The organism is Bradyrhizobium sp. USDA 327 (assembly GCF_041262065.1).
Classification (GTDB): domain Bacteria; phylum Pseudomonadota; class Alphaproteobacteria; order Rhizobiales; family Xanthobacteraceae; genus Bradyrhizobium; species Bradyrhizobium liaoningense.
In genome coordinates this window covers 1,427,202-1,888,574 of sequence record NZ_JBGCCW010000001.1, presented here as the reverse complement: position 1 = coordinate 1,888,574, position 461,373 = coordinate 1,427,202, and the positions used below count along the sequence as shown (strand labels likewise).

Below are 461,373 nucleotides of genomic sequence, written 5' to 3'. Positions count from 1 at the left end.
GCTTCATGCGCGGCATAGTCGGCGGCAAGCAGCAGATCGGTTTCAGGCAAGTCCTGGATGTGGACAAAAGCGTCTGCGGACGCGAGACGCGACTCGATGCCGGTACGATCCGGCTGCATCGCACCATCTGCCGAGAACGCCCAGGACGATGCCGACAACCAGGCTTCGCCGGCCGCATCGCGTGTCTCAGACGTGAAGGCATCCGGGATAGCGGACAATCCAACGCCGTAGTGTCCAGGCCGCGGCGCGAACACGCGGGATGCGCGGTGGCGGTACGGATTTTCATCGCCCTCCTCCTCGCGCGCCGCGAGCGCCTCGGAGGCGGCTTCGAACAATTGCGCCAGACCCGCGAAGACATCGCGAAACAGGCCCGACACGCGCAGCGTGACGTCGATGCGCGGACGGCCGAGCTCGGCCGGCGCGATGATGTCGTAGCCGATGACGCGGCCGGAGGCGTGATCCCAACGCGGCGCAAGGCCGGCCAGGTGCAGCGCCATGGCGAACTCCTCGCCCGCCGTGCGCATCGTCGCCGAGCCCCAGAGATCGACGATGAGGCCCTTCGGCCAGTCGCCATGATCCTGCAAGTGACGGCGGAGCAGCTCTTCCGCAAGCTTGATGCCTTGCGCATGCGCGGACGGCGTCGGCACCGCGCGCGGATCGACCGCGAAGAGATTGCGCCCGGTCGGCAGCACGTCCTGGCGTCCGCGATAGGGTGAGCCCGACGGGCCCGGCGCAACGCGCCGGCCTGCCAGCGCGGCAAGCAGCGCGTCCCGCTCCGCATCACCGCAGGCGCCGCGGCCGAACACGTGCAGGCCGTCGCCGAACTGGCTCTCCTTGAGATCGCAGACGAAGCGATCGATCCGCGGGATCGCTTCGGCCGGCGCTGCCGAGGCATCGAGGCCGAGATCCTCTTCGAGGCCGGCGGCACGGGCCTCGTCGCGGATCGCGGCGATCAGGCGCTGGCGGCGGGCGGGATCGAGACCGTCGGCGGTCGAATATTCATCGAGCAGCCGTTCGAGCCGGCGCAACCCTTCCGGTACCGCGGATGTTTCCAGCGGCGGCGGCAAATGGCCGATCGTGACCGCGCCGATGCGCCGCTTGGCCTGCGCGGCCTCGCCGGGATCGTTGACGATGAAGGGATAGATGACGGGCAGATCGCCGGTCAGGGCTTCCGGCCAGCACGCAGATGACAGCGCCACGGATTTCCCGGGCAGCCACTCCAGCGTGCCATGCGCACCCATGTGCAGGACGGCGTCACAGCCGTGCTGACTGAGCCAGAGATAGAAGGCGACGTAGGCATGGCGCGGCGTGCGGGCGAGATCGTGATAGTCGGCATCGCGCGAGGCCGCTTCGCCGCGTTCCGGCTGAATTGCGACAATCGACCGACCACATTCGATCGCGGCGAAATGGAACGCGCCATCGCGGCAGCTCGGATCGTCTTCCGGCGCGCCCCAGGCCTGCGCGAGATCGTCCTGCAAGGCCTGCGGCAGGCGCGAGAGCGCCGCCCGGTACTCGGCGACATTCCAGATCAATTGCTGCTTCAGCAGCGTCTCGCCGAGCGCATGAACCGGAGCGACAGCGTATCCGGCCGCCGAAAGATCAGACACCAGGGCCTCGACCGAAGCCAGCGCATCGAGACCAACCGCATGCGCGATCTGGTGCGGCCGGCCGGGATAGTTCGACAGCACGATCGTCAGCCACTTCTCGCCGGCCGGCGTCTCGGCAAGGCGTCGCCAGGCCGCGACGCGCACGGCGACCGCCGTCACACGCTCCGCATCGGGCGTGTGCGCCAGATGCGAGAATTGCAGATCCGGATCGCGCATAGCGGCCGATTTGAAACTCATCACGCCCGCGAACAGGCGTCCGTCGACCTCGGGCAGCACCACATGCATGGCGAGGTCGCCGGGCGACAGGCCGCGCAGCGACTCCGCCCAGTCCTCGCGCCGCGCCGTGGAGAGCGCGACCTGAAACACGGGGCATGTCGCGGCATCGAACGGCGTCGTGCCGTCATCGCCGATCGCAGAGAACGCCGTTGCATTGACGATCGCGGCTGGAGGATCCTGCGCAAGATGCGTGCGTAGCCAATCCGCGACGCCCGCGGCCTTCAGCGAGCTGACGAATACGCCATACGCATCGAAGCCGCGCTGGCGCAGCGCCGCGATCAGGGCATCGACCGGACCGGTGTCCGCAGCCGTGAGATAAGAACGATAGAACGTCACCAGCGCGCGCGGCTTCTTCTCGGCGCCGGCCGGCGCCGCAATCACGCCGCACTCGGGATCATAAAAGCCCATCTCGGGCACGATCATCTCGCCGACGACCGGTCCCGCATAGAGGCCCGAGGCCAGCGCAAGCTGCGCGATCGCCGCCTGCGCCGCGACCGGACCACCGGTGTCGCAGAGTACCTTGAGCCGGCGCAGCGTCGAGACCGGCAAGGTCGAGTACGCATCGAGCCGCGCGTCGTCGCGGCCATCGGCCGGCAGCACCGCCAGCACGATGTTGCGATCCTTGGCGAGTTGCTGCAGGGCCGCGAGCCCATACGGCCAATAGGACTCACCGCCGATCAGCCGCACCAGGATGCCGCGCGCCTGCGACAGCGTGCGCTCGATATAGGTGTCGACCGACAGCGGATGACGGAGCTCGGCGAGATTGGCGAGCCGCAGCGACGGCAGGCTGCTCCGGCCACGCCGCCAGCCGGCCGCGAACGCCGCAAGATCGGAATCCGAATACGAGAGCACCACGAGATCGGCCGGGTCCTGGCCGATGTCTCTTGGCGTCGCGGTCTCCTCGAGACCACGGCTCTCGCGGAAGACGACGTGCATCAGATACCAAGTCCTGCCTTGATCGCAGCCTCGTCGATATCGCCATGCTCGCCGATCACGACGAGCTTCGACTGCCTGACACCTGCGCCCCAGGGCCTGTCGAACTGGTGGCGCACACGCTCGCCGACCGCCTGCAGCAAGAGGCGCATCGGCTTGCCCGCGACCGCGATATAGCCCTTGGCGCGCAGCACGTTCTGCTCGCGCGCCAGGCGCTGGACCGAGGCGACCAGCGCATCGATATCCGCGACTTCCGGAAGATCGATCACGACGGAGGCGAAATCGTCGTGCTCGTGCTCTTCCTCGCCGTCATGATGCGACGGGCGCGCGGCGAGATCGTTCTCGGCGGCAGCGCCAAGGCCGAGGATGACGCGCGCATCGATCGCACCGTCGGTGACGGAAAGCATCGGCACGCGGCGCGGCATCTCGGCGGCGATCGCCGCCCTGGCGGCTTCGATCCCGGCGCTGCCTGCAAGATCAGCCTTGGTCAGCAGCACGATGTCGGCGCAGGCGATCTGGTCCTCGAACACTTCCGACAGCGGCGTCTCGTGATCGAGATTCTCGTCCGCCGCGCGCTGCGCTTCGACGGCAATCGGGTCCGGCGCGAAGCGGCCGGCCGCAACAGCCTCGGCATCGGCCAGCGCGATCACGCCATCCACCGTGATGCGTGAGCGGATCTGTGGCCAGTCGAATGCCTTCAGCAGCGGCTTCGGCAACGCCAGGCCCGAGGTCTCGATCAGGATGTGATCGGGCCGCACCGGGCGCGCCAGCAATTTCTCCATGGTCGGAATGAAATCGTCGGCGACGGTGCAGCAGATGCAGCCATTGGCGAGCTCGATGATGTTCTCCTCCGGACAATTGGCGTCGGCGCAGGACTTCAGGATCTCGCCGTCGACGCCCTCGCTGCCGAACTCGTTGACGAGCACGGCGAGCTTCTTGCCGCCTGCATTGGCGAGCAGATGCTGGATCAGCGTGGTCTTGCCGGACCCGAGAAAGCCGGTGACTACCGTGACCGGAACTTTTGCGAGCGAGTTCATTCGGCGGCCTCCGGCACGACGGCAATGGGGGGAATGCGGGCAAGTGACTGCTTGCGGAATATTTCCGGCCTGCTGCGCCAGGGCACGAGGCCATCCGGCGCCGCCGCATAGGCCGCCGCGCCCGCGACCACGTCCTGCGCATTCGTCTCCGACAGGCGGCCATAGACATAGGACCAGCGGCCGGGCGCGCTGAGCGCGACCGAGCAGCCCTGGCTGCAGGCCGACAGGCATTCGACGGGAACCACAGTGACGCCGTCGGGCACGCCCGCGTCGAGGATCGCACCATGCAGGCGCTTGCCGGGCGTCGTCTCGCCCTCGCCAAGCGTCTGGCCGGCGCGGCAGGTGATGCAGACGTGAAGTGTGACGGTCATCGCCTCTTCCAGGATAATCAGCGGGAGGCGAGAGGCACACGGACCCTGACTCAAGAGGCCGTTTCCCCGTCGCGGAACACCCCGTCCGCCGGTCCAAAACTCTTCGCGCTGGCAGGTCTCCCGGCTTGCGGAGCAGGGCTTTGCCCTTCGATCCCCGCCTTCCCGATTCCCGGGGGAATCAGTGGCTTCGGGCATCTCTCCGGTCACGGTCGCGGGGGCGGCTGCATTTTGGACCCAAATCCTGCCGATTCGGACCCTATCGCATTCCCTCTTCGCCTGTCATAGGACAGGAACCAACGCCGGGCCACCATTTGCCCGTGGCTGCCACTTGTCAAGCCGAAGGACTGGACCGATGACGCCTGAACCGGACACCCGAACGGGCGAGGAAACCGACGCCCGGCACGCCCAGAAAATGGCGAAGAAGAAAGCCGCCCGCGACAAGATCATGGCGACCAAGAGCGGCGAAAAGGGCCTGGTCATCGTCCACACCGGCGCCGGCAAGGGAAAATCCTCCTCGGCCTTCGGCATGATCGTCCGCTGCGTCGCCCATGGACTCCCCTGCGCGGTCGTGCAGTTCATCAAGGGTGCCTGGGACACCGGCGAGCGCCGCCTGCTCACCGGCCATTTCAGCGAGCTCTGCCAGTTCCACGCGATGGGCGAAGGCTTCACCTGGGAAACGCAGGACCGCGCCCGCGACATCGCCGCAGCGCGCGCCGGCTGGGAGAAGGCCAAGGAACTGATCCTCGATGAGAGCTTGCGCATGGTCGTGCTCGACGAGATCAACATCGCGCTGCGCTACGATTATCTCGACATCACTGAGGTGGTCGACTTCCTGACCACGCAGAAGCCGCCGATGACGCATGTCGTGCTCACCGGCCGCAACGCCAAGGACGAGCTGATCGAGATCGCCGACCTCGTCACCGAGATGACGCTGGTGAAGCACCCGTTCCGCTCCGGCATCAAGGCGCAAGCCGGCGTCGAGTTCTGAGACTCTTCGGCGATGACGCGCGCATTGATGATCCAGGGAGCCGGCTCGGACGTAGGCAAGTCGCTCATCGTCGCCGGCCTTGCGCGTGCCTTCACGCGGCGCGGCCTGCGCGTGCTGCCGTTCAAGCCGCAGAACATGTCGAACAACGCGGCCGTGACCGTCGATGGCGGCGAGATCGGCCGCGCCCAGGCGCTACAGGCGCTCGCCGCCGGCGTCGAGCCGCATACCGACATGAACCCGGTGCTGCTCAAGCCCGAGACCGATGTCGGCGCGCAGGTCATCGTTCACGGCAAGCGCATCGCCACGGCGCGCGCGCGCGACTACGCGGCGATGAAACCGTCATTGATGGGCGCGGTGCTGGAGAGCTTCGAGCGGCTGAAGGCGCGCGCCGACCTCGTGTTGGTCGAAGGCGCCGGCAGTCCAGCCGAGGTGAACCTGCGCAAGGCCGACATCGCCAATATGGGCTTTGCACGCAAGGCGGACGTGCCGGTCGTGCTGGTCGGCGACATCGACCGCGGCGGCGTGATCGCGCAACTCGTCGGCATCAAGACGGTAATCGACCCCGACGATGCCGCGATGATCCGTGGATTTGTCATCAACAAGTTCCGCGGCGATCCCACGTTGTTCGACGACGGCTACAGGCTGATCGAAGACAAGACAGCCTGGCGCGGCTTCGGTGTGCTGCCCTGGTTCGCGCGTGCCGGCGAACTGCCAGCCGAGGATGCGCTGGGCCTGAGTGACGCGCGAAAGCCGGGCCGATGCAAGATCGCCTGCCTCGCGCTGTCGCGCATTGCCAATTTCGACGATCTCGATCCGCTCAAGCTCGAGCCGGGCGTTGATCTCCTCATGGTGCGTCCGGGCGAAGCCATTCCCGGTGATGTCAAGCTCGTCATCATCCCGGGCTCGAAATCCACCCGCGGCGATCTCGCCTTTTTGCGCGCGCAGGGCTGGGACATCGATCTTCTCGCGCACCACCGAAGGGGCGGCCATGTGCTCGGCCTCTGCGGCGGCTACCAGATGCTCGGGCTCAGCGTCGCCGACCCCGACGGGATCGAGGGTCCTGCGGGCGAGACACCGGGCCTCGGACTTCTGGACGTGAAGACGGTGATGAGCCCGCAGAAGACGCTGACGCGGGTTGCGGCCGTGCATGCCGCCACGGGGCAGCCGATCGAAGCCTACGAAATCCATATCGGCCGCACCGACGGCCCCGATCGCGCCCGCCCGTTCGCGAAACTGAATGGCGAGCCGGAAGGCGCGATCTCGCAGGATGGCCGCGTGCAAGGCAGCTATCTGCATGGCCTGTTCACGTCGGATGATTTCCGCAAGGCTTATCTCGCAGCGCTCGACATTCCCGCAGGCGACGAGCCCTATCGCGCCAGGGTCGAGAGCGCGCTCGACGCCCTCGCCGACCACATCGAAACCCATCTCGACGTCGACGGCCTGCTCGCGCTAGCGCGCTAGGACCTCCGCAACGCGCGCCCATTCGGTTTCGCTGCCGGGAAGCCCGAGCCGCAGCCATGCCGGCTTCTGCGCAAAGACGCGCGACCAGATTTGGCGACGCGCGAGCTTCTCCTGTTCAGTACGCGCGTCAGGCGTTTCGTACGAGCGAAACAGCGGCGTGCCGCCGACAAGCCGCCAGCCTTGCGCCTGCGCCATGTCGTCGAGGCGGCCGCAGTCGCGCGCAAGCCGCGCGGACGTGGCCTCGGCCCAGGCCTGATCGCGCAAGGCGCGACAGCCGATCGCGATCGCCGCTCCCGAGACCGGCCATGGACCCGACATCGCTGCGAGCCTGGCGATGTCGGCGGCATCGCCGATCGCGAAGCCGAGGCGCAGGCCGGCAAGGCCATAGAACTTTCCGAACGAGCGCAGCACCAGCAGTCCCGTCCGATCCGCTTCCGGAGCGAGCGACAGTTGCGGCACGGCATCCGCAAAACTCTCGTCGACGACGAGACGGCCGACGCGCGGCAGCATTGCCAGCAGATCCTTCGGCATATGATGCCGGCCGTCGGGATTGTTGGGATTGACGACGACGGCGAGGTCCGCGCCTGCCAGCGCGTCGAGGTTCTCAACCTCCCGGACGTCCCAGCCTGCAGCCGACAGCACCCCTGCATATTCGTTGTAGGTCGGCGCGAGGATGCGGGCGCGACCGGGCGGCGCCAGCTGCGGCAGCAATTGAATGGCGGCCTGCGCGCCACTCATCGCAAGGACCGGTGCACGGGTGCGATAGGCCTGCTGCGCAGCCCGATGCAGCGCCTCGATCTCGGCACGCGACGGCAGCGCGCTCCAAGCATGCAAGCTCACCTCACCCACCGGATAGGGCAGCCGGTTGATCCCGGTCGACAGATCGATCCAGTCCTCCACGCGCCCACCAAAACGCTGCTGGGCCTGATCCAGATTTCCACCGTGCTCGCGCATGCCCCGTTGTTTCACGCGAAAGCCAGGACCGCAAGCAGGCCGGCGAGCAGCAGCATGGCGCGACGGTACAGCATCAGTGCCTCGTCGATGTCGGAGGCGCGCGGATCGCGCGCACCTTCGTTCAGCCAGGGCTCGTTCGTGACGCTGCCGTGATAGATGCGGGGGCCGCTGAGCCGCACACCGAGCCCGCCCGCCATGGCCGCTTCCGGCCAGCCGGCATTGGGCGAGCGATGACGGCGCGCATCCCGCGTCATGCACGACAGCGCCTCCGATCTTCGCGGTGCCAGCAGCACGAAGAGAAATCCAGTCACCCGCGCCGGAATGAGATTGGCGACATCGTCGATGCGCGCCGCCGCCCAGCCGAACGCTTCATGCCGTTCGCTGCGATGGCCGATCATGGAATCCAGCGTGTTGATGGCCTTATAGCCGAGGATTCCGGGCAAGCCGAACAGCGCGCCCCAGAACACCGGCGCCACGATGCCGTCGGAGGCGTTCTCCGCAAGGCTCTCGATCGTCGCGCGTGCGATGCCGGCTTCATCGAGCGCAGCTGGATCGCGGCCGACGATGCGGGACACCGCGTCGCGTGCAGCGGCGATGTCGCCATCCCGCAACGGGGCTGCGACAGCGGCCACATGATCATGCAACGAGCGCAGCGCGACCAGGGGCCAGGCCAGGATGCCCACCAGCATGATCTGAATCCAGCCTGAGGGAATCAAGGATTGAAGCCCCCAGCCGAGCGCGACCGAAAGCGCGATCACCGCGAGCGCGCCGGCAACGCCGGCAGCGCGGCGCAACGCCGGCGGATCGGATGCGCGATTCCAGGCGGAGTCGATCGCGACAATCAGCCAGCCCAGCCAGGTGACGGGATGGCCGATCCGCGCGAACAGCGACGACGGCCAGCCCAGAAGGGCATCCACCGCCATCGCCACTGCCATGGCCCCCGCAAAATCCACGCAAATCTCCCGTCTCGCTCCGCCCCTGTTGCGCAAGACGGCGGCCGAGCGCAAGCCCCTCGCCGCCTGATTTCGGCTTTGTCTTTGGGCGCTTTTGATGATTAGTGCTGGCGACAGGAGACCTTCATGGCCGTCATCTTGATCACCGGCGGAGCGCGATCGGGCAAGAGCACCCGGGCGGAAGCGCGCGCGCGCAGCTTTCCCGGCCAGCCCGTCTACATCGCAACCGCCGAGGCGCTCGACGGCGAAATGGAGGAACGCATCGCACGACATCGCGCGCGGCGCGGAACCGATTGGATCGAGCGCGAGATCCCGCTCGATCTCATGCCGGCGCTGCTCGCAACCGATGGCGGGGGCGCGAGGCTCGTGGACTGCCTGACGCTGTGGCTCTCCAACCTGATGCATGCGGCGCGCGACTGGGAGCGAAACGTGAGAGAGCTCGCCGGCGCCCTGCCCCGCCTCAACAGCCCCGTCGTCCTTGTGACCAACGAAGTCGGCCTCGGCATCGTGCCCGACAACGCGCTGGCGCGAAGCTTCCGCGACGCCGCCGGGATCATGAATCAGATCCTTGCCGATGTCGCCGACGAGGTCGAGTTCGTCGTCGCCGGCCTGCCGATGAAGCTGAAATGATTCCGCGCGCCGAGCTCTTGCGAGACGTCGTCGCCGATCTCAGGATCGCAGCGTCGTTCGTGACGATCCTGCCCGTCGCATCGCCGAAGCCCGCCGGGGACGGCGCGATCGCGCGCGCGACCTGGGCCCTGCCCGTCGCAGGATTGCTGGTCGGCCTCGCCGGCGCGTTGATCTACAAGATCTCCATTCGCTTCGGACTGACACCGAGCCTTGCCGCCCTGCTCGTGCTGGCCACGACAGCTCTCATCACCGGCGCGCTGCACGAGGACGGACTTGCCGACACCGCGGACGGACTCGGCGGCGGCCGGACACGCGAGCGCAAGCTCGAGATCATGCGCGACAGCCGGATCGGGACCTATGGTGTCTGCGCACTGATCCTGTCGTTCGGCCTGCGCTGGAGCGCGCTCGCGGCGATCGCCGATCCATGGGCCGTCACGCTCGCGCTGTGCGCTGCGCACAGTGCTGCCCGCGCCGGCGTGCCGGCCTTCATGTCGCTGGTCGGCCCGGCGCGGACTGATGGGCTGTCGGCCGGCGCCGGATCGCCGCCGGGCCGCAGCGTGGCCATTGCCTTCGCTGTTGGAACGCTCGCACTTGCCCTGGCGTTGGGGCCGGGCAAGGCGCTGGTCGGCCTGGTCCTGCTGTCGCTCGCCGGCCTCATGCTGGCGCGGCTTGCCATCCGCCAGATCGGCGGGCAGACCGGCGACATCCTCGGGGCGTTCGAGCAGCTGGGCGAAATCCTGATCCTGCTGGTTGCCGCCTCCTTCCCGTTGGGACATTGACGTCATGGTCGAGTTCGACGACGCCTTCCGCCGGCACTTGCGCGAGCTGTTTGTGTGGCGCCGCGACGTGCGCCGCTTTCGCAGCGACCCATTGCCGGCCGGCGCCATCGATCGCCTGATCGAGACGGCCTGCCTCTCGCCTTCGGTCGGCCTCAGCCAGCCCTGGCGCTTCGTCACCGTCGACGACGACGCGCGGCGCCGCGCCGTGATCGACGATTTCAGATCGTGTAACGCCGACGCGCTGAACGCCTATGTCGGCGAGCGCGCCGCGCGCTATGCCACGCTGAAACTCTCGGGTCTCGAACAGGCCCCTGGTCACCTCGCCGTGTTCGCGGACAAGGCCAGCGACATCGGCCACGGCCTCGGTCGCGCGACCATGCCGGAGACAACCGAATATTCCGTGGTCTCCGCGATCACCGCGATGTGGCTCGCCGCGCGCGCCGAGGGCATCGGTCTCGGCTGGGTGTCGATCTTGAGCCCGGATCGGATCCACGCCATTCTCGACGTGCCCGGCTCCTGGAAATTCATCGCTTATCTCTGCATCGGCTATCCGGAGATCGAATGCGACCGTCCCGAGCTGGAGCAGGCGAAATGGGAGCACCGGCGCGGTGCGAACGAGTTCACGCTGCGGCGCTAGGATAGCACGACCGCTCGCCTGGGCGGCCTCCTCGTCGGCTTGAGGCACAGCGTGGCCGGGTCGAAAGCGTCGGCTTCCGCCTCGAGCTCCCTTCGACCTTCGGCTCACCGGCAGACTGAAGACGGCCGTTCCCGACATACGATCTTGCGCAGCAGACGGCCGCAACCCTGCTCGCTCGGCTTCCAGCAACCGTGTGAAACATTCGAGTTGGACTCAAATTAACGGTTCGGATTCAAGCCTCCTTAATTCCTTCACGAGTAGAAACAAGTTGTTACAACCAATTGTTACACGCTAACAAAACAACCATAAGGAGAATAGCTTGCATACGTTCAAGAGGTTCCTGGCTGACGAAAGCGGCGCTACGGCTATCGAATATGGCCTGATCGCTGCGGGCATTGCGCTCGCTATCATTGCTGCCGTCAAGAACACCGGCACGGCATTGAGTGGTGTATTCACGAGCATCAACACCAAGCTGAGCCCAGCGCCGGCCACACCCTAGCTTTCACGAAAGCGGGGCGGCCCAGCCTCCCAGCGCCGGACTGCCGGAGATCCGAGCTCCAAGGATACTTTGGTCAATCCAAGGCCGCCCTGCTTGCCTCTGCAAAGCCAACGTGCCCGAGCCGCCTCATCGGCAGCAGACGTCGCTTTCTCAGGCGGCGCATTGGGACCCCACGGTATTTGGTCCGTGCCGGACCGCAATCCTATCACCCTTGAGCTATCGTCCGCATCCGGCCCCAGGTCTCAGCGCGTCCGCACACCTGTCTCGTCCTCCCGGCCAAACCGCTCCACCAGAAAATCGATGAACAGCCGCACCTTCACCGACAGATGCCGCGTCGGCGGATAGACCGCGTACAGCGCGAGTGGCGGCGCAGAATAGTCATGGAGCACGACGCGCAGCTCGCCTTTCCGCACGGCATCTGCGGCGATGAACTCAGGGAGCAGCGCGAGCCCCCTGCCCTTGATGGCGACGTCGCGCAGCACCTCGGCATTGTTGACGCAGAGCGACCAGGCCGGCTGGATCCAGTGATCGCCATCGGCGCCGGTGAGCTTCCACTGATTGCCGGTCAGCAGGAAGCCGTAGGTCAGCGAGGTGTGCCCGCGCAGATCATGCGGATGTCTTGGCGTGCCGTGACGCGCGAGATAGTCCGGCGACGCGCAGATCATGCGCGCCACCGGCATGATCTTGCGCGCGATCAGGCTGGAGGATTCCAGCTCCGCGATGCGCAGCGTGACGTCGAAGCCGTCCTGCACGGGATCGAGCAGATCGTCGCTGAGCACGATCTGGAGCTGAAGCTCGCCATAGCGCGCCATGAAATCGGCGAGGGCCGGCCCGAGCCGCATCGTGCCGAACGACATCGGCGCGTTGACGCGCAACAGGCCGCGCGGCGCCGACTGCGCCTGCGTCACCGCCTGGTCCGCGGCCTCGATCTCCGAGAGGATCACGACCGCGCGCTCGAAATAGCGCTGGCCGTTCTCGGTCGGGCTGGCGTGCCGCGTGGTCCGGTTCAACAGCTGGACCCCGAGGCTCTCCTCGAGGTCGGCGACGTATTTGCTGATCGCCGAGCGCGACAGCCGCAGCTGCCGGCCGGCCTCGGCAAAGCTCCCGCTTTCGACCACCTTCACGAAGGCTCGGAGGCTGCCGAGCTTATCCAAGGACCCGCTCCGACGATTGTTTCCAAATCGTAGACATAGCCGTCATAATTGCATGGATTGTCCCCAATCCAAAGCGGAACAATATTTCCGCCCAGAGCAAGACCGCTCCCCGAATCTTGGAGGACGACAATGTCTGGACTGCACCATGTCACCGCGATCGCCGGCGATCCCATCAGGAATTTCGGCTTCTACACCCGCGATCTCGGCCTGCGCTTCGTCAAGAAGACGGTCAATTTCGACGATCCCGGCACCTATCACTTCTATTATGGCGACGAGACCGGCCGCCCCGGCACCATCCTGACCTTCTTCCCCTGGGCTGGCGTCCCGGCCGGGCGCCGCGGCGTCGGCGAGACCCATCAGACCGCCTTCCGCGTGCCGCAGCGCTCGCTCGGCTACTGGACGCAGCGTTTCACCGAGAAGGGCATCGCGTACGAGGCGCTGGAGAAGCGCTTCGGTGAATCCGTGCTGCCGTTCACTGATCCGGATGGCATGGCGCTGGCGCTGGTCGGCATCCCCGGCGCCGAGAACGAGCCCGGCTGGAGCAACGGCGACGTGCCGGCCGAGCACGCCATCCGAGGTTTCCACGGCGTGACCTTGCTGCTGGACAGCGCGGCGAAGACGGCCGCCGTCCTCACCGACGTGTTCGGCTTCAAGGAGACCGGACGCGAAGGCTCGGTGATCCGCTTCAAGGCTTCAGGCTATGCCGAAGGCAGCGTCGTCGATATCTACGAGGCCAAGGGCTTCTTGCGCGGGCACCAAGGCGGCGGCTCGGTGCATCACATCGCCTTCCGCGCGGCTGACGATGCCGAACAGGGCAAGATGGCGCAGAAGCTCGTCAGCAATCACGGCCTGCACCCGACCGAGCAGCGCGACCGCAACTACTTCCGGTCGATCTACTTCCGCGAGCCCGGCGGCGTGCTGTTCGAGATCGCGACCGACATCCCCGGCTTCGCCGTCGACGAGCCCGTCGCGACGCTGGGGCGTGAGCTGAAGCTGCCGAGCTTCCTCGAACAGCATCGCAAGCAGATCGAGGACGTGTTGCCGAGCCTGGAGGAGAGCGTGTCATGACCGCAAGTGCATTCATTCATCGTTTCGAGCCCGCACGCGATGCGGGCTCACCCCCGCTGCTGCTGTTGCACGGCACCGGCGGCGACGAGAACGACCTGCTCGGGCTCGGCAAGATGATCTCGCCCGGCGCCGCCCTGCTCTCGCCGCGCGGCCGCGTGCTCGAGCACGGCATGCCGCGCTTCTTCCGCCGCCTCGCCGAGGGCGTGTTCGACGAGGACGACGTCCGCCGTCGCGCGCACGAGCTCGGCGACTTCGTCGCGGAGGCACGCAAGCAATACGGCCTCGCGGCGCCGATCGCGGTCGGTTTCTCCAACGGTGCCAATATCGCGGCGGCGCTGTTGCTGCTGAAGCCGGAGGCGCTTGCGGGCGCGATCCTGCTGCGCGCCATGGTGCCGCTGTCGGATCCGCCGAACGCCGACCTTGCAGGCAAGCCTGTTCTGCTGCTCTCCGGGCAGGCGGATCCGATCGTGCCGGCGAGCAATTCGGCGCGGCTCGCGACGCTGCTGTCGGAAGCGGGAGCGCGCGTAACCCACAAGGTCCTGCCGGCAGGCCATCAATTGTCGCAGGCCGACGTGACGCTGGCCCGCGACTGGATCGGCAACGTCGCGGCGGAAGCAGCCTGATGTAGAAGCGGCGCAACGTTCACGAACGGTGCGCCGCCTCTCAATCGAACCAGCCGCGCCGCTTGAACCAGATCAGCGGCAGCAGGCCGCTGGCGATGACTGCGAGCCACGCCAGCGGGTAGCCGAACGTCCAGTCCAGCTCCGGCATGTGCTTGAAGTTCATGCCCCAGATGCCGACCATGATGGTGGGCGGCACGCCGACGACGGAAACGATCGTCAGGATCTTGAACAGCTCGTTCTGCTGGATGCTGATGAAGCCGAGCACGGCGTCGAGCAGCAGCTGGATCTTGTCGGACAGTCGCGTCTCGTAGTCGCTGAGCGAGACGACGTCCTTTGACACGGCCTCGAGGCGCTTCTTCGACGAAGCCGTGACCCACTCGCTGCCGACATCACCGGCAAACGAGGCGATGCGCCCCACCCCAAGCAGAACATCGCGCGCCTTGGCGAGCCGGTCCGCCAGCTCGCCAACATTCTCCAGGGCCTCGCGCATCCTGCGGCTGGAGCGCACCGCACGTTGGGTGCGTACGAGCCCTCCCTTGAAAACACCCCGCGAAAGCTGATCAACCCTGGTGCCGAGATGCTCCAGGACATCGGCACCGCGATCGATCATGGCCTCCAGCAGGCTGGCGAACACGCACATGCCGTTCTCCAGGCTGTCGTCGGAGCCGATACGCTTGCCGATGTCGTCGAAGATCGGCAGCTCTGCAAAGCGCACCGTCACCAGCACGCGCGGGCCGATGACGAATCCCACCGGCGTGATTTCGGCCTCGTTGTCCTCGGTGAGCCGAACCGCCGGCGAGCTGAGATAGAGCGTGCCGCGGTCGAAGATCAGGCGGCTCGACGCCTCGATTTCGCTGAGGGATTCCTCGGACGGAACACGTATCCCGAGCAGCCGTTCGACGAACTGCTTTTCCTCGTCAGTCGCGTTCAAGAGATCGGCCCAGATGATTTCCGAGGGCATTTCCGCGCCGATGCCGTGCCAGTCGTCGGACGGCCACCTGTACAGCTTGAGCAAGAACCGTCTCCGCGACCGCATCGTCATACCGGATAGTGTATCCGGCCGTCATTTGCCGACTAACGCATGACGGTTTCAAACGTTCAATACCCTTGTGGCGACAGAAGGAGGACTCTTGGCGTGCACAAGGCGACATGGGCCGGAGCGGCTGCAGCGTTGGCTAAGGGCTTGGCGTCACTTGCTTTCTGTTTTGGCATGAGTGCCTGTTCGGCGCGCGTCCCGAAAGTTGCCCCGCAGCCTTCTGAGAAGAGCAGCCACGGCCCAATAAGCGACATCGTCACGGACTGGACCTGATATGACTGTCAACTGGAGCGGGGAGGAACGAGGGGGCGCTCACTCGCCCAGATCTCTCATTGTCGGGGATGCAAATGAACAGCGAACAAAGCCACAGAATACACCTGAGTGTTGAGGACCAGCAGCGGTTGCAAGAACTTCGTGCGCAAAAGCCGGCGCGCAACATACCCAGACCTGCCTTGACGCCGGGAGCGATGCTGGCTGACCGGGTAGCCGAAACGGTTGGCTCCTGGCGCTTCATCATCATCCAGAGCGTACTACTTGGCATCTGGATCGCTCTGAACATGATAGCATTCATCAATCATTGGGACCCTTATCCCTTCATCTTGCTGAACCTGGTCCTTTCTTTCCAGGCAGCATATGCGGCGCCCATCATCATGATGAGCCAGAATCGTCAATCCGAGATTGACCGCAGACATGCGGAGCACGACTATCGAATAAATGTGAAAGCCGAGCTCGAAATCGAATTGTTGCACAACAAGGTTGACGCCCTGCGTGAGCAGGAAATCCTGCAGTTGCTCGACATCATTCAACGTCTGTCCGCTCACCTTGCGCCCGAGCTTGTTGCAGCTATCGACGCCGAAGCCGCGCCGAGCAACCCTGGATGATCCTGCTTGCCGCGCACCGATGCCGTGCTTCCGAATACCGGCGGTCAGCGCTCGCGCAGACGCGACTAAAAAAGTGATGCGAATAGCGCCTCGCATAACGTTCGGGCCCCCCGCCTTTGCTCCGAGCGCAAGCTTCAGTGCGCACGTCTCCAAGGGTGCCCGCCAAGCCGTCGATCATGTTCTTGACCCAGCGGTCGTCGCCCGCGAGGGCTTCAATTATGGGACGGCCCCGCTGAGGCATCTTCTCATTCGCCCAAAAATAAGCCTTGCATCGCGTGCGCAATGGGTAGCTGGTGTTAGCCTCAGCGCGCCAGGCTGCTCAACCGACGGAGGGCGCAATGCAGAACTACGTAAACCACGAAAACATCAGACGTTATGAGAAGCTCATCGCCATCAGTGACGGTGACCCGTCACGCGATGAAGCACGGCATCAGACGCTGTTACGACTCCTGGCCGAGGAAAAAGCTAAGGACGTAGGGCCGGATGGCTGGCCGAACACCTGATCTTGACCGCCCATTGGCGTCAATCCAATTCGGCTCTGAGTTCCGCTCCGGGTCCACAAGGCGACATTCCGGGGGCGGAGCCGTGTGCCCGGTCTCTCCCCGAGAGCAGACATCCGAACTTTTTTGTGCGTCCCTACGGAGCGCGCGTGCTTGTCGGCAAGCACGCGAGGAGAGCAGGTTGGGCTCTAACGCGCGCAAGCCGGGCGGCACCTTGCGCATGTCGGAGGCCTGCTCATAGGCGTAGGCCTCGATGCGCGCGAGGTAACCTTTGGTCAGCGCCGTCGCATTGACCTGCCCGCTGGCCAAGGCCTGGGCGATATCGCTCATCGTTGCATGGTCGAATTTCAGTGTGGCCGGCACCTCGGCGCTGACGGGCGCCACGCCGATGCCGGCATCGCGGCGGGATGGTTCTTCACGGCTGCCTCGCCTGACGGCACGTCCCTGACCATGAGGCCGCGAGGGTGACATCATGCCAGTGTTTTGCCCGACGGGTCAACGTCTCAGCGCATCGCCTTGGCCTTGAACTGCGCAACGCGCAAGCCGTTGAAATGACTACGCCCGGCTACTGTGCATGGGGTTGTTTTTTCATTTTTTGTTTGGAGCTGCCCTCTCCGGCTTGCGAAGAGGGCACAGCAACGGACGCCGCCCCCTACTCCCAAGACCACGTCGAGAAATCGTTCTCGTATTGAGGCACGTCCTTCCAGACGCCCTTCAGCTTCTTGTTGGTGATGGTGATCAGCTGCGGCTGGTAGAGATAGGCGGAGACGGCGTCGGTCGCGAGCATGCGCTGCGCGTCGCCGAGCAGCTTGGCGCGCGCCGCCTCGTCCGGCGTCGAGACGATCTGCTTGTAGAGCGCGTTGAACTTCTCGTTGTTGTAGCCGAGGTAGTAGTCCGGCTCGGTGATCTTGACGAGGTCGAACGGCTCGACGTGGCTGACGATGGTGAGATCGAAATTGTGCGGACCGTTGGGCGCGAACACCTGCGACAGCCACTGCGCCCATTCGACGTTCTCGATCTTGGCGACGATGCCGACCTTGGCGAGCTGGGCTGCGACGATCTCGCCGCCCTGCCGCGCATAGGACGGCGGCGGCAGCTTGAGCGAGAGCTCGAGCGGGGTGGTGACGCCGGCCTCGGCGAGCAGCTTCTTGGCCTTCTCGGGGTCGTAAGGATTGATGCCGGTGGTGTCGACAAAGCCGAGCGCGCCCGGGACGTAGAAGCTGCCGATCGGCGTGCCGAAACCATCGACGGCGCCCTCGATGATCGCCTTGCGGTCGATCGCGGCGAGGATGGCACGGCGAACACGGACGTCGTCGAGCGGCTTCTTCTTGTGGTTGATGCCGACGATGGTCTTGGCCCGGGAGCCGCCGACCATGACGTTGAAGCGGGGATCGGCCTTGAACTGCGCGATCGTCCGCTGCGCCGAGACGCGCGGGAACGCGTCGACGTCGCCCGAGAGCAGCGCCGCGGTCTGCGCCGCCGGTTCGGAGATGAAACGGATCGTCACCTTGGACAGCTTGATCGCGGCGGCGTTGCGGTAGTCGGCCCATTTGGTCAGCGTGATCGAGGAGCCCTTGGCCCAGGCGCCGAGCTGGTAGGGCCCGGTGCCGACCGGCTGCGTGACGTTGGTGGCCGCGCTCTTCGGCTCCACGATCGAGCCGCTCGCCTGCCCGAGCAGGAACGGCAGGTTCGGCTCGCCATATTTCATGGTGATCACGACCGTGTCGGCGTCGGGCGCCTCGACCTTCTCGAAGGCCTGGAACAGGCTCTTGTCCTTGTTGGTGCTGGTCGGTGCGGCGTTGCGCTCGAACGAGAACTTCACCGCGGCGGAATTGAACGGCTCGCCATTGTGGAATTTGACGCCCTTGCGCAGCTTGAACGTATAGGCCTTCAGTTCGGGCGAAGCGGTCCAGCTCTCGGCCAGCAGCGGCGAGACCGAGCCGTCCTCGTTGATCTTGGTCAGCGTCTCATAGATGTTGTAGAGCGTGACCTCGGCGATCGCGGCGGCGGCGGCATTGGTGGGATCGAGCCCCGGCGGCTCCAGCGCCATCGCCATGACGACGCTGTCCTTCTTGCCCTGCGCCAGCACCGGCAAAGGCGCTGCGGCAAGTGTGAGGGCAAATGCGACGATCGACAGTTTCCTGAACATGCGTAACTCCCCGGCCTGCTCTGTTCTTAAGCCTACGCCAATCCTGCTGCGAACACTAACCTTCCATGGCCGCCTGCGGCAACGCCATCGCGGCCTCTGCCTTGTGGCAGGCGGCAAGGTGCCCCTCACCGACCTTGCGTAACTCAGGCAGAACCTCGCGGCAATGCTGGTCGGCGAGCGGACAGCGCGCGACATAGGGGCATCCGGCCGTTGCCGCCGATTGCGAGGCGATCGCCTGGCCCCCGCGCCGCCGCCGGCCACCGCCGGCGCGCACCCGCGGCACGGCCTCCAATAGAGCCCGCGTATAGGGATGGGCGCAGTGCTCGAACAGGTCCTCCGGCCGACCCTGCTCGACGATCCGGCCGAGATACATCACCGCGACCTCGTCGCAGAGATAGTCGACGACGGCGAGGTCGTGGCTGATCAGGATGTAGCTGAGGCCGAACTGTTCCTGGAGGTCCTGCATCAGATTCAGCACCTGCGCCTGCACGGAGACGTCGAGCGCGGAGACCGGCTCGTCGGCGACGATCAGCTTCGGCTGGGTGATCAGCGCACGCGCAATCGCAATGCGCTGGCGCTGGCCACCGGAGAATTCGTGCGGATATTTGTCCATGTCAGGCTCGCGCAGGCCGACCTGGCGCAGCACAGTGGCAACGCGTTCGCGGAACGTGGTGCGGTCGGCGCCTTCGAGCACAGTCAGCGGCTCGGCGACGATGCGCGCGATGGTCTGGCGCGGATCGAGCGATCCGTAGGGGTCCTGAAACACCATCTGGAAATCGCGCCGGGCGCGGCGCAGCTCGTCGGCCGAGATGCGGTTGAGATCGCGGCCGAACACCGCGACCTCCCCTGACGTCGGTCGCTCCAGCGCCATCACCAGCCGCGCGAAAGTCGACTTGCCCGATCCGGATTCGCCGACGACGCCGAGGCTCTTGCCGTCGGCGACCTGCACGCTCACGCCGTTCAGCGCACGCACCTGTCCCGGCGGCCGGAATAGACTTTCGCGCGGCAGCGCGTAACGCTGCACCAGATCCTTCACGTCGAGAAGCGGTTCTGCTGCGGCAGTCATGCGGTCAGCGCTCCGACGCGCTCTGCCATCGACACGTCCGTCCTGATGCAGCGCACGAGGTGGCCGGGGCCGACATCCACCATCGGCGGCAGCGCCGCGCGGCATTGATCGATCACGAGCGGACACCGATCGGAGAAGGTGCAGCCGGACGGCAAATCGGCGAGCTCCGGCACCGTGCCAGAGATGGTCTTCAGCCGCGTCCCCTTGCGTGCACCGAGCTTCGGGCGCGCGCGGAACAGGCCCTGCGTGTAGGGATGTCCCATGCGGCGGAACACCTCGCCGGTCGGCCCGCTCTCGACGACGGCGCCGCCATACATCACCATCATGCGCTGCACGTTCTCGGCGATGACGCCGAGATCATGCGAAATCAGGATCATCGACATGCCGCGCTCCTCCACGAGATCGGCAATGAGGTCGAGGATCTGGCCCTGGATGGTGACGTCCAGCGCGGTGGTCGGCTCGTCAGCGATCAACAGATCGGGCTCGCAGGCGAGCGCCATGGCGATCGTGATGCGCTGGCGCTGGCCGCCCGAGAACTGGTGGGGATAGGCATCGACGCGCCGTACGGGATCGGGCAGCCCGACGCGGTCGAGCAAGGCGATCGCCTCGCGCCGCGCCTGCGCCGCCGAATATTTCTTGTGACGGCGCAGCGGCTCGGCGACCTGATGGCCGATCGTGTGCATCGGGTTGAGCGCGGTCATCGGCTCCTGGAAGATCATGCTGATGCGGTTGCCGCGCAGCCGGCAATAATCGGCGTCCGAAAGCCCGACGAGCTCCTTGCCATCCAGCTTGATGCTGCCGGTGACGGCCGCACTGTCCGGCAGCAGGCCCATCAACGACAGCGCGGTGACCGACTTGCCGCAACCGGATTCGCCGACGAGCCCGAGCGTCTCGCCGCGATCGAGGGAGAAGCTGACACCGCGCACCGCCTGCGCCGGCCCGCGGCTGGTGTTGAGGCGGACGCCGAGATCGCTGACTTCGATCAGCGGCATGTTGGAGCGCTCGCCCATCACTATCGCTCCCGCGCCAGTCTGGGATCGAGCAGGTCGCGCAGCCCATCCCCGAGCAGATTGAGGCCCAGCACCGCGATCGCGATCGCCGCACCCGGATAGACGGCGAGCATCGGCGACTGGAACAGCAGCGTCTGCGCATCGTTCAGCATCCGCCCCCAGGACGGCTGCGGCGGCTGCGTGCCGAGACCGAGATAGGACAGCGCGGCTTCGGCGAGGATGGCGAGCGCAAACTGGATGGTGACCTGCACGATCAGGATCGACAGGATATTCGGCAGCACGTGCTCGATGGTGATGCGAAAGCGCCCCTTGCCCGCCGCGCGCGCGGCCAGCACGAATTCGCGCGCCCAGATCGCATTGGCCGAGCCGCGCGTCAGCCGCGTCAGTGTCGGGATCTGGAAGATACCGATCGCGATGATCGAGGTCACCATGCCAGGCCCTGCCACCGCGGCGAGCATGATCGCGGAGAGCACGGCTGGAAAGGCGAAGGTAAAGTCGGAAAAGCGCATGATGATCTCTTCCGTCCAGCCGCGCCGGGCCGAGGCGATCAGGCCGAGCGTGACGCCGAAGGTGAGACCGATGCTGACGGCGATGACGCCGACCATGATGGTGGATCGGGCACCGGCCAGCAGCAGCGAGACGATGTCGCGGCCGAAGGAATCGGTCCCGAGCCAATGCGCCGCCGAGGGCGGCCGGAGCTTCGATGCGATGTCGATTTCGTAAGGAGACCAGGGCGTCCACACCAGCGACAGCAGCGCGGAGGCCAGCACCAGCAGGCTCAGCGCAGCGCCGAGCACGAAACTGCGATGGCGCAGTGCTCGACGGAAAAACGTGCGGGCCGGCAGCGGCCGCGCTGCGAGCGGCGCATCAATGGTGACGGGCGCGCTCACAGGTCATGCACCTTGATGCGGGGATCGATGAAGGCGTAGAGCACGTCGACCACGAAATTGACGATGACGACCATGGCGGCGAGCAGCATCACGCAGTTGCGCACCACGATCAGATCGCGGTTGGCGATCGACTGGAAGATCAGCCGGCCGAGGCCCGGCAGGTAGAACACGTTCTCGATCACGATGGTGCCGGCGAGCAGATTGGCGAATTGCAGCCCCATCACCGTCATCACGGGGATCATGGCATTGCGCAGCACGTGGCTCCACAGCACCTCGCGCTTGCCAAGGCCCTTTGCGCGTGCTGTGCGGACGAAATCTTCGCGTAGCACCTCCAGCACCGCCGAGCGCGTGACGCGCGCAAGGATCGCGGCCTGCACCACCGCGAGCGAGATTGCGGGAAGCAGCAGCGACTTGATCCCTGGCCAGATGCCGTCCTCCCAGCCGGCAAAGCCGCCCGCCGAGAGCCATTGCAGGCGCACCGAGAACAACAGCACCAGCAGGATCGCGAACCAGAAGTTCGGCAGCGCGATGCCGACCTGGGTCAGCGACATCACGCCGACGTCGCCGAGCTTGTTGTGATTGGCGGCGGTGTAGATGCCGGCGGAGAGCGCCAGCGTCACGGTGATGGTCATGGCCATGATCGCGAGCGGAATGGTCAGCAGCAGCCGCTCCGCGATCAGGCTGGCGACCGGCGTACCGTAGGCATAGGAGTTGCCGAGATCGCCGACGAGCAGCCCCTTGATCCACTGCAGATAGCGGACCGCCAGCGGCTGGTCGAGCCCGAGCTTGACGGTGAGCGCGCGAACCGCATCCGCCGAGGCATCGGCGCCCATCAGCATCTGCGCGGCATTGCCGGGAAGCGCGTCGAGCACCAGGAAGATGATCAGCGATGCGCCGACCAGCGTCGCGAGCAAGGTCAACAGACGTCGGAGGACAAAGACGCTCATGCGTGCTCGGCTTCAGGGCTCACCTGCGGCACGATCAACATGTCTGGACCCCGGAGGCAAGTCCTTTGCACACACGCCCCTCGCTGCATGCCCATGTCCTTAAGCCGGCCAGCGAGACAGAAGATCGCTCGAAGCCTCGAACATTGCGCTCACGCGCAGCAATTCCGCATCGGCGCGGAAGCGGCCGACGAGCTGGATCCCGATCGGCAGGCCGTCGCCAGCAAAGCCCGAGGGCAGGCTGATCGCGGGATGGCCGGTCATGTTGAAGGGCATGGTCCAGGGGAACCAGTGCGGCCGGACGCTGTCGAAATGCCGACCATCGATCTCGATGCTGCCGAACAGATCCTGCTCGATCGGCAGCGCGGTGCGCGTGAGGGTCGGCATCGCCAGGAAGTGCCCGCGCGCAAGCAACGATTGCACGCGACGGAACAGCGCGGTGCGCGCGAACATCGCCTCCTGGTAGTCGATGCCGCTGACTTCGGTGGCGAGCGCGAGCTGCTTGAGAAAGGCCTCGCTCAGCTGGTCGCTGTGCTCGGCCGCCAGTCTCGCGAAGCGCGTGCGCCAGACGGTGTGGTTGATGGCGCGCCAGATCGGCTCGATGTCGAAACCATCGCCGGAGAACTCCTCGAGCTCGGCACCGAGCCCTGCCAGCCGGTCGAGGCTCGCTCTGAAGTTGGCGGCGACCTCAGTGGACACCGGCCGGCCCGGCGGCGTCAGGCAATACAGGATCCTCTGCCCGCGCAGATCGCCGCGTGGAGCGGCAGTGCCGATGAAGTCAGGCACGGGCACGCCGATCGACCAGGGATCGCAAGGATCTTCACCGGCCATCGCCTGCATCATCAGTGCGGTGTCGGCGACGGTGCGGGTGGTCGGCGTGACATAGGTCTGGTTGCCGAACACATCCAGCGCCTGGCTGTGCGGGATGACGCCGTTGCTCTGCTTCAAGCCCACCACGCCGTTGCAGGCGGCCGGAATTCGCGTCGAGCCGCCGCCGTCGGTCGCGATGGCAAGCGGCGCGATGCCGCTGGCAACGGCGACCGCCGCACCGCCGCTGGAGCCGCCGGAGGAGCGGCACGCACCCCACGCGTTGCGGGTGCGACCGAACAAGGGCGAATCCGTCAGGCACTTGCTTCCGAATTCTGGCGTCGAGGTCTTGCCGATCAGGATCGCGCCCTCGCTGCGCAGCCGCGCCACCGCCACGGCGTCCTCGTTCGGCACATTGTCCTTGTAGGGAACGGCGCCGAAGGTGGTCCTGACGCCCTTGGTGTTGACGATGTCCTTGACGGTGACGGGGATGCCGTGCAGCAGGCCGAGCGGTTCGCCGGCCATCACCTTGCGCTCGGCTTCGCGCGCCGCTGCAATCGCCTCATCGCCGCACAGGGTGATGAAACAGTTGAGCGCGGGCTGGAGCGCCTCGGCGCGCGCGAGAACGGCTCGGACGATCTCGACTGGCGAAATCCGCTTTCCGGCGATGAGGCCGCGCAGCTCGGTTGCGGACAAGCAACAGGGATCGCCGTTCATGGTCACATCGCGCTCCGAAGCGGGCCGCCATTGGCCCGAAGACATTGACAGCAAGAATGACAGCCTTGTTAACTCGCCGTCCAATACGATTTTTGCCGTCAGCCCGTATATTTTCGGTATGCCAATGGATCTTCGCCGGCTCCGCTATTTCGTCGCCGTCGCCGAGGCGCGCAGCGTCGGCAAGGCCGCCGAGCGGCTGCGGATGGCGCAGCCGCCGCTCTCGGTGCAGATCCGCAAGCTCGAGGCCGAAGTCGGCGCGCCCCTGTTCCGCCGCGGCACGCGCGGCATGGACCTGACCGAGCCCGGCCAGGCCCTGCTGGCGCGCGCCGGCGAGGCGCTGGCCCTGGCGGCCGACGGCGTCGAAGCCGCGCGCGCGGTCGCGGCCGGACGACGCGGGCGGATCTCGATCGGCTACATGTTCGCGCTGGCAAATGCGGTACTGCCGCGCCTGATTCCCGAGTTGCGGCGTTCCATTCCCGGCGTCGAGCTTCATTTTGCCGAGCTCAGCGCCTCGACGCGCGAGGCGCGGCTGCTCGACCGCAGCGTCACGATCGCGCTGTGCATGCCGGCGATCAACCATCCCGAAATCCAGGTGGCGCGGGTTGGCGCGCAACCTCTCATGCTGGCGATGCCGATCCGATCGCCGCTCTCCCGCCTCGGCGCGGTGCCGATGGCGAAATTGCACGGCCGGCCGCTGATCGCGCTGCCGCGGCCGGAGCAGGACCCCGCCTCCTCTGCGGTGACGGCGTTGCTGCGGCGGCATCAGGTGGTGATGCCGATCGCCAGCCGGGTGGAAACCGTGCATTCGGCGATGAGCCTGGTGCTGGCCGGCGAAGGGCTCGCGATCCTGCCCGCCTGCGCCAAGCTCGGCGCGCCGCAGGGCATCGTGTTTCGGCCGTTGCGGGACGCAACCGACTCCATCGACGTCGCCGTATGCTGGCGGCGCGACTCGCACAGCCCGCTGATCCGTACCTTCCTCAAGTGCGCCGAGAAGGTGGTCGCACCAATGTGACGCGGATTACCAACTCCAATTGATCTCATGGCTCCAGGGTGGATCGGCGCCCGGGCGGGTGCAGGTCAGGCCCGCGCAATTGGCGGCAAAGGACAGTGCGCGGCGGAGCTTGTCCGTTCCGATCTTGCTCAGTTTCTCGCGCACCAGCCAGCCCTGCTTGTGCAGGGCGAAGAGCAGCGCCGCCTGAAAACTGTCGCCGGCACCAATGGTGTCGGCAACCTCGACCTTCGGCGCGGGGACTTCGATCTGCCCTGCCCCCGCGTGCCACGCAATCACGCCGTCGTTGCCACGTGTAATGACGATGAGGCTTGTGCCCTTTGCGAGCAGCGTGCTCGCGCGCCGATGATACGGCTCGTCGCCGAAGAGATAGGCGAAATCGACGTCCGACATCTTGATGAGATCGGCGCCTCCCGCGAACTCGGCCATGCGCGCGAGATAGGCCGGCTTGTCGCTGACGAGGTTCGGGCGGCAGTTCGGATCGAAGCAGATCGTCGACGACGCCCGCGCGTCCGCGATCAGCGCCTTGGTCTCGGCCGCGCCCTGGTCGTTGACCAGCGTGGTCGAGCCGACATGAACCGCTTCGACGCTTGCGAATGGAATGGAGCCGCGCCGGTAGGTCCAGTTCCGCGTCGCGGTCTCGGCATCGTAGAACGCGTAGTGCGACTCGCCCGCGACGATGCGGACGAAGGCAAGTGTGGTCTGGCGATCGCTGCGGGTGGCGAGACTGATATCGACATTGGAGGCCGCGGCATGATCTGCGATCATACGTCCGAACAGGTCGGTCGAGATGCCGCCGACGAAGCCGGCCGGCGCGCCCAGCCGCGCCATGCCGATCGCAACGTTGAGGCAGGAGCCGCCGACCGCCGGCATCAGGGCTTCGCGTCCCTCAGTGTTTCTTGTTGGTACGAAATCGATCAGGGCATCGCCGCAGGCTACCAGCATACGCTTCAACCTCTCGCGACGTCGCGCATCGCCGCGCGGCTACCGCGAGCGACCTTGGCCTTTTGATCCATCCGGCCATTCGATCATATACCCAATTCCTGAGCAACAGTTCGCACCAGGCTATATGTTCTGAGCGTCAATGCGCCACCTGCCGGTAGATCGCCGGCAGCGCTGCCGGCAACCGCTTGATGTTGCCGACGATGGCGTAGCCACCGCGTCCGAACAGCGTCGGAAAGTAGGTTTGTGCCGCCGCGTCGATCGTCACGCCGAAGACCGCGATGCCGAGCCGGCGCGCTTCCTGCACGGATTTCCTGGTGTCTTCGGCCGCAAAGCGCCCTTCATAGTGATCGACGTCGTTCGGTTTGCCGTCGGTGAGGACGAGCAGCAGCTTCTTGCGCAGCGGCTGGCGCGCGAGCTCGGCCGCGGCGTGGCGTACCGCCGCGCCGATCCGCGTGTAATAGCCGGGCCTGAGCGCCCCGATGCGGCGCTCCACGGCCCCGCTCATTGGCTCGCCGAACGCCTTGATGGTTTCGAGTCGCACCCAGGAACGTCGACGTGAGGTGAAGGTCAGGATGCTATGGTGGTCGCCGCAAGCCGACAGCCCGTGCGCGAGCACGAGCAGCGCTTCCTTCTCGACGTCGAGCACGCGATAGCCGTCGACCCAGGCATCGGTCGACAGCGAGACATCGACCAGCAGCGTGACGGCGAGATCGTGCCCTTGCGGGCGCATCGCGACATGGATGCGGTCGAGACCACCGCCGCTCCCGGCACTGAGGTCGCACCGCGCGCGCACCAGCGCGTCAAGGTCGAGATCATGTCCGTCGCTTTGGGCGCGCATCATTTCGTGACGCGGACGCAGAACCTCGAAGCGGCGACGCACCTGGCGAATGCGTCGGCGCATCGCGTCATCCGCCGTCCAGCTCTCGCCTTCCTCGGACGCCGCAGCCTCGAGCACGCGGCAATGATCCGGCAGATAGGAGCCGCTGCGATAGTCCCATTCGGGATAGGTCAGGTCCGCATTCAGCTGCGAGGCGTCGAGGGCCTCCGGCGGCAGGTCGAGATCGAACTTGAACCGGCTCGCCGGCTTGCCACTGCGGCGGCTGAGCGTGATCTCCTCGAGATCGTTGGCTGCCTTCTGCGCATCCTCGTCCTCGCTGTCATCAGCCGGGCGGTCGACATTGACCATCTCGGCCATCGCGAGGATCTTCTCGAAGCGGTTCAGCACGAACGGATCGCGCCGATTGGCATCGTCCCCGCGCTCGCGGACGGCAAACCGCTTGCGATCGTCCTTCGCCGCGGCCGCCGCGCCCGGTGCGCATTCGTCTTCGTCCGCATGTGCGGGCGAGAGCTCGCGCGTCCAGCAATCGCCCCAGAGCGGACACGGCAGGATCGCGCGATAACCCGGCGGCGCCTTGTCCGGCAGCGAGCCCGTCCCCATCATCGCCGGCCACAGTCTACCTGCAGGCGCCTTTCCGGTTCCGAGCAGGGCCAGGACGATCTGCTCGATCTCTTGCTCGACGCGCGGCAAAGGGCGACGAGGCCGGGCCTCGGCGGTGGCCGCGGCAAGCTGCGCGTAATCGGCGACGAGCCCTGGGAATTGCGTGAGAACCCAGACCGCGGTCTCGCTCGCCCGGCGCAACATCGAAAGGTCCCGCCGCAGCGGGTCGGTTTCCGCGATCGCCTCGATCGGCGCGGCTGCGAACCACGCCGCAAGCCAACGATACAGCGTTGCGTTCAGGGCCCGGTCGGGAAAGATCGCGATGCGATCGGGCAGGAAGATGGTTGCCGAGTCGCGGCCTGGGTGCTCGAGCCGCTCGTCGCCCAAGCCGATGCGCTGCCGCCAGCCGAGACGATGGCCCGCCCTGCGCGCGCCTGCGCTCGCGATCTGAACGCCGGTCTCGCCGCCAAGCGCGCGGAACATCACAGCGAGCCGGCTCCTCACCTCTGCGAGCGTGACGGCGTGGTCGGCGTGAGTCGGGTAGCTCGAAGTGCCGCCGACCATCCGATGCCAGGCGCGACCGACCGTTTCCTCCAGTTCGAGGAAGTCAAGCATCGGACTGGCCTCACCCGATCACGGCACGGGCGACGTCGAGCAGCGCCGCCTTGACGTCGGCATCGTCCGTCAGCGGCTCGATCATGCCGGCAAGCACTGCATCGGCGATCGGCGTGCCGGCGGCGATCAGGGTCGCGCAATAGACCACGAGCCGGGTCGAGACGCCCTCCTCCAGGTCGTGTCCCCTCAGTGCGCGCAGCCGGCCAGCCAGCCCGACCAGCGGCCGCACGCGCTCCGGCGGCAGTCCGCTTTCGGCGGAGACGACGGCGATTTCCTGCTCGGACGGCAGGAAGCCGAATTCGATGGCAACGAAGCGCTGTCGCGTCGACGGCTTCAACGCCTTCAGCAGCGTCTGGTAGCCGGGATTGTAGGAGACCACGAGCATGAAGCTGTTCGGCGCCGCAAGCTCCTCGCCTGTGCGCTCCAGCGGCAGGATGCGGCGATCGTCGGTCAGGGGATGCAGCACTACGGTGACGTCCTTGCGCGCTTCCACGACCTCGTCGAGGTAGCAGATGCCGCCCTCGCGCACCGCGCGCGTCAGCGGACCGTCGGTCCATACCGTGTCGCCGCCCCGCAGCAGATAGCGACCGGTGAGATCGGCCGCGGTGAGATCGTCGTGGCAGGCGACGGTGTGGAGCGGCAATCCGAGACGCGCCGCCATATGCGCGACGAAGCGCGTCTTGCCGCAGCCGGTCGGCCCCTTCAGCAGGACCGGCAGCTGGTGCCGCCAGGCGTGCTCGAACAGCGCGCACTCGTTGCCGCTTGCGACATAGGCCGGCAGCTCGGGCGCCGAGGTCACCGTGTGAAGGGCAGCTTTCATGATGTTTCTCCGGACTTTCCAGGAAGCTGGCGGCCGCGGCGAACCGCGGCCGCCAGTTGCATTTATTCAGCCGGCTGCAACGCGCCGGGGATGACCGCCTGCTTGGCGCGACCGGGTACCAGCACCGCCCAGACGAACATCAGTGCGGAGATCGCGACGAACACGCCGGAGCCGAGCCGGACCCAGTAGAACATCGCGAGTTGGTCCTGCACGTCCATGTAGCCCTGGCCGAGCACGCGCTGGAGATGGACCTGGACCACGCCGGCGAAGGTCAGCGCGAAGGTCATCACCATCATGGCCGTGCACATGATCCAGAAGCTCGCCATGCTCAGCCACTGGTTATAGGGCGCGCGTCCCCTAATCTGCGGGATCGCATAGGCCATGACGGAAAGATTGAGCATCACATAGGCGCCGAAGAAGGCGAGATGGCCGTGCGCCGCGGTGACCTGGGTGCCGTGGGTGTAGTAGTTCACCGAGGACAGCGTGTGCAGGAAGCCCCAGACGCCGGCGCCGAGAAAGGCCATCACCGAGCAGCCGACCGACCACAATAGCGCAGCGCGGTTCGGATGCTTGCGGCCGGCCTTCCATGTCATCTGCACCGTGAAGATCACCATCGTGAAGAACGGTGCCACCTCGAGCGTGGAGAACAGCGAGCCGATCCACTGCCAGTAGCCGGGCGCGCCGATCCAGTAGAAATGATGGCCGGTGCCGAGGATGCCAGAGAACAGCGCAAGGCCGATGATGACGTAGAGCCACTTCTCCACGACCTCGCGGTCGATGCCGTTGAGCTTGATCATGAGATAGGCGAGCACCGAGGCCATGATCAGCTCCCAGACGCCTTCGACCCAGAGATGGACGACGTACCACCAGTACATCTTGTCGACTGCTAAGTTCACAGGATTGTAGAAAGCGAACAGGAAGAAGATCGCAACGCCCCACAGGCCGAACAGCAGGATGTTCGTGATCGTGGTCTTGCGGCCCTTCAGTGCCGTCATGGTGACGTTGAACAGGAACATCAGGCAGACGACGACGATGCCGACCTTGATGATGAAGGGCTGCTCGAGGAACTCGCGTCCTTCGTGATAGTGGAAGAGATAGCCGACCACGGCCACGCCTGCCGCGCCGAAGAACATCCAGAACTGGATCTTGGCCAGCAGCGGGCTGTACAGCTCGGTCTCGGTTTCCTCAGGCAACAGGAAATAGGTCGCGCCCATGAAGCCGATCAGCGACCACACGATCAGCGCGTTGGTGTGGATCATCCTGACGACGTTGAACGGCAGGAGCGTCGACAGCGTGTTGGGCAGGACGTAGATGGTTCCGGCGACGAGGCCGAACAGGACCTGCGCGAGAAACAGAGTCAGCGCGCCGTAGAAGTAGAGCATCGCGACTTTCTGGGTCTGATATTTCATCTCGGGTCTCTCTGTCTTGAAAGAGGAAACAGCGTGCTCAGCCGGCCTTGTTCGGCGGCCACTCCTGCCGCTTGATCTTGCTGGTCCATTGCAGGAAGTCGGCGAGATCGTCGAGCTCCTGGTCGGTGAGGTTGAACTGCGGCATCTGCCGCCGGCCGGGCGCGCCCGAGGGCTGCGACTGCATCCAGGCCTTCAGTGTCTCGCGCGCAGCGGCCGGGTCCTCGTTGCCGCCCCAACGATCCCAGACGTTGCCGACTTCAGGGGCAAAGTAGGCGCCCTCACCCAGCAGAGTGTGGCAGTTGATGCATGAGTTCTTCTCCCAGACATGCTTGCCGCGGGCGACCGACGACGTCAGCGTCGTGGCGTCGGTCGACGTCGTGGCCATGTAGTAATGGCTGTGTGCCGTCAGCCCTATGAAAATGGCGAAGAAGAAGGCCGAGCCGCCGTAGAAGACATTTCGAGCGGCCGACTTGGTCAGGCGTTCAGCCATTGCCAATCCTTTCCGGTTTGATTCCTGCGAAATCGCGATGGTGTGATTTATTGCCGCTCAGCCCGGCCCGTTCTTTGTCACGGCGCAATGAGCGCGTCAGATCAGGGCGACGACGGCCGAGGCGAGCCAGGCCAGCAGCAGGACGATCAGGATCCAACTCGCGACGAGGCCACGCCAGAGCGCGGGCACGGCGCGTAGATCCATGAAGTCGAGCGCGATCCGGTGGCCCTTGAGGGCGGCGAAGGCCAGCAGCAGTGCGTTGCCGAGCAGCGGCCGCGGCACCAGCGGCGGCAGCAGGATGGTCGCAAGCGCGAGGCCGATAAGCACGATCCAGCTCATGTCGATACGATCCGGCATGGTCATTTGACCAGATAGAGAATCGGGAACATGACGATCCAGACCAGATCGACCATGTGCCAGAAGGCAGTTGCCGTCTCGACGCCCGATATCCCGGCGCGGCGGCAGACCACGGCGAGGATGACGATGCCGAGGCCGACATGCAGAAGATGAAAGCCGGTCAGGAGGAAGTAGAGCGTGAAGAACGGGCTGGTCTCGAGCCCGACGCCTCGCCCGATTTCTTCCGCATACTCGGCGATCTTGATCGCGATGAAGAGGCCGCCGAGCGCCATCGCGCCGAAGATCCAGTATCGCGCCACCGGCCGTTCCCCGGCACGCGCGGCCTTCGTCGCCTTCGCCGCCGCCCAGCCGCTGGTGACCAGCACGACGGTATTGAGGCCGGCGAGATTCGAATCGAGCGCTGACTGCCCGGCCGCGAACAGCGTGGGGTGGATCGCGCGGCTGACCGAAAAAGCGCCGAGGAACAAGCCGAAGGCGACGAGCTCGCTGAAGATCAGCACCCAGATCATGGGATCGCCGGGGAGCTCTCCCAGAATTCCCCAGCCGCTTTCCTGTTGTTCGCACTCGACCGTCGACATCGTCTTTCCGGATCAGGACACCGGCCAGACTTAGCCCGGCTGCCCGGTTCCGAGTTTGTCGCCGGACAAACTGGGGAATTGCGGGGCGCTTGTTTGCGCCGACACAACGTCCGACCGGCCGGATCGCAGTACGAACCAGCTCAGAGTTCCACGGAATGGCCAATGATCACATGAGTGATGCACAGATCGGGTTGATGACCGCCACACCCATCATCATCGCCTTCGCCATCGCGCTCCGGCGAATGGGGGTATTGTCGACGGTGGCGACCGTATCGGCGGTGAGCCTCTCCGTCGCGATCGCGGCGGTGCTGTTCACGACGCAGTAACGGCTGCCGTACGGTAGGCAAAGCGAAGCGTGCCCACCACTTCTCTCGATCGGGGACAGATGGTGGGCACGGCGCGTTGCGCCTTTGCCCACCCTACTGGACCGTCAATGCGGCTACCGCCTCTGATTGTACACGTCGATGCACACGGCTCCCAGCAGAACCAGGCCCTTGATTACCTGCTGGTAATCAATGCCGATGCCGAGGATGGACATGCCGTTGTTCATCACGCCCATGATCATGGCGCCGACCACGGCGCCGCCGACGCGCCCCACGCCGCCATAGGCCGAGGCGCCGCCGATGAAGCAGGCGGCGATGACGTCGAGCTCGAAGCCGAGACCTGCCTTCGGGGTCGCGGTGTTGAGCCGCGCGGCGAAGACGAGGCCGGCGAGCGCGGCGAGCACGCCCATGTTGACGAATGTCAGGAACGTCAGCCGCTCGGTCTTGATGCCCGACAGGCTCGCCGCCTTGGCGTTGCCGCCGACCGCGTAGATCTGCCGCCCGATCACGGTGCGGCGGGTGACGAAGCCGTAGAGCGCGATCAACGCGGTCATGATCACCAGAACGTTGGGCAGGCCGCGATGCGAGGCGATCAGATAGGTGAAATAGAGCACGGCGCAGGCCAGCAGGATGCTCTTGCCGAGGAAGAACGCATAGGGCTCGACCTCGATTCCGTGCAATTGCTCGCGCGACCTCCCCTTGGCGCTGGCGTAGACGAGGCCGAGCGCCAGCACGGCGCCGATCAGCATGGATGTCGGATGCAGCGTGCCGGCTTCGGGCAGCAGTTCCGGAATGAAGCCGGAGGACAACTTCTGGAACGTCGCCGGGAACGGCCCGAGCGACTGGCCCTGCAACACCGCGAGCGCGAGGCCCTTGAACACCAGCATCCCCGCCAAGGTGACGATGAAGGACGGGATCTTGAAATAGGCCACCCAATAGCCCTGCGCAGCGCCGATGGCGGCACCGACCAGGAGGCAGGCGATGAACGCAAGCGTGTAATCGACCTTGTAGGTCACCATCAGCACCGCGGCCACGGCGCCGATGAAGCCTGCGACCGAGCCGACCGAGAGGTCGATATGGCCGGTGACGATCACCAGGAGCATGCCGAGCGCCATGATGACGATATAGCTGTTCTGCAGCACCAGGTTGGTGAGGTTGAGCGGCTGCAGCAGCGTGCCGCCGGTCACGACCTGGAAGAACAGCATGATCGCGATCAGCGACATCAGCATGCCGTAATTGCGCAAATTGTTCTTGATGAAGCTGCCGTGCCGGCGCTCCTCGGGCAGCGACACCGTCTTGTCGGTCATGGCTGCGATCCTCCCATCTCCGCGGCCTCAGGCACGCCGTTTCCATTGCTTCGTTCGTTGCGCATGATGGCGCGCATGATCTTCTCCTGCGTCGCCTCGGGGCCCTTGAATTCCCCGACGAAGGCGCCATCGTTCATGACGCAGATGCGGTCGCAGATGCCGAGCAGCTCGGGCATCTCCGAGGAGATCACCACGACGCCACGGCCGGCCTCCGCCAGCTCGTTGATGATACAGTAAATCTCGTATTTGGCACCGACGTCGATGCCCCTTGTCGGCTCGTCCAGGATCAGCACCTTCGGGTCGGTCATCAGCCATTTCGACAGCACCACCTTCTGCTGGTTGCCGCCGGAGAGCTGGCCGGTCTCCTGGTAGACGTCGGAGCAACGGATGCGCATGCGGCTGCGGTAGTCGCTGGCGACCTTCAGCTCGGCGATGTCGTCGATCACCCTCCTGGGTGCGATCTGGTCGAGGCTGGCGAGCGTGATGTTCTTGCGGACGTCGTCGGCGAGGATCAGGCCGAGTTGCTTGCGGTCCTCGGTGACATAGGCGAGGCCGGCGTCGATCGCGGCCGCGACGCTCGGCAGCACCATCTCCCTGCCTTCGAGCCGGAGAGAGCCGCTGATCGTTGTGCCCCAGGAGCGGCCGAACAGGCTCATGGCGAATTCGGTGCGGCCGGCCCCCATCAGGCCGGCGATGCCCACGACCTCGCCTCGCCTGACGCTGAAATTGACGTTCTTGATCACCTGTCGTTCGGGATGGATGGGGTGATAGACCGACCAGTTCTCGACGTCGAGCACCGGTTCGCCGATCTTCGCGCTACGCTCCGGGAAGCGGTGCGCGAGATCGCGGTTGACCATGCTGCGGATGATGCGGTCTTCCTGGATCGGCTCTGCGTGACAGTCGATGCGGTCGACGGTGCGGCCGTCACGCAGCACCGTGATGTGGTCGGCAACCTTGGCGACCTCGTTGAGCTTGTGCGAGATCAGGATCGAGCCGATGCCCTGCTCGCGGAAGGCCATCAGACGTTCGAGCAGCGCGGCGCTGTCGGCTTCGTTGAGGCTCGCCGTCGGCTCGTCCAGAATCAGCATCCGCACCCGCTTGGACAGCGCCTTTGCGATCTCGACCAGCTGCTGCTTGCCGACGCCGAGATCGGTGATCAGCGTGTCCGGCGATTCCTTGAGGCCGACCTGCGCCAGCAGTTCCCGCGTACGCCGGTAGACCTCGTCGCGGTCGATCACGCCGAACTTCGACGGCGGATGCGACAGGAAGATATTCTCCGCGATCGACATCAGCGGAATCAGCGCCAGCTCCTGATGGATGATGATGATGCCGAGCGCCTCGGAATCGTTGATGTCGCGGAAGCGACGCTCCTCGCCCTCGAAGATGATGGTGCCCTCGTAGCTGCCATGCGGATAGACCCCGCTGAGCACCTTCATCAGCGTCGACTTGCCGGCGCCGTTCTCGCCGACGAGGGCGTGGATCTGCCCGGCCTCGACCTGGAAGTTGACGTCGCGCAGCGCCTGCACACCGGCAAAGCTCTTGCTGACGTTGCGCATCTCCAGCATTGCGGTCATCGGATCATTCTCCCGAACCTTTCCACGTCGTCATGGCCGGGGCTTGTCCCGGTCATGACGAGCACGTGGACATACGCTTCGTCCCTCATAGAGAGCTGCCTCTCCCACGCTCGCGGGGAGAGGAAGAAGAAACAGTCTCACTGGAACTGCGACTTCTTGTAATAGCCGCTGTCGACCAGCACCTTCTCCCAATTGTCCTTGTAGACCACCACCGGCTTGAGCAGATAGGACGGCACGGTCTTGACGCCGTTCTCGTAGGTCTTGGTATCGTTGACGGTGACCTCCTTGCCGGCGAGCGCGGCGTCGACCATGTCGGCTGTCACCTTGGCGAGATCGCGGGTGTCCTTGAAGATGGTCGAGTACTGATCGCCGCGCAGCATGGCCTTGATCGAGGGCACTTCGGCATCCTGGCCCGAGATAACAGGCATCGGCTGGTCGGCACTGCCATAGCCAACGCCCTTCAGCGAGGAGATGATGCCGATCGAGATGCCATCATAGGGCGACAGCACTGCATTGATCTTTTTGTTGCCGTAGTAGGCGCTGAGCAGATTGTCCATGCGCGCCTGTGCGGTGGCGCCGTCCCAGCGCAGGGTCGCGACCTTGTCCATACCCATCTGGCCCGAGGCGACGACGAGCTTGCCGCCGTCGATGTAGGGCTTCAGCACGCTCATGGCGCCGTTGTAGAAGAAGTAGGCGTTGTTGTCGTCGGGCGAGCCGCCGAACAGCTCGATGTTGAAGGGACCCTTGCCCTCCTTCAGCCCGAGGCCTCTTTCGATCGATTGCGCCTGCAAGACGCCGACCTGGAAATTGTCGAAGGTCGCATAATAGTCGACGTTCGGCGTGCCGCGGATCAGGCGGTCATAGGCGATCACCGTGATGCCTTTTGCTTTCGCCTGCTTGAGCACGTCCGACAGCGTGGTGCCGTCGATCGCCGCGATCACCAGCGCTTTCGCGCCCTTGGTCACCATGTTCTCGACCTGCGAGAGCTGGTTCGGGATGTCGTCCTCAGCGTATTGCAGGTCGGTGTTGTAGCCACGCTCCTTCAACACCTTGACCATGTTGTTGCCGTCGTCGATCCAGCGCGCCGAGGATTTTGTCGGCATGGCGATGCCGACGGTCGCCTTTTGGGCGAAGGCGGTGACGCCTGTGGCCATTGTGGCAGCGCCGGCCAGCGCCAGCGCGAGGAATGTCGTCTTCAGTTTCAGCATGTTTCACTCCCTTGGGTATCAGACTGTTTCTTCGTGACGTCGAGAACGTGGTCGTGGGATGCCTCTGGTCTCCTATGCGAGCTTGACGTCGGGCTCAGCGCGTCCGCGCGCGGATGCCTCCAACAAGAAAGTGCAACCGGCTTGCGGATCGGCGGCGCGCGCAGTCGCGTCCATGTCCTGCCAGGCCGAGGTGACGAGCAGGCGCGACAGATCCGGGCCGACAAAGGCGGGACAACTCGCCTGCCTTGCCGGCACGCCGAGTGAGCGCAGGCGCTCGCCTTGCGGAGAATAGACATCGACCCGGCTCGCGCCCCAGCACGCGTTCCAGATGTTTCCTTCGGCATCGCACACCGAGCCATCGAGGCCGCCGATGCCGCTGTGGCGCAACAGCACCTCCGGCTCGCCGCGCGGCAGGCCGGTCGCGGGATTGAGCGGCACGGCATAGAGCACGGCGCGCGCGCTGTCGGCGAAATAGCCGATCGCGCCATCCGGCGAGAAGCAGATCGAGTTGGGAATACTGATGCGGGGAAACAGCAGCGCGATCTTGCCGCGATGGAACGCGTAGATCGCGCCTGCCCCCGGCTCCGCCTTGCGTCCCATGGTGCCGATCCAGAACGTGCCGGACTGATGCACCCGCGCATCGTTGGAGCGGGTCGCGGGACTGTCGGCTTCGAGGGGACAGAGCAGCGTCATCACACCATCGACGAGCTTGCGGATGTAGAGACCGTCCTCGGCGATGATCAATTGGCGCTCCGCATCGATGCGCCCGAGCGCGCTCGCCATCCGGCCGAGCGCATGGATGCGGATGCTGCCGCTGTCGAGCTGCGCCTCGAACAGCAGCCCTTCGCGGATGTCGAACCACCAGGCGGTGTCGGTGGTTGCGTCATAGGTCGGCCCTTCGCCCAGATGGCAGGGATGGTCCGAGAGCACAGTCGTGGGCACCTGTTCCATCATGGTGACCTCACTGAAAAGCGATAGACCGTATGATGGCGATAGACTTCGCCGGGGTCGAGGCGCGGGCTCGGGAAATCCGGCCGGTTCGGCGCGTCCGGCCAGATGTGAGGCTCCAGGCACATGGCGTCCGATTGACGAATGAGCTTGCCGCCCTTCCCCGAGGTCGTACCGTCGAGGTAATTGCCGGAATAGACCTGGAGCCCAGGCCGGTCGGTGAGCAGTTCCATGATCCGCCCCGCGCGCGGCGCCACCAGCCGCGCCGCGAGCCCGAGCCTGCCGTCGCGCCTGAGGCAAAAAGTGTGGTCATAGCCTCTGCCGCTCTGCAATTGCTGATCGCTCTCACGGATACGCTCGCCGACCGGCCGCGGCTCGCGGAAGTCGAACGGCGTGCCCGCCACCGGGCGTGGCGGCTCCCGCAGCGGAATGGCGGTGGGATCGATCGCGAGGAAATGCTCGGCGGCGACTGTCAGCTCATGGTCGAGAACGGACCTGCCCGACGTCGCGCCCTCGAGGTTGAAGAAGCTGTGGTTGGTCAGGTTGACGATGGTCGGCCGGTCCGTCCGCGCCTCCATGATGAGCGAGAGTTCGGTCGGGCCGGTGACGCGATAGGTCAGCCGCACGTCGAGCCGGCCGGGATAGTTCTCTTCGCCATGCGGGCTGACATAGGCAAGCGTCACCGCGGGTTCGGCGCCCCCGTCAAGATCCGCAATCTCCCAGAGCTTGCGGTCGAATCCGTCGAGGCCGCCATGCAGCGCATTGGGGCCGTTGTTGACGGCAAGCTGCACCGTCTCGCCGTCGAGCGAGAACTGGCCCTTGGCAATGCGGTTGGCGTAGCGGCCGACGGTTGCGCCGAAAAACTTTCGTTCGGCGAGATAACCGGCGAATGTGTCGTGGCCAAGCACGACGTCGTCGAGGCTGCCCCGGGCATCCGGCGCGATCAACGCCTGAAGGACTGCGCCATGGGTGATGATCCGCGCCTCGAAGCCACCCTCCCCGCGCAGCACGATGCGCTCGACCTTGCGGCCATCCGGCAGCGCCCCGAAAGCGTCTCTGGTGATTTTTGATGCGGCCATGTTCAGTCCACAAACGGCTCGACGATCGTGCGCTTGCCCAGCAGGAAGGCGTCGGCGATGAGACGCAGCGGGGTCAGGTCGACGTCACTCGCGCCGGTCGCCGCGAGTTCGACGAAGCGCCGGTAGAGTCCGCGATATTCCTCATCGGGCGCCTCGGCAAGCACCTTGCCGTCGACGGCCATGCGCGCGCCACCGCTGGACAGGGTCATCCGGCCCCGATCCGTTTCGACGACGATATCCCAGCTCTGCGGCCCGGTCTGGCGAAAATCGAACTCGGCGGTCACAGGCAGACCGCTGATATCAGTCAGTGTCAGGTTCGCGGCGATCGGCGCCTGGCAATTGGCCGGGAAGGCCAGCTCGGCCGCGGTGACGAACACGGGCTTCGGTAGAATCCTGGTCAGGATCGACAGCGCATTGATGCCGGGATCGAACACGCCGAGGCCGCCCGGCTCCCAGATCCAGGCCTGGCCGGGATGCCAGACGCGGACGTCTTCCTTCCAGCTGATGTGCACGGAGGCGATGCGGCGCTCGGCGAGCCATTGCCGCGCCGGCTCGACCGCCGGCGCATGGCGCGAATGCCAGGTCGCAAACAGCGTGCGCTTCGCCTCCGCCGCCATTGCGATCAGCGGATCGAGCTCGGCAACGCCGGTGCCCGGCGGCTTCTCCAGCATGACATGCTTGCCGGCGGCGAGAGCTGCTGCGGCCTGCGCGCGCCGCACCTGCGGCGGCGTGCAGAGCGAGACGGCGTCGATCGGCGGCCCCTGCTCCAGCAACTCCTCGATGGTGGCAAAATGCGGCAGCTCCGGCAGCGAAGCGTTGCGGCTGGCGACGGCCGCCAACATCGCGCCCGGCACCGCGGCGATCGCGCCGACATGCTGGTCGCGCGCGATCTTGCCGAACCCGACGATGGCGATGCGAAGGTCTGTCACGCTCGTTCTCCAGTATCCGCCGACGGCAGCGCCTCGGCCGGCGCAGTCTCGATCGCGGCACCCTCATGGCGATGCATTCCGTTGTGAATGACGAAGACCATCGCTTCGGCGGCGGCATCGGCGTCGCCGGCCGCGATGGCATCGACGATCTTCTGGTGCCACAGCAGCACATAGTCGCGATCCTCAGGCTCGGACGGGGCGCTGAGCAGGAACGATGCGCGCAGCGCGGCCTCGATGACGTGCCCAATCGAGCGCATGAACAAATTGCCCGAGGCGCGCGCCACGGCCACGTGAAGCGCGAGATCGGCGTCGGCAAAGCCCACCGAGTCGGACGCCTCACGCCGCATGCGCTCCATGCTGCGGCCGAGCTCGGCAAGGTCCTCCTCCGACCGCCGCGCCGCCGCGAGCATGGCCGCGCGCGGCTCGACCGCGAGACGGATCTCGGCGAGATCGTTGAGGAAGCGCTTGTCGATGCCGGCGTCGAGATGCCAGGCCAGCACATCCGCATCGAACATGTTCAAGGCGCCGCGCTCGCGCACGACGGTCCCAACGCGCGCCTTGGTGGTGAGCAGGCCCTTGGCGACCAGCGTCTTCACGCTTTCCCGCAGCACCGGCCGCGACACGCCGAACATCGCGATCATCTCGGCATCGCCCGGCAGGCGCGTGCCTTCCGCATAGCGGCCGGCGATGATGTCGACGCCGATCGAACGGGCCACCTCCGCATGGTTGGAGTGGGCCCGCCGCGTCGGGATGACGAGGATGCGCGAGGTCATGACGCCGCTCCTGCGCTCTTGACCACCGGCCGGCGCGCCAGCGCGACCAGTCCCTGCTGCAAGGCGATGAACACGAACAGTAGCACGCCGGTCGCGATCTTGGTCCACCAGCTCGACAAGGTGCCATCGAAATTGATGTAGGTCTGGATCAGGCCCTGGATCAGCACGCCGAGGAAGGTGCCGATCACCGAGCCCTGGCCGCCCGTGAGCAGCGTGCCGCCGATCACGACGGCGGCGATGGTGTCGAGCTCGACACCGACGGCGGAGAGCGAATAGCCGGCGCTGGTGTAGAAGGAGAAGACGATGCCGGCGATGCCAGCGAGCAGGCTCGACAGCATGTAGATCTTGATCGTCATCTTGCCGACGGCAACGCCCATCAGGCTCGCGGTGGTCCGGTTGCCGCCGAGTGCATAGACGTTGGCCCCGAACCGGGTGAGATGCAGAAGCAAGGCGCCGCCGATCACGACCACGAGCATGATGATCGCGATCGCGGTCAGTCGTCCCCCGCCGGGCATCCGCAGCGCGAAGTCCGACACGGTAGAATAAACCGGCGCGGTGATCGGCACCGATTCGGTCGAGAGCAGGAAGCTCGCGCCGCGCGCCAGGAACATGCCGGCCAGCGTGACGATGAAGGGCGGCAGGTCGAAGACATGAATCACGGCGCCCATCGCCGCGCCAAAGGCTGCCGAGAGCGCCAGAATGGCGACGAAGGCGACCAGCGGCGGCGCGCCCCAGCGCTCGATCGCCAGCGCAACGAACACGGTGGTGAAGCCGATTACCGATCCGACCGAAAGATCTATGCCGCCGGAGATGATCACAAGGGTCATGCCCGTCGCGACGATGCCGAGGAAGGCGTTGTCGGTGAGGAGATTTCCGATCACGCGCGTCGAGGCGATATTCGGAAACTGCACCGCGCAGAGCGCGAAGCCCGCAACGAGCACGATGGCCGTGATGAGGACGGGCGGCAGGCCTTTCATGCTTTGGTCCTCCGCAGCCGCATGGCAATGCCGGCGAGCCCCGTCAGTTTCGGCGATTGCAGCAGCAACACCGCGAGCACCACCACCGCCTTGACCAGCAGATTGAACTCCGGCGGATAGCCCGACAGCAAGATGCCGGTGTTCATGGTCTGGATGATGAGCGCCCCCAACACGGCAAGCACGAGGCTGAAGCGGCCACCGAACAGCGAGGTGCCACCGATCACGACCGCGAGGATGGCATCGAGCTCGAGCCAGAGTCCGGCATTGTTGGCATCGGCGCCCATGATGTCGGCCGCGGCGATCACGCCGGCGAGCGCGGCGCAGATGCCGCACCAGACATAGACCGCCAAAATCATTGCGCGGGTGCCGACGCCGGCAAGCTCGCTCGCCCGCGCGTTGCCGCCGGTTGCCTCGATCAGCAGCCCGAGCGCCGAGCCGCGCACCACTGCGGCGGTGAGGAACAGCATGCCCAAGGCAATCACGACCGGCACCGGCAGGCCGAGTACCGAGCCATTACCGAGCCAGACCAGGTCCGGTGAGGAAAAGGTGACGATGCGCCCCTCGGTGATCAGCTGGGCGACGCCGCGTCCCGCCACCATCAGGATCAGCGTCGCCACGATCGGCTGCATGCCCAGCACGGCGACGAGGAAGCCGTTCCAAAGACCGCAGACGAGGCCGGCGCCAAGCGCGGCCGCCAGCACGACCGGGAGACCGTGACTGTCAGCGAGGCTCGCTGCGATTGCGCCCGAGATCGCCATCACCGCGCCGACGGAGAGATCGATGCCGCGTGTCGCGATCACCAGCACCATGCCGAGCGAAAGCAGCGCCACAGGCGTGCCCCGATTGAGCACGTCGATCAGGCTGCCGAAGAGACGGCCATCCTGAAGCCGCAGGTCGAAGAATTGCGGGGATACCATGCGATCGACCGCGAGAACGACGATCAGCGCGAGGATCTGGGCAAGGCCGCGGCGCGGCAACAGCGCGGTCATGCCCGGCCCTCATGCGCGATCGCAGCGCCATCGGCGGCGATCGCCGCGAGAATGTTGCCAACGTCGATCGCCTCTCCAGCGAGCTCCTCGACATGGGCGCGGTCACGCAGCACCACCACTCGATCCGAATAGGTCACGATCTCATCGAGCTCGGAGGAGATCACCAGCAGCGCCAGGCCGTCGTCGCAGAGTTCGCGGATCAGGCGGATGATTTCGGCATGCGCGCCGACATCGATGCCGCGGGTCGGCTCGTCCAGCACGAGGAGCCGCGGCGAGGTCGCGAGCCAGCGCGCCAGGAGCACTTTCTGCTGATTGCCGCCGGACAACAGACCGACGGGGCGCTCGGGATCGGCCGGGCGGATGTCCAGCATCTTGACGTAGCGGCGCGCGATCTCGTCCTGCTCGCGCCGCGACAGCGGCAGATAGAGGCCGCGCTTGGCCTGGAGCGCGAGCACGATGTTCTCGCGCACGCTGAGCTCGGCAATAATGCCGTCGGTCTTTCGCTCCTCCGGGCAATAGCCAAAACCGTGGCGCACGCCGTCGCGCGGCGACTGCAGCCGCACCGGCGCGCCTTCCACCCTCGCCTGCCCGCGATCGGCGCGTTCGGCGCCGAACACCAGCCGTGCCGTCTCGGTCCGGCCCGAGCCGAGCAGTCCGGCAAGGCCGACGACCTCGCCATGGCGCAGCTCGAGATTGAACGGCGCGACGTAACCGGCCTTGCCGTAACCTTCGAAGCTCGCGCAGATCTCGCGTGCCTTATGCTCGGTGGCAGAAGCCCGCGCGCTGGTGGTCTCCGCAAGCTCGCGACCGAGCATCATGCGGATCAGCTCGAGGCGCGGCAGCGAGGCGGTCTCACGCTCGCCGACCAGGCGGCCGTTGCGCAGCACGGTGATGCGGTCGGAGATTTCGTAGACCTGGTCGAGGAAGTGGCTGACGAAGATGATGCCGATGCCACGTCGCGCGAGCTGACGCATGATGCCGAAGAGAATCTCGACCTCATGGCGGTCGAGGCTGGCGGTCGGCTCGTCCAGGATCAGCACGCGCGCGGAGAGATCGACGGCGCGCGCGATCGCGGTGACGTGCTGGATGGCCACCGAATAGTTGCCAAGAGGCGCGGCGACATCGATATCGAGACCGAAATCTGCAAGCAGCGCCTTGGCGCGGCGGCGCATCTCGCCATCGCGCACGATGCCGAAGCGCATCGGCTGGCGGTCGAGAAACAGGTTCTGCGCCACCGACAGGTTCGGCAGCAGGTTGACCTCCTGGTAGACGGTGGCGATGCCGGCCCCAAGCGCCGCCTTGGCCGAGCGCGGCGCGACCTCTTCACCACTGATCCTGACAATGCCGGCATCTCGCGGAAAAACGCCGGTGACGACCTTGATCAGCGTGGACTTGCCGGCGCCGTTCTCGCCGAGCAGCGCATGGATCTCGCCGGCGCGCAGCGTGAAGTCGACCTCCTGCAGGGCACGCACGGCGCCAAAGCTCTTGCTGATCCCGCGCACCTCAAGGAGCGGCGGAGCAGGATCGGGGCTGTTTTCCATCGCAACGTCACTCCCGCCGGCGTCCGCTTATGATGCGGATGCCCAGCCTATTCGTTCGCGCAGCGGTTTCGAAAGGGGGGACCGCCAGGCCGCAAGAAGCAGCCCGGCGAGGCGCGCCACCTCAGTAACCGAGGCCCTTCTTGCTGTCGTAGATCTTCTGCGGATCGTCCGCCGCGGTATAGAGCTTGGACTCGGTCTGGATCCATTTCGGCGGAACGGTGCCCTTCTCCTTGAAGGCCGCGATGGCATCGAGCGCGGGGCCGGCCATGTTCGGCGTCAGCTCGACCGTGGCATTCGCCTCGCCCGCGGCCATCGCCTTGAAGATGTCGGGCACGGCGTCGATCGAGACCGTGAGAATCTCCTTGCCGGGCTTGAGGCCGGCTTCCTTCATGGCCTGGATCGCGCCGACCATCATATCGTCGTTGTGGGCATAGACCGCGCAGATCGACTTGCCGCCGCCTTCGGCCTTGATGAAGCTTTCCATCACTTCCTTGCCCTTGGCACGGGTAAAGTCGCCGGTCTGGCTGCGCACCACCTTCAGGTTTGCGTGCTTGGCGATGGCGGTGTCAAAACCCTTCTTGCGATTGGCTGCGACGCTGGCGCCGACCGTGCCCTGCAACTCGACGATGTTGCAGGCCTTCGTGCCGACGGTCTTGGCGAGCCAGTCGCCGGCAACGGCGCCTTCATGCACGCTGTCGGATGTCACGGCGGTCAGATAGAGTTCCTTGCCGGAAGGATCGATGTCGCGGTCGAGCAGCACAACCGGGATCTTCGCCTCCTTGGCTTCCTTCAGCACCGAGTCCCAGCCGGTCGAAACGACGGGCGCCAGGAAGATCGCATCGACGTTCTGCGCGATGAAGGAGCGGATCGCCTTGATCTGGTTCTCCTGCTTCTGCTGCGCGTCGGCGATCTTGAGATTGACCTTCCGCTTGGCAGCTTCCTGCTTGGAGACCGAGGTCTCGGCCGCGCGCCAGCCGGATTCCGATCCGATCTGCGAGAAGCCGATGGTGAGCTGGCCGGCACTGGCGGGCGCCGTGAGCAGCAAGGCGGCCATGGCGCTGGCCGCAAGGAGGGCTTTAGTGGTCATCAGGCGTGTCTCCCAAGATGTTATCCGGGGCGCCGATTGGTAGCATGGCACCCGCAGGCCGGCCTTTGAGGCGGCGGAAGGCACTATTTCATGGAAGACGGGTTCCGACTAGTCATATTATTTGACTATTTAGCGGAGAACGCGGCTTGGCGAAGCGGCCCGTTTATGACACGCGCAGAGCGATTTTGTTCCGCAGACACAACGCAGGGATGAAAGAGATTATGGGAGCTGCTGCGACAGCGACGGTCGCTGCCCCGCCCCGTTCTTAAGGGCCGCGACGAGCTTCGCTCGCGCTGAAAGGGGTGGGCTCAGGGGCTCTCTCCACGCAAACGGTGAAAGACACCCCACACCTCTCGTCCGCACCGTGGTCTCCTCACCCGCATGCGGGGAGAGGCGCAGAAACTAGATCAGATTCCGTTGCGCCAGGTTCTTCATCAGCGCGCCGATGCCAAACGTCCACGGCTCGCACTCGTCGCTGGTGCGCATGCGGTTGACGAGCTTGCCGAGCTGGGGCGCAGAGATCGTGACGATGTCGTCGCGCTTATGGGTGAACCCCTGCCCTGGCGCATCCCGATCCTTCACGGGTGCGAACATGGTGCCGAGAAAGAGAACGAAGCCATCAGGGTATTGATGGATCTTGCCGATGGTCTGCGCGACCAGATCGGTCGGATCGCGGCTGATCTTGCTGATCGAGGAATGGCCGTCGAGGACGAAGCCGTCCGTGCCCGTGACATTCAGTCTGATGTCCAGCCTGCGCGCGTCGTCGAGCGTAAAACTGTCGTCGAACAGGCGCAGCAGCGGACCGATTGCGCAGGACGCGTTGTTGTCCTTGGCCTTCGACAGCAGCAGCGCCGAACGGCCCTCGAAATCGCGCAGATTCACGTCGTTGCCGAGCGCCCCGCCGACGATCTTGCCACGGCTGGAGACGAACAGCACCAGTTCGGGCTCCGGATTGTTCCAGGTCGATTTCGGATGCAGGCCGGCATCCATGCCGGTGCCGACCGACGACAGCGTCGGCGCCTTGGTGAAGACTTCGGCGTCGGGACCGATGCCGACCTCGAGATACTGGCTCCAGGCGTTCTGATCGATCAGCACCTGCTTCAAGTGCATCGCCTGGTCCGAGCCCGGCTTGAGCTTGGACAGATCGTCGCCGATCAGCCGTGTGACTTCTTTGCGGATCGCCTCGGCCGAAGCCGGATTGCCCTTGGCCCGCTCCTCGATGACGCGTTCGAGCATCGAGATGGCGAAGGTGACGCCCGCAGCCTTCAATGTCTGGAGATCGACCGGTGCAAGCAACCACGGCTTTTTCGGGTCACGCCCGTCGGGTGCCGTGTTGGCAACAATTGCTTCGATATCGCCGATGCGTTCACCCTTGGCCGCAGCAAGCGCCTGGGCGGGATTGTCTTCTTCGCAGAGCGCGCTGATGGTCGGGAATCTCGCGGTGACATCGAACACGCCGTCGCCGCGCACGGCGACCACGGCCGGACCATTGACCTGCGGCAGCCAGACGCGGCCGGCCAATGTTCCCCGCGTGCCATCCTCAGGGAGAAGATCCTTCACAGTCAATGTCGTCATGGCCGGCGTCCTCGCTGTTTCTAAGGACCGGCCGCGCTCGAAGACGGCCGATCGCATTGGCGAAGACCAATAAACGTCTGGCGGGGGAAGTCCAGAGCGGCAACGAGGCCGCTATGCCCCTGCCCGCGCCTTGCGGGCCGCGATCTGCTGAAGCGCCCAGCGTGCGTTCTTGCGGACATCGGGATCGGGATCGTCGGCGATCACGGCCAGGAACGCCTCGCCGTCGGGATGGGCGATCTCGCCGAGCGCGGCGGCCGCTTCCTTGCGCAAGTTCGCCTGGTCATGGTTGACGCAATTGCCAATCGGGCGCACCGCGCGCTCGACCTTCATCTTGCCGAGGCTGCGAATGGCCTTGAGCCGCACCTGCCAGAATTCGTCGGCGAGCGAGCTGACGAGCTGATCGGCCGCGAGCGAACCGTTGGCGTTGAGGCCCAGCGTTTCCGCAGCCATCTCGCGGACCATCCAGTCCGAATCCTTCAGTGCGCGCGTGATCGTCTCCGCCGCCGGCTTCATCTGAGAGAAGGCCAACGCGCTGACCGCGGCGCGGCGGACATGGGCGTCCGGATCGTTGATCAGCGCGGTCAGCGCCGGGATCGATTCTTCCAGCTTGAGGAAGCCGATCACGCCGATCGCCTGCACGCGCACGGCGGCATCGGCATCCTGGAGTGCTTCCAGCGCCGGCTTCAGCGTGTCTTTGCAGCGCAATTCCTTCAGCGCACGCAGCGCGCCCATTCGGACGAAAGCATGGGCATGCTTCACCAGCGGCAGGATGATTTCGGCGCAGGCCGGATCCTTGAACTCGGCCATGCTGTCGGCCGCCGCCGCCGCGACGATTCTCTCGGGGTCGACCAGCAGCTTCACCAGCGCGCTCGCGGCTTCCGGCCCGTCGAACTCGCCGAGCGCCATCGCGACCTGCTGGCGCACGCCGCTGTCGGGATCGGCGACCATCTTGGCGAGATGCGCGACCGCGGCGGGATCGCCGGAATGGCCGAGCGCGATGATGGCGACGCGGCGCTCGGCGGGATCGGCCGCCTGCAGCCGCTCGTCGGCGTCTTCGAGGTCGTCATAGGACTCGAACGGGCTCGACATGATCACCTCAACAAATAAGGAATGTTGACGGTGACGGCGCCGGTCGGGCAATCGGCTTCGCAGGGCATGCAGTACCAACACTCGTCATAGGCCATGTAGGCCTTGTTGGTCATGTCGCTGATGCGCAGGACGTCGAGCGGGCACACGTCGACGCAGACGGTGCACCCCTTGTCGGCGATGCATTTGGCGTCGTCGACGACCACCGGAACCGATGTCTGATAGGATGCGAGAGGCATTTGATGTCTCCTGTTGTGTTCTGGTGCGTCAGGCCGAGGCGCGGATGCGTTGCTTGTCGTAGAGATCCTTCTCGTCGTCTGCGATCGGCACGACATAGGGCTCGACGGCGCGCTTCTCGCTGGCCATCTTGCCGTCGCGCTTCGACAGCAGCGTGTGGCAGAACCAGTTCTCGTTGTCCTTCTCCGGGAAATCCGTGCGCCAGTGATAGAGGCCCCAGCGGCTCTCCTCGCGATAGAGCGAGGCGTGCGCGGCCATATCGGCGCAGTCCATGATCGACTGCACTTCGAGGGCGCGGAGCAGTTCGTGCGCGTTGCGCGCGATCATGCGCTCCTGCATGTCCTCCCGCGCCTCGGCGAGGCGGCGCATGCCGAGCTCATATTTGCGCGTGACCTTCGGCGGCTGGAGATAGTCGTTGACCAGGCGCCGGGTCTTGTACTCGATCTGGTTCGGCGGAATGCCGTCCTCGCGCTTGGTCGGCGCCATCACGCGCTCGCGCTCCGTCGCGACGTCGGCAGCGTCGAACTCTGCAAAATCGTGATTGTCGGCAAACTCCATGGCGTCAATTCCGGCGACCGACCCGTTGGTGAAGGCGCCGAGCATGTAATTATGCGGCACGCTCGCCATATCGCCGGCGGCATACAGACCCGGCACGGTGGTGCGCGCATTGTCGTCGACGAACACGCCGGAGGCGCTGTGGCCGGAGCAGAAGCCGATCTCCGAGATGTGCATCTCGATGGATTCGCTGCGGTAGTCGACACCCCGCCCCTGCTGGAACAGCCCGCGCGTAGGACGCTCAACCTTGTGCAGCGTGGATTCGATCTCGGAGATAGTATCGGGGTGAAGATGCTTGAGCTGGAGGAACACCGGCCCCTTGCCGGACAAGAGCTCGTTGTAGAACTCCAGCATCATCTGGCCGGACCAATAGTCGCATTCGATGAAGCGCGAGCCTTCGCTGTTCGCCGTATATGCGCCGAACGGGCCGGCGACATAGGCGCAGGCCGGACCGTTATAGTCCTTGATCAGCGGGTTGATCTGGAAGCATTCGAGATTCGCTAGCGCGGCGCCGGCGTGATAGGCCATGGCGTAACCGTCGCCGGAATTGGCCGCATTCTCGTAGGTGCCGAACATGTAGCCCGACGTTGGCAAGCCAAGGCGTCCGGCAGCGCCCATACAAAGGATCACGGCCTTCGCCTTGATCACCAGCATCTCGGCCGTGCGGGTGTTGACGCTGACGGCACCGGCGATGCGGCCATCTGCAGATTTGAGCAACCGCGTCGCCATGTAGCGGTTGGAGATCAGGATGCGGGCGCGGCGGAGCTGGCGGTACAGCGCCTTCTTCACGGTCTCGCCGTTCGGCATCGGCAGCACGTAGGTGCCGATGTGGTGCACCTTCTTGACGGCGTATTCGCCGTTCTCGTTCTTCAGGAAGCGGATGCCAAAGCTGTCCAGCTCCTCGATGATTTTGTAGCAGCTCTGCGCGTATTTATAGACCGCCTTCTGGTCGACGATGCCGTCGTTGGCGATGGTGATTTCCTTGGTGTACTGCTCCGGGGTCGCGTAACCGGGGATGACGGCGTTGTTCAGCCCGTCCATGCCCATCGAGATCGCCCCGGAGCGCTTGACGTTGGCTTTTTCGAGCAGAACGACATTGGCCTTCGGGTTCTTCAGCTTCGCCTTCAGCGCCGCCATCGGGCCAGCGGTGCCGCCGCCGATCACCAGCACATCGCAGGAAACCTCCGAAAGTCCGTCGACGATCTGATCTAGTGCCATCACTTGCTCCTGGTTCGCCGATAGTCGGCGCCTTTGCGTCAGATTTGTTCAGGGGACGTCCGGGCGATAGCAATTAGTTGTCGCCGGGATGCGATTTGCGCTCAGCGCTCGACGAAGGCCTTTTCGATGACGAAATGGCCCGGCTCGCTATGATTGCCCTCCACGAAGCCGCGCGCGGAGAACATTTCGTGCAACTCCTCCAGCATCGCGGGGCTGCCACACAGCATGATGCGGTCGGTCTCGATATCGAGGCTCGATTGCCCGATGTCGTCGAACAGCTGGTTGGAGGCAATCAGATCGGTGATGCGGCCGCGGTTCCGGAACGGCTCGCGCGTCACCGTGGGATAGTAGACCAGCTTGTCGCGGATCAGCGGGCCGAAGAACTCGTGATTGCGCAGGCCCTCGACGACGTGTTCGCCATAAGCGAGCTCCGAAACCTGGCGGCAGCCATGGGCGAGCACGATGGTCGCGTAGTTCTCGTAGACATCGGGGTCCTTGATCAGGCTGGCGAACGGCGCCAGGCCCGTTCCGGTCGAGAGCAGCAGCAGACGTTTTCCCGGAATCAGATTACCGGTGATCAGCGTACCCGTCGCCTTGCGGCCGACCAGGATGACGTCGCCTTCACTGATCTTCTGGAGGCGAGAGGTCAGCGGGCCGTCCTGCACCTTGATCGAGAAGAATTCGAGCGCCTCCTCATGGTTGGCACTGGCCATGCTGTAGGCCCGCATCAACGGCTTGCCCCCGACCTCCAGCCCGATCATCGCGAACTGGCCGTTCTGGAAACGAAAACCGGGATCGCGGGTTGCGGTGAAGCTGAACAGGGACTCGGTCCAGTGCCTGACCGACAGAACCGTTTCCTTCTGAAATGCGCTCATGCTTTCTCCTTCGCGATCGATGGCGCAGAAGGTTCCGGAGAGCGGCGAGTCCGGCAATGTGGAAGTGGAGTTCCTAGTCGATTAGTTTCACATTTCGCGAGCGATGACTGAAGAGACAGCACGCGATCACGCCTGCGCCGGCAATTAGTTGCTATTCGTGCGCGCCCGCGCCGACATAGAAAGAAGTCGGAGGTTCGTCATGACCATGACCTTGGTGGCACCGACCATCGCCGACTATGAAGCCAGCGCTGATCTCGCCGCGCTGCTGGTCCGCACCACACAGGACGACGCGCTCAGCGTTTCTGCCGAAACACTCCGCCTCTCCTGCAAATGCGCCCACTGCACCCGTGCCCGCTTCGACGATCGCTTCCCCGACCGGTTTCCCGGCATCGCCATTACCGAGATCGGCGATCTCGGCTACGGGCTGAACATCTCGTTTTCGGATGGGCATAGCCGGGGGATTTACCCGAAGCCCTATCTGCTGAGCTTGGCGGGGCACTAGGTCAACGCTGCCTTGAGGACGGTTCGACAGCGGCCGCAAATTCCACAGTCATTCCCCGCGCAAGCGGGGAATCCAGTGCGCCGCGGCATCTCCGTATCCCATTGACGCGTCTGGAATACTGGATCGCCCGCCTTCGCCGGCGATGACACCGGTGTAAGCGGCCTCACCCCATCTGGCACGGACATTGCTCCTCTTTAGAACGATTTGAACGTTCCGGAGGCAGATGATGTTGCAGGCCGCCAATGTGGTTCGTGGGCCCATTCCCCCGACAGTCCGGCCTGCCGGCAGCTCCTCGCTACTGCTGACCGAGAACCAGCAATGGATCGGCGGGCCGCCGCCGCTGATGGACAAGCTCTCTCCACGCGAGCGGGAGCTGGTGCTCAAGCAGGGCCGCCGCAAGGTGCTCAACCGCGGCCAGACGCTGTTCAGCCAGGGCGGCAAGCATGACGGCATCTGGCTGATCGAGAGCGGCCGCATCCGCGTGTTCTACACCTCGCCGCTCGGGCGCGAGATCACGCTCGCTTATTGGCACGTCGGCAATTTCGTCGGCGGGCCGGAAGTGTTCGAGGGCACTGTGCATCAATGGTCCGGCGTCGCGTCCAGCAATTGCAGCGTGGTGCACCTGCCCGGAAAGGAGTTGCGATCGCTTGCCGCAGAGATCCCGAACCTCGCGATCGGTCTCATTGAAGGCCTCACCTTCAAGGGCAAGTGCTATTCGGCGCTGGCGCAGATGCTGGGAACGCGCTCGATCACGCAGCGGCTTGCGCACCTGTTGCTGCACCTCGTCGAGCTCTATGGCGTCGACGACGCCGACGGCACTGTGATCGCCGCAGCCTTCACCCACGCCGACATCGCCCACATGGTTGGCGCCACGAGGCAATGGGTCACGATCAGCCTGAAGCGCATGCAGGAGAAGGGAATCGTGCTGACCAAGCGGTCGCAGATCGTGATCTGCCGGACCGACGTGCTGGAGGAGATGCGCGGTCACGCAGCTGACTAGACGAATTTGCGGCCAAGGCCGATGCACAGGCAAGCGGCTTTATAGTGCAGGACTGCCCAAGGAGTATGCAATCAGCTTTTCCCGGCAACTAATCGACTGCGACAGCCACTCCGGATTTGCCCTGTCCACGCCCTCACCCAATCATGGCAACCACAGCACATCCAACCGAATGAGGATGAGAATGGTCCGCCATCTTCCCACGCTCTCGATCGCGATGTCGGTGACGTCGCTGGCGCTACTCGTCACGCAGCCGGCCTCGGCGGAAACCGTCACGCTCGGCATCGGAACGCAGGACACCACGACCAACACGGTGACGGCCGGCGTCGTCATCCGCCAGTTGCGTCTCCTCGAGAAATACCTGCCGAAGGACGGAAAATACGCCAACATCAAGTTCGAGCTGGAGTGGCAGAATTTCACCTCCGGTCCACCCGTCACCAACGCGATGATGGCGAACAAGCTGCAGATCGGCATGATGGGCGACTATCCGCTGATCGTGAACGGCTTCACCTTCGAGAGCAATCCGGAGAGCAAGAGCCGGCTGATCGGCATTGCCGCCTATAGCCTGTCCGGCTCCGGCAATGGCCTCGTCGTCCACAAGGACTCGCCCTACTACGAGCTCGCCGATCTCAAGGGCAAGCTCGTCAGCGTCCCCTTCGGCTCCGCCGCGCACGGCATGGTTCTGAAGGCGATGCAGGATCGTGGCTACGCATCCGACTTCTTCCAGCTCGTCAGCCAGAGCCCGGAGGTCGGCTCGACCAATCTCCAGGAGAAGAAGATCGACGCTCACGCTGACTTCGTCCCCTTCGCCGAGCTGCTGCCCTTCCGCGGCTTCGCCCGAAAGATCTTTGACGGCGTCGAGACGAATTTGCCGACCTTCCACGGCATCGTCGTCCGCACCGACTTCGCCGAGAAATATCCCGAGGTCGTCGTCGCCTACTTCAAGGCGCTGATCGCCGCCAACCAGTGGCTGCGCGAGGACCCGAAGCTTGCCGCGGAAAAGATCCAGGAGTGGACCGGCATCAACAAGGAAGTCGTCTACATCTTCCTCGGCCCCGGCGGCAACATGACCACCGATCCCTCGATCAAGCCGGCGCTGATCGATGCCGCGACCGCCGACGTCAAAGTGCTGCAGAACCTCGGTCGCATGAAGGAATTCGATCCGAAGAAGTGGGTCGACGACAGCTACATCCGCAAGGCCTATGCCGAGATGAAGCTCGACTATGACGCGCAGCTTGCGAGCACCAGGAATTACGAGGTCTCCGGCGAGGACGCCTTCTGCAAGAAGCCGATCGCCGACCCGCGTAAGGCCGGCGAGGTCTGGGTCGACGATGCCGGAATCATGCCCTTCTCGTCAGCCAGTTGCACACTCGGCGCCTATGCCGACTACAAGGCCAAAGGCAAGAAGATCAACGTCGCCTACGTCTTCGATACCACCCGGGGTATCAAGCTGTTCGCCGACCAGGCCTTCTTCGCCGTCGGCAATGGCGATGTCGCACCGTTCCTGCTGAAGAAGGACGCCGAAGCATACGCGGCCAAGATCAGCGGCAAGGTGCTCGGCTTCGATGACGCGGTGAAAGCGGCGGTCGGCGGGGGCAAGACGTGAGCAGTCCCGCCCTCGTCAGACATCCCGAGGATAGCATGCCGGCAACAGCCATTGCAGAGGCGGGCCCGGCGCCCGCCGCGACGCCGCCCGCAACCCCCGCCTCCTTCGGTACGCTCGCGCTGCGCTGGTACCGGCTCAACCAGGGCCGGCTGCGCGCCACCGCGATCGGCATCGCCTCGCTGATCGCTTTTCTCCTGGTCTGGCATCTGCTCACGACCTATCGCGTCGTGTTCTTCGTGCGCTTCACCAACGTGCCCTCGCCGCTCGCGGTCTATGCGAGCTTCACCAAGGCGATCCACGACCCCAAATTCCTGATGCATATCCTGCTGAGCTGCCGGCGCATCTTCATCGGCTTCTCACTCGCAGCCATCGTCGGCGTGCCGCTCGGCCTGATCATGGGGCGATTCAAGCTGGTGCACGAGGTGATCTTCCCGGTCGCCGAAGTGCTGCGGCCGATCCCGGCGATCGCCTGGGTGCCGATGGCCATCATGCTGTGGCCGACCAACGAGCAGAGCATCGTATTCATCACCTTCCTCGGCTCGTTCTTCCCGATCCTGGTCAACACGCTGCACGGCATGTCGCTGGTCGATCCCGTTCTGGTCCGCGCCGCGCAATGTCTCGGTGCGCGCGAGCGGTCGATCTTCCGCGAGGTTTATTTTCCGGCCTCGCTGCCGCACATCTTCACCGGCCTTACCGTCGGCATGGGCGTCGCATGGGTGTCGCTGATCGCCGCCGAGATGATCTCCGGTCAGTACGGTATCGGCTACTTCACCTGGGAAGCCTATTCGCTGGTCCAGTATGCCGACATCGCGCTCGGCATGATAGCAATCGGCGTGCTCGGTCTCGGATCGAGCCTGCTCATCAGGGGCGCGGGACAATTGGTGATGCCGTGGAGGTCGACATGAGCGAAGCGCTTGCGAACACGTCGAAGGGCCACATCGAGGTCAGGAACTTCTCCCTCGCCTACGAGACGATCGAGGGACCCGTTCAGGCCGTCACCAATACGCAGATCCATGTGAAGCCCGGCGAGTTCGTCTCGATCGTCGGCCCCTCCGGCTGCGGAAAATCGACGCTGCTCAACGCGGTCGCAGGCTTCCTCAAGCCGACAACGGGCATCGTCACCGTCGATGGCGAACGCGTCAACGGCCCCAGCGCCGAACGCGGCATGGTGTTCCAGCAATATTCGCTGTTCCCCTGGAAGACGGTGCGGGAGAACGTCGAGTTTGGCTTGAAGATGCGCGGCATGCCGCGCTCGCAGCGCGAACGCGCCGCGCGCACGCTGCTGGGGCTCGCGGGGCTCGAGGCGTTCGAGAAGCACTATCCGGAAAAGCTGTCCGGCGGCATGAAGCAGCGCGTCGGCATCGTCCGCGCGCTCGCGACGGGACCGAAGGTATTGCTGCTGGATGAGCCCTTCGGCGCGCTCGACGCGCAGACCCGCGTCATCATGCAGCAGATCCTCACCAACATGTGGCAGCGGCTGAAGATCTCGGTGCTGTTCGTCACCCACGATATCGACGAGGCGATCTTCCTCTCCGACCGCGTCTACTGCATGACCGCGCGGCCCGGCTCGATCAAGGCGGAGATCCCGATCCCGCTGGAGCGGCCGCGGCAGCAATCGATGATGATGTCGTCGGAATTCCTGGCGCTTCGCCGCGGGCTGATGTCGCTGATCCGCGAGGAGAGCCTGAAGGCGATGGGCGGCGAGATCAACGACATGGGGATGCAGGGTCTGAACATCGAGCTGCGTGGCCATTCGCTCGCGGATGTTATCTAGGCGTCGCCGACACACTTGATTTCGCAGGGCAGGCGAAGCGAAGCGTGCCTACCATCCTCACCATGAATGTGGATCCACGCTGGGCACGACTCATTCGCGCCTTTGCCCACCGTAGGGCTGTCTTGTTCCAATCACTTAAACCAATGCACCAGCGCGATGCTGATGCCGAGCAGCAGCAGCAGCGAGAGCGTGACGGCTGCCGTCACCCTGCCTCCGACATTGGCGAGCACACGGACGTCGACACCTAGGCCGAGTGCGGCCATCGACACCACGGTGAGAAAACCAGTGATCTTCGTCACAGGACCGACCACCGTCGCCGGCACGATCTCCAGCGAACGCAGGGTCGCGAGCGCGAGAAAGCCGAGGATGAACCACGGGACCAGGCGGAAGAAGCCGACATTGGTCTTCTTGGCATCGCTCTGCCAGCGCGAGGCAATGAGGGAAAGGCCGACGACGACGGGCCCGAGCATCAGGACGCGCATCAATTTCACCAGCGTGCCGATCTGGGTCGAGACGAGACCGGCCGGCACCGTTGCGGCCAGCACCTGCGGCACCGCATAGACCGTGAGGCCCGCAAGGATGCCGTATTGCGTGGCCGACAATTGCAGCAGCGGGATCAGGAGCGGCAGGCCAAGCACCATCATCACGCCGAGGATGGCGGTGAAGGAGATAGAGGATGCGATCTCCTCGTTGTTGGCGCCGATGATCGGCGCCACGGCAGCAATCGCCGAATTGCCGCAAATCGAGTTGCCGCAGGCGATCAGGATCGACAGGCGCGTCGACAGACCCAATAGACGGCTGAGGCCGAAGGAGACACATAGCGCGATCACGACGACGGCCGCGATCGAGAGGAGGAGCGCGATGCCCGAGGCGGCGATCGCAGCGAAGCTGATCGAGGCTCCCAGCAGCATGACCGCGACCTCGAGGAGTTGTTTTGCGCTGAAAGCGATCCCGGTCTGCCACCGGGGCGCCGGCTTCCAGAAGCTGCGGAGCGCCATGCCGAGCAGGATCGCCATCACGAGCGCTTCGACATAGGGATGCTCGAACATACCCAGTTCGGCGCGCTCCAGCAGGGCGGAGACGCCGGCGACCAGAACGCAAAGGAGAATGCCGGGAATCAGCGCCGCAATGCGGCTCGCGGCTGTGGCCGGCTTGGCGTCGGCCGGGCTGGATGCTTGATTCTGCGACACAAATTTCTCCCTGAGGAGAAAGATTTATACGCAGCGCGGCCCGGGAGGGAAATAAGTTTTCGACATATCAGGCCCGAGGGGAGTTCTATCCTCAGCCCGGACAACCAGCCTCAGAAGATCAGGCTCTTGGCGAGGGAAGCTACGCGGCTGAAGCCGTCATAGACGCCGGGCTCGAAGAAGGCGGCGCGGGCAAGCACGATACCCGCAACCAGCGACCAGAACAGTCCGGTGCCGGCACGCAGCAAGAGCTTCGACGTACGCGACCGCGGCAGGGTGTCCGTCGCGGACACCAATTGCTCGCCGAAGGGTTCAAATCCGGTACGTTCCATGGCTCTGGCCAATCCATCAAATTCTGATGGGAATGTCGTCGTTTCGGCCCCAAACGGCAATGGAAGCGATTGGCGTTTTTGCCCTCTCGAAGGAAAACTCCTTCCGTTCGACAACCTCAGGACAATAGTTTTCTTCTTCCGGCCTATTTGGACACCGGCGCCCGACTTACAGGGCCAGATAGCGGCGCCGGATCGGCTCGTTGGCCTTCAGTTCGTCGATCCCGGCGGCATAGACGATCTGGCCCTTGTCGATGATGGTGGCATGGCTCGCCAGCCCGAGGCAGAAATGCATGTTCTGCTCGGCGATCAGCACGGTCGATCCGAGCTGCCGGAGTTGCCGCAACAGTTCGCCGATCCGCTGCACGATGATCGGCGCGAGGCCCTCGCTCGGCTCGTCCAGCAGCAGCAGCGCCGGATTGCCCATCAACGTGCGCGCGATCGCCAGCATCTGCTGCTCGCCGCCCGAGAGACGCCCGGCGATGCGATGACGCAGCGGCTCCAGCAGCGGAAAGACGTCGTAGATGCGCTTGATCGGCCATTCGTCCTGGCCGTCCGGTCCCTTCTTCTTCCCGATGAGGAGATTGTCTTCGACCGTGTGCTCCGGAAAGATCTGGCGGTCCTCCGGCACGAAGCCGAGGCCGGCGCGCGCGATGGTGTACGGCTTCATGCCGGAGATCACGCTCCCACGCAGGCTCACCCTGCCCCGCCGCGGCGGCGCCAGCCCCATGATCGCCTTCATCGTCGTCGACTTGCCGGCGCCATTGCGGCCGAGCAGCGCCATGGTCTCGCCCTGCCGCACAGAGAGACCAACGCCGAACAGGATCTGGCTGGTGCCGTAGTAGACATCGAGATCAGCGACTTCGATGACGGCGGTGCTCATGCCACCGCTCCCGCATGCTCGGTGCCGAGATAGGCGTCGATCACGGCGCTGTTGTTGCGGATCTCGTCGGGCGTGCCGGTCGCGAGGATTCGGCCGTAGCACAGCACGACGATCTTGGGCGCGATCTTGAACACGATGTCCATGTCGTGCTCGATGAAGACGACCGTGATCTTCTGGGTCTCCCAGAGCTCGCGCACCTTGTCGATCATGCGCCAGCGCTCCTCCGGTCCCATCCCGGCGGTCGGCTCGTCCAGCAGCAGCACCTTCGGTTCGAGCACGAGCGCCAGGGCGATGTCGAGCAGCTTCTGATCACCGTGCGACAAGGTCGCGGCCGTGCGATGGCGTTTGCTCGCCAAACCCAAGAGCTCCATCACGTGCTCGGCGCGGTCGCGCGTCTCGGGCAGGGGAAAGCGCTTGTGCAGCACCGCGGAGGTGCGCTGGTCGGCGCTGACGGCCGCGAGCATGGTTTCCTGCACCGTCAGCGACTTGAAAATGCTGGCGACCTGGAAGGCGCGGCCGATACCGTGGCGCACGATCTCCGGCGGCGAGCGGCCGGCGAGATCGATGCCGTCGAGCAGAACCTGGCCGGAATCCGGCCTCAAAGCGCCGGTGATCAGGTTGAAGAAGGTGCTCTTGCCTGCGCCATTCGGGCCGATCACTGCAGTGAGCGAGCCGTCGGGAAAATCGAGCGAGACGTCGTTGGTCGCCTTCACGCCGCCAAACGACTTCGCGAGGTTGCGGATCTCGAGCATCGTTAGCGCCCCTTGCCTGCATCGCGCCGGTGCGAAAACCATTCGGCGACGAAATCCAGGAGGCCCTTGCGCAAACCGAGCGCGAAAAACAGGATGACGACCCCAAGCACGATGCCGTGGTATTCGGTGAACCGCGTGACGGTATCGTTGAGCAGCAGAAACAGCACGGTGCCGACCATCGGACCAAGAAAGGTGGAGACGCCGCCGAGCATGTTGATGAAGATGCCCTCCCCCGAGATCGTCCAATAGGCAAATTCCGGATAGGCGCCGGACACGAACAACGCCATCACCATGCCACCCATCGAGGCGAACAGCGCAGCCAGCACGAACACCGTGAGCTTGGCGCGCCAGACGTCGATGCCGAGAAAGCTCGCGCGCGTGGCATTGTCGCGGATCATGCGCAAGGTGTAGCCGAAGGGCGATTGTGCGATCTGGCGCATCGCAAGCAGGCCGAGGATGAGCAGCGCGCAGCTCGTGACATAGAGATGGACATGATTGGACAGATCGATGCCGAGAAAGATGGGCCGCGGGATGCCGCCGCGCAGGCCCTGATCGCCGCCAGTGAACGAGGCCCAGGACAGGATGGTCGAGTGGATCAGCATCTGGAAGGCGAGCGTGACGAAGGCGAAATAGATCTCCTTCAGCCGCACGCAGATCGCACCGATGACCGCCGCGAAGACCGCCGTGACGGCCAGCGTCGCGACGAAAGCCACCGGAATCGGCACGCCGAGCTTCTGCATGATCAGGCCGAAGCTGTAGGCACCAAGGCCAAAGAACATGCCGTGCCCGAACGAGGTCAGACCGGTATAGCCGACCAGGAGGTTAAGCGAGGTCGCGAACAGACCATAGGCCGAGCAGCGGATGACGAAATCGAGCAGCGCCTTGCTGCCGGTGAACAATGGCAGGCTCGCCAGCACGGCAAAAGCGATTAGCGCGATCAGCACGTCGCGGTAGCGTTGCAGCACGGCACCGCTGCGCACCGGCACCAGGGTTTGCGCGCGTCCGGCCTCCAGCTCGGTCATGCCGCCTCCTTGCCGAACAGGCCGGTGGGCTTTGAGACCAGCACGATCACCATGAACAGATACATCAGGCCTTCCGTGAACAGGGGAAACCCGAGCGAGCCGAAGGAACGGATCAGGCCGAGCAGGAGCGCGCCGATCAGCGCGCCCAGGATCGAGCCCATGCCGCCGATCACCGTGACGATGAAAGACTCGATCAACACCGAGAAGCCCATGCCGGGAGTCAGCGAGCGCACCGGCGCTGCGAGCGCCCCGGCAAGGCCCGCCAGCATGCCGCCAAGCGCAAACACGCCGCCATAGATCAGGCCGGTGTTGATGCCGAGCGCGGACACCATGCCGGGGTTATGTGCGGCTGCGCGGATCACCTTGCCGATGCGGCTGCGCGACAGGCCGATGCCGAGCACGATGGCGGCGAGAAGCGCGACACCGATCAGCAGCAGATAGTAAGGCGGCACCACGCCGCCGGCGATGAACAGCGGCATCACCTGGAAGGCCGCCGGCATGCCCATCGCCTTGAACTCGGGCCCCCAGATGATGCGCACGACGTCGTCGAAGATCAGCACGAAGGCGTAGCAGACGAGGAGCTGCATCAAGACGTCGGCGCCATAGACGCGGCTCATGAAGACACGCTCGAAGATCAGGCCGAGAACCGCGGTGCCGGCCGCGCCTGCAAGCATCGCCAGCGCAAAACTGCCGGTGAGCTGATAGGCCGTCATCGCGAAATAGGCGCCGAACATGTAGAAGGCGCCGTGGCTGAAGTTGACCACCTTGAGCACGCCGAAGATCAGCGTCAGCCCGACGGCGACGAGGAACAGCAGCATGCCGATGATGAGGCCGCTGGTGGTTTGCGTCACCAGGCACGCGGAACTGGAGAGACAGCCGGCAAGCGCATCGAGATCCACGGGAGCACTTTCATTGCGACGCGCCTGACGCGGCGCGGAAAACGAAACGACGGCGGAGACGGTCGCCCGTCCCCGCCGCTTGCGCGATCAGGTATAGCCCTTGCTCTTCTTCCACTCGGCTTCCAGCTCGAAGATGGTCTTCCAGTCCCCAGCCTTGACTTCGGGCACGTAGGGCTCCTGTGGGATCGTCGTGCCCCAGCCGATGGCGTAGCCGACGAGGGTGTGATCGTCGCCGCGCATGGTCACGGTGCCGTCGGCACCGAACGGGCACTTGATCGTGAGGCCCTTCAACACCTCTGCGATCTTCTTGCCGTCGGCCGAGTTCGCCTTCTTCGCAGCTTCCGCCATCAGCATGATTGCGGTGGCATTCTCCCACGACCAGTTGGTCGGATATTCATTGAACTTTGCCTTGTAGGCATCGCCCCAGGCAGCATTCTCCGGCGTGGTCGGGAAGGTCTTGATGTAACGGTTGCCGGAGTGGATGCCCTTGGGCAGGTTCTTCACCACGGTGAGCGCAGTGTAGTCAGCCATATTGACCGCGAACACTTCCATCTGGCCGAACATCGCGTAGATGTTGGCCTGGTCGATATAGGAGGTGAGATCGCCGCCCCACAGGCAGGAATAGAGCGCCTGGGGTTTGGCTTGCAGGATCTTCGTCACCACCTCGGTGTAGTCAGGCTGGAACAGCTTCGGCCAGGACTCGCTGATGATCTCGACCTCGGGCGCGAAGCGCTTCAGGTACAGCGTGAACTCCGCCGTGGTGTCGCGGCCATAGGCATAATCCGGCGAGCAGGTCGCCCATTTCTTCAAGCCCTTCGCCTTGGCGATCGCCGCGGCATAGCTGCCGCCGACGATGGAATCGTGCACGCCCTGCCGCGCGGTACGGAACGCGTTGGGAATGTGCTGCTTGGGATCGGCGGTCAGAGCCGAGGTCTCCGAATTGGTGTGAATGCAGAAGACGCCGAGATCGCGCGCGACCTCGTGCACCGCGAAGGCGCCGGAGGAGGCTTCGGCATCGATCATGAGCTCGCAGCCATCGGTGTTGACGAGCTCGCGCGCGACGCGGGCGGCTTCCTGCGGCTGGCCCTTGGAGTCGCGGATCACCATCTCGATCTGCCGGCCGGCGAGCCCGCCGGCGGCGTTGACCTTTTCGACCTCGAGCATCACCGCATTGCGCGACGACGTGCCGAGCTGCGCGACGCGGCCCGACAGGATCGTCGGCATTCCGATCTTGATGGTCTTGGCTTGCGCACGCGCCACCCAGGGCGCGGCAACACTCATCGCACCGGCACCCATCAGCGCCAGTGTTGAACGGCGGCTGATGCCCGGCGTGCGGGTCCTCGTCATTTTCCCCTCCCTCTTTCGGGTCGGCGTTTCCTGATCCCTGTCGGAGATCGTCTCGTCTCCGTGTCTCGAAGGATTTCAGAGGTAGGGGGGTGACGTCAAGCCAAAGATGAATTACGAGTCAGAATTCATCAGGGAAGGAAACGAGGCCAGGAATTGGCCTAAAACCAGCGCAAATGATCAATCTGTCGAGCTTCATCGCCTTTCATGCCCGACGCACGCCGGAGCGGCCCGCGCTGAAATATCGCGGCGAGGAGATCTCCTACGCGGCCCTTGATGCACGCGTCCGCAAGGCCGCGGGCTGGCTGTCGGCACAGGGCATTAGCCCCGGCGATGTCGTCGCCGTATTGATGAAGAACAGCGCGGCACTCCTGGAGCTGGTATTTGCCACCAGTCATCTCGGCGCAGTCTTCTTGCCGATCAACTTCCGCCTCTCGCGCGATGAGGTCGGCTACATCGTCAGCAATGCCGGGGCGCGCCTGCTGATCGTCGATGAAGAGTTGGCAGCGAATGCCGCGGGCGCGAAGACTGTCGTGCTCGATGAAGCCGCGCAGCACAGCATCATGCGTCTCGCGAGCAGCGCTGCACCCGCGCCGATGCATCCGCTCCAGCCATCGGACCTGATGCGGCTGATGTACACCTCGGGCACCACCGATCGTCCCAAGGGCGTGATGCTCTCTTACGATAATTTCTACTGGAAGTCCGCCGACCAGACGATTGCGCTCGGCCTCAGTGCCGAGACGCGGCTTCTCGTCGTCGGCCCGCTCTATCACGTCGGTGCACTCGACCTGCCGGGCATCGCCGTGCTCTGGCATGGCGGCTTCATCCGCATCGAACGCAATTTCGAACCGGAGACGGCGCTTGCGGCGATCGCCGAGGACAGGCTCAACGCCGCCTGGTTCGCGCCGGTCATGACCACGGCGATGCTCACCTGCCCGACGCGCGATCGCTACGACGTTTCCAGCCTGACATGGGCGATCGGCGGCGGCGAGAAGACGCCGGAATTGCGCATCCGCGCCTTCTCCGAGTACTTCCGCAACGCGCGCTATATCGACGCCTATGGCCTCACCGAGACCGTCGGCGGCGACACCTTCATGGAAGCCGGCCGCGAGATCGAGAAGATCGGCTCCACCGGCCGCGCCATTGCCCATGTCGAGATCGAGATCCGCGATGAGGACGGCAAGGTCCTGCCACCGAACGTCAATGGCGAGATCTGCCTGCGGGGGCCGAAGATCACGCGCGGCTATTGGAAGGATCCGGAGAAGACGGCTTCGGCCTTCTTCGGCGACTGGTTCCGCAGCGGCGACGTCGGCTATCTCGACGACGAGGGCTTTCTGTACCTGACCGACCGCAAGAAGGACATGATCATCTCCGGCGGCGAGAACATCGCCTCCTCCGAGGTCGAACGCGTCATCTACGATCTGCCCGAGGTGCGCGAGGTCGCCGTGATCGGCCTGCGCGATGCGCGCTGGGGCGAACGGCCGGTCGCCATCGTCGTGCTCGCCGAAGGCGCACACCTCGAGTTGCCTGACCTCATCGAGCACTGCCGAGCGCGGCTGGCGAGCTTCAAGGTGCCGAAACAGCTCGTCGTCCGCGACAGCCTGCCGCGCAATCCAAGTGGAAAGATCCTCAAGCGCGTGCTGCGCGCCGAGCTGGAGACGTCTGAATGACGCAAGTGAACGCCAAGGTGACGAAGCTCAACCGCGTCGAGCGCAACGCCTGGACCAAGCAGAAGATCTTCGAGGCCGCCACCAAGGTCGTGGGCAGATACGGCTATGCCGAAGCCTCGGTCGCCCGCATCACCGAACAGGCCGGCGTCGCGCAGGGCACCTTCTACAATCATTTCGAGAACCGCCAGGAATTGCTCGACCAGCTCCTGCCCAAGATCGGCCTCGACATGGTCGAATTCATCCGCGCTCGCACCGGCACGGCGGATGCGGCACGGCAGGAGATCGCGCGGTTCTCCGCCTTCTTCGACTTCATCCGCGAGGTGCCGGAATTTCTGCGCATCCTCAACGAGGCCGAGTTCTTCGCACCGATCGGGTACCAGAAGCATCTCGACAATATTTCGGTCGCCTATGTCCGCATCCTGCGCCGGGCTCGTCTTGCAGGCGCGATCGAGGATTACAGCGATGAGGAATTCGAGGCGATCGTCCACATGCTGATGGGTGCGCGCGGCTATCTCAGCCGCCGCTATTCCTATTCGGAAAGCGGCGTCACCGCCGTGCCCGATCACGTCATCTCCGCCTATCGCAAGCTGATGACGCGCGGCCTCTTCACTGCCTTCGGAGATCAGGACACGCCATGAACATCGAATCTCCGCACAAGCCGCTCGACTTCGCATCCGCCATCGCCGAGGGCGATATCCGTTGCCTGCTGATGGTGCTGGTGCACATGACCGGCGACGAGAAGTGGCTGGAACCGCCATACCTGCCCAAGCGGGATATCCGCCTCATTCCCGATCCCGAGGCCGGCGTGGCTCGGGAGGTCCAGGACGAGATCCGCGCCGCCGTGGTCAAGCTCTTCGCCGACGGCACGCCAAAGCCCGTCATCACCGACCCCGGCGAGGAATTGCTGCTGAGGATGATGCGCGCCTGCCTCGGCGAGAACGTCGCGCCGGAATATGCGCCCTTGATGCGCGAAGAGATGGGCTTTGTGGCGCGCGAGGCACGCTGGACGGCGCGCCCTTCCGACGAGAAGCTTGCGGACCAGCACGTGCTGATCGTCGGCGCCGGCGTCTGTGCCATCGCACTCGGCGTGGCGCTCGGCCATCTCGGCATCCCCTACACCATCGTCGAGAAAAACGAAGAACTCGGCGGCACCTGGTGGATCAACCGCTATCCCGGCTGCGGCGTCGATACGCCCAACCACTCCTATTCGTATTCGTTCGGATCGCGCAATGCCTGGACGCGCTACTTCTGCCAGCGCGAGGAGCTGCTCGGCTATTTGCTGAAGGTCGCCGACGAATACGGCATCCGCAAGCATCTGCGCGTCAACACCGAGCTGATCTCGTCGCGCTGGGACGAAGGCAGGCGACGCTGGATCTCCACGCTGAAAACGAAGAATGGCGACGAGACCTTCGAATCGACAGCGCTTGTCTCGGCCATCGGCCAGCTCAACGATCCCTCACGCGCCCGCTTCGAAGGCGAGGACAGCTTCAAGGGAACGATCCTGCATTCAGCATTGTGGTCCGATGACATCAACGTCGAGGGCAAGCACGTCGCCGTCATCGGCACCGGCGCCACCGCGATGCAGCTCGTGCCCGCGATCGCCGGCCGCGCTGCCTCGGTCACGGTCTACCAGCGTAACGCGCAATGGGCACGCCCGGTGAAGGGCTATGCCCACCCGATCAGCGAGGGCGCGCGCTGGCTGCTGGCGCATCTGCCGTTCTATGTGCAGTGGTACCGCTTCAACATGTTCTGGCGCTACGGCGATGGCCTCCTGCCCTTCCTGCGCAAGGACCCGGCCTGGCCGCATCCCGAGCGCGCCGTGAACAAGGGCAATGACCGGCACCGCCAGGAGCTGACGGACTTCATCCTGTCGGAACTGCAGGGACGCCCCGACCTGATCGAGAAATGCGTGCCGACCTATCCGCCCTATGGCAAGCGCATCCTGCTCGACAACAACTGGTTCAAGACTTTGAGGCGAGACAACGTCGAGCTCGTCACCGAGGCGATCGGCCGTTTTGACGAAAGCGGCATCGTCACCGCCGACGGCAGGCAGCGCCCGGCCGACATCATCGTCGTCGCCACCGGCTTCAAGGTGACGGAGATGGCTGCGCGCCTCAATATCAGCGGACGCGGTGGCACGAATCTGCGCGAGGCCTGGACGAACGACAATCCGACCGCGTTCCTCGGCCTCACCGTGCCGGGCTTTCCAAACTTCTTCTGCATGCTCGGTCCCAATTCAGGGCCGGCCCATGGCGGCAGCGTCATATTCCAGTCGGAATGCCAGAGCCGCTACATCTCGGCATGTCTCCTCGACATGATCGAACGGGACATCGCCGCGATCGATGTCCGTCAGGACGTGCTCGACGAGTACGTCCGCAAGGTCGATGCCGAGCACGAGGCGATGATCTGGACCCATCCGGGCATGAGCACCTACTACCGCAACAGCAGTGGCCGCGTGTTCTCGGCGATGCCGTGGCGTTTCGTCGATTATTGGCGCATGACGCATGACCCCGATTTGGGGCAGTACAAGCTGACGAAGGCGTGAAGCAATCTGTCAGCACTGACTGTGGCCGACGCTCAGGTTGCGCTCGACCCACATCGTCATTGCGAGGGCGGCCTTTACGCCGCCAGCTCGCTCCCAACGGGGGCGAATTCCATCCCGAGGCTCTCTGCCACCGCCTTGTTCGTAATCCGGCCGCGATGCACGTTCAGGCCGTTGCGCAAATGCGGGTTCTCAAGCACCGCCGCAAACCCCTTGTTTGCGAGCATCAGTCCGAACGGCAGCGTCGCATTGTTCAGCGCCTGACTCGAGGTCACCGGCACTGCGCCCGGCATGTTCGCAACGCAATAATGCACGACTCCGTCGACCTCGTAGGTCGGCTCGGCGTGCGTGGTCGGATGAGAGGTCTCGAAGCAACCGCCCTGGTCGATCGCAACGTCGACCAGCACCGCCCCCGGCCGCATCGATTTCAGCATGGCGCGCGTGACAAGCTTCGGCGCACTGGCGCCCGGCACCAGCACTGCACCGATCACGACGTCGGCGGCGAATACCTCGTCCTCGACCGACTCGATGGTCGAGAAACGCGTGCGCACGCGTCCGGCAAAGAGATCGTCCAGTTCGCGCAAGCGCGGAATCGAGCGGTCGATCACGGTGACTTCGGCACCGAGGCCGGCGGCCATGCGCGCAGCCTGCGTTCCGACCACGCCGCCGCCGAGCACGACGACGCGCGCCGGCTGCACGCCCGGCACGCCGCCCAGGAGCAAGCCGCGGCCGCCGGCCGAGCGCTTGAGCGCGGCGCCGGCGGCCTCGATGGCGAGGCGGCCGGCGACTTCGCTCATCGGGGCGAGCAGCGGGAGGTGACCGCTCGCATCGGTGACGGTCTCATAGGCGATCGCGGTGCAGCCGGAGTCGATCAGGCCCTTGGCCTGCTCCGGATCCGGCGCAAGATGAAGATAAGTAAACAGGATCTGGCTCTCGCGGAGCTGGACCCATTCGCTCTTTTGCGGCTCCTTGACCTTCACGATCATCTCGGACCTGGCAAAGATCTCGCGGGCGGTCTCGGCAATGGACGCCCCTGCCCGCCGATACGTCTCATCGGGCGCGCCGATGCCACTGCCGGCGCCGGTCTCGACCGTCACCTGGTGCCCGGCGGCGACATACTCGCGGACGGCGCCCGGGGTGAGCCCGACGCGATATTCCTGCACCTTGATTTCCTTGGGCACACCGACACGCATCCCGGGCTCCCTTGCCAACGCACTGATTCCACTCATTCATCGTAGCGACGGCGCCCGTTTGGTTTCGTGCAAATATCCGCTAGGTTCGGCACGCGCGCGCCGGTTTCCGGCGCAAAAGTGCCCTTTAACGCTGGAAACGAAACCTTGGCCCTCGACCGGAAAGACCTCGCGATCCTCGCGGAACTCACGACCAATGCGCGGGCCAGCCACACCGAGCTTGCCAACAAGATCGGCCTGTCGAGCACGGCGCTGGCGCGGCGGCAGAAGGCGCTGGAGGACGACGGCTACATCCAGGGCTACCAGGCCACGCTCGACCTCGCCCAGTTCGGCCTCACCACCACCGTGCTGGTTCGCATCGCGCTGGAGAGCCAGAGCGACGATGCGCTGAAGGCATTCGAGGCGGAGGTGGTGAAATGCCCCTCCGTCGTGCGCTGCTTCCTGATGTCGGGCACCGACGACTACATCCTGATCGTGCTCGCGCGCGACATCCAGGACTTCGAGCGGATCCACCGCACCGAGCTGTCCCGCCTGCCCCGCGTCGCGCGTGTGCAATCGAGCTTCGCGCTGCGCGAGATCGTCAACCGCGCGGTACCGACCGTGGTGTTCGGGGAGACGAAGCGCTGACCTCGTTCGTCCCAACCGGAGAACCGGTCGGGAACCAAGCAGCCCGTCATCCGTTGGGCGCTATTGGCCAGCGGCGGCAATGCATCCTCGCGTCACATCCACAATCTGCCCAGCTCGGCCTTTCCGCAGGGAACAGACCATGGCCGACATCACGGATCAGATCCCCGAACGCATTCCGATCAACCTCGTCGTCAATGGCGCAAGGCGCACACCCGAGGTCGTGCCGTGGACCACGTTTCTGGATGCCCTGCGTGACCGCCTGGAGTTGACCGGCACCAAGAAGGGCTGCGATCACGGCCAATGCGGCGCCTGTACCGCGCTGATCGACGGAAGACGGGTCAACTCCTGCCTGACCCTCGCCGTCATGAAGGATGGCGCTGAGATCACGACGATTGAAGGCCTTGCCAAGGACGGCGCGTTGCATCTCCTGCAACAGGCCTTCATCGACTCGCCTGCTCGCCGCCGATCCAGGCGCGAAGCTGATTGCCGGCGGCACCAACCTGATCGACCTGATGAAAGAGAACGTCGAACGGCCCTCCCGGCTGATTGACATCTCCCGCCTGCGAACGCCGTCTATCATGCCACCGGCAAGCGCATTCGGCGCTTCCCGATCACGCTGGACAAGCTGATGGACTGAAGCCGCAGGTACTCGAACCTTCCCGCGGTTCTCGGCTCCTGTCATCCAGCTGTCATCGAATGTGCCGAGAGCTGTGTCTCCGCCACACTCGGGAGCCGACATGGACTATTTCAAGCGCTTCAATTTCCTGTTCGCCGCACCCATGTTCGATAGCGACGACCTCGAAGGCGTTCGCTTCAACCAGATCATCGAGGAGATCCAGCGCTCCGGATTCGAGGTGGTCCGGGCCCGCAAGCTGGAGGATGCCGAGATGGCGGTGCAGACCGATGCGGCGATCGGCTGCATGGTGGTGGACTGGGGCAAGAAGGGCCTCGAAGGCAAGACCTCGGCGCTGATCAATCTGATGCGCCGCCGGGGCCTCGACTTCCCCATCATCCTCCTGATCCGTCGCAAGCGGTTCGAGGATCTGCCGGTCGAGGTGCTCGATTTCATCGACGGCTATGTCTTTCTGTCCGAGGAGACGCCGCCCTTCATTGCCAAGAACCTGATCAGCCGCCTCAAGCAATATGCCGAGACGCTGAAGACCCCATTCTTCGGCGCGCTGGTCGACTATGCCGAGGAAGGCAACCAGCTCTGGACCTGTCCAGGCCACAACGGCGGCGTGTTCTACAACCGCAGCCCGATCGGACGCGTGTTCGTCGAGCATCTCGGCGAATCCGTGTTCCGTGACGACCTCGATAATTCCGTGCTCGATCTCGGCGACCTGCTCACCCATGAAGGCCCGGCGCTGAAGGCGCAGAAGGAAGCGGCCCAGATCTTCGGCGCCGAAAAGACCTATTTCGTGCTCAACGGCACCTCGACGTCGAACAAGGTCGCGCTCGGCGCGCTCGTCACCGACGGTGACCTCGTGCTGTTCGACCGCAACAACCACAAGGCCGCCCATCACGGCGCGCTGATGATCAGTGGCGGCGTCCCCATCTACGTCCCGACCGTCCGCAATGCCTGGGGCCTGATCGGCCCGATGCGCTGGGACATGCTCGACGAGAAGGCCTTGCGCGAGGCCATCCGCAACCATCCCCTGGTCGGGGACCGCGACGCCTGGCGCAAGGAGCGTCCGTTCCGCGTCGCCGTGGTCGAGCAGTGCACCTATGACGGCTCGATCCACAGCGCCGAGATGATCCTGAAGCGCATCGGCCATCTCTGCGAATACATCCTGTTCGACGAGGCCTGGGCCGGCTTCATGAAATTCCATCCGCTCTATGCCGGCCGCTTCGCCATGGGGCTGGCCAATCTTCCTCCCGAGGCCCCCGGCATCATCGCGACCCAGTCGACCCACAAGCAGCTGGCGAGCTTCTCGCAGGCCTCGCAGATCCACATCAAGGATCGTCACATCCGTGGCCAGAAGCGCCGCGTCGAGCATCGCCGCTTCAACGAAAGCTTCATGCAGCACGCATCGACGTCCCCCTTCTATCCGCTGTTCGCCTCGCTCGACGTCGGTGCGCAGATGATGAAGGGTCGCTCCGGCGAAGTGCTGTGGGACGACACGATCCGGCTCGGCATCGAGCTGCGCAAGAAGATCCGGGCGATGCGCCGGGAGTTCGAGGAGAAGGAGCAAAATCCGGAGCGGCGCTGGTTCTTCGAGCCCTTCGTTCCCGATCGGGTCGCCATTCCCGATGTCAGCCGCCCCGGCGCCGTCCACAACGTCGCCTGGGAGACGCTCTCCACCGACGAGCTCGCGACCAATCCCGCGCTGTGGCAGCTCTCTCCGGACACCAACTGGCACGGCTTTCCCGATCTCGCGGAAGGCTTTGCCATGACCGATCCGAACAAGCTGACCTTGCTCACCCCCGGATTCGATCGTGCGACCGGCGCCTATGCCGAGCACGGCATCCCCGCACCTGTCGTCGCGCAATACTTGCGCGAAAACCGCATCGTCCCCGAGAAGAACGACCTCAACTCCCTGCTCTTCCTGCTCACGCCCGGCGTCGAGGCGAGCAAGGCCGGCACGCTGATCTCCGGCCTCGTCGCGTTCAAGAGGCTGCATGACGACAATGCGCTGCTGGCCGACGCGATCCCGGAATTCCATCAGCGGCGACGGACGCGCTACGCAGGCGTGCGTCTGCGCGATCTCTGCGGCGAGATGCACCGCTTCTTCCGCGCCGCCGACGTCAGTGCGCTCCAAGCTCGGCAGTTCATGCCCGAGCACATGCCCGAGATCGCGATGTCGCCCCGCGATGCCGCGCGCTATCTGTTCCGCAACGATGTCGACTATCTGCCGATCGAGGCGATCGCCGGCCGCATCGCCACCACACCCTTCGTGGTCTATCCGCCCGGCATCGCCACCATCGTGCCCGGCGAGCGGCTGACGGAGCGGGCCAAACCCATGATCGATTATCTCAAGATGTTCGAGACCTGCTTCAACACGTTCCCCGGCTTCGACGTCGAGATCCAGGGGGTCTACAAGGAGGTCGATGCGAACGGGCGCATCGGGCTCTACACCTATGTCGTTGCCGAGTAGTGCCGATGAACGAAACAGCGGCGCGCGCGAGTGACGAGCCCGTTCTGGTCAGGCCGTCACGCGAAAGCGATGTCGAAGCGATGCTGGCGATCTATCGCCATCACGTTCGCAACGGTGTGCCGCGCGATGTCGAGGGAACCGGTGCGCCGGAGCCGGATGATTTGCGGGAGCGGCGCAAGAACCTGAAGCAGACCCGCCTGCCGCATCTGGTCGCGACCTATCGCGGCGAGGTCGTCGGCTATGCCTATGCCGTGCTGTTCCGCAAGCGTCCCGCCTATCGGTACACGGCCAAGCACTCGATCTACGTCCATCACGCGCATGTCGGCCGCGGAGTCGGACGGCTATTGCTCCAGGAATTGATCGATGCCTGTGCGGCGGCCGGCTTCCGCCAGATGATCGGCTATATCGATGCCGACAACGCGCCCTCGCTGACACTGCACGAAAAATTCGGCTTCGCGCGCGCCGGCCTGCTTTGCGGCGTTGCCTATCGCCACGGCCGCTGGTCCGACACCGTGATGGTGCAGCGATCGCTCGGCGCCGGGACGACAACACCTCCGCCCATCATGACGCCGGGCCGGTAGGCCTTACGACGGAAAGTCAGCCGGCCTCACCTGGATGCGGTCGGCATGCAGCGACCAGTGATGCAATGCCTGGTCCTTGCAGAATCTCGCTTTCGCCCGCTCTTTGGCCTCATTCTCGTCGGCGGCATCGACCTCGAGTGTACCCTGACAAACCTCGCTCTGTCGGCCGTATTCGCCGAGCACGTTCTTCATGAACCTGACGACATAAGTAGCCATGGGACCTCCTGCTGCCCTCGCAGCACTCTAATCCCATTTAGGGCGGAGCGGTGAAGGAGATTTTGACGCGGATCAAGGCGGAACGGACAATCCATTGCGGAACCTGCCGGCCGGGGATAAGGCGGAATACCGGCCGCCCCCATGAGGATCTTGCCTTGCACTTTGTCTCCGACACCGAAGTCACGAGAGTTCTGACGTTTCCGATCCTTATTACCGCGCTGGAGGAGGCCCATCGCCGGCCGAAGATGGAAGTCCTGGACGCCTTTCTCGGCGGCGAGGGGGCGCAATACGTCGTCCGCAGTGCCGTCGATCCCGGCCGCTACATGGCGAGCAAGATGTTCACCAGCTTCCCGGCCAATCTGGCGCGGGGCAGGATGCCGGCCGTGCAGGCGGTGTGCGTGCTGTTCGACGGCACCAACGGAAAGCCGCTGGCGGCGATGGACGGAACCGAGATCACGCACTGGCGTACCGCTGCCGACTCCGCGCTGGGCACGAAGCTGCTCGCCCCGCCCAGTCCCGAGACGCTGCTTTGCGCCGGTGCCGGGGAGATGTCCGAGTGGCTGATCCGGGGGCATCGTACCGTGCGACCGTCGCTCGAGCGCGTGCTGATCTGGAATCGGAGCCCGGAACGGGCCGCTGATCTCGCTCGGCGTTTGGCGAAGGACGGCGTCAAGGCCGAGACGATCACGGATCTCGACGCGGCGACGCGAGAGGCTGACGTGATCACCACCTGCACCCGCGCGCATCAACCGCTGATCAAGGGCCGAAACTTGCGGCCGGGCACGCATCTGGACCTGGTCGGCGGCTACACGCCGCAAACGCGCGAGGCTGACGACGATGCCGCCAGGTTGTCGCGCGTCTTCGTGGACCGGCGGGAATCGGCCTTCCATGGCGTCGGCGACATCCTGCAGCCGATCGCCAGCGGTGCGATCAGCGAGACCGATGTCCTCGGCGATCTCTATGATCTCGCCAGCGGCAGCGCGCAGGGACGCATCTCACCGTCCGACATCACCTTCTTCAAGAACGCGGGCGGCGGCCATCTCGACCTCATGACCTGCGAGGCCGTGTTCAAGCAGCTCGGCACCAAGTTCGGGTAGACGCCCTGCCCCTGGCATCTCGCCGGTGGAGGCGGACGAGCGAAGGAAGGCGGACAGAGCCGAATCAGCCATCACGTCGTGATGTCGAGCAGCGACTCCGTCGTTTCCGAGTAGGCCTGAATGACCTTCGCATTGGCGATGAAGCTGTACTTTGCGGCCGCCAGCTCAACGAATTCGCGGGCGATATCGACATTCGGCGCCGCGACCAGGCCGTCCTGGTTTGCGAAGGGGGCGCCCGGGTCGGATTGTGCGATATAGCTCGGCGAAACCGTCGACACGGCCGCTTTCGTACCGCCTGGCATCGAGCCACTCGATTGGTCGACCTGATCGACGCGCAACGGCACATAAGCCGCGGGATAAGTCGAGCTCGTGCTCAAGCTGGCTGCATCGGCCGACGTGTCCGATCCGCCTGATGCTGGCAGCGGCCCGGTCGTGCGGACGTTGGCGATATTGCTCGCGGCCACGTTTACGCGCAAACTTGCCGAAGAAAGTCCGGATGTCGCGATCGAAAAGATGCTCATGGACCTTCAACTACAGGACAAGTGATACGCGTTCACTTACCCGATCGATAAGATGCGGCGCTTTGGCTTTTCATCGTGGTAACCAATGATCGGAGCGCAATCCAACCTAGCGCGGCCGGCCCCTTACCCGGGCATCACACCAAAAGCCTGCTTGAAGCGCTCCGCATAGCGCGGCCAGACTTCGGGATTGATCATGCGCGGCGGGCGCTTGCCGTCGAGCACATCCAGCACCTGCTCGGCGGCGATGCGGCCCATGTTCTGGCGCGCCTCGGTGGTGACCCCTGCCGTGTGCGGGCTCGCCAGCACGTTGTCGAACTGGAGCAGCGGATGCTCCGGCGGCGGCGGCTCCTTGGACCAGACGTCGAGGCCGGCACCCGCAATGCGCTTGTCGCGTAGCGCCTGAAGCAACGCGTCCTCATCGTGGATGAAACCGCGCGCCGTGGTGATGAAATAGGCATGCGGCTGCATCAGCGCGAATTCACGCACGCTGATCATGTTCCGGCTGCCCTTGTTCAGCGGGCACGAGATCGAGACGAAATCGGCGCGGCGCAGGAGCTCGTCGAGCTCGACCTTCTCCCCGCCCCGCTCCGCCATCACCTCGGTCGACAAATACGGGTCGTAGGCCAGCACCGTCATGCCGAGCAGGCCCTTGCACAGGGCGGCGATGCGCCGGCCGACATTGCCGAGGCCGACGATGCCGACGGTCTTGCCCTCGACCTCGTTGCCGACGAGTTCGTTGCGGTTGACGTCGCGCTCGCGGCGCAGGCGGCGATCCGACTGGATGATGCGCTTGGACAACGTCAACATCATCGCCAGCGCATGCTCGGCAACCGAATGGGCGTTGCCGCCGGACTGGTTGACGACCAGCACCCCCGCGTCCGTGCAAGCCTCGACGTCAACAGGGTCGAAGCCCGCTCCATTGCTGGAGACCAGCAGCAATTTCGGCGTCCGCTTCAGAAAGGCGGCATCGACGTGGAAATGCGGCGCCAGTTCGTCGCGCGCCGCGCCGATCTGGTAGACATGGGCCGCACGCAGGATCGGCGCATAGAAATCTTCAGGGCTCTCGTTCTCGATTCGATCGAGCCGGACGTCGGGCCGCGCCTTCAGAATGTCGATGTAGATCGGATTGGCGAGGTACTTGACGTAGAAGACGCGCTTGTTGTTGACGGACATCAGGACCCTTCCGGCTCGCTCGCGAGGGAGCTCAGCAAGGTCGGCGCGACGCCCTCCTCCGGTGCTTCCTCCCGTTTCTTCATTGCCGCACTTATGACATGGCGGAGCCGGCCACGGCAGGCCTTCTGGCGCAGATCACGGTGCCGGCCCGGACATGTTGACAATCCCATTGCCTGCGTCAAGTTCGGCGGACCGCCGCGACCGCCAGAACCAAGGAGCATGCGCGGCTGAAGGGAGAACGCAATGGCGATTGCGGAACAACAGACCTCGCCCCAGGCGGCTCAAGGCTCCGGCGAAGGAAGCTGGCACGGCATCGTCCTGCAAACGTTGAAGCGGAACGAGATCAGCCTCATCCCCTACGTGCCCGACCGCGTGCTGACGCCGCTGATCAAGAACCTGCACGCCGATCCCTTCTTCACCACCTTTGCCACCGCCCGCGAGGAGGAGGCGGTCGGCATCGTCTCCGGCGCCTGGATGGGCGGACGGCGCGGCGCGGTGCTGATGCAGACCTCCGGCTTTGCCACGCTGGCCAACGTGCTGGCCTCGCTCGCGGTGCCCTACCAGATTCCGCTGATCATGTTCGTGTCCGAGCGCGGCACGCTCGGCGAGTTCAACTACGGCCAGTCGCTGGTCTGCCGGACCATGCGCCCGGTGCTCGATTCGCTGGCGCTGGAGCACCACACCATCACCCGGCTCGACGAGCTCAAATTCATCACGGACCGCTCGATCAGGCAGGCCGTCACCACGCAGGCGCCGGTGGCATTGATCCTCAACCCGCTGCTCACGGGCGGCAAGGTCTTCGACAAGTGAGGCCGGTCATGAACACGCGCAACACCAAGGTGATGAACCGCTTCGACGTCACCTCGCGCCTCATCGCGAAGCTCAAGCATGAGGAAGCCGTGATCGGCGGCATCGGCAACACCAATTTCGATCTGTGGGCGGCGGGCCACCGCCCGCAGAATTTCTACATGCTGGGCAGCATGGGGCTCGCATTTCCGATCGCGCTCGGCGTGGCGCTGGCGCAGCCCGGCCGCCGCGTCTTCGCACTCGAAGGCGACGGCTCGCTGCTGATGCAGCTCGGCGCGCTGTCGACCATTGCAGCCCTGAAGCCGAAAAACCTGACGATGATCGTGATGGACAACGGCGTCTATCAAATCACCGGCGCGCAGCCGACACCGGCAGCGAACGTCGCCGACATCGTCGCCATCGCCATCGGCTCGGGCCTTGCCAACAGCGCCTGGGCCGCGGATGAGGAGGATTTCGAGCGGCTGGTCGACGATGCGATGGCAGCCACCGAGCCGGGCCTGATCGCGGTCCGGATCGACGACAAACCGGGCGTGGGCACCACCCGCCGCGACCCCGTGCAGATCCGGGAACGCTTCATGCACGGCCTCGGCGTACGCGAGCCACTTTAACATTTTGTCATTAACTACACGGCGATCTGATACCGACCTCGCGACAACCCCGCCAGATCCGTGCTAAGCGGTCGGAATGTCCTTTTTCATGCGTACCATTGCCTGGCTGCTCGCGGCCGCCGTCACTTTCGCCACTCTCGGTCCCCCCGGCCTGAGGCCCCATTCCGATCTCGGCCAGGACGGCGAACATGCGCTCGCCTTCATTCTGGTGGGACTGGCGTTCGGCCTCGCCTATGGGCGACGACGTCTGCTGGTCGCAGCAGCCGCGGTCGTGCTGATTGGCGTGCTCGAGCTGATGCAATTTTGGGCACCCGGCCGCCATGCACGGCTGGAGGATTTTCTGGTCGACGCCGCCACCGCCTGCCTCGGCTTTGCGCTCGCGGCCGCGACCGATTGGCTGCTCACGCGCTTTCGCACCAGCACTGCCCTGACAAGCGAAGGCCCCGCGGAGTGACACTCCGCAGGGCCTGTCTGTCAGCGCCTGGATTGCCGCCGATCAATCGATGATCTTGACGACGCGTCGGGTACGCGGCTCGACGATCACGCGGCGATCGTTCACGACCGCGTAGCGATACTCGGTGTAGTTCGGCACGGGGCGGAGCACAACGGTGGGCGGCAGCGGCTCGCCGACGACAACGCGCTCCTCCACGACGACCGAATCGCTTCGCGGGATTCCGCCCAGCACGGCATTCGGAATTTCGAGACCGGCGCCGACGGCCGCGCCAACGGTGCCGCCGACCATCGCGCCGATCGGGCCGCCGATGTCGCCACCCGCGCGCGCGCCGTCCGCGGCGCCCTGGGCGGTCGTTGACTGGGCGAAGGCTGCGCTCGACGCCAGAAGCGAGGCGGCAGCGAACGTAATCGCAAGACGGGTTTTCATATGCTTATCTCTCCAGTGATTGTCCTGCGCCTTCAACCGCGGGGCGGAGGCATTGTTCCGGTTCCCTACGGCCAAAGAAGCGCCAGACTCTGGAGACTGTTACGCCGTAACACATCAGGCTGCGGCGATCTCGTGCCCCGCCATCAGTTCCAGCGCCCGCACCATCGCCGAATGATCCCACGCCTTGCCGCCATGCGCCGCGCAGGACGAGAACAATTGCTGCGCCACAGCCGTGCTCGGCAGCGACAAGCCGAGTGAGCGAGCGCCTTCGAGCGCGAGGTTGAGATCCTTCTGGTGCAGCTCGATGCGGAATCCCGGATCGAAATTGCGCTTCACCATGCGCTCGCCATGCACTTCGAGGATCCGCGACGAGGCGAAGCCGCCCATCAGCGCCTTGCGCACCAGCGCTGGGTTCGCGCCGGCCTTGGATGCGAACAGAAGCGCTTCGCTCACGGCCTCGATCGTCAGCGCGACGATGATCTGGTTGGCGACCTTCGTCGTCTGGCCGTCGCCATTGGCCCCGACATGCGTGACATTCTTGCCCATCCTGTCGAAGATCGGCTTCATGGTGCCAAAAGCCCGCTCCGGCCCGCCGACCATGATGGTGAGGCTCGCAGCTTTCGCTCCGACCTCCCCGCCCGACACCGGCGCGTCGAGATAGTCCGCCCCGAGCGCCTCGATCCCCTTCGCGAACTCCTTCGTCGCCAGCGGCGAGATCGAGCTCATGTCGACCACGATCTTGCCCTTGGAAATGCCGCTCGCGACCCCATCCTTGCCGAACAGCACGGCTTCGACATGCGGCGTATCCGGCACCATGATGATGACCGCATCCGCCTCCTCCGCCACCTGCTTGCCGGAGTTGCAGGGAATGCCGCCGGCCGCAATCAGCTCCGGCGCCACGGGCCCAACGTCATGCAGGAAAACACGATGGCCCGCGGCCAGGAGATGGCCGGCCATCGGCCGTCCCATGGTCCCAAGTCCGATAAAACCGATGTCGATCATGTCTTCGTTTCCTCTCGATCTTGCCAAAGTCGATCCGCGGGCTCGGTGCACCTCTCCCGCGTGCGGGAGAGGTCGGCGCAGAGCGCCGGGTGAGGGCTCTATCTGCCCGGGGATCTTCACCGTATCTCGCGTGCCCCATCGCCGCGACACCCTCTCCCCAGCCCTCTCCCGCAAGCGGGAGAGGGAGCGCACCGTCACCGCGATATCCTCTACGTCTCGAATGTCTGCGCCGCGTGCCAGGACAGGCCCTCGAGCGTCGTGGTGCGGGGCTTGTATTCGCAGCCGATCCAGCCGCGATAGCCGATCGCGTCGAGATGGCGGAACAGGAAAGGATAGTTGATCTCGCCGGTGCCGGGCTCGTGGCGGCCGGGATTGTCGGCGAGCTGGATGTGGGCGATCTCAGGCAGATATTCCTGCATGGTGCGAGCGAGGTCGCCTTCCATGATCTGCATGTGATAGATGTCGTACTGGATGAAGAGGTTATTCGACCGCACTTCCGAGATCAGCTGCACCGCCTGTTCGGTCCCGTTGAGATAGAAGCCGGGAATGTCGAGCGTGTTGATCGGCTCGACCAACAGCTTGATGTTCTCCCGCGCCAGCGTCGAGGCGGCAAAGCGCAAATTTCCGACCAGAGTCTCGTTCAGCTGGCCCGGGTCCGCATCGACAGGCGCGATGCCGACGAGGCAGTTGAGCTGCTCGCAATCGAGCGCCTTGGCGTAGTCGATGGCGCGGAATACGCCGTCGCGGAATTCACTGACGCGATTGGGCAGGATGGCAATGCCCCGCTCGCCCGCCGCCCAATTGCCGGCCGGCAGATTGTGCAGCACCTGCGTCAGCCCGTGGGCCTCCAACTGTTCGCGCAGCTGCGCCTTGTCGAAATCATAGGGAAAGAGATATTCGACGCCGGCGAAACCCGCCGCCTTCGCAGCGGCAAAGCGGTCGAGGAACGGCATCTCGTTGAAGAGCATGGTGAGGTTGGCGGCAAACTTCGGCATGATGCTCTCCCCTATTCCGCCGGCTGCAGCACGCCCGGGCGCGCCCGCTCGACCTCGTCGAGCGGGAGGTCCAGCACCTCCTCGAACTCGACGATGTTGTCGATCTCGGTGCCCATCGCGATGTTGGTGACGCGTTCGAGGATGAATTCGACCACCACGGGCACGCGATGCCTGGCCATCAATTCACGCGCGGTGGCAAACGCCGCTTGCGTGTCCTCGGGGCGGGTGACGCGGATCGCCTTGCAGCCGAGGCCTTCGGCAACTGCGACATGGTCGACGCCGTAGACGCCGATCTCGGGTGCGTTGATGTTCTCGAAGGAGAGCTGGACTTGATAGTCCATCTCGAAGCCGCGCTGGGCCTGGCGGATCAGGCCGAGATAGGAATTGTTCACGACGACGTGGATGTAGGGCAGATTGAACTGCGCGCCGACCGCGAGCTCCTCGATCAGGAACTGGAAGTCGTAGTCGCCGGAGAGCGCCACGATGTCGCGATCTGGGCACGCCGCACGCACGCCGAGCGCGGCGGGGAGCGTCCAGCCGAGCGGTCCCGCCTGTCCGGCATTGATCCAGTTGCGCGGCTTGTAGACACCGAGGAATTGCGCGCCGGCGATCTGCGACAGGCCGATCACGGTGACATAAGTGGTGTCACGGCCGAACGCCTTGTTCATCTCCTCGTAGACGCGCTGCGGCTTGATCGGAACGTTGTCGAAATGGCTCTTGCGCAGCATCGTCTTCTTGCGATCGCGGCAGGAAGCGGGCCACGCCTGGCGCTCGCGAAGCCTGCCTGACCGGCGCCACTCCCTGGCGACGGCGACGAACAGTTCGAGCGCGGCCTTCGCATCCGAGACGATGCCGAGATCGGGATTGAACACGCGCCCGATCTGCGTCGGCTCGATATCGACATGCACGAAGGTGCGGCCCTTGGTGTAGGTCTCGACCGAGCCGGTATGGCGGTTGGCCCAGCGGTTGCCTATACCGAGCACGAAGTCGGACTCCAGCAGCGTGGCGTTGCCGTAGCGGTGGCTGGTCTGAAGCCCGACCATGCCGGCCATCAGCACATGGTCGTCGGGGATCGCGCCCCACCCCATCAGCGTCGGGACAACGGGCACGTTGGTAATCTCCGCAAACTCGACCAGCATATCCGCGGCATCGGCATTGATGATGCCGCCGCCGGCGACGATCAGCGGCCGCTCGGCCGCGTTGAGCATCTCCAGTGCCTTCTCGACCTGCTTGCGCGTGGCAGTGGGCTTGTAGACCGGCAACGGTTCATAAGTCTCCTCGTCAAACTCGATCTCGGCGAGTTGCACGTCGAGCGGCATGTCGATCAACACCGGTCCTGGCCTGCCCGAGCGCATCACGTGAAAAGCCTGGCTGAACACGCGCGGCACCAGCGCGGGTTCGCGCACCGTCACCGCCCATTTGGTCACGGGCTTTGCGATCGACTCGATATCGACCGCCTGGAAATCTTCCTTGTACAGCCGCGCCCGGGGCGCCTGTCCGGTAATGCAGAGGATCGGGATGGAATCGGCGATCGCGGAATAGAGCCCGGTGATCATGTCGGTGCCGGCCGGCCCCGAGGTGCCGATGCAGACGCCGATATTGCCGGCCTTGGCCCGCGTATATCCTTCCGCCATGTGCGAGGCTCCCTCGACATGCCGCGCCAGGATGTGGCGGATCGAACCACGCTTCCTGAGCGCCGAGTAAAGCGGATTGATCGCGGCCCCGGGGACCCCGAAGGCAGTCGAGATGCCTTCCTTCTCCAGGACACGCACGGCTGCATCGACGGCTCGCATCTTCGCCATATCGGACCTCGCTCAAGTTGCGTCAGTGAACGAGATCATCGGTTGCACAAGATGCAATCTCAACGAGATCGGTTTTATTTTCCACGATGCGGCAACCGCGGAAAAATCGCGGCGGTCTCAATCGGTTACATCGAGGATTGCGTGAAAGCGGATCACTCGAACAGCGGTGCCAGCTCCATCTGCGGCACCAGCACGAGACCCTTGTCGGTGATGCGAATTTCCGGAATGACCGATAGCGGAATCAAATTGAAGCCCATGTAGGGGATGGTGCAGCCGGCCTCCGCCCATTCCTTCTTCAGCACCTTCACTTCTTCCGCCACTTCGGTGACGCGCTTGTCGGAGAGCAGCCCGGCGATGGGCAGCGGAACCAGCGCCCTCACCTTGCCGTCGGCGACGACGCACACGCCGCCCTGATGCTCCTTGATCGCAGCGATCGCCACCTGCATGTCCGGCTCGTTGGTGCCGGCGACGATGATGTTGTGGCTGTCGTGGCCGACGCTGGAGGCGACCGCGCCGCGCTTCAGGCCGAAATCCTTGAGAAGGCCATGGGCGACATTGCCGGCCGACTTGCCGTGGCGCTCGACGACCGTGACGAAGCAAAGTCCGTAGCGGGCGAACAGGGATGGCCAATCCTTTGCAGGTTCGATCGCGACCTTCTCATGGATCAGCATGATGCCGGGCAACGCGGTCTTGATCGCGTTGACGGTGCAGGCCTTCGCCGGCAGCTCCGGCGTCAGCTTCAGCTTCTCCGGAAGCTTCACCGTGGCGTAGGCGGCCCTCGGATATTGATAGCGTTGCGACAAGGCCTGATCGAGAAGCCCGGTGATCTTGCGGTTCTCGACCACGAGCTCGCCGCCATACCAGGTGCATTGCGGCTTGAGCTGGTCGTCCATCAGCACGAGATCGGCGCGGCGGCCGCCGCCGAGCCCGCCGATATCGCCATCCATGCCGAAACGTGTCGCGCCATGAAGCGAGCCCATCGACCAGGCCTGCTCCGGCGACATCCCCGCCTTCACCGCCTCGCGCACCACCCAGTCGAGACCGAACAGCAGCAGATCGTCGGCATCGCGATCATCTGTGCAGACCGCCGTGCGCTTGTGCGAGGCCCCGAGTTCGGTCACGGTGCGAATCGCCTGCGGCAGCGAATGCCAGGGCGTCGTCGGCGGGCCGCCGCGCAGGAACACCCAGACGCCGGCGTCGAGCAGATCGTCAGCGATGTCGCGGTCGATCGCCTCATGCGTATCGGTGACGCCGCTCGCCGCATAGGCGGCGACGAACTCGCGGCCATAGACATGACCGGACACCGGACGCCCGCGCTTCAGGGCCGCGGCGAGGATGGCATGGCTGCGCTCGTCGCCCATCGTCACAGGCACGAAATCCATCTTCTCGCCGAGTGCGACCGCCTCTGGCCAGCGATCGAACAGGCTCGCGATCTTGTCCGGCGTGAGGTCGCCGCCGGCGGTTTCCAGTTCCGCGGACGTTGCTGGCACCGTGCTCGGCACCGTCAAGAAGATCGAGAGCGGCGCCTCGCGTGCGTCCTCCAGCATCGCCTCGACGCCGGCGACGTCCATGACGTTGCCGATCTCGTGGCTGTCGCAGAAGATCGTGGTGGTTCCGTTGAGCAGCGCAGCTTCCGCGTAGGCACAGGCCGTCACCATCGAGGATTCGATGTGGATGTGCGGATCGACCAGCCCCGGCGCGATGATGCCGCCGGCCGCATCATAGAGCGGCACGCCGCTCCAGACCTTCTTTGCCGTGCCGGCCGGCTTCACCGCAGCGATGCGGCCGCCGGTGATCCAGACCTCGCGGCCCGGATGGATGCGCTCCGAATAGGTCGAGAGCACCCGCGCGCCCGTAACGACGAAATCGGGCGCAACGCGTGCCGAGGCGACGTCGGCGAGGCGCCGCGTCATGCTGTGCAGCGGCCCAACGGAGAAACGGGTGAGTCCGGTCATCTGGGCTCTCGGTGACGTTACGGCCGAGCGATGGTTACGCCCGGCCCCACCCCGGGCAAGCTCAAATATAGCGGCAGAACCAGCTTACGTCTTCGGCGCCGAAGCACCTGCTGCCCCCACGCCCGAAGCCCTGCGCGGGTTCCGCCTTCGCCTCGGCGGTGCGGCAGTGGGCTTGACCCGAATGCGCATCGACCGGCCTTTTTGCTCATCGATCTCGAACGCATTCGTCTTTCGCACGAGGTCGCTCAACTTGCGAAAGCCGAACGTCCTCGGATCGAAATCAGAAGCCAGATTGGCGAGCTGCCGTCCGACTTCACCAAGGGCGACCCAGCCGTCCTCGCTCTCCATCTGGGTGATCACCTTCTTGATGATGGGCGTGGCGGCATCGGGCGGCTGAAGCGGCGCCGACCTCGTGGCGGCATCCTGGGTGTTCGCCGGGCCAGCAAGCAGGTTCTCGGTATAGACGAATCTCCGGCAGGCCTGCCTGAAGCTTTCCGGCGTCTTCTGCTCGCCGAACCCGAAGACGTCGACGCCCTGCTCCCGGATGCGGGCGGCGAGACGGGTAAAGTCGCTGTCGGAAGACACCAGACAGAAGCCGTCGAACCGGCCGCTGTGAAGCAGGTCCATCGCGTCGATGACCAGGGTTATGTCGGACGCATTCTTTCCCGTCGTATAAGCGAACTGCTGCTGCGGGATGATGGCGTGCTTCGACAGAATGTCGGCCCAGCCCCTGGAACGCGCATTGGAGAAGTCGCCGTAGATGCGTCGGACGCTGGCCTCGCCGATCTTGGCAATCTCCTCGAAAAGGCCATCCGCGATCTTCGCAGAGGCATTGTCGGCGTCGATCAGGACGGCCAGACGGGGCGAGCGAAGTTCCGACGGCATGGCATTTCTCCACGGGATGGACGCAGCATTAGAACATGCGTGCGCCTTGACGGCTAATCCTCGTTCGCCTTGAATCGCCCGAGCCCCTTCAGCACGAAGGGCGCCAGCAGCGCGATCAACGCCACCGCCAGCAGCGTCGCCGAGATCGGGCTTTGGACCAGTGTCATGGGATCGCCGAGGCTGATCGCGAGCGCGCGACGCAACTGGCTTTCGGCGATCGGGCCGAGGATCAGGCCGACGACCACGGGAGCGATCGGAAAATCGAACCGGCGCATCAAAAAGCCGAGCACGCCGAAGCCGGCCAGCATCGATAGTTCCACCACCGACGGCTTGGCGGCGATGGTGCCCATGGTCGCGAAGACGAGGATGCCGGCATAGAGCCAGGGCTGCGGAATCGCGAGCAGGCGCACCCACAGTCCAACCAGCGGCAGGTTGAGCACCAGCAGCATGCAGTTGGCGATGAAGAGGCTCGCGATCAGACCCCACACGAGATCAGGCCGCTCGGCGAACAGCAGCGGCCCCGGATTGAGGCCGTATTGCTGGAAACCCGCCAGCATCATCGCGGCGGTCGCCGAGGTCGGCAGCCCGAGCGTGAGCAGCGGCACCAGCGTGCCGGCGGCGGAGGCGTTGTTGGCCGCTTCCGGTCCCGCCACCCCTTCGATCGCGCCCTTGCCGAATTCTTCGGGGTGTTTGGTCAGGCGCTTCTCGGTCGAATAGGACAGGAAGGTCGGGATCTCGGCGCCGCCCGCAGGCAGGGCGCCGATCGGAAAGCCGAACATGGTGCCGCGCAGCCACGGTTTCCACGATCGTTTCCAGTCTTCTTTTGTCATCCACAGCGAGCCGCGCACCGGCTCGAGCTTCTCCTCGGTATGGTGGCGGCGCGATGCGACATAGAGCGCCTCGCCCACCGCGAACAGGCCGACCGCGAGCGTCGTCACCTCGACGCCGTCGAGCAGCTCGGGAATGCCGAACGCAAGCCGCGCCTGGCCGGTCAGCTTGTCGATGCCGACGAGGCCCAGCGTCAGGCCGATGAACAGGCTGGTCAGACCACGAACCGGCGAATCTCCGAAGGTCGCCGACACCGTGACGAAGGCGACGCACATCAGCGCGAAATAGTCCTCTGGGCCGAAGCGCACGGCGAAATCGACCAGCCACGGCGCAAGGAAGGCGAGCCCGATGGTGGCGATGGTGCCGGCAACGAAGGAGCCGATCGCGGAGGTCGCAAGCGCCGGCCCGCCACGGCCGGCCTTGGCCATCTTGTTGCCTTCGAGCGCGGTCGCCATCGAGGCGCTCTCGCCGGGCGTGTTGATCAGGATCGCGGTGGTCGATCCGCCATACATGCCGCCATAATAGATGCCGGCGAACATGATCAGCGAGCCGCCGGGATCGAGCTTGTAGGTCACCGGCAGCAGCAGCGCGACCGTCAGCGCCGGGCCGATGCCGGGCAGCACGCCGACGGCCGTGCCGAGGAACACGCCGATCAGCGCATAAAGCAGGTTCATCGGCTGGACGGCAACCGCCATGCCGTGGGCGAGCGCGGCAAAAGTGTCCATCACAGCAGTCGCTCCAGGGGCCCGGCCGGAAGGCTCAGAGTCAACAGGCGGTCGAACGCGAGATAGATGAGGGTCGACATCACGAGGGCGATGATGCTGTCGACCAGGATGGCACGGCGCCCAAACGCCGCCGACGTGGTCACGAACAGCGCGGACGTCGCCAGGATGAAGCCGCCGCCGAAGCCGATGATCGCGATCAGCAGCGCCAAGCCGACCAGGATCAGAATCACCGGAACGGGATCGGCGCTCTCGCGCGCCGGCAGGTTGCCACGTAGCGCGTCGATGAAATTGCCGATCGCGAGCAAGGCCAGGCCGGAGGCGACCACAACCGGCATCGCCTCGGGCCCCATCCCGTACATCGCGGCGGATTGCAGGCCGCGCGCATCCCAGACCAGCACCGCGGCGAGCCCTGCGAGCAACGCGGCGATAGCGAGGCCGGCGCGGTCGACGCGCCGCGGCGGCTGCGCAGGATCGCCTGAGGTCATGACTTGACGAGGCCCACCGATTTCAGCACATCGGTGACGCGCACCGTTTCCTTCTTCAGGAAGTCAGCGAAAGCGTCGCCGCCGAGATACGCATCCTCCCAGCCTTTCTGCTTGAGTATCTCCTTCCAGGCGTCGGACTTCACCATCTTCTCGACCGCATCGCTCAAGGTCTTGCGCTGCTCCGGCGTGATGCCGGGAGGCGCGACCACCGAGCGCCAGTTGGCAATCACGAGGTCGATGCCCTGCTCCTTGAAGGTCGGGATGTCACTGCCGGCAATGCGCTTCTCCGAGGTCACGCCGATCGCGCGCAGCTTGCCGGACTTGATCTGCCCTTCATATTCGCTCAGGCCCGAAATGCCCGCGGTGACCTTGCCGCCGAGGATCGCCGCCAGCGACTCGCCGCCGCCGGAGAACGGGATGTAGTTGATCTTCTTCGCGTCTGCGCCGACGGCGCCGGCGAACAGGGCTGCCATCACATGGTCGACACCGCCGGCAGAGCCGCCGGCGAAGGTGACCCTGGCGATATCGGCCTTCACCGCGGCGGCGAGATCCTGCGCATTCTTGATCGGCGAATTCGCGGGAACCACGATCACCTGGATCTCCTCGGTGAGGCGGGCAATCGGCGTCACCTGCTCCAGCGTCACCGGCGACTTGTTCATGGCGAGCGCGCCCACCATGACGAAGCCGTTGACCATCATCTGGTTGCCGTCGCCCTTGGCGCCATTGACGAACTGCGCGATGCCGACGCTGCCGCCGGCACCGGGAACGTTGGTGACCTGCACGCTCCGCGCGACGCCTGAAGCCACCAGCGCCTGCTGCATCGAGCGCGCGGTCTGGTCCCAGCCCCCGCCCGGAGCTGCCGGCGCCATCAGCTTGAGCTCGAGTTGCTGGGCAAAGGCCGGATTGGCTGCCGCCAGGGTCAGCGCGACGGCTGCGCCGACAAGGCGCGGGGGAAATCGAAACATGGGGGCATCTCCAGGCTCATGCGGACGTTTGCCGCATTGTGTCGTTTGGTCGCATATCAGCCAAAACGGCCGATACTGTCCAGTGACATCGCCCAGGGCTTTTTTGGTCAGCGAGGCGCCGGGATCGCCCCGCCAAGCGCGACCGTCAGTTCGGCAGCGACATCCCGGACGATTTGCCCGATCTCCGGCAACCGCTGATCGGTCAGCCGGCCGGTCATGCCGGAGACTGAAATCGCCGCCAGCGGCTCGGCGCAGTCGTTGTAGACGACCGCCGCAACGCAGCGCAGGCCCATGCAGGCCTCTTCATCGTCGAGGGCGTAGCCCTGCTTGCGGATCTTTTCGAGTTCCTTGAACAGGTCGCTCGGCCGAACGATCGACCTCTCGGTCAGGCGAGGCATGCCGTGATGGCGGATGACGGCGCCAACGTCCTCGTCCGAATAGGTCGCCAGCACGGCCTTGCCGACGCCGGAGGTCACCATGGGAACGCGGCCGCCCACCTTGGTCAGCGAGCGCATGATCTCGCGGCTTTCCATGCGGGTCAGCACGATGATGAACTCGTCGTCGACCACGGCGAGATTGGCCGTCTCGCGGGTGAGATCGCGCAGCTTACGGAGGTATGGAATCGCCTGCGCGGAGAAATTGCGCCGCCGCGCGAAGCTGGCGCCGACGGTGAAGCTGCGCACGCCGACATGCCATTTGGATTCGGCACGGTCGAACTGCACGAAACGGCGGTTTTCGAGGGTTGCGAGCAGCCGGTGCACGGTGGACGCCGACAGGCCGGTGCGGATCGCGAGATCGCTGAGGCGATAACCTTCGTCGTCCTCGGCCAGCGTCTCGATGATCGACAGCGCACGATCAACGGACTGCACGCCGCCGTCGCGGCCCTCGTGATCGGCTTCCGCGACCGATTTGGGCTCGAGCGATTTGCGGCGGATCACGTTCTTGCTCATCGCGACCTGCATTCATTCTTCTCCTCTCCCCGCCTGCGGGGCCGCGACGAGCTTCGCTCGCGCTGAGAGGGTCAGAGTGAGGGGAGTCTCCGCGAGGACGGGGGCAGTCAGACTCGTGGAGGGTCCCCCTCACCCGGAATCTGCTGCGCAAATTCCGGCCTCTCCCCGCGGGCGGGGAGAGGCGAACGACAGCTCAGAGCAGCCCTGCCCCGCGCGCCCACTTGTACTTGGCGCCGAGCACCTCGACCGGCAGCTCGGTCGAGTAGGCGTAGGCCGGAATGCCGTTCTGGTAGAGATATTCGGCGGCTTCCTCGACCTCGACGTCGCCGGCCAGAGACGCGACCATCGGCTTCACAAAACCCTTGGCCTCCATCTCCTTCTTCACCTCGACCATGTTGCGGGCGAACACCATCGGCGGGGTGACGATGGTGTGCCAGTAGCCGAGGATCAGCGCGTGGATGCGCTCGTCCGAGAGGCCGAGCTTCACGGTGTTGACGTAGGTGATCGGCGGCTCGCCGCCGGTGATATCCACAGGATTTCCGGCCGCACCGAACGGCGGGATGAACTTGCGGAAGGCCGCATCGAGATCCGGCGGCATCGACATCAGCGACAGGCCGTTGTCGACGCAGGAGTCCGAGAGCAGCACGCCCGAGCCGCCGGCGCCGGTGATGATCAGCACGTTCTCACCCTTCGGCGTCGGCAGCACCGGCACGCCACGGGCGAATTCGAGCAGCTGCCGCAAGGAGCGAGCGCGGATCACGCCGGACTGCTTGAACACGTCCTCGTAGATGCGGTCGTTACCGGCGAGCGCGCCGGTGTGCGAGGACGCAGCCTTGGCACCGGCCGAGGTGCGGCCGGCCTTGAGCACGACCACCGGCTTCTTCTTGGAAACGCGTTTTGCCGCTTCCGCAAAGGCGCGACCATCCTTGAGGTCTTCGCAGTGTTGCGCGATCAGGTTGGTGTTCGGATCCTGCTCGAAGAAGGCGAGCAGATCGTCCTCGTCGATGTCGGACTTGTTGCCGAGACCGACGATCGCCGAGACGCCCATTTTCGCTGAGCGCGAGAAGCCGATGATGGCCATGCCGATGCCGCCCGACTGCGACGACAGCGCCGCATGGCCCTTGACGTCGTAAGCAGTACAGAAAGTCGCGCAGAGATTGGCGGGCGTATAGTAGAAGCCGTAGATGTTCGGCCCCATCAGGCGGATGTCGTATTTCTTGCCGACCTCGACGATCTCGGCCTGCAGCTCCGGCGCGCCGGCTTCGGCGAAGCCCGACGGGATCAGCACCGCGCCCGGGATTTTCTTCTCGCCGCACTCGGTGAGCGCCGCAGCCACGAACTTGGCGGGGATCGCGAACACCGCGACGTCGATCACGCCGGGCACGTCCTTGACGCTCTTGTAGGCCTTGTAGCCGAGGATCTCGGTGGCCTTGGGATGGATCGGATAGATCTGGCCCTTGTAGCCGCCGTTGATGAGGTTCTTCATTACGGAATTGCCGATCTTGCCATCCTCGGCGGAGGCGCCGACCACGGCGACCGCCTTCGGCTGCATGATGCGGTTCATCGCGGTGACGATCTCTTCGGTCGGACGCGGCTTCGGCTTCGGCACATAGGCGAAGTCGACGACGATGCGGACGTCGGCTGCCGTCGCGCCCTTCGCCGTCGCGAACACCGGGTTGAGGTCGAGCTCGACGATCTCGGGAAAATCAGTGACGAGCTGCGACACCTTGACGATGACGTCGGCGAGGGCGTTGCGATTCACCGGCTCGCTGCCGCGCACGCCCTTCAAGATCTCATGCGCCTGGATGCCGTCGAGCATCGAGAGTGCGTCTTCCTTGGTCGCGGGCGCGAGGCGGAAGGTGATGTCCTTCAACACCTCGACCAGCACGCCGCCGAGGCCGAAGGCAACGAGCTTGCCGAACGAGCCGTCGGTGATCGAACCGACGATGACCTCGGTGCCGCCGGCCAGCATCTGCTGCACCTGGACGCCCTCGATCTTGGCATCGGACTTATATTTCTTGGCGTTGGAAAGAATGGTCTCGTAGGCCTTCTCGGCCTCTTCGGTGGTCTTGAGACCGACGATGACGCCGCCGGCTTCGGTCTTGTGGAGAATGTCCGGCGAGACGATCTTCATCACGACCGGGAAGCCCATGGACGAAGCCATCTTGCCGGCCTCGCCTGCCGACTTTGCCACGCCCTCCTTCGGCACCGGAATGCCGTAGGCGTCGCAGACCAGCTTACCCTCCGGCGCCGTCAGGCTGGTGCGGTTGTCCGCCTTGACCTGGTCAAGCACCTTGCGGACGGCATCTTTGGAATTGGACATGTGGCTTCTCCCTTGACCTGAGTTCGTTCTTTTCAAAGCGCGCGCGTGGTTAGCGGCTGCCCGAGATGCTTGCCATTGGCCGCGCTCTGTTCCATGCGGCAGAACGGAATGGCATAAAGCCCAAGACTACTCCGCCGGAATGGATCAAAAATGGCTGGCGATGGCATTTGGTATGCCAGAAGCCAACTTGTCAAGCTGGAGCATGCCTTGGAACGCCGCAAAAAATCGTCAGCTTGACATTCTGGCATGTGGTATGCCAAAAACTTTCCCGTTAATATTCCTGTAAAAAGACGACTCCCACTGGAGGAGATTCGTCGTGTCACTACGCAAACCAACCAAGGCGTTGCCGAACATGGCCGAGGCAGACATCGCAATCGTTCGTATTGCCCCGGAGAGCAGCTTCAAGAACAAGGCGTATGACGCCTTGAAGGAAGCCATCCTCAAGATGGACATCTACTCGACGCCCGAGCCGGTGATGCTCGACGAGCGCGCATTGTCCGAGAGGCTTGGCGTCAGCCGCACGCCGATCCGCGAAGCGATCGCGATGCTCGAGCAGGACGGTTTTGTGAAGACGGTGCCGCGCCGCGGCATCATGGTGGTGCGAAGGACCAAGAGCGAGATCGTCGACATGATCCGCGCCTGGGCGGCGCTGGAGAGCATGGCCGCGCGCCTCATCACCACGACCGCGCGCAAGAAGGACATCACCGCGCTGCGCGACTTCTTCAAGGATTTCGGCAAGGACCGCCTGCCCGAGGATCACGTCGAGGAATATTCCCGCGCCAACATCGCCTTCCATCAGGCGCTGATCTCGCTGTCGGAATCGCCGGTGCTGGTCGATCTCACCAACGACCTCCTGCTGCACGTGCGCGGCTATCGCCAGCTGACCATCGGACGCAAGGACCGCACCGCGACGTCGCTGCCCGAGCATCTCGGCATCATCGAGGCGCTGGAAGCGCGCGACACCGAGCTCGCGGAGAAGCGCGCCCGCGATCACACCCTCGGCCTCGCCGCTTACGTCGAAGCGCACGGCCAGGAACTGTTCACGTAACTCTTGACCTAGCAAACGTTCACCAGAAGGGCGAAGCACTCGCCCCAGTACTGAGACCAGGGAGACAAGGCCCATGCTGAATACCGCGACCAAGTCCGAAGCACCGGGCACCGAGCAGGAACTGACGGATGGTTTTCATCTCGTCATCGACGCGCTCAAGCTGAACGGCATCAACACCATCTATAATGTGCCGGGCATCCCGATCACGGATTTGGGCCGCATGGCGCAGGCCGCCGGTATTCGCGTGATCTCCTTCCGCCACGAGCAGAACGCCGGCTACGCCGCAGGCATTGCCGGCTATCTCACCAGGAAGCCCGGGGTCTGCCTCACGGTCTCGGCGCCCGGCTTCCTGAACGGTCTCACCGCGCTCGCGCATGCCACCACCAACTGCTACCCGATGATTCTGGTCTCGGGCTCCTCCGAGCGCGAGATCGTCGACCTCCAGCAGGGCGACTACGAGGAGATGGATCAGCTCGCGATCGCGAAGCCGCTGTGCAAGGCGGCCTATCGCGTGCTGCACGCCCAGGACATCGGCATCGGCTTTGCCCGCGCCATCCGCGCCGCGGTCTCGGGCCGCCCCGGCGGCGTCTATCTCGACCTGCCGGCCAAGCTGTTCGGCCAGGTGATGAATGCCGAGGCCGGCCGGAAGTCGCTGGTCAAGGTGATTGACGCTGCTCCCGCGCAGATCCCCTCGCCGGCTTCGGTGAAGCGCGCGCTCGACGTGCTCAAGAGCGCGAAGCGCCCGCTCATCATCCTCGGCAAGGGCGCGGCCTACGCGCAGGCCGACGAGGAGATCAAGAGCTTCGTCGAGAAGAGCGGCGTTCCCTTCCTGCCCATGAGCATGGCCAAGGGCCTCCTCCCCGACACCCATCCGCAGTGCGCCGGCGCGGCCCGCTCGACGGTGCTGAAGGACTCCGACGTCGTCATGCTGATCGGCGCGCGGCTGAACTGGCTGTTGTCGCACGGCAAGGGCAAGAGCTGGGGCGAAGCGCCGAAGAAGTTCATCCAGGTCGACATCGAGCCGAAGGAGATGGACTCCAACGTCGAGATCGTCGCGCCCGTCGTCGGCGACATCGGCTCGGTCGTCTCCGCGTTCAACCAGGCGCTGGCGTCGGGCTGGACCGCCCCGCCCGCCGAATGGACCAAGGCCGTCTCGGCCAAGCGCGAAGAGAACGTCGCCAAGATGGCGCCGAAGCTCATGAACAACAAATCGCCGATGGACTATCACGGTGCGCTCGGCGTGCTGAAGAACGTCATCAAGGAGCACCCCGAGGCGATCCTCGTCAACGAAGGCGCCAACACGCTCGACCTCGCCCGCGGCGTCATCGATATGTACCGCCCGCGCAAGCGCCTCGACGTCGGCACCTGGGGCGTGATGGGCATCGGCATGGGCCAGGCGATCGCAGCCGCGCTCGAGACCGGCCATCCCGTGCTCGCAGTGGAAGGCGACTCGGCCTTCGGCTTCTCCGGCATGGAGGTCGAGACCATCTGCCGCTACAACCTTCCGATCTGCGTCGTCATCTTCAACAATGACGGCATCTATCGCGGCACGGACGTGAACAACGCCAACGCCGACCCGGCGACCACGGTGTTCGTCAAGGGCGCGCGCTACGACAAGATGATGGAAGCCTTCGGCGGCGTCGGCGTCAACGCGACCTCGCCGGACGAGCTCAAGCGCGCCGTGAACGAGGCGATGACGTCCGGCAAGCCGACGCTCATCAACGCCGTGATCGATCCGGCCGCAGGCTCGGAGAGCGGCCGCATCGGCAACCTCAATCCCCAGAGCGTTCTGCAGAAGAAGAAGTAAGTCCACCCCTCAACCCTTTACTCCCTGCCGGGTGCAGGGGCAGACAAAGAGTACGGAGCAACACGATGACCAAAGCGCTCACGGGCGTTCGCATTCTCGACTTCACCCACGTCCAGTCCGGGCCGACCTGCACGCAGCTGCTGGCCTGGTTCGGCGCTGACGTGATCAAGGTGGAACGTCCGGGCGTGGGTGACATCACCCGCGGCCAGCTGCAGGACATCCCGAACGTGGACAGCCTGTATTTCACCATGCTCAACCACAACAAGCGCTCGATCACGCTCGACACCAAGAACCCCAAGGGCAAGGAAGTCCTCACCGAGCTGATCAAGCAGTGCGACGTGCTGGTCGAGAATTTCGGCCCCGGCGTGCTCGACCGCATGGGCTTCCCCTGGGAGAAGATCCAAGCGATCAACCCGAAGATGATCGTCGCCTCGATCAAAGGCTTCGGTCCCGGACCGTACGAAGACTGCAAGGTCTATGAGAACGTCGCGCAGTGCACCGGCGGCGCCGCCTCCACCACCGGCTTCCGCGACGGCGTGCCGCTCGTCACCGGCGCGCAGATCGGCGATTCCGGCACCGGCCTGCATCTGGCGCTCGGCATCGTCACCGCGCTCTATCAGCGCACCCACACCGGCAAGGGCCAGCGCGTCACCGCCGCGATGCAGGACGGCGTGCTCAACCTCTGCCGCGTCAAGCTGCGCGACCAGCAGCGCCTCGCCCACGGGCCGCTCAGGGAATACAGCCAGTTCGGTGAAGGCGTGCCGTTCGGCGATGCCGTGCCGCGCGCAGGCAACGATTCCGGCGGCGGTCAGCCCGGCCGCATCCTGAAGTGCAAGGGCTGGGAGACCGATCCCAACGCCTACATCTACTTCATCACCCAGGCTCCGGTCTGGGAGAAGATCTGCGACGTGATCGGCGAACCCTCGTGGAAGACCGATCCGAACTACGCCAAGCCGGCTGCCCGCCTGCCGCGCCTGAACGAGATCTTCGCCCGCATCGAGCAGTGGACGATGTCCAAGACCAAGTTCGAGGCGATGGAGATCCTCAACAAGGACGACATCCCCTGCGGCCCGATCCTGTCGATGAAGGAGATTGCCGAGGACCAGTCGCTGCGCGCGACCGGCACCGTGGTCGAGGTCGACCACCCCACCCGCGGCAAGTACATCTCGGTCGGCAACCCGATCAAGCTGTCGGACTCTCCGAGCGATGTGCAGCGCTCCCCGCTGCTCGGCGAGCACACCGACGAGATCCTGCGCTCCGTGCTCGGCTTCAGCGACCACCAGGTCGCCGAGATCCACAAGTCCGGCGCGCTCGACCCGCCGCAGAAGCAGGCCGCGGAGTAAGCGGGCCAACATTGAATGAGACGAAAGGGCCGTCCGAAGGGGCGGCCCTTTTTGCTTGCAAAGGCGCGCAGTCGGAGGTCTCAAACGAAAAGTGGAAAAACAACCCCATGCACAGTAGCCATCCCATTGGTCGACAACGATATTTCTGATTCGACGAAAAAATTCTGACCCGTCGGGCAAAACAGGGGTATTATGCCATCGTGGATGTCATGCCGGGAGTGCACATCGGGCGCTGGCTGCTGCACATCGGAACGGATCCCCGACCACGTACCGTTCGCGGAAGCGGACACTTCGCGATTGCCCCCGGGTTGACCGAGACCCTCAGCGACCTCCCGCCGCCAATTGCTCGCGAAAATACTTCACCACCGCCCCATTGAACTCGCGATGAAATGCGGCCCGGTTGAACCCTGCGGGCACGTCGGCTGGAACGTATCGATTGACGCCGCTTGACGGAATGGCTCCGCGGATCGCCATGCGGCTAGGGTTGGGGCACAGCTACACCGTACAAGGTGTCGGCAATACTGGTTGCGCGACCAACGGAAGCGGCGTGATCCCATGTGGTGCATCCAAACCGGATCGCCGACATCATTGCGGCAAATCCGGACATCGTTCTATTTCTCGGATCGCAGGGATGAAGATTTCTGCATTCTCGCGGATGGCTTCTGGTACCGACTCGGTCGGAAGGCGTAGCATGGCTTAGTCCGCAGAAGAGGTCTGCCCTGGGCCGGTCGGCTCCCTTCAGGGTTGAGCGGCGGAAGGAGCCTTGATGGGGCCATCGGGTAAATCCGGATCGTAGGAAAGCAGGAGGGGCGCTCGTGGTCCGGTATTGGCAAAGTGTGCGAGAAAATGAACGAGTAGATTGTAATCGGTGTCATCCAGCGGACGCTCGGGAGGGGCAAGGCGTTGCACTTGAATCGGCCAAAGCTGACCAAGGCCGAGACCTAGCCACTCGTCAGGAGCGATATCGTGGAAGTGAAATTTCTCGCCATTGTCTGTTCGTTCGACGAACACATAGTCGCGCCGGGCAGACGCTACGAGGAACAGCAGGCCGTCAAAGGAGATTACGTTCGTCTGAATGTTAGGCTTTGGTTCACCTTCAAGGAAAGCTGCTAACGCCTGATGGTAGAATGAGCCGTGGTGACGAGTACCAGGCAGAAGCCGACCCATCCAAATCTTGAAGAGTTTGGGCGGCTTTCTGGACTTACAAAACTCGCTGCGATGCTCCTGAGAAATCGCAACAGTCGCGGGGTCTTTGTACTCGACGACCATCGTGAACATCGTGGCCCATGCCGCAAGCGTCTCTTGTTCGTCGGAAGAGAAATCTCGCCACTTTCCGCTCAGCAGTTCCGTAATGAGTGGCTTTGCCGCGTTTTGAAGATCGGACATCCAACCGTTGTTGCACTCGCCGCAAACGCGCCCAAGTTTGCTCTCGGTCGGATCTCCTGGCCTTAGCCGTTGCTTGATCACGACGTCGCCGGCGTCGTCGGGACGAGAAGTGATGTGAACAGCCTTCTTCCACCTGCGCTCGTTGAACTTTTGGTACCACCGAGGCCAATAGTCTTCCTTTGTCATCCCGGCGCCGCCGCAAAAAATGCAGGTTCTTTTTTGCGGAACAGCGTCAATCGCAGGGTTTGATGCTAGCTCCGATGATGCGGGCTCGGACACAGGTCAAGTGCCTCCTCGACAAGTGAAGGTTTTGCGGAGTGCGGTTCCGACCACGGCGTTCCGCTACTCCAGGATGAGGTGATTTCATAGCTTCATCTGCGGTCGAGCGTCCACTCCATTCAGGATTCCGGGCGGCGGCGGATCGATCGACAGCTTCTCTATCCCGTAAGCGCGATTGTACGTGAAGGTGGTATACCTAAGCAGATCTCGGCCCAGCAACATCCTGTAGGCTGATCCAACCTCGCCGACGGCGACGTCGATCTCGATGGCGATACACCGAAAGCCATTGGTGACGTAAAGAATGCCCCGGCAAATCGGCATGAGGCAAGGGCCAGCCGCTGTGCTCGCCGGCAGGGTTGTCACCGGTGCAGGCATCGGTTCTTTTAAGTTTGCGAAGGTCCGATCGATCACGACGAGATCGGCACCGGTATCGATCTTTCCGAAGGTCCAATTGATCGAGGGATGGTTGGGTATCGGATCAAGAACAGAGGTCCACGATAGACCCGTCTTGATGCACGGCCTGCCGAGCGTTCGATCAGACGTCTCTTCGCCCTGATCGGACAGCGCCACCACGGGGATCGTCAGCCCAATCATCGCAACAGCGACTCACGTTGAGGTTCGCGATGAGACTACGCAAGCTGATTGCGTTCTACCAGAGCGAGCCGCTGTCGAAATGGCACGGGTTGCGCTACGCGCGTCTCAGCGGAACCATCTCAATTTGCTGCGGCAGATCGAGCGTCGCTACGGCCATGTCAGATTGAAGAAGATCAAGGGCCGTATCCAAGGCAACCAAGCGGCCAAGCCGTCGACCAGCAGCTCGCCGGCGCGCGGCATAATCCTGGAGTCCGCTAAGGGCTCTTATCGGACTTTAGAACAAATTACGCCTTGCCCAGGCTGGCCAAGCCTTTACGATCGAAGTTGAGCTCATTTTCCCCTAGCTTGAGCTTCAACTGAGAGGCGCTGCCAACTAGGGCCGAGGCCAGATCGTCGGCGGCGGTGTGTTCGTCATCGGGTCTGCTTCGTTCGGCGAAGAGATTGCGGGCGATGCCTTCGAGCAGTGGAGCTGGGATTTCCGCTTGTTGGTCGCGACGCCACTCCATGGCTGTTTCCACCACCCAGCTGGCGCGATCGATGTCGAGTTCGAACTGCTTCAAAAGGAATTCTGCCGAGGCGTGTTGCTCGAACCAGCGGTTCATCCATCGCACGTAAAAGAAGAGAGCAGCAACAAAGGCGATTGTGACCACAGTCTGTTTGCCAAATGCCCAGACTAGAACCGACGCGGCGGCTTTCTCGATGTCGAGGGAGAAGAGAGAGTAGATAGTGGCCGCGTTAGCAGCTGCCAGGGCAATCAACAACGCAATGAGAGCTATGTGCACCGGAAGGCGCAAATTTCGCGTTTCAGGAGTGAGAGTAAACTTCTCCTGACGACCTTTGATTGTCTTTTGAAGATCAGAGCGTATGCCGCGTCTTGCATGCATGTAGGCTCGATCGTCGATCTCTTTACGTCTTGTCTCAAGTTCATCGGCCGCCGCGCGAACATTACTTGTCTTCTCTTCAAATTCCTTGCTCAGGCGCTCGCGTTCTGCGGCAGTTTCATCGGCCAACTTTAGCTTTAGTCGCTCGATTGCAGTCGTCTGCTCAACCGTCCAGTTCGTGATCTTCTCGATTTGCTGCGAGAAGCTTGTTTGTAAGCTCAGAACGGTGGAATGATAGATCGTTTGCAGGTCTTCAGTCGCCTTGCCTGCGATGTCGTCTGGCCACAGTGATCTCCAATCGAGAAGAAGCAGTCTCTAAAATCGAATCAACAACCTGAAGCTGAACCCTATCTCAGGCCGCCTAACTCTGAAGATCTGCAACGGGCTTCTTCCACGCTTTTGTGAGCGTCGGCTCCCCCCATCGAAAAAGCCAAACCGGTGGTTCGGTCCCATTTTTCGCTAGCTGCGGGGAGCGAATTTGATGCAACACCCCTGATGCAACGCCTTTGTTGCTGATTTCGATCAGCGAGGCGGCCCGGATCATCGGGATCAACAAGTCCACATTGAGCCGCCAGGTCGAGAGCGACGCCGTCCGGTCCCACGAGGGAAAAGTCGTGCTGGATGAGGTGGTTGCGGACAGGGTCTCGAACGTCAATTTAGCCCCGTCGCGGCGGCGGCCGGCCAAGCCGACGTGCAGCAAGGGCACCGCCGAGCCCGGTCCCGTTGCATCCGCGGATGCAACGCCCAGCCGGCCCGATGCAACGCCTCCAGTGATGCAACGGGGTTGCCCCAGCCCTCAACGATCTCCCGCAGCCAATTGCTCGCGAAAATACTTCACCACCGCCCCATTGAACTCGCGATGAAATCCGGCCCGGTCGAACCCTGCGGGCACATCGGTGCAGATGCGCAGAACGGCCGCCGCGAGATCGGCCGAGCACGGAGCGAGGAACGCATAGTGGCCGGCCGGCACGACGTGGATGTCAGGCTTGCCCGGCAAGCCTTCCGCGACGCGGGCGTTACCAGATCCATCGCCGACGCCGGGCCCACCGAACTGCGAGCGCCAGAACTGGAAAGGGACTTTGACGAGAGCGAGGTTCTCCCGCGTCAGGGTGGTCGGTGCGGGATCAACGATGACGGCGGCGCGAATGCGCGCATCGTATATCGGATCAGGCGGCGTCTCGCCATTGTGAAGCTGTGCGCAGACGCCGGTCGTCTCCTTGCAAAGGCTGGCGACCCTTGCGAAATCCGGCTTGGTCCCCATCAGCACGAGGCCGGTAGAGCCACCGAGCGAGAACCCGAAGAAGCCGACTTTGGCAGGATCGATCGTCGCCCTGTCCTTCCAATCGTTCAGCATGAAATCAAGCAACCGAACAACGTCCCTCGGGCGCGATCCCCACACAGACAGGGTGTCGCGCCGCGAGGAGTCACTGTATGTGTCGACTGGGTGATTGATCGCCGCAACGATGAAGCCGGCATCGGCCAGCGCCTCCACTGTGTCATGATGTTGGCCGAACCATCCGCCACGGCCGTGCGAGAAGATCACCAACGGCAGCTTTGTGCCAGTAACGGGACAATCCCTGGAGCCCTTCAAGTTGAAATCGGCACCGACAGAAAGACGGCCAAGCGCCACATGCGTCGGCTCCGCCGCGCAAGGATACCAGATCGCACCTGACAGCGACGGATCGGCGTCGAGCAGTTGAATGCCCGCAGCCTCGGCCGGCGAACCAAGACAGCAGAGCGTGATGGCAAAAGCCCAGAGCGTGCTGCGCAACGGAAGCCCCCGATCTCCCGCAGGAGTTGAACGCGGAACGGTAGCGGAATTGTGGCTTCGCTTGTCAAGCGGGCACACCTTGCCGCCGCTGTTGGCGTTGAGGCAAACTGTCCGCAAAAAGGGAGGTCAGCATGTCACTGCTCGGCAAGGCCGCCGTTGCGATGTGGTGGAGCGTTCGTCCGGAGCAGCGCAGCGAGTTCGGCGACTGGCACTCGCATGAGCATTTTCCGGAGCGGATGAGCATTCCCGGCTTCCGGCGGGGATCGCGCTGGAGCAGCACGACGGATGCCGAGGGCTTCTTCGTGCTCTACGAGCTCGAGCGATACGAGGCGCTCACGTCGCAGGAATATCTCGACCGGCTCAACGCGCCGACGCCGTGGTCGAGGAAGATGATGCCGCATCATCTCGGCATGGTCCGCAGCCAGTGTCGGATCATCAAGAGCTTTGGCGGTGGCGTCGCAAGCTCGCTGGCCACCATCAGGCTTTCGCCGCAAGCTGGACGCGCTGCAGAGCTGCAGGCGCACCTCCTCGATACGCTCGGCGCCCTTGCGTCGAAACCGGGACTGACGGGCGCTCACCTCCTCCTGACCGATACACCGAAGACGGGTTCGCCCACCACGGAACAGCAGATCCGGGGAAAGGACGGCGCCGCCGACTGGATCGTGCTGCTGTCGGGTTACGACGCCGATGCCGTCGAGCGTGCCGTGATCGCGCAGTTGGCGTCATCGGTGCTTGATGCGGCGGGCGCTCAGACTCATCCGACGGAGGGCCGCTACCGGCTGGCGTTCACGATGACGCCACAGGACGTGGCGGCGATTTGACATCGAAGTAAGGCCGGCCGCCGCCTGCCTTCGGCGAAAGCCCACGAGCGCAGGCGGCTCTTCCTGGCGCAACTAACGCTTGAGCTCTCTGATGAGGTTCGCCAACCGTGGATCGTCAGGCCGGAGGAGCGCCAGTCGCTCGGCATAACCCAGCGCGGCCGCGATGTCTCCCTTCTCCCTGCTGATGTTCAAGGCGGCTGAAAGCAGCTCCATATTGTTCGGATGACCCCGCAGGGTCTGGTTCAGCACAGAAAGTGCATCGTCACGCCGACCGATTCCGTTCAGTCCTACAGCATAGACGTAGGCGTACCGCATTTGGCCGGGGTCAAGAGAGGCAGCCCGACGCAGCTCGTCGAGGGCCTCCTCGCTGCGCTTCTGGCGCACGAGTGTCAGACCAAGCGCGTGGTGGAGAGATGCGTCCTGCGCCGACGCGGAAAGCGCTTCTCGCAGGATTTTCTCCCCGTCACTGTCGCGTCCGAGTTGCCGGTACAGGTCGGACAAGTTGACGGCGGCCGCCGCAAACGAGGGATCGAGCCTGAGGGCGGCGCGGTATTCGGCTTCCGCCGCGCCGGGATTGGCCTGGCGCAGGAAGAAGTTGGCAAGCGCCGTTCGCGAATCCGGCCGATCAGCATTCAGCTTCTGCGCATCGACGAATTCGGCAGCCGCCCGCGCGAACTGGTCACGATCGGCCGCTGGCTGGCGCGCTGGAGGCACGGCGGCCAGAAGTTCGGCGGCGCGAATGCGCACACCAGGCACGGGATCGCGCAGCTGCGGCGAGACGACCGGCCAGAGCTGATCGGCGGGCGCTCCTTCGAGCCGATCGAGCGCGCCGAGCCTCACGAGCGGATCGGAATCGGAAAGCCCATGCCGGATCAGATCGAGAATCGGTGCCGGAAGCTCCGCCAGCGCGCTGGCCCGGACGATACCGGGAACGTCAGCCGATTCAGCGACTGCGGCAAGTTGCGCTTGCGCGTCGGCAGCTTCGCTCCAGGCAGCATGAAATGCAGGCGCATAGGTCTGGTGGCCCCGCCGCTCCGGCCCGAACCAACCCTCGATCTGATGCGCTGCCCAGGCCGCTGGCTTGTCGCGATGACAGTCGTTGCACGCATTCGGTGCGCCCGTCTGCTCCGAGAGATCGGGACGCGGAACGCGGAAGCCGTGGTCGTGGCGGCGATCGAGGATCATGTAGCGGCGCTCCGGCATATGGCAGGCCGGACAGCCCAGCGGCGGCGAGACATGGGCATGGTGCCGGTGCGCCGCGGATTCATATTTGGCGGGCGTATGGCACTGCGAACAAACGCCGTCTCCGGGCGCCTTCAACGTTGCGCTGTGCGGGTCGTGGCAGTCACTGCAGGTCACGCCCTTGGCGAACATCTTGCTCTGTTTGAACGGCGCGTAATTGTAGGTCTCCTCGTCGTCGCGCATCTGGCCGTCGGCATAAAAGCGGTGTCGGTCGAGCAGCGATACACGGTGTGTGTCAGAGAGCGGTCGGCCCGGTGTCCAGTTTTCCGATAGCTGCCCGCGGCGCGCGTGGCAGCGCCCGCAGGTCTCGACCTCCTTGCGCAAGCCAGGTGGCGGCGCGCTGCGTACCGGCGTCAATTTGCCCGCGGATGCGGCCCAGGTGATGCCGGTGCGCTCGTCGAAGCGCACCTGCAGGCCATCGTCAGGGCCGCGCGCCGCCGGGTTGGTACGAGCCCAGGTAACGTGGCGCGAGCCAGCACCGTGGCACGCCTCACAGCCGACGCTGATCTCGGAAAAGGTGGTCGCGAACCTGTCCCGGTCGGCATTGTAGCCCTTGTTCACGTTCGTCGAATGGCACTCCGCACACATGAAATTCCAGTTCTGGTTCAGCTTCGTCCAGTGCAGGGAATCGCTGCTGGTGACGGCGTTGTCCGGGTAGAGATGAAACCAGCGCTGACCGCCCTGCTGTTTCGGCCGCGTGTCCCAGGCGATGGACAGAGCCTGGACGCGGCCATCCGGGAATTGAATCAGATATTGCTGCAGCGGGTCGATGCCGAATGTGTATTTCACCTCGAAGGTCGCGAGCTTGCCGTCAGGCCCATCGGTCTCGACCAGGAACTTGTCCTTCTTGCGAAAGAAGCGCGAGCGGGTGCCGGCATAGTCGAAAGTCGCGTCGTTGAAATCGCCGCGCACGGACTGCGCCGTCGCGTGATCCATGGCGCGGCGGTGCTGCGAGGTCCGCCAGAGCCTTGCTTCCGCTTCGTGACAGTCAGCACAGGATTCGCTCCCGACGAAGGCCCGTTCGGCAGGCGCTGACGTCTGGACGGGAGCCTTCGATGGTTCGAACCACAGCAGTCCGCCGGCGATCGCGGCAACAACTGCGCTCGCGCCGAGGATCCAGCGCCTCGTAGCGCCGTGAGGGACTTGCGGCGGCTGCGGCTCGGACTGCACTGGTTCGGGCGCTGGCGCCTTGCCGAGCTTGTCGCCCTTGCGGTTCTTTCGCGAGCCTCGTGTCACGTCTGCTTACCGCTCCAGCCGTTCCGCCACTCGGCTTACACGTGAAGGTCATTATCGTGAAGCGCAATTCTGGTTTCGCGCGCCAGATCGACGAGGGCGGCGCTGAACATCAGCATGGCCGCCATGAACAGGATCGCCACGCCGTATTCGTGTGCGATTTGCAGGAGCGCGCTGACGAATGCAACGAAGATGATGAGCGCCGTGAGGATCGCTGCGACGACGGAGCAGAACAGCGACCGGTTCAGAAGCCGCGCCCTTTCCCGAAGCCGCGGCAGATCGCCTTTCAGGAAGACTCTTGCAGAATCGCCTGCGGGAATGCCGTTGATGAACTGCGAGCGGTCGATCACTCGGTTGACCCGTGAGATCACGACCGAGATGAACGCACCGACCGCGCCGAGCAGAAATGCCGGAGCAGCGACATTGGCGATGATGCGGCCAAGTTCGTCGATCGAAGGTGTGATTGGGATCAGATCGGTTACGCTTTGCATGTTGCCGCCGTTCGATGCGGTGCCGCGCGCGGCGTCACCGCAGCGGTTCGACCTTGGCGGCCATGTCCGGCGCGCGGCTCACCCGATAGCTTGCATTGCTGCATCTGAGCACCCAGACCGCATGATCGGCCCTCGAGCGCGCGGTGTCCTTCGTCGCGCCGAGCGCCTTGTCACACGTAAACCCTTGCGTCCGGATCTGTGCGGCGAGCATGTCCTGCACCGTCTCCGCCGCGCCCTGCGCCGCAGCGCAGCCGACAGTCAGGGCGTCGGTCAGTGCAAGCGCTGACAGGAAGATCCAACGGCCGTTTGTCATGAGCTTCTCCGATCGCACATCGCGTGCATTTGGCCGACGGAAAGCCGGTTGGCTTCCCGTCGGTGTCGCGCCGAACTATCGGCGAACACATTCCTGAACGAACTTGACCCGGTCCACCATGCCAAGTCCCTTTGCCTCGGCATCCTTGCGGCAACCCTCGCGCTTGTCGATCCGCAACTGGATCTTCTCGACCAGATTGAGGCCGATATTGCTGGAGACCTGGGGTACCGCCGAGGCAACTTTTCCGGCATCCGCAGACGGGCCGTCGCCCGCCGCACGCGCGGCTTCCTCCATCCGCTTGATATCAGCCGGGCTCAGCTTGGGTCGATCGATGTCCAGGGTGATCCTGTTGATCTTGCCGGTGAAGGCAAACGGTGCCTCGTAGTCATTGTCGTCGACCGGCGTGCCGGTGTCTGAACCGATGTCCAGTGCTTCGTCCCACTGCAGGATGAAGGGAAGCGTGTGCTCCATCTTCTCCGTCGCCACCACATTGCCATCGACCTTCAACGTGCCGGTGCCGCCCTTTCCGATGCCGCTGTAGTCGCCGAACAGCATGGTCGCTGTGCCGAGACCGTCATACGCGAAGGCAAACTCGATCACGTGCTTGCCGGGCGTGAGCTCCGTTCCCTCCCAGCGCACGCGCTTGAGGTCAACGAGGTTCCAGGTAAAGACGGGCTTGTTCTTGAGGACATAGAACCCATACCCGCCGAAACGGCCGCCCTGGGTGATCAGCATGCCCTCGGCACCGCCCTGCGGAATCTCGACGTCGGCCTTGAAGACATAGGATGCATTGAGCAGGCTCGGCGCGTCGCCGTTCGGCGTGCCGGTGAGCGGTCGCGTCCAGACGAAGCTCGTCCGGCCGGCGCTGAGGCTCGGGCGCGGCGTAATAATCCTGGTAGCCATTGAGCTGTCGAGCGGCAGCACCTGATACTTCTCGGCTTCCTTCCAGAACAGCGCCTGCAGCTCCTTCAACTTGTCGGGATACCTGGCGGCGACGTCCTCGGCCTGCGTCCAGTCGTTCTTCAGGTCATAGAGCTCCCAAGGGTAATCGGCCGGGCTTGGCAGCTTGACGCCTCCAGTCACCCACGGCGGCCGCAACACCTTGGTCGAGGCGATCCATCCGTCATTGTAGATCGCGCGATCCGCGAACATCTCGAAATACTGGATCTTGTGGCTCGACGGCGCGTTCGCGTTGCCGGCGTCGAACGTGTACATCATGCTGACACCTTCGATCGGGCTCTGCTTGATCCCGTCGACGATGTCCGGCTGCTTGATCTTCGCGGCCTCGAGAATGGTCGGCACGACGTCGATGACGTGGTGGAACTGGCTCCGGATGCCGCCCTTGTCCTTGATCACGGCCGGCCAGGAGATTGCCATACCCTGGCGCGTGCCGCCGAAATGGGAGACGATCTGCTTGGTCCAGGAGAACGGCGTGTCAAAGGCCCAGGCCCAGCCGATCGACATGTGGTTGTAGGTACGCTCGGTGCCCCAGACGTCGTAGAAGTACTTGAGCTGCTCCTCGACCGACGGGTTGATCTGGTTGAACATCGCCACTTCGTTGGGCGTGCCGTTCGGCTGCCCTTCGGCGCTGGTGCCGTTGTCGCCTTCAATGTAGATGATCAGGGTGTTGTCGAGCTTGCCGAGATCGTCGATCGACTGGATCACCCGGCCGATTTCGTTGTCGGCGTAGGCGGCAAAAGCGGCGAACACATCCGCCTGACGGATAAACAGCTTCTTCTCGTCGGCGGAAAGCTGGTCCCACTCCTTGATCAGGTCCTTCGGCCACGGCGTGAGCTTGGCGTTCTGCGGGATGACGCCGAGCTTCTTCTGGTTGTCGAAGATTGTCTCGCGCAGCTTGTTCCAGCCCTGGTCGAACAGGTGCATGTCGCCGATCTTCTTCACCCACTCCTTGGTCGGATGATGCGGCGCATGCGTCGCGCCGGGCGCGAACTTGATGAAGAACGGCGTGTCGGGCGACAGCGCGTTCATGCGGTTCACATAGTCAATGGCGTCGTCCGCCATCGCCGTCACCAGATTCCAGCCGGGATTTCCTTGGTAGGGATAGATTGCCGTGGTGTTGCGAACGAGATTGCCGGGCTCCCACTGATTGGTATCGCCACCCATGAAGCCGTAGAAATATTGAAAGCCCATGCCGGTCGGCCACTGGTCGAATGGGCCGGCCTGGCTCGCCTGGTATTCCGGCGTGTTGTGGTTCTTGCCGAACCATGCCGTATGATAGCCGTTGTCGGTCAGGATGCGGCCGATCGTGGCCTTGTCCTTGGTGATGATGCTGTCGTAACCGGGGTAACCGGTTGCCTGCTCGGCAATCACGCCGTAGCCGGCGGAATGATGATTGCGTCCGGTGATCAGCGCGGCGCGCGTCGGCGAGCACAGCGCCGTTGAATGGAAATTTGTATAGCGCAATCCGCTTTGCGCGATGCGGTCGAGTGCAGGCGTTGGAATGACGCCGCCGAACGTGCTTGGCACGCCGTAGCCGGCATCATCGGTGATGATGAGCAGCACGTTTGGTGCACCCTTCGGCGGCACCACGCGCGAGGGCCAGAAAGGTGTCGAATTGCGCGCATCGCGCTCGATCTTACCGCCGAATTTCTGCGGAGGCGGCGGCAGCTGATCGCCGGGAATAGTGATGGTCGCCGCAGGCGATCCGGGCGGCGGCGCAGCGTGTTGGACTTGTTGTGCCAATGCTGGCGCCGAAATCGCAAAGGTCAGTGAAAATGCGACAAGAAAAAAGGATCGGGCAGTGCTCATCGCAATTCCTCCCTTCAAATGAGGCGCCATCATTTTCCAGCGGCCAGAAAAAGGCTTGATATGGATCAACAGATCAAGATGACGGATCAGAAGCGGAGACGTTGGAGACAGAGGAGCGGCGTCCGTGGGAGGCGCATCTCAATGCCCGTTGGCATCATAACGCTGCAGTGTTGTTCCGTTACCACATCTGACTGCCGAATATTCCCGGCGCAACGGAAGCTATGGCCTGCCCCTCGTCTGGATCATACTATCAGCAGCAAATCAGGCGCGCCCAGGAAGCTGATCTGGTGTTTCGGGAGGGGTCACCATGCGAGTGACGAAGGCGTTTGCCGGCATTGCATTTGCGGCCTTTGCATCGATACCGGCGATAGCCTTGGCCGATGAAAGCGGCATCAGCTTCTGGATTCCCGGCATGTTCGGCAGCCTTGCCGCGACGCCTCAGCAACCGGGCTGGACGACGGCTGCGATCTACTATCACACCTCGGTGTCCGCCGGCGGCGACGTGGCGCGCGCACGCGAAATCCAGATCGGCCGCATCCCCGCAAACTTGACGGCCACGTTGAACGCGAACCTCAACGCGAATGTGGATCTAGGCCTGTTGAACGCGACCTACGTCTTTGCAACACCGGTGCTGGGCGGCCAGGCCTCGGCCACCCTGATGGGAATCTACGGTGCAAACACCACCACGCTCAACGGATCGGTGACGGGTACGCTCGCAACGCCACTGGGCTCTATTCCCTTCTCGCGCTCCGATTCCATCAGCGATTCCGTGACCGGCTTTGGCGACCTGATCCCGCAATTCGCGCTGCGCTGGAATGCCGGTGTCCACAACTACATGACCTACATCACCGGTGACATCCCCGTCGGAGCCTACCAGTCGTCCCGGCTCGCCAACATCGGGCTCGGGCATGGCGCGATCGACGCGGGCGGCGGCTACACCTATTTCAATCCGCAGACCGGACATGAACTGTCCGGCGTGCTCGGCTTCACCTACAATTTCAAGAACACCGACACGCAGTACCAAAGCGGTGTCGACATGCACTTCGACTGGGGCGCCTCCCAGTTCCTGAGCAAGCAGGTGCAGGTGGGGCTCGTCGGGTATTTCTACCAGCAGCTCGGCTGCGACAGCGGCTCCGGCGATCGCGTCGGCTGTTTCCGCTCGAGGGTGGGCGGGGTCGGCCCACAGATCGGATTCATCTTTCCAATCGGCGACAAACAGGGCTACCTCAACTTTAAGGGATACAAGGAATTTGCCGCCGAAAATCGCCCGGAAGGCTGGAACGCGTGGGTGACCTTTGCGATCTCGCCGGCGGCACCGCCGCCGGCAGTGACGCCGACGAAGCACGTCATCACGAAGTGACGGGCGTTCACGATGACGCCAGTCGAGTGGCGGCTGTCTAGCCGGCTCGCGCCAGACCATCTGCCGCCAGCGCTCCCGACAAAAGCCATCAAAAAATCCAAGCTACCATGTCGGGCCGGCCGAGCCTCGTTCGTCCTCGGGACATGAATGGGCAACGGACGCGCGCGCCGGAGCCATCAAGTCGTGAGGAACAAGAAAAATGCCCAATACCATCCGCCTGCACCGCGTCCTGGCCACCAGCCCGGAGAAAGTCTATCGCGCCTTCCTGGAGGCCGATGCGATGGCGAAATGGCTTCCGCCGAACGGCTTCACCTGCGCCGTGCATCATTTCGAGCCCAAGGTCGGGGGCACGTTCAAGATGTCGTTCCGGAATTTCACCACGGGCAACAGCCATTCCTTTGGCGGCGAATATGTCGAGCTCGTGCCCGGCGAACGCATCCGCTATACTGACAAGTTCGACGATCCCAATCTGCCCGGCCTGATCGAGGTGACCGTGATCCTGAAGAAGGTCTCGGTCGGAACCGAAATCGACATCACGCAGTCGGGCATCCCGGATGTCATCCCGCCGGAGGCCTGCTATCTCGGCTGGCAGGAATCGCTGCGGAATCTGGCCAAGCTCGTCGAGCCCGAGATCAACCAATAGGCTGGACGCAACGGCTTTGAGCCGGGTCGATGTGAGCCGCGGGCTCGCTCGGCCTCCTCAGCTTGGGCAGGGCTATCGCATATGAACGCGATTTCCCTGTGGCCGTCCTTCGAGACGCCCGCCGTTGGCGGCCCTCAGGGTAAAGATCGAGGGTGCGGCTGCCGCTTCAACCTCAGCGGTGCCGCTTAACCTCGTCCTGAGGAAACCGCCATCGAGTCCGTGCGAAACGGTATCCGACGGCGGCGCGGCAGGCGCCTCCCGCCTGCGTGCAGGCGCTCCCTGATGCCCCTTGTGCCGGTTGAGCGGAAGGCTACACTCGGGAGGAATCGGGAGGGGGTTGATGAAACCATTCCAGGCGTTGCGGATGATTGCCTGTGGCGCGCTGCTCGTTGCGGCCGCAGCAGCTTCGGCCCGGGCCGAAGGGACTTTTGAAATTCCCGCGGGAGCACATTTCAACAAGGACAAGCTGGCAAAACTCGACGAGTTCTTCCGCAACGAAGTCGCGACGGGGAAAATTCCCGGAGCGATCCTGCTCATCCAGCAGCACGGCAAGCCGGTCTATCACCAATCCTTCGGCGTGCAGGACGTGGAGTCGAAGGCTCCGATCACCGACCATACCATCTTCCGCCTGTTCTCGATGACCAAGGCCATCACCAGCGTGGTTGCGGTGCAGATGATCGACGAGGGCAAGTTCTCCCTCGACGACCAGATCGCAAAATACATTCCGTCGTTTGCAAATGTGAAGGTCGGCGTCGAGAAGGAAGCCAGTGGCGGTACCAAGACGCTCGAACTGGTGCCGCCGAACCGGCCGCCGACAGTGCTCGACCTGATGCGCCAGACCTCCGGCATCACCTACGGCTTCTACGGCGACAGCCTGGTCCGCAAGGCCTACAAGGCTGCCGATATCTATGCTGGTGATTTCGATCTCGCCGAGTTCGCCGAGCGGATCGCAAAACTGCCGCTGCACAATCAACCCGGCGCGCTCTGGCAGTATGGCCATTCCACCGACATCCTGGCGCGGATCATGGAAATCGCGTCCGGGAAGTCCCTGATCGAGGTCGAGCGGGAAAAGCTGCTCGATCCACTCGGCATGAAGGACACCGGCTTCTTCGTCGGCGACCCCGAAAAGCAGAAGCTGCTCGCCAAGCCGATGCCGAACGACAGCGATTTCCGGGTGGGGCGCGAAAACGACCCGACCAAACCGAAGAAGATAATGTACGCCAGCGGCGGCATGGTCTCGACGATGGCGGACTACGCCCGCTTCGCCCAGATGCTTCTCAATGGCGGCACGTACGAGGGCAAGACCATCCTCAGCCCCAAGGCGTTCAAGCTGCTGACGACGGATCAGGTCGGGCCCGGATCGGGCGTCGAGCGGGACTTCTTCTACTTTCCGGGCGACGGCTTCGGCTTCGGGCTCGGCCTCGCCGTACGCACCGATCCGGGCAACGCCAAACCGCCGCCGCCGGGCAATCTGGGCGAACTGAAATGGGACGGCGCCAGCGGCTGCTATTTCGTGATCGACCCCAAGCAGGACATGTTCTTCGTCTTGCTCGAGCAGACTCCCTCGGAGCGCCAGCGCATCCAAAGGACCGTCAAGCAGCTGATTTATGAGGCCATGGAGAACTGACGACGTCACGTCGGCGAGCGAGCGACTGCGCAAGGACATGTGTGCGCTTCAGTTCTGGCTGTGCGGTCTTGATGTGCGTCAAACTGTCTAAAGGGCAAAACGGCTAGGAGCAGGAGTCTTCCCTGCCGGCCTCGGAGGCGAGATGATGAGATCTGCTATCGGATGGTTGATCATTGCCGGTCTTGCCGCTGGTTTCGCTGCTGCCGCCAAGGCCGAAGAAGTCGACATCGGCAAGGCGGAATTTCTGTCTTCATGCGCGAGTTGTCATGGCGCCGACGCAAAGGGCAAAGGACCGGTCGGCGGCCAGCTCAAGACACCGCCTTCCGACCTGACCATGCTGGCCAAGAACAACAACGGGGTGTTTCCCACCAACGCCGTTTACGAAACCATATACGGGTCGAAATCAGTCCCGGCTCACGGCACGCGTGAAATGCCGATCTGGGGCGAGCGGTTCAACCCCATCGTCAGCCTGCCTCACGCCGTCGATCCCACTTATTGGCAAAAGGCCGGGCCGCAGCAAAACCCGGAGGTCGTCGTGCGGACTCGCATTCTCGCCGTGATCGATTACCTGAACCGAATTCAGCAGAAATAGCGATCGAGCAGCGCCGACGCAGGGAGGCTGCTGCCTGCTACGCGACCTGACTTGCCGCCCAGCGATCCGGGTCGGGACTATGTCCGATCAGCGCAAGCCCGTAGGCGATCGACTCGAACTGGTCGCCTGACATCAGCCGTTCGTTGCCGAACCGCTCGGCGAACAGTTTCCGGACGGCCGGCACAAAGGATGTGCCGCCGGTCAGGAACACCTTCTCGATCTCGCGCGCGGTGATGCCGGCCTCGCCCAGCACCTTGTCGACGGTCGCCCCCAACCGGGCGATATCGTCGGCGATCCAGGCTTCGAAATTCTTCCGTGTGATGGCCGCGCCGATATCGACGCCGCCGCCCTTGAAGCGGAAGTCCACCTCGTCCTGCGCCGACAGCGCGACCTTGGCATCGGACACGGCGCGGTAGAGCGAAAAGCCGAGGTCGAGATCGACGATGGTGATGAAATCCTCGAGCAGATCAGGCTTCAACGCAGTGCGCGCAAGCTCGCGGAGTTCGCGCAGATCGCCGTTGCTCTTCATCATCGCGAGCTGATGCCAGCGCGCGAGGTTGGTGTAGTGGCCGCTCGGGACCGGCAGCACCTTGTCGAACGAGCGAAAGCTGGAGCCTTTGCCGAGCCGCGGCGAGACGACGTGGTCGACGATGCGATAGTCGAAGGTGTCGCCGGCAATGCCGATGCCGGCATGGCCGAGCGGCTCGGCGCGAAGGCTGCCGCCCGCACGCGAGAAGCGCATCACGGAGAAATCGCTGGTGCCGCCGCCGAAATCGGCAACCAGCACGGTGGCATCCCGCTCCAGCCGGCGCGCGAAGGAGAACGCCGCACCCACGGGCTCGTAGACATAGCGCGCGTGACCGGCGCCGAGCCGTTCGAACGCGGCCCGGTAGCGCTGCATCGCCAGCGCCTCGTCGGGATTGCCGCCGGCGAAGCGCACCGGGCGACCGACCGTGATATTCGCCGCCTCGAAGCCGAACTTCCCACCGCCATGGCGCGCCAGCGTCCGCAGGAACGCCGCCAGAATATCCTCGAACTTGTAGCGTTGCCGGAACACCTGGGTGGTGTTGAAGCTGCTGCTCGCCGCAAACGTCTTGAACGACTGAAGGAAGCGGTAGACGTGGCGGCCTTCGAGGAACTGCTCGATCGCCCACGGGCCGCCCTCGGCCTGGGCGCCGACGCCCGGCCGGTCCTCCCAGAAGCACAGGGCCGACACGTAGACGCTGTGGCGCTGTCCGCCATGATCGAAGCGGATGGCCTCGACCCGGCGGTCGTCCGCCGCGATCGCGACGACCGTATTGCTGGTCCCAAAATCGATGCCGATCGAGACGGCGGGCGAGGCGCTCGACATGAACCACTCTGACAGATGATTGGAAAGGGGGCAGAGCACTAACGGCTTTGCCGTCCCCTTGCAAGACCTGGCCGGAGATGGTCGCGTCCGGACCTCACGCCGAGGCTTTTGATATTCACGTCGATCAGTTGGACTGATCGCCTCGACGCCAGGCCGGAAACGGATCGGCGAGAGCGGACCATGCGGCGACGTCCATGGCGGACGTTTCCGGGACAAGACATGCGTCGAGCCTGCGGCAGATCCCGGCTTCGTCCATGCCGGTGCCGATGAACACGATCTCCTGGCGACGATCGCCGTACACCTTGTCCCAATACTGGCCGAGCCGCTTGCGCCAGCCCTCATCGTTCGGCCACCGCTCCTTTGGAACGCTCGCCCACCAGAAACCCAGCGCTTCGGTCCTCACGATCGCTCCCGCCTGGCTGATCTCGCCAAGCCATTGCGGCCGCGTCGCCAGCCAGAAATGACCCTTCGCCCGGATCACGCCCGGCCAGGCCCCCTTGACGAACTCGTCGAACTTCGACGGATCGAACGGCCGGCGGGCGCGATAGACGAAGTTCTTCACGCCATATTCCTGCGTTTCAGGCACGTGGTCGGCGAAACCGTAGAGCTCCTTGTACCAGAGCGGATGCTGCTGGGCCTTCTCGAAGTCGAAACGGCCGGTGTTGAGCACGCGGTCGAAGGGCACGCGGCTGTGATTGGCCTCGATGATGTCGGCTTCGGGATTCAACGAGCGGATGATCTGCCGTGCCGCCTCGCGCTGTTGCGGCGAGGCATCGTCCACCTTGTTGAGCACGATCACGTCGGCGAACTCGATCTGCTCCACGAGGAGATCGACCAGCGTCCGCTTGTCGCCGTCCAGCGCCTCGCCGCGCTCGCCGAGGAACTCGGTCGAGGAATAGTCCTTCAGCAGGTTGGCGGCGTCGACCACCGTCACCATCGTGTCCAGCTGGGCGATGTCGGAGAGGCTTTCGCCCTCTTCCGAGCGGAAATCGAACGTCGCGGCGACCGGGAGCGGCTCCGAAATGCCCGTCGATTCGATCAGCAGATAATCGAAGCGCCCGCTTTCGGCGAGCGCACGTACCTCCCTCAGGAGATCGTCGCGCAGGGTGCAGCAGATGCAGCCGTTGGTCATCTCCACCAGTTTCTCATCAGTCCGCGAGAGGTTGGCACCACCATCGCGGACCAGGTCCGCATCGATGTTCACCTCGCTCATGTCGTTCACGATCACCGCCACTTTCAGGCCGTGCCGGTTGTTCAGGACGTGGTTCAGCAAAGTGGTCTTTCCAGCCCCGAGGAAGCCGGACAAGACGGTGACGGGGAGTTTGGGCATGGAGATCGAACAGCCTTTTGAGCGGGATGGGTCGAGGACGGCGAGACACGGCATCTCACTATGTTATATTATAACATAACATTCTTTGTTCGGCAGGCCGTGTCAAGGTGCCCTGCCCGCCAGAAGCTCATCGCCCATGCCGCAATGCGGAAGAACGAATGCTGCTATGCAAACAAGATCGTGGACCATGGCATCTGGTATACATAGACTACCCTTGGAAATGAGGCAGCAGGACTGACTGTCTCAAGAAAGGGATTTCCGATGTCCAAGACCGCTTCCGTTGCTCTCGCCCCCTCCGCCTCGCTGTTCGCCCGCCTGATGGCCGCGATCGACAGCTTCCTGATGGCGAGTGCCGAGATTTCCAATCACAACGGCGACCTGCCGCGTTTCGGCCTGTAAGAAGGCCTTGTCCTCCCGCTAAACGGCGGAACTGACAGACCCCGCAGACGCCAGGTTCGGTCAAATGACCCCGCAGGTTCGGGGCTGTTTTCTTTTTTTGCCCTCCTTGCCTGGGCTTGCGACCGCAACTGCGACAATTCGTCCGCCCGACTGACCGCCGATCCGATTGTTTGTTCGCTGGCATCGCGCATACCATTGGACAAGTACGAACGACTGCACAATCCAGGGTGTAGGACGGGGAAACGTAACGCAAGACGGGAACAGCCGAGGGCACACGCGCCGCGAACCTTGGCGGAACCTTAGCCGAAAGGAGCGGATGCCGTGCGTTATCCCTCCTCATACAGTTTCTATCGGGATTGCCAGGAGAGATCGACCGCAAGGGTGACACCAGGCATCTGAATCGAGATGGGCTGACGCAAGTCGACAAAGAGCGGCTGCGTTGAGGGTTCGACAGGGAGAGAAGCAAATGAAGCCATCCGTTCTGAATGTCGCTTTGGCGGCAATCGCGATGTCGTGCGCCAACAGCACCGCAAGCCGGGCTGCCTGGGAGCCGGTCCGTCCGGTCGAGTTCATCGTGCCCGCGGGCACCGGCGGCGGCGCCGATCAGATGGCACGCACCATTCAGGGCATCGTCACCAAGCACAACCTGATGAAGCAGCCGATGGTCGTCATCAACAAGGCGGGCGGCGCCGGCGGTGAAGGCTTCCTCGATGTGAAGACGTCGTCGGGCAATCCGCACAAGATCATCATCACGCTGTCGAACCTGTTCACGACGCCGCTGGCGACGGGAATTCCCTTCAACTGGAAGGACCTGACGCCGGTCGCGATGCTGGCGCTCGACGAATTCGTGCTCTGGGTGAATGCCGAGAAGCCGTACAACAGCGTCAAGGATTACGTCGACGCCGCGAAGAAGGCACCAAGCGGCTCGTTCAAGATGGGCGGCACCGGCTCCAAGCAGGAAGACCAGATCATTACGGTCGGCATCGAGAAAGCGGTCGACACGAAGTTCACCTACATTCCCTACAAGGGCGGCGGCGAAGTCGCCGTCCAGCTCGTCGGCAATCACGTCGATTCAACCGTCAACAATCCGATCGAGGCGGTCGCGCAATGGCGCGGCGGCAAGCTTCGTCCGCTCTGCGTCTTCGACGCCCAGCCGATGGCCTATGACGAGCCGATCGCCGAGGGCAAGGCCTGGAAGGATATTCCGACCTGCAAGTCGCAGGGCCTCGCGATGGAATATCTCATGCTGCGCGGCATCTTCATGTCGCCCAAGGCGACGAAGGACCAGGTCGAATACTATGTCGAGCTGTTCAAGAAGGTGCGCGCCACGCCGGAATGGCAGGACTTCATGAAGAGCGGCGCCTTCAACACGACCTTCATGACTGGCGCCGACTACGCCAAATGGGTCGAGGCGGAGGAGAAGCGCCACCAAGGCTTGATGAAGGAAGCCGGCTTCCTCGCACCGGCGAATTGAGCCGCGGGCTCGACGACGGCTGACGACGCTGGTCGTCCTCAGCCTGCCGCGACCGCGAAACACTGTGTTTCCGCCTGGAGGTCCCATGACTGAACGATCCGAACGCGGCCCGGCACACAAGACGCTGGAAATCGGCATGGCGCTGCTGATCGGCGTGTTCGGTCTGGTCGTGATCTTCGGGAGCCTGAAGGCCGGCATCAACTGGGGCGCGGAGGGCCCGCGTGCCGGCTTCTTCCCCTTCTATATCGGCGCCGCCATCGTCGTGGCGAGCGCCATCAACCTCTGGCATGCGCAACGCGACGACGACGGCCGGCTGTTCGCAGAATGGGGACAGCTGCGCCAGGTCATGAGCGTCGTCGTGCCGACCGCGATCTACGTCGGCTCGATGCCGTTCATCGGCCTCTACGTCGGCTCGATGGTCTTCATCGCCTGGTTCATGCGTTGGCTCGGCGGCTATCGCTGGCTGACGACCATCGCGGTCGCGGTCGGCATGCCGGTCCTGACCTATCTCGTTTTCGAGCGCTGGTTCCTCGTCCCGCTTCCCAAGGGTCCCCTCGAGGAATGGCTCGGCCTGTAAGAGCCGCGCCGTTATTTCCGTCATTGCTGCAGGACGTATCGATATGGAAGAGTTGGCCAATCTGTTTCACGGCTTCGCGGTCGCCCTGCAGCCCTACAACATCATGCTGATGATCATCGGCATCACGCTCGGGGTCATCATCGGCGTGCTGCCGGGGCTAGGGGGCGCCAACGGCGTCGCGATCCTCCTACCCCTCACCTTCAGCATGCCGCCGACATCGGCGATCATCATGTTGTCCTGCATCTATTGGGGCGCATTGTTCGGCGGCGCCATCACCTCGATCCTGTTCAACATCCCCGGCGAGCCCTGGTCCGTGGCGACCACTTTCGACGGCTATCCGATGGCGCAACAGGGCAGACCCGGCGAAGCCCTGACCGCCGCCTTCACCTCCTCCTTCGTGGGCGCGCTGTTTGCCGTCATCATGATCACGCTCGTCGCGCCTCTCGTTGCGGGCTTCGCACTGCGATTTGGTCCGGCGGAGAAGTTCGCGGTGTACTTCCTCGCTTTCTGCAGCTTCGTCGGCCTCAGCAAGGAGCCGCCGTTCAAGACCATCGCGGCGATGATGATGGGCTTTGCGCTCGCGGCGGTCGGCCTGGATTCGATCACGGGACAGTTGCGGCTGACCTTCGGCGTCACGGAATTGCTCAACGGATTCGACTTCCTGATCGCCGTGATCGGCCTGTTCGGCATCGGCGAGATCCTGCTGACCATGGAGGAAGGGCTGGCGTTCCGCGGCGGCAACGCCACCATCAACCTTCGGGTGGTGCTGCAGACCTGGCGGGAATTGCCCGCCTATTGGATGACCTCGCTGCGTTCCTGCCTGATCGGCTGCTGGATGGGCGTCACGCCCGCCGGCGCAACGCCGGCCTCCTTCATGAGCTACGGCATCGCCAAGCGCCTGTCGCGACGCGGCAACAATTTCGGCAAGGGCGAGATCGAAGGCGTGATCGCGCCGGAGACGGCGGCGCATGCCGCGGGCACCGCCGCCCTGCTGCCGATGCTCTCGCTCGGGGTGCCCGGCTCGCCCACCGCCGCCGTCCTGCTCGGCGGATTGTTGATCTGGGGCCTGCAGCCCGGCCCCATGCTGTTCGTCGAGCAGAAGGAATTCGTCTGGGGCCTGATCGCGTCGATGTATCTCGGCAATCTCGCCGGCCTCATCGTCGTGCTCACCTGCGTGCCGATCTTCGCCGCGATCCTTCGCGTGCCCTTCGGCATCATCGCGCCGCTCATCCTGGTGCTCTGCGCGATCGGCGCCTATTCGGTGCACAACAGCACCTTCGACGTGATCCTGATGTTGGTGTTCGGCGTGCTCGGCTATCTCCTGAAAAAGTGCAACTACCCGCTCGCCCCGCTGGTGCTCGCCATCGTGCTCGGCGACAAGGCCGAGGAAGCCTTCCGCCAATCGCTGCTGGGATCGCAGGGATCGCTCGGGGTGTTCTTCTCCAACGGCCTCGTCAGCACGATCATGGCGCTCGGTCTGGTCGCCTTGTTCTGGTCCGCGATCCAGGAAGGCTATAGCCGGCTGCGCACGTCGATGGCGTGACAAGCGACCCGCGCCATCAGCCCCGCCGACGCCAAATTGCCGCAGGCGGGACTTCTGGAATATAGAATTCCAGGAATCGCGCGGTCACCGACTGACCGCGCGTCGGCGGGCGCGCCCAGCGCACACGTGGAAAATCCCCCAAACGCGCGGGCTTTTCAACAGCGGCTTGCGGTGTCGCGGTGGCGCGAAAGTCAATGCTGAATCAATCATTTGATTAGGATCAGCCGCCATTTCCGCCGGCATGCCGGCAGCGATTGGGGCTTTACAATCCCGCATTGATTGCGCATGTGAGCAGGCCCGCGTTATTTCGCCGCACCTCCCGTCCTCCGCTTGAATCTTGGCATAATGAATACCAGGATGCGGGCAGCGCATGCATAAAAATGATCGGCGCATTTGGGAGGGTTTTTAATGACGGACATGGTGCAGTCGGCAGCGGCCCCCAGTGCCGCACGCGTAAGCGATGCGTATCGCTGGGCGCAGTTGGCGATCGGTGTGATGGCGATGGTGATGATCGCCAATTACCAATATGGCTGGACGTTCTTCGTCCCCGACATCCAGAAGACGTTCGGCTGGGATCGCGCGTCGATCCAGTGGGCCTTCACCCTTTTCGTCTTGTTCGAGACCTGGCTGGTGCCGATCGAAGGATGGTTCGTCGACAAATACGGCCCGCGCATCGTCGTGCTGGTCGGCGGCGTGCTCTGCGCCATCGGTTGGGCGATCAACGCGCAGGCCACCTCGCTCAACGGCTACTATCTCGGCATGATCATCGCAGGCATCGGCGCCGGCGGCGTCTACGGCACCTGCGTCGGCAATGCGCTGAAATGGTTTCCGGACAAGCGCGGTCTTGCCGCCGGCATCACCGCCGCGGGATTCGGTGCGGGCTCTGCTCTGACCGTCGCGCCGATCCAGGCCATGATCAAGGACAGCGGCTTCCAGACCACCTTCCTCTATTTCGGCCTCGGGCAAGGCATCATCATCTGCATCCTCGCCTTCTTCCTGCTCGCGCCGAAAGCGGGCCAGGTGCCGAACGTGGTGGCGAATGCCAATCTGCTGCAGACCCGGCGCAACTATCAGCCGACCGAGGTGCTGCGTCAGCCGATCTTCTGGCTGATGTACTTCATGTTCGTGATCGTCGGCGCCGGCGGATTGATGGTGACCGCAAACCTGAAGCCGATCGCAGCCGACTGGAAGGTCGACAACGTGCCGGTCACGCTAATGGCGGTGACGATGACGGCGGTGACCTTCGCGGCCACGATCGACCGCGTGCTCAACGGCCTGACGCGGCCGTTCTTCGGCTGGATCTCCGACATGATCGGCCGCGAGAACACGATGTTCATCGCCTTCGGCATGGAAGGGTTCGGCATCTGGATGCTCTACCTCTGGGGCCAGGATCCGATCTGGTTCGTGCTGCTCTCGGGCTTCGTGTTCTTCGCCTGGGGTGAGATCTACTCGCTGTTCCCCTCGACCTGCACCGACACGTTCGGCGCCAAGTTCGCGACCACCAATGCCGGCCTGCTCTACACCGCGAAGGGCACCGCCGCGCTGCTGGTGCCGATCGCCAACTACATGCAGCAATCGTCGGGCACCTGGGACAGCGTGTTCATCATCGCGGCCGGCGCCAACATCCTGGCTTCGCTGCTGGCGATCGCGGTGCTGAAACCCTGGCGCAAGATCGTAGTCGCGAAATCGACCATCTGACCGCTTCACCACAGTTCACGCGAGCACGACGCCCGGCCTCACGGCCGGGCGTTTTCGTTTGGCGCGGGAAGACCGCCGCGATTCTCGGACCTCGGAACCCGCCGCATTTTGTGAACGCGGAGCCGAGATAGGACTTGCAATCTGGGATATCGTATACCACTCTCCGGACGACGCCTGCGACGATAAGACACAATATTTGCGACATCAGGTCACCTTGGCAAGCTGATGTACGACAGACAGGCGCGTTGGGAGGTTCTGATGATTTCCAGCCCGGATGGCGCCGTCACCGCCGCGCCGCTTCGCACCGGCTTCCGTTGGCTCCAGCTCGGCATGGGCATCGTCTGCATGGCCATGATCGCCAATCTGCAATATGGCTGGACGCTGTTCGTCGATCCGATCGACGCCGCCCATCATTGGGGGCGCGCCGCGATCCAGCTCGCTTTCACCATCTTCGTGGTCACCGAGACCTGGCTGGTGCCGGTCGAGGCCTGGTTCGTCGACAAATACGGCCCGCGCATCGTCGTCATGTTCGGCGGCGCGATGATCGCGCTGTCCTGGATTCTCAACTCCTACGCCGAGAGCCTCACCCTGCTCTACGCGGCCGCGATCATCGGCGGCCTGGGCGCGGGCGCAGTGTACGGCACCTGCGTCGGCAACGCGCTGAAATGGTTTCCCGACCGTCGCGGTCTCGCGGCAGGTGCGACGGCCGCCGGCTTCGGCGCGGGTGCCGCGCTCACGATCGTGCCGATCGCGAGCATGATCGTCTCGAGCGGCTACCAGCACGCATTCCTCACCTTCGGCATAGGCCAGGGCCTCGTCGTGTTCGTGCTCGCCTTCTTCCTCCAGCCACCGCGGATCTCGATTCCGCCGAAGAAGAAGCAGCTCAATCTGCCGCAGACCAAGATCGACTTCACCCCGCCGCAGGTGCTGCGCACCCCTGTTTTCTGGGTGATGTATCTCGTTTTCGTCATGGTCGCTTCGGGCGGCCTGATGACTGCGGCGCAGATCGCCCCGATCGCGCACGACTTTGGGATCGCCAACACGCCGGTGACGCTCGCCGGCTTCCAGATGGCAGCCTTGACGTTCGCAATCTCGCTCGACCGCATCTTCGACGGTTTCGGGCGTCCGTTCTTCGGCTGGGTCTCCGACACCATCGGCCGCGAGCCAACCATGTTCATCGCCTTCGGCACCGCTGCTTTGATGCTGCTGACGCTGTCGGCCTATGGCCACCTGCCGACCGTCTTCGTGCTCGCGACCGCGGTCTATTTCGGCGTGTTCGGCGAGATCTACTCGCTGTTCCCCGCGACCTGCGGCGACACCTTCGGTGCGAAGTTCGCGACCACCAACAACGGCATGCTCTACACCGCGAAGGGCACGGCCTCGCTGCTCGTCCCGCTCGCAAGCGTGATCTCCACCGCCTATGGCTGGAAGGCCGTGTTCGTGGTCGCGGTGGCGCTGAACGCAATGGCGGCGCTGATGGCGCTGTTCGTGATCAAGCCGCTGCGCCGCTCCTTCATCCTCGGCAAGGAAGCCGAGAGCACCCAAGCCGCCACCGGCACTGCCAAAACCGAGACGGCGTAAGCACCACCCGGATTACATGCTTGAGAAGGGGCGCAGCGATGCGCCCCTTCTTTTTGGCCTCTTTGGCTGAGGACAAACGTCAGTATGGCTGTCGCAAGATTTTTCGGATCAGCCAAATCCAGCGCTTGACGATTGGCATTATGTATACCACACTTCTCCCGTCACTCACCCAGGGAGGTTGCAATGCTGGTCGGAGACATTCTGCGCAAGAAGACGCCGCGCGTTGTCACGGTGCGTATGAACGAAACGGTGGGTATCGCGGCCAAGCTGATGCGCGCCAACAACATCAGTGCTCTGGTGGTGAAGGACGTGGTCCGCTCCGAGGGCAACACCGCGGTCGGCATGTTCACCGAGCGCGACGTGGTGCGCGCCGTCGCCGAACACGGCGCGAACGCCGTCAATGTCAAGGTCTCGCAGCTCGTCTCGGTGCAGCAGCTCGTGTCCTGCACCACCTCTGATCCGATCGAGCACGTCCGCCATCTGATGAACCGTCATCACATCCGCCATCTGCCCGTGATCGACGATTACAGCCTCATCTCCGTCATCAGCATGCGCGACATCGCCGCGGCCGTCGACGAGGCCCTCAACGGCACGCCGCAAGCCGCAGCCTAAAGCGACGCCTCACGTCCAGCCACGGAAGAGCTGCGCCCTCCCGCTTGCGGGAGAGGGTTGGGGAGACGGCTGCCCCCGCTGGGGAGACTCCCCAAGAGGATGGAGTCTTCGCCCGCCGCGCTCTCCGAACGCGCCGACCTCTCCCGCAAGCGGGAGAGGTGCAGAGAGCCTGTTGCCTGATCGATCCAACTGACTGCCAATCTTGGTCCCGCGAGGATTTAATGAAGATCTGCATCTACGGCGCCGGCGCAATCGGCGGATATCTCGGGGTTCAGCTCGCGCGCGCGGGCGCCGATGTCAGCCTGGTCGCGCGCGGCGCACACCTTGCCGCGATGCGCGATCGCGGCCTGACGCTGCTCGCGGGCGAGGAGCAGCACACCGTGCATCCGCGCTGCACCGACGATCCCGCCGAGCTCGGCGTGCAGGATTTCATCATCATTACGCTGAAGGCGCATTCGATCACCGGCGTGATCGAGAAGATGCAGCCGCTGCTCGGGCCTCACACCCGCATCGTCACGGCCGTCAACGGCATCCCCTATTGGTACTTCTACAAGCACGGCGGGCAATACGAGAACTCGACGCTGGAGAGCATCGACCCCGGCGGGCGGCAGTGGCGCGAAATCGGCGCCGAGCGCGCCATCGGCTGCATCGTCTATCCCGCCACCGAGATCGAAGCGCCCGGCGTGATCCGCCACGTCTACGGCAACAACTTTCCGCTCGGCGAGCCCTCCGGCGAGATCACTGATGACGTGCAGCGTCTCGCCGGCCTGTTCGTCGCCGCCGGGCTGAAGGCGCCGGTGCTCGACCGCATCCGGGACGAGATCTGGCTGAAGCTGTGGGGCAATGTCTGCTTCAACCCGATCAGCGCGCTGACCCACGCCACGCTCGACGTGATCTGCACCGATCCGGCGACGCGCGCACTGTCCCGCGCGATCATGGTGGAGACGCAAGCCATCGCTGAGAACTTCGGCGTCAAATTCCGCGTCGACGTGGAGCGCCGCATCGAGGGCGCCCGCAAGGTCGGCGCGCACAAGACCTCGATGCTCCAGGATCTCGAGCGCGGCCGGCCCATGGAGATCGACCCGCTCGTGACAGTGGTGCAGGAGATGGGCCGTCTCACCGGCATCGCAACGCCCGCGCTCGACTCGGTGCTGGCGATGGTGACCCAGCGCGCCCGCATCGCCGGCCTCTATGACGCGGTCTCGACGGCATCGGATCCGCGCGCACTGGCGGTGGCATGATGGCGAGCGAGATGAAGAAGTGGCTCCGCTTCCGGAGCAATGGTGCGACCGGCTTCGGCACGCTGAGCCCATCTGGCATCAGCGTGCATGAGGGCGAGATGTTCGGCCGCAACACCGCTACCGGCAAGACGCTGACGCTGTCGGAGGTCGAGCTGCTCGCGCCCTGCGCGCCCAGCAAGATCGTCGCGCTCTGGAACAATTTCCACGCGCTCGCGGCAAAGCTCAACCAGCCCGAGCCGCCGGAGCCGCTCTATCTGCTGAAGGCCACCACCAGCATCGCCGCCCCCGGTGCGGTGATCCGCCGCCCCTCCTCCTACGACGGCAAGACGACCTATGAGGGCGAGCTCGGCATCGTCATCGGCAAGGCCTGCGCGCGCGTGTCGCCGGCAGAAGCGGACAGCTTCATCTTCGGCTACACCTGCGTCAACGACATCACCGCCAACGACATCCTGACGCGCGACCCCACCTTCCCGCAATGGGCCCGCGCCAAGGGCATCGACGATTACGGCCCGTTCGGCCCTGTCATCGCGACCGGCCTCGATCCGGCCAGGCTCGTGGTCCGCACCATCCTCAATGGCGCGGAGCGGCAGAACTATCCGATCTCGGACATGATCTTCAGCGCGCAGGAGCTGGTCAGCAGGATCTCCCATGACATGACCCTGCTGCCCGGCGACCTCATCGCCGTCGGCACTTCCGCCGGCGTCGGCGTGATGAAGGAGCCGGTGAACACGGTCACCGTCGCGATCGACGGCATCGGCGAGTTGACCAACGAGTTTCGGCTGTAACCACTTTCTCCGTCATTCCGAGACGACGCAAAGCTGAGTGCGCAATAAAGGCTCGCCGGCAAATTGCCCCCGCACCGCAGCAAAATTGATCCGGCGCAAATCGGCCGTCGCCGCCACTGCTATCCTTTCGCAAAAGAAGTCAATTTCTGATGCAAGGGAGGATGCCATGACGAATGCCGGCAATGCACTTTTGTGGACGGCCCTTTACTTCGCTCTCTCGTTCGTTGCGATCTTCGTGGTTTGGTTCGCCGACAAGATGCGCTCGAACATCTCCCGGAAACGATAGCCCGAGGCGCGTCTTCATCTCCGAAACATTCGGACACATCACATCTGCGCGCGCCTGACATATGCCGCCAACATGTCCAGCGTCCGCCGCAACTTGGACGCATTCGGCCGCCCTTCTGTGAGGCGTGTCTGGGGGCACGGCGCTGCCGTGTTTGGACCAAACCTTCAGGGGTATATGACTGTGAAGAAGATTGTATTTGCTCTCGGTGCCACGCTTGCTCTGGCGACGGCTGCGAACGCTGCGGATCTGCCGCGCCGGCAGCCCGTGCCGGCCTATCCGGCCGAACAGGCGCCGATTGGCAAGATGCCGATTGGCAAGAGCCCGGTTGGAAAAGCCCCGATCGGCAAGGCGCCCGGCCCGGTCGCAGCGCGCTACTGACGCGCAGCGGAATACGCGCAGATCTGCGTAGCAGCCGACAGTCGAGGGGTGTCGCGTGACGAACAAAGCTGATCGATCGGGATCCTGCATCCTCGCGGGCTTCGCTCTTGCGGCCATGCTCTCGTGCACGACGCCCTCGGCCTCGGCCCATCAGGCAAACAAGCGCGTTGCCGACGCGAACGCGCTTGCCACGACCGACACCGCCTCGCGACCTCAGCCGCAATCGACGCGGCGCTCCGTCGCGCGCGCGGAGAAAGGCCCCTACTACGTCGACTTCCGCGCGCGTACCGCCGCGAGCTGGGGCCATGCCTTCGTCTGGTACGGCAAGACCAGCGAGCGCGCCGTGGAGGTCGCAGGGCTCACACCGGCCGGCGACACGCTTGCTTACGTGCTCGGTCACATTACCTTTGTGCCGTCCGAGACCGGCGCGAGCTACGGCGATCTCGATCCGGAATATCTGACCGCGAGCTATCGCGTCTATCTGAACGAAGCGGACGCCAAGCGCGTGTTCGCCTACATCAAGAAATTGCAGGCGAACTCGCCGGTGTGGAACGCCGAGACTGCCAACTGCACCGGCTTCATCGGCGATATCGCCGAATTCATGGGATTGCAGGTCCCCAACCGCTGGCAACGCCCGGAAAACTTCGTCAACCGCCTCAAGGAAATGAACGGCGGCCGTCAGATGGTGCGGCTGTCCGCGGAGTAGCGGCGCGCAGCGTTGCCCGTTATCAACCTGGCCGTCATTGCGAGGAGCGAAGCGAGGAAGCAATCCCTCCGCGGAGGCCGTCTGGATGGCTTCGCTGCGCCCGCAATGACGATGTTGAAGCAGTAGGCTCGAGAACCGCCTCAGCGCCCCTCCCGACAGTCGTGCTGGCGAAGGCCCGGCGCCCCCCAGTTATCCGCCGCACGGAATCACCCTCGTCCCCGCATGATCGCCCCGCACTCACCGCACGGCGGCGCAATAGACATTTGCCGACCCGGGCGGCATCCTCCGGCCATCAACCGATAACAGAGCGCCACGCAGGCGGGGGAAACACACCATGTTGCAGACACGGTTCACCAAACTGGTCGGCGTCGAGCACCCGATCGTCCAGGGCGGAATGCAGTGGGTCGGCCGCGCCGAGCTGGTCGCAGCCGTTGCCAATGCCGGCGCGCTCGGCTTCATCACGGCACTGACCCAGCCGACGCCGGAGGACCTGACCAGGGAGATCGCGCGCTGTCGCGACCTCACCGACAAGCCGTTCGGCGTCAATCTCACCATCCTGCCCGCGATCAAGCCGCCGCCCTATGCCGAATACCGCGCCGCCATCATCGAGAGCGGCATCAAGGTGGTCGAGACCGCCGGCAACAAGCCGCAGGAGCATGTCGACGAGTTCAGGAAGCACGGCGTCAAGGTCGTGCACAAATGCACCAGCGTGCGCCACGCGCTCTCGGCCGAACGGATGGGCGTCGATGCCATCTCGATCGATGGATTCGAATGCGCCGGCCACCCCGGCGAGGACGACACCCCCGGCCTGATCCTGATCCCGGCCGCCGCCAACAAGATCAGGATCCCGATGATCGCCTCGGGCGGCTTTGCCGATGCCCGCGGCCTCGTCGCGGCGCTGGCCCTGGGCGCCGACGGCATCAACATGGGCACGCGCTTCATGGCCACCAAGGAAAGCCCGATCCACCAGCTCATCAAGGAGAAGATCGTCGCCAATGACGAGCGCGAGACCGAGCTGATCTTCCGCACCATGCGCAACACCTCGCGTGTGGCGAAGAACGCGATCTCGAGCAAGGTCGTCGCCATGGAGAAGGAGGGCGCGAAGTTCGAGGACATCCGCGAGCTCGTCGCCGGCGCCCGCGGCAAGATGGTCTATGCCACCGGCGATTCCGACGAAGGCATCTGGTCGGCCGGCCAGGTGCAGGGCCTGATCCAGGACATCCCGAGTTGCGCCGAACTGGTCTCCCGCATCGTGCGCGAGGCGGAAGCGATCATCCGCGGCAGGCTGGAGGGCATGATCGTTCATCCGCAACGTGAAGCCGCGGAATAGTCACCGCAAGAAGCGAGAGCAATTCATGAAGGCTTACGTCTACGGCCCTGGTGGCGCTACGATTTCCGATGTCGCTCAACCAAAGCCCAAGGGCACGCAGGTGCTGGTCCGCGTCCGCGCCTGCGCCCTGAACCGCGCCGACACCGGCATGCGCAAGGGGCACGCCCATGGGGCGGCCGGCGGCGTCGGCACCGTGCTCGGCATGGAATGGGCCGGCGAAGTCGCCGAGCTTGGGCCGAATGCTAAAGGCGTCAAGGTCGGCGACCGCATCATGGGCTCGGGCGGCGCGGCGTTCGCCGAATATACGCTGGCCGATCACGGCCGGCTATTCCACGCACCCTCCAACATGAATTTCGAGGAGGCCGCGACTCTCCCCGTCGCGCTCACGACCATGCACAACGCCGTCGTCACCGTCGGCGGAGTGCAGGCGGGCCAGAGCGTGCTGATCCAGGGCGCGAGCTCCGGGGTCGGCCTGATGGCGATGCAGATCGCCAGGCTCAAGGGCGCAAAGCTCGTGATCGGCTCGTCGACCGATGCCGCTCGTCGCAGCCGGCTGAAGGACCATGGCGCCGATCTCGCCGTCGATAGCTCCGATCCCCAATGGGTCGACCAGGTGCTGAAGGCGACGAACGGGGAAGGCGTCGATCTCATCGTCGACCAGGTCTCGGGCAAGGTCGCGAGCCAGAACCTCGCCGCGACGAAGATCAAGGGCCGCATCGTCAATGTCGGCCGGCTCGGCGGCACCCACGCCGACTTCAATTTCGACCTGCATGCGGCCCGCCGCATCGACTATGTCGGCGTCACCTTCCGCACCCGCACCATCGAGGAGGTCCGCGAGATCTTCGAGGAGGTCCGCAAAGACGTCTGGGGCGCGGTGGAATCGCGCAAGCTGCAGCTGCCGATCGACAAGGTGTTCGCGTTCGACGATATCGATCAGGCGTTCGAGCACATGGAGGCGAACAGGCATCTGGGGAAGATCGTCGTGACGCTGTGAAGGTTGCGGCGGTGAGACAAGAGCGGAGCGACGCTCTCTCCTCTCGTCATGGCCGGGCTTGACCCGGCCATCCACGTCTTTACCCCTTGCGCAGAAGAACGTGGATGCCCGGGACAAGCCCGGGCATGACGGCGTCGGGGGGATACGCTCCTGCAAGTCACTCGCGACTACGGTTGTGGATCGTCGCTTGATGTTCACCCACGCCCTGCTACATCCCCGCCATGACCTCTCAGCACAGCAAAACCTCGGTCGCCGCGATCTCGATCTTCGCCAGTGGCGGCATGGCGGTGGCCAAGTTCGCGGTCGGGATCGCGATCGGCTCGCTGGCGCTGATCTCCGAGGCCCTGCATTCCTCGATCGACCTGGTCGCGACCATCATCACCTGGGCGGTGGTGCGGGTGTCCGACAAGCCCGCAGACGACGAGCACCATTACGGCCACGGCAAGCTGGAAAGCGTCTCCGCGCTCGGCGTCACCGCCCTGCTCTACGTGCTTGCCGGCGGCATCCTGGTCGAGGCCTATAGCCGGCTGAGCGAGGGAACCCCGCCGCCGACCATTTCGGCCGTGCCGTTCGTCGTGCTGGTGCTCGACATCGCCGTCAATCTCTGGCGCGCCCGCGCCCTGCACCGCGCGGCGCGGGAGACCAGGAGCCAGGCGCTGGCGGCGGATGCACTGCATTTCGCCTCCGACGTGATGGGCTCGTTCGCCGTGATCGTTGGCCTGATCCTCGCCGGTCTCGGCTTCTGGTGGGGCGACGCGGCGGCGGCCGCAGCGGTTGCCGTGATGATCGCCCTGCTCGGACTGCGCATGGCCGGCTCCACCGTGCAGACGCTGGTCGACCGCGCCCCGGAAGGCGCCCAGGAGAAGGCCACCGCCGCGATCCGCGGGGTACCGGGCGTGATCGACGTCGACCGGCTGCGCGTGCGCATGGTCGGAGCGACCACGTTCATCGACACCATCGCAAAGGTGCCGCGGACCTATCCGATCGACCGCGTCGAGGAGATCAAGCGCAGCGCGCAAATCGCCGTGGACAAGGCGTTCGGCGACGCCGACCTCACCTTCACCGCCGTCCCCGTCGCACGCAACAACGAGACCGTGCGCGACCGCATCATGGTGATCGCGCACAATTCGGGCCTCGCCGTTCACCATGTCACGGTGCACGATCTCGGCGCCAAGCTGACCGTCAGCATCGACCTCGAGGTCGATGCCGACATGCAGCTCGAGGCCGCCCATGATGTCGCGAACACGCTGGAGCGCAACATCCAGGAGGAGTTCGGCGAGGACGTCGAGGTCGACGTTCACATCGAGCCATTGGAACCGGAACTGCCGTTCGGCGTCGATGCCGCACCGGAACGGGTGCAGACCATCGCCGCTGCGCTGGCCGAATTCGCCGGCGAAGGCGAGATCCACGACATCCATAATGTGCGGGTCCGCAACACCGACGCCGGCGAGATCGTCAATTTCCACTGCCGCGCGGCACCGTCGATGAGCGTGATCAAGGTGCACGAGCATGTCGACGCGATCGAGCGCGCGTTGCGGCGTGCGTTCCCGAGCGTGAAGCGCGTGATCAGTCACGCCGAACCGCCACGCGCGTGATGCAGAACGTGCGGGGAGTCGCACGTTCTCGTTTCGGACTCCTCCCGCCCGCGAGTTTGCGGCCACCCGATGCACAAACTGCGCGTTGGATAAGAATAATTTCGCGTTAACGATTCGTTGACTCTCGACAGCCCGCGAAAACTGGATTCAAATCGGTGTGATTCGGAAGCGACGTGGGGCTGCTTCCGAGCTTCAGTTGCAAGCTGGTTTTCAGGGGGCCGAAGGCATGTCGCGTGCAGACGCCGCGAACGCATGCGTCCAATCCGATTCGATCAAGGGATTGGCGCAATCGATCGCGAAACCTGCCTATCATCGGCTCCTGATCGCGGAGCCGGCGCTGCGCCGCGCCGTGCCGACACTCATCATCGCATTCCTGATCACGATCTGCCTCGGCGCGTTCGTGCAGGTGGTCGACCAGACGCGGCAGAAGCGGCTGGTGATCAGCCACGACATTTCGGCCCTCGCCGACCTGCTCGCCGAGCGCATCGACCGCCTCACCTCGGTGCGGCAGGAACGGCTGAAGAACATCGAGAGCCTGCCGGCACTGTTGCCGGATCTGATCCCGTCCTGGGGCACGGCCTCGGGCCGCCATGTCATCGTCACCTCGGCCGGCGTCGACCGCCGTATCCTCGCCCGCATCCCGGCCGACAACGACTCCGTCGGCAACGACCGCCTGCTCGATGCGATCACGGCCGCGCAATTGATGGCGGCGCCGCCACGCGACGGCAACGTCTCCGACTTGACGCTGCCGAGCGGCAACGCAGCGATGGCGACCTCGCGGCAGATCAAGTCGCTGCCGGGCTTCGTCACCGTGATCCAGGAGCGCAACGAGCCGATCTGGGGCTCGGACGCCGCGCTCTCGGTCACGCTGTCGGCGACCACCGGCTTCGTCGTCCTGATCCTCGGCTTCGCCTTCCACTGGCAGTCGACCCGCGCCCGCGAGGGCGACATCATCAACGACGCCGTGCGCGGCCGCATCGACACCGCGCTCAACCGCGGCCGCTGCGGGCTGTGGGACTGGGATCTGTCGCGCGGCCGGATCTTCTGGTCGCAGTCGATGTTCTCGATGCTCGGCCTCGACGGCCGCCACGAGCTCCTCACCTTCGGTGAGGTCAACGCGCTGGTGAAGTCCGACGACATCGACCTGTTCGCGATCGCCGACCAGCTCATCTCCGGCGAGATCGACCACATCGACCAGACCTTCCGCATGCAGCATGTCGACGGCCACTGGATCTGGCTCCGCGTGCGTTGCGAGAAGACGCGCGGGGCGACCGATGACAGCGTGCACCTGATCGGGATCGCCGTCGACATCACCGAGCAGAAGAGCCTCGCGGAAAGGACCGTGGAAGCCGACCTCCGCCTGCGCGACGCGATCGAGACCATTCCGGAAGCCTTCGTGCTGTGGGATGCGAGCGATCGCCTCGTGCTCTGCAACTCGCACTTCCAGCGTCTGCACAGGCTGCCCGATACGGCCGTCATTCCCGGCACCTCCTACGAGACCGTGCTCGAGGTCGGCCGCATGCCAGAGGTGCGCACCCGCCACAACGAGACCGCCGCCCAAGGCCCGGGCGCGCGCACCTTCGAGGCGCAGCTCGACGACGGCAGCTGGCTGCACATCAGCGAACGCCGCACCAAGGACGGCGGCTACGTCTCGGTCGGCACCGACATCACCCGCATCAAGGAGCACGAGCAGAAGCTGGTCGACAACGATCTGCGCCTGCGTGCCACCGTCATCGACCTGAAGCGCTCGCAGGCCGCGCTGGAGCGCCAGGCGGTCGAGCTCGCCGACCTCGCCGAGAAGTACCAGCGCGAGAAGACCCGCGCCGAGGAAGCCAACCAGACCAAGTCGAAGTTCCTGGCCAATATGAGCCACGAGCTGCGCACGCCGCTCAATGCCATCATCGGCTTCTCCGAGATCATGGGCTCGGGCATGTTCGGCGAGCTCGGAAGCGAGAGATACCAGGAATACTGCCAGGACATCCTGACCAGCGGCCACTATCTGCTCGAGGTCATCAACGACATCCTCGACATGTCCAAGATCGAAGCCGGCCGCATGAAGCTCGACATGGAAGAGCTCGACCTCTCGAAGACGCTTGTGGAGTCCCTGCGGGTCGTCACTGGCCGTGCGCAGGACAAGCGTCTGACGCTCGACGCCGACATCGCAAAACCCATCTCCGTCATCGCCGACCGCCGCGCGACCAAGCAGATCATCGTCAACCTGCTCTCCAACGCCGTGAAGTTCACGCCCGAGGGCGGGCGCGTCGTGGTGCGCAGCCGGCAGCTCGACGACAGGATCGTGCTGATGATCGCCGATACCGGCATCGGGATCGCGCCACATTCGCTGGCGCGGCTCGGCCGCCCGTTCGAGCAGGTCGAGAGCCAGCTCACCAAGACCTATCACGGCTCGGGCCTTGGCCTGGCGATCGCCCGCTCGCTGGCGCAGCTCCACGGCGGCTCGATGCGGCTGCGCTCCAAGCTCGAGGTCGGCACCGTCGTGCGCGTGACCCTGCCGCGCGACGCGATCAAGGCGGCGTCCGGGATATCGGCGGCGGCCTGAACCTCTGCCGCAGGGAAAGTGCCACCTACGCTGCCGACGCGTTAGCCCCTACAATTGCAGCGTCGGCGCCACTTCCCGCGCCACATTGACCAGCGCCGCGATCAGCGGCGTCATCGGGTCGCGCTGCGGGATCACCATGCCGATGCTGTAGTTGACATCGGGGTCGACGATCGGGATCGAACGCACCGTATCGGACAGGCCAAGCGTCTCGGCGAGCTTGGCCGGCATCACGCTCGCCCAACGCCCCGTCTTCACATGCGTGAACAGCACCAGCAGCGAGTTCGAGGTCAGCGTCGGCGTCGCCTCCGCGCCGACCGAGCGCAATGCGCGGTCGATGATGCGGCGGTTCTGCATGTCGGGCGTCAGCAGGCATAGCGGCACCTGGCCGACCTCCTTCCAGGTCACCGTCTCGCGGTCGCCGAACATCGCATCCGGCGCGGTCAACAGACGATAGCTCTCGTTGTAGAGCGGAATGGTTCGCACCTTGCCGATCGGCTCGTTCTCGATGTAGGTGAGCCCCGCATCGACCTCGAGATTTTCGAGCAGCCCCAGCACCTCGGACGAGGTGGTGGACTGGATGCGGAAGCGCACCTCGGGATGCTTGGCGCGAAACGGCGTCGTCAGCGAGGCGACCATACCGAGCACGGTCGGGATCGCGGCGATGCGGATCTCGCCCGAGAGCTGATGCTTCAGCCCGTTGATCTCGTCGCGCATCGCGCGGGCATCACCCACGATCCGCCGCGCCCAGTCGAGCGCCCGCTCGCCTTCCGGGGTAAATCCCTGGAAGCGAGACCCGCGCTGGACCAGCATCACGCCGAGGATCTCCTCGAGCTGCTTGAGCCCGGTCGACATCGTCGGCTGCGTCACGCCGCAGGCTTCCGCCGCGCGTCCGAAATGCCGCTCCTTCGCCAGCGCCAGCAGCAGTTCAAGCTTGTCGATCAACCGGTTATCCCTTCGGATGCTGTGGTGGCATGCAAGCTAGCACGCCCACTCCTCCGCAACACGCAAAAACCGCCTGCGGGAGCAGATTCGATTGCGATTTGAAATCAGGTGATCGCGCCTTTCAATCGATCCGACTTCGCAATCGCAGCACGGGACAGCTTTATTGATCTTCGAATGATTCGAAATAGTTTGGGAGCAGGAAACGCTCTGGTTGAGAATGACGAATGACAGCGGTTTATGATTGGGACGAGACGCGCGGCGCCGAGATCATCGCCGAACATGCCGGGCAGGAAGGCGCGACGCTCGTCATCCTGCATGCGCTTCAAGAGGCGTTCGGCCATGTGCCGCAGGCGGCAATTCCCATGGTGGCGAAGGCACTCAATCTGTCGCGCGCCGAAGTCCATGGCGTGTTCACGTTCTACCATGATTTCCGCCACAAGCCGGCCGGCCGCCATGTGCTGAAGCTGTGCCGTGCGGAAGCCTGCCAGGCCGCGGGCGGCGACGCGCTGGCTGCGCGCGCCGAGGCAAGGCTCGGCATCTCGCTCGGCAACACCACGGCCGATGATCGCGTCACGCTGGAGCCGATCTACTGCCTTGGCCTGTGCGCGACTGCGCCGTCTGCGATGCTCGATGGCCGCCTCATTGGCCGGCTCGATCAGAAGCGCCTCGATGCGCTGGTTGCGGAGGCGCAGCGATGAGCATCCGTCTGTACGTCTCGCGCGATGCCGGTGCGGTTTCCGTCGGCGCCGACGAGGTTGCCCTTGCGCTGGAGCAGGCCGCAGCCAAGCGCGGCGTTGCAGTGGAGATCGTCAGGACCGGCTCGCGCGGCCTCTACTGGCTGGAGCCGCTGGTCGAGGTAAGCGACGCCCCAGGGCCGGATCGCCTTCGGGCCTGTCACCGAGACCGACGTGCCCTCGCTCCTCGCCGCGCTCGCCGGCAACACGCCGCATCTCCTGCGGCTGGGAGCGACCGACGAGATTCCCTGGCTCAAGCGCCAGACCCGCCTCACCTTCGCCCGTTGCGGCGTGATCGACCCGCGCTCGCTCGACGACTACTGCGCCCATGGCGGCTACAAGGGCCTCGCGCGCGCTCTCTCGCTTGGATCGGATGCAATCCTCAACGAAGTCACCGCATCGGGCTTGCGCGGCCGCGGCGGCGCAGGCTTCCCGACCGGCATCAAGTGGAAGACGGTTGCCCAGGCCAAGGCCGACCGCAAATTCATCGTCTGCAACGCCGACGAAGGCGACAGCGGCACCTTTGCCGACCGCATGATCATGGAAGGCGATCCGTTCCTGGTGATCGAGGGCATGACCATCGCCGGCATCACCGTCGGCGCGTCCAGGGGCTACATCTACATCCGCAGCGAATACCCGCACGCGGTCGAGGCGATGAACGCGGCCATCGTCGCGGCCAGGCGCGGCGGCTATCTCGGCACCAATATCGGCGACTCGAAGCAAGCCTTCGATCTCGAAGTGCGCGTCGGCGCCGGCGCTTACGTCTGCGGCGAGGAGACCTCGCTGCTGGAAAGCCTCGAAGGCCGCCGCGGCATCGTGCGCGCCAAGCCGCCGCTGCCGGCGCATCATGGCCTGTTCGGCAAGCCGACCGTGATCAACAACGTGCTGTCGTTCGCCGCCGTCCCCTTCATCCTCGCCGAAGGCGCCAAGGCCTATGCCGATTTCGGCATGGGCCGCTCGCGCGGCACGATGCCGATCCAGCTCGCCGGCAACATCCGTTACGGCGGACTGTTCGAGACCGCCTTCGGCGTCACGCTCGGCGAACTCGTCGACGACATCGGCGGCGGCACGTTCACGGGCCGTCCGGTCCGTGCGGTTCAGGTCGGCGGCCCACTCGGCGCCTATTTCCCGCACGCGCTGTTCGACACGCCGTTCGACTACGAAGCCTTCGCCGCGCGCGACGGCCTGATCGGCCATGGCGGCATCGTCGTGTTCGACGACAGCGTCGACATGCGCAGGCAGGCGCGCTTCGCCATGGAGTTCTGCGCCATCGAATCCTGCGGCAAGTGCACGCCCTGCCGGATCGGCTCGACCCGCGGGGTCGAGACCATCGAGAAGATCATCAAGGGCGAGCGTGTGAGCGAAAATCTCGCGCTCGTCGAGGACCTCTGCAACACCATGAAATTCGGCTCGCTCTGCGCGCTCGGCGGCTTCACGCCCTACCCCGTGCTCAGCGCATTGAAGCACTTCCGGGAGGATTTCGCGCCGGTCCCGACCACGCTTCAGGCCGCGGAATAGGAGAACGACAATGTCTCTGATCGAAGAAATCGACTTCGGCACGCCGCGCTCGAAATCGGAAACGATGGTGACGCTGACCATCGACGGCAAGGAGGTGACGGTGCCCGAGGGCACCTCCATCATGCGCGCCGCGATGGATGCAGGCCACCAGATTCCAAAGCTCTGCGCGACCGACATGGTCGACGCGTTCGGTTCCTGCCGTCTCTGCCTCGTCGAGGTCGAGGGCCGCGCCGGAACCCCTGCCTCCTGCACCACGCCTGTGATGCCCGGCCTGGTCGTGCATACCCAGACCGAGCGGCTGAAGCGGCTGCGCAAGGGCGTGATGGAACTCTATATCTCCGACCATCCGCTCGACTGCCTCACCTGCGGCGCCAACGGCGATTGCGAGCTGCAGGACATGGCCGGCGCAGTGGGCCTGCGCGACGTGCGCTACGGCTATGAAGGCGAGAACCACGTTTCCGCCAGGACGGACGGCTGCACCAACGACAATTGGATGCCGAAGGACGAGTCCAACCCGTACTTCACCTACGATCCCTCCAAGTGCATCGTCTGCTCGCGCTGCGTCCGTGCCTGCGAGGAGGTGCAGGGCACTTTCGCGCTGACCATCTCCGGCCGCGGCTTCGACAGCCGCGTCTCGCCCGGCATGAGCGAAAGCTTCCTCGGCTCCGAATGCGTCTCCTGCGGCGCCTGCGTGCAGGCCTGCCCGACCGCGACGCTGACGGAAAAATCCGTGATCGAGATCGGCCAGCCCGAGCATTCCGTCGTCACCACCTGCGCCTATTGCGGCGTCGGCTGCGCCTTCAAGGCCGAGATGCGCGGCGAGGAAGTGGTACGCATGGTGCCGTACAAGGACGGCAAGGCCAATCGCGGCCATTCCTGCGTCAAGGGCCGCTTCGCCTGGGGCTACACCAACCACAAGGAACGCATCCTCAAGCCGATGATCCGCGAGCGCATCGAGGATCCCTGGCGCGAAGTGTCCTGGGACGAGGCGTTCTCGTTTGCCGCCGCCAGGATGCGCGGCATCCAGAAGAAATACGGCCGCGACGCCATCGGCGGCATCACCTCGTCCCGCTGCACAAATGAAGAGACCTATCTGGTGCAGAAGCTGATCCGCGCCGGCTTCGGCAACAACAACGTCGACACCTGCGCCCGCGTCTGCCATTCGCCGACCGGCTACGGTCTTGCCACCACCTTCGGCACTTCGGCAGGGACGCAGGACTTCGACTCGGTCGAGGAGACTGATGTCGTGGTCGTCATCGGCGCCAACCCCGCCTCCGCTCACCCCGTCTTCGCCTCGCGCCTGAAGAAGCGGCTGCGCCAGGGCGCAAAGCTGATCGTGATCGATCCGCGCCGCACCGAGATGGTGGAATCGCCGCATGTGAAGGCGCTGCATCTGCCGCTGATGCCCGGCACCAATGTCGCGGTCATGACGGCGCTGGCGCATGTCATCGTCACCGAAGGGCTCGTCAACGAAGCCTTCGTGCGCGAGCGCTGCGATTGGAGCGAGTTCGAGGAATGGGCCGCCTTCGTCGCCCAGCCGCAGAACAGCCCGGAAGCCACCGCCATCCTCACCGGCGTTGATCCGAAGGATCTGCGCGAGGCAGCCCGCACCTACGCGACCGGCGGCAACGGCGCGATCTATTACGGCCTTGGCGTTACCGAGCACAGCCAGGGCTCCACCACCGTGATCGCGATCGCCAATCTCGCGATGGTAACAGGCAATATCGGCCGCCCCGGCGTCGGCGTGAACCCGCTGCGCGGCCAGAACAACGTTCAAGGCTCCTGCGACATGGGCTCGTTCCCGCACGAGTTGCCCGGCTACCGCCACATCTCGGGCGATGCGGTGCGCGAGCAGTTCGAGGCGCTCTGGAACGTCAAGCTCAACCCGGAGCCCGGCCTGCGCATTCCCAACATGTTCGATGCCGCGGTCGAAGGCACCTTCATGGGCATCTACGTGCAGGGCGAGGATATCCTGCAATCCGATCCCAACACCTCGCATGTGGTGGCGGCGCTGTCGGCAATGGAATGCGTCATCGTCCACGATCTCTTCCTGAACGAGACCGCGAACTACGCCCACGTCTTCCTGCCCGGCTCGAGCTTCCTCGAGAAGGACGGCACCTTCACCAACGCCGAGCGCCGCATCCAGCGCGTGCGCAAGGTGATGACGCCGAAGAACGGCATGGCCGACTGGGAGGTCACCATCGGCCTTGCCAAGGCCATGGGCTTCGAGATGAAGTACAATCACCCCTCCGAGATCTTGGACGAGATCGCGGCGCTGACCCCGACCTTTGCCGGCGTCTCCTACGCCAAGCTCGACGAGTTCGGCTCAGTGCAATGGCCCTGCAACGAGAAGGCGCCCGAGGGCACGCCGGTGATGCACATCGACGGCTTCGTCCGCGGCAAGGGCAAGTTCGTCGTGACCGAGTATGTCGCGACCGACGAGCGCACCGGCCCGCGCTATCCCCTGCTGCTCACGACGGGCCGCATTCTCAGCCAGTACAATGTCGGCGCGCAGACGAGGCGCACCGAGAACGTCGTCTGGCATTCCGAGGACCGCCTCGAGATCCATCCGCACGACGCCGAGCAGCGCGGCGTGCGCGACGGCGACTGGGTGCGGCTGAAGAGCCGTGCCGGCGAGACCACGTTGCGCGCGGAGATCACCGACCGCGTCGCGCCGGGCGTCGTCTATACCACCTTCCACCATCCGGACACGCAGGCCAACGTCATCACGACCGACTATTCGGACTGGGCCACCAATTGTCCCGAATACAAGGTCACGGCGGTGCAGGTCTCGCCGTCGAACGGCCCGTCCGACTGGCAGAAGGCCTATGACGCGCAGGCGCGGCACTCCCGCCGCATCGCACCGGCCGAGGCCGCGGAGTAACCGCATGCACGTTCCGGTCCAGGCCATCGACCGCGAGATCTGGCGTGATGGCATCGCATCAGAGGGGACACGGCTGATCCCCGAGGAGACGCCGCTGGCGCTGACCTATAATGGCGGCACCTACGCCGTCATGATGGGGACACCGCAGAACCTGGAGGATTTTGCGGTCGGCTTCAGCGTGAACGAAGGCATCGTCGGATCGGTCGAGGACATTCGCTCTCTCGACGTGGTCCGTCTCGACGACGGCATCGAGCTGCGGATATGGCTGGCATCGGAAGATGCTGCCCGCATTAGCGAACGCCGTCGTCACGTCGCGGGACCCACCGGCTGCGGCATCTGCGGCATCGAGTCCATTGCCGAGGCGGTGCGGCCGGCGGCCGTGGTGCCGCAGGGGCAGACCTTCACGCCGGAGCAAATTATGACGGCGATGCAGGCGATCGCGCCGCTGCAATCGATCAACATGCAAACCCGCGCCGTTCACGCCGCCGCGTTCTGGTCCCCCGCAGGCGGCATCGTCGCGCTGCGCGAGGATGTCGGCCGTCACAACGCGCTCGACAAGCTCGCCGGGGCCCTGGCGCGCAGCCGCGCGGATACGCGCGGCGGCATGGTGCTGCTGACGAGCCGCGTCTCGGTGGAGATGGTGCAGAAGACGGCCGCGATCGGCGCCCCCGTGATCGTCGCCGTGTCCGCACCGACCGCGCTCGCGGTACGCACGGCGGAAGCCGCCGGCATCACGCTGATCGCGATCGCGCGGCAGGACGGGTTCGAAATATTCTCGCATGGCAGCCGGATCGTCGCGCGCCATGCCACGGAGGTTGCCGATGTCGCCTGACCGCCTGATCTACATGGCCAACCAGATCGGCACGTTCTTCCGGAGCCAGGGCCATGACAAGGCCGTGCCGGGGATTGCCGAGCACATCAAGAAATTCTGGGATCCCCGGATGAAGCGCGCGATCTTCGCCCATCTCGATGCCGGCGGTGCGGGCCTCGAGCCCGATGTGCGCGAGGCCCTCACCTCGCTGAAGCAGGCGACGTCCCTTCCAGCAGCGTCCTGAACACGCGCCGCACCTCGGTCTGGGTCTCCTTCACCCGCGCCTCCAGCGACGAGAAGTCCGGCGCGTCGCCCGCGCGCGCCATCACGCGCAGGAGGTCGGTGCCGGCGGTCTCAGGCTTGAATCGCTCGCTGACGCAAAGCCGCAGGATCTGCGTCAGGTCGTGATAGAGCCGCGCCGCGGCACGCAGGATCTCGGTCTCGGACTGCGCGAGCACGCCGAGCCTGCATGCATTTTCCAGCACCTGCATGGTGCCGACGTCGAGAATGTCCGGCTTGTCGTGGGCATGCACGAGCTGGAGATATTGCGCGATGAAGTCGATGTCGACCATGCCGCCGGCGGCATGCTTGATATCCCAGCAATCGGCCTCGCCCTTCTCCTGCGCGATCGCGCGCCGCATGTCGGCGACGTCGTTGGCCGTGATTGCGGGATCGCGGCGGCGGGTCAGGACATCGCGGATGACACGCTCGATCCGTTCCCGGAATTCGGGCGATGCCGACACCACGCGGGCGCGCGTCAACGCCATGTGCTCCCAGGTCCAGGCCTCGGTGGCCTGGTAGTCCGCGAATGAAACGAGACTCGAGGCGACCGGACCGGCGCGCCCCGACGGCCGCAGGCGCATGTCGATTTCATAGAGCACGCCATAGTTGGTGCGCGTCGTGAAGGCGCTGATCAGGCGCTGGGTGAAGCGCGCGAAATAATGCGCGCCCTGAAGCGATTTCGGCCCGTCGGAGTCCGGATTGTCGCTGTCGAAATCGTAGAGCAGGATCAGGTCGAGATCGGACGAGGCCGTCATCTCGCGGCTGCCGAGCCGGCCCATCGCGATGATCGCGGTCTCCTGCCCCTTGATCCGGCCGTGCTGGGCGGCAAAGCGATCGGCGACGAGGCCATGCACGGTGTGCACGATTCCTTCGGCGACATCGGCAAAGGCGGTGCTCGCCTGCTGCGCCGAAACCGTGCCGGACAGGATGCGCGTGCCGATCAGGAACAGGCTCTCCTGGCCGAACAGGCGCAGGCGATCGAGAAATTCCTCGTAGGAGTCCGCGTCTCGCACGGTGGTCGCGAGCCGGCCCGACAATTCCTGCCTGTCGGGCATGGCGCCGAAGAAGCGCGGATCAATCAGACCATCCATGAGTTGCGGCTGCCGCGCCAGCATTTCGCCGAGCCGCGGCGCCGCCCCCAGCACCAGCGCCACCAGCGCGACGAGATCGCGGTTCTGGCCGAGCAGCGTGATCAGCCGGCCGCCGCGCTGGAGCGCCCCGAGGAAATGATCGAACGCCACGACGGCGCGATCCGGCTCCTCGGCGTGGGCAAGACCGTCGATCAAGGCCGGCACGAATTCGACGAAGGCGCTTCGCGTCGCCTCATTGCGGAATACGCGGTAGTCGCCGGTGATCCAGTCGCGCACGGTCTGCGCGACGGCGGCCGGCTTCTTGAAGCCGAGCGTCACCAGGTGCTGGAGCAGGCGCGGATCGTCGGGACCCGCACTGTAGTCGAGCGCCGGCAGCCTGGCCGTTCCGGTTGGATCGTCGCCCTCGAACAATTTTTCGTAGTGACCCTGGACGATCTGGAGCTGGCGCAACAGGTCGCGCGCAAAGGCTTCGCGATCCTGATAACCGAAGAACCACGCGAAGCGCTCGACCGCTTGCCCGTCCTCAGGCAGCGTATGGGTCTGCTCGTCGGCGATCATCTGGAGGCGATGCTCGACCCGGCGCAGGAATTCGTAGGCCGTGGTCAGCTCGTCGCGCGCCGCAGAGGTGATCCACTTGCTGGAGGCGAGGACGTCGAGCGCCTCGAGCGTCGGCCGCACCCGCAATTCCGGATGGCGGCCGCCCGCAATCAGCTGCTGAGTCTGCGCGAAGAACTCGATCTCGCGGATACCGCCGCGCCCGACCTTGACGTTGTGTCCCTCGACCGCGATCTCGCTCTGGCCACGATAGGTTTGCATCTGCCGCTTCATGTCGTGGACGTCGGCAAGCGCGGCGAAGTCGAGATGCTTGCGCCAGACGAACGGCGCGATCTCTGCCAAAAGCGCTTCACCCGCCCTGGGATCGCCGGCGCAGGCCCGCGCCTTGATCATCGCGGCGCGTTCCCAGGTGCGCCCTTCCCGCTCGTAATAATGCAACGCGGCGTCCCGCGAGATCGCCACCTGTGTCGAGGACGGATCGGGCCGCAGGCGCAGATCGACGCGGAAGACGTAACCGTCATAGGTGCGCTGCTGGAGGATGCGCGCCATCCCCTGCGTCACACGGACGAAGAACGGCTGCGGCTCGATGTCCGCCGCCAGCGTTGTCGCATCGGGATCGAAGAACACGATCAGATCGATGTCGCTGGAATAGTTCAGCTCGCCCGCGCCCATCTTGCCCATCGCGAGCACGATCAGCCCGCAGCCCTCTTCGGGCGCCTCCGGATTGGGCGGCGAGAGCTTGCCGCGTGCGGCTTCCTGCCGCAGCAGATATTGCAGCGCCGCCTGCACGGAGGACACAGCAACATCGGTGAGCGCCGCCGTCACCCGCATCACCGGCCAGACACCGCCGATGTCGCACAGCGCGATCAGCAGCGCGGCCTCCGCCTTCATGCGGCGAAGCAGCCGCATCACTTCGGCCTCGTCAGGTGCCGCGAGCACCGCACCCCTTGCCTCAGCGATCAGTGCGGCGAGATGCGTATCCGGATCGCATTCGAGCAGCCGGATCAGGCGCAGGGCATCGGCGCGCACCAGATCGAACAGATAGGGCGAGAATTCCGCGATCCCGGCCAGGATGTTGCGGGCGAAGGGGTGGCCCAGGAGCACGTCCAGACGGGCCGATTGGGCCGGCTCGAGCTCGGCCAGCCAGCTTTCGAAACGTCGTTCGTCGGTTGTGGAAGCGGCAATATGGGGAGCCTCCGCGAAGCGTGCGGCCAACCTCTCACCATGCTTGTCCGCGTTTCCCGGCGCGGAGTGGTTCATGCCACCTTCTGTGGCACATCCGGCATTGACGGAGCAACCCTGTCGCCCGCGCGCGCCGGCAGCACCAGCGTGGCGACAAGACCGGGATGGGCATCGCCCAGCCGCAATTCTCCGCCATGCAGCGTGGCAACAGCCGAGGCGAGGCTGAGGCCGAGGCCGGAGCCCGGCAGCGTGCGGCTCGCCTCCAGCCGGACGAATCGCTCGACGGCATGCTTGCGGTCGCCTTCGGGAATGCCGGGGCCGCGATCGGTGACGCTGAGCAGCACCTGATCGCCCTCACGCCGGGCCTCGATCGTGATCTGCCGGCTATCCATGCTGACCACGGTTCCCGCGGGCTGCGAAGCGGGCTTGCCGTATTTGATCGCATTCTCGACCAGATTGGCGAGCGCCTGGCTGATCAACTCGCGATTGGCATGAACCGGCGTCGGATCGGCCTTCACCTTCAAGGTCATGCCGTCGTCCTCCGCCAGGGGCTCGTAGAGCTCGTGGATGCCATTGGCGACATCGGCGGCGTCGAAATCGTCCATGTTGCCGCGCGCCTGTCCGGACTCGGCGCGCGCGATCATCAGAAGCGCGTTGAAAGTACGAATCAGCCCGTCGGATTCCTCGATCGTCCGCTCCAGCGCGGCGCGGTAATCGGCCTCGCAGCCTGATTTCGCCAGCGCCTCCTCGGCGCGATTGCGCAGCCGCGTCAACGGCGTCTTGAGGTCGTGGGCGATGTTGTCGGAAACCTCCTTCAGGCCCGCCATCAGCGCCTCTATCCGCTCGAGCATGGCGTTGAGGTTCTCGGCGAGGCGATCGATCTCGTCGCCGCTGCGCCCCACGGGCAGGCGCTCGCTGAGATCTCCGGTCATGATCCGCTGCGCCGTGCCGGTCATGGCGTCGATGCGCCTCAGCACCCTCCGCGCGACGAAAATGCCGCCGGCGAGGCCAAGCACGACCACGATGAGGACCGACCATTGCGCCGCCTTGGCGACGATGCCGAACAGGCGCCGCCGCTCGGCGAGGTCGCGGCCGATCAGCAGGCGGAAGCCGTTCTCCAATTCGGTGACGCGAACGAGCGCGCGATGGTCGCGATCATCCGTATCCTCGATCCGCCGGTAGGCGGTCTCGGACCAGCCACGGGTCGCCATCACGCCGGGCGCGAGCGAGCCGACATTGCCGGCAACCGCCTGCCCGGTCGGGGTGGTCACGAGATAAAGGTTCGCGCCCGGGCGCAGCGCCCGATATTCGATCGTCCGTACGAGGCCAAACAGGCCACGGCGCCCGTAGATCTCGTTGATCTCCGAGGTTTCGGCATTGACCGTCTGCGTGATCTCCTCGGTGATCAGCCGCCGCGTGTTCCAGGCGAAATAGGCCAGCAGCGAGGCCGCGAACATCGCGAACAGCAGCAGATAGACCAGCGTCAGCCGGAACGCCGTGGTGCGGACGAGTTTACCGAATGCCGTCACGGATCATGTATCCGGCGCCGCGGATCGTGTGCAGCAGGGGACGCTCGAAACCCTTGTCGATCTTGGAGCGGAGCCGCGAAATGTGCACGTCGATCACGTTGGTCTGCGGATCGAAATGATAGTCCCAGACGTTCTCGAGCAGCATGGTGCGCGTCACCACCTGGCCGGCGTGCTTCATGAGATATTCGAGCAGGCGGAATTCGCGCGGCTGGAGCGTCAGCTCGTCCTTGCCGCGGGCGACGCGATGCGACAGCCGGTCGAGCTCGAGATCGCCGACGCGGTAGAGCGTGTCCTCCGCCGGGCCGCCGCGGCGGCGCGACAGCACTTCGACACGGGCCAGGAGCTCGGCGAAAGAATAGGGCTTCGGCAGATAATCGTCGCCGCCGGCACGCAGGCCCTTGATGCGGTCGTCGACCTGCCCGAGTGCGGAGAGAATCAGCACCGGCGTCGTGTTGCCCTTGTCGCGCAGTGCGCCGATCAGCGACAAGCCGTCGCGCTTGGGCAGCATGCGATCGACCACCAGCACGTCGTAGTCGCCGCTTTCTGCCATGGCGAGGCCTTCCTCGCCGTCAGCGGCATGGTCGGCAATGTGTCCGACTTCGCGAAACGCCTTGGCGAGGTAGTCGGCGGATTCACGGTCGTCTTCGATGATGAGGAGGCGCATCGTGCGTTCGGCGGCGGTCAAGGAGGTCAACCTTCTCTAAACATGGCGCGAGCGGCAACGGCATGCAAGCCGAGCGGGAGAGTGTCGAAGCAGGAAAAAGGCGGGCGGTGAAGCTGGGGGGACCTCACCGCCCTAGGCCTTCCGACGGAGGGGGGCGTAATTCCACCGGAAGGTAGACTGGGGAAGCCAGCGTTGCGCTGCTTCCCCGAAGGGCACCGGCGGCGGGGGCGACTGATGCCGGCGATACCCTTCATCTCGTAGGCCTCCTTAAGGCCTCAGCCCTTGGCGAGGGGCACCGCGACGAAGCGCGACTGGCCGCCGCTCTTCACGCGCATCAGGACGCTGTTCTTGTTGTCGGTCCGCGCCGCGTTGATGGCGTCACGGACTTCGCCCGCGGTGGCCACGCTCTTGCCGCCGACTTCGAGGATCACGTCGCCTTCCTTGAAGCCGCGTTCGGCCGCGGCGCTCTTCGGATCGACTTCGGTGACGACGACGCCTTCCTTGCCGGCGCCGGCCACGGAGTTTGCGGGCGCAACGGTCATGCCGAGCTTGGGCACGTCGGTGCCGCGATTGGCACGCTTGCCGCTGTCATTGTCGGTGTCGGCCTTGGCCTCGACCGTGTTCGGCAGCTGGCCGAGGGTGAGGTTCACGACCTTGTCCTGGCCCTTGTGCAGCACGTTGAGCTTCACGGTCGCGCCGGGCGCCATGCCGCCGATGGTGCGGGCGAGCTCACGGGCGTCCTTGACGGATTCACCGTTGACCGCCGTGATCACGTCGCCGGACTCGATGCCCGCCTTGGCGGCCGGACCGTTGGCCTGCGGCTCCGCCACCAGCGCGCCTTCGGCCTTCTTCATGCCGAGGCTGTCGGCGATGTCGGAGGTCACGGGCTGGATCTGCACGCCGATCCAACCGCGGCTGACCGAGCCCTTGTCCTTCAGCTGCGCGACCACGCTCTTGACGGTGTTGGCCGGAATCGAGAACGCGATGCCGACGCTGCCGCCGGACGGCGAGTAGATCGCGGTGTTGACGCCCATCACCTCGCCGTTGGTATCGAAGGCGGGACCGCCGGAATTGCCCTTGTTCACGGGCGCGTCGATCTGGATGAAGTCGTCATAGGGCCCATTGCCGATGTCGCGGCCGCTGGCCGAAACGATGCCCGCGGTCACGGTGCCGCCGAGGCCGAAGGGATTGCCGACCGCAAGCACCCAGTCGCCGATCCGCGGCTTGCTGTCGGCAAGCTTGGCGAACGGGAAGTTCGAGCCGCCCTCGACCTTGATCAAGGCGAGGTCGGTGCGCTGGTCGGTGCCGATCACCTTGGCGGTGTAGGTCTTGCCGTCATCGGTGGTGACCTCGACCTTGTCGGCGCCGTCGACCACGTGGTTGTTGGTCACGGCATAGCCGTCGGCCGAGATGAAGAAGCCGGAGCCCTGGCCCTGCACGACGCGGCCGCGGCCTCCCTTCAGGCCCGGGACACCATCGGGACCGCCGAAGCGGCGGAAGAAGCGCTCCATCGGCGAGCCCGGCTGGAACGGCGAGGAGGAATCATCGCCGTCATCGCTGCTCGCGATCTTCTCCTTGATGTTGACCTTCACCGAGATCACCGACGGCTTCACGCGCTCGACGATATCGGCAAAACCGACGGGACGCTCAACCTGACGAACCTCGTTGTTGACCTGCGCGTGCGCCGGGCTGGAGAACAGGTCGGCCGGCGAGGTCGAAGGGCTGAAGCCGTAGACAGCCGCGCCGAGGCCGGCGACGACCGAGGCCATCAGCGCGAGCTTGCGCGCAGAGAACACCGACCGGCGCGGCTGCCGGTACGACGGAAGGTTCGAAAGGTCGGGACGTTCGGTCATGCAGAAATCTCCAGGGCCTTGAATTCTTTTGGCGCTGGATGCCAGCACCTTACGGACCTGAAGATGGGGGCTCGCGCCTTACCGTGCGCTGGCTGGGGGGTTAAACTTTCGTAATGAAGAGATGAGGTGGATGCGGCAGTTTAGCGCATGCCGAAAATCGTGGTCTTACAGGAACTTAACCGAGTTCCTGGAAAGGCGCATGAACGCAATTCTGGGCGCTCTCAGCTTGCCCTGACACTGACGATGAACTCGTCGACTTCGCGCTTCAGGGTCTCGGCCTGCTGCGACAGGTCAACCGCGGAATCGCGCGCCTCGGCGGCCATGCGGCCGGTCTCTGCGGAGGTCGAGGTGATCTGGACGATATGGTTGGAGACGTCGAGGGTGCCGCGCGCGGCGTCCTGGGCACTGCGCGTGATCTCCTGCGTGGCGTTGCGCTGCTGGGCGGTATCGATCTCGATGCCGGACATGATGGACGAAATCTCCGACAGCGTCCTGGAAATGCCGTCGATCGCGCCGCGGGTCTCCGCGGTGATGCCCTGAATGCTGGCGACATGGGAGGTGATCTCCTCCGTCGCCTTGCTGGTCTGATGCGCCAGATTCTTCACCTCGGAGGCGACCACGGCGAACCCCTTGCCCGCCTCCCCTGCCCTCGCCGCCTCGATGGTGGCATTGAGCGCCAGGAGATTGGTCTGCGATGCGATCGCCTGCACGAGCTGGACGACCTCGCCGATCTTGTCGGCGGCATCCGACAGCGTGTGGATGGTATCGCGGCTCTTCTCCGCCTGGGACGCCGCGCCCTCGGCGCGCTGGGTCGCGTCCGTGACGCGGCGGCTGATCGTACCGATCGAATTCGTCATCTCCTCGGCAGATCCTGCGACCGTCTGCACGCTGGTGCTGGCCTGGTTCGCGGCGCTCGCGACCGCATTGGCCTTGCTGCTGGTGTCGTTGGCCGTCCGCGACAGCGTCTCGGCATTGGTCTTCAGATGCACGGCCGACGACGCCACGCTGTCGACGACGCTGGCGACGAGATCGTTGAAACGCCTGATCCGGTCGTCTAGGAATTTCGACCGCTCGGCCTGATGCTGCGCTTCGTGCAGCTGCTGCTCGGAGAGGCGGCGCCGCTCGAGGCCGTTGGTCTTGAACACCTCCAGCGCACCGGCGAGCAGGCCGATCTCGTTGGTGCGGCCGAGCCCGGGAACGGACGTCTCGAACTTCTGGTCGGCGACCTCGCGCATCGCATGCACGATCGCCGCCAGGGGACTGAGAATGCCGTTGCGCACGGCGAACCAGGTGGTGAGGCAGATCGCGGCGGCAAGGATAGCGATCACGCCGCAGGCGACCAGGAACCAGGAGAACGCGGTCTGCGCCTGCTGATAGATCTGCATGGCATGGTCGCGCACGGGGCCGCTCAGCGAGGCGAAGTCCGAGGACAGGCTGGTGATCTCGTTGTTGAGATAGAGCACCGCGATGAAGCCGGTGCCGCCGCCGATGCCCAGCAGAAACAATAACGCAGCGACGACGGCGCCGACCAGGAAGCGGATCGTCAGATTGCTGTTCGCGAACATCGGGAGGACTCGGAGGCTGGAATCGATCTCGCGACAAGCTTCCAGACAAAGGTCAAAATAGCATGAAGCGCGCGGCAGCGGCCGCAGCCTCCGCTCCATTTTGTGGTTCGACGTCAGGAAGATTTGGCATCGTCCGACATCAACGCAGCGAGCCGCGCCTCCTCCTCGGGCGTGAGCGGCGCCGCCGGTACGCTCTGCACCGCTTCGCGCGCGGCGCCGGATCTGCAGCCACAGCGCCAGGGCCCCGCCGAGCAGCAGCACCGGCCCGAGCAGCCACAGCAGAAGATTCTGTCGTTCGAAGCGCGGTTTCAGCAGCACGAACTCGCCGTACCGCGCCACCAGGAAATCAAGCACCTGAGAATTGCTGTCTCCGGCGGCGATGCGTTCGCGCACCAGGAGCCGCAGGTCGCGAGCGAGCGGGGCGTCGGAATCGTCGATCGACTGGTTCTGGCAGACCATGCAGCGCAGCTCGCGCGACAGCTCCCGCGCGCGCGATTCCTTGGCGGGGTCCGACATGATCTCGTCGGGCTGGACGGCGTGGGCCGCAGGCAAAGCCAGCAGCATCAACGCGATGAACGCGGCCATCATGCGGCGCATCGGATCATTCCGCGGGCTGGAGGCGCTGCTTGGCCCGCGCCGGCTTCGGCGCGCCGACACGCAGGCGACGGTCGGAGAGCGAGAGCACGCCGCCGAACGCCATCAGCACCGGCCCCCACCAGATCAGCAGCACCATCGGCTTGTAATAGATGCGCACGGCGATGGCGCCTTCGGCAGTGGCATCACCGAGCGAGACGTAGAGCTGGCTCGCGCCGCGGGTCAGCAGCGCGGCCTCGGTCGTCGACGAGCCGCGCGTGGTGAAGCTGCGCTTCGACGGCGTCATGACCGTGAGCGCCTCGCCATCACGGCTGATCTTGAACTCAGCGATCATCTCGCGGTAGTTCGGGCCCTGGCGCTGAAACAGCCCGTCGAGCTTCAGGTCGTAACCGGCGACATGAGCGACGTCGTTCGGCTTCATCGTCGCGATGTATTCGCTGTTCCAGGTGGTCTCGCAGACGATCCCGATCAGCGCGACGCCGAGGCCGGCATGCGCAAACGCCGTGCCCCAGGCCGATCGCGGCAGGCCGCGCGCCCGCTGCAGCACCGTCGCGAACGGCAGGCGAACCAGGCCCGTCCGCTCGACGATGTCGGTCACGGCGCCCGCGATGACGAAGACGCCCAGCCCGATCGCAAGCGGCGCCAGCGTGCTGCCGCCAGTTGCCCAGCCCCAAGCGATGGCGACGGCGACGAGGCCGGCAACGCCCGCCGCGAGCAGGCGCTGCATCACGCCGAGCAGATCGCCGCGCTTCCACGCCAGCATCGGCCCGAACGGCACCGCGAGCAGCAACAGGGCAAACAGCGGGGCGAAGGTGAGATTGTAGAAGGGAGCGCCGACCGACATCTTGAAGTCGGCGAGCATCTCCATCGCCAGCGGATAGAGCGTGCCGAACAGCACGACCGCGCAGGCGACCGTGAGCAGGAGATTGTTCAGCACCAGCGCGCCCTCGCGCGAGATCGGCGCGAACAGGCCGCCCTGCTTCAACGAGGTGGCGCGGCCCGCGAACAGCGCAAGGCTGCCGCCGATGAACAGGCAGAGGATCAGCAGAATGAACACGCCGCGGGTGGGATCGGTGGCGAAGGCATGCACGGAGGTGATGACGCCCGAGCGCACTAGGAAGGTGCCGAGCAGCGACAGCGAGAAGGTCAGGATCGACAACAGGATCGTCCAGACCTTCAGCGCATTGCGCTTCTCCATCACCAGCGCGGAATGCAGCAGCGCGGTGCCGGCGAGCCACGGCATCAGCGAAGCGTTCTCGACCGGATCCCAGAACCACCAGCCGCCCCAGCCGAGCTCGTAATAGGCCCAGTACGAGCCCATGGCGATGCCGAGCGTCAGGAAGATCCAGGCGACCAGCGTCCAGGGCCGCACCCAGCGCGCCCAGGCGGCGTCGATCCGTCCCTCCATCAGCGCCGCAATGGCAAAGGAGAACGAGATCGAGAAGCCGACATAGCCGAGATAGAGCATCGGCGGATGCACGGCCAGCCCGATGTCCTGGAGCACCGGATTGAGATCACGTCCCTCGACCGGCGGGTTCGCGATGCGCAGGAACGGATTCGATGTCACCAGGATAAAGAGATAGAAGGCGCTGGCGATCCAGGCCTGCACGGCCAGCACATGCGCGCGCAGCGACAGCGGCAGATTGTTGCCGAAGCTCGCGACCAATCCGCCGAACAGCGCGAGGATCGACACCCACAGCAGCATCGAGCCTTCATGGTTTCCCCACACACCCGTGATCTTGTAGAGCAGCGGCTTCGTCGAGTGGGAGTTCTCGTACACGTTGGCGACGGAGAAATCCGAATTCACGTGCAGCATCACGAGCGCCACGAACGACACACCGACGAACAGGAGCTGCGCCAGCGCCGTGGAGCGCGCCACATTCATCAGGGCGGCATCGCGCAGGCGCGCGCCGATCAGGGGCACGATGGACTGAATCAGTGCCAGCCCAAGCGCCAGCACCAGCGCGTAATGTCCGGATTCTGCGATCACCGCATCGCTCCTTGCGGATTGCCCTGTGCGGTCGTGGCCGCAGGCTTGGCTCCCTCAGGAGCCTTGATGCTGTCAGAAGCCTTGCCGCCGTAATCGTCCTTCCAGTGCCCCTGCTTCTTCAGGGCATCGGCGACCTCCTTGGGCATGTAGGTCTCGTCGTGCTTGGCAAGGACGGTATCGGCCTTGAACACGCCGTTGGCGTCGAGTGCGCCTTCGGCGACCACGCCCTGCCCTTCGCGGAACAGGTCGGGCAGGATGCCTTTGTAGGCGACCGGCAGCTTTGCGTTGCCGTCGGCGACCTCGAAGGTCACCGCCAGATTGTCGCCGCGCTGCAGCGAGCCGGGCTGCACCAGCCCGCCGAGGCGAAACCGCTTGCCGGGCTCGACGTGCTTCTCGGCGACCATGGTTGGCGTCGAGAAGAACACGATGGAGTCGCGAAGTGCGTTGAGCACCAGCGCGGCCGCGAGCGCGAGCACGGCGAGCGAGCCGCCGATGATGGTCATACGTCGCTGCTTGCGCGTCATGGCGTATCCGTTCTCCGCTCGTCTCGTCCCGAAATCGTCATCCGCCGAGCCCGAGAGTCCTCAGGCCGTCGTTGAGCTGGCGCAGTCGCTCGGCGTCGCTGGCAACCGCCTGCCGGGCATCGGCCGATGCCCCCATGGCCTTGTCTCGCTCGCCCATCACGAGATAGGCGCGCACCAGGCGCAGCCAGCCCTCGACATCGTCACCGTTCTGCTTCAGCCGCGTGGCCAGACGATCGACCATGCCGCGCACCATCGCGTTGCGATCGCCTTCGGCCATATCCTTGGAAGCAGCAATCGTCTCATCGGACAGCGCGGGCATCGCGCCGCCCCCGCCGACTCGCGCGAGCGAGGACTGCACCAGGGCACGCCACGGCGCATCCGCGGGCGCCTTCGCAAGCAGCGCGCGCCAGATCGTGGCTGCATCGCCTTTGCGGCCGTCCTGCTCGGCCGCAAGACCCAGGAAGTAATTCGCCTTGGGATCGTCGGCGTTCAAGGCATGTGCTCGCTCGAATTCGGCCTTGGCGTCGGCGGTCACCACGCCGCCGGCAGCGGCCGCGATCGCTTCGCCAAGATCGGACCGGCGCTCCGCGCTCTCGCCATTGTAGGTGAGCGAGTTGCGATAGGCGCGCACCGCGTCGTCGAAGCGGCCGAGCCGCTCCAGAACCGGCGCGAGCACGTTCCAGCCACGCCCGTCGGTCGGATTCTTTTCCAGATGTTGCTCGACCTGTACGACGAGGTTCTCGAGCGATTGCGCCATGCCGGACCCGCGCTCGCGCTGCGCCAGGGGAAAGTCCTGAAGCTTGGGTGAGCCGAGCGGCATGTAGACACCGACCGCAACGAGCGGCAGGCCGGCGAGCGCCAGCACGGCCGCCACACGGCGCCATTTGAGGTTCGACTTCGGCGCCATTGCGGGCTCGCTGGCTGCCGCCGCGAGCAGCCTGCGGCTGATCTCGACGCGCGCAGCCTCGGCCTCCGGCGCCGGAATCAGCCCTGCGGCCAGATCACGCTCGATCTCGGCCAGCTGGTCCTTGTAGACCGCGACCTCGCTGCCCTGACCTTGCGCGCCGCTACTGCGGCCAAGCGGCCAGAGCACGGCGAAAATCGCCGCGACCGTCATCAGCGCGAACACGAACCATAGAGTCATCTGGCAAGCTTCCGGTAGCGCACGAAGCGCCTATAGGTGCCTTTACACCACGGCCGGACAATGCGGCAATTGACAATTGTCAAAGCGCTCCACGGCATACAGTCCCGAAGAGTTGAAAATCCAACAGCTTAGCCGATCTCGAAGTCCGCACTTCGCGCCGCGTCCTCGCCGTGCCCGTTGAAGGCCCTCAGGAAGTATGTTCCCGGCTTGATTGCATCCGGCAATCTGATGCGCAACGCTCCGACCGGAACCCGAGATGCAACCCTCGTGGTCGTCTCCGGCAGTTGCCGGTCGCTTGCCTTCTCGACCAGTACCACCTTGGCGCCGACCATCAGCCTTTGATACTTGGCAACGATGACGCGGTTCTCAATCTCGATCGAGCTGATAACGGGTTTCATGCGCCCACAGATAGAAATTCCCGGACTTGCTCGGGGACCGTACGGCGCGCCATCGATATGGTCAACCAGAAATTGCGGCGGTGAAATTTGCGCTTAGTCAGCCCGCGCGCGACGATTTGCGCTCGCCAGTGAGTGCGTTCTCTGCGGCCCGGCTCATCAGCGAGGCGTAATCGTCGCCGAACAGCACCTGGCAGAAGCGGATCGCGGCCTGCACCTGCTGCTGTCGATACCCGCGGACCTTGTGATCGGCGGCGCGCAGCGACTGCACCAGCTGCTCGGTCGAGCGTTCCACATATTGCTGGAGGTCGGAATAGGTGCGCAGCGTCACCTCGTTGATCGCAAGCTCGCTCGCATAGTTGCGGCAGGTCGCGACGAAGTCGATCAGCGCCACCGCTTCCTCCACCTCCGTGCTGTCGACCCGCGCGCCCGGCGGAATGTCTTTCTCGGGGCGCTGGCGCAGGATGCGGCGAACGCGGCCGGGAACGCTGTCGATTTCGGACTGCAGCGCATTGGAAATGTCGGCTCGGATCGACGTCAACTGCTTGCCCCAGGCGGAATCATTGCGCAGGTCGAGCTCGGTGCGCAGACCGCGCACGCCGTCGTGCAGCGTCTTGAGATTGCCGGCGACGTTGTCGAAATGGCCGCGCTTGATGTCCATGCGAAGGATCGCCGCCACGCAGGACAAATCATGCAGCGCCATCGTGACGGCAACGCCATAAGGCGTTGCCGCGACACGGATCTCGTCGTCGGACGCAGCAATCTTGATGGCGAGGCGGATGATCTGCCAGGGGGCGGTCATCCGCTGCACGACCATCGAGAGCGCGAAGGGCAGCATCTGCGGCGTCTGAAGCGCCGGAATGTTGAGCGCCGACGTCACCGAGGCGATCTGTGGATCGCCGAAGGTGCGCAGGAAGCGCGGCAGCCTCTCGTTCACGGTGGCGATGGCCTCGCGGACCTGGAGTATCGCACCAATCGAATAGAGATCCTCGATCACGTTCGGCGGGCCGACGCGGGCCAAGGCGCGCGATTTGTCGCCTCCGCCCGGTCCCGTCAGCTCGAAGATGGCATCCGCGGCCACCGTCTGGAGCTTCGAGGCCAGGGCTTCGACCTGCCCTGTATTGTCGGCCGGCATGCGCGACAGCAGCGCCTCGACTTCGTTCACCTTGCCCGGTGCGCCGTCACGGCCGAGCCACTGCCAGATCGGCTGGAGCGAGGAGCGGCGAATCTGGCCGACCCGGATCGGAGTGCCCGCCTCGACCAGGAATGGTTCCAACACCTGGAACAACAGCCGCGACAGATCGTCCGTGCGCGGTGGCGCGGCTTCATCGGCTTCGGTCTTGCGGACGATGTTGCGCAGCTGCTCGAGCACCAGGGTCGCGACAGCCGTATCCTGGCCGCGCTCCAGCGCGCGCTCGAACTCTCGCATCAGCAGGGCCTGCGCCTGCGGCGGGAGCTGCGCGAGATATTCCCTCAGCCGCTCGATCGATGTCTGGCTCATGCGCCCGGGTAATGCACGGTAAAATGGCGGACATGGGATGCGTCCGGGCGCGATCATAGGACGCCCCACTTAAGAAGCCGTTTAGGAAGTGGGTCCGAATGCCCGCGGTTTCCACCAGACGGAGATCGACGAAGGCGAAAAACAACGTCAAAACAAGGAACTACAGCCCCGGAAGGACCAATTCGGCGCGCAGGCCACCGGTCGGCGCAGCGCCGAGCGAAAGGCTGCCGCCATAGAGCGCGGCAAGATCGACCACGATGGAAAGGCCCAGTCCCGATCCGGGCTTGGACTCATCGAGCCGCTGGCCGCGCCTGGAGACCTGCGCGCGTTCCGCTTCCGACAGGCCACGGCCGTCGTCATCGACAATGATCCGCAGGCGCGGACCCGCACCCGCCTGGTGCGGCGCCTCGACCAGGACCTCGATCAAGACGCGCGAGGCCGCCCATTTGCAGGCATTGTCGACGAGATTGCCGACCATCTCTTCCAGATCCTGCCGCTCGCCGCGAAATTTCGCCGACGGATCGGCCCTGGCTTCGACGACGATGCCACGATCGCGATGGATCTTCTCCATGGTCCGCCGCAGCGCCTCGATGGCAGGCGCCACCTCCGTCACGGTCGCGACGATCGAGACCCGCGCCGCAAGGCGCGCACGCTCGAGATGATGGGCGACCTGGTCGCGCATCAGGTCCGCCTGCTCCATCACCTTGGCCGCGAACGGATCGGCCAGGTGGGTGCCGGCCTCGTTGACGATGACCGAGAGCGGCGTCTTGATCGCGTGGGCGAGATTGCCGACATGGGTGCGCGCGCGCTCGACGATCTCGCGATTGGCATCGATCAGCGCGTTGGTCTCGCGCGCCAGCGGCGCGATCTCGACCGGGAATTCACCCTCGAGCCGTTCGGCCCGGCCGGAGCGGATGTCAGCGATCGACTCCGAGATGCGCTTGAGCGGCGCGAGGCCGAAGCGGACCTGGAACACGGTCGTCAGCAGCAGCACGATGCCGAGCGCGGTGAAGGTGCCGCCGAGATAGTAGTCGAAGCTTCGCGTCTCGTCGAAGATCTCGGTGTCGTCGCCGGCGACGCTGACGAGATATTTGCCGTCGGCGCCGAGGTCGACCGGCCGTTCCACCATGCGCAGATTCTGCCCCTCCGGGCCGTCGACATAGGCGAGGCGGATACCGGCGGCGGTAAGCTCGGCGCCCTGGTCTTCCAGCTTCGGCAGCTTCTTGTCCCAGAGCGAGCGCGAGGAGCGCACCTCCGGCTTTTCGGTGTCGGTGCGCGTGATCTGCCAATACCAGCCGGACAGCGGCAGCTCGAACAGGGGCTCGCCCAGCGACTGGAACTGGCGGTCCGGCGGCTCGTCAGGGGTCGCGACCTCGGCGATGAGGGTGCGCAGATAAAGATTGAGCCGGCGATCGAAGGCGCGCTCGGTGGCGTTCTTGTAGACCGACGACAGCACCACACCGGTGATGGCCAGGATCACCACGAGCCAGGCGGTCGCCGACAAGAACAGTCGGTTCGCAAGCGAGCTAGCGGCCATCGGAACGGTCCCGGCGGGGGCTGGAAGTCAGGTCGTCGGAGGTCATGGTCCGACCAAGGCCCGTGTCAGGGCGGCCGTCAAGCCCGGACCGCTCGAAGCCCGGGCCTCAAGCGCCCGGCGCAGGCGGCGGGGTCAGGAGATAGCCGAGGCCGCGGACCGTCTGGATGATGTCGACGTCGAGCTTCTTGCGAATGCGGCCGACGAAGACCTCGATGGTGTTGGAGTCGCGGTCAAAATCCTGGTCGTAGAGATGCTCGACCAGCTCGGTGCGCGAGACCACCCGCCCGGAATGGTGCATCAGATAGGCCAGAAGCCGATATTCGTGCGAGGTCATCTTGACGGGATTGCCGGACACGCTGACCCGGCCGGTCCTGGTGTCGAGCGTGACGGGACCGCAGCTGAGCTCGCTCTGGGCGTGGCCGGTCGAGCGGCGCAGCAGGGCGCGGATGCGCGCCAGCACCTCCTCAAGGTGGAACGGCTTGGCGACATAGTCGTCGGCGCCGGCATCGAAGCCCTGCACCTTGTCGCTCCAGCGGTCGCGTGCGGTGAGGATCAGGACCGGCATGGTGCGGCCGTTGCGGCGCCAAGCCTCCAGCACCGAGATGCCGTCCTTCTTCGGCAGGCCGATGTCGAGCACCACGGCATCATAGGGCTCGTTGTCGCCGAGATAATGCCCCTCCTCCCCGTCGAAGGCCCGATCGACGACATAGCCGGCGTCGGTCAGCGCCTTGGTGAGCTGGCGATTGAGATCGGGGTCGTCCTCAACAACGAGCAGGCGCACGCTTCTCTCCAAAGATTGGCTGCAAGAACAGGCTGCATGAACACTGCCAGAGATGAGCAATTCCGGCGTGAACTGAATATGAACGCAGGGAACCGGCCTACGTTACTTTTTGGTCATATAGAACCTGTCGCAAGCCAATGCGACTGCGCCCGCCATGCCGCGGGACGAGCCGGGGGCATGGCGGGCGCAATGTGCCGCGTCACGCGGCGAGCCGGGGGGAGCCGGCGTCCGGATCCGGCGGTCAGGTCCGGAAGAAGACGAACCAGACGACCGCGAGGATCAGGATCGCAAGCCCGGTCGAGATGGCGAGCAGCGCTGCCACCGAAGGCCCGGGCTCGCCTTGGCGCGCCTCGGTCGGAGTTTCCACGATGCGGTTCTGCTCTCGCGTGGTTGCCATGGTGACCTCAATCTGTGGCTGTCGCTTGCGATGACCGCGACTTCCTCGCGGTTACGAAGTGTCCGGGGCAACGCGTGATCTCGGGCGATGTTCCGGACCGTGGGCCCGTCCGGCAATATGGCGCAGGCGGCGATTAACGCCGTTGCAAGATTCCGCGCCGGCGGTTGCTATGATTCGCACCTGTGCGATGTTATCCTTGACGTTCGTCCTCTGTTGCGTCTGGAGTAGCCCATGGCCCCCCGCGCCAATTGGAAGGGTTTTCTGCGTCTGTCGCTCGTGACCTGCCCGGTCGCGCTCTATCCGGCCACCTCGGATACCGAGAAGGTCTCGTTCAACCAGATCAACCGCAAGACCGGCCACCGGATCAAATACCTCAAGGTCGACGCCGAGACCGGCGACGAGGTGACCTCCGAGGACATCGTCAAGGGCTACAAGGTCGACACCGACACCTATATCGAGGTCACCAAGGACGAGCTGGACGAGATCGCGCTCGACTCCACCCACACGATCGAGATCGACGAGTTCGTGCCCAAGACCGACATCGACAATCGCTATCTGATCCGCCCCTACTACCTCGTGCCGGACGGCAAGGTCGGCCACGATGCCTATGCGGTGATCCGCGAGACCATCCGCAGCATGGACAAGGTCGCGATCGGCCGCGTGGTGCTGACCAACCGCGAGCATATCATCGCGCTGGAGCCGCTCGACAGCGGGCTGATGGGTACGCTGCTGCGCTACCCCTACGAGGTCCGCAGCGAAAAGGAATATTTCGACGACATTCAGGACGTGAAGCTCACCAAGGACATGCTCGACCTCGCAAAACACATCGTCGAGAAGAAGTCCGGCGCGTTCGAGCCAGAGCTGTTCGAGGATCATTACGAGACCGCCCTGATCGATCTCATCAACAAGAAGCGCAGCGGCATGCCGATCACCGAGAAGGCCGCACCGAAGACCGGCGGCAATGTCATCAATCTGATGGACGCGCTGAAGAAGAGCATCGCGAACGAGAAGGACGCTGCTCCCGCGGCGAAGGTCGCCAAGGAGACGGTCAAGGGCAAGAGGCCGAAGAAGCGCGTCGAGGGCCAGCGCGAGATGCTGCTGCCGATCGCCGGCAAGGGCGGCAAGGACACTGCGGCGAAGACAGCGACCAGGGAAGCGACGAGGGACACTTCGAAGAAGGCCGACAAGCCGGTGCGGACACCGGCGCGGGCGAAGAAGGCCGGCTAGCAGCATCACGCCCGCGATCGCGCCGTGATGTCTCTCCTCGCCGATCGGCCGGCCTGACATGCCCTGGTCGACGGCGTTCGACGATCCCGTTCGCGTGGGCAACAAGCGCAAGCTGCTCACGCTTCAGGATGCGGCGGACTACATCATGCACCTGCCCGATGACGCCCAGCACGAGGCGCACTGGCAGACTGCCATCGAGACTTTGATCAATGCGGCCGAGACGGGCGGCGGGTGGGTGATGTTCGCCCGCATCGCCATGTTGCGGGCGCTGAATGCGGACGGCCGGAGCGGATGAGGCGCGACGGAGACGTCCTTGCCAGCTCATTGACGAACAGCCTCAACAATCGGTTAAGCGGCCGCACGATCACGCCTTGACGGGCACGGCGCCGGTGCAGCCCCGGGGCTGCCGTTTGAATCCACTTGGATGGATCGACGGAACCTTAATTTAATGAATGCCGTCGTATGAGCGGAAGCGCGATCGCCCGGGCTTAATTCTTCCGGCGCGCACAAAGACATATTCGATCGTTTTACGAGTCCAATAAGGACGCGACCATACATTGGATCGGATGAACAGGAGTTGGCAATGCGTTTGCTGAGGTCTTTCCTTGCCGATGAGAATGGCGCAACCGCCATCGAGTATGGCCTGATCGCCGCCGGGATCGCTCTGGCAATCGTGACCGTCGTGAACAACACGGGTGGCGCGCTGCTCAACAACAAGTTCAACTCGATCAGCTCGGCGATGAAGTAACGGCCGCCCCGACCTGCGTAACGGCCCGCCGCACTCCTCGCCCATGTCCGCCGGACCCGCGGGCCATGATCTGGGTCAACAGCATCAGGACCGGGACGCTTAAGCATGGAGGCCCAACTCCCTGCTGCCGGCCTGTCCATGCATCCAGACCTTCCGCACTCCCAGCTCAAGATTCGCCGCGTTCGCCTCGATACCGGCCGTGAGAACGTCGTCGTCGTCTCCCGGCACTCGAAGGCGCTGCGCGCGGAGATCTTCCGCGGCTTCAGCCGCGTCGAGCTTCGTCGGGGCGACAAGGTTCTGCTGGCGACGCTGCTGATCACGGATGACGATACGCTGGCGGCTTCGGACGAGATCGGCCTCTCCGAACCTGCATTCCGGCGCTTTGCGGAAGCCGTCGGCACGCCGGTCACGGTCAGACCCGCCACGCCTCCCGAGAGCCTGGAGGCGGTGCGCGCGAAGATCCGCGGACGGACCTTGAGCCAGGCCGAGATCGGCGCGATCATCAGCGACCTCGCACATTACCGCTACTCCGACATGGAGATCGCCGCCTTCCTGATCGGTTCGGCGAGCTTCATCACCAGCGACGAGCTTCTCGCCCTCACCGGGGCGATGGCGCAGGCCGGCACGCAATTGGTCTGGCCGAACCCGATCGTCGTCGACAAGCATTGCATCGGGGGCATCCCCGGCAATCGCACATCGATGGTCGTGGTGCCGATCGTCGCCGCCCATGGCCTGCCGATCCCGAAGACCTCCTCGCGCGCCATCACCTCGCCCGCCGGCACCGCCGACACGATGGAGGTGCTGGCACGGGTGAATGTCGGCGTCGAGGAGATGAAGGCGATCGTCTCGGCTTGCAACGGCTGCCTGATCTGGGGCGGGCACGTGAACCTGTCGCCGGCCGACGACGTCCTGATCTCGGTCGAGCGCCCCCTGAGCCTCGATACCCGCGAGCAGATGGTCGCCTCCATCATGTCCAAGAAGATCGCGGCAGGCTCGACCCATCTGCTGATCGACATTCCGGTCGGGCCGACCGCGAAGGTCAGCGGCGGCGTCGAAGCCATGCGGCTGCGAAAGCTGTTCGAATTCGTCGGCGACCGCTTCGGCCGCTCGGTCGAGGTGATCACGACCGACGGAAGCCAGCCGATCGGCAACGGCATCGGGCCGGTGCTCGAAGCCAACGACGTCATGGCGGTGCTCGGCAACGAGCCGGCCGCACCGCGTGATCTGCGCGAGAAGTCGCTCCGGCTCGCCGCCCATCTCCTGGAATACGATCCGAAGCTGCGCGGTGGCGCCGGCTATGCCCGGGCGCGCGAACTGCTCGACAGCGGCGCGGCGCTGAAGCAGATGCAGAAGATCATCGACGCACAGGGTCCCTCGACCTGCAGCAACGAGCTGGGACCGCTCAGCTTCGACGTCAAGGCGATGCATGACGGCATCGTGTCCGCCATCGACTGCCTGCGCCTGAACCGCCTCGCCCGCACCGCCGGCGCGCCGCTCGACAAGGGCGCCGGCATTCGCCTGTTCAAGAAGATCGGAGACCGCGTCGAGCAGGGCGAGCCGCTCTATCGCGTCTACACTTTCGACCACCCCGAGCATGATCTGGTTGCCGACGCCGCCGCCGAAGAGACCGGTTACCTCGTCAACGGTCACGAAGCCCTGCAGGGCACGACGACGCCGTGAGCACGATCGCGCTCCAGACATTGCCGTGCGGCGCCGTTGCGGCCAAGCGGCTCGCGGCGCGGCTTGGGCTTGCCTGCGGAGAGATCGCCGTGCACCGCTTTCCGGACGGGGAACTGCGCGTTGCAGTCGCGCCGGCGAGCGACACTGCGATTCTCTACGCCTCGCTCGATCAACCCAACGATAAGCTCATCGCCCTGCTCTTCGCCGCGGAGGCCCTGCGACGTGGCGGCGCAAAGCGGCTCGTCCTGGTCGCGCCCTATCTCTGCTACATGCGGCAGGATGCTGCATTTCATGCGGGCGAGGCCATCAGCCAGCGCGCCATGGGCAATCTGCTTGCAACGACCGTTGACCGCGTCGTCACCGTCGATGCGCATCTGCATCGCACCCCCGACATCAGGTCCGTGTTTCCTGGTATCGAAGCGGAGAACCTGTCCGCCATGCCGGCCATCGCGAAGGCGCTGGCGGCCGGCAGCATCGACCCTGCGACCGTCGTGATCGGGCCCGACATGGAGTCCGAGCCCTGGGTGAGCGATGTCGCGAACCGCTTGCGGTTGCAGCACACCGTGGCACGCAAGACGCGGCACGGCGATCGTTCCGTGGCCGTCAGCTTTGCCGATCCTGCCCTGCTCTCGGGACGACCGGCGCTCATGGTGGACGACATCGTCTCCTCCGGGACGACGCTGACGGCCGCAGCGAAGGCGCTGAGAGCAATGGGGGCGACGGTCGTCGATGCGGTCGTGACGCACGCGCTGTTTCCACCCGCGATGATCGCCGTATTCACTGAGGCCGGCATACGGTCGATCCGCTCGACCGACAGCGTGCCGCATCCGACCAATGCGATTGCGCTCGACGAGATTCTCGCGGCCGCCTTGCGGTCCGAACTGGCCACGACACATCTTCCGGAGACGACGACATGAGCATCACCGTCCGATTTTGCGGCGCCGCCCGCACCGTGACCGGGTCGAGCTACCTGTTCCAGACCGCGACGGGCCGCTTCCTGGTCGATTGCGGGCTGTTCCAGGGCCAGAAGACGCTGAAGGAGCTCAACTACGGCGCCTTTCCGTTTCGCCCCGCCGATATCGATGCCGTGCTGCTCACGCATGCTCACATCGATCACAGCGGATTGCTGCCGAAACTCGTGCGCGCGGGATTCGAGGGGCCGATCCTGGCAACGCGCGGCACGATCGACCTCTGCTCCTACATGCTGCCCGACGCCGGCAGCATCCAGGAATCGGAAGTCACCCAGCTCAACCGGCGCAACGCCTCTCGCGGGCGCAAGGAGGTGCAGCCGATCTACACACAGGCGGATGCGATCGCATCGCTCCAATCGTTTCGCCCGGTCGACTATGAACGTTGGACCGACGTGATCCCGGGCGTCCGCGCTCGTTACTGGAACGCCGGCCATTTGCTCGGCTCCGCCTCGATCGAGCTCGAAATCGCCGAGCATGGCTCGGCGCGTCCGCTGCGCGTCCTGCTCTCGGGCGACGTCGGGCCGGAGGCCAAGCTGCTCCAGCCCGATCCCGAAGCGCCAACCGATTTCGATTACGTCATCTCGGAATCGACCTATGGCGACCGGGTGCGCGAGGCCACGACACCTGCGCTCCGCCGCAAGCACCTCGCTGCCGAGGTACGCGACGCCGCGGCGGCCGGCGGCGCGCTGCTGATTCCCGCCTTTGCGGTCGAGCGCACCCAGGAGCTGATCGTCGATCTCGTCGATCTGATGGAGCAAGGCGGGATTCCGACCGCACCGATCTTCCTCGACTCGCCGCTCGCGATCCGCGCGACCGAAGTGTTCCGCCGGCATTCCGAGAGCCTCGACCCATCCGTCGACGCCAGCCGCCTGCTCAACTCGCCGCATCTCAAATTCACCGAAACCGTGGACGAGAGCAAGGCGATCATGCGTCTCAGCGGATTCCACATCATCATCGCCGCGAGCGGCATGTGCGACGCCGGCCGCATCCGCCATCACCTGAAGCGCTGGCTGTGGAACCAGCGCGCGACCGTGCTTCTCGCCGGCTTCCAGGCCAACGGCACGCTCGGCCGCTTCCTCCAGAACGGGACCAAGGCCGTGCGGATCCAGGGCGAGGAGATCAAGGTCGCGGCCCGCATCCGCATGATCGACGAATATTCGGGTCATGCCGACGGCGCCGGCATGGCGAGCTGGATCGCGGCGCGCCGCCCGATCGCTCGCGGGCTGTTCCTGGTCCACGGCGAGGAAGAAGCGATTGCGGGGCTCGCCGAGCGCGTGGCCGAACGCATCATTCCCGCGGCCAAGGTCTACCAGCCGATGCTGGACGATATCTATGAGCTCGCCGCCCCCGAACCGCGCGTGCTCGACGTGGATCACCGCCGGCGGCTCGCGCCGGAGGCCGTGACCCGTCTCGACTGGCACAACGAGATGTCCGAGCTCATGCTCGACATCAACGATCGTGTCGCAGCCGCCGCCGACGACCGCGCCCGCGGCGTCATCATCCGAGGGCTGCGCCGCGCGCTGGAGGAGAAGGCGTAAACGCGGCACTGCTCGCGCAGTCGTCAGTTCGGACAGGGTTGTCCGGCTGCTCCCCACGTCGCCATGTCCTTGACGTGATCCTCGAAGGTGCCCGGCGGCGTCGAGCGGCCCGCTCCGGGCGCCCAGCCCCGCGGGATGAAGCCGTTCAAGGATGCATCGTGCCGCAAGTGCTCGACGAGGCCAGCGGCGTCGCGGCCGCCGTTGCGCTTCGGGTCCTTCATCTGGGCGCAAATCTCGGCACCACTTTTGCCGAACCAAATGAAAGCCACCGGCGCGAGTTGCCAGTCGATACCGGCACGTGGCGGCGACGGTGCCGGCTCGTTCGCCTGGGTGGAGGTCATATGACAGGTCGAGCACGGGATCGCCTCCGCACCGATGCGGCTCTCGCCGCCATGGACGTTCATGCCATGCGGGCGCGGCCTGGTTTCGCCGGCCGGCGTCCAGATGGGTATGGCCTTGGCATCGACATGGCAATTGGCACACCGGGGATGGGTCACGACGGCCTCGATCCGCTTCCAGGCTTCCAGTCCCTGGGCGCGGCTGACGCTGCCGGGCGGCAGCACGTCCTTGCCGGCCTCGTCCTTGGCCGCAACGATCCCGGTGAGCGCCGCGATGGCCGAAGCTGCGAAGACGACCGCAGTCAGAGATCTCCTCATGGCTCGCCTCACACGAAATCGATGAACTTGTTGAAGGGCATTTCGCGGATGCGCTTTCCGGTGGCCGCGAAGATCGCATTGGCGAGCGCAGGCGCGGCCGGCGGAACCGGCGGCTCTCCGATGCCCCTCACCTTCGGATCGTTCTCCAGCCCGCGAACTTCGATGACCGGACATTGATAGATCCGCATGGCTTCATGGTGGTTGTAATTGGTCTGCTGCACCGCGCCCTTTGCGTAAGTGAGCTCGCAATTGATCGCATGGCCGAGCCCCCAGACGACGCCACCCTGCACCTGGCTCTCGAAATTGACGGGATCGACGACCTTGCCGACATCGGCCGCGACCCAGACCTTGTCGATCCTGATGCCCCGGTCCGTGGCCGTCACCTCGACGACTTCAGCGGTCGGCGTGCCAAACGATTCCACGAAGGCAACGCCCCGTCCTCGACCGTTTCCGAGCGGTCCCTTCCAATCCGACATCTCCGCGACAGTCTCCAGCACCTTGCGATAGTGCGGCACGGTGCACATCGCGATGCGCGCCTTCATGGGATCAAGACCGGCCGCGTGGATCAATTCGTCGATGAAGCTCTCCGTGAAGAAGCCCGATGTCGAGGCGCCGACCGACCGCCATGTGGTGCTCGGCGACAGTCCCTGCGCCTCGTAGCTCGTGGCCCGGAAATTGGGGATGTCGTAGTAGACGTTCCACAGGCCGGCGGCCAATTGCCCGTCGGGATCCTTCGAGGGTGTGCCCGAACGTTCGAGCAGTCCCTTGAGCGGCGTCGTCGAGGCCAGTTGCAGATCGGCGGCGACAATTCTGCTCTTGTCGACGCTGCCGCGGTGCCGCGCGATCGCAATCTGCCGCGGAATATCCTGAAGGAAATCCTCTTCGCGAGAAAACACGAGCTTGATCGGCGTGCCCTTCATCTGATTGGCGATCTCGGCGAGAACGCGGACGTTCTCATATTCCAGACGGTGGCCGAAACTTCCGCCGGTCCACTGATTGTGGAAGGTGATCTGTTCCGGCTTGAGGCCGATCGCGGTCGCCGCGACCCATTGCACGAAGCGGGGGCTCTGGTGGCCGACCCAGATCTCCATACCCTTGTCCGTGACGAGGCCGATACCGTTCAGTGGCTCGAGCGGCTGATGCGCCACATAAGGTGCGCGATATTCGGCTTCGACGAGCTTGCCCGTCTTCAGGCCGGCTTCGATGTCGCCGATTTTTCGCCACTCCTTGCCCAGAAATTCCGGCTTGAAAGAGGATTCCAGCACCTTCCAATGGTCGGCCTGCTCGGCGGGATAGGCCGAGGGCGCCCACTCGCAAGCGATGGCGTCGACCGCCTTCATCGCGTACCAGCTGTTCGTGGCGATCACCGCCACGCCATTCTTGATTTCGAGGATCTTCCTGACACCCGGCATCGATCGCGCCTTGCTGGCGTCGTATGATTTCAGCGGCTGCCCCTTGTTGGGGTTCAGCTTGACGGAGGCATACAGCATGCCCTCCGTTTTAAGGTCGATGCCGAACTTCAGCTCGCCCATCACTTTCGAGCGGACGTCGAGCCGCATCATCGGCTTGCCGAGCATGCGCCATTTGGACGGGTCGCGCGGCTGCGCATCGAGCACCGGCGGAATTTTCGACGCCTCCGCCGCGAGTGCGACATAGGCGATCTTGGTTCCGTTGGGCAGGATCACGTGGCCTGATTGGGTGCGAAGGTCGGCCATCGCGACGCCGGAACGTTTGGCCGCAGCCGCCTTGAGCGTCTCGCGCGCGATCGCACCGGCAACACGCAGCTTGTAATAGGTGTCCGGAATCGTGCTCGATCCGCCTGTCATTTGCAGGCCGGACTTACGCAACCATTCGAGCGTGGTAGCGCGCGCTTCCTCTGCGGCCGGGCTTTGGTCCGCGGCCACGAACGGCGCGAACTCGTCCGCGAAGCCCGTGTTGAAATAGGCGGGGCTAGGCCCCGCAAACCGGATTTCGAACTGGCCGGGATCGAGGTCCATCTCTTCGGCGATCATGATCGGCTGCACCGAGCCGACGCCCTGGCCAATGTCGGCGTGTTGCGCGATGAGCGTAATCTTGTCCGGGCTGATCTCGACCCAGGGATTGAAGGTCACCGAATTCGCGCCGAGGCCGGCGGCCAGCGGATTGTCATCGGCGCTCGACGCGGCCGCTTCAGCGCCACTATAGGCGCCGAAAGCAATGCCGCCGGCGATTGCTGCGGAGCCGAAAACGAAAGCCCGACGCGAAAGGGTCTGCATGTGGCCCATATCACTTCTCCGCCATCTTCTTCTTCGCCGCCGCATGGATCGCCGCGCGGATGCGCGGATAGGTACCGCAGCGGCAGAGATTGCCGGACATCACCTGATTGATCTGCTCGTCATTTGGTTCAGCGATCAATCCAAGAAGCGAGATGGCCTGCATGATCTGTCCGGTCTGACAGTAGCCGCATTGCGGAACCTGATGTTCGATCCAGGCCTGCAAGACCGGGTGGTGGTCCTTGTTGTCCAGGCCTTCGAGCGTGACGACCGTTTTGCCCGCGACCTCGCCGATATGCGATTGGCAGGACCGCACCGCCATTCCGTCGATGTGAACCGTGCAGGCCCCGCATTGCGCGACCCCGCAGCCATATTTGGCGCTGGTGATGCCGAGCTCGTCGCGCAGCACCCACAGCAAGGGCATCTCGGGAACGACGTCGACCTGGCGCTTGATCCCGTTCACCGTAAGCTCGATCATGTCGGTATATCCCCTCGCATATCTGGTCGTCGTAACAGCACTGCACGATGCAAATTGAGCCGTATTCCCGAATCCTGCGGGATCATGCGCAATCCCTGCGGAATGCCGTATCGTCGCGATCGGCTTTCACATCGGCCTGGCCGCAGCACAATTCGCGATACTGCCCCGGCGTGAGACTTGCGGCCTTGCGGAACACGCGCGTGAAATTGGCCTGCGAGCCGAAGCCGAACTCCAGGGCAATTTCGACCAGGGACAGGCGGTTGCATGCGAGCTCGTGCCGCGCAGCCTGGACGCGGCGATCGGTGACATAGCGGTGCGGTGACAATCCGGTCGCTTCGCGAAACAGCCGTGAGAAATGATAGGGGCTGAGGCAGGCCTGGGCCGCCAGATCCTCGAGCCTGATGTCGCCGCCAAGAGATGCCTCGATATAGTCCAGCACGCGCTGAAGGCGCCGCGGATCGAGCGACGGCGACCTGTCGGGTGCGTGCCAGCGGTCGGTCGTATAATTCCCCAGAAGATGCGCCGCGAGCGCAACCTGGATCCCCTCCACGAACAGCGCATCGGTCGGCTGGCGGGGACGATGGAGCAGGTCGCGAAGCGGCGAGCAGATGTGGAAGAGCACCTGGTCCGCCAGGCCGTGAGCGTAGGCGATCTCGATCTTTGCCGGATCGATGTCGAAATCCGCAAGGGCGCTCTGGTCCAGCAACGCCGGCGGCAGATAGAGATGAAGGCATTCCATCCGGTCGGAAAGCTCGAGATGGCTCTCCTGCGTCCCCACGGGCACGAGGTAGCTCATCCCCGGCCGCGCGAGGCTCTTCTGGACTTCGCCGTTGCCGGCGCGGCACACCATCCCACCGCCTGACAGCAGCATGACGAGCTCGGTGCAAATGGGAACGGGCGTCGCCTGACATCCCGCCTCGAACTTGCGATGCTCGATGCTCAGTCCCGGCCAATCGCTGGCCGCCGCGAGCTTCTCGCTGTTCTGATATTTCTGATCTCCATGCGTCACGAGCACCATCATGACCTCCGCTTCAGTTGCGGCGAATCCCGGCCCCGTATCGCGAGCGAGCGATCATTCCATCCGGTGGTGAGTTGCAGCCCGGCCGCTGCCACGCCGATGCGGATTTCTCACAAGGCGCTGTAGCGAAGTCCAGAGCCGGCGCGGTTAAAAGAGGTAAAAGGCAAGCAAAGCAAAGGCTTGGACGATGCGCTCGATTGGCTCGAACGGCTGATCCAGTCCTGGATCAGCAAGATGCGTCCGTCATCGCGCAGGAATCGGAAATACCGCAATGGCCGGATGAGCCAGTGATGGTCCATCGAACGGCAATCCTGCCGGATCGACGTGACGAAGACCGAACGTGCGATCACCGAGGTCGACGTTGCGGCAGTCGCCGACGATGGTCCCGTCCGTTACCAGCGAGGATATGCAGCATGGCCCTCAAGGATATTCTGCCGGGAAGACTGGGCTTCGGTGCAGCGCCCCTCGGCAACATGTTTCGCGACATCCCGGAGCAGGAAGCCCTCGCGACGGTGAATGCGGCCTGGGACGACGGCATCCGCTATTTCGACACCGCGCCCTTCTATGGCGCGGGACTTGCCGAGATCCGCATGGGCGCAGCGCTCGCCGGCCGGCCGCGGAGCGACTATGTCGTCAGCACCAAGGTCGGGCGCCTGATCCTGGACGAGGTCGAGGATGTCAGTGCCCGCGATCTCGGCGAGAAAGGCGGCGTCTTCAAGCATGGTCGTCCGAACAGGATCGTGAACGACTATTCCCGGGACGGGACGTTGCGCTCGATCGAGGACAGCCTGAAGCGGCTGGGCACGGACCATGTCGACATCGCCTTCGTGCATGACGTCGCACAGGATTTTTACGGAGACGAGTGGCTTTCGATCTTCGAAAGTGCGCGCAAGGGCGCGTTCAAGGCGCTCGACCGGCTGCGCGACGAGGGCGTGATCAAGGCATGGGGCCTGGGTGTCAACCGGGTGGAGCCGATCGAGCTGCTGCTCGCGCTCGAAGAGCCGCGCCCCGACGGCTTCCTGCTCGCGGGCCGCTACACGCTGCTGGACCATGCAAGGGCGCTTCAGCGGCTGATACCGATGGTTGCGGAGCATGAGCTCGCGATCGTCGTCGGCGGCCCCTACAGTTCGGGCGCGCTCGTCGGCGGTCCGAACTTCGAATATGCGCCAGCGCCTCCGGAAATCCTCAACAAGGTGGCGCGGATCAAGGCGATCGCCGATCGCTACGGCGTCAGCATGAAAGCTGCGGGCTTGCAGTTCGCGCTGGCAAACCCGGTGGTCGCCGCCGTGATCCCCGGGGCGAGCCGGCCCGGCCGCATCGCCGAGGACCGCGCGGCCCTTGACCAATCAATACCCGGCGATTTCTGGCGCGAACTTCGATCGGCCGGTCTCGTCAATCCAGCTGCTCCGCTTCCGGACGCCGGCTGACCGGCACATGACATCACTCACAGACCGAGGAGACGAGAATGACCGACGAAACGCAACATTGCCGAAATCGAACGCCGCAACCTGCTTCGCACGGCAGGCGCCGCGATGATCACCGGTCTTGCCGTCGGCAGCATGCCCTCAGCCGCGTCCGCGGCGCCGGACGGGATGTCCCAAGCCGAGCGTAACGACGCGCCGCTCCAGGGCGTCCAGCATTTCGGGTTGACGGTCCAGAACATGGAGCGGGCCTATCAGTTCTATACGGAGGTGCTCGGCGGCACCGAGGTCTTTCGCCATGGCGACTTCCAGGGCGACGGGGTGCAGAACACGCTGCTGGCCGACCAGGAGATCGAGGCGAACGCACGCGGGGTCAATCCGCGGACGATCGGCGTTCCCGACCTGCGAAGCGGAGCGCAGCGGCTCGATGTGCGCTTCATCCAGTTCGACAACATGGTGCTCGAACTGCTGCAATATCGCGAGGCCGATCAGCCCGTGGGCAGTGCGAAGAGCTTTGCCGAGCCGCTGGAGCACATGAGCCCGGCTTTTCCGCGCATGATGCACATCTGCTTCTACGTTCGCGACGATGTCGACTTCAACAAGTTCATCGCCGACCTCGAAGCCGAGTCCGCGCGCCGCGGCATGACACAGGTGAGAGCGATCCGCACCATCCGCGTCATGACGGAAGCAAGGACGGGTTCGCCAAGCTTCCGGAACTTGCCGACGGCGGTGTCGAAGTCATGCGCATGGCGGTTCTCGGCAAACCTCAAAAATAGAGAGTTCGGTCGAGAAGCCGTACCCCCCGGCATCTTCCGGCCGGCGCATGAGCGATTTTGTCGCAACGATCCCGCGGCAGATGCCCGCGGCGATTCGTGCGAATTCAGAACGACTCACTTCAACCATCTTGCAGTGCATGATAATGGCAGGCGATCTGTTCGATCGATTGGCATGGATCAATGCGGGCTGCCACGGAGACACGGCAACGGGCCACACTCCGACAGGAGCCCACATACTGCTTCGGCCCATTTAGACTGGTTCCCCGCCGCCAGTTGCTCCTTCTCGACGGACGCCCGGTCAAACTGGGCGGGCGCGCATTCGAACTGTTGCAAGTGCTGGTGCAGCGCTGCGGCGAACTCGTCAGCAAGAATGACCTGATGGCCGCCGCCTGGCCGGGCACCTTCCTCCACGACAGTAATCTCAAGGTCAACATGTGGAGCTTGCGGCGTTCGCTGGGAGATACCCAGATCGAGCCCGTCTACATCGCGACCGTGGCGCGCCGCGGGTACAAGTTCATCGCCGAGGTGCAAATCAGCATCGGCGAGATCGAGGATGATCTGGCGCTCGCCGAACCGCTCCCGTCGTCCAATCCGCCGTTGCCGCGCGGCATCGTTGGTCGTGAAGCGGAAGTCGTCGAGATCGCCGGCCTGCTGGCCGACAACAGGCACGTGACCCTGGCTGGCGCGGGAGGAATCGGCAAGACGACGGTTGGCGTGGCGGTCGCCCAGGCATTTGCCCCACGGTGTCGCGACGGCGTCTGCTTCGTCGATCTCGCCACGATTTCCGATCCGATGCTGTTCGGCGCGGCACTGGTGACGGCACTGGGCATCAGGGGCAATCCGGACAGCAGTCTGGCTGCGGCGCTCGACTATTTGAGACCGCGGCAGATGCTGCTCATTCTCGACAATTGCGAGCATGTGCTGCCCGCCGCGACGATCTTCGCCGGCCGGTTCATGGCGGACACATCGCGATCCAGGTTGCTTGCCACGAGCCGCGAGCCGCTCGGCACCGCCACCGAGCACGTCGTCCGGCTGGGCTCGCTGGCCTCACCGAAGTCCGGCAACGCCCTGACCGTCGATCAGGCCGTCAGGTTTCCCGCGGTGCAGTTGTTCGTTCGCCGCGCCGCCGAATGGTCGGACTACCAGTTCGTCGATCGTGATTGCGAGGCCATCGCCTGGATCTGCCACTCGCTCGACGGCCTTCCGCTGGCCATCGAATTGGCGGCAGCCCAGATCGGCAGGTTCAATCCCCGCGAATTGGTCGCAATCCTCGACCACAATCTGGGTTTTCGCGCCCCCGCCGCCGATGGCGCGCCGCCGCGCCAGGAGACCCTGATGGCGACGATCGACTGGAGCTTCAGGCTGCTGTCGCAGAGGGAAGCCAGACTGTTCTGCCTGCTGTCGGTGTTCAGCGACGCCTTCGAGGTTGAGGACGCGATCTTCGTCGCCGAGGCGGCGGGGCTCACGCCGGTCGACGTCGTCACCGGACTCGGCAGTCTCGTCGCCAAATCGCTTTTGAGCGCGCAGGCCCAGGGCGCAAGCCTGCGCTACCGGCTGCTCGACAGCACGCGGCGCTATGCCGCCGAGCGGCGCCGGGCCGATCCTGCCTGCGGCCAGGCGCTGCGCCGCCATGCGGAACGCGTCCTCGCGCTGTTCGAACAATCCGAGGAGGAATGGAACTGGCGCGAGCCGGCCGATTGGACACAGCGCTACCTTGGTCGCATCGCCGATTTGCGCGCCGCTCTTTCATGGGCATTCGGCGAGGACGGCGATCCTGTCCTCGGAATCAGGCTCACGGTGGCAGCGATCACCTTGTGGTCGGAAACCTCCATCCTGTCGGAAGCGCAGGCGCGGCTGGAGGACGCGCTCGCCTTGGCCAAGACCGTCGCGTGCGACGATCTTTTGAAGGCAAAGCTCGCCTGCGCCCTTGGATGGAGCCTGTTCTACGCCCGCAAGATGTCGAATGAGAACGAGGTCGCCTGGCTCGAAGCCATCGCCTTTGCAAGGAGCGCCGGCAACATCGAGTACCAGCAGCGCGCGCTGGTCGGTTTTGCCTTCTATCTGCTGCAGATTGGCCAGGTCCCGCGCGCCATAACCTATCTCGAGGAGGCCACGGAGCTAGCCGACCGCGACCGCGATTTGACGGCAACGTCCGAAGCCGATCGGGCGCTGGCCTGGGCCCGTGCCTTTGCAGGGGAGCTGAGCAAGAGCCGCGCAGTTCTGGATCGTCTCGCCGCAACCTATTCGCCGGCCAAGGGCCGTTCGCGCAAGGATGCGAACGAAGTCTACCGGTTCATCACCGTGCGCTTCAACCTGCCGTTCGTGGCGTGGATGCAGGGGCAAGCCAACTACGCTGCAAGGCTGGCCCGCGACGCCGTCGAGGCCGCGGATCGCAGCGGCCATTGGGTGTCGCAGTCGAATGCGCTCGGGCTCGCCGCACTTCCTGTCGCGCTCGAAACCGGTAATCTGGACGCGCTCGCGAGCTTCACCGAACGTCTGCGTCGCAACCTGGAACGTGAGCGCATCTCGCGCTGGGTTCCCGTCGAGCGCTATTTCTCCGCCTGCCTTCGTGACCTGCGTGGCGATCGGCGCGCGGTGGAGGATATTCGAGCCGCGATCGAAGAGTTGATCGAATGTCGCTTCTTGATGCGGATCGGCAGCTATCTCGCGGTCCTCGCCCGAGCCTATTTGCGGCAAGGGCGGATCGCGGAGGCGCGCGAGGCCATCACGCGGGCGATCGGCCATCAGGAACGTCAAGGCGAGCGCTGGTGCCGATCAGAACTTCAGCGGGTCGACGCAGCGGTCCTTCTCCACGCCGGCGAGCCGCTACGCGCTGAAAAGCGGCTACAACAGGCACTCGCCGAAGCACGCGCCATAGGGGCAGCGACATTCGAATTGCGCATCGCCACCGATCTCGCCGCACACTGGATCGGGACCGGCCGCAGGGTCAAGGCTGTCCGACTGCTCGCCCCGATCCATGAAGGCTTCGCCGAGGGCTTCGAGACGCCGGATCTGGTTGCGGCCTCGCGCCTGCTGCAGTGCGTGCCGCCGACGGCGAGCGGCTGCGGCCACTATCGACAGCCGAGGCCAGTGCACGCTCGCGATGCATAGCTGGCCTACCGCCGCGCTCACCGCGCGCGCTTTACGCCTCGAGGAATTCCTGATCCTCTCTCTCCAATCGGCCGGGACCAACCGGCCATGCCCCAGGGAGAGAGACGCCATGAAGCTCGGGACCGCGATCGCGGAGATCATGAGGCGCGAGGGGATCGAGATCCTCTGCGGCTATCCGGTCAACCATTTGATCGAGCACGCGGCGAAAGCCGATATCCGCCCCGTCATGGTGCGGCAGGAGCGCGTCGGCATCCACATGGCGGACGCGATCTCGCGGGTCACGTCGGGGCGCAGCATCGGCGCGTTCTGCATGCAGCACGGGCCGGGCGCAGAGAACGCGATGGGCGGCGTCGCGCAATGCTTCGGCGAGTCCGTGCCGGTGCTGGTGCTGCCGATGGGCTATCAGCGCAGGCTTGCGCACATCGAGCCGAACTTCAATTCCAGCGAGGCGATGAAACCGTTCGCGAAATCGTCCGAGCCGATCATCCTCGCGACTGAGGTCGCCAATATCTTCCGCCGCGCCTTCACCAAGCTGAAGAACGGCCGCGGCGGGCCTGTTATCGTCGAGATCCCTTCCGACATGTGGAACGAGGATGTGCCGGAACCGCTCGACTACACGCCGGTGCTGCGCACCCGCTACGGCGCCGACCCCGTGCATGTGAAGGAAGCGGCCGGCCTTCTCGTCAACGCGAAGCGGCCGGTCATCTATGCCGGCCAGGGCGTGCATTACGCACAGGCGTGGCCGCAACTGAAACGGCTCGCCGAGCGGCTGGCGATCCCCGTCACCACCAGCCTCGGAGGCAAATCGTCGTTTCCGGAGACGCATCCGCTTTCGCTCGGCTCCGGCGGGCTCGCGGTGCCGCGCGCGGTCCCGAAGTTTCTGAGCGCGGCCGACGTCATCTTCGGCATCGGCTGTTCCTTCACCGAGACCAATTTCGGCATCGCGATGCCGAAGGGAAAAACCATCATTCACTCCACACTCGATCCCAATCATCTCAACAAGGACGTGGAAGCGAAGATCGGCCTCGTCGGCGACGCCTCCCTCGTGCTCGACGCGCTGCTGGAGGAGATCGGCAAGACAGTCACCACGGATCGCGACGCGTCGGCGGTCGCGGCCGAGATCGCGGCCTCTCACAAGGAGTGGCTGGCGAAATGGATGCCGAAGCTGACCAGCCATGACGCACCCTTGAGCCCGTACCGCGTGTTGTGGGACCTCCAGCACACCGTCGACATCAAGAACACCATCATCACCCACGATGCCGGCAGCCCGCGCGACCAGCTTTCTCCGTTCTGGAAAGCGGTCAAGCCCCTCACCTATCTCGGCTGGGGCAAGACGACGCAGCTCGGCTACGGCCTTGGGCTGGCGATGGGCGCCAAGCTCGCAAAGCCCGACAAGCTCTGCATCAATGTCTGGGGCGATGCGGCCATCGGCTTCACGGGCATGGATTTCGAGACGGCGGTGCGCGAGCGTATCCCGATCATGTCGATCCTGCTCAACAATTTCTCGATGGCGATCGAACTGAAGGTGATGCCGGTCTCGACCGAAAAGTATCGCTCGACCGACATTTCCGGCGACTACGCCGCGATGGCGCGCGCGTTCGGCGGCTATGGCGAGCGGGTGACCAGGCCGGAGGACATCGTGCCCGCGATCAAGCGGGGCATCCAGAAGACGCGGGAAGGCGTCCCGGTGCTGCTCGAGTTCATCACCAGCAAGGAGACCGAGGTGTCGCGGCCGGGCACGTGAGCGGGCGCGCTTGAGCATGGGTGGCATCAAGCCCGGCTGGTTGCGCCGCATCCACCTCACTCCGACGGGCAGAGGTGATCCCGCCTGCCGGCTTCGTCGCTTCAATCAAGTTCATCTCGGCTCTGTGCCGCTGTCGTCGAGGCTGGCTCCTGCCGCGCGGGATGTGATAATCCGGCCCGGTGCTGCACCTGTCGCGGCATCAAGCCGGATTGCGAATGACCAACCCTCCGAAGGATATCGCCGCTGAACTTGCAGCCGAGAACGCGCGGCTGCGCAGCGAGCTTGCGATTGCGCGGGATCGCCAGAGCGCGAGCGCCGAGATCCTGCGCACCATCGCAGCCTCGCCCTCCGACGCGCGGCCAGTCTTCGCAGCGATCGCGTCCAGCTCGAAGCACCTGCTCGGCGGCTTCTCCGCCACCGTGCTCCAGTTCATCGGCGACGAGCTGCACCTCGTGGCGTTCACACCGACCAGCCCGGAGGCGGACGAAGGGCTGAGGGCGTCGTTCCCGCGCAAGATCGCGGACTTCCCGACCTTTGCGCTGGTGCGCGACGGCGAGACGATCCAGTTTCCGGACAGCGAGGCGGCCGACGTTCCGGAGCTGAACCGGGAGTTGGCGCGGCTGCGCGGCTTTCGCAGCGTGCTGTTCATGCCGCTGATGAACCGGGGCGCGCCGGTCGGCATGATCAGCGTCACGCGGGCCGAGACTGGCGCCTTCGCGCCCGATCTCGTACAGCTGCTCCAGACCTTTGCCGACCAGGCCGTGATTGCCATCGAGAACGCGCGGCTGTTCAACGAGACGCGTGAGGCGCTGGAGCGGCAGACCGCCACGGCCGACATCCTGAAGGTGATGGCGGCCTCGCCGTCCGACGTGCAGCCGGTGTTCGAGGCGATCGCCGTCTATGCCAACCGGCTGATCGGTGGCTTCTCCACCGCGGTGCTGCGTTATATCGACGGCGCCGCCCACCTTGCGGCATTCACCCCGACCGATCCGGCCGGCGATCGCGTGCTCCAGGCCTCGTTCCCCGTGCCGTTCGCACAATTCCCGCCGTATCAGCTCGTTGCCAATGGTGCCGCCGCGCAACTGCCCGACACCGAGCTCGAGCCGGCCGCACGCGACATCGCGCGTGCGCGGGGCTATCGCAGCATGCTGTTCTCCCCGCTGATGAGCGAGGGCGAAACCATCGGCATCATCATCGCCACGCGCCGTGCGACAGGCAGCTTCGCGGAGCATCATGTGCGGCTGCTTCAGACCTTCGCCGACCAGGCGGTGATCGCGATCAAGAATGTCAGCCTGTTCAATGCGACCAGGGAAGCGCTGGAACGTCAGACCGCGACCGCCGATATCCTCAAGGTGATCGCGGCCTCACCATCAGACGTCACGCCGGTGTTCCAGGCCATCTCCGACAGCGCCAAGGCGCTGATCGGCGGGCACTCCTCCACCGTCACCCGCGTCATCGACGGCATGCTGCATCTGGCGGCCTTCACCACCGACAATGAAGCCGGCAACGCCGATCTGCTCAGCTCCTTCCCGGCGCCGCTGTCGGGCTCGGGCATTCACAGCCGGGTGGCAAGGAGCGGAGAGTATGCATTCCGCAGCGACATGCAGAACGAGCCCGGCCTCACCGAGGCCATGAAGGAACTGGCGCGGACCCGAGGCTATCGCAGCATCCTCGTGGTACCGATGCTGCGTGACGGCGTCGCGATCGGCACCATCGCCGTCACGCGGCCGGAGCCCGGTCATTTTCCTGACAAGGCGATCAACCTGCTCAAGACCTTTGCCGACCAGGCGGTGATCGCGGTCGAGAACACGCGCCTGTTCAACGAGGTGCAGGACCGCACGAGCGAGCTCGCCAGATCGCTCGACGACTTGCGCGCCGCGCAGGACCGGCTGATCCAGACCGAGAAGCTCGCATCCCTCGGCCAGCTCACCGCGGGCATCGCGCACGAGATCAAGAACCCGCTCAACTTCGTCAACAATTTCGCCTCGCTGTCTGCCGAGCTGACCGAGGAGCTGAACGATGTGCTTGCGCCGGTATCGCTCGCCGAGGACGTGCGCGCGGACGTCGAGGAGCTGACTGGCCTCCTCAAGGACAATCTGGCAAAGATCGTGCAGCACGGCCGCCGCGCCGATTCCATCGTCAAGAACATGCTGCTGCATTCGCGCGAGGGCGGCGGCGAGCATGGGCTGAGCGACATCAACGCGCTGGTCGAGGAAAGCCTCAACCTCGCCTATCACGGCGCGCGCGCCGAAAAGCCGGGGTTCAACGTGACGCTGGAGCGCAAGCTCGATCCCGCGGCCGGACAAGCCGAAGTGTTTCCGCAGGAGATCACCCGGGTGCTGCTGAACCTGATCTCGAACGGCTTCCATGCGGTCGCCAAGCGCAGGGCGGACGGCGCCGCCGACTACGCGCCGGTGGTGCTCGCCGCGACGCGCGACCGCGGCGACAGCGTGGAGATCCGCATCCGCGACAACGGCACCGGCATTCCGGACGAGGTGAAGGAGAAGATGTTCAATCCGTTCTTCACCACCAAGCCGGCCGGCGAAGGCACCGGCCTGGGGCTGTCGATGAGCCACGACATCGTGGTGAAGCAGCACGGCGGCACGATCGACGTCGCGACGGCGCCGGGAGAGTTCGCCGAATTCACGATTCTCCTGCCGCGGAAGAGCGGATCCATGAGGAGCGACAAGGGATAGCATCACCTCGGAGGATTCATTGAAGAGTCTCGCGTGGTTCATTCGGCGCCAATTGCTCTCGCTCTCCGGCGTCGGCCTCATGCTGGGCGCGCTACTCTTCGCGGCCGCGCTGACGCCGACGCTGATCCCGCGCAGCTATCTCACGCAAGGCGCCCTCGCCGGCGGCTGCTTTGCGATCGGCTATTTCGCCGGCGTGCTGTGGCGGCGGCTGTGGCACTATCTGGAACTACCCGAACCGTCGGCGCCCGCGAGATCGATTGCGAATGCGCTGGCCGCCGCCATCTGCCTGCTCGTCGTCATCGTATGCCTATGGCGCACCGCCGAATGGCAAAACTCGATCCGCGCCCTGATGAAGATGGCACCGGTCGAGACCGCGCATCCGTTCAAGGTCTGCGCCATCGCCCTGGTCACGTTCGTGGTGCTGCTGGTGCTGGGACGGCTGTTCACGCTGGTCGCCGGCTTTCTCGCCGCGCGCGCGCGGCACGTCATCCCGCCGAAAGTGGCGAACGTTATCGGCGTGCTGATCGCGGGCTTGCTGTTCTGGTCGATCGCCAGCAATGTCCTGATCCGCACCGTATTCAACGCGCTCGACTCCTCCTTTCGCGAGCTCGATATCCTGCTCGAGCCCGAGCGGCCGCAGCCGACCGCGTCGAACCGGACGGGCAGCCCGGACTCCCTCGTGAAGTGGCGGGAGCTCGGGCGCATGGGACGCCGGTTCATTGCCTCGGCCCCGACCGCAGCCGAGATCAGCGCCTTCACGGGACGGCCCGCCCAGGATCCCGTACGCGTCTATGTGGGGCTCGCCGGCCGCGACACGCCGCGGGCGCGTGCCAAGCTCGCGCTCGACGAGCTGAAGCGTCAGCACGGTTTTGAGCGCAAGGTCCTGGTCGTGATCACGCCGACCGGCACCGGCTGGATCGATCCGGCCGCGATGGACACGGTGGAATGTCTCCACCATGGCGATGTCGCGAGCGTGGCGATACAATACTCTTATCTCAACAGCCCGCTGTCGCTGCTCTTCCAGCCGGAGTACGGAGCAGAGGCCTCGCGTGCGCTGTTCGCTGAAATCTATGGCTACTGGACGACGCTGCCGAAGGACGGCCGGCCGCAGCTGTATCTGCACGGCCTCAGTCTCGGCGCCATGAACTCGGAAAAATCTGCGGAGTTGTTCGAGACGATCGGCGATCCGATTGCGGGCGCGCTCTGGAGCGGGCCGCCGTTCGAAAGCCGCATCTGGCGTTCGATCACCGCGAACCGCAACCCGGGCACGCCGGCGTGGCTGCCGAAATTTCGCGACGGCCGCTTCGTCCGCTTCATGAACCAGAATGGAGCGACAGTGACGGCAGATGCGCCCTGGGGGGCGATGCGCGTCGTCTATCTGCAATATGCCAGTGACGCGATCACGTTCTTTTCCTACCGCGACGCCTACCAGGCGCCGGCCTGGATGACGGTGCCGCGCGGGCCCGACGTCTCACCTGAGCTGCAGTGGTATCCCATCGTCACGATGCTGCAGCTCGCCCTCGACATGGCGGTCGCGACCCATACGCCGATGGGCTTTGGCCATGTCTACGCACCCGAGCATTACGTCGACGCCTGGGTCGCGGTGACCGATGTCAATGACTGGTCGGCCGAGGCGCTCGCACGGCTGAAGGGACAACTTGCGGCGAAAGCGCGGCAGACGACGAGCGCAGGGGATGATGATCCCGATCGCGGCGGCTAAAGCGCGATGGGATTTGGATGAATGGCCATCGCGCTTCAGGTTGTTGCTTACGCATGATCTTTACGGAAAGCCGCTTCGCACTTTTCCGGATCATGCTTTGGGCGTAATCCGGAAAGGCCGTGGTCCTCCGAAGGATCATGCTCAGCCGGCGGCGCCGCTCACTCCGCCATCTCGACGTGCTTGGTCACGGTGGGGCCGGCCAGCGGCCGCTCCTCCATCGCGATCAGGCACAGCGCAGCACCCGTCATCAGCGCGGTGGCGGCGCCGAAGACGTAACGGAACGCATGCCGCATGTCCTCGGCGGGAATGGCATTGACGACGCCTGCGGCATGATGCTCGCCGGCGAGCGGGATGTCGGTGCCGAGCGCGATCAGTAGGATGGCTGCGAAGGCCGCGACCGTGAAGGACGACATCAGCGAGCGGAAAAAGTTCAACGCGCCGGTGATGGTGCCGGCCTGCGGCCGGGCGACCGAATTCTGCACCGAGACCACACAAACCGGAAAGGTGGTGCCGAGGCCGAGCGCAAACGCGGCCATCAGCGTCAGCAGGCCCCATAGCGGCAGCGTCGTCAGCGTGAGACCGAGGCCGCACAGCGCGGCCCAGGATGTGCCAATGATGGCGACGCGCTTGTAGTGCTTGGCCCGAGCCATCGTGCGCCCGGCGATGGCCGCGCCGAGGGTCGAGACGGCCGCCAGCGGAATCAACGCAAGCCCCGCCTCGCTGGCGCTGAGGTGATAGACGGATTCGTAATAGAGCGGCAGCTGGACCGTGAGGCCCGTGATCGCGCCGAGCGCACAACCGCCTGCCATCAGCCCGAATGGCACGACGCTTCCGCCGAGCAGCGGCAGCGGCAGGAACGGCTCGTCCGCGCGCCGGGCGTGCCAGACGAAGCTGACGACGAGCGCGACCGCGCCACCGACCATCGCGAGCACGGTCGGCGACAGCCAGGGATAGCGCGTGCCGCCCCAGGTCAGCACCAGCATGAAGACCACGGCAGAGGCCATCAGCAACACGCCGCCGAGCCAGTCGACCTTGCGCTTGCGGTGGAACACCGGGATCTTCTTCATCTTCGGCAGCAGAAGCGCGATCGCGGCGGCCGAGAGCGGGAGGTTGATCCAGAAGATCATCGACCAGTGCAGATGCTCGGCGAACACGCCGCCGATGACCGGGCCAAGAATGCCGCCGACCATCCAGACGCTGGAGAAATAGGCCTGGTATTGCCCGCGCTCGCGTGGGCTCACCACGTCGGAGATCACGGTCTGCACCACAGGCATGATGCCGCCGCCACCGAGGCCCTGCAGACCGCGCGCCAGGATCAGCATCGGCATGTTCGGCGCGATCGCGCACAGCACCGAGCCCGCGACGAACAGGCTGAGCGAGATGATGATCATGACGCGACGACCGTAGATGTCGCTGAGCGTGCCGAACACCGGCGCGACCGCGGTCGAGGCGAGCAAATAGGCTGTGATCACCCAGGAGAGATTGGAGACGTCCTGGAACTGCCGCCCGATGGTCGGCAGCGCGGTCGCCACGATGGTCTGGTCGAGCGCTGCCAGGAACATCGTCAGCATCAGGCTGATGACGATGGTGCGAACCTCGTCGGAGGTCAGCGGCGCCGGCGGCGCGATGGACGGCGCGTCATCGACGCTCAACACCTCGCTGGGAAGGCGGGACAGCTCGTCGGCAATGTCGTCAGGCAATGTCTGGACGTCGGCAGCACTCTGCCGTTCGATTTTGTTCATCTCGTCGGACGTCATGTGGCGGCGCAACGCCGCGAAGGATTCGTTCTATGCAATCCAATGTAGACAGCAAAGTTCTTCCCAGGCAGGCACCACGGCGCATGGGTGCATCCCGCCCCGAGGTCATCCCGAACACGTGATCGCAAGGGGGCGACGGATCAGTCCCTTGTCAGTCCCTTGGGCGTCGCTTCAGACGGGCCCGTTTCGGCAGCACGGCCGGCCACTGCACGATGTGGTTCTCGAGCTCCTCGTCCGGGATCTCCTCCTCGCTTCCCTCGACGCGGCCGCGCACGGAGACGCCGGCTTCATGCACGGTGTTGGGATCGCCCGAAACCAGCGGATGCCACCAATAGAGGTCGCGCCCCTCGGCGACGAGCTTGTAGCCGCAGCTCGGCGGCAGCCAGTTCAGGCTGCGGACATTGGCCGGGGTCAGGCGGACGCAATCCGGAACCTTGTCGGAACGATTCGGATAGTCCTTGCAGGCGCAGCTCGCCCCGTCGAGCAGCTTGCAGCCGACATGGGTGAAGTAGATCCGGCCGGTGTCCTCGTCTTCGAGCTTGTTCAGGCAGCAGCGGCCGCAGCCATCGCACAGGCTTTCCCATTCGGATCCCGACATCTCTTCCAACGTCTTGGTTTTCCAGAAGAATTCTTCCTGGCCTGAGGGTCGTTTGGGAGCTGCGGTCATGCGCCTCAACAAGAATTCGAAAGAGCTACGGCGACGCCATCTAGGCGGCGCGGCCGCAAGGGTGCAAGCGAGGCCTCTCTGAAGCCCGTAATGAACCGGGGTCAATTAGGCCCGTTGTTCAAAATCGCGAGCGTGGCCATTGGTTTATGGGCCCCGCTCGGCTAGAAGGAACAGTAAGTCCCTCGGATGCTGGCCGGGCGCCTTGGGTTTGCCGCAACATTCCCCCAAGACGTCTCGATGCCGCCCCGGCCGGGTGCTTGAACGCTCGAAGCAAGCCTCAAGGGTTCTAGGTGCGACAGATCATACCACCGCATTGGAAGCAGAGGGTCCGGAATTTCTTCCTCGACCTCGATGCGCGTATCGACTCCTCGCTGTTCTCCTCGGCCAAGGGCATCCGCGAGCTCTACGAGCGCTACTCGACCTTCATGGACCGGTTCTATGTCGGGCGCTGGAAGCGCTGGGTGTTCATCGAGCCGCTGTCGGAGGCCGCAACCCTCGGGCTCGGCGGCCTGGTCGTGATGCTCACCCTCGCCATCCCCGCCTTCCGCGAGACCGCGGACGAGGACTGGCTGAAGAAGTCCGATCTCGCGGTGAGCTTCCTCGACCGCTACGGCAATCCGATCGGCAGCCGCGGCATCAAGCACAACGATTCGATCCCGCTGGAAGACTTTCCCGATGTCCTGATCAAGGCGACGCTGGCGACCGAGGACCGCCGCTTCTACGAGCATTTCGGCATCGACATCGCCGGCACCGCGCGCGCGCTCGTCACCAACGCCCAGGCCGGCGGCGTGCGCCAGGGCGGCTCCTCGATCACCCAGCAGCTCGCCAAGAATCTGTTCCTGAGCAACGAGCGCACCATCGAACGCAAGGTCAACGAGGCCTTCCTCGCGATCTGGCTGGAATGGCGCCTGACCAAGAACGAGATCCTCAAGCTGTATCTCGACCGCGCCTATATGGGCGGCGGCACGTTCGGCGTCGACGGCGCGGCGCATTTCTACTTCAACAAGTCGGCGCGCGACGTGACGCTGGCGGAAGCTGCGATGCTCGCCGGCCTGTTCAAGGCGCCGACCAAATACGCGCCCCACATCAACCTGCCCGCCGCCCGCGCCCGCGCCAACGTCGTGCTCGACAACCTCGTCGATGCCGGGTTCATGACCGAGGGCCAGGTGTTCGGCGCCCGCCGCAATCCGGCCTTCGCGGTCGACCGCCGCGACGAGGCTTCGCCGAACTATTATCTCGACTACGCTTTCGACGAGATGCGCAAGCTGGTCGACACCTTCCCGAAGTCCTATACCGAGCGCGTCTTCGTGGTACGGCTCGCGATCGACGCCAACGTGCAGAAGGCGGCCGAGGACGCGGTCGAGAACCAGCTGCGCCAGTTCGGCCGCGACTATCACGCGACGCAGGCTGCGACCGTCGTCGCCGATCTCGACGGCGGCATCCGCGCCATGGTCGGCGGCCGCGACTACGGCGCCAGCCAGTTCAACCGCGCCACCGACGCCTATCGGCAGCCCGGCTCCTCGTTCAAGCCCTACGTCTACACCACGGCGCTGCTGAACGGTTACACGCCGAACTCGATCGTGGTCGACGGCCCCGTCTGCATCGGCAATTGGTGCCCGCAGAACTATGGCCATTCCTATTCCGGCTCGGTGACGCTGACCCAGGCGATCACGCGCTCGATCAACGTCGTGCCGGTGAAGCTGTCGATCGAGATCGGCCGGCGGGATCAGCCGAAGGCGCCGAACCCGGCCAAGATCGGCCGCGCCAAGATCGTCGAGGTCGCGCGCCGCTTCGGTCTCAAGGCGCCGCTGCCCGACACGCCGTCGCTGCCGATCGGTTCGGACGAAGTCACCGTGCTCGAGCATGCCGTCGCCTACGCGACCTTCCCCAACCGCGGCAAGGCGGTGACGCCGCATGCGGTGCTCGAAGTGCGCACCGGCGCCGGCGACCTCGTCTGGCGCTGGGACCGCGACGGTCCGAAGCCGCGGCAGGCGATCCCCGCGTCCGTTGCCGCCGACATGGCCGGCATGATGAGCCACGTCGTCAGCGAAGGCACTGCACGCCGCGCCGCGCTCGACGGCATTCCGACCGCGGGCAAGACCGGCACGACCAATGCGTATCGCGACGCCTGGTTCGTCGGCTACACCGGCAACTTCACCTGCGCGGTCTGGTACGGCAACGACGACTACTCGCCGACCAATCGCATGACCGGCGGCTCGCTGCCGGCGCAGACCTGGCACGACATCATGCTCGCAGCCCATCAGGGCGTCGAGGTCCGGGAGATCCCCGGCATCGGCATGGGCCAGAAGCTGCCGCCGCAGCACGTGGCCAACGCGCAGGCCAATGCGGCGGCGAAGGTGCTGGAGACCAAGCCGGGTCCGCCGCCGGTGCTGACCAAGCGCGGTGCCGACGTCCTGGTGCGCGTCGAGAGGCTGCTCGACGATGCGGCCAGGACCGCGAAAAAATCCGCGGCCGACGACAGCAAGACGGCCAAGCCCTCCTCGGCGACGAGCGCGCTCGCCTTCCCGCAGAACTATGCGGAAGAGAACGTCAACGCGTCCGCCCCGCGCAAGAACTGATCGAAACCCGTGCGGCTGATCCTGATCACATTGACGGCGCTTCTTCTCGCAACGGTGGTCGGCGTCGGCGCGACCTGGATGACGACGACTCGCGGCACCGAGATCGGCACGCTGACCATCGGCGCCTGGACCGCGCGGCCGCGCACCGGCACCGCCGACGCCGACCCCTATTCGCGCGCCACCATCGTGCGCAACGGCGAGCTGCCGATCGGCACCGGCGATGGCGTCGCCTTCACCGCCACCACCGACGACAAGAAGAAGGCGCTCGACGGCCGCTGCGACGTCGTCGTCTCCGGCGTGACGCCGCCGGCGCGGTTCTGGACGCTGACGCTGTATGATCGCAAGGGCCATCTCGTCGCCAATTCGCTTGCCCGCTACGGCTTCACCAGCCAGGAGATCGTCCGGCAGTCCGACGGCTCGTTCGAGATCCGCATCGCCTCGCGCTCCCGTGCCGGCAACTGGCTGCCAACCGGCGGCATCGAGCGCTACGCCCTGATGCTGCGCCTCTACGACACCCCGGTGGGGGTCGCAACGCGCACCCAGCGCGACGCGCCGATGCCCAGCATCACGACGGCGGGCTGCTCATGATCCGGCTCGTGTTCACCATCGTTGCCGGCGTAGTGCTGGGCCTCGTGGTCCATCTCGTCAGCGTGCTGGCGCTGCCGCGGATCGCGACGCAGGATGCCTATTCGCGGCTGACGCCGATGACGAAGGTGAACGCCGTCACCCAGCTTCCCCTCGCCGACCCCAACAATTCGCCGATGCCGTTCATGGATCCGGCCTTTGCGCTGGCGATCTGCCGCTACGATCTGTCGGGCGGACCGATCAAGCTGACGGTGCCCGTCAGCCAGGCCTACACCTCGGTGTCGTTCTACACCCGCAACGAGATCGCCTATTACGCCATCAACGACCGCTCCGCGGGCCGCAAGGTGATCGAGCTCGACCTGATGACCGAAGCGCAGCACAGCGAGCTGCCCGAGGACGAAGAGGTCACCGCGGCCGACCGGCTGATCATCGATTCCCCGAGCACGACCGGCCTGATCCTGATGAAGGCGCTCGCCCCCGAGCCCGGCCTGATGCCGCAGGCGCAAGGCTCGCTCGCCGCCGCGAGCTGCGTCCCGCAGACCGAGCCGCCGGCCAAGGCCGAAGCGCCACGCAGCCGGCGCTGAGCGCGGCCGTTTTGGCGCTGCAAAACATAAAAGCGCGAAAACAACCCCATGCACAGTAGCGAGGCCATTGAAATCATTATGCCCCTCGGTCAGCGATAACGAAGCTGCCGCGCGACGCGCGCTCCTTTGACTCGTCGGGCAAAACACCGGCATACTGGCATCATCGAAAGTTCGTCACACCCGCGCGGAGCAATCCGCCGCGGGTTTTTTCGTGCTGGAGCGCCGGCAGACCCGGCGGCCGAAACTGCGCTCTCGCGCTCGATCCAGCAAGCATGCGAAGCTGACCCGCGTCCCGTCGCATTCCTGAGACCACACAGCGGCAAGATATCACCACCGCCCGGGTGGTAGCCGAGCAACACAACGAGATGCTCGGCCTGATGCGGGCTGTGCGCGTTTGACTCGGTCTTCCGCTGTGATACCTGTGCCGCAGGGGGCAGGTGAATGACGGGGTTCGCTTACAAGCGACGGATCGGCTGGGGCGCTGCCTTTGTTGCAGCCTACGCCCTGGTTTTCAACGTCATCCTGTCGAGCATGCTGGTTGCCAGCATCTCCCCTCTCGCCGGCGCGGCGGCTCAAGAGCTCTGCATCGGCAGCGACAACGGAGATGCCGCGCGAACCGATGCGGACAAGCACGGCAAGAAGACGAGCGTACACTGCCCGCTCTGCGTGGGACACCACGTCTCCGGCGCTCTGCCGCCGCCTCAACCCACGTTGACCGATCGCATTCCGCTCACGGCAAGTGCGGTCTACTCGTTTCGGCAGCGGATCATCGCCTACGCGCGATCTTTCGACCATTTGTCGCGTGGACCACCCGCTCTGACCTGATGTTGCCCCCAGGCCGGCGCGAACATTCGCGCTCCCGGCTCTGATCGCATGCCTGCCCCAGCGGCGGGGCGTGCGCGCGGAGCTCGAGCGGGCCTGGCCATCGCTCATTCCCGACATCATCGGCAGGGCCGCCAGCGCGCGCCCCGCTTCCCTCATGCGCCAGCGTGATCACTGGCCTCACATAGAAACGCTCATGTCGAACACATCAACCAGCCTGCGCCGGTCCTTCCTGGCCGCGACGACGGCACTCATCTCGCCTGCCCTGCTTTGTGCGACCTCGCTGCTTCCGCCTTTCGCCACAACGGCCTCCGCGCAATCGGCGGAGCGGCTGCCGCCCGTAACGGTCAATTCTCCGCAACAACGCAAACGAAAGCCGCGAGGCGTCGTCACGGCCGCCCCGCCCGCGGCAGCACGGAGCGGAGATATCTCTGCGGCAGATCAGAGTCCGAGTTCAGTGCCCGCATCCGCCAGCCTGCCGCCAAGGGCGGGTTTCGATCGCGGCCTGTCGTCGAGCGACTCCGCCTCTCTCGTCACTGACCTGCCGGGCGGCGCGGCATGGGGTGCCGGCGGCGTCTCGAGCCTGCCCGCCATCAACGGATTTGGGGCCGACCGGCTGCAAGTCGCCGTCAACTCGATGCTGATCAGCCCCGCCTGTCCGAACGAGATGAATCCGCCGCTGTCGTTCGTCAATCCGGCGATGATTGCGAAGATGCGGGCCTATCTCGGCGTCGGACCGGTGTCGGTCGGCGGCGACTACATCGGCAGCCGTATCGACGTCACCACTGCGCCGCCGGCTTTCGCGCCGGCACAGGCCGGCTGGGTGGCCAGCACCCAGCTTTCGAGCTTCTTCCGCAGCAACGGCAACGCCTATGGCGTCGATGCAACTGCAACCCTGGCCAACCACGACACGAGCGTCACCTACACGGGCGGCTGGGTCCGCTCGGGCAACTACAAGGCCGGCGACGGAACGACGGTCAAGTCGACGCTCTACGAGACGCAGAACCATGCCATCAGCATCTCGAAGCAGACGTTCGGCAATCTCTTTACCTTCCAGATTGGCGGTCAGTTCATTCCGTACCAGGGCTATGTCAACCAGTACATGGACATGGTCTATAACCGCGGCCTGTATGCAAACGGCCGTTACGAGGGCGTGTTCGACTGGGGCAAGTTTGAAGCCAGCGCCTTCGCGCACCAGATCCGGCACACCATGGGATTCATCGCCCCCGACAAGATCGGCGAGATGCCGATGGACACGAAAGGTCTCGACGCCGGCTATTCGATGAAGGCAACAGTAGCCGTCTCCGGTCATGACTTGCTCCGCATCGGCAACGAGCTGGCGCTCAACCGGCTCGACGACTGGTGGAATCCGGTGGCGGGATCGATGATGATGAGCCCGAACACGTTCATCAACATCAACGGCGGCACGCGCGACCGCGTCGGCGCGTTCGTCGAATGGGAACGCCATTGGGACCGGCAGTGGACCTCGATCGTCGGCCTACGCAACGACGTGGTGTGGATGAACACCGGCAACGTGCAGGGCTACAATGCGATGAGCTACGGCGCGGATGCGGCTGCCTTCAACGCGCTCGACCGTGCCCGCACCGACGTTCATGTCGACGGCTCCGCCCTCCTCCGCTACGAGCCGAACGACATGAGCCAGTACGAATTCGGCTTCGCCCGCAAGACGCGCTCGCCCAATCTCTACGAACGCTACGCCTGGTCCACCAATGCGATGGCGATGAAGATGATCGGCTGGTTCGGCGACGGCAACGGCTATGTCGGAAATCTGGACCTCAGGCCGGAGAAAGCTCACACCGTCAGCTTCACTGCGGGCTGGCACGATCCTGCGCAACGGGTCTGGGGCGTGAAGCTCACGCCCTATGCCAGCTATGTGCACGATTACATCGATGTCGATCGCTGCTCGACTGCAAGCTGCCTTGCGAGCAACCCCGCGAACCTGACGGCGAACACCGGCTTTGTGTACCTGCAGTTCGCCAATCACGACGCGACGCTCTATGGCATCAATGTCGAGGGGCGGCTGACCGTATGGGACAATCCAATCTATGGTCAGGGGCAGGTGCGCGGCCTGATCGGCTATGTTCGAGGTCAACGAACCGATGGCGTTGACCTCTATCACATAATGCCGATCAACGCGAAACTCGCGCTCGACCATCTCCTTGGCGGCTGGACCAACAGCATCGAACTGCAACTCGTCGGCTCGAAGGATCAGGTCAGCCAGGTTCACAATGAGCTCACGACACCGGCGTATGCGCTGCTCAATTTGCGTACGGGTTACCAGTGGCAGCACGTCCGGCTGGACCTCGGCATCGACAATCTGTTCAACCAGAACTACTACCTGCCATTGGGTGGCGCCGATCTGGTCGACTACAAGGTCGTCTCGATGATGGGGTCTTCGGCCGCCTACGGCTACAACGTCAGGGGACCCGGCCGCTCGTTCAACGCGCGGCTCAGCGTCAGCTTCTGACCGGACCAGATGCCACGCGACGATATATTCGAAATCGCCGCGTGGCGGACCGGGGCCGTCGATCGTCCGTTGCGCGAAGCCTCCGTCCGGTCGCGGAAATCGCCAATGCGCTGTCACTGCCGCTGCCGACTGCGCCGACTGATCGGGAATCTGGAGCAACTCGGATTTCTGCAGCAGGCCCTGGGGCAAAGTGCCATGGTGGGCCATCAACCGGTCACGCTGTCGCGGCGGTTTCCAGGGGTGGACAGCGTCTTTCCACAGACACCGCTTTCGTGAGGCGCCGATGCGCTGCGAACACCCGACGTCCAAACACGCAACACCCTGAATCCCGTCAGCTTTCCCGCCGCACGCGTCCACGCCCCCCTGTGATTGGCCCGCAACTTGCTCATGCAAGTATGACGATCGACTCAAGTCGTCATACTAATGTATGATCCCTCATACGAAACATCACATCGCTTGCCGGAGACCGTCGCGCGGCCGCCGATGTGACAGCGGGGGGCTAAGTTGCGTAGAATTTCCTGGCGCCTGGTTCTGGCCGGCATCGCGTTATCAGGCGCTTCGGCCGAAGACTCAGTTCACGCCCAGACGGCACCGGCGGGATCTGCGGCCGGGTCCTTGCCGCCGGTTACGGTCGCGGCGCCCGAGGCGGCCCCCAGACGCGTACGGCACGCAGAGCCTTCGGCAAGGACAAGCGCCGCACGCCGGGCGCAGCAATCGCGGCCTTCATCGCAGCAGCAATCGAGCGCGGGCCTCTCCTCCGGCGCGACGCCGGGACGAGCCGACGTGTCGAGCGCGGTGACCGCGCTGCCGGCGGCGGTGACGGTGATGGACGCACCGGCAATCAGCCGGCTGGCGGTCGCAACCTATGGCGACCTGTTCCGCTCGCTCCCCGGCTTCAATGTGTCCAACTATGGCCAGGGCGGGATCGGCTACGGGCTTTCGCTGCGAGGCTATACCGAATCCGAGCACGGCCGCGACATCGCCTATTACATCGACGGCGTTCCGCTCAACGAGGTCTCCTCGCTGCACACGCCGAACTATGCCGACCTCAACGTGCTGTTTCCGGAAACCGTCAAGAGCATCGAGATCGTGCGCGGGCCGTTTTCCGTCGAGTACGGCGACTCCAATATGGGCGGCTCGGTCAACATCACGACCAAGCAGGCCGAACCCTTTGCCAGCGTCGGCGTCTCCGGAGGCACGCAAGGCACGGCGCGGGGCGTTGCGACCTACAGCACGACGCAGGGCGCGTGGCTGCCCTATCTGGCATTCGAGGGCTATCACACCGACGGCTATCGCGATAACAGCTTCATCAACCGCTACAACTCTTTCAACAAGGTCACGACGACGCTTCCGGACGGCGCCACCGTGTCGTTCCGTGCACAGGCCTACGGCACCGAATATGGCTCGCCCGGCTATGCCAGTCGCGACGCCATTGCCGCCGGAACGGTCTCCGAACGCTCGGCGACCAATCCGACCGACGGCGGCAACAAGCAGCTCGAAAACCTCGTCATCAACTATAGCTCCGGCGCACAGGACCAGGAGCTGAAAGGCACCCTGTTCATCAGCCACCAGTTCTCGAACCGATTCGCGGATTTCGGTGGCGGCCAGCGCGTGCAGCACGAGGACCGCACAATGGCCGGCGGCCGTGTCAGCAAGGTCTGGAGCGGAGCCATCGGCGACGACATCCCTGTGCAGGTCCTGCTCGGCAGCAACTGGCGCACCGATTTCATCGAGGCGTTCCAGGCGCCGACCATCGCACGCGCGGTCTCCGGCCCGGCCGTAGTCAATGTCGGATTGACCGAGACGAACATCGCCGGCTTCGGTCAGGTCCAGGTCAAACCGCTGCCATGGCTCAAGTTCACGGCCGGCGGGCGTTACGACCAGTTCTACTACGACATCAACGACCGCATCACGCCCGGCGGCACGCCGAACATTTCGAACGGCATTGCAAGCCCAAAGGCCGGCGTCGCCATCGCGCCACTCCAATGGCTGGAGCTGTTCGCCAATTACGGCGAGGGTTTCCGCAGCATCGACGTGCCCGCGGAGCTGATCGGCAATCCCGGCATTCAGCCATTCAGGATCGTCAGCCGCGAGGGCGGCGTCCAGTTCACGTTCGATCGCTTCAGACTGCTCGCGAGCTATTGGACGACGGACTCGGCCAACGAAGCGTTTCAGGCGGCGCCCGGTCTGCCCGTGACGTTCCTGGGTAAAGCCCAGCGCAACGGATACGACGTCGATGCCCGCTGGTTCGTGATCAAGGATCCCGTCAACAACGTCTCGCTATTCGCCAACTATGGCGGCGTCTCGGCTCGCCTCGTCGACGCGGCGCCCTCCTACTTCGTCCCGAACGTGCCGAGCTACGTCGCCAATGTCGGCGTTGACTTCAACGTCGCGACGGTCAATGCGCAAGTCCTGTCCGGTTCGGCCTATGTGACCTTCGTCGGCAAGAAGAATCTGACGCAGGACGGGCTCATCACGACCTCACCCTACTCCCGCGTGACCGGCAAGCTCGCCTATTCCTGGCCCGAGGGGTGGACCGCGTTCACGCAAGCGACCTGGTATCCCGGTGATCGCCTCAGCGAAATCGCCATCAATTTCGGCGATCCCGTCGGCGCAAGAACCTCCGACATCTTCGTCAGCGCGCAGCCGACAATCGCCGTGCTTGCGGGCGTTTCGTATCGTTTCCCGACCGTGATGGCCGGGACAACTCCAAAGCTGGTGACCAAATGAGCCATACCTTCCCTCGTCTCGCCCACACGCTGCTCGCGACCGGACTCGTTCTCGGGTCGATAGCCTCCGCTTCGGCGCATGATGTCTGGCTCACGTTCTCGGGGCCGGTCACCGCACGCCGCGCCATCGTCAACTACGGTCATCCGGACGACCGGCCGCCGGCTTTCGCGGACAAGGTCGTGGACCTCATCATGGTGACGCCGAAGGGCCGCAGCTCGCTGCTCGACGGACTTGCGGGCGCATCGGACAACGGCATCCAGATCGCACGAACAAAACCGTTCGACGATGCCGGGCATACGCTGCTCGCGGCGCGTTACGACAACGGATTCTGGGTCAAGACGACAGACGGCCTCTATCGCAACGCCACCCGGCGGCTGGTGCCTGACGCCGCCGAGAGCTTCTGGTCCGGAAAGTTCGCAAAGGCGATCACGGGGGTTGACGCGCCGTGGCAGGAGGTGCTCGGACACGACCTCGAGCTCGTGCCGCTCACCGATCCAGCCAAGGCGAGGCCAGGTGAGACGCTCAAGGTCAAGGTGCTGTTTCGCGGCAAGCCTCTCACCGAGGCGGAGGTCGAACGTGGCGACGGCAAGACGGTCGTTGCGGAGAAGGACATTCCAAAATTCAGGACGGACGCCGAAGGCGTGGCGACCGTTCCCATCGCCAAGCCCGGTCCCCATCTGCTGGTGATCGATCATCGCGCAGCGCCGTCCGTCACGCCGGATCAGGCGACGGCCGACCTCTACAATGCGACGCTGTGGTTCAACGTGGCGGCCAAGCTGCGCTAAAGCGCGATGAGATCAGGACGAATCGTCATCGCGCCTTAGGTTGTTGTTTGAGCATGATCTTTTCGGAAAACCGCGGCGCACTTTTCCGGATCATGCTTTAGCGCGGTCCCTTGAGTGCGTGCCCTGCCCGCGCTCAATGGCCTCTGCAACCGCGGTCCTCGTCCTCGACCCGATCGTGACTGTTGACGATCCTCGGAAGCGCGGCGTTGTCGCTCTCGCGCGGAACGACCGCGCCCATTCTCCGGAACCGATCTCGCATCAGCGCACGATGGCAGCAGCTGTCACGCGACAGTAGGACGCAACTTCAAATCGCTTGCGCTGTTGAAGCCGCACGTCTCGATGGCTATCGATTCAAAAAATCGTCTCGATCGGAGGAACGCATGAACACCATCACCGGCGGCTGTCACTGCGGCGCAATCCGTTATGAGGTCGAGGGTGACGCGATCGTGCATGCGCTGTGCCACTGCCGCGATTGCCGGCTTCACGCCGGCGCGCCAGTCGTCGGCTGGACGATGTACGCGGACGATGCCGTCAAGGTGACCAAGGGCGAGCCGAAGGTGTACCGCTCCTCGGAACATGGCCGAAGGCACTTCTGCGGCGACTGCGGCACCGGTCTGTTCTATGTCAATGCCAGCATGCTGCCCGGGATGATCGACATCCAGAGCGCGACCTACGACGATCCCGAGGCCGTGCCGGCGACGATGCAGATCCAGGTCGCCGAGCGGCTGCGCTGGATGGAGCATGCGCACGAACTGCCGGCGTTCGACCGCTATCCTCCACAGCCGTAGCGGCGGAAGATGACACCGGCTCTTTTGGCGTCATCCAGGGATTGGCGACGCTCGGCTCGTGCGCCAGCTCATCGATGGTGGCGATGGCGTTGCGCCGCGCCGTCGGACGTGTACCCGCGCAGCTCGGCATATCTTGCCAATTGCGCCTGATCGAGAACCGCCGCGGTACGCAAGTGATATTTGAGATGGGCTTGCCGCAGCTCTCCCTGCGTCTTCGCGATCGCCGCGGTCGCGGATCCCAGACTCTCGTCGGTGATCGTGCGGCTGGCGAACTGCCGATCCAGATCCGCCTCCTTCTCGATCAATCTGCTGCCGATGGGAGTGGTCTCGGCCTTCATCTCGGAAAACATCTCCTCGACCTTGCTCCGCTGCTCCAGGTTCAATCCCAATTGGTCCGCGAGTTCGAGCACGTGGGAGGGCCCGGGATATCCATTGAGCTCGGCCGCGAGTGCGAGCCCCATGCCGCGCCCCGCCCGCAGATCGCCGATCTGCTGGTCCGAGAGCGCCTTGATGTGGCGGGACTGCATGCCGGCGTACGGTGTCTGCGCCCAAGCGGCAGCCGGCGCGAGCAAGGCGATGATCAAAACGACGATCTTCATGACTTTCCACCCATGTTGCAGGACGTCAACCAATCATGACTCGGCGATGGCGTAAACGGCAACATCGTCCATGATCTACGCGCGACCTTCGGCAGGTGGCGATCTCGGTTTCCATGACGGCGTAGGCTGGGAGCGCTCTCTGATCAAGGGGCTCTCAACCGATCACCTGCGAGCCGATAAAGCGCATGAATGGCCTTTGACCATCGGCACCGAACAGCACGACCGTGTAAGGCTCCGGCTTGCCGCCTTCCATCCCGGGCGATCCAACCGGCATGCCCGGCACGGCGAGCCCGTTCGCAATGGGACGCTCCGAGAGGAGGCGCCGCACGGCTGCGGCCGGCACGTGCCCCTCGATGAGATAACCAGCGACCTCTGCCGTGTGACACGCGGCCAGGTCCGAGGGGATGCCGAGACGGTTCCGAACCGCGTCGAGATCGGCGGTCTCCTCCACCTGGACGATAAACCCTGCGTCCCGGAGATGCTGCACCCAGCCCGCGCAACAGCCGCAGCTCGGATCCCTATGCACCGTGACGGTCGTTTCTCCGGCCTGCGCCGCGACGGCAGGCCTGGCCAGGACTGCCGCCGCTGCCGCCGCCATCAGCCCTGCAAGCGACCGACGGGTGATCACATGTCCGCGTTCCCTCATCTTCGGATTCCTTTCTTCATCGCTGGATCTCAAGGCCGGAGCGTCGCAGGCATCAACGGGGGCTCGCCTGGCCCTCGTACATAAACGTCATGGGCTTCAGCCCGTTCATATAGCCGGTGCGCATCTCGTCGATGCGAAAGCCGTTCCGGGTCAAGACGTCAGAAATGTCCCGGTTGAGATGACAACCGCCCGAGATGCGCATCCATGCGGGGGTCAGGCGATCCTGCCACCAGCGCACGCGCGGCTCGGGCGCGCGGCCATGCTCGACGAAGACCAGCTTCCCTCCCGGTTTCAGCACACGCCGCGCCTCCGTCATCGCGCGATCGACGTCCGGAATGCTGCACATGGTCCAGGTCGTCAGGACCGTGTCGATGCTGCGGTCCTCGATCGGAATCGCCTCGGCCGAAGCTTCAACGAGATCAACTGGAGTTTCCGGATGTGGCGCGTGCCGCGCCATCTCGAGAAGCTTTGGAGCGGGTTCGAGCCCCACAAGCTGCGTCACCGTAGGCCCGTAGAACGGCAGGTTGCGGCCGGACCCGACGCCGATCTCGAGTACCCGGCCCTGAGCCGCACGGGTCGCGCGTTGCCGGTAGGGCGCAAGTTCCTTGCTCCGCATCGCAAGGTCGCAAAGCCGTGGCAGAATGACGTCGTTGTAGAAGCCCATGCGCGCATCTCCTGGCATCGCCGCTCGACGGTCCTGCTGATCTCTTCAGGTGCGGCAAAGATCACCGCCGCACGTTCGCCTCTCATGCCAGCGCCGTCCCCAATATTAGCGCGATGACGACCAATGCGGTGATCAATTCCATCGCCCCACCATTCCTGACAGCCGTTCATCATGACTCACCTCATTCGGCAGACTGCAGCACCCGCAATCTCGGACTGATCGGCTTTGACATTTCGGTCGTTTGTCCCTTGTCCTCGGACTCGGGAGGCAGGTGGAAGCCCTTGACCAGCCCGAAGAGCGCCGGGATCACGATCAACGTCAGCAGCGTCGACGACGTCATCCCGCCGATCATCGGCACCGCGATGCGCTGCATGATCTCCGAGCCTGTGCCGGTGCTCCACATGATCGGCAGCAGGCCCGCCATGATGGCGACCACCGTCATCATCTTGGGACGGACGCGCTCGACGGCGCCCTCCATGATGGCCTCGTGGAGATCGCGCCGGGTGAAGGCCCTGCCCTCGGCGCCGCGCCTCGCCTTCAGCTCTGCCAGCGCGTGCTCGAGGTAGATCAGCATCACCACGCCGGTCTCGGCGGCGACACCGGCGAGCGCAATGAAGCCGACCGCGACGGCGACCGACAGGTTGAAGCCGAGCCACCACATCATCCAGATGCCGCCGACCAGCGCGAAGGGCAGCGACAGCATGACGATGAGCGTCTCGGTCATGGCCCTGAAGTTCAGGTACAGCAGCAGGAAGATGATCGTGAGCGTTACCGGAACGACGATCTTCAGGCGGGCGGCGGCGCGCTGCAAATATTCGTACTGACCGCTCCAGACCACGTAGTATCCGGGCGGAAACTGGATGCTGTCCGTCACCGCGCGTTGGGCGTCGGCGACGTAGCTGCCGATGTCGCGATCGCGGATGTCGACGTAGACGTAGGTCGCGAGCTGGCCGTTCTCGGTCCGGATCGAGGTCGGCCCCCGCGCCGGCTCGACCTTCGCGACCTCGCCGAGCGGCACCGCGCCGCCCGCCGGCATCGGCACCAGGATATCGCTGGCGATGACTTTAGGATTGTCGCGCAGGTCGCGCGGATAGCGCATGTTCACCGTGAACCGCTGCCGGCCTTCGACGGTCGTCGTGACCGTCTGGCCGCCCAGCGCGGCCGCGATGGTGTCCTGAACGTCCTGGATCAGGATGCCATAGCGGGCGAGCGCCTCGCGATCCGGGACGATCTCGAGATAGTACCCGCCGATGCCGCGCTCGGCGTAAGCCGAGGACGTGCCCGGGACGGCCTTGATCACCCGTTCGACCTGCTTCGCCAGCCGATCGATCTCGACAAGATCGGTGCCCATCACCTTGACGCCAACAGGCGTGCGGATGCCGGTGGACAGCATGTCGATGCGGGCCTTGATCGGCATGGTCCAGGCGTTGGAGACGCCCGGAAACTGCAGCGCCTTGTCCATCTCCGCGACCAGGCTGTCGACCGTGACGCCGGGACGCCACTGCTCCTTCGGCTTCAGGTTGACGATGGTCTCGAACATCTCGGTCGGCGCCGGATCGGTCGCAGTCGCCGCCCGTCCCGCCTTGCCGTAGACGGACGCGACCTCCGGGAACGACTTGATGATGCGGTCCTGCGTCTGCATCAGTTCGGCCGCCTTGGTGACCGAGATGCCGGGTAGCGTCGTCGGCATGTAGAGCAGCGTGCCCTCGTTCAGCGTCGGCATGAACTCGGTGCCGAGCTGCCGGGCCGGCCAGATCGTGACGGCGAGCACGACGATCGAGGCCAGGATCACTAGCGTCTTGGCACGCAGCACGCCCTTGATGACCGGCCGGTAGATCCAGATCAGGAAGCGGTTGATGAAATTCCTGTGCTCCGGCACGATCCTGCCGCGGACGAAGATCACCATCAGCGCCGGCACCAGGGTGACGGACAGCAGGGCCGCAGCAGCCATCGCGAAGGTCTTCGTGAACGCCAGCGGACTGAACAGCCGCCCTTCCTGCGATTCCAGCGTGAAGATCGGCATGAAGGAGACGGTGATGATCAGCAGGCTGAAGAACAGCGCAGGACCGACCTCGGACGCCGCGTCGATCAGGATCTGGACGCGCGACTGACCGGGCTCGGCGCGCTCGAGGTGCTTGTGGGCGTTCTCGATCATGACGATCGCGGCATCCACCATGGCACCGATCGCGATCGCGATGCCCCCCAGGCTCATGATGTTCGATCCCAGGCCCAGCAGCTTCATGGCGCCGAACGCCATCAGCACGCCGACCGGCAGCATCAGGATCGCGACCAGCGCGCTGCGGACATGGAGCAGGAACACGATACAGACGAGCGCGACGACGATGCTCTCCTCGACCAGCGTGTGCTTGAGCGTATCGATGGCCGCGTAGATCAGGTTGGAGCGATCGTAGACCGGGACGATCTCGACAGATTTCGGCAGGCTGCTCGCGATCTCCTCGAATCGCTTCTTGACGTTCTCGATCACGTCGAGGGCGTTGACGCCGAAGCGCTGCAGCACGATGCCGCTTGCGACCTCGCCTTCGCCGTTCAGCTCGCCGATGCCGCGCCGCTCGTCCGGCCCGAGCTCGACACTGGCGACGTCCCGAAGCAGCACCGGCGTGCCGTTGCTCGTCTTCAGGACGATGTTGCCGAGATCGTTGATGTTCCTGATGTAACCCTTGCCGCGAATGACGTATTCGAACTCCGACAGCTCGACCGTGCGCCCGCCGACATCGGCGTTGCTGGCGCGGATCGCCTCCCGGATCTTCTGCATGCTGATGCCGCGATCGCGCATCCGCTGCGGATCCAGCACCACGTTGTATTGCTTGACGAAGCCGCCGATGCTGGCGACCTCGGCGACACCTTCGGCCTTGGCCAGCGCGAACTTCAGATTCCAGTCTTGGATCGTGCGGGTGTCGGCGAGGTTCAATTCCCTCGACATCACGGCGTATTGGTAGACCCAGCCGACGCCGGTCGCGTCGGGCCCGATGGTCGGGGTGACGCCGCCGGGAAGCCTGGACGACGCGCCGTTCAGGAACTCCATGACGCGCGAGCGTGCCCAGTAGATGTCGGTGCCGTCCTCGAAGATGACGTAGACGAACGACACGCCGAAGAAGGAGAAGCCGCGCACCACCTTCGATTTCGGCACGGTCAGCATCGCCGTCGTCAAGGGATAGGTGACCTGGTCCTCGATCACCTGCGGCGCCTGGCCGGGATATTCGGTGTAGACGATGACCTGCGTGTCCGAGAGGTCGGGGATCGCATCCAGCGGCAGATGAAGCAGCGCGTAGAGGCCGGCGGCGGCCGCAAAGCCGGTGCCGAACAGCACCAGCAGCAGATTGCGCGCCGACCAGGCGATGATGCGGGCGATCATTTGTGCTCTCCCGCCGCATGGCCCGCGTCGGAAGCCCGAGGAGCAGCCTCGGCGAAGCCTTTGAGCGCGGCCTTCAGATTGCTCTCCGCATCGATCAGGAAGTTGGCGGAGGTCACCACGGCTTCGCCGTCCGCAAGTCCGTCCCGCACCTCGATGTAGCCGCCGCCGCGCCGGCCGAGCTTCACCTCGCGCGGCTCGAAACGCCCGTCCCCCTTGTCGACGAGAACGGCCTGGCGTGTGCCGGTGTCGAGCACCGAGCTATCCTGTATCGCCAGGACGGGCGCGCCATCTGCCGTGTCGATGTCGGCATCGACATACATGTCCGGCAGCAGCACCGCGTCGGGATTGGCGAGCTCGATCCGGACGCGAACCGTCCGGGTCTCGCGGTTCACCTGCGGATAGATCACGGCAATCCTGCCGGTGAACGCGCGGCCGGGAAAGCTTCGCGCGCGCACCGCAACGGACTGCCCCACCGCGATGTTGCCGAGATCGCGCTCGGCGACGTCGACCAGCGCCCAGACCAGCGAGATGTCCGCGATGCGGAACAACACATCGCCGGGATTGGCACGCATGCCTTCGATCGCGTTGCGCTCGAGCACGATTCCGTCGCGCGGCGCCGTCCAATGGATGGTGACGGGCGCGACGCGCGTCTTCTCCATCTCGGCGATCACCTGCTCGGGGACGTCGAGATTGACCAGCCGCTGCCGCGAGCCGCGGCCGTACGACTCGACGCCGCCGACCGTCTTCGAGGTGATCGTCGCGAGGTATTCGGCCGCCGCAGACGCGACCGCCGAGCTGTAGATCTCCATCAACGGCTGGCCCGCCTTCACGCGGGTGCCGGTGGTGACGTCCGCGATCCTCTGCACGAAGCTTTCGGCGCGCATCGCGATCACCGAGACGCGGCGTTCGTCCAGCTGAATCGTGCCGGGCGCCTTCACCAGGACCCGGATCGACCGCCGCGCCACCGGCTCGGACTTCACGCCGCTGCGCTGGATCTTGCCAGGCGACAGCTTCACCGTCCCGTCGTCGACGTCGTCGCCTTCGTAAACGGGGACATAGTTCATCCCCATCGGGTCCTGCTTCGGCACCGGCGAGGTGTCGGGCAACCCCATGGGGTTGCGATAGTAGAGGATCTTTCGTGGCGAGGTCGCCTGCTGCGGCTTTAGCGCCGCCGGGGCGGCCTGTTCGTCGTCGTAGACCGGCAGATAGTCCCGCCCCCGCTCGTCCTTCCTGGGCCCGGCCGACCAAAGCGGCGCTCCGCTCGGATCGCGGTAATAGAGCGGAGTTCGGGCACCGCCTGCCGTAGCCGAGGCGACCTCGGCATGGACGGACGAGCGCCCGTCGTTCATGAGCCAGGAAGCGCCCAGGGCCAGGCTGCAGGTGAGCGCGAGTGCGGTGAGAAGACGCTGCGTGTTCATCGCCAGATACCGCGCGCCTCGGGCGCGCGTCCATGTAAACGGGAAAGAGAAGTTCGGGCGCCGTCCGGCGGCGCCCGAAGGCTCACTTCGTCGCCTTGACGATGACCTTGCCGGTGACCGTCTCAGGCTCGCCCTGCACCTTCGCCGAGAGCGTGACCTGGTAGCGGCCGGCCATCGGCAGGTCGGTCTTGAAGGCATAAACGCCCGGCTCCTGGGACGGCAGTGGCGCGACCGCCGACTCCATCTCGGCCATGCCGTCCGGCGCCATGTCCACGCGCGTCCTGAAGATAACGGCATCCGCAACCGGCTTGCCGGTCTGCCTGTTGGTCAGGCGAATGGCGAGCGTGACGTCGTCGCCCTTCTTCATCTCGGGATTGACCGGCTCGAAAGCGTAATCGCCTGCGCCCGCCATCGCGACCGAAGCGGCGAGCGAAAGGGTGGCGGCAACAGCCGCGGTGCTGAACTTGGAAAGCATCGTCTTGTCCTCATGAATTGATCTCGACCGTGACGCATGAAGCGCGCACGTCAGTCATCGTCGCGCGCAGGCGTGCTGCACGCGTCGTTGGCTTGGCGAGATCAGATTCGAGGAGGCCGGAAGGGAGGGCTGCCGCCGAGCAAGGAGACGACCTGGTCGGCGGGAATGGCGGTTTTCCCTGCCGCTACGGCAAGAAATTCGAAGGCCAGCGGACGGATGTCTGCAAGCGCGACGGTGCCGCCGACGCAGCAGAAGCCCATCCCGCATTTGTACGCGCCGGTGTCGGAGCCCGTTCCCTTCATGTCGGGACAACAATCGTCCATCGACATAGCGTCGTCGCCGCTCATGACCATGGCCGCGTGCATGTCGTCCGACGACACGGCGAGGCCAGACGCGGACACGCCAGCCGGCAGCATCGCCAAGGATATGGCGATTGCGAGTGCCAGGACGGTACGGACGATCCGCATCAATCTGCTTTTACTGTTTGGATACTTTCTGGAACCGCAGCGCTTGTAACATATCCCGCTGCCGAAAGCATTCTTTGATCCGGGTCAAGCATTCGTGACCGCGGGTTCGGCACCTGTCACCGCGATCACCCCGACCGAGCAGCGACCTCCCGGGTTCGCTATCTTGACCTCGATAGATGCTTCTCGGACGAAGTCATGCGCGCCCACAGCAACGCGAGCGGGCCCAACGCAATTCCGGCCGCGAGCACGATGAAGACGAGCAACCAGCCCTTCGCACTCTGCGGACCGCCAGCAGCATCGAGCGCAGCCCCGGTTCCCCACGCTCCAATCGCGGACAGGCCGAAGCCGACCGTCGAATGCAGGGCCAAGGTCGCCCCGCGATGCTCGGAAACAGCCGCGGCCGACATGCCCGCCGTCAGCGCGCCTGAATCCGCCGGCACCGTCAGGCCATAGATCATCAGCAGCAACGCCAGCGCCCATGCCGGAGCCGTCGCGTTGAGGCCGATGACGAGCGCAACGCAGGCCGAAGCGATCATCACCACCGTGATCGCACGATGCCGCCCGAATTTCAGGGCGGCCTCATTGCCGAGGATACTGGCCGGCATCGAGATCACCGCGAAGCAGAAGCTCATCAGGACGGGAGAGAGCCATGAGGGCGCGCCTTGATGCGCAACGACGAAGGTCCAGAATCCGACCAGCCAGGTGCGAATACCATAGAGTTCGAAGCAGTGAGCGCCGTAGCCGAAGATATAGCCGAGCGCCTCGCGGTTGGCGAAAACGGGCGCAAAGTTCAGCAGGCGTCCTGCTCTGGGAGTGGGGCGGCGGCCCTCGATCGCAAGACACGCGACCACCATCGCAATCGGCCCGATACCCGTCACGTAGAATGCCGTCCGCCACCCCCAGCGATCGGCGAGGACTTGCGCGATCAGGAAGGACAGGCCGACGCCGACCGAGAAGCTCGACGTGTACAGCGTCACAGCTCGCGAGGTGTCGCCTGCGGGCAACCGGTCCGTCAGTGCCTTGAGCCCTGGCATGTAGGCACCGGCAAAACCCAGACCCGCGAGCGACCAGATGATGGTCCCTGACCAGAACCCTTGCGCGAAAATTCCAAACGCGACGGTCGCAACTCCGCTGACGACAGAGCCGCCCAGGAGCACGAGTCGTGCATCGATGCGATCGGTCAGGGTCGTGAGCACGGGAACCGCCAGCATGTAGCCGAAGGCGTAGCCGCTCGCCATCAGCCCGCCTTCCGCGGCGGACAACCCCCACGCCGGCATCAGGTGCTGCGCCAGATTCGCGGACAACGTCACATGCGGCAGGAGATTGCCGAGCTGACCGATGCACATTGCCGCAATCAGCGGCCAGCCGCGCAAGCTACGAATGCTCTCCTCCCATCTCGTGGGTGCTCACGTCGTCCGATCTGCACGAAGCAGCAGCAGCGCGACGAAGGCGGAGACCGAGGCCAGCGCGCTGATCCAGAGTGCGCTGCTGCCGAAATGCTCCACCATCAGTCCCAGCGCAAGCGGCGCGAAGGCGCCTGTTGCCCTCGAAGGCAGCGAGATCACACCGACACGCCTGCCGAACCCCACCGGCCCGAACAACGCCAATGGCAGCGTACCACGGGCAATGGTGATGATGCCGTTGCCCGCGCCATACAGCACTGTGAAGGCCGGTGCGAGCCAAGGGCCGCCCGCGACCAGTGCAAGCACGCCGATCGGATTCATGAGCATGGCGAGCCTTGCCGACAGCAGTGGATGAAACCGGCTGAGCCATCCTGCCTCCAGAAGGCGGGCGCCGACTTGCGCAGGTCCGACCAATGCTCCTGCGAACAACGCCTGTGCCGGCGTGGCGCCGAACGCAACCAGCATGGTCGGCAGAATGGCCGAGACTCCGGAGCTGACGAAGCTTGCCGCCGCAAAGATGTACGCCAGCAGCATCATTGCGAAGGTTTCGCTCTGGCCGCCGGATTGTTGGGTCGTGCCGGTGCCCGGCCGGGAGTCCTGGTCCAATGGAGCGGCACGGGGCAGAGAAAGGTTGAGCGGCAATGCAACGCCGATATGGATCGCCGCCCATACCTGGCAGGCAACGCGCCAGCCGTACTCCGAAGCGAGCCACGTCGTGAGAGGCCAGCCGAGGGTGCTGGCGAAGCCGGCGATCAGGGTGATGCCGGTGATCGTTCCTCGCGCATTGGCGCCGTAGATGCGCGCAAGCGTCGCGAACGCAGCTTCATAGAGACCCATGCCCATGCCGATCCCGAGCAGGATCCAGGCCGTGATCAGCAGCGCCACACCATGGGACACGGAGAGCAGGAGCAGGCCTGCCGCGAAGACGAGGTTCGAGACGGCAAGCAGGCTGCGCCCTCCAAACGTGTCGATGGCATGCCCGACTCTCGGGCCGAGCAGGCCGGAGATGACGAGCGCTCCCGACAGCGCGCCGAACAGGTAAGTCGGCGCAAGGCCGAGATCGTGCGCAATCGGCGCAGCCAGGATCGCAGGGAGATAGTAACTCGACGCCCAGGCAATGGTCTGGGCGCTGCCGAGCGCGACGACGACAGCGAGTGGGCTCGCAGTGCCTCCCGTCATGAGCAGCCGCATCCCGCGCCGCCTGCCTTCATGGCCGATTCATCGGCCGCACAGCAGGCTGAGGGTTCGGCCTTGGCCGGACCGCCGCAGCATCCCGCTGCGCCGGCGGACTCGACGCCGGCTCGCGTGCAGACGCCGGTCTCGGGCAGCACGAGCTCGACCCGTGCCGCAGCCTCCTTGTCGCCCGCGATGTCGGCGACGATCGAGCGGACCTGCTCGTATCCGGTGGTCATCAGGAAGGTCGGCGCCCGGCCGTAGGATTTCATGCCGGCGAGGTAGAACCCCGGCTCGTCATGCGCCAGCTCGCGAGCGCCGTGAGGCCGCACCGTTCCGCAGCTATGCTCGTTGGGATCGATGAGCGGCGCGAGCGCGACGGGCGCCTCGATCGCCGGGTCGAGCCGAAGCCGCAGCTCGGACAGGAACGAGAGATCGGGACGGAAGCCGGTCGACACCACCAGCTCATCCGCAACCACACTCCGCGCGCCGCAGCAGGCACCTGCCGAAATCCTGAGACGTCCTTCGAAGTCCGAGATGTGGGTGACACCGAAGTCGGTCTCGACTCGAATCCGTCCGGCAGCCACGAGCGCGGCGAAGGTTGAGCCCAGCTCGCCGCGCGCGGCAAGCTTGTCGTTGCTGCCGCCGCCGAAGGCCTTTGCAGGATCGCCGCCGCGCAACAGCCAGACGGGCTGCGTGCCGGGCACCTCCTCGGCGAGCCGCGAGAGATCGATCAGCGTGCCCAGCGCGGAGTGGCCGGCACCGAGCACGGCCACGGTCTTGCCGGCATATCTGCCGCGATTTGTGCCTCGCACATCCGGCATGCCATAGGCGATGCGATCAGTGCGCTCGCGTTCGCCGATCGCGGGCAGACCGTTGCTGCCGGCAGGATTGGGCGAGAACCACGTGCCTGAGACGTCGATGACGGCGTCGGCGCGCAGCACCTCGGGACCCTTGCCGTTCTGATAACGGAGTTCGAAAGGCGCCTGCTCCCGTCCCCTGGTCTTCGCCTTGTCGAAGCCGACACGGCTGATCGCCGTGACGCGGCTCGACGTGCGGATCGTCTCGCGCAGCTTCGTTCGCGTTGCAAGCGGCGCGAGGTAGCGCTCGATCAGTTCGCCGCCGGTCGGGTAGGACTGAGGGTCCGGCGAATTCCAGCCCGTCGGCGCGAGCAGGCGCGCCGACGCCTTGTCGACATTGAATTCCCACGGCGAGAAGAGCTGGACGTGCTGCCATTGCCGCACCGCATGCGCGGCCTCGGGTCCGGCTTCGAGCACGACGGGGGACATGCCGCGTTCGAGCACATGCGCGGCGGCTGCGAGGCCGACCGGCCCCGCCCCGATGATCGCTACCGTCTTCTTGTCCATTGCGAATTCTCCATCCTTCTAGAATTATGGAATAATTGGCCAAATGAATCAGGCTGCCGTCTGGGCGTCCTTACATCCGGCTTCGTCCGCGCAGCACTCCGCAACAAGGAAGTCGACCAGGCCCCGCATGGCGTCGAAATTGGCGTGGCAGATCAGGGTCGTCGATTCCCTGATCTGACTGACCAGCCCGACCGAGACCAGGGTCTTGATGTGGTGCGACAGCGTTGACGCCGGGATCTTCAGCTTGTCCTGCAAGCGGCCAACCGGCATGCCCGCGTGCCCGGCCCGGACCAATGCGCGGTAGATCTGAAGCCGGGTCCGGTTCCCCAGGGCTTCCAAACGCGCTGCTGCGTCATCGATCTTCATGGGGGCCACGATGCACCAGCGCAACATCAGCTGTCAAACGCTATTTCTAGAAGATTCGAAATATAAGCTCGGCGGTAACCGGATTTTTCAGGTTGACGCGGCCCACATGATTCCATAAATCTGGATATATGGAAACAGAAGAAGCCGTCCTGGCGCTCGCCGCGCTGTCTCAACCGACCCGCCTTGAGGCGTTCCGGACCCTGGTCAGACACGAGCCTGACGGTCTTGCGGCAGGCGACCTCGCGCGCCTGCTGGAAGTCCCCCAGAACACACTCTCGGCGCATCTGTCGATTTTGAGCCGCGCGCGCCTCGTGTCTTCCGAGCGACACAGTCGCTCGATCGTCTACCGCGCCAACCTCGGCGAATTTCGCGACGTCGCACTCTTCATGCTGCGCGATTGCTGCGGCGGACGGCCGGAAGTTTGCGAACCCGTCGTCGAGAGCCTGCAATCGTGCTGCGCTCCCAAGCGAAGGAAGAAGGTCCATGCCTGATCGCGTCTACAATGTGCTGTTCCTCTGTACGGGCAATTCAGCCCGGTCCGTGCTCGCGGAATCGATCCTTCGCAAGGACGGTGCCGGGCGCTTTCGGTCCTTCTCCGCAGGGAGCACGCCGAAAGGCGCCGTACATCCGCTGGCGCTGCGCACATTGCAGAGCATGGACTACCCGATCGACGGGATGCGCTCGAAGAGCTGGCTGGAATTCGCAGCCGCCGATGCGCCGGTGATGGATTTCGTCTTTACCGTCTGTGACAACGCCGCCGGCGAAGCATGTCCGGTCTGGCCGGGTCAACCGACGACTGCGCATTGGGGCATCGAAGATCCTGCGGCCGTCGAAGGCACCGAGATTGAAAGACTTGCGGCCTTCTCGCGGGCCTTCCGCTACTTGAAGAACCGTATCGGCGCGTTCGTGAACCTGCCCCTCAGCGGCATCGACCGGCTTTCGCTGGGGACCAAGCTCCGGGAAATCGGCCGCTCCGAGGGGGCGACGTCCGGCAAGAGCGACGTGGCGTGACGATGGGCATCTTCGAACGATACCTCACCTTGTGGGTCGCGCTTTGCATCGTGGTCGGCGTCGCGCTGGGGCACGTCATGCCCGGCTTCTTCAGCGCGGTTGCAGCCGCTGAGGTCGCCAAGGTCAACCTGCCGGTCGCGATGCTGATCTGGCTCATGATCGTGCCGATGTTGTTGAAGATCGACTTCGGCTCGCTGGGCCAGGTCCGGGAGCATTGGCGCGGCGTCGGCGTCACGCTCTTCATCAATTGGGCCGTGAAGCCGTTCTCGATGGCGCTGCTGGGCTCTTTTTTCATCGGTCACGTCTTCGCACCGTGGCTGCCGTCCGACCAGATCCCGTCCTACATCGCCGGCTTGATCCTGCTTGCGGCTGCCCCCTGCACTGCGATGGTGTTCGTATGGTCCAATTTGTGCGAAGGGGAGCCCCACTACACTCTGAGCCAGGTCGCACTCAACGACGTGATCATGGTTTTCCTGTTCGCGCCGCTCGTGGGGTTGCTGCTCGGAGTGGCCTCGATCAGCGTCCCCTGGGACACACTGCTCCTGTCCGTTGTGCTTTACATTGTTGTTCCCGTGATTGTCGCTCAGCTGTGGCGCAAGGTGCTGCTGCGAGGCGGCGATGCCAGCTTCAACCGCGTCATGCGGATGCTGCAGCCTCTCTCGCTTGTCGCGCTCCTCGCGACATTGGTGCTGCTCTTCGGCTTCCAGGGAGAGCAGATCGTCAGACAGCCCGGCGTCATCGCGATCCTTGCCGTCCCGATTCTTGTGCAGGTCTATCTCAATGCGGGCCTGGCCTATTGGCTGAGCCGGCGGTTCGGCGTGGCCTGGTGCGTCGCAGCTCCGGCTGCCCTCATCGGCGCGAGCAACTTCTTCGAGCTGGCGGTCGCCGCCGCGATCAGCCTGTTCGGCTTGGACTCCGGCGCGGCGCTGGCGACCGTGGTCGGCGTCCTCGTCGAAGTCCCGGTGATGCTGTCCGTCGTCCGCATCGTCAAGGCCACGCGGGGCTGGTACGAAGCGGGCGCGGGTAAAGTCCAGACGGCTGCCGAGGCCCGCCAATGAACTCATCATTTGCCGGCGGCGGTGCGGCAGCGATGGATGCCGGTCTGCCAGTCACGGAGACACTTCGATGAGCGTCACGATCTATCACAACCCCGCTTGCGGCACCTCGCGAAACACCTTGGCGATGATCCGGCAGAGCGGCACTGAGCCTGTCGTCATCGAATATCTCAAGACGCCACCGTCGCGAGACAAGCTCAAGGAGCTGATCGCGGCGATGGACGTTCCGGTCCGCGTGCTGCTGCGAGAGAAGGGAACACCGTACAAGGAGCTCGGCCTGGACGACCCCAAATGGACCGACGACCAACTCCTCGATTTCATGATCGCCCATCCCATTCTCATCAACCGTCCGGTCGTGGTGACGCCAAAGGGCACGCGCTTGTGCCGGCCGTCGGAAGCCGTGATTGATCTCCTGGACAATCCCGTCGGCCGCTTCGTGAAGGAAGACGGCGAAGTGGTCGAAGCGCGATAGGCTTGCAGCGGCTCCTCGCGCCGGCCGATTGCCCGGCGCGCAGAGTGTTTCGGTTCTGCTGCCGCAGTTGCGACTGTGCTGTCTCGATGGCGGCTTGCAGCTTCACGAGCAAACAAGGCTTACTTGCCACTGGAGCGCCCCTGAATGCATCCGGCACTCCCGACGATCCGTATCCGCTGACTAGGGCATGCACTCATTAATCGACTGTCCGCCTAACGTCCGGTTGACTGCCAGCATCGGCCGAAGAGCAGATGGCCTCCGAGGTCGCAGACGGGCCAAAGGCTGACATCTCGACGCCGTTTGGTTCGAGCTAACCAGTCAGCGCAGGCGGGCGAGATTGTCGTCAGTGGTCTCCGACGTCCGTTTTTAGGTGCGTTGCACCGCTCGCGGTCCAATAACAGCAGCCGCGAGTTGCGGCCAAAGATTGAAGAAGAAGACGTAGACGATCGCAACGGCCCACCCGTAGACCATGCTGGCGATAAGGCCGTAGATGAAGCTGCCGACCGCAATCATCTTGAAACCGGGAAAGACAATCGGCAGGAGTTCATGGCCCTTCAAGTCCGGGAAGGCCAACCAGAGGAGCACGCAAAGAACATAGATCACCTGAAACAGCATGCATGTTGCGAACATAGTTCGCACATAAGGGAGCTTGGTCATGCCAGTTACTCCTATAGAGCAGGCGAATCATCGGTGCGCCACGCCATCCGGCAGCTTAATTCTTGTCGCCCTTGTGATGCGGCGTCGATGTTGCTGGTCCGCCGGTGTAGTGATGTCCGCCGGACTGGCCGCTTGAGGCCTTTCCGGTAGTTTCCTTCTTGCCCATGTGATGAGGCACTTCGGTCTTCGGCCCGCCCTGATAGTGGTGACCGCTGTTTTGAGTCTCTTTCGTTGCGGTCTGAGCCATCGCGGGAGCAACTAGGAGAGAAGCGACCGCCAGCGCAGCAAGAAAATCCTTGGTGATCATGGACGTTCCTCCGGTTGAGACAGATCGGTTGAAAATTGCTTCATTAAACCACCGCCCTGAAGTCGGGATTTGACGCACATCAAGCTCCATTGCCGACCCGTTACGGGAACCGCAGTTGACAAAGGGTCAAAGTCGGAAGTCGGCGCGGCCATAGGAGACGGTCTGCTCTGCCTCAGGGTAGCGGACATCACCTGATCCGCGGCTCGGGTCTGCGAAGGTCCACATTCGGACATGTGCGTCGTTAGGCTGACGAAGGTCCTTCAACAATCTTCCAATACGAGTCCTTGCGGATCACCTCGTCCGCGCGAAAAGTGTAAAAGTCACATCCTCGGACCTCGATCTTTTTTCCTTCGCCTGTAGTGCCCGTTAGCGTCCATTTTGAAATGCCCGTGTTTGCCATCGTATCCACAAAATGCTCGGCGTCGCCGTAGTGAACATCCGGTAAGCCTTCAAAGCGCGTCGCGAGCCCGTCTCGTACGTTGCGTTTGCCCTCGAAGCGGGAGCCCCAAGGCTTGCTTCCCCTCGGCATCTCCAAGACACAATCGTCAGCAAAGAACTCCATGATGGAATCCAAGTCGTGCGCGTTGAACGCTTCACACAGCGCCGTCAATTTCGATCGAATGTCCATCCTTCCCTCCATCAAGTTCTCGAAAGGGATACAATAACACAAGGGCACACAGGTGAGTTGAAGGGCCGATTAGACGTCTGGTCGATGTCGCCTTCGGGTCAAAATGCGAAGAACTTAGAGTGAGCAAAGTCAGTCCGCTCTACCCCACCAACCGAACTCAATGAATGGTCTCACCGCTTCGCTGATGGGCCATCAGCGGACCTCGGATACACCGACAACTGAACATCTGCCCCTGCCTCACCCGCAGCTAGTTGAAGCCGGAACGGTCAAGGACTTAGACAAGGACCGTGGAAGAGCCGATCAAAGCTGGGCCTTCTAATCACTCCGCCAAAAATTGACCGGAGACGGTCGAGAGCGGCTTCAGTTGCGAAAGGTGTCAACCTATATTCGCGATGGTGGTACCTCAGATCAGCTGCACGAGATGGCCAGCGCTGATTCCGCTCCCTCGTTGTGAGCCGGCCTCCTCAGCCGAAAGCAAGCAACCCTGATGGGCGCGTGCGTGATCCGCATTTGCGTCCATCGTTTGCCGCAGGGTACGGCCTGCAGTTATCGTCCCGGCAGAGCCGTGACTTCCCGGAGCGGCTTGATGCGCCAGAACGGATATGCCGCCAGTTCTTTCGAATGCTGCGCGAACATATCGACCCGTCTGCTTGTAAACTCCGTAATGACGCTGAAAAATTCGATTGGTGACCTGATCGTCGCAAGTCTCAGGCCGAATTCAACAGCAAATTGCGCGTTGGCCCCGGCTATCTCAAGAAGCTTCGCTTGTTGCGCCTGCATGTTTGCTGTCGCTAGAGCAAAGCCTTTCGTTGGATCGCTATCTGTCATTCTCTGGCTGCGATCATCTATTAAAGCATCCGCCTCAGGCTCAATGACGGGAACCTGGTGCTTAGGATCATCATGAAGAGGCGATTCGACCGAGTCTGCCGCAGCAGGGTGAAGTGAATTCTCTTTCGGGCTTCTAACAATGGCCTGCTTGTTCCGTTGGGCCCGCGCGGCCATTTTCGGGTTGCGGGCACGCTTTGCCGCTGTCGCCGCTTTGCGTTTGCTCATCTGACGCTCCAAGAAAATGGGGGTGCGACCAAAACGGTCATTTCTGCAAGGACAACAAGCTTTGTGACGTGGCGTTCCAAGCCCGTGCACTGTTGGTCGAATAACCTGAGATAAATCGCACGCGCGCTCTCTGAGCGCCCTGTGAAGCCAGACTACTCACCGAGCGAATGCTCGAGGAAGAAGCGCAGCATTTCCCTCGTCGCATCCGGTCCTTGCGGATCAGTGTAGGACCCGGCAGGGCTGCCGCCAGACCACGCGTGTCCGGCGCCATCGATGTTCCAGTGTTCGGAAATCGCCCGACCGGCGCCGTCGATCAGGACGGTGCGAGTATAGGCATGGCCGTGGGGGACGCGTCCGTGAAGCACCTTCATCGCCGGCCTCGTTGCCCTGGCGGACTGCTCGATAATCTGATCGCCATTCTTTGGATGCACCGTTGTGTCGCGATCGCCATGGAAAACGATGGTCGGTACAGAAGTCTTGCCGTCCGCAATTGCCTTGGAGCCGCCTCCCTGCCGCATGGCGACGAACGCGGAGGGAAGATCGCTCGCGGCTCCGCACGCGAGGCCTGAATGAATACCGACGGCCGCGTACAGGTCGCTATACGTTGCGCCCATGATGGCGGCGGCGGCCCCGCCGGCCGACAGACCCGCGACGTATACGCGCTTCGGATCGATCAAATGGTCGCGCATGATCTGGCGGGTAATGCCGGCGATCATCGAGGGCTCGCCCCCGCCGCGGCGCTGGTCGCTCGTGCGGAACCAGTTCCAGCACTTCGACTGGTTGGCTCCGCTCGGCTGCTCAGGATAGGCCACGAGGCAATTCTGCTCTTCTGCCAGGAAGTTCATCCGGGTGCCGGCCGCGAAATCGTCCGGCGATTGGGTGCAGCCGTGAAGCATGATGATCAGGGGAAGCCGTTGTCCCTGGCAGCGGCTTGGGATGAACAGCTTGTAGGTCCGGCTTCCCGCGCCGTTACTGAAGGTACCGGCGATGAAGCGTGTGCCCTCGGGCACGATGTCCGATGGCGACAGAGGAGCGCGCGTGATCGGACTTCGCAGGCCGAGCCCGGAAAAATCTCGCATGCCGCCGAGCGATAAGGAGCGTCTGCGTCCCTGAGCAGAGCGGGCCGGTGCAATCTGCGGAGCTTCCCGCTCCTCGACAAGCTCGGCCGTGGCGTCGATGGCAAGCGGATCGAGCCGCGAGCGCGGAGCCTGAGAGGCGCTGCGCGACTCCGGTCTTGGAGCGCTACCGCCCTGGAGCATGCGCTGCAGCAGCGCGGTGGCCTCGACCAGTTGGCCGGCACGCGTGAGGCGGGTTGCTTCGCGGACTATGTCTCGATTCAGCATCGTTCACCTCGTTCTGTCGGCGAGAGCGGCCTTGACCGCGGGAGTGGCGTGTAGGGCCCCCAGCACCGAGACCGACGCGATCGTGGCGCGAGCCAACTCGGGAGTGACGTCCTCGGCGATGGTGGCTAGGCCCAAAACATTGATCTGCAGCATCTCGCCGGCGCTCCGTGCCGCTTCGAGATCCTTGCGAGTGTAGTTGCGCAGCCCGAGGTCCAGGTTCTTCCGGGCCGTGGACTGTCTGACGACTTCTACGTGACGCTCGAGCTGGTTCCGGATTGCTGTCCGGATGAAATCGGTCCTGTTCGAATAGAACCCTTCCTGAACCATAAGATCGACATGACCGAGGTCGACATAGCCAAGGTTGATCGTGATCTTCTCGGTGTCGGGGGCTTTGGGTCGCAGCTCATGTATGTTACCGGCCATATCGAAACATCCGTATACCATCCCCCTGGATGGTTTGTGGATGTTATCTAGATGCTCCCGAGCGTCTTTCAAGGGATGGAGCCGTTCAATCCTGGACCAGCAGCTCGCGCAGACGGACCGTCTCGTGGAGCGTTAGACAAATTGTGGCGACTCTCGCGAAACACCTTGCGGTGCACCTAATCTGTGAGTTCGCGGAACGAATCGGTCATAAGTCCTTCACCTTGGGCAGGTGCCGTGCCCATGATTCTCAGGCCACAGAAGGCGCATGTGCGTTCGCTGGGCGGAACGACGTTCTGGAACATCTCTGCAATTGCCGAGTTTTCCCGTTGCCCTTCCCCAAGGGCGACCCCGAATGGCCCCAGCTCAATGCCCCCCAAATACCGCCGCGAGCTGGGGCCCCTTTTCCCCCTATCCGAGCAAGAAGCCCTTCAACCCCGCGTAGATCGAGCCGATGCCTGTCACGGCAACGCCGGCCAGCGGCCCCGCGGTCTGCATGAGGTCCTGGATCAGGCGGGCGCGGCGGCGCAGCTGCTCTTCGCCGACGTGCTGCCCGAGCAGTCGCGCCACGCGGAAGGCGAACGCATTCGGCTTGCCGCCCTGGGTCAGCACACGCGGCAAGACCTGGAAGATCACGACGCTGAGAATGTTTCCGGAGACGAAAGCGAGCAGGATGCTGGCGCCATATTCGAAAACCTCGCGCCACTCGATCCAGATCGTCGGCAGGATCGGGACATCATCGTGCAGGCCGGTGACCGTCAGCATCGCGAGGATGCTGACGCCTGCGGCCAGGAACGCCAGCACGAATGCCGTCAGGGCGGAGACCCGGTGCAGCGGATAGGCCACGAATCCGAACAGGAGCGGGATGACGATCGATGCAATCCGAAGCGGGATCGGCGACACGTTGAAGGTGATGGTCACGAGCACATGCGCGATCACCAGCAGCAGGGACGGAATGAGGACGTAGAGCACCGCATGCGTTCCATAATAGCGCAGCGGGTTGTTGTAGCGCTCAAGGCGGACATTGACGCGATCGAGATCGCGCCTGAGCTTGTCCAGCTCGGCGACGATCTCGTCAATCTCGAGCAGCGTCGGCCGTACGGCGCGCAAGTCTCGCGAACAATGCTTGCACGCGATGGCTTCGTCCTTGATCGTCTCGGAGCAGAACGGACATTCCATCGCTAGCGCGACTTTCTCCGCCTCATGATGGCTTCGACCTCGTCTCTGGCCCGCCGCAGTTCATCGCGCAGCTCCTCGCGCTTGCGCAGGAGATCGTCGCGCTCGGCAATCAGCGTGGCGGGAACGGCGATGTCGCGCCCGCACGAGGCGCAAACCAGCGCGCCCTCTGCACTATCGGACCGGCAGTAGGGGCACGTCACTTGGGCGCCACCTTGAGGGTGAACATTGCCGTACCCGGCCGGCCATCACTGTCCTTGATATCGACGCGCACCGTGTATTCGCCGGGCGGCAGCTCCGCATCCTGCATGTTGATGCCGTCGGCCTGCACGAAGGGCTTGACCCTGGGGGTCAGGTCGACGTTCGGCGTCCGGAGGAAGATCACCTTGACCGACTCCGGATCGATCTTGGCCCCGCCATAGGATTGAAATTTCAACACCAGCCGGAGAGGTGAGCTCGCCGAGCCGCCCGGCGAGACGAACTCGACCTTGGGACCGCGCAGGATGCCGCGCTGATCGACGGCAACCGCGCCCTTCGGCGGCGGCAATTTCGCTTCCTCCTCCGAGATCAACAGCGTGGCGCGCGACGGTGTCGAGAACGACAAACCTGCAGCCACGAGGCCCAGCAAGACTCTCCGCTTCATTTCCCTGCCCCCTTCCCCGTTCGTCAACGCAAGCCGCCATCGCCGATGATGGTGTAGGGCGCCCAGAACAGCGGATGCGCATAGGCAAACTCGGTCTTGCCTTCGCTGTTGAGATAGCCAGGACCATCGACGAGGGCCATCGCCGCCTGCCGCAGCGCTTCGCTGCGCGACAGCTTGGGATCGTCGGCCTGCCGCTTGAACAGGTCGGTCACCAATTGCCGCGCCGACTGTGAGTGGACCGACCAGTTCGTCACCAGCAGCGCGCGCGTTCCGGCGTAGAAAAACGCGCGCCCAAGCCCGGATGCCGCCTCCGCCCCTGCTCCGGCACCGGCGCCGGTGTTACAGGCCGACAGGATGACCCAGTCCGCATCCAGCTTGAGGCCCAGGATCTCCTCCATGGTCAGGAGGCCGTCGCCACCCTCACCCGTCACCGCCGGTGACGACAAAGCGAGCGCCGGCTGCGTCAGCCCGTTCAGCTCGCCCGGGACCAGTCCATGGGTCGCAAAGGCCAGGATCCTGAAGCCGGACAGATTCATGGTCTTCACCGCGCTCTCGGTTGCGCTCTTGCCGAGAAACAGCACCTTGGAGGGGTCCGCCTGCAAGGCCAGCGCGATCGATTTCAACTCGTCGGCGGTGTCGGGCAGGCGGGGCAGGAGACCGAGCTCGGCGCTGTCGACGCCTTCCAGCTTGGGACTGTTGCGCCGCTTCAGCGGGCCGCCGCGGGTGATGTTGCCGCCGGCGTCGGCGACCTGAATCTTCTCCCCTCCGCCTTCCGCCTCGGCCTGCTGCTCGCTGTTGAAATAGGGATCGCCAAAGGCCACGAGGTCGCCGCGGCCGGGCTTGCCCGGCGGCAATTGCCGCAGCGTGCGCAGCGCCGCCGCCGAAGGCACCGTCGACACGGCATGGGTTCGCGCCAGCCACGGCACATTGCGATAACCGATGAAGAGCGGGTCCTCGTCGGCAGAGACTTCCGCCGGCGCCGTCGGCAACAAGGACAGCGGCAACAATCCCAGCGCGCCGTTGGTCACGACGATCACGTTCCTGGCCGGCTTCCAGCCGCTCTCGACCGGCTTGAGCAGCAGTTCGTAGAGCTCGTGGCCGAGCTTGAGGTCGAAGGGCGGAATGTCAGAGATCATCGCAGCTTGCGGCTCGAGCGCTTCGCGCAGCTTGCGGATCTTCGTCTCGATGTCGCCGATCCTGGCCTGGACGGCGGCGAATGCCACCGGCCCGGACTTCGGCACGGCCCAGACGAAACTGCCGTTCTGGCCGAAATAGAACGACAGCATGGCCTCATCGTCGGCCAGCGTGGCGCGGATCTCGGCGACGCTCGGCGGCCTGGGCGAAACGAGATCGGCGTAAATCGGAAACTTCTGCTTGATCTCCTGGCGCGCCTTGTCGCGCTGCCCGCGCAAGGCGCCAATCGAAGCCTGGATTTGTGCAACGCCCTTCTCGTCCCGTTCCGCCGCGGGAAGCGCGAGCACGTTGTTGAGCGTGCCGAGCTGGGCGTTGACCTGCTTGGTCAGGTCCTGCTCCTTGCGCACGAGCTCGGCAAGCGCAGGGTCCTTTGCCGCCGCACGCGCGCTCGAAGCCGCCAGCGCCTGCTGCACCGAACGGCCGCGGACAGCATCAGCGAGGCCGAACGTCTCTTCGCCGACCTCCTTGCCGGTTCCTACGGCCCTGGCAAGCAGCAGCAGATAGCTCTCCACGATGGTCTGCAGCCGCTGGCTGCGCGCGGCCACCACCGTCGTGTTCTCATCGTCGGCGTTTTCTCCGGCGCTCGCCACCATGACCGGGATGGCAGCCTTGAACTCCCGGATAGCTTCCGCATCGCGGCGTGCGCGCATCAGTCCGACCGCCAGCGTGCCGCGCGCCGAGGCGGAATCGAAATGATTCTCGCCGACCCGGGCGACCTGCTTCTTCACGAGCTGCTCGGCCGCGGCGATGCCTGCGTCCAACTGACCGGAGCCATAAAGCGAGAGGATCCGGGACGGATTGAGTTCGAACACCTGACGGCGCTGCGGATCCCAGCCGGCCACGGCCTTGTCGATCCTCGCAAACATCTCGTTCGCTTCGGCGTTGTGGCGCCGAAGCGTCAGAATGCCGGCGAGCTGCGACAGCAATTGTACCGTCGTCTGCGAGTCCTCCGGCACGCCCACGCTCTTGTTGATCTCGAGCGCCACACGCCCGAGCTTCTCGGCCTCCTCGTAACGGCCCTGATCGACCAGAATGCCCGCCAGCCCCATCACGAAACGCGGCGTGACGGGATTGTACTTGCCGGTGTCCTTCAGGCGCGAGAGCAGCGCGCGGCGCGCGTCCGCCTCGGCCTCGGCGAGCCTGCCCTGCTTCGCCTTCATCCGCGCCTGGTTCAACACGGTGCCGTCGATCGCCTGCTGCAGGAGTGTTTCCGCCGGCGCGTTGTCCGACTCCATGATCGCCTTCGTGCTTGCGCGCTTGCGCACCTCCGCATTGCGATACGCGGTCTCGGCGTCGGCAAACTGTCCGCGCGCCTCGAAAATCAGGGCGCGAGCCAGCTCCAGCTCGCCTTCCCAGCTCTGGCCGAACCTGGAATAAGCCGATCGCCAATTGGGATGGCCGCTGGTCCGGGCCTCCTGGATCGCGGTCTGGCTGCGGCGCAGATAGGCTTCAGCCTGCGCGACGTCGCCCATCTGGATGAGAACGGCCGCGACCGCGCGGTTGGTGTTGAACTGCCATCCCTTGGCGCCCGGCATACTGGCCGCTTCGCGCAGAAGCCTTTGCATGATCTCGAGCGCGCGCTTCGGATCCCCCGCCAGAGCGTGCTGCAGCGACTGAAGCTGCAACATCCGCGCCAGCAAATTCGGACTGACGGCGCCGCGCCCGACTTCCACGGCCTTGTCGGCGTCGGACATCGCCTCGGCGAGCCGGCCGAGCTGCGCGCGCGCGTTGGCGCGATCGAAATAAAGCTCGGCGAGATCCTGACGGGATTGCTTGCCGGTCGGTGCGGCTTCGGCGTCCGACTTCAATTTCGCGATCGTCTTCTCGTCGGGCTTGTCGCCGTCGAGGATCGCCGTGATGTCGGCGATGCTGCGGGGCGGCGCGACGAAATCCTTCGGGAGCGCGGTGCCTGCCTCCAGCTTGGGTGCCATTTCCTTGGGAAGCTCGACTGCAACATTGGCACGGCCATTGGCGGCATTCAGTGCCGCCATCACGCAGGCCCTGACCTGGGGCGAGGCCTTGGCGCGGCAAGCTTCGAGATTGGCACCGCCGGCCGGCCCTCCACCTGCGCGCATGCAGGCCTGCACGATCGGCCTGCCGACCGTCATCCGGCAATTCTCGAGCGCCGCTTCCTTGGTCAGCGCGGTTGCAGAGCCGGTTGACCCTAGCAGAAGGGCAAGGGTCAGCAGTTGGCGTGGGGCAAGGTCCAGACGGCTCTTAAATGGACCAATGGCGTCCAAGCGCATCTCGAACAACCTTTGAAAAAATAACTTGATGAAACGGGACCATCCTATCCGGACCGTACGGAAGGACAAGGGCAATCAAGGCGGTTCCCGGATGCCTCAACGGGCCAGGCGGCTGCGGCCGGCATGAGGTGGCGGCGGCTTCAGGCTAGCTTCGCTGACTTGGCCGCAAGGGCGAGAGGGCTGCGCTCGGCCGGCAGCGGGTTGTATGGTCAGCCCTTCGAGACGACCGCCCGGCCGTAGGGCGGCTGTGCCGCGACCGGGGGATTGGCGGTCTGGGCGGCGAGCTCGCCGATCAGGCGGTCGGCATCGGCGGCCATGCCGTCGGGAGCCTGGATCACCAGACGTTCCAGAGCCCAACGGTAGGACGAGATGCGCTGCTCCAGGCACTGCTGCACCCACTGGATGATCAGCGAGTTCTCCTGCATGCGCGCGACCGCATCGTCCCTCTCCCTTGGCGAGAGCGCGGAGACGCGTGCCATGCTGGCATCGCGCTTTCTGTCGAGATCGATGACGCGGATCGCGCTGGCGAAGAACGGCTCGAACCGCGTGATGTCGTTGCGGACGTCCTCGATCAGCTGCGCATAGCGCGAGGAATGCGAGCGGTGCGGCTCGTCGATCAGCGTGCGTCCGTACATGGTGCGGTCGAACACGACCTTCTGCCGCCAGGGCGAGGGCAGCGCCTTGTAGTCGCCGAACACGCTCTTCCAGGCCGGCCGCGACAGCGGCGGCTCGATCATGGGATAGGCGAGGTCGCGAAGCTGGCGCTCCTCGTCGGTGAGCTGGAATTGCGAGGGCTTCAGGCCGACGCTGGAGGTGACCTCCGCGCCCAGCCAGCGATGCATGTCGTCGCTGCGCATGTCGGCGCGGGTGCGGCCGAAATCGCCGCCGCTGCAGGCGCACAGCCCCGCGCCAAGCAGGGCGAGCACGACGGCCGAGAGGAGGGGCCGGATCTGTCGGATGGATTCCGGCATTGCGTGAAGCCGGATGTCAGCGGCGGCGACGACGGCGCCCCGGCGCTGCGCCCTGCTCCGGCCCGCGATCGCCGCTGGTTTCGTCCGCCTCACGCTCGATCCGGATCACGGGAAGGATCACGACCGTTCCCATGTCCGCGCGCGGAGCGACATCCCCCGACGAGCCCACCCGGCGACCGGCCGGAAATTCGATGATGGTCCCCATGTCAGCTCTCTCAATTGCCGTGCGACCGAACGCGCCTCTGCAACGTGGCGATCATTAAGATCAGTTCATGGTTAACGGGATGTAAACGCGCGCCCTTGGACCGTAACCGCACGGGCGCGCCGCGCCGTCCCGTTGCGGCACGACAACGCCTCGAATTGCAGGGCCGGCTTCACGCCTCGTTTTCCTTAACGAGGCTTTAAAAGAACCTGCGCTAGGCTCGCTCGCAAGTATCTCTTCCGAGTTGCGTACGCCTCCATGACCAAGTCGCTGTTTCCCGGATTCGACGGGCTGATGAACCTGTCCCGTCGCGAAGGTGTCGACGTCCGTCCGACGCTGCTGCGCGTGCTGACCGACCTGTATGTCCAGACCGGCACCCACAGCGAGGACGAGCAGCGGCAGTTCGTCGAGCTCGCCACGCGGCTGATCGACCAGGTCGACGATGCGACGCGCGCGGCCGTCAAGGCGCGGCTCGCGGTCTATCCGCACACGCCCGTCCCGGTCCTGCAGAAGCTCGGGCTGGTCGCGACGCAGGAAGGCCGCAGGGTTCCATTACCTCCCTCTCCGGCGCGCGCGCCGACCGAGCCCGAGCAGCGCATGACCGCCGACATGGCGATGCAGCCGAAGGAGGCGGCCGAAATCCACGACATGTTCTTCCGCGCCGGCGCCTCCGAGCGCGCGCTGATCCTGCACAATCTGGCACAGACCCCGCTGAAGGCCGCACCCCGCATCCCGACCGTGCGCGCCAAGCGCGCGATCCAAATCCTGGAAATGGCGGCGATCGCGGGCGACGTCGAGAACTTCACCTTCGAGCTCGGCGACAGCCTGATCCTGCCCTCGCGCGTTGCAGCCCAGATCGTCGACGATACCAGCGGCGAGGCGCTCGCGGTCGCCGCGCGCGCACTCGACATGCCGAGCCCCGTCTTCCAGCGCATCCTGCTGTTCTTCAAGCCGGAGATCGGCACGTCGGTGAATGCCGTGTACCGGCTGTCGCGGCTCTACGACCGCCTCGCCGAGCGCTCGGCGCTGGTGATGCTGGCGGCCTGGCGCGGCTCGACGCTCGCCGTTACGCGCGCAAAGTACCAGGCAGCGCTGCATGACGGCGAACGCCAGCGCGCGCGTGCGGGCGCGGGCCAGGCGCGGCCGGGCGCGCAGCCCGGCTCCAGCCCGACGGTGCGCAAGGGCACGGGTTCGTCGGACCGCTGACTGCTCGCACTCAGGCGCTGACGCCGGGCGTGAAACGCGCGAGCGCCCCAAGCTCGTCATTGCCAATGCAGCGAGAGACACCTTTCCCTTTGTGCCCCGGACGCAGCGTAGCGCCTCTTTCGGCGGTGCGCTGCAGAGCCGGGGCCCATTCACCGCGTCCATTCATGCCGCTTTCCGAGTCCCGGCTCTGCACGGCAACGCTGACACGTTGCCGCTTGTCCGGGACACGACAGGGCAGCAGTTACGTCTTCGCCAATTCCAGAAAATGCCGTCCGGCACGGTCTTCGGTCTCGACGATCCAGGCGTCGGAATCGAAGCGGATCTCCTTGGTCAGCCGCTCCTCGACCGTGTGCTCCGGCAGAGGCTGCGGCGAGACGGGCACGAAGAAGCGATCGATCGGCCGGCCATCGTCATAGACGGTCTGCGGCGCCGGCGCGTACAGCATCGCATTGCCGTCGAGCAGCGACACCTTGACGAACACCGCGCCCGCCTCCTCGGCGCCGCGGCGTCGCACGGCGCCGAACACGCCCTCGGTCTGGCAGCGACGCAAGTAAGCCGCCACCCAAATGTTGGATTTCAAACGCATGAATTCGACGATAGGCCAGCGCGAGGTCTCACGCCAGCCTCACTTCGTCCATCTCACGCCTTGCGCGTGCTCTCCTGGCCGCCGCGAATCTGGGTCGCGACGAAATATGACAGCGGCATCGCGAGCGCGAATCCAACGGCCACGGCGTAGGGAATGTTCTTGATGGCATCCGCCGCAAGGCTCGGCACCATCAGCACCACGATCAGACTGATTCCAGCCAACGTGGTTCCCAGCATGATCCAGACCAGAATCGAAACCTTGAACATGACGACCTCGCTCTTCCCTGATGAGGATGAGCGATCATGTTCCCCGAATCCGCCGGCCGTCATTGATCCCCAGCAAATTCCGCGCCCGCGGACGCCGAGCTGATGTGCGGACGCGCGATATGCGGAATTGATCGGCGTCAATGACAGGCGGTGCGGCTACTCGACGGGATGGCCGATCGCAGCGCCGAGCTCGCGCAGCAGCCGATCGGACACCTGCCCGGTGACCGGCATCTTGTGCTCGCGCTCGAACTTCTGGATCGCGGACTGGGTCTCGCCGCCCATCGTGCCCGTGATCTTCAGATTGCCGTAGCCATATTCGGACAGCGCGCGCTGCACGCCGGCGATACGCCGCGCGGCCGGGCTTTGCACCGGAATCGGCGCCGGCGGACGCAGGGCCGAGGACGGCGGCGAGGCCGTCGCCTTGACCAGGTTCGTCATCGGATCGTTCGCGCGCGTCGAGGCGGTCGCCTCGACGGGCTTTTCGGGCGCCTTCTCGACGGCACGCTCGGCAGGTTTGGGCTCGACGCGGAACTCTGTCGCACGCGGCTCGAGCGGCGAGCTATCGGCGCCGACGGGGCGCGGACGCGGCAACGGGTTCGCCAGCGGCACGGACGACGGCGCGGGAAGATTGATCACCGTGCCGAACATCGGCGCGGGATGCCGGCCGGTCTGGAGGAACAGCGCATTGGCAACGATCGCACTGATCGCGGCGGCGGCGACGAGGCCGGCCAGCGTATCCTTGGGGCTGTGCAGCAGCACGCGCAGCACGAGGTTGCGCTCCGTCTCGACATCGACGACCGCGGCCTTGGCGCCACGGCGGCGCGGAGCGGCTTCGTCCTTGGCAGACTTCTTAGGCACTTTTCTTCACCAGAGCGGGTTGGTCCTGAGACTGGTCGTGAGTTTGGTCGTGAAGGTCCTGGCGCAGCACCGGCGTCAGCGTCGCGATCTTGCCCTCGGCCGGCCTGACTTGCGGCGGCGTGTAGACGAGCGGCAGCTTGACGGTGACGGCGGTGCCCTCTCCCAACCTGCTTTGTACCGTCAATTCGCCGAGATGCAACGCCACGAGACTCTTGACGATCGAAAGTCCGAGACCGGTGCCTTCGTGACGGCGCTGATAGGTCCTGCCGGCCTGGAAGAACGGCGCGCCGATGCGCTTGAGGTCGTCGGGCGCGATGCCGACGCCGGTGTCGCTGACGCGCAGCGTCAGCTGCGAACCCGACACCGCGGCTGATACGGAGACCTGGCCGCTGCGCTCGGTGAACTTGATGGCATTGGCGACGAGGTTGAGCACGATCTGCTTGAAGGCCCTGGGATCGCCGGTCATGACGGGCAGGTCCTGCGGCGCGTCGGTGATCAGGTCGATGCCGTTCTCCCGCGCCTTCAGCGCCAGCAGATTGCAGCAATGGAGCAGCGAGGCGCGCGGTGCGAACGGCTCGGACGCAATCTCGAAATTGCCCGACTCCATCTTCGACATGTCCAGGATGCCGTTGACGACCGACAGCAGATGCTGGCCGGAATCGTTGATGAGCTGGGCGTATTCCTTGCGCTGGGCCGCCCCCAGCATCAGACTCTGCTCCTGCGCGATCATCTCGGAGAAGCCGATGATGGCGTTGAGCGGCGTGCGCAGCTCGTGGCTCATGGTGGCGAGGAAGCGGGTCTTGGCGGCGTCGGCCGCCTCGGCGGCGCTGCGCGCCTGATCCAGCGCCTGCTCGAAGAGCTTGCGGTCGGTGACGTCGCGCATCACCGCGACCACTTCGGCTTCGCGGGTGGAGTCACGATCGGCATCCTGGCGGCCGAGATCCAGATCGAGCGGGCGGCAGCGCATCTCGACCCAGATGAAATCGACCTCACCGCGCTCGGAACCAACGGGCTCCCGCCGCAGCCGGAACTCGACGCTTGCGACGTCGCCGCGCGCCGCATCCGACAGAGCGGTGAGATAGGCCGGCCGATCGGCGACATGGACGCGGTCGAACAGGCCGTGGCCGATCAGTTGCGCCACTTGCACGCCGAGCATGGCCTCCACGGCCGGCGAGATGAACTGCACCGCCCCGTTGCGCTGATGCCGCGAAATGACGTCGCTCATGTTGCGCGCGAGCAGGCGGTAACGCTCCTCCTCGCGCGACAGGAGCGCGACGCTGGTGCGCGCCAGCGATTCTGCGCCGAAGGCCAAGCCTGCTGCATAGAGAGTCGCAGACGCAACGCCGAGGGCCATCAGCACGCCGCGCTCGGCCGCGCTCGGCTCCTCCACCGGCAGCCAACCGAGCTGGCTGATCAGGATCAGCATCCCGGCGCAGGACAGCGCGAGCAGCGAGGCAAAGGCCGCGACGCGGCGCGAGGCCGACAGCGCAGCTTCGAGGGGAACCACGACCAGCCAAACCGCGGCGAATGATTGGATGCCGCCCGTCGTGACCGCGACCGCCATGATCAGGCCGGCGAGCGCCAGCGACGACAGCACATGCGCGCCTTCGTAGCGTCCGGTGCGCGACAGGAACCAGGCCAGCATGATGGGCGCGATCAGCCAGGCAAAGGCCGCGACCTCGACCGCGCTCGGCGCACCGCGCATGGCGAGATAAACCGGAAATGCGGCGAAGGCGGCCAGGCTGCCGAGCAGCCGCGGCGCCATGAAGGCACGATGGCGCGCTCGCATCAGCGCATCGTAACGCGCGGAGGGATGCAGCAGCGCATCGAGACAATCGCGGATGATACTCAAAACTGTCACGGGTCTCGCGCTTCGGCTCAATCGTCTCTTGGAAGACGCGCCGGAACGCCTCCTTGTCGTTGAGCCACCGTGTCAGAGCGACCTTAAACGAGTGCTAAGGCGACGCCGCGTGTGGCCGGACACCGCGCGATCGCGAAGCTTTTTAGACGATTTGGCGACGTCTTCGGTCGGGATGGTGAACACAGGGTTTCACCTTCTTCCGCATGGTTTCGAATTGGTGGATGCGGGCAGCCGGCGGAATCACGAGCGCGGGCGTCAATCGAAAATTTACGACACCGTCGGCTTCGAAGAATCCTGCGCAAATTTTCCGCGAATTAAGCTCAAGGCAATCACTTGCGATTTATCGAGAGTTGCTAGGTCCGACTTCCGCGGAGATCGCCGCGGGCGGAATCTAACGGACAGGTCGCAAGATGCGCTTTCTGCTTCGCATCACATTCTGGCTCGGGCTGGTGCTGGTGCTCCTGCCGCGGGACAAGACGCCCGAATCGGAGAAGCTGCCGCAGATCGGCGCTGCCGACGCGGTGCAGGCTGCGACTGCGGCCGTCTCCGACATGACCCATTTCTGCAAGCGCCAGCCGGCCGCCTGCGAGGTCGGCGGACAGGCCGCGACCATCATCGGCCAGCGGGCCCAGGACGGCGCCAAGAAGCTCTACCAGATCATCAACGACAAGAAAGAGCAGATCACCAACGACAAGGACAAGAACGAGAAGACCGACAAGACCGACAAGAAGGCGCCCGACCATACCGGCTCGATCGCGATGGCCGGCGAAGGCGACAGCGCCGCGAGCGAGGCGCCGCGCGACACCCTGACCCAGGACGACCTTGCGCTCGAATGGCGCGGACCTCAGATCTCGAATTAGCGGCCAAACCCTATCGATTTCACGGCTTCGCGACCTTATATTGGCCTGAACGCGAACATGGGCCAGCATGACGACGATCGACGAAATCAGGGACAATTTCGAGCTTCTGGACGACTGGGACGACCGCTACCGGTATGTCATCGAGCTCGGCCGCACCCTGGAACCGATGCCGGAGGCGGAACACTCCGCCGCCAACAAGGTGCAGGGGTGCGTCAGCCAGGTCTGGCTCCAGAAGCTGGTCGACCGCGGCAATGGCGAACCGATCCTGAGATATCGCGGCGACAGCGACGCACATATCGTGCGCGGGCTGGTCGCGATCGTGCTCGCGCTCTATTCGGGCCGCACGCCGCGGGAGATCCTCGATACCGACGCGATCGCCGTGTTCAACGAGTTCGGCTTTCGCGATCATCTGACGCCGCAGCGCTCCAATGGCCTGCGCTCGATGGTCGAGCGCATCAAGACCGACGCAAAAGCGGCGCTCGCGGCGGCGTCGTAGGAAATTACTTCCGCTTCCGCTGCTGCTGTCCGAGGCCCATCTGCTTGGCCAGCTGCGAGCGTGCCACCGCATAGTTCGGGGCGACCATGGGATAGTCGGCCGGCAAGCCCCACTTCTCCCGGTATTGCTCCGGCGTCATGTTGTACTGCGTGCGCAAATGGCGCTTCAGCGACTTGAAGCGCTTGCCGTCTTCCAGACAGACCAGATAATCGGGCGCGATCGACTTCTTCAACGACACGGCCGGCTTTGCGGGCTCGAGCGGTGCCGTCTCGGTGCGGCCCGACGACACCCGTACCAGAGCGCCATGCACCTGGCTGATCAGGTTCGGAATCTCAGCCGCCGGCGTCGGATTGTTGCTGAGATAGGCCGACACGATGCTTGCCGTCAGCTCGATGAAATTCCTGGCCCCCGCGTCCGACATCGGCCGCCCTCCCCTCCACCTTGCGTCTCACGGGATTGACGACGCCAGAGTATTCCATGTCAACAACACGTTCGGCTGAAATAACACAACGGACGACGATGCGCTGATTACCGATGAACGGCGCTGCTCTACTTATGCGCGGCAGCCTCAACCGCGCTGGTCGAGATGGGCGCGGAGCTCGTCGATCGAGGCAAAGCGCATCATACCTTCCGGCATCTGCGCCTCGATCGAGCCGTCGGAATAGAGCGAATAGGCCATGCCGTCGACGACGCCGGATTTGAGCACGGTCACGGGTGCCGGCTCGACGGGTGGCGGCGGTTCGGGTGCAGGCGGTGGGGCGGCCTCCGCAAAGGTCGAGGGGGAGCGCGGCGGCGGACGGCGCGGGGGAGGAGCCGGCGGCTCCTGCGGGCGCATACGATCCGGCTTCGGCCAGGCAACGTCAAAGCTCGCGGGCGGATGGTCCGGCGCCTCACCGGGCTCCTCCGCAGGCGGCTGCGACGCCGCGCCTTCGGTGGCCTTCTCCGCGCGCTCGCGCTCCTTGCGCGAGGTCGAGGTGAACAGCAGGTTGCGCCGGCGCGGCGCTTCCGGGGCGGGTGGCGGCGCAGGAGCTTCGGCCTCCTGCGGTCCCTCGACCCGCGGACGCTCGCGCGCGGCAGCTTCGCTCTGCCACGGCCGCGGGCCTGCGGGCGGTGGCGGCGGCGCCGGCTCGGGCGCGATCGTGCCTGATACGGCGAGGCCCGGCAGCACGGGCCTGACCCGAACCTCGGACGGAGCGATCGCAGCGGCCAGCCGGCGAGCTATACCCTTGAGCTCAAGCAGCACGAGATACAGGCCGACCAGTAACATTCCGGAGCAGACGCCGATGGCGCCGGAGATTATGAGAGTTCCTCCGAGGCTGAATTCCCTGATCGTCAGGCCGAAAATGATCGCAAGGAGACCCGCCAGGACGGCGCAAATCCCCACGATCAACAATGCCAAGCTCATCGAACTCACCCCCGGCCGCGCATCCACACGCGACAACCGCTACGCCACGATACCGTCATACGATGTTCCACGCCAACGGCCAATTGTAGGCGGTGTTCCTAAAGGGAAGGAAATCAGGGACTTATTCACATTCCCTTCAGCTCCGGCTCGGTACTGCTCAGGGTCCTCCGAAGAACGGGAATTGCTGCGTCGCATCAGGATTTTAGCCATAATGCCCAATTACTTGGTAATGGAACTGCGCTATAGGGAGTCCGGGGAGCAGGCCCGCGCGCACCGGCAGGGCCAAGAGGGGATCCCGGGGCACCGACCGCTATGACATCCATCACGACTTCGGTGATCGACACGCCCCTGCGGCGCTCGGTTGAGCGGACTTGCGACGATCTCGCCATGCTGGTGCTGGCTGCGGTCGCCGTCATCGCAGGCTTGACGTTCCGCGATTACGGGCTCGGCTGGGACGACTACACCCACGCTGAATACGCCGACCTGCTGCTGCGCATGTTCGGTTCCGGCTTCAAGGACACCGCGGCGCTCTCCTTCGCCAATCTCTACATGTATGGCGGCGGCTTCGACATGGTCGCGGCCCTCCTGCACAAGTTCATCCCGCTCGAACTGTTCGAGACGCGCCGCCTGGTCGGCGCCATCGTCGGCGTGATCGGCCTTGCGGTGACGTGGCGGCTCGGCCGCCGCGTCGGCGGACCTCTTGCGGGTCTTGCCTCGCTCCTGCTGCTCGCGCTCTGCCCGATCTTCTACGGCCACATGTTCATGAACCCGAAGGATGCGCCCTTCGCGGTGGCCATGATCATCCTGATGCTCGGCCTCGTCCGTCTCGCCGAGGAATATCCGCGGCCGTCGCCGCGCACGGTCCTCATCGTCGGCCTGGGTGCCGGCCTTTCGCTGGGCTGTCGCATTCTCGGCGGGCTGGCACTCGTCTACGCCGTGCTCGGCTTCATACCGCTCCTCCTGGAGGATTTGCGCAACGAAGGTTTGCGCGAGTCGGTCCGCCGCTTTGCCCATGTCGTCTATGTGCTGCTGCCCGGCCTCGTGCTCGGCTACCTCGTGATGGGCCTGATCTGGCCGTGGTCGATCATGGAGCCCGGCAATCCCTTCGACGCGCTGACCTACTTCTCGCATTTCTTCGAGAAGCCGTGGAAGGAGATGTTCGACGGCGCGATCGTGTCGGTGCCCGACATGCCCTGGTCCTATCTGCCGACGCTGTTCGCACTGCAGCTACCGGAGGTGATGCTGGTGCTGACCGCCGGCGCCGTGTTCAGCACCTTCGCCATGCTGCCGCGACGCGGGGTTCCGGCGCGCCGCAAGACCATCCTCTTGATGCTGACGCTGGCTGCGACCCTGCCGCTCGTGATCGCGATGGTGAAGCGCCCGGCGTTGTACAACGGCATCCGTCATTTCGTCTTCGTGATCCCGCCGATGGCGGTGCTCGGCGGCGTCGCGTTCGCCTGGGCCATGGAGCGCCTGCGCGCCAATCACCGCACCTGGCAGCCGGTCGTGCTCGCCACCTTCTGCTTCGGGCTCGCGCTGTCGCTCGCCGAGATGATCCGGCTGCACCCCTACCAATACACGCATTTCAACCACATCGCCGGGACCGTTCGCGGCGCCGACGACCGCTTCATGCTGGACTATTGGGGCCTCGCCTTGAAGCAGGCCTCAGACGAATTGCGCGAGCAGCTCGTCGAGCGCCAGGAAGTGCCGCCCAGCAACCGCAAATGGAAGGTCGCGGTCTGCGGTCCACAACGCCCGGCCCAGGTCGCGCTCGGGCCCGACTTTACCATCGGCTGGGATTCCAACGCGGCCGATTTCGCCATGACGCTCGGCGAGTTCTACTGCAAGGGCCTCACCGCGCCCGTCATGGTCGAGATCAAGCGCGACGACGTGGTGTTCGCCCGCGTCTACGACATCCGCGGCCGCGGCATCTCCAGCCTGCTGTCGATCCCGGCGCCGTAAATTCTTTCCCCGGTCTCTGGGCTGCACAAGAAGAACGCAGTCGCGGCCTGGATGAGCGCCAGCGACGTCCGGGGCTTACGGGCAACCCCGCATGTCGCTTTCGCTCATGCGGGCTACGCTGAACTGCCGCGCTCCCGACGCGCCTTGCGGCCGGCCACCGCCACGACTACGCTCCCTCCCCGCAACAACGATGTTTCGGAGAGACCAGCCATGTCGCCAGCGGAAGCGCGCCTCAGGGAAGTGCCGTCGAACATGACGGAGGCGGAGTGGCAGCAACGGGTCAATCTCGCCGCCTGCTATCGCCTCGTCGCGCTGTACGGCTGGGACGATCTGGTCGACACCCACATCTCGGCGCGCGTGCCCGGTCCCGACCATCACTTCCTCATCAACCCCTACGGACTGATGTTCGAGGAAATCACGGCCTCGAGCCTCGTCAAGGTCGACCTCCACGGCAACCAGCTCTCCGAGAGCGAATACAGCATCAACCCGGCCGGCTTCACAATCCATTCGGCGATCCACGAGGTGCGCGAGGACGCGATCTGCGTGCTGCATCTCCACACGCTCGACGGCACCGCGGTGTCGAGCAGTGCCGAAGGGCTGTTGCCACTGAACCAGACTGCCCAGCTCGTCACCCACGACCTCGCCTATCACGACTATGAAGGCATTGCGCTCGACCACGACGAGCGGCCGCGTCTGCAGAAGGATCTCGGCGACCACAACCACATGCTCCTGCGCAACCACGGCACGCTCACGGTCGGCCGCTCGGTCGCCTCCGCCTTCGAGCGCATGTATCACCTCGAGCGCGCCTGCTCGATGCAGGTGCGCACGCGCGCGCTGGGCACCGCGGTCTATCCGATCGACAATATCGCGATCGACAAGAACACCGAGCTGCTGTCGAACCGCGACCGCGCCGAGCTGCGCGCGACCAACCTCGTGTGGCCGCCCTTGCTGCGCAAGCTCGACCGCGTCAATCCCGGCTACAGGTCTTGAGATATTCTGGATCTGGTGTAGAGTAGCGCCCAACGAACCTCTACGCCTTTTGGAATGAAACGCCGCCCAATCCCGGGCGGCGTTTTTATTTCAGGGCTTCGTAGGGTGGATTAGCGAAGCGTAATCCACCTGTTTCAGCGAATGCGGAACGAAGTCGGTGGATTACGCCTTCGGCTAATCCACCCTACCGCACCCTGCCTACTTCACCTCCGCCAGCGCGGCGAGGATGCGGGCCCAGGAGCGGATGCCCTTCTGGAAGCTGCGCAGGTCGTATTTCTCGTTCGGTGAATGGATGTTGTCGTCGTCGAGGCCAAATCCCACCAGCAGCGAGTCGAGGCCCAACGTGCGCTTGAAGTCGGCCACGATTGGAATCGAGGCCCCCGAGCCCATCAGCACGGTCTCCTTGCCCCACTCCTCGGCCAGGGCCTTGCTGGCGGCGGCGAGCGGCTTCATGGTCCAGTCGAGCGCGACCGCGGGCGCGGCGGAATGGTCGCCGAACTCGACCTTGCAGTCGCCGGGAATGCGCGCCGATACGTAGTCGCGGAAGGCCTTGCGGATTCTCGCGGGATCCTGGCCCTGCACGAGGCGGAACGACACCTTGGCCGAAGCATGTGACGGGATCACGGTCTTGGAGCCTTCGCCGATATAGCCGCCCCAGATGCCGTTGACGTCGCAGGTCGGACGCGTCGAGGCCTGCTCGACCAGGAGCCTGCCCTTCTCGCCAGCCGGGAGCGACAGCCCGACCGGCTTGAGGAAGGTCTCGGGCGTGAACTCGAGCTTCTTCCACTGCTCCAGGATGTCGTTTGGCGTATCCTTCACGCCATCATAGAAGCCGGGGATGGTGATGCGGTTGTCGTCGTCGAACAGGCCGCCCAGAATTTTCGTGAGCACCCGGATCGGGTTCATCGCGGTGCCGCCGAACACGCCGGAATGCAAATCGCGGTTGGCTGCGGTGATCTTCAGCTCTTCATAGAGCAGACCGCGCAGCGAGGTCGTGATCGCCGGCGTGTTGCTGTCCCACATGCCGGTGTCGCAGACCAGCACGTAGTCTGCCTTGAACTCGTTCTTGTTGGCCTCGATGAAGGGCACGAAATTCTTCGAGCCGACCTCCTCCTCGCCTTCGATCAGGAAGGTGACGTCGACCGGCAGCGAGCCCGTCACCTTCTTCCAGGCGCGGCAGGCCTCGACGAAGGTCATCACCTGCCCCTTGTCGTCCTCGGCGCCTCGCGCGACGATGATCTTGCGGCCGTCGGCATGATCCGCGACAACGGGCTCGAACGGCGGACGGTGCCAGAGATCGAGCGGATCGACCGGCTGCACGTCGTAATGGCCGTAGAACAGCACGTGCGGCCGCCCGCCCGCTCCGGTCCTGCCGACGACGGCTGGATGGCCCGCGGTCGGCCTCACCTCGGTCGCGACACCGAAGCTGGCGATGTCCTTGGCGAGATGCTCGGCCGCAGCCTTGCAATCATCCGCGAAGGCCGGATCGGCCGAGATCGACTTGATCCGCAACAACGAGAACAGGCGCTCCAGGCTGTTGTCGAAATCCTTGTCGATGTGGTCGAGCACGGATTGAAGCTGCGTGTTGGACATTGTGGTGTTCCTGATTGCGGGGTCTCAAGGTGTCTGCGCTTTTAACGCCGGAGCGGCCTTCGGGCCAGCCGCAACTGGCGGATGCCGGATGTGCCAGGCGAGGCACCCTGCGAGGACGGCCGTCGCAGCGAGGTTGTTGCCACAGGCCTGGATGACCTTGGGAAACCACGGCAGCGACAGCAGCATGAGGATGCCGGCGGCGGCCAAGGCGAGCCAGGTTCCCAGCCGCACATGCGCCCGCTCGTCGAGGGCGGCGCGATGCATCAGCACCGTCATCGGGAAGAACAGCCACATGAAGTAGTATTGCCGCGCCAGCGGCGAGGCCACCGTCATCAGGCAAAACAGGATGGCGAGCTCCTCGGCGTCCGAGCGCTCGGTCCGCTGCGCCTCCCGCGGCATGATCGCGACGAAGCCGAGCCCGAGCAGTGCCGACAGCGCCAGCACGATCCAGTTCGCCGTCCCGTAATCGACGTCGATGACGTTCATCGTCCGCGGCGGCTTGTTGCGATCGTCCTGATTGTAGTTGATCGGACGGACCAGGCGATGCGTGACGGCAATGAGGGACTGGTTGACCCACGACCAGTTCTGCTCCGCGCGCTGGCCAAAGCCCTTTTCCGAGCTCGTCCCGACCATGCCCTGATACCAGACCGAAAGCTCGGCCGCGTTGCGCTCGAAACCGCGGATCGGCGCCGGCACGACATAGAGCAGGATGCCGGTGAAGGCGATCGTGCTGACGAGGGCGGCCCACTTCCGCCGCCAGAGCAGATAGGGCAGCACAGCGATCGGAAACACCTTGATGGCGGCGGCGAGCGCGAACAAGAAGCCGGCGAGCCACGCCCGCTGATGCCGCAGACTCCAGAAGCCATAGAGCACCATCGCGAGCAGGACGAGATTCGGCTGGCCCAGATCGAACATGTCGAACACGAAGGCCACGGTGACCAGGACCGGCAGCGCTTCCAGCCAGCGGCCAGGCTTGCGGTGCGAGCCGGCCATGACGTGGGAGAGCGTCCCGGTGTACCACCACGCCAGAGCATTCAAGATCGACAGGACGACATAGAGCGGGATTTTGCCGAACCAGGTCGGGATCGCCAGCAGGATCGCGGGGAGCGGTGGATAGATGAAGTCGAAATAGTCGCGGGCCGTGGCAGGATAGAGCGGCCCATCCTGCAAGACCTGCTGTCCGGCCCAGTACCAGAGCACGTAATCCTTGGTCTTGCCGTGGCCGAAAATCTCGGGGACGAGCACGTCAGCCGTCAGGAGGACGCAGCAGAACAGAAAAAGCAGATCCAGCGGAGCACGCAGCGACAAACGTCTCGGCGCATCAGGCTTGGCTAAGGGGGCGGGCGGGGTCACGGTGCGAGGGCAGTCCGGTGCGGCGACGAAACAGGACGTAGCAGACCGGCAGAGGCTTGGAGTAGCCCCCCTCACCTGAATGTGTGCGACGTTCGGCCCCTCCCACATCAGGACCAGATCAGGGGAGAGGTCGATGAGCTCGGCGGACGAATTGCCTTCCCGTCGGGCGTTCTGCCTACCGCCGCAGCAATCCACCGAGCGCGCCGCGGACCAGCGTGCGGCCGATCGAGCCGCCGAGCTGACCGCCGACCGACTTGCCGATATTGGCGGCCATCCCACCGATCACCTGATTGGTGACCGATCGCGTCACGTCCCGCGCGATGACCTGGCCGGTCGACAGACGGCCTCGCTTGACGTTGGTGCCGAAGATGGTGCCGACGATCGAGCCGATCTGGCCCAGGATGCCGCCGCCGCTTCCGCCCGCTGGACTGTCCGCCGTGGCCGCCGTGTCGGCGATGCGCTTCTGGAGCATCTCGTAGGCGGATTCGGAATCGACGGCGGTGTCATATTTGCCCTTCACCGGGCTTGCAGCCATGATCGCCTTGCGCTCGTCCGGCGTGATCGGTCCGATGCGGGCCGACGGTGGCCGGATCATCACCCGCTCCACCATCGACGGCGTGCCGTTGCCCTCGAGGAAGGACACCAGCGCCTCGCCCTTGCCGAGCTCCGTGATCACCTTGGCAGTGTCGAGCTTCGGGTTGGGCCGAAAGGTCTGCGCCGCAGCGGCGACCGCCTTCTGGTCGCGCGGCGTGAAGGCGCGCAGCGCATGCTGCACGCGACCGCCCAACTGGGCCAACACCTTGTCTGGCACGTCGATCGGATTCTGCGTGACGAAATAGACGCCGACGCCCTTGGAACGGATCAGCCGAACCACCTGCTCGATCTTGTCCATCAGTGCCTTCGGCGCATCGTTGAACAGCAGATGCGCCTCGTCGAAAAAGAACACCAGTTTTGGCTTCGGCAGATCGCCGGCTTCAGGCAGTTCCTCAAACAACTCCGACAGCAACCACAACAGGAAGGTAGCGTAGAGCCTGGGGCTCTCCATCAGCTTGTCGGCAACCAGAATGTTGACGATGCCGCGACCGTCGCTATCGGTCTTCATGAAATCCTTCAGCTCCAGTGCCGGCTCACCGAAGAATTTCGTTCCGCCCTGGTTTTCCAGCACCAGGAGCTGGCGTTGAATGGTTCCAACCGTCGCCTTGCTGACATTGCCGAAGCTCTGCGCGGCCTTGCGGATCTCGGCAAATGGATCTTCCTCGGCATCCGCTGCCTTCTTGCCGCTGGCGGGAACGATCGCATCCAACAGCGACCGCAGATCCTTCATATCCAACAATGGCAGAAGACTCTCGTCCGCAACACGGAAGGCGACGTTGAGCACGCCTTCCTGCACGTCGTTCAGATCGAGCATGCGCGCGAGCAGGAGCGGCCCCATTTCCGTGACAGTCGCGCGCACGGGGTGGCCCTGCTCGCCGAACACATCCCAGAACACCGTCGAGAACTGATCGGGCTGGAATGTCAGCCCCATTTCGGTGGCGCGCTTGAGGATGAAGTCCTTGGCCTCTCCCAGCTCGGAGATGCCGGAGAGGTCGCCCTTGATGTCCGCCGCAAAGACCGGCACACCGGCGCGCGCAAATCCTTCCGCCATCACTTGAAGCGACACGGTCTTGCCGGTTCCGGTCGCGCCCGTGACGAGGCCGTGGCGATTGGCGAGCGCCAGCGTCAGCCATGCCTGCTCGTTTCCCTTGCCGACGAAAATCTTGTCGTCGGTATCGCCGAGCTTGCTGTCCTGTGCGGTCATTATTCTCTCTGATCTCTTTGCCGAGTTTCGCGTATTGAAACTCAAATGCACCAGTTCCGTAGTTTAACGCATGTCGCACACCGATTAAAACCGTTCAACGCGCCCCGAGCATGCGACATTGTCGGACACGAATGGGCAACATCAGCCGAAAGTAGGAACGGGGTATTCGCAGCGCGGCAATTTTTTGCCGATTCGATCTCGGCTCTTGCACGGCTGCAACACTTTTCGCGCGTTCGAGGATGAATCGCGACCGCACGTGCGTTCATCGCTTGAATTTCACATCACACCGGCTCAAGATCATTTTCGAAAGCAATACTCCGGCGTGCAAACCGGCTGAGGGGCCTTATGGACGAGCTGATCGGACGGCTGGCGGCAAGCGCCAGCATAGATGGTGCTGTCGCTGAAAAGACCGTCGGCATTATCCTGGGCTTCCTCCGCAGCGAGGGTCCTTCCGAGAGCGTGCAGGCCCTGATCGACCAGATCCCTGGAGCGGAAGCTGCGATCGAGGCGTCCAGGAGCGGCGGTGGCCTGTCGCGGCTGATGGGTGGCGGCTTGATGGCGGTCGGCACGCGCCTGATGGGCCTGGGACTTGGCATGTCCGATATACAAAAGGTCGCCCGTGAACTTTTCCGCTACGGGCGAGACAAAATCGGAGCGGATCAGATGGGCAAGATCATCGCTGGGACTCCAGGCCTCAGCCAATTCGCCTGAAGCCACGCATTTCACATCGAGTGTCATGACATATCCAATCTCCGAGATTGAGGGCCTGTCGACCTTTGCAGCCAACAAGTTGAAGGCGCAAGGAATCCGCACCACCGACGCGCTGCTCGAGGCGGCCTCGACCGTGAAGGGCCGCAAGGCGCTTTCCGCCAAGACGGGCATCAGCGAGCAGTCGCTGCTGGAATGGGCCAACGTCTCCGACTACATGCGCATTCCCGGCATGGGCAAGGCCAAGGTCGGCCTGGTCCGCGCCGCCGGCGTCACCACCGTGCGCGAGCTCGCCTATCGAAATCCGGCGAGGCTCGCCCAGAGCATGCGCGAAGCCAACGAGAAGAAGAAGCTCGTCCGCATCCTGCCTTCCGAGAAGTCGGTCGGCGACATCATCGCCAAGGCCAAGAAGCTGCCGCCGAAGATCACGTATTAGGGCGGTCCCCTCGAACGGATTCTCGCGCGGCGTTCTCGGTGTCGTCCCGGCGAACGCCGGGACCCATACCGCGGAATCTATCGATCGTAGACGGTGGAGTACCGGACTACGAGTCTTCGCCAAACTTTTCCCTGGGGCTATGGGTCCCGGCGTTCGCCGGGGCGACAACTGGGGTGATGCGCGAGAGTGCCACAATATCGACGCCGCCCGCAGACACCGACACCGCCCATCCCGTCTTGACTCCCTCTCGCCGACCGCGCAAAGCGGGCCGCATGAACGCCTCGCTCTCCCCTTCCGTCCCGCCGGCCGGCTCGGCCGGGCTTGATGCGCTGCGGACGCTGCTGAAACGGCCTCTTCCCGCGGTGATGGGCGTGCTCAACATCACCCCGGATTCCTTCTCCGATGGCGGTGAGTTCATCGCGCCCGCGCGGGCGCTGGAGCGGGCTCGGGCGATGATCGCCGATGGCGTCGACATCATCGATATCGGCGCCGAGTCCACCCGGCCCTACAAGGGCGCCCGGCCGGTCACCGCGCAAGACGAATTGGCACGACTTGAGCCGGTGCTGGCCGACGTGGTGGCGCTCGGCGTGCCCGTCTCGATCGACAGCATGAAGGCGCAGGTGGTGGCCTTCGCGCTCGACCAGGGCGCGGCGATCGCCAACGACGTCTGGGGCCTGCAACGCGATGCCGACATGGCGCCGCTGATCGCCGCAAGAGGCGTTCCCGTCGTCGTCATGCACAACCGCGACAGCGTCGATCCCGCGATCGACATCATCGCGGACATGAAAGCGTTCTTTCGGCACTCGCTCGATACCGCCGCGCAGGCGGGCATCGTGCGCGACAAGATCGTGCTCGATCCCGGCATCGGCTTCGGCAAGACGCCCGAGCAGAGCATGACCGCTCTGGCGCGGCTGCGCGAGCTGGACGTGTTCGGCCTGCCGATCCTGGTCGGCGCCTCGCGCAAGCGCTTCATCGCCTCGGTGTCGCCGTCGGAACCATCGGAGCGGCTCGCCGGCTCGATCGCGGCCCATTTGATCGCCGCGCAGCGCGGCGCGAAGATCATCCGCACCCATGATGTCGGCGAAACCCTGCAGGCCCTGCGGGTGGCGCATGCAATCGAGAGCAAGCAATGACCGATACGATCTTCGTCACCGGCCTGTCGATCCATGCCCGCCACGGCGTGATGGATCACGAAACCGAAGTCGGCCAGCGTTTCGTCATCGATCTCGAACTCTATACCGACCTGTCCGAACCGTCGCGCAGCGACCGGCTCGCAGACACGGTGTCCTACGCCGATGTCGTGGCGACGACGACGGCGGCGTTCAAGAACACCAATTACAAGCTGCTGGAGCGCGCGGCCGGCGCGGTGGCCGACGCCATCCTGTCGAACTTCCCGCGCGTCCGCGCCGTGAAGATCACGGTGCACAAGCCGCATGCGCCGATCGCCGCAATCTTCGACGATGTCGGCATCGTGCTGACACGCTCGCGGCATCCCTGAGATGGCGAGCGTGCTGATCGCACTCGGCGGCAATGTCGGCGATGTCCGCGCGACGTTCCGCAAGGCGATCGCCCATATCTGCGGCATGGCGCAAGGCACGCTGATCGCACGCTCCTCGGACTATGCCACCCCACCCTGGGGCGACGAGGACCAGGATCCCTTCATCAACGCCTGCATCGAGATCGAGACCGGTCTCGATCCGCACGCGCTATTGTTCGTGCTGCAGAAAGTCGAGCAGAAATTCGGCCGCGTGCGAACCAAGGTGCGACGCTGGGGCCCGCGCACGCTCGATCTCGACATGATCGCCTATGATGACGTCAGCTTGCAGAAGCCCGACCTGACGCTGCCGCATCCCCGCCTGTTCGAGCGCGCCTTCGTGCTGGTGCCGCTGGCCGAAATTGCGCCCGACCGCGTGATCTCAGGCATTCGTGTGCGTGACGGCCTCGCCAGCGTCTCCACGCAAGGCATTGAGCGGCTTCCGGATACCGGTTAACCAAAAACAACCGTTTGCAGGGACGGTCTGCCGTGGCAATTTCGCCTGCGAATAACGAGACGTTTGGGAGCCCCTCGCCGCATGACCTCCGTGACTGACGACCTGCCGCTGGCGGCGGATTTTCCCAAGGCGACCGTCGAGGACTGGCGCAAGCTGGTCGACGGCGTGCTCAAGGGCGCGCCGTTCGAGAAGCTGGTCGGCAAGACCTATGACGGCATCAGGATCGATCCGCTCTATCCGCGCGCCAAGGGCGTTGCGGCCGTGGTGGGACGCCCGCCGGCTGCGCCGTGGCAGATCGTGCAGCGGATCGACCATCCCGACGCGGCGCTCGCGAATGCCCAGGCCCTCACCGACCTCGAGAACGGCGCGACAGGGCTCGCGCTGGTGTTCGCCGGCGGCAGCGGCGCCCATGGTTTCGGCCTGGAACCTTCGGCGGATGCTGTCGCAAAGGTTTTGAAAGATATTCATCTCGACGCCGGCATCGGCCTCGAGCTTCAGATCGGCCCGCAATCGCGGATGGCCGCGGTCCATGTCGCGGAATATGTCAAGAGCAAGGGGCTCGATCCCGCAGCCTGCAACATCCGCTTCGGCCTCGATCCGCTCGCGGCCGCCGCAGTGTGGGGCCACAGCCCCTATACCTGGGACGAGATCGTTCCTGCCGTCGCCGGCGCCATCAAGGGCCTTGCCGCGCTCGGCTTCAAGGGACCGTTTGCCTCCGCCGACGGGCGCGTGATCCATGATGCCGGTGGCTCGGAGGTGCAGGAGCTTGCCTTCGTGCTTGCCTGCGGCGTCGCTTATCTGCGCGCGATCGAAGGCGCCGGCATTCCCCTCGAGCAGGCGCAGGGCATGGTCTATGCGCGGCTTGCCGCAGATGCCGACCAATTCCTGACCATGGCCAAATTCCGCGCGCTGCGGCTGCTGTGGGCACGCATCGAGCAGGCCTGCGGGCTGACGCCGAAACCGCTGTACATCGCTGCCGATACAGCCTGGCGCATGCTGACGCAGCGTGACCCTTACGTGAACATGCTGCGCGCGACCATGGCGACGTTCGCCGCCGGGCTCGCTGGCGCGAATGCGATCACAGTGCTGCCGCATACGCTGGCGCTCGGCCTGCCCGATCCGTTCGCGCGGCGCGTAGCGCGCAACACGCAGCTTCTCTTGCTGGAAGAAAGCAACCTCGCCAGGGTCAGCGATCCCGCGGCAGGCGCAGGCGGCATCGAGACGCTGACCGCGCAGCTTTGCGACGCCGCATGGGCGCTGTTCCAGGAAAGCGAGACAGCCGGTGGTGCCTTCGCGGCGCTTCAGCAGGGCGTGTTCCAGAGCAAGGTGGCGGCCGCGCGAAAGGCGCGTGAGGCTAACATCGCAAAGCGCCGCGACGTGCTGACCGGCGCCAGCGAGTTTCCGAACCTGCATGAGCGCGAAGCGACCGTGCTGACGACAACGCCGATCGCGCTTCCGCCTTACGGGGAACAGAAATACAAGTTCGATGCGCTGCCGCCGATCCGGCTGGCGGAACCGTTCGAGGCGCTGCGCGACAAATCCGACGCGGCGTTGAAGGCACGTGGCGCGCGGCCAAAGGTGTTCCTGGCCAATCTCGGCACGCCCGCCGACTTCACGGCGCGCGCCACTTTCGCGAAGAGCTTCTTCGAAGCCGGCGGCATCGAGGCCCTGGACAGCGAGGGCTTTGCCGATCCGGCCAAATTGGCAGCCGCGTTCAAGGCCTCAGGCGCCGAGCTTGCGTGCCTCTGCTCCAGCGACAAGGTCTATGCCGGTCAGGCGGAACCCGCTGCCCGGGCCCTGCAAACGGCAGGCAGCAGACTTATCTATCTGGCGGGCCGCCCGACTGATGCCGAGGCGGCGCTGCGGGCCGCCGGCGTCACGGGTTTTGTCTTCGCCGGAGGCGATGCGCTTGCGACACTGCAAGACGCCTATCGACGGATGGAGCAGCCATGACCGACACCAGCAAACCCGTTCTCACCGGCGGCTGCCAATGCGGCGCGGTGCGCTTTGCCGTCATGACGGCGCCGACCAGGATCTCGATCTGTCACTGCCGTATGTGCCAGAAGGCAGCCGGTGCGCCATTCGCCTCCTTTGCCGACATCAACAAGACGGACTTCGCCTGGACCAAGGGACAGCCCTCGTTCTTCCGTTCCTCCACCATCGCCGAGCGCGGCTTTTGCGCCGCCTGCGGCACGCCGCTGAGCTTCGGCCGCATCGACGGCGACCGCATCGAGATCATGACCGGCACCTTCGACCGCCCCGACCGGGTGATCCCGACGCGGCAGTTCGGCACTGAATCCCGCCTCGGCTGGGTGGTCGGCATCGCCAACCTGCCGAGCCAGACAACGCAGCAGAATTACGGACCGGAGAAGATGGCGACCATCGTCAGCCATCAGCATCCGGATCATGATTGACCGTCTTCAATCACAACCATGCTAAGGTGACCCGTGCTTCGGTTCCTGGTCGAAATTCTGTTCTGGTCGCTGCCGGATATAATCGCATGGCGTTTGGCGCGCGCACTTGACGGGGCGCAGAGCGCGGAACACACGTTCAATGCGCCACGGAAAACGGGTTTCAATGATCCCGTCTACAAGAAGAATCTGCAGCGATTAATCGAACGAAATCGCCAGTTTGAGGAAACAAAGGAATGACGCGCATTCCCAATTTCGCCGATGTTGCCTTCGAGCGCGCCGCCGCCGCAGCGCCAGTCGGCAGCGCCGAACCGTGGCTGACACCCGAGGGCATTCTGGTGAAGCCCGCCTATGGCGAGGCTGATCTTACCGGGCTCGATTTCCTCGAGACCTATCCGGGCATCGCGCCGTTCCTGCGCGGCCCCTACCCGACCATGTATGTCAACCAGCCCTGGACCGTCAGGCAATATGCCGGCTTCTCCACGGCGGAGGATTCCAACGCGTTCTATCGGCGTAACCTCGCGGCGGGACAGAAGGGCCTCTCGGTCGCCTTCGATCTTGCCACCCATCGCGGTTACGATTCTGATCATCCGCGCGTCGGCGGCGACGTCGGCATGGCCGGTGTGGCCATCGACTCCATCTACGACATGCGCACGCTGTTCGCAGGGATTCCGCTCGACCAGATGAGCGTGTCCATGACCATGAACGGCGCGGTGCTGCCGATCCTCGCGCTCTACGTCGCGGCCGCCGAGGAACAGGGCGTGCCCCCGGAGAAGCTGTCGGGCACCATTCAGAACGACATTCTGAAAGAGTTCATGGTGCGCAACACCTATATCTATCCGCCTGCCCCTTCGATGCGGATCATCTCGGACATCTTCGCCTACACCTCGCAAAAGATGCCGAAATACAATTCGATCTCGATCTCCGGCTATCATATGCAGGAGGCCGGTGCGACGCAGGACCTCGAGCTCGCCTACACGCTCGCCGACGGCGTCGAATATCTGCGCGCCGGCCTTGCCGCAGGGCTCGACGTCGATCGTTTCGCTCCGCGCCTGTCGTTCTTCTGGGCGATCGGCATGAACTTCTTCATGGAAGTCGCCAAGATGCGCGCCGCGCGCCTGCTCTGGGCGAAGCTGCTGAAACCGTTCAACCCGAAGGACCCGCGCTCGCTGTCGCTGCGCACGCACAGCCAGACCTCGGGCTGGTCGCTGACCGCGCAGGACGTCTTCAACAACGTGATGCGCACCACGGTCGAGGCAATGGCCGCGACGCAGGGCCACACCCAGTCGCTGCACACCAACGCGCTCGACGAGGCGCTCGCCTTGCCGACGGATTTCTCGGCGCGGATCGCCCGCAACACCCAGCTCTTCCTGCAGCAGGAGAGCGGCACCACCCGCATCATCGATCCCTGGGGCGGCTCGTACTACGTCGAGCGGCTCACGCGCGACCTCGCGGCGAAGGCGTGGAGCCACATTCAGGAGGTCGAGGAACTCGGCGGCATGGCGAAGGCGATCGAGGCCGGCTTGCCGAAGCTGCGCATCGAGGAAGCTTCGGCCAAGACCCAGGCGCGGATCGATGCCGGCAAGCAGGCGGTGATCGGCGTCAACAAGTACAAGCCGACCGACGAGGACAGAATCGAGATCCTGAAGGTCGACAACACCAATGTCCGCCGGCTTCAGATCGACAAGCTCAAGCGGCTGAAAGCCGAGCGCAACCAGAAGGACGTCGATGCCGCGCTTGCCGCGCTGACGCGCTCGGCTGGCGAAGGCAACGGCAATCTGCTCGCGCTCGCCATCGACGCGGCACGGGCGAAGGCGACCGTCGGCGAGATTTCGGACGCGATGGAGAAGGTGTTCGGCCGGCACCGCGCCGAGATCAAGTCCATTACCGGCGTCTACAAGCGGGAGGCGTCCAGCATGGGTAACCAGGTCGAGAAGGTTCAGGCGCTGATCGACGCGTTCGAGGAGGCGGAAGGCCGTCGCCCGCGCATCCTGGTCGCCAAGATCGGCCAGGACGGCCACGATCGCGGCCAGAAGGTGATTGCGTCTGCCTTTGCCGATATCGGCTTCGACGTCGACATCGGGCCGCTGTTTGCCACCGCCGACGAAGCTGCGCGGCAGGCGGTCGAGAACGACGTCCACATTCTCGGCGTCTCCTCGCTCGCCGCCGCCCACCTCACCGCCGTGCCGGAATTGAAGGCCGCGCTGAAGAAGCAGGGCCGCGACGACATCATGATCATCGTCGGCGGCGTGGTGCCGCCGCAGGACTACGACGCGCTCTATGCCGCCGGTGCGGAGGCGATCTTTCCGCCGGGCACGGTCATCGCGGACGCTGCTGAAGAGTTGATCCGCAAGCTGAATGCCCGGCTCGGCCATAGCGAGGCGGCGGAGTAGCCGTCGATCTTCCGGCAAGAAGGATCTTTGCGCAATGCTTCTCGTGCCAACGTTCATGCGCGCGCTGGCTGTGGCCGCAGTTTGCAGCGCGCTGTTCGGCATCGCCCACGCCGCCGACCCCAAGCCCGATGCCGTCGTCAAGACCAAGAGCATCGAAGCGCGTGTTTTCCTCGACGACGGGATCAAGGCGGACGCGGCGCTGGCAGCGGATTGCCTGACCGAGGGCAAAAAATGGCTCGACAAGAATGCGGCCGAGGCCGCGGCCTCACGCAAGCAGGATCCGCAATTCTTCAAGGACGGTGGCTGGGACTTCGAGCGCAAATATGAGATACGCTCCGTGGTCGCCGACCGCTACGTCAGCATCCTCCGCAACGACTACATGAACACCCGCGGCGCCCATCCCAATTCGGACGTGAACACGATCCTGTGGGACAAGACCGACAACAAGCGCATCTCGATCCGCCCGTTCTTCACCGAGACCGCCGACAACGGGGCGACCATGAAGGCGATGGTGAAGGCCGTGATCGCCTCACTCAAGGCCGAGAAGACAAAGCGTGGCACCAGCGAGACCGCGACTGACGAGTGGTTCAAGGAGTTGAAGCCGAGCCTGCTCAGGATCGGCGCGGTGACGCTCGCGCCCTCGACCGAAGCTGGCAAAAGCTCCGGCCTGACTTTCCACTACCCGCCCTATGCTGTCGGCCCCTACGCCGAAGGCGAATATGTTGCTTTCGTGCCCTGGGAAACGCTGAAACCCTACCTGACCGCGGAAGGCACCCGCATCTTCGGCGGCGCGCGGCCGAAGGGCGACGCGGACGGGCCGTGAGCGATCGCTAACTGGATCGCGGACGGGCCCGAGCCAGTGTTCGCGCCAGTGAATCCGTCCAATCGGGAATCCAGGAGGCAAACAGGGCCTGCCAGCGATCGGCATCCGCAGGCTCCGTCTCGAGGGCAACCGACCATTCGATGAGGGTGCGATCGCCCGCGATGACCGGACGCAGATGCATGGTGCCTTGGTAGCGCGCCGGCGCCGGACTCCGGCCGCCGTCATCTTGCGGATATGGCAGCGCTTCGAGACCGGCATAGGTCAAGGTGTGCTGCCGGTCCGAGTGATCGACCAGGCGCTGACGGATCCAGTTTCCGAGATAGCAGAAACGCCTGATGGCGCCGACTTCATCGCCGCGCTTGTCGTCTTCGATCACGCTCTCGTTCACCCCGTCGATATAGGCGGGGTAGTTGTTGAAATCGCGGATCAGCGACCAGACTTCGTCCAGCGGGTGGTCCAGCACGGCGCTGTAATAGGCTCGGGTCATCGGTGGCTTTCCTTCGGTTTCCGTTACGCGCTGAGGTTGGCTGCTCACGCGGGCAAAACCCACCCGGTTTCCGACTGCCCATCCGATGGCCGTCCAACTTTCGCGCACAACGCGACAATCTCGTTGGTAGCGCTATCTTGCGGCGGCTCTGCAAAGCCGACTAGAATGCCGCCATTGACAAGAGCGCCCGACGTCACGGGTGCCGCTGGGAGGATTCATGTCCAAGATTACGCGCCGCACCTTTGCGGCCTCAACCGCCGCAGTCGCAGCATCCGCCGCCTTCGGCTTCAAGCCCGCGCTCGCACAAGCCTATCCGGCCCGGCCGGTCACCGTGATCGTGCCCTGGGGCGCTGGCGGTGGCACCGACGCGACGGCGCGCATTGTCGCGGCGCTGCTGGAAAAGGACCTCGGCCAGCCCTTCAATGTGGTCAACCGCACCGGCGGTTCCGGCGTGGTGGGCCATAGCGCGATCGCGACCGCCCAGCCCGATGGTTACACCATCGGCATGCTCACCGTCGAAATCTCGATGATGCACTGGCAGGGCCTGACCGAGCTGACGCCGAAGAGCTACACCCCGCTGGCGCTGATGAACGAGGACCCTCCGGGCATCCAGGTCTCGTCCTCCTCGCCCTACAAGACGGTCAAGGAACTCGCCGATGCGATCAAGGCGGCGCCTCCCGGCAAGTTCAAGGCCTCCGGCACCGGCCAGGGCGGCATCTGGCATCTGGCCCTGGTCGGCTGGATGCAGGCCATGGGCCTGCCTGCCAATCAGGTCGCGTGGGTGCCCTCGAACGGTGCGGCGCCGGCAATGCAGGATCTCGCCGCCGGCGGCCTCGACCTCACCACCTGCTCGGTGCCCGAGGCGCGCGCCATCATCGAGGCGGGCAAGGCCAGGAGCCTCGCCATCATGGCGCCGGCCCGCAACCCGATCTTCAAGGACGTGCCGACGCTGAAGGAGGCGATGGGCATCGACTACGCGACGGGCGCCTGGCGCGGCATTGCCGGGCCAAAGAATCTTCCGCCGGAGATCGCAACGAAGCTCACCGCGGCATTGAAGAAGGTTTACGATTCCGCCGAGTACAAGGACTTCATGAGCAATCGCGGCTTCGGCACGGTGTGGGGCGATGCCGCTCACTTCGCCAGCTTCATGGACAAGGGCGACGCCCAGATGGGCGAAGCCATGAAGGCGGCGGGCCTGAGCAAGGCGTGATGTTTCACCCCTCCCCGCGCTCTTCCGCCGAAGCTTCAACGAAGGCGGATGCGGGGAGAGGTCGAATTCGAGCTCCGCTCGAATTCGGGTGAGGGATTCTCCGCGAATCCAACTCTCACCATGCGCGCGGAAAGTCCCCTCACCCGAACCCTCTCTCCGTAAGAACGGGGATGGGAAGAAGAAACTCCACAGGACCCCACCCATGCGTCTTCCCGACTCCGTGACGGGATCGTTTCTCGTCGTGCTCGGCGCAGCAGCTGCCTATGGCGGCTGGATCCTACCGCCGGTGCCGGGCCAGCCGGTTGGCCCCAACGTGTTTCCGCTGGTGATCGGCTGCGGCCTCGCACTATGCGGGCTCGCGATCGTGTTCGGCATCGGGCATTCCTTCGAGGAGGAGGAAGCGTTGGTCCCGATGGAGGACGGCCAGGCCGCTGCCCCGCCGCCGCAGGGCAAGCTCTACGGCCTGCGCGCGCTGCTGCCGCCGGCGTTGCTGCTGTTCTACGTCGTCGCGGCCGACCGGCTCGGTTTCATCATCACCGCGGCGATCATGGTCTACGTCACCTCGACCGCGCTCGGGGCCAGGTGGAAGCTGGCCCTGCCGCTCGCGGCCCTCTCGCCCTTCGCCATCCACCTCATCTTCGGCAAGCTGCTCCGCGTGCCGCTGCCCGCCGGCCTGTTGCCGGCGCCCTGGTAATCCCATGCTGAAAACCCTGATCGATGCGTTCGCGCTGATCTCCACCTGGGAGGTCATCATCGCGATGTTCGCAGCGTCCGTGTACGGGCTCGTGATCGGCTCGCTGCCGGGCCTGTCGGCGACGATGGCAACCGCCCTGCTCGTCCCCGTCACCTTCTATCTCTCGCCGATCGCGGCAATTGCGACCATCGTCGCGGCCTCCTCGATGGCGATCTTCTCCGGCGACATTCCGGGCGCGCTGCTGCGCATTCCCGGCACGCCCGCTTCCGCCGCCTATGCGGACGAGGCCTACGCGATGACGCGCAAGGGCCAGGCCGAGCTCGCGCTCGGGGCCGGCGTCTGGTTCTCGGCGGTCGGCGGCATCGCCGGCGTGCTGTCGCTGATGATCCTGGCGCCGCCGCTGGCCGAGATCGCGCTGTCGTTCTCGACCTTCGAATATTTCTGGCTGGCGCTGCTCGGCCTGATGTGCGCCACCTTGGTCGCACGCTCTTCTCCGGTAAAGGCGATCGCCGGCATGTTCATCGGCCTGCTCGTCGCCTGCATCGGCATCGAGAATCCCGGCGGCGTCCCGCGCTTCACCTTCGGCCTCACCGATCTGTTCGGCGGCATCGAGCCGATCCCGGCGCTGGTCGGCGTGTTCGCGGTGGCGCAGGTGATGCGCGCGATGCTGACGCCGGAGCCGCCGCCGCTGCCGCGGCGCAAGTTCGGAAGCATCATGGCCGGCCAGTGGAAGCTGACGAAGCTGTATCACTGGCAGATGACGCGCGGGAACATCGTCGGCATCATCATCGGCGTACTGCCCGGCGCGGGCGCCGACATGGCCGCCTGGGTCTCCTACGCGATGTCGAAGCGCTTCTCCAAGGAGCCGGAAAAGTTCGGCACCGGCCATGTCGAGGGGCTGGTCGAGGCCGGCGCCAGCAACAACGCCAGCATCGCCTCCGGCTGGGTGCCCTCGCTGCTATTCGGCATCCCCGGCGACACCATCGCCGCGATCGCGATCGGCGTGCTCTACATGAAGGGACTCAATCCCGGCCCCACGCTGTTCACCGAGAAGGCGTCGAGCATGTACGCGATCTATCTGATGTTCATCATCGCGAACATCATGATGATCCCGCTCGGCATCGCCATGATCCGGGTCGCGGCCTACATCCTGCTCGCGCCGCGCTCGGCCATCATGCCGGTCATCATGCTGTGCTGCGCGGTCGGCTCGTTCGCGATCGGCAACAACATGTTCGGCGTCGTCACGGTCGCCGCCTTCGGCGTGATCGGCTACGTCATGGAGGCGAACGGTTATCCCGTCGCGGCCATGGTGCTCGGCATCGTGATGGGCACCATGGTCGAGCAGGCCTTCGTCACATCACTGATCAAGTCCGACGGAAGCATCCTGCCGTTCTTCGAGCGGCCGGTCGCCGCCATCCTGGCCGCGATGGCGATCGGCGCGCTGCTCTGGCCGGTGATGGTGTGGGTGTGGCGGAAGCTGAAACCGGCGCAGACGGCGGCAGCAACATCCCGGTGATATGCCGCGGGCGGCCCTCGCCTGCCCTGCCGCGGCGTTGTAAAGCAGGGCATGACTGAGAAGAAGGCCCCGCTGGACATCAAATCCCTCGCCCGCGACTTGCGCGCGGGCAGCCGCGCGGCGCTCGCCCGCGCCATCACGCTGGTGGAGAGCCGGCGCGGCGATCATCAGGCGCTGGCGCGCGAGCTGGTACAGATGCTGCTGCCCGACACCGGCAAGGCGTTTCGCGTCGGCATCACCGGCTCGCCCGGCGTCGGCAAATCCACCACCATCGATGCGCTCGGGACGTATCTGATCGAGCAGGGCCACAAGGTCGCGGTGCTCGCGGTCGATCCATCCTCGGCACGCAGCGGTGGCTCGATCCTCGGCGACAAGACGCGGATGGCGCGGCTGTCGGCCTCGAGCGATGCCTTCATCCGCCCCTCGCCGTCCTCGGGCACGCTCGGCGGCGTCGCGGCCAAGACGCGCGAGGCGATGCTGCTGTGCGAGGCGGCCGGCTTCGACGTCGTGCTGGTCGAGACCGTCGGCATCGGCCAGTCCGAGACCGCGGTGTGCGACATGACGGATTTCTTCCTGGCCCTGATGCTGCCGGGCGGCGGCGACGAGCTGCAGGGCATCAAGAAGGGCCTGGTCGAGCTCGCCGACATGATCGCCATCAACAAGGCCGACGGTGACAATCTCAAGCGCGCGAACATCACCGCCGCCGACTATCGCGGCGCGCTGCACATCCTGGCGCCGAGGTCCGAGCATTGGCATCCGCCCGTTGTCACCTATTCGGCGTTGGCCGGCACCGGCATCGCCGAGCTCTGGCAGAAGGTCCTCGACCATCGCAAGGCGATGAACGCGTCCGGCGATTTCGCCGCGCGGCGGCGCGACCAGCAGGTGAAATGGATGTGGTCGATGCTGGAGCAGCGCATGCTGGCGAGGTTGCGGAGCGAAGCGTCGGTGCGGACGAAGGTCCGGAAGATCGAGGCCGAAGTCGCCGAGGGCCATCTCACGCCGGCGCTCGCCGCCGAGCGCATTCTGGAGTTGCTGCAATGACGGGGCCCCGCATTCTCCTCACCGGCTTCGGGCCATTTCCCGGCGCGCCCTACAATCCGACTCAGCCGCTGGTCGCGCGGCTGACGCAGCTGCGCCGGCCGGCGCTCGACGATGTCGAGCTGTCGAGCCACATCTTCCCGGTCACCTATGCTGCCGTCGACCGGCAATTGCCTGAAGTGCTCGCGACGGCGAAGCCGGATGCACTCTTGATGTTCGGCCTCGCGGCGCGCACGCCCTATTTGAGGATCGAGACCCGCGCGCGCAATGCCGTGACCATGCTGTGGCCGGATGCCGCCAACACCCGCTCGAGCAAGCGCGGCATCGCCGGCCATGCAGATGCGATGACGTTCGGCCCGCACACCGCAAGGCTGCTGCGCGCCGCGCGCCTCACCGGCATCGACGCGCGCCCCTCGCGCGATGCCGGCGCCTATCTCTGCAATTACCTGAGCTGGCGCGCGATCGAGAACGTGAAGGCCGGCGGGCCGAAGCTTGCGGCCTTCATCCACATTCCGCTGCTTGCGCGCGGCGGCGCCGTGCGGCGCAAGGGGTCAGCCCGGATCGCGCTGGAGGAACTCGTCGATGCGGGCGAGGCCATGCTGATCGAGATGGTAGCGTTAGCAAGGAAGGCGCGGAACACCTCGGTCTCGTAGGGTGGGCAAAGGCACGCTTCGCTTTGCCCACCCTACGGCACCGTCTTTGCGGTAAACATTTAACCCTACCGCGAACAATCCTCACCGCCTTCGCCGCCCTGCGCTACCTAGTCTCCGCGGACACCCCCGCGTCCGCCGGAGGACGCGTCATGGACCTCAATCGCCGCTATCTCATCGGAGCTTCGACCGCGGGCATCGCCGGCGCGCTCGCCATGCCGGCCGACGCTGCGCGCGCGGCGCCGCTGACGTCCCTGCTCGGGCGCGACGCCACGCAATATGGCGTGCGGCCAGGCAGCAGCGAGGATCAGACACGCGCGCTGCAGCGTGCGATCGACGAGGCTGCGCGCGCGCAAATGCCGCTGGCGCTGCCGCCGGGCGTCTACCGGACCGGGCTGTTGCGGCTGCCGAACGGCGCGCAACTGATCGGCGTGCGCGGTGCGACCAAGCTGGTCTTCACGGGCGGGACCTCGATGGTCCAGAGCGACGGCTCCGATGCGATCGGCCTCACCGGCATCACCTTTGATGGCGGCAACATTCCGCTGCCAACCCGGCGGGGTCTGATCCATGTTCTCGGCGGTCGGGACATTCGCGTCGCCGATTGCGCGGTTACCGGATCCGGCGGCAGCGGCATCTGGCTCGAGCAGGTCGCGGGCGACATCTCCGGCAACATCTTCACCAACATCGCGGTGACCGCGGTGGTCTCGTTCGACGCCAGGGGCCTCAGCGTTTCCCGCAACACCATCATCGGCACCAACGACAATGGCATCGAGATCCTGCGCACCGCGATCGGCGATGACGGTACGCTGGTTGCTGACAACCGTATCGAGGACATCAAGGCCGGACCCGGCGGCTCGGGCCAGTACGGGAATGCCATCAACGCGTTTCGCGCCGGCAACGTGATCGTGCGCGGCAACCGCATCAGGAACTGCGACTACTCGGCTGTGCGCGGCAACTCGGCCTCGAACATTCACATCAGCGGCAACAGCGTCAGTGACGTGCGCGAGGTCGCGCTCTACTCCGAGTTCGCGTTCGAGGCGGCCGTGATCGCCAACAACACGGTCGACGGCGCCGCCGTCGGCGTCTCCGTCTGCAATTTCAACGAAGGCGGCCGCATCGCCGTGGTCCAGGGCAACATCATCCGCAACCTGATCCCGAAGCGGCCGATCGGCACCTCGCCGGACGACGATGCCGGCGTCGGCATCTACATCGAGGCTGACACATCGGTCACCGGCAACGTGATCGAGAACGCGCCGTCCTACGGCATCGTGGCCGGCTGGGGTAGATATCTGCGCGACGTCGCGATCACAGGCAACGTGATCCGCAAGGCGCTGGCCGGCGTCGGGGTGTCGGTGATGCCGGGGGCCGGCACCGCGCTCGTCAACAACAACATGATCTCCGAGACCCCGCGCGGCGCCGTGGTCGGCCTCGACCACGCCCGCCCCGTGACGTCGGATCTGTCGGCCGAAGGGGCGCAACGCTTCGCGCAGGTGGTGGTCGGCGGCAATGCGGTGCGACGTTAGAACGCGTTCCGCAGCAGGGGGTACTTCGCTTCCAGGCCGTCGAGGCTGAAGGTGAATTCGACGACGCGCTCGGGGGCTGCGACGATTTCGGTGGCGGGCGGAGCGAACTGCGGCAGAAGCGTTGCCATGGCGGTCGGCGTGGGGACCTGCCGTCTCACGGCAGGTGCGCTTAGCGGCGCCCTCGCGGCGGGAGCCTTGAGCGGCGGCATCTCGGCGGGAGCGGTAAACGAAGCCACGGCGACAGGTGCAGTGGGCGGCGCCATCGCGACAGATGGCAACACCGCCGCGATCGGCGCCTCGGTGATCTCCGCGAGCACGTCCGGCTTCTGATCGAGCCTGACCGCCACAGCGGTCTCAGGCGCGATGTGAACGGCCTTGGGCTGGACGGTCTGCGCCTGCTGCTCGCGCGGTGCCATGCGGGGCATCGTCGCCGGCGACCAACCGAATGCGGGCGTCACGCTTGCAGCCGCCTCGGCGACGTCCCCGCCGGTTGCGAGCGCGCGCCAGGTCTGGACCGCACGCTTGGCTTCCTGAATGTTTTCAAGGAATTCGATCTCGGAATGATACCGGCGCCAGCGGCCGGTCTCGAACATCTCGGAGAGATGTTGCAGGCGCTGTTCGGCGAGAGCGCACCAGCGCGCCGCGATGGCGCGACCAGCAGCCGCGTCGCGAACGAACTCTTGGCGATGTGTCATGAACCAGCCCGTCTGGAAAAAATACGGACGCGGGGACGCAACGCACACGAATCAATTTAGACGCGACATGAATATTTTGTGGAAAAGATTTGACTTGTCCAGCAGCGACACGGCATTCGTCATCAAATACCGTAGTCCTCCGGAAATTTGCTGCGTTTTCGAGTCAAGCTTCGCACAAGCATAACGGAGTTGCGGCGCGTTGCGTGAGCGACGGCAACGGACGCCCCGGCGATCCTCAACCGCAAGCTGAACGAACGCGGAGCTTCAAAAGATCGGATGCCCAAAGCTTCGGTTCTGATGGAATCAGAACCGAAGCTCTGGATTCCTGTTTTGACGCGTTTTCTTCACGCGAACCGGCGTCCACTTCGCTCAAAAACGCTCTGAAAAGAAAAGACCCGTCCGGGGGGACAACCGGACGGGTCGAGCCATATGGGCGCTTGGGGTGGATGGGCGCTCGCGCCTGATATGACTGATGGGGAGGGATGACCGCTCCCACATCAGTTGGTCGTGGCAGCTGGCTGAACGTTCAATGCGAGGGTTCGCTTTTTTGAGCTTCGGCCCGCGCGCATCCTTGTCGCAGCCGCTATCGCGCCGCCGGTCTATCTGCCTGAGAAACCGCGGACTTTTCGTCCGAGCCCGACAACGACGGTTGCTCGACCGCACGGGTGCCGGGCTCGCCGCGACGCTTCTCGGCATCTTCACGTTTTGTTGTACCGGACGCAGCCGCAACGGGCGTCGCGCTGTCGGCGGGCACCGCCATCACCGCGGCAAAGGCGTCGGCCTGACCGTCGCCGAAAAGGTCGTCGCGTCCGGGGGAGCCGAGATCGCGCGCGGTCTTCGCCAGCGTCATGCGCAGCGCCTCCGGCTTCAAGGCGTGGTTGCGCTCGAGGAGCAGCGCCGCGACGCCGGAGACATGGGCGGCCGAGAACGAGGTTCCCGACGTCATCTGGTATTTGCCGGCGGGTGCCGGCAGGAAGATGTCGACGCCGGGGGCTGCGACCGCGATGTAGTTGCCGCGGTTGGAGGCGGTGAACAGCCTGTCCTGCTGATCCGTCGCGCTGACCGCGATCACATTGGGATTGGCAGCCGGATAGAGCGGCGGCGATTTCGCGCCGGCATTGCCGGCGGCCGCGATCAGCACGAGGCCGCGTGCGGCCGTCGCCGCGATCGCGCGCTCGATGATCGCGTCCTTCGGGCCGGCAAAGCTCATATTGACGATCTGCGCGCCGTGCTCGGCGGCATAATTCAGCGACCGCAGGATGATGTAGGACGAGCTCTCGGCGCCACCGTTGGCGCCGCCGAAGGCCCGGATGGCGATGATGCGCGCCTCGGGCGCGCTGCCCATCAGGCGGGCATGCGCCACGATGGCACCGGCGATGCCGGTGCCGTGGACGTGCGGCCCCTCGGCACTGCCGAGCGCGTCGAAATGATCGGCGACGGAATTGGCGAGTTCGGGATGCTTGGCGTCGATGCCGGAGTCGATCACGGCAATTGTCACGTTGGCTCCGTGCGCCAGCGCATGCGCCTGCGGCAGGCGGAGTTTTGCCAGCGCATATTGCGCGGGATCGCCCTCGACCGGTACGGACGATTTCTGGTCCTGGAGCACGTAGCGGAAGTTCGGCTGGACCGAGCGCACGCCGCCGTCGGCCGCGAACTCGCGCCGTACCGTCTCAACGGGCCGACCGTCGGTGATGCGGAACAGGCCGAACGTCGCCCCGATCAGCGGAAAATTCTCGGATGCGACGCGCGCGAGGCCGTGGCGACGCGCAAGCTCGTCGGCCTCCGTCACCGACAGACTGCCGTCGATCTCGGCGACGAATTCGCCTCCGAAGCTGCGCTGGTTCACCGCGACCGGCGTGTTGTTGCCGCGCCCCTTGCGGGCGCTCTTCTTGTTGCCCGATTTTCCACTGCCCTCGCCGCCCGCGTTCGCCTGCGCCAGGCATTCCCCGTCGGCAGCCCGATAGGGCGCGGTGCAGGCCGGATAGAGGTTGGGGGAGTACCGCGCATAGGGCAGCACCGGCGTCAATCCGATCCGCGCCGAAGGAATCCGGGCGGTCGTGATCGGACGCGGGCCGCGGTCGACCGACACCGCCCTGGCGGATAGGGTCGGGTTGACCCGCGGGGCAATGCTCGGGGAGATCGTCGGGGTGCGCGAGGGAACGCTGATCGTAGGCGTACGCATGATCGCCTGCGCCTGCGCAACCTCGACGCCGAGACAAGAGGCGACCAGAAGGGCGGCTCCGATGGATGAAGCGCAGGCCCCGGCACGCATCCAGCTCTCGGACTTGCCCGTCATCGGCTCAGCGGCGCGCCTAGGGCACCGCGACGGCGAGGTTGACGAACTTCTCGCGCTGCATCCTGCCGAGCAGCGAGGCGAGCTCGTCCTGGCTCATCGCCTTGTCGAACTGGAGGCGGAACATGCCGCCCTTGGCGTCGCCGATGATCGAAGCCTGGTAGCTGTCGAGCAGCGCGGTGATGTCGGCGACGCGTGCCTCGGGCGTGAAGCGCACCAGCGCGCGCGCCGGCGCTGCCGTGCTGCCAAGTTCGCGCGTGATCGGTGCGCTGGTCGAGACCGAAGCCGTCTGGAAGGTCGCCGGCTGGTTCTTCATCAGCACGGCGCCGATGATTCCGGCTTGCAGCACGAGTGCGACGGCGCCGAGGCCCGCCGACCACGCCAGCGTACGGGGCGACAGGCTCGCGAAGAACGTCGAGATACGCGCCGACAGCGGCGGCGAGCCGCTCGCCCGCGCCGGCTCAGCGTCGATCGCGGCGAACAGCTTCTGCATTGCGCGCGCCGACGGAGCACCCAGGCTCTCGTTCAGATGGATGGTCTCTTCGTACTCGCCGCGGACCGCGGCATACTGCCTGGCAAGCTCGGGATCCCGCGCCAGCGCTTCCTCGACGCGGCGCGCATCGCGCGCGCTCAGCGTGCCGGCGGCGTGCCACGGCAGCAGCAGTTCAATTTCACTGGGCTCTTGCTCCAGCATCTTCTTGCTCAATGCCATCATGGCCAGCCTCGCTCAACGCCGGCTGCCTTCAGCAGTTCGGCCAATTTCTTGCGCGCATAGAACAAGCGCGTCTTCACAGTGTTCTCGGGAATTCCTACGATTCCGGCCACCTCTTCCACGGACTTCTCGTGGTAGTAGACGAGATCGACGATTTCCCGGTGCTCCGGCGAAAGGCCCGTCAGACACTCCCGCAACGCCTCACTGGTGTCCTTCTTCTGCACCACCGTTTCCGGATCGTCGGACGTATCCTCGATCGCGTTGGCGGCTTCTTCGTCCAACTCGAAATCCTTCCTGCGCCGGAGCGCAGACAGGGCCTTGAATCGGGTGATTGCCAGCAGCCAGGTCGAAACTGCTGATCGGCCCTCGAACTTGCCGGCTTGACGCCAGACGTCGAGAAACACCTCGCTGATGAGGTCTTCCGCCGCCTGCTCGTCCCGCACGAGCCGCAGTCCGAACCTGTAAACCCTGACATGGTGCCGCCCGTACAGCACCTGCATGGCGAGCCGGTCACCTTGGGCGATCCTGGCGATCAGGACCTCGTCGGAAGCCGCCTGTGTCGCGCTCAATGGCCGTCTCGCAAAGTTGGTCGGGTCGATGCGGCGCGCGGTTCGACGGGGGGTGCAAAATTGTTCAAATTACCGCAATCATGCGGGGGCCGGTGTGAGCTACCCCACATAAGCGCATTTTTTTCGTCCCGTCCGTGGCGGTCAGCGGCGTCAATCCAGATCGGTAACATAATACTTTCCCTGCAGAAGCCCCCTGTCCGGCATAGTCGCCGGCCGGGTCCGGTTCCATAGCAGCCCCTGCATCAGGTTTGTCGCACCAAGCCCTGCTTTGGCTCGACCGCACCGCACACGATGCATGATCGCCAGTAAGATCGCACGATGGCTGATCATCTTGTTCCGTGCTGCAGGGTTCGGATTCGGCTCCAAAGGATACCAAACCTAAAGGCTTGCCACGTAGATTTTTGCGCTGACATCCACCATTGGCGGGACCATGAGCACGGCCGCGACGTCCTTTCCCGAGAGGAATGCCGCAGAGGTCGCGGACCTCGTCCTCGCGCCCGAGACGGCCGCCCCCGAAGTCAGGGCGCGCCGGGCCCGGCAGCGCCGCCAGATGTATATGGGCCAGGTCGCGAGCTACTCGCTTGGCGCCTCGGTCCTGCTGCTCTACGCCCATGACGGCACGATCTCGATGGGCGTTCCGTCGCTGTTCTGGCTCGGCGGCCTCCTCATCATCGGTACGTTCACGGTGCTGTCCGAAGCCGGTTTCGGCGACCGGTTCGAGGATCATTACCTCACCGTCTATCAGATCTCGGCGCACATGGCGCTGCAACTGGTGTTCCTGCTCGCGGTGCCGACCGTCGGGGTCGCGTTCCTGGCCGTGTTGTTCCTGATCTTCGCCTTCGGCACGCTACGTATGACGTCGAGCCAGGCAATGCTCACCTGGGGCCTCGCCACCTGCGGGCTCGCTACGGTTTTCCTGGGATCGGACCTGCCGATCGGACTGCCGGTCACGACCCGGCTGCAGCGAACCGCCTCGATGCTCTGCTTCGTGCTGGTGATCGGCCAGTGCGCCTTCCTCGGCCTGTTCGGCGCCACCCTGCGCAAGATCCTGTACCGGCGCAGCATCGAACTGAAGGCTGCCTATCAGCGTATCGAGGAACTCGCCGAGCTCGACGAACTCACCGGCGCCTACAACCGCCGCTGCATCATGCGGCTTCTCGACGCCGAAATCGAAAAGTCGCGGCAGGCATCCACGCCTTGCGCGATCGCGCTGATCGATCTCGACTGGTTCAAGCGCATCAACGACGCCCACGGCCATCCCGTCGGCGACGAGGTGCTGCGCACCTTCGCGATCACCATTTTCGCCAACATCCGCCCGGCCGACAGTTTCGGCCGATACGGCGGCGAGGAATTCCTGCTGCTGCTGCCGGGCATGCCGGGCGACGCCGCGCAGCGCACGCTTGAGCGGTTGCGCGGCATCGTTGCCGATCTCGACTGGAGCGCGTTCTCTCCGGGCATGCGGGTGACCATTTCCGCGGGCGTCGCGACGCTGCGCGACATTGATACTGCCGACACATTTCTCGCGCGCGCCGACCGCGCGCTCTATTCCGCCAAGGCGCAAGGGCGCAACTCTATTGTGACGAGCTGACCAATCCATTTTCTCCCGGTGCGGCAGAAGCCGTTGCCGGGCCGAACGCTCCAGGACAGGGCAATGAGATCCAAATCCGCAAGACCATCCGAAAACCTGCTCGAGGAATTGCAGGCTGCCCTCACGCACGGCACCGTTGCGCGCCGGGTCGAGACGCTGCGCCGCGTCACCGATCTCTTCGTGGGCAACGCAGTGGACTATTCCGACGACCACATCCGCGTGTTCGACGACGTGTTCCAATGCCTGATCGGGCAGATCGAGACGTCGGCCAGGGCGCTGCTCGCCGAACGCCTCGCGCCGATCGCGGCCGCGCCGCCGAAAATCATCCGCACGCTCGCGCTCGACGAGGTCATCGAGGTCTCCGGCCCGGTGCTGTCGAAATCGGAACGGCTGGACGAGGCGACGCTGATCGAGATCGCGCGCACCAGGGGCCAGGCGCATCTCAAGGCGATCTCGCTGCGGCGGATGCTGTCGGAAGCGCTGACCGACGTGCTGGTGATGCGGGGCAACGAGGACGTGGTGCAGTCGACCGTCAGCAATCCGGGCGCGCGGCTTTCCGAGGAAAGTCTCGCCGAGCTCGTCATCCGCGCCAAGCGCGACGACGACCTCGCCAACTGCATCGGCCTGCGGTCCGACCTGCCGCGCCATCACTATTTGAGGCTGGTCGCCAAGGCATCCTTGAGCGTGCGCAGGAAGCTTGCGGCCGCACATCCCGAGCTTGCGGACGAAGTGTCGAGCGTAGTCCAGCAAGCGGCCCAACGGGTTCGCGCCGCCGCCATGACGAAGCAGACAGAGATGGCCCGCGCGCTGGTGAAATCGCTGCACGACGACGGCCGCCTCAACGAGTTCCAGGTCACCACCTTCGCCGAGCAGGGCAAGTTCGACGAGACCAATGCGGGGCTGGCTGCACTCGCGGGCGTCGCGGTCGAGACCGCCGAGACCATGATGATCGAGAGCCGTACCGAAGGCGTGATGATCCTCGCCAAGGTCGCTGGCATGCAATGGTCGAGCGTGCGCGCCATCATCGCCATGCGCGAGAAGCTGTCCGGCGGGTCGCAGACCGACATTCTGACGCTGCGCGACAGCTATGAGGCGCTTCGCCCATCGACTGCGCAGCAGGTGCTGCGCTTCCACCGCATGCAGCTGGGCGCGACGCCGGCGGCGTGAAGCCGGCGCTAGAGAGCGATGAGATCGGGATGAATCGTCATCGCGCTTTTGGTTGATTGAGCACGATCTTTTCGGAAAACCGCTGCACGCTTTTCCGGGTCATTCTTTAATAGCGCAGGACCCTCGATCCCACCAGCGCGCCGATCGCGGTCACCACCGCGGTCGCGAGCGTGTACCAGGTCGCGACGAACAGGGGCGAGTCGTCGGTGCAGTGCGAGGCATAGAGGGTCGCGGCGAGGCCGGCCGACACCAGCCCGGCGAGCGCTCCGGCGAGCGCGGGGCTTGACGGCGCGCCGTGCCGCAGGCCGAACAGCGCCCCCGCAAGCAGCGGCAGCGACATCGCAGGGATTGCGACCAGGCACATCCTGGAGTTCTTGCCCATCAAGCGCATCGTCATCGGCATGGCCGGGGCCATCATCGCCTCGCTGCCGATCGCAACCGCCAACAGCCCGACCGGCAGCAGCAGCAGCCAGGCCCAGCCGCGCAGCAGGGCTTCGGGACGCGACAAATGCAGGCTGATGATGATCGCGGGGATTGCGAGCGACAGCGTCACCGCGAACTTCATGTCGAAGAACGGGTTGTGCATGGCGCTCATCACGTCGGCGCGCACGCCGAGGAAGGTCGCAAAAAACAGGATCGAAAAGGGCGCGGCCACCAGCAGCGCCATGGTCAGCACGGCGCCGACGCGTGGAGCGCGGTGCGCGTTGTCGGCTGCGAGCGAGCGAATGAGTTGATCGGTGTCCATGACTAATGGTCCCGCAGTTTGGCCGTCAGCGCAGCAAGTCCGCGATGCAGCGCGACCCGCACCGCACCCTCGCTCATCGACAACTTTGCCGCCGTATCCTTGATCGAGGCGGCCTCGACCGCGATCGATTGCAGCACGTCGCGCTGACGCTGCGGCAGCGTGCCCAGTTGGGCGGCGACCTCACCGGCCGATGCGGTCTCCTGCGGCATCTCGCCCGGCAGCGTCTCGACGAAATCGTCGATGTTGACGAACACGCGCTTGCCGCGCCGGCGGAGCGCGTCGATCAGCTTGTTGCGGCCGATCGCAAACAGCCAGGGCGCGAAGGGGGCTTCGCTGTCCCAGGTGTGCCGCTTCAGATGCACCGCCAACAGAATCTCCTGCACGATATCCTCGGCCTGGTCGGGAGGCTGCCCTGCCCGCGCCAACCCGCGCCTCGCGGAAGCCCGCAGCACCGGCGTGATTGCCTTCAACAGGCGATGATAGGCCGCGTCATCGCCAGCCATGGCCGACCGCATCAGGCCGGTCCATTCGTCCTCACGTCCGCGCACCCGCGCCCCTCACCATGCAATTCGGCCGCTCATTCAATTTGTTACGCGGACACCCATAACATCACGAATTCGTGATGCACGGCCGAACGACGCGATCAATGCGGCCACAGAGATCCCTGACGGCTCATAACACCGATCGGCCCGTACCGCATCCGGCGGCAACATTGCAACGCAGTTTGCCCCGTTTTTGCCGGGTCCAGCCCGAAGATTCCCATTTTCTGCCCCGCTGTCGTCACGCCCCGGGGTCTCTGTTCGCTGCCGGGACGGGCGGAATTGGGGAGATCGTCAACATGATGAAAGCCAGCGCACGCGCGGCCCTGACTGTCTTGGCCGGGCTTTTCTTGCTGTCCGGAGGCATTGCACAGGCGGCGCCGAATTCGGCCGCAAGCAATAAAGCGGACAGCGCGGACCAGCAGGCCGACACGGCCAAGCACCGGCGTCAAGACTCGCGCCGCACCAGCAGCAGCAAGACGACGCAGAAATCCGACGACAAGGCCGACAAGAAGGGCGCCACGGCACGGGCGGACGAGGCCAGGAACGGCAACAAGAACGACAACAAGACAGGCAGTGAGGCGCCGGTGTCGAGCCAGATGCCGCCCGAGGTCGCCAACGCCAACGCGCAGCTCGCCACTGATACGCCGACTGCGGCTGCCGCCTCCGCGATGACGAACCGCGCCAACGACAATGTCCAGGCTGCGGCCGATAATACCAACGTCGCGCCAGCCGAAAGCCAGGTCGTGGCGCCCGATCAGCTCAACGACATCGATCGCGCCCTGCAACAGGAGGCGCCGGGGCAGAAGGCGGTGATTGCCGCAACCGAGGCGCAGCCGCGGCCTGCGCCGGTGATGGCAAGCAGCCACCAGAGCTCGGCCTGGGACCAGAGCTCCCTGATCGGCAAGATCTTCATCGGCGTCGGCACGCTGCTGACGCTGGCATCCGCCGCGCGGATGTTCATGGCGTGATTGCCGGCCGCTTCCCGGCCCGAGCACCGGCCTGACGGACCTCGTCCGGAACGCGCCCCTCGTCGCGTTCCGGCGGCCCGTAGCCCCCTTGAAGCCCATCGCGCCAGCGGGCACATTGCCCACCCGATCAAAAGCGTGGGTGGAGCATGAGCACGTTCGAACACATCATCGTCGAAAGCAAAGGCGCGGTCGGCATCGTCAAGCTGAACCGGCCGAAGATGCTCAACGCGCTCTCTTTCGGCGTCTTCCGCGAGATCGCCGCGGCGGTCGACGATCTCGAGGCCGATGACGCCATCGGCTGCATCGTCGTGACCGGCAACGAGAAGGCCTTTGCCGCCGGCGCCGACATCAAGGAGATGCAGCCCAAAGGCTTCATCGACATGTTCTCGGAGGATTTCGCCGCGATCGGCGGCGACCGCGTCGCGCGTTGCCGCAAGCCGACGATCGCGGCGGTTGCCGGCTATGCGCTGGGCGGCGGCTGCGAGCTCGCCATGATGTGCGATTTCATCATCGCCGCCGACACCGCAAAGTTCGGCCAGCCCGAGATCACGCTCGGCACCATTCCCGGCATCGGCGGTACCCAGCGCCTGACGCGTGCGATCGGCAAGTCCAAGGCAATGGACCTCTGCCTCACCGGCCGGATGATGGATGCGGCGGAAGCCGAGCGCTCGGGCCTCGTCAGCCGCATCGTACCCGCTGACAAGCTGATGGACGAAGTGATGGCGGCAGCCGAGAAGATCGCCGCGATGTCACGCCCTGCGGCAGCGATGGCCAAGGAAGCGGTGAACCGCGCCTTCGAGACCACGCTCGCCGAGGGCATGAGCGTCGAGCGCAACCTGTTCCACTCGACCTTCGCGCTCGAGGACCGCTCCGAGGGCATGGCTGCGTTCATCGAGAAACGCAAGCCGGTGAACAAGAACCGGTAAGGCGGTCAGGCTGGCGTAAGGCCCTGCCGCATTCCCGCGGAACCCTGTGACGGAGCTGCAACAAGCACGGATTTCATGGGGGTTTTCCCCGCGGCAGTTTGCCTGCGGGACCTCGGCTGGTTTAACAGTTAAGAGACCGCCGTCGGCGGGGGCGGACAGCCGGGAATTTCGCGGGAACATATGATTGGGCGTATCGCCAGAGCTGGTCGCGGGGTGACGCGACATCGATCGGGCGTGGGTCCCGCGTTTGCGACATGGACCACGCTGGCGCTCTCGTGCGCCCTGCCCTCCGCCGCCTGGGCCGAAGCTCTGCCGGAAGCGCTGGCCAAGGCCTACCAGACCAACCCGCAGCTCAATGCCGAGCGCGCGCGCCAGCGCGCGACCGACGAGAACGTGCCGCAGGCGCTCGCCGGTTACCGGCCGCAGATCGTGGCCAGCCTCAGCGCCGGCCTGCAATCGGTGCGCAATCTGTTGCCCGACAACACCATCCAGACGGCCAACCTGAAACCCTGGATCATCGGCGTCACCGTGACGCAGACCCTGTTCAACGGTTTCCGCACCGCCAACAGCGTGCGGGCCGCCGAACTCCAGGTGCAGTCGGGCCGTGAGGCGCTGCGCAATGTCGGCCAGGGCGTCCTGCTCGATGCGGTCACCGCCTACACCAACGTGCTCGCCAACCAGTCGCTGGTCGAGGCACAGCGCTCCAACGTCGCCTTCCTGCGCGAAACACTGTCGGTCACCCAGCGCCGCCTCAACGCCGGCGATGTCACGCCGACCGACACCGCGCAGGCCGAGGCCCGTCTCAACCGCGGCCTTGCCGATCTCAACGCGGCCGAGGTCGCGCTCGCCGTCAGCCAGGCGACCTATGCGCAGGTGATCGGCAATGCGCCGTCGCAGCTTCGGCCCGCCGAGGCCGTCGACCGCTATTTGCCGAAGAGCCGCGAAGACGCCGTGACGATGGCGATCCGACAGCATCCGGCGGTGATGGCCGCAAGCTTCGACGTCGATGTCGCCTCCACCAACATCCGTATCGCCGAAGGCACGCTGCTGCCGAGCGCCAGCATCCAGGGTAGCGCAAGCAAGAGCCGCAACAACGACCCGACGCTAGGCACCTTAGCCGAAGACCAGGCCTCGATCGTCGCCAACGTCACCGCTCCGATCTACGACGGCGGTCAGGCTGCGGCACAGACGCGGCAGGCCAAGGAGATCACGGCACAGAGCCGGCTCGTGCTCGACCAGGTGCGCAACCAGGCGCGCACGGCGGTGGTCAGCGCATGGGTTGCGAATGAAGGAGCAAAGGTCACGGTCTCGGCCTCGGAGTCCGAGGTGAAGGCGGCGACCGTCGCGCTCCAGGGCGTGCAGCGTGAGGCGTCCGGCGGACAGCGCACGACCGTGGACGTCCTGAACTCGCAAGCCGATTTGATCCAGGCCAAGGCCCGCCTCATCGGCGCGCAACGCGACCGCGTGATCGCCTCCTACACGCTGCTTAGCGCCATCGGCCATCTCGACGTCAAGACGCTGAACCTGAACACGCCGGACTATCTGCCCGAGGTTCATTACCATCAGGTCCGCGACGCCTGGCACGGCCTGCGCACGCCGTCGGGGCAATAGGCTCAAATCTCTTGGGTCGGTGCCGATGAAAAGCCGCCGCATCCATCTGATGGGAGCTTCGGGCTCCGGGGTGACGACGCTTGGTCGCGCGGTCGCGGGCCGGCTTGCGTTGCCGCATCACGACAGCGATGACTATTTCTGGCTTCCGACCGTGCCGCCCTACCAGACGACACGCCCCGCCGCCGAGCGGCTTCGCCTGATGCGCGAGATGTTTCTGCCGCGGCTCGACTGGGTGCTGAGCGGATCCGTCACAGGCTGGGGCGAGGAGCTCGTTCCGTATTTCGATCTCGTCGTCTTCGTGACGGCGCCGCGCGAAACCCGGATGGCGCGATTGCGCGCCCGCGAGGCCGCCCATTTCGGTGCCGATGCGGTCGCGCCGGGCGGCTGGCGCCATGACGAGACCGAAGACTTCGTCGAATGGGCCTCCCATTACGAAGCCGGTGATCGCGAAGGTCGCAGTCTCGCCAAGCATGAAGCGTGGCTCGCGGGCCTGCCCTGCCCGGTCGTGCGCGTTGACGGCTCACGTCCGCCTGCGGACCTTGTCGAGCAGCTATGCAACGAAGCGGAGTGGCTGTCCGGCTGATGTGATAGTGTCCCGGCACTTCTGCCAATAACAAAAACAGGGAGAGAAGCCATGCTCGACCGACGCAGCGTCCTGCTTGCCTCCCTTGCCGCCGGAGTAGCCATGACCAGCAAAGCCCGCGCCCGTGCGGCGCAACCCGCAACGCCGATCAATTTCGACATCCCGGCGCATGCCTGCGACTGCCACACGCACATTCATGGCGACCCCCAGAGATTTCCGTTCTTCGCGGGGCGCGTCTATACGCCGGAGCCTGCGAGCCCCGAAGAAATGGCCGCGCTGCACAAGGCGCTGCATGTCGAGCGTGTGGTGATCGTGACGCCGAGCGTCTACGGCACCGACAATTCCTCCACCTTGTTCGGCATGAAGGCGCGTGGCGCGACCGCGCGCGGGGTCGCCGTGATCGACGACAAGACCACGGAAGCAGAGCTCGATACGATGCAGGCGGAAGGCTTCCGCGGCATCCGCATCAATCTGGCAACGGGGGGCATCAACGACCCCAATGTCGGCCGCGCCCGCTTCACCACAGCCGTCGAGCGCATGAAGGCGCGCGGCTGGCATGTGCAGCTCTACACGACGCCGGCGATGATCTCGGCGATCAAGGATCTCGTGCTGGCATCGCCCGTGCCCGCCGTGTTCGACCATTTCGGTGGGCTCGAGGCCTCATTTGGGCTGGAGCAGCCGGGATTTGCCGACCTGATCGCCCTCGTCAAATCCGGCAAGGCCTATGTGAAGATCTCCGGCGCCTATCGCTCTTCGAAGCTCGCGCCCGACTATCAGGACATGGTGCCCTATGCCCGCGCGCTGATCGCGGCCAATGCGGACCGCATCGTCTGGGGCACCGACTGGCCGCATCCGGATTCCAGCCGCGTCGAGGGACGCAAGCCCACCGACATCGCTCCCTTCTATCAGATCGACGACGGCCGCCTGCTCAACCAGCTTCCGGTGTGGGCGCCGGATGCGGACGTGCGCAAGAAGATCCTGGTCGACAATCCGGCGCGGCTCTACGGGTTCTGACGGTCAGCGCGCGCGGCGGGAAAAGAACGAGATCAGGACCGGCAAGGTCACCAGTATCACGAGCGGCGCCAGCATCATGCCGGTGACGACGACGACCGCGAGCGGCTTCTGCACCTGCGAGCCGATGCCTTCCGACAGCGCCGCCGGCAACAGGCCAACGCCCGCGACGACGCAGGTCATCAGCACGGGCCGAAGCTGGAGCTCGCCGGTGCGCACCACCGCGCTCATGCGGTCCATGCCCTCTTCGATGAGCTGATTGAACTGCGACAGGATGATGATGCCGTCCATCACGGCGATGCCGAACAGCGCGATGAAACCGATCGCCGCGGAGACGCTGAACGCCGTGCCGGAGATCAGCAGGCCCAGCACGCCGCCGAAGATCGCCATCGGAATCACGCTCATCGCGAGCAGCGTGTCGGTCATCGAGCCGAAATTGAACCAGAGCAGCACGCCGATCAGCGCCAGCGAGATCGGCACCACGATCGACAGCCGCCGGATCGCATCCTGGAGATTGCCGAACTCGCCGACCCACTCCATGTGCGAGCCCGGCGGCAGCTGCACCTGCTCGGCGATCTTGTCCTGGGCCTCGCGGATGGCGCTGCCGAGATCGCGCTCGCGCACCGAGAACTTGATCGGCAGATAGCGCTCCTGCTGCTCGCGATAGATATAGGCCGCGCCGGAGACGAGGCTGATGGTGGCGACCTCGCTCAGGGGAATCTGCGTGACGGTGCCGTTCGGCCCGGGCGCGCCGATCCGCAAATTCTGGATCGCCTCGGCACTCCGGCGGTATTCCGGCGCGAGGCGCACGATGATCGGGAAATGGCGGTCGCTTCCGGGTTCATAAAGGTCGCCGGCGGTGTCGCCGCCGATTGCGACCTTGATGGTGGCGTTGATGTCGCCCGGCGCAAGGCCGTAGCGCGCGGCCTTGGCGCGGTCGATGTCGATCTGGATGGTCGGCTGCCCGAGCGAGGTGAACACCGCAAGGTCGGTGACTCCCTGTACGGTGGCCAGCACCGATTTGATCTTGTTGGCGGTGTCGGTCAGCGCCTGGAGGTCGCTGCCGAACAGCTTGATCGAGTTCTCGCCCTTCACGCCGGAGACGGCTTCGGAGACGTTGTCCTGGAGATATTGCGAGAAGTTGAACTCGACGCCGGGAAAGCGGTCGTCGAGCTGCTTGAGCAGTTGCGCGGTCAGCTCTTCCTTGTCGCGCGTGCCGGGCCACTGGCTCACGGGCTTGAGCGGCGCGAAGAACTCGGCATTGAAGAAGCCGGCGGCGTCGGTGCCGTCATCGGGACGGCCGTGCTGCGACACGACGGACTCGACCTCCGGCCGGGCGCGGATCAACTTACGCATCTCGTTGACGTAGCTGTTGCCTTCGTGGAGCGAGATGGTCGGCGGCAGCGTGGCACGGATCCAGAGATTGCCCTCCTCCAGCTTCGGTAGGAATTCGAGGCCGAGCAGCCGACTGAGCGCCACCGTCGTCAGCACGAGGCCGACCGCACCGCCGAGAACGATATTGCGATTGGCGACGGCCCAATGCAGCAGCGGCGAGTACAACCGGTGCAGGATCAGCATCACCTTCGTCTCGGTTTCCTCGACATGCGCGGGCAGAATGATCGCGGACAACGCCGGCGTGACGGTGAAGGTCGCAAGGAGCCCACCGGCGAGCGCATAGGCATAGGTGCGGGCCATCGGCCCGAAGATGTTGCCCTCGACCCCGGACAGCGTGAACAGCGGCAGGAACGCCGCGATGATGATCGCCGCAGCAAAGAAGATCGAGCGCGAGACGTCGGCGGCCGCACTGAGGATGGCATGGCTCTTCATGCCGAACAGCGTCTCGGGCGACATGTGCTCGGATTCAGAGATCGGCGTCGTCTGCGTCAGGCGGCGGAAGATAGCCTCCACCATGATGACGGTGGCATCGACGATCAGGCCGAAATCGATGGCCCCGACCGACAACAGGTTTGCCGATTCCCCGCGCAGCACCAGGATGATCACGGCGAAGAACAGCGCGAACGGAATCGTGGCGCCGACGATCAGCGCGCTGCGGAGATTGCCGAGGAACATCCACTGCAACAGCACGATCAGCAAGATGCCGACAACCATGTTGTGCAGCACGGTATGGGTCGTCAGCTCGATCAGGTCCCCGCGGTCGTAGATGCGCTCGATGCGCACGCCGGGCGGCAGGATGCTGGAGTTGTTGATGGTTTGAACGAGCTGGTGGACGCGCTTGATGGTCGGCGAGCTCTGTTCGCCGCGGCGCATCAGGACGATTCCCTGCACGATGTCGTCGGTTTCGTCGAGGCCGGCGATGCCGAGACGCGGCTTGTGGCCGACGGTGACCGTTGCGACGTCCTTGACCAGCACCGGATTGCCGCCGGTCTGCGCCACCATGGTGTTGGCGAGGTCGTCGATCGAGCGGATCAGGCCGACGCCGCGCACCACGGCCGATTGCTGGCCGATATCGACGGTATTACCGCCGACATTGACGTTGGAATTGCCGACTGCCTGGAGCAGCTGCGGCAGCGTCAGGCCGTTGGCGACCAGCTTGTTGAAGTCGACCTGGAGCTCGTAGGTCTTGCTCTTGCCGCCCCAGCCGGTGACGTCGATGACACCGGGCACGGCACGGAAACGGCGCTGGAGAATCCAGTCCTGGATAGTCTTGAGGTCGAGCACGCTGTAATTGGGCGGGCCGACCAGGCGATAACGGAAGATCTCTCCGATCGGGCTGAGCGGCGAGATTTGCGGCTGCACGTTGCCCGGCAGCGGCGCGAGCTGCGCCAAGCGGTTCAGCACCTGCTGCAACGCCTCGTCATAGGTGTAGGCGAAGGAGAACTGGAGTTTGACGTCGGAGAGGCCATAGAGCGAGATGGTGCGGATGGTGGTGAGATTCTTCAGACCCGCGACCTGGGTCTCGATCGGAATCGTGATGTAGCGCTCGATCTCCTCCGCCGACAGGCCCGGGCTCTGCGTCACGATGTCGACCATGGGCGGGGTCGGATCGGGATAAGCCTCGATGTTGAGCTGGTTGAACGCGATCAGGCCGCCGATCAGCACGGCGGCGAACATGCCGACCATCAGGAAGCGCCGGTCGACGGCAAGGGCAACGAGACGATCCATTCAGGTCTTCGATTTCTTGGGGTCGTCGATCAGCTGCCGGAGGCCGCACGGTCGATGAACAGGCTGCCCTTGGTGACGATCTGCTCGCCGGGCTTGAGATTGCCGGTGACCTCGACGAGGTCGCCGTTGATGAGGCCGATCTTGATCCGGCGCAGCTCGACCGACTTGTCCTCGCGCGCGACCCAGATGCGGACGTTGTCGGCCTCATAGATCAACGCCTGCTTCGGCACTGCCGGCGCGGCGCGGTCGCCGGCCGAATAGATCGTGACGTTGGCGAACATCTCCGGCTTCAGCAGGCCGTCCTTGTTATCGATGGTGGCGCGAACCAGAAGGCGGCGGGTGCCGGGGTCGATCGAGGCGGCGACGTAGTTGATCCTGGCGGTGAACGGACGGCCCGGCAGTGCCATCACGTTGACCGTGATGTCCTGCCCGATGCACACCGCGGCCGCGTCGCTCTCGCGCACGAAGGCGGTGAGCCAGACCGTGGAGAGATCGCCGATGACGAAGACCGGGTCGCTGGCGCCGGAATTGACGTACTGCCCGGGGCCGATCTTTCGCTGCACGACCGTGCCGGAGATCGGCGAATAGATCGTGATCTCCCGATTGATCGTGCCCTTGTCCTGGAACGCCTTGATGGTCTCGTCGGTGAAGCCGAGGATACGCAGCTTGTTGCGCGCGGCTTCCAGCGCTGTCACCGAGGAGCGCATGTCGTTCTGCGCCTGGACCTGGGTTGCTTCCGCCTGCTGATAGTCCTTCAGCGGAATGGCGTGGCCTTCATAGAGGTCCTTGGCGCGCTTGAACTGGATGTCGGAAAGCTCGAGCGCCGATTTCGCCTTGTTCTGCGAGGTCATCGCCGCGATGAAATCGTTCTGGGCCTGCACGGTGTCGGCGGCCTCGATCGTAAACAGCGGTTGACCTTGCTTCAGCATTTCGCCCGGCTTGGCCAGCAGCTTGGTGACCCGGCCCGCATAGGGCGAGAACACCGGCGTCGAGCGGTCCTCGTCGACCGCGACCTTGCCCTCGGTGACGTACTCGGCTCGGAAGCTCTTGGCCTTGACCGGCTCGATCGTCAGCGTCGCCCATTCGGACGGCGTGGGCGTGAAGGTCTGCGCATTCCTGCGCGACTGGCTGGAGATCTCGGAGTGCTTTTTTTGCTTTGGCCCCGAAGAAAGGAAGCCGTAGGCACCGGCACCGGCAAGAGCGAGTAAAACTACGGATGCGATCACCCGTTGTTTTGCAAGCACCTGCAATCGCTTGGTCTTTTCAACCACCATGGGCCCCGGTCGTGTCTGCGACGATCTCGGCAAATGACTGCCTCATCGGTCGCGCTAATAGTGCCGAATTAGGATTTCAAACAACCTAAAAAACGCTGAGTCCCTTGCGGTTTGCGTTAAAGTTTTGCGACGTGTCAGCTTCATGTCAGCTTCGCGCAGGCCATTGTGCAGGATGACTGCCGAGTGGCATCGCGGGACGGCTCCATTGCGCCGGCGTCTTCGACAGCACTGCCGAATGACGCACCGCCTTCAACGTGCCGAAGCCAGATGGCATGCCTTCGATGAACGCAGCATGTACGGCCTCGCCCGTAAGATCCGGGGTATTCAGTCCGCTGTCGAGCCGACCGAGATTCCACAACCATCGTCCGGTCTGCGCCAGCGAGACGCGCACGTGCCAGCTGCCGCCTTCGCGGGCCTGGCGCGCCCTGGCCATCATCGCGCCGAACGCCATCAGATAGCCGGTGGCGTGGTCGAGGATTTGCGCCGGCAATTCCCTGGGAGCATCGATGCCGGCGGCCTGGCCTTCGGCATGATTGAAGCCGGTCGTCGTCTGCACCAGCGAGTCGAAGCCGCGCCGCTCGGCCCAGGGGCCGGCGTGGCCATAGGCCGACAGCGTGACATGGACGATGCCGGGATTGATTTGCGCTGCGTCCTCCGGCGCGAAGCCGAGGGCGGCGAGCGCACGCGGGCGATAGCCCTGCGAGAAGATGTCGGCGTCCTTGAGCAGCTCGCGCAGCTGCGCCCGCCCGAACTCGCTCTTCAACTCGATGAAGGTGGTGAGCTTGCCGCGGCCGGTGTCGATGGTGAGCCAGGGAATGGCGGGCAGTTCCGGTCCTGACACCAGCAGCACGTCCGCGCCGTGCGCAGCGAGCGTGCGACCGGCGACGGGGCCCGCGATGACGCGAGAGAGATCGAGCACACGAAGACCTGAGAGCGGACGATCGCCTTTTGGCCACGGCTTCGGCGGGGCCTCGCCGATCCTCTCGATCGAGACCAGCGGCAATCCGGCGAGCGCACGCGCCTGCGGCAAGGCGGACCATTCGTCGTACGATCGCATCAGAGCGACGACACCGCCTGCGGCGTAAGCCGCAGTCTCGAAATCCTCCCCCTTCCATCGCATCAACGCCGCCTGCACCTTCTCGCGCTCCGCCTCGCAGCTGAGTACCTCGCAGACGGCGTCGCGGTGGTGCGGGAAATTGGTGTGGCAGCGGACGAAGCGGCGATCGCCGGTCCTGTAAACGCCGGCGATCGCGTCCCAGGCCGGCGGGGGCGGCTTGTCGTCGACGCGCAAATAGCGCTCGGAACGACATTCGGCGACGGCGTGGCGCATGTCGACGGAGACGTCCTGCACCTCGCCGCTGCGCAGTCGCCAGATTTCGGCGGCGGCGAGCCCGGCGGCAGCTATCGTCGTCTGGCCGGCGACGGCGACACGAAACGAGGATGGGATTTGTGGCTCGGTGCCGGTCAGCCGCACGCGATCGAGCGGACCCGCATCGCCGCCGGCGGAAGTCCAGATACCCTTGAGAATATCGGCGGGGCTTTGCATGACCGCTTCTCTCTCTCGTCGTTTGCTGTACTTTTCGCGACCATGTCATGATCGCAGAAAGGATTGCAATGGCCGCCATCGATCCACTCACCGCGGGCGCCGTCTTCGTCGCAACGGCGGCCACCGACGCGGTCTATGTCATGTTCACCTCGGCGGTGATCGCGCGCAAGCGCGTGCCGGCGGCGAACTGGAGCGCGATCTGGTACCTGCTCTCCTCCTACGCGGTGATCAGCTACACCGATAACGCGTTCTATGTCGCGTTCGCGGCGATCGGCTCCTGGGCCGGCGCCTATGCGTCGCTGACCTTCCTGCACCGCCCGCCCGGCGGTCCGCCGGTGGGGGCGGCACCGGAGTAGACGAGCGCTGCGGCGCCGTCATTGCGAGCGCAGCGACTTGTCCGCCGAGGCCCTCGGCGAAGGCAGAAGCAATCCGGAATCGATCCAAGGCAGCTGGATTGCTTCGTCGCGAGAGCTCCTCGCAATGACGATGTCGAGGCTTCTGCGTATCCTCTGAAACGGTTACACTCCCTGCGACCAACACAAGGAAAAACCAACAATGGATCTCGGTCTCAAAGGCAAGAACGCCATCGTCCTTGGCGGCACGCGCGGCATCGGGCGGGCGATTGCGGCGACGCTGGCCGGTGAAGGCGCCAATGTCGCGGTGTGCGCGCGCAACGCCGATCAGGTTGCGGCCACTGTCGCAGAGCTGAAGGCGAGCGGCATCAAGGCCACCGGCAGCCCGGTCGACGTCACCGACGGCGCGGCGCTGCAATCCTGGATCGAGAATGCAGCGAAGGAGCTCGGCGGCGTCGACTTGCTGTTCTCCAATGCGGGCGCGATGGCGCAAGGCGGCGACCCTGCGTCTTGGGAGCAGAATTTCCGGCTCGACGTACTCGGTGCCGTGCATGCGTTCGATGCCGCGCGACCGTTCCTCGAAGCCAGCGGCGCGAGCCGCGGCGATGCGGCCTTCGTGATCATCTCGTCGATCGCGGCGGCGCAGGCGGACACGGCCAGTTCCTACGGCCCGATCAAGGCCGCGCTGATCCACATGGCCAAGGGGCTGGCCCGGCAATATGCGAAGAAGAAGATCCGGGTCAACGTGGTCTCGCCCGGCACGGTCTATTTCAAGGGCGGCGTCTGGGAGATGATCGAGCAGAACATGCCCGAGCGCTACAAGGATGCGATGAGCCGCAACCCGACGGGACGCATGGCAACGCCCCAGGAGATCGCGAGCGCGGCGGTGTTTCTGGCGAGCCCCGTGTCGGGATTCACGACGGGATCCAATCTCGTCGTGGATGGCGCGATCTCGAACCGGGTGAATTTCTAGAACGTTCGTTCCAGCGCGCCCTCCGCCGTCGTGGCCGGGCTTGTCCCGGTCATCCACGCCTTACCGCACACACCGAGAGGAGTGGATGCCCGGGTCAAGCCAGGGCATGATAAGCTGTGGGCGTCGCGTGCGATCGCTTCAACGATCTCGTGGGCAGCATCCTGCGCCGCAGCCTCAATGAAAATCCCGCGAGGGCGGCAGGATGCGGACGTTGCGGGGGTGGCGGATTTTTTGCGCGGGCATGTCCGTGAGGGCGCGAGGGTCGTCGTTGAGCGGCTCGACCACGGTGGCGCCTGCCGGCACCGGATGCTTGCCGCCGAGTGCATCGTTGGCGAGGCCGATCAGATCGTGCGAGCGGTCGATCATGCGCTGGGCGATGAGATGCGTCACCTTTTCGGGGCTGCTCTGGATATAACCTTCGACCAGGATGAGGCGCGCGCCCATCACCTCCTTGCGGTACTGTTCCATGATCTTGGGCCAGACCACGACATTGGCGATGCCGGTCTCGTCCTCCAGCGTCATGAACACGACGCCGCTGGCGCTGCCCGGCCGCTGCCGCACCAGGACCACGCCGGCGCAGCGGACGCGGCGCCGCTCGTTTTCGTGGCTGATCTCCTTGCAGGCGACGATGCGCTCGCGCGAAAACATCTCGCGCAAAAATTCCATCGGGTGGCCCTTCAGCGACAGCCGGATGGTCTGGTAGTCCGCGACCACCTGCTCGGAACGCGGCATCGCCGGCAGCGGCTTTGCGCCTTCGTCCGGCTGCTCGCGCGCGATCGCCGCCTCGAACAGCGGCAGCGGCACGTCGTCGGGCAGCCGCCGCACCTGCCACAGCGCCTCGCGGCGATCGAGCTCGAGCGAGCGGAACGCGTCGGCATCCGCCAGCAGGATCAGCGCGCGCTTGGGCAGGCCGGTGTCGCGGGCGAAGTCCTCCAGCGAGGTGAAGGGACGACGGCTGCGTGCCGCGACGATGCGGTCGGCCCAGTCGGGCACTCTCTCCATGTTGTTATTCCGGGGCGCGCCTCTTGGCGCGAGCCCGGAATCCATACTCCCGATCGGGGTTATGGATTCCGGGCTCGACGCTGACGCGTCGCCGCGGAATGACGACTGTGAGCGTTTCAAGCGCTCCTCATCCTCATCGAGCCAGTGAAAGCCGTCGATCTGGCGAAAGCCGAGGCGCACAGCGCAATGTTTGCCGCTCCCTTCCTCCAGCGTGTTCTGCGCAAAGCTGTAGGACACGTCGATGTCGCGAACCTCGACGCCGTTCTTGCGGGCATCGCCGACGATCTGCGCCGGCGCATAAAAGCCCATCGGTTGCGAGTTCAACAAGCCGCAGCAGAAGGCGTCGGGATGGTAGTGCTTCAGCCACGACGAAATGTAGACCAATTGCGCAAAGCTCGCGGCATGGCTCTCAGGAAAGCCGTAGGAGCCAAATCCCTTGATCTGGTCAAAGCAGCTTCTGGCGAAATTGGGATCGTAGCCGCGCGCTACCATATTGCCGATCAGCTTCTCCTCGTATTGGCCGATGGTGCCGACATTTCGGAAGGTCGCCATCGAGCGGCGCAGACCGTTGGCTTCCTCGGAGGTAAAATGGGCAGCCTCGATCGCAATGCGCATCGCCTGCTCCTGGAACAGCGGGACGCCGAGCGTCTTGTGCAGCACCTTGTAGAGCTCGTCCTTGTCGCCATGCTCCGGCGACGGCGAGGGATAGCTCACCTTCTCAAGGCCGTTCCGCCGCCGCAAATAGGGATGCACCATGTCGCCCTGGATCGGCCCGGGGCGCACGATCGCGACTTCGATGACGAGATCGTAGAAGGTCCGCGGCTTGAGGCGCGGCAGCATGTTCATCTGCGCGCGGCTCTCGACCTGGAACACGCCGAGCGACTCCCCGGCGCACAGCATGTTGTAAACCCTGGGATCGTCCTGCGGAACACTCGCCAGCACAAAACGCTGGCCCTTGTGCCGATCGATCAAGTCAAAGCACTTGCGGATGCAGGTCAGCATGCCGAGCGCCAGAACGTCGACTTTCATCATGCTGAGCGCATCGACGTCGTCCTTGTCCCATTCGATGAAGGTGCGATCGTCCATCGCGGCGTTGCCGATCGGCACATAGGTGTCGAGCCGGTCCTGGGTGAGCACGTAGCCGCCGACATGCTGGGAGAGATGGCGCGGAAATTCGATCAGCTCGGTCGCAAGCTCGACCGCGAGGTTGATCATGGGATTGTTCGGATCGAGCCCGGCCTGCCTGACCTGCATGTCGTTGAGGCCCTTGCCCCAGCTGCCCCAAACGGTATCGGCGAGCGCGGCGGTGACGTCCTCGGTCAGGCCCAGCGCCTTGCCGACGTCGCGAATGGCGCTGCGCGGGCGATAATGGATGACGGTGGCGATGATCGCGGCACGATGGCGACCGTAGCGGCGATAGACATATTGCATCACCTCCTCGCGCCGCGAATGCTCGAAATCGACGTCGATGTCGGGCGGCTCCAGCCGCTCCTTGGAGATGAAGCGCTCGAACAACAGATCGACCTTGGTCGGATCGACCGAGGTGATGCCGAGCACGTAGCAGACCGCCGAGTTCGCCGCCGATCCCCGCCCCTGGCACAGGATGTTCTGGCTGCGTGCATAGTGCACGATGTCGTGCACGGTGAGAAAGTAATGCGCGTATTTCAGCTCGGCGATCAGCGCGAGCTCTTTCTCCAGCGTCGCGCGCAGCTTGTCGTCGATCTTGCCGCCGAAATATTTGTCGACACCGGCCCAGGTCAGATCCTCCAGATGCCCTTGCGCGGTCTTGCCCGGCGGCACCGGCTCGTCGGGATATTGATACTTGAGCTGATCGAGCGAGAAGTCGATCTTGTCCGCAAAACGCATGGTCTCCGCGATCGCATCGGGGAAATCGCGAAACAGCCGCGCCATTTCTCGCGGCGGCTTCAGGAACCGCTCGGCATTGGCCTCCAGCTTCCGTCCGATCGCATCGATCGTGGTCTTTTCCCGGATGCAGGTCAGCACGTCCTGGAGGGGACGACGCGCGGGATGGTGATAGAGCACCTCGTTGGTCGCAAGCAGCGGCACTTGGGCTTTTGCCGCGAGATCATCGAGCCGCGTCAGGCGACGCCTGTCATCGCCGCGATAGATCAGGCTCGCCGCCAGCCACACGCCCTCGGCGCGGCTATCCCTGAGCTTTGAAAGAACATTCAGCGCCTGAGCGGGCTCGAAGCGATGCGGCAACGTCAGGACCAGCAACTGGCCTTCCGAAAACTCCAGGAGATCAGCGAAGGCGAGATGGCATTCGCCCTTCTCGATCCGCGTGATGTCGTCGCCGCGCTTGCCCCGGGTGAGAAGCTGGCACAGACGGCCATAGGCGGCGCGGTCGCGTGGATAGACCAGGATGTCGGGCGTGCCGTCGACGAAGACGATGCGCGCGCCGATCAGCAGTTTCGGCTTGTGTAGCACTTCGGCATTGTCGAGTTCCTTGTAGGCCCGCACCACGCCGGCGAGCGTGTTGCGATCGGCAATGCCGATCGCGGGGATGCCGAGGATGCTGGCCTGATGCACATAGGCGCGCGGATCCGAGCCGCCGCGCAGGAAGGAAAAGTTGGTTGTGATGCCGATCTCGGCATAGGCAGGCGTGGTCATGCGAAGAGACCGTGCACATACCAGTTGGGGGAAACGGGCCTGCCTTCGCCGTCGAACGTCTCTCCCTCGTAGAGCCCGTCGCGAAAGATCCAGAAGCGCAGACCTTCGGCATCCTCGATGCGGAAATAGTCCCGCGTCAGCTGCTTGCTGTCCTGCCGCCACCATTCCATCGCGATGCGCTCGGGCCCCTCCACCCGCACCACCGCATGCAGCGCGCGGCGCCAGGTGAATTGATGCGGCGGACCATCCGGCACGGTCGCGAACGGCACCTTGATCGGCTCCGGCTTGTCGAACAGCCGTAAGGGGCGCAGCGGTGGCTCGCTCTCGGTGCGCGCCGGCCATTCGGCCTGCATGGCGGCAGCGAGATGATGCTGGGCGGGGGCGGACAAAACCGCGCGCTCGGGGATATGGGTGTCCTGCGGCAGATGCACGACGACGCGCTTGCCTCCGATGCGCGCGGCGATGCGGTCGATCAGCGCAGCAATCTCGTCATTGTCGTGGACATGCGCATCGAGATCGCGCTGCTCTTGCACCACGATCTCGGTGCGGCTCGCCGACAGCCGCACCATGTCGAAGCCGAAGCCGGGATCGAGGGGATCGGCGAGCGCATCGAGGCGTTCGCGGAACAGCCGGTCGATCACGGCGCTTCGCGTCACGGGGCGTCCGGTCTCGACCGTGATCGCGCGCACCACGCCGTCGGTGCGGAAGAAGGCAGCCTCAAGTCGTCGTGCGCCCTTGCCTTGCTTCTCCATGGATGCGATCAGCGTGTCCGCCAGCCGCGACAGCGTCATCGCGATCATGGTGTCGGTCGCGATCGGCTCGGCGAAGCGCTTTTCCACGATGTAATCGGGCAGCGGTTTTCGCGGATTGATCGGCGCATCGCCCTGCCCCAGCGCATGCGCGAGCAGCGTGGAGAACCGCGCGCCAAACCGCGCCGTGATCTCGTGGGAATTGCGCAAGGCAACATCGCCGATGGTCTTCAGACCGGCGCGGCGCAAGCCGGTCGTGATCGCCTCGCCCGCCCCGAGTGCGGACACCGGAAACTGGTCGATCGCAGCCGCCTCCCCACCATCTGCAACGATGGTTCCCGTGGCCTGCCGCGTCAGCGTGCGCGCGCAGACCGAGGTCCCGGCAATCGCGGCGCTGACGGCAAAGCCCTGCCGGTCGAGCGCCCGGACCAGCGTCCGCAAAAGCGCGGCTTCGCCGCCGAACAGATGCGCGCAGCCGGTGATGTCGAGGAACAGCCCGTGCGGCGCGTCGAGCGCCACCAGCGGCGTGAAGCGGTCGCACCAGTCGGCAATATCGCTGAGCGTCTTCGCATCGGCCACGATATCGGCATCGAACACCCTCAGGTCGGGACACATCGCCCGCGCATTGGCCAGGGGTTGGCCGATATACAGGCCGAGGCGCTCGGCGGCCTCGTCCAGCGCATGGATCACCAGCGCATTGTTGTCCTTGATGACGACGATGCTCGGCTCATGATTGGCTTTACCCAGCCCGGCGCTGCCGAAAAACCGCTGGATCCGGTCGATGGGCAGGCGCGGCAGCCACAGGCTGAGGATACGTCGACGGTTCACTGAACTGGCACTCATCACAATTCCATTCCATGATCCACCGGCCGCACGGGCCATGACGATTGCGCAAGAGTTCGGCATCGAAGCGCGGCGCGCCCCATGTGCTCCATGCCTGCCCCGGCGGTGAATGTGCCGCGCGCAGCATCCATCGCGTCTCCGCAGTCGAGGGCAAAGGTTGTGCGGCCATGCGCAGGAGCAACCCGGTAACGCCGGAAGATTGCGCGGCGAGCGTCAGCTTGCGGCTTGCCACGAGATCGAACTGTCTGATCTCGCCCCAGAGCTCGAGCACGACGGCGCCCAGCGCATCGCAGGCGAGCGCATCGGCCGAGGTGCGCAGCGCGCTCTCGACATCGGCGGCGCGCACCATCACCACGCGGCGCGGATCGAGGCCGAGTTCGGCTAGCCCGCTCATCGACAGCGCGCCCGTCTCTATCTCCGAAAAATCCTGCCGCACCCACAGCAGCGGCCGACGCGCGCTCACGCGTCCCGCAAGGCCCATGACGAAGCCGGTCGCGGCAGCGCCCTGACGCCCCTCGCAAAACACCTCATGGACCGCCGCGCGCGCGAGCCCGCCCTTCAGCGCGCCATCGGCTTCGTGATGGCCGAGCGCGACGCGATCATGCTGATGCACGATTTCCGCCGTCTCGATGCGTTCGATCTGGCCGCGCAAGGTCGCAAGCGCGCTGTTGCGTGCGCCGCTCATGCTCGCCGCTCCTTCAGGAATTGGTGCCGTGGCCTTCAAAAGAAGAACCAACGGCTGGCTCATTTGTTCATGATATGTTCTAATATAAAGCTAACGGGGCCAGAAGAGTCAATCGAATTGGCGCTCGATCGGATTCGTGAGCTGAATCAAAGGGATTCAAGGATGGACGTACAACGCAAGCTGGAAATCCTGGCGGACGCCGCCAAATACGACGCGTCCTGTGCCTCCAGCGGCACCGAGAAGCGGGATTCCAGCGACGGCAAGGGGATGGGCTCGACCGCGCCCGGCATGGGGATCTGCCATTCCTACGCGCCGGACGGACGCTGCATCTCGCTGCTCAAGGTGCTGCTGACCAACGCCTGCAATTACGATTGCCTCTATTGCGTCAACCGCGCCTCCTCGAACGTGCCGCGCGCCCGCTTCACCGTCGACGAGGTCGTCAAGCTGACGCTCGACTTCTACCGGCGCAATTACATCGAGGGCCTGTTTCTCTCCTCCGGCATCATCCGCAGCCCCGACTACACCATGGAGCAGGTGGTCAGCGTCGCGCGCAAGCTGCGCGAGGAGCATCACTTCCGCGGCTACATTCACCTGAAGACCATTCCCGAAGCCGACGACGCGCTGATCGCGGAAGCCGGCAAATATGCCGACCGCCTCTCCATCAACATCGAGATGCCTGAGGAGACGAGCCTGCAGCAATTCGCGCCCGAGAAGGACGTTCGCGCGATCCGCCGCACCATGGGCCGGCTGCGGCTAAAGCTGGACGAGGCCGAGGACAGCCGCAGCGCAAAGACCAAGGCCAAGCCGCAGCGCTTCGCACCGGCCGGCCAGAGCACGCAGATGATCGTCGGCGCCGACGCGGCCTCCGATCACACCATCCTGCACACCAGCGCCAATCTCTATGGCGCCTACCGGCTGCGGCGCGTCTATTACTCCGCCTTCAGCCCGATCCCCGATGCCAGCCGTGCACTTCCTCTGCGGGCACCGCCGCTGCTGCGCGAGCACCGGCTCTACCAGGCCGACTGGCTGATGCGGTTCTACGGCTTCGACGTCGGCGAGATCGTCGACGACAGCGCGATGCTGCCGCTCGACATCGATCCCAAGCTGGCCTGGGCGCTCCGCCACCGCGACCGCTTTCCGCTCGACGTCAACCGCGCCAGCCGCGAGGAATTGCTGCGCGTGCCAGGCTTCGGCACCAAGGCGGTCGAACGCATCATCGCGACGCGGCGCACCACTACGATCCGTCTTGCCGATCTCGCGCGGCTGCACGTGCCCCGGCACAAGGCGCTGCCGTTCATTGTCCTCAGCGATCATCGCCCCTCGCTCCATCGGCTCGACGAAGCGCGGCTGATCGACCGGTTCAAGCCGAAGGCAACGCAACTCGGATTTGGCTTCTGATGCAGTACATCACCCTCGATACGGAAACTGATTTCGACGGCTGGCGCAAAGCTGCCCGTACGCTCGTTCTACGTCATGTGGAGCCGCGTGATATCACCTGGACCGTGCGAGGTGGCGAAGCGGAGTTGTTTGCGCCACCCGCGCCGTCTCCGATCCTTGAGGTGAACGACGGCACCTTCAACGTATCAGCAAAATTCGTCGAGCTGGCCAAGGCCGCCATCCTGCACCGCGATGTCGAGCGTTTTGCGATCCTCTATCGCCTGCTCTGGCGATTGAAGGACAATCACGACCTCATCGAGGTTGCGACCGATCCTGACGTCGCGCAAGTCACGGCCATGGCAAAGGCGGTCCATCGCGACGAGCACAAGATGCACGCCTTCGTCCGCTTCCGCGAGATCGGCCGGGAACGCCAGGCGCATTACGTCGCCTGGTTCGAGCCGGAGCATCACATCGTCGAGCTCGCTGCGCCGTTCTTCGCCAAGCGCTTTGCCGACATGCCCTGGTCGATCCTGACACCGGACCTCTGCGCGCATTGGGATGGCCACGCACTTTCGTTCACATCCGGCGTCAGCAGGAGCGAAGCACCGAGCGAAGACCGGCTGGAAGAAACCTGGCGGCGCTACTACGCCAGCATCTTCAATCCGGCCCGGCTCAAGGTGAAGGCGATGCAGACCGAGATGCCGAAGAAATATTGGAGGAACCTGCCCGAGGCCTCGATCATTAAGCCTCTGATCGAGGACGCCGAGCGCATGACCGGTGCTATGATCGCCAATGCCGCAACCGATCCGCGCAAGCCTCAGAAGCGGCCGGAGGCTCCGATGAAACGCAAGCCAGCTGCCGACGATCTCGAAGCGCTCCGCGAGGAGGCCGCGCATTGCTGCGCCTGCCATCTCTACAAGGACGCGACCCAGACCGTGTTCGGCGAAGGCCCGAAGTCCGCCAACATCATGCTGGTCGGCGAACAGCCCGGCGACAAGGAAGACCTCGCCGGACACCCCTTTGTCGGTCCCGCCGGCCAGATGCTCGACCGCGCGCTGGAGGAAGCCGGCGTCGACCGCAAGAAGGTCTATGTCACCAACGCGGTCAAGCACTTCAAATTCGTGCCGCGCGGAAAAATCCGCCTGCACCAGAAGCCGAACACACCTGAGATCCGAGCCTGCCGGCAATGGTACGAGCGGGAAGTTGCGGCAATCCAGCCCGATCTCATCGTGGCGATGGGCGCGACCGCCGCGCAAAGCGTGTTCGGCAAGATCACCCCGATCGGCAAGAACCGCGGCCGGCTCATCGACCTTCCCGACGGACGCAAAGCACTCGTGACGGTGCATCCGTCCTATCTGCTGCGGCTGCCGGATCCGGAAGCCAAGGTGCTGGAGTATCGACGCTTTGTCGAGGATTTGAAGATCGCCGCTGCCTTGCAGAAGAAGGCGGCCCGGGCTGCCTGAACACTGGAAGACGGGCGGCTTTCACGCCTGAGGTGTCATCCGGTCTTCAAATCCATCGCGGACAATGCCCTTACCTGAAAGTTAAGGGGCGTCCAGACATGAGCGATGTTGCATTCGACCGAGCAATAGCCGATCCCGCACCGATCCAGCCAGCCTCGCGGCCAAATCTCGACAAGGGCTTCAATCCGCTGACGATGATCCTGTTCTTCGGCATCCTCGCCGCCGGCCTGCTGTTCGTCGCCTACAGCATCTATGTCGACGTCAACGCGACGGGCGTGCGGGTGACGACCTACCTGCCCTACATCCTCCTGTTCGTTGCGCTCCTGATCGCGCTCGGCTTCGAATTCGTCAACGGCTTCCACGACACCGCCAATGCGGTGGCCACGGTCATCTACACCCATTCGCTGCCGGCGGAGGTGGCGGTGATGTGGTCTGGCTTCTTCAACTTCCTCGGCGTGCTCCTGTCCTCCGGCGCGGTCGCCTTCGGCATCGTCTCGCTGCTGCCGGTCGAGCTGATCCTCCAGGTCGGCTCCAGCGCCGGCTTCGCCATGGTGTTCGCGCTGCTGATCGCCGCGATCCTGTGGAATCTCGGCACCTGGTTCTTCGGCCTGCCCGCCTCCTCCTCGCACACCCTGATCGGCTCGATCATCGGCGTCGGCGTCGCCAACGCCGTGATGCGCGGCCGCGACGGCACCTCGGGCGTGGACTGGAGCAAGGCGACCGAGATCGGCTATGCGCTGCTGCTGTCGCCGCTGTTCGGTTTCATCTGCGCCGCCGTGCTGTTGCTGCTGCTCAAGTTCATCGTGCGCAACCCGGCCCTCTATGCCGCCCCCGAAGGCAACAAGCCGCCGCCGCTCTGGATTCGCGGCCTGCTGATCGCAACCTGCACCGGCGTCAGCTTCGCGCACGGCTCGAACGACGGCCAGAAGGGCATGGGCCTGATCATGCTGATCCTGATCGGCACCGTGCCGACGGCCTACGCGCTCAACCGCGCATTGCCGGAATCCCAGGTCGTCCAGTTCCAGAAGACCTCGGATGCCGCCGCCCAGGTGATCGCCGCGAAGGGCGCCGGCCACAGCATCATCGGCGATCCCCGTCCGGCCGTGACGCAGTACATCACGTTGCGTCACATCAACGAGGGCACCTATCCCTCGCTCGCCGTGCTGGTGAAGGATGTCGGCGACCAGGTCGCCAAATACGGCACGCTGAACAAGGTGCCGGCGGAAGCCGTCGGCAACACCCGCAACGACATGTACATGATCTCGGAAGCGATCCGGTTCCTGATGAAGGACAAGGAAAACGATCTCAACAGGGAGGAGATCGCGACCTTGAATGCCTACAAGGGTTCGCTCGACGCCGCCACGAAGTTCATCCCGAACTGGGTGAAGATCGCGGTCGCCATCGCACTCGGCCTCGGCACCATGATCGGCTGGAAGCGCATCGTGATCACGGTCGGTGAGAAGATCGGCAAGTCCCATCTCACCTACGCGCAAGGCGCCTCGGCCGAACTCGTGGCCGCCGCCACGATCGGCGCCGCCGACGTGTTCGGCCTGCCGGTCTCGACCACGCACGTGCTGTCGTCGGGTGTCGCCGGCACCATGGCGGCGAACGGTTCGGGCCTGCAATGGTCGACGATCCGCAACCTGCTGATGGCCTGGGTGCTGACGCTGCCCTGTGCGATCATGCTGTCGGCCACTCTCTACGTGATCTTCTCGCGAGTCTTCTGAGCAGAACGACACTCCATGAACGCGGATGGCCGGGTTTGTCCCGGCCATTTGCATTCCAGGCTGTCATTCCGGGGCGGTCCGCAGGACCGAACCCGGAATCTCGAGATTCCGGGTCTGGTCCTGTGGACCATCCCGGAATGACGACGGAGCGTTACGACGCCGCCAGCTGTTCCTCGACCAGCTTGACCCAGTAGGACGTGCCGTAGACGATCGCCTCGTCGTTGAAATTGTAGGCGGGGTGATGCAAGCCGGCGCTGTCGCCGTTGCCACAGAAGATGAAGGCGCCGGGCCGCGCTTCGAGCATGTAGGCGAAATCCTCGCCGCCCATCAGCGGCGCCATGTCGTGCACATTGGCTTCGCCCGCGACCTGCTCGGCGATGCGCCGCGCCACTTCGGTCTCCGCCGCATGATTGTTCACGACGGGATAATTGCGCTTGTAGCGCAGGTCGATCTTGGCGCCGGTGATCTGCGCCACGCCAGCCACAACTTCACGCACGCGTTTCTCGACCAGCTTGCGCACCTCCGGCGATAGGGTGCGGATCGTGCCTTTCAGCGTCGCGGTCTGCGGAATGACGTTGCGGGCGTTGCCGGCGTGGAATTCACAGATCGAGATCACGGCCGATTCAAGCGGATCGACGCTGCGCGCGACGATCGACTGCAGTGCCGTGATCACCTGCGCACCGACCAGCACGGAATCGACGCATTTGTGCGGGCGCGCGGCGTGGCCGCCGACGCCCTCGATCATGATATCGACCTCGTCCGTCGCGGCCATGATCGGACCCGGCCGGATCGCGAACGAGCCGATCGGGATGCCCGGCCCGTTGTGCATGCCGTAGACTTGGTCGATGCCGAAGCGCTCCATCAGGCCGTCCTTGACCATGGCCGCGCCGCCGGCACCGCCCTCCTCGGCCGGCTGGAAGATCACCACGGCATCGCCGGCAAAATTGCGGGTCTCGGCGAGATAGCGGGCGGCCCCAAGCAGCATTGCAGTATGGCCGTCATGGCCGCAGGCGTGCATCTTGCCAGGGTTCTTGGAGGCGTAAGGCAGATTGGTCTGCTCCTCGACCGGCAGCGCGTCCATGTCGGCACGCATGCCGATCACCTTGAGCCCCTCGCCGGCCGGCTTGTTGCCCTTGATCACTCCGACCACGCCGGTCTGGCCGAGACCGGTCACGACCTCATCGCAGCCGAACTCCCGCAGGCGATCCGCGACGAATGCTGCGGTGCGGTGGACGTCGTATAGCAGCTCGGGGTGCTCATGGATGTCCCGCCGCCAGGCCTGAATGTCGGGCTGAAGGTCGGCGACGCGGTTCACGATAGGCATGGAGGGTCTCGAGCTTTGTTAGCAATACAGGACTGTCTACCATGCAAGCGCCGGTCCACCCAACCGGCGGAGAGTCCAGGGTAGCTCTGTTCTCTCGTCATGGCCGGGCTTGTCCCGATCCGCTGCGTCTGCCTATTAGACTGAACGCAAAGTGACCATCCGGGTGGAAGCAGAATGCCAAGGCGGCTCGAAGGTGAGTTTGACTACATTGTCGTCGGAGCCGGTACGGCCGGCTGCATCATCGCCAACCGGCTCTCGGCCGATCCGAAGAACCGAGTCCTCATTCTCGAAGCTGGCGGCGACGACAATTGGATCTGGTTCCACATCCCGGTCGGCTATCTCTTCGCGATCGGCAATCCCCGCTCGGACTGGATGTTCAAGACCGAGGCGGAGCCCGGCCTGAACGGCCGTTCGCTCGCCTATCCCCGCGGCAAGGTGATCGGCGGCTGCTCGGCGATCAACGCCATGATCTCGATGCGCGGACAGGCCGCCGACTACGATCATTGGCGCCAGCTTGGGCTGACCGGCTGGGGCTATGACGACGTGCTGCCGCTGTTCAAGCGGCTGGAAGACCACTTCCTCGGCGCCAGCGAGCATCACGGCGCCGGCGGCGGCTGGCGCATCGAGGCACCGCGGCTGTCATGGGCCATTCTCGACGCCGTCGGCGACGCCGCCGAGGAGATGGGCATCAAGCGCATCCCGGATTTCAACACCGGCGACAACGAAGGCACGAGCTATTTCCACGTCAACCAGAAGCGCGGCCGGCGCTGGTCGTCGGCGCGCGGCTTCCTCAAGCCCGCACTGAACCGCCCCAATCTGCGGCTCGAGAAGCATGTGCTGGTCGACCGCCTCATCATCGAGCAGGGCCGCGCCGCCGGCGTCCGCTTCATCCAGAACGGCGAGATCGTCGAGGCGCGCGCAAAACGCGAGGTCATCCTCTCGGCAGGCTCGATCGGCTCGGTGCAGGTGCTGCATCGCTCCGGCATCGGACCGGGCGACTGGCTGTCGCCGCTCGGCATCGACATTGTCATGGACAAGCCCGGTGTGGGACGCAATCTCCAGGACCACCTCCAGCAGCGTGCGATCTACAGGGTCGAGGGCGTCCGCACCCTGAACGAGACCTATTACAACCTTTTCCGCCGCGGCCTGATGGGACTCGACTACGCCTTCCGCCGCCGCGGTCCGCTGACCATGGCACCGTCGCAGCTCGGCATCTTCACGCGCTCGGACGCGACGCGCGGGCGCGCCAACATTCAGTTTCACGTGCAGCCGCTGTCGCTCGACAAGTTCGGCGATCCCCTGCACCGCTTTCCTGCCATCACCGTCAGCGCCTGCAATCTGCAGCCGACCTCGCGCGGCACCGTTCGCTTGCGCGCGGCGACACCTGATGAGAAGCCGATCATCGCGCCGAACTACCTGTCGACCGACGACGACCGCCAGGTCGCCGCCGACGCCATTCGCACCACGCGGCGCCTGATGCAGCAGAAGGCGCTCGCGAAGTACCGGCCCAGCGAATATCTGCCCGGGCCCTCCGTCGGCGACGACGACGCCTCCCTCGCCAAGGCCGCCGGCGATATCGGCACCACAATTTTCCACCCCGTCGGCACGGCGAAGATGGGCGCGGCGAACGATCCGATGGCGGTGGTCGACGAGCGGCTGCGCTTCTACGGCCTCGGAAGCTTGCGCATCGTCGATGCCTCGATCATGCCGACGATCACCTCGGGCAACACCAACACGCCGACGGCGATGATTGCGGAGAAAGGGGCTGCGATGATCCTGGAGGACGCGAAGTAAACCAACCCGCAGCGCATCACTGCTCTACCCATGATCAATCCACACCGTTTTTCCATCGGCCCGACCGACGCGCAGATCGCCATGTTGCAATGGGGCGAGAGCGGCAGGCCGCCCGCGCTGCTCCTGCACGGCACCGGCTTCGTTGCCGATGTCTGGGATGAGGTCGCGCGCGAGCTTGCATCGACCTACACAGTCTATGCGCTCGACCGCCGCGGCCATGGCGCCAGCCACAAGCCCGGCGCTTATCACTTCCTGGATTACGCCGACGACGTCTGCCGGGTGATCGATGCGCTCGATCTCCGCGACATCTACGGCATTGGCCACAGCGCGGGCGCGACCGACCTCCTGCTCGCGGCGAAACTCTTGCCCGGCCGCTTCACGCGCCTGTTCGTGATGGAGCCGACCGTGATGGACCCGCGCAGGACGCGCTCCGGCGGACTGAGCGAGGAATCCTTGTCCCGCGTCGAGAGCACGACGCGCCGGCGCGCTGAGTTCGACAGCGCCGACGCCGTGTTCGATCGCTATCGTGCCGCTCCGGCCTTTGCGGATTGGACCGAGATCTCGTTGCGCGCCTATGTGCGCCACGGCTTCGTGCCGCTCGACGATGGCCGTGTCCGACTCTGCTGCACACCCGAGATCGAGTCCGCGATCCTGCGTCCGATCTACGAGGCGATGGAGCAGGTGTACGCTGGCGACGCCCGCGGCAATCCGTTTGCCTGGCTGACCGAGATCGACTGCCCGGTGCGCGTCACGACAGCCGCGAATTCGGGGCCGATCTACCAGGAGATGGCGCGACGGGCCGCGTCGCTGATTCCAAGCGTCAGCACATTGGTCTTTGAGGGCGCCGGTCATTGCGTGGCGCAGGAATTGCCGAAACGCGTGGTCGAGGCCGTGCGGGAGTTTGCAAAATAGCTCTCGTGTCCCGGACGCGGGGCAACACCATAAGCGCGTTCACGCGACGAGTTCGAGGCGGCGATGAGGGCGAATGTGGAGGGATAGCAGCGCCCGTCGTCACGTCATTGCAAGGAGCTCGCGACAAAATTGCCCAGCAACTTTGCGCTGAAGCGACCAAGCAATCCAGACCGCCTCCTCGGAGACAGTCTGGATTGCTTCGCTGCGCTCGCAATGACGATCGTCGAAAAGGCCCGGCAAGAAATCAGGCCGACCGTCGCACCGCGTTGTCCACCAGCGTCTTGCCGAGCGACCAGATCGCGCCGGGGACCTTGTGGCTGCCGGCGATGACGTCGTCGAAGGCGCGCTCGATCCAGCTGCAGTCTTCCTCGGTGATGGTGAGCGGAGGCAACAGCTTGATGGTGTGGCTGCCGTGGCCGGCGACTTGCGTGAGGATCTTGTGATCCTTGAACAGCGGCACGGTGATGAGCTGGCAGAACAGGCCCTTGTTGGCGGTCTCCAGCACGTTCCAGGAGGCGCGCAGGCGCAGCGACTTCGGCGGGCCGAACTCGACGCCGATCATCAGGCCCTTGCCGCGCACTTCCTTCATCAGCTCGTAGCCAGGCACCATGCGCGTCAACGCGAGGCGCAGCTCGGCGCCGCGCTTGGCGGCGGACTCGATCAGCTTCTCGGACTCCATGACGTCGAGCGTGGCGATACCCGCGGCCATGGCGAGGTCGTTCTTGGAGAAAGTCGAGCCGTGCACCACCGCACGGTCCATCTGGTTGAAGATCTTGTCGAAGATGCTCTTGCGCGTCAGCACGGCGCCGACCGGCACGTGGCCACCCGACAGCGACTTCGACAGCAGCACCATGTCGGGCTCGACGTTCCAGTGCTCGACAGCGAGAAAGCGGCCGGTTCGGCCCATGCCGGTCTGGATCTCGTCGGCGACGAACAGCGTGCCGTATTTCTTGCAGAGCGCGGCCGCGCCGGGCAGGAATTCGTCGGTGGGCATATTGACGCCCTTGCCCTGGATCGGCTCGACGACGAAGGCCGCAACCTCGCGCGAGGCCAGGGCCTTTTCGAGCGCGGCCAGATCGTTGAACGGGACCGGCGTGCAGCCCGGCAGCAGCGGCTCGAATCCGGCACGGAAGTTCGAGTCGCCGGTCAGCGACAGCGCGCCATAGGTCAGGCCGTGGTAGCCGTGGGCGCAATAGACGATGCCGGGGCGGCCGGTCGCGCCACGCGCGAATTTGATCGCGGCTTCGACGCATTCCGCGCCGGAATTGGCGAAGAACGCCTTGTCGAGATAGGGGACGTATTTCAGCAGCCGTTCGGCCAGCACGCCGGCGAGCGTCGAAACGTCGAACTGGACGAGGTTGGGCAGATCGGCATCGAGCACGCTCTTGAGCGCATCGCGCATGACAGGATGATTGCGCCCGATCGCGAACACGCCAAAGCCGGACAACAGGTCGAGGTAGCGAGCGCCCTCGCGATCGTAAAGGTACTGCCCCTGCCCCTTCTGGAAGCCGACATCGTAGCCGATGGTCTTGAGAACCCGAACGAACTGCTCGTTCAGATACCGGTTATGCAGGGTGCTGCGCTGGGCCTGACGGTCCGCGAATAGCTGAGACATGTCTGGATTTGGGCTGTGCATCCGCTACATACTTCGATTGGAGGCCGTCTCGTCAACTGAAAACGGACCGCTGCTGAAAACGGTCTGTGCGGCCTTTTGCCCTTTTTCGGACCATCTTCGCAAGCACAGCTTTTAGATCATGTTGCACTGCCAAGGAACCATCATGCGTTTAGCCCTTTACACCGGACTAATACTGGCTGGCGGTTACACCTGCCTGACACCCGCGCTCGCTGCAGACCCGACCGGCGACTGGCGGGTCGCCGACGGCGTTGCCAACATTCGTGTCGCCCAATGCTATGGCAGCATGTGGGGTGCGGTCTCCTGGGAAAAGCAGCCCGGGGGGCGCGACGAGAACAATCCGGATGTCTCGAAAAAGAACAGGCCGACGCTGGGCATGGCAACCCTGATCGACATGAAGAAGAAGCCCGGCATCGATCAGTGGGAAGGACAGGTCTACAACGCCAAGGATGGACAGCTCTACAGCGCGACCATTACGCCGGGTGGTGCCGATCAGCTCGAAATCAAGGGCTGCGTGATGGGCTTCCTCTGCGGCGGCGAGACCTGGACCCGGGTCGGCCCGCCAATCCCCTCGAGTCCTGTCAACGCCATGGCCAAGGGCGCGCCGAAATCCGGCGGCGCCACCCCGCCGAAGGCTCAAGGTGCGCAGGCAGCTCAAGCTCAAGCCACGACAGGGGCCACGGCACCTGCGCCTGCAGCTCCGAAGGCCGCCGGCGCCGCCAAGCCCGGTCAGAAGGGCGCCGCCGACCCCGTCGGCGACATCTGCCTACTCCCTGAGATTGCGGGGTTTGCCCATTAGGGCCGGCTGAAACAGCAGCACGGCGGCAAGCGTGGTCACCAGCGAGAGTGCCAGCAGCTTGCCCATGCTGGACGTGCCGGGATGGCTCGACAGCCACAGGCTGCCGAACGCGGTTGCCGTCGTCAGCGCGCTGAAAAAGATCGCACGCGTGAGGCTGGTCTGGAGCAGGTTTGTTCTGCCCGAGCGCCACGCCACGACATAATAGATCTTGAAGGCGACACCGACGCCGAGCAGCAACGGGAACGCAACGATATTGGCGAAGTTCAGCGGCAGCCCGATCAACACGCAGATCTCGAGCGTCACTGCGCCGGCAACCAGAAGCGGCACCAGCGTCATCAGCACGTCGACGAACCGGCGCAGCGTGATCCACAGCAAGAGCCCGATCACGACCAGCGCGTAGATGCCGGCGTGGATGAACGCCTTCACCACGGTGTCGCCGGATTTCAGGATCGAGACCGGTCCGCCGATCGCGGTCGGCTCGGCCGCGAGCACCGCCGCCGCGAATTTGCGCAGCGTGTCGTTGTCGTTGGGATCGCCCTTGGGCAGCGCCTCGACGCGGATGATGCCGTCCTTGCTCTTCCAGGCGCTGACGAGCTCGGGCGGCAGTGACTTCAGGGTGACCGGCTCGGCCTGCATGGCGTTCCTGAGCTGGTCGAACACGATCTTCATCGGCGTGACGAATACGTCCTGCGCCTTATTGCGCGTGGCCTCGTCGCCATTGGCGAGCTTTTCGAGCGCGTCTGCAAGACGGCGCGAGGCGACCGCCCCCGGCCCCTTCGCGTCACCCGCGGTCCGGCGCAGATTGTCGGCCGAGGATTTCAACGACTCGATATTTTCCTGATCCGACGGCGCCGCATCGATCTGATCGGGGTTCAGCGCGGGGTTCAGCACCTTGGCCCCCTGCGCAAGCAGCTTCAGTTTCGGCGGCTGGTCCTGCGGCACGAAGCTGTCGAGAGACATCACCCTGAGCACCTCGGGCACTTTCTCGAGCCTCGCCTCGACCTGCCTCGCCTGCTCCTCCGACGTCGTCATCACGTTGATGGCATTGGCGCCGGTATTGGGGTCCTTGCGCAAATCGAGGAAGGTGGCGATCGATTCGGCTTTCGGATTGCGCAGGTTCATCGGGTTGAAGTCGAACTTCATGAAGTAGAGCAGCGGCAGGCCGCCAAGCGCGAGCAGCAGCGTGCCGCCGACGATCAGCACGCGATGCTTCTCCAGGAAGTGATCGACCGGCGCCAGGAAGGCGTAGCCGACGGGCTCCGGCTCGCCGGGCGGGTTCAGAAGCTTGAGCAGCGCCGGCAGCACGGTGATGCTGGACACGAACGCCACCAGCATGCCGACGCCGGCGATCTGTCCGAGCTCCGAGATGCCCTTGTAGTCGGTCGGCATGAAGCAGAGGAAGCCCGCCGCGGTGGCCATTGCAGCCAGCGACAGCGGGACCGCCGAGCGCTTGGCCGCCAGCACCAGCGCGCCCGCGAGGTCATCGTGCTTGTAGCGCTCGGAGCGGTAGCGGACGCTGTACTGGATGCCGAAATCGACGCCGAGGCCGACGAACAGCACCGCGAACGCGATCGACAGCAGATTGAGCGAGCCGACCATCATCAGGCCGGCCGCGGTCGTGATCGCGAGGCCCACGAAGAGATTGACGAACACCGCAAAGATGATCTTCGCCGAATGCAGCGCCAGCCACAGGATGAGCAGCACGACGAGAACGGTGCCGACGCCATTGACGACGGCTCCCTCCTGGACGGTCGCGTATTCCTCGTTGGCGATCGGGACCGGGCCGGTCAGGCGCACCCGCGCCTGGTATTTGTTGGGGAAGTCCAGATCGGCCGCCGCTTTCCGGATCGCGTTGGTCGCGTCCTTGCCCGGCTCCAGCGCGTTGTAATCGAGGATGGGCTTGAACTCGATGAAGGCGCGCTTGTCCGAATCCTTCAACGGCTCGTCGCTGACGAGCTCGCGCCAGGAGAAGCTGGCGTTGCCCTTGTTGAGCACGGTCTCGACGGTCTGCGCGATCAGGTTGAAGGGCCGCTCGGTGTTGTCGAGCTTGACCTGGCCTCGCTTGACGCCGGCGAGGCCGGTTTCCAGCGCGCCGGTGAGGCCGCGGATCGAGGGATCGCCGGCCATGATCTCGATCAGGGGCGCGGCGGATTCGAACTCGCCGGTGATCTTGGCGACTTCTTCCGTCGGCAGGAACAACAGTCCATTCTTCTCGAAGAACTCGCCGCTACCGAGCTGCTGCATCGACTGGAAGTTGGTCTTGTCGTCCTTCAGCCTGGCATAGAGCGCGTCTGCCGCGGCGCTCGCCATCTCCGGCGTCCGGGCCTCGATCACAGCGAGGATCGTTTCGTTTTGATCAAACGCTTGGTCGAATTGCTGGTCACGCTTGCGCCAGTCGAGATTCTGGGAAATCAGCGAATTGATGTCGGTGTTGATGGCGAAGTGGCGCGCAGTGTAATAGCCCGCCCCTACCGACAGCAGGAGCCCGAGAACGACGACGAGGGAGGCAAACCGGGTGCAGGCCCTGACGATGGCAACGACTACGCTTTGCAGCACTTCTTTTCTTTCTGCGGTTAAACAGCTTGCCGGAAACGCCCGCTGTTTATCGGAGTTCCCGGGCGAAACCTATTGCTGTTTTGAGTGGTTCTCGCCGCGCGAAGGTTCGAGGTAAGCGGCGGGAGACCGTGGCAAAATCATGCGGGCGGTCGGTATAGCCGGGGACTTGAGGCGGGAAAGTGACGAAGAACGATGCAGCGATGTCGCGCATTTGCGCACAGGGCTTAACCTACTATAATACCATAAAAAATGGACTGTCAGCATTCCCGGCTTTCCTTATTGCCGATTTTTTGACACAAAGTATTGCGCCTCCATGCGCCGGAGCCCCATGAGGGTGGGCGGCTACCGCATGCGCGAACCAATGGTGCGGATATTGCAGCTCATTGGTCAGTATCGGGGTGCCGCCGGGAGACTTACGAGAGCGGATTGGTGCAACTTGCGTGATGGGCGTCCAATGGAAGTTTATCTGGCGCAACCGCGCGGCTTCTGCGCGGGCGTGGTGCGTGCGATCGAAATCGTGGAACGGGCGCTGGAGAAGTACGGCCCGCCCGTCTACGTGCGCCATGAGATCGTGCATAACAAATACGTCGTCGAGAGCCTGAAGAGCAAAGGCGCAATCTTCGTCGAGGAACTCTCCGAGGTTCCGCCGAAAGCGGTGACGGTCTTCAGCGCCCATGGAGTCGCCCGCAGCGTCGAGGAAGAGGCCGCCGCGCGCGATCTTCCGGTGCTCAATGCCACCTGCCCCCTGGTCACGAAGGTTCACAATCAGGGGAAGCGCTACATCGGCAAGGGCCGCACGCTGATCCTGATCGGCCATGCCGGCCACCCCGAGGTCGAGGGTACGATGGGCCAGGTCCCCGGCCCCGTGCAGCTTGTCCAGAGTGTTGAAGAGGTTAAGGCGCTCACGCTGCCGGCGGATACGCCGGTGGCCTACATCACCCAGACCACCCTGTCGGTCGACGACACCAAGGACATCATCGCGGCCCTGCAGGCCCGCTTTACAGACATTCAAGGTCCGGATATCCGGGATATCTGCTATGCGACACAGAACCGCCAATCTGCGGTAAGGGACTTGAGCAAGCTGGTCGACGTGATCCTGGTGGTGGGGGCTGCCAACAGCTCGAACTCGAACCGGCTCCGCGAAATCGGCACCGAGGCCGGCGTCGCGAGTTATTTGATTGCCGACGGCAGCGAGCTCAATCCGGAGTGGCTGAAAAACGCCAGGACCGTCGGCATCACGGCTGGCGCCTCGGCGCCCGAGGTACTCGTGGATGACGTGATCGAAGCGATGCGGCGGCTCGGACCGGTCAAGGTCTCGGTGCTACCGGGCCGCGAGGAGAACATCGAATTTCGGCTTCCGGCCCAATTGGCTGCGAGCTGACCCACCCGAATTTCAAGCCCAGAAAGAAACGTGTAATGGCTATCCCCTTCTTCAAGGAAATGCGTATCGGCGGCTATTTGCTCAAGCAGAAACTGCTTGGCCGCAAGCGCTATCCGCTCGTGCTGATGCTGGAGCCGCTGTTTCGCTGCAACCTCGCCTGCGTCGGCTGCGGCAAGATCGATTATCCCGACGCGATCCTCAATCGCCGCATGACGGCGCAGGAGTGCTGGGACGCCGCCGACGAGTGCGGCGCGCCGATGGTCGCCATTCCCGGCGGCGAGCCGCTGATCCACAAGGAGATCGGCGAGATCGTGCGCGGCCTCGTCGCACGCAAGAAGTTCGTCTCGCTCTGCACCAATGCGCTGCTGCTCGAGAAGAAGCTCGATCTGTTCGAGCCATCGCCGTACCTGTTCTTCTCCGTGCATCTCGACGGCCTGCGCGACCACCACGACAAGGCGGTGTCGCAGAAGGGCGTGTTCGACCGCGCCGTCTCCGCGATCAAGGCGGCCAAGGCGCGCGGCTTCACCGTCAACGTCAACGCCACCATCTTCGACGGCCATCCGGCCGAGGAGATCGCGAAATTCCTCGACCTTACCGTCGAACTCGGCGTCGGAGTCTCGATGTCGCCGGGCTACGCCTATGAGCGCGCCCCGGACCAGGAGCACTTCCTCAACCGCACCAAGACCAAGAAGCTGTTCCGCGACGTCTTTGCCATGGGCAAGGGCAAGAAGTGGAATTTCATGCATTCCGGCCTGTTCCTGGACTTCCTGGCCGGCAACCAGGAATACGAGTGCACGCCGTGGGGCATGCCCGCGCGCAACATCTTCGGCTGGCAGAAGCCCTGCTACCTGCTCGGTGAAGGCTACGCCAAGACCTTCAAGGAGCTGATGGAGACCACCGACTGGGAAACCTACGGCACCGGCAAGTACGAGAAGTGCGCCGACTGCATGGCCCATTGCGGCTATGAGCCGACGGCTGCGACCGCAGCCCTCAACAACCCGCTGAAGGCGATGTGGGTGTCGCTGCGCGGCGTCAGGACGACCGGCCCGATGGCCCCGGAGATCGACCTCTCCAAGCAGCGCCCGGCGCAGTACATCTTCTCGGCGGAAGTGCAGAAGCGCCTGTCGGAGATTCGCAAGGACGAGGCCGCCGCTGCGCAGGCGAAGGCCGCGCAGAAGGCTTCGACGGCGGCGTAGTCACGACGAACCTTGTCGCCTGGATGGCATGAAGCGAATCCGGGCGACAACATCAGCAAAAAGGCCCGGTCGCCAATGGCGATCGGGCCTTTTCCGTTTGTCAGTTCGAAAAGCCGCTCAGGCCGCCTTCGACACTAGCGCCTCGTTCTCGACGAGCTCCGTCCCGATCAGATAGTCGCGGCAGCCGCGCAAGCTTCGCAGGGCGCGGTTGAAGTCGATGCCGGTCGAGACCAGCGCATGCAACGTGGTCGGGTTGCGGACGATGCCGCGCAGTACGGCGGCGAGATCAATCTGGCCGTTCGGCTTGATCGCGGCGCGGGCGAGCGCCGGCAGGGCGCGATGGGCGGGATCGCTGATGACGCGGACGGCGGCAAAGGGCAGTCCGGCTTCCGCGGCATAGGCGGCCGCGATGTGGCTCTCCATGTCGACGGCGAAGGCGCCCGTCTCCGAATGCAGCGCCGCCTTGCAGGACCGCTTCGTGACCACCTCCTCGGCGCCGGCGAGGCTGCCGCGGACGACGCGGCGGCGGCCCGAGGTCAGGCGCTCGATCAGGTCGTCGCCGAGCGACAGCCCGGCGGCCCAGCGGGTATCGCCGGACAGCACTTCGGTCGCCAGCACGACGTCGCCGGACCGCAGCGTCGGGTCGAGCCCGCCGGCCACGCCGAACGAGATCACGCCGCGAATCGTCTCGGGATCCACCACTGTCAGCAGCGCCCGCAACTGGGTCGGGCTGCTGGATGAACAGATGACCGCCATTCCGGGCCCGGCCGCAATGCGGGCCTCCTGAACCAGTCCGGTCACGATCAGTATCGGCCGCGGGTCGATGGTATTCCCCGCGGTGAAATAGTCCCCCGTCCCCAAAGTCACATTCCGACCCCTACCACCCTGCTGTTGGTGTTCCGCAAGTTCCGATACCGCGCCAACGCCCACAGCGGAAAGAACTTCGGGTAACCATGATAACGTAGATAGAATACACGGGGGAAGCCTGTGGCGGTGTACCGCTGCTCGTCCCACAGTCCTTTTTTGTTTTGTGTTGCAATCAGGTACTCCACCCCGCGGGCGACGGCCGGGTGATCAACCTCGCCTACCGCCATCAGGGCAAGCAAGGCCCATGCCGTTTGGGAGGCCGTCGAGGGGGCGGCCTCCCATCCCTTGTAGTCCAGCCGGTAGCTGACGGCGTCCTCGCCCCAGCCGCCGTCCTCGTTCTGGATCGAGGCCAGCCAGGCGGCGGCTTTCCGGATCATGGGATCCTTGTGGTCGACGCCGGCCATGTTGAGAGCACAGAGAACCGACCAGGTTCCGTAGATGAAGTTCATGCCCCAGCGGCCGTACCAGGACCCCTCCGGGTGCTGGGTCTTCCTGAGGTAGGCGACGCCGGCGGCCACGTGCTTGCTGGTTGTCGCGGTTTCGCCGAGCTGCGCCAGCATCGAGATGCAGCGCGCGGTGACGTCCTCGGTCGGCGGATCGAGCAGCGCGCCATGGTCCGAGAACGGGATGTTGTTCAGGTAGTATTCGAGATTGTTGACGTCGAAGGCCGCCCAGCCGCCGTCGTCGCTCTGCATGCCCTCGATCCACTCGCGGCCACGGGCGATCGCAGTGTCATAGCCGGCGACGCCGTGCTCCCGGCGCATGCGGTCCATCGACATCACCACGACCGCGGTGTCGTCGAGGTCGGGATAATGGGCGTTGTTGTACTGGAACGCCCAGCCGCCCGGACGCACGTCGGGCCGCTTCACGGCCCAGTCGCCCTTCACCTCGAGCTCCTGCTTGGGAATCAGCCAATCAAGGCCACGCTTGGCGGCCGGCACGGCTTGCGCATCGCCCGCCTCCAGCAGCGCGTGGGCGGTCAGGGTCGTATCCCACACCGGCGAGACGCAGGGCTGGCAATAGGCCTCGTCGTCGCCAATCACGAGCAGCTTGTCGATGCCCCGCCGCGTGATCGCGCGCGGCGGGTAGTTCTCGTCCTTGCCGAGCGCGTCGTACATCATGACGATGTTGGCCATCGGCGGATAGATCGCGCCCATGCCGTCCTCGCCGTTGAGCCGCTCCTCGATGAAAGCGAGCGCGGCATCGATCGCGCGCTTGCGCAGGCTCTTCGGAAACAGCGGCTCGATCACGCGCAGGATCGCATCGAGCGAGCGGAACAGCAGGAACCAGGCCATGCTCTGGTGCGGCGCCTTCGCGGTCATGCCGATCGAGCGCGGATCCTGGAGGAACAGCTCGTCGATGCCGACGCCCTTCGGATTCTTCGCGCGCGGCTTCAGCGCGGCGATCACCATCAGCGGCACCATGGTGGTGCGCGCCCAGTACGAAATCTTGTTGAGGTGGAACGGCGACCAGAACGGCAGCAGCACGATCTCGATCGGCAGCACCGGCACCGCGCGCCAGGTCACGACGCCGAACGTCGCCAGCAGGAAGCGCGTGAAGACGTTGCTGTTGATCGCGCCGCCTCGGGCATGGATCGCCTCGCGCGCGCGCACCATGTGCGGCGCATCGACGGAGTCGCCGATCATCTTGAGCGCGAAGTAAGCCTTCACGCTGGCGCTCATGTCGAACTCGCCGTCGTGCACCAGCGGCCAGCCGCCATGGGCTCCCTGCACGCGACGCAGGTAATTGCCGATCTTGGCTTCGAGTACCGTATCAACGGGCTCTGCGAGATAGTGGCGCAGCAGGATGTACTCGGCCGGAATCGTGCAGTCGGCCTCGAGCTCGAACACCCAATGGCCGTCGGGTTGCTGGAAGCCGAGGACGCCTTCCCTCGCCGACGCAATGCTCGATTCCAGGGTCTCGCGGCTGGTCGCGTTCACGGAATCCATGTTGCTCGATTGCTCCGATAGTCGATTGAAATTTGACAGGGACATCTGCCCGTCAGGGCCGCTGTGCGGCCAGAACCAGATCGGCAGCGCGATCGCCGGACCGGACCGATCCCTCAATGGTTGCTGGCAATCCCGTAGCAGTCCAGTCGCCGGCAAGGAACAGGTTTTTCAGCGCAGTGACCGGCCCTGGACGCAGGGCATTCTGGGCCGGCGTGGCGGCAAAGGTGGCGCGGCGCTCGCGCACGATCTGCCAGGGGGGCAGCTCGCCGGAGACACCGCCCGCCTCGCAGACGTCGTTCCAGATCGCCTGCGCGAGCTCCTCGCGCGGCATGTCGACCAGACGATCGCCATTGCTGATCGTCACGGAAAGCCGGTTGGGGAACGCGAACAGCCATTCCACCACGCCGCCGATCACGCCGAGGATCGGCGCCGAGCCCGGCGGTGGCTCGAAGCGGAAATGCGCGTTCACGATGGCGCGGAATTCGGTCGGCGCCTTCAGTCCCGGCAACAGGCTCGTCGCCGCGCGCGGCGGCACCGCCATCACGACGACGTCGCCCTCACCGATCTGGATCACATCCTCGCCGCCGAAATTCAGTGCGCCGACCTTGCCGTCGGTGGTCGCAAACGAGCGCAGCTCATGGCCGAGCTGGACCGCGTGGCCGCGCTCCTGCAAGAACTTCACGGCAGGCTCGATCAGCACCGCGCTGAGACCGTCGCGCGCGATCAAGGGACGGCAGGCCTGCCCGCCCGCGAGCAGCGTCTCGCGCACGATCGCGCCCGCGAGCCCCGCCGAGCCCTCGGGCGGATCGACGTTGAGCGCCGCGAGCAGCAACGGCTGCACCAGACGCTGGTAGAGGATGCCTTCGCAAGGAATGGACTTGCCGACCAGCGTCTCCTCCGACGCCCAGATCAGCGGCGCCAGCTTCAGATAATCGGTGAGGCCGGTGTCGGGAACGCGGCGGCTCTCGTCGAGCACCCAGGTCGGCCACCGGCCATCGCCGAGATCAATCTGCCAGCGCTGCCCGGTCTTGATATCGACGAACGGAAACTGCGCGCTCTCGGGGCCGACGAGACCCGCCTCGGTACCGATCGCGCGCGCATAGGCGCGCGCATGGCTGTTGCCCGACAGCAGCAGATGATTGCCGTTGTCGATGGTGAGATTGGTGGCGCCGTCGAAATAGGAACGGCAGCGGCCGCCGGCCTGGTGCGTCGCCTCGTGCACGGCCACCTTGAAGCCGGCATTGGCGAGCCGCACAGCGGCGGAGAGGCCGGAAATTCCAGCACCGATGATGTGAGCTGTCTTTTGCATCAGATGAAAGCGTAACGGAGCAGGATCAGGATGCGTGTGATCTTCGACACACGCACCGGCTCGCGCGGCGCGGTGAAGCCGCGCGCGATCAGCAGGTCCAGAATGGAATGATAGTATTTCGACATGATCCGCGGCGCGCGCACCGCGCGGCGCTTGTTGCGGTTCATGATCTCGTCCGACTTCTCGAAATGCACCTTCGCGCGCTGCGCCAGCGGCAGGCAGACCTTCGGGAGCGCGCGCTCGGCGATCACGCGGTCCGGATCAGTGGAGGTGATGCCGGCATGCAGCAGCGCCTCGCGCGGCAGATACAGCCGTCCGAGGCCCGCATCCTCGTCGATGTCGCGCAGGATGTTGGTGAGCTGCAGCGCGCGGCCGAGATGGTGCGCGAGCAGGATGCCGTCTTCCTCGGGCATGCCGAACACCCGCACCGACAGCCGCCCCACGGCGCTGGCGACACGGTCGCAGTAGAGATCCAGCGTCGCCATGTCGGGCGCGCGGATGTCCTGCGGCACATCCATTTCCATGCCGTCGACGATGGCGAGGAAGTCCTCGCGCTTGAGCCCGAAGGCCTTCACCGAGGCGACGTAGTCCTTCAGCCGCGGCGGCGGATGGCCCTGATAGAGCGCATCGATGTCGTTGCGCCATTGCTGAAGTGCGGCGAGCCGCTCCTCCCGCGGGCCGTCGGAATCGGCGATGTCGTCGACCTGGCGGCAGAAGCTGTAGATCTGGAACATCGCTTCGCGCTGGTCACGCGGCAGGATGCGCATCGCGGCATAGAACGAGCTGCCGGATGCGGCCGAGCCGTAATTGGCGCCGGGCGTGGTCGCCTCAAGCGTCATGTGCAGTCCCCGGTCTGGAAATGGCCTTGCGTCCGATCGCGCGGCGGCCGACTTCGCCGATCATCCCGGCGAGGCTGAGGGCGAGCAGCTCGAACTTGTTCAGATGCACGCGCTCGCGCAGGGGATCGCGCACCTTCAAGAGGCGCACGATGCGGTCGGCATAGGCCTGGATCACCGAAATGTCGACGCCGAGGCGAAAATCCCTCACCTCCGCGCTCAGCGACTTGCTCTGCTTGAGCAGCGCTTCATTGCGCGCGGCAAGCGCCTGAAGGCAGGCCAGCATCGCCGGCGGTGACTGCGCAAGCCCGAGCTGCTCGACCGAGGCGCCGCTCGCGGCCAGCGCATCGCGCGGCAGATAGACGCGGTTGAGCTCGCGGAAATCCTTGCCGCAATCCTGCAGGTGATTGTTGATCTGGAGCGCCGCGCAGAGCGCGTCCGATGCGGCCCAGGTCGAGGTGCTCTCGCCGTGGACGTCGAGCATGAAGCGGCCGACGGGCATCGCCGAGTAACGGCAATAATGGATGACCTCGTCCCAATTCTCATAGCGCAGCTTGGTCACGTCCATGCGGAAGGCGATGAGCACGTCGAGCGCATGGCGCGGGGCCATGCCGCGCTCGGCCAGCGCGCGGCGCAGGGTGACGGCTTCGGCCTGGGTGTCGCCCTTGCCGAGCAGTTCCGCCTCGAGCAGGTCGAGATAGCTAAGCTTCTGGTCGGGCGGCAGCGTCGCGTGGTCGGCGATGTCGTCGGCGGTGCGGACGAAATTGTAGTAGGCCAGGATCAGGGCGCGATGACGCGGATGAATGATCCAGGACGCGACGGGAAAATTCTCGTCGCGGTCACCCTTGCCGGATCGCAATTCGCTCGCAGAGGTCATCGAGGGCTGGTTTACAATCGTTTGGACAGAAAGGCTTTTTCGCTCGCGCGGGCCCGTGCCGGCGATGCCGCCGCGGCCCCCATATAGGGGAATACGGCCGCAAAACCAATCCTGTCTCTCGATGGCTGCCCCTTGCGGATCGGGCCCGGAAAGGCGGCCCACGGGCCGCCTTTGTGGGCCAGTGGCCGAGCTTACTGGCTGTGGTTCTTCAGGACCTGGTCGCAGGCCTGCGAGATCTTGGTCCGGTTCTCCTTGAGGCAGGCCAGGATCGTGAAATCGCCCTGATCGATGACCGGACGGCAGAACTTCTGCACGTCGCGCGTGCAGGCCTTCTGCTCGGCGTCCGTGCCACGCCCTTGCTGAGCGAACGCCGCCGTCGAAAGGGATGCCGACAGCAGGGTAAGAGCGACGAGAAGATTACGCATTGTATTCCTTCATTCTGACGGCAGAATCGTACCGGACCCGGCTGCACAGGGCGAATGACCGGAGCGGATTGTTCTGATGGCAAGTCGCCGCAGGAGTGGCGGCCCAGAGAAGGCACAAGCACTGGCAAATGCGGCCAAATTGGCACCGCACGCGCCGAATCAGGTCTTCCCCGCGCCTTCATTCGCAGATGTAAGAGGTTGATACTACGTCATAATTCAGAAGATCTGCGTTTTACTGCATACCTGTTGCAGCGCTGCATCTGTCCGGCTTGCCTTTCCCGCCGGAAACATGCCGAAACATGGCAAATCGGGGGATCAAGCCTGGCGCGAGGCGTCGTGACCCGCCATCTCTGGCGGCCAGGCTTTGAACCTGACCCTGGCTCGAAGCACTAAACTTTCGATGTGGCGAGACGTTCTCAATGGGTAAGCGAACGTCGTTCCAAAACGGGATATTTGCGATGAAATTCTTTGGGCGATCTGGATTGGCAATCAAGGCGGCCGGCATCGGGGCGGCGCTGCTCTTCTCGGTTCCGGCGAGCCATGCTCAGTCGTCCGGACCGTTTGCCGGTTTCGACGGCGCGTGGACCGGCACCGGCACGGTGTCGTTGTCCGACGGCTCCACCGAGCGCATTCGCTGCAAGGCGGACTACAAGGTGGGCGGCAGCGGCCTCAACCTGAAGCAGGCGCTGCACTGCGCGTCCGACAGCTACAAGTTCAACCTCACCAGCGACGTGACGAGCCAGGGCGAGCGCATCTCCGGCAATTGGAGCGAGTCCAGCCGCAACATCTTCGGCAATCTGCAGGGCACCGCCGGCGGCGGCCAGATCGACGTGTTCGTCGAGGCCAACGGCTTTGCCGCCAACCTCTCGCTGCGCACCAACGGCAGCAAGCAGACGGTGCAGATCAGCTCCAAGGGCGAGATCCGCGGCGTCAACATCACGATGACGAAGGGCTGACGCCCTTCCCGCTGCGAAAGGATACAGCCTCCGGCTCTCGCGATCCGGGGGCTCTTTGCTGACTCGGCCATTTGGAGGCCTTCAAGGCTGCGCCGGAGGCGGCGCAATCGGCGCCCCGCTTCTGCTGAAGCTCCACGATCGATCTATCGTGCCGCATAGCGCATCCTCGGCCAAAACTCCGGCGCGGTCGTCCAGACCGCGCCGCTGCATGTCCGATGGACAAACCGCTCAGATCGCGGGCTTGTCGGGGCCCTGAAGCCTGGCGTGCAGATTGATCAGCCACATCGCCGTCGGTCGCAGGATGAAGAGGTCGGCGACGAGGGCCATGACCATCGAGAAGGCGCTGAGCCAGCCGAACAGCCGCAGCGACGGCAGGTCCGAGAACACGGTGACGACGAGGCCGCAGGCCAGCACCACCGTCGTCAGGATCAGCGCCGGACCGACCAGCACCGTCGCCCGTTCCACCGCGAGCGCCGAGCCGACGCCCGGCTTGCTCTCGAGCCTCAAGCGATTGAGGAAGTGGATGGTCGCGCTCAAGCCCAGGCCGAACGAGACGGTGAGCGCGACGACGCTGGCGAATTGCAGGCCCTCGCCCATCGCCCACAGCACCGTTCCCGACATCACCACCGGGAAGATGCCCGGCAGGATGCAGGCGAACATCACCACCCAGGAGCGGAAGGCGAGGCCGATGAAGATCGCGACCAGCGCGAATTCGACGGTAAGGCCGTGGTTCAACTTCTCGATCATGTTGGCCGAGTTGCGCGCAGCGATGGCGGCAAGACCCGTCACCGCAATCTCGTAGCCGGGATGCTTCTTGCGGACGGCGTCGAGCTCGTGGTCGAGCTTGTCGACGATCGGCAGGAGCTGGCTGGAATCCTTGTCCGGTACGCGGCCGGCGACCAAGACGGCATCCTGCTCGGCATCGATGAACCGCCGCACCAGATGCTCGGGGATGACGTTGACATATTCCTTCAACGTCGCGACGTCGGCGCTGCCCGCCTTCTCGGCCAGCCAGCGGCGCAGCGTCTCCAGCGACCAGACGTTGCCGACACCGGCCGACTTCTCCACGGTCGCATGCACGTCGGCGATGGTCTGGAGCGTCTCCGGCGAATAGAGCGTTTCGCCCTTGGGGAATGCGATCAGCACGTTGACCGGGTTGGCGCCGGTCAGCTTGGCATCGAGCCGGTCGCTGGCGGCGACCGCCTGGCGCTTGTCCGGCACCTGGTCGGCGAGCCGGTAGCGCGGCTCCAGATTGCCATAGATGACGCCAAGGCCGCCAACGAACAGCACTGCGATCAGGCTGAACAGGCCGGGACGGCCGACCATGCGCACCGCAATCCAGTAGCAGAAATTGCGCAAGGCCTGGACGCCGGCATCTGCGCTCTGGAACTTGACGGCGAACACCTTCTCGTTGCGCACGAGCAGCACGCCGAACACCGGCACCAGCGACAGCACCGCGACCAGCGCGATGATGGTGGCGGCGAGCCCGGCCTCGCCGAACTTGCGGATCAGGTCGGAGTCGGAGAATTGCAGCGCGATGAAGGAAATGCCGGCCGTGCCGTGCGTCAGCACGCAGGCGGGTCCCACCACCAGCACCGCGTTCTTGAACGCGGTGAACTTGTCCTGTCCTGCGATCAGCCGGTCGCGCGCGGCGAAGGTGAGCTGCATCGAGTCCGAGAAGCTGATGACCATGATGAGCGGTGTCATCACGTTCAGGAACATGTTGAGGTTGAAATTGGCCCAGCCGAGCGCGCCGAGCGCCAGCAGGATCGCGATCATCGGCGGGAATGCCGCCGCGACCATGAACGAGATCTTGCGGAAGAAGATGATGGCGATGATGCAGCCGGCGAGAATGCCGAGGATGTTGTAGGTCAGCCCGTCGCGCTCGACCGCGTTGCGGATCTCGAGTTGCATCACCGGAACGCCGGAGAGCTGCACGTTGAGCCCGGTGTCGCCGAGGTCCTCCTTCATCAGCGCGCGGATGTCGCCGACGGTCTTGGTCAGCTTGTTGGAGCCGACCACCTCAGGATCGAGCGAGAGCACGATCAGCGCCAGCGTGCCGTCCTCCGACAGCAGCTTGCCGCGGATGATCTCGTTGTTCTTGACGGTCTCGATGAACTTGTCATAGGCGGCGCCCTCGGGGAGCTCAGCCGGGAAAAGTGCCGCCGGCAGCTTGCCCGGGGCCGGCGCCTGACGCGCCGAGAACAGCGAGACCAGTCCGCGCGTGCCATCGACCAGTTGCAGGTCGGTGACGAAATCGCGCAGCTTCTCGAGGTTGCTGCGCTCCAGCAGGGTCTTGCCCTCGACCACGACGAGGACGTCGAACTCCTCGGCCGGGAACTTCTTCGTCACCTCTTCATACTGCTTGAATTCGCGGGTGTCGGAACGGAAGAGCTGCGACAGCGAATCGTCGATCTTGATCCGGTGGATGCCGAACACGGCGCCGACGATCAGCGCCAGCAGGACGATGCAGGAGACGATCGGCGCCCGGACGGCGATCAGCCCGAGGCGCTCCAGCCCGAAGGCGATCGAGGACGCAGGTCCCTGCTCGACCTTGTCGACATGAACCTCATTCTCGCTGTGCTTTTCGAGCATGCCTTGTCCAGTTCCTAGATCGGCTCGGTGTTGAGAGCTTATTGCGCCCCGCGAACGGCTTGAAAACGCCATACCAATGGGAGGCTTGCCCTTTGAAAATGCGCGGAAAATCGCCGCGAGGGGTTTAGCAGGTCAACAGGTCTTCTCGCAAGCAGGCGAAGCGTGGCCGAATCGATCAAGAAGCGGCGATTTCGGGTCCCGACCGCCTATCATCCCGGCGACGCTGTGCCAATCTGGCGCGGCGCCCGATCCGCGCTCTCGTCCTTCAGAGCCACGCCGGTGGTCTCCCGCGCGAGCCCCTCACGGACGAGCCAGGCGATCTTGAAGGCGGCCTCGTCGCAGCTCAACCCGGCGTGGTGGATGTTCGACACGCAATTGCGTTCGGCATCGGTACGGCCGGGCTTCGGTGCGAAGGTCAGATAGGCGCCGAGACTGTCGGGCGCGGACAGGCCGGGCCGTTCGCCGATCAGCATCGCGACCATGCGCGCACCGAGAATGGCGCCGATCTCGTCGCCGAGCGCGACGCGCGCGCCCGATGCGACAACGACATGGCCGATCGCGACGTCATTCCCTTGCGCAAGCAATGGCACCAGGCGCCTCACCACGACCGCCGCATGGGCGTGAACCGCCGCCGCGGACAGGCCGTCTCCGATCACAATCGCGAGCTGGCACGGCGCCGAGGCGCTTCGTGCCAGAAGCTGCGCCGAGCCGGGTTCAAGCTGTCGTCCCAGATCCGGCCGCCGCAGATAGTCGCTGCGATCGGCCGCCCGGCTCCTCACTTCGGTCACGGCAAGCCCAAGCGCGCCGAGATCGGCGACCAGGCGCGGCACATTGAAGGCGGCATGCACGGCATCGCGCGCGCGGGCATAGTCCAGCGTGAAATCAAGCAGCGCCCTCGTCGGCAGGCTCGCGCCGCTGCGCCCGAGCGCGACGCGCGCGGGCGTGAACGCCCGCAAATCGAGGGTCGGTCTGCGCGGCGGAGCCGGATCAGACATGTCGCATCATTCGGCCGGAACGGCGGCCTCGCGCAGGCGGATCGAATAGTTCGAGGCGTTCTGCTTGCCGCTGGAGGCCGCGCGCGCAAAGGTGATGAGATGGTGCGCGATCAGCGTGCAGCCGATCAGGCCCTCGATGTCGCCGCGCTTGATGCGTCCCAGCGCGAACTTCCAGAACACGCGCCTGTAGTCGCCGAGCACGCCGACCTTCCAGAATATGTTGCGCAACATGACGAGGCCGCGCCGGATGTTCGGCCAGGTCTTCATCTCGTCCGGCACCGGCATCTTGAGTCGGCGCGCGTAAACATTGTCGCATTGATACTGATAGCGCGCGTAAACCTTCTCGGGCGCGTAGGCGACCGCCATCGCATGCTTCCAGGATGCGACGACCTCGTCATAAGGCAACAGGAAGTCGACGTTGGAATCGCGGCCGTCGTCGTCGACCAGGCGGCCCTCGCGCTCCAGACGGTCCCATAGCGGCGTCTTCGGCAGCGCCTGGAGCAGGTTGATGGTGAGCAGCGGAATCCGGGACTCCTCGACGAAAGCGAGTAGCGCTTCCGAGGTGTTCGGCTTGTCGGTATCGAGTCCCATGATGATGCCGGACACGACCTCCATGCCGTAGGAGTTGATGGTGCGCACGCCCTCCAGGATCGGGACCATCATGTTGTGGTCCTTCTGCATCGCCTTCAGTGCATCAGGGTCGGGCGTCTCGATGCCGCAGAAGATGGTGACGAAATAGGCCTCGCGCATCTTCTCGAGGATCTCGGGCCTCTTGGCGATGTTGAGCGTCGCCTCACAGGCGAGACGCACCACGTAGCCGGTCCGCTTCTGCCATTCGATCAGATGCGGCAACAGGTCCAGCGCCGCCTTGCGGTTGCCGATGAAATTGTCGTCGACGAAATAGACCGTGTCGGTCATGCCGCATTCGCGCAGGCGATCGAGCTCGGCGATGATCTGCTGCGGCGACTTGATGCGCGGATTGCGGCCGTAGAGGCCGGGGATGTCGCAGAACTCGCACTGATAGGGACAGCCGCTGGAGTACTGGATGCTGCCGAGGAAGTATTTCTTCACGTCCGCGAGCTCGTAGGCCGGAATCGGAAACTCCGTCATCGGCACGCGGTCCCTGGTGGTCAGCACCACCTGGGCCTCGGGACGCGAGGTGTCGCGCGACAGGATCTCGATCAGCTGGTTGGTAGCGTCGCCGAGCTCGCCGACATGCAGATAGTCGAAGGACGGATAATAGTCCGGGCAGGCGCTGACCGAGGGCCCGCCGAGCGCGACCGGCAGATCGAATTCATGGGCACGGCGGCAGATGTCGTTCATCTGCTGGCGCTGGATGTGCATGCCGCTGACGAAGACCGCTTCCGCCCATTCGAATTCCTCCTTCGTCGTGCGGCGCAGGTTCTCGTCGACGAATTTGACCTGCCACTCTTTCGGAAGGTAGGCGGAGATCAGCAGCAGCCCCTGCGGCGGCATGAAGGCGCGGACGCCGTCGGTCAGGGGATAGGAATGCTCGAACGTGCCGAAGGACGAGGTGTAGCGCGGAAACACGCAGAGAATCCGCCGGGACGTTCCGTTACTTTCAGCTCGCATCAAAGCTCCCCCGCCACGCTCGACCGATAGTGCGGAAATTGCCAGCCAGACACAGGGTAATGCTGTCGCCGGAATTTCTCAATATTGTGGCACAAGCATAATTCCGGGGAGCGCCGATGGTTTCACCGGATGGAGAGCTGGCCGGCCGCCTCACGCGATCAACCGCGAGGCAAAATCGGGCAGCAGGCCTGCATCGCCGGCCAGACGGAAATCGGCGCCTGTAATTCCCGAGCGCACCAGCCAGTCGTCGAATTCCGGCGCGCGGCGCAAGCCGAAGACGTCGCGGACATAGAGCGCGTCGTGAAAAGACGTCGACTGGTAGTTCAGCATGACGTCGTCGGCGCCGGGGACGCCCATGATGAAGGTGACGCCGGCGGCGGCGAGCAGCGTCAGGAGGTTGTCCATGTCGTCCTGGTCCGCCTCGGCATGGTTGGTGTAGCAGATGTCGACCCCGAGCGGTAGGCCGAGCAGCTTGCCGCAGAAATGGTCTTCCAGTCCCGCCCGGATGATTTCCTTGCCGTCATAGAGATATTCCGGGCCGATGAAGCCGACAACGCTGTTGACGAGCAGCGGGGCAAAAGCGCGGGCGACCGCATAGGCGCGCGCCTCGCAGGTCTGCTGGTCGACCCCATGATGGGCGCCCGCCGACAGCGCCGAACCCTGGCCGGTCTCGAAATACATCACGTTCTGCCCGATGGTGCCCCGCCGCAGCGACAGCCCGGCCTGCTGCGCCTCTTTCAGGAGCGCGAGATCGATGCCGAAACTGCGGTTGGCCGCCTCTGTGCCGGCGACCGACTGGAAGACGAGGTCGACCGGCACGCCCTGCCCGATCAGCGACAGCGTCGTCGTGACATGGGTCAGGACGCAACCTTGCGTCGGGATCTTCAATCGCGCGATGATCTCGTCGAGCAGCCGCAGCAATTGGGCGATGACGGCAGGATCGTCACTCGCAGGATTGATGCCGATGCAGGCATCGCCGGCACCCAACAAAATGCCGTCAAGGATCGAGGCGGTGATGCCCCTGGCATCGTCGAACGGATGGTTCGGCTGGAGCCGCGTGCTCATCCGCCCCTTCAGCCCGATGGTATTGCGGAAAGCGGTGGTGACCTCGCATTTCCGCGCCGCCAGGATCAGATCCTGGTTGCGCATCAGCTTTGACACTGCGGCCGCCATCTCCGGCGTGATGCCGGGCGCGAGCTTGCGCAGGATCTCGGGCGTTGCGGCATCGGACAGCAACCAGTCGCGGAAGGCCCCAACGGTGAGCGATGCCACCGGCGCAAAGGCGCTGGCGTCATGGCTGTCGATGACGAGGCGGGTGACCTCGTCGGTCTCATAGGGAATGACGGCTTCCTGGAGGAATTGGCCGAGCGGCACATCCGCGAGCGCCATGCGTGCCGCGATCATCTGCTCGGAGCTGGCAGCGGCAATTCCGGCCAGCCGGTCGCCGGAGCGCGGCGGCGTCGCCTTGGCGAGCAGGTCGCGCAGATCAGGGAAGGTGTAGGTCGTGGCGTCGATGCTGTGACGGTAGACCAAGGGGCCTCTCCGGGGTTGGTCGGCCAACGGCCGACTCGAGGACTATCCTGAAACTATTCCTTCGGATCAAGGCGCTGAAATATCTTACCTTTCGTTCGACCAAAGACGAAGCAGGCCGACCGGCGCGTTAACGCCGCGTCCACCCTCCTCCTGCAAAGTTTTGCATCAATTCTACACGACCCCGCTCACCGGCCATTTCAGGCCATTCCGGGCCCCTGAACACCATGACATTAGACCGATCTGGGAATGCCACCAAGCTGGCAGGCCGTTTCACGCTCGCCACCAAGCTCTACGCGATCTTCGCGCTGTTCGCGCTGCTCACGGCCGCGATCGCGATGCTGTCCGACTACAACAGCCGCCGCAGCGCCGACCTGACCAGCGCGATCGAGACGGCGAATGCCGCCGCGCTGAACGTCGAGCGGGTCAACTCGCTGGTCTATGCGGTGGTGATGGAATCGCGCGGCGTCTACATGTCGACCGAGCCGGCCGTGGTGAAGAAATACGGCGAAGGCCTGCTCAAGTTCAACGCCCAGATCCTCGACGTCGTGAAGCGTTGGGAGACCATCGTCAAGGCCGACGATTCCGAGCAGTTTGCCACCTTCAAGAAGCGCATCGAGCAGTTCGTCGAGTTCCGCAAGGAGCTGGTGCGCCGCGGCGTCGAGATCAATGCAGCCGCGGGCCGCGAATGGGGCGACAACGACGCCAACCGCGCGGTGCGCTCGGCCCTGAACAAGGACCTCGAGGCGCTGTCCAAGGTCTATGCCGAGCGCGCCAGGCAGATCGCGCAGCAGACCGAGACCAATCGCGAATTGTCGTTCGTGCTGACCTGCCTCGGCGGCGTGGCGCTGGCCCTCGTCGCGATCGGCATCGTCATCATCGCCCGCTCGATCGCCCGGCCGCTCGCCTCGATCACCGCCACCATCAAGCAGGTCGCCGACGGCGCCGATAACGTCGTGGTGCCGCACTCCGACCGCGCCGACGAGATCGGCGCACTGGCCCGCGCGATCCAGGTGTTCCAGGACGCCATGGGCCGCAACCGCAACCTCGCCTCGCAAGTGTCGAACGACGCCGCCGCGCGCGAGGAGCGCGCCCGCCACATCGAACGATCCGTCGAGCAATTTCGCGAAGCGATCGGCGCGATCATGCGCGGCCTCAGCGACAACGCCTCGGTGATGCGCGAGACCGCGCAGACCATCACGCGCGTCACCGCGGACGCGAACAGCCGCGCCGGCACGGCGGCGAACGCCACAGAGCAGGCCTCGCACAACGTCACGGCGGTGGCGGGCGCGGCCGAAGAACTGTCGGCCTCGGTGGTGGAGATCGGCCGCCAGGTGCGCCAGAGCGCCGGCGCGGTCGAGCAGACCGGCCAGCGCACCGAGAAGTCGATCTCCGAGATCGAGAGCCTCGCCGCGGCCACGCAGCGCATCGACGGCGTGCTTAGCCTGATCCAGGCGATCGCCGAGCAGACCAATCTGCTGGCGCTGAACGCCACCATCGAGGCCGCGCGCGCCGGCGATGCCGGCCGCGGCTTCGCCGTCGTCGCCCATGAGGTGAAGGCGCTCGCGGGCCAGACCGCCAAGGCCACGGCCGAGATCAGCGAGAACGTCGCGATGATCCAGGCCTCGACCCGCAACGCCGTCGATGCCGTCCGCGAGATCGGCGGCGCGGTCCGCGAGATCAACGAGGTCACCTCGGCGATCGCCGGCGCCGTCAGTCAGCAGGACGCCGCGACGCGCGAGATCTCATCGAACGCGCAATCGGCCGCGCAGGGCAACGAGACGCTCGTGGCCAACATCACCTCGCTGCGCGATGCCATCGGCGAGACCGACACGGCGGCATCCTCGGTGCTGACGGCGGCGAGCAGCCTGACGGCGACGGCGGACACGCTGTCGCGCGAGGTGGAGAAGTTCTTCCAGAACTTGCGCTCGGGGTCGGCGGACAGCCGCCTCGCCAGGGCGGGATGACAGGGCGTGCCCGCCCGCGAAGCGGCGGTGGGCACGCTCCAAACAAAAAACTGAAAAACAACCCCATGCACAGTAGACGGGCGCAGCTTTATCAATGGCTTGGCGACCGGGTTTGACGATTGCGGATTTTACGAATCGATTTGACTCGTCGGGCAAAACACCGGCATGATCTCATCATGGTGATGGCGTGCCGCTTCGCACTCTCCCGGCCCGCGCGCCTCCGTGGCCTGGCCCCGGCGATCAGGCCTGCCGATCTCCGCTCAAGGCAAACGCTGTCAGTCCAGCGCCTTGCGAGGACGTGAGATCAGGCGCGCGGCTTCCATGACCTGTGGCGCCAGCTTCTCGCGCACTGCGTCCAGCGTCCATGTCGCGGTGGAGACCGAGCTGTGCACTGCGCCCAATGGACGCCCCCATTCGTCCGTGATCGCTGCGGCGACGCCGATCTCGCCGAGCAGCACTTCCTGGTTGGACACGCAAAAACCATCGAGGCGCGCCTGTTCGATGATCTGCAGAATGCGCATCCGGTCGGTGATCGTCATGGGCGTAAGAGCATGCAGCGCCCGCGAGTCCAGCAACGATTCAACCTCGGACACGGGCATCTGGGACATGATGGCGCGCCCGCCAGAGGCGCAATAGGCAGGTTGCCGCCGTCCGACCAGTGCGGCGGCGACGTTCATGCGATGCGCCGGCAGGCGGGCGATGTAGATGATCTCGCTGCCGTCGAGCTTGCCCATGTTGAATGTCTCGCCGGTACGCTCGCTGGCATCGATCAGATGCAGCAAACCGTCGTTGATCAGCGGGTCGGTGATGAGAAAGCCATGCGCCAGGTCGAGGGCGCGCACCGTCAAGCGGTAGCGCCGCGACTCCGGATTCTTCTCCAGATAGCCGAGCGCCGTCAGCGTGTGCGTGAGCCGCTGCGCTGAACTCTTGCCGAAGCCCGTGGCAATGCCGATCTCGCTGAGACTCATCGGCGCCATGCGACCGGCCACGACTTCCAGGACTCGCATCGCCCGCTCGACGGCGGCGACATAGAGACCATCGCCCTTATCGTCCTGCCTGCTCCCTGCCGGCCGTCCCATTGATTCCTCCCGCCTCGTGCTTGCGACCCAAAGTAGCGCACTGCAACAAATGTTTGACGCGTTCCAGCAAATGTGGAAGCTTTGGTATCGCTGTAACGATATCAAATATCGCCTACCGATACAATGGCCCGATACGCGGGACTTGGTGGCATGACCGAACGGAAAGGCAGACAGGATGCTTCAGGATCTCCGACTTTCGCGGCGCCTGCCGCCTCTCGCGTCCGGAGTGGCCCTCGCGCTCGCCGTCGGTGCCGCAACACTCAGCCCATCGCCCGCCATGGCCGGCAAAGCCAACAACACCTTGACCTTTGCACTGGATCAGGAGGTCGAAGCAGTCAATTTCTACCAGAGCACCAGCCGTGACGCCCTGATCCTCAGCCGATTGATCTGGGACACCTTGATCTACCGTGATCCCGTCCACGGCGAATACAAACCCGCGCTCGCGACATCATGGAAATGGGTCAATCCGACCATCCTGGATCTCGACCTGCGCAAGGGCGTGACCTTCCAGAACGGCGAGCCGTTCGACGCCGACGACGTCGTCTTCACGATCAACTACTTCTCCAGCCCCGAGGCCAAGTTGAAGAACGCGTCGGTCATCTCGTGGATCGACCACGCCGAGAAGCTGGGCGACTATCAGGTTCGCCTGGTCCTCAAGAAGCCCTTCCCGGCCGCGCTGGAATATCTCTCCAGCCCGCTGCCGATCTATCCGAACGAATATACCAAGAAGGTCGGCCAGGAGGGCATGGAAGCGCATCCCATCGGCACTGGCCCCTACAAGGTGACCGAGATCGTCAAGGGGCAGTCCATATCCTTCGCGCGTAACGATCACTACTGGAAGGAAAGCCCCAAGGGCCAGCCGCAGATCGCCAAGCTCGTGATGCGCACGATACCCGACAAGAATACCCAACTCGCCGAACTGATGACCGGCGGCGTCGACTGGATCTGGAAAGTCGAAAAAGACCAATCCGACGCCCTACGTCCCGCACCGAACCTAACGGTCAAGGACGCCGAGACGATGCGCATCGGCTATCTGACCTTCGACGCGGCCGGCAAGGCCGGCGCCAGCCCGCTCAACAAGATCGAGGTGCGCCAGGCGATTTCCTATGCGATCAACCGCAAGGCCATCGTCGACAACCTGATCGCCGGCGGCGCGCGCGTCGTTCACAGCGCCTGCTTCCCCGAGCAGTTCGGCTGCGACCAGACGATCAAGCGCTATGACTTCGACGTGGCCAAGGCGAAGGAGCTGCTGAAGGCGGCAGGCTACCCGAACGGCTTTTCCGTCACGCTCGATGGCTATCGGGACCGCGAGTTGGCGGAAGCAATGGTCAGCGACCTGGCGCGTGTCGGCATCAAGACGAACCTGAACTTCGGCAAATACGCCGCGATCCGCGATGCGATCCGCAGTGGCAAGTCGCAGATGGCCTTCATGACCTGGGGCTCGAACTCGATCGGCGACGTCTCGGCTTCGACAGGCGTGTTCTTCAAAGGTGATGCAGAAGACACCTACAACGACGCCGAGGTGAAGGCCGACCTGACGAACGGAGACACGCAGACGGATCCAGCCGTGCGCAAGGAGGCCTATTCCAAGGCCCTGCACCGCATCGCCGACCAGGCCTACTGGCTGCCGCTGTGGTCCTATCCCTACACCTACGCCTACACTTCAGAGCTCAACTTCACGCCCACCTCGGACGAGATTCCGCATTTCGCCCAGGCCAGCTGGAAGTAACGAAGCGCGGGGCTCGTGGGGACACGCGGTCGCCTCCGCCGGGGCCGCAAGCATCTGAAGGGCAGACATGTTCGGCTTTCTCGTCAAGCGCCTGGGGTTGGCCCTGCTGGTCGCCATCACTGTTTCGGTGGTGGCGTTCGGCCTGCTGCGCGCCTCGGGCGACATTGCTGTGGCAGTGGCCGGAGAGGGGGCGACGCCAGCCGACATCGCGACCGTGCGTCGTCAGTTCGGCTTCGACCGCCCGCTACCAGTCCAGTACCTCGATTGGGCCGCCAAGGTGCTGTCGGGCGACCTTGGTCGCTCGGTGTATTTCCACGTTCCCGTGCTCGAACTGATCGCCGAACGGCTCCCGGTGACACTGGCGCTTGGCGGGCTCGCCCTCGCCTTCGCGATCCTGCTGTCGATCCCGCTCGGTGTGATCGCCGCGCTCAGGCCGAACAGCCTGCTCGACCGCGCCTGTCTGTGGATTGCCGTTTTCGGCCAAGCCATGCCCAGCTTCTGGTTTGCATTGATGCTGATCCTGGTGTTCGGCGTGTGGTGGCGGCTGTTGCCGATTTCGGGGACCGGAAGTGTGGCGCACTACATCATGCCGGCCATCGCGCTCGGCTACTATGCGGCGCCGGCGATCATGCGGCTGACCCGTGCCGGCATGGTCGAGGTGCTGGATTCCGACTATATCCGCACCGCTCGCGCCAAAGGCCTGAGGACTGGCAAGGTGCTGTTCAAGCACGCCCTGCGCAACGCCGTCATCCCGGTCGTTGCCCTGGCTGCAGTGCAGTTCGGCTTCATGCTGAGCGGTTCGATCGTGATCGAATCGGTCTTTGCGATGCCCGGCGTGGGCGAACTTGCCTGGATCTCCCTGCAGCGCTCCGATTACACCGTCGTGCAAGGCATCGTGCTGATGCTCTCCGTCATCTACATCTTCCTCGCGCTGCTCGCCGACCTCTTCAATGCCTGGCTCGACCCCAGGATCAGGGTGGCCTGACGCCATGAGCGATGCAACTGCGACACCCCTGACCCGCGAGACATTCGTACCGCTCACTCCCTGGGCGCGGATGCGCCGCCGAGCCCTCCGCCACGGAGGCGTCATGTTTGGCGGCGGCCTGCTGATCGTCTGCATCGTCGTCGCCCTGGCTGCGCCCTGGGTGGCACCCCACGATCCCTATGCCCAGGACCTGACCCGACGATTGATCGACCCGGTGTGGGCCGCCAAGGGTAGCTGGGCGCATCCGCTGGGCACCGACCAACTCGGCCGCGACTATCTCAGCCGCATGATCTACGGCTCGCGCGTATCGCTGATCATCGGCCTGGTGACGATGGTGATTTCCGGCCTCATCGGCACCGCGATCGGCATCGCGGCCGGCTATTTCGGCGGTCGCGTCGACCACGTGGTGAACTTCGTCGTCACGACACGTCTTTCGATGCCGGTGATCCTGGTCGCACTGGCGGTCGTCGCCATTGCGGGCAGCTCCCTGCTCATCGTGGTGCTGGTGCTCGGCCTCCTGCTCTGGGACCGCTTTGCGGTCGTCATGCGAAGCGCCACCCGTCAGGTGCGCGATCTGGAGTATGTGATTGCCGCGCAAGCCGTGGGCATGTCGGTCTGGCGCATCATCTGCTCGGAGATATTACCCAACGTGCTCGGCGCCTTGATCGTCGTTGCCACCCTGGAAATGGCGCACGCCATCCTGCTGGAAGCTGCCCTGTCCTTTCTCGGCCTCGGGGTGCAGCCTCCGACTCCATCCTGGGGCCTCATGGTTTCAGAGGGACGCAGGGTGATGTTCGTCAAGTCCTGGCTCATCACCATTCCGGGGGCCGCGTTGTTCCTGCTGGTCCTGGCCATCAACCTCCTGGGCGACGGCCTGCGCGACGTCATGGCGCCGGGGGGGCGGTCATGAGCGAAAGCATGGCAACGACCGGGACTGCGATCAACGCGCCGCTCCTCGTGGTCAAGGATCTGCATGTCGACTTGCCGCTGGAGCACGGCATGCTGCACGCCGTGCGCGGCATCTCCTTCGACGTCAAGCGCGGCGAAACGCTTTGCATCGTCGGCGAGTCCGGTTGCGGCAAGTCCATGACCTCGTTGGCCGTGATGGGCCTCCTGCCGCGCAAGGCCCAACGTAGCGCGGCGCAGCTGACCTTCGACGGGCAGAACCTGGAGCGGATGTCGGACCGACGCATGGCGGCGTTGCGCGGCAACCGCATGGCGATGATCTTCCAGGAGCCCATGACCTCGCTGAACCCGGCCTACAGCGTCGGCGACCAGTTGATGGAGGCGTTGCTGTGTCATCGCCGCGCCGGCCGCCGAGAGGCGCGCGAGCGCGCCATGCATCTGCTGGAGCGGGTTGGCATCACGGCGTCAGAACGGAGACTTGCCCAATACCCCCACCAGCTTTCCGGCGGCCTTCGTCAGCGCGTGATGATCGCCATGACGCTGATGTGCGGACCGGAGCTGATCTTCGCCGACGAACCGACCACTGCGCTCGACGTTACCACGCAGGCGCAGATCCTGCACCTGCTGCTGGAGTTGAAGCGCGAGATGGGTCTCGCGCTGGTCCTGATCACCCACGATCTCGGCGTCGTCGCCCGCGTCGCCGATCGTGTCGCCGTGATGTATGCCGGCGAGATCGTCGAGACTGGCACTGCGCAGGAGATCTTCGGCGCGCCCCGGCATCCCTATACCAAGGGGCTGCTCAGCTGCATTCCGGTTCCCGGGCGCACGCAACCCGGCAAGCATCTCGGCAGCATACCGGGCATCGTGCCCTCGCTCATCGGTCCACTGCTGGAATGCGGCTTCCGCGAGCGCTGCAGCCAGGCGCACGATCCTTGCCGGCGGACCGTGCCACTCCATCCTCTCGGTCCGGAGCATGCGGTGCGTTGCGTTCTGGCCAATGGCGGCGCAGCGGTCCCGACATGAACGAACAGTCACCCATCCTCGAGCTGCGCGGTGTCACTCGCAATTTCCGGGTCAGCCGCGGACTGATGCGCGGGACGGCGACGCTGAAAGCCGTCGACGACGTGTCGCTGAGCCTGCGCCGCGGCGAGGCGCTGGGCCTGGTCGGCGAATCCGGCTGCGGGAAAACGACACTGTCACGCATCCTGCTCGGACTGCTGGCGCCGTCGTCCGGCGAAGTGCTGATCGACGGCCAGACGCTCGCCGCAGCCGATCCGAAAGCGCGGGCCCGCCGCATCCAACCGGTGTTCCAGGACCCCTACTCGTCTCTGAACCCGCGCAAGACCGTGTCGCAGATCGTCGCCGCGCCGCTGGACGTCCACGCCATCGGCACCTCCGCCGAACGAGAGCGGACGGTCGTCAGGACGCTCGACCTCGTGGGACTGCCACGTCGCGTTGCCGACAGCTATCCGGGCCAAATGTCGGGCGGCCAGCGGCAGCGGGTGGCCATTGCGCGCGCCCTTGTCATGCAACCCGAGGTGATCATCTGCGACGAGCCCACCTCGGCCCTCGACGTCTCGGTCCAATCCCAGATCCTCAACCTGCTGCTCGATCTGCAGAAGGAGCTGGGCCTCACCTACCTGCTGATCAGCCACAACCTTGCAGTGGTCGAGCATATCGCCAACCGGGTCGCGGTCATGTATCTCGGCCGCATCGTCGAGGTGTCCTCGACCACGCGCCTCTTCGCCGAGGCTCGTCACCCTTACACGACCGCCCTGTTGCAATCGGTTCTGACCCCGGAGCCCGGCCTCGGCATCCCGGACACACATCTCGGCATCTCCTATCCGAATCCCATGGACCCGCCCAGCGGCTGCGCTTTCCATCCTCGCTGTCCCGCCATGATGGACGTTTGCCGGCATCAGCGCCCGGAACCTCTGCGCGACGACCATGGGCGCGTCGAGTGCCATCTCCGGCCACGGCATAAACAAGACCAAGAAGGAATCCCATGAGCCAGACGCGACGCGTTCTCTCGGCGCAAATCGCGCACGAGACCAACACCTTTTCGATCGTTCCCACGACGATCGAGGACTATCGCAAGCGGCTGCTTCTCCTGGATGCCGAGATCGCCGCGGCGCTGACCGACACCAGGATGGAGATCGCCGCGCATCTGGCCGCAGCCAAACGTTACGGCTGGACCCTGGTCCAGCCGGTCGCCGCCGCGGCCACCCCATCCGGGAAGGTGACGGTTGAGTGCTGGGCCGAACTGCAGCGCCTGATCTACGAGGCCTGCGAAACGGGCCCGCTCGACGCCATCATCCTCGCATTGCACGGCGCGATGGTGACCGAGACCGACGACGACGCCGAGGGTGCGCTGCTCGAAGGATTGCGCAAGCGTCTGGGCGAAACGATCCCGATTGCGGTGACGCTCGACTTGCACGCCAACGTCACCGAACGCATGGGCCGGCTCGCCAACATCATGCTGCCCTACCGAACCTACCCGCATATCGACCAGTATGAGACGGCGTTCCGCGCCGCTGAACTGCTGCAGTCGGCGATGGACGGCACGATCCGCCCGAAAGTCTTCCGCCTGCAGGGACCTCTGCTCGAAGGATGCAATCACGGCCGGACCCAGGGCGGCGTGATGAGCGACCTGCTGGCGCGCGCCGCGGACATGCAGGCGCAAACGCCCGGCCTCTTGTCCGTCGATGTCTGCGCGGGCTTCAGCCTCGCAGACATTGCCGAGGTCGGCCCCAGCGTTCAGGTCACCTACGATGCCTCCCACAACGCCGCCGAGGCGGCCGCGCGGCAGGCCGCGGCCGCGCTCAACGACGAGATGTACCACCGGCGCGCCGAGGCCACCGTAGCGGTGCTCGACTTGCCGACCGCGACGACGCTTGCCGTCGCAGCCGCAGCGGATGTCGCGGACACCCGTCCCCTCGTGATCGCTGACTGCAGCGACAACCCGGGTTCTGGCGCCTACGGCGATGGTGTCCGTCTATTGGAGGCGCTGCTACAGGCGGAGGTCGGAAGCGTGCTCTTCGGTGTCCTCGGCGACCCCGAAACCGCGGCCCGCTGCCACGCCGCGGGCCTTGGAGCCAGCCTGGATGTCGTTGTCGGTGCCAAGCGCCATCCCGCCAGCTACGGACCTCCGCTCAAGCTGACCGGGCGGGTGACCGGCCTGTCGGACGGCGCCTTCGTATGCGAGGGGCCGATGAATGCCGGTCAGCCCATGTCGCTCGGGCCCGCGGCCTTGCTCGAGGTCAACGGCATCTCCATCGCAATTTCGACCAACACGCTGCAGACCTACGATCAGGAAATGTTCCGAATTCTCGGAGCAGAACCGGCTCAATTCCGGATCGTCGCGGTCAAGTCTGCGCACCACTTCCGAGCTGCCTTCGGACCCATGGCCAAGGAGGTGATCCTGGCCGATAGCGGCGGCCTTGCCACCAATGACCACACCAAGCTTTCCTACCGAAGAGTCCGCCGTCCCATCTGGCCGCTCGACGAGATCATGCCGGGTTGACCTGTCCGCTCGGGCTTCTGCTCGACGGCGCGCCGATCGTCGCGCAGCCGAGGCCACTGGCCCTACCCCGCCGCGCTTGATCCGCTCCTTGCGCACGGCGGCAAGATGCACCTGATCCGGCCCGTCGCCGGAGGAAGCGCTTGCCCGCCTGAGGCCGAGATCGGACCATTGATTCAGATTGGTTCCTCCGCTCCGTTGATCCATCTCAACAGAGCCTCGGCCGGGTCGTTCATAAACTTCGCAAGATGCCCCATCGCAGAGCGATGCAGCGAGAGCGAGAGATGACCAATGGCCAATAAGGAAGTCGTGATCTGTTCACCCGTGCGCACCGCCATCGGCACGTATGGCGGCACGCTGAAGGATTTGCCGGCTGTCGATCTCGGCGCCGTGGCGATCCGTGCAACGCTCGAGCGCGCAAAGCTGTCGCCCGGCGATGTCGGCACCATCGTCATGGGCAACGTGATCCAGGCCGGCAACAAGATGAATCCAGCCCGGCAAGCGGCCATCAATGGCGGCGTCCCCGTCGCTGTCCCGGCACTGACGGTCAACCGGGTCTGTGGCTCCGGTGCTCAGGCGATTGCAAGCGCGGCCCAGGAGGTGATGCTCGGGTTCGTCGACAGCGCGGTTGCCGGAGGCATGGAGAACATGGACCGCGCGCCGTATCTCATGGGTTCCGGGCGCTGGGGCTATCGCATGGGCGATGCGAAGATCTTCGATGCGATGCTGATGGACGGCCTGAATGACGCCTTCTCCGGGCAACATTCCGGATGGCATACCGAGGATCTCGCAGCCTCGCATCAGATCACCCGCGAAGAGCAAGACCGTTGGGCCGAACGCTCGCAAAAGCGCTTCTCCGCTGCCCAGGCTGCCGGCAAGTTCGCCGCAGAAATCGCTTCGGTCGAAATTGCCTCCCGCAAGGGTCCAGCACATTTCGACAAGGATGAGCACAACCGGCCCGATACGACGATGGAAAGCCTCGGCAAGCTGAAGCCAGCCTTCCGTAAAGACGGCACCATTACCGCCGGTAACGCGCCCGGGCTCAATACCGGCGCGTCGGCGATGATCGTCGCCGATCGCGCCTGGGCCGACAAGAAGGGTTTGCTGCCGATGGCGCGTCTGGTCGCCTACGGGATAGGCGCTGTCGAACCAGGCATGTTCGGCTTGGGGCCGGTGCCGGCAGTGAAGCAGGCGCTCGAACGGGCCGGCTGGAAGGTATCGGATGTCCAGCGCATCGAGATCAACGAAGCCTTCGCGGCGATCGCAATTGCGGTTGCGAAGGACCTGGGTCTCGATGCAAGCATCGTCAATGTGGAAGGCGGTGCGATCGCACATGGTCACCCGATCGGAGCCAGCGGCGCGGTGCTGACCACTCGATTGCTGCATTCGATGAAGCGCGACGGTATCCAAAAGGGTATCGTCACTCTCTGCATCGGCGGCGGTCAGGGGATTGCGCTTGCGCTTGAATCGATGAATTGAGCAGTGCTCACGCGGCATCCGGACCGATCGGATCATGTCGCGTGACCTCTGCGGCCTGAGGACTGCCTATATTGCCCCACTTTCGCGCGCTGACCGCCCCAACACCATATCTGTTCTTTACCGGCAAGGGGGGAGTGGGCAAGACCTCTCTTGCGTGCGCCACGGCCGTTAGCCTGGCCGACCGCGGACTGCGCGTCCTCATCGTCAGCACCGACCCTGCGTCGAATCTCGACGAGATGCTCGAGGTCACTTTGACCGATCGCCCCACCCCGGTGCCAAACGCGACCGGACTTTCGGCGATGAATATCGATCCCGAGGCTGCGGCCGAAAACTATCGCATTAAAGTGCTTGAACAGCTCGGACCGGAGGTTTCTCCTGACGAGCGATCGACTGTGCGCGAGCAGCTCTCCGGCGCCTGCACCACCGAAATAGCTGCCTTTGACGAGTTCGTGGGACTGCTGGACGGCGATATCGCGGGGTTCGATCACATCATATTCGACACCGCCCCGACCGGTCACACGTTGCGGCTCCTGAGCCTGCCAAAGGCATGGACCGGCTTTCTCAAGGACAACGATCGGGGAGCATCCTGCCTCGGGCCGCATTCAGGTCTGAAGATGCAGGAGGATCGCTTTCGCAAGGCGCTCCAAGCCTTGGGCAATTCCAAGCAGACCACCATCATTCTGGTCACCCGCGCCGACCGGGGTGCGATCCGCGAGGCGGCCAGAACGGCGGCCGAACTTGACGCGCTCAATCTCTCGAACCAGCTTCTCGTGGTGAATGGGCGCTTCCACGCCACGGACCCGACCGATGTCGTCGCAGTTGCCCTCGAGCGGGATCAGGACGAGGCACTGGCCGCAATGCCTGCATCGCTCACGAAACTGCAGCGCGACGAAATTCCTCTGCTTGGGTTCGACATCGTCGGCCTGGTGGCTCTGCGGGCACTTTTGTCACCCAGCAATCAGCCATCGCTCGTATCCGCCGAGCCCGGCACTGAACCGGTCGATCTGCCGGGCCTGAATCGGTTGGTCGATGATATCGCGCAGGACAAGCATGGCCTCATCATGGTCATGGGTAAGGGGGGCGTCGGAAAGACGACGATCGCCGCGGCCATCGCCGCGGGATTGGCCAAGCGCGGACATGCCGTTCATCTCAGCACGACCGATCCCGCAGCTCACGTCAGCTTCGTCGTCGATGGCGCAATGCCCGGTCTGACGGTCGACCGGATCGACCCCCGGGTTGAAACGGAGCGGTATGTCGCAAAGATAATGGCGAGCCGGGGCCGGGACCTGGACGAGCAGGCCAAGGCTCTGCTGCTCGAAGACCTCGCTTCGCCATGCACCGAAGAGGTCGCCGTGTTCCACGCCTTCTCACACATTGTTGCGGAGGCCCGGAGCGCTTTCGTCGTGCTCGATACGGCGCCGACAGGCCACACGCTCCTACTGCTGGACGCGACCGGCGCCTATCACCGCCAGGTGACAAGCCAGGTTGCACCGACCGGTGCAGGACGTATCGTTACCCCGTTGATGAGGCTGCAGGATCCGAACCACACAAAGATCATCCTCGTGGCGCTGCCGGAGACGACGCCGGTTTCCGAGGCCGCTTCCCTTCAAGATGACTTGCGGCGTGCCGGCGTCGAACCATACGGCTGGGTCATCAACAAGAGCCTCGCCGTCTCGGGAACTCGCGATCCCCTGCTGCGGCTTCGGCTCGAGAGAGAGCGAACGCAGATCGCTCGCGTTCAGAACGGGCTCGCAAAGCGCGCTTTCATTGTCGGATGGCGCGTAAAGCCGCCAATCGGCGTGGAAGAGCTGCGCAGTCTGTCATGAACGTTGTTCGACGGTGTGACGGCTGCGGCAGGGTCAAAAGGCGAAGCGCAGCAATTGCTCGCTTGCGCTACGATTGCAATATAATCATGAGCGGGTCTTGCGACTGCCTGCCGCAGGAAAGTCGCAGCCCTACCCCATCACCCCGCCACGCCGGATCAGCTCCTTGCCCACAGCGGCGAGATGCACCTGGTCCGGCCCGTCGCCGATGCGGATGAAGCGGGCGTAGACATAGGCGCGCGCGAGGAAGGTGTCCTGGGAGACGCCGGCGGCGCCGTGGATCTGGATGGCGCGGTCGATGACGCGGGCGGCCATGCTGGGCACCACGATCTTGGCCGCCGCGATCAGGTCGCGCGCGGCCTTGTTGCCTTCACGGTCCATCTTGTCGGCGGCCTGCAGCGTCAAGAGGCGCGCCTGCGCGATCTCGCAGAAGGAGTGCGCGATGTCCTCGCGCACCGAGCCCTGCTCGGCGAGCGGCTTGCCGAAAGCCGTGCGCGAGACCGCGCGCTGGCACATCAATTCCAGCGCGCGTTGGGCGCAGCCGATCAGCCGCATGCAATGGTGGATGCGGCCGGGGCCGAGCCGGCCTTGCGCGATCTCGAAGCCGCGGCCTTCGCCGAGCAAAATGTTCTCCGCGGGCACGCGGACATTCTCGTAGACGATCTCGGGGTGGCCGACCGGGGCGTCGTCATAGCCGTAAGTGAGCATGTCGCGAACGATGCGGACGCCGGGCGTATTCTTCGGCACCAGGATCATGGATTGCTGGCGATGGCGGTCGGGATGATCCGGCGCGGTCTTGCCCATCACGATCAGGATCTCGCAATCCTCGTTCATCGCGCCTGACGTGAACCATTTGCGGCCGTTGACGACGTAGTCGCCGCCGTCGCGGCGGATCTCGCACTGGATGTTGGTGGCGTCGCTGGAGGCAACCTGCGGCTCCGTCATGGAGAAGCCAGAGCGGATGCGTCCCTCCAGCAGCGGCTTCAGCCAGCGTTCCTGCTGCGCCTTCGTGCCGTAATTGGCGAGCACCTCCATGTTGCCGACGTCGGGCGCCGAGCAGTTGAACACCTCGGGCGCCCAGAGGATGCGGCCCATGATCTCCTTCACGGGCGCATATTCGAGATTGGTCAGGCCCGGGCCATGCTCGCCGGACAGGAACAGGTTCCAGAGCCCCTGCTCGCGTGCCAGCCGCTTCAGGTCCTGCAAGACAGCCGGCGTCTTGTAGCGCGATGCTTCCGGCTTGACCTGCTCGTAATAGAGCTCCTCGACCGGCTCGACATGCGTCCGCATGAACTGGCGGACGCGGTCCTGCAGCTCGAGCGAACGGGGAGAGTGTTGAAAGTCCATGGTGGTCTCCTGTTCCCTTCTCCCCTTGTGGGAGAAGGTGGCGCGAAGCGCCGGATGAGGGGTTGTTTCCGCGAGTTCAAATGTAGAGACGACTCGCGGAGCCATACCCCTCACCCGGCTGCGCTTCGCGCATCCACCCTCTCCCACAAGGGGAGAGGGTGCACCGTCTCTGCGGCCTACCCTTCACGTGCCGCGCAGGAGCTCGCTCGCCACGACCCAGTCGTTGCCGTCGAACTGGAGCATGTAGCCGTCCTTGATCGGGCGGAAATCCTGCGGCGTGGTGTTGAGGGTGATGCCGGGCATCAGCAGCGACAGCGGCACGTTCTTCAGGTTGGCCGCCTGCGCCATGATGTTCTCACGCGTCAGGTTGTCCTTGCACTGCCTCAGCAGGACCACCAGCGCCTCGGCGACGGTGTAGCCATAGAGGCCGGCGACGTTGTTGACGTCGGCGTTGGGCAGGCGGCGCTTCATGAAATCGATATAGGCCGTCATCGCCGGATCGTCCTTGGGCTCGGCGACGAACGGCTTGAGCGAGCCGAGCGACAGCACGCCCTTGCCCGCGTCGAGGCCGGCCGGCACCATCACGGTCGCCTTGTTGGCACAGCCGCTCGCGAGGAAGCGCGTCGGCCTCCAGCCCACCTCATGAGCTTTCCGGATCGCCTGCGCGCAGGCGCGCGGCGTCACCGAATAGATCAGGAAGACGTCGGCCTTGGTATTGGCCAGCGTCAGCACCTGGGAATCGACGGTTGGGTCGGCGACCTCGAAGCTCGAGGCCATCGCGATCGCCTTGTCGGCGTCGGCGCCGAGCGCCTCCTTGACGCCGCGCAGATATTCCTTGCCGGCATCGTCGTTCTGATAGAGCACAGCAAAGCGCGCATTCGGGTTCTTGGCGCGGGCATAGGCGACGTCGATCGCGGCTTCGCTGGTGTAGTTCGGCGCCCAGGGCAGCGCCATCGACCAGGGCATGTTGGCGGGATCGTTCCACTTCGAGGCCGAGCTGATCAAGAAGAGCTGCGGCACCTTGTTGCTGTTAAGATACTTCGCGATGGCCGAGCTCGGCGCGGTGCCCATGGTCGCGAAGATGAAGGCGACGCCGTCGCCCTCGACGAGGCGCCGCGCCGCTTCCATGGTCTTGGGCGGGGAGAAGGCATCGTCCAGCGAGATCAGATTGAGCTTGCGGCCGCCAACTCCGCCCTTCTCGTTGATCTCGTCGAAATAGGCCGAGATCACCCTGCCCGTGATGCTGAGCGGCGAGGCCGGGCCGCTATAGGGCATGGTGTTGCCGATCTTGATCTCGGTGTCGCTGACGCCAGGACCGTAGGATTTCTGCGCGGAAACGGGCGTGGACAGGCAGCCGGCAGCCAGCGCTGCGGCCAGGGCCAAAGCGGCTCTCATGGTTTCTCCCCGGTGATGATCGCCCGCGCGAAGCGGTCAACGCTTGCGCGGCGTGCTGCTTTATTGTCAGCGCGTCAGATCAGCCGAGTTCCGCAAGATGGTCTTGCGTCGAGTTGCTGATGGCCCGCGTCGGCCTGGCGCATGAAGCCCTCGCTTCACCTGTCCCGACGGGAGAGATGAAGAGAGATCTGCGCCTAACCTCGTCGCTTCAAGCCAAAGCCGAGGCTGATCCAGCCGGCACCGGCCATGATCAGGTCGATACCGAGAAACAGGCCGAGGATGTAGACGCTGTTCACGGGCCAGCGCGCCACGATGAGCAGGCCGAGCAGCAACGTGATCGCGCCGGAGAGCGCAACCCACACCCACGGGCTCTCGCGTTTCATGCTGAAGGCGAGAAAGAGCCTGACGGCGCCCGAGGCGATCAGCGATGCCCCCAAAAACAGCGTCAGCAGGACTGCCGCGAGCAGCGGATTCGCGAAGGTCAGGAAGCCGGCGACGATATAGAGCACGCCGAGCAGCGCCCAGATCAGGAATTTTCCCCAGCTCTTCACCTGGAATGCGCCGATCACCTCGGCGACACCAGCCACGATCATCATCGCGCCAACCACGATCACGCTCGCCACCGTCGCCATCACGACGCTGCCGAGAGCGACGAAGCCGGCGATCACATAGACGACGCCGAGCGCGACGATCCAGCCCCATTTGGCATGCAGCGCGGCGATGCCCGAACCGAGGCTCGCCTGGTGAGACGTATCCGAAGCACTCGTCATGGCCGCCACTCCTGTGCAAAGCCCGGAGGCACAATTCAAGATAGCACGAACCGGACCGGGACGACAGCCAGCAGAACACTCCTCATCGGCAGCAACATTGACGCAAATCAAGATCGAATGCGGCGAATACGTCTGCCATGTCCTGCAATGATCAGGCGCGCTCGGCAGCGTTGCGAACGTCGAGCACGGCCTGGGCCCATTCGGCGGGCCGCTCCTGCGGCAGGTTGTGGCCGGCATCCTTGAAGACGCGCCGCTCGAAAAACCCCTCGAACTTGCGCGCGTGGTGGGCCGTGCCGGGATTGACGCCGTCGCTGTCGCCATCGATCGCAATCGTCGGAACGCGGATCGGCGGCTGGGCGGCGAGCTTCGCCTCGATCGCGGCATAGGCGGGGTCGCCCGCCACCAGCGCGTAGCGGTGGCGATAGGAGTGAATCACGACATCGACGAAATCGGAATTATCGAAGGACACAGCGCTTGCTTCGAACGTCGCGTCGTCGAACGACCATTTGGGCGACCACATCGCCCAGAGCTGACGGGCAAAGCCGCGGCGGTTGCGCTCCAGCGCGCGGCGGCCGCGCTCGTTGTGGAAGAGATATTGATACCAGAGTGCCGCCTCCTCCGGCGGCGAGGCCGGTTCCATGGCGCGGGCGATGTTCTGGATGTTGTAGGAATTGCCGGAGACGAGCCCGATCACGCGTTCCGGATGGAGCGCCGAGACCACGCAGGCCGCACGTCCGCCCCAGTCATAGCCACCGACGACGGCGCGCTCGATGCCGAGCGCATCCATGAACGCTAGAAGATCGGCGCCAAGCGCGGCCTGCTCGCCGGACCGCAGCGTCTCGGCGGAACGAAAGCGCGTCGGGCCATAGCCGCGCAGCCAGGGCACCAGCACCCGTGCGCCTGCCTCGGCGATGATCGGCGCGGCGACCGCGTAGGCGTTCACGTCATAGGGAAAGCCGTGCCCGAGGATGCAGGGCCAGCCGTCCGGCGCGCCGTATTCGCGATAGGCGATGTCGAGAACATCCGTGGCAATGGTTTTCTGTTGCATGATTTGCTCAGCGGTTGATCGCGATCGTAGCCCGGATGAGCGCAGCGAGATCCGGGATCAGGCGTCATCTCCCCCCGGATATCGCGGCGCTCATCCGGGCTGCAGGAACCCGGCCTATCTCTGCGGACCGGACAGCGAGATGTCGCGTTCGGCACGGAACACGTTGCTGTAGAGGTTGGCGATCCATTGCCGGCCGATCTCGGTCTTGTTGAGATAGCCGATCTCGGTCTGGATGTGCGGTGCGACGCTGTTCCAATAGAATTGCGGGTAGCGGTTGACGATGTCGGCGGGCGAGTCGTAGCCGAGCTGACGGTTGATGCCGACCTCCTCGAACTCGTAATAGAGCGCGTTGGCCTTGCGCAGATAGTTGGGATCGCCGAGCTGGCCGATGAAGTCGGCTGCGCGCAGGATCGAGGCTTCCTCGTCGTATTCCTGGCCCTCGCGGGCCGGGAAGCGCGTGCCTTCGATGGCGCGGGCGATGCGCTCAGAGTCGAGGCCGCGGATGGGCGGCAACCGCCGCCGCACGAAGAGCTTCGAGCGATCGACGTGATACATCATCAGACTGGCATCCGACGCGCCGCGCGGCAGCGACACCTTGGTCCCGGCCTCGTCGACGATGAAACCGTCTTCGTCATCCTCCGGAAACAGGCCGCGGACATAGCCGATGTCATGCGCGAGGCAGGCGATCAGGATGTGGAGGTAATCTTCCGCCTCAAGATGCGCATGGAGATTGCGTCCGGTGAGAATCGCCTGGGCAGCGAGCGTCACAAGCATCGTATGCTCGATGTTGTGATAGAGCGCGTCGCTGTTGCCGATGCATTCCATCGCGGTGCGCGTCGATCCCTCCAGAACCCTGGCAGAGGTCTCGTCGTACCGGCGACGCATGAACGAGCCCAGCATCTTCTCGAGGGTTTCGGCCGCCAGTCTCGGTAGCGTCATCATGGATGCAGCCCCGTCCGCCGCTGGTGTCCCATGCCATCTCCCGACGTCTCATTCTTGTCCTCGACGTAGCGGGAAGCATAGCCCATCTTGGGCCGGGTCACCAAACTCCGGAGCAAAAATACGTAAATATCTTGCCGTCCCGCCGCGCAACATCATGGTTGACGCCACAGTACACCACAACCAAGGCGCCGGAGGGCCGGGGTCGACTCCAGGCCCGATTGCCGCATCAGGGCGCGGCCAGCATGGCGGCACCTTCGGCCGAGCGCGAAAGACTTCTGGCCAGATAGAACAGCTCGACCAGCTTGCCGCGTTTGCCGGCCAGCGAGAAGATGTATTCGGGTGACTCCGCCTCGATCTCCGTGATCGCCACCTTCGCGATCCGGTCGATGCGGCTCGAGCCGTGCTCCCAGACAAAGCCGACACCAAGCCGGTTGGCGACCGCCTCCAGCATCCCCTCGCGTGTATTGACGATGATCGCGGGAGTGGCGCGCAGGTTGACGGCGCGGAGAGCCCTGTCCACGGCGCGCTGGGTCGCGGAATCCCGGGTCCGAAAGACCAGCGGATATTGCACGAGGCCGGCGATGGACACGCGCGATTCACGACTGAGCTCGTGAACGGGATGACAGATCGCCACGACGCGCTGCTGCACGCAGGGCTCGCGCCGGAAGCGGTTGTCCTGCGGCACCTCGGGCAAGACGGCAACGTCGACGCGCTGATCGACCACGGCGGCCATGATCGCCGACCAGCTGCCGATCTCGATGTTGATCTGGATCTTCGGATACAGATTACGGAACGCCGCGATCAGCGCCATGCCCGGCATGGCGTTGCCGAGCCCGATGCGGAGCTCACCTCCCGTGAGCTCATCGCGCTGCTGCAGGATGGCCAGTGCGTCCGCCTCGATCGCCTGCATGCGGCTCGTCGCTGCGTAGAGCCGGCGGCACAGCGGCGTCGCGATCAGAGTCTGGCCGTGCCGGTCGAACAGCGCAACCGCGAACTCGGCCTCCAGATCGCGGACAAGCTGGGCAACGGCCGGCTGCGACACCCCCAGCCGCCTCGCTCCGGCCGCAAAGCTGCCGGTCTCGAACACCGCATTGACGGCCCGGACGCGCGACGACGTCAACGCCACCACAACACCCCCAAAATCGATACTCCCCGTCTTCTGGACCCGGCAAAAGCAAAACCTGGGATGACCATAGGGACCGCCATTGACCGTTATGTGAATGTCAGATGCGCTCCCTACTCCTCATGCGCCGCAACAAGGCCAGCAGGGGACCAAGCGCGCATGGCGCAGATCGAACTTTCCGCAATCCGCAAGTCCTTTGACGGCACCGACGTCCTGAAGGGCATTGATTTCCGAATTGAGGACGGCGAGTTCATCTCGCTGGTCGGTCCTTCCGGCTGCGGCAAGTCGACCCTGCTCCGCATCATTGCCGGCCTCGAGCCGCAGAATTCCGGCCAGGTCCACATCGACGGCCGCCCCGTGGACGCCATTCGCCCGAGCGCGCGCAACCTCGCGATGGTCTTCCAATCCTACGCGCTCTACCCGCATCTGAGTACCTTCGACAACATTGCAGTGCCGTTGCGGATGCGGCGCCTCTCGGCGATCGAACGGCTGCCGCTGCTCGGCAAGCTGCTGCCGGGCCGGCGCGCCAAGGAACGGCACATCCAGGCCGACGTCGAAGGGATCGCCGAGCAGCTCGACATCGCGCCATTGCTGCGGCGCAAGCCCGGGCAATTGTCCGGCGGACAGCGGCAGCGCGTCGCGGTCGGACGCGCCATGGTGCGCGAGCCGCTGGCTTTCCTGTTCGATGAGCCGCTCTCCAATCTCGACGCAAAGCTGCGTGTCCATATGCGCGCAGAACTCGCCGAGCTGCATCGCCGTCTCAAGGCGACGTTCGTCTACGTCACGCACGACCAGGCCGAGGCGATGACGATGTCGAGCCGGATCGCCGTCATGATGGGCGGTGAATTGATTCAGGCCGGGACGCCTGCGGAGATCTACAACGACCCCGGCGACATCCGTGTCGCCGAATTCATCGGCAGCCCCAAGATCAACGTCCTCCCCGGCCGGATCCGGAAGGACGGCGGCATCGACGTGCTCGGGACTGCCCTGAAGCTTTCGTGCAATGCGGCAGCCGGCGAATGCCGCGTCGGTGTCCGCCCGGAGCGGATCGACGTCGGCGCGGGGCCGTTCTCCGGAACCGTGGTCCATCTGGAGAATCTCGGTGCGGAAGCTTTCGTGCACCTTGCGATCGAAGGCGCCGGACTGCGCCTGATCGCTCGGCTCGCGGACGTCAGGCATTTGCCTGCGATGGCGAGCTCCGTCACCTTCGGTTTCGCCCCCGACGCGGTGCGAATTTTCGATCCGGCCGGGAAGCGGATCGAGCTCAGACTGGAGCAGCCCGAGCGCGTCCGTGAGCCCGCCCATGTCTGACGGCTCCATGACCATTGACGCAGCCATCGCTGCTCCCGCGGGCGCGACACGGCGCACGCTGCCGGCCCATGGCAGCCGGCGGACATACTCCGCTTACGCCCTGGTGACGCCGGCCGCGGCGCTGATGCTGATCATGCTGCTTGGTCCGCTCGCCGGCGTGATCGCCCTCTCCTTCACCGACTATCAGCTCGGCGCGCCGCATTTCTCCTGGATCGGCCTCGCCAACTACCAGGACCTGTTCGCCGACAAGGTGTTCTGGACCGCGCTGCGCAACACGCTGGCTTACGTCGTAATCGTGGTGCCCGGCGCCGTGATCGCAGGCCTTGCCATCGCGCTTCTGATCCAGAGCGGCACCAGCCTGCGCAGCCTCTACCGGACGATCTATTTCCTGCCCGTCATGGCGACCCTGATCGCCATGGCGGTGGTGTGGGAGTTCATGCTGCACCCGCAATTCGGCCTGGTGAACGGGATGTTGCGCGGCGCCGGGCTGCCGGCCTTTTCCTGGCTGCAGGACCGCAGCACCGCCCTCTATGCCCTGTGCGCGATCGGCATCTGGCAGGCGGTCGGCTTCAACATGGTGCTGTTCCTCGCCGGCCTCGTCTCCATTCCCAAGCAGCTCTACGAGGCAGCCGAAATCGACGGCGCGTCGAGCGGCTGGGCCCGCTTCCGCCTCGTGACCTGGCCGATGCTGGGGCCGGTCACGACCTTCGTCGTCGTGATCTCCGGCATCCGCTCGTTCCAGGTGTTCGACACCGTGCACGTATTGACCAAGGGCGGCCCCTCGAAATCCACCGAGGTGCTGATCCACACCATGTACACGGAAGGATTCGAGTTTTTCCGCTCGGGCTATGCCGCGGCGATCACCGTCGTTTTCCTGGTCTTCGTTCTCCTGCTCACCCTGATCAAATCGAGGCTCGCCGATCGCGGCGTGCACTACACATGAGCTCCGCGCATCCCATCCCGTTCCGGGCGATCCTCCGCCACGTACTGCTGATCGCAGGCGCCGCGCTCATGCTGGCGCCCTTCATCTGGATGATCTCGACGGCGTCCAAGCCGCAGACCGAGATCTTTTCCAGCGAGCTGCACCTGATCCCGCACCAGTTCGCGCTGGCGGAGAACCTGCGCGAAGCCTTCGCCAAGGCCAATCTGCTGCGCTTCCTGATCAACGGCGTCATCGTCACGATCTCGATCTTCGTGCTGCAGGTCATGGTGGCGCTGCCGGCGGCCTATGCGCTGGCAAAGCTTCGCTTCCTCGGCCGTGAGACGCTGTTTGCGCTCGTGCTGTTCGGGATCCTGATCCCGCCGCAGGCGACCGCGGTCCCCGTCTTCCTGATGCTGCACAAGGCCGGCCTGCTCGACAGCTATGCCGCGCTCGTTCTGCCCTTCACGATCTCGGTGTTCGGCATCTTCCTGATGCGCCAGTTCTTCAAGACCGTGCCGGACGATCTCGTCGATGCCGCGCGCATGGACGGCATCTCCGAGTTCGGCATCGTCTGGCGGGTGATGCTGCCGGCCGCGATTCCGGCCGTGACCGCCTTCGGCATCTTCTCCGTGGTCGCGCATTGGAACGACTACTTCTGGCCGCTGATCGTGCTCAACAGCGAGCAGCTGCGTACGCCGCCGCTTGCGGTCGCGCATTTCCGCAACAATGAGGCCGGCACCAGCTACGGCCCGCTGATGGCCGCGGCGATGGTGATCATCGCGCCGCTCGTCATCGCCTTTCTCTTCGCCCAGCGCCGTTTCATCGAGGGCATCACCCTCACCGGCATCAAGTAACCGCGTCACCTCAAACAGGAGTCTATCCATGCTGAAGTCCATCATCGCCGCGGCGGCTCTGTCGCTTGCGGCCGGCTCTGCCCTCGCGCAGACCGAGATCGTGATGCAGTATCCCTATCCGGAGCTGTTCACCGAGACCCACAAGCGCATCGCCGAGGAGTTCGCCAAGGTGCACCCGGAGATCAAGGTCACGATGCGGGCGCCTTACGAATCCTACGAGGACGCCACCCAGAAGGTGCTGCGCGAAGCCGTCACCAATCAGATGCCCGACGTGTCCTTCCAGGGCCTGAACCGCATCCGCGTCCTGGTCGACAAGAACATCCCGGCCGAGCTCGGCGGCTACATCGCGGCCGAAAAGGACTTCGACAAGCAGGGCTTCCACCAGGCGATGTACGACATCGGCACCGCCGGCGGCAAGGTCTATGCCCTTCCCTTCGCGATCTCCCTGCCGATCGTCTACGTCAATCTCGACCTCGTGAAGCAGGCCGGCGGCGACGTGAACAACCTGCCGAAGAGCTGGGACGAGCTGATCGCGCTCGCCAAGAAGGTCAAGGCGCTCGGCAACGACACCAACGGTGTCACCTATGCCTGGGACATCACCGGCAACTGGCTGTGGCAGGCGCCGGTCTTCGCGCGCGGCGGCACCATGCTCAATGCCGACGAGACCAAGGTCGCGTTCGACGGGGCGGAAGGCAAGTTCGCCATCAACACGATTGCGCGGCTCGTCAACGAGGGCGGCATGCCCAATCTCGACCAGCCGTCGATGCGCGCGACGTTCGCGGCCGGCAAGACTGGCTTCCACATCACCTCGACCTCGGACCTCAACAAGGTCACGCAGATGACCGGCGGCAAGTTCGCGCTGAAGACGATCCCGTTCCCGGACGTCGTCTCTCCGAACGGCCGGCTGCCGGCCGGCGGCAATGTCGTGCTGATCCTCGCCAAGGACAAGGCCAAGCGCGACGCGGCCTGGGAGGCGGTGAAGTTCTGGACCGGCCCCAAGGGCGCCGCGATCATGGCGGAGACCACCGGTTACATGCCGCCGAACAAGGTCGCCAACGAAGTCTATCTGAAGGACTTCTACGTCAAGAACCCCAATAACTACACCGCGGTCAGCCAGCTCGCGCTGCTCACCAAGTGGTACGCCTTCCCCGGCGACAACGGCCTGAAGATCACCGACGTGATCAAGGATCATCTCAACTCGATCATCTCGGGCGCCCGCGCCAAGGAGCCCGAGGCCGTCCTCGCCGACATGACCGCGGACGTGCAGAAGCTGCTGCCGAAGACCACCGGCGCGGCGCGCTGAGGATCCTGACATCCGCCGGCACGGGACGCCATCGGCGCCCCGTGCCGCACCAATGACTGGAGATGGCGATGAAACTGCTTCATCTGAGCGACATTCACCTGACCGCACCCGGCTCGACCATCGGCGGCCGCGATCCGCGGGTCAATTTCGAGCTGGCGCTGGCGCACGCGCTGAAGGATCATCATGACGCCGAACTGATGGTGATCACCGGCGACCTCTCGGATTGGGGCGATCTCGCCGACTATCAATGGCTCAAGCAGCGCCTCGACGCATATCCGCTGCCGGTGCGGCTATGCATCGGCAACCACGACCGGCGCGCCGCCTTCCTGAGCGTCTTCCCCGATCTCGCCGACGACAGCGGCTTCGTCCAGGGCATCCACGATACCGCCGCCGGCCGCTGCCTGTTCCTCGACACCGCCCATCCGGAAACCCACGCCGGCCGCTATTGCGAAGATCGTCTTGCCTGGCTCGAGGCACGGCTTGCCGAGCATGACGGGCCATTCCTGCTCTTCATGCACCACAACCCCATGCCGGTGCATCTCGTCCCGTTCGACCAGATCGGCCTGCTGGACGATGCAGCGTTCCGGCGTCTCATCAGTCGCCATCGGGCGAATATCCGCCACGTCTTCTTCGGGCATTGTCACTTGCCTCTCGCAGGCTCGATTGCCGGCGTCCCCGTCTCGTCGCTGCGCGGCACCAACCATGCGAGCTTTCCGCTATTCTCCGAGACGTGCCTGCTGAGCGCCTGCGACCTGCCGCAATCCTACGGCGTCGCATTTCTTGGGGAGGACTATGTGACCGTGCACATGGTGGAGTACGGCTACGACGGTCCCATCCGCACCCAAGGTTCGCCCGACTACAAAGCCTGGGATCGCGAGACCATGGTGCGATGAACTCAGGGGAGCGCCGACCATTACCAGGGAGTGCACTCATAAACCCGCGCTGCACGCCTTGTAGAGTCCGCTCCACCTCTAATAGCGGCTCGTTGGCATCCCTCACCCTAGGTCGGAGATGGGCCAGGAACGGACTCATGCACCGCCGCAATCATCTATTCGATCACCTCGTCGGCGCGGGCGAGCAGCGTCATTGAAATGTCGAGATCGAGCGCCTTAGCGGTCTTGAGGTTGATATTCAGGGTCACCTCCGTCGTCTGCTGGACCGGTAGCTCCGCCGGACGCGCCCCTTTGAGAATGCGATCAACATAACCCGCGGCGCGTTGCCATAGTTTGAAAAGATTGGCCGAGTACGACATCAGTCCTCCTCTCTGAGCCGAATCGCGGAATGGATAGATCGCCGGTAAGCGCCGTTCTGCGGTGAGCGCGATCAGCCGGGGAACGAGGGGTATCAGCGATGGATCGTCGGTGACGACGACGCCATCGAGGCCGCTCTCTCCCAGCGCGGCGAAGCTGTTCTCGATTTCCGCGAGCCGCACCGAGAGGGCTGTCAACTCGAGACCGAGCCCGGGTGCCGCGTTTTGCATGAGTTCGACTTGGTTGGCGGTCGTCGGATTGTCAGGATTCCACAACACGGCGACACGACGCATTTTCGGTGCCGCCTCCTTCAGCAACTCCAGCCACTTGACGCCGTAATCGCCGGAGAGCTGCGACAGCCCAGTGATGTTGCCGCCTGGCTGGGCAAGGCTTGCCACAAGACCGGCTCTGACTGGATCTCCGCTCATGCAGACGATCGGCACGGTGGATGTTGCACGTTGCGCAGCCTGCGAAGTGGGTGTGCCTGGGGTCACGAGAACATCGACGTTGAGCGTGAGGAGTTCAGCGATCAGCGCAGGAACGCGCTCCGGCTTTCCGTCGGCGTAGCGTTCTTCGAGCAGCAGGTTGCGCCCCACTACATATCCAAGGTCTGCTAGTCCTTGACGGAATCCGGTCTGGTAGTACACGTCCGTCCCGCGAACGCCGCTCCAGACGTAGCCGACCCGCGGCACCGCTGGTTGCTGCGCGTGGACTGCAAGGGGCAAGGCTACTACGGCAGCGCCGAGGAGAGTGACAAAATCGCGGCGTTTCATTAAGTCACCTCGCGGTGCGCTACCGCTACAATATGCGCCCGCAACTCGGAATTTTGAATGGGTTGAGCCGGTGAAATAACCGTCAGCCCGAGATGAGTCCAAAGGCGTATCCGGGGGGCATATTTCGTTGATCGTGAGCCTCCTCGGTAGAGGTTGCGCAGTCCCCGGATGTCCGGGTTGGGTCACAAGCGCCGTTTTCGCTAAGTCCCGAACACTTCCGGTCTGCACCGCCAATCGGACTTGCTCGGTCTCGGCAGGCATTTCGCAAAGGGTGGAGACACCGGCCTCAATTCTAAACGTGGATTCAAGCTCGGGTTAACGCGCGTCTGCCAATATCTCGGATAGCGAGAGTTTGAATGCTGGAATGGATGGATCTAAGCGGACTGGGACCGCACTTGACTCGCTTCCGCCGTTGGCTGGACAAAATGCCGAACCGCGAGTTCTCTGAACTTGGCATTTGGGGTAAGTTCGGCCGCCTCATGCTGATGCTGGTGGTCCTCGGCTTGATTTCCGCACCAGCCATCTGGTTTCTCTCCAAATAGCAAGCGGGCGGCGCTTGAGGCTCGGCCACATCGATGGCTAAGACGACGACGTCTGCTTCGGGTCAACAAGCTGCCGATCACATTCTAGATGGCAGGCTTCCGCTTTGCGTTGGATTGTGTTGCAAAACTGGTTTCTGACTTGGGGCGAGCTTGGCTTTTGAGTTTCGGCGGTTTTTTTGGGTACGGGGTGTCGGCGGTTTCCGTTTTGCTGGTGGATTTCAGCACGCGACTGCCAGTTGTGGCGGAGGACGGCAGATTAGCTTGGCCAGCCGCCTCAGGTTCTGCGCGGTGGCTGTGAGCAGCACTTCGTCCCTGACGCCATTCAGGCCCCGCAGCCGAAGCCGGTCGAGCCTGAGAATGCGCTTCATATGAGCAAACCGCATCTCGACCTTTTTGCGCTCGCGGCGCGATTGCTCGAAGGCTTCCGTATTGGCCAGCGCACGGACATGATCGCGCACATCTTCGTTGACGTCGCGGGTAATTTTGCGCACGACCGCCGTCGTGCATTTGGGCTTCAAGGCGCAGCCAGAGCAATCGCTCTTGCTGGCCCTGTAGTAAACGATGTGACCTTGATCGATATTGCCGGTGCTGGTCAGTTCCGCGCCACCCGGGCAAACATAGACATTGCGCTTCTGGTCGAAGACGAAGTCCGCTCGGTTAAAGGTGCCATCGGGGCGTGCCGACTTGTCCCACACCGGAACGTGCGGCGTGATCTTGCGATCCACCAGCCATTTGAGCAGTCTGACCGCGCCGTAAGCCGTGTCGCCTGCCAACCTTTTGGGGCGCAGATCGAAGCGACGCTCAACGCGGTCCACCATGATCTGGGTGACAGCAATCTCAACCGCACGGTTCGCGCGCGTGCCTACCGCATCGAGGATGATCCCGGCCTTGTTGTCGATCAGATAGTTCGCATCATAAGCAAAGAATGGATCCACGCCCGGCCTCGTAACCCATGTTGCTTGCGGATCGGTGAGCGAGACTTCCTTGGGAGGCTTGCGGCGACGGCTGCCTTCACTTGAACCGCCGCCGTCTTCATCGCTGTCCTTATCGCTATTGGCGGCATCAAGCGCTGCGATGTACTCCCGAACCGCATGGGATGCTTCCTCCGCCTTTGGCCAGGTAATAGGCTGGTCGCCGGGAAGTCGCCTAGTCTTGTTCACATCTGCCTTGATCAGGCTCGCATCGACTGAGAACGCTTCGCCTCCGACCAGCCCCGCCGAAATACACAGCGTCACTACACGCTCAAAAACCCGGCGTAAGGCATCGCTCTCACGGAAGCGTTCGCGCCGCGCCCGGCAAAACACCGAGTGATCAGGGATATGATCCTCGATGCCGAGCTTGCAAAACCATCTGTAAGCCAGATTGACCTGGACCTCGGCGCAGAGCCGACGCTCGGAACGAAGTGCAAATACGTAGCCCAAGACCAGCATCCGGATCATGAGCACCGGATCAATCGAAGGCCGGCCAGTGTGCGAGTAGAACGGAGCGAGCTCGTTGTGCACCCAACTCAGGTCCAGCAAACCGTCGATTTGTCGTACCAAGTGATCAGCCGGCACCACCCTGTCGAGATCAAAGGAGTAAAAGAACTGGCCCTGACCGCTCTCCTGCCGCCCTAACATCCGCTGCTCCCGCAAATGCCGCCTCAAACCAACGGAATCACGGTTCGCGAGTCGCCTCAACTGGAGTTTTGCAACACAATCCGTTGGTAAGCCGACGCTTATGAGTACACGCCCTACTCCACCTGCAGCACGTCGACGGCGACGCCGAGCTTCTGTTTCTGCGAGCCGACGATGACGCCGTCAACCGGCGAGACGTCGGAAAAATCGCGCCCCATTGCAAGCACGATGTGATCGTTGCCAATGAGGACATCGTTGGTCGGATCGAGATCGACCCAGCCAAGCTCCACCCCGCACCACAGCGACACCCAGGCATGGGTGGCGTCGGCGCCCTGCAGACGCGGCTGGCCCGGCGGCGGAATGGTGCGCAGATATCCGCTGACATAGGCCGCCGGCAGGCCCAGCCCTCGCAGCCCTGCAATCATCACATGGGCAAAGTCCTGACAGACGCCGTGACGCTTGTCGAAGACCTCGTCGAGCGGCGTTGAGATCACCGTGGCCTTGGGGTCGTAGCGGAACTGGTTGCGGATGCGATGCATCAGGTCGACCGCGCCCTTGAGGATGCCTGCGCCGGGCGCAAAGCTCTCCGCGGCATAGGCGCTGACCGGGCGCAGCACCGGCACCAGGGGGCTCGCAAAGACGTAGCCGACGGGCGAAGCCGGCCCGAGGCTCGTCGCCTCGAAGGCAAGGTCGCGAATGCTCTCCCAGGACGGGCTCGCCGCGTCACGTGCCGGCGGCTGGCGCGACACCGACACGCGCGAGCGCGAGTCGATGCGCAAATTGCGATGCGCGGCTTCGATCACGACGCTCTCGGTGAGCGTACCGAAGAAATCGCGCCGCACATTGCGCTCGGCCGGGCGCGGATGGATCTCGAGATCGTGCGAGATCAGCTCCTGGCCGCCGCCGCTTCTCGGCTCCAGCCGCAGCGTGCAGCGGGCGAAGCTGACGGGATGCTCGTACTCGTAGGTGGTGACGTGACGAATGTCGTAGATCACGCCAGCCCCGTCAGCTTTTCCGGCCGGCTGGCATTGGGACCGTGCGGGAAATAGTGCTGTCCCATCGCGTCGGCAAGGCTGAGCAGATCCTGCTCCAGCGCGAACAGGGTCTTGACCTCGAGCTTCTCGGCCTCCGCGGTCGCTAGCATCGCCTGAATCGCCACCGCGAGCCGCTGCGGCTTCTCGATCAGGCCGTGCTCCTTCAGGCTCGGCAGCGCGGCAATGTGCTCGTTCAGCGTCGTCACCTGGAACGCCACCGATCGCGGATTGTAGCCGTCGAGCACAGCGAGGTCGCGCACCGGCGCCAGGATCGGCGCCAGCAGGTAACGCGAGCGGTAGGTGATCTGGCAATCGACCAGCGTCAGCAGGATGTCGAGATCCTCGTCGCCGGCCTCGTCATAGGCGAACTGGCGCGTGAAGCGCGTGGTGTTGATGGCGCGTTCAGCGCGGCGGCCGATGTCGAGGAAACGCCAGCCGGCGGCGCGGTTCATGTTCTCCTGCGCGAGGCCCGCAAAGCTCGCAAGTTCCTGCAAGGTCAGCTCGGCTGCGCTCAGCACGCTGTCCTCGTCCTCGACCTCGTAGGCAAGACGCTCGGCCATCTCGGTGATGACCTGCCAGGCATCGGGCGACAGGCGCTCGCGCAAGGAGGTCGCCGTGCGTTGTGCCGCGCGCACCAGCGACAGTGCCGAGCCGAAACGCTCCGCGCTCTGCAACGCTTCGGCCGTGATGCGCCCGGGCGCCGCCCGCGACGTCTGCGAGATCGCGCCCCAGGCCACCAGCAGGCGCTGGATGCGTTCGGCCGATTGCAGCGAGGCCGCGGTGCCCTTGTTGGGTCCGCTCGGCGAGCCCAAAGCGCGGACCAGCCGCAGCGTCGCCTCGGCGCGCTCGAGATAGCGGCCGAGCCAGAACAGATTGTCGGCGGCACGGCTCGGCAGCACGCCGGCGATGCGGCGGATGCGCACCTTGTCGGTCGCCGGCAGCAGCGTCGCGGTCGGGACCTGCTTGTCGGAGACCACCCAGACGTCGGCGGCGCGCGCGCCATCGCCCATCGACACCGCGCGCGCATCGGCCTGCTCGGCGATCCGGCAGAACCCGCCGGGCATGATGGCCCAGCCGTCGGGCGTGGCGGCCGCGAACACGCGCAGCACGAACGGACGCGGCGTGAGCTGGCCCTGCTCCCACACCGGCATGGTCGAGAGCCGCACCACCTCCTGGCCGACATAGTCCATGCCGCGCGCGGTGATGGCGTCGACCAGGCGCTGGCGGTCGGCGGCGTCCAGCTCGCTCGCGAGCACCGGACCGTTGCTGTCGAACCCGGGCACGCCGCGCCGGTAGGCACCTTCGATCGCGACCTCGTCGAGCCGCGCCAGCACCTCGTCGCGCGCCGCGCGCTGGCCGCACCACCAGGTCGCGATGTGCGGCATCTTCAGGTCTTCCCCGAGCAGGCGGCGGCTGAGCGCCGGCAGGAAGCCGAGCAGCGCCCGCGCCTCCAGGACGCCCGAGCCCGGCATGTTGGCGACGACGACGCCGTCCTTGCGCAGCACGTCGATCAGGCCGGGGACCCCGAGCCGCGAGGAGGCATCGAGCTCGAGCGGATCGAGCGAGTTGGAATCGACCCGGCGCAACAGCACGTCGAGCCGTTTCAGGCCGGCCACGGTGCGGATGTGGACGCGGTTGTCGCTGACCGCGAGGTCGTCGCCCTCGACCAGCAGGAAGCCGAGATAGCGCGCCAGCGTCGCATGCTCGAAATAGGTCTCGCTGAAGCTGCCGGGGGTGAGCACGCCGATCCGCGGCTCGTCGCGGTCGGCGCGCGCGCGAAGAGAGTCGCGGAACGCCTCGAAGAACGGCGCGACGCGCGGCACGTTCATCGACTTGTAGAGGTCGGAGAAGGCACGCGAGAGCACCAGGCGGTTCTCCAGCGCGTAGCCCGCGCCCGATGGCGCCTGGCTGCGGTCGCCGAGCACCCACCAGCGGCCGTCGGGGCCGCGGCCGACATCGGCGGCATAGATCGAGAGATAACGCCCGCCGGGCGGCGGCACGCCGCAGATGGGACGGAGATATTCGGGGCTGCCGGCGATCGCGGCCGCCGGCAGCGCGCCTTCGGCAACGAGCCGGCCCTCGCCATAGATGTCGCGCAGCACGCACTCCAGCAGCTCGGCGCGCTGGGTGATGCCGGCGCAAAGCTGCCGCCAGTCGGCCTCGTCGATCAAAAGCGGCAGATGGCTGATCGACCACGGCCGGTCGGCGTCGTCGCCGGGCGCGCGGTAGGTGACGCCGGCCTCGCGGAGATGGCGGTCGGCCATGCCGAAGCGCCGTTCGATCTCGTCGGGCGCCAGCGCGCCGAAGGCGTCGAAGAAGCGGCTCCAGACCGCGCGCGGGGTGCCGTCCGGCGCCAGGAATTCGTCGGGGATGCCGGGCAGCCGGCTATAGTCGCGGACCCATTGCGCGAGGCGGCGCTGGCCTTCACGCTGGCCTTGCGCCTTCCCCGCCTTGTCATCCTGTTCGGCTGCGCCCTCGCCCATGCGCGTCTCCATGCCCCCGCAGCATACTCATTGCAGGAGCGGGGTCCGCAAGTCGAGGGTCAGCGGAAACTCACTTGTGCGTTCCTCGGGCGGCGGTTGCATCGGACCCGGGGTGTGGCCGTGATCCTGGAAGCGCGCCAGCCGCCGCGCCTCGGCCTCGTAGGTGTTGACCGGCTTGGTGTCGTAGTTGCGCCCGCCGGGATGGGCGACGTGATAGACGCAGCCGCCGAGCGAGCGGCCGTTCCAGGTATCGATCAGATCAAAGGTCAGGGGCGCGTGAACGGGGATGGTCGGGTGCAGGCCGGAGGCCGGCTGCCAGGCCTTGAAGCGGACGCCGGCCACGGCTTCAGTCGAGCGGCCCGTGGGGGTCATCGGCAGGCGGCGGCCGTTGCAGGTGACGATGTGACGGCCCTCGACGAAGCCCTCCGCCTTGACCTGAAGCCGCTCGACCGACGAGTCGACATAGCGCACGGTGCCGCCGGCCGAGCCCTCCTCACCCAGCACGTGCCAGGGCTCCAGCGCCTGACGCAGCTCCAGCGTCACGCCGCCATGATGGATGCGGCCGAAGGCGGGGAAGCGGAATTCGAGCTGGGCCAGATACCATTCCGGCTCGAACGGGTAGCCGAACTGCTTCAGCTCGGTGAGCACCTCCAGAAAATCGTCCCAGATGAAGTGCGGCAGCATGAAGCGATCATGCAGCGCGGTGCCCCAGCGCACGAACTTGCCGGCCTGCGGCTCGCGCCAGAATCTGGCGATCAGCGCACGGATCAGGAGCTGCTGCGCCAGCGACATGCGCGGATCGGGCGGCATTTCGAGCGCGCGGAACTCGACGAGGCCGAGCCGGCCGGTTGGCCCCTCCGGCGAATAGAGCTTGTCGATGCAGATCTCGGCGCGGTGGGTATTGCCGGTGATGTCGACCAGCAGATGCCGGAACAGGCGATCGACCAGCCACAGCGGCGCCTGGGTGCCTGGCGGCGGCACATGCGAGAGCGCGATATCGAGCTCATAGATGCTGTCGTGCCGGGCCTCGTCGATGCGCGGCGCCTGACTGGTCGGGCCGATGAAGAGGCCGGAGAAGAAATAGGACAGCGACGGATGCCGCTGCCAGTACAGCACGAGGCTCTTCAAGAGATCGGGACGGCGAAGGAACGGCGAGTCCTGTGGGCTCGAACCGCCGACCACGACGTGATTGCCGCCGCCGGTGCCGGTGTGACGGCCATCGACCAGGAAGCGGTTGGCGCCGAGTCGCACCTTAGCCGCGTCCTCGTAGAGTCCGGAGGTGATCTCCACCGCGTCGCGCCAACTCTTCGCCGGCTGAACGTTGATCTCGATGACGCCAGGGTCGGGCGTCACCTTGATCACCTCGATGCGCGGATCGAACGGCGGCGGATAGCCCTCGACATGGACCTGCAGCTGCATTTCCTCCGCGGTGGCTTCGAGCGCGGCGACCAGTTCGAGATAGTCCTCGATGCGCTCGACCGGCGGCATGAAGGCGCAGAGCACGCCGTCGCGGATTTCGACCGACATCGCGGTGCGAACCGGGACGGAGGTGTTGAGATGCTCGGGCGCGGCCCGCGGCGGAGATTCCGGACGCGCGGCGAGCGTGAACACCGGCAGCCTGTCCCGCGCCTCCATCGGGTCCTGCTCGACGATGTAGGGATATTGGTTGGGCGGGACGTAACCGAGCGACCCGATCGGCAGGCGCAAACCGAGAGGCGAATCGCCTGGCATCAGGAACAGATGATTGCGCCGGAGTTGCCATCGCTCGCTGCGCCAGCGCGGCGGCGCGTTCCAGCGCTGCACCGGCAGCACGAAGCCGCGCGGTGTGTTGAGGCCCTCGTTGAACACGCGCGCCATCCGCGCGCGGGCTTCCGGATCCGACAATTTGGAATCGGAGGGATCGACGTTGACGGGAAGCTCGGCCTCCTTCTGGAGCCAGTACGCGGTGTCCTCATAGGCCGGCATGATGTAGCCGGCATCGAGGCCGAGCCGGGCCGCCGTGCCTTCCATGAAGGCCTCGGCGTCCTTCACCTCCGCACGGCGCGGATTTTCGATCTTGGCGATGAGGTCGGCGTTCCTCCAGATCGGAACGCCGTCCTTGCGCCAGTAAAGGCCGAAGGCCCAACGCGGCAGACTCTCGCCCGGATACCATTTGCCCTGGCCGTAGTGCAAAAGGCCGCCCGGCGCGAAGCGCGTGCGCAAGCGGCGGATCAGATCGTCACCGAGCGCGCGCTTGGTCGGGCCGACAGCGTCGGTGTTCCATTCCGCCGCTTCGAGATCGTCGACCGAGACGAAGGTCGGCTCGCCGCCCATCGTGAGCCGAACATCCTGCGCGGCGAGATCGCCGTCGACCTGCTCGCCGAGATCGTTGAGCCGCGCCCACGCCTCATCGGAAAAGGGCTTGGTGATGCGCGGCGCCTCGCGGATGCGCCGCACGCTCATATCGAAGGCGAATTCGACCTCGGCAAAGCCGGCACCGCCCGAAATTGGCGCCGCCGAGCGATAATGCGGCGTGGCGGCGACGGGGATGTGCCCCTCGCCTGCGAGCATGCCGGAAGTCGCATCGAACCCGATCCAGCCCGCGCCGGGCAGATAGACCTCGGCCCAGGCGTGCAGATCGGTAAAGTCGTTCTCGACTTCGGGCGGTCCCTCGATCGGATCGATGTCGGGACGGATCTGGATGAGATAGCCGGAAACGAAACGCGCGGCGAGGCCGAGATGGCGGAACGTTTGGATCAGGAGCCAAGCAGAGTCGCGGCACGATCCGGCGCAGGACGACAGCGTTTCCTCAGGCGTCTGCACGCCCGGCTCCATCCGGATGATGTAGCGGATCTTCTTCTGAAGCTCCCTGTTGAGGTCGACCAGAAAGTTGACGGTGTTGGGGGCTTCAGTCGGTATCGCGTCGAGATATTGCGCGAACAGGCGATCGGGCTTGACGGTCTCGAGATACGGCGCCAGCTCCGTCTTGAGATCCTTCGGGTAATTGAACGGAAAACTGTCGGCATAGGGCTCGACGAAGAAGTCGAACGGGTTGACCACGGTCATCTGCGCCGTGAAGTCGACCTCGAATTTCAGCTCGGTGGCCTTCTCCGGAAAGACGTAGCGCGCGAGCCAGTTGCCTTGCGGATCCTGCTGCCAGTTCACGAAATGATTGGATGGCGTGACCTTGAGCGAATAGCTCAGGATCGGCGTGCGCGTATGCGGCGCCGGCCGCAGGCGGATGGTCTGCGGGCCAAGGTCGATCGGGCGGTCGTATTTGTAGTGCGTGACGTGGTGTAATGCGACGTAGATCGACACGGGGTGCATGCTCCAGCAGCTTTTTTGAGCAGAACACCTGAACTCAGCGCGATCAAGCACTAACAACGGGCAAGCCGTGCCTAGGAAGTATCCGCCTCGTAGCCCCGTAGCCCGGGGGCGATCTATGACATGAGAGTTTGGTGCGCCAAAGCATCCACAGCGTCATGGCCGGGCTCGTCCCGGCCATCCACGGCCTTCGTCTGCGGTCCCCAAGAACGTGGATGCCCGGGACAAGCCCGGACATGACGGCCTCTGATGGGCGGCCCTACGCCGCGGACGTCAGCCGCTGCAAGAACTGCGTCACCTCGCGCCGGAGCGTCTCGACCTCACCGTGGACGCGTTCGGAGGCGCTGTTGACGCGGCTCGCCACGCGGCCCGTATCGGCGGCGGCTTCGCTGATGCCGGTGACGTTGGAGGAGACCTGCGAGGTTCCGGCGGAGGCCTCGTGAACGTTGCGGGCGATCTCGCGCGTCGCGGCCCCCTGCTGCTCGATCGAGGCGGCAATCGAGGCCGTGATGCCGTTGATCTCGGCGATGGTCTGCGCGATCGCCTCGACGGCCGCAACCGAAGTGGTCGTCGATTGCTGCATCTCGCCGACTTTGGCGCTGATCTCCTCGGTCGCCTTCGCGGTCTGGTTGGCGAGGCTCTTGACCTCGGAGGCCACCACCGCGAAGCCGCGGCCGGCATCCCCCGCACGGGCCGCCTCGATCGTGGCGTTGAGCGCCAGGAGGTTGGTCTGCTCGGCGATCTCGCTGATCAGCTTGACGACGTCGCCGATCTGCATCGCGGCGCCCGCCAGCGTGCGGATCTCGCTGCCGGCACGATTGGCTTCGTCCACCGCCCGCCCGGTGCTCGCGGTCGAGCCAGCGACCTGGCGGTTGATCTCGGCGATCGATGAGGCGAGTTGCTCCGCGGCGCCGGCGACGGTGGCGACGTTGCGCGAAGCCTGGTCCGACGCAGTGAGCACGCCGGAGGTCTGCCGGCTGGTCTTCTCCGCCGCTGCCGCCATCTGGCCGGCGTCGGATTCGAGATCGGTCGCGGCGCCCATGAGGCCGCCCGCAACCGCGTCGAGATGCGTGCCGAACTCCCGCGCGAGGCCGGCGATCTCCACAACGCGGCGGCCGAGGCTGTCGGTGCCGGCGTTGATGACGACCGCCGAGCGGCGGAACGAGCCGGGCAGACCCCGCGCGAGGATCTTGCGGAAATACTTGCCGCGGCTGGCATAGTCCATCGACGCCGAGGCCTCGCGGACGAAGGCGTCGGTGATGTCGAGCATGTCGTTGACGGATTTCTGGATCGCTCCGATCCGCCCGGCCTGCCGCTCACTCATGATGCGCGCTTCGAGGTCGCCATGCGCCGCCTTGCGGCACACATCAGCCACCTCGTCGACGGCCACCGCCGTCCGATGCTGGGACCACACGGCATAGCCGAGCAGCACGACCGTCGCGCCGAGCAAAACAGCACCGGTGATTCCCGTCACACCGAGAAGCGAGAGAACGAACGCACCGACTGCAAGAACACATGCGAGCGCGGTCGCTCCCTGCGCCTTAGAGAGAGAGCACAAATTCATCGTAACCGACACCCTGTTGCTTGAGCAGCCCGACCATCGCCTCGAAGCTCGCATGCATGCCGTCCTTGGCATTGGCATGCCGCGCCTCTTCCGCGCACAGCGTCTTGTAGATCGGCTTGATGCGCTCGATCTGCGCAGGATCCGGCTTGCGGCGGTTGGAGTGATAGCCGACGATATTGCCGCGCTCGTCGAATGTCGGCGTGACGTGGGCAAACACCCAGTAATGACTGCCGTCCTTCGCCAGATTGACGACGTAGGCGAAGATCTCCTGCTTGGACTGGAGCGTGTCCCACAGCAGCTTGAACACGGCGCGCGGCATGTCGGGATGGCGGATCAGGCTGTGGGGAGCGCCCATCAGCTCCTTCCACGAGTACTTCGCCATCCGGATGAAGACATCATTGGCGTAGGTGATGCGACCTTTGAGATCGGTCTTCGATACAATCAGCTCCTCCTCACCGAGGAGATTTTCCACGCCAGTCGGCCGTATCGCACGCGTCATCGTTGACGAATCCTCACGAAGGGCAGCACTCCTCGAAGGAGCGGCCCGCATCGCTCTAGGATTACGACAGGAAACATTAATCATAGATGAGCGCTGGAAGCCGCGAGGCCGCGCAGCGCCTCCGTAGATTTACGGACTGGCCCTGCTCGTCCTGCAGAATTGCGCAGCAAGGCGCACTGGGCGCAATTACATCGTCGCGCCGAGCACCCACGGCGCGAACTCGGCGCCGCCGAAATCGAAGCTCTCGCTCTTGGTCGGCTGGCCCGAGGCGGTCTTGAGGATGAGATCGAAGACGCGCTGGCCGCACTGCGCGACGCTCTCCTCGCCTTCGAGAATGGTGCCGCAATTGACGTCCATGTCATCTTCCATTCGCTTGTACATGGGCGTGTTGGTGGCGAGCTTGATCGAGGGCGCCGGCTTGCAGCCGAACACGCTGCCGCGGCCCGTGGTGAAGCAGACCAGGTTGGCGCCGCCGGCGACCTGCCCGGTCGCAGCCACTGGATCGTAGCCGGGCGTGTCCATGAAGACGAAGCCCTTCTTGGTGACGGGCTCGGCGTAGCGCAGTACCTCCACGAGGTTGGTGGTGCCGGCCTTGGCCATCGCGCCGAGCGACTTTTCCAGGATGGTGGTGAGACCGCCGGCCTTGTTGCCCGGACTGGGATTGGCGTTCATCTCGGCGCCTTCGCGCGTCGTGTACTCGTCCCACCAGCGCATGAGATCGACCAGCTTCTCGCCGACCTCGCGGCTGACGGCACGGCGCGTGAGCAGGTGCTCGGCGCCGTAGGTCTCCGGCGTCTCCGACAGGATCACGGTGCCGCCATGGCGCACGATGAGGTCGCTCGCCGCGCCGAGCGCGGGATTGGCGGATACGCCGGAATAGCCGTCCGAGCCGCCGCATTGCAGGGCCACGGTGAGCTCGCTGGCCGGCACTGTTTCGCGCCTGACCTTGTTGGCGTCAGCCAGCGCCTCGCGCACGAAGGCAATGCCCGCCTCCACCGTCTTGCGGGTACCGCCGACCTCCTGGATGTCCATCGCACGGAGGCGGCCGGCGAGCTTCTGCTCTTCCATCAGGCCGCCGATCTGGTTCACCTCGCAGCCAAGGCCGAGCACGATGACGTGCGAGAAATTGACGTGCCGCGCATAGCCGCCGAGCGTGCGACGGAGCAGCGCCAGGGGCTCGTTCTGCGTCATGCCGCAGCCGGTCTTGTGGGTGAGCGCGACCACGCCGTCGACGTTGGGGAAGTCGGCCAGCGGGTTGTCGCCGGTGAAGGGATTCTTCTTGAAGACGTCGGCGACGAGGCTCGCGACGTGCGCGCTGCAATTCACCGAGGTGAGGATGCCGATATAGTTGCGCGTGGCGACGCGGCCATCCGGGCGGCGGATGCCCTCGAAGGTCGCCGGCAGGTCGAAGTTCGGCGTCGGCTTCACGTCGGCGCAATAGGCGTAGTCCTTGGCGAAATCACCCATGCCGCAGTTGTGCACGTGCACGTGCTGACCCGGCGCGATCGGCACCGTGGCAAAGCCGATGATCTGACCGTAGCGCTTGATCGGCTCGCCCTCGGCGATCGGCTTGATCGCGACCTTGTGGCCGGAGGGAATGCGATCGACCGTGGTCACGCCGTCAGCCACGCTCGTTCCAGGCGGCAGGCTCGCGCGCGCGATGACCACGCCATCATCGGGATGCAGGCGGATGACGGGGCTGACGGTCATGGGAGTCTCCTTCGGAGGCGAATAGCGAACGGTGAGTAGCGAATGGAAAAGGGAGCGGCGCCATTCGCCACTCCCTATGCGCCATTCGCCCGGAGCTCAGGCCTTGCCGCCTGAATCCTTGCGGGTCGCGTTGACCTGCATCTTGGCGTAGGTCGTCATCAGGCCGACCTCGTTGGACAGCGTCACCAGCTTGAAGCCCATGTTGATGGCGCGCGCCGCGCCCTCCGCGCCGCTGCAGTGGATGCCCGGATTCAGACCGCGCTTGCCGCACTCCTTGATGATCTTCTCGTAGATTGCGAGGATCTCCGGCTCGCTGCGGTCGAGCTTGGGCTCGAGGCCGTAGGAGAAGCCGAGATCGGACGGGCCGATATAGACCCCGTCGATGCCTTCGACATCGAGGATCGCTTCCATGTTCTCGACCGCGGTCCGGGTCTCCATCATCGGCAGCAGCACGATCTCGTCGTTGGCGGTCTTCTGGTAGGAGCCGGCGGTGCCGTACATGCCGGCGCGGATCGGGCCGTTGGAGCGCACGCCCTTGGGCGGATATTTGGAATAGGAGACGAGGTTCCGGGCTTCCTGCGGCGTGTTGACCATCGGGCAGATCACGCCATAGGCGCCGCCATCGAGCACCTTGCCGATGATGCCGGGCTCGTTCCAGGGCACGCGGACCATCGGCGTGATCGGATGCTTGTCCATGGCCTGGAAACACTGCACCATCGACAGATAGTCCTGCACGCCATGCTGCATGTCGACGGTGACGCTGTCGAAGCCGCATTGCGCGATCATCTCGGCCGAGAAGCCGGAGGGTATGGCAAGCCACGCGTTGACGACCGCCTTGCCCGACTTCCAGATCTCTTTGACTTTATTCGCCACGTTGCCTTCCTTCTTTGTTGATCTCACTCACTGTCGTTGCGAGCCAGCGGGTCCGCGCGAAGCGCGGCCCGATGACGGGCTCCGCGAAGCAATCCAGAATTTCTCCGCGATGGCACTCTGGACTGCTCCGTCACTGGCGCGCCTCGCAATGACGAAACGCTCTAAGCCGTCGCCCTCTGGATGCTGACTTCGCTGACGCCGACCTCACGGGCGGTGTTCACTATTGCCGCCCAGGTGTCATCCGGCAAGGGGATGCCGTTCCGGGTCCGCTCAGCGCGGGTCTTTCGCTCCGGATCGCCCGGAATCAGCACCTGATCGACCCCGGCCATCGGCTTGGTGGCGCGGATGAAATCAACGTAGCGCGAGACTTCGGCGTCGAAAATGTTCGAGGTGTCGACCACCTTCGGATCGACATAGAACGCCAGCATGCCGTTGGCAAAGCGCCGCCCGCCCGAGGTGGCGCCGGTTCCGGTCAGCGCGCCGCCCAAGAGCTCGCACATGAAGGCGAGCCCCGATCCCTTGTGCTCGCCGAAGGCGCGGATCGCGCCCGTTCCCTTGGTGTGATCGCGCGGCCCGTCCGGCGTGTAGGGGCCGTAGAGCACGGCCGGATCCTCACTCAAGGTCCCGTCGGAATCGACCAGTGCGCCCTTGGGCAGCTTCTTGCCGCCGCGGCTCGCTACCAGCACCTTGCCCTCGGCGACGACCGAGGTCGCAAAATCCAGCACGATCGGATCCTGGCCCTCACGCGGGATGCCGACGCAATACGGCGCGGTCGACAGCCGCTTCTCGACGCCGCCGAACGGGGCGACCAGCAGCGAGCCCGCGGCATTGACGAAATGCACCGAGATGAGACCTTCGGCGGCCGCCATCTCGGCCCAGTCGCCGACGCGGCCGATATGACCGGCGTTGCGCAGCGCGACCGCGGCAAGCCCAGCCTTCCTGCACTTCTCGATGCCGATCCGGACCGCCTGCGGCGTCACGGTCTGGCCATAGCCGAACTTGCCGTCGACCACCGCGAGCGAGGGCGTGTCGAGCACGACCTCCGCGTTCTGATTTGGGACGACCGATCCGGTCTTCAGCCAGCGGATGTAGACGGGAACGCGGATCACGCCGTGGCTGTCATGGCCAGTCAGATTCGCCGTGGTCAGATAGGTGGCGATACGCCTGGCCTCCTCCGGCGAGGACTGTGCCTGCGCGAAGACTTCGGTGACGAAGTCGATCAGCTTCTGGACCTGAATGGTGACCATGACGGCCCTGTCTGCCTCTCCCCGGCGCCGACTTTGCAGCGATCGGCTTGGGCGGCACTTGAGCGAAAAAACGCGACCATGTCCATGGCCGTTGCCGCATGGGAGCGCATATCTGCTTTCACTCCTCGGGACTTGCTTCCTCGCTGGCGCCGAGTCCCGCAAGACTCCGTTCGAGCTCGCCGAGCATCTCCTGCAATTCGGCAAGCTTGCGTGTGCCAAAGCGTCGCGTGATCTCCGCGTAAATCGCTTCGGACGTCGGCGCGACGGAGGCCATCAGCTTCACACCCTCTTTCGAGATCGAGACCATGCTGCGGCGTTGATCCGCCTTGGCGGTCTTGCGCTCGATCAGGTTGCGCGCCTCCAGATCGCGCAGAATGCGCGACAGGCTCGGCCCCAGCAGGAACGCCGTGCGCGCGAGTTCCGTGACCTCGACCGCCTCGATGGAAGCGAGCGCGCGCAGGATGCGCCATTGCTGCTCGGTCAGGCCGTGCTCGCGCAGCGACGGACGAAACTGCCGCATCACCGCCTCGCGCGCCCGCAGCAGCGACATCGGCAGCGAGCGCGAGAAGTCGCGCATCGGCACCTGTCTTGCGGCGGGTCCTGCGGCAGGCGTGCCTCCGTTGGCCGGATCGGCGGGTTTCTTCGTCATGACGCCCCTTCAAGCCGCAGAATGTTTGCAGTGCAGCAAGCCTGAATTGTGTTTGACGCATTCACTTAACATGTTAAGTATCTCTGGGCACCACGATTTGTCAGACTAAAGATGGCGCTTTCCAACGACGATATCCGAGCTTGCGCGAGACGTCTGCACCAGGCGGAGAAGACCCGCACGCAGATCCGGCAGCTGTCACAGGATTTTCCCGAGATCACCATCGCCGATGCCTACGCGATTCAGAAGGCCTGGGTCGAGGTCAAGATCGCCGAAGGGCGCATCGTCAAGGGCCACAAGATCGGCCTGACCTCGAAGGCGATGCAGAGCGCGCTCAATATCGACGAGCCGGATTCCGGCGTGCTGCTCGACGACATGTTCTTCGCCGATGGCGGGATCGTTCCGACCGAGCGTTTCATCGCGACGCGCGTCGAGGCCGAACTCGCCTTCGTCATGAGCAAGCGACTCTCTGGGCCCGATTGCACGATGTTCGACGTCCTCAACGCCACCGACTTCGTCGTGCCGGCGCTGGAGATCCTGGATACGCGGATCGAACGCGTCGATCCCACCACGAAAACGACGCGAAAGATTTTCGACACCATCGCCGACAACGCGGCGAATGCCGGCATCGTGCTCGGAGGACGGCCGATCCGCCCGCTGGACGCGGACCTGCGCTGGATCGGCGCGCTCTGTTTCAAGAACGGCCAGCTGGAAGAGACGGGCCTTGCCGCCGGCGTGCTCAATCATCCCGCCACGGCCGTGGCCTGGCTCGCCAACAAGATCGCGCCGCGCGGCCTTGCGCTGGAGCCCGGCCAGGTCGTCCTCGCCGGCTCCTTCATCCGTCCGATCGAGACTCGCAAGGGCGACACAATTCAGGCCGATTATGGCGCCTACGGCTCGGTGAGCTGCTACTTCGCTTAAGGCGAACAAGAAGACAGGGAGTGAAACCGCGATGCCGCATTTCACGATCGAATATTCGGCCAATCTCGATGACCGCCTCGACATCGGCACGGTATGTGAGGTCGTGCGCAAGGCAGCCAGCGAGACCGGCATCTTCCCCCTCGGCGGCATCCGCGTTCGCGCCGTCAGGTGCGAGCATTATGCGATCGCGGACGCCCGCCAGGATTACGGCTTTCTCGACATGGTGCTGCGCATCGGCGAGGGCCGCGATCTCAAGACACGTCAGAACGCCGGCGAGCAAATCTTCCAGGCGCTCTCGAAGCATCTCGATCCCGTCTTTGCCGCCAGCAGGTTCGCACTGTCGTTCGACATGCAGATCAACGACAAGGACACCAGCTGGAAGCGCAACAACATCCACGACGCCCTGAAAGCGGAGGCCGCCCATGGATAAGCCCATGCCGAAAGCCGACGTGTTCCAGGCCAATCGCGACCGCGCCGCGCCGCTCTTGAAGACGCTGCGCGCGGACGGCATCGGCCACATGATCGACGGCAAGGTCGTCGCCTCGATCTCGGGCGAGACGTTCGAGACGAAATCGCCGGTCGATGGCGCCGTGCTCGCAAGCGTCGCCCGCGGCAATGCGGAGGACATCGACGCTGCGGCCACGGCCGCTGCGCTTGCGTTCAAGTCCTGGCGCGACATGGGGCCCGCGATGCGGCGCAAGCTGCTGCATCGCGTGGCCGATGCGATCGAGGACAATGCCGAGGACATCGCGGTGCTCGAATGCATCGACACCGGCCAGGCCTATCGCTTCATGGCCAAGGCCGCGATCCGCGCCGCGGAGAACTTCCGCTTCTTCGCCGACAAATGCGCGGAGGCGCGCGACGGCCTCAACACGCCGAGCGACGAGCACTGGAACGTCTCGACCCGCGTGCCGATCGGCCCGGTCGGCGTGATCACGCCGTGGAACACGCCGTTCATGCTCTCGACCTGGAAGATCGCCCCTGCTCTCGCTGCGGGCTGCACCGTCGTGCACAAGCCGGCCGAATGGTCGCCGGTGACGGCTTCCACTCTGGCGAAGCTCGTGAAGGAAGCCGGCGTGCCCGATGGCGTGCTCAACACCGTCCACGGCTTCGGTGAAGAGGCCGGCAAGGCGCTGACCGAGCATCCCGCCATCAAAGCGATCGGCTTCGTCGGCGAAAGCGCGACGGGCTCGGCCATCATGATGCAGGGGGCGCCGACCCTGAAGCGCGTGCATTTCGAGCTCGGCGGCAAAAACCCCGTCATCGTGTTCGACGATGCCGATCTCGACCGCGCGCTCGACGCCGTCGTGTTCATGATCTACTCGCTCAACGGCGAGCGCTGCACCTCGTCGAGCCGCCTGCTGATCCAGCAGAGCATCGCCGAGAGATTCGTGGAGAAGCTGACCGCGCGCGTGAACGCGTTGAAGGTCGGCCATCCCCTCGATCCCTCAACCGAGATCGGACCGCTGATCCACGAGCGGCACCTCGCAAAGGTCTGCTCCTATTTCGACGTCGCGCGCCAGGACGGCGCGACGATCGCGGTCGGCGGCAAGGCCTATGACGGCCCCGGCGGCGGACACTATGTCGAGCCGACGCTGGTGACCGGCGCGCATGGCAAGATGCGCGTGGCGCAGGAGGAGGTGTTCGGGCCGTTCCTCACCGTGCTGCCGTTCCGCGACGAGACGGACGCGATCGAGATCGCCAACGACATCCGCTATGGCCTCACCGGCTATGTCTGGACCAACGACATGGGCCGGGCGCTGCGCGTGGCCGATGCGCTGGAAGCCGGCATGATCTGGCTGAACTCGGAAAACGTCCGCCATCTGCCGACGCCGTTCGGCGGCATGAAGGCCTCAGGCATCGGCCGCGACGGCGGGGATTACTCGTTCGACTTCTACATGGAAACCAAGCACGTCTCGCTGGCGCGGGGCACGCACAAGATTCAGAAGCTGGGAATTTGAGGAAAGCAGTCGTTCCGGGGCGCGAAGCGAACCCGGAACCTCGAGATTCCGGGTTCGGTCCTGACGGACCGCCCCGGAATGACCGGGCCTATTGAGGGGAAACGCACATGCCGGTACCGCAACACGTCTTCGAGCCGCCGTTCAACATCATCCGCTCCAGCCACGTCGTGCTCGACGTCACCGATCTGAAGCTGAGCCGCGAGTTCTACGAGACCACCGTCGGCCTGCATGTCGAGGACGCCGACGACAATGTCGTTTACCTGCGCGCGGCCGAGGAGCACCAGCATCACTCGCTCGTCCTGCGCAAGGCGGCTGCGCCGGCCTGCGCGCGGCTCGGCTTCAAGGTCGGCAACGACAAGGATCTCGACAAGGCCGCCGCCTTTCTCTCCGAGAACGGCCTGGCGTACGCCTTCGTCGACCAACCGTTCCAGGGCCGCACGCTGCAATTCACCGATCCCTTCGGCTTCCAGATCGAGCTCTACGCCTCGATGGACCGGCGGCCGCATTTGCTCCGCCGCTACGACCTCTACCGGGGGTGCCATCCGCAGCGGCTCGACCATTTCAACGTCTTCGCTGCCGAAGTGCAGGACACGATGGAATTCTACGCCCGGCTCGGCTTCCGTCTCACCGAATACGCCGAGGAGGACGGCCCGAACGGGCGCATCGCCGCGGCCTGGATGCATCGCAAGGGCAACGTCCATGATTTCGCCATCACCAACGGCAAGGGTCCGCGCCTGCACCATTTCGCCTACTGGACGCCGACGGCGATGAACATCATCCATCTCTGCGACGTCATGGCGACGCAAGGCTTCGTGAAGAACATCGAGCGCGGCCCGGGACGCCACGGCATCTCGAACGCGTTCTTCCTGTACGTGCGCGACCCTGATGGACACCGCCTCGAGCTCTACACCAGCGACTACTTCACGGGGGATCACGACCACGAGCCGCTGCGCTGGTCGCTGCGCGATCCGCGCCGCCAGACGCTCTGGGGCGCACCCGCGCCGCGCTCCTGGTTCGAGCAGGGCTCGCCGTTCACGGGCCAGGCCGTGCGCGAGCCGAAATTCGTGGCCGACGTGCTGGTGGCGGATTGATGACCCGCCCCCGCCTCGCCACCTATTCCGTCAAGGGTGCAAGCCGCTACGGTGCCGTCGTAGACGGCGGCCTCGTCGATCTCTCCGCGCGTTACGGCAAGGACTATCCAACGCTGCGCGAGGTGATCGCGGCCGGAAAGCTCTTGAGCTTTGCCGAAGAGGCTGCCGGCCGCGCACCTGATCACGCGCTCAGCGAGATCACCTGGCTGCCGCCGGTGCCCGCGCCGGAGAAAATCATCTGCATCGGCGTCAACTATCCTGACCGCAACGCCGAGTACAAGGACGGCCAGGACGCGCCGAAATATCCGAGCATGTTCATGCGCTCACCGCGCTCCTTCGTCGGGCACGACACGCCGCTGGTGCGCCCGCGCGCGTCCGCGCAGCTCGACTATGAGGGCGAGATCGTGCTGGTGATCGGCAAGCAAGGCCGGCACATTCCGGAAAGCGCCGCGCTCGATCACATTGCCGCGCTGACGCTCTGTAACGAGGGCTCGGTGCGCGACTGGCTGCGCCACGCCAAGTTCAACGTCACCCAGGGCAAGAACTTCGATTCCAGCGGCAGCCTCGGCCCGTGGCTCGTGCCCTACACATCGGAATCGCAGATTGCGGACATTCGTCTCACCACGCATGTCAACGGCGAACTCAGGCAGGACGATCGCACCAGCCGGTTGATGTTTCCGTTCCGCTATCTCGTGAACTATATCTCGACCTTCGCAACCCTCGTCCCCGGCGATATCATCGTCACGGGCACGCCGACCGGCGCGGGTGCGCGGTTCGATCCGCCGCGGTACCTGAAGCCCGGCGACGTCGTCGAGGTCGAGGCCGAGGGCATCGGCCGCTTGCGCAACGGCGTCGTCGACGAAGCCTGAACAATCATCGAAGTGGAATAGCCAGATGACCACCCTCACCGGCGGCGAAGCGATCGTAAGCGGCCTGGTCGCCCATGGCGTCGACACCGTGTTTGGCCTGCCCGGCGCGCAGGTCTACGGCCTGTTCGACGCCTTCCATCAGGCCCAGCTCAAGGTGATCGGCGCACGGCACGAGCAGGCCTGCGGCTACATGGCATTCGGCTACGCGCGCTCCAGCGGCAGGCCCGGCGTGTTCAGCGTGGTGCCCGGCCCGGGCGTGCTCAATGCCAGCGCGGCACTGCTGACTGCGTTCGGCTGCAACGAGCCGGTGCTGTGCGTGACGGGCCAGGTGCCGACGCAGTTCCTCGGCAAGGGACGCGGCCATCTGCACGAGATGCCGGATCAGCTGGCGACCTTGCGCACCTATGTGAAATGGGCGGACCGGATCGAATATCCCGGCAACGCGCCGACGATCGTGGCGCGCGCGTTCCAGGAGATGATGTCGGGACGGCGCGGCCCTGCCTCGGTGGAGATGCCCTGGGACGTCTTCACCCAGCGCGCGGATACGGCGGCTGCTCAAATGCTGGAGCCGCTGCCCGCGCCGCGGCCCGATCCCGACCTGGTCAGGCAGGCGGCCGCGCTCATCAAGACCAGCAAGGCACCGATGATCTTCGTCGGCAGCGGCGCGATCGAGGCCGGCGAGGAGATCCTCGAACTCGCTGAGATGATCGATGCGCCCGTGGTGGCCTTCCGCAGCGGCCGCGGCATCATCTCGAACGCGCATGAGCTCGGGCTCACCATGGCGGCGGCCTACAGACTGTGGCCGACGACCGATCTGATGATCGCAATCGGCACCCGCGCGGAGCTGCCGGCCTCGGGCTTTCGCTGGCCTTATCAGCCGAGTGGACTGAGATCCATTCGGATCGATATCGACCCGGCCGAGATGCGCCGGATCATCTCCGATGCCGCCATCGTCGCCGACGCCAAGGCCGGTACGGCCGATCTCGTCGCGGCCGTGAAGAAAGCCGGCTATGCGCGCACCCGTGGCCGGCGGGAGGCGATCCGCGAGGCGACCGCGACCGCGCAAGCCGAGATCCAGCGCATCCAGCCGCAGATGGCCTATCTCAACATCCTGCGCGAGGTGCTGCCGGCGAATGCGATCGTCACGGATGAACTGTCGCAGGTCGGCTTCGCTTCCTGGTACGGCTTCCCGGTCTACCAGCCGCGCACCTTCATCACCTCGGGCTACCAGGGCACGCTCGGCTCGGGCTTTCCGACCGCGCTCGGCGCAAAAGTCGCCAACCCCGACAAGCCGGTGGTCGCCATCACCGGCGACGGCGGCTTCATGTTCGGCGTGCAGGAGCTTTCGACCGCCGTGCAGTTCAACATCGGCGTGGTGGCGCTGGTGTTCAACAATAACGCCTATGGCAACGTCCGCCGCGACCAGCGCGAACGTTTCGACGGCCGCGTGGTGGCATCGGACCTCGTCAACCCGGATTTCGTCAGGCTCGCGGAGTCCTTTGGCGTCGCGGCCGGGCGCGTCACTGCGCCCGAGCAGTTCAAGGCCGTGCTGGAGAAGGCGCTGGCCCATGGCGGGCCGTATCTGATCTCGGTCGAGGTGACCAGGGATTCGGAAGTGAGCCCCTGGGCATTCATCCACCCGCCGAAGCCTTGAGCTGAACACCGCCCTGGAGCCGGGCGGCTGCAATCACCAGCAAGCCGGCGCCTACAACCGACCAGCAGGCGACGGGGGCCCAGTGCAGCAGCGGTGCGAAGTCCGGCATCTTCTGCAGGCCGCCCGCGACCGCCGCCATGCGCGCGAAGGTGCCTAGCGCGAGCGCCGAGAACACGAGGCCCGTGACCTTTCCCTCCGCGCCGGTCGAGCCGATCGCAAGCGCGGCCGAGACCGCGCTCATCAGCATGCAGCCCCACGCAGCGCCGGCGAGGAACTGGGCGACGATCACCGTATTGAGGCTGCCGGCAAGCTCCGCCACGACAATCGCCACCGCACCGAACAGTCCGGCGGCGCCCATCACGATCAAGCCGCCGCGATGCTTGACGACGAGGCTTGCCGGAAACATCGCGATGTTGAAGCCGATCCAGAACACCGGCATCAGCCATTGCAGCTCATCCGGCTTGGCAAAGCGCAGATAGAACGGCGCGCTGTTCATGGCAAAGTGCAGCTGGTAGCCGAGTGCCAGCGCGACCATCGCGACGATGAAGGCAATCGGGACGAGACCAAGCGGTTTGGCCGCCTCGGCCGGCGTCGGCGGCGGGGCGTCGCGCACCACGTCATGCTCGATCCGCGACAGCCCCAGCGCCGTCAGCAGCAGCACCGCGCTCGATATCACGAATGGCAGCCGCGCATCGTGCTCGCGCAGCACCACGCCGAGATAGGGCGATACGGCGCCGGCGACGCCATAGCCCAGCATGGCCAATGCCGCGAGGAACGGCACCTGCGGCCGGGCACGGTATTTGCCGAGCAGGGTCAGCGGTGGCGCACGCAGGGCCGACGACGCGATTGACCAGACCACGATCAGCACGATGAACCAGACCTGCGCGCCGGCACCGATGCCGGCCACGAAGGGGAGCGCGACGAAGGCGGCGCAGGAGATCGCCGCCAGCACGCCGACGAACAGGCCGAGCCGCCCGACGACGGGCGCGAGCTTGTCGGCCGCGATCCCCATCGCGGTATCGGCGATGGTGAAGATCGCCTGGTCCAGCATCAGGATGAGGATCACGGCCGCCGGCGCAAGGCCGACGTCCGCCGCGAGCTTCGGCAGGTAGACGACATAGGTCGTCCAGCCCAGCGTGAACACGAGTTGCAGCACGGCCAGATAGAGCCCCGTGCGCGATGCGCTCGTGCCCGCCCCGGTCGAGACCTGTACAGTCGTCATGTCGCCGCCCCCCTCGCAGAAGCTTAGACGACAGGGGCGCCTCTTGGGAATGCCTCAGAGCACCTTGCGGAAGGTCAAGTTGATGCGCCGCCGTCCGAGCAGCGCGTGCTCTCCGTCGGCGAGCGGCGCCACGCCGTGATAGGTGAGCCTGCTCGGCCCGCCCCAGACCACGACGTCGCCATGGACGAGCCGGAAGCGGCGCGGCTTGTCGCTGCGCGCCAGGCCGCCGAACAGGAAGGTCGCGGGCAGGCCGAGCGAGACCGAGACGATCGGCGCCGAATAGTCCAGCTCGTCCTTGTCCTGGTGCAGCGACAATCGAGTGCCGGGCTCGTAGCGGTTGACGAGGCAGGCGTCGGGCGCGAAGCTTTCGAAACCGCCCTGCTCAGCCGCGCGCCGGGCGAGATCGCGGAGCACCGGCGGCATCGCCGGCCATGGCGCGCCGGTCTTCGGATCGACGGGATCGTAGCGATAGCCGGTGTGATCGGTGATCCAGCCGCGCTCGCCGCAATTGGTCATCGCCACCGACATCTGGTAGCCGCCGGGCGTGGTCATCCGACGGAACGGCGACTGCGCCACGATGGCGCGCACCGCTTCGATCAGCTCGCGCTCGATCGGCTTGACGAAGCCGGGCAGCAGCACCGCGCCGTCGGCGATCTCCTCGCGCAACGGCTGTGCTTCGGCAACATTGTCAAATAGATCACCCGTCAATCGCAGCGCTCATTTGGCATCATGAAAGATCACGCCCAGCGTGTGCCGCTGGCCGGACCGGATGCGGCTGACGCCATGGCGCAGATTAACGCGGTAGGTGCCGCGTGTCCCCTGCACCGGACGGTGATGCACGGCGAAGGCGACCGCATCGCCCTGCGCGAGCGGCACGACCTCGGCGCGGGACTGCATGCGCGGGCGCTGCTCGGTCAGCACGAACTCGCCGCCGGTGAAATCGCGGCCCGGCTCGGAGAGCAGGATCGCGACCTGGAGCGGGAACACGTGCTCGCCATAGAGGTCCTGGTGCAGGCAATTGTAGTCGCCGGCCGCGTATTGCAGCAGCAGCGGTGTCGGCCGCGCCTGTCCGGCCTCATGGCAGCGCTTCAGAAAGGCCGCATGTTCTCCGGGATAACGGATGTCGATCCCCATCGCCTCGTTCCAGCGATTGGCGACGCCTTGCAGATGCGCGTAGAGCGCCGGGCGGAGCTGCGCGATCAGGTCGGGCAGCGGATAGGAGAAGTACTTGTACTCGCCCCGGCCAAAGCCGTGCCGGCCCATGACGATGCGGCTGCGGAACTGCGTGTCGTCGGGATAGAGCGCGGCGGTGGCGCGGCATTGATCGGGCGTGAGCAGGCCCTTCAAGACGGCGCAGCCCTGGGAGTCGAGCTCGGCGGTGATCTGCGGCCAGCCGAGGGCGTCGACGCGGGCGGCGAGGTCGGGAGCGAAGGATTGGGCTGATTTTCGCGCGGTCATTGTCATAGCAATCACCTTTGCAGCCCAACGTTCACCCCGCCACCCGATTTCCGACTCTCTCCCCGTCATTGCGCAGCGACGCAATCCGGAATCCCTCGGCGGAACCAGTCTGGATTGCTGCGTCGCAAGGGCTCCTCGCAATGACAGCGGAGATGTCAGCCCCGCACCGGCAGCGTCACCACGTCGTAGCCGTGCTTGATCGTGCGCTTCAGCACGGGGTCCTGCAACTCGAAGTCGAAGCGGTCGGCGGGGCGGATGCCGCCCTTCGCGGCAAACGTGCCGCCGAACATGGCGCAGCCGTCGGGGAACTTTTCACCCGGAAAGCCGCGCGCGATGAGCTCAGTGACCGGCAGCATCGCGTCGAGCGTGCCTTCCTGGTAGAGCACGCGCTCGCCTTTGATCGTGGCATAGGAGCGCAGGATCATCCTGTCCCAGTGGCCGATGACGTCCTCGAGCTCCCACAGGGTGGAGGCGATGGGCTTGTCGCACATCTGCTTGGATACCGTGACGCTGTAGGCCTCGACCTTGCGGTCGGTGTGGTCGGAGCCGCAGCCGACGAAGATGCGGCCCTGCCAGCCGATCAGCACGAACTCGACCTCGCCACTGGAATCGCCGCCGGTGCATTCGATGCGGTCTTCCTGGGTCAGTCGCCGCGCCGAAGCGCGATAGTAGATCGGGGTCGAGGCCGGCGGAGCGATGCCCATCTCCTGCAGCTCGGCGATGTGCTTGTCGCGGGCGACGGGATCGCGGCCGGTCCAGCCGGCGATGACCATCTGGTCGATCGCCAGCGTCAGCGGCGTGGTGGTGTCCTGGGCATCGACGGTGAAAGTCAGGTCAAACACGAATGACGGCCTCCATGCCGGCAGCAAGCTCGAAAATGCGTCGGTCCGATCCGCCGGAGCCTGCCAGCATTAGGCCGACCGGGACCTCGCCCTCACGATGTGCAGGGATCGAGATGGCGCAGCCATCGATCATGTTGATCAGGGTGCAGTTGCGCAGCGCGCGCAGGTTTTGGGTGGTGAAGGCCTTGTCGTCGGCGAGATCGGCGATCTTCGGCGGCGTGTTGGCGGTGGTCGGCAGCACCAGCGCGTCATAGGACGAAATGCGCGCATTGACGCGGGCGATCAGCGAGCGGCGCTCGTTGAGAAGATCGATGTAATCGGCCGCGCTCTGTGCCTCGCCGCGCATGATGCGCACGGCGACCCTGGGATCATAGACATCGCCTTTCGCCGTGATGAGATAGCGATGCCAGGCATAGCTTTCAGAGGCCGCAAAACCGCCTTTGGCGTTCATCGGGCCGACATCGTGGAACTCCGCCATCTCGATGCGCTCGATGATGGCGCCGTGATCGGCAAGCGTCTTCAGGGCGCGCTCAAAGGTCGTGGCCACTTCCGTGTCGAGGTCGTCGAGCGCGATCGTGGTGGGCACCGCGAGCCGCATGCCCTGGATCGGCCGCGGCTTCAATGCGACGATCGGCTCGTTCGCGAGCACGGCGTCGAGTATGGCACAGCAGCTGACCGACCGTGCCAGCGGGCCGATGCTGTCGAGCGAGAACGAGAGCGGCACGGAGCCGTCGAGCGGCACGCGGCGCTGAGTCGGCTTGTAGCCGACGATGCCGTTGAAGGCAGCCGGGATCCGGCAGGAGCCGCCGGTGTCGGTCCCGAGCGCGCCATGCGCCATGCCGTCCAGCACCGAAACTGCCGCGCCCGAGGAGGAGCCGCCGGGCACGTGGCCTTCGGCCCGGTTCCAGACGCCCTTCGGCGTGCCGTAATGCGGATTGATGCCGATGCCGGAATAGGCGAACTCGGTCATGTTGGTGCGGCCGATCACGACGAAGCCGGCCCTGCGCAGTCGCGCCACCGTCGCGGCATCCTGTTCGGCCGGGGGCGAATCGTCGAGCGCGCGCGAGCCGGCACGCGTCACCTGGCCCTTGATGTCGAAGAGGTCCTTGATCGAGATCGGGATGCCGGCATAGCGCGACGGCGCCGCCTTGGCCTTGCGCAAGCCGTCCATAGCATCGGCCGCCGCCAGCGCGGCGTCCTTGTCGACATGGATGAAGGCGCGCTGGCCTTCGCCGGCGGGATCGGCGATCCTGGCGATGCACGCCTCGACCAGCTTGCGCGAGGTCGTGCGGCCGCTTTCGAGGTCTTCGGCGAGCTTCGCCAGTGTCGGAAAATCGGGCATGTCTGTCTCACGGAATATTGGCGCGCGCAATCTATAGCGCGGGCTCAGTTCGACACAAGCATTGTGCGCATGATGGCATGCATGCGCATTGCTGGACCGTTGACGCACTATAGTCGATTGTCGCATCAAGATCGAAACAGCCAGGCGGGAAGCCTGTCTTTTGGGAGGAGCCCCCAACATGGCCGAACCGCAGCGCGCGCGACCAAAACCGACGCCGGAGACCCAGCATTTCTGGGACGGCACGAAAGCGGGCGAATTGCGGCTGCAGCGCTGCGACGCCTGCGCACATGTCTACTTCCCGCCGCGCCCATTCTGCCCCTCCTGCGCCTCGCGCAAGGTCAGCATCTTCAAGGCGAGCGGCAAGGGCTTTCTCTACAGCTACGTGATCAACCATCGCCCCGCCGCGCCGGGCTTCACGCCGCCTTACGCCATCGCCGTGGTCGAGCTCGACGAGGGCCCGCGGATGATGAGCAACATCATCGACTGCCCGCAGACGCCTGAGGCGCTCGAACTCGACATGAAGCTCGAGGTCGCGTTCCAGGAGCTCGACGACAAGATCACCCTCCCCGTCTTCCGTCCGGCGAAGGGATAAGTCATGCGCAAGAACCAGGTTGCCGTCGTCGGCGCGGCCGAGACCACCGAGCTCGGCGTCATCCCCAACGCCTCGCAGCTCCAGCTCCATGCGGACGCCGCACTCAACGCCATTGCGGACGCCGGGCTGAAGCTGTCCGACATCGACGGCTTTGCCACCGCGGTCGAGACGCCGCAGCAGGTCTGCCACTATCTCGGCATCAAGCCGACCTGGGTGGACGGCACCTCGGTCGGCGGCTGCTCGTTCATGCTCCACGTCCGCCATGCCGCCGCGGCGATCGAGGCCGGCCTGTGCAAGACCGTGCTGATCACCCACGCCGAGAGCGGCAAGTCGATGATCGGCAAGCTGCCGCGCTCGACCCCGCCGGACAGCCTCAACGGCCAGTTCGAGGCGCCCTATGGCGTCTACGGTCCGCCCAGCATGTTTCCGATCCCCGTGCTGCGCTTCATGAAGACCTGGGGCATCACCCACGAGCAGCTCGCCTCGGTTGCGGTGATGCAGCGGGAGTGGGCGGCGAAGAATCCGCGCGCGATGATGAAGGAGCCGATCACGGTTGCCGACGTGCTCAACTCGCGCATGATCGCCTATCCGTTCCGCCTGCTGCAGTGCTGCCTCGTCACCGACGGCGGCGGTGCGCTGATCCTGACCTCCGCGGACCGCGCCAGGGACTTTCCGCGCAAGCCCGTCTATATCATGGGCACCGGCGAGAGCGTGGAGACGCCGATGGTCAGCCAGATGGAGACGTTCAATTCCTCGCGCGCGTTCAAGGTCGCAGGGCCGCTGGCGTTCAAGGAGGCCGGCATTGCGCATGAGGACGTCGACCATCTCATGATCTACGACGCGTTTGCACACCTGCCCCTGTTTGGGCTCGGTGATCTCGGCTTCATGCCGTACGAGGAAACCGGCCAGTTCATCGCGGACGGCAACACGCGTCCCGGCGGCAAGCTCCCGCTCAATACCAATGGCGGCGGACTGAGCTACATGCATTCGGGCATGTACGGCATGTACGCGCTCCAGGAGAGCGTCCGCCAGATGCGCGGAATCGCGCCGGCGCAGGTGCCGAACGCGAGGATTTCGGTGTGCCACGGCGTCGGCGGCATGTTCGCCGCAAGTGGCACGATCGTGTTTACGAACGAGAGGTAGTGACTGTCATTCCGGGATGCGCCGAAGGCGCAGGCCCGGAATCCATAACCACAATCGGGAGTATGGATTCTCAGGTGCGCAACCGCGCACCAGAGCTCGCGCCAAGAGGCGCGCCCCGGAATGACGACGGAATTTGGAACGGCTAGCGGAGAACCCACATGAGCAAATCACTGCAAGACAAGGTCATCATCGTCACCGGCGCAGGCCGCGGCATCGGGCGCGAGATCGCACTGCTGTGCGCGGCGGAAGGCGCCAAGGTCGTGGTCAACGATCCCGGCGCCGCCGCCGACGGTGCCGGCTCGAACGCTGCTCCGGCCGAAGAGGTGGTCGAGGAGATCAAGAAGCGCGGCGGCACAGCGGTTGCCAACTTCGAGTCGGTGGCGGAGGCAATCCCCGCCAGCAAGATCGTGAAGACCGCGACGGATCATTTCGGCCGGCTCGACGGTGTCGTCAACAATGCCGGCATCCTGCGCGACATGATCTTCCACAAGATGAGCGTGGAAGCGTTCGAGGCCGTCATCAAGGTGCATCTGATGGGCTCGTTCTATGTCAGCCACGCCGCGGCGCGCATCTTCCGCGAGCAGGAGAGTGGCTCCTTCGTGCACTTCACCTCGACCTCCGGCCTGATCGGCAACTTTGGCCAAGCCAATTACGCCGCCGCCAAGCTCGGCATCGTCGGCCTCTCCAAGTCGATCGCGCTCGACATGGGCCGCTTCAACGTGCGCTCCAATTGCGTCTCTCCCTTCGCCTGGACGCGCATGATCGGCACCATCCCGACCGAGACCGAGGCCGAGAAAGCGCGCGTCGAGAAGATCAAGCAGATGGGGCCGGAGAAGATCGCCCCGCTCTGCGGCTATCTGCTCGGCGATTCCGCCAAGGACGTCACCGGGCAGATCTTCGGCGTGCGCATGAACGAGATCTTCCTGTTCAGCCAGAACCGCCCGATCCGCTCGGTGCAGCGGAGCGAAGGCTGGACGCCGCAGTCGATCGCCGAACACGGCATGCCGGCACTGAAGGGTTCGTTCTACAAGCTCGACCGCTCCGCCGACATCTTCACCTGGGATCCGGTCTAGACGGCTTTCCGGCTATTGCTGCACTGCGATCTCCGGTTGTCCGGCCGGAGATCGCCCGCTTTACGCCCGATTGCGGGCCGATGGTTCGCTCCCAACGAAAAAATCGGGAGGCGACCATGACGACATCCCTGCCCATCACGATCGATGCCCGCGAGCCCGTTCTCGCCCGCCGTACCCTGTTGAAGGGCGCCGCCGCGGTCGCGGCGACGGGCGTGACCATCAGCGCCGCCGGCGCGGCGTCCGTCGCGCCCCTGGGCCAGACAGGCGCGCCGACGATATCGACGGCGCCATTGCCCCTGGGACCGTTGCCGGGCAGCCGCTACCCGGACTCTCACCTGGAATCCGCCAAGAAGGGGCCGCCATCGTTCGGCCCCCCCGGTTTTCCGGCCTTCGCCGGCACGATGGCCGTCGAGCGGGTCGCGACCGGTTTCCGCTGGGCCGAGGGACCGGTGTATTTCGCAGCAGGGCGGTACCTGTTGTTCAGCGACATTCCGAACAACCGCATCATGCGCTTCTCGGAGGACGACGGCCATCTCAGCGTCTACCGGCAGCCATCGATGAACTCGAACGGCAACACCATCGACCGCGAAGGACGCCTGATCACATGCGAGCACAGCGGCCGGCGCGTGACGCGAACCGAACTCGACGGCTCGATCACCGTCATCGCCGACAAGTTCAACGGCAAGCGACTGAACTCGCCGAACGATGCGGTCGTCACTGCCGACGGCGCGATCTGGTTCACGGACCCCGCTTACGGCATCGGCGGCTTTTATGAGGGAATCAAGGCCGAACCCGAGCAGGAGAAGAAGAACGTCTACCGGGTTGACCCGAAGTCCGGAGACGTCAAGGTCGTCGTCGACGATTTCGTGGAACCCAACGGCATCACGATCTCGCCCGACGAGAAGAAGCTCTACGTCTGCGAGACCGGGTTTACGGACGGACCGGACAACCCATCGCATATCCGCGTGTTCGACCTCGACGTGGCAGCGGGGAAGGTATCGAACAGCAAGGTCTTTGCGGACATGCCAAAACCGAGCATCACCGACGGCGTCCGCTGTGACACCGAAGGGCGGGTCTGGTGTTCGGTCGGCTGGGGCGATCCCAACGAAGACGGCGTGCGCTGCTATACGCCGTCAGGCGACTTGCTCGGCAAGATCCATATTCCGGAAACCGTGGCCAACCTGTGCTTCGGCGGACAGCAGCGAAACAGGCTCTATATTTGCGGCTCGACGTCGCTCTATGCCGTCTACACCAGTGTGCAGGGCGCGTTGAAGCCATGACCGGCTAAAGCGCGATGCGCTTAGGATGAATCGTCATCGCGCTTTAGGTTGTCGTTCAAGCATGATCTTTTCGGAAAACCGCTGCGCGCTTTAGCGGGTGGGGTAGCGAAAACAGGCGGCACGCCTTCTACTTGCTATCCCTACCCCGTATTCCGCAACCCCGCCGAGATGCCGTTGATCGTCAGCTGAATGCCGCGCAGCACCTGCTCGTCCGGGTTCTGTGCGCGGTGCTCTTTGAGCAGCTCGACCTGCACGTGGTTGAGCGGGTCGAGATAGGGGAAGCGGTGGCGCACGGAGCGTTCCAGGAGCGGGTTGCCCTGGAGCAGCCGGTCCTGGCCCATGATGTCCAACAGTGTCTCGATGCAGGAATGCCATTCGCGGCGGATACGGCCGAAGATCTTTTCGCGCAAGGCTTCGTCCGGCACGAGCTCGGCATAGCGCGAGGCGATCGCGATCGAGCTTTTCGCCAGCACCATGTCCATGTTCGACAGCAGCATGCGGAAGAACGGCCATTCCTGGTAGAGCTCTTTCAGGAACGGCATGCCCTTGTCGGGATGCTCGGCGATCCACTGCTCGACCGCGCTGCCGAAGCCGTACCAGCCCGGCAGCATCAGGCGGCATTGCGCCCAGGAGAACACCCAGGGGATGGCGCGAAGGTCCTCGATCGCGCGGGTCTTCTTGCGCGAGGCCGGGCGGCTGCCGATGTTCAGCGTCGCGATCTCGTTGATGACGGTGGAAGCCCAGAAATAGTCGACAAAGCCGTCGGTCTCGTAGACGAGGCCGCGATACGCCTTGAAGGCAAGGCTCGAGAGCTCGTCCATCGCGGTCAGATATTCGCGGCGCGGCGCGCTCTGGCGCGGATGCAGGAGGCTTGCTTCCAGCGTCGCCGCGGCGAGGACCTCCAGATTATTGCGGCCGACTTCGGCGTTGGAATATTTCGACGAGATGATCTCGCCCTGCTCGGTGATGCGGATCTGGCCATTCACGGCGCCGCCGGGCTGCGCGATGATGGCGTCATAGCTCGGCCCGCCGCCGCGGCCGACCGAACCGCCACGGCCGTGGAACAGGCGCAGCCGCACGTGGTGGCGCTCGAACACCTCGACGAGACCGATCTCGGCCTTGTAGAGCTCCCACCCCGAGGTGACGAAGCCGCCGTCCTTGTTCGAGTCGGAATAGCCGAGCATGACCTCCTGCACGCTGCCGCGGCTGTCGACCAGCCGGCGGTAGTCGTGCAGCGACAGCATGCGATCCATGATGCCGGATGAGGCCTGCAGATCTTCGATGGTCTCGAACAGCGGCACGATGTTGATGGCGCTGCGGCCGGAGGGATGGACGAGGCCGACCTCCTTGAGCAGCACGGCCACTTCCAGCAGGTCGGACATGCCCTTGCACATCGAGATGATGCATTGGGGAATGGCGTCCGAGCCGAACTTCGCGTGCGCTTCCGCGGCGGCATGGAACACGTTGAGCTCGCCCATGGTCTCGTCGCTGTACTTGACGAATGGCGAGACCAGCGCGCGCGTTGAGCGCAATTCGTTGGTGAGCAGCGAAATGCGCGCGTCCTCGCCGAGCGCAAGATAGGACATGCCGGGATTGGCGGCGTCCATCAGCTCGGCGATGGTGCGTTCGTGCACGGCCGAGTTCTGGCGGATGTCGAGCCGGGCGAGATGGAAGCCGAAGCAGTCCACCGCGCGGCGCAGCAGCCGCAGCCGGCCGCGGGCGATGACGCGGGCATTGTTGGAGATCAGCGAGCGGTGCAGCACGTCGAGATCGGCCTGCAGCTCCTTGACGCTGGCGTAAGGCGCCGCTTTGCCGACCGGCCGGCGTGTGATCTCGACCTCCAGCATTTCGGCGGTTGCGGTGAGCCGGGCATAGATGCCGGACACCGCGAGACGATAGGGCTCGCCGCTCCGGTGCGGCGAGGTGTCCGGCGAGCGCTCCGCCAGGTTGCGCAGTTCCTCGGAGACATCGGCGAGATGGGCCGCGATCGACAGCTCGGAGCCGAGCACGTGCAGCTCGTTCAGATAGAACTGCATCACCCGGCTCGACTGCAGCCGCAGCGTGCCGCGCATGACGTCGGCGGTGACGAAGGGGTTGCCGTCGCGGTCGCCGCCGATCCAGCTGCCCATGCGCAGGAACGAGGCGAGCTCGCTCGCCACCTGCGCGCCGCCCTCCTCCAGCTTGTCTTCGAGCGCGTTCACCAGCCGCGGCACTTCGCGCAGGAAGGTGTAGTCGTAGAAGGACAGGCCGTTGGCGACCTCGTCGAGCACGGTCAGCTTGGTCCGGCGCAAGAGATTGGTCTGCCACAGCGTCAGCACCTCGCGGCGAAGCTGCTCGTCGCTGGCATCAGCCTCCTCCGCGGTCAACGCGACCCGCTCGCGGCGGTCGAGCAGGCCAGCGACCTCCATCTCGCGGTCCATGGTGCTCTTGCGGCGGACTTCGGTCGGATGCGCGGTCAGCACCGGGCTGACCAGCGCGGTCTTGAAGAAGTTGCGGAGCTGATCGGGACCAATGCCCGCCGCCTTGGCATGCGCCAACGTCTCGGCCAGCACCCCGGCGCCGCCGTTCTTGGCGGCGCTGCGCGCGCGCATCTGGCGGATGTTGTTCTGGTCCTCGGCGATGTTGGCGAGGTGCGAGAAATAGCTGAAGGCACGGACGATCCGCACCGTCTCGGAGATCGACATGCTGTCGAGGATCTGCTCGAGCTCACGGCGGACGAGCCGGTCCTCGTCGCGGTGGAACCGGATCGAGGTCTGTCGGATGCGCTCGACCAGGTCGAACACGTCGGCGCCCTCCTGGTCGCGCACGGTGTCGCCGAGAATGCGCCCGAGCAGGCGGATGTCGTCCCGCAGCCGCGCGTCGGCCTCCAGCGCCTGGACGTCCTCAGGGCGGTTGGGGCGGGGTTCAGTGCTGTCGGATGGTACGGTCTGGAGGGACATGGCTCGCTCCTTGGTTCGAGCTCGCTTGGATGCCCGGCAACGGCGAGTGTGCGATATTTTTCTGCCGCAGTGCAAGATGAACTTGGTGGCGTCGCGGCAGGGCTGGGGTGATGATCGCGTGTCCCGGACAAGCAGCAACGCCGCAAGCGTTGCTGCGCCGAGCCGGGACCCAGAAGCCACAGAGCACATTGCCGCAACATGGGCCCCGGCTCTGCAGCGCATCACGCCGCGAAGAAGCGGCGCGCTGCGCTGCGTCCGGGGCACGAGAGATTGCTGGAATCTCACCAATGGACATAGTCTCGCGGTCCTCGCGGCCGGTGCGCCCGAGCTTTGCTGTCCGTTTCGCCCTCATCGAAATGAAAGGGCGCAGGGAAGGCCGGGCGCCGGCTGGCACCCAGGGTCCGCACGCGGAAAACGCACGCGGGGTGACCACAGGTGTTGCCGGGACGTCCCGGCCTTCCCTGCGCAATGGTTTTACGGCTTATGGCGTGCTCTCCCCGGGGAGCGATGCACTATTGCCCCCGTCGCCTTGCGGATGACTGATGCGCGCGCCCGGTCGGGCCGCTTCACCACCGCAAGCCTTGACGCACAGACCCCGGGCGTCAGGACCACACGCTTTTGCCGTCCGCGGACGTCTCCTCCCAAACCATTCGGAAGCTCGGGCGTGCTCGCCCCCGACGCCGGAAGAGACGCTGTGACGGCGCCGTGTCGATCGCGCGGATCGCGATGACTCACGGGCCTTGCCCGCCCTGTCACCCCGTCACGCGCCGGCGCCGCCGCGTGCATCGCATCCCGGCCGACGTATCGTGACGATCGCGAAACGCCCCTTTGACGGGCCGGGATGTCCTGCTGTTTAACCGAAGTCACGAATTCGGTCAATCAGAATATTTTACACCCCTGCCCGTTGACCTGTATGTGGCGTGTTTCGCCTGTCGGGCAATGCGAGGAATTGTGTGCACGCCCGACCGACTGGGCGCGGCCGCATGTCGGGATGAGGCGACGAGTCGCGCAGATCTCATTCGGGCCAAGGGGCGATTTGCCGTGGACTAGCAACATGCCTCGATCCATCTTATCCTCGCCCCATGAATGACTGCTGTTGCGCTCCACCGCCCTTGAACCTGGGCGGGAACAAGACGCGGGATGCCGCCTACCGGCGGGTGCTCTGGACTGTGCTTGCGATCAACAGCGCGATGTTTGCCGTCGAAGCGGTTGCGGGTCTCGCTGCCGGTTCGGCTTCGCTGCAAGCCGACTCTCTCGACTTCCTCGGGGACGCCGCCAACTGCGCCATCAGCCTGCTCGTCGTCGGCATGGCGCTCCGCTATCGAGCGGGCGCCGCGCTTGCGAAGGGCGCCACGATGGCCCTGTTTGGCGTATGGGTCGTGGCGTCTGTCATCTGGCATATCCTCCACGGAACGCTTCCGAGTGCTTTTGCGATGGGCACCGTCGGCGCTGCCGCTCTCGCCGCCAACGCAGCTTCGTTCGGACTGCTTTGGGCTTATCGCCAGGGTGATGCGAACATGCGATCCGCATGGATCTGCACCCGTAACGATGTGTTGGGCAACCTCGCTGTGCTGTTGGCGGCGGCTGGCGTGTTCGGGACCGGCACGGGTTGGCCTGACATCATCGTGGCGACAGTCATGTCGTTGCTCGCGCTCCAAGGGGCGATGGTCGTCGTCCGGCATGCCATCGGAGAGCTGCGGATCGGCCGACTGGCGGCGGCTGAATAGTTGAGCCGCCCGAGTCTCTTTGGATCGAAGGCTGCCATCGTCAGCTTGCGTGACCCGGTCGGCTTCCATCCTGGAAACCGCTGTGGCGGGGCTGTGTGTGCTGAGGTCAGACACGGGCCCCTAACAGACCATCTTCCGCGACCAGATACGGTCTGCTCACGGAAACCGATCTGAGCGGCGGCATTTTCGGCACGTGCAGGAGCATCATCGACGTTAACCCTGTCGGGCAAATGATTCGCCGCGAGGCGGCAGCCGCCGACAAGTTGCCTTATTGCAGCGGAGAATTTTCAGCGGCACTAACTTAGGTTAGAGGCGCATTATGCTGAGAATGGCGTTGTTGGGCCTCCTGATCCTGCTGAGTGTAGGAATTCTCTCAGCAATGGAGCTGAGAGCTCCACCGCGTCGCTCGGTCACGATCGTCCAGCCGCTTGCCGAGCAAAACGCAGGCATCTCTGCTTCACATGACGCATTGGCGAAGGCCGATCGCCTTGACGTCGTCGTCGCTGTGAGCAGCGAGATGCCGACACAGGCTGCTTTGGTCGAACCCTCCGTTGCTCCGCCAGAAAACATCCATTTCGGTTCGCCCGAGCCGGAAACGATCGCCCGTCATCGGCACCATTCGAAGAAGATCGCGACTGCTGAACGTCCCAAGCCGAAACCAAAGGCAACCGCTATCAAGCGAACTGCCAATTTCCAGCATTCAAAGGCCGCCAACGATATCGAGCCCTGTCGGCTCAAGGCGTTTGGTGGCTTGCGCAAGGCATTGAATTTGACCGGTTGCGAAATCTGAGGACGCTTCTGGCCCGGCAGATCGAAGTCGACAATCTGAGCGCGTGGTCCGCCGTGGGGCAGAAGCACCATCCGGTTCGATTGGTTGGAGTATCCGGTCTGCCTACCATCGCGGCACGCTCCCAACGTCGCGTTCGGGCCAGAAGCGGCCATTCAGCCGCCTCTGCCAAGCCAATCGCAAATCAGTCGCGGGGTGTTTACCCAAGGTTAGTGATTGCCATGAAACAACCTGAGAATGTCAGCGCTATCATGTACCCGAACGCTCGGCGCGATAGCATTTGTCTTGATGGCCGTCGCCGTCTTCCGAGTTGCCGGAGGCTGGGTCTATGGCGAGTCGCCCTATGAGCAATACTTGAAGTGGGTACACGGTGACATCCCCCCATTCACTGTGCCGGTGCGGCTAGTCGAGGGAATGCCCGCCACTTTTCCGGCCCGCATCATCCGAAAGCACGGTCATGAGCTCAACCTCATGGTCTACTTCACATGGCAAGAGGAGAGGATCCTTTCCGCAAGTCTTCTTGGCGGACCAATCGTTCAACCGATCAACGAGGCGATGCCACACGGCAAAGTGCCGACGGCATTTCGCGTGATTATTCAAGATTCAGAATCGACTATGACAATATCCACAACTCGGACGGACCACTCCGCGTTGGGTGCTTCCTTCATCGCTCGCCATCTCGCTCGGTTGCCTCCTTGGATGAGGGTCTCTACACGATCAGTGTTACACCACTCAATGACGTATCCGGCTTGGCTCCGCTCAGGACCGAACTCGAACTAACCTTTCGATCAAAATGAAGGCCGGGTGGTTAGAGACCTGCATCCCTAAGGTCCGCTTCGGGTCAAAGGCGCCGTTTTAGCAGTCAGTCGGGTACTTCCGGTCTACCCCAATGAACGGACATCTTCAGAGCCGGTCGCCATATCACAAAGGTGCCACTTCCAGGATTCGCAGCACGCCTCAGAAGTAGACGTTCGCGTTACGCGGACCGGCCGCGACACCACCTGTTATCAGGCCCTGCCGCCGGACATCGCCGCTGGTGGCAGATATGCGCCACTCACGATGAACATGCTGCCGCTCGGCGGCCCACGCTTGAACTCCGAAGCCGTCCCTGCCGGCCAAGCTGCAGACCCAGCTTGCGCATTTTCAAGATTCCGCTCTACACTCTTAGACCGCACCGACTCGCTAAAGTATCCACAAGTTGTGTTCCGCAATTGACGGGACATTGACCTGCGGCTCAAGCGCGTACCGTGGCCCGTGTCGGACAGGAGTGGACCAGCCCCATGTGGAAAGACCCCATCAAGAGCACGCCTTCGATCATCCAGACCGATTTCGGGCCCTTCGGGCAGAGCCTGCCGGGGGACGGTGAAGCCTATTGCGGCCCGACGTCGATGGTCATGGGCCTTTACTGGCTGTCGGCAAACGGCTTCACGCAGGTTGCTCCTGTGGTCTACAACGGCGAGGACGACCCCGTGGCGATCAACCTGGAAAGGGTGGTCGCGGGCTTGATGCGGACGTCGAGCGAGAGCGGCAGCTTCGTGGACGGCATGACGAGCGGGATGGCCGACTATCTGTCGGCCTGCGGAATCGGGCCTGATCTCTATCAGTTGACGAGCACTTCCAATCCGGACCTCGCGTGGCTCGCCGATCAGTTGGCCCCGAACGTGTCCGAGAGTCCGCAGACGATCGTCTTGGCCAATTTCGCGGTTGGCTGGTTTTCCGTTTCCCAGACGACGAAGGGATACATGGAAAATAGCGGCGGCCATGTCCTCGCGCCGCTCACGGTGAACCTGACGGGCGGCACGATCACCATCAACAACGCTTTCCCCGCCTCGTTCGAGAACGTACCCAACCTCCCGTCCAGCAATCCGCAGACCGTCCAGATCGCGCAGATGCCCAGCGGATGGACGCTGGAAAATCAGCCGCTCCCCTCCGAAGACTACAGCCAGGTCGTCACCGACGCGCTCACCGGGTGGGGCGTCTACGCCGTGCTCTGGCAGGGGCAAGCTTGGGCGATCTCGCCGTCGGCGCTGCCCTCGACATCCGGATATGAACCCAGCACCTGGACGATCAACCAGCCTAAGGTCATCAACACGAACGGCGGCACGCTGACCGTCGTCGCGCCGATCTCCGGGCTGGGCGGCCTCCACAAATACGGCGAAGGCACGCTCCTGCTCACCAACACGAACCAGCTGATAGGACACAACACCGTAGGCGCCGGGACGCTGGCAAGTACCCGGACATCCGGCACACCATTTGGCAGCTTCAGGGTGATGGTGACGAACGGCGGAATACTCGAGCTTCGTTCGGACGGCGCGACGGTCGATGTGCAGATCGCCTCGGGATCTCTGGCGACGTTCGTCATCGGCCCTACGGGAGGCGCCTTGCAGCTTTCCGGAAGCGGCAACTATCGCGTCGTAATCGGGGGCAATGACGACGGTACCCTGACGAACATTGTCCGCAACCCCGGCGGAACTCTTGTTATCGTGCCGGGCGGCGGCATGGCCCAGCTTGGGCTGACGCAACAGGTGTTCGTGGCAGGAACGGGAGCAAACCTGCCCATCGTCACGAACGGGATCGTCGCTCCCTACATTCTCGGAGAGGACGACGACGCGGCCAGCTCGGGCAAGTTCCTGACGTATTCGTCCTCCGAGGGCTTCGCGAGCGCGGCGACCGTGTCCTCGACGGATGTCGGCATCAACGACGTTCCCGCCGATGCCGTCTACGAGGTCGTCGACAGCCAGGCGGTCGAGAGCGGCGGTGTGCCGCAGGTGGCGGCGCTCGAAGTGAACGGCGGGGCGATTACGGGCGGCGATGCGAGCATTCTGGTCGGAAGCCAGGCGAGCGGCGACGCCGCGGGCCTCATCATGAACGGCGGCAGCATCGCTACTGCGAGCCTTTCGTTCGGCGCGGCAGAAGGCCTGATCTACACCAATGCTAGCGGCGGTAGTTCGCAGATCGCAGCCGCCATCGAGGGATCGGCGGGCCTGACGATCTTCGGTCCCGGCACGCTGACCCTGAGTGCAGACAGCAGCGGCACGCTTTCCGGTCTGATCAGGGTCAATGGGGGTACGCTGATTGCCGGCGGTACCGGTGGATCAGCAACGGGTGCCGGCGAGGTGCTGGTATCCTACGCGGCGACGCTGGAGGTCGCCGGCACGGTGACCGGCGCGGTTGTTGTCGGCGAGTCGGGCACACTGTTCATGAACGGTGGGACGGTCTCGGGCCCGGTCACCATTGCAGCGACCGGCACCGATACGCCTGCTCCCGGCGGCATATTACAAGGGAGCGGAACAATCAGCGGGACCACCTCCATCAGCGGCATCATCCAGTCAGGCCCGCAGGCTGGCCTGATCACGTTCACCGGCGAGACCACTATGACCGGCGACGCGAGCTTCTATTGGCGGCTGCAGAAGCTCGTGGACGATGCTGATCCCGGAGCCGGACCTGGGATCTACTGGAACGCGCTGCAGTTCAACTCGCCGGATACGAACCTCGGCACCAAGAATGCACCTCTCTGGCTCTTCCTCGACTTCAGCGCCCTCGACGGGGACCCGGACGGCGGCAACGATTTCTGGAAGAAGCCCCATACCTGGACGCTCTTCACCTACGCAGCCGATGCCGGTTACTTTTGGCCGGCGTACGAGAACTTCTCGTACCAGTCCGGGAACTTCAACACGGTCTTCGACAACTGGGTCGTGTCCCTGCAGTGGAAACCGGCCGCCTCGCCGCAGAGCCTCCCCGAGCGATGGCGCGCGAACGCTCGTGCGAGAAGCCGGTAACCGACCCGCGGCAACTGGATAGCCGTGCCAGTCTGCGCCCAAAATTGCGCGCGCCGAGGGACTTCCGCTTTCCCCGATAGCGGCCACAGAGCGGATATCGCTGGATGTCTCGAACGGGCCACAAGCGGAAGTGCGCTGGGTCTCAGACTTGAGAGCGCGACAAGTCCAGCGTGAGGGAGACCACCACCAGCGTAAGAAGGAACAGAGCAAAGATCGATATTTTCACGCTTCGGCTCCAGTCTGTGACCGCCCGCGCCAACCACACAACGGCAACCAGGGACAAGCAACCGGCGACACCGATGGCTAGGGCGTCCGCCTCGCGAGTAAGACCCAGCGGGAGCTTCAGTCCAATGTAGACCACGAACCCCGCCATAAAGATCGACCAAGCCACCCATCCGACCGAAAGCGCTTCCTCTAGCGATAGCTTTCGACCAAAGAACCGCTGAGCGCGCGACACCATGAACGCAGAGGCGGCGAGCACGGCCGCAGAGACTATCCCGAGGTGTTCAGCAGCCGTCATGGCGTTCCCTGACGTGGAGTTCACTACATCTAGTTGTGCCAACCGAAGGGTTCGTTACTGGCTCGCCCGCTTTTGGCTAACGCCCGCAAAGGGTCATCAGCCGCCAATGCCCCTCGAGCTGACGACTTCCACTCTGCTACCGGTAGCCGACATTGACGGGCCCACGCGCCCCTAGGCCGGCACGATCACCTTGCCGATCGGCCAGAGCGCGATGCCCGCGAGCTTGAGATGCGCCCAGGCGAAGGGAATGCCTATGATGGTGACCGCGAGGACCAGCGCGGTCAGGACATGGCCGAGCGCCAGCCACCAGCCGGCGAGCACGAACCAGATGATGTTGCCGATCACCCCGAGCGGGCCGGTGCCGATATCGCTCATGCCGGTGACTTCGTCGCGGCGCACCGCCCGCGAGCCGAACGGCAGCAGCGTGTAGACGGCGATGTTGAACGCCGCCCGCGCCCAGGGCAGGCCGATGATGGTGATGGCCATGATGATGGCAGCCACCAGCCAGCCGAACGCCATCCAGGCGCCGCCGATCAGGATCCAGAGGATGTTGAGGAGAATGGAGACGGGGGCCATGGTTTTATCCGCAGGTCGATGATCCCGCTTATATAGGCGCGAAATCTGTCCCTGCTAAGACGGCAACGTAGGCCATGTGGCGCACGGCGCGATCCGGGGGGCTTGGTCCGGAATGCGCTTCCGCCTTGGCTCATCGAGCAATGGCGGACAAGTCGCTCGATCCGGGCTCCGGCTACCGCCCCTCGAATTTCGGCACGCGCTTCTCCATGAAGGCCTTCATGCCCTCGGCCATGTCCTCAGTCTTGAACAGCGGCAGGAGCTGCAGATAGACGTGGTGGACGTGGTCGGAGAAGTTTTCGTTGAGGCCCATTCGCATCATGCGCTTGGAGGCCTGCACCGCCAGCGGCGCGTTGGCGGCGATTTCGCGCGCGATCGCCGTGGCGCGGCTCATCAGTTCGGCATCCGGCACGACCTCGTTGGCGAGGCCCCATTCCAGGCATTCGCGCGCGCTCAGCGTGCGGCCGGTAAAAATCAGCTCGGAAGCCTTGGCCCAGCCGAGCATGCGCGGCAACAGCCAGGTGCCGCCGGATTCCGGCACCACGCCGCGCTTGACGAAAGCTGCGGCGAGCTTTGCGGACTCCGCCATGATGCGGATGTCGCAGCCGAGCGCGGTGTCCATGCCATAGCCGGCCGCGCCGCCGTTGACGGCGCAGATGGTGGGCTTGTCCATCGCGTGCAGGACCGTCGGCGGGGTGTTGCGGAGGTTGATCGTGGTCGGCGAGGACGCGGCGCTAAGGCCGTTGCCGTCGCGCTCCTTGCGCAGGTCGAGGCCGGCACAGAACGCCCTGCCCTTGCCGGTGAGGATCACTACGCGGACGTTGCGATCTTCATTGGCTTCGGTCAGGAGCCGCGCGAGATCATTCAGCATCGGGCCGGAGATCGTGTTCATGCGCTCCGGCGCGTTCAGCGTGATGGTCGCGATGTGGTCTGCGACCTCGTAGAGGACTTCGTTGGTCTCGCTTGCCGCATCGCTCATGGGAGCCCCTCCATTGTAGCCTAGATGAGCGAAGCGACATCCGGGACTTTACTCTCATCGTCCCGGGTATCGCTTCGCTCACCCGGGCTACGAAGTGTCAAATCCGCCGACCCGCCTGCTCCCAATAGGGATCGCGCAGGCGGCGCTTGAAGATCTTGCCGGAGTCTTCGCGCGGCAAGCTGCTGCGGATCTCGATGTGCTTGGGCACCTTGTAGTCGGCGAGCGAGCTCTTCAGTCGCGCGCGGACTTCGGCTTCATCGAGCGTGACACCGGCTTGCGGCTCGACGACCGCCATCAGCGCCTCACCGAATTCGGCATCGGGGATGCCGAACACGGCGCAATCATGCACACCGGCCACGGCATGCAGCACCGACTCGATCTCGGCCGGGTAGATGTTGACGCCGCCCGAGATCACCATATCGCGCTTGCGATCGCAGATGAAGACGTAGCCATCCTCGTCGATGTAGCCGACGTCGCCGGAGGTGATGAAGCCGTCGCGATCGATCTCGGCGCGCTTCTCCGGCTTGTTGTGATAGGTGAAATCGGCCATCCCGGCCATGCGCGAATAGATCTCGCCGATTTCGCCGACGCCCAGCACGCGGCCGTCCTCGCCCAGGAAGCGCAACTCGGCGCCGGGCGATATCCTGCCGACGGTGCCGGGCTTCTTCAGTGCGTCCTCGGAGGTGGCGAAGGTGACGGCGCTGGATTCGGTCGAGCCGTAGAATTCGTGGATCACCGGCCCCCACCATTCGATCATCGCGCGCTTGACGTCGGCCGGACATGGCGCGGCGGCATGGATGACGTGGCGCAGCGAGGAGACGTCGTACTGCTTGCGCACCTTCTCCGGCAGCTTCATCAGGCGGATGAACATGGTCGGCACCATGAAGATGGTGTCGATCTTGTATCGCTCGATCGCTTCCAGGAATTCCTCCGCCTCGAAGCGCGGCATCAGCACCAGTACCCCGCCGAGCTTGCCGGCGCGGATGCCGAAGGAGTTCGGCGCGGAATGATAGAGCGGGCCCGGCAGCAGCGCGCGGGCGCCGGGTTTCAGCCCATAGATCATCGCGCGCATGCGCTCGCCGGCCGCCGCCTGCTCCGGCGTCGGCGCGTTGCGGCGCACGCCCTTGGGATGGCCTGTCGTGCCCGACGTGTAGATCATGTTCATCGGCTGTGGCACCACCGGGCCGTCATAGGGCCGGTGCTGCGCGAGCCAGGATTCGAGACCGATCGCGAAGTCCGGCGTGGTCAGACGATCGGGATCGATCTTGTAGGTGGACAGGATCTCAGGTGGCGTCGGCACGCTGAGGACAGTGACACCCTTCGGTATCGCATCGCGCAAGCCGTGCAGCAGGTCGGCATGGCCGATCAGCACCGATGCGCGGGAGTCCTCGAGGATATAGTTGATCTCCTCCGGCTTGAAGTGCCAGTTGATGGGCACGCCATAGGCGCCGAGCCGCATCGCCGCGTAGGCGGCTTCGAGGAAGGCGATGTCGTTGCGCATCAGCATGCAGACGCAATCGCCAGGCTTGACGCCGAGCTTGGCGAGGCCGGAGGCGATGCGGTCGCTACGGTCTGCGACCTCGATGTGGGCACGGCGGCGCTCGCCGGAGACGATGCCGAGGAAGTTGGACGTTTCGCTCATTGTTGTTTTTCTTTGTTGTTCAGCGACGGTCTTAGTTGGTCGTCATCACCGGGCCTGTCCCGGTGATCCACGTCCTTGCCTCGTCGCCTTGGGCTAAGAACGTGGATGGCCGGGACAAGCCCGGCCATGACGGAGAGACTAATCCGCGAACTTCGGCGCGCGCTTCTCCAGATTGGCGCGGACCGCCTCGGTCTGGTTCGGGCTGCCGATCAGATTCTGCTGCTCGACGGACTCGGCGAGCAGCGCCGGGCCCGGATCGACCGAGAGATTGTTCAGCATCCGCTTGGCCGCGCGGATCGCGTCGGGGCTCTTGCCGGCGATCTCGCGCGCGACTTCGAGCGCGGCAGCGCGCGGATCGTCGCAGATGCGCGTGGCAAGGCCGTAGGTCATCGCCTCCTGCGCCGAGACGATGCGGCCGGTGTAGGTGAGATCGCGCAGGATGTCGTCACGCACGAGCGAGGCAAGGATCGGGGTGCCTGCCATATCAGGCACGAGGCCCCATTTGATCTCCATGATGGACATCCGCGCATCGGGGGAAAGAAAGCGCATGTCGGCGCCGAGCGAGAGCTGGAAGCCGCCGCCGAAGGCGACGCCATGCACGGCCGCGATTACGGGCACCGGAAGCTGGCGCCAGCCCCACACGGCGGCTTGCGGAAAGTTCGCCTGGCCATGCGTGCGCTTGGTGAGATCGCGATTTTCGCCACCCGGAATTCCGTTGCCACCCTTCTCCTTCATGGCGGCGAAACGCCCCATGTCGAGCCCGGCGCAAAAGGCGCGGCCTTCGCCCGAGAGCACGACGGCGCGTAGGCCTTTCTCCCTGGAAAGCCGCTCGGTTGCGGCGACAAGGGCCTCGAACATGGCCTGATCGAGCGCATTCATCTTGTCCGCGCGCACCAGTCGCACGTCGGCGACGCCTTCCGAGATCGAGATCGAGACGCGCTCTTCCATGGACGAATTCTCCCTGTTCTTGTTCAGTGCCGCTTTACAGGACGCTGGCAGCCGGATTTAGTCAATCGACCAATTAACTGACAATCCCTACGGGGGAAACAGCCATGTTCAAGGAAAATCTTCTCGCTGGCCGGAGCATTCTCGTGACCGGCGGCGGCACGGGACTCGGCAAGTCGATGGCGGCGCGCTTCCTCCAGCTCGGCGCCGACGTGCACATTTGCGGCCGGCGCAAGATCGTCTGCGACGAGACCGCGACCGAGCTGATGGATCGCCATGGCGGCCGCGTCACCAGCCACGGCGTCGACATCCGCAACGCGCTCGCGGTCGAAGAGATGGTCGAGAACATCTTTCGCGAGGCTCCGCTGACCGACCTCATCAACAACGCCGCCGGCAACTTCATCTCGCGCACCGAGGAGCTGTCGCCGCGCGGCTTCGATGCGGTCGCCAACATCGTCATGCACGGCACGTTCTACGTGACGCATGCCGTGGGCAAACGCTGGATCGCTTTGAAGCAGCCCGGCAACGTCGTCTCCATCACCGTGACCTGGGTGCGCAACGGCTCGCCCTATGTGGTGCCGTCGGCGATGAGCAAGTCGGCGATCCACGCCATGACGATGTCACTGGCGACCGAATGGGGTCGTTACGGCATCCGCCTCAACACCATCGCGCCGGGCGAAATCCCGACCGAAGGCATGAGCAAGCGCATCAAGCCCGGTGACGAGGCCGGCGCGCGCACCAAGGCGATGAACCCGATGGGCCGCGTCGGCACCATGGAGGAACTGCAGAACCTCGCGGTGTTCCTGATCTCCGGCGGCTGCGACTGGATCAATGGCGAGACCATCGCCATGGACGGCGCGCAGGCGCTCGCCATGGGCGGCAATTTCTACCAGCTTCGCGACTGGAGCGACGACGACTGGAAGACCGCGCGCGAGAGCATCATGGCGCAGAACGAGAAGGACCGGGCGAAGCGGGGGTGATGTCGTTTCGCGAGAGTGTGGCTACGTGAGGGACTAACACGTCCTCTCCACCCTCAGCTGTCGTCCCCGCGAACGCGGGGACCCATGACCACAGTGAGAAGTGTAGGGCGAGACAGGTAACTCCGAGACTCGCCAAACAACTTCCTGTGGCTATGGATCCCGGATCTGCGCTCCGCTTCGCTGCGCTTGTCCGGGACGACAGTGTGCCCTCTCTCGTATTGTCTTTGTTTGCGGATGACGCCACACTCCCAGGCACAAAAAACAAGACGTCACGGGAGAAACATGTCCACACAGCCATTGGCGAATCTCGCCGACATGGTGCGCGAGCGCGCGAAGAGCCGCGGCAACGCCATCGCCTACGAGTTCGAGGGCCGCACCACCAGCTTTGCAGAGTTCGATATCAAGACCAACAAGGTCGCAAACGCACTTCTTGCAATGGGCGTGAAGAAGGGCGACCGCATCGCCTATCTCGGCAAGAACAGCGACCTCTATTTCGAGCTCTTGATGGGCGCGATGAAAGCTGGTGTCGTCATGGCGCCGGTGAACTGGCGGCTCGCGGGGCCTGAAGTCGCCTTCATCGTCGACGACTGCAGGGCGCCGGTACTGTTCGTGGGACCGGAGTTCATCACGCTCGTCCGCCAGATCAGGGACCGGCTGCCCGGCGTGCGCACCATCATCACCACCGAGGGCGGCGCGCCGGAATGGCAGGATTTTACGGCCTGGCGCGATGCGCAGAGCGGGAACGATCCGAAGGTGCCGATCGACACCAGGGACATCGCGATCCAGCTCTACACCTCCGGCACCACAGGCAAGCCGAAGGGCGCGATGCTGAGCCACGCGAACTTCCTCAACCTGGTGCAGACAGGCAATGCCGAGGACAAGCCGGAGTGGAACCGGTGGTCGACCGACGACGTCTCGCTGGTCGCGATGCCGATCTTCCACATCGGCGGCTCCGGCTGGGGCGTGATGGGACTCTATCACGGCGCCCGCGGCGTGATCGCGCGCGAGTTCGATCCGACCAAGGTTCTGGACTTCTTCGAGCAATCGGGCATCACGAAATTGTTCATGGTGCCGGCGGCGATGCAGTTCGTGGTGCGGCAGCCGCGCGCGAGAACCGTGGATTTCTCGCGGCTGAAATACATGCTCTACGGCGCCTCGCCGATTCCCGCGGCGCTACTGAAGGAATGCATCGAGGTCTTCAAATGCGGCTTCGTGCAGATGTACGGCATGACCGAGACGACAGGAACGATCGTCGCGCTGCCGCCGGAGGATCACGTCGAAGGGCTCGAGCGGATGCGCTCGGCCGGCAAGGCACTGCCGGGCGTCGAGATCGCCATCCTGGACGTGGACGGCAAGCCGCTGCCGCCGCGCCAGGTCGGCGAGATCGCAACGCGCTCGGGCTCGAACATGGCGGGCTACTGGAACCTGCCTGAAGCGACCGCTGCGACGCTGCGCAGTGACGGCTGGCTGCGCACCGGTGATGCCGGCTACATGGACGAGGACGGCTATCTCTACATTCACGACCGCATCAAGGACATGATCATCTCGGGCGGCGAGAACATCTACCCCGCCGAGGTCGAGAGCGCGCTGTGCGACCATCCTGATGTGGCCGAAGCTGCCGTCATCGGCGTGCCCGACGACAAATGGGGCGAGGCGGTGAAGGCGGTGGTGGTGATGAAGCCGGGCAAGCAGGCGACCGCCACCGACATCATCAACTTCACCCGCGAGCGCATCGCCGGCTACAAGACGCCGAAGAGCGTGGAGTTCCTGCCGGCGCTGCCGCGGAATCCGAGCGGCAAGATCCTGCGGCGGCAATTGCGCGAGCCCTATTGGGCGGGGAAGGACCGAAGGGTGAATTGATCGCGCTCTATCCACGACGTCGTCCCGGGGCGCGCGCAGCGCGAGCCCGGGACCCATAATCACAGGAAGTGGTTTTGCGAAGACTTGGAATGCCCGGCTCGCCCCAAACCGCTCCCTGGGGTTATGGGTCCCCGCGTTCGCGGGGACGACTCGGAGAGAACGCGCGATAACTGCTAGTGCTTCCCCGGCCCCATATAGCCGAACAGGAACCCCGCCACTTTCCGCATCTGGATCTCCTCGCTGCCTTCGGTGATGCGATATCTCCGGTGGTGGCGGTAGATGTGCTCGAACGGCTTGTGGCGTGAATAGCCCATGCCGCCGTGGACCTGCATGGCACGATCGGCGGATTCGCAGCAGAGGCGGTTTGCCCAGTAGTTGCACATGGAGACGCGGTCGGAGAGCGTACGCTCGATCTGCTCCTCGGTGAGCTGGTCCATCTCCCAGGCGGTCTTGCGGATCAGAAGGCGCAGCATCTCGGCTTGCGTCGCGAGCTCGACCAGCGGGAATTGGATCGCCTGGTTTTCGGCGAGCGCCCTGCCGAACGGCTTTCGCTCGCGCGCGTATTTCACGCTCTCATTGATACAATAGACGGCCGCGCCCAGCGAGCTCGCCGCCTGGCGGATGCGGTTCTGGTGCACGAAGCACTGCGCCAGCGACAGGCCACGGCCGACTTCGCCGAACAGCGCATCCTCCGGCACGAAGACGTCGGTGAAGCTGACGCGCGGATGATCGGTCGGCATGTTGAAGGTCCACATGTACTCCTCGACCTTCACGCCATGGCTCTTCGCGGGCACCAGGAAGCAGGTGATGCCGCGGGCATCGCCGTCATTGCCGCTCGTGCGCGCGAACAGCGCACAGTGCGTCGCGACGTGCATGCCGGTGGTCCACATCTTCTCGCCATTGATGATCCAGCCCTTGACGTTGTCCCGCGTCGCCGGCACCGCGCGCGTCTCCATGTGGGTCGCGTCCGAGCCGTGATGCGGCTCGGTCAGGCCAAAGGTGATGCGGTACTTGCCCTTGATCGAACCGTCGATCATCGCCTTCTGGTCATCGCGGCCGTAGCGGTCGAGCATGGTGACGACGGGGAAATTGCCGACGATCGAGTGCTCGTTCTGGAGATCGTTGTGGAGGCCAAGCCCCTTCGCGGCGAAGTGCTCGCGGATCACGGCCATCCAGAGGTTGGACCCGTCCTTGCCGCCATATTGCTTCGGCACCGGAAAACGCAGATGGCCGGCAGCGTCGGCCAGATCCTTGGCCTTGCGCAGCAGCGCTTCCCATTCGTGGCGCGGCAGGCCGCCATTCTCGAAATCGGTACGTGCCCATTCGCGGCGGTGGTCGAAGAAGCGGATGTTGTCGTCCGCCTCTTCCAGCGGCTTGATCTCGCGTTCGATGAAACGGTCGAGCTCTCCGAGATAGGCGACGAGATCGGCAGGCAATGAGAAATCCAAAGCTTCTCTCCCGGATTGATTTTGTCGTTTTGCGTTAAGGCGCTAGGCGCACTCGTGCTTCGCACGATTAAGGTGAGAAGAGCGCGTGCAAGTCAAGCAAGCTGAGGCGTGTGGCGCGCGCAAGGCGCATTGCGCAATTCGATGGTGCTCTGCCGCCAGCGCGCGGTAGTATGTCGTCAAATATTCCTTCACGAGAAAATGCGGGAGCGCGCGATGGAGCTGAAATTCTCAAAGGTGGAACGCAAGGGGGCGATCACGATCGTCACGCTGTCGCGGCCCGAGGTCTACAACGCGCTGCACACCGATGCGCATTTCGAGCTTCAGAAGGTGTTCGACGATTTCTCTGCCGATCCCGAGCAGTGGATCGCCATCGTCACGGGCAGCGGCGACAAGGCGTTCTGCGCGGGCAACGACCTGAAGTGGCAGGCGGCGGGCGGCAAGCGCGGCTGGGACAAGGGCGGCTTTGCCGGCCTGACCTCGCGGTTCGACTGCGACAAGCCGATCATCGCTGCGGTCAATGGCGTCGCGATGGGCGGCGGCTTCGAGATCGCGCTCGCCTGCGACCTGATCATTGCGTCGGAGAACGCGACCTTCGCCCTGCCCGAGCCGCGCGTCGGCCTCGCCGCCCTCGCCGGCGGCCTGCACCGCCTGCCGCGCCAGATCGGGCTCAAGCGCGCCATGGGCATGATCCTCACCGCGCGACATGTCAGCGCCAAGGAAGGGCTCGAGCTCGGCTTCGTCAACGAGGTGGTGCCGCAGGGCGAGGCGCTCGCGGCCGCGCTGCGCTGGGCGGAGATGATCGCCAAGAATTCGCCGATGTCGATCCGGGCCTCGAAGCAGGCGATCCAGAGGGGGCTTGGGGTGTCGCTGGAGCAGGCGATCGAGGACCAGCGCGAGTATCCGGCGGTCAAGGCGATGGTCGCTTCGCAGGACTACATCGAGGGCCCGAAGGCGTTCTCGGAGAAGCGGCCGCCGAAATGGGCGGGGAAGTGACCGCGCTTTGCGCGGTCATTCCGGGGCGCGCCCGCCTGGGCGCGAGCCCGGAATCCATCGAACATCAGAGACGGTGGATGAATGGATTCCGGGCTCGTCGCTTCGCGACGCCCCGGAATGACGGAGGAGAGAGTGGCGCAGCCGTCTCAACATCGTCATTGCAAGCGCAGCGAAGCAATCCAGAATCGCGCCGCAGAGGCAGTTTGGATTGCTTCGTCGCAAGGGCTCCTCGCAATGACGGGGAGAGGCTTAACCGCCTCGCGATAGCTCCCGCTTGTACGAGGCATAGTTCGGCTGATCGACGGCGAGCTTGTCCATCGTGGTCGCCCAAAGGTGCTCGGCGAGGCCCGGTGTTGCGAGGTCGACCTCGCCCTTGGCGATGCGATCGGCAAGGGCCCGGTTGAGCTCTGTCACCGAGCCGTCCATGCCGAGCAGCGCGCGCAGGCGCTCCACTTCGGCAGCATCGCTCCCCTCTTCCCGCGTCAGCTGCCGCGTTACGAGATCGAGGATGTTGACGGCGACGCGCAGCTTGAAGGCCTGGTGGCCGGAGATCAGCGGCGTGATGTCGTTGCGAAGAAAATCGGCGACCGCTTTCGTCAGCTCGATCGGTGTCGGTTCGTCCTGCATCCGTCAGCTCCCGCGCGGCGCGAGCAGCCGCAACAGATCGATCTCGGTCTCGGAGGCACGGCGGCCGATCATGGCCCGCTCCATGGAATGGTCCGGGCCCTCGCGAAATCGCTGCATCATGCCGCCGCACATGATGCCCCAGCGCAGCGTGCCCATCACTTCCCAGAACTTGACGCGCTCGGGATCGACTTTTCGGCCTCCCGCCTCGTAGCCGGCGAACAGCTCCTCGCGTGTGCCAAAACCGCCGACCGGCTTGTCGATCTCCCCGAAGCGCCAGGAGTTCACACAGACCCAGCCGAGATCCTCCATGGGATCGCCGAGATGGGCGAGCTCCCAGTCGAGCACCGCACGCACACCGTCGGCGCCGATGATGAGATTGCCGTTGCGGAAATCGCCATGCACCAGCGTGGTCTCGGCCGCGGGACCGGGATCGTGGTCGCGCAGCCAGCGCAGCGCCAGTTCGAACACGGGCTTGGGCCAGTTCAGGCTGCGATAGTCGCGCTCGAACTCGGCGATCTCCTGGGTCGCACCCCGGCTGCGCAGCTCGGGCAATCCGTCCTGCGGCAGCCTGTGAAGAGCCGCAAGAATGCCGCCGATCTGCCGCGCCAGAAGCGGCCGCGCCGTGGCGTATTCGTCGTCGCGCAGGATCTTGCGCGCGATAGTCTCGCCCTCGACCCGCTGCATGATGAAGCCGGTGCCGAGATCGTCTTCCGGCACCAGCACATGCATCACGCGCGGCGACGGAACGCCGGCCTCGAAAGCGAGCTGCATCAGCTGCGCTTCAGCGGCAAGGCCCGCGGCGCGCGTTGGCGCCGCGCCATAGCCCTTCGGTGAGCGGCGCAGGATCGCGCCGATCGGTCCATCAGGATGCACGATATCGAAGCGCCAGGTTTCCTGGCTGGCGCCGCCGGACAGCTTGGCCGCGCCCGTGACGCCAGTCGCCCCGCTGCACCAGCGCCCGACGCTGCGCGAGAGCTCGTCCTCGATCATTTGCCCTTGAACTGCGCGGGACGCTTCTCGAGAAACGCGCCGACGCCCTCGCGAAAATCCTGGGTGTCGCCGGCGCGGAGCTGGCACTGGAATTCGAGATTGAGCTGCTCCTCGAAGGAATTTTCCGGGCTGTCCCAATAGAGCTTGCGGATCAGGGACAGTGCGACCGTCGGGCCGCTGGCGAGCTCGCGCGCGAGCTTCATCGCCTCTTCCATCAGCACGCCGTCATCGTAGACGCGGTTGACGAGGCCCCATTCCAGCGCCTTCTCGGCCGGAAGGCGCTCACCCATCAGCGACAATTCGATCGAGCGTGCCCGGCCGACGAGCCGCGGCAGGAGCCAGGTCGAGCCGCAATCCGGCACGAGGCCAATGCGGCGGAAGGCTTGCAGGAAATAGGACGAGCGCGCGCACAGGATCATGTCGCCGAGCAGCGCGAAGCTCATGCCGGCGCCCGCGGCGGGACCATTGACCGCGGTAACGATCGGGCAGTGCAGATTGCGGATGCGGCGCAGGAAAGGGTGGAAGCCGGTTTCCAGCGTCAGACCGGCCTTGGTCTTCTTCGACTGGTTGTTGCGGCCCTGGAGATTCGCACCGGTGCAGAACGCACGGCCCGCGCCGGTCAGCACCACGCAGCGCACCTCGTCCTTCTTCTCCTCGATCGCATCGAGCGCCTCGGCAAGACCGCCCAGCATGTCCACGGAGACCGCGTTCATCACCTCCTGATGGTCGAGCTTGAGGATCGCGACCGCGCCATCGAAATCGAGCGTGACGTGTTTGAACTGCATGGTTTCCTCGTCAGTTGCGGCCCGAGTCAGTTTCGCAGACCGGAATTTACTTTTGCCGGGCCGCATATTTGATTTTTGTCGCGACCTTGTCCATGGTGATCGCAGCATAGCAAGCAATCTTGTGCGCAGCGGCTGATGCTGCTCATGCCAGGAAGTCTTGCCAAGGACAGGAAACGCGCATGAACCTTTTCGACCTCTCCGGCCGCGTGGCCGTGATCACCGGCGGCAATGGCGGCATCGGGCTCGGCATTGCGCAGGCGCTCGCGGCCCAGGGCTGCAACGTCTCGATCTGGGGCCGAAATGCCGACAAGAACAAGACCGCTGCCGCGAGCATGGCCGGCCTCGCCGGCAAGGTCGACACCCGCGTCTGTGACGTCACCGACCCGGCCTCGGTCAATTCCGCGATGAAGGCGACACTCGATACGTTCGGCCGGGTCGACGGCTGCTTCGCCAATGCCGGCATCGGCGGCGGCGGCCGGCGCGCCTTCATCGAGCGCACCGAGGAGGAATGGCGCACGATGTTCGCGACCAATCTCGACGGCGTGTTCCACGCGTTCCAGGCCGCGGCGAAGCACATGACCGAGCGCGCCAATGCCGGCGATCCCTTTGGCCGTCTCGTCGCGACCTCGAGCCTCGCCTCGATTTTCGGCACTGCGCGCAACGAGCATTATGCGGCGACCAAGGCGGCGATCAACGCGCTGGTGCGCGCACTCGGCGTCGAGCTGGCGCGCCACGGAGTCACCGCGAACGCGATCCTGCCGGGATGGATCAAGAGTGACATGACGGCAGGACTCATGGCCAACGACAAGTTCATCGCCAACGTCATGCCGCGCATTCCGATGCGGCGCTTCGGCGAGGCATCCGATTTCGGCGGCATCGCGGTGTATCTGATGAGCAAGGCGTCGTCGTATCACACCGCGGATACGTTCGTGATCGACGGCGGCTATACGGCGTTTTGAGATCTCGCAGGATGGGCAAAGGCGCTCTTGCGCCGCGCCCACCCAAAGCCCTGCGAGGGTGGTGGTGGGCACGCTGCGCTTTGCCCACCCTACGGTTTCTGGTTTTTGAGCGCACAAGGGAATGGGCAAATGTTCTCACACGTCATGATCGGCACCAACGACCTCGACAAGGCCAAGACGTTCTACGACAAGCTGCTCGGCACGCTCGAAGTGCGGCCGGCCAGGGTCGACGGCCATCGCATCTTCTACATCACCAAGACCGGCGTGTTCTCGGTGTCGAAGCCGATCAACGGCGAACCGGCGACCTGCGCAAATGGCGGCACGATCGGCTTTGCCTGCAACTCACCCGAGCAGGTCGACAAATGGCATGAGGCCGGAGTCGCCGCCGGTGCGACATCGATCGAGGATCCGCCCGGCATTCGCCAGGGCCCGGGCGGCAAGCTGTATCTGGCTTACCTGCGCGACCTCGACGGCAACAAGATCTGCGCGATGCACCGCATGCCGAACTGACCAAGCCACCGCTGTCATGCCCCGGCTTGACCGGGGCATCCAGTACGCCGCGGCCTCTCGGTTCAATCACGACCGTCTCTGGAATACTGGATCCCCCGATCAAGTCGGGCGATGACAGTTGTGGCGCGGGCACATCCAACCTTCGGCACCATTCAAACAACATTTCAAACGACCTCGCGATATTGCATCGCGTGGCATGGCTCGCGTGACAAAAGCGCGCTCGCACTTTGGCGGCGCTGCGACTATTCTCGCGTTCAGCACAATGCTAGCGCTCCGGGAGGAACAATGACAAAACACGCCTACATTCCCCGCACCACCAACTACACCCTCAATCCCGGCGACGAGCTCAACGACCTCAGGATGTCGGATCAGGTCCGGCCGCTCTATGACCACGTCAAGAAGTTCATCCGCGACACCGTCGAGCCGATGTCGATCGAGTTCGCCAAGGCGGGCGAAGGCAAGGAGGATCGCTGGAGCTTCACGCCGAAGCAGCTCGAGGTGCTGGAGAAAGCCAAGAACAAGGCGAAGCAGGAAGGTCTCTGGAACTTCTTCCTGCCCGATGACGAGACCGGCCAGGGCCTGAAGAATCTCGACTATGCCTATATCGCGGCCGAGCTCGGCAAGAGCCCGCTGGCGTCCGAGACCATGAACTGCTCAGCGCCCGACACCGGCAACATGGAGGTGCTGGAGCGCGTCGGCACCAAGGAGCAGAAGGAGAAGTGGCTGAAGCCGCTGCTCAACGGCGAGATCCGCTCGGCCTATGTCATGACCGAGCCGAACGTCGCCTCCTCCGACGCCAAGAACATCTCGACCACGGCCAAGCTCGTCGGCGACGAATGGGTCATCAACGGCGAGAAATACTACATCTCCGGTCTCGGCGATCCCCGCTGCAAGATCCTGATCGTGATGGTGAAGACCAATCCGGATGCAGCGCCGAGCAAGCAGCAGTCGCAGATCCTGGTGCCGCGCGACACGCCCGGCGTCGAAGTGCTCGGCCCCATGTACGTGTTCGGCCAGGACCACGCCCCGCGCGGCCACATGCATATGCGCTTCAACAACGTGCGGGTGCCGAAGGAGAACATCCTGCTCGGCGAAGGCCGCGGCTTCGAGATCTCGCAGCTCCGCCTCGGACCGGGCCGCATCCATCACTGCATGCGTACCATCGGCAAGGCCGAGAAGGCGCTCGACCTCATGGTGCAGCGTGGCCTCACCCGCGAAGCCTTCGGCAAGAAGATCGCCCATCTCGGCGGCAACATGCAGATCATCGCACAGGCGCGCTGCGAGATCGAGGCGATGCGGCTGATGGTGCTGAAGGCTGCCAAGGCGATGGACGTGCTCGGCAACAAGGAAGCCCGCGTCTGGGTCTCCATGGTCAAGGCCATGGTGCCGGAGCGCGCCTGCAAGATCATCGACCAGGCGATCCAGATGCATGGCGCCACCGGCATCTCGCACTGGACCCCGCTCGCCGAAATGTATCAGGACGTGCGTCACCTGCGCTTCGCCGATGGTCCGGACGAGGTGCACTGGATGGTGGTCGGACGGCACGAGTTGAGCATGGCGTGATCCGCCTTCTCTCTGTTACCTCTCCCCGCTTGCGGGGAGAGGCAAAGACCTCGCACGGAGCCATCATGGACTACGCCGCCAGCGACCTGACGCCACGCGAGCGCTACAAGGTGCTGACCTCCTTCATTTTGCCGCGGCCGATCGCGTGGGTGACCTCGCTCGGGCCGACCGGCGTGGTCAACGCCGCCCCGTTCAGCTTCTTCAACGCCTTCTGCGAGGATCCGCCGCTCTGCATGTTCGCGGCCAACCGCAAGCCGAACGGTCAGGACAAGGACACGTTCCTCAACATCCAGCGGACCGGCGAGTTCGTGGTCAACCTCGCCGACGAGCCGCTGGCGAAAGCGATGCACGAGAGCAGCGGCGATTTTCCGCCCGATATCGGCGAGCCCGACTATCTCGGGCTGAAGCTTGCACCGTCGACGAGGATCGCGGTCCCGCGGCTCGCCGACACACCTTGGGCGATGGAATGCAAGCTCTGGAAACTGATCGACGTCAATGACGACCGCCGCCTCATCATGGGCGAAGGCATCCACTTCCACATCCGCGACGAGCTGTGGGATCCCGAGGCGATGCGGGTGCACATGGACCGCTATCACCCGATCGGCCGCATGTTCGCCGACCGCTATTGCCGTACTGATGATCGCGTGGTGTTCCCGGCGGCGGAGGGCGTGAAGGGGAAGTAGCCGTCGCGCTGCGCAAGAGGTGCGCCCCTCGCCCTGCCGCGAGCGGGGCGAGGTGAAGAAAGAGCGCGCCGCCTTACGTCGCAGGCGCGAGCTTGTCCTGTGTCTTGGTCTCGAAATCGCTCGCGTCGTGGCGTTCGTGGAGCTGGCTGGCGGGATCGCCGGAGATGCGGTTGACCATGCGGCCACGCTTCACGGCCGGACGCTTGGCGATCTGGTCGGTCCAGCGCTGCACGTTCTTGTAGTCCTGCACCGAGAGGAATTCGCCGGCGCCATAGACCAGCCCCTTGGCGAGCGCGCCATACCAGGGCCACACCGCGATGTCGGCGATGGTGTACTCCTTGCCCGCGAGATATTCGTTGTCGGCGAGGCGGCGATCCAGCACGTCAAGCTGGCGTTTGACCTCCATCGCGAAACGATCGATGGCGTATTCGATCTTGAACGGCGCATAGGCATAGAAATGGCCAAAGCCGCCGCCGAGATAGGGCGCACTACCCATCTGCCAGAACAGCCAGGACATCGCCTCGGTGCGTGTCTTGATGTCCTTCGGCAGGAAGGCGCCGAACTTCTCGGCGAGGTAGAACAGGATCGAGCCGGACTCGAACACACGGATCGGCTCCGGACCGGAGCGGTCCATCAGCGCCGGGATTTTCGAGTTCGGATTGATATCGACGAAGCCGCTGCCGAACTGATCGCCGTTGCCGATCTTGATCAGCCAGGCGTCGTATTCAGCGCCCTTGTGGCCGAGCGCCAAAAGCTCCTCCAGCATCACCGTCACCTTCACCCCGTTCGGCGTCGCCAGCGAATAGAGCTGCAAGGGGTGCTTGCCGACCGGCAGCTCCTTGTCGTGGGTCGGGCCGGCGATCGGGCGATTGATACTGGCGAACTGCCCGCCATTCTCCTTGTTCCAGGTCCAGACTTTGGGCGGCACGTAGGCGGGGGTGTCGGTCATGCGAGAGCTCCGGCGGAAAGATGCGTCTGCATTAATTAGCCCGCGAACGGCCGATGACAAGGCCTCGGAAATGCATTGCCCGGCGGGGCAACTCTACGTTTCGTCATGGCACCCCCTCCCCGACGTCATTCCGGGGCGCCCGGGGTTTCTCGCTTCCGCGGCCCCGGAATGACGAGCGTCATCTAGGACGCCGCCGCCTGCGGCTGCTGCCCGTGCTCCATCACAAATCCTTCGTATCCCTTCGCCGCGACCTCGTCGCAGATCCGCCGGTAGACGCCGACGCCGCCGATATAGGGCATGAAGATGCGCGGCTTGCCCGGGATGTTGGCGCCCATGTACCAGGAATTGGCCTGCGGATAGAGCGTGCCCTCGGCGACCTCGTTGACGTGCGCGACCCATTTGTCCTCGGCCTCCCCGCTCGCCTCGATCGTCGTGAGGCCGCGCATGCGCATGTGGGTCAGGCACTCGGCGATCCAGTCGACATGCTGCTCGATCGACACGATCATGTTCGAGAGCACCGACGGGCTGCCGGGCCCGGTGATGATGAAGAGGTTCGGAAAGCCCGCGCTCATCAGGCCGAGCAAGGTCTTGGGGCCTTCCGCCCATTTCTGGTTCAGCGTCTGCCCGCCGCGGCCCAGAATGTCGATCCTGGCGACCGAGCCGGTCATGGCGTCGAAGCCGGTCCCCAGCACCAGCGCATCGACCTCGTGGTCCTTCCCGGCGACACGCACGGCATTTGCGGTGATCTCTTGAATCGGATTGGTCTTGATGTCCACCAACGAAACGTTGGGCCGGTTGAAGGTCGCGAAATAATCAGTGTCGACGCAGATGCGCTTGGTGCCGATCGGGTGGCTGTTCGGCTGAAGCAGCTTCGCGGTGTCGGGATCCTTCACGATCTCGGCGATCTTGCCGCGCACGAAATCGGCCGCGGTGTTGTTCGCGGCCCGGTCGAGGCCGAGATTGTTATAGGCATACATGAAGGTGAGCCCGCCGCGCTCCCAGCGCGCCGAATACTTGGCGCGCCTGACATCGTCATTGTCATCGAGCGCGCCACGATCTGGCTGTTCGGTATAGATGCCATTGCGGGCGACCTCGCGGGCGAAGCGACGGATCTCCGGATAGTTCTTGCGGAACGCGCTGCGCTCCTCATACGTGAGCGCGGCGTTGCGGGCGGGAACGGAGAAATTCGCGGTGCGCTGGAACACCGTGAGATGTCTCGCCTGATCGGCGATGACGGGAGCCGACTGTATGCCCGATGATCCCGTCCCGATCAGGCCAACGCGCAGGCCCGTGAAGTCGACCTCTTCATGCGGCCAGTTGCCGGTGTGGTAGACGGGCCCCTTGAAGCTCTCCAGGCCCTTGATGTCCGGCTTGCGCGCGTTCGAGAGACAACCTGTGGCAAGCACGACGAATTTGGCTTCGACCGTCTTGCCGTCCGAGGTCGTCACCGACCAGCATGTCGCGCACTCGTCGAACGCGGCGCGCTCGACGCGCGTGTTGAACTGGATGTCGCGGCGCAGATCAAAGCGGTCGGCGACGTGGTTGGCATATTTCAGGATCTCTGGTTGCGGCGCATAGCGCTCGCTCCAGTCCCATTCCTGCTGGAGCTCTTCGGAGAACGAGTAGGAATATTGCATGCTCTCGACGTCGCAGCGCGCGCCGGGATAGCGATTCCAGTACCAGGTGCCGCCGACGCCGCCGCCCTGCTCGTAGACGCGTGCGGAGAAGCCGAGCCCGCGCAGGCGATGCAGCATGTACAGGCCGGCAAAGCCGGCGCCGACGACGACCACGTCGTAAGCTTCGGCGGCGCGGGCCGGGTTCGATTGCGCTGACGACATTGGCTGGCGCTCCCTGATTTTTCTGTTGTTATCAGCCAGCATTTGCTGTCGCTCTCGAAAGCGCAAGAGGCAAATCGGGCGGCTCTGGGCTGCTTATTTTATGCAGCGGAATGGCTCGTCCGCTTCGCGGCGCCTGCACGCAAGATGCGCGACCAAATCCTGCTTGGCATCGCGGATGGCGATGCGCTAGCGTCGAGCGGCTTCGCACGCAAAGCAAGAACAGCAACGCGAAGGCTGCTGCCGGGAGAGGGTCATGAAATCGCCGATCTGCGACATGCTGGGCATCGAGTTCCCGCTGCTCGCTTTCAGCCATTGCCGCGATGTCGTTGCCGCCGTCAGCCGCGCCGGCGGCTTTGGCGTGCTGGGCGCGACCGTGCACACGCCGGAGACGCTCGAACGCGAGCTGGCATGGATCGACGCGCATATCGACGGCAAGCCCTACGGCATCGACGTGCTGATCCCCGAAAACATCTCGACCGCGGGCGAGAAGGACGTCACCTGGAAGAGCCTGGAAGCGCGGGTACCGCAAGAGCATCGCAACTATACGCGCGATCTCCTGAAGAAGTACGACATCGAACTCACCACCACCGAGGTCGCGGACGACCAGCCGCAGCCCTTCGATGCGAAGACGGCGCTGGAATTGCTCGAAGTCTCTTTTCGTCATCCGATCCGCCTGATCGCCAACGCGCTGGGCGTGCCGCCGAAGGCGATGATCGAGATGGGCAGGAAACACGGCGTCCCCGTTGCGGCACTGGTCGGCGCCAAGGAGCACGCGCTGCGTCAGGTCGCAGCCGGCGTCGACATCCTCGTGGTGCAGGGCACGGAGGCCGGCGGCCATTGCGGCGAGGTCTCGACCATGGTGCTGGTTCCGGAGGTGATCAAGGCGATCAAGAAGATCCGCGACGTGCCGGTGCTGGCGGCCGGCGGCATCATGACGGGACGGCAGATGGCCGCCTGCATGGCGATGGGCGCGGCCGGCGCCTGGACAGGCTCGGTGTGGCTTGCGACCGTCGAGGCGGAGACCACGGAGATCTTTCGCGAGAAGATGATCGCGGCCTCCTCGCGCGACGCCGTTCGCTCGAAGGGCCGCACCGGCAAGCCGGCCCGGCAGCTCCGCTCGGTCTGGACGGATGCCTGGGACCGTGCGCCCGAAAGCCCCGGCGCGCTGCCGATGCCGCTGCAAAGCATCATCAGCCGCGACGCCTTCAATTCGATCGACCGCGCGGCGGCAGGCGGCAACGCCAAAGCGCGCGATCTCGTGAGCTACTTCGTCGGCCAGGGCGTCGGCCTGGTCGACAGCGTGAAGTCGGCAGGCAGCGTGGTGCAGGAGTTCAAGGAAGAGTTTGCGGAGGCCGTCGAGCACATGAATGCGCTGGTGGCGGAGTAGGTGCAGACCCTCATGGTGAGGAGGCGCGCAAGCGCCGTCTCGAACCATGAGAGCCCGCGGCCCATCCTTCGAGACGCCTGCTTCGCAGGCTCCTGGATGAGGTCGAATATATCTGAGAGAGAAGAAGCAAGAACAATGACAATTTCCCCAGACCGCATCCCCGTCATCGTCGGCATCGGCGAGATCGTCGACCGCCCCAAGGAGATCACGGAAGGCCTGGAACCGCTCGATCTGCTCGAACAGGCGCTCCGGCGCGCCGAGGCCGATGCGGGCGCAAAACTGCTCGGCGAGGTGCAGTCGCTCGACGTCGTCAACTTCCTGAGCTGGCGTTATCGCGATCCGGAGCAGCTTTTGGCGCAACGGCTCGGGATCGCGCCTGCGCACTGCTATTACGGTCCGGTCGGCGGCGAGAGCCCGATCCGCTATATCCACGAGGCGGCAAAGCGCATCGCACGCGGCGAATGCAGCGTCGCGGCAGTCTGCGGGGCGGAGGCGCAGTCGACCGCGACCAAGGCGGAACGTGCGAGCGTCAAGCTGCCATGGACCCCGTTCGCGCATGATGTCGAGGAGCCCAAGCGCGGCGCGGCGTTCCAGAAGCCGCTGGCGGTCAAGCTCGGCGTATTCCGCCCCGTCACGGTCTATCCGTTCTATGAGGCGGCCTCCTCCGCGCATTGGGGCCAGACGCCGCGTGAGGCGATGGCGGAGTCCGGTGTGCTGTGGTCGCGCTATTCGGAAGCCGCCGCGCAAAATCCGAATGCCTGGCTGAAGCGGCGCTATGCGCCTGAAGAGATCACGACGCCGACCGCCGCCAACCGCCTGATCGCCTGGCCCTACAACAAGCTCATGGTCGCCAACCCGAGCGTCAACATGGGAGGCGCGCTGCTGCTCACCAGCCTTGCCAAGGCGCGCGCGGCCGGGATTCCCGAGAACAGGCTGGTCTACCCGCTCGGCGGCGCCTCGGCCGAAGAACCGCGTGATTATCTCCTGCGCGACCAGTTCTACGAGAGCCATCCGCAGAACGCGGTGCTGAAGGCCGTGATGGACCTCGCCGGCGGCGACGGCAGACAGTTCGACGCGATCGAGCTCTATAGCTGCTTCCCCTGCGTGCCCAAGATGGCGCGGCGGACGCTTGGCCTGGGCGCGGACGTGCAGCCGACCGTGACCGGCGGGCTCACCTTCTTCGGGGCGCCGCTCAACACCTACATGACGCATGCGGCCTGCGCGATGGTGCGGCGGCTGCGCGACGGCGCCGGGCTCGGCCTGCTCTACGGCCAGGGCGGCTTCGTCACCAAGCACCATGCGCTCGTTGTTTCGAAGACGGCGCCACGCGAAGCGTTGATTCAGGAGACGAGCGTGCAGGCCGAGGCCGACCGCAACAAGCGCGCGGTGCCGGAGTTCGTCACCGAAGCCGGAGGCAAAGGCAAGGTCGAGAGCTTTACGGTGCTCTATGGGCGCGGCGGCGATGTCGAGCACGGCGTGGTGATGCTGCGCACCGAAGATGACCGGCGCACGCTGGCGCGGATTCCGGCGAGCGATGCGGCGACGCTGGCGCACCTGCTCGACATGGATCGCACGCCGGTCGGCTCAATCGGCGAGATCGCGATGACCGCGGATGGCGTGCCGGAGTGGCGGCTGGCGTAAGCTCTCGTGTCCCGGACGCGGTGCGGCGCGAAGTGCCGCTCCGCAGAGCCGGGATCCAGCTTCGAGGAGAGATGGGCCCCGGCTCAGCAGCGCACCACTTCGTGGTGCGCTGCGTCCGGGGCACGGACCGTCCTAGCTCCTCGGCGCCTGCTTCTCGGACGCCGTTGCCGGCTTGCCTTTGGCGCCGGCCCCGACGACGCGAACCGCGTCGCCATCCGACAGACCATCCGGCGGGGCGGCGATGACGCGATCGTCCGGCGCGATACCCGACGCGAGCTCGATTTCGCGGCCGAGATCGCGCGCGATGGTGACCGGCTTGAACAGCACCTTGTCGTCCGCACCGACGGTCGCGACGCGCAGGCCGCTGCCGTTGAAGATCAGGGCGCTGGCGGGGATGCTGAGCGGCGCGGAGTCGCGCTGGAGGCTGAGCTTCACGCTGGCATAGCCGCCGGGCATCAACTCTCCTCTGGAATTGTCGAGCCCGAGCTGCATGCGCGTCGTCCCGGAGGCGACGTCGACGGCCTGCGATGAAGCCTCCACCGTCGCCTGAAAAGTCCGGTTGGGATATTCCGGCAGCGTGATGATCGCCTTGGCCCCGATCTTGATCGCCGGCACGTAATTCTGGGGCACGTTGACGTAGACGCGCAGCTTGGTGATGTCCGAGATCACGAACATCGCCGGGCCCGAGCCGCCGCCGGCATTGATGAGCGCGCCGACGTCGGTGTCGCGCGCGGTGACGACGCCGTCGAACGGCGCTGTGATCTTCTTGTAGCCAGCGAGCGCTTCCAGCCGCTCGACATTGGCCTGCCCCGAATTGACGGCGGCCTTCTTGTTGGAGAGATCGGCAGTGCGCTCGTCGATCTCCTGCGCGGAGACGAAGTTGGAGGCGACCAGCGTCTTGCGCCGGTTCAGCGTTGCTTCCGACAGCCTGGCGCTGGCCTGCTGGCTGGCGAGGTCGGCGCGGGCTTGCAGCAGCTGCTGATCGAGGTCGGGCGCCTCGATCTCGGCAATCACCTGGCCGGCCTTGACGCGCGCGCCGATGTCGGCACTCCAGCTCTTCAAATAGCCCGACACGCGCGCGAAGATCGGAGCCCGGTAGTAGGCTTCCAGCCGGCCCGGCAGCTCGATGGTGGCATTGAGGTCCTTGGCATTGGGCAGCGTCACCGCCACGCTGGGAACGGCCTGGTCGTCGGTCCATTCTTTCAGCTTGGAGCCCTGCTCCTCGCGGGCACGGATGCCGGTGCCGACGACAAGGCCTGCCGCAATCAGCGCCACCACGCCGAAGATGCCCAGTTTCCGGTGCGACACCGGGGAGCGGGGTTCAGTGGGCGACATGCGGAGTCTCCAATGAGGCGGCGGCTTCGGCGCCTTGTTTCTTGTGAACCATGCTGAACACCACGGGAACAAACATCAGCGTGGCGAACGTTGCAAAGATCAGGCCGCCGATCACGGCGCGGCCGAGCGGTGCATTCTGCTCGCCGCCCTCCCCCAGCCCCAGCGCCATTGGCGCCATGCCGATGATCATGGCGAGCGCGGTCATCAGCACCGGGCGGAACCGGACGAAGCCGGCTTCGAGCGCGGCGGCGATGGGATCGCCGAGGTCCTCGTAACGCTCGCGGGCAAAGGAGATCACGAGCACGCTGTTGGCGGTGGCAACGCCCATGCACATGATGGCGCCTGTCAGCGCCGGCACCGACAACGTGGTCTCGGTCATGAACAGCATCCAGACGATGCCGGCGAGCGCGGCCGGCAACGCGGTGATGATCACGAACGGGTCGGACCAGGACTGGAAGTTCACGACGATCAAGAAGTAGATCAGCACGACGGCCCCGAGCAGGCCGAACAGCAGGCCGGTGAAGGCGCTGTTCATGGTCTGCACCTGGCCGAGCAGCACCACGGACGAGCCCTTTGGCACCTCATTGGCGGTGTCGGCGATCAGCTGGCGGATGTCGGTGGCAATCGCGCCGAGATCGCGGCCCGAGGTCGTCGCAAAGATCTGCACCATGGACTGAATGTCGTATTGCGAGACGACCGCACTCGAGGTCGAGCGCTTGATGTCGGCGATGCCGCCGAGAATCGGCGACTGCGCGTTGCCGGCCGCGGTGATCGGCAGGGTCTGCAGCGCACTGAGCGAGTCGATCTGGTATTGCGGCGTCTGCATCACGATCGAGTAGGACACGCCGTTATCGGGGTTGAGATAGTAGGTCGGCGCCACCTGCGAGGAGCCGGCGAGATTGACCACCAGGCTGTTGGTGACGTCGCGCTCGGTCAGGCCGACATATTGCGCGCGGGTGCGGTCGACATCGATGTTGAAGGTCGGGTTGTTCGGCGACTGCTGGATGCGCGCATCGGCAACGCCGGGAATCTTGCGGACCTTCGCCAGCAGGCTGTTGGCATAAGCGAAATTCGCGCTGACATTGGCGCCGCGGATTTGCAGGTCGATCGGCGCCGGCGCGCCGAAATTCAGGATCTGGCTGACGATGTCGGCGGGCAGGAACGCGAAACTCACGCCGGGAAACAGGCGCGGCAATTGCTCGCGCAGCACGCGGACATGCTCTTCGGTCGGCTTGTGGCCTTCCTTCAGCTTGATCTGAATGTCGCCGTCCTGCGGGCCGATCACGCCGGTGTTGTTGTAGGTCATGTTGATGCCGGAGATCGGCATGCCGATGTTGTCGGTCATGGTCTCGATCTCGCCCGGGATCAGCTTGCGCACCGCCTTCTGGACATCGGCGAGCTGGTTCGCGGTCTCCTCGACTCGGGTGCCGACCTGGGTGCGGACATGCATCAGGATGTTGCCGGCATCGACGGATGGGAAGAAGTTGCGGCCGAGGAACGGCACCAGCGCGAAGGACGCGCCGACGATGCAGATGAAACCGATGACGAACACCGGCCGGTGCGCCAACGCCAGGCCAAGGAGGCCGCGATAACCACCGCGGATGCGCTCGAACCGCGTCTCGAAGCCGCGTTGGAACCAGACCAGCGGATTGCGCGACTTCGGCGGCCCGCCCTCGTGATGGACATGCGCCTTGAGCAGATAGTTCGCCATGGTCGGCACCAGCGTGCGCGACAGGATGAACGACCAGATCATCGCGAACATCACGGCTTCCGCCATCGGCACGAACAGGAAGCGCGCGACGCCGGTGAGGAAGAACATCGGCACGAACACGATGCAGATGCAGAGCAGCGAAACGAAGGCCGGCGTCACGATCTGGTTGGCGCCGTCGAGGATGGACTGCTCGACCGGCTTGCCCTGCTCCAGATGGTAGTTGATGTTCTCGATCGTGACCGTGGCGTCGTCGACGAGGATGCCGACGGCGAGCGCGAGGCCGCCGAGCGTCATGATGTTCAGCGTCTCGCCGATCGCCGACAGCATGATGATGGCGCCCAGCACCGACAGCGGGATCGAGACCGCGATGATGATGGTCGAGCGCCAGCTGCCGAGGAACAGCAGGATCATGACGCTGGTGAGCAACGCCGCGATCACGCCCTCGAAGGCGACACCTTGAATCGCGCCGCGAACGAACACCGACTGATCACCGATGAAGCCGATCTTCAGTGCGTCGGGCAGCTGATCCTTGACGTCGATGACCTTCTGCTTGATGCCGGCGATGATATCGAGCGTCGAGGTCGCGCCCGCCTTCAGCACCATCATCAGCACCGAGCGGTTGCCGTCGACATGGACGATGTTGGTCTGCGGTGGATTGCCATCGCGCACCGTGGCGACGTCGCGCACATAGACCATGGCGCCGTTGACGGTCTTGATCGGCAGATTGCCGAGTTCGTCGATCCGGAGCGGCGAGTTGTTGAGCTGGATGTTGTACTCGAACTGGCCGATCTTCTGGGTGCCGACCGGTGTGATCAGATTCTGGGCGGCCAGCGCGTTGGCGACGTCCTGGCCCGAGAGGCCGCGGGCCTGGAGCGCGGTAGGATTGAGGTCGATCTGGACCTGGCGCTGCTTGCCGCCGAACGGATAGGGAATCGCCGCGCCCGGCACCGTGACCAAGGGCGTACGAAGCTGGTTGATGCCGATATCGGCGAGATTCTGCTCGGTGAGCCCGTCGCCCGACAGGGCCACCTGAATGATCGGCACGGTGGACGCCGAGTAGTTCAGGATCAAGGGTGGCGTCGCGCCCGGCGGCATCTGCTTGAGCAGCGTCTGCGAGATCGCGGTGACCTGCGCGTTGGCGGTACGGATGTCGACGTTGGGCTGGAAGAAGATCTTGATGATGCCAAAGCCGTTGTAGGAATTGGCGACGATATGCTCGATGTCGTTGACCGTGGTCGTCAGCGCGCGCTGGAACGGGGTGGTGATGCGGCCGGACATCTGGTCCGGCGGCAGCCCGGTGTACTGCCAGACCACGCCAATGACCGGAATACGGATATCCGGGAAGATGTCGGTCGGGGTTCGCAGCGCCGCGAGCGGTCCGATAATCAGCAGCAGCAGCGCCAGCACCACGAACGTATAAGGCCGGCTCAGGGCAATACGGACCAGAGCAATCATGCGCCAGGCAATTCCAGGTCAAGCGAGAATATGGAATCCGCCCCCACGGCGATCCCCTTCCCCCTTTACCTGAGCACCGCCGGAAACGCTAACCCCCGGCGGCTATCCCGCATTCACTTCCCTGCTACCGCACTGCGAAGCCGACATCGCAGCCATGCGGCCGCGCGCCTCAGGCGGCACGGACCGAGTTCAGGAACTTGCCGACTTCGAGCTTGAGGCGGTTGGAGTCGCGCGACAGCATCTGCGCCGCAGTCAGCACCTGCGAGGACGCCGAGCCGGTTTCGGAGGCGCCGCGCTGGACGTCGCCGACGTTGGACGAGACCTGCTGCGTTCCCCGGGCCGCTTCCTGAACGTTGCGCGCGATCTCCTGCGTCGCCGCGCCCTGCTGCTCGACGGCCGCTGCGATCGCCGAGGCGATCTCCGACAGACGCGCGATGGTGCCGCTGATCTCGCCGATGGCGCTGACGGAATCCTGCGTCGCCGCCTGAATGCCGCCGATCTGCTGGCCGATCTCGCCGGTGGCTTTGGCCGTTTGCTCGGCCAGCGCCTTGACCTCGGAGGCCACCACCGCGAAGCCGCGACCGGCCTCGCCCGCGCGCGCCGCCTCGATCGTGGCATTGAGCGCCAGCAGGTTGGTCTGGCCGGCAATCGCGTTGATGAGCTCCACGACGTCGCCGATCCGCGATGCAGCCCGCGACAATTCGCTGACACGTTCGGTGGTCGCGTGGGCCTGACTGACCGCCTCGTTCGCGATCCGGGAGGAATCCTGCACCTGCCGGCCGATCTCGCGCACCGAGGACGACATCTCTTCGGCGGCCGAAGCGACCGAATGGACATTGGTCGACGCTGCTTCCGAGCCGGTCGCGACCGCCGTCGCCAATTCCTGCGCCCGGCCCGCGGTCGAGGACAGCGTCGAGGCCGAGGCCTCGAGCTCGGTTGCGGCCGACGACACGGTCTCGACGATCTCGCCGATCGCGGCCTCGAAACCGTCGGCAAGCTTCGTCATGTCGGCTTTGCGCTGTCCTTCGGCCCGGCGCTGCACCGCCTGCACCTCGTCGCGGCTGAAGCGGATGATGGTTTGCACGGTCTGAAGGTTGCGCAGCGCCTCGCCGATCTCGTCGTCGCGCTCGATCACGATGCGGTTGTCGAACTTGTCCTGCACGAGGTTGATCAAAGTGTCATTGAGCTGCCGCATCGGCCCCCCGATCGCACGCATGGTTGCAAGGCCGGTGAAGCCGACGATGGCGGCACCGACGACAGCCAGCAGCGACAGGATCAGACCGGTCGAGCCGCCGGTGGAGAGCGCACCGCCGATGCCGAGCACGAGCATGAACAGCGCCTGGAGCACCATCGTCGTGACCAGGCGCGCCTTCAGCGTCCCGGTGAAGATGCTGAAGCGGTCGAGCAGCGAGCGGCGGCGGATGATGCCGGCGTCGATGCGATAGCCATGCGGCTTCTTCTCGCGGATTGCAGCGTAGACCTCCTCGGCGAGCTTGCGCTGGTCGGCCGGCAGCTTGGTGCGGATCGAGGTATAGCCCTTGACCTGACCGTTCTCGCGGATCGGCGAGGCCGTCGCCAGCACCCAGTAGAAGTCGCCGTTCTTGCGACGGTTCTTCACTGCGCCGAGCCAGGGCTTGCCGGCCTTCAGCGTGTCCCAGAGATTGTCGAACGCCTCCGGCGGCATGTCGGGGTGGCGGACGATGTTGTGCGGCTGGCCCATGAGTTCCGCTGACGTGAAACCGGCAGCGGCAATGAAATCCTCATTGAAGTAGGTGAGCTTGCCCTTGAGATCGGTTCGCGAAACGATCAGCGTCTCGTCACTGACGGGATATTCGACGGCCGTGACCGGAAAATTCTTGCGCATCGGATCCCCCAAAAAGACCGATTCAGTGTGAAATCATTTCAATGGGAACCCCGCCCCTTGCTGGGCTGCCCTCGCCCAACATTCGTAAATTCAGTTTAACCGTCCATGAAACGGCGCGCCCGTAAGATTACTGGCAAAGGCGCAGAATGCTTCCTTCAAGCGACATCATGCTACCGAAAGGAAGAGCGGCGCTTTCGGCGCCGCTCGGGGGCTTGATAGATGGACCGCGCTTTACGCAGCGCGGACGTTGGTCAGGAACTTGCTGACCTCGGTCTTGAGCCGGTTCGAGTCGTTCGACAGCATCTGCGCCGCCGACAGCACCTGCGAGGAGGCCGTGCCCGTCTCGGTCGCGCCGCGCTGCACGTCGGTGATGTTGGACGACACCTGCTGCGTGCCCTGCGCCGCCTGCTGCACGTTGCGGGCGATTTCCTGCGTCGCCGCACCCTGCTCTTCCACCGCCGCCGCGATCGCCGACGAGATCTCCGACAGACGCTCGATGGTCGAGGAGATCTCCTTGATGGCGCCGACCGAGTCGTTGGTCGCGGCCTGGATGCCGGAAATCTGCTGGCCGATCTCCCCGGTCGCCTTCGCGGTCTGCTCGGCGAGCGCCTTCACCTCGGAAGCGACCACGGCGAAGCCACGGCCGGCTTCGCCGGCACGCGCGGCTTCGATGGTGGCATTCAGCGCAAGCAGATTGGTCTGGCCGGCGATGGTGTTGATCAGCTCGACGACGTCGCCGATGCGCGAGGCGGCCTTGGAGAGCTCGCTGACGCGTTCGGTGGTGGCGCGAGCCTGACCGACGGCATCGCCTGCCATCCGCGCCGATTCCTGCACCTGACGGCTGATCTCGCCGACCGACGAAGCCATCTCCTCCGTCGCCGAGGCGACCGATTGCACGTTGGTCGAGGCTTCCTCCGAAGCGGAGGCCACCGTGGTCGCCAATTGCTGCGAGCGTTCGGCCGTACCCGTAAGGGTGGAGGCCGACGCCTCGAGCTGCGTCGAGGCGGACGAGACCGTTCCGATGATCTGACCGACAGCGCCTTCGAAATCGTCTGCGAGCCTGATCATGTCTTGCTTGCGTTGCTCCGCATTCCGTCGCTCGGCTTCGACCTGTTCCGCCTTCAACCGCTCGACCTCGATCGCATTGGTCTTGAATACCTGGACCGCCTGGGCCATCGCGCCGATCTCGTCCTTGCGTTCGGTGCCCGATACGACCACCGATGTGTCACCTGCGCAAGAATCCCCATCTCCGTGGTGATACGCTGGATTGGGCGGGTAACCGCGAACGCAACGCCGAAGGCGCCCACAAGCGATAGCAGAAGGGTGACGAGGCCGCCGATCAGCATGGACAGAGTTGCATTGCCTGACGCGGCGTCGGAGGCCGCTGCCCGCACCGACAACAGCGACCGCTCTTCCTTGTCCATCTCCTGCACCACGCCGCGCAAGCCATCCATCGCTTTCTTGCCGGCGCCGGATGCTTCGAGCTCGCGGGCCTTTGCCTGAGTTGCCGGATCCTTCATCAGCGCGATTTCGCGCTGCGCGATGTTGGTCGCCCAGTCACTGGCGAACGCCTTGACTTGATCAAGGCGCTTCTGCTGCGTCGCGTTATCCGAGGTCAGGCTGCCGACCTTGGCCGCCGCCGCCTGAAACTGCTTTTGTCCGGCCTCATAGGGGGCGAGAAAGCCGGCATCGCCCGACACGAGATAGCCGCGAACACCGGTTTCCTGATTGACCATGGCGCTGACAAGGCCGGAAAGCTGCTCAAGCACCTCGTAGGTATGAACGGTCATTCTTGCCGTCGAATTCATCACGCTCAGCGAATTGTAGATCGCCCCGGTGCTGCCAGCGACGACCAGGCAGATCGCGGCAAACACCGCAGAAACCTTGATGGATATGCGCAGATTATTGATCCAGGACATCAGAAACCCCAAGCCTGCCGGTGCACCAATTGCTCATCGCACGCACAGCTCCCCGAGTTGCGCACGAAGTTCGGCCCTGTTTTTATGCGCGCGACTTATGATGAAACCATTAGCCATACTCCGCATTCCTACGGAGGCAATGCGGAGCAATGCTCCGCATTCTTACCGGCCTATCGGAAAATGGAAGGTGGGCCACTCGAATACAGGCTCGGGGCCCATGTGAGGCCCCGAGCCAAGCTGTGAGCTGCCGCCGAATGGGCCGCGCCGCTGTTTTGGCCGCTGAATTACAACCGGTCAGGCCGCGCGGACGTTGGTCAGGAACTTGCCGACCTCGGTCTTGAGCCGGTTCGAGTCGTTCGACAGCATCTGCGCCGCCGACAGCACCTGCGAGGAGGCCGTGCCCGTCTCGGTCGCGCCGCGCTGCACGTCGGTGATGTTGGACGACACCTGCTGCGTGCCCTGCGCCGCCTGCTGCACGTTGCGGGCGATTTCCTGCGTCGCCGCACCCTGCTCTTCCACCGCCGCCGCGATCGCCGACGAGATCTCCGACAGACGCTCGATGGTCGAGGAGATCTCCTTGATGGCGCCGACCGAGTCGTTGGTCGCGGCCTGGATGCCGGAAATCTGCTGGCCGATCTCCCCGGTCGCCTTCGCGGTCTGCTCGGCGAGCGCCTTCACCTCGGAAGCGACCACGGCGAAGCCACGGCCGGCTTCGCCGGCACGGGCGGCCTCGATGGTGGCATTCAGCGCGAGCAGATTGGTCTGGCCGGCGATGGTGTTGATCAGCTCGACGACGTCGCCGATGCGCGAGGCGGCCTTGGAGAGCTCGCCGACGCGTTCGGTGGTGGCACGCGCCTGGCCGACGGCATCGCCCGCCATCCGCGCCGATTCCTGCACCTGACGGCTGATCTCGCCGACCGACGAAGCCATCTCCTCCGTCGCCGAGGCGACCGATTGCACGTTGGTCGAGGCTTCCTCCGAAGCGGAGGCCACCGTGGTTGCCAGCCGCTGCGAGCGGTCCGCGGTCGCAGTCAGCGTCGAGGCGGAGGCTTCGAGCTGAGTCGAGGCCGACGACACGGTCTGAACGATCTCGCCGATCATCGTTTCGAATTCGCGGGTGATGTTGTCGACACGGCGGCCGCGCTCGATCTTGGCCTCTGCATCGGCTGCGGCGGCCTCGTCGGCGGCCTTCTTGGCGATCAGGGCTTCCTTGAAGATCTGGAGCACGTCGGCCATGGCACCGATCTCCGTCTTCTCGCCGCGATGCGGGACTTCGGCGAAGAGGTCGCCCTTACCCAGCGCCTGCATCGGCTGGATGATCGAGTTGATGCCGCTGGAGACGTCTCGGACGAGATAGAAGCTGAGCCCAAGGCCGATCACGACAACGGCGCCGAGAATGACCGAAACCAGCATGAAGGCATAGGCGTAGCTGTCGGCGGCATCCTGAGCGGCCCGCTCGCCGCCCTTGGTGTTGAGCTCGATGTCCTTGTTCAGGACCTCATCGGCCTGAAGCCCGATCTTGTTGACCGTCTTGGAATTGAGCTCCTGCGCCTCGCGCGGGATCTTGCCGGCCTCCTTGCGCGACAGCGCCATGACCTCCTCGGTGCCCTTCTTGTAGTCGTCCCAGAGCTTGGACCATTGGCTGTAGAGCGCCCGCTCTTCCTGGGAGCTGATCATGGCCTCGTACCTGGAGCGCACCTTGGCGAGCGCTTCAGTCACCGTGGCAGCGGTCTTCTCCACCGCGAGCTTATCTTCCAGAGCTTCGGCCAGCATGTGCTGGCGCACCACGTTGCGATACGTGATGACGCTGGCGCGCAGATCGCCGATCACCCGCACGCTGGGCATCCAGTTCGTGGTGATGTCGACGGTGTTGGCATTCATCGACCGCATCTTCATGACGGCGAGCAGGCCCATGCCGGTCATCGCGACCAGCAGGAATGCCACGACACTGATGATTTTGGTGCGGATGGAGAGCTTGGCAAACATAATCGGGTCTCGTTGTATTGGCGCCGGCGCGCGTCCGAAGTTCTACGAATCAACCAAAGGGAGCAGCGCCGACATCCAACACCAGAGCAATTGTGCAGATGTTAACGACGAATCCGTGCGAGCACGGAGCCCGAAAGAAATGAACAGGCAGCTAAAAATGCTCTGCGCTCAGCGCATGAGCCTAAGTGCGTCGGAGAAAAACTCTGCTCCGCCGAAATTTCCGGACTTCAGAGCGAGCAGCATGTCCCTTTCGGCACCGACCGCGCGCAGCACCGGAACGCCTGCGGCAATTTCCAGTCCCACGAGAAATCCGGGAATCTTCAACCGATCGACAACGGCCCCCGACGTCTCGCCGCCGGCAACGATCAGCCGTCGCACGCCTGATTTTACGAGGCTCTCTGCAATATCGGCCATGGCCTGCTCGATAGCATGACCGGCGGCGTCGCGACCGTGGCGCGCCTGCAGCGCGGCGACCTGATCCGGTGTCGAGCTCGATGCGATCAGCACCGGACCTTCCGCAAGCCGCGGCCTCGCCCAGTCCAGCGCGCGCTGTGCTTCGCCCGCCCCCGTAATGATACGGTCCGGATCGAGATGAAGCACCGGCATGATGCGTTCGGCATTGGCGATCTGCTGAAGCGTCGCCTGCGAACAACTCCCGGCAAGGCATGCCGCCGATCCGCCGACCGGCGCGCCTGCATCACTGGTTGCCGTTGCCCTGACCTTTCCGGTCGATACCAGCGCCCGCGCGAGTCCAAGGCCGATCCCGGAGGCGCCGACCGACAGCCGATGTTCGGCGGCGACGAGACCGATGGTCTCGAGGTCGCGGTCGAAGACGGCGTCGATGATCGCGGCGCCGATCCCCTTGCCCGCGAGTTCGGCCAAGCGCGCCCGCACGCCCTCCGCGCCGCGCGTGACGGTGGCGAGATCGACGAGGCCGATCTGCGTCTTGCTCTGGCGCGCCAGCACGCGCACCAGGTTCGAATCGTGCATCGGGTTGAGCGGATGGTCCTTCAGCGGGCTCTCGTTGAGCGGCACGGCACCGACGAAGAGATTGCCCTGGTAGACGGTACGGCCCGTTTCCGGAAACGCCGGCGTCACCAGCACGACAGCTTCGCCGCAATCGGCGCGCAACGCGTCCATCACCGGGCCGATATTGCCGGCATCGGTGGAATCGAAGGTCGAGCAGATCTTGAACAACACGTGGCCCGCGCCGCGGCCGCGCAGCCATGTCTCCGCCGCGCGCGAGCGCGACACTGCGAGCCCGGCTTCGATCGAGCGACTCTTCAGCGACACCACGACGGCATCGACCTCGGGCAGCGCGAGATCGTCCGCGGGCACGCCGATGGTCTGCACGGTGCGCAGGCCCGCGCGCGTCAGCGTGTTGGCGAGATCGGAGGCGCCGGTGTAGTCGTCTGCGATGCAGCCCAACGCAAGCGTCACGACTTCACTCCAGCGTAGGGCTTGAACCAGGCGAGCCCGTCGGTGGTCTTGCCGCGCGGGTTGTATTCGCAGCCGACGAAGCCGGCATAGCCGAGCCGGTCGAGCTCTGCGAACAGGAACGGATAGTTCAGCTCCTCGCCGTCGGGCTCGTTGCGCGAAGGGATGCTGGCGATCTGGACGTGGCCGATGATCGGCATCATCTCGCGCAGCCGCATGGTGACGTCGCCATGGATGATCTGGCAGTGATAGATGTCGAACTGAAGCTTCAGGTTCGCAAGCCTCAGCTCCTGGATCAGGTCGCGCGCGAAGCCGAAATCGTTGAGGAAATAGCCAGGCACGTTGCGCGCATTGATCGGCTCGATCACGACGTCGATGCCGTGCGGCGCGAAGAAGTCCGCGGCCCAGGCCACCGACTTGTAGAACGCCTCGATCGCCACACGCTCGCCGCGGTTGGCGATGCCGGCCATCAGGTGCAGGCGCTTGGCGCCGGTCGCCTTGGCATAAGGCAGCGCCGTCTCCAGGCTCGCCTTGAGATCGTTGAACCGCGAGGGCAGCGCCGCAAAGCCCTTCTCGCCGGCGTTCCAGTCGCCGGGCGGCAGATTGAACAGCGCCTGGGTCAGGCCATTGCGCTTGAGCCGCTCGCCGATCGCTTCCGCCGGATGCTCGTAGGGAAAGAGAAACTCGACGGCGGTGAAGCCGGCCTGGGCTGCGGCGTCAAAGCGGTCGAGGAACGGCACCTCGGTGAACATCATCGAGAGATTGGCGGCGAAACGGGGCATCGCAGTTCCTCTTGCTTACTTGTCGCCGGGCAGCTTGACGCCGGTGACCTGCGCGTACATCCGCGCCACCGAAGCGTCGTCGTCGCGGCCCATGCCGGCGGCTGATGTCATCAGAAACATCTGGAGCGCGGCGGCGGAGACCGGCACAGGGAAACGGGCACTGCGCGCCATGTCCTGAATGATGCCGAGGTCCTTGACGAAGATCTCGACCGCGCTGCGCGGCGTGTAATCGCCGTCGAGCACGTGCGGCATGCGGTTCTCGAACATCCAGGAATTACCGGCCGATGCCGTGATCACCTCATAGACCTTGCGGAGGTCGAGGCCCTGCTTTGCCGCGAACGCCATGGCTTCGCTGGCGGCGGCGATGTGCACGCCGGCGAGCAATTGATTGATCATCTTGAACGCAGCGCCTTGCCCGGCGGCATCGCCGAGCTCGTAGAGCTTTGCGGCCATGGCATCCAGCGCGGGCCGCGCCTTCGCAAAAGCGGCGGGACTGCCGGAGGCGAGGATCGTCAGCTCGCCTTGCGCGGCGCGCTGCGCCCCGCCGGAGATCGGCGCGTCCAGATAATGCCGGCCGGTCGCCTCAAGCTGCTTGGCCAGGCGCCGCGCCACGTCGGGATCCATTGTGGCCGAGGATACGAAGACGCTGTCCTTCGGCATGGTCTCGGCGGCCCCATCCTTGCCGAACAGGATCGCCTCCGTCTGCGCGGCATTGACGACGACGCTGACGACGATATCGGCCTCCTTGGCCGCTTCGGCCGGCGTCCTGGCCCCCGCACCGCCATCCTTCACGAAGCGCGCGACGGCCTCAGCCGAAACGTCGCAGCCGGTAACGGCATGGCCGGCGCGCTTCAGCGAGCTCGCCATGCCAAAGCCCATCGAGCCGAGCCCGATGACGGCGATACGCTGGTTTTGTGACGTGGAGGCCGACATGCAACTGATCCTTGCGAACGTTTCCCGGACGGCCGCCCTTTGCGGCAGCTCGTCGAACCGATATCACGGCTTGGCCGTGCTGCCAAAGCGTGAGACAAGCAGGCATGACGGCCATGAGCAACGAAACACGGCTGCGCGAGGATATCTGCCGCTTCGGACGGTCCCTGTTCGAGCGCGGGCTGACGCCGGGCTCCTCCGGCAATATCAGCGTCAAAATGGACGACGGCGGCTGGCTGGTGACGCCCACCAATGCCTCGCTCGGCTTCCTCGACCCGGCGCGGCTGTCGCGGCTGGATAGAACGGGACAGCTGGTTTCGGGCGATGCGCCCACCAAGGAAGTTCCGCTGCACACGGCGCTCTACGACACGCGCGGAAGCGCGCGCGCAATCGTACACCTGCACTCGACCCATTCGGTAGCGCTCTCGATGCTGCCCGAGATCGACCCGCGCGCCGCGCTGCCGCCGATGACCGCCTATTACCTGATGAAGTGCGGCGCCACCGCGCTCGTGCCCTATTACCGCCCCGGCGATCCCGCAGTCGCGGATGCGATCAAAGGGCTGGCGGGAAAATATTCATCCGTGCTGCTCGCCAATCACGGCCCGGTCGTCGCCGGCGACACGCTCGAGGCCGCGGTGTTCGCGACGGAAGAGCTGGAAGAGACGGCGAAGCTGTACCTGCTGCTGCGCGGGATGAATCCGCGGTACCTCTCGCAGGAGCAGGTGACGGATCTGGTGAAGGTGTTCGGGGTGACGCTGCCGGAGCATGGCGTACACGAACACGAGCGATGGTCTGTGGCCACACCGTCAGACGCGGAAGTGGAAGCTGCGGCCGACATCCTTGATAAGGCGGGGCGCCATCATCGTTGGTGGGACAAGTCGGTAAAACCGTACACCGACCCAATCGCCAAAAGCGAGTTTGAGGGGATTGTGGAACAGATGCTGATCGCCGCATCGAAGTCGCGATCTCGATCGTGATCCTGGCCCGCTGCGCGCCACACACACCGCCGTCATCCTGAGGTGCGAGCCTTGCGATGCAATTGCATCGCAAGGTGAAGCCTCGAAGGACGGACTACAGGCGCTCGCGGCCCATTCTTCGAGGCGCGCGAAGGGCGCGCACCTCAGGATGATGACTTCGATTGCGGCAGCAATCCAGTTACAGCCCCAGATACGCCTTGCGTACGTCCGGATTGCCCTTGATCTCGCTGGCTGCGCCCTGCATCAGCACGCGGCCGGTTTGCAGAATGTAGGCACGGTCGGCGATCTCGAGGCATTCGGCCATGCGCTGCTCGACGATCAGCACGGTCATGCCGGAGTCACGGATGAGCTTCACGGCTTGAAAGATCTCGTCGACCAGCTTCGGCATGATGCCCTGCGAGGGCTCGTCGAGCATCAGGAGCCGCGGGCGCGTCATCAGCGCGCGGCCGATCGCGAGCATCTGCTGCTCGCCGCCGGAGAGCGTCTCGGCGCGCTGCTCCAAACGTTCCTGGAGACGCGGGAACAGCTTGAAGACGAGATCGAGCGGCTCTTCGCGGTTGGCTTCGCCACGGTAGAGATAACTGCCGAGACGCAGATTGTCGCGCACCGACAGGCGCGGGAACAGGCGGCGGTTCTCGGGCACGTAGGCGATGCCGGTCGCCGTGATGTGGTGCTGCGCCATGCCGTCGAGGCGCTTGCCGTCGAACGTCACCGTGCCCGAGCGCGGACGCTCGGCACCGGCGATGGATTTGAGCAGCGTCGACTTGCCCGCGCCGTTGGCGCCGGCGACGCAGACGATCTCGCCCTTCTGGACCTCGATCGAGACCGCGGAGATCGCGACGAGGCCCTGATAGGCGGTCGTGACTTCACGCACCGACAGCATGACGATCTCCCAGATATGCGCTGATCACCTTGGGATCGCGGACGACGTCTGCGGGCTTGCCCTCGACCAGCACCTTGCCGAGGTCGAGCACAATGGCCCGGTCGACCAGCGGCATCACGATCTCCATGACATGCTCGACCATCAGCACGGTGATGCCGGCATCGCGCACCTTGCGCACCAGCGCCACGCCGGTCTGCGCCTCGGTCGGGGTCAGGCCGGTGAGGACTTCGTCGAGCAGCAGCAGCTTCGGTTCGGTCGCAAGCGCACGCGCGACTTCCAGACGGCGCTTCTCGGCCGGCACGAGGTCGCTCGCAAGCACGTCGGCGCGCGCGGCAAGGCCGGTGAACTCCAGCACTTCATGCGCCTTGCGGCGCGCCTCGCGCATCACGGTATTGCGCACGAGCGCACCGACGATGACGTTGTCGATCACCGTCATGGTCTCGAAGCTCTTGACCACCTGGAAGGTCCGGCCGATCCCGCGCTGGCAGCGCTCGGCCGCCGGCATGTGGGTGACGTCCTCGCCGTCGAACCAGATCGAGCCTTGCGTCGGCGGCAGCACGCCCGCGATGAGATTGAACAGGGTCGACTTGCCGGCGCCGTTCGGGCCAATCAGGCCGACGATCTCGCCGCGGCCGACCGAGATCGAGACGTCGCTGTTGGCGATGAGCCCGCCAAAACGCTGCCAGACGCCGCGGGTTTCAAGGAGCGCGGTCATCGCGTGGCTCCCTTTGCTTTCGAGCGGGAGAACAGGCTCACCAGACCTTGCGGCAAAGCCAGCGAGATCAGCACGATCAGCGTGCCGTAGACGATGAGGTCGACGCCGCGCCCGGAGCCGCCGATATAGGAGCGCGTCAGCTCCGTCATCGGGATCAGGATGGCAGCCCCCAACACCGGGCCCCAGAGGGTGCCGATTCCGCCGAGCACGGCCGGCAGCGCCATCAGCAGCGAGAACTGGAAGCCCATGACGCTTTCAGGATCGATATAAGCGAGAAACTGCGCATAGAAGGCACCGCCGATGGCAACCAGGAAGGCGGAGACGGCAGCCGCGCCCATCTTGGAGTTGAAGACGACGACGCCAAGGCTCTCGGCCGCTTCCGGATTGTCCTTCACCGCACGCCACCAGAAGCCCCATTTGGAATCTTCCAGCCACCAGGTGACGAACCAGGCGAGGCAGCACAGCCCCAGCGCAAAATAGAAGTACGGCAGCTTGGTGCGCAGGAACTGGAATTTCAGCCAGCTGTCGCCCCGGATCGGAATGGTGATGCCCATCGCGGCTCCCGCCCATTCCCAGTTCTGGAAAAGCAGCAGCCCGATCTCGGCGATGACGATGGTCGCGATCACGAAGTAATGGCCGCGCAAACGGAAGAAGGGATAACCGAGTCCCATCGCGATCAGGGCGGCAATCACGCCGCCGCCGAGCATCCCGAACCAGGGCAGCACGCCGAACTTGGTGAACAGCAGCTCGGTGGTGTAGGCGCCGATGCCGAAATAGAGCGCGTGTCCGAGCGAGATCTGTCCGCAATAGCCGGACAGGATGTTCCAGCTCTGCGACAGCGCCGCATACATCAGCGTCAGGATCAGGATGTTCTGGACGTAGACGTCCTTGACGAACAGCGGCGCCAGCGCCGCGAGCCCAGCCAGCACCGCGGCGATGATGAGGTCGCGGCGGCGCCGCGCGGCAAAATTCTTGTCCATCACATCGACCCGAACAGGCCGCGTGGCCGGATGAAGACGACGAGCAGGTAGACGGCGTAGATTCCGACGGATTTCAGCGAGGGCGGCAGCACCAAGGCCGTGACCGCCTCGACGAGGCCGACGATGATGCCGCCGGCGAAGGCCCCGAACACGCTGCCGAAGCCGCCCAGCGCCACCGTGACATAGGCGATCAGCGCGAAGGACGCACCCACATCGGGGTAGATGTAGAAGAACACCGCCATGATGGCGCCGGCGAGACCGACCAGCGCGGCGCCGAGGCCCCAGCCGAACGCGAACACGCGGTTCTTGTCGATCCCGACGAGAGCGACCGCACCGGGATCTTCGCGGGTGGCTTCGATCGCGCGGCCGAAATCGGTGCGGTGGATGAAGAAGTAGAGACCGGCAAAGGCGAGAACCGAGACCAGCGCGCCGACCAGCTGCGGCTCCGGCAGGAAGATGCCGGCAAAGGAGATGGTCTTGCCGCCGAGCGAGGACTGCGGAATGCTGCGATAGTCCGGGGTGAAGAAGAACTGCGCGAGGCCGCGCATGACGATGGCGAGACCGAAGGTGGTGAAGATCTGCACCATGCCGGCATTGGCCTTGGCCCGCATGGCGAAGCGGACAATGAGCAGGTAGATCACCGCTCCGAAAACGAAGAGCGCCGCGGCGACCAATGGCGCCGACAGCAAGGGGTCGATGGCGAAGAACGCGAACAGAAAGAAGGACAGGTACATCGCGAGCATCAGGAACTCGCCATGGGCGAAGTTCGTGACGTCCATCAGGCCGAAGATCAGCGCGAGGCCGACCGCGATCAGTCCGTAGAGCAGGCCCATGAGGAGGCCACTCGCGAGACTTTGGATAATGGCTTGGGCTGTCAACTCTCGTCCCCCGTTCGAATAGTCACCGTTTGCTCCGTCATTGCGAGCAAAGCGAAGCAATCCAGCATCTCACCACGGAGACAGTCTGGATTGCTTCGTCGCTTCGCTCCTCGCAATGACGAGGCTCGCGCGACGATCGCGATGTGCTCCCCTGCTCCCGCAGCGCTTACTTCATCGGCCAGATCGCCTCGGCGATCGCCGCCTGCGGCGGGAAGATGGTGACGAACTTGCCGCCGACATATTGCAGCAGCACCGGATCGGCGTCGTTGTTCTGACCCATCTCGTCGAACTTGACGCGCTTCCAGGGCATGATGGTCTGCTCGCCCGGAATGTCGGTCGCGGCCAGCGCGTCGCGGATCTTCTCGCCGTCGGTCGACTTGGCCCGGTTGATGGCATCGGCGAGGATGATCAGGCCCATGAACTGGCGCGAGGTGAGATCGTTGAAATCCTTGCCCGACTTCGCCTTGAACATGTCGTTGATCTTGCCGACCATCGGGCGCTTCTGCGCGAGGTCGAGCGAGAAGGTGCCGCGCGAGATCACGCCTTCGAGCTTGTCGCCGACGGCATCATAGAGCGCCTTCTCGGAGAAGCCGGCGTCCTGTGCCACGATCGCATTCGGCTTGTAGCCGAGCTCGGCCATGGTCTTGACCAGGAGGATGCCGTCGGTGGTGTAGCTCGAGGGCATCAGCACGTCGGCATTGGCGGTCTTGAGCTGCTGCACCTCGGCCGAGAGCGAGGGCGAGTTGGCGCGATACTTGATGTCGGTGACGATCTTGTAGCCGCGCTCGCCGGCGATCTTGGTCTGGGCATTGCCGGAGTCGGTGCCGAAGATGGTGTCCTCGTGGAACAGCGACAGCGTCTCGATCTTGGTGCCCTTCTTCTTCATGGCATCGAAGAAGTCGAACATCGCGGCCGAGTACATCTCGTCATGCGGCGCCGCGCGGAAGTAATATTTCAGGCCGCGGCGATGCAGGCTGGGCGAGGAATTGTCGGCGGACACGAACGGGACCTGGTAGCGTTCGCAGATCTGGCTGACCGTGACGGCAACGGCGCTCTGGTAGGTGCCAATGATGGCGCAGACCTTCTCCTGCGTGATCAGGCGCTCGGCCTCGGCGCGGCCCTTCTGCGGATCGGCCTGGTGATCGGCGAACACGAGGCGGATCTTCGCGCCGCCGAGACCCGGCAGGCCTTCGCCCTTTGCCAGCGGCAGGTCGAAAGCGGTGTCCTTGTTGATGACTTCGAGCGCGGTCTCATAGGCTTTCTGTGCGTCGACGCCCTGCTGCGCGCTGCCGCCGGAGAACGGATAGATCACGCCGATCACGACTTCCGAGCTCTGTGCGCGCGCTGCCAGCGGCACGAGAGCGGCAGTGGCGGTGGCTCCCAACAGCACGTCGCGGCGAGTGATCGTCATGGCAAGGTTCCCTGTTATTGAATTTCGGCTGATCGAATGAAGCGATTGATGGATGCGGTAAAGCCTGAAGAAGCAGCAGGCGCTGCCTACTAAATCACGGCCATGTTTCTGTTCTTCAGATCCGTCACCAGCATGAGGCCGGGCGAATGCGTGATGGCGAACGGGAGCTTCGCGGCGTTGATCACCGATTGCGGCGTCACCCCGCAGGCCCAGAACACCGGAATCTCGTCGGCGGCGACCGGCACCGGATCGCCGTAGTCGGGCTTGGCGATGTCCTTGATGCCGATCAGATGCGGATGGCCGAGATGCACGGGCGCACCGTGGACGGCGGGATAGCGCGAGGTGATCTGCACCGCGCGGATCGCATCGGCCGGCTTGAACGGGCGCATCGACACGACCATCGGACCGGCGAATGGACCAGCCTCGCCGCAGGCGATGTTGGTGCGGTACATCGGCACGCGCACATTGTGCTCGATGTGCCGGATCGGCATGCCCTCCTCGAGCAGAGCTTCTTCGAACGAGAAGGAGCAACCGAGCACGAAGGTCACGAGATCGTCGCGCCAATACTTCGTCACGTCGGTCGGTTCGTCCACGACCTCGCCGTCGCGCCAGACGCGGTAGCGCGGCACGTCGGTGCGGATGTCGAGATCGGCGCCGAGGGACGGGATGAAAGGGCTACCGACATCGGACATGCCGATGATCGGGCATGGCTTTGGATTGAGCTGGCAGAAGCGGTGAAAGGCGCCGGCATGTTCGGCAGGCAGGATCGCCAGATTGCCCTGGACAAAACCCGGAGCGACGCCGGCGGTGGAGGCGACCAGCCCCGCGCGATAGGCGAGCCGGGCCTTGCGGCTCGGAAGGGAGTCGGTTGTTTCAGTTTGCTGCGCTGCCACCAAAACAGTCATGTGATCGACCTGCCTAGAAACTCGACAAAGACAAGCCAACACCAAGCGTGCTATAAAGTCTAATCGTCGTTTCTAATCAATATCGATAAATTCAATTTATCGATCGGGAAAATCCTTCCAATGCTGGACTTCAGGTCGATCGAGACGTTCCTGTGGGTTGTGAAGCTCGGCAGCTTCCGTGGCGCCGCCCAACGGCTCAACACCACCCAGCCGGCGATCTCGCAGCGCATTGCGCAGCTCGAGCGCGAGATGGGCGTGAAGCTCCTGAACCGCGATCATCGCGTGGCCTCGCCCACCCCCAGCGGGCGACAGATGATGGTCTACGCCGAGAAGCTGATCGGTCTGCGCGCCGCGATGATGGCGGAGATCGGCGACCGGTCGGCGATGCGCGGCGTGATGCGGCTCGGCGTCGCCGAGACCATCGTGCACACCTGGCTGCCGCGGCTGGTGAAGAGCGTGAACGAGGTCTATCCGAACCTGTCGCTGGAGATCGAGGTCGACATCACGCCGAACCTCACCGGGCGCCTGCTCGCGCAGGAGATCGAGCTCGCTTTCGTCGTCGGGCCGTTGTCCGCGTCCGGCGTGCACAACCGCGTGCTCGCCGATTATCCGATCGGCTTCCTCGCAAGCCCCTCACTCGGTCTCGGCGCGGGCCCGGTGACCCCGGTGGAGCTGGCGCGGTTTCCGATCATCACCTTCCCGCGCAAGACCAAGCCTTACGAGGTCGTGCGCGAGGTGTTCGACCGGCCGGAGCTGCCGCCGATCCGCCTGCATGCCTCCGCCTCGCTTGCGACGGTCATCCACATGGCGGTCGAGGGACTCGGCATCGCCGTGATCCCCGACGCCATCGTCGCGAACGAGCTCGCCGACGGACGGCTGCAACTGCTCGACACCGATCTCGCGATCGCGCCGCTAACATTCACGGCGAGCTGGCTCGCCTCTCCCGACGTCGTCGCCGTGGAGCGCGTCGCCGAGCTCGCAAGGCAGATTGCGCAGAGCAGCCTCGCGGTTGACGCGCCAGCGCAGGCGCGTCATTGAAAAAGCGCCGGGTTTTCTACCGTCATTCCGGGGCTCGCGCAGCGAGAACCCGGAATCTCGAGATTCCGGGTTCGCCCTTTGGGCGCCCCGGAATGACAGCGATCAATGGAAGAGACGCATGAGCCGAGCCGCCACCAATCTGCAAATCGATTCCGCCCGCCTCTGGGGCTCCATCCACGAGACCGCACAATTCGGCGCGACCGCCAAGGGCGGCGTGCGACGACTGACGCTCAGCGCGGAAGACAAGCAGGTGCGCGACTGGTTCCGCAAGGCTTGCGAAGACGCCGGACTCGAAGTCCACGTCGACGCGCTCGGCTCGATGTTCGGCCTGCGCAAGGGCCGCGACATGTCGAAGCCGCCCGTCGGCATCGGCTCGCATCTCGATACCCAGCCGACCGGCGGCAAATATGACGGCATCCTGGGGACGCTCGGCGCGCTGGAAGTGATCCGGACGCTGAACGACGCCGGCATCGAGACCGAGGCTCCGATCTGCGTCGTCAACTGGACCAACGAGGAAGGCTCGCGCTTCGCGCCTGCGATGATGGCCTCCGCCGCCTATGTCGGCGACTTCACCACCGACGACATTCTGTCGCGCAAGGACGCCGAAGGCATGACCGTGGGCCAGGCGCTCGACGGCATCGGCTATCGCGGCGACAAGCCGATCGGCTTCCAGAAGCTCGGATGCTTCGTCGAGCTACACATCGAGCAGGGTCCCATTCTGGAAGCGGAAGGCAAGACCATCGGCGTGGTCGATTCCGGCCAGGGCGTGCTCTGGTACGACGGCAAGATTTCCGGCTTCGAGAGCCATGCGGGTTCGACCCCGATGCCGCTGCGGCGCGACGCGCTGGCCACGCTGTCGGAAATCGTGCTGGCGATGGAGGCCATCGCGAAGAAGCACGGGCCGAACGCGGTCGGCACCATCGGCGAGGCCGTGATCGCAAATCCCTCGCGCAACGTCATTCCCGGCGAGATCGCCTTCACCATGGACTGCCGCAGTGCCGACGGCGCCATCATGGATGCGCTGGATCGCGATCTTCGTGCGGCCATCGCCGAGATCGCCGCACGGCGCAAGGTCGAGGTCAAGATCGACCTGGTCTGGCGCAAGCCGCCGACGCATTTCGATCCCAAGCTGATCGCGGCGGTCGAGAACGCCGCGAAGACGCTGGGCTATCCCTCTCGCCGCATCACTTCCGGCGCCGGCCATGACGCCTGCAATCTCAACACCGTCATGCCGGCGGCGATGGTGTTCGTCCCCTGCAAGGACGGCATCAGCCACAACGAGCTGGAGGACGCCACGCAGACCGACTGCGCTGCGGGCACCAACGTCCTGATGCATACCGTGCTGGCGATTGCCGGCGTCGCGTCCTGATCGGAGAGAGCCATGCGCGGAGTTTTCGTCGACGCCAATGAAGCCCTCGCCGTGATCATGGAGCGGCTGGAGAAGCCCGGCGATCCCAAGGTGCGGATCCACAGGGATCCCGACATCAAGCCCGACCAATACCCGGAAATCCTCGACGGCGCCGAGATCGCGATCGTCGACCACACCGCGCTTCCCACCGACGTGGCGAGGAAATGCACGGGGCTGAAGCACGTCGTGTTCCTCGGCACCGGTGCGCGCAGCTACATGAACCCGGAGGAGCTCGCCGAGCTCGGCATCTCCGTGCATCTGATCAAGGGCTACGGCGACACAGCGGTCGCCGAATCCGCGATCGCGCTGATGTGGGCTTCGGCCCGCGTCATCGCCATGATGGACCGCGAGATGCGGGCGGGCAACTGGCTGCGCGAAGACGGCATGCAGCTCACCGGCAAGACCCTCGGCCTGATCGGATTCGGCGGCATCGCCGCGGAAGTTGCGCGCATTGCCACGGGAAGCGGCATGAAAGTGATCGCCTGGAATCGCTCGCCCAAGAGCTATCCTGGTGTCGAATTCACCGATCTCGATACGGTGCTGGCGAAGAGCGACGTCGTGTCGCTGCATCTGCTGCTCAACGACGAAACCCGCGGCATGATCACGCGCGAGAAGATCCTTGCGATGAAGCGTGGTGTCATCCTCATCAACACCGCGCGCGCCGCGGTCGTCGACGAAGCCGCGATGATCGACGCGCTGAAGTCCGGCCATATTCGCCATGCCGGCCTCGACGTCTTCAACATCGAGCCGCTACCCGGCGATCATCCGCTGACGAAATTGCCGAACGTGACGCTGTCGGCGCATTCGGCCTTCCGCACGCCGGAGGCGAGCGAGAACCTGATTGAAGCGGCCTGGGTCCACTGCCGCCGGATCGTGAAAGGATAAGAGCAACAACAATGGCCGACTATCGCACCATCAAGGCTGAGCCGCTCACCAACGTCGTCCGTGCCATCGTCAAGGCGGGCGGGTCTACGGACCGCGAAGCCGACCTCGTCTCCACCAATCTGGTCGAGGCCAATCTTAGAGGGCATGACTCGCACGGTGTCGGCATGATCCCGCGCTATGTCCAGAGCGTCACCACAGGCGGCCTCGCCTTGAACCAGCACGTCAAGATCGTGCTCGACACCGGTCCGCTTCTCACCCTCGACGGCCTCACCGGCTACGGCCAGGTGATGGGCTATGAGGCGATGGAGTTGGGCGCCGAGCGCGCCAAGCGCAACGGCGTGTGTCTCGTCGGCCTGTCCAATTCGCACCACATCGGCCGCATCGGCCACTGGGCCGAGCAATGCATCGACCACGGGCTGGTCTCGATCCACTTCGTCAACGTGATCTCGCGTCCGATCGTGGCGCCCTGGGGCGGCAGCGATGCGCGCCACGGCACCAACCCGTTCTGCGTCGGCATCCCGCGCAGGGGCAAGGACCCGATCGTGCTCGACTTCGCCACCAGCAGGATCGCGCAGGGCAAGACCCGCGTCGCCCACAACAAGGGCGTCGAACTCGAGCCCGGCACCATCATCGACAATGAAGGCAAGCCGACCACCAACCCGCGCTACACCGTGATCCCGCCGCACGGCGCCATCCTGCCGTTCGGCGAGCACAAGGGTTCGGGGCTCGCGCTGGTGTGCGAAATCCTCGGCGGCGCGCTCTCCGGGGGGCAGGTGGTCAAGGGCCCATCCGACGGCAAGTACAACGTCCTCAACGGCATGCTCTCGATCATCATCGACCCGGGCAAGCTCGGCACCGGCGAGAACCTCGCGAGCGAAGTCGAGAGCTTCGTTGCCTGGCACACCGGCTCGCCGCCCGCACCCGGCGTCGACAAGGTGAAGATCGCCGGCGATCCCGAGCGCGAGACGAAGAAGAAGCGGCTCGCGGAAGGCGTTCCGGTCGATCCGACCACCTGGCGGGAGATTCTTGAGGCCGGGAAGAAGTTCGGGCTGGATCAGACTGCGATCGAGAAGATCGCCGGCTAGCCGCCAACCTCAGTGTCATCCCGGCGTACGCCGGGATGACACTTGGTCGGCAGTCCGCCTCAATCCACCATATCCGCAACCGCCTTACCGCAGGCCGTCGTATCGGCGTTGCCGCCGAGGTCCTTGGTGCGGAGCGTGCGTTCGGCCAGCGTGCGCTCGATCGCATCGACGATCGATCTTCCTGCTTCCTTTTCGCCGAGATGCTCGAACATCATGGCGCCCGACCAGATCATGCCGATCGGGTTGGCGATGCCCTGGCCGGCGATATCGGGCGCCGAGCCGTGCACCGGCTCGAACACCGAGGGGAAATCGCCCTCGGGATTGATGTTGCCTGATGGCGCGATGCCGATCGTGCCGGTGCAGGCCGGGCCGAGATCGGAGAGGATGTCGCCGAACAGATTCGAGCCGACCACGACGTCGAACCAGTCCGGATGCAGCACGAAGTTCGCCGTCAGGATGTCGATGTGGTACTTGTCCCACTTCACGCCCGGAAACTTCTTGGCCATCGCCTCCACGCGCTCGTCCCAATAGGGCATGGTGATGGAGATGCCGTTGGACTTCGTCGCCGAGGTCAAATGTTTCTTCGGCCGCGACTGCGCGAGCTCGAAGGCGAATTTCAGGATGCGATCGACGCCGGTGCGGGTCATCACCGTCTGCTGGGTCACGAACTCGCGGTCGGTGTCGGGGAACATGCGGCCGCCGACGGAGGAATATTCGCCTTCCGTGTTCTCGCGCACCACCCAGAAATCGATATCGCCGGGCTTACGGCCCGCCAGCGGCGACGGCACGCCGGGCATCAGCCGCACCGGGCGAAGGTTCACGTACTGGTCGAACTCGCGGCGGAATTTGATCAGCGAGCCCCACAGCGAGACGTGATCCGGGATCTTGGCCGGCCAGCCGACCGCGCCGAAATAGATCGCATCGTGCTTGCCGATCTTCTCCTTCCAGTCATCGGGCATCATCTGGCCGTGCTTCTCGTAATAGTCCCACGACGAGAAGTCGAAATGGTCGAAATGCACGGAGACGCCATGCTTCTTCGCCGCCGCCTCCAGAACGCGCAGGCCCTCCGGCATGACTTCCTTGCCGATGCCGTCGCCGGGAATGACCGCGATCCGGTATTGCTTCTTGCTCATCGAAAACGTCCTTGGTTGGTCCGGCAGCCGCCGCGTTTTGATCGCACTGCAATGGACCAAAGTCGCGGACGGTGCAACGCTGCACTGCAATGTTGACCATGGCGCGGCCGAGCGCCTACTGGTTTGATCCTGTTCCTATCCTGCGAGTACTCCCATGGATCTGCATCTGCGTGGCAAGCGCGTCCTGATCACCGGCGCGTCCAAGGGCATCGGCGCGGCCGCCGCCGAGGCGTTTGCCGAGGAGGGCGCGCATCTCCTGCTCGCCGCCCGCAGTGGCGAGGCGCTGAAGGCGCTGGCCGACCGCCTGCGCTCCGCACACCAGATCGACGCCGCAACGAGCATCGTCGATCTGCGCAAGGAGGAGGACGTGGCGCGGCTGGCGAAAGAAGCCGCCGACATCGACGTGCTCGTCAACAATGCCGGCGACATCCCCGGCGGCTCGATCGACAAGATCGACGAGGCGACCTGGCGGCACGCCTGGGAATTGAAAGTGTTCGGCTACATCAACCTGACGCGGCACATCTATGCGCAGATGAAGGCGAGGGGTGGCGGCATCATCGTCAATGACATCGGCGCAGCCGGCGAAAAATTCGACGCCAACTACATCTGCGGCAGCGCCGGCAACGCCGCGCTGATGGCGTTCACGCGCGCGCTCGGCGGCAAGAGCCTCGCCGACAACATCCGCGTCGTCGGCATCAATCCCGGTCCCGTCGGCACCGATCGCCACGTCACCCTGCTCAAGACGCGGGCAAAGCACCAGTTCGGCGACGAGAGCCGCTACAAGGAATTCCAGAAGAGCCTGCCGCTGGGACGGCCTGCGCATGCGCGCGAGATCGGCGACCTCATGGCGTTCCTGGCGTCGGATCGCTCTGGTTACACGTCGGGCGTGATATATACGGTGGACGGCGGCATCAGCGCGGGGTGGGGTTAAACCCGATCCTCGTCATTGCGAGCGCAGCGAAGCAATCCAGGAATGCATCCGCGGTGAGAGTCTGGATTGCTTCGCTGCGCTCGCAATGACGAAACCAAGAATGGGCATAGGAGTAAGATAATTGTCTCAAGACCTGATCCGCGAAACCGCATGCGCGGTCGTCGACAAGCTGCGGTCCGGCGACGTCTCGCCGCTCGAGCTCCTGGATGTGCTGGAGAAGCGCATCAAGGAGGTCGATGGCAAGGTCAACGCGCTGCCGACACTGTGCTTCGATCGCGCGAGGACCAACGCGAAAGCGCTGATGCAGAAGCCGGCCGGCGCGCGCGGGCTGCTCGCAGGCCTACCGGTGCCGATCAAGGACCTCACCGACGTCGCGGGCGTGTTGAACACGCAGGGCTCGCCGATCTTCAAGGACAACATCCCCGCGAAGTCCGACCTCATGGTTGAGAACCTCGAGGCGAACGGCGCGGTGGTCTACGCCAAATCCAACACGCCGGAATTCGGCGCCGGCGCCAACACCTTCAACGAGGTGTTCGGTGCGACGCTCAATCCCTGGGATACGACGAAATCGGCAGCGGGCTCCTCCGGCGGCGCGGCCGTGGCGCTCGCAACCGGCATGGCCTGGCTCGCGCAGGGCTCCGACATGGGCGGGTCCTTGCGCAACCCGGCGGCTTTCTGCGGCGTCGTCGGCATGCGGCCGAGCATCGGCCGTGTCGCGCATACCCCGAAGTCAGGTGTCGATCGCAATCTCGGCGTGGTCGGCCCGATGGCGCGCAACGTCGAGGATCTCGCGCTGCTGCTGGACGCCATGAGCGGCGACTATGCGGACGATCCGCTGTCGCTGCCGGCGCCGACGACCTCGTTCCTTTCGGCGGCACAGGCGGGCAAGAAGCCGAAGCGCATTGCCTATTCACCCGACCTTGGCATCACGCCGGTCGATCCCGAAGTGAAGGCGATCACGCGCAAGGCCGCGGAGCGCTTCGCGGAAGCCGGCGCGATCGTCGAGGAGGCACATCCCGACTGGCGCGAGGCGCATGAGTGCTTCCACGTGCTGCGCGCGTTCGATTTCGCGATCACCAAGGCCAACCTGCTGCGCACCAAGCGCGACATGCTCAAGCCCGAGGTGATCTGGAACATCGAGGAAGGCCTCAAGCTCACCGTCGATCAGCTCGCGCGCGCCGAGGCGCAGCGCGTCGGCATGACTGCGCGGGCGGTCGAGTTCTTCAAGACCTACGATCTCCTGCTGGGGCCGACGACGATCGTGCCGCCCTTCCCGATCGAACACCGCTATGTCGCCGAATGCGCCGGCAAGAGATTCGACAATTACGTCGAGTGGCTCGGCATCGTCTACGCCATCACGCTCGCCTGCTGTCCTGCGCTCTCGCTGCCGTGCGGCTTCACGGCGTCGGGCCTGCCGGTCGGCGTGCAAGTCGTCGGCGCACCGCGGGCCGACGCACAGGTGATCGCCGGCGCGAAGGTGCTGGAGGATATTCTGGGCTTGCGCGGCACGACCCCGATCGATCCGAAGGTGAAGAACTGACATATACCTGATGACGACGCCGCCTCGCATCGCCCTCATCCACGCCCTCAAGCACTCCATCGCCCCGATCGAGGCGGCGTTCGCGACGGCGTGGCCTGAGGCGCGGCTGATGAACCTGCTCGACGACAGCCTGTCTGCGGATCTGGCGCGTGACGGCGCGCTCACCGATGCCATGACCGAGCGCTTCCTCGCGCTGGGCGATTACGCAGCGGCGACGGGAGCGGATGGAATCCTGTTCACTTGTTCCGCGTTCGGCCCCTGCATCGAGGCGGTCGCGCGCGCACATGCGTCGATGCCGGTGCTGAAGCCGAACGAGGCCATGATCGAACGTGCCATAACCATGGGTGAGCGCATCGGCCTGCTCTCGACCTTTCCGCCGACGCTGACCTCGATGCCACCCGAGTTCCCTGCCTCCGTCCAGATCGTGCCGAAACTGGCCGAGGGCGCGCTGGCCGCGCTCGATCGCGGCGACCGTGCCACGCACGACCGGCTGATCGCGGAAGCATCTCGCGATTTGCGCGACTGCGACGTCATCGCGCTCGCGCAATTCAGCATCGCCGCGACTGCGCCGCTGGTTGCGGAGGCCACCGGCCGCCCGGTCGTGACGACGCCGGACAGTGCCGTCGACAAGCTGATGAGGCTGCTGAAGGCGAAGGCTTAGGCGCCGGCCTTTGTCCGGCGCCGCGCATCCTTGATCGCGACCGCGAGCGCAGCCTTCGTCTCATTGACGAAATCCTCGACCAATTCCTCGCGCGTGGCATGCGCCGCCTCGCCGGTGAACAGGCCCTGCTCGGCCAGCATCACCACCCCATGCAGCGCGGCCCAGATCTTGAGCGCCTGCCGCTCGCGCAAGTAGCCGACCGCCGGGGCCTCCAGCGCCTCGATCACGAGCGCAAAGGTCTCCCGCGTCGCCTCGTGCAGCTCGCTGCCCTTGGCCGCGCAGGACACGGTGCGCGAGGCGAACATCAAGCGGTAGATACCGTTACGGCGCAGACCGAAATCGAGCGTCGCTTGCGCGAGTCGCGAGAGCTTCGACTGCTTCGACGGCTCCGCCATCGCCTCGCGCAGAACCGCTGTGAGTTGCCGGAACGCCTCCGCCGTGACCGCCGCGAGCAGCGCCTCACGGTCGACGAAATGCCGGTATGGCGCCGGCTGCGAAACACCGAGCTGCCTGGCAAGCGCCTTGATGCTGATCGCCTCGGCGCCGCCCCGCTCCGCCTCGTGCAGCGCGGCCTTGATCAAGGCATCGCGAAGATCGCCATGGTGGTAGGTCTTCTCGGGCTTGCGAGCGAATTGTGAACGCATGTTGAGGCGAAGCCTATAAGTTTGCGCTTGACAGGGGAAGCCCGCCGCGAATGTAATAGGATATAACTTAGAGCAATCCCAGATGAGGAAACGCGCCGCCCTTCGGGCCTTGCGCGCACACGACCAAGGAAGCCGCAATGTCAGAGCGACTGAAGGTTCACGTCGATCCCGACAAATGCCAGGGCCACGCCCGCTGCAAGGCCCTCGCACCGGAACTTTTCGAGCTCGACGAATATGGCAACGCGCACGAAGCCGGCGACGGCGCGGTCCCGCCGGGACTCGAGGACAAGGCCTGGCTTGCGAAATCCAACTGCCCGGAGATCGCGATCGATGTGATCGAGGAGTAGCGCGGCCGCCTGCGTGCTTTCAGCGAACACGAGCCGAGGGATTCCCTGCCATGTCCGACGTCAACCAGCCCAACGCCCATCCGCCCGTGACCGACTGGGTCCATGACTTCGACCACACCGATCCGCAATGGACGGAGGACCCCTTCCCGATCTGGGACGAGCTGCGCGCCGCGAGTCCCGTGGTGCACACGGAACGCTTCCTCGGCTGCTACCTGCCGACCACCTATGAAGCCGTGCGCGAGATCGCCAACGACACCGAGCACTTCTCCTCACGCCGCATCATCGTCCGCGATGTGCGCCCCGAGGTCGCCAGGAACGCGGCGCCGCCGATCACCTCGGATCCGCCGGAGCACAAGCCGGCAAAGCAATTGCTGCTGCCGCCCTTCACGCCGGACGCGATGAAGAAGCTCGAGCCGCGAGTTCGCGCCATCTGCAACGAACTGATCGACGAGTTCATCGCCGACGACAAGGTCGACGCTGCCGCACGCTACAGCAAATACATCCCGGTTCGGGCGATCGCGCACATGCTCGGCATCCCCGAGAGCGACAGCGACCTCTTCATCAACTGGATTCACATGATCCTCGAGCTCGGCATCAAGGACGAGAGCAAGCTGCTCCAGGCCGTGCAGGAGATGACGGGCTATTTCAGCAGCCACATCGAAGCGCGCAAGAACAAGCCCAGCGACGACCTGATCTCCTATCTGATGAACGCCAGGGACAAGCAAGGCAACCCGCTCGAGGACTCCCACGTGCTGGGCTCGCTGCGCCTGCTGCTGATCGCCGGCATCGACACCACCTGGAGCGCGATCGGCTCCTCGCTCTGGCATCTTGCGAAGACGCCGGCCGACCGCGAGCGGCTGATCGCCGAGCCCGGACTGATCCCGACCGCGGTGGAGGAGCTGCTGCGCGCCTATTCACCGGTGACGATGGCGCGCGAGGTGGTCAAGGAAACCACGGTCTCGGGTTGTCCGGTGAAGCCCGGCAACATGGTGCTGCTGTCGTTCCCGGCCGCTAACCGTGACCCCAAGATGTTTCCGGATGCTGACAAAGTCGTGATCGAGCGCCGCGAGAACCGCCACGCCGCTTTCGGCCTCGGTATCCATCGCTGCGTCGGTTCCAACCTTGCGCGAATGGAGATGCAGGTTGCGCTGGAGGAATGGCTGAAGCGGATTCCGGACTTCCGACTCGATCCGGCAGGCACAGTAACCTGGTCGCAGGGCACGGTGAGAGGCCCCCGGCAGTTGCCATTTTTGCTGGGAAAGGCGATGTAGGCCTTCCCCAGACGAAGAAGCGGAAGGCCGGACGTGACAGAGCAAGCAATCCAACCGGCCTCCGAGACTTTTGACGTCGCCGACGCCGAGCGGCGGATCAAGGCGATCTTCATCGGCTCCATCGGCAATCTCGTCGAGTGGTACGATTTCTACGCCTATACGGCGTTCGCGCTCTACTTCGCACCCGCGTTCTTCCCTGGTAACGACCCCGTCGTCCAGCAATTGAACGTCGCCGTCGTTTTCGCGGCGACCTTCCTGATGCGGCCTCTGGGCGGGTGGTTTTTCGGCTATCTCGCTGACCATTTCGGTCGCCGCATTTCGCTCACTCTGTCCGTCGTCTTCATGTGCTTCGGCTCGCTGATCATCGCGCTGACGCCGACCTATGCCACGATCGGCTTCGCCGCGCCGGTGATCCTCGCGCTCGCCCGCGTCATCGAGGGCCTCAGCCTCGGCGGCGAATACGGCGCCAGCGCCACGTATCTCAGCGAAGTTGCCGACCCCAAGCATCGCGGCTTCTATTCCAGCTTCCAGTACGTGACGCTGATCGGAGGCCAGCTCACCGCGATCATCGTGCTGCTGCTCCTGCAAAAGGTCTTCCTCACACCGGAAGAGCTGAAGGCCTGGGGCTGGCGCATCCCCTTCGCGATCGGCGCGCTGCTGGCGATCTTCGCCGCGGTGATGCGGCGCGGCCTGCACGAGACCGAGGCGTTCGAGGAGGCAAAGAAAGTGGTGAAGCCGACCGGCTCGATCACCAATCTGCTGCGCTATCCGCGCGAGCTCTTGCTGGTCGTCGGCCTCACCGCCGGCGGCACCGCGGCGTTCTACACTTTCACCACCTACATGCAGACCTTCGTCAAGCTTTCGGTCGGGCTGACCGAGGACCAGACCACCTTCGTGATCTTCGGCACGCTGATTTTCGCGACCATCCTCCAGCCGATTTACGGCGCGATCTCCGACAAGATCGGCCGCAAGCCGCTGCTCATTTTCTTCGGCGTAGCCGGCACGCTCGCGACCGTTCCGTTGCTGATGGCGCTGAAGGAGACGAAGTCGCCCTTCATGGCGTTCATCCTGATCTGCGCCGCCTGGCTGTTCGTCGCCGGCTACACCTCGATCAACGCCGTGGTGAAGGCCGAATTGTTCCCGACCAACGTCCGCGCCCTCGGCGTCGGCCTGCCCTATGCCATCACGGTCTCGATCTTCGGCGGCACGGCGCCGGCGATCGCGCTCTATTTCAAAAGCATCGGGCACGAGGAATGGTTTTATTTCTATCTCAGTGGCATCATCTGCCTGTCGCTGATCATCTATTCAACCATGCGCGACACCAAGCACGCCTCCGCAATGCATCGGCACGAGTAGGCCATGACCGACGAGACGCCATCCGACAGCAAGCTGACGCGCACCAAGGAAAAGTGGGCGCGCGAGGGCCGCTTTCTCACCGGCAAGGTCACGCGTCCGGAAGATCAGCGCCTGCCGCCCGGTCAGCACCTCACCAAGGACTGGCCGGTGCTCGATCTGGGCGTCGTGCCGCCGGTCTCGCGCGAGCGCTGGCGGCTCGACGTCTACGGCGCGATCGAAACTCCCGTGTTCTGGACCTTCGACGAGTTCATCGCACAGAAGCAGGCGCGGTTCACCTCCGACATCCACTGCGTGACGACCTGGTCGCGCTATGACAACGAGTGGGAAGGGCTTGCGACGCGTGAGCTGCTCGCAGCCTGCCAGCCGCGCCAGGATGCGCGCTTTGTTGTGCTGCATTCCTATGACGGCTACACCACCAATCTCGCGCTGGAAGACTTTGCCGCCGAGGACGCGCTGCTCGCTCATAGCTGGTCGGGTAAGCCCCTGAGCGAGGAGCATGGCGGCCCAGTGCGGCTGGTCGTGCCGCACCTCTATTTCTGGAAGAGCGCCAAATGGCTCCAGGCCATCGAATTCCTGACCGAGGACGCGCCGGGCTTCTGGGAAGTCCGCGGTTATCATAACCGCGGCGATCCCTGGGTCGAACAGCGCTATTCGGGCGATTAGGTTCAAGCAAGGACAGGGGAAGCCCATGCCGACGGAACGCTTTCAATTCACTGGAGAAGGCGGCCATCAGCTCTCGGCCGCGCTGGAGCTGCCTGACGGCGAGGCCGTGGCGTTCGCGCTGTTCGCGCATTGCTTCACCTGCGGCAAGGACGCGCTGGCGGCCAAGCGCATTGCGGTCGCGCTCGCCGCCAAAGGCATTGCGGTGCTGCGGTTCGACTTCACCGGGCTCGGCTCCAGCGAGGGCGATTTCGCCAATACGACGTTCTCCTCCAACGTCGCCGATCTCGTGCGCGCGGCCGATCACCTGCGCAGCATCCGCAAGGCGCCGTCAATCCTGATCGGCCACAGCCTCGGCGGTGCCGCGATCCTCGCGGCAGCAGGTCAGATCCCCGAAGCCAGGGCGGTCGTAACCATCGCGGCGCCGTCCGATCCCGCCCACGTCACCGGTCTGTTCAAGGAGCATATCGACAAGATCCGCACCGAGGGCGAGGTCGAAGTCTCGCTCGCGGGACGTCCGTTCCGGATCAGGCGTGAATTCCTCGACGACATCGCCGAGCGCGAGCTGATGAAGGACGTCACCGGCCTGCACAAGGCGCTGCTGGTGATGCATTCGCCTGTCGACGACACCGTCGGCATCGACAATGCGACGAAGATCTTCGTTGCGGCAAAGCATCCCAAGAGCTTCGTCTCGCTCGATCATGCCGATCATCTGCTGACGAAGCCCACCGACGCGCTTTACGCGGCCGACGTGATCGCGGCCTGGACGAGCCGTTACATTGACGCAGCAAAGCCCGCAAAAGCGATGGATCTAGCCGAGGACCCGCGAAAGGTCGTGGTGCAGGAGACCCGCAAGAGCAAGTTCAACCAGATCATCACCGTCGGCCCGCATCATCTGGTGGCCGACGAGCCGGTCGCGGCCGGCGGCGCAGATGCGGGGCCCGGCCCGTATGACTTCCTGCTCGCCGGCCTCGGCGCCTGCACCTCCATGACCATGCGCCTCTATGCCGACCGCAAGTCACTGCCGCTCGAGCGCGTGACCGTCACGCTGAAGCATTCCAAGATTTACGCAAAAGACTGCGAAGAATGCGAGACCCGCGACGGCATGCTCGACCAGATTGAGCGCGACATCACGATGGATGGCGCCCTCGATGCCGAGCAACGCAAGAAGCTGATGGAGATCGCCGACAAGTGCCCGGTGCACCGGACGCTGACGTCGGAGATCCGCATCGTGACGAAGGCGGTTGACTAGGCGCTTGTACTGAAGCGCGATGCGATTAGCATGAATCGTCATCGCGGTTTAGGTTGTTGTTTAAGCGTGATCTTTTCGGAAAACCGCTGCGCACTTTTCCCGATCATGCTTTAGAAGCACGATGCCATCGTCCGCACGGCCGCGCTGATCTCGCTCTCGCGCCACGCCGCAAAGCCGAGCAGCAGGCCGCGATCGCGGGGCCGGCCAACCGCCAGGCTCGACAGGGCGCGCGTCTCGACCCCCGCCGCAACCAGCCGCTTCACCGCCGCCTGATCAGTGCGACCGCGCTTGAGTCGGGCGACGAGTTGGATGCCTCCAGGAGGCACTTCGACTGAGAGCATCCCGCCGAGCTGTCGCTCCAGTTGCTCGACGAGGTGATCGCGGCGCGCGTGATAGAGCCGGCGCATCCGGCGCAGATGTGCGAGGAAATGCCCATCGGCGATGAACTCGGAGAGTGCTTCCTGGATGTGACTCGAAGCGATCAGTCCGATATGCCGCTGCGCGATCTCCAGGATGCTGGCCAGTGCCGGCGGCGCGACGAGATAGCCGAGCCGGATATCCGGCGTCATCGCCTTCGAGAAGGTGCCGACATAGAACACGCGGCCATGGGCATCGAGCCCCTGCAAGGCCGGCACCGGCCGGCTGTCATAGTGGAATTCGCCGTCGTAGTCGTCCTCCACGATCCAGGTCTTGCCGGGCCTGCTCAGGCCGAGAAACTCGGCGCGGCGGGCCAGCGACATCAGCCGCCCCGTCGGATGCTGATGCGAGGGCGTCATGAAGATCAGTTTTGGCGCCGCAAGGCCCGGCATCCGTTGCATACCCTGCTCGTCCAGTCCGATACCGCTCACGCGCGCGCCGGACGCCCTGAAGGCGGCCGCAGCACCGGGATAGCCGGGATCCTCGACCCAGACCTCATCGCCGGGCGTGATGATGGTCGCGGCAATCAAGATCAACGCAGCCTGCGCACTCGGCAGGATCATGATCTGGTCTGCGGCGGCCCGGACACCCCGGCTGGTCGCCAGATAATCCGCGAGCACTTCGCGCAGGCGCGTCCGGTTGAGCGGGCCGAGCTCGCGCCTGGCTGCACGCAGGGCACCGCGACGCAAGCAACGCGCCCAGACCTCGTCCGGAAACTCTCTGAAATCGCCATGCCCGGGGCGCAACGGCCTCAGTGCTGCCTGATAGGACATCGGCCAGTCGGTCTGCTTGAGATTCGAGGCCCAGGGCGAAAGTCGCGGCTTTCCGGAGCGTCCGCGCGCCGCAGCGGTGCCGGCCCTTATACGACGTCCGCCTCCATCGACCGTGACCACCGGACGGCGGCCGTGCGACGCCGCAACATATCCCTCGGCGGCAAGCTGCTCGTACGCATAAGTGACGGTGTTGCGGGAGACGCCGAGATCGCTCGCGAGCCGACGGCTCGACGGCAGCGTACGACCCCTCCCGAGACGGCCACTCGCGATCAGGTCTCTAAGCTGGCCCGTCAGCTGCGTCACCAGCCCCGCGTCCTCCGTCCGTTTCAAGTCGATCAGAGCGGAGATCACCTCTTCCGAAACTGGCATCTCATTATTCTCCAATCTGGCACTTTTTCAGGTGCCAGTGGCGATGCTATCCGGCGAACCGGACTGCTGCAAGGACTCCGAGATGAACTCACTTTCACCCCGCGCGGCCGTCGGCCTGTTCCTCATCGTCGTACTGGCCTGGGGTGTGAACTGGTCGGTGACGAAGCAACTCGTGCAATTCGTTCCACCGCTGTGGACCGCCGCGATCCGAAGTTGGATCGCTCTGGTCGGCCTCATCGTGATCCTCGGACTGAGCAAGAATCTGGTGATCCCGGAGCGACGCGACGTGCCAGTCATCCTCAGCGTCGCGCTGCTGCACATGACGCTGTTCTCGATACTCGTCGCGGCGGGCCTGCGCTTCCTGCCCGCGAGCAAGGGCGTCGTGCTCGGCTACACCACGCCGCTCTGGGTCGCACTGGCCGCGCCCATCCTCGGAAAGGACACGCTGACCGCGCCGAAGCTCGCCGGCGCTCTGCTCGGACTGATCGGGCTTGCCGTCATCCTGAATCCGTCCTCGATCGACTGGACCAATACAGGAGTCCTGGTCGGCGCCGGCATGGTCATCCTGGCCGCGATCTCCTGGGCCGCGAACATCATCTATATCCGCGCGCATCGCTGGATCGCTTCTCCGCTCCAGCTCCTGCTCTGGCAGGTGCTCGTGGCCACGGCCGTGCTGTCGACACTGGCGATGATCATCGACGGGCTGCCGCAAGTCGAGTGGTCATGGAGGCTCGTGTCGCTGTTCCTGTATTCGGGCCTGATCGGGACGGCGCTGGCCTATTGGGCGATGTCGATGGTCAACAAGAGCATCTCGGCGCTGACGACGTCGCTCGGGACCACCGCGACGCCGCTCGTCGGCATCGCCAGTGCCGCAATCCTGCTGGGTGAGCCGATCGACGCGAGCCTTACCATCGCGGCCGGACTGATCGTCAGCGGCATCGGCCTTGCGACGCTCGGCGACCGACTGCTGCGCGGTCAGGCCACCGCGAGGGGTTGAACCCGCAGCGCACCGTGCAGGCCCGCCGTCGTGCCGAGCAGGATGCCGGCGAGCGCCACGAACGACCCCAGCGCGAGCGTAGAGACGCCAGTCAGCCCCTGCCCGATCGAGCAGCCGAACGCCATCACGCCGCCGATACCCATCAGCGCCGCGCCGCTGCCTGAGCGCAGCATGTGACGCGGTGAGGAATAGCCTTCGAGCTTGAACCGGCCCGTCGCGAGCGCCGTCACCAGACTGCCGGCGAAGACGCCGGCCACCGTCGCGATGCCGAAATTCAACGTAAGACCGGTCGAGAGCATGGCGTATTGCAGGCTATCGGCGATCGGCGCGATGAAGGTGAGCGAGGTGACGGGGACGGGGTTGAAGTCGTCAGCGCCGAGACAGCCGGTGACGTACCAGCCGCCGGCGACGAGCAGGCCCACGACGACACCTGCCACGATCTGACCCGGCGAACGGCGAAACGCTGGGTGCGCGAAGGCAAACAGCATCAGCGCGACGACCGTCGCGGCGGCGGCAAGCGCGCGCGAAAGCGATTCCGTGAGACCGAGCATTGCCAGCACGGACGGCAGCGAATTTGCGCTGACGGTCGTTTGCGAGGCCTGGACCAGCGCGATACGCGCTGGCGCGATCAGGCCCTTCAGCGTCATCTGCGCGGCGATGGCCAGCACGATCACGACGACGAAGGAGCGGAGATTGCCGCGGCCGAGCAGCACCAGCGCCCGCGACCCGCAGCCATTCGACAGCACCATGCCGTAGCCGAACAGCAGGCCGCCGAGGAAGAGCACAGGCACTGAGAATGACTGCTGCAGGTAGATCGACCTGCCGAGATCGACCATGCCGTTGCCGGCAAGGAACTGGCTCGCAGCGATCGCAACGGCGATCGCCAGCGCATAGCTCCGCACCAGCCGCCCGTCCCCCTCCGCCAGAAAGCCGCGCATGCTGCTCATCAGGCAGAAACCGCTGAGCAAGCCGACGGCGCCGTAGACGAGCCCGATGACGAGACCGGCGAAGATGACGAATTGGGCGGATTCCATCGACTGTTCTCATATCTCTCGACGTCCGTCATTGCGAGCGCAGCGAAGCAATCCAGAAATGCATCCGCGGAGACCGGCTGGATTGCTTCGCTGCGCTCGCAATGACGATTTGCTACGGCTTCAGGATGACCCGGTCGCGCGAGGAGCCGGCGACGGCGACATAGGCTTCCTTGGCGCGCTCGAGCGGATAGATCGCATTCGCCCTGATCGGAAACGGCTTCAGATGGCCGCTGGCGAAGCCGGGACCGAGGTGGCGCAGCACCGCGCCTGTTGCAGCCGATGACAGGCCCAGCGTGTCGATGCCGACATAGGTGTGCTGGCCGCGATAGAATTCGAGGATGTTGAACTGAACGATGCGATCGATCGCTGCGATCAGGATCTGGCGGCCGCGCAGCGCAAGCGATTTGTGCGCAGCCTGGAAGTAGGGATCGCCGACAGTGTTGAAGACGATGTCGGCGCCCTTCCCGCCGGTCAATTCGCGCACGCGCGTGGCAACGTCAACGGCAGAGGCGTCGATCACCTCGACCGGCGCGCTGCTATGCCCCTCATAGGCTTCCGTCCTGCGCACCACGCCGATGACGCGCGCACCCTGCCAGGTCGCGATCTGAACCGCGGCCTGTCCGACCTTGCCGTTGACGCCGAACACCAGCACGGTCTCGCCGCTCTTCGGCACGCCCGCGCGGCGAAAGCCTTCCATCGCGGTGACGAAGGGCACGCCGATGCCGGCGGCCTCCTCCCAGGACACGGTCTTCGGTTTCTCAACGACGGCATCAGCCTCGACCACGAGATGGGAGGCATGGGTGCCGTCACGACGGATACCGAGATCGCCGGAGGAGCCGAACACTTCGCGTCCGACCGTACCCGCCGGCCCGTCGATCACCACGCCGGCGTAGTCGCGGCCGGGAGTCCGGGGAAACACGGCATAGGGCATCAGCCCGGTCGCGGCCTTGACGTCGGATGGATTGACGGCTGCGGCCTTGACCTCGATCAGAACATCGTTCGGACCGCGCTCGAGTGTCAGGCGCTCCACGACTGGCGCAAGCGCGGCAGCGTTTTCAGCCTTTGAGGCAAGGCGCACGCAGCGCGCTTCGACGGTTTTGGCATCGGCTGGCGACATGAAAAGACCCGCGATTTCTCGCGGGCCTTGTCGCCTCTGGGCGCGGTCAAGTCAATCCATCCAGTCAGTCCTTGGGCCGCTTGTCGTAGAGCCGCTTGGCCTTGCCGAGGGAACGTTCCAGCGTGGCGGGCGCAACCACCTGCACCCTGGAGCTGATCCCGATCGTGTTCTTGATGTGGGTCGAGACGCGGTCGGCGTGGTCGAGCAGACCACGGCCGTCCCAGCTCTCGGGTCGCGCCTCCGCGACGATGGTCAGCTCGTCCATGCGGCCTTCGCGAGTCAGTTCCAGGATGAAGTGCCCGCCGCACCAGTCGGTCGCGAGCAGCACTTCCTCGATCTGGGTCGGAAACAGGTTGACGCCGCGTAGGATGATCATGTCGTCGGAGCGCCCCGTCACCTTCTCCATCCGCCGCATGCCGGGCCGGGCCGTGCCCGGCAGCAGTCGCGTCAAATCGCGGGTACGATAGCGGATCACCGGAAAGGCTTCCTTGGTGAGCGAGGTGAAGACGAGCTCGCCCTTCTCCCCATCCGGAAGCACCGCACCGGTCTCGGGGTCGATCACCTCGGGATAGAAATGGTCCTCCCAGATGTGCAGGCCGTCCTTGGTCTCGATGCATTCCTGCGCGACACCGGGGCCGATCACCTCGGAGAGACCGTAGATATCGGTCGCGTCCATGTCGAAGGCGTCCTCGATCTCGCCGCGCATCGCATTGGTCCAGGGCTCGGCCCCGAAGATGCCGACCTTGAGCGAGCTCTGGCGCGGATCGAGCTTCTGGCGCTTGAACTCGTCGAGGATCGCCAGCATGTAGCTCGGCGTCACCGTGATGATGTCAGGGCGGAAGTCGTTGATGAGCTGCACCTGCCGCTCGGTCATGCCGCCGGAGATCGGCACCACGGTGCAGCCGAGCTTCTCGGCGCCGTAATGCACACCCAACCCGCCGGTGAAGAGGCCGTAGCCGTAGGCGTTGTGGATGATCATGCCGGTGCGGCCGCCAGCGGCGCGGATCGACCGCGCCATCACCTCCGACCATGTATCGATGTCGCGCTGGGTATAACCGACCACAATCGGCTTGCCCGTGGTGCCGGACGAGGCATGCACGCGCACCAGCTTTTCGCGCGGCACGGCGAACATGTTGAAGGGATAGTTGTCGCGCAGGTCAGTCTTCGCCGTGAACGGAAAATTTGCGAGATCCGAGAGCTCACGAAAGTCGGACGGATGCACGCCGGCCTTGTCGAAGGCCTTGCGATAGTGGGCGACGTTGTCATAGGCGTGCTTCAGCGACCAGGCCAGCCGCTGCTTCTGCAGCGCCATGATCTCGTCGCGCGAGGCGCGCTCATGTGCGTCCATCTCGGCGCTATAGGTACCGGCACCTTCCTTGAGCCTCGTCAGAGCCATCCTCGTTTCCCCACATTGGTTTGTTCTTTTCTTTGGTCTTATTGATCTTGCGCCGGCAGCCACGTGCCGGGAATGACGCGAGAATGTCCGCGGAATTCCGCGATGACGGTGTCGCCCGCGGTCACGCGCACGTCGTAGATTCCGGAACGGCCGCCGCGGGTGATCTCCCGCGCCTTCGCAACGAGACGGTCGCCGAGCTTGCCCGGCTTGATGAAGGTGATCTGTCCCTGCGCCGCCACCACGCGCTCATTGTGCGAGTTGCAGGCGAACGCGAAGGCGGAGTCGGCGAGGGTGAAGATGAAGCCGCCATGGGCGATGCGCTGGCCGTTGACCATGTCCGGCCGCACCATCATCGCAAGCGTTGCGAAGCCCGGGCCGATCTCGACGATCTCCATCCCGAGACCCTTGGACGCATCGTCCTCGGCCCACATCGCGTCAGCGCAGGCGCGGGCAATATCCTCAGGCGACAGGGCGGCTTTGACGTTCACGCGCTTCTCCGGGCCAGATGCTCGCACATGATGTTCTGCTGGTTGGCTCAAGCTGTCAAATAATGCGACGCATTTGCATTCATCGGGTCTGATCTGCCCGATCAGACATGGTCATAATCGACTACGACACGCTCGGACGATGGTTTTGCCTGGCAGGTCAAGACGAAGCCGGCCTTCAACTCCCACGGTTCCAGCGAATAGTTGATGTCCATCGGCGCTTCGCCCTCAACCAGTTTTGCGCGGCAGGTCGAGCACATCCCACCCTTGCAGGCGAACGGCAGATCCACCCCGGCGCGCAGTGCAGCATCGAGGATCGCTTCGTCCTCTGCGACCGGCACGTCACGCCGCTTGCCGTCGATGATCAGCGACGCGATCGCCTTCGGCGGCGCATCCGGCGCAACGGCTTTCTTCGGCCGCGGCTTGCCGCCGAATTCGGAGACGAAGCGCTCGACGTGAATACGCTCTTCGGCAATGCCGAGACCGCGGCAGGTCGCCTCGATCTGCTCGCTCATGCCAAGGGGGCCGCAGATGAAGACGTGATCGACGCTCCCAGCCGGCACCAGCGAGCGCAGCAGCACCCTCACCTTGTCGCCGTCGAGCCGGCCATGCAGGATCGGGATGTCCTGCTCCTCGCCGGAGATGACGTGGAAGAGCGAGAGGCGATCGATGAAACGATCCTTCAGCTCCTCGAGCGCCTCGAGGAACATGATGTTGTCGGTGGTACGGTTGCCGTAGAACAGGAAGAAGCGGCTGTCCCGCTCGCGCGCAAGCACACCCTTCGCGATCGACAGGATCGGAGTGATGCCGGAGCCGGCGGCGAAGCCGACATGGATGCGCGGGCTATCTGCCGCGGGGACCACGCCGAAGCGGCCGGTCGGCGTCATCACGTCGAGCTCGTCGCCGCTTTTCAGCTCGTCCGCCGCCCAGTTCGAGAACGCGCCGCCGTCAACCTTCTTCACGGCGATGCGGATCTCGCCGTCGTCGGGGCCGGAGCAGATCGAATAGGAGCGGCGTACCTCTTCGCCATCCAGCATGGTGCGGAGCGTGAGATACTGGCCGGGCGTGAAGGCGTAATCGCCGGCGAGTTCGCCGGGGATGGCGAAGGTCATCGAGACGGCGTCGGACGCCTCGCGGCGGAGGTCGTTGACGGTCAGGCGATGGAAGCGCGGTGCGGCTGCGGACATGGTCAATGACACTTGAAATAATCGAAGGGTTCGCGGCAGGCCTTGCAGCGCCACAGCGCCTTGCAGGACGTGGAGCCGAACTCGGACAACAGCTCTGTCCTGTCGGAGCCGCACTGCGGACACGCGACGGCCTGCTCGCCGAACAACGTGCGGCGCGAGTTCGAGGCCTGCGGCGGCGCAATGCCGTAGGCGCGCAGCTTGCGGCGGCCCTCCTCGCTCATCCAGTCCGTCGTCCAGGCCGGTGACAGAACGGTGCGCACCTTGGGATGATGAAAGCCGGCGCGCTCCAGCGCGATCTCGATTTCGAGCGCGATCATGTTCATGGCGGGACATCCCGAATAGGTCGGCGTGATCGCGACCTCGACATGATCACCGTCGACTATGACGTCGCGGAGCACGCCGAGATCGGCGATGGTCAGCACCGGGATTTCGGGATCGACCACGCTTGCCGCAGCGTCCCAGGCCCGCCGGCGCAGCTCGCTGTCGCGGTCCAGCACGCTCACCATGTCAACCCCGGAAAGGTGCGTTGCATCGACTGCAGTTCGGAGAGGAGGTGGCCGAGATGCTCGCTGTGCCGGCCGGACCGACCACCCTGCTGCATCCAGTCGTTCCGGGGCAGCTCAAGTGTCGCTTCGCCGACGACGTCGGACAGCGTCGTCAACCAACGACCGCGCAAGCTCGCCGGATCAATGGCGATGCCGGCCTGGATCAGGGCGCGCTCGCCGTCGTCGACCGAGAACATCTCGCCGGTGAAGGCCCAGAGATGATCGATCGCGGCCTGCGCCCGTCGATGGCTTTCATCCGTGCCGTCCCCGAGCCTGATGATCCATTCCGAGGCGTGGCGCAGGTGATATGCGCTCTCCTTCTCCGACTTGGCGGCAATGGCGGCAAGCGTCGTGTCGCGCGAGCTCATCATGGCACGCCAGTAAAGGTCGGCGAAGGCGGAATAGAAGAACTGCCTCACCAGCGTCTGGGCAAAGTCGCCATTCGGCTGTTCAACAAGCAACAGATTGCGGTACTGCCTGACGTCGCGGAGATATGCGAGCTTGTCCTCGTCGTTGTCCTTGCCTTCGACCTTCGCGGCGTAGGTGTAGAGCTCGCGTGCCTGACCAATGAGGTCGAGGGCAATGTTGGAGAGCGCCATGTCCTCTTCCAGCATCGGCGCGTGCCCGCACCATTCCGACAGCCGGTGGCCGAGGATCAGCGCATCGTCGGCGCGGCGCAGCGTATAGAGCACCAGCGGTGTTTCGGAGACCTGGATGTTGGCCACGGCCATCACATGTGCCCCACTTCTTCCGGCACCTCGTAGAAGGTCGGATGCCGGTAGATCTTCGACTCCGCCGGCTCGAACATCATGCCCTTCTCGGCGGGATCGCTCGCGGTGATCGCGCTCGATGGCACGACCCAGATCGACAGGCCCTCGCCGCGGCGGGTGTAGATGTCGCGGGCGGCTTGCAGCGCCATTGTCGCGTCGCTGGCATGCAGCGATCCCACATGCTTGTGCGCGAGCCCGTTGCGACTGCGAATGAAGACCTCCCACAGCGGGGTGTTCGGCGTGGTCATATTGATCTCCCTATTCGGCAGCTTGCGCGGTCTGACGCCGCGCGCGCTTGGCGGCATAGGCGGCTGCCGCCTCGCGCACCCAGGCGCCCTCCTCGTGCGCCTTGCGGCGCGCGGCCATGCGGTCGCGGTTGCAGGGGCCATTGCCGGCGAGCACTTGCTTGAATTCGGTCCAGTCGATCTCGCTGTAGCGCCAGTGTCCGTCCGCATCCTGCGTCATGCCGGGATCGGGAATGGTGAGGCCGAGATATTGCGCCTGCGGTACGGTGGCATCGACGAATTTCTGGCGCAGCTCGTCATTGGAGAAGCGCTTGATCTTCCACCTCGTCGAGGTGTCGCTGTGCTGGCTCGCGACATCCGGCGGGCCGAACATCATCAGCACCGGCCACCACCAGCGGTTCAGCGCGTCCTGCGCCATCGCCTTCTGCTCGTCGGAGCCGCGGCACAGCGTCACCATGATTTCGTAGCCCTGGCGCTGATGGAACGACTCCTCCTTGCAGACGCGGATCATCGCGCGCGCATAGGGACCATAGGAGCAGCGGCACAGCGGGATCTGGTTCATGATCGCCGCGCCGTCGACCAGCCAGCCGATCGTACCGATATCGGCCCAGGTCAGCGTCGGATAATTGAAGATCGAGGAATATTTTGCCTTGCCGGCGAGCATCGCGTCGACCAGCTCTTCGCGCGAGGAGCCGAGCGTCTCCGCCGCCGCGTAGAGATAGAGCCCATGGCCGCACTCGTCCTGCACCTTGGCGAGCAGCGCGGCCTTGCGGCGCAACGTCGGCGCACGGGTGATCCAGTTGCCTTCAGGCAGCATGCCGACGATCTCGGAATGGGCGTGCTGGGAGATCTGGCGGGTGAGCGTCTTGCGGTAGGCCGCCGGCATCCAGTCGTTCGGCTCGATGCGTTCCTCGGCATCGATGCGGGCCTGGAACTGAGCAGCCTTGGCCGCGTCCTCGAGACCGCGATCGTCGGTCTCGGCCGTGTTCAGCGCCTGGGTATACATGCGCATCCTCCCGATTTATTGGGAGGCAATATATAACAGAAATTATCTCATGCAAGATATTTCTGTAACACAACAATCAAGCATCGAACCTCCGTTCCAGCAGCTTCAAGGCCGCCGGCAACGGCCCCTTCTGGTTGATTGCATGGCCGTCGAGCCATTGTTCCGATGGAGCGAGGAGCGCGCGATAGATCTCGCCGCACAGCACGCGGGCCGCCCTTCCCGGCCAATCCGCCGGCAGCAGGCTCTCGGGCAACAGCGGGTCGCGCAGCACGACACGGCGATAGTAGTGGATCAACAGGATCCGCGCGGTGAAGGCATCGGCATCGGACAATTCCGTACCGCGCGCGATCGCGGCACGGAGCGGCTCGAACGTCTTCATGAATTTCAGATAGGCATCCGCGGTACGATCGAGCGGCCAGCTCGCGCTGAGCAGACGCCGCCCGCTGTCATCCTCCGCCGAGACTTCGAGACGGATGGCGCCCGCAGCCTCGTCCGGCACCGGCACGCCCGACGGCGCGACCCAGACGCCCGGCAGCGGACTGCCGAAGCCGGCATTGCGCAGCGCCTCACGCGAGGCGTCGCGGTCCTCGCCATTGCCGATCAGCAGCAGCTCGAAACGGCCGGTCCAGTCCGATGGCGGCGGATCGTAGATGTGGCGCGTGGCAGCTTCAAAGGTCTGCCTACCCTTGTCGGCCAGGCGATAAAAACTGTTTCGCCCGACCTTTTCGCGCGTCAGCCAGCCGTCGGCAGCAAGCCGCGACATTGCGGTGCGGACGACGCCGCTGTCGATATCCAGGCTTGCGAAGAATTCCAGCAGCGTCCCCAGCCACACGGAGCCGCCGCGCGGCACGATGGCATCGCCGAACACGGTGATGACGATGGAGCCGGTGCGCGACGGCTCGCGCTTGAGCTGGTCGATGATGCGGGAGAGCGGATGCGCCATGCGCGAGGCATAGCGCGTTTGGCGTGGCTACGACAATGGACGGAAGCGTCTCGCCTTTTCCATTGTCGTGCGGGACGAAGTGGAGAACGAGCTACCGATGCGGATCGGGATACGCCAGGCTGCGCCAGCCGCTGCGATCAAATGGGCGCCACTGGCCCTCCTTCTGCGCGAGCCGGTCGGCCACGGCATAGACGACGGCAGGATGATGGCCCATGCCGCAATGGCTGCTCTCCACCTCGATGCTCTCGGTCTGTGCGCCCGTTTTCTCCATGCAGCCCTGCCAGGCGCAGACACCGTCGGTGCGGCTGAAGATAGCGGTGGTCGGCACCGGCGGCGGAGCGACAAGCTCTCCCCCGAAACGCGGATCGACCTCATCGGCCTTGTGCCCGCTGGCCCATTCGTAGACGCGCCAGGCGTTGGTCGATCGCGGATCGCCGGCGAAGGGACTGCCAAGCGTGATCACCTGGCGCACCCGCTCCGGCATCATCTTGGCGAGCTGGCGGGCATAGAGACCGCCGAGGCTCCAGCCGACCAGGCTGATCCGGCGGCCGTGCTTGTCGTTGAGCTCCTGGACCAGATCGACCATGGCATCCTGCACGCCCTCGCGCAGGCCGTAATTGCGACCCTGACGCCAACCGCTCACCGCATAACCCTTGCTCGTCAAAAACGTGCGCAGCGCGCGCGTCGACGCATCGGAAGCCACGAGGCCCGGCAGCACCAGCACCGGATGCCCATCACCGCGTGGCGCGAGGCTGAGGAGCGGCAGCGCGCCGAGGAATGCGCCGAACTCGTGAAGCGCGCGCCCCTCCAGAAACATCAGGGTACGGGACGGCGGACGCAGCGTCTGGGCGGTAGCGGTCATCGATGTTTCCCCTGGGAAAACTTCCTGGAAAGGACGCCGGCTGCGAAGCCGGCAAATGGGCATTAAATTCCAATGCACCGGCTTGTCGAACGTTCCGCAGCGCAACATGAATCAGCTAGGTGACCGGTTCCCGACATTCAAGCGGGAGAGATGCGGGGCGGCAATAGGCCCGCGCGGCAATGCTAACGGCCGTGACGCGAAAGTCACAACAATCGAAGCAGAAATTCCGCGGAGTAGAGCGCGAGACCAGCGAGACCGCCGATCAGCGAACCATTGAAACGGATGTATTGCAGGTCACGCCCGATGTTGATCTCGATCAGCATAATCAGCTGCGTCATATTCCACGCCTTGACCTGATCCGAGATGAAGGTGGAGACGCCGCTCTTCTGGTCGGCAACGAAGCTGCGCAGCACCCTCACCAGGCCATTGTTGATCTCGCCGCGCAGTTCGGCATCGCCGGCGAGCGCCTCGCCGGCCGCGACGAACATGCCGGCGAGATGATGCTGCAGCACCTGCGTCTCGCCGCTCGCGCTACGCTCGATGAAGGAGCGCGTGTTGGCCCAGACGGTGCGGGCGAGTTCGGCAAGCTCGGGTCGCGCGAGCAGATCGCGCTTCAAGCCGTCGATGCGATCGATATAGGCTTGATCGGTGCCGAGCCGATCGACGAAGCTCAGCACCATGCGATCGAACTCGCCGCGGAACGGATGCTTGGGATCGCTGCGCACCTCATTGAAGAAAGCGGTGGCTGAGGCCACGATCTTGTTCACCAGAAACTTGTCGGCGCGATAGAGCCTGAGCAGGGTCGGCAACTCCGCGCGCACTTTCTCGCGGATCATCGCCATCGTTTCCTTCTGGTTCAGCGTCTCGTGCATCATGCGCAGGAGATCGTCGAACAGGATCTGGTGCCGCCCCTCTGCCACGAAGCCGCGCAGCGTGCCGGCGGCGAGCGGCGCAAGGTCGATCGCCTGGAGCTGCGAGGACAGGCGGCGGATGATGAAGGTCATCAGGCCGGAGCTTTCCGTGGCGGAAACGGCCTCCGGCAACAGACGCAGCGCGAAGCGCGCCAGATCGTCACTGCGCTTGCGGTCACGCAGCCAGTCCGCGACGAAGGAGCCGAAATCGATTTCCTTCAGCTTGGCCTCGACGGGGCCGGCCTCGAGGAAATGCACCTGGATGAATTCGCCGAGCTTGTCAGCGATGCGGGCCTGATTGCTCTGGATGATCGCAGTGTGCGGGATCGGCAGGCCGAGCGGCCGCTTGAACAGCGCGACCACCGCATACCAATCGGCGAGGCCACCGATGGTCGCGGCTTCCGCGAAGGCTGCGACGAAGCCGAACACGGGATGCACCGGAAGAAGCCATTTCGCGACGATGAAGAGCAGAAGCGTCGCGGCCAGCACCAGCGTCGCCAACGTTTTCACGCGGCGCAGCTCGGCCGCGCGTTCGGCATCGCCGGGGGTATCGAAGGAGAAGGTGGCGGGTGGAGTCATCACTGCATCACACTACTCGTGATTGCGAGCGAAGCGAAGCAATCCAGAGTTTTTCCGCGGAGACAGACTGGATTGCTCCGCGGGCCTGTCATCGGGCCGCGCTTCGCGCGGACCCGCTCGCAAGGACGGTAGCGCAAAAACAAAGGCCCGCCGAAGCGGGCCTCAAATTCAGTTTCTACTCAGGCGCCAAATCAGGCGGTCTTGTTGTAGACCTTGGCGAAATTGTCCTGAGCGGACTTCGCACCGTTGGCGGCGAGGTTGCCGAGATAGTCGGCGGTCGCCTTGGCACGCGAGACGAACACTTCGCCGCGGGAGCGGAGCAGGCTCGACTGGATCTCGACGGCTTCGCTGATCGATTTTGCCGACGCCAGCTTGTCGATGCCCGAGAAGAACGCCTCGGCGTCCTCGTAGATCGCCTGCTGGATATTGCGGCTGATCTTGCCGGCCTCGGCGACGGATTCGGCCACTGCATTCTCGACAGCGGCGGTCACCCGCTCGGAGCCGGCGAAGGCCTCCGCGGCACGGTCCTTGGCAGTGTTGGCAGTCTTCTTGACGAATTCGCGGGCGGCCTCGGGAACTTCCAGATTCTGGATGTTCTTGAAAGCGTCCTTGAAGCCCTCGAAAGCAGTGTTGGTTTCAGTGGTCATGGGGTTCTCTCCATCCTCATTGATCTGAGCTATGGGCTCACCCCGTCCTCATTGGCCCGGGGCAGCCATCTGTATCGCATAGTTAATTGTGCGATGCAACATACATATTGCGACGCACCATCACAAAAATGTGACAAGCCTCGGCAAGAGGCATCATGATGCCTCTTTAGCCAACCGGACCGATGATCGGCCCGATTTGAACCGAATGTCGAGCGGGCGTTCCTAGTGCTGGACAGCGCCCGGCACCCCATACGCCTCCATCTGGGCCTGGACCTGCGCGATGTTGTGACCGAGCACGACGATGTCGTGGGTCTTGCCGTCGACATCCCGGACATGGTCGCGCAGCAGCGCCTCGGCCTTGAAGCCGAGGCTTTCGAACAGCGCGATCGCCGCCTGCTGGTCGACGGTCATCTGAACCGAGAGCTTCTCCAGGCCGGCGCCGAGCGCGAGTGCAAAGGTCTCCTGCGAGAGCGCCTTGCCCACTCCCTTGCCGCGGACATCGGGCGAGACCACCATCCGGATCTCGCCGACATGCGGCGACCAGGAATGCGGATCGCGCACCAGCGTGCCGCACCCGACCACCCTGCCCTCTCTCACCGCGAGCAGGCTCTGGATCGCGCCGCGCTCGATCTCCTTGACCCATGCCGACAGGACCTTCGGCTCGCTGATGTTGCGGGGGAGGAACAGCAGATCGTGGGTCGGCAGGCCCTTGCCGAAGGCCAGCACGGCGGCCTCGTCCGCAGGCGACATCAAGCGGATCTCGAAATCGCCGGCCTCGGTCTCGACCTGACGCGGGTAGGAACGCTGCTCACTCATGTCGATCTCTTTCCCAGCCAGGAATCCAGTTTCGGCCACAGTCGCTTCACCGCGTTGGCGCCCGCGACGAGAGAGACGTGACCACCCTTCAGGATCACCTCCTCCTTGTCCGCCGAGCCGACCTTGGCGATCAGATGTTTGGCGGCCTCATACGGCACGATGTGGTCGTGCTCGGCGACCGCATGCAGGATCGGCACCGTGATGTCTTCCAGCCTCGCCGCCCGGCCGCCAACCGACATGGTGTCGTTGAACAACTTGTTGTCCCACATCAGGTCCTTGGTGATGGCGCGGAAATACTCGCCCGCCAGCGGCAGCGTGTCGGTCGCCCAGCGGTCGAACATGCGGTAGGACTTGACGAACTCGTCGTTCCAGATGTTCTCCCAAAGCTGGATCTGACTCGCCGTGCGCGAGGCGGGGCGCAGCATCTCGAACGAGGACAGGATCATCTCCGGCGGCACGTTTCCCACGCTATCGACGAGACGATCGACGTCGAAATAGCGGCGGTCGGAGAAGTTCGAGAACAGTCTCATCTCGCGGAAGTCGATCGGCGTGGTGAAGCAGATCAAATTCTTCATCGGCCCGTCCTTGTGGATCGAGCCGTAGAGCAGCGACAGCACGCCGCCGAAGCAATAGCCGATGACGGAGACGTCCTGCTCGCCGGAATCGGCTTGCACGCGGCGGATGCAGTCCGGAATGAAGTCGAGGACATAGTCCTCCATGCGCAGGTTCTTCTCCTCCGGCCGCGGGGCGGTCCAGTCCAGCATATAGACGTCGTAGCCGCGCCTCAGCAGGAACTCGATGAAGCTCTGGCCGGGCACGAGGTCGAGGATGTAGCCGCGGTTGGTCGTGGCCATCACGATCAGCACCGGCACGCGGTAGATCTCGTCCGACATCGGCCGATAGTGGTAGAGGCTCATGGTTCCGCGCGAATGCAGCACGTCCTTCGGTGTCGAGCCGAGCGAAGGGCCCGAGGTCGAGAAATACTCGACGCCCTTGATGCTGCGCTGAATCGCGCGCTGCACCTCGGACTGGATGCGCTCCGGGATGGAGGCGAAATCAAGTCCCGTCGTCGCGTTCACTTTTGGTCTCCGCCTTCGGACGGCGGACGTTTCGTCCGCGGCGGCCGCGGAGCAGCGCCGCCCTGCTGCGCACCCGAGCTGGCCGACATCTGGCTCAGCATCGACTTGATCTCGCCGAGTTGGCCTTCAATCGACTGAAGCCGCTCCGCGATACCGGTCATCTGCTCGCGGCTCGGCAGGTTCATGGAGAGCAGATATTTCTCCATGAGATCGCCAAATTGCTTCTGAGCACCTGCGGCAACGCCGCCGGCGCGGTTCACGGCTTGCGAGAACTCGGGCGTCTCCATCGCCTTGGTCGCGAAAGAGTTGAAACCCTTCTCCATCTCGCCGACCATCTTCTGCCACAAGGCGACCGGATCGGTGATCTTGTCGGTCATCAGCGTCCTCCCATGCGGAGGGTTTCGCACCCTTCTCTTCTCGCCATACCACACCGTCGCGAGATGCCGGTCAACCGGCAAGCAGCGGGCGCGGTGTCGCGCTCGCAGCTTCTTTGCGGAACGAAACCGTGCGATACAGCAACGACCAGCAGGAGGGACCGCGCCCGTGACCGCCCATCAGCCGCCCCACACCGTCCGCGCCAATGGCATCGACATCTGCTACGAGATCTTCGGCAATGACAATGCCGAGCCGCTGCTGTTGATCATGGGGCTCGGGGCGCAGATGATCCATTGGGACGACGGGTTCTGCGAGCAGCTCGCCGCGCGCGGCTTCCGCGTGATCCGCTTCGACAACAGGGACATCGGCAAGTCGAGCCATCTCACGGGCGGCAAGCGCCTGACCCCGCTCGAGCTGCTGAAGCTGCGTTTCCTCAGGATTCCCGTGGCCGCGACCTACAAGCTGATCGACATGGCCAAGGACACGGTCGGCTTGATGGAAGCACTCGGCATCAAGTCGGCGCATCTGGTCGGCGCCTCCATGGGCGGCATGATCGCACAGGAGGTGGCGCTGTCGTTTCCGCACCGCGTGCGTTCGCTGACTTCGATCATGTCGACCACGGGCAATCCGCGCGTGCCGCCGCCGACCCGCGAGGCCGCCGCAATGCTGATGGCGCCGCCGCCACGCAGCAAGGAGGAGTTCATCGTCCGCTTCGGCCAGACCTGGAAGATTTTGCGCGCCGGGTCTTTTCCGGAAGAGGAAGCGCTCGACGTCGAACGTGCCGAGCGCGTGTTCGTGCGCGGGCTCAATCCGGCCGGCGTCGGCCGGCAGCTCCGTGCCGTGCTGGCCTCCGGCAGCCGCAAGGAGCGCCTGCATAGCGTGAAGACACCGACGCTGGTGATCCACGGCACAGTCGATCCGCTGGTCCATCCCGAAGGCGGCAAGGACACGGCGGCGTCAATCCCGAATGCCAAGCTGTTGATGATCGAAGGCATGGGTCACGCCCTGCCGATGCGCTTCTGGCCCGAGATCATCGGCGCCATCGCCAAGCATGCGCACGGCGCGGCGGCGCAGGCGGCCTAAAGCGCGATGCGATTAGAATGATCGTCATCGCGCTTCAGGTTGTAGTTCAAGCATGATCTTTTCGGAAAACCGCTGCGCACTTTTCCGGATCACGCTTTAGTTCTTCCGCGCGATCCAGATCACGTGGCGCGCGCCGCCGCCTCTGCCAGTGGCGCGGACGTTGACCTCGTTGACGTCGAAGCCGGCGGTACGGAGCCGCTTGGTGAAGGCCGGGTTGGGGCCCGACGACCACACGGCGAGCACGCCGCCAGGACGCAGCGCTGTCTTCGCCGTCTTCAACCCGCTCGCGCTATAGAGGGCATCGTTGCCTTTTCGCGTCAGCCCTTCCGGCCCGTTGTCGACGTCGAGGAGAATGGCATCGAACGCCGCCCGTTGCGCGCGGATAATCTCGCCGACGTCAGTTTCGCGGATGCTCACCCTGGCATCATCGAGACTGTCGCCAAAAACCTCCGCCATCGGGCCTCGCGCCCAGGAGACGACCGCGGGCACGAGCTCGGCGACAATGATCTTCGCCTTGGTTCCGAGCACAGCGAGCGCCGCACGCAGTGTAAACCCCATGCCGAGGCCACCAATGAGAATGACGGGTCTTGCGACCTTCTCGATCTGTTTCGCCGCGAGCGTCGCGAGCGCGGCCTCCGAGCCCGACAGGCGATTGTTCATCAGCTCGTTGCTGCCGAGCTTGATGGAAAACTCCTTGCCCCGCCGCATCAGGCGAAGTTCCTCGTCGGAGCCGGGGATTTTGGCGGTGTCGATCTTTTCCCAGGGAATCATGGGAGACGTTTAACATGATTTGCTGCGCAGGCTCGTAGCCCGGGTGAGCGAAGCGACACCCGGGATCGCTGGTGCTGTGGAATCCCGGATGTCGCTTCGCTCATCCGGGCTACAAGGGTGAGCTCCGCCTATCCGCCCGCCCAGACGTCCAGCACATACCGGTTCTTCGCGCCCATCTCCTCGATCCACCGGGCACTCGCGGCCGCGTCGCTCCCGCTCTTCTCGCGATGGATTGCGGCGAGCGCCGCCTTCACATCGGGCTCCATCCTGCCGCCATCGCCGCAGACATAGATGATGGCGCCCTGCTCGATCAATGGCCAAACCTTGTCCTTCCGTGCGGCGAGCACATGCTGCACATAGGTCTTCGGTCCATCCGCGCGCGAGAATGCCGTGAAGAGCTCGGCGATGCCGCCTGCCGCCAGTGCCTTCAGCTCGTCGGCATAGAGAAAATCCTGGTCGGGATGGCGACAGCCGAAGAACAGCATGGCCGGCCCGAGGACGGCTCCCCTCGCCTTGCGCGCGGCGCGCTCCTGGAGGAAGCCGCGGAACGGCGCAAGCCCCGTACCGGGGCCGATCATGATGATCGGCACGGAGGGATCATCGGGCAGCCGGAAGCCCGCCTTGGTCTCGCGCACCGTCGCGTAGATCACATCACCCGCCCGTCGATTGGCGAGGTAGTTGGAGCAGATGCCTTTGTAGACGCCACGGCCCGAGGCGGCCGGCCCCTCGACCACGCCGACCGTGATGCTGCAACGCGCCGGATCGACCGACGGCGACGAGGAGATCGAGTAATAGCGCGGCGCCAGCAGCGAAAGCATCTCGAGGTAGACGTGGAACGGCAATTCGCAGGCTGGATAGTCGAGCAGCAGGTCGAACACCGATTTGCGCCTGGCCAAGATCTCGGAGCGGTAGCGCTCGAGCGGCTCCGCCTCCTCGCCGACGAAGCCCAGCAGCTTCGGCTTGGTCACAGGGCACCGGGTGTGCTCCGCCATGATCTGGATCTGCTTGCGCGTCGCGACCTGCTGGAGTTCGACGAACTCGCTGAGCAGACGGCCGACCGACACGGCCTCGCCGACCGGCAATTGCGCACGCCGGCCTTCGGCGACCTGCAATCTGATCTGGTCGGCGGGCAGGAAGCCGAAGCGGCGGGCCACCGAATCCACCAGCGTCGGATCGTTGCGCGGAACGACGCTAAGATGGTCGCCGACGCGGTAGGTGACGTCGGACGGCAACTGCACCTCGATGTGGCGCGTCGAGCGCTCGGACGGATGCGGGCCACTCTTGTTCTGGAGCTCGTCATTGACTAGCACCTTCATCGCCACCGCGCCGCCCTGAGCGACGATGGTGTTGACGGCGGTCACGGCCACCGGCTCGATCGCGTAGAGCGGATCGTCCTCCGCCGTGCGGGTGAAATTCCAGTCGATGCCGAACTCCTTGGTCGCGACCTGGGCCGCCGCCGGAAACCATTTCTGAAACTGGCCGTCGAGATCGCCACGCGCATCGCCCTCGCCGCGTGGATAGACCGCCCGCGCGCCATGGGCCGACAATTGCTCGTCGATGAAGCGCGGCACCGACTGGTAGGTCGCGGCCCAATCGCTGTTGCCGCAGCCGAACACGGCATAGCGCACGCCGGCAAAGGCATCCTTCGGCAGGTCGTTGCCAAGCCATTTGACGAACTGCGTCGCATTGTCGGGCGGCGCGCCGTTATAGGAAGCGCAGATGATCAGCACGCCACCCTCTTGCGGCAGCTTGCCGACATAGTCGTCGAGCGGCCCGAGATGCACGGCAAAGCCGTTGATCTCGGCGAGGTCCGCCATGCGTGTCGCCAGTTCTTCGGCCGTGCCGAGATTGGAGCCGTAGAGCACCAGCATCGGTGTGTTATGGCCCGGGCGCGCGGTCGGCTGACGCGGCGTCTTCGGAATCGAAACCGTCGCGGCAACGGGCCCGCCGTAGGCGCCACGCTCGCGATCGGCGCGCGGACGCACCTTGATCTTGAAGCCCTCCGGCTTGATCGTCAGGGTTTCCTTCAGGTGCATCTGATAGCGCTGGTGGTCGATCAGCTTGAAGCGCTGGAGGATCATGCCGAGCGCGAGCGCGGCCTCGTGCATCGCGAAGCCACGGCCGATGCAGGCGCGCTGGCCGTTGCCGAACGGCTTCCAGGCATTGATCGGCCGCTTGGCCTCCGCCTCGCGGCTGAAATTCTCGGGATCGAACACGTCCGGGTTCGCCCCCCAGACAGAGGGATCGCGATGCAGCGCGGTCACCAGGATGGTGGTGAAAGTGCCCTTTCTGAGCTTGTACCTGCCGCCACCGATGGTCTCGTCCTTGAGCGGCGAGATGCCGTAGGCCGGCGCCGGCGGCCATAGCCGCAGCGCCTCTTTCAGGATCTGCGTGATATAGGTGAGCTGCGTCACCTGCTGATAGGTTGGCTTCGCATTGACATCGGGGCCGAAGACGCGATCGACCTCGTCATAGGCTTTCTTGAGAATGTCGGGGTGCTTGAGCAGCGCATAGAGCGTGTAGGACAACAGGCCGCTGGTGGTCTCGTGGCCCGCGATCAGGAACGTGTTGATCTGGTAGCGGATATTGACGTCGTCGAGCTGCTCGCCGGTCGCGCGGTCGACGCCGGTCATCATCGCCGCGAGCATGTCCTTCTTGTCGTCGATGCCCTCCGCGATCTTGCGGCGCTCGGCGATGATCTCGTCGACCATCTTGTTCATGAAGGCGACGTCTTCGGCGAGCGTTCTGCGGCGCTTCTGCATCCAGAGCTGCTCGAACGGCAGGCCGCGCGTCATCATGATGGTTTCGAGCGAGCGCACCAGCGATTCGACGAAGGGATGGTAGTCGCGCCGGTAGAACGAATTGAAGCGATAGTCGAAGCCGCACAGGCCGATCGTGTCCAGCGTCAGCGCGGTCATGTCGTGGACGACGTCGATCTCGTCATCGGCGTTGAGCCGTTCCCATTTCTGGACCAGCTGCTCGGCGATGTCGACCATGCTTCCGTGGTAGGACTGCATGGCGCGGTTACCGAAGGGCTGGAGCAGGATGTTGTGCGCCTTGCTCCAATTCGGCTCGTTGGTGTCAGCCGTGAACAGGCCGTCGCCGCCGACCGCGCGCACGCGCCGCAGTGCACCGCGCACCGTCTTGTCGAACCGCTTCTCGTCGGAGAGCTCGTCGACGAGATCGTGGCCGGAGACGACAACGATCGGCGATCCCATCATGTCGAGCCAGAAGATCGGACCCAGCTCCTTGGCGAGCCGCGTCAGGTGCTGCACGGGGGCGGACGAATCCAGCGACAGCATGTTGCCGATCACCGGCTTGGTCGGCGGGTGCGGGATCGGGTCCAGACGATTCTTGGATGACATGAAAAGTGCTTCCCCCTCGCCCTGCGTCATTCCGGGATGGTCCGAAGGACCAGGCCCGGAATCTCGAGATCCCGGGTTCGATGCTATGCATCGCCCCGGGATGACGACTGCGTCGTCACCCAAACCGCCTTCTACGCCATTCGATCAGCTTGGCGCTGACCTCTTCCGGCTTCTCCTGCTGCGTCCAATGGCCGCTGTCCTTCACGAGGTACTTCTCGAGGTCGGCGATCAGCCTTTCCATGCCGTCGGCCGCCGAGGGCGGCAGCACAGCATCGTTCTCGGCCATGATCATCAACGACGGGACGTGGATGTGATGATCCAATCCCTTCGCGCGCTCCCAATTGCGCGTAAAATTGCGATACCAGTTGATGCCGCCGGTGAAGCCGGTTTTCGTGAACGTGTCGACGAACACTTTCTTCTCCTCCGCCGACAGGATCGGCGTGCGCGGATCCACCTTGGCATCATAGGCCGCGATCATCTGCGGAAACGCCAGATTGGTCTTTGACGAGGCGCCTACGCCCGCGATCGGCGGCTCCTCCGGTTTCGCCGCCGGCCGCGGCAGCGGCTTGCGCATGAAGGCGTCGAAGGTCTGCTCGACGCGGCTGCCAAAGATCCTGTCCGGCTCGCGTGCGGGGTCCTGGAATTGGACGATGTACATCTGGTCGCCGAAGCGCTGGCGGAACAGCGCGATCGGGTCGATCGGCGCGCGGTCCCAATGCGGCGTGTTGACGCCGACGACGCCGGCGACGCGCGAGGGGTGACGCATCGGCATCTGCCAGACGACGAAGCCGCCCCAGTCGTGGCCCAGGAAGATCGCCTTGTCGATATTCAGGTGATCGAGCAGCCCGACGAGATCGCCGGTCAAATGCTCCATATCATATTCCTCGACCGGCTCGGGCCGGTCGGTCGCGCCATAGCCGCGCTGGTCGGGCGCGATGACCCGAATGCCGGCCTCGCTCAGCGCCTTGATCTGGTGGCGCCAGGAGAAGGCGAGCTCAGGCCAGCCGTGACAGAGCACGAGCGGCGGTCTGTCATCGGTTGGGCCCGCCTCGTAATAGCCCATGCGGATTCCGTTCGTCTGTGCGAACTTGAGCGGCGGCATTTCAATCATCATGGCTTCCTATTCCGCCGCGCCCTTGATGTCGGCGGCCGGCGGCGCATAGGCGGCCTCCAGCGCGGCAAACTCGCCCGGCAGCATATCGCACATCACCTGCACATGCGGAATGATGTTGGCGCCGACGATGAAACCGAAGTCGAGCTGGTCGCGATAGCTCTGCACGGTGATGTTGAGGGCCTGCCCGTGCGTCGAGATCGATACTGGGAAGATATGCAACAGCTCGGCGCCGGCGGCATAGAGCGTCTGCCGCGGCCCGGGCACGTTGGACACCGTGATGTTGGCGGCCGGCGGCAGCACGTCCGACAGGTTGGAGCGGCTGTAGAGCAGCGCCAGGATCTGCACCATGATCGGCGCGCCCAGCATGGAGATGTTGGAGACCTGCGGCATCAGGGCGCGCAAGGGATGCGACATCTCCTTGGACTTGGTCGATTGCGCGATGATGGCCTCCAGCCGCGCCTTGGGATCCTCGATGTTGGTCGCGATCGAGCAGATCATGCCGAACACCTGGTTGTTGGCCTCCGTGTTGCCTTCCTCGCGCAGCGAGATCGGCACGGCGGCGGTCAAGGATTTCGCCGGCAGCGTGCCATATTGCAGGAGGTAGCGCCGGACCACGCCGGAGGCGAGCGCCAGCACCACGTCGTTGAGCTTGCCGCCGGCCTGCTTGGCCAACGCCTTGGCGCGCGAGAGCGAGATCGACACGCCGGCAAAGCTGCGCTCCGACGAGATCGTCTTGTTGAGCATGGTCGGCGGCGACACCATGCTGGCGAGGCTCTCGCGCGACTTGGGATCGGCGACCTTGCCGAGCACGTCGGAGACGCTCTTCAGCACGGTCGGGATGTTGCCGGCGAAGCGCACCGCGCTCTCGATCTGGTACATCGCGTTGTCGAACAGGATCGAGCCGATGTCGCTCTTGCCGGTGCGCGGCAATTGCAGGTTCTTCGCGGTCTGCGAAGCGTCGAGCGGTTGAGAGAAGAGCTGCTGATACGAATCGAGCAGGTTCGCGGCGATGTCACGGCGGCTCCTGAGCGGGCTTCGCTCCTGGCGTCGGCGGCTCGACCTTCCGCGGGATCGGCGAGATATCGTAGATCATGTTGGTCAGCGCAGCACCGGCGCCGCCGTCGATCGCGGCATGATGCATCTTGGAATAGAGCCCGACCTCATTGTCCTTCATGCCCTCGAACACGTAGAACTCCCAGAGCGGGCGGGCGCGGTTCAGGAGCTTGGCGTGCATCCAGCCGACGATACGTTCGAGCGTGGCGCGGTCGCGCGGTTGCGGCAGGCTGGCGCGAAAGATGTGACGGTCGATGTCGAACTGGTCGTCCTCGACCCAGGAGGGATGATCGATGTCGAGCGGCGCCTTCTCCAGCCGCGCCTTGAGGATCGGCGCGATGTGCAGGCGCGAGACGATCATCGCCTTGAAGTCTTCGAAGAAGTCGCCCTTGTAGTCGTCGGGCAGGCGGAAGATCGCCATGCTCCCGACATGCATCGGCATCTCCGGCGTTTCCAGATAGAGAAACGACGCGTCCAGCGACGACAGCTTCTTCCCGTCGGCCATGGTTCCCTCCCGCAAGATCTGACGGGCGCCTTGGACGGCGCTTCTCGTCAGGCCGATACTGCCTGTTCCGGCGGGGCATATGCAATGGCAAACGGCCCTGCCCGGTCAAATGGCCGGAATTCCCCCTCCGGTTGCGCAAGGCGATCCGCCACGGCCCACAGCGCCGCGGGGTTCACCCCGAGCCCGATGTGGCTCGCCAAATGCACCTCGATGTTCTCGGCACGCGCGGAGGGACGAAGCAGGCAGGTCCGCCAGTTCACGACGCCGTCAGCGCGCGAATAGATCGACGTCGTCGGCACCGGCAGATCGCCGGCGATCGCCTCGCGCGCTTCGGCAAAATCCTCGACCCGCTCGCCTGACAGCGCCTCGTAAAGCCGCGTGGCGTTGGTCGCCCGCACGTCGTTGGCAAAAGGGCTGCCGAGCGTGATGACGTAGCGGACCTTGTCGGGTGCCCAAAGCGCGAGATCGCGGGCATAGACGCCGCCGAGGCTCCACCCGACCAGGCTGACCTTGCGTCCGCTCTCGGCATGGATTTCGGTCAGGCGGGTGCGCAGCGAATCCCGCATCCGCCCGAGCCCGCCGAGATTGCGGCCCATCCGCCAGGCATGTGCCTCATAACCGAGCTCGCTGAGATAGCGCCGCATCGGCACCATCGAGAGGTCGCTGGCGAGAAAGCCCGGCAGCGCCAGCACCGGATGGCCGTCGCCCCTCGGCGCGCGCATCAGGAGCGGCGACAGCAGCAGGCTCGCATTCAATTCGAACAGTCCACGGGCTTCGGCCAGCAGCAGGCCGAGACCTGGCGGACGAAGCCGGCCCGACTCCAGCGGCCCGTCCGGCCCGGGCGACATTATTTCTTCTTGTCGCCGCTGCGAGAGCCGCCGAGGCCGGCCATCGTGACGAACATGTCCTGAAACCGCTCGGCGATCTTGGGATCGAAGGTGAACCAGCTCTGGATCAGGGATTCCGGCGAGACCTTCTCGATGTTGCTGAGAACCTGCTGCTGCAACTTGTCCATCACCGCCGCCTGCATCGGCGCCACGTCCGGCAGACCGAAGAACTGGCGAGCCTCGAGGGGGGTGCAGTCGATTTCGATGTTAACCTTCATGTCCCCTCCAGATGAGATTCGAGCGGCCTGTCTGAGTATCGCCGCGAGTTGTGGTGCAACGCAAGCGACCTGATGCCGGCGCGACATGCTCCGTCCGGCAATCAGCCGGCATGGTCAACCAAAGTCGAAAGACATGGTCCTCCATGCCCGGTGACACCGTCAGCATTGCTGCACAGCGGTGCAACTTGGCGCGTTCCTTGCTGGAATGGCGCTTGCACGGGTCGATAACTCTGGGCAACATGGATCAATCAGCCCCGCCGAACAATCAAAAATCACCGGCGTGGCAGTGCGGAGAGGGTCAAGAATGTCAATCGGTCAAAGTCTGTTTGCGGCGGCGCTCGCCGGTACGCTTGCGTTGGCAGTCTCGCCGGCGTCAAGCCAGACGCTACGTTATGCCAACCAGGGTGACCTGAAGTCGCTCGATCCCTACACCCTGAACGAGAGCACCACCCACGCCCATCTTGGCCACGTCTATCAGGGTCTCACCGCGCGCGACAAGGACCTCAAGATCATTCCCGCACTGGCGGAAAGCTGGGAAACGCCGGAGCCTACCCGCTGGCGCTTCCATTTGCGCAAGGGCGTGAAATTCCACAACGGCGATCCCTTCACCGCCGACGACGTGCTGTTCTCCGCCGACCGCGTCCGCAAGAAGGGGTCCAACATGCAGACCCGCCTTGCGCCCGACGTCAAGGTGGTCAAGGTCGACGACTACACCGTCGATTTCATCCTGCCCTCGCCCAATCCCATCCTGCATTCGTCGTGGGATGTCTGGTACATCATGGACAAGAAGTGGGCCGAGGCGAACAACGTCGTCGATCCGACGCCGGTGGCGGCGACCACGCCGAGCTACGCCTCGCTGCACGAGAACGGCACCGGTCCCTTCATCATCGAAAGCCATCAACCCGGCGTGAAGACGGTGTTCAAGGCCAACCCCAACTACTGGGGCAAGGTCGAAGGCAATTTGAAGGAGATCATCTTCACCCCGATCGCCTCTGACGCCACCCGCGTCGCCGCGCTGCTGTCGGGCGAAGTCGACGTCATCGAGCCGGTGCCGATCCAGGACATCTCCCGCGTCGATTCCAGCCCGAATGCCCAGGTGCTGAAGGGACCGGAGCTGCGCACGATCTTCATCGGCTTTGACCAAACTCGCGACGAGCTGCTCTATTCCAACATCAAGGGCAAGAACCCCTTCAAGGACGCCCGCGTCCGCGAAGCCTTCTACAAGGCCATCGACATCGAGCTGATCAAGACGCGCGTGATGCGCGGCCTGTCGACGCCGTCGGCTCTGATGATCGCACCTGAATTGTTCGCGCTGTCGAAGGAGTTCACGCGGCCGAAATTCGATCCTGACGGCGCCAAGAAGCTCCTGACCGAGGCCGGTTACCCCGACGGTTTCGAGGTCACCATGGACTGCCCGAACGATCGTTACGTCAACGACGCAGCGATCTGCCAGGCCGTCGTCGGCATGCTCGCGCGCATCGGCGTCAAGATCAACCTGCTGGCGCAGCCGAAGGCGCAGTACTTCGCCAAGGTGCTCAAGCAAGGCGGCTACCAGACCTCGTTCTACCTGCTGGGCTGGACGCCGAGCACCATGGATTCCCATAACGTGCTCTACGACATCATGGGCTGCCGCGACGATGCGAAATCCTCGCGCGGCGAGGCCAATCTCGGCGGCTACTGCAACAAGGAGTTCGACGCCATCACCGACAAGGTGCTGGTCGAGACCGACACCGCCAAGCGCAACCAGCTGATCAAGCAGGCCTACGAAATCGGCATGAAGGACTGGGCCTACATTCCGCTGCACCAGCAGGCGCTGGCATGGGGCGTATCGAAAAAGGTCAACCTGCCGCAGCGCGCCGACAATCTGGTCATGTTCCACTGGGCGACCAAGAAGGAATAGCGTCAGTTGAACACAAGGTCCCGGTCGCGTGAGGCGTCCGGGACCATTCCTTTTCCGGCTGGCAAAGACGTCGGCCGCACGCACACCCAAGGACAGTGGAAGGCATGCTCGCTTTCACTCTTCGCCGCGCCGTTCAGGCCATCGGCGTCATGTTCGCCGTCGGCATCATCGCGTTCTCGATGTTCCGCTTCGCCGGCGACCCCGTGAACCAGATCGTCTCGATCGACACCTCGGCGGCCGAGCGGGCGATCGTGCGCAAGTCGCTCGGCCTCGATGATCCCGTGCCGGTGCAGTTCGTGCGTTATTTCGCCGATGCAGCGCAGTTCAAGTTCGGCGTTTCCTACCAGTTCCGCCAGCCGGTCTCGGCGCTGTTGATGGAGCGTATGCCCGCGACACTGGAGCTTGCAATCTGCGCGACCGTCTTCGCGATGGTGTTCGGCATCCTGATGGGCGTCTATTCGGCGCTCAAACGCGACACCGTGCTGGCGAAACTATTCCAGGCCGTTTCGCTTGTAGGCATCTCGCTGCCGACTTTCCTGATCGGCATTCTCCTGATCTATCTGTTCGCGGTGACATTGGGCTGGTTGCCCTCGTTCGGCCGCGGCGAGGTGGTCAAGCTCGGCTGGTGGACGACGGGCCTGCTCACGCTGTCCGGGCTGAAGGCACTGATCATGCCCTCGATCACGCTCGGCCTGTTCCAGATGACCCTGATCATGCGGCTGGTGCGCGCGGAGATGCTGGAAGTGCTGCGGACCGACTATATCCGCTTCGCCCGTGCCCGGGGACTGACCACCCGTGCCATCCATTTCGGCCACGCGCTGAAGAACACGCTGATTCCGGTGATCACGGTGGCCGGACTTCAGTTTGGCTCGGTTATTGCATTTTCCATCATCACCGAAACCGTGTTCCAGTGGCCGGGCATGGGACTTCTGTTCGTCCAGGCCGTGCAAAATGTCGATATCCCGATCATGGCCGCCTACCTGCTGATGGTCTCGCTGATCTTCGTCACCATCAATCTGGTGGTCGACATTCTCTATACCGTGGTCGATCCGCGCCTGCGCTCGACCATCGGTCGCGCCGCATAAGGCAGCCCTGCATGTCCGACGCAGTCGTCTCCAGTTCCGACAAGCAGGGCGCCCAGCCTGCACACGCCGCCCAGAACTGGTTCAGGCGCGCGCTCGACAGCGATCTCTTTTATTCTTTCCGGCGTTCCAAGCTCACCATGGTGGCGGCGGCCATCACGGTCTTGTTCTTCCTGCTCGCGATCTTTGCATCCGTGTTCGCGGTGCAGAACCCGTTCGATCCGGCGCAGCTGCAATTGATGAATTCGCGGATCTCGCCGCTGTGGACCGCCGACGGTCAGAGCCCGTTCCTGCTCGGCACCGACGAGCAGGGCCGCGATGTGTTCTCTGCCATTCTCTATGGCATGCGCATCTCGCTCGCCGTCGGCGTCGCCGGAGTGATCTTCGCCGGCGCGCTCGGCATCGCGCTCGGCCTGATCGCCGGATATTTCGGCGGCGCAGTCGACGGCGTCATCATGCGGATCGCCGACGTGCAACTCACCTTCCCCGCCATCCTGATCGCGCTGCTGGTCAACGGCATCGCGAAATCGATCCTGGGCAACCGGCTCGACGCCACCAGCATGCTTGTCGTGCTGGTGATCTCGATCGGCCTGAGCTTCTGGGTGGGGTACGCGCGGACGGTGCGCGGCTCCGTGATGGTCGAGAAGAACAAGGACTACGTGGCTGCCGCGCAGTTGATCGGCCTGCCTGCGCCGAAGATCATGCTGCGGCATGTGCTGCCGAACACGATGGGCCCGATCCTGGTCATCGCCACGATCAACCTCGCGCTCGCCATCATCACCGAGGCGACGCTCTCCTTCCTCGGCGTCGGTCTGCCCGACACCATGCCATCGCTCGGCACGCTGATCCGCATCGGCAACAACTATCTGTTCGCCGGCGAATGGTGGATCGTCGCCTTCCCCGGTTTTGCGCTCGCCGCCCTGATCCTCTCCATCAACCTGCTCGGCGACTGGCTGCGCGACGCGCTCAACCCGAAGCTTCGATGAGTACGCCTCGCCCATGACCGAACCCGTTCTCTCCGTGCGCAACCTCCAGGTGGAGTTCGCCTCCCGCCGAGGCACGTTGCGCGCCATCGACGACGTCTCCTTCGACATCGCCAAGGGCGAGGTGCTCGGCGTCGTCGGCGAGTCGGGCGCCGGCAAGTCCGTCACCGGCCTCTCGGTAATCGGCCTGATCGATCCGCCCGGCCGCATCGCCGGCGGCGAGATTCGTCTCGCGGGCCTGCGCATCGACAATCTGCCGCCGGAGCAGATGCGTCGTATCAGGGGCAAGCGCATCGGAATGATCTTCCAGGATCCCCTCACCTCCCTCAATCCGCTGTACAAGGTCGGCGACCAGATCGTGGAGACGATCCGGACGCACCTCAATCTGTCGGAGCAGGCGGCGCGCCGCCGCGCCATCGACCTGCTCGCCGAGGTCGGCATTCCCGCACCCGAAAAGCGGATCGACGGCTATCCGCACGAGTTCTCCGGCGGCATGCGCCAGCGCGTGGTGATTGCGCTTGCGATCTGCGCCGAGCCGGAGTTGATCATCGCGGACGAGCCGACCACCGCGCTCGATGTTTCCGTGCAGGCCCAGATCATCTCGCTGATCAAGCGGCTCGGGCGTGACCATGGCACCGCGGTGATGCTGGTGACTCACGACATGGGCGTGATCGCGGAGACCTCGGACCGCGTCGCGGTGATGTATGCCGGTCGCATCGCGGAGATCGGCCCGGTGCAGGATGTCGTGAGGAACCCGCTGCATCCCTACGCCAAGGGCCTGATGGGCGCGATCCCGACGCTTGCGGGCGAGGACAAGCGCCTCGTGCAGATTCCCGGCTCCATGCCGCGGCTGTCAGCGATCCCGCGTGGTTGCTCGTTCAATCCGCGCTGCGCCTTCGCCTTCGATCGCTGCCGGGTCGAGCGGCCGGAGCCGCTGCCGCGCGGCGCGCAATCGGTCGCGTGCCATCTCTATGACAATGTGCCGGCGGAGAGCGCGGCATGAGCGCTCCCTTCGTCCAGGCCACAAATCTGCGCCGCGTTTTCGACGTCTCGAAACCCTGGCTCAACCGCGTGCTCGAAGGTGGCCACCTCGAATACCTCAAGGCGGTGGATGGCGTCACTTTCGATATCAGAAAGGGCGAGACGTTTGCTCTGGTCGGAGAATCCGGCTCCGGCAAGACCACGGTGGCGCGGATGGTCGTTGGCCTGCTGCCGCCAAGTTCCGGCGACGTCCTGATCGATGGCGTCTCGATGACGGATCCGCGGCAGGCGCCGGCGCGGCGAAAGCTGCGCCGCCGCATCCAGATGATCTTCCAGGATCCCTATGCAAGCCTGAACCCGCGCTTCCGCGTGGATGCCATCATCTCCGAGCCGATCCGCGCCTTCGACCTGATCCAGGGCGAGCGTGACATCCAGGCCCGCGTCGGCGAGCTGCTCAGCCTCGTCGGCCTGCATCCCGACGACCGGCTGAAGTTTCCGCACGAGTTTTCCGGCGGCCAGCGCCAGCGCATCGCGATCGCGCGCGCGCTCGCCTCCGATGCCGAGTTCATCGTCTGCGACGAACCGACCTCGGCGCTCGACGTCTCGGTGCAGGCGCAGATCCTCAACCTGATGCGCGACCTCCAGGACAAGTTCGGCCTGACCTACATGTTCATCAGCCACAATCTCGCCGTGGTCCGCCACATGGCGAGCCGCGTCGGCGTGATGTATCTCGGCCGCATCGTCGAGATCGCGGAAGGACGCGAGTTGTTTGCCCGCCCGCGCATGCCCTACACCAAGATGCTGCTGGGCGCGGTGCCCGATCTTGCCATGAGCGGCCGCCAGCGCATTCCGGTCAAGGGCGAGATCCCGAACCCGATCAACCCGCCCCCGGGCTGCGCCTTCAATCCACGCTGTCCGCTCGCGTTCGATCTCTGCCGCAAGGAGACCCCGGAACTGATCGACGGCGTCGCCTGCCACGCCGTCAACACCGCACCGGTCCCGGCGTGACGCGCGCGTGCCATGCAGCCTTCGCATTTGGCGGCGACGTGGCCCTGTGATCAATTGCGCGCGCCGGAAATAAGGTGGTGAAGTTCATGGGCAGCAATATCAATCCCGATCCGTTCACGACGAGGCCCGAGATCGAAGGCACGTTCGGGGTCGTCGCCACCACGCACTGGATTGCGACGGCCGTCGGCATGGCCATTCTGGAAAAGGGCGGGAATGCTTTCGATGCCGGCGTTGCCACCGCCTTCACGCTCCAGGTGGTCGAGCCGCATTTGAACGGTCCCGGCGGCGACGTACCCATCATCGTCCACGACGTGAAGCGCGGCCGCACCGAGGTGATCTGCGGTCAGGGCCCGGCACCCGCGCGCGCCACCATCGCACATTACAGAAGCGAAGGCCTCGACATGGTTCCCGGCACCGGCCTGCTCGCGGCCTGCGTTCCCGGCACCTTCGAATCTTGGATGATGCTGCTGCGAGACTACGGCACGATGCGCGTGCGCGACGTGCTGGAGCCGGCGATCTCCTACGCACGCGACGGCTATCCGCTGGTCGAACGCGCCTGCGCCACGATCCAGACCGTCGAGCAGCTGTTCCGCAAGCATTGGCCGACCTCGGCCGCGGTGTATCTTCCGCACGGTGACGTGCCGAAGCCCGGCACGCTCTTCACCAACAAGACGCTGGCCGAAACCTACGCCCGCATCCTCAGCGAAGCCGAGCGCGGCGGCGGCGGCCGCGACGCCGAGATCGAGCGCGCACGCAAAGCCTGGTCGCATGGCTTCGTTGCGGAAGCCATCGACAGGTTCTGCCGGACGCAGGAGGTGATGGACGTCAGCGGCTCGCCGCATCGCGGCGTGCTCTCGGCCGACGACATGGCGCGCTGGCAGCCGACGGTCGAGGCGCCGCTCACTTACGACTATGGCCGCTACACCGTCTGCAAGGCCGGCGTCTGGAGCCAGGGCCCTGTCACGCTCCAGCAGCTCGCGCTGCTCAAGGGCTTTGCGCTCGACGGGCTCGATCCGACCGGGCCGGAGTTCATTCATCTCCAGATCGAATGCGCCAAGCTTGCCTTCGCCGACCGCGAGAAATTCTATGGCGATCCCAAGTTCAACGAGATTCCGATCGGGACGCTGTTGTCTGATGCCTACAATGACGAGCGGCGTAAGCTCATCACCGACAAGGCGTCGCTCGATCTCCTCCCCGGCTCGGTCGAAGGCTTTGGCGGCGAGGTCAAGCTGCGCCGCGCCGAGGGCCAGCGCGAGGCCGTCGGCGCGCTCGGTGCCGGCGAGCCGACGGTGGGGCGCTTCGGCGAGGTGCGCGGCGACACCGTGCATTTCGACATCATCGACAAGGCCGGCAACATGGTGTCCTCGACGCCATCGGGCGGATGGCTGCAATCCTCGCCGATCATTCCGGAGCTCGGCTTCTGCCTCGGCAGCCGCGCCCAGATGTTCTGGCTGGAGGAAGGCCATCCCGCCGCGCTCGCGCCGGGCAAGCGGCCACGCACGACGCTGTCGCCGACCATGGCATTGCGCGATGGCGAGCCGTACCTCGCCTGGGGCTCGCCGGGCGGCGACCAGCAGGACCAGTGGATCACGCAGTTCTTCCTGCGCCACGTCCATTGCAATCTGAACCTCCAGGAGGCAATCGACGCGCCGGCCTGGCACTCCGAGCACTTCCCGATCTCGTTCTGGCCGCGCACCGCGCGCCCCGGCGTGCTCGTGGTCGAGAACCGCGTGCCGAAGGCGACGATCGAGAACCTGCGCGAGCGCGGTCATATCGTCGAGGTCGGTCCCGACTGGTCGGAAGGCCGCCTCACTGCGGCCTCGCGCGTGGGCGTGCGCCGCCGTGCCGCCGCCAATCCGCGCGGCATGCAGGGCTATGCCGCAGGACGCTGAAGGCAGCACATGACCTGGTCGATCATCGCGCAAGACCCTGCCACCGGCCAGTTTGGCATTGCGGTAGCGACCCGCTTCTTCGCCGTCGGCGCGCGCGTCCCCTACATTGCCGCCGGTGTCGGCGCCATCGCAACGCAGGCCTTCGTCAACCCCTATTACGGCATCGACGGCGTCAAGCTGTTGCGCGAAGGTTTGAACGCACACGACGTACTCGCCACCCTGCTCGCGACCGACGAAGGCCGCGAAAGCCGCCAGATCCACATCATGGATGCCAGCGGCGAGATCGCCGCGCATACAGGGCGCGATTGTGTCGACTGGTGCGGCCACATCGCAGGCAGCGGCTTCTCGATCGCGGGCAACATGCTCGCCTGCGCCGACGTGCTCGACGAGACGGCAAAGACCTACATCGCCAATGACAGCCTCCCCTTCCCGCGCCGCCTGCTCGCGGCGATGCGCGCGGGTGAAGCCGCCGGCGGGGACAAGCGCGGCAAGCAGTCCGCCGCGCTACTGATCCACGGTGAGGAGGAATGGCCGGCGCTCGACATTCGCGCCGACGATCATCCCGATCCGCTGAGCGAGCTCGAGCGGCTCGAAGAGGTCAGCCACGAGCTCTGGGTGCACTTCCGCGCCTCCATGCCGACGCGGCAGAACCCGGCCGGCAACACCGATCGCAGCGCCATCGACGCCAGCATCGCAGCAGCGCGGGCAAGGCGGTCATGAGCCCGAGCCCCCTCATCGAGATCAGGGATCTGCGCATCCGCTTTCACGGCGACGACGGCCGTATCACCCACGCCGTCGACAGCGTCGATCTCAGTGTCGCCCATGGCTCCACGCTCGGCCTCGTGGGCGAATCCGGCTGCGGCAAGAGCGTGACCTCGCTGGCCATCATGGGCCTCTTGCCGAAGCAGAGCGCGGAGATATCAGGCGCGATCCGCTTCGACGGTTTCGATCTGCTGAAGACTCCCGACCAGACGCTGCGCGACCTCCGCGGCAACCGGCTGGCGATGATCTTCCAGGAGCCGATGACCTCACTCAACCCGAGTTTCACGATCGGCGACCAGATCATCGAAACGATCCTGCGCCATCGCGGCGGCTCGCGGAAGAGTGCGCGCGAGCGCGCAATCGAACTGCTGCGCCGCGTCCACATCCCATCGCCCGAGCGGCGCATCGACGAGTATCCGCACAAGCTCTCAGGCGGCATGCGCCAGCGCGTCATGATCGCGATGGCGCTGGCCTGCGACCCGCGCCTCCTCATCGCCGACGAGCCGACGACCGCGCTCGACGTCACCCTGCAGGCCCAGATCCTGGAATTGATGCGCGAGTTGAAAGCGGCGAGCGGCGCCGCGATCATCCTGATCACCCATGATCTCGGCGTCGTCGCCGAGGTCTGCGACGAGGTGGCGGTGATGTATGCCGGCGAGATCGTCGAACGTGCGCCGGTGGACGAGCTGTTCTCGGCGCCGCAGCATCCTTATACGGTCGGTCTGCTCGGCTCGATCCCGCGGCTCGACCATCGGGCCGAGCGGCTTGCGACGATCGAAGGCATGGTCCCGAACATGGCGCAGCCGCCCGCCGGTTGCCGCTTCGCCGCACGCTGCCCGTTCGTGCTGGATGCCTGCACCAACGCGCCGCCGCCACTGGTCGAGGTCAGCCCCGGCCACCTCTCGCGCTGCATCCGCGCTCCGCTTGAACTGTTGGTGTCGTGATGGCCTCGTTCTCCCTTCTCGTGCCCCGGGCGCAGCGCAGCACAAGCGCAGCGCGGTGGTGTGCTGCTGAACCGGGGCCCATGTGGCGGCAATCTGGGTCCCGGTTCAGCGT

The 461,373-nt window shown here is 64.8% G+C and carries 399 protein-coding genes, 5 pseudogenes and 1 riboswitch (1 of these 405 cut by a window edge); of the genes and pseudogenes, 181 read left to right on the top strand and 223 right to left on the bottom strand.

Features of this window, described 5'->3' with window-relative positions:
* The 3 genes in view from cobN to ABIA42_RS08510 are tightly spaced (each overlapping or abutting the next) and all read right to left on the bottom strand, a layout consistent with a single transcriptional unit that may run on beyond the window.
* A protein-coding gene (gene cobN, locus ABIA42_RS08520; RefSeq protein ID WP_370114264.1) for a cobaltochelatase subunit CobN crosses the window boundary here: on the bottom strand, positions 1–2,819 show its 5' portion. 430 nt of this gene lie to the left of the window's left edge; the window shows 2,819 of its 3,249 coding nt (coding positions 1–2,819); it begins with the start codon at positions 2,817–2,819; its stop codon lies beyond the left edge, outside the window.
* Entirely contained in the window at positions 2,819–3,853 is a 1,035-nt protein-coding gene (gene cobW, locus ABIA42_RS08515; protein ID WP_370114266.1) for a cobalamin biosynthesis protein CobW, read from the bottom strand. The genes cobN and cobW overlap by 1 nt, the downstream gene beginning before the upstream one ends.
* Positions 3,850–4,224 carry a DUF1636 domain-containing protein gene (locus ABIA42_RS08510; protein ID WP_131870075.1) on the bottom strand — a complete coding sequence of 125 codons (375 nt, stop codon included), beginning with the start codon at positions 4,222–4,224 and terminating at the stop codon, positions 3,850–3,852. The genes cobW and ABIA42_RS08510 overlap by 4 nt, the downstream gene beginning before the upstream one ends.
* A gap of 92 nt (positions 4,225–4,316) precedes the next feature.
* Positions 4,317–4,537: riboswitch (cobalamin riboswitch) on the bottom strand.
* A gap of 39 nt (positions 4,538–4,576) precedes the next feature.
* Between ABIA42_RS08510 and cobO the strand changes: the two genes are divergently transcribed.
* Positions 4,577–5,212 carry a cob(I)yrinic acid a,c-diamide adenosyltransferase gene (gene cobO, locus ABIA42_RS08505; protein ID WP_271526283.1) on the top strand — a complete coding sequence of 212 codons (636 nt, stop codon included), beginning with the start codon at positions 4,577–4,579 and terminating at the stop codon, positions 5,210–5,212.
* A 12-nt stretch (positions 5,213–5,224) separates the two neighbouring features.
* Positions 5,225–6,673, top strand: a complete 1,449-nt coding sequence (locus tag ABIA42_RS08500) for a cobyric acid synthase (protein ID WP_370114268.1) — start codon at positions 5,225–5,227, stop codon at positions 6,671–6,673.
* Here the strand turns inward: ABIA42_RS08500 and cobD are convergent.
* Both cobD and cbiB read right to left on the bottom strand, forming a co-directional pair.
* Positions 6,662–7,627, bottom strand: coding sequence for a threonine-phosphate decarboxylase CobD (cobD, locus tag ABIA42_RS08495; RefSeq protein WP_370114270.1), 966 nt, complete (start codon positions 7,625–7,627; stop codon positions 6,662–6,664). The two genes, ABIA42_RS08500 and cobD, sit on opposite strands and share 12 nt — an antisense overlap.
* Positions 7,628–7,638: 11 nt before the next feature.
* Positions 7,639–8,580, bottom strand: a complete 942-nt coding sequence (gene cbiB, locus ABIA42_RS08490) for an adenosylcobinamide-phosphate synthase CbiB (protein ID WP_370114272.1) — start codon at positions 8,578–8,580, stop codon at positions 7,639–7,641.
* A gap of 126 nt (positions 8,581–8,706) precedes the next feature.
* Here cbiB and cobU point away from each other — a divergent pair, with 126 nt between their 5' ends.
* The 4 genes from cobU to ABIA42_RS08470 all read left to right on the top strand — a co-directional run bounded on the left by cobU (position 8,707) and on the right by ABIA42_RS08470 (position 11,125).
* On the top strand, positions 8,707–9,210 hold the full coding sequence (gene cobU, locus ABIA42_RS08485) for a bifunctional adenosylcobinamide kinase/adenosylcobinamide-phosphate guanylyltransferase (RefSeq protein WP_370114274.1): 504 nt from the start codon (positions 8,707–8,709) through the stop codon (positions 9,208–9,210).
* Positions 9,207–9,989: an adenosylcobinamide-GDP ribazoletransferase gene (gene cobS, locus ABIA42_RS08480; protein WP_370114276.1), complete on the top strand. Its 783-nt coding sequence runs from the start codon at positions 9,207–9,209 to the stop codon at positions 9,987–9,989. Before cobU ends, cobS begins: the two co-directional genes overlap by 4 nt.
* A gap of 4 nt (positions 9,990–9,993) precedes the next feature.
* Positions 9,994–10,626 carry a 5,6-dimethylbenzimidazole synthase gene (gene bluB, locus ABIA42_RS08475; RefSeq protein ID WP_271526289.1) on the top strand — a complete coding sequence of 211 codons (633 nt, stop codon included), beginning with the start codon at positions 9,994–9,996 and terminating at the stop codon, positions 10,624–10,626.
* A gap of 319 nt (positions 10,627–10,945) precedes the next feature.
* Positions 10,946–11,125 carry a Flp family type IVb pilin gene (locus tag ABIA42_RS08470; protein ID WP_271526290.1) on the top strand — a complete coding sequence of 60 codons (180 nt, stop codon included), beginning with the start codon at positions 10,946–10,948 and terminating at the stop codon, positions 11,123–11,125.
* 242 nt (positions 11,126–11,367) lie between these two features.
* On the opposite strand, the gene ABIA42_RS08465 is transcribed toward ABIA42_RS08470, so the two are convergent.
* Positions 11,368–12,279: a LysR substrate-binding domain-containing protein gene (locus ABIA42_RS08465; protein ID WP_370114278.1), complete on the bottom strand. Its 912-nt coding sequence runs from the start codon at positions 12,277–12,279 to the stop codon at positions 11,368–11,370.
* Between the two features lie 129 nt (positions 12,280–12,408).
* Here ABIA42_RS08465 and ABIA42_RS08460 point away from each other — a divergent pair, with 129 nt between their 5' ends.
* Positions 12,409–13,347 (top strand): ring-cleaving dioxygenase, encoded by a 939-nt coding sequence (locus ABIA42_RS08460; protein ID WP_370114280.1) that lies wholly within the window; start codon positions 12,409–12,411, stop codon positions 13,345–13,347.
* Entirely contained in the window at positions 13,344–13,970 is a 627-nt protein-coding gene (locus ABIA42_RS08455) for an alpha/beta hydrolase (protein ID WP_370114282.1), read from the top strand. The genes ABIA42_RS08460 and ABIA42_RS08455 overlap by 4 nt, the downstream gene beginning before the upstream one ends.
* A gap of 40 nt (positions 13,971–14,010) precedes the next feature.
* On the opposite strand, the gene ABIA42_RS08450 is transcribed toward ABIA42_RS08455, so the two are convergent.
* Positions 14,011–14,985 carry a magnesium transporter CorA family protein gene (locus ABIA42_RS08450; protein WP_370114284.1) on the bottom strand — a complete coding sequence of 325 codons (975 nt, stop codon included), beginning with the start codon at positions 14,983–14,985 and terminating at the stop codon, positions 14,011–14,013.
* Between the two features lie 368 nt (positions 14,986–15,353).
* Here ABIA42_RS08450 and ABIA42_RS08445 point away from each other — a divergent pair, with 368 nt between their 5' ends.
* On the top strand, positions 15,354–15,887 hold the full coding sequence (locus tag ABIA42_RS08445; protein WP_370114286.1) for a DUF1003 domain-containing protein: 534 nt from the start codon (positions 15,354–15,356) through the stop codon (positions 15,885–15,887).
* Positions 15,888–16,225: 338 nt separating this feature from the next.
* The gene (locus ABIA42_RS08440; protein WP_271526296.1) at positions 16,226–16,390 is read left to right on the top strand and encodes a hypothetical protein; all 165 of its coding nucleotides are present in this window, start codon (positions 16,226–16,228) and stop codon (positions 16,388–16,390) included.
* A gap of 649 nt (positions 16,391–17,039) precedes the next feature.
* On the opposite strand, the gene ABIA42_RS08435 is transcribed toward ABIA42_RS08440, so the two are convergent.
* The 6 genes from ABIA42_RS08435 to ABIA42_RS08410 form a co-directional block, all read right to left on the bottom strand.
* A complete protein-coding gene (locus ABIA42_RS08435; protein WP_370114290.1) occupies positions 17,040–18,536 on the bottom strand; it encodes an ABC transporter substrate-binding protein in 1,497 nt (498 codons plus the stop codon).
* Positions 18,537–18,591: 55 nt separating this feature from the next.
* A complete protein-coding gene (locus ABIA42_RS08430) occupies positions 18,592–19,602 on the bottom strand; it encodes an ABC transporter ATP-binding protein (protein ID WP_370114292.1) in 1,011 nt (336 codons plus the stop codon).
* Positions 19,599–20,612, bottom strand: coding sequence for an ABC transporter ATP-binding protein (locus ABIA42_RS08425; RefSeq protein ID WP_370114294.1), 1,014 nt, complete (start codon positions 20,610–20,612; stop codon positions 19,599–19,601). Before ABIA42_RS08425 ends, ABIA42_RS08430 begins: the two co-directional genes overlap by 4 nt.
* Positions 20,613–20,614: 2 nt before the next feature.
* On the bottom strand, positions 20,615–21,502 hold the full coding sequence (locus tag ABIA42_RS08420) for an ABC transporter permease (RefSeq protein ID WP_370114296.1): 888 nt from the start codon (positions 21,500–21,502) through the stop codon (positions 20,615–20,617).
* Positions 21,499–22,449: an ABC transporter permease gene (locus ABIA42_RS08415; RefSeq protein WP_370114298.1), complete on the bottom strand. Its 951-nt coding sequence runs from the start codon at positions 22,447–22,449 to the stop codon at positions 21,499–21,501. Before ABIA42_RS08415 ends, ABIA42_RS08420 begins: the two co-directional genes overlap by 4 nt.
* Before the next feature lie 99 nt (positions 22,450–22,548).
* On the bottom strand, positions 22,549–23,970 hold the full coding sequence (locus ABIA42_RS08410; RefSeq protein WP_370123588.1) for an amidase: 1,422 nt from the start codon (positions 23,968–23,970) through the stop codon (positions 22,549–22,551).
* A 124-nt stretch (positions 23,971–24,094) separates the two neighbouring features.
* Here ABIA42_RS08410 and ABIA42_RS08405 point away from each other — a divergent pair, with 124 nt between their 5' ends.
* Positions 24,095–24,982, top strand: coding sequence for a LysR family transcriptional regulator (locus ABIA42_RS08405; RefSeq protein ID WP_370114300.1), 888 nt, complete (start codon positions 24,095–24,097; stop codon positions 24,980–24,982).
* Between the two features lie 6 nt (positions 24,983–24,988).
* On the opposite strand, the gene ABIA42_RS08400 is transcribed toward ABIA42_RS08405, so the two are convergent.
* The 7 genes from ABIA42_RS08400 to ABIA42_RS08370 form a co-directional block, all read right to left on the bottom strand.
* The gene (locus ABIA42_RS08400; RefSeq protein ID WP_370114302.1) at positions 24,989–25,924 is read right to left on the bottom strand and encodes a carbohydrate kinase; all 936 of its coding nucleotides are present in this window, start codon (positions 25,922–25,924) and stop codon (positions 24,989–24,991) included.
* A gap of 136 nt (positions 25,925–26,060) precedes the next feature.
* Complete coding sequence (locus ABIA42_RS08395; RefSeq protein ID WP_370114304.1) at positions 26,061–27,977, bottom strand: nitric oxide reductase activation protein NorD; 1,917 nt, start codon at positions 27,975–27,977, stop codon at positions 26,061–26,063.
* 10 nt (positions 27,978–27,987) lie between these two features.
* Positions 27,988–28,797, bottom strand: coding sequence for a CbbQ/NirQ/NorQ/GpvN family protein (locus tag ABIA42_RS08390; protein ID WP_271526306.1), 810 nt, complete (start codon positions 28,795–28,797; stop codon positions 27,988–27,990).
* Positions 28,798–28,859: 62 nt separating this feature from the next.
* Complete coding sequence (locus ABIA42_RS08385) at positions 28,860–30,206, bottom strand: cbb3-type cytochrome c oxidase subunit I (RefSeq protein ID WP_370114306.1); 1,347 nt, start codon at positions 30,204–30,206, stop codon at positions 28,860–28,862.
* 37 nt (positions 30,207–30,243) lie between these two features.
* Entirely contained in the window at positions 30,244–30,696 is a 453-nt protein-coding gene (locus tag ABIA42_RS08380) for a cytochrome c (protein ID WP_131870107.1), read from the bottom strand.
* Positions 30,697–30,792: 96 nt separating this feature from the next.
* Positions 30,793–31,053 (bottom strand): cytochrome C oxidase subunit IV family protein, encoded by a 261-nt coding sequence (locus tag ABIA42_RS08375; RefSeq protein ID WP_271526309.1) that lies wholly within the window; start codon positions 31,051–31,053, stop codon positions 30,793–30,795.
* 2 nt (positions 31,054–31,055) lie between these two features.
* On the bottom strand, positions 31,056–31,631 hold the full coding sequence (locus ABIA42_RS08370; protein ID WP_370114309.1) for a cytochrome c oxidase subunit 3 family protein: 576 nt from the start codon (positions 31,629–31,631) through the stop codon (positions 31,056–31,058).
* Positions 31,632–31,786: 155 nt separating this feature from the next.
* On the opposite strand from ABIA42_RS08370, the gene ABIA42_RS08365 reads away from it, so the two are divergent.
* The gene (locus tag ABIA42_RS08365; protein WP_370124092.1) at positions 31,787–31,957 is read left to right on the top strand and encodes a hypothetical protein; all 171 of its coding nucleotides are present in this window, start codon (positions 31,787–31,789) and stop codon (positions 31,955–31,957) included.
* Positions 31,958–32,070: 113 nt separating this feature from the next.
* Here the strand turns inward: ABIA42_RS08365 and mmsB are convergent, their stop codons facing one another.
* The 16 genes from mmsB to ABIA42_RS08285 form a co-directional block, all read right to left on the bottom strand.
* Positions 32,071–33,261: a multiple monosaccharide ABC transporter permease gene (gene mmsB / locus ABIA42_RS08360; protein WP_370114311.1), complete on the bottom strand. Its 1,191-nt coding sequence runs from the start codon at positions 33,259–33,261 to the stop codon at positions 32,071–32,073.
* Positions 33,258–34,835: a multiple monosaccharide ABC transporter ATP-binding protein gene (mmsA, locus tag ABIA42_RS08355; RefSeq protein ID WP_370114313.1), complete on the bottom strand. Its 1,578-nt coding sequence runs from the start codon at positions 34,833–34,835 to the stop codon at positions 33,258–33,260. The genes mmsB and mmsA overlap by 4 nt, the downstream gene beginning before the upstream one ends.
* 137 nt (positions 34,836–34,972) lie before the next feature.
* Positions 34,973–36,043 (bottom strand): multiple monosaccharide ABC transporter substrate-binding protein, encoded by a 1,071-nt coding sequence (chvE, locus tag ABIA42_RS08350; protein WP_271526313.1) that lies wholly within the window; start codon positions 36,041–36,043, stop codon positions 34,973–34,975.
* Between the two features lie 72 nt (positions 36,044–36,115).
* Positions 36,116–36,994, bottom strand: a complete 879-nt coding sequence (locus ABIA42_RS08345; protein WP_370123590.1) for an SMP-30/gluconolactonase/LRE family protein — start codon at positions 36,992–36,994, stop codon at positions 36,116–36,118.
* Positions 36,994–38,070 carry an aldose epimerase family protein gene (locus tag ABIA42_RS08340; protein ID WP_370114315.1) on the bottom strand — a complete coding sequence of 359 codons (1,077 nt, stop codon included), beginning with the start codon at positions 38,068–38,070 and terminating at the stop codon, positions 36,994–36,996. Before ABIA42_RS08340 ends, ABIA42_RS08345 begins: the two co-directional genes overlap by 1 nt.
* Before the next feature lie 2 nt (positions 38,071–38,072).
* Complete coding sequence (locus tag ABIA42_RS08335; RefSeq protein ID WP_370114317.1) at positions 38,073–38,999, bottom strand: Gfo/Idh/MocA family protein; 927 nt, start codon at positions 38,997–38,999, stop codon at positions 38,073–38,075.
* Positions 38,996–39,772: a FadR/GntR family transcriptional regulator gene (locus ABIA42_RS08330; protein WP_370157124.1), complete on the bottom strand. Its 777-nt coding sequence runs from the start codon at positions 39,770–39,772 to the stop codon at positions 38,996–38,998. The genes ABIA42_RS08335 and ABIA42_RS08330 overlap by 4 nt, the downstream gene beginning before the upstream one ends.
* Positions 39,769–40,749: a galactofuranose ABC transporter, permease protein YjfF gene (gene yjfF, locus ABIA42_RS08325; RefSeq protein WP_370114321.1), complete on the bottom strand. Its 981-nt coding sequence runs from the start codon at positions 40,747–40,749 to the stop codon at positions 39,769–39,771. The genes ABIA42_RS08330 and yjfF overlap by 4 nt, the downstream gene beginning before the upstream one ends.
* Positions 40,746–41,738, bottom strand: coding sequence for an ABC transporter permease (locus ABIA42_RS08320; protein WP_370114323.1), 993 nt, complete (start codon positions 41,736–41,738; stop codon positions 40,746–40,748). Before ABIA42_RS08320 ends, yjfF begins: the two co-directional genes overlap by 4 nt.
* Positions 41,735–43,279, bottom strand: a complete 1,545-nt coding sequence (locus tag ABIA42_RS08315) for a sugar ABC transporter ATP-binding protein (protein WP_370114325.1) — start codon at positions 43,277–43,279, stop codon at positions 41,735–41,737. The genes ABIA42_RS08320 and ABIA42_RS08315 overlap by 4 nt, the downstream gene beginning before the upstream one ends.
* A gap of 121 nt (positions 43,280–43,400) precedes the next feature.
* Positions 43,401–44,366, bottom strand: a complete 966-nt coding sequence (gene ytfQ / locus ABIA42_RS08310) for a galactofuranose ABC transporter, galactofuranose-binding protein YtfQ (RefSeq protein ID WP_370114327.1) — start codon at positions 44,364–44,366, stop codon at positions 43,401–43,403.
* Positions 44,367–44,768: 402 nt separating this feature from the next.
* Entirely contained in the window at positions 44,769–45,941 is a 1,173-nt protein-coding gene (locus ABIA42_RS08305; protein ID WP_370114329.1) for a fumarylacetoacetate hydrolase family protein, read from the bottom strand.
* 111 nt (positions 45,942–46,052) lie between these two features.
* Entirely contained in the window at positions 46,053–47,030 is a 978-nt protein-coding gene (locus ABIA42_RS08300) for a HEAT repeat domain-containing protein (protein WP_319325946.1), read from the bottom strand.
* Positions 47,031–47,032: 2 nt separating this feature from the next.
* Entirely contained in the window at positions 47,033–47,266 is a 234-nt protein-coding gene (locus ABIA42_RS08295) for a ferredoxin family protein (RefSeq protein WP_007593252.1), read from the bottom strand.
* A gap of 28 nt (positions 47,267–47,294) precedes the next feature.
* Positions 47,295–49,037, bottom strand: coding sequence for a fumarate reductase/succinate dehydrogenase flavoprotein subunit (locus tag ABIA42_RS08290; RefSeq protein WP_370114331.1), 1,743 nt, complete (start codon positions 49,035–49,037; stop codon positions 47,295–47,297).
* A gap of 101 nt (positions 49,038–49,138) precedes the next feature.
* Positions 49,139–49,912 carry a ferredoxin--NADP reductase gene (locus ABIA42_RS08285; protein WP_370114333.1) on the bottom strand — a complete coding sequence of 258 codons (774 nt, stop codon included), beginning with the start codon at positions 49,910–49,912 and terminating at the stop codon, positions 49,139–49,141.
* 205 nt (positions 49,913–50,117) lie between these two features.
* Here ABIA42_RS08285 and ABIA42_RS08280 point away from each other — a divergent pair, with 205 nt between their 5' ends.
* The 5 genes from ABIA42_RS08280 to ABIA42_RS08260 all read left to right on the top strand — a co-directional run bounded on the left by ABIA42_RS08280 (position 50,118) and on the right by ABIA42_RS08260 (position 54,791).
* Positions 50,118–50,414 (top strand): gamma-butyrobetaine hydroxylase-like domain-containing protein, encoded by a 297-nt coding sequence (locus tag ABIA42_RS08280; RefSeq protein WP_370123593.1) that lies wholly within the window; start codon positions 50,118–50,120, stop codon positions 50,412–50,414.
* Between the two features lie 223 nt (positions 50,415–50,637).
* Positions 50,638–51,414: a Crp/Fnr family transcriptional regulator gene (locus ABIA42_RS08275; RefSeq protein ID WP_271526325.1), complete on the top strand. Its 777-nt coding sequence runs from the start codon at positions 50,638–50,640 to the stop codon at positions 51,412–51,414.
* 181 nt (positions 51,415–51,595) lie between these two features.
* Positions 51,596–53,017, top strand: coding sequence for an ABC transporter substrate-binding protein (locus ABIA42_RS08270; RefSeq protein WP_271526326.1), 1,422 nt, complete (start codon positions 51,596–51,598; stop codon positions 53,015–53,017).
* Entirely contained in the window at positions 53,014–53,922 is a 909-nt protein-coding gene (locus ABIA42_RS08265; protein WP_271526327.1) for an ABC transporter permease, read from the top strand. Before ABIA42_RS08270 ends, ABIA42_RS08265 begins: the two co-directional genes overlap by 4 nt.
* Positions 53,919–54,791 (top strand): ABC transporter ATP-binding protein, encoded by an 873-nt coding sequence (locus ABIA42_RS08260; protein ID WP_370114336.1) that lies wholly within the window; start codon positions 53,919–53,921, stop codon positions 54,789–54,791. Before ABIA42_RS08265 ends, ABIA42_RS08260 begins: the two co-directional genes overlap by 4 nt.
* A gap of 131 nt (positions 54,792–54,922) precedes the next feature.
* Here the strand turns inward: ABIA42_RS08260 and ABIA42_RS08255 are convergent, their stop codons facing one another.
* The 7 genes from ABIA42_RS08255 to ABIA42_RS08225 all read right to left on the bottom strand — a co-directional run bounded on the left by ABIA42_RS08255 (position 54,923) and on the right by ABIA42_RS08225 (position 61,210).
* Complete coding sequence (locus ABIA42_RS08255) at positions 54,923–55,981, bottom strand: YeiH family protein (RefSeq protein ID WP_271526329.1); 1,059 nt, start codon at positions 55,979–55,981, stop codon at positions 54,923–54,925.
* A gap of 110 nt (positions 55,982–56,091) precedes the next feature.
* A complete protein-coding gene (locus ABIA42_RS08250) occupies positions 56,092–56,310 on the bottom strand; it encodes a hypothetical protein (RefSeq protein WP_370114338.1) in 219 nt (72 codons plus the stop codon).
* A gap of 166 nt (positions 56,311–56,476) precedes the next feature.
* On the bottom strand, positions 56,477–57,190 hold the full coding sequence (locus ABIA42_RS08245; RefSeq protein WP_370114340.1) for an ABC transporter ATP-binding protein: 714 nt from the start codon (positions 57,188–57,190) through the stop codon (positions 56,477–56,479).
* Positions 57,187–57,942 carry an ABC transporter ATP-binding protein gene (locus ABIA42_RS08240; protein WP_370114342.1) on the bottom strand — a complete coding sequence of 252 codons (756 nt, stop codon included), beginning with the start codon at positions 57,940–57,942 and terminating at the stop codon, positions 57,187–57,189. Before ABIA42_RS08240 ends, ABIA42_RS08245 begins: the two co-directional genes overlap by 4 nt.
* A gap of 2 nt (positions 57,943–57,944) precedes the next feature.
* A complete protein-coding gene (locus tag ABIA42_RS08235; RefSeq protein WP_271526332.1) occupies positions 57,945–58,964 on the bottom strand; it encodes a branched-chain amino acid ABC transporter permease in 1,020 nt (339 codons plus the stop codon).
* Positions 58,961–59,863 carry a branched-chain amino acid ABC transporter permease gene (locus ABIA42_RS08230; protein ID WP_061883279.1) on the bottom strand — a complete coding sequence of 301 codons (903 nt, stop codon included), beginning with the start codon at positions 59,861–59,863 and terminating at the stop codon, positions 58,961–58,963. Before ABIA42_RS08230 ends, ABIA42_RS08235 begins: the two co-directional genes overlap by 4 nt.
* A gap of 87 nt (positions 59,864–59,950) precedes the next feature.
* Positions 59,951–61,210, bottom strand: a complete 1,260-nt coding sequence (locus tag ABIA42_RS08225; RefSeq protein ID WP_271526333.1) for an ABC transporter substrate-binding protein — start codon at positions 61,208–61,210, stop codon at positions 59,951–59,953.
* A gap of 173 nt (positions 61,211–61,383) precedes the next feature.
* Here ABIA42_RS08225 and ABIA42_RS08220 point away from each other — a divergent pair, with 173 nt between their 5' ends.
* Genes ABIA42_RS08220 through ABIA42_RS08210 form a run of 3 tightly spaced genes read left to right on the top strand, consistent with a single transcriptional unit; the run spans position 61,384 to position 65,422 of the window.
* Positions 61,384–62,877 carry an AMP-binding protein gene (locus ABIA42_RS08220; RefSeq protein ID WP_370114345.1) on the top strand — a complete coding sequence of 498 codons (1,494 nt, stop codon included), beginning with the start codon at positions 61,384–61,386 and terminating at the stop codon, positions 62,875–62,877.
* Positions 62,874–63,515 (top strand): TetR/AcrR family transcriptional regulator, encoded by a 642-nt coding sequence (locus ABIA42_RS08215; protein ID WP_370114347.1) that lies wholly within the window; start codon positions 62,874–62,876, stop codon positions 63,513–63,515. Before ABIA42_RS08220 ends, ABIA42_RS08215 begins: the two co-directional genes overlap by 4 nt.
* Entirely contained in the window at positions 63,512–65,422 is a 1,911-nt protein-coding gene (locus tag ABIA42_RS08210) for a flavin-containing monooxygenase (protein ID WP_370114349.1), read from the top strand. Before ABIA42_RS08215 ends, ABIA42_RS08210 begins: the two co-directional genes overlap by 4 nt.
* Before the next feature lie 74 nt (positions 65,423–65,496).
* On the opposite strand, the gene ald is transcribed toward ABIA42_RS08210, so the two are convergent.
* On the bottom strand, positions 65,497–66,612 hold the full coding sequence (gene ald, locus ABIA42_RS08205) for an alanine dehydrogenase (RefSeq protein ID WP_271526337.1): 1,116 nt from the start codon (positions 66,610–66,612) through the stop codon (positions 65,497–65,499).
* A 144-nt stretch (positions 66,613–66,756) separates the two neighbouring features.
* Here ald and ABIA42_RS08200 point away from each other — a divergent pair, with 144 nt between their 5' ends.
* The 5 genes from ABIA42_RS08200 to ABIA42_RS08180 all read left to right on the top strand — a co-directional run bounded on the left by ABIA42_RS08200 (position 66,757) and on the right by ABIA42_RS08180 (position 70,912).
* Positions 66,757–67,236 (top strand): Lrp/AsnC family transcriptional regulator, encoded by a 480-nt coding sequence (locus tag ABIA42_RS08200; RefSeq protein WP_028177176.1) that lies wholly within the window; start codon positions 66,757–66,759, stop codon positions 67,234–67,236.
* 139 nt (positions 67,237–67,375) lie between these two features.
* Positions 67,376–67,786: a (2Fe-2S)-binding protein gene (locus ABIA42_RS08195; RefSeq protein WP_370114351.1), complete on the top strand. Its 411-nt coding sequence runs from the start codon at positions 67,376–67,378 to the stop codon at positions 67,784–67,786.
* Positions 67,716–67,865: a hypothetical protein gene (locus ABIA42_RS08190; RefSeq protein WP_370143825.1), complete on the top strand. Its 150-nt coding sequence runs from the start codon at positions 67,716–67,718 to the stop codon at positions 67,863–67,865. The genes ABIA42_RS08195 and ABIA42_RS08190 overlap by 71 nt, the downstream gene beginning before the upstream one ends.
* Positions 67,866–67,973: 108 nt before the next feature.
* On the top strand, positions 67,974–70,331 hold the full coding sequence (locus tag ABIA42_RS08185) for an Orn/Lys/Arg decarboxylase N-terminal domain-containing protein (RefSeq protein ID WP_271526339.1): 2,358 nt from the start codon (positions 67,974–67,976) through the stop codon (positions 70,329–70,331).
* A gap of 5 nt (positions 70,332–70,336) precedes the next feature.
* Positions 70,337–70,912 (top strand): N-acetyltransferase family protein, encoded by a 576-nt coding sequence (locus ABIA42_RS08180; protein WP_370114353.1) that lies wholly within the window; start codon positions 70,337–70,339, stop codon positions 70,910–70,912.
* 3 nt (positions 70,913–70,915) lie between these two features.
* Here ABIA42_RS08180 and ABIA42_RS08175 read toward each other — a convergent pair whose 3' ends face one another.
* Complete coding sequence (locus tag ABIA42_RS08175) at positions 70,916–71,128, bottom strand: hypothetical protein (protein ID WP_271526341.1); 213 nt, start codon at positions 71,126–71,128, stop codon at positions 70,916–70,918.
* Positions 71,129–71,283: 155 nt separating this feature from the next.
* Here ABIA42_RS08175 and ABIA42_RS08170 point away from each other — a divergent pair, with 155 nt between their 5' ends.
* Entirely contained in the window at positions 71,284–72,225 is a 942-nt protein-coding gene (locus tag ABIA42_RS08170) for an ornithine cyclodeaminase family protein (protein WP_370143750.1), read from the top strand.
* 71 nt (positions 72,226–72,296) lie between these two features.
* Here the strand turns inward: ABIA42_RS08170 and ABIA42_RS08165 are convergent, their stop codons facing one another.
* Together ABIA42_RS08165 and ABIA42_RS08160 are read right to left on the bottom strand one after the other, a co-directional pair.
* The gene (locus tag ABIA42_RS08165; protein WP_370114357.1) at positions 72,297–72,746 is read right to left on the bottom strand and encodes a flagellar basal body rod protein FlgC; all 450 of its coding nucleotides are present in this window, start codon (positions 72,744–72,746) and stop codon (positions 72,297–72,299) included.
* Positions 72,747–72,869: 123 nt separating this feature from the next.
* On the bottom strand, positions 72,870–73,919 hold the full coding sequence (locus tag ABIA42_RS08160) for a hydroxyacid dehydrogenase (RefSeq protein WP_370114359.1): 1,050 nt from the start codon (positions 73,917–73,919) through the stop codon (positions 72,870–72,872).
* A gap of 243 nt (positions 73,920–74,162) precedes the next feature.
* On the opposite strand from ABIA42_RS08160, the gene ABIA42_RS08155 reads away from it, so the two are divergent.
* From ABIA42_RS08155 to ABIA42_RS08145, 3 genes are all read left to right on the top strand, one after another.
* Positions 74,163–74,729 carry a decarboxylase gene (locus ABIA42_RS08155; protein ID WP_370114361.1) on the top strand — a complete coding sequence of 189 codons (567 nt, stop codon included), beginning with the start codon at positions 74,163–74,165 and terminating at the stop codon, positions 74,727–74,729.
* An 8-nt stretch (positions 74,730–74,737) separates the two neighbouring features.
* Entirely contained in the window at positions 74,738–75,334 is a 597-nt protein-coding gene (locus ABIA42_RS08150) for a thiamine pyrophosphate-dependent enzyme (RefSeq protein WP_370114363.1), read from the top strand.
* 76 nt (positions 75,335–75,410) lie between these two features.
* Entirely contained in the window at positions 75,411–75,788 is a 378-nt protein-coding gene (locus ABIA42_RS08145; protein WP_370114365.1) for a VanZ family protein, read from the top strand.
* A gap of 42 nt (positions 75,789–75,830) precedes the next feature.
* Here ABIA42_RS08145 and ABIA42_RS08140 read toward each other — a convergent pair whose 3' ends face one another.
* The 11 genes from ABIA42_RS08140 to ABIA42_RS08090 form a co-directional block, all read right to left on the bottom strand.
* The gene (locus tag ABIA42_RS08140) at positions 75,831–76,214 is read right to left on the bottom strand and encodes a DUF1236 domain-containing protein (RefSeq protein WP_028177189.1); all 384 of its coding nucleotides are present in this window, start codon (positions 76,212–76,214) and stop codon (positions 75,831–75,833) included.
* A 114-nt stretch (positions 76,215–76,328) separates the two neighbouring features.
* The gene (locus ABIA42_RS08135; RefSeq protein ID WP_370114367.1) at positions 76,329–77,216 is read right to left on the bottom strand and encodes a 2-hydroxy-3-oxopropionate reductase; all 888 of its coding nucleotides are present in this window, start codon (positions 77,214–77,216) and stop codon (positions 76,329–76,331) included.
* Between the two features lie 209 nt (positions 77,217–77,425).
* On the bottom strand, positions 77,426–78,211 hold the full coding sequence (hyi, locus tag ABIA42_RS08130; RefSeq protein WP_370114369.1) for a hydroxypyruvate isomerase: 786 nt from the start codon (positions 78,209–78,211) through the stop codon (positions 77,426–77,428).
* A gap of 11 nt (positions 78,212–78,222) precedes the next feature.
* Entirely contained in the window at positions 78,223–80,013 is a 1,791-nt protein-coding gene (gene gcl, locus ABIA42_RS08125; protein WP_370114371.1) for a glyoxylate carboligase, read from the bottom strand.
* Between the two features lie 152 nt (positions 80,014–80,165).
* Positions 80,166–81,968, bottom strand: coding sequence for an adenine deaminase C-terminal domain-containing protein (locus ABIA42_RS08120; RefSeq protein ID WP_370114373.1), 1,803 nt, complete (start codon positions 81,966–81,968; stop codon positions 80,166–80,168).
* A gap of 84 nt (positions 81,969–82,052) precedes the next feature.
* Positions 82,053–82,853 (bottom strand): NYN domain-containing protein, encoded by an 801-nt coding sequence (locus ABIA42_RS08115; protein ID WP_271526352.1) that lies wholly within the window; start codon positions 82,851–82,853, stop codon positions 82,053–82,055.
* 53 nt (positions 82,854–82,906) lie between these two features.
* Complete coding sequence (locus ABIA42_RS08110) at positions 82,907–84,406, bottom strand: tripartite tricarboxylate transporter permease (protein ID WP_028177195.1); 1,500 nt, start codon at positions 84,404–84,406, stop codon at positions 82,907–82,909.
* Positions 84,406–84,891 (bottom strand): tripartite tricarboxylate transporter TctB family protein, encoded by a 486-nt coding sequence (locus tag ABIA42_RS08105; protein WP_370114375.1) that lies wholly within the window; start codon positions 84,889–84,891, stop codon positions 84,406–84,408. The genes ABIA42_RS08110 and ABIA42_RS08105 overlap by 1 nt, the downstream gene beginning before the upstream one ends.
* Complete coding sequence (locus ABIA42_RS08100) at positions 84,888–85,856, bottom strand: tripartite tricarboxylate transporter substrate binding protein (protein WP_271526355.1); 969 nt, start codon at positions 85,854–85,856, stop codon at positions 84,888–84,890. Before ABIA42_RS08100 ends, ABIA42_RS08105 begins: the two co-directional genes overlap by 4 nt.
* Before the next feature lie 107 nt (positions 85,857–85,963).
* Entirely contained in the window at positions 85,964–86,806 is an 843-nt protein-coding gene (locus tag ABIA42_RS08095; RefSeq protein WP_370123599.1) for an IclR family transcriptional regulator, read from the bottom strand.
* 193 nt (positions 86,807–86,999) lie between these two features.
* The gene (locus tag ABIA42_RS08090; protein ID WP_370114377.1) at positions 87,000–89,129 is read right to left on the bottom strand and encodes an acetate--CoA ligase family protein; all 2,130 of its coding nucleotides are present in this window, start codon (positions 89,127–89,129) and stop codon (positions 87,000–87,002) included.
* Between the two features lie 352 nt (positions 89,130–89,481).
* Between ABIA42_RS08090 and ABIA42_RS08085 the strand changes: the two genes are divergently transcribed.
* From ABIA42_RS08085 to frc, 3 genes are all read left to right on the top strand, one after another.
* Positions 89,482–90,177: a GntR family transcriptional regulator gene (locus ABIA42_RS08085; RefSeq protein ID WP_162250091.1), complete on the top strand. Its 696-nt coding sequence runs from the start codon at positions 89,482–89,484 to the stop codon at positions 90,175–90,177.
* A gap of 73 nt (positions 90,178–90,250) precedes the next feature.
* Positions 90,251–91,984: an oxalyl-CoA decarboxylase gene (gene oxc / locus ABIA42_RS08080; protein ID WP_370114379.1), complete on the top strand. Its 1,734-nt coding sequence runs from the start codon at positions 90,251–90,253 to the stop codon at positions 91,982–91,984.
* Positions 91,985–92,049: 65 nt separating this feature from the next.
* Entirely contained in the window at positions 92,050–93,327 is a 1,278-nt protein-coding gene (frc, locus tag ABIA42_RS08075; RefSeq protein WP_271526358.1) for a formyl-CoA transferase, read from the top strand.
* A gap of 738 nt (positions 93,328–94,065) precedes the next feature.
* On the opposite strand, the gene ABIA42_RS08070 is transcribed toward frc, so the two are convergent.
* The 5 genes from ABIA42_RS08070 to ABIA42_RS08050 form a co-directional block, all read right to left on the bottom strand.
* A complete protein-coding gene (locus ABIA42_RS08070; RefSeq protein WP_370114381.1) occupies positions 94,066–94,899 on the bottom strand; it encodes a hypothetical protein in 834 nt (277 codons plus the stop codon).
* 177 nt (positions 94,900–95,076) lie between these two features.
* Positions 95,077–95,586, bottom strand: a complete 510-nt coding sequence (locus ABIA42_RS08065) for a hypothetical protein (protein ID WP_370114383.1) — start codon at positions 95,584–95,586, stop codon at positions 95,077–95,079.
* 284 nt (positions 95,587–95,870) lie between these two features.
* On the bottom strand, positions 95,871–96,596 hold the full coding sequence (locus ABIA42_RS08060) for a hypothetical protein (RefSeq protein WP_370114385.1): 726 nt from the start codon (positions 96,594–96,596) through the stop codon (positions 95,871–95,873).
* 232 nt (positions 96,597–96,828) lie between these two features.
* On the bottom strand, positions 96,829–97,167 hold the full coding sequence (locus tag ABIA42_RS08055; protein WP_370114387.1) for a hypothetical protein: 339 nt from the start codon (positions 97,165–97,167) through the stop codon (positions 96,829–96,831).
* A gap of 96 nt (positions 97,168–97,263) precedes the next feature.
* Positions 97,264–98,238 carry an alpha/beta hydrolase family protein gene (locus tag ABIA42_RS08050; RefSeq protein WP_370114388.1) on the bottom strand — a complete coding sequence of 325 codons (975 nt, stop codon included), beginning with the start codon at positions 98,236–98,238 and terminating at the stop codon, positions 97,264–97,266.
* A 131-nt stretch (positions 98,239–98,369) separates the two neighbouring features.
* On the opposite strand from ABIA42_RS08050, the gene ABIA42_RS08045 reads away from it, so the two are divergent.
* On the top strand, positions 98,370–99,059 hold the full coding sequence (locus ABIA42_RS08045) for a hypothetical protein (protein WP_370114390.1): 690 nt from the start codon (positions 98,370–98,372) through the stop codon (positions 99,057–99,059).
* Positions 99,060–99,131: 72 nt separating this feature from the next.
* Here ABIA42_RS08045 and ABIA42_RS08040 read toward each other — a convergent pair whose 3' ends face one another.
* The 4 genes from ABIA42_RS08040 to ABIA42_RS08025 form a co-directional block, all read right to left on the bottom strand.
* The gene (locus tag ABIA42_RS08040) at positions 99,132–101,537 is read right to left on the bottom strand and encodes a tetratricopeptide repeat protein (RefSeq protein WP_370114392.1); all 2,406 of its coding nucleotides are present in this window, start codon (positions 101,535–101,537) and stop codon (positions 99,132–99,134) included.
* 35 nt (positions 101,538–101,572) lie between these two features.
* Positions 101,573–102,025: a DUF2721 domain-containing protein gene (locus ABIA42_RS08035; RefSeq protein ID WP_370114394.1), complete on the bottom strand. Its 453-nt coding sequence runs from the start codon at positions 102,023–102,025 to the stop codon at positions 101,573–101,575.
* Positions 102,026–102,059: 34 nt separating this feature from the next.
* Entirely contained in the window at positions 102,060–102,338 is a 279-nt protein-coding gene (locus tag ABIA42_RS08030) for a hypothetical protein (protein ID WP_271526363.1), read from the bottom strand.
* A gap of 75 nt (positions 102,339–102,413) precedes the next feature.
* Positions 102,414–105,107 (bottom strand): arylsulfatase, encoded by a 2,694-nt coding sequence (locus ABIA42_RS08025; RefSeq protein WP_370114397.1) that lies wholly within the window; start codon positions 105,105–105,107, stop codon positions 102,414–102,416.
* A gap of 307 nt (positions 105,108–105,414) precedes the next feature.
* Here ABIA42_RS08025 and ABIA42_RS08020 point away from each other — a divergent pair, with 307 nt between their 5' ends.
* The 4 genes from ABIA42_RS08020 to ABIA42_RS08005 all read left to right on the top strand — a co-directional run bounded on the left by ABIA42_RS08020 (position 105,415) and on the right by ABIA42_RS08005 (position 109,329).
* The gene (locus tag ABIA42_RS08020) at positions 105,415–106,467 is read left to right on the top strand and encodes a transporter (protein WP_370114399.1); all 1,053 of its coding nucleotides are present in this window, start codon (positions 105,415–105,417) and stop codon (positions 106,465–106,467) included.
* 199 nt (positions 106,468–106,666) lie between these two features.
* Positions 106,667–107,110, top strand: a complete 444-nt coding sequence (locus tag ABIA42_RS08015) for an SRPBCC family protein (protein ID WP_370114401.1) — start codon at positions 106,667–106,669, stop codon at positions 107,108–107,110.
* Between the two features lie 340 nt (positions 107,111–107,450).
* Positions 107,451–108,737 carry a serine hydrolase domain-containing protein gene (locus ABIA42_RS08010; RefSeq protein WP_370114403.1) on the top strand — a complete coding sequence of 429 codons (1,287 nt, stop codon included), beginning with the start codon at positions 107,451–107,453 and terminating at the stop codon, positions 108,735–108,737.
* Positions 108,738–108,879: 142 nt separating this feature from the next.
* Positions 108,880–109,329: a cytochrome c gene (locus ABIA42_RS08005; RefSeq protein WP_370114405.1), complete on the top strand. Its 450-nt coding sequence runs from the start codon at positions 108,880–108,882 to the stop codon at positions 109,327–109,329.
* 37 nt (positions 109,330–109,366) lie between these two features.
* Here ABIA42_RS08005 and ABIA42_RS08000 read toward each other — a convergent pair whose 3' ends face one another.
* Both ABIA42_RS08000 and zigA read right to left on the bottom strand, forming a co-directional pair.
* Positions 109,367–110,680, bottom strand: a complete 1,314-nt coding sequence (locus tag ABIA42_RS08000; RefSeq protein ID WP_370114407.1) for an Hsp70 family protein — start codon at positions 110,678–110,680, stop codon at positions 109,367–109,369.
* Between the two features lie 124 nt (positions 110,681–110,804).
* Positions 110,805–112,010, bottom strand: coding sequence for a zinc metallochaperone GTPase ZigA (zigA, locus tag ABIA42_RS07995; protein ID WP_370114409.1), 1,206 nt, complete (start codon positions 112,008–112,010; stop codon positions 110,805–110,807).
* Between the two features lie 261 nt (positions 112,011–112,271).
* Between zigA and ABIA42_RS07990 the strand changes: the two genes are divergently transcribed.
* From ABIA42_RS07990 to ABIA42_RS07915, 16 genes are all read left to right on the top strand, one after another.
* Complete coding sequence (locus ABIA42_RS07990; protein ID WP_194388353.1) at positions 112,272–112,409, top strand: hypothetical protein; 138 nt, start codon at positions 112,272–112,274, stop codon at positions 112,407–112,409.
* A 466-nt stretch (positions 112,410–112,875) separates the two neighbouring features.
* Complete coding sequence (locus tag ABIA42_RS07985; protein WP_370114411.1) at positions 112,876–113,883, top strand: Bug family tripartite tricarboxylate transporter substrate binding protein; 1,008 nt, start codon at positions 112,876–112,878, stop codon at positions 113,881–113,883.
* An 85-nt stretch (positions 113,884–113,968) separates the two neighbouring features.
* Entirely contained in the window at positions 113,969–114,460 is a 492-nt protein-coding gene (locus ABIA42_RS07980; protein WP_271526370.1) for a tripartite tricarboxylate transporter TctB family protein, read from the top strand.
* A 43-nt stretch (positions 114,461–114,503) separates the two neighbouring features.
* Positions 114,504–116,003 carry a tripartite tricarboxylate transporter permease gene (locus ABIA42_RS07975; protein ID WP_370114413.1) on the top strand — a complete coding sequence of 500 codons (1,500 nt, stop codon included), beginning with the start codon at positions 114,504–114,506 and terminating at the stop codon, positions 116,001–116,003.
* A 408-nt stretch (positions 116,004–116,411) separates the two neighbouring features.
* Entirely contained in the window at positions 116,412–117,701 is a 1,290-nt protein-coding gene (oxlT, locus tag ABIA42_RS07970; RefSeq protein ID WP_271526372.1) for an oxalate/formate MFS antiporter, read from the top strand.
* Between the two features lie 258 nt (positions 117,702–117,959).
* Positions 117,960–119,282, top strand: coding sequence for an oxalate/formate MFS antiporter (gene oxlT / locus ABIA42_RS07965; RefSeq protein WP_271526373.1), 1,323 nt, complete (start codon positions 117,960–117,962; stop codon positions 119,280–119,282).
* 183 nt (positions 119,283–119,465) lie between these two features.
* Complete coding sequence (locus ABIA42_RS07960) at positions 119,466–119,894, top strand: CBS domain-containing protein (protein WP_271526374.1); 429 nt, start codon at positions 119,466–119,468, stop codon at positions 119,892–119,894.
* Between the two features lie 221 nt (positions 119,895–120,115).
* Positions 120,116–121,135 carry a 2-dehydropantoate 2-reductase gene (locus ABIA42_RS07955; RefSeq protein WP_271526375.1) on the top strand — a complete coding sequence of 340 codons (1,020 nt, stop codon included), beginning with the start codon at positions 120,116–120,118 and terminating at the stop codon, positions 121,133–121,135.
* Positions 121,132–121,920, top strand: a complete 789-nt coding sequence (locus ABIA42_RS07950; protein ID WP_370114416.1) for a fumarylacetoacetate hydrolase family protein — start codon at positions 121,132–121,134, stop codon at positions 121,918–121,920. The genes ABIA42_RS07955 and ABIA42_RS07950 overlap by 4 nt, the downstream gene beginning before the upstream one ends.
* A gap of 37 nt (positions 121,921–121,957) precedes the next feature.
* Positions 121,958–122,206 (top strand): hypothetical protein, encoded by a 249-nt coding sequence (locus ABIA42_RS07945; RefSeq protein WP_370114418.1) that lies wholly within the window; start codon positions 121,958–121,960, stop codon positions 122,204–122,206.
* A gap of 174 nt (positions 122,207–122,380) precedes the next feature.
* Complete coding sequence (locus ABIA42_RS07940; protein ID WP_035718272.1) at positions 122,381–122,584, top strand: hypothetical protein; 204 nt, start codon at positions 122,381–122,383, stop codon at positions 122,582–122,584.
* Between the two features lie 55 nt (positions 122,585–122,639).
* On the top strand, positions 122,640–123,290 hold the full coding sequence (locus ABIA42_RS07935; RefSeq protein WP_271526377.1) for a hypothetical protein: 651 nt from the start codon (positions 122,640–122,642) through the stop codon (positions 123,288–123,290).
* A gap of 334 nt (positions 123,291–123,624) precedes the next feature.
* Positions 123,625–124,620 carry a nitronate monooxygenase family protein gene (locus ABIA42_RS07930; protein WP_271528481.1) on the top strand — a complete coding sequence of 332 codons (996 nt, stop codon included), beginning with the start codon at positions 123,625–123,627 and terminating at the stop codon, positions 124,618–124,620.
* A gap of 25 nt (positions 124,621–124,645) precedes the next feature.
* Positions 124,646–125,614, top strand: a complete 969-nt coding sequence (locus tag ABIA42_RS07925) for a zinc-binding dehydrogenase (RefSeq protein WP_271528482.1) — start codon at positions 124,646–124,648, stop codon at positions 125,612–125,614.
* A gap of 221 nt (positions 125,615–125,835) precedes the next feature.
* On the top strand, positions 125,836–127,209 hold the full coding sequence (locus ABIA42_RS07920) for a cation-efflux pump (RefSeq protein ID WP_271528483.1): 1,374 nt from the start codon (positions 125,836–125,838) through the stop codon (positions 127,207–127,209).
* Positions 127,210–127,435: 226 nt separating this feature from the next.
* The gene (locus ABIA42_RS07915) at positions 127,436–129,766 is read left to right on the top strand and encodes a PAS domain-containing sensor histidine kinase (protein WP_370114421.1); all 2,331 of its coding nucleotides are present in this window, start codon (positions 127,436–127,438) and stop codon (positions 129,764–129,766) included.
* 48 nt (positions 129,767–129,814) lie between these two features.
* Here ABIA42_RS07915 and ABIA42_RS07910 read toward each other — a convergent pair whose 3' ends face one another.
* On the bottom strand, positions 129,815–130,708 hold the full coding sequence (locus tag ABIA42_RS07910; RefSeq protein ID WP_370114423.1) for a LysR family transcriptional regulator: 894 nt from the start codon (positions 130,706–130,708) through the stop codon (positions 129,815–129,817).
* A 224-nt stretch (positions 130,709–130,932) separates the two neighbouring features.
* Between ABIA42_RS07910 and ABIA42_RS07905 the strand changes: the two genes are divergently transcribed.
* The 5 genes and pseudogenes from ABIA42_RS07905 to ABIA42_RS07885 all read left to right on the top strand — a co-directional run bounded on the left by ABIA42_RS07905 (position 130,933) and on the right by ABIA42_RS07885 (position 136,899).
* Positions 130,933–131,406: a formate dehydrogenase subunit gamma gene (locus ABIA42_RS07905; RefSeq protein WP_370114425.1), complete on the top strand. Its 474-nt coding sequence runs from the start codon at positions 130,933–130,935 to the stop codon at positions 131,404–131,406.
* Positions 131,403–132,960, top strand: a pseudogene (locus ABIA42_RS07900) (formate dehydrogenase beta subunit). The gene ABIA42_RS07905 and the pseudogene ABIA42_RS07900 overlap by 4 nt, the downstream one beginning before the upstream one ends.
* Positions 132,961–132,970: 10 nt before the next feature.
* Positions 132,971–135,844 carry a formate dehydrogenase subunit alpha gene (gene fdhF, locus ABIA42_RS07895; protein WP_370114429.1) on the top strand — a complete coding sequence of 958 codons (2,874 nt, stop codon included), beginning with the start codon at positions 132,971–132,973 and terminating at the stop codon, positions 135,842–135,844.
* Between the two features lie 4 nt (positions 135,845–135,848).
* Positions 135,849–136,676, top strand: a complete 828-nt coding sequence (fdhD, locus tag ABIA42_RS07890; RefSeq protein WP_370114431.1) for a formate dehydrogenase accessory sulfurtransferase FdhD — start codon at positions 135,849–135,851, stop codon at positions 136,674–136,676.
* On the top strand, positions 136,666–136,899 hold the full coding sequence (locus tag ABIA42_RS07885) for a formate dehydrogenase subunit delta (RefSeq protein WP_370114433.1): 234 nt from the start codon (positions 136,666–136,668) through the stop codon (positions 136,897–136,899). The genes fdhD and ABIA42_RS07885 overlap by 11 nt, the downstream gene beginning before the upstream one ends.
* On the opposite strand, the gene ABIA42_RS07880 is transcribed toward ABIA42_RS07885, so the two are convergent.
* From ABIA42_RS07880 to ABIA42_RS07815, 14 genes and pseudogenes are all read right to left on the bottom strand, one after another.
* Entirely contained in the window at positions 136,856–139,843 is a 2,988-nt protein-coding gene (locus ABIA42_RS07880; protein WP_370114435.1) for a bifunctional [glutamine synthetase] adenylyltransferase/[glutamine synthetase]-adenylyl-L-tyrosine phosphorylase, read from the bottom strand. The two genes, ABIA42_RS07885 and ABIA42_RS07880, sit on opposite strands and share 44 nt — an antisense overlap.
* On the bottom strand, positions 139,840–141,294 hold the full coding sequence (locus tag ABIA42_RS07875) for an ATP-binding protein (RefSeq protein WP_271528492.1): 1,455 nt from the start codon (positions 141,292–141,294) through the stop codon (positions 139,840–139,842). Before ABIA42_RS07875 ends, ABIA42_RS07880 begins: the two co-directional genes overlap by 4 nt.
* Positions 141,278–141,958, bottom strand: a complete 681-nt coding sequence (locus tag ABIA42_RS07870; protein ID WP_035676010.1) for a response regulator transcription factor — start codon at positions 141,956–141,958, stop codon at positions 141,278–141,280. Before ABIA42_RS07870 ends, ABIA42_RS07875 begins: the two co-directional genes overlap by 17 nt.
* Positions 141,959–142,233: 275 nt before the next feature.
* Positions 142,234–143,811, bottom strand: coding sequence for a Do family serine endopeptidase (locus tag ABIA42_RS07865; RefSeq protein WP_271528493.1), 1,578 nt, complete (start codon positions 143,809–143,811; stop codon positions 142,234–142,236).
* A gap of 221 nt (positions 143,812–144,032) precedes the next feature.
* On the bottom strand, positions 144,033–145,376 hold the full coding sequence (locus ABIA42_RS07860; protein ID WP_271528494.1) for a methyl-accepting chemotaxis protein: 1,344 nt from the start codon (positions 145,374–145,376) through the stop codon (positions 144,033–144,035).
* A gap of 113 nt (positions 145,377–145,489) precedes the next feature.
* Positions 145,490–145,973, bottom strand: a pseudogene (locus ABIA42_RS07855) (cytochrome c-type biogenesis protein).
* A 4-nt stretch (positions 145,974–145,977) separates the two neighbouring features.
* Positions 145,978–147,960 (bottom strand): heme lyase CcmF/NrfE family subunit, encoded by a 1,983-nt coding sequence (locus ABIA42_RS07850; RefSeq protein ID WP_370114438.1) that lies wholly within the window; start codon positions 147,958–147,960, stop codon positions 145,978–145,980.
* Complete coding sequence (ccmE, locus tag ABIA42_RS07845; RefSeq protein ID WP_370114439.1) at positions 147,957–148,484, bottom strand: cytochrome c maturation protein CcmE; 528 nt, start codon at positions 148,482–148,484, stop codon at positions 147,957–147,959. The genes ABIA42_RS07850 and ccmE overlap by 4 nt, the downstream gene beginning before the upstream one ends.
* A gap of 37 nt (positions 148,485–148,521) precedes the next feature.
* Positions 148,522–149,628: a c-type cytochrome biogenesis protein CcmI gene (gene ccmI, locus ABIA42_RS07840; RefSeq protein ID WP_370114440.1), complete on the bottom strand. Its 1,107-nt coding sequence runs from the start codon at positions 149,626–149,628 to the stop codon at positions 148,522–148,524.
* 128 nt (positions 149,629–149,756) lie between these two features.
* A complete protein-coding gene (locus tag ABIA42_RS07835) occupies positions 149,757–150,026 on the bottom strand; it encodes a hypothetical protein (RefSeq protein WP_028177861.1) in 270 nt (89 codons plus the stop codon).
* A 97-nt stretch (positions 150,027–150,123) separates the two neighbouring features.
* The gene (locus ABIA42_RS07830) at positions 150,124–151,524 is read right to left on the bottom strand and encodes a hypothetical protein (RefSeq protein ID WP_370114442.1); all 1,401 of its coding nucleotides are present in this window, start codon (positions 151,522–151,524) and stop codon (positions 150,124–150,126) included.
* Positions 151,525–151,684: 160 nt separating this feature from the next.
* Positions 151,685–153,061: an ATP-binding protein gene (locus ABIA42_RS07825; RefSeq protein WP_370114444.1), complete on the bottom strand. Its 1,377-nt coding sequence runs from the start codon at positions 153,059–153,061 to the stop codon at positions 151,685–151,687.
* 106 nt (positions 153,062–153,167) lie between these two features.
* Complete coding sequence (locus ABIA42_RS07820) at positions 153,168–153,842, bottom strand: response regulator transcription factor (protein ID WP_011085905.1); 675 nt, start codon at positions 153,840–153,842, stop codon at positions 153,168–153,170.
* A 241-nt stretch (positions 153,843–154,083) separates the two neighbouring features.
* Positions 154,084–154,239 carry a hypothetical protein gene (locus ABIA42_RS07815; RefSeq protein WP_162832009.1) on the bottom strand — a complete coding sequence of 52 codons (156 nt, stop codon included), beginning with the start codon at positions 154,237–154,239 and terminating at the stop codon, positions 154,084–154,086.
* A gap of 231 nt (positions 154,240–154,470) precedes the next feature.
* On the opposite strand from ABIA42_RS07815, the gene ABIA42_RS07810 reads away from it, so the two are divergent.
* The 6 genes from ABIA42_RS07810 to ABIA42_RS07785 all read left to right on the top strand — a co-directional run bounded on the left by ABIA42_RS07810 (position 154,471) and on the right by ABIA42_RS07785 (position 160,403).
* On the top strand, positions 154,471–155,466 hold the full coding sequence (locus ABIA42_RS07810; protein WP_370114447.1) for a Ku protein: 996 nt from the start codon (positions 154,471–154,473) through the stop codon (positions 155,464–155,466).
* A 58-nt stretch (positions 155,467–155,524) separates the two neighbouring features.
* Positions 155,525–155,761, top strand: a complete 237-nt coding sequence (locus ABIA42_RS07805; protein WP_194388423.1) for a hypothetical protein — start codon at positions 155,525–155,527, stop codon at positions 155,759–155,761.
* A gap of 288 nt (positions 155,762–156,049) precedes the next feature.
* Positions 156,050–156,214, top strand: a complete 165-nt coding sequence (locus ABIA42_RS07800) for a Flp family type IVb pilin (protein ID WP_271528502.1) — start codon at positions 156,050–156,052, stop codon at positions 156,212–156,214.
* A gap of 138 nt (positions 156,215–156,352) precedes the next feature.
* On the top strand, positions 156,353–157,894 hold the full coding sequence (locus tag ABIA42_RS07795) for a thymidine phosphorylase family protein (protein WP_370123603.1): 1,542 nt from the start codon (positions 156,353–156,355) through the stop codon (positions 157,892–157,894).
* Positions 157,891–158,811 carry a ribose-phosphate pyrophosphokinase gene (locus ABIA42_RS07790; RefSeq protein WP_370114450.1) on the top strand — a complete coding sequence of 307 codons (921 nt, stop codon included), beginning with the start codon at positions 157,891–157,893 and terminating at the stop codon, positions 158,809–158,811. The genes ABIA42_RS07795 and ABIA42_RS07790 overlap by 4 nt, the downstream gene beginning before the upstream one ends.
* Positions 158,808–160,403, top strand: coding sequence for an MBL fold metallo-hydrolase (locus tag ABIA42_RS07785; RefSeq protein WP_370114452.1), 1,596 nt, complete (start codon positions 158,808–158,810; stop codon positions 160,401–160,403). The genes ABIA42_RS07790 and ABIA42_RS07785 overlap by 4 nt, the downstream gene beginning before the upstream one ends.
* 23 nt (positions 160,404–160,426) lie before the next feature.
* Here ABIA42_RS07785 and ABIA42_RS07780 read toward each other — a convergent pair whose 3' ends face one another.
* The 5 genes from ABIA42_RS07780 to ABIA42_RS07760 all read right to left on the bottom strand — a co-directional run bounded on the left by ABIA42_RS07780 (position 160,427) and on the right by ABIA42_RS07760 (position 165,106).
* Complete coding sequence (locus ABIA42_RS07780) at positions 160,427–161,059, bottom strand: hypothetical protein (protein WP_370114454.1); 633 nt, start codon at positions 161,057–161,059, stop codon at positions 160,427–160,429.
* A gap of 8 nt (positions 161,060–161,067) precedes the next feature.
* Positions 161,068–163,323: a xanthine dehydrogenase family protein molybdopterin-binding subunit gene (locus ABIA42_RS07775; protein WP_370114456.1), complete on the bottom strand. Its 2,256-nt coding sequence runs from the start codon at positions 163,321–163,323 to the stop codon at positions 161,068–161,070.
* A gap of 1 nt (position 163,324) precedes the next feature.
* On the bottom strand, positions 163,325–163,789 hold the full coding sequence (locus ABIA42_RS07770) for a (2Fe-2S)-binding protein (RefSeq protein WP_162832008.1): 465 nt from the start codon (positions 163,787–163,789) through the stop codon (positions 163,325–163,327).
* An 82-nt stretch (positions 163,790–163,871) separates the two neighbouring features.
* Positions 163,872–164,807, bottom strand: coding sequence for a helix-turn-helix domain-containing protein (locus ABIA42_RS07765; RefSeq protein WP_370123606.1), 936 nt, complete (start codon positions 164,805–164,807; stop codon positions 163,872–163,874).
* A 110-nt stretch (positions 164,808–164,917) separates the two neighbouring features.
* Positions 164,918–165,106: a hypothetical protein gene (locus tag ABIA42_RS07760; RefSeq protein WP_370114458.1), complete on the bottom strand. Its 189-nt coding sequence runs from the start codon at positions 165,104–165,106 to the stop codon at positions 164,918–164,920.
* Positions 165,107–165,220: 114 nt separating this feature from the next.
* Between ABIA42_RS07760 and ABIA42_RS07755 the strand changes: the two genes are divergently transcribed.
* The 6 genes from ABIA42_RS07755 to ABIA42_RS07730 all read left to right on the top strand — a co-directional run bounded on the left by ABIA42_RS07755 (position 165,221) and on the right by ABIA42_RS07730 (position 176,275).
* Positions 165,221–166,234 carry an aldo/keto reductase gene (locus ABIA42_RS07755; protein ID WP_370114460.1) on the top strand — a complete coding sequence of 338 codons (1,014 nt, stop codon included), beginning with the start codon at positions 165,221–165,223 and terminating at the stop codon, positions 166,232–166,234.
* Between the two features lie 105 nt (positions 166,235–166,339).
* Entirely contained in the window at positions 166,340–167,383 is a 1,044-nt protein-coding gene (locus ABIA42_RS07750) for a VOC family protein (RefSeq protein WP_370114462.1), read from the top strand.
* Entirely contained in the window at positions 167,338–170,115 is a 2,778-nt protein-coding gene (locus tag ABIA42_RS07745; RefSeq protein WP_370114464.1) for a winged helix-turn-helix domain-containing protein, read from the top strand. The genes ABIA42_RS07750 and ABIA42_RS07745 overlap by 46 nt, the downstream gene beginning before the upstream one ends.
* Positions 170,108–171,859, top strand: a complete 1,752-nt coding sequence (locus tag ABIA42_RS07740) for a thiamine pyrophosphate-requiring protein (RefSeq protein ID WP_370114466.1) — start codon at positions 170,108–170,110, stop codon at positions 171,857–171,859. The genes ABIA42_RS07745 and ABIA42_RS07740 overlap by 8 nt, the downstream gene beginning before the upstream one ends.
* 215 nt (positions 171,860–172,074) lie before the next feature.
* The gene (locus tag ABIA42_RS07735; RefSeq protein ID WP_370114468.1) at positions 172,075–174,555 is read left to right on the top strand and encodes a GAF domain-containing protein; all 2,481 of its coding nucleotides are present in this window, start codon (positions 172,075–172,077) and stop codon (positions 174,553–174,555) included.
* A 79-nt stretch (positions 174,556–174,634) separates the two neighbouring features.
* Positions 174,635–176,275 carry an alpha/beta-hydrolase family protein gene (locus ABIA42_RS07730; protein ID WP_271528692.1) on the top strand — a complete coding sequence of 547 codons (1,641 nt, stop codon included), beginning with the start codon at positions 174,635–174,637 and terminating at the stop codon, positions 176,273–176,275.
* Positions 176,276–176,433: 158 nt separating this feature from the next.
* Here the strand turns inward: ABIA42_RS07730 and ABIA42_RS07725 are convergent, their stop codons facing one another.
* The gene (locus ABIA42_RS07725; RefSeq protein WP_370114470.1) at positions 176,434–178,017 is read right to left on the bottom strand and encodes an MDR family MFS transporter; all 1,584 of its coding nucleotides are present in this window, start codon (positions 178,015–178,017) and stop codon (positions 176,434–176,436) included.
* A 166-nt stretch (positions 178,018–178,183) separates the two neighbouring features.
* Positions 178,184–178,699 (bottom strand): YcgN family cysteine cluster protein, encoded by a 516-nt coding sequence (locus ABIA42_RS07720; RefSeq protein WP_131874292.1) that lies wholly within the window; start codon positions 178,697–178,699, stop codon positions 178,184–178,186.
* A 290-nt stretch (positions 178,700–178,989) separates the two neighbouring features.
* Here ABIA42_RS07720 and ABIA42_RS07715 point away from each other — a divergent pair, with 290 nt between their 5' ends.
* The 8 genes from ABIA42_RS07715 to ABIA42_RS07680 all read left to right on the top strand — a co-directional run bounded on the left by ABIA42_RS07715 (position 178,990) and on the right by ABIA42_RS07680 (position 190,060).
* Positions 178,990–181,278 (top strand): transglycosylase domain-containing protein, encoded by a 2,289-nt coding sequence (locus tag ABIA42_RS07715; RefSeq protein WP_370114472.1) that lies wholly within the window; start codon positions 178,990–178,992, stop codon positions 181,276–181,278.
* 9 nt (positions 181,279–181,287) lie between these two features.
* Positions 181,288–181,866, top strand: coding sequence for a DUF1214 domain-containing protein (locus tag ABIA42_RS07710; RefSeq protein WP_028177842.1), 579 nt, complete (start codon positions 181,288–181,290; stop codon positions 181,864–181,866).
* Positions 181,863–182,447, top strand: a complete 585-nt coding sequence (locus ABIA42_RS07705) for a DUF1254 domain-containing protein (RefSeq protein ID WP_271528514.1) — start codon at positions 181,863–181,865, stop codon at positions 182,445–182,447. The genes ABIA42_RS07710 and ABIA42_RS07705 overlap by 4 nt, the downstream gene beginning before the upstream one ends.
* 441 nt (positions 182,448–182,888) lie before the next feature.
* Entirely contained in the window at positions 182,889–183,272 is a 384-nt protein-coding gene (locus ABIA42_RS07700) for a DUF2946 family protein (protein WP_271528515.1), read from the top strand.
* A 454-nt stretch (positions 183,273–183,726) separates the two neighbouring features.
* Complete coding sequence (locus ABIA42_RS07695; protein WP_370114475.1) at positions 183,727–185,757, top strand: TonB-dependent receptor; 2,031 nt, start codon at positions 183,727–183,729, stop codon at positions 185,755–185,757.
* A gap of 783 nt (positions 185,758–186,540) precedes the next feature.
* The gene (locus ABIA42_RS07690; protein WP_370114477.1) at positions 186,541–188,487 is read left to right on the top strand and encodes a TonB-dependent receptor; all 1,947 of its coding nucleotides are present in this window, start codon (positions 186,541–186,543) and stop codon (positions 188,485–188,487) included.
* Positions 188,484–189,272, top strand: a complete 789-nt coding sequence (locus ABIA42_RS07685; RefSeq protein ID WP_370114479.1) for a DUF4198 domain-containing protein — start codon at positions 188,484–188,486, stop codon at positions 189,270–189,272. The genes ABIA42_RS07690 and ABIA42_RS07685 overlap by 4 nt, the downstream gene beginning before the upstream one ends.
* 380 nt (positions 189,273–189,652) lie before the next feature.
* Positions 189,653–190,060: a GFA family protein gene (locus ABIA42_RS07680; protein ID WP_370114481.1), complete on the top strand. Its 408-nt coding sequence runs from the start codon at positions 189,653–189,655 to the stop codon at positions 190,058–190,060.
* Between the two features lie 68 nt (positions 190,061–190,128).
* On the opposite strand, the gene ABIA42_RS07675 is transcribed toward ABIA42_RS07680, so the two are convergent.
* The 11 genes from ABIA42_RS07675 to ABIA42_RS07625 all read right to left on the bottom strand — a co-directional run bounded on the left by ABIA42_RS07675 (position 190,129) and on the right by ABIA42_RS07625 (position 202,011).
* A complete protein-coding gene (locus ABIA42_RS07675; RefSeq protein WP_370114483.1) occupies positions 190,129–190,659 on the bottom strand; it encodes a Spy/CpxP family protein refolding chaperone in 531 nt (176 codons plus the stop codon).
* 154 nt (positions 190,660–190,813) lie between these two features.
* Positions 190,814–191,305: a DUF411 domain-containing protein gene (locus ABIA42_RS07670; RefSeq protein ID WP_370114484.1), complete on the bottom strand. Its 492-nt coding sequence runs from the start codon at positions 191,303–191,305 to the stop codon at positions 190,814–190,816.
* 52 nt (positions 191,306–191,357) lie between these two features.
* Positions 191,358–191,969, bottom strand: a complete 612-nt coding sequence (locus ABIA42_RS07665; RefSeq protein WP_370114486.1) for a class I SAM-dependent methyltransferase — start codon at positions 191,967–191,969, stop codon at positions 191,358–191,360.
* A gap of 181 nt (positions 191,970–192,150) precedes the next feature.
* A complete protein-coding gene (locus tag ABIA42_RS07660; RefSeq protein WP_370114488.1) occupies positions 192,151–195,342 on the bottom strand; it encodes an efflux RND transporter permease subunit in 3,192 nt (1,063 codons plus the stop codon).
* Positions 195,339–196,760: an efflux RND transporter periplasmic adaptor subunit gene (locus tag ABIA42_RS07655; protein WP_370114490.1), complete on the bottom strand. Its 1,422-nt coding sequence runs from the start codon at positions 196,758–196,760 to the stop codon at positions 195,339–195,341. The genes ABIA42_RS07660 and ABIA42_RS07655 overlap by 4 nt, the downstream gene beginning before the upstream one ends.
* An 82-nt stretch (positions 196,761–196,842) precedes the next feature.
* Complete coding sequence (locus ABIA42_RS07650; protein WP_370114492.1) at positions 196,843–197,235, bottom strand: FixH family protein; 393 nt, start codon at positions 197,233–197,235, stop codon at positions 196,843–196,845.
* A 101-nt stretch (positions 197,236–197,336) separates the two neighbouring features.
* Positions 197,337–197,702, bottom strand: a complete 366-nt coding sequence (locus tag ABIA42_RS07645) for a hypothetical protein (protein ID WP_271528526.1) — start codon at positions 197,700–197,702, stop codon at positions 197,337–197,339.
* A gap of 158 nt (positions 197,703–197,860) precedes the next feature.
* Positions 197,861–199,048, bottom strand: coding sequence for an MFS transporter (locus ABIA42_RS07640; protein WP_370123610.1), 1,188 nt, complete (start codon positions 199,046–199,048; stop codon positions 197,861–197,863).
* A 60-nt stretch (positions 199,049–199,108) separates the two neighbouring features.
* Complete coding sequence (locus ABIA42_RS07635; protein WP_370114494.1) at positions 199,109–200,296, bottom strand: MFS transporter; 1,188 nt, start codon at positions 200,294–200,296, stop codon at positions 199,109–199,111.
* A complete protein-coding gene (locus ABIA42_RS07630) occupies positions 200,281–201,645 on the bottom strand; it encodes an NAD(P)-binding domain-containing protein (RefSeq protein ID WP_370114496.1) in 1,365 nt (454 codons plus the stop codon). The genes ABIA42_RS07635 and ABIA42_RS07630 overlap by 16 nt, the downstream gene beginning before the upstream one ends.
* 48 nt (positions 201,646–201,693) lie before the next feature.
* The gene (locus ABIA42_RS07625) at positions 201,694–202,011 is read right to left on the bottom strand and encodes a helix-turn-helix transcriptional regulator (protein ID WP_100230259.1); all 318 of its coding nucleotides are present in this window, start codon (positions 202,009–202,011) and stop codon (positions 201,694–201,696) included.
* Between the two features lie 128 nt (positions 202,012–202,139).
* Here ABIA42_RS07625 and ABIA42_RS07620 point away from each other — a divergent pair, with 128 nt between their 5' ends.
* The 4 genes from ABIA42_RS07620 to arsC all read left to right on the top strand — a co-directional run bounded on the left by ABIA42_RS07620 (position 202,140) and on the right by arsC (position 204,549).
* On the top strand, positions 202,140–202,502 hold the full coding sequence (locus ABIA42_RS07620) for a helix-turn-helix transcriptional regulator (RefSeq protein WP_271528529.1): 363 nt from the start codon (positions 202,140–202,142) through the stop codon (positions 202,500–202,502).
* Entirely contained in the window at positions 202,495–203,022 is a 528-nt protein-coding gene (locus ABIA42_RS07615; RefSeq protein ID WP_370114498.1) for an arsenate reductase ArsC, read from the top strand. Before ABIA42_RS07620 ends, ABIA42_RS07615 begins: the two co-directional genes overlap by 8 nt.
* Positions 203,023–203,024: 2 nt before the next feature.
* Entirely contained in the window at positions 203,025–204,080 is a 1,056-nt protein-coding gene (arsB, locus tag ABIA42_RS07610) for an ACR3 family arsenite efflux transporter (protein ID WP_370123613.1), read from the top strand.
* Between the two features lie 67 nt (positions 204,081–204,147).
* Positions 204,148–204,549: an arsenate reductase (glutaredoxin) gene (gene arsC, locus ABIA42_RS07605; protein WP_370114500.1), complete on the top strand. Its 402-nt coding sequence runs from the start codon at positions 204,148–204,150 to the stop codon at positions 204,547–204,549.
* 366 nt (positions 204,550–204,915) lie between these two features.
* Here the strand turns inward: arsC and ABIA42_RS07600 are convergent, their stop codons facing one another.
* The 12 genes from ABIA42_RS07600 to ABIA42_RS07545 all read right to left on the bottom strand — a co-directional run bounded on the left by ABIA42_RS07600 (position 204,916) and on the right by ABIA42_RS07545 (position 215,392).
* Positions 204,916–205,206: a hypothetical protein gene (locus tag ABIA42_RS07600; RefSeq protein ID WP_370114502.1), complete on the bottom strand. Its 291-nt coding sequence runs from the start codon at positions 205,204–205,206 to the stop codon at positions 204,916–204,918.
* A gap of 55 nt (positions 205,207–205,261) precedes the next feature.
* Positions 205,262–205,513 (bottom strand): hypothetical protein, encoded by a 252-nt coding sequence (locus tag ABIA42_RS07595; protein ID WP_370114504.1) that lies wholly within the window; start codon positions 205,511–205,513, stop codon positions 205,262–205,264.
* A 241-nt stretch (positions 205,514–205,754) separates the two neighbouring features.
* Positions 205,755–206,141, bottom strand: coding sequence for a nuclear transport factor 2 family protein (locus ABIA42_RS07590; protein WP_036035076.1), 387 nt, complete (start codon positions 206,139–206,141; stop codon positions 205,755–205,757).
* Positions 206,142–206,687: 546 nt separating this feature from the next.
* Complete coding sequence (locus tag ABIA42_RS07585; protein WP_370114508.1) at positions 206,688–207,194, bottom strand: Phasin protein; 507 nt, start codon at positions 207,192–207,194, stop codon at positions 206,688–206,690.
* Between the two features lie 152 nt (positions 207,195–207,346).
* Positions 207,347–208,537 carry a PHB depolymerase family esterase gene (locus tag ABIA42_RS07580; protein ID WP_370114510.1) on the bottom strand — a complete coding sequence of 397 codons (1,191 nt, stop codon included), beginning with the start codon at positions 208,535–208,537 and terminating at the stop codon, positions 207,347–207,349.
* A gap of 3 nt (positions 208,538–208,540) precedes the next feature.
* Positions 208,541–208,960 carry a CopG family transcriptional regulator gene (locus ABIA42_RS07575; protein WP_271528537.1) on the bottom strand — a complete coding sequence of 140 codons (420 nt, stop codon included), beginning with the start codon at positions 208,958–208,960 and terminating at the stop codon, positions 208,541–208,543.
* A gap of 408 nt (positions 208,961–209,368) precedes the next feature.
* A complete protein-coding gene (locus ABIA42_RS07570) occupies positions 209,369–210,136 on the bottom strand; it encodes a hypothetical protein (protein WP_370114512.1) in 768 nt (255 codons plus the stop codon).
* Positions 210,137–210,138: 2 nt separating this feature from the next.
* Positions 210,139–210,336 (bottom strand): hypothetical protein, encoded by a 198-nt coding sequence (locus ABIA42_RS07565; RefSeq protein WP_271528539.1) that lies wholly within the window; start codon positions 210,334–210,336, stop codon positions 210,139–210,141.
* Positions 210,333–210,776 (bottom strand): hypothetical protein, encoded by a 444-nt coding sequence (locus ABIA42_RS07560; protein WP_271528540.1) that lies wholly within the window; start codon positions 210,774–210,776, stop codon positions 210,333–210,335. Before ABIA42_RS07560 ends, ABIA42_RS07565 begins: the two co-directional genes overlap by 4 nt.
* 23 nt (positions 210,777–210,799) lie before the next feature.
* Positions 210,800–214,078 carry a CHAT domain-containing protein gene (locus ABIA42_RS07555; RefSeq protein ID WP_370114514.1) on the bottom strand — a complete coding sequence of 1,093 codons (3,279 nt, stop codon included), beginning with the start codon at positions 214,076–214,078 and terminating at the stop codon, positions 210,800–210,802.
* 347 nt (positions 214,079–214,425) lie between these two features.
* Positions 214,426–215,187, bottom strand: coding sequence for a hypothetical protein (locus tag ABIA42_RS07550; protein ID WP_370114516.1), 762 nt, complete (start codon positions 215,185–215,187; stop codon positions 214,426–214,428).
* A gap of 16 nt (positions 215,188–215,203) precedes the next feature.
* Entirely contained in the window at positions 215,204–215,392 is a 189-nt protein-coding gene (locus tag ABIA42_RS07545; protein ID WP_131874317.1) for a hypothetical protein, read from the bottom strand.
* A 255-nt stretch (positions 215,393–215,647) separates the two neighbouring features.
* Here ABIA42_RS07545 and ABIA42_RS07540 point away from each other — a divergent pair, with 255 nt between their 5' ends.
* Complete coding sequence (locus ABIA42_RS07540; RefSeq protein WP_370114518.1) at positions 215,648–216,595, top strand: DUF2336 domain-containing protein; 948 nt, start codon at positions 215,648–215,650, stop codon at positions 216,593–216,595.
* A 241-nt stretch (positions 216,596–216,836) separates the two neighbouring features.
* Here the strand turns inward: ABIA42_RS07540 and ABIA42_RS07535 are convergent, their stop codons facing one another.
* From ABIA42_RS07535 to ABIA42_RS07520, 4 genes are all read right to left on the bottom strand, one after another.
* Positions 216,837–217,181, bottom strand: coding sequence for a DUF1491 family protein (locus ABIA42_RS07535; RefSeq protein ID WP_370114520.1), 345 nt, complete (start codon positions 217,179–217,181; stop codon positions 216,837–216,839).
* 53 nt (positions 217,182–217,234) lie between these two features.
* A complete protein-coding gene (locus tag ABIA42_RS07530) occupies positions 217,235–217,447 on the bottom strand; it encodes a hypothetical protein (RefSeq protein WP_061878015.1) in 213 nt (70 codons plus the stop codon).
* Between the two features lie 156 nt (positions 217,448–217,603).
* A complete protein-coding gene (locus ABIA42_RS07525) occupies positions 217,604–218,305 on the bottom strand; it encodes a peptidoglycan-binding protein (RefSeq protein WP_370114523.1) in 702 nt (233 codons plus the stop codon).
* Positions 218,298–220,166, bottom strand: a complete 1,869-nt coding sequence (locus ABIA42_RS07520; RefSeq protein ID WP_370114525.1) for a PAS domain-containing sensor histidine kinase — start codon at positions 220,164–220,166, stop codon at positions 218,298–218,300. Before ABIA42_RS07520 ends, ABIA42_RS07525 begins: the two co-directional genes overlap by 8 nt.
* A gap of 410 nt (positions 220,167–220,576) precedes the next feature.
* On the opposite strand from ABIA42_RS07520, the gene ABIA42_RS07515 reads away from it, so the two are divergent.
* Positions 220,577–221,026, top strand: a complete 450-nt coding sequence (locus ABIA42_RS07515; protein WP_370114527.1) for a DUF5330 domain-containing protein — start codon at positions 220,577–220,579, stop codon at positions 221,024–221,026.
* 67 nt (positions 221,027–221,093) lie between these two features.
* The gene (locus tag ABIA42_RS07510) at positions 221,094–221,522 is read left to right on the top strand and encodes a SufE family protein (protein ID WP_370114529.1); all 429 of its coding nucleotides are present in this window, start codon (positions 221,094–221,096) and stop codon (positions 221,520–221,522) included.
* A gap of 4 nt (positions 221,523–221,526) precedes the next feature.
* Here ABIA42_RS07510 and ABIA42_RS07505 read toward each other — a convergent pair whose 3' ends face one another.
* Positions 221,527–221,943, bottom strand: coding sequence for a MucR family transcriptional regulator (locus ABIA42_RS07505; RefSeq protein ID WP_271528551.1), 417 nt, complete (start codon positions 221,941–221,943; stop codon positions 221,527–221,529).
* A gap of 147 nt (positions 221,944–222,090) precedes the next feature.
* Positions 222,091–222,927: a DUF308 domain-containing protein gene (locus tag ABIA42_RS07500; RefSeq protein ID WP_271528552.1), complete on the bottom strand. Its 837-nt coding sequence runs from the start codon at positions 222,925–222,927 to the stop codon at positions 222,091–222,093.
* Positions 222,928–223,239: 312 nt separating this feature from the next.
* Between ABIA42_RS07500 and ABIA42_RS07495 the strand changes: the two genes are divergently transcribed.
* Entirely contained in the window at positions 223,240–224,889 is a 1,650-nt protein-coding gene (locus tag ABIA42_RS07495; RefSeq protein ID WP_271528553.1) for a glycosyltransferase family 39 protein, read from the top strand.
* Between the two features lie 210 nt (positions 224,890–225,099).
* Complete coding sequence (locus ABIA42_RS07490) at positions 225,100–225,879, top strand: class II aldolase/adducin family protein (RefSeq protein WP_370114532.1); 780 nt, start codon at positions 225,100–225,102, stop codon at positions 225,877–225,879.
* 198 nt (positions 225,880–226,077) lie between these two features.
* On the opposite strand, the gene ABIA42_RS07485 is transcribed toward ABIA42_RS07490, so the two are convergent.
* The 3 genes from ABIA42_RS07485 to ABIA42_RS07475 form a co-directional block, all read right to left on the bottom strand.
* Positions 226,078–227,472: a M20/M25/M40 family metallo-hydrolase gene (locus ABIA42_RS07485; protein WP_370114534.1), complete on the bottom strand. Its 1,395-nt coding sequence runs from the start codon at positions 227,470–227,472 to the stop codon at positions 226,078–226,080.
* Positions 227,473–227,496: 24 nt separating this feature from the next.
* Positions 227,497–228,780, bottom strand: a complete 1,284-nt coding sequence (locus ABIA42_RS07480) for a glycosyltransferase family 87 protein (protein ID WP_370114536.1) — start codon at positions 228,778–228,780, stop codon at positions 227,497–227,499.
* A gap of 220 nt (positions 228,781–229,000) precedes the next feature.
* Positions 229,001–230,623 (bottom strand): helicase HerA-like domain-containing protein, encoded by a 1,623-nt coding sequence (locus ABIA42_RS07475; RefSeq protein WP_271528556.1) that lies wholly within the window; start codon positions 230,621–230,623, stop codon positions 229,001–229,003.
* 345 nt (positions 230,624–230,968) lie between these two features.
* On the opposite strand from ABIA42_RS07475, the gene ABIA42_RS07470 reads away from it, so the two are divergent.
* From ABIA42_RS07470 to ABIA42_RS07425, 10 genes are all read left to right on the top strand, one after another.
* The gene (locus tag ABIA42_RS07470; protein ID WP_271528557.1) at positions 230,969–231,334 is read left to right on the top strand and encodes a DUF2267 domain-containing protein; all 366 of its coding nucleotides are present in this window, start codon (positions 230,969–230,971) and stop codon (positions 231,332–231,334) included.
* 25 nt (positions 231,335–231,359) lie between these two features.
* Complete coding sequence (locus tag ABIA42_RS07465) at positions 231,360–231,767, top strand: DUF4332 domain-containing protein (protein ID WP_028176685.1); 408 nt, start codon at positions 231,360–231,362, stop codon at positions 231,765–231,767.
* Between the two features lie 272 nt (positions 231,768–232,039).
* Positions 232,040–232,900: a dihydropteroate synthase gene (gene folP / locus ABIA42_RS07460; protein WP_370114538.1), complete on the top strand. Its 861-nt coding sequence runs from the start codon at positions 232,040–232,042 to the stop codon at positions 232,898–232,900.
* The gene (gene folB, locus ABIA42_RS07455; protein WP_194388473.1) at positions 232,897–233,265 is read left to right on the top strand and encodes a dihydroneopterin aldolase; all 369 of its coding nucleotides are present in this window, start codon (positions 232,897–232,899) and stop codon (positions 233,263–233,265) included. Before folP ends, folB begins: the two co-directional genes overlap by 4 nt.
* Position 233,266: 1 nt before the next feature.
* The gene (gene folK, locus ABIA42_RS07450) at positions 233,267–233,758 is read left to right on the top strand and encodes a 2-amino-4-hydroxy-6-hydroxymethyldihydropteridine diphosphokinase (RefSeq protein WP_370114540.1); all 492 of its coding nucleotides are present in this window, start codon (positions 233,267–233,269) and stop codon (positions 233,756–233,758) included.
* A gap of 81 nt (positions 233,759–233,839) precedes the next feature.
* Positions 233,840–235,711 carry a methylmalonyl-CoA mutase family protein gene (locus ABIA42_RS07445; protein ID WP_370114542.1) on the top strand — a complete coding sequence of 624 codons (1,872 nt, stop codon included), beginning with the start codon at positions 233,840–233,842 and terminating at the stop codon, positions 235,709–235,711.
* Positions 235,708–236,172, top strand: coding sequence for a GFA family protein (locus ABIA42_RS07440; RefSeq protein WP_271528561.1), 465 nt, complete (start codon positions 235,708–235,710; stop codon positions 236,170–236,172). The genes ABIA42_RS07445 and ABIA42_RS07440 overlap by 4 nt, the downstream gene beginning before the upstream one ends.
* Positions 236,173–236,205: 33 nt before the next feature.
* Entirely contained in the window at positions 236,206–236,409 is a 204-nt protein-coding gene (locus ABIA42_RS07435; RefSeq protein ID WP_194388476.1) for a hypothetical protein, read from the top strand.
* Positions 236,406–238,562, top strand: a complete 2,157-nt coding sequence (gene scpA / locus ABIA42_RS07430; protein WP_370114545.1) for a methylmalonyl-CoA mutase — start codon at positions 236,406–236,408, stop codon at positions 238,560–238,562. The genes ABIA42_RS07435 and scpA overlap by 4 nt, the downstream gene beginning before the upstream one ends.
* Positions 238,563–238,596: 34 nt before the next feature.
* Positions 238,597–239,385: an RsiV family protein gene (locus ABIA42_RS07425; RefSeq protein ID WP_370114547.1), complete on the top strand. Its 789-nt coding sequence runs from the start codon at positions 238,597–238,599 to the stop codon at positions 239,383–239,385.
* A 7-nt stretch (positions 239,386–239,392) separates the two neighbouring features.
* On the opposite strand, the gene ABIA42_RS07420 is transcribed toward ABIA42_RS07425, so the two are convergent.
* Positions 239,393–239,935 (bottom strand): SRPBCC family protein, encoded by a 543-nt coding sequence (locus tag ABIA42_RS07420; RefSeq protein ID WP_370114549.1) that lies wholly within the window; start codon positions 239,933–239,935, stop codon positions 239,393–239,395.
* Positions 239,936–240,089: 154 nt separating this feature from the next.
* Here ABIA42_RS07420 and ABIA42_RS07415 point away from each other — a divergent pair, with 154 nt between their 5' ends.
* From ABIA42_RS07415 to ABIA42_RS07390, 6 genes are all read left to right on the top strand, one after another.
* On the top strand, positions 240,090–241,082 hold the full coding sequence (locus ABIA42_RS07415; protein WP_061878642.1) for a tripartite tricarboxylate transporter substrate binding protein: 993 nt from the start codon (positions 240,090–240,092) through the stop codon (positions 241,080–241,082).
* Between the two features lie 202 nt (positions 241,083–241,284).
* Positions 241,285–241,776, top strand: coding sequence for a tripartite tricarboxylate transporter TctB family protein (locus tag ABIA42_RS07410; protein ID WP_028176697.1), 492 nt, complete (start codon positions 241,285–241,287; stop codon positions 241,774–241,776).
* A 4-nt stretch (positions 241,777–241,780) separates the two neighbouring features.
* Positions 241,781–243,292 (top strand): tripartite tricarboxylate transporter permease, encoded by a 1,512-nt coding sequence (locus ABIA42_RS07405; RefSeq protein ID WP_271528566.1) that lies wholly within the window; start codon positions 241,781–241,783, stop codon positions 243,290–243,292.
* 51 nt (positions 243,293–243,343) lie between these two features.
* Positions 243,344–244,333 carry a methylmalonyl Co-A mutase-associated GTPase MeaB gene (gene meaB, locus ABIA42_RS07400; protein WP_271528567.1) on the top strand — a complete coding sequence of 330 codons (990 nt, stop codon included), beginning with the start codon at positions 243,344–243,346 and terminating at the stop codon, positions 244,331–244,333.
* Positions 244,330–244,983 carry a pyroglutamyl-peptidase I gene (locus tag ABIA42_RS07395; RefSeq protein ID WP_370114552.1) on the top strand — a complete coding sequence of 218 codons (654 nt, stop codon included), beginning with the start codon at positions 244,330–244,332 and terminating at the stop codon, positions 244,981–244,983. Before meaB ends, ABIA42_RS07395 begins: the two co-directional genes overlap by 4 nt.
* 149 nt (positions 244,984–245,132) lie before the next feature.
* Entirely contained in the window at positions 245,133–246,503 is a 1,371-nt protein-coding gene (locus ABIA42_RS07390) for a TIGR03808 family TAT-translocated repetitive protein (RefSeq protein ID WP_370114554.1), read from the top strand.
* Here ABIA42_RS07390 and ABIA42_RS07385 read toward each other — a convergent pair.
* The 4 genes from ABIA42_RS07385 to ABIA42_RS07370 all read right to left on the bottom strand — a co-directional run bounded on the left by ABIA42_RS07385 (position 246,500) and on the right by ABIA42_RS07370 (position 250,772).
* Positions 246,500–247,198, bottom strand: a complete 699-nt coding sequence (locus ABIA42_RS07385) for a TIGR03809 family protein (RefSeq protein ID WP_370114556.1) — start codon at positions 247,196–247,198, stop codon at positions 246,500–246,502. The two genes, ABIA42_RS07390 and ABIA42_RS07385, sit on opposite strands and share 4 nt — an antisense overlap.
* 583 nt (positions 247,199–247,781) lie before the next feature.
* Positions 247,782–249,494, bottom strand: a complete 1,713-nt coding sequence (locus ABIA42_RS07380; protein ID WP_370114558.1) for a S8 family serine peptidase — start codon at positions 249,492–249,494, stop codon at positions 247,782–247,784.
* Positions 249,495–249,510: 16 nt separating this feature from the next.
* On the bottom strand, positions 249,511–250,206 hold the full coding sequence (locus tag ABIA42_RS07375; RefSeq protein WP_271528572.1) for a hypothetical protein: 696 nt from the start codon (positions 250,204–250,206) through the stop codon (positions 249,511–249,513).
* Positions 250,203–250,772 carry a sigma-70 family RNA polymerase sigma factor gene (locus ABIA42_RS07370; protein WP_370114560.1) on the bottom strand — a complete coding sequence of 190 codons (570 nt, stop codon included), beginning with the start codon at positions 250,770–250,772 and terminating at the stop codon, positions 250,203–250,205. Before ABIA42_RS07370 ends, ABIA42_RS07375 begins: the two co-directional genes overlap by 4 nt.
* A 430-nt stretch (positions 250,773–251,202) precedes the next feature.
* Here ABIA42_RS07370 and ABIA42_RS07365 point away from each other — a divergent pair, with 430 nt between their 5' ends.
* Positions 251,203–252,360: a GGDEF domain-containing protein gene (locus ABIA42_RS07365; protein ID WP_370114562.1), complete on the top strand. Its 1,158-nt coding sequence runs from the start codon at positions 251,203–251,205 to the stop codon at positions 252,358–252,360.
* A gap of 63 nt (positions 252,361–252,423) precedes the next feature.
* Positions 252,424–253,527, top strand: a complete 1,104-nt coding sequence (locus ABIA42_RS07360) for a DUF2336 domain-containing protein (RefSeq protein WP_370114564.1) — start codon at positions 252,424–252,426, stop codon at positions 253,525–253,527.
* A gap of 106 nt (positions 253,528–253,633) precedes the next feature.
* Here ABIA42_RS07360 and ABIA42_RS07355 read toward each other — a convergent pair whose 3' ends face one another.
* A complete protein-coding gene (locus tag ABIA42_RS07355; protein WP_271528576.1) occupies positions 253,634–254,272 on the bottom strand; it encodes a DUF1109 domain-containing protein in 639 nt (212 codons plus the stop codon).
* Between the two features lie 2 nt (positions 254,273–254,274).
* A complete protein-coding gene (locus ABIA42_RS07350; RefSeq protein ID WP_271528577.1) occupies positions 254,275–254,820 on the bottom strand; it encodes a sigma-70 family RNA polymerase sigma factor in 546 nt (181 codons plus the stop codon).
* A gap of 290 nt (positions 254,821–255,110) precedes the next feature.
* Between ABIA42_RS07350 and ABIA42_RS07345 the strand changes: the two genes are divergently transcribed.
* The 5 genes from ABIA42_RS07345 (at position 255,111) to ABIA42_RS07325 (ending at position 259,916) form a co-directional block, all read left to right on the top strand.
* A complete protein-coding gene (locus tag ABIA42_RS07345; RefSeq protein WP_271528578.1) occupies positions 255,111–255,782 on the top strand; it encodes a hypothetical protein in 672 nt (223 codons plus the stop codon).
* Between the two features lie 146 nt (positions 255,783–255,928).
* Positions 255,929–256,708 carry an enoyl-CoA hydratase gene (locus ABIA42_RS07340; RefSeq protein ID WP_194388492.1) on the top strand — a complete coding sequence of 260 codons (780 nt, stop codon included), beginning with the start codon at positions 255,929–255,931 and terminating at the stop codon, positions 256,706–256,708.
* A 180-nt stretch (positions 256,709–256,888) separates the two neighbouring features.
* Positions 256,889–258,319 carry a TolC family outer membrane protein gene (locus tag ABIA42_RS07335; RefSeq protein ID WP_271528580.1) on the top strand — a complete coding sequence of 477 codons (1,431 nt, stop codon included), beginning with the start codon at positions 256,889–256,891 and terminating at the stop codon, positions 258,317–258,319.
* A gap of 25 nt (positions 258,320–258,344) precedes the next feature.
* Positions 258,345–258,902: a hypothetical protein gene (locus ABIA42_RS07330; RefSeq protein WP_370114567.1), complete on the top strand. Its 558-nt coding sequence runs from the start codon at positions 258,345–258,347 to the stop codon at positions 258,900–258,902.
* A 51-nt stretch (positions 258,903–258,953) separates the two neighbouring features.
* Entirely contained in the window at positions 258,954–259,916 is a 963-nt protein-coding gene (locus tag ABIA42_RS07325) for an amidohydrolase family protein (RefSeq protein WP_370114569.1), read from the top strand.
* A 3-nt stretch (positions 259,917–259,919) separates the two neighbouring features.
* On the opposite strand, the gene ABIA42_RS07320 is transcribed toward ABIA42_RS07325, so the two are convergent.
* The 3 genes from ABIA42_RS07320 to ABIA42_RS07310 all read right to left on the bottom strand — a co-directional run bounded on the left by ABIA42_RS07320 (position 259,920) and on the right by ABIA42_RS07310 (position 265,856).
* Positions 259,920–263,036, bottom strand: coding sequence for an efflux RND transporter permease subunit (locus tag ABIA42_RS07320; protein ID WP_370114571.1), 3,117 nt, complete (start codon positions 263,034–263,036; stop codon positions 259,920–259,922).
* A 29-nt stretch (positions 263,037–263,065) separates the two neighbouring features.
* Positions 263,066–264,310, bottom strand: coding sequence for an efflux RND transporter periplasmic adaptor subunit (locus tag ABIA42_RS07315; RefSeq protein ID WP_370114573.1), 1,245 nt, complete (start codon positions 264,308–264,310; stop codon positions 263,066–263,068).
* Positions 264,311–264,455: 145 nt separating this feature from the next.
* Complete coding sequence (locus tag ABIA42_RS07310; RefSeq protein WP_370114575.1) at positions 264,456–265,856, bottom strand: CoA transferase; 1,401 nt, start codon at positions 265,854–265,856, stop codon at positions 264,456–264,458.
* Positions 265,857–265,924: 68 nt separating this feature from the next.
* Between ABIA42_RS07310 and ABIA42_RS07305 the strand changes: the two genes are divergently transcribed.
* Together ABIA42_RS07305 and ABIA42_RS07300 are read left to right on the top strand one after the other, a co-directional pair.
* Positions 265,925–266,212 (top strand): hypothetical protein, encoded by a 288-nt coding sequence (locus ABIA42_RS07305; protein WP_370123616.1) that lies wholly within the window; start codon positions 265,925–265,927, stop codon positions 266,210–266,212.
* 199 nt (positions 266,213–266,411) lie between these two features.
* Entirely contained in the window at positions 266,412–267,182 is a 771-nt protein-coding gene (locus ABIA42_RS07300; RefSeq protein ID WP_370114577.1) for an SDR family NAD(P)-dependent oxidoreductase, read from the top strand.
* A gap of 174 nt (positions 267,183–267,356) precedes the next feature.
* Here ABIA42_RS07300 and ABIA42_RS07295 read toward each other — a convergent pair whose 3' ends face one another.
* Genes ABIA42_RS07295 through ABIA42_RS07285 form a run of 3 tightly spaced genes read right to left on the bottom strand, consistent with a single transcriptional unit; the run spans position 267,357 to position 273,092 of the window.
* Positions 267,357–270,815 carry an error-prone DNA polymerase gene (locus tag ABIA42_RS07295; protein WP_370114579.1) on the bottom strand — a complete coding sequence of 1,153 codons (3,459 nt, stop codon included), beginning with the start codon at positions 270,813–270,815 and terminating at the stop codon, positions 267,357–267,359.
* A complete protein-coding gene (locus tag ABIA42_RS07290) occupies positions 270,812–272,407 on the bottom strand; it encodes a DNA polymerase Y family protein (protein WP_370114581.1) in 1,596 nt (531 codons plus the stop codon). Before ABIA42_RS07290 ends, ABIA42_RS07295 begins: the two co-directional genes overlap by 4 nt.
* A complete protein-coding gene (locus tag ABIA42_RS07285; RefSeq protein WP_370114583.1) occupies positions 272,304–273,092 on the bottom strand; it encodes an ImuA family protein in 789 nt (262 codons plus the stop codon). Before ABIA42_RS07285 ends, ABIA42_RS07290 begins: the two co-directional genes overlap by 104 nt.
* Before the next feature lie 162 nt (positions 273,093–273,254).
* On the opposite strand from ABIA42_RS07285, the gene ABIA42_RS07280 reads away from it, so the two are divergent.
* The 3 genes from ABIA42_RS07280 (at position 273,255) to ABIA42_RS07270 (ending at position 277,659) form a co-directional block, all read left to right on the top strand.
* Positions 273,255–274,490, top strand: coding sequence for a putative DNA modification/repair radical SAM protein (locus ABIA42_RS07280; RefSeq protein ID WP_271528591.1), 1,236 nt, complete (start codon positions 273,255–273,257; stop codon positions 274,488–274,490).
* Positions 274,490–275,932 carry a UdgX family uracil-DNA binding protein gene (locus tag ABIA42_RS07275; protein ID WP_370114586.1) on the top strand — a complete coding sequence of 481 codons (1,443 nt, stop codon included), beginning with the start codon at positions 274,490–274,492 and terminating at the stop codon, positions 275,930–275,932. The genes ABIA42_RS07280 and ABIA42_RS07275 overlap by 1 nt, the downstream gene beginning before the upstream one ends.
* Before the next feature lie 98 nt (positions 275,933–276,030).
* Positions 276,031–277,659, top strand: coding sequence for an inorganic phosphate transporter (locus ABIA42_RS07270; RefSeq protein ID WP_370114588.1), 1,629 nt, complete (start codon positions 276,031–276,033; stop codon positions 277,657–277,659).
* Positions 277,660–277,810: 151 nt separating this feature from the next.
* Here ABIA42_RS07270 and ABIA42_RS07265 read toward each other — a convergent pair whose 3' ends face one another.
* Entirely contained in the window at positions 277,811–278,983 is a 1,173-nt protein-coding gene (locus ABIA42_RS07265) for a M20 aminoacylase family protein (protein WP_271528594.1), read from the bottom strand.
* 174 nt (positions 278,984–279,157) lie between these two features.
* On the opposite strand from ABIA42_RS07265, the gene ABIA42_RS07260 reads away from it, so the two are divergent.
* Entirely contained in the window at positions 279,158–280,777 is a 1,620-nt protein-coding gene (locus ABIA42_RS07260; protein WP_370114591.1) for a GMC family oxidoreductase, read from the top strand.
* A 30-nt stretch (positions 280,778–280,807) separates the two neighbouring features.
* Positions 280,808–281,689, top strand: a complete 882-nt coding sequence (locus tag ABIA42_RS07255) for an alpha/beta fold hydrolase (protein WP_370114593.1) — start codon at positions 280,808–280,810, stop codon at positions 281,687–281,689.
* 244 nt (positions 281,690–281,933) lie between these two features.
* Here ABIA42_RS07255 and hpnO read toward each other — a convergent pair whose 3' ends face one another.
* Positions 281,934–283,325, bottom strand: coding sequence for an aminobacteriohopanetriol synthase HpnO (gene hpnO, locus ABIA42_RS07250; protein ID WP_370114595.1), 1,392 nt, complete (start codon positions 283,323–283,325; stop codon positions 281,934–281,936).
* 142 nt (positions 283,326–283,467) lie between these two features.
* On the opposite strand from hpnO, the gene ABIA42_RS07245 reads away from it, so the two are divergent.
* Complete coding sequence (locus tag ABIA42_RS07245; RefSeq protein ID WP_271528598.1) at positions 283,468–284,121, top strand: DUF2147 domain-containing protein; 654 nt, start codon at positions 283,468–283,470, stop codon at positions 284,119–284,121.
* Here ABIA42_RS07245 and ABIA42_RS07240 read toward each other — a convergent pair.
* Complete coding sequence (locus tag ABIA42_RS07240; protein ID WP_370114597.1) at positions 284,089–286,677, bottom strand: MMPL family transporter; 2,589 nt, start codon at positions 286,675–286,677, stop codon at positions 284,089–284,091. The genes ABIA42_RS07245 and ABIA42_RS07240 overlap by 33 nt on opposite strands.
* A 454-nt stretch (positions 286,678–287,131) precedes the next feature.
* On the opposite strand from ABIA42_RS07240, the gene ispH reads away from it, so the two are divergent.
* Positions 287,132–288,058, top strand: a complete 927-nt coding sequence (gene ispH, locus ABIA42_RS07235) for a 4-hydroxy-3-methylbut-2-enyl diphosphate reductase (protein WP_239622336.1) — start codon at positions 287,132–287,134, stop codon at positions 288,056–288,058.
* A 35-nt stretch (positions 288,059–288,093) separates the two neighbouring features.
* Positions 288,094–289,254 carry an adenosyl-hopene transferase HpnH gene (gene hpnH / locus ABIA42_RS07230; protein WP_028176730.1) on the top strand — a complete coding sequence of 387 codons (1,161 nt, stop codon included), beginning with the start codon at positions 288,094–288,096 and terminating at the stop codon, positions 289,252–289,254.
* A 117-nt stretch (positions 289,255–289,371) separates the two neighbouring features.
* On the opposite strand, the gene ABIA42_RS07225 is transcribed toward hpnH, so the two are convergent.
* The 6 genes from ABIA42_RS07225 to ABIA42_RS07200 form a co-directional block, all read right to left on the bottom strand.
* Positions 289,372–290,121, bottom strand: a complete 750-nt coding sequence (locus ABIA42_RS07225) for a phosphorylase (RefSeq protein ID WP_370114600.1) — start codon at positions 290,119–290,121, stop codon at positions 289,372–289,374.
* Positions 290,118–292,070: a squalene--hopene cyclase gene (gene shc / locus ABIA42_RS07220; protein ID WP_370114602.1), complete on the bottom strand. Its 1,953-nt coding sequence runs from the start codon at positions 292,068–292,070 to the stop codon at positions 290,118–290,120. Before shc ends, ABIA42_RS07225 begins: the two co-directional genes overlap by 4 nt.
* A gap of 52 nt (positions 292,071–292,122) precedes the next feature.
* Positions 292,123–293,379, bottom strand: a complete 1,257-nt coding sequence (gene hpnE / locus ABIA42_RS07215) for a hydroxysqualene dehydroxylase HpnE (protein ID WP_370114604.1) — start codon at positions 293,377–293,379, stop codon at positions 292,123–292,125.
* On the bottom strand, positions 293,379–294,218 hold the full coding sequence (gene hpnD / locus ABIA42_RS07210) for a presqualene diphosphate synthase HpnD (protein WP_271528609.1): 840 nt from the start codon (positions 294,216–294,218) through the stop codon (positions 293,379–293,381). The genes hpnE and hpnD overlap by 1 nt, the downstream gene beginning before the upstream one ends.
* Entirely contained in the window at positions 294,208–295,092 is an 885-nt protein-coding gene (hpnC, locus tag ABIA42_RS07205) for a squalene synthase HpnC (protein ID WP_271528610.1), read from the bottom strand. The genes hpnD and hpnC overlap by 11 nt, the downstream gene beginning before the upstream one ends.
* A gap of 191 nt (positions 295,093–295,283) precedes the next feature.
* A complete protein-coding gene (locus ABIA42_RS07200; RefSeq protein ID WP_271528611.1) occupies positions 295,284–295,517 on the bottom strand; it encodes a hypothetical protein in 234 nt (77 codons plus the stop codon).
* Between the two features lie 458 nt (positions 295,518–295,975).
* On the opposite strand from ABIA42_RS07200, the gene ABIA42_RS07195 reads away from it, so the two are divergent.
* Positions 295,976–296,473: a hypothetical protein gene (locus ABIA42_RS07195; RefSeq protein WP_271528612.1), complete on the top strand. Its 498-nt coding sequence runs from the start codon at positions 295,976–295,978 to the stop codon at positions 296,471–296,473.
* Positions 296,474–296,701: 228 nt separating this feature from the next.
* On the opposite strand, the gene ABIA42_RS07190 is transcribed toward ABIA42_RS07195, so the two are convergent.
* From ABIA42_RS07190 to ABIA42_RS07175, 4 genes are all read right to left on the bottom strand, one after another.
* Positions 296,702–299,068, bottom strand: coding sequence for an RND family transporter (locus ABIA42_RS07190; protein WP_271528613.1), 2,367 nt, complete (start codon positions 299,066–299,068; stop codon positions 296,702–296,704).
* A gap of 209 nt (positions 299,069–299,277) precedes the next feature.
* Positions 299,278–300,063 (bottom strand): ethanolamine ammonia-lyase subunit EutC, encoded by a 786-nt coding sequence (eutC, locus tag ABIA42_RS07185; protein ID WP_370114608.1) that lies wholly within the window; start codon positions 300,061–300,063, stop codon positions 299,278–299,280.
* Between the two features lie 6 nt (positions 300,064–300,069).
* On the bottom strand, positions 300,070–301,656 hold the full coding sequence (locus ABIA42_RS07180; protein WP_271528615.1) for a B12-binding domain-containing radical SAM protein: 1,587 nt from the start codon (positions 301,654–301,656) through the stop codon (positions 300,070–300,072).
* Between the two features lie 150 nt (positions 301,657–301,806).
* Positions 301,807–303,189, bottom strand: a complete 1,383-nt coding sequence (locus ABIA42_RS07175) for an ethanolamine ammonia-lyase subunit EutB (protein ID WP_271528616.1) — start codon at positions 303,187–303,189, stop codon at positions 301,807–301,809.
* A 224-nt stretch (positions 303,190–303,413) separates the two neighbouring features.
* On the opposite strand from ABIA42_RS07175, the gene ABIA42_RS07170 reads away from it, so the two are divergent.
* Complete coding sequence (locus tag ABIA42_RS07170) at positions 303,414–305,153, top strand: methyl-accepting chemotaxis protein (RefSeq protein WP_370114610.1); 1,740 nt, start codon at positions 303,414–303,416, stop codon at positions 305,151–305,153.
* A 275-nt stretch (positions 305,154–305,428) separates the two neighbouring features.
* On the opposite strand, the gene ABIA42_RS07165 is transcribed toward ABIA42_RS07170, so the two are convergent.
* The gene (locus tag ABIA42_RS07165) at positions 305,429–306,232 is read right to left on the bottom strand and encodes an IclR family transcriptional regulator (RefSeq protein ID WP_370114612.1); all 804 of its coding nucleotides are present in this window, start codon (positions 306,230–306,232) and stop codon (positions 305,429–305,431) included.
* A 175-nt stretch (positions 306,233–306,407) separates the two neighbouring features.
* On the opposite strand from ABIA42_RS07165, the gene ABIA42_RS07160 reads away from it, so the two are divergent.
* The 8 genes from ABIA42_RS07160 (at position 306,408) to arsA (ending at position 316,677) form a co-directional block, all read left to right on the top strand.
* Positions 306,408–307,961, top strand: coding sequence for an ABC transporter substrate-binding protein (locus tag ABIA42_RS07160; protein ID WP_370114614.1), 1,554 nt, complete (start codon positions 306,408–306,410; stop codon positions 307,959–307,961).
* Positions 307,962–308,028: 67 nt separating this feature from the next.
* Positions 308,029–308,946, top strand: coding sequence for an ABC transporter permease (locus tag ABIA42_RS07155; RefSeq protein WP_271528620.1), 918 nt, complete (start codon positions 308,029–308,031; stop codon positions 308,944–308,946).
* A gap of 4 nt (positions 308,947–308,950) precedes the next feature.
* Positions 308,951–309,856 carry an ABC transporter permease gene (locus ABIA42_RS07150; protein WP_370114616.1) on the top strand — a complete coding sequence of 302 codons (906 nt, stop codon included), beginning with the start codon at positions 308,951–308,953 and terminating at the stop codon, positions 309,854–309,856.
* The gene (locus ABIA42_RS07145) at positions 309,853–310,875 is read left to right on the top strand and encodes an ABC transporter ATP-binding protein (protein ID WP_370114618.1); all 1,023 of its coding nucleotides are present in this window, start codon (positions 309,853–309,855) and stop codon (positions 310,873–310,875) included. Before ABIA42_RS07150 ends, ABIA42_RS07145 begins: the two co-directional genes overlap by 4 nt.
* Positions 310,872–311,861 carry an ABC transporter ATP-binding protein gene (locus ABIA42_RS07140; RefSeq protein WP_370114620.1) on the top strand — a complete coding sequence of 330 codons (990 nt, stop codon included), beginning with the start codon at positions 310,872–310,874 and terminating at the stop codon, positions 311,859–311,861. The genes ABIA42_RS07145 and ABIA42_RS07140 overlap by 4 nt, the downstream gene beginning before the upstream one ends.
* Positions 311,858–313,375 carry a M81 family metallopeptidase gene (locus ABIA42_RS07135; protein WP_370114622.1) on the top strand — a complete coding sequence of 506 codons (1,518 nt, stop codon included), beginning with the start codon at positions 311,858–311,860 and terminating at the stop codon, positions 313,373–313,375. The genes ABIA42_RS07140 and ABIA42_RS07135 overlap by 4 nt, the downstream gene beginning before the upstream one ends.
* A 288-nt stretch (positions 313,376–313,663) precedes the next feature.
* Positions 313,664–314,851, top strand: a complete 1,188-nt coding sequence (locus ABIA42_RS07130) for an acetyl-CoA C-acyltransferase (RefSeq protein WP_370114624.1) — start codon at positions 313,664–313,666, stop codon at positions 314,849–314,851.
* A gap of 71 nt (positions 314,852–314,922) precedes the next feature.
* Entirely contained in the window at positions 314,923–316,677 is a 1,755-nt protein-coding gene (gene arsA, locus ABIA42_RS07125; protein WP_370114626.1) for an arsenical pump-driving ATPase, read from the top strand.
* Positions 316,678–316,806: 129 nt separating this feature from the next.
* On the opposite strand, the gene ABIA42_RS07120 is transcribed toward arsA, so the two are convergent.
* The 6 genes from ABIA42_RS07120 to ABIA42_RS07095 form a co-directional block, all read right to left on the bottom strand.
* Positions 316,807–318,021 (bottom strand): acyl-CoA dehydrogenase family protein, encoded by a 1,215-nt coding sequence (locus tag ABIA42_RS07120; protein WP_271528627.1) that lies wholly within the window; start codon positions 318,019–318,021, stop codon positions 316,807–316,809.
* Between the two features lie 183 nt (positions 318,022–318,204).
* Positions 318,205–319,416 carry an ABC transporter substrate-binding protein gene (locus tag ABIA42_RS07115; RefSeq protein ID WP_370114628.1) on the bottom strand — a complete coding sequence of 404 codons (1,212 nt, stop codon included), beginning with the start codon at positions 319,414–319,416 and terminating at the stop codon, positions 318,205–318,207.
* Positions 319,417–319,610: 194 nt separating this feature from the next.
* A complete protein-coding gene (locus ABIA42_RS07110) occupies positions 319,611–320,186 on the bottom strand; it encodes an HdeD family acid-resistance protein (protein ID WP_271528629.1) in 576 nt (191 codons plus the stop codon).
* Positions 320,187–320,337: 151 nt separating this feature from the next.
* Positions 320,338–321,234: an alpha/beta fold hydrolase gene (locus tag ABIA42_RS07105; protein ID WP_271528630.1), complete on the bottom strand. Its 897-nt coding sequence runs from the start codon at positions 321,232–321,234 to the stop codon at positions 320,338–320,340.
* A gap of 114 nt (positions 321,235–321,348) precedes the next feature.
* A complete protein-coding gene (locus ABIA42_RS07100) occupies positions 321,349–322,176 on the bottom strand; it encodes an HD domain-containing protein (protein WP_271528631.1) in 828 nt (275 codons plus the stop codon).
* Positions 322,177–322,402: 226 nt separating this feature from the next.
* A complete protein-coding gene (locus ABIA42_RS07095; protein ID WP_271528632.1) occupies positions 322,403–323,302 on the bottom strand; it encodes a LysR family transcriptional regulator in 900 nt (299 codons plus the stop codon).
* 156 nt (positions 323,303–323,458) lie between these two features.
* Here ABIA42_RS07095 and ABIA42_RS07090 point away from each other — a divergent pair, with 156 nt between their 5' ends.
* The 5 genes from ABIA42_RS07090 (at position 323,459) to ABIA42_RS07070 (ending at position 328,582) form a co-directional block, all read left to right on the top strand.
* Positions 323,459–324,610 (top strand): ABC transporter ATP-binding protein, encoded by a 1,152-nt coding sequence (locus ABIA42_RS07090; protein WP_370114631.1) that lies wholly within the window; start codon positions 323,459–323,461, stop codon positions 324,608–324,610.
* On the top strand, positions 324,603–325,553 hold the full coding sequence (locus ABIA42_RS07085) for a carbohydrate ABC transporter permease (RefSeq protein WP_370114633.1): 951 nt from the start codon (positions 324,603–324,605) through the stop codon (positions 325,551–325,553). Before ABIA42_RS07090 ends, ABIA42_RS07085 begins: the two co-directional genes overlap by 8 nt.
* A complete protein-coding gene (locus ABIA42_RS07080) occupies positions 325,550–326,386 on the top strand; it encodes a carbohydrate ABC transporter permease (protein WP_370114635.1) in 837 nt (278 codons plus the stop codon). The genes ABIA42_RS07085 and ABIA42_RS07080 overlap by 4 nt, the downstream gene beginning before the upstream one ends.
* 28 nt (positions 326,387–326,414) lie before the next feature.
* Positions 326,415–327,689: an ABC transporter substrate-binding protein gene (locus ABIA42_RS07075; protein ID WP_370114637.1), complete on the top strand. Its 1,275-nt coding sequence runs from the start codon at positions 326,415–326,417 to the stop codon at positions 327,687–327,689.
* 68 nt (positions 327,690–327,757) lie between these two features.
* Entirely contained in the window at positions 327,758–328,582 is an 825-nt protein-coding gene (locus ABIA42_RS07070) for a phosphodiesterase (protein WP_370114639.1), read from the top strand.
* A 155-nt stretch (positions 328,583–328,737) separates the two neighbouring features.
* On the opposite strand, the gene ABIA42_RS07065 is transcribed toward ABIA42_RS07070, so the two are convergent.
* A complete protein-coding gene (locus ABIA42_RS07065; protein WP_271528638.1) occupies positions 328,738–329,712 on the bottom strand; it encodes an ABC transporter substrate-binding protein in 975 nt (324 codons plus the stop codon).
* A gap of 356 nt (positions 329,713–330,068) precedes the next feature.
* On the opposite strand from ABIA42_RS07065, the gene ABIA42_RS07060 reads away from it, so the two are divergent.
* On the top strand, positions 330,069–330,254 hold the full coding sequence (locus tag ABIA42_RS07060) for a hypothetical protein (protein WP_271528639.1): 186 nt from the start codon (positions 330,069–330,071) through the stop codon (positions 330,252–330,254).
* Positions 330,255–330,472: 218 nt separating this feature from the next.
* Here ABIA42_RS07060 and ABIA42_RS07055 read toward each other — a convergent pair whose 3' ends face one another.
* The 10 genes from ABIA42_RS07055 to hpaR all read right to left on the bottom strand — a co-directional run bounded on the left by ABIA42_RS07055 (position 330,473) and on the right by hpaR (position 345,232).
* Positions 330,473–331,873, bottom strand: a complete 1,401-nt coding sequence (locus tag ABIA42_RS07055; RefSeq protein ID WP_370114641.1) for an IS1182 family transposase — start codon at positions 331,871–331,873, stop codon at positions 330,473–330,475.
* A gap of 113 nt (positions 331,874–331,986) precedes the next feature.
* Positions 331,987–332,865 (bottom strand): transglutaminase N-terminal domain-containing protein, encoded by an 879-nt coding sequence (locus ABIA42_RS07050; RefSeq protein ID WP_370114643.1) that lies wholly within the window; start codon positions 332,863–332,865, stop codon positions 331,987–331,989.
* The gene (locus tag ABIA42_RS07045) at positions 332,862–335,387 is read right to left on the bottom strand and encodes a circularly permuted type 2 ATP-grasp protein (protein WP_370114645.1); all 2,526 of its coding nucleotides are present in this window, start codon (positions 335,385–335,387) and stop codon (positions 332,862–332,864) included. Before ABIA42_RS07045 ends, ABIA42_RS07050 begins: the two co-directional genes overlap by 4 nt.
* 27 nt (positions 335,388–335,414) lie before the next feature.
* On the bottom strand, positions 335,415–338,684 hold the full coding sequence (locus tag ABIA42_RS07040; protein ID WP_370114647.1) for a DUF2126 domain-containing protein: 3,270 nt from the start codon (positions 338,682–338,684) through the stop codon (positions 335,415–335,417).
* Between the two features lie 265 nt (positions 338,685–338,949).
* The gene (locus ABIA42_RS07035) at positions 338,950–340,254 is read right to left on the bottom strand and encodes a methyl-accepting chemotaxis protein (RefSeq protein ID WP_370114649.1); all 1,305 of its coding nucleotides are present in this window, start codon (positions 340,252–340,254) and stop codon (positions 338,950–338,952) included.
* Positions 340,232–340,753: a PAS domain-containing protein gene (locus ABIA42_RS07030; protein ID WP_271528644.1), complete on the bottom strand. Its 522-nt coding sequence runs from the start codon at positions 340,751–340,753 to the stop codon at positions 340,232–340,234. The genes ABIA42_RS07035 and ABIA42_RS07030 overlap by 23 nt, the downstream gene beginning before the upstream one ends.
* 186 nt (positions 340,754–340,939) lie before the next feature.
* A complete protein-coding gene (locus ABIA42_RS07025) occupies positions 340,940–342,463 on the bottom strand; it encodes a UxaA family hydrolase (protein ID WP_271528645.1) in 1,524 nt (507 codons plus the stop codon).
* Positions 342,464–342,559: 96 nt separating this feature from the next.
* Positions 342,560–343,336, bottom strand: coding sequence for an HpcH/HpaI aldolase/citrate lyase family protein (locus ABIA42_RS07020; protein ID WP_061020197.1), 777 nt, complete (start codon positions 343,334–343,336; stop codon positions 342,560–342,562).
* A gap of 161 nt (positions 343,337–343,497) precedes the next feature.
* On the bottom strand, positions 343,498–344,583 hold the full coding sequence (locus tag ABIA42_RS07015; protein ID WP_370114652.1) for a malate/lactate/ureidoglycolate dehydrogenase: 1,086 nt from the start codon (positions 344,581–344,583) through the stop codon (positions 343,498–343,500).
* Positions 344,584–344,701: 118 nt separating this feature from the next.
* On the bottom strand, positions 344,702–345,232 hold the full coding sequence (gene hpaR / locus ABIA42_RS07010) for a homoprotocatechuate degradation operon regulator HpaR (RefSeq protein WP_370114654.1): 531 nt from the start codon (positions 345,230–345,232) through the stop codon (positions 344,702–344,704).
* A gap of 111 nt (positions 345,233–345,343) precedes the next feature.
* Here hpaR and hpaH point away from each other — a divergent pair, with 111 nt between their 5' ends.
* The 6 genes from hpaH to ABIA42_RS06980 all read left to right on the top strand — a co-directional run bounded on the left by hpaH (position 345,344) and on the right by ABIA42_RS06980 (position 351,725).
* Positions 345,344–346,150 carry a 2-oxo-hept-4-ene-1,7-dioate hydratase gene (hpaH, locus tag ABIA42_RS07005; RefSeq protein WP_370114656.1) on the top strand — a complete coding sequence of 269 codons (807 nt, stop codon included), beginning with the start codon at positions 345,344–345,346 and terminating at the stop codon, positions 346,148–346,150.
* Between the two features lie 31 nt (positions 346,151–346,181).
* Positions 346,182–346,580 carry a 5-carboxymethyl-2-hydroxymuconate Delta-isomerase gene (locus tag ABIA42_RS07000; protein WP_370114657.1) on the top strand — a complete coding sequence of 133 codons (399 nt, stop codon included), beginning with the start codon at positions 346,182–346,184 and terminating at the stop codon, positions 346,578–346,580.
* A complete protein-coding gene (hpaE, locus tag ABIA42_RS06995) occupies positions 346,573–348,111 on the top strand; it encodes a 5-carboxymethyl-2-hydroxymuconate semialdehyde dehydrogenase (RefSeq protein WP_370114659.1) in 1,539 nt (512 codons plus the stop codon). Before ABIA42_RS07000 ends, hpaE begins: the two co-directional genes overlap by 8 nt.
* Positions 348,112–348,218: 107 nt before the next feature.
* Entirely contained in the window at positions 348,219–349,202 is a 984-nt protein-coding gene (gene hpaD, locus ABIA42_RS06990) for a 3,4-dihydroxyphenylacetate 2,3-dioxygenase (protein ID WP_271528651.1), read from the top strand.
* On the top strand, positions 349,202–350,071 hold the full coding sequence (locus ABIA42_RS06985) for a fumarylacetoacetate hydrolase family protein (RefSeq protein WP_370114661.1): 870 nt from the start codon (positions 349,202–349,204) through the stop codon (positions 350,069–350,071). The genes hpaD and ABIA42_RS06985 overlap by 1 nt, the downstream gene beginning before the upstream one ends.
* 25 nt (positions 350,072–350,096) lie before the next feature.
* Entirely contained in the window at positions 350,097–351,725 is a 1,629-nt protein-coding gene (locus tag ABIA42_RS06980) for a thiamine pyrophosphate-dependent enzyme (RefSeq protein ID WP_370114663.1), read from the top strand.
* Here ABIA42_RS06980 and ABIA42_RS06975 read toward each other — a convergent pair.
* The 5 genes from ABIA42_RS06975 to ABIA42_RS06955 all read right to left on the bottom strand — a co-directional run bounded on the left by ABIA42_RS06975 (position 351,703) and on the right by ABIA42_RS06955 (position 356,589).
* The gene (locus ABIA42_RS06975; RefSeq protein ID WP_370114665.1) at positions 351,703–352,947 is read right to left on the bottom strand and encodes an MFS transporter; all 1,245 of its coding nucleotides are present in this window, start codon (positions 352,945–352,947) and stop codon (positions 351,703–351,705) included. The two genes, ABIA42_RS06980 and ABIA42_RS06975, sit on opposite strands and share 23 nt — an antisense overlap.
* Before the next feature lie 54 nt (positions 352,948–353,001).
* A complete protein-coding gene (gene alkB / locus ABIA42_RS06970; protein ID WP_370114667.1) occupies positions 353,002–353,655 on the bottom strand; it encodes a DNA oxidative demethylase AlkB in 654 nt (217 codons plus the stop codon).
* Positions 353,656–353,664: 9 nt separating this feature from the next.
* Positions 353,665–354,411 carry a 2OG-Fe(II) oxygenase gene (locus ABIA42_RS06965; protein ID WP_370114669.1) on the bottom strand — a complete coding sequence of 249 codons (747 nt, stop codon included), beginning with the start codon at positions 354,409–354,411 and terminating at the stop codon, positions 353,665–353,667.
* A 149-nt stretch (positions 354,412–354,560) separates the two neighbouring features.
* Complete coding sequence (locus ABIA42_RS06960; RefSeq protein WP_370114671.1) at positions 354,561–355,247, bottom strand: DUF2848 domain-containing protein; 687 nt, start codon at positions 355,245–355,247, stop codon at positions 354,561–354,563.
* Entirely contained in the window at positions 355,240–356,589 is a 1,350-nt protein-coding gene (locus tag ABIA42_RS06955) for an amidase (RefSeq protein ID WP_370114673.1), read from the bottom strand. The genes ABIA42_RS06960 and ABIA42_RS06955 overlap by 8 nt, the downstream gene beginning before the upstream one ends.
* A 178-nt stretch (positions 356,590–356,767) precedes the next feature.
* On the opposite strand from ABIA42_RS06955, the gene ABIA42_RS06950 reads away from it, so the two are divergent.
* From ABIA42_RS06950 to ABIA42_RS06935, 4 genes are all read left to right on the top strand, one after another.
* Positions 356,768–357,181 (top strand): Zn-ribbon domain-containing OB-fold protein, encoded by a 414-nt coding sequence (locus tag ABIA42_RS06950; RefSeq protein WP_027558650.1) that lies wholly within the window; start codon positions 356,768–356,770, stop codon positions 357,179–357,181.
* A 3-nt stretch (positions 357,182–357,184) separates the two neighbouring features.
* Positions 357,185–358,324: a thiolase gene (locus ABIA42_RS06945; protein ID WP_370114674.1), complete on the top strand. Its 1,140-nt coding sequence runs from the start codon at positions 357,185–357,187 to the stop codon at positions 358,322–358,324.
* Positions 358,325–358,482: 158 nt separating this feature from the next.
* Complete coding sequence (locus tag ABIA42_RS06940; protein ID WP_319334213.1) at positions 358,483–359,397, top strand: SDR family NAD(P)-dependent oxidoreductase; 915 nt, start codon at positions 358,483–358,485, stop codon at positions 359,395–359,397.
* A gap of 116 nt (positions 359,398–359,513) precedes the next feature.
* Positions 359,514–360,677: an SMP-30/gluconolactonase/LRE family protein gene (locus tag ABIA42_RS06935; protein WP_370114675.1), complete on the top strand. Its 1,164-nt coding sequence runs from the start codon at positions 359,514–359,516 to the stop codon at positions 360,675–360,677.
* A 140-nt stretch (positions 360,678–360,817) separates the two neighbouring features.
* Here ABIA42_RS06935 and ppc read toward each other — a convergent pair whose 3' ends face one another.
* On the bottom strand, positions 360,818–363,616 hold the full coding sequence (gene ppc, locus ABIA42_RS06930) for a phosphoenolpyruvate carboxylase (protein WP_370114677.1): 2,799 nt from the start codon (positions 363,614–363,616) through the stop codon (positions 360,818–360,820).
* Between the two features lie 1,082 nt (positions 363,617–364,698).
* On the opposite strand from ppc, the gene ABIA42_RS06925 reads away from it, so the two are divergent.
* The 3 genes from ABIA42_RS06925 to ABIA42_RS06915 all read left to right on the top strand — a co-directional run bounded on the left by ABIA42_RS06925 (position 364,699) and on the right by ABIA42_RS06915 (position 369,909).
* Positions 364,699–365,343 carry a cation transporter gene (locus ABIA42_RS06925; RefSeq protein ID WP_370114679.1) on the top strand — a complete coding sequence of 215 codons (645 nt, stop codon included), beginning with the start codon at positions 364,699–364,701 and terminating at the stop codon, positions 365,341–365,343.
* Between the two features lie 319 nt (positions 365,344–365,662).
* Positions 365,663–366,133 carry a hypothetical protein gene (locus ABIA42_RS06920; protein WP_271528665.1) on the top strand — a complete coding sequence of 157 codons (471 nt, stop codon included), beginning with the start codon at positions 365,663–365,665 and terminating at the stop codon, positions 366,131–366,133.
* A 1,277-nt stretch (positions 366,134–367,410) separates the two neighbouring features.
* Positions 367,411–369,909: a hypothetical protein gene (locus tag ABIA42_RS06915; protein WP_370114681.1), complete on the top strand. Its 2,499-nt coding sequence runs from the start codon at positions 367,411–367,413 to the stop codon at positions 369,907–369,909.
* Positions 369,910–370,051: 142 nt separating this feature from the next.
* Here the strand turns inward: ABIA42_RS06915 and ABIA42_RS06910 are convergent, their stop codons facing one another.
* From ABIA42_RS06910 to ABIA42_RS06890, 5 genes are all read right to left on the bottom strand, one after another.
* Positions 370,052–370,429 (bottom strand): hypothetical protein, encoded by a 378-nt coding sequence (locus ABIA42_RS06910; protein ID WP_370114683.1) that lies wholly within the window; start codon positions 370,427–370,429, stop codon positions 370,052–370,054.
* A 171-nt stretch (positions 370,430–370,600) separates the two neighbouring features.
* Positions 370,601–371,005: a YccF domain-containing protein gene (locus tag ABIA42_RS06905; RefSeq protein ID WP_028178328.1), complete on the bottom strand. Its 405-nt coding sequence runs from the start codon at positions 371,003–371,005 to the stop codon at positions 370,601–370,603.
* Positions 371,006–371,177: 172 nt separating this feature from the next.
* Positions 371,178–371,981, bottom strand: coding sequence for an enoyl-CoA hydratase/isomerase family protein (locus ABIA42_RS06900; RefSeq protein ID WP_370114685.1), 804 nt, complete (start codon positions 371,979–371,981; stop codon positions 371,178–371,180).
* 97 nt (positions 371,982–372,078) lie between these two features.
* Positions 372,079–373,623, bottom strand: coding sequence for an acyl-CoA synthetase (locus tag ABIA42_RS06895; protein WP_370114687.1), 1,545 nt, complete (start codon positions 373,621–373,623; stop codon positions 372,079–372,081).
* 138 nt (positions 373,624–373,761) lie between these two features.
* Complete coding sequence (locus ABIA42_RS06890; protein WP_370114689.1) at positions 373,762–374,571, bottom strand: crotonase/enoyl-CoA hydratase family protein; 810 nt, start codon at positions 374,569–374,571, stop codon at positions 373,762–373,764.
* 104 nt (positions 374,572–374,675) lie between these two features.
* Between ABIA42_RS06890 and ABIA42_RS06885 the strand changes: the two genes are divergently transcribed.
* A complete protein-coding gene (locus ABIA42_RS06885) occupies positions 374,676–375,548 on the top strand; it encodes an SDR family oxidoreductase (RefSeq protein WP_370114691.1) in 873 nt (290 codons plus the stop codon).
* Positions 375,549–375,830: 282 nt separating this feature from the next.
* On the top strand, positions 375,831–377,408 hold the full coding sequence (locus ABIA42_RS06880) for a fatty acid--CoA ligase (RefSeq protein WP_370114693.1): 1,578 nt from the start codon (positions 375,831–375,833) through the stop codon (positions 377,406–377,408).
* A gap of 173 nt (positions 377,409–377,581) precedes the next feature.
* Here ABIA42_RS06880 and ABIA42_RS06875 read toward each other — a convergent pair whose 3' ends face one another.
* Complete coding sequence (locus tag ABIA42_RS06875; protein WP_370114695.1) at positions 377,582–378,856, bottom strand: acyl-CoA dehydrogenase family protein; 1,275 nt, start codon at positions 378,854–378,856, stop codon at positions 377,582–377,584.
* A gap of 213 nt (positions 378,857–379,069) precedes the next feature.
* Between ABIA42_RS06875 and ABIA42_RS06870 the strand changes: the two genes are divergently transcribed.
* Entirely contained in the window at positions 379,070–379,849 is a 780-nt protein-coding gene (locus ABIA42_RS06870; protein WP_370114697.1) for an enoyl-CoA hydratase-related protein, read from the top strand.
* Positions 379,850–380,098: 249 nt separating this feature from the next.
* On the opposite strand, the gene ABIA42_RS06865 is transcribed toward ABIA42_RS06870, so the two are convergent.
* The 3 genes from ABIA42_RS06865 to ABIA42_RS06855 are packed head-to-tail and all read right to left on the bottom strand — an operon-like array spanning position 380,099 to position 382,251.
* A complete protein-coding gene (locus tag ABIA42_RS06865; protein WP_370114699.1) occupies positions 380,099–380,476 on the bottom strand; it encodes a DUF6285 domain-containing protein in 378 nt (125 codons plus the stop codon).
* 3 nt (positions 380,477–380,479) lie between these two features.
* Positions 380,480–381,466: a phosphotransferase family protein gene (locus ABIA42_RS06860; RefSeq protein ID WP_370114701.1), complete on the bottom strand. Its 987-nt coding sequence runs from the start codon at positions 381,464–381,466 to the stop codon at positions 380,480–380,482.
* On the bottom strand, positions 381,463–382,251 hold the full coding sequence (locus ABIA42_RS06855; protein WP_370114702.1) for an enoyl-CoA hydratase/isomerase: 789 nt from the start codon (positions 382,249–382,251) through the stop codon (positions 381,463–381,465). The genes ABIA42_RS06860 and ABIA42_RS06855 overlap by 4 nt, the downstream gene beginning before the upstream one ends.
* Positions 382,252–382,430: 179 nt before the next feature.
* Between ABIA42_RS06855 and ABIA42_RS06850 the strand changes: the two genes are divergently transcribed.
* From ABIA42_RS06850 to ABIA42_RS06835, 4 genes are all read left to right on the top strand, one after another.
* Complete coding sequence (locus tag ABIA42_RS06850) at positions 382,431–383,210, top strand: SDR family NAD(P)-dependent oxidoreductase (RefSeq protein WP_370114704.1); 780 nt, start codon at positions 382,431–382,433, stop codon at positions 383,208–383,210.
* A 129-nt stretch (positions 383,211–383,339) separates the two neighbouring features.
* Positions 383,340–383,720, top strand: coding sequence for a VOC family protein (locus ABIA42_RS06845; RefSeq protein WP_370114706.1), 381 nt, complete (start codon positions 383,340–383,342; stop codon positions 383,718–383,720).
* Positions 383,721–384,005: 285 nt separating this feature from the next.
* Positions 384,006–385,283: an acyl-CoA dehydrogenase family protein gene (locus ABIA42_RS06840; protein WP_271528681.1), complete on the top strand. Its 1,278-nt coding sequence runs from the start codon at positions 384,006–384,008 to the stop codon at positions 385,281–385,283.
* Positions 385,284–385,348: 65 nt separating this feature from the next.
* Positions 385,349–385,966 carry a flavin reductase family protein gene (locus ABIA42_RS06835; RefSeq protein WP_370114708.1) on the top strand — a complete coding sequence of 206 codons (618 nt, stop codon included), beginning with the start codon at positions 385,349–385,351 and terminating at the stop codon, positions 385,964–385,966.
* Between the two features lie 73 nt (positions 385,967–386,039).
* Here ABIA42_RS06835 and yghU read toward each other — a convergent pair whose 3' ends face one another.
* Entirely contained in the window at positions 386,040–386,915 is an 876-nt protein-coding gene (yghU, locus tag ABIA42_RS06830) for a glutathione-dependent disulfide-bond oxidoreductase (RefSeq protein ID WP_370114710.1), read from the bottom strand.
* A gap of 182 nt (positions 386,916–387,097) precedes the next feature.
* Positions 387,098–388,753 carry a flavin-containing monooxygenase gene (locus ABIA42_RS06825; RefSeq protein WP_370114712.1) on the bottom strand — a complete coding sequence of 552 codons (1,656 nt, stop codon included), beginning with the start codon at positions 388,751–388,753 and terminating at the stop codon, positions 387,098–387,100.
* Positions 388,754–389,006: 253 nt separating this feature from the next.
* Here ABIA42_RS06825 and ABIA42_RS06820 point away from each other — a divergent pair, with 253 nt between their 5' ends.
* Both ABIA42_RS06820 and ABIA42_RS06815 read left to right on the top strand, forming a co-directional pair.
* Positions 389,007–390,140 carry a nitronate monooxygenase gene (locus ABIA42_RS06820; RefSeq protein ID WP_370114714.1) on the top strand — a complete coding sequence of 378 codons (1,134 nt, stop codon included), beginning with the start codon at positions 389,007–389,009 and terminating at the stop codon, positions 390,138–390,140.
* A 135-nt stretch (positions 390,141–390,275) separates the two neighbouring features.
* Positions 390,276–391,781, top strand: a complete 1,506-nt coding sequence (locus ABIA42_RS06815; RefSeq protein ID WP_271528685.1) for an acetyl-CoA acetyltransferase — start codon at positions 390,276–390,278, stop codon at positions 391,779–391,781.
* 132 nt (positions 391,782–391,913) lie between these two features.
* Here the strand turns inward: ABIA42_RS06815 and ABIA42_RS06810 are convergent, their stop codons facing one another.
* The 8 genes and pseudogenes from ABIA42_RS06810 to ltnD all read right to left on the bottom strand — a co-directional run bounded on the left by ABIA42_RS06810 (position 391,914) and on the right by ltnD (position 405,203).
* Positions 391,914–393,116 (bottom strand): efflux RND transporter periplasmic adaptor subunit, encoded by a 1,203-nt coding sequence (locus ABIA42_RS06810; RefSeq protein ID WP_271528686.1) that lies wholly within the window; start codon positions 393,114–393,116, stop codon positions 391,914–391,916.
* Entirely contained in the window at positions 393,103–396,282 is a 3,180-nt protein-coding gene (locus ABIA42_RS06805) for an efflux RND transporter permease subunit (protein ID WP_370143747.1), read from the bottom strand. The genes ABIA42_RS06810 and ABIA42_RS06805 overlap by 14 nt, the downstream gene beginning before the upstream one ends.
* 169 nt (positions 396,283–396,451) lie before the next feature.
* The gene (locus tag ABIA42_RS06800) at positions 396,452–398,146 is read right to left on the bottom strand and encodes a methyl-accepting chemotaxis protein (protein WP_271528688.1); all 1,695 of its coding nucleotides are present in this window, start codon (positions 398,144–398,146) and stop codon (positions 396,452–396,454) included.
* A 231-nt stretch (positions 398,147–398,377) separates the two neighbouring features.
* Positions 398,378–400,065, bottom strand: a pseudogene (locus ABIA42_RS06795) (methyl-accepting chemotaxis protein).
* A gap of 294 nt (positions 400,066–400,359) precedes the next feature.
* Positions 400,360–402,051: a methyl-accepting chemotaxis protein gene (locus ABIA42_RS06790; RefSeq protein ID WP_370114717.1), complete on the bottom strand. Its 1,692-nt coding sequence runs from the start codon at positions 402,049–402,051 to the stop codon at positions 400,360–400,362.
* A 168-nt stretch (positions 402,052–402,219) separates the two neighbouring features.
* Positions 402,220–403,491: a 3-oxo-tetronate kinase gene (gene otnK / locus ABIA42_RS06785; RefSeq protein ID WP_370114719.1), complete on the bottom strand. Its 1,272-nt coding sequence runs from the start codon at positions 403,489–403,491 to the stop codon at positions 402,220–402,222.
* Positions 403,488–404,270, bottom strand: coding sequence for a 2-oxo-tetronate isomerase (gene otnI, locus ABIA42_RS06780; RefSeq protein ID WP_370114721.1), 783 nt, complete (start codon positions 404,268–404,270; stop codon positions 403,488–403,490). Before otnI ends, otnK begins: the two co-directional genes overlap by 4 nt.
* A gap of 15 nt (positions 404,271–404,285) precedes the next feature.
* On the bottom strand, positions 404,286–405,203 hold the full coding sequence (ltnD, locus tag ABIA42_RS06775) for an L-threonate dehydrogenase (RefSeq protein ID WP_370114723.1): 918 nt from the start codon (positions 405,201–405,203) through the stop codon (positions 404,286–404,288).
* Between the two features lie 104 nt (positions 405,204–405,307).
* Here ltnD and ABIA42_RS06770 point away from each other — a divergent pair.
* Positions 405,308–405,982, top strand: a pseudogene (locus ABIA42_RS06770) (aldolase); the annotation flags it as partial.
* A gap of 373 nt (positions 405,983–406,355) precedes the next feature.
* Here the strand turns inward: ABIA42_RS06770 and ABIA42_RS06765 are convergent.
* The 6 genes from ABIA42_RS06765 to ABIA42_RS06740 all read right to left on the bottom strand — a co-directional run bounded on the left by ABIA42_RS06765 (position 406,356) and on the right by ABIA42_RS06740 (position 411,949).
* A complete protein-coding gene (locus ABIA42_RS06765; protein WP_036004938.1) occupies positions 406,356–407,060 on the bottom strand; it encodes an ABC transporter ATP-binding protein in 705 nt (234 codons plus the stop codon).
* Complete coding sequence (locus tag ABIA42_RS06760; RefSeq protein ID WP_271529913.1) at positions 407,044–407,775, bottom strand: ABC transporter ATP-binding protein; 732 nt, start codon at positions 407,773–407,775, stop codon at positions 407,044–407,046. Before ABIA42_RS06760 ends, ABIA42_RS06765 begins: the two co-directional genes overlap by 17 nt.
* Positions 407,772–408,755 (bottom strand): branched-chain amino acid ABC transporter permease, encoded by a 984-nt coding sequence (locus ABIA42_RS06755; RefSeq protein WP_271529914.1) that lies wholly within the window; start codon positions 408,753–408,755, stop codon positions 407,772–407,774. Before ABIA42_RS06755 ends, ABIA42_RS06760 begins: the two co-directional genes overlap by 4 nt.
* Positions 408,755–409,633: a branched-chain amino acid ABC transporter permease gene (locus ABIA42_RS06750; protein ID WP_370114726.1), complete on the bottom strand. Its 879-nt coding sequence runs from the start codon at positions 409,631–409,633 to the stop codon at positions 408,755–408,757. Before ABIA42_RS06750 ends, ABIA42_RS06755 begins: the two co-directional genes overlap by 1 nt.
* Before the next feature lie 166 nt (positions 409,634–409,799).
* Entirely contained in the window at positions 409,800–411,044 is a 1,245-nt protein-coding gene (locus tag ABIA42_RS06745) for an ABC transporter substrate-binding protein (protein WP_035673267.1), read from the bottom strand.
* A gap of 89 nt (positions 411,045–411,133) precedes the next feature.
* On the bottom strand, positions 411,134–411,949 hold the full coding sequence (locus ABIA42_RS06740; protein WP_370114728.1) for a putative hydro-lyase: 816 nt from the start codon (positions 411,947–411,949) through the stop codon (positions 411,134–411,136).
* Positions 411,950–412,069: 120 nt separating this feature from the next.
* Between ABIA42_RS06740 and ABIA42_RS06735 the strand changes: the two genes are divergently transcribed.
* The 4 genes from ABIA42_RS06735 (at position 412,070) to ABIA42_RS06720 (ending at position 416,365) form a co-directional block, all read left to right on the top strand.
* Positions 412,070–412,987, top strand: coding sequence for a LysR family transcriptional regulator (locus tag ABIA42_RS06735; protein ID WP_271529916.1), 918 nt, complete (start codon positions 412,070–412,072; stop codon positions 412,985–412,987).
* 118 nt (positions 412,988–413,105) lie between these two features.
* Positions 413,106–414,356, top strand: a complete 1,251-nt coding sequence (locus tag ABIA42_RS06730; protein WP_370114731.1) for a Zn-dependent hydrolase — start codon at positions 413,106–413,108, stop codon at positions 414,354–414,356.
* A gap of 12 nt (positions 414,357–414,368) precedes the next feature.
* Positions 414,369–415,280, top strand: coding sequence for an NAD(P)-dependent oxidoreductase (locus tag ABIA42_RS06725; protein WP_271529918.1), 912 nt, complete (start codon positions 414,369–414,371; stop codon positions 415,278–415,280).
* 11 nt (positions 415,281–415,291) lie between these two features.
* The gene (locus tag ABIA42_RS06720; RefSeq protein WP_271529919.1) at positions 415,292–416,365 is read left to right on the top strand and encodes a malate/lactate/ureidoglycolate dehydrogenase; all 1,074 of its coding nucleotides are present in this window, start codon (positions 415,292–415,294) and stop codon (positions 416,363–416,365) included.
* Between the two features lie 59 nt (positions 416,366–416,424).
* Here the strand turns inward: ABIA42_RS06720 and ABIA42_RS06715 are convergent, their stop codons facing one another.
* Positions 416,425–417,498, bottom strand: coding sequence for a tartrate dehydrogenase (locus ABIA42_RS06715; protein WP_271529920.1), 1,074 nt, complete (start codon positions 417,496–417,498; stop codon positions 416,425–416,427).
* Between the two features lie 154 nt (positions 417,499–417,652).
* On the opposite strand from ABIA42_RS06715, the gene ABIA42_RS06710 reads away from it, so the two are divergent.
* The 3 genes from ABIA42_RS06710 (at position 417,653) to ABIA42_RS06700 (ending at position 420,630) form a co-directional block, all read left to right on the top strand.
* Positions 417,653–418,429 carry an SDR family oxidoreductase gene (locus ABIA42_RS06710; protein WP_370114734.1) on the top strand — a complete coding sequence of 259 codons (777 nt, stop codon included), beginning with the start codon at positions 417,653–417,655 and terminating at the stop codon, positions 418,427–418,429.
* A 121-nt stretch (positions 418,430–418,550) separates the two neighbouring features.
* Entirely contained in the window at positions 418,551–419,969 is a 1,419-nt protein-coding gene (locus tag ABIA42_RS06705) for an amidase (RefSeq protein WP_370114736.1), read from the top strand.
* 10 nt (positions 419,970–419,979) lie between these two features.
* Positions 419,980–420,630 (top strand): aspartate/glutamate racemase family protein, encoded by a 651-nt coding sequence (locus tag ABIA42_RS06700; RefSeq protein ID WP_370114738.1) that lies wholly within the window; start codon positions 419,980–419,982, stop codon positions 420,628–420,630.
* Here the strand turns inward: ABIA42_RS06700 and ABIA42_RS06695 are convergent.
* Entirely contained in the window at positions 420,627–421,274 is a 648-nt protein-coding gene (locus ABIA42_RS06695) for a TetR/AcrR family transcriptional regulator (protein ID WP_370114740.1), read from the bottom strand. The two genes, ABIA42_RS06700 and ABIA42_RS06695, sit on opposite strands and share 4 nt — an antisense overlap.
* A gap of 137 nt (positions 421,275–421,411) precedes the next feature.
* Here ABIA42_RS06695 and ABIA42_RS06690 point away from each other — a divergent pair, with 137 nt between their 5' ends.
* From ABIA42_RS06690 to ABIA42_RS06670, 5 genes are read left to right on the top strand one after another with little or no spacing between them, the layout of a single operon-like run.
* Complete coding sequence (locus ABIA42_RS06690) at positions 421,412–421,621, top strand: ferredoxin (RefSeq protein WP_370114742.1); 210 nt, start codon at positions 421,412–421,414, stop codon at positions 421,619–421,621.
* A gap of 50 nt (positions 421,622–421,671) precedes the next feature.
* Positions 421,672–422,892, top strand: a complete 1,221-nt coding sequence (locus ABIA42_RS06685; RefSeq protein ID WP_370114744.1) for a cytochrome P450 — start codon at positions 421,672–421,674, stop codon at positions 422,890–422,892.
* Positions 422,893–422,925: 33 nt separating this feature from the next.
* Entirely contained in the window at positions 422,926–424,248 is a 1,323-nt protein-coding gene (locus ABIA42_RS06680) for an MFS transporter (protein ID WP_370114746.1), read from the top strand.
* 3 nt (positions 424,249–424,251) lie between these two features.
* Positions 424,252–424,911, top strand: a complete 660-nt coding sequence (locus ABIA42_RS06675; protein WP_271529927.1) for a sulfite oxidase-like oxidoreductase — start codon at positions 424,252–424,254, stop codon at positions 424,909–424,911.
* A gap of 25 nt (positions 424,912–424,936) precedes the next feature.
* Positions 424,937–426,160 (top strand): alpha/beta fold hydrolase, encoded by a 1,224-nt coding sequence (locus tag ABIA42_RS06670; protein ID WP_370114748.1) that lies wholly within the window; start codon positions 424,937–424,939, stop codon positions 426,158–426,160.
* A gap of 110 nt (positions 426,161–426,270) precedes the next feature.
* On the opposite strand, the gene ABIA42_RS06665 is transcribed toward ABIA42_RS06670, so the two are convergent.
* Positions 426,271–427,719, bottom strand: a complete 1,449-nt coding sequence (locus ABIA42_RS06665; RefSeq protein ID WP_370114750.1) for a PLP-dependent aminotransferase family protein — start codon at positions 427,717–427,719, stop codon at positions 426,271–426,273.
* Between the two features lie 82 nt (positions 427,720–427,801).
* Between ABIA42_RS06665 and ABIA42_RS06660 the strand changes: the two genes are divergently transcribed.
* Complete coding sequence (locus ABIA42_RS06660; protein WP_370114752.1) at positions 427,802–428,716, top strand: DMT family transporter; 915 nt, start codon at positions 427,802–427,804, stop codon at positions 428,714–428,716.
* Here the strand turns inward: ABIA42_RS06660 and ABIA42_RS06655 are convergent.
* The 16 genes from ABIA42_RS06655 to ABIA42_RS06580 form a co-directional block, all read right to left on the bottom strand.
* Positions 428,695–429,750, bottom strand: coding sequence for a YeeE/YedE family protein (locus ABIA42_RS06655; protein WP_271529931.1), 1,056 nt, complete (start codon positions 429,748–429,750; stop codon positions 428,695–428,697). The two genes, ABIA42_RS06660 and ABIA42_RS06655, sit on opposite strands and share 22 nt — an antisense overlap.
* Before the next feature lie 112 nt (positions 429,751–429,862).
* A complete protein-coding gene (locus ABIA42_RS06650; protein WP_370114754.1) occupies positions 429,863–430,867 on the bottom strand; it encodes a zinc-binding alcohol dehydrogenase family protein in 1,005 nt (334 codons plus the stop codon).
* A 64-nt stretch (positions 430,868–430,931) separates the two neighbouring features.
* Entirely contained in the window at positions 430,932–432,263 is a 1,332-nt protein-coding gene (paaK, locus tag ABIA42_RS06645; RefSeq protein ID WP_271529933.1) for a phenylacetate--CoA ligase PaaK, read from the bottom strand.
* A 38-nt stretch (positions 432,264–432,301) separates the two neighbouring features.
* Complete coding sequence (paaI, locus tag ABIA42_RS06640; RefSeq protein WP_370114756.1) at positions 432,302–432,751, bottom strand: hydroxyphenylacetyl-CoA thioesterase PaaI; 450 nt, start codon at positions 432,749–432,751, stop codon at positions 432,302–432,304.
* A gap of 101 nt (positions 432,752–432,852) precedes the next feature.
* The gene (paaE, locus tag ABIA42_RS06635; protein WP_370114758.1) at positions 432,853–433,935 is read right to left on the bottom strand and encodes a 1,2-phenylacetyl-CoA epoxidase subunit PaaE; all 1,083 of its coding nucleotides are present in this window, start codon (positions 433,933–433,935) and stop codon (positions 432,853–432,855) included.
* A gap of 2 nt (positions 433,936–433,937) precedes the next feature.
* Complete coding sequence (gene paaD / locus ABIA42_RS06630; protein WP_370114760.1) at positions 433,938–434,441, bottom strand: 1,2-phenylacetyl-CoA epoxidase subunit PaaD; 504 nt, start codon at positions 434,439–434,441, stop codon at positions 433,938–433,940.
* Complete coding sequence (gene paaC, locus ABIA42_RS06625) at positions 434,435–435,211, bottom strand: 1,2-phenylacetyl-CoA epoxidase subunit PaaC (RefSeq protein ID WP_370114762.1); 777 nt, start codon at positions 435,209–435,211, stop codon at positions 434,435–434,437. Before paaC ends, paaD begins: the two co-directional genes overlap by 7 nt.
* Complete coding sequence (paaB, locus tag ABIA42_RS06620) at positions 435,211–435,498, bottom strand: 1,2-phenylacetyl-CoA epoxidase subunit PaaB (protein ID WP_028135228.1); 288 nt, start codon at positions 435,496–435,498, stop codon at positions 435,211–435,213. The genes paaC and paaB overlap by 1 nt, the downstream gene beginning before the upstream one ends.
* 10 nt (positions 435,499–435,508) lie before the next feature.
* A complete protein-coding gene (gene paaA / locus ABIA42_RS06615) occupies positions 435,509–436,501 on the bottom strand; it encodes a 1,2-phenylacetyl-CoA epoxidase subunit PaaA (RefSeq protein ID WP_319334060.1) in 993 nt (330 codons plus the stop codon).
* Positions 436,502–436,577: 76 nt separating this feature from the next.
* Entirely contained in the window at positions 436,578–437,444 is an 867-nt protein-coding gene (gene paaX, locus ABIA42_RS06610) for a phenylacetic acid degradation operon negative regulatory protein PaaX (protein WP_370114765.1), read from the bottom strand.
* A gap of 91 nt (positions 437,445–437,535) precedes the next feature.
* Positions 437,536–438,306, bottom strand: a complete 771-nt coding sequence (locus ABIA42_RS06605; protein ID WP_370114767.1) for an esterase/lipase family protein — start codon at positions 438,304–438,306, stop codon at positions 437,536–437,538.
* A 203-nt stretch (positions 438,307–438,509) separates the two neighbouring features.
* Positions 438,510–439,796 (bottom strand): DUF445 domain-containing protein, encoded by a 1,287-nt coding sequence (locus tag ABIA42_RS06600; RefSeq protein ID WP_370114769.1) that lies wholly within the window; start codon positions 439,794–439,796, stop codon positions 438,510–438,512.
* 191 nt (positions 439,797–439,987) lie between these two features.
* The gene (locus tag ABIA42_RS06595; RefSeq protein ID WP_061878177.1) at positions 439,988–440,443 is read right to left on the bottom strand and encodes a phasin; all 456 of its coding nucleotides are present in this window, start codon (positions 440,441–440,443) and stop codon (positions 439,988–439,990) included.
* 222 nt (positions 440,444–440,665) lie between these two features.
* Entirely contained in the window at positions 440,666–441,259 is a 594-nt protein-coding gene (locus ABIA42_RS06590; protein WP_370114771.1) for an N-acetyltransferase family protein, read from the bottom strand.
* Complete coding sequence (locus ABIA42_RS06585; RefSeq protein ID WP_370114773.1) at positions 441,256–442,338, bottom strand: PHA/PHB synthase family protein; 1,083 nt, start codon at positions 442,336–442,338, stop codon at positions 441,256–441,258. Before ABIA42_RS06585 ends, ABIA42_RS06590 begins: the two co-directional genes overlap by 4 nt.
* The gene (locus tag ABIA42_RS06580) at positions 442,335–442,715 is read right to left on the bottom strand and encodes a hypothetical protein (RefSeq protein WP_194388722.1); all 381 of its coding nucleotides are present in this window, start codon (positions 442,713–442,715) and stop codon (positions 442,335–442,337) included. Before ABIA42_RS06580 ends, ABIA42_RS06585 begins: the two co-directional genes overlap by 4 nt.
* 166 nt (positions 442,716–442,881) lie before the next feature.
* Between ABIA42_RS06580 and ABIA42_RS06575 the strand changes: the two genes are divergently transcribed.
* Entirely contained in the window at positions 442,882–443,796 is a 915-nt protein-coding gene (locus tag ABIA42_RS06575) for an alpha/beta fold hydrolase (RefSeq protein WP_370114775.1), read from the top strand.
* Between the two features lie 96 nt (positions 443,797–443,892).
* Here ABIA42_RS06575 and ABIA42_RS06570 read toward each other — a convergent pair whose 3' ends face one another.
* From ABIA42_RS06570 to ABIA42_RS06545, 6 genes and pseudogenes are all read right to left on the bottom strand, one after another.
* Complete coding sequence (locus tag ABIA42_RS06570; RefSeq protein ID WP_370114777.1) at positions 443,893–444,567, bottom strand: spermidine synthase; 675 nt, start codon at positions 444,565–444,567, stop codon at positions 443,893–443,895.
* Positions 444,568–444,695: 128 nt separating this feature from the next.
* Complete coding sequence (locus tag ABIA42_RS06565) at positions 444,696–447,932, bottom strand: bifunctional cytochrome P450/NADPH--P450 reductase (protein WP_370114779.1); 3,237 nt, start codon at positions 447,930–447,932, stop codon at positions 444,696–444,698.
* Between the two features lie 115 nt (positions 447,933–448,047).
* Positions 448,048–449,043 carry an alpha/beta fold hydrolase gene (locus tag ABIA42_RS06560; RefSeq protein WP_370123619.1) on the bottom strand — a complete coding sequence of 332 codons (996 nt, stop codon included), beginning with the start codon at positions 449,041–449,043 and terminating at the stop codon, positions 448,048–448,050.
* 9 nt (positions 449,044–449,052) lie between these two features.
* Positions 449,053–450,604, bottom strand: a pseudogene (locus tag ABIA42_RS06555) (wax ester/triacylglycerol synthase family O-acyltransferase).
* Positions 450,605–450,651: 47 nt separating this feature from the next.
* A complete protein-coding gene (locus ABIA42_RS06550) occupies positions 450,652–451,452 on the bottom strand; it encodes a triacylglycerol lipase (RefSeq protein WP_271529946.1) in 801 nt (266 codons plus the stop codon).
* Positions 451,452–451,709 (bottom strand): DUF6489 family protein, encoded by a 258-nt coding sequence (locus tag ABIA42_RS06545; RefSeq protein ID WP_028178265.1) that lies wholly within the window; start codon positions 451,707–451,709, stop codon positions 451,452–451,454. The genes ABIA42_RS06550 and ABIA42_RS06545 overlap by 1 nt, the downstream gene beginning before the upstream one ends.
* A gap of 304 nt (positions 451,710–452,013) precedes the next feature.
* Here ABIA42_RS06545 and ABIA42_RS06540 point away from each other — a divergent pair, with 304 nt between their 5' ends.
* The 8 genes from ABIA42_RS06540 to ABIA42_RS06505 all read left to right on the top strand — a co-directional run bounded on the left by ABIA42_RS06540 (position 452,014) and on the right by ABIA42_RS06505 (position 461,261).
* A complete protein-coding gene (locus ABIA42_RS06540) occupies positions 452,014–453,609 on the top strand; it encodes an ABC transporter substrate-binding protein (protein ID WP_271529947.1) in 1,596 nt (531 codons plus the stop codon).
* A 104-nt stretch (positions 453,610–453,713) separates the two neighbouring features.
* Positions 453,714–454,694: an ABC transporter permease gene (locus tag ABIA42_RS06535; protein ID WP_028178267.1), complete on the top strand. Its 981-nt coding sequence runs from the start codon at positions 453,714–453,716 to the stop codon at positions 454,692–454,694.
* Positions 454,695–454,705: 11 nt separating this feature from the next.
* Entirely contained in the window at positions 454,706–455,677 is a 972-nt protein-coding gene (locus ABIA42_RS06530; protein WP_370114785.1) for an ABC transporter permease, read from the top strand.
* 13 nt (positions 455,678–455,690) lie between these two features.
* On the top strand, positions 455,691–456,677 hold the full coding sequence (locus ABIA42_RS06525; protein WP_271529949.1) for an ABC transporter ATP-binding protein: 987 nt from the start codon (positions 455,691–455,693) through the stop codon (positions 456,675–456,677).
* The gene (locus ABIA42_RS06520) at positions 456,674–457,663 is read left to right on the top strand and encodes an ABC transporter ATP-binding protein (RefSeq protein WP_239622209.1); all 990 of its coding nucleotides are present in this window, start codon (positions 456,674–456,676) and stop codon (positions 457,661–457,663) included. The genes ABIA42_RS06525 and ABIA42_RS06520 overlap by 4 nt, the downstream gene beginning before the upstream one ends.
* 86 nt (positions 457,664–457,749) lie before the next feature.
* Complete coding sequence (locus ABIA42_RS06515; RefSeq protein ID WP_370114787.1) at positions 457,750–459,555, top strand: gamma-glutamyltransferase family protein; 1,806 nt, start codon at positions 457,750–457,752, stop codon at positions 459,553–459,555.
* 9 nt (positions 459,556–459,564) lie between these two features.
* Complete coding sequence (locus tag ABIA42_RS06510; protein ID WP_370114789.1) at positions 459,565–460,275, top strand: DUF1028 domain-containing protein; 711 nt, start codon at positions 459,565–459,567, stop codon at positions 460,273–460,275.
* Positions 460,272–461,261, top strand: coding sequence for an ABC transporter ATP-binding protein (locus ABIA42_RS06505; RefSeq protein ID WP_370114791.1), 990 nt, complete (start codon positions 460,272–460,274; stop codon positions 461,259–461,261). The genes ABIA42_RS06510 and ABIA42_RS06505 overlap by 4 nt, the downstream gene beginning before the upstream one ends.
* The last annotated feature ends 112 nt before the right edge of the window (positions 461,262–461,373 follow it).

Bases quoted from the DNA above. Each gene is read 5' to 3' on its own strand.
- ABIA42_RS07065 (WP_271528638.1), bottom strand. From the start codon at position 329,712: ATGAAACGCCGCGATTTTGTCACTCTCCTCGGCGCTGCCGTAGTAGCC.
- ABIA42_RS07150 (WP_370114616.1), top strand. From the start codon at position 308,951: ATGAGCGATGCAACTGCGACACCCCTGACCCGCGAGACATTCGTACCG.
- ABIA42_RS07530 (WP_061878015.1), bottom strand. From the start codon at position 217,447: ATGTTCAAGGTTTCGATTCTGGTCTGGATCATGCTGGGAACCACGTTG.
- ABIA42_RS07685 (WP_370114479.1), top strand. From the start codon at position 188,484: ATGAGCCATACCTTCCCTCGTCTCGCCCACACGCTGCTCGCGACCGGA.
- ppc (WP_370114677.1), bottom strand. From the start codon at position 363,616: ATGTCCCTCCAGACCGTACCATCCGACAGCACTGAACCCCGCCCCAAC.
- fdhF (WP_370114429.1), top strand. From the start codon at position 132,971: ATGTCTCTGATCGAAGAAATCGACTTCGGCACGCCGCGCTCGAAATCG.
- ABIA42_RS06655 (WP_271529931.1), bottom strand. From the start codon at position 429,750: ATGGAATCCGCCCAATTCGTCATCTTCGCCGGTCTCGTCATCGGGCTC.
- ABIA42_RS07360 (WP_370114564.1), top strand. From the start codon at position 252,424: ATGAGATCCAAATCCGCAAGACCATCCGAAAACCTGCTCGAGGAATTG.
- ABIA42_RS08455 (WP_370114282.1), top strand. From the start codon at position 13,344: ATGACCGCAAGTGCATTCATTCATCGTTTCGAGCCCGCACGCGATGCG.
- ABIA42_RS07470 (WP_271528557.1), top strand. From the start codon at position 230,969: ATGGACGAGCTGATCGGACGGCTGGCGGCAAGCGCCAGCATAGATGGT.
- ABIA42_RS08405 (WP_370114300.1), top strand. From the start codon at position 24,095: ATGGATCTTCGCCGGCTCCGCTATTTCGTCGCCGTCGCCGAGGCGCGC.
- ABIA42_RS06905 (WP_028178328.1), bottom strand. From the start codon at position 371,005: ATGGCCCCCGTCTCCATTCTCCTCAACATCCTCTGGATCCTGATCGGC.
- ABIA42_RS07385 (WP_370114556.1), bottom strand. From the start codon at position 247,198: ATGACACATCGCCAAGAGTTCGTTCGCGACGCGGCTGCTGGTCGCGCC.
- mmsB (WP_370114311.1), bottom strand. From the start codon at position 33,261: ATGACCGACAAGACGGTGTCGCTGCCCGAGGAGCGCCGGCACGGCAGC.
- ABIA42_RS07045 (WP_370114645.1), bottom strand. From the start codon at position 335,387: ATGGGCGAGGGCGCAGCCGAACAGGATGACAAGGCGGGGAAGGCGCAA.
- ABIA42_RS08400 (WP_370114302.1), bottom strand. From the start codon at position 25,924: ATGCTGGTAGCCTGCGGCGATGCCCTGATCGATTTCGTACCAACAAGA.
- ABIA42_RS07570 (WP_370114512.1), bottom strand. From the start codon at position 210,136: ATGGAATGTCCGTTCTGCTCCGAGACGATCAAGGACGAAGCCATCGCG.
- ABIA42_RS08375 (WP_271526309.1), bottom strand. From the start codon at position 31,053: ATGCCGGATCGTATCGACATGAGCTGGATCGTGCTTATCGGCCTCGCG.
- ABIA42_RS06570 (WP_370114777.1), bottom strand. From the start codon at position 444,567: ATGATTCCCTGGGAAAAGATCGACACCGCCAAAATCCCCGGCTCCGAC.
- paaE (WP_370114758.1), bottom strand. From the start codon at position 433,935: ATGTCCGCAGCCGCACCGCGCTTCCATCGCCTGACCGTCAACGACCTC.
- ABIA42_RS06690 (WP_370114742.1), top strand. From the start codon at position 421,412: ATGTCAGAGCGACTGAAGGTTCACGTCGATCCCGACAAATGCCAGGGC.
- ABIA42_RS07950 (WP_370114416.1), top strand. From the start codon at position 121,132: ATGATGGCGAGCGAGATGAAGAAGTGGCTCCGCTTCCGGAGCAATGGT.
- ABIA42_RS07535 (WP_370114520.1), bottom strand. From the start codon at position 217,181: ATGCGTTTGAAATCCAACATTTGGGTGGCGGCTTACTTGCGTCGCTGC.
- ABIA42_RS07635 (WP_370114494.1), bottom strand. From the start codon at position 200,296: ATGCGGCTGCTCATGACGGGAGGCACTGCGAGCCCACTCGCTGTCGTC.
- ABIA42_RS06825 (WP_370114712.1), bottom strand. From the start codon at position 388,753: ATGTCGTCAGCGCAATCGAACCCGGCCCGCGCCGCCGAAGCTTACGAC.
- paaA (WP_319334060.1), bottom strand. From the start codon at position 436,501: ATGTATACCCAGGCGCTGAACACGGCCGAGACCGACGATCGCGGTCTC.
- ABIA42_RS06605 (WP_370114767.1), bottom strand. From the start codon at position 438,306: ATGACCGCTACCGCCCAGACGCTGCGTCCGCCGTCCCGTACCCTGATG.
- ABIA42_RS07345 (WP_271528578.1), top strand. From the start codon at position 255,111: ATGATGAAAGCCAGCGCACGCGCGGCCCTGACTGTCTTGGCCGGGCTT.
- hpnE (WP_370114604.1), bottom strand. From the start codon at position 293,379: ATGCAAAAGACAGCTCACATCATCGGTGCTGGAATTTCCGGCCTCTCC.
- ABIA42_RS08370 (WP_370114309.1), bottom strand. From the start codon at position 31,631: ATGTCGACGGTCGAGTGCGAACAACAGGAAAGCGGCTGGGGAATTCTG.
- ABIA42_RS07740 (WP_370114466.1), top strand. From the start codon at position 170,108: ATGCATAGCTGGCCTACCGCCGCGCTCACCGCGCGCGCTTTACGCCTC.
- ABIA42_RS08235 (WP_271526332.1), bottom strand. From the start codon at position 58,964: ATGACCGAGCTGGAGGCCGGACGCGCGCAAACCCTGGTGCCGGTGCGC.
- ABIA42_RS07365 (WP_370114562.1), top strand. From the start codon at position 251,203: ATGAGCACGGCCGCGACGTCCTTTCCCGAGAGGAATGCCGCAGAGGTC.
- ABIA42_RS06740 (WP_370114728.1), bottom strand. From the start codon at position 411,949: ATGACTGTTTTGGTGGCAGCGCAGCAAACTGAAACAACCGACTCCCTT.
- ABIA42_RS08320 (WP_370114323.1), bottom strand. From the start codon at position 41,738: ATGACCGCGCTGTTGCCGCGCCGCGGCCTTGCCCAGATCCTCGCGCTG.
- ABIA42_RS07920 (WP_271528483.1), top strand. From the start codon at position 125,836: ATGACCTCTCAGCACAGCAAAACCTCGGTCGCCGCGATCTCGATCTTC.
- arsB (WP_370123613.1), top strand. From the start codon at position 203,025: ATGGGCATCTTCGAACGATACCTCACCTTGTGGGTCGCGCTTTGCATC.
- ABIA42_RS07960 (WP_271526374.1), top strand. From the start codon at position 119,466: ATGCTGGTCGGAGACATTCTGCGCAAGAAGACGCCGCGCGTTGTCACG.
- ABIA42_RS08020 (WP_370114399.1), top strand. From the start codon at position 105,415: ATGCGAGTGACGAAGGCGTTTGCCGGCATTGCATTTGCGGCCTTTGCA.
- ABIA42_RS08315 (WP_370114325.1), bottom strand. From the start codon at position 43,279: ATGGAAAACAGCCCCGATCCTGCTCCGCCGCTCCTTGAGGTGCGCGGG.
- ABIA42_RS07665 (WP_370114486.1), bottom strand. From the start codon at position 191,969: ATGGGCTTCTACAACGACGTCATTCTGCCACGGCTTTGCGACCTTGCG.
- ABIA42_RS08220 (WP_370114345.1), top strand. From the start codon at position 61,384: ATGATCAATCTGTCGAGCTTCATCGCCTTTCATGCCCGACGCACGCCG.
- ABIA42_RS07615 (WP_370114498.1), top strand. From the start codon at position 202,495: ATGCCTGATCGCGTCTACAATGTGCTGTTCCTCTGTACGGGCAATTCA.
- ABIA42_RS07590 (WP_036035076.1), bottom strand. From the start codon at position 206,141: ATGGACATTCGATCGAAATTGACGGCGCTGTGTGAAGCGTTCAACGCG.
- ABIA42_RS07795 (WP_370123603.1), top strand. From the start codon at position 156,353: ATGCATCCAGACCTTCCGCACTCCCAGCTCAAGATTCGCCGCGTTCGC.
- ABIA42_RS07490 (WP_370114532.1), top strand. From the start codon at position 225,100: ATGTCGCCAGCGGAAGCGCGCCTCAGGGAAGTGCCGTCGAACATGACG.
- ABIA42_RS06600 (WP_370114769.1), bottom strand. From the start codon at position 439,796: ATGACTCCACCCGCCACCTTCTCCTTCGATACCCCCGGCGATGCCGAA.
- ABIA42_RS07865 (WP_271528493.1), bottom strand. From the start codon at position 143,811: ATGACCGAACGTCCCGACCTTTCGAACCTTCCGTCGTACCGGCAGCCG.
- ABIA42_RS06720 (WP_271529919.1), top strand. From the start codon at position 415,292: ATGGCCGACTATCGCACCATCAAGGCTGAGCCGCTCACCAACGTCGTC.
- paaC (WP_370114762.1), bottom strand. From the start codon at position 435,211: ATGGCCGTGGCCAACATCCAGGTCTCCGAAACACCGCTGGTGCTCTAT.
- mmsA (WP_370114313.1), bottom strand. From the start codon at position 34,835: ATGACCGCAATGCTGGAGATGCGCAACGTCAGCAAGAGCTTTGCCGGT.
- ABIA42_RS07595 (WP_370114504.1), bottom strand. From the start codon at position 205,513: ATGATCACCAAGGATTTTCTTGCTGCGCTGGCGGTCGCTTCTCTCCTA.
- ABIA42_RS07195 (WP_271528612.1), top strand. From the start codon at position 295,976: ATGAAATTCTTTGGGCGATCTGGATTGGCAATCAAGGCGGCCGGCATC.
- ABIA42_RS07025 (WP_271528645.1), bottom strand. From the start codon at position 342,463: ATGACCGTCAGCCCCGTCATCCGCCTGCATCCCGATGATGGCGTGGTC.
- ABIA42_RS06725 (WP_271529918.1), top strand. From the start codon at position 414,369: ATGCGCGGAGTTTTCGTCGACGCCAATGAAGCCCTCGCCGTGATCATG.
- ABIA42_RS07035 (WP_370114649.1), bottom strand. From the start codon at position 340,254: ATGAATTTGTGCTCTCTCTCTAAGGCGCAGGGAGCGACCGCGCTCGCA.
- ABIA42_RS07180 (WP_271528615.1), bottom strand. From the start codon at position 301,656: ATGCGAGCTGAAAGTAACGGAACGTCCCGGCGGATTCTCTGCGTGTTT.
- ABIA42_RS07300 (WP_370114577.1), top strand. From the start codon at position 266,412: ATGGATCTCGGTCTCAAAGGCAAGAACGCCATCGTCCTTGGCGGCACG.
- ABIA42_RS08275 (WP_271526325.1), top strand. From the start codon at position 50,638: ATGATGTTGCAGGCCGCCAATGTGGTTCGTGGGCCCATTCCCCCGACA.
- ABIA42_RS08030 (WP_271526363.1), bottom strand. From the start codon at position 102,338: ATGACAAACGGCCGTTGGATCTTCCTGTCAGCGCTTGCACTGACCGAC.
- hpaE (WP_370114659.1), top strand. From the start codon at position 346,573: ATGGATAAGCCCATGCCGAAAGCCGACGTGTTCCAGGCCAATCGCGAC.
- ABIA42_RS08225 (WP_271526333.1), bottom strand. From the start codon at position 61,210: ATGACGAGGACCCGCACGCCGGGCATCAGCCGCCGTTCAACACTGGCG.
- paaB (WP_028135228.1), bottom strand. From the start codon at position 435,498: ATGACCACGCCGAACACCCCGCTGTGGGAGGTCTTCATTCGCAGTCGC.
- ABIA42_RS06675 (WP_271529927.1), top strand. From the start codon at position 424,252: ATGACCGACGAGACGCCATCCGACAGCAAGCTGACGCGCACCAAGGAA.
- ABIA42_RS07060 (WP_271528639.1), top strand. From the start codon at position 330,069: ATGCTGGAATGGATGGATCTAAGCGGACTGGGACCGCACTTGACTCGC.
- ABIA42_RS07515 (WP_370114527.1), top strand. From the start codon at position 220,577: ATGCGCTTTCTGCTTCGCATCACATTCTGGCTCGGGCTGGTGCTGGTG.
- ABIA42_RS07785 (WP_370114452.1), top strand. From the start codon at position 158,808: ATGAGCATCACCGTCCGATTTTGCGGCGCCGCCCGCACCGTGACCGGG.
- ABIA42_RS06850 (WP_370114704.1), top strand. From the start codon at position 382,431: ATGAACCTTTTCGACCTCTCCGGCCGCGTGGCCGTGATCACCGGCGGC.
- hpaD (WP_271528651.1), top strand. From the start codon at position 348,219: ATGCCGGTACCGCAACACGTCTTCGAGCCGCCGTTCAACATCATCCGC.
- ABIA42_RS06665 (WP_370114750.1), bottom strand. From the start codon at position 427,719: ATGCCAGTTTCGGAAGAGGTGATCTCCGCTCTGATCGACTTGAAACGG.
- ccmI (WP_370114440.1), bottom strand. From the start codon at position 149,628: ATGACTCTATGGTTCGTGTTCGCGCTGATGACGGTCGCGGCGATTTTC.
- ABIA42_RS07545 (WP_131874317.1), bottom strand. From the start codon at position 215,392: ATGGGGACCATCATCGAATTTCCGGCCGGTCGCCGGGTGGGCTCGTCG.
- ABIA42_RS07380 (WP_370114558.1), bottom strand. From the start codon at position 249,494: ATGACGGGCAAGTCCGAGAGCTGGATGCGTGCCGGGGCCTGCGCTTCA.
- ABIA42_RS08380 (WP_131870107.1), bottom strand. From the start codon at position 30,696: ATGGCTGAACGCCTGACCAAGTCGGCCGCTCGAAATGTCTTCTACGGC.
- otnI (WP_370114721.1), bottom strand. From the start codon at position 404,270: ATGCCCCGTTTCGCCGCCAATCTCTCGATGATGTTCACCGAGGTGCCG.
- ABIA42_RS06880 (WP_370114693.1), top strand. From the start codon at position 375,831: ATGTCCACACAGCCATTGGCGAATCTCGCCGACATGGTGCGCGAGCGC.
- ABIA42_RS07600 (WP_370114502.1), bottom strand. From the start codon at position 205,206: ATGACCAAGCTCCCTTATGTGCGAACTATGTTCGCAACATGCATGCTG.
- ABIA42_RS07730 (WP_271528692.1), top strand. From the start codon at position 174,635: ATGCTGGGCGCGCTACTCTTCGCGGCCGCGCTGACGCCGACGCTGATC.
- ABIA42_RS06890 (WP_370114689.1), bottom strand. From the start codon at position 374,571: ATGGAAGAGCGCGTCTCGATCTCGATCTCGGAAGGCGTCGCCGACGTG.
- ABIA42_RS07110 (WP_271528629.1), bottom strand. From the start codon at position 320,186: ATGACGAGTGCTTCGGATACGTCTCACCAGGCGAGCCTCGGTTCGGGC.
- ABIA42_RS07440 (WP_271528561.1), top strand. From the start codon at position 235,708: ATGACCGACACCAGCAAACCCGTTCTCACCGGCGGCTGCCAATGCGGC.
- ABIA42_RS06985 (WP_370114661.1), top strand. From the start codon at position 349,202: ATGACCCGCCCCCGCCTCGCCACCTATTCCGTCAAGGGTGCAAGCCGC.
- ABIA42_RS06900 (WP_370114685.1), bottom strand. From the start codon at position 371,981: ATGAGCGATGCGGCAAGCGAGACCAACGAAGTCCTCTACGAGGTCGCA.
- ABIA42_RS07550 (WP_370114516.1), bottom strand. From the start codon at position 215,187: ATGCCGGAATCCATCCGACAGATCCGGCCCCTCCTCTCGGCCGTCGTG.
- ABIA42_RS07585 (WP_370114508.1), bottom strand. From the start codon at position 207,194: ATGAGCAAACGCAAAGCGGCGACAGCGGCAAAGCGTGCCCGCAACCCG.
- ABIA42_RS08300 (WP_319325946.1), bottom strand. From the start codon at position 47,030: ATGTCGAGCCCGTTCGAGTCCTATGACGACCTCGAAGACGCCGACGAG.
- ABIA42_RS07905 (WP_370114425.1), top strand. From the start codon at position 130,933: ATGACAGCGGTTTATGATTGGGACGAGACGCGCGGCGCCGAGATCATC.
- ABIA42_RS06700 (WP_370114738.1), top strand. From the start codon at position 419,980: ATGACGACGCCGCCTCGCATCGCCCTCATCCACGCCCTCAAGCACTCC.
- ABIA42_RS08330 (WP_370157124.1), bottom strand. From the start codon at position 39,772: ATGACCTCGCGCATCCTCGTCATCCCGACGCGGCGGGCCCACTCCAAC.
- ABIA42_RS06660 (WP_370114752.1), top strand. From the start codon at position 427,802: ATGAACTCACTTTCACCCCGCGCGGCCGTCGGCCTGTTCCTCATCGTC.
- ABIA42_RS08410 (WP_370123588.1), bottom strand. From the start codon at position 23,970: ATGAACGGCGATCCCTGTTGCTTGTCCGCAACCGAGCTGCGCGGCCTC.
- paaD (WP_370114760.1), bottom strand. From the start codon at position 434,441: ATGGTGAGCGTGCTGGACCGCGACAGCGAGCTGCGCCGGCGGGCCTGG.
- ABIA42_RS06650 (WP_370114754.1), bottom strand. From the start codon at position 430,867: ATGTCGCCAGCCGATGCCAAAACCGTCGAAGCGCGCTGCGTGCGCCTT.
- ytfQ (WP_370114327.1), bottom strand. From the start codon at position 44,366: ATGACCACTAAAGCCCTCCTTGCGGCCAGCGCCATGGCCGCCTTGCTG.
- ABIA42_RS08440 (WP_271526296.1), top strand. From the start codon at position 16,226: ATGCAGAACTACGTAAACCACGAAAACATCAGACGTTATGAGAAGCTC.
- ABIA42_RS07275 (WP_370114586.1), top strand. From the start codon at position 274,490: ATGCAGTACATCACCCTCGATACGGAAACTGATTTCGACGGCTGGCGC.
- ABIA42_RS06685 (WP_370114744.1), top strand. From the start codon at position 421,672: ATGTCCGACGTCAACCAGCCCAACGCCCATCCGCCCGTGACCGACTGG.
- ABIA42_RS06760 (WP_271529913.1), bottom strand. From the start codon at position 407,775: ATGACCGCGCTCCTTGAAACCCGCGGCGTCTGGCAGCGTTTTGGCGGG.
- ABIA42_RS07800 (WP_271528502.1), top strand. From the start codon at position 156,050: ATGCGTTTGCTGAGGTCTTTCCTTGCCGATGAGAATGGCGCAACCGCC.
- ABIA42_RS07135 (WP_370114622.1), top strand. From the start codon at position 311,858: ATGAGCCAGACGCGACGCGTTCTCTCGGCGCAAATCGCGCACGAGACC.
- ABIA42_RS08085 (WP_162250091.1), top strand. From the start codon at position 89,482: ATGGCCGAGGCAGACATCGCAATCGTTCGTATTGCCCCGGAGAGCAGC.
- ABIA42_RS06565 (WP_370114779.1), bottom strand. From the start codon at position 447,932: ATGTCATCCAAGAATCGTCTGGACCCGATCCCGCACCCGCCGACCAAG.
- yjfF (WP_370114321.1), bottom strand. From the start codon at position 40,749: ATGAAAGGCCTGCCGCCCGTCCTCATCACGGCCATCGTGCTCGTTGCG.
- ABIA42_RS07880 (WP_370114435.1), bottom strand. From the start codon at position 139,843: ATGAACCACTCCGCGCCGGGAAACGCGGACAAGCATGGTGAGAGGTTG.
- ABIA42_RS07310 (WP_370114575.1), bottom strand. From the start codon at position 265,856: ATGCAAAGCCCCGCCGATATTCTCAAGGGTATCTGGACTTCCGCCGGC.
- folP (WP_370114538.1), top strand. From the start codon at position 232,040: ATGAACGCCTCGCTCTCCCCTTCCGTCCCGCCGGCCGGCTCGGCCGGG.
- ABIA42_RS07375 (WP_271528572.1), bottom strand. From the start codon at position 250,206: ATGATGGCATTGAGCAAGAAGATGCTGGAGCAAGAGCCCAGTGAAATT.
- hpnC (WP_271528610.1), bottom strand. From the start codon at position 295,092: ATGACCTCTGCGAGCGAATTGCGATCCGGCAAGGGTGACCGCGACGAG.
- folB (WP_194388473.1), top strand. From the start codon at position 232,897: ATGACCGATACGATCTTCGTCACCGGCCTGTCGATCCATGCCCGCCAC.
- ABIA42_RS07510 (WP_370114529.1), top strand. From the start codon at position 221,094: ATGACGACGATCGACGAAATCAGGGACAATTTCGAGCTTCTGGACGAC.
- ABIA42_RS07555 (WP_370114514.1), bottom strand. From the start codon at position 214,078: ATGACGGTCGGCAGGCCGATCGTGCAGGCCTGCATGCGCGCAGGTGGA.
- ABIA42_RS06920 (WP_271528665.1), top strand. From the start codon at position 365,663: ATGCTGAGAATGGCGTTGTTGGGCCTCCTGATCCTGCTGAGTGTAGGA.
- bluB (WP_271526289.1), top strand. From the start codon at position 9,994: ATGGTCGAGTTCGACGACGCCTTCCGCCGGCACTTGCGCGAGCTGTTT.
- cobW (WP_370114266.1), bottom strand. From the start codon at position 3,853: ATGAACTCGCTCGCAAAAGTTCCGGTCACGGTAGTCACCGGCTTTCTC.
- ABIA42_RS07640 (WP_370123610.1), bottom strand. From the start codon at position 199,048: ATGTGCATCGGTCAGCTCGGCAATCTCCTGCCGCATGTGACGTTGTCC.
- ABIA42_RS08415 (WP_370114298.1), bottom strand. From the start codon at position 22,449: ATGAGCGTCTTTGTCCTCCGACGTCTGTTGACCTTGCTCGCGACGCTG.
- ABIA42_RS07930 (WP_271528481.1), top strand. From the start codon at position 123,625: ATGTTGCAGACACGGTTCACCAAACTGGTCGGCGTCGAGCACCCGATC.
- ABIA42_RS08025 (WP_370114397.1), bottom strand. From the start codon at position 105,107: ATGAGCACTGCCCGATCCTTTTTTCTTGTCGCATTTTCACTGACCTTT.
- ABIA42_RS07750 (WP_370114462.1), top strand. From the start codon at position 166,340: ATGATCACCGGTCTTGCCGTCGGCAGCATGCCCTCAGCCGCGTCCGCG.
- ABIA42_RS06865 (WP_370114699.1), bottom strand. From the start codon at position 380,476: ATGCAGGACGAACCGACACCGATCGAGCTGACGAAAGCGGTCGCCGAT.
- ABIA42_RS06520 (WP_239622209.1), top strand. From the start codon at position 456,674: ATGAGCGCTCCCTTCGTCCAGGCCACAAATCTGCGCCGCGTTTTCGAC.
- ABIA42_RS07405 (WP_271528566.1), top strand. From the start codon at position 241,781: ATGCTGAAAACCCTGATCGATGCGTTCGCGCTGATCTCCACCTGGGAG.
- ABIA42_RS07100 (WP_271528631.1), bottom strand. From the start codon at position 322,176: ATGATGACGCTACCGAGACTGGCGGCCGAAACCCTCGAGAAGATGCTG.
- ABIA42_RS06810 (WP_271528686.1), bottom strand. From the start codon at position 393,116: ATGTCGCCCACTGAACCCCGCTCCCCGGTGTCGCACCGGAAACTGGGC.
- ABIA42_RS07540 (WP_370114518.1), top strand. From the start codon at position 215,648: ATGACCAAGTCGCTGTTTCCCGGATTCGACGGGCTGATGAACCTGTCC.
- ABIA42_RS07705 (WP_271528514.1), top strand. From the start codon at position 181,863: ATGATCCGGCTCGTGTTCACCATCGTTGCCGGCGTAGTGCTGGGCCTC.
- ABIA42_RS07155 (WP_271528620.1), top strand. From the start codon at position 308,029: ATGTTCGGCTTTCTCGTCAAGCGCCTGGGGTTGGCCCTGCTGGTCGCC.
- ABIA42_RS06895 (WP_370114687.1), bottom strand. From the start codon at position 373,623: ATGAGCGAAACGTCCAACTTCCTCGGCATCGTCTCCGGCGAGCGCCGC.
- ABIA42_RS07170 (WP_370114610.1), top strand. From the start codon at position 303,414: ATGACATTAGACCGATCTGGGAATGCCACCAAGCTGGCAGGCCGTTTC.
- ABIA42_RS08425 (WP_370114294.1), bottom strand. From the start codon at position 20,612: ATGGGCGAGCGCTCCAACATGCCGCTGATCGAAGTCAGCGATCTCGGC.
- ABIA42_RS07105 (WP_271528630.1), bottom strand. From the start codon at position 321,234: ATGCAACAGAAAACCATTGCCACGGATGTTCTCGACATCGCCTATCGC.
- ABIA42_RS07315 (WP_370114573.1), bottom strand. From the start codon at position 264,310: ATGGTGGTTGAAAAGACCAAGCGATTGCAGGTGCTTGCAAAACAACGG.
- ABIA42_RS08345 (WP_370123590.1), bottom strand. From the start codon at position 36,994: ATGGAACAGGTGCCCACGACTGTGCTCTCGGACCATCCCTGCCATCTG.
- ABIA42_RS07780 (WP_370114454.1), bottom strand. From the start codon at position 161,059: ATGAGGAGATCTCTGACTGCGGTCGTCTTCGCAGCTTCGGCCATCGCG.
- hpnH (WP_028176730.1), top strand. From the start codon at position 288,094: ATGGCTATCCCCTTCTTCAAGGAAATGCGTATCGGCGGCTATTTGCTC.
- hyi (WP_370114369.1), bottom strand. From the start codon at position 78,211: ATGCCGAAGTTTGCCGCCAACCTCACCATGCTCTTCAACGAGATGCCG.
- ABIA42_RS08250 (WP_370114338.1), bottom strand. From the start codon at position 56,310: ATGGAACGTACCGGATTTGAACCCTTCGGCGAGCAATTGGTGTCCGCG.
- ABIA42_RS07265 (WP_271528594.1), bottom strand. From the start codon at position 278,983: ATGCCTATCGTGAACCGCGTCGCCGACCTTCAGCCCGACATTCAGGCC.
- ABIA42_RS06525 (WP_271529949.1), top strand. From the start codon at position 455,691: ATGACCGAACCCGTTCTCTCCGTGCGCAACCTCCAGGTGGAGTTCGCC.
- ABIA42_RS06765 (WP_036004938.1), bottom strand. From the start codon at position 407,060: ATGCTGTCGGTGCGTGAAGTCACGACCGCCTATCAGGGCCTCGTCGCG.
- hpaH (WP_370114656.1), top strand. From the start codon at position 345,344: ATGGCGCTTTCCAACGACGATATCCGAGCTTGCGCGAGACGTCTGCAC.
- ABIA42_RS06595 (WP_061878177.1), bottom strand. From the start codon at position 440,443: ATGACCACTGAAACCAACACTGCTTTCGAGGGCTTCAAGGACGCTTTC.
- fdhD (WP_370114431.1), top strand. From the start codon at position 135,849: ATGCACGTTCCGGTCCAGGCCATCGACCGCGAGATCTGGCGTGATGGC.
- ABIA42_RS08155 (WP_370114361.1), top strand. From the start codon at position 74,163: ATGGCGATTGCGGAACAACAGACCTCGCCCCAGGCGGCTCAAGGCTCC.
- ABIA42_RS07325 (WP_370114569.1), top strand. From the start codon at position 258,954: ATGCTCGACCGACGCAGCGTCCTGCTTGCCTCCCTTGCCGCCGGAGTA.
- ABIA42_RS07140 (WP_370114620.1), top strand. From the start codon at position 310,872: ATGAACGAACAGTCACCCATCCTCGAGCTGCGCGGTGTCACTCGCAAT.
- ABIA42_RS07425 (WP_370114547.1), top strand. From the start codon at position 238,597: ATGCTTCTCGTGCCAACGTTCATGCGCGCGCTGGCTGTGGCCGCAGTT.
- ABIA42_RS08005 (WP_370114405.1), top strand. From the start codon at position 108,880: ATGATGAGATCTGCTATCGGATGGTTGATCATTGCCGGTCTTGCCGCT.
- ABIA42_RS06540 (WP_271529947.1), top strand. From the start codon at position 452,014: ATGTCAATCGGTCAAAGTCTGTTTGCGGCGGCGCTCGCCGGTACGCTT.
- cobD (WP_370114270.1), bottom strand. From the start codon at position 7,627: ATGCGCGAGCACGGTGGAAATCTGGATCAGGCCCAGCAGCGTTTTGGT.
- ABIA42_RS06590 (WP_370114771.1), bottom strand. From the start codon at position 441,259: ATGAGTGAGCAGCGTTCCTACCCGCGTCAGGTCGAGACCGAGGCCGGC.
- ABIA42_RS07620 (WP_271528529.1), top strand. From the start codon at position 202,140: ATGGAAACAGAAGAAGCCGTCCTGGCGCTCGCCGCGCTGTCTCAACCG.
- ABIA42_RS08460 (WP_370114280.1), top strand. From the start codon at position 12,409: ATGTCTGGACTGCACCATGTCACCGCGATCGCCGGCGATCCCATCAGG.
- ispH (WP_239622336.1), top strand. From the start codon at position 287,132: ATGGAAGTTTATCTGGCGCAACCGCGCGGCTTCTGCGCGGGCGTGGTG.
- ABIA42_RS07415 (WP_061878642.1), top strand. From the start codon at position 240,090: ATGTCCAAGATTACGCGCCGCACCTTTGCGGCCTCAACCGCCGCAGTC.
- ABIA42_RS06730 (WP_370114731.1), top strand. From the start codon at position 413,106: ATGAGCCGAGCCGCCACCAATCTGCAAATCGATTCCGCCCGCCTCTGG.
- ABIA42_RS07625 (WP_100230259.1), bottom strand. From the start codon at position 202,011: ATGAAGATCGATGACGCAGCAGCGCGTTTGGAAGCCCTGGGGAACCGG.
- ABIA42_RS06945 (WP_370114674.1), top strand. From the start codon at position 357,185: ATGCGCAAGAACCAGGTTGCCGTCGTCGGCGCGGCCGAGACCACCGAG.
- ABIA42_RS07305 (WP_370123616.1), top strand. From the start codon at position 265,925: ATGGCCGCCATCGATCCACTCACCGCGGGCGCCGTCTTCGTCGCAACG.
- ABIA42_RS07870 (WP_035676010.1), bottom strand. From the start codon at position 141,958: ATGCGCCTCCTCATCATCGAAGACGACCGTGAATCCGCCGACTACCTC.
- ABIA42_RS07160 (WP_370114614.1), top strand. From the start codon at position 306,408: ATGCTTCAGGATCTCCGACTTTCGCGGCGCCTGCCGCCTCTCGCGTCC.
- ABIA42_RS07495 (WP_271528553.1), top strand. From the start codon at position 223,240: ATGACATCCATCACGACTTCGGTGATCGACACGCCCCTGCGGCGCTCG.
- ABIA42_RS07070 (WP_370114639.1), top strand. From the start codon at position 327,758: ATGAAACTGCTTCATCTGAGCGACATTCACCTGACCGCACCCGGCTCG.
- ABIA42_RS08280 (WP_370123593.1), top strand. From the start codon at position 50,118: ATGACCTTGGTGGCACCGACCATCGCCGACTATGAAGCCAGCGCTGAT.
- ABIA42_RS07975 (WP_370114413.1), top strand. From the start codon at position 114,504: ATGGAAGAGTTGGCCAATCTGTTTCACGGCTTCGCGGTCGCCCTGCAG.
- ABIA42_RS07090 (WP_370114631.1), top strand. From the start codon at position 323,459: ATGGCGCAGATCGAACTTTCCGCAATCCGCAAGTCCTTTGACGGCACC.
- ltnD (WP_370114723.1), bottom strand. From the start codon at position 405,203: ATGTCGGCCTCCACGTCACAAAACCAGCGTATCGCCGTCATCGGGCTC.
- ABIA42_RS08070 (WP_370114381.1), bottom strand. From the start codon at position 94,899: ATGACAAAGGAAGACTATTGGCCTCGGTGGTACCAAAAGTTCAACGAG.
- ABIA42_RS07735 (WP_370114468.1), top strand. From the start codon at position 172,075: ATGACCAACCCTCCGAAGGATATCGCCGCTGAACTTGCAGCCGAGAAC.
- ABIA42_RS06820 (WP_370114714.1), top strand. From the start codon at position 389,007: ATGAAATCGCCGATCTGCGACATGCTGGGCATCGAGTTCCCGCTGCTC.
- ABIA42_RS08385 (WP_370114306.1), bottom strand. From the start codon at position 30,206: ATGAAATATCAGACCCAGAAAGTCGCGATGCTCTACTTCTACGGCGCG.
- shc (WP_370114602.1), bottom strand. From the start codon at position 292,070: ATGGATTCCGTGAACGCGACCAGCCGCGAGACCCTGGAATCGAGCATT.
- ABIA42_RS06845 (WP_370114706.1), top strand. From the start codon at position 383,340: ATGTTCTCACACGTCATGATCGGCACCAACGACCTCGACAAGGCCAAG.
- ABIA42_RS07675 (WP_370114483.1), bottom strand. From the start codon at position 190,659: ATGAAGATCGTCGTTTTGATCATCGCCTTGCTCGCGCCGGCTGCCGCT.
- ABIA42_RS07295 (WP_370114579.1), bottom strand. From the start codon at position 270,815: ATGACCACGCCTGCCTATGCCGAGATCGGCATCACAACCAACTTTTCC.
- ABIA42_RS07830 (WP_370114442.1), bottom strand. From the start codon at position 151,524: ATGAGCCAGACATCGATCGAGCGGCTGAGGGAATATCTCGCGCAGCTC.
- ABIA42_RS08010 (WP_370114403.1), top strand. From the start codon at position 107,451: ATGAAACCATTCCAGGCGTTGCGGATGATTGCCTGTGGCGCGCTGCTC.
- ABIA42_RS07115 (WP_370114628.1), bottom strand. From the start codon at position 319,416: ATGAGAGCCGCTTTGGCCCTGGCCGCAGCGCTGGCTGCCGGCTGCCTG.
- ABIA42_RS07575 (WP_271528537.1), bottom strand. From the start codon at position 208,960: ATGGCCGGTAACATACATGAGCTGCGACCCAAAGCCCCCGACACCGAG.
- ABIA42_RS07015 (WP_370114652.1), bottom strand. From the start codon at position 344,583: ATGGTCACCATTCAGGTCCAGAAGCTGATCGACTTCGTCACCGAAGTC.
- oxlT (WP_271526373.1), top strand. From the start codon at position 117,960: ATGATTTCCAGCCCGGATGGCGCCGTCACCGCCGCGCCGCTTCGCACC.
- ABIA42_RS06815 (WP_271528685.1), top strand. From the start codon at position 390,276: ATGACAATTTCCCCAGACCGCATCCCCGTCATCGTCGGCATCGGCGAG.
- ABIA42_RS08090 (WP_370114377.1), bottom strand. From the start codon at position 89,129: ATGTCCAATTCCAAAGATGCCGTCCGCAAGGTGCTTGACCAGGTCAAG.
- ABIA42_RS07990 (WP_194388353.1), top strand. From the start codon at position 112,272: ATGTCCAAGACCGCTTCCGTTGCTCTCGCCCCCTCCGCCTCGCTGTTC.
- ABIA42_RS07755 (WP_370114460.1), top strand. From the start codon at position 165,221: ATGGCCCTCAAGGATATTCTGCCGGGAAGACTGGGCTTCGGTGCAGCG.
- ABIA42_RS07835 (WP_028177861.1), bottom strand. From the start codon at position 150,026: ATGAAACCCGTTATCAGCTCGATCGAGATTGAGAACCGCGTCATCGTT.
- ABIA42_RS08445 (WP_370114286.1), top strand. From the start codon at position 15,354: ATGAACAGCGAACAAAGCCACAGAATACACCTGAGTGTTGAGGACCAG.
- ABIA42_RS07030 (WP_271528644.1), bottom strand. From the start codon at position 340,753: ATGACGCGTGCGATACGGCCGACTGGCGTGGAAAATCTCCTCGGTGAG.
- ABIA42_RS07980 (WP_271526370.1), top strand. From the start codon at position 113,969: ATGACTGAACGATCCGAACGCGGCCCGGCACACAAGACGCTGGAAATC.
- ABIA42_RS06965 (WP_370114669.1), bottom strand. From the start codon at position 354,411: ATGACAATGACCGCGCGAAAATCAGCCCAATCCTTCGCTCCCGACCTC.
- ABIA42_RS06910 (WP_370114683.1), bottom strand. From the start codon at position 370,429: ATGACGGCTGCTGAACACCTCGGGATAGTCTCTGCGGCCGTGCTCGCC.
- ABIA42_RS06925 (WP_370114679.1), top strand. From the start codon at position 364,699: ATGAATGACTGCTGTTGCGCTCCACCGCCCTTGAACCTGGGCGGGAAC.
- ABIA42_RS06940 (WP_319334213.1), top strand. From the start codon at position 358,483: ATGAGCAAATCACTGCAAGACAAGGTCATCATCGTCACCGGCGCAGGC.
- ABIA42_RS06735 (WP_271529916.1), top strand. From the start codon at position 412,070: ATGCTGGACTTCAGGTCGATCGAGACGTTCCTGTGGGTTGTGAAGCTC.
- ABIA42_RS08150 (WP_370114363.1), top strand. From the start codon at position 74,738: ATGAACACGCGCAACACCAAGGTGATGAACCGCTTCGACGTCACCTCG.
- ABIA42_RS07285 (WP_370114583.1), bottom strand. From the start codon at position 273,092: ATGAGCGGCGCACGCAACAGCGCGCTTGCGACCTTGCGCGGCCAGATC.
- ABIA42_RS08500 (WP_370114268.1), top strand. From the start codon at position 5,225: ATGACGCGCGCATTGATGATCCAGGGAGCCGGCTCGGACGTAGGCAAG.
- ABIA42_RS07120 (WP_271528627.1), bottom strand. From the start codon at position 318,021: ATGGACTTTCAACACTCTCCCCGTTCGCTCGAGCTGCAGGACCGCGTC.
- ABIA42_RS07500 (WP_271528552.1), bottom strand. From the start codon at position 222,927: ATGAGCTTGGCATTGTTGATCGTGGGGATTTGCGCCGTCCTGGCGGGT.
- arsC (WP_370114500.1), top strand. From the start codon at position 204,148: ATGAGCGTCACGATCTATCACAACCCCGCTTGCGGCACCTCGCGAAAC.
- ABIA42_RS07465 (WP_028176685.1), top strand. From the start codon at position 231,360: ATGACATATCCAATCTCCGAGATTGAGGGCCTGTCGACCTTTGCAGCC.
- ABIA42_RS08430 (WP_370114292.1), bottom strand. From the start codon at position 19,602: ATGACTGCCGCAGCAGAACCGCTTCTCGACGTGAAGGATCTGGTGCAG.
- ABIA42_RS08105 (WP_370114375.1), bottom strand. From the start codon at position 84,891: ATGACCTCAGGCGATCCTGCGCAGCCGCCGCGGCGCGTCGACCGCGCC.
- ABIA42_RS06535 (WP_028178267.1), top strand. From the start codon at position 453,714: ATGCTCGCTTTCACTCTTCGCCGCGCCGTTCAGGCCATCGGCGTCATG.
- ccmE (WP_370114439.1), bottom strand. From the start codon at position 148,484: ATGACGCGCAAGCAGCGACGTATGACCATCATCGGCGGCTCGCTCGCC.
- ABIA42_RS07765 (WP_370123606.1), bottom strand. From the start codon at position 164,807: ATGGTGCTCGTGACGCATGGAGATCAGAAATATCAGAACAGCGAGAAG.
- eutC (WP_370114608.1), bottom strand. From the start codon at position 300,063: ATGTCTGATCCGGCTCCGCCGCGCAGACCGACCCTCGATTTGCGGGCG.
- ABIA42_RS08140 (WP_028177189.1), bottom strand. From the start codon at position 76,214: ATGAAAACCCGTCTTGCGATTACGTTCGCTGCCGCCTCGCTTCTGGCG.
- ABIA42_RS07650 (WP_370114492.1), bottom strand. From the start codon at position 197,235: ATGCTTTCCAAGTTCAGCACCGCGGCTGTTGCCGCCACCCTTTCGCTC.
- ABIA42_RS06915 (WP_370114681.1), top strand. From the start codon at position 367,411: ATGTGGAAAGACCCCATCAAGAGCACGCCTTCGATCATCCAGACCGAT.
- ABIA42_RS08045 (WP_370114390.1), top strand. From the start codon at position 98,370: ATGTCACTGCTCGGCAAGGCCGCCGTTGCGATGTGGTGGAGCGTTCGT.
- ABIA42_RS06515 (WP_370114787.1), top strand. From the start codon at position 457,750: ATGGGCAGCAATATCAATCCCGATCCGTTCACGACGAGGCCCGAGATC.
- ABIA42_RS07245 (WP_271528598.1), top strand. From the start codon at position 283,468: ATGCGTTTAGCCCTTTACACCGGACTAATACTGGCTGGCGGTTACACC.
- cobU (WP_370114274.1), top strand. From the start codon at position 8,707: ATGGCCGTCATCTTGATCACCGGCGGAGCGCGATCGGGCAAGAGCACC.
- ABIA42_RS07505 (WP_271528551.1), bottom strand. From the start codon at position 221,943: ATGTCGGACGCGGGGGCCAGGAATTTCATCGAGCTGACGGCAAGCATC.
- ABIA42_RS06855 (WP_370114702.1), bottom strand. From the start codon at position 382,251: ATGCAGTTCAAACACGTCACGCTCGATTTCGATGGCGCGGTCGCGATC.
- ABIA42_RS06840 (WP_271528681.1), top strand. From the start codon at position 384,006: ATGACAAAACACGCCTACATTCCCCGCACCACCAACTACACCCTCAAT.
- ABIA42_RS06805 (WP_370143747.1), bottom strand. From the start codon at position 396,282: ATGATTGCTCTGGTCCGTATTGCCCTGAGCCGGCCTTATACGTTCGTG.
- ABIA42_RS06550 (WP_271529946.1), bottom strand. From the start codon at position 451,452: ATGTCGCCCGGGCCGGACGGGCCGCTGGAGTCGGGCCGGCTTCGTCCG.
- ABIA42_RS07925 (WP_271528482.1), top strand. From the start codon at position 124,646: ATGAAGGCTTACGTCTACGGCCCTGGTGGCGCTACGATTTCCGATGTC.
- oxc (WP_370114379.1), top strand. From the start codon at position 90,251: ATGCTGAATACCGCGACCAAGTCCGAAGCACCGGGCACCGAGCAGGAA.
- ABIA42_RS07145 (WP_370114618.1), top strand. From the start codon at position 309,853: ATGAGCGAAAGCATGGCAACGACCGGGACTGCGATCAACGCGCCGCTC.
- ABIA42_RS08110 (WP_028177195.1), bottom strand. From the start codon at position 84,406: ATGGACACTTTTGCCGCGCTCGCCCACGGCATGGCGGTTGCCGTCCAG.
- hpaR (WP_370114654.1), bottom strand. From the start codon at position 345,232: ATGACGAAGAAACCCGCCGATCCGGCCAACGGAGGCACGCCTGCCGCA.
- ABIA42_RS06885 (WP_370114691.1), top strand. From the start codon at position 374,676: ATGTTCAAGGAAAATCTTCTCGCTGGCCGGAGCATTCTCGTGACCGGC.
- ABIA42_RS07700 (WP_271528515.1), top strand. From the start codon at position 182,889: ATGACGGGGTTCGCTTACAAGCGACGGATCGGCTGGGGCGCTGCCTTT.
- ABIA42_RS06790 (WP_370114717.1), bottom strand. From the start codon at position 402,051: ATGTTTGCCAAGCTCTCCATCCGCACCAAAATCATCAGTGTCGTGGCA.
- ABIA42_RS08095 (WP_370123599.1), bottom strand. From the start codon at position 86,806: ATGAGCAAGAACGTGATCCGCCGCAAATCGCTCGAGCCCAAATCGGTC.
- ABIA42_RS08195 (WP_370114351.1), top strand. From the start codon at position 67,376: ATGGCCGACATCACGGATCAGATCCCCGAACGCATTCCGATCAACCTC.
- ABIA42_RS07445 (WP_370114542.1), top strand. From the start codon at position 233,840: ATGACCTCCGTGACTGACGACCTGCCGCTGGCGGCGGATTTTCCCAAG.
- ABIA42_RS07630 (WP_370114496.1), bottom strand. From the start codon at position 201,645: ATGGACAAGAAGACGGTAGCGATCATCGGGGCGGGGCCGGTCGGCCTC.
- hpnD (WP_271528609.1), bottom strand. From the start codon at position 294,218: ATGACGCTTGAGGCGACCACGCCCGGCGCCAATTACGGCTCGGCCGCA.
- ABIA42_RS06695 (WP_370114740.1), bottom strand. From the start codon at position 421,274: ATGCGTTCACAATTCGCTCGCAAGCCCGAGAAGACCTACCACCATGGC.
- ABIA42_RS07355 (WP_271528576.1), bottom strand. From the start codon at position 254,272: ATGGACACCGATCAACTCATTCGCTCGCTCGCAGCCGACAACGCGCAC.
- ABIA42_RS08185 (WP_271526339.1), top strand. From the start codon at position 67,974: ATGGACTATTTCAAGCGCTTCAATTTCCTGTTCGCCGCACCCATGTTC.
- ABIA42_RS07770 (WP_162832008.1), bottom strand. From the start codon at position 163,789: ATGATCGAGCTTACGGTGAACGGGATCAAGCGCCAGGTCGACGTCGTT.
- ABIA42_RS08295 (WP_007593252.1), bottom strand. From the start codon at position 47,266: ATGCCTCTCGCATCCTATCAGACATCGGTTCCGGTGGTCGTCGACGAC.
- ABIA42_RS07915 (WP_370114421.1), top strand. From the start codon at position 127,436: ATGTCGCGTGCAGACGCCGCGAACGCATGCGTCCAATCCGATTCGATC.
- ABIA42_RS07165 (WP_370114612.1), bottom strand. From the start codon at position 306,232: ATGGGACGGCCGGCAGGGAGCAGGCAGGACGATAAGGGCGATGGTCTC.
- ABIA42_RS07410 (WP_028176697.1), top strand. From the start codon at position 241,285: ATGCGTCTTCCCGACTCCGTGACGGGATCGTTTCTCGTCGTGCTCGGC.
- ABIA42_RS07280 (WP_271528591.1), top strand. From the start codon at position 273,255: ATGGACGTACAACGCAAGCTGGAAATCCTGGCGGACGCCGCCAAATAC.
- ABIA42_RS08120 (WP_370114373.1), bottom strand. From the start codon at position 81,968: ATGACCGGACTCACCCGTTTCTCCGTTGGGCCGCTGCACAGCATGACG.
- ABIA42_RS07395 (WP_370114552.1), top strand. From the start codon at position 244,330: ATGACGGGGCCCCGCATTCTCCTCACCGGCTTCGGGCCATTTCCCGGC.
- cobO (WP_271526283.1), top strand. From the start codon at position 4,577: ATGACGCCTGAACCGGACACCCGAACGGGCGAGGAAACCGACGCCCGG.
- ABIA42_RS08290 (WP_370114331.1), bottom strand. From the start codon at position 49,037: ATGGCACTAGATCAGATCGTCGACGGACTTTCGGAGGTTTCCTGCGAT.
- ABIA42_RS06560 (WP_370123619.1), bottom strand. From the start codon at position 449,043: ATGATTGAAATGCCGCCGCTCAAGTTCGCACAGACGAACGGAATCCGC.
- ABIA42_RS08510 (WP_131870075.1), bottom strand. From the start codon at position 4,224: ATGACCGTCACACTTCACGTCTGCATCACCTGCCGCGCCGGCCAGACG.
- ABIA42_RS06980 (WP_370114663.1), top strand. From the start codon at position 350,097: ATGACCACCCTCACCGGCGGCGAAGCGATCGTAAGCGGCCTGGTCGCC.
- ABIA42_RS06955 (WP_370114673.1), bottom strand. From the start codon at position 356,589: ATGCCCGATTTTCCGACACTGGCGAAGCTCGCCGAAGACCTCGAAAGC.
- ABIA42_RS06800 (WP_271528688.1), bottom strand. From the start codon at position 398,146: ATGCGCAAGAATTTTCCGGTCACGGCCGTCGAATATCCCGTCAGTGAC.
- ABIA42_RS07475 (WP_271528556.1), bottom strand. From the start codon at position 230,623: ATGACCGCACAGGACAGCAAGCTCGGCGATACCGACGACAAGATTTTC.
- ABIA42_RS08390 (WP_271526306.1), bottom strand. From the start codon at position 28,797: ATGAAAGCTGCCCTTCACACGGTGACCTCGGCGCCCGAGCTGCCGGCC.
- ABIA42_RS08240 (WP_370114342.1), bottom strand. From the start codon at position 57,942: ATGCTCGAGATCCGCAACCTCGCGAAGTCGTTTGGCGGCGTGAAGGCG.
- meaB (WP_271528567.1), top strand. From the start codon at position 243,344: ATGACTGAGAAGAAGGCCCCGCTGGACATCAAATCCCTCGCCCGCGAC.
- ABIA42_RS06950 (WP_027558650.1), top strand. From the start codon at position 356,768: ATGGCCGAACCGCAGCGCGCGCGACCAAAACCGACGCCGGAGACCCAG.
- ABIA42_RS07055 (WP_370114641.1), bottom strand. From the start codon at position 331,873: ATGTTAGGGCGGCAGGAGAGCGGTCAGGGCCAGTTCTTTTACTCCTTT.
- frc (WP_271526358.1), top strand. From the start codon at position 92,050: ATGACCAAAGCGCTCACGGGCGTTCGCATTCTCGACTTCACCCACGTC.
- ABIA42_RS07085 (WP_370114633.1), top strand. From the start codon at position 324,603: ATGTCTGACGGCTCCATGACCATTGACGCAGCCATCGCTGCTCCCGCG.
- scpA (WP_370114545.1), top strand. From the start codon at position 236,406: ATGACGCGCATTCCCAATTTCGCCGATGTTGCCTTCGAGCGCGCCGCC.
- ABIA42_RS08160 (WP_370114359.1), bottom strand. From the start codon at position 73,919: ATGTCCGTCAACAACAAGCGCGTCTTCTACGTCAAGTACCTCGCCAAT.
- folK (WP_370114540.1), top strand. From the start codon at position 233,267: ATGGCGAGCGTGCTGATCGCACTCGGCGGCAATGTCGGCGATGTCCGC.
- hpnO (WP_370114595.1), bottom strand. From the start codon at position 283,325: ATGCACAGCCCAAATCCAGACATGTCTCAGCTATTCGCGGACCGTCAG.
- ABIA42_RS07825 (WP_370114444.1), bottom strand. From the start codon at position 153,061: ATGGCCGCTAGCTCGCTTGCGAACCGACTGTTCTTGTCGGCGACCGCC.
- ABIA42_RS08270 (WP_271526326.1), top strand. From the start codon at position 51,596: ATGGTCCGCCATCTTCCCACGCTCTCGATCGCGATGTCGGTGACGTCG.
- ABIA42_RS08210 (WP_370114349.1), top strand. From the start codon at position 63,512: ATGAACATCGAATCTCCGCACAAGCCGCTCGACTTCGCATCCGCCATC.
- ABIA42_RS07940 (WP_035718272.1), top strand. From the start codon at position 122,381: ATGACTGTGAAGAAGATTGTATTTGCTCTCGGTGCCACGCTTGCTCTG.
- ABIA42_RS07645 (WP_271528526.1), bottom strand. From the start codon at position 197,702: ATGCGGATCGTCCGTACCGTCCTGGCACTCGCAATCGCCATATCCTTG.
- ABIA42_RS08165 (WP_370114357.1), bottom strand. From the start codon at position 72,746: ATGAGCATCTTTTCGATCGCGACATCCGGACTTTCTTCGGCAAGTTTG.
- ABIA42_RS08340 (WP_370114315.1), bottom strand. From the start codon at position 38,070: ATGGCCGCATCAAAAATCACCAGAGACGCTTTCGGGGCGCTGCCGGAT.
- ABIA42_RS06835 (WP_370114708.1), top strand. From the start codon at position 385,349: ATGGACTACGCCGCCAGCGACCTGACGCCACGCGAGCGCTACAAGGTG.
- ABIA42_RS07885 (WP_370114433.1), top strand. From the start codon at position 136,666: ATGTCGCCTGACCGCCTGATCTACATGGCCAACCAGATCGGCACGTTC.
- ABIA42_RS06505 (WP_370114791.1), top strand. From the start codon at position 460,272: ATGAGCCCGAGCCCCCTCATCGAGATCAGGGATCTGCGCATCCGCTTT.
- ABIA42_RS08135 (WP_370114367.1), bottom strand. From the start codon at position 77,216: ATGATCGACATCGGTTTTATCGGACTTGGGACCATGGGACGGCCGATG.
- ABIA42_RS08035 (WP_370114394.1), bottom strand. From the start codon at position 102,025: ATGCAAAGCGTAACCGATCTGATCCCAATCACACCTTCGATCGACGAA.
- ABIA42_RS06530 (WP_370114785.1), top strand. From the start codon at position 454,706: ATGTCCGACGCAGTCGTCTCCAGTTCCGACAAGCAGGGCGCCCAGCCT.
- ABIA42_RS08015 (WP_370114401.1), top strand. From the start codon at position 106,667: ATGCCCAATACCATCCGCCTGCACCGCGTCCTGGCCACCAGCCCGGAG.
- ABIA42_RS07670 (WP_370114484.1), bottom strand. From the start codon at position 191,305: ATGAGGGAACGCGGACATGTGATCACCCGTCGGTCGCTTGCAGGGCTG.
- ABIA42_RS07810 (WP_370114447.1), top strand. From the start codon at position 154,471: ATGGCCCCCCGCGCCAATTGGAAGGGTTTTCTGCGTCTGTCGCTCGTG.
- yghU (WP_370114710.1), bottom strand. From the start codon at position 386,915: ATGACCGACACCCCCGCCTACGTGCCGCCCAAAGTCTGGACCTGGAAC.
- ABIA42_RS07580 (WP_370114510.1), bottom strand. From the start codon at position 208,537: ATGCTGAATCGAGACATAGTCCGCGAAGCAACCCGCCTCACGCGTGCC.
- ABIA42_RS07130 (WP_370114624.1), top strand. From the start codon at position 313,664: ATGGCCAATAAGGAAGTCGTGATCTGTTCACCCGTGCGCACCGCCATC.
- ABIA42_RS07860 (WP_271528494.1), bottom strand. From the start codon at position 145,376: ATGTTCGCGAACAGCAATCTGACGATCCGCTTCCTGGTCGGCGCCGTC.
- zigA (WP_370114409.1), bottom strand. From the start codon at position 112,010: ATGCCCAAACTCCCCGTCACCGTCTTGTCCGGCTTCCTCGGGGCTGGA.
- ald (WP_271526337.1), bottom strand. From the start codon at position 66,612: ATGCGTGTCGGTGTGCCCAAGGAAATCAAGGTGCAGGAATATCGCGTC.
- ABIA42_RS08065 (WP_370114383.1), bottom strand. From the start codon at position 95,586: ATGATTGGGCTGACGATCCCCGTGGTGGCGCTGTCCGATCAGGGCGAA.
- ABIA42_RS08435 (WP_370114290.1), bottom strand. From the start codon at position 18,536: ATGTTCAGGAAACTGTCGATCGTCGCATTTGCCCTCACACTTGCCGCA.
- ABIA42_RS07560 (WP_271528540.1), bottom strand. From the start codon at position 210,776: ATGAAGCGGAGAGTCTTGCTGGGCCTCGTGGCTGCAGGTTTGTCGTTC.
- ABIA42_RS06580 (WP_194388722.1), bottom strand. From the start codon at position 442,715: ATGACCGACAAGATCACCGATCCGGTCGCCTTGTGGCAGAAGATGGTC.
- ABIA42_RS07200 (WP_271528611.1), bottom strand. From the start codon at position 295,517: ATGCGTAATCTTCTCGTCGCTCTTACCCTGCTGTCGGCATCCCTTTCG.
- ABIA42_RS08305 (WP_370114329.1), bottom strand. From the start codon at position 45,941: ATGACGACATTGACTGTGAAGGATCTTCTCCCTGAGGATGGCACGCGG.
- ABIA42_RS08175 (WP_271526341.1), bottom strand. From the start codon at position 71,128: ATGGCTACTTATGTCGTCAGGTTCATGAAGAACGTGCTCGGCGAATAC.
- ABIA42_RS08115 (WP_271526352.1), bottom strand. From the start codon at position 82,853: ATGCCGTCGGAACTTCGCTCGCCCCGTCTGGCCGTCCTGATCGACGCC.
- ABIA42_RS07720 (WP_131874292.1), bottom strand. From the start codon at position 178,699: ATGACCGCAGCTCCCAAACGACCCTCAGGCCAGGAAGAATTCTTCTGG.
- ABIA42_RS07955 (WP_271526375.1), top strand. From the start codon at position 120,116: ATGAAGATCTGCATCTACGGCGCCGGCGCAATCGGCGGATATCTCGGG.
- ABIA42_RS07655 (WP_370114490.1), bottom strand. From the start codon at position 196,760: ATGAACACGCAGCGTCTTCTCACCGCACTCGCGCTCACCTGCAGCCTG.
- ABIA42_RS07190 (WP_271528613.1), bottom strand. From the start codon at position 299,068: ATGCTCGAAAAGCACAGCGAGAATGAGGTTCATGTCGACAAGGTCGAG.
- ABIA42_RS08395 (WP_370114304.1), bottom strand. From the start codon at position 27,977: ATGCTTGACTTCCTCGAACTGGAGGAAACGGTCGGTCGCGCCTGGCAT.
- ABIA42_RS08180 (WP_370114353.1), top strand. From the start codon at position 70,337: ATGAACGAAACAGCGGCGCGCGCGAGTGACGAGCCCGTTCTGGTCAGG.
- ABIA42_RS07660 (WP_370114488.1), bottom strand. From the start codon at position 195,342: ATGATCGCCCGCATCATCGCCTGGTCGGCGCGCAATCTGCTGCTGGTG.
- ABIA42_RS07485 (WP_370114534.1), bottom strand. From the start codon at position 227,472: ATGTCCAACACGCAGCTTCAATCCGTGCTCGACCACATCGACAAGGAT.
- ABIA42_RS08100 (WP_271526355.1), bottom strand. From the start codon at position 85,856: ATGTTTCGATTTCCCCCGCGCCTTGTCGGCGCAGCCGTCGCGCTGACC.
- ABIA42_RS07985 (WP_370114411.1), top strand. From the start codon at position 112,876: ATGAAGCCATCCGTTCTGAATGTCGCTTTGGCGGCAATCGCGATGTCG.
- ABIA42_RS08285 (WP_370114333.1), bottom strand. From the start codon at position 49,912: ATGAGCGCATTTCAGAAGGAAACGGTTCTGTCGGTCAGGCACTGGACC.
- ABIA42_RS07320 (WP_370114571.1), bottom strand. From the start codon at position 263,036: ATGGATCGTCTCGTTGCCCTTGCCGTCGACCGGCGCTTCCTGATGGTC.
- ABIA42_RS07805 (WP_194388423.1), top strand. From the start codon at position 155,525: ATGCCCTGGTCGACGGCGTTCGACGATCCCGTTCGCGTGGGCAACAAG.
- ABIA42_RS07080 (WP_370114635.1), top strand. From the start codon at position 325,550: ATGAGCTCCGCGCATCCCATCCCGTTCCGGGCGATCCTCCGCCACGTA.
- ABIA42_RS07680 (WP_370114481.1), top strand. From the start codon at position 189,653: ATGAACACCATCACCGGCGGCTGTCACTGCGGCGCAATCCGTTATGAG.
- ABIA42_RS06755 (WP_271529914.1), bottom strand. From the start codon at position 408,755: ATGGACAAGAATTTTGCCGCGCGGCGCCGCCGCGACCTCATCATCGCC.
- ABIA42_RS07330 (WP_370114567.1), top strand. From the start codon at position 258,345: ATGAAAAGCCGCCGCATCCATCTGATGGGAGCTTCGGGCTCCGGGGTG.
- ABIA42_RS07255 (WP_370114593.1), top strand. From the start codon at position 280,808: ATGATCAATCCACACCGTTTTTCCATCGGCCCGACCGACGCGCAGATC.
- ABIA42_RS07290 (WP_370114581.1), bottom strand. From the start codon at position 272,407: ATGAGTGCCAGTTCAGTGAACCGTCGACGTATCCTCAGCCTGTGGCTG.
- ABIA42_RS06510 (WP_370114789.1), top strand. From the start codon at position 459,565: ATGACCTGGTCGATCATCGCGCAAGACCCTGCCACCGGCCAGTTTGGC.
- cobS (WP_370114276.1), top strand. From the start codon at position 9,207: ATGATTCCGCGCGCCGAGCTCTTGCGAGACGTCGTCGCCGATCTCAGG.
- chvE (WP_271526313.1), bottom strand. From the start codon at position 36,043: ATGCTGAAACTGAAGACGACATTCCTCGCGCTGGCGCTGGCCGGCGCT.
- ABIA42_RS06710 (WP_370114734.1), top strand. From the start codon at position 417,653: ATGGATCTGCATCTGCGTGGCAAGCGCGTCCTGATCACCGGCGCGTCC.
- ABIA42_RS07815 (WP_162832009.1), bottom strand. From the start codon at position 154,239: ATGGCAACCACGCGAGAGCAGAACCGCATCGTGGAAACTCCGACCGAG.
- ABIA42_RS06670 (WP_370114748.1), top strand. From the start codon at position 424,937: ATGCCGACGGAACGCTTTCAATTCACTGGAGAAGGCGGCCATCAGCTC.
- ABIA42_RS06745 (WP_035673267.1), bottom strand. From the start codon at position 411,044: ATGACGATCACTCGCCGCGACGTGCTGTTGGGAGCCACCGCCACTGCC.
- ABIA42_RS07075 (WP_370114637.1), top strand. From the start codon at position 326,415: ATGCTGAAGTCCATCATCGCCGCGGCGGCTCTGTCGCTTGCGGCCGGC.
- paaX (WP_370114765.1), bottom strand. From the start codon at position 437,444: ATGGCGCATCCGCTCTCCCGCATCATCGACCAGCTCAAGCGCGAGCCG.
- ABIA42_RS08000 (WP_370114407.1), bottom strand. From the start codon at position 110,680: ATGTCGAGCGCCTCGCCCGCCGTCTCGATCGGCATCGATTTTGGGACC.
- ABIA42_RS07390 (WP_370114554.1), top strand. From the start codon at position 245,133: ATGGACCTCAATCGCCGCTATCTCATCGGAGCTTCGACCGCGGGCATC.
- ABIA42_RS08245 (WP_370114340.1), bottom strand. From the start codon at position 57,190: ATGAGCACCGCCGTCATCGAAGTCGCTGATCTCGATGTCTACTACGGC.
- gcl (WP_370114371.1), bottom strand. From the start codon at position 80,013: ATGGCGAAGATGCGAGCCGTCGATGCAGCCGTGCGTGTCCTGGAGAAG.
- ABIA42_RS08215 (WP_370114347.1), top strand. From the start codon at position 62,874: ATGACGCAAGTGAACGCCAAGGTGACGAAGCTCAACCGCGTCGAGCGC.
- ABIA42_RS08145 (WP_370114365.1), top strand. From the start codon at position 75,411: ATGTCCTTTTTCATGCGTACCATTGCCTGGCTGCTCGCGGCCGCCGTC.
- ABIA42_RS07775 (WP_370114456.1), bottom strand. From the start codon at position 163,323: ATGGGCCACATGCAGACCCTTTCGCGTCGGGCTTTCGTTTTCGGCTCC.
- ABIA42_RS06860 (WP_370114701.1), bottom strand. From the start codon at position 381,466: ATGATCGAGGACGAGCTCTCGCGCAGCGTCGGGCGCTGGTGCAGCGGG.
- ABIA42_RS06975 (WP_370114665.1), bottom strand. From the start codon at position 352,947: ATGACGACTGTACAGGTCTCGACCGGGGCGGGCACGAGCGCATCGCGC.
- ABIA42_RS07340 (WP_194388492.1), top strand. From the start codon at position 255,929: ATGAGCACGTTCGAACACATCATCGTCGAAAGCAAAGGCGCGGTCGGC.
- paaK (WP_271529933.1), bottom strand. From the start codon at position 432,263: ATGGCTCTGACGAGGCTCAAGGAAGGTGCCGGTACCTATAGCGCCGAG.
- ABIA42_RS07725 (WP_370114470.1), bottom strand. From the start codon at position 178,017: ATGAACAAAATCGAACGGCAGAGTGCTGCCGACGTCCAGACATTGCCT.
- ABIA42_RS08365 (WP_370124092.1), top strand. From the start codon at position 31,787: ATGGCCAATGATCACATGAGTGATGCACAGATCGGGTTGATGACCGCC.
- ABIA42_RS06545 (WP_028178265.1), bottom strand. From the start codon at position 451,709: ATGAAGGTTAACATCGAAATCGACTGCACCCCCCTCGAGGCTCGCCAG.
- ABIA42_RS07760 (WP_370114458.1), bottom strand. From the start codon at position 165,106: ATGGACCATCACTGGCTCATCCGGCCATTGCGGTATTTCCGATTCCTG.
- ABIA42_RS08260 (WP_370114336.1), top strand. From the start codon at position 53,919: ATGAGCGAAGCGCTTGCGAACACGTCGAAGGGCCACATCGAGGTCAGG.
- ABIA42_RS07260 (WP_370114591.1), top strand. From the start codon at position 279,158: ATGCCAAGGCGGCTCGAAGGTGAGTTTGACTACATTGTCGTCGGAGCC.
- ABIA42_RS06715 (WP_271529920.1), bottom strand. From the start codon at position 417,498: ATGAGCAAGAAGCAATACCGGATCGCGGTCATTCCCGGCGACGGCATC.
- ABIA42_RS07000 (WP_370114657.1), top strand. From the start codon at position 346,182: ATGCCGCATTTCACGATCGAATATTCGGCCAATCTCGATGACCGCCTC.
- ABIA42_RS07335 (WP_271528580.1), top strand. From the start codon at position 256,889: ATGATTGGGCGTATCGCCAGAGCTGGTCGCGGGGTGACGCGACATCGA.
- ABIA42_RS06935 (WP_370114675.1), top strand. From the start codon at position 359,514: ATGACGACATCCCTGCCCATCACGATCGATGCCCGCGAGCCCGTTCTC.
- ABIA42_RS07270 (WP_370114588.1), top strand. From the start codon at position 276,031: ATGAGCGATGTTGCATTCGACCGAGCAATAGCCGATCCCGCACCGATC.
- ABIA42_RS06870 (WP_370114697.1), top strand. From the start codon at position 379,070: ATGGAGCTGAAATTCTCAAAGGTGGAACGCAAGGGGGCGATCACGATC.
- oxlT (WP_271526372.1), top strand. From the start codon at position 116,412: ATGACGGACATGGTGCAGTCGGCAGCGGCCCCCAGTGCCGCACGCGTA.